This window comes from Rhodococcus sp. KBS0724, from assembly GCF_005938745.2.
Classification (GTDB): domain Bacteria; phylum Actinomycetota; class Actinomycetes; order Mycobacteriales; family Mycobacteriaceae; genus Rhodococcus_F.
On record NZ_VCBX02000001.1, the window covers coordinates 5,976,320 to 6,437,692 of the forward strand.

Genomic DNA, 461,373 nt, shown 5'->3' on the forward strand with positions numbered 1-461,373 from the left:
ACGCCACGACGTCGGCACCCTGGCCCGCATCGAGTCTCATGTCGAGATGGGTGCCGGGCGATATCAGTTGTACTGCCGAACGGAAGACCGCATTCGGGTCACACGGTGGCTGCCGGACGATCCTTATCCGCTTGCCGAGGTCGAATTGTGGCCGGACGAGAACAACGGAACCCCGGTCACCGCCTACGAATACGACTCGCTTCTCGAGCGCATCGAGTTCATGTACGGAATGTTGGGAAAGCTTGCACTTCGCGCTGGGGAACAGACTCCACGGATGCCTGCCCCACCGTCTCCTCTGGATCCGTTGGGTTCTCGGCTCTACGCCCTGGCCCGCAGTATTCCGATGGGCGACGCCGACCGCCTGGCGATATTGACCGCGCCAGGCGCCGACGAACGTATCCGCACACTGTCGGAGGCAGTCGAGAACACCATCGAGGTGGCACAGTTCAATCTGCTCTGAGTGAAGTGACATCGTGTTCGGTCAGTAACCGACGAAGTTCTTCGCGCTCTGCGCGGTCGACCGCGCCGCCGTGCAGCGTCGGCGCCGAACCGACAAGAAGCCGGCTGTACGGATGCACGGGCCGACGCAGAACATCAGCCGTCGATCCTTCCTCCACGACCCGCCCTCGATAAAGCACGATGAGTCGATCCGTGACTCCCGCGACAGAGCCGAGGTCGTGAGAAATGAACAGCAACGTTGCACCCGAGTCGCGTAGTGAAGCGAGAATCTCGATGACATTGACGCGGTTTGCCGAGTCGAGCGCGCTCACCGGTTCGTCCAGGATGATGAGCCGGGGGTCGGTGATGAGCGCACGCGCGACCGCGACTCGCTGACGCTGGCCGCCCGAAATCTCACCGGGGAATCGGGGAAGAATATCGGCGTCGAGTGCAACTGTCGCCAGACGCGCTGCAACCCGTTCACGGATCTCGTCACGACCGAGTCTGCCTGCAATTTCGAGAGGCTCTGCCAGCGACTGCGCGATCGTACGCTCCGGGTCGAGACTGCGCAGCGGATCCTGAAAGACATACTGCACGATGCCTTCTCGTCGGAAATTACGCCACTGGGCCCGTGAAAGCGTGGTCAGATCGTGATTGTCGACCTGGATGTCTCCACCATCGGTCTCGACAAGTCCGAGTATCGCGCGCGCGATAGTCGACTTACCCGAACCCGTCTCGCCGATCAGGCCGAGCGCTTCACCGGGAGCGATTCGGAAACTGACGTCGTCGAGGATCTGACGGCGCTTCGTTCCACGGCCGTAGGAGACGTCGAGGTTTCGGACGTCGAGCAAGGGCGTCGGGTCAAGAGACATGTGCGGCAACCTCTCTCGTGAAGCGATCGAGACCGTAGAGCTCGTGTTCCGAGACTAATAGTCGGGTGTACTCATGCTGCGGATCGTGCAGCACTTGCGCAGTCGATCCGCGCTCGACGATGACGCCGTTACGGAACACCACGACGTTGTCGGCAACTTGAGCGACAACGGCCAGATCGTGGGACACGACGATCAGTGAAAGCCCGTGACGCTCGGTCAGATCGACGATCAGGTCGAGCACTTCGGCCTGCACCGTGACGTCGAGTGCGGTCGTTGCCTCATCGGCGATCAGAATGCGCGGCTCGAGCGATACGGCAATAGCGAGGAGTACACGTTGAAGCATCCCTCCGGAGAGTTCGTGTGGGTACTGCCGGTACACCAATTCGGGATCGTGAATCCGCACTTCGTCGAGCAACGTCAACGCCTGCGCCTTTGCCGCCCGGCGCCCCAGTCCGCGTTTGACACGCAGCACTTCGGCAACCTGCTTCCCGACCGGGATCGACGGATTCAGATACGATCCCGGATCTTGGAAGACCGCCGTAATTCCTGATCCGCGAACACGATTCCAGTCGACATTCGTGAACTGCGACGTGTCGTCGCCGAGAAGTTCGATCGTGCCTGAAGAGACAGCAAGGCCGGCGGGAAGCAGACCCAGTACCGCCCGGAGACTGATCGATTTCCCGCTCCCCGATTCGCCGACGATACCGAGGACTTCCCCGCGTCGAAGTTCGAAATCGACACCGTCTACGAGAACAACCTCGTCGACCTCATTGACAATCCGCAGATCATCCACGCGCAGAACCGTTTCCGGCTCGGTTTCCGTAGTCAGCAGTATCGACATCGGTTCATACTCCTTGCTTCGGTGTGAGGCCTCGTCGACGACGTGACCGAGCGAGCAGTTGCCGACCTGACTCACCACTCACGTCACGGATGACGTCGGCAAGCATGTTGAACGCCCAGACAAGCACGATGATCGGGATCGACGGAATGATCGGGGCAAACGGACGGAAGGTCAGGTATTTCAAATCGGAGGCAAGCATTCCGCCCCACGTCGGTGCGGGCGGCTGAACTCCGATGCCCAGAAAGCTCAGCGCTGCAACGGCAATAAGCCCGACACCGAGCGTGCTCGCCAGAGTTATCGCAAGCGGCGGAAGCACCTTGCCCGTCACGTGCTTACGCACGATCCAGGAGACGTCAGCGCCGGCGAGTTGAGCAGCCTCGACGTACGGCGAGTTCGCCACAGCGAGGGTCGATGCGCGGGCAACGCGGTAGAACGCCGGCGCGGTGAGCACACCGACGACAAGCATCGCTTGGGTGAGCGCATTGCCGAGCAGCGCAGTAACCGCCACGGCAAAAACAAGAAAGGGCAAAGCGATCAGGGTGTCGATCAGTCTGAGCGTCACCCACTCGAAGACGCGTCCCGAGTACACCGAGAGCACTCCGGGGACGGCACCGACAACAAGCCCGATCACGCCTACTTGGACCGCGCTCGCGATGCTCAGCGGTGCGCCCGCCAACAATCGGCTCAGGGTGTCTCGGCCGAGGTAATCGGTGCCGAAAGGATGTTGGAAGGAAGGGCCGGAGAGAACGAGCTCCGATCCCTCCAGCGGGTCGTACGGCGCGAGGAGCGGACCGAAGGCCACGAGAAGAATCGCGACACCGATAATGAGGATGGCGAAACGACCACTGCGGATCGCCCAGATATTGCGGAACATTCTAGAGTCCTCTCGTCGCGGCGGGGATGATGCGGTTGAGGATGATGTTCACAACAAGGTTGAAGGCCACGACGAGCACAATCGACACCACAAGGACCCCTTGGACTGCGGGAACATCGCCGCGCTGGGCCGAGTCGGCGGCGAACCGCCCGTACCCGGAGATACCGAAGATCGTCTCGGTGACAACCGCGCCACCGAGGAGCGCCGGGAATTTGAGGCCGAGAAGCGCGACGGTCGGGCCGATCCCGTTCCGCAATGCATGCACGAAAAAGATTCGCCGCGTGCCGAGTCCGCGTACCTGCGCCCCGACTATGTAGTTCTGGCGATAGACGTCGACGAGGCCCACGCGAGTCTGGCGGGCGACCTCCGCGACGGTGTCGACGCTCAACGCGAGCGCAGGAAGTGTGGCGTACCACAGCCACGGCCCGATCCCCTGCGCAACCGGTGCATAACCCGCCGCGGGGAACCACCCGAGACCTACCGCAAAAATCGATACGAGCAGAACGCCGACGATGAACGGCGGCATCGTGGAGATGAGCGTCGAGAACGCCGTGATGGCCCGGTCGAGCAGCGAGGTCGGTCGAGCTGCTGCAAGAACTCCCAGTAGAAGTCCGACGGTCACACCGATCAGCAATGCGAGTCCCGCGATCGACAGACTGATCAGCGCTCGGTCGAAGAGGAGCTCGGAGATGGAGAAACCGTTGTACCAACTCTCCCCCAGGTCACCGTGGAGCACCGCCCCCAACCAATCGAAATATTGCAGAAGGAAGGGACGATCAAGGCCCCACTCACGCTCGATCTGGGCCACGAGTTCCGGAGTGGCGTTGTCACCAGCCTGGAGATAGGCCGGTGACAAGCCACTGATCTGGCGCAACGAGAACGTGATGAACGTAGCGATCACGAAGACGGGCACAAAGATGCCGACCGAACGGAGAATCGTCACGGCAACACGCTTTGCAACCGACGGCCGGCGGAACGGAGCGCGCGGCGATTCAGCGCTCGGAGCGACCGCTGAATGCAGTTCGATGACCATTGCTCTTCCTCTCTGCCGATTCCGAGGGTCAGCCGACGGGGATCGGCAGTGTGGACAGCGGATTTCGCGACAACACGTTCGGACGCACCGCCGACAGAGTCGGATAGATCTCTTCCGCGATCACCGCGAGGCTCTCCCGGTAGTGCTTGTCGCCCAGGGCAAGTGGAACACTGAAGAGGTAGTCGGTGGATTCAGACACTGCGGCATCCTCCACCAACTCCGCGGCGATCTCCTCGGGTGTTCCGTGCAAAATGTAGAAATCACGCAAGATCTCGGACGGTGAAGCCCCGCGGGCAATCCACGGTGTCGCACCGGGATCGCGTTCGAGGTGCTCGGTGAAGAGCCGCACGGCATCCTTCTTGCTCTCGGCCGGAAGAACCGATCGAGACACCCCGATTCGCGGTGTGCGATCCGCAGGCAGCTCGCTCGAATACGCGTCGACAAGATCCTTCTGCACCGCGCCGGTCGGACCGCCGGAAGCAAAGCGATGCAACTGCAAAGCGTCTCCTGCCCGGCCGATGGAACGCGCGGTGTCCACCTTCGACGTCGCTTGCCACAGACGCTGCGGAAGATCCCCAGCCGGCGGGTAGAAACCGAAGGTTTTTCCCTCTACTACGCGCTGGAGACCGAATGCCCCTCGCAGTCGGGCGAGGGCTTCCGCATAGAGTTCTTCGCGCCGGTTCTCGTCGAGGCCGAACGCGTCGTAAGCCGCTGCCGAGAATCCTCCTCCATTCCCTTTCCCCACACCAAGTTCCAGGCGATCACCGCTCAACGTGTTGACGACTGCCGCCGTCTCCGCGAGCCGTTGAGGGTGATCGAACGCAAGCGGAATGACGGCTGTACCGAGGCGCAGCCGATCTGTTCGCTCCGACAGTACCGCCAGGAGGGTCAGTGCGGAGGGCAGCCCGATATTCGAGAACCTGCCCTCCGCCACCCAGTAGGTTTCGTAGCCAAGTGATTCCGCTCGTACGGCATTGTCGAGGAGCACGGCATACCCGGCGCCTGCATTGTCGGTGACGGGCGGCACCTCGAAGAGCGCGAGCCCGGGGAGTGCTGTCGTCGTTGTCATGGTGTGTCCTTCACTGAAGAGATGAATGCCGTACGACAGATCGACTACTTGGAACCGACCGTGATGCCGCGCCAGTTGAGGAATCCCTCACGGTTCTGGAAATCCGAGGAAACGTCAGACGACTTCGCCCAGGTGACCGGCTGCGCGAAGAGCGGGATACTCGAACCGTTCAGGAATCCGGCAGTGGACGCCGCACGAGCGACCTCCGGGTATTCCGGTGCATCGATCGGCGTCGCCCGCAACTTCGCGAGTGCCGCCTGGAATTCGGGGGACGAATACGGCGAACTCAAGTTGAGCACCCCACCGACGTCGTAGTGCTCGGTGAGCGTCTGTGCCTGCGAATTCCGGCCGACGTAGCCATAGGTGGAGAACGCCTGAGTCTTCCCGAAGTAGCCCTTCGACCAGTTCGGATTCTTGTTGATGGTGACCTTCACGCCGATTGCGGCCAGTTGTGACTGAATCAGCTCAGACTGGGAATCAGCCGAATACGGTGACGCGTCCAGCGTCACTTCCAGGCCGTCTGGGTGACCGGCCTCGGCGAGAAGAGATTTAGCCCGCGCCGGGTCGAACTTGTACACACCCTCGATCGCATCGGCAAAGAGCGGATGCCCCTCGGGGACGAGTTGATTAGCGACTTCACCCTCACCGAGAGTGACCTTGTCGACGAACTCCTGCGAGTTGACTGCCAGACGGAATGCTTCGACGACGCGAGGATCGTCGAACGGTGCAATGTTTCGATTGACGCTCAGGAACTGAACTGCCCAGTTTTTCGTGATGTCCTGAACCAGATCGAGATTGGCAGCGCGAGCAGCCTGAATCTGCGTGACGTCGACTGTGACGAAGTTGTAGACCCCAGTCTGTACTGCCGAGACGAGGCTCGCAGCGTCGTTACCGAAGTGGATCTCGATCCGATCGATGTGGATATTGTCTGCGTCCCAGTAGTTCTGGAACTTCTCGAGAGTGATGTGCGACTCCGGGACAAGCTCGACCACCTTGAAGGGCCCGGCTCCGACGGGGTTACGCGTGTTGAGTGCATCGACGTCCTTCTCGGCAGCTACCTGGCTCGTGATGAGACCGGCACGAATGCTGAAGAGGTACGGAATCTGGTAGTCGACGCTCTTGAGGTTGACCGTGAAATTGAGTTCGTCGTCGACGACGACGTCCTTGATGTTGCTGTACGACCCGGCAAGCGCCGAGTTCTTCTGCGTGATTGCTCGATTTATGTAGTACGCCACCGCTTCTGCGTTGACAGGGCTGTCATCCTGAAAGGTCAATCCGGGACGCAGCGTGAATGTGACTGCTGTGCCGTCGGCGTTGTATTCCCAACTCTCCGCGAGCGCGGGGGCCGGCTTGCCGTTCTCGTCCTGAATGAGAAGCGGTTCGTAAATCGGAGTCAGGTTGACAGTGGCACCGGTTGCGCCGGTGACGATCGGGTCCCAGTTTCCGGGAGCAACGCCGGCCTGACCCCACTTGACGACAGCACCGCCGGACGTGGATCCACCAGCTGATGAGCAGCCGGCCAGCACCAGTATGGAGGCCGTGGCGAGTCCCACGAGAGCCGTGAGACGGCGGGAGAATTTCATCGGTGAACTTTCTTCGTAAGGTCCGGCAAGAGTGGATTGTTCAGATAATCGCGGAGAGCGCCGCGGAGGTACCGGGCAACGGGGCAGGGCTGATTCCTTCACGCTCGGCCCGGGTGTAGCGGTTTTCGACGAACGGGATCCCGAGGTTTCCACGTAATGTGTTGTGTTCGTATTCTTCTCGGACGACTCCTCGCTCCCGAAGAATCGGCAGCACCTCGTCGAGGAAGCGCCGGAATTGCGCGGGATGACCGATGTGGATGTTGATTCCGTCGAGGGCGTGTCCGTCCAGCCAGCGCTGCAGTTCGTTCGCAACGGTTTCGGCGCTGCCCGTGAACGGCGACACCTTCGGCTCGTTCAGCAGTTCAACCGTTTGCCTCAAAGTGAGTCCACGATCCACGGCGAGTTCGGTGATCTTCTTCGCCTGGGTGTAGAAACTCCGCTCCGCGTATTGCAGTGCTTCACGAGGGAAGGGTGCGTCGAGGTCGTATCGGCCGAAATCGTGCCAACCGAACGGACGACCCAACTCACGTAGCGATCTTCCGAAGTCATTGTCTGCGAGTTGAGTTGCGCGTTCGATCTCGCGAGCATCAGCATCGGTATCGCCGACCGTGACGGTTACGCCAGGCAAGACCACGATATCCTCGGGTGAGCGTCCATACGCCGCAGCCCTGGATTTGATATCGGAATAGAAGGCCACTCCCGCCTCGAAATTGGGTGCATGAGTGAATATTCCGTCACCGATGCGGGCGCCGAGGTCACGTCCCTGATCGGAATCTCCGGCCTGGAACACCACCGGCTGCCCCTGGCGTGAGCGTTCGAGGTTCAGCGGGCCTGTTACCGAGAAGTACTCGCCCCGATGATCGAGGGTGTGCAACTTGCTGGGGTCAAGGAAGGTTCGAGACTCCTTGTCACGCGGGAAGGCGTTGTCCTCGTACGAGTCCCACAGAGCCTTCACAACCTCGACATGTTCGAGGGCGCGTCCGTAGCGAGTGGCGTAGTCGTAGTGCTCGTCAAGTCCGTAGTTTCCGGCAGTTCCGCCGTCTCCACTGGTGACCACGTTCCAGCCTGCACGACCCCGGCTGATCAGATCCAGAGATCCGAGTCGTCTGGCGAGGTTGAATGGCTGGTTGAACGAGGTGGTCAGGGTTCCGACCAGTCCGATATGTTCGGTGGCAACTGCGAGCGCCGACAGCAATGTCAGCGGTTCGAGGCGGTTGAGGTAGTGGGGCGGCGAGTCAGGGGTGATGAATTGGCTGTCGACGATGAATACGAGGTCGAACTTCGCCTCTTCCGCCAACCGCGCGTAGCGGATGTACCAATCGATGTCGACACTCGCATCTCCGGGAATCTCCGGATCCAACCACGTGTACGGATGTCCCGGCCCACCTGTCGGGGTAAGGACTGCACCCAACTTCAATTGCCGTCTGGTCATGTTCTCGCTCCTTCGCCGAAAAGGCATCTGCCTCTGTACGTCGAGTTGAAGTGTATGGAGCAAACAGACGCGTGCAGAGTATTAAATTCTCGATGTTCAAAACATATTTTGTATGTTGCACAACACAATCGAACAAAACTTGGTCAGTCGAAGAACTCTCGAGACGATTCCGCGACAGCACCGGCAACCACGTCGGCCAGTTTCCCGATCAGTCCGTCGTCATCGGGCAACTGAGTAGCCGACAGACGCAGAAGCTGTTGTGCGGGAGCTTGAACGAACGAACGCGAACCGGCTCCTACCGAAATGCCTTGCCTCGCCAGCGCGACGAGAGATGCAGTTTCGTCCGAAACTCTCACCCACACAACCAAACTGTGTGGACCGGCGAAGGCCTCGATGCCCCGGTCGGTGAGCGCTTTCACCAGTGTTGCGCGCCTGGCTGCGTACCGCTCATGCGCTGTCGACACCACACGTTCGGCGTCGGCACTGGTGATCAAGTGCGCGAGAGTGTTCTGCAGAATTCGACTGTTCGATCCGACTCCGTGACTTCGGACCGTCATCGCCCGTTCGATCAGTTCACGCGATCCGCCGAGGACCGAGGTCCGCACATCGATCCCGTATGCCTTGCAGTAGCTACGAATTCGCACGACCCGATGCGGCAGGCGACCACCGAGCGATGGCGGTTGTTCGGGTTCGAGCGGCCCTATCGAATCATCCTCGACAACCCAGACTTTCGGATGGCGCCCCAGCACCTCGGCGAGTTCGTAGATACGCTCCGTGCTGACCTCATGGTCGACCGCGAACGGCGCCCCAGGCTGGAACACGAAGGCCACAGCGCCGGCGGCCAAGGCCGCATCAAGAGCATCGGGCCGGGGACCGTGATGATCTGCGGCTACCCCGATAGCGTCGAGGCCCAAGTCGCGAAGTGTGTCGAGAACGCCAGGCCCGAGGGGCTCGTCGACGGCGACAATCGATCCTGGCGGGGCTGCTGCCTCTACTGCCAGCAACAACGCCTCGGTGCCGCCACCGGCGGTGGCCCAGGCCTCCGGCTCGAACGGCCAGTTCTGTGCGACAGCATCTCTCAGGCGTTCTGTCATGAGCTCACGCCCGAAGACATTCAAGGTCTCGGCGTCCAGGCTCGACAACAACGCTTCGGACAGCGACGGCTGCAGCGCTAGATCCGGCGCGTTCTGCGCCAGATCGACGCCTCGCCAATCGGGTATTCCGCGTTCGGGCACGCTGTCGCGTGGTGGGAGTACAACAGTGCCTCCGCGGCGGCGGGTCTGCACAAACCCTTGCTCCTGCAGCCGCCCCCAGGCGTTGACGATTGCGCCGACGCTGAAGTCGCTCGACTGTGCAAGTGCGCGAACGGTGGGCAGGCGGTCGCCAGGGCGCAGGTCACCGGACCGAATGAGGTCCGCGACTGCATCGGCCAGGTCCGCGGCCCGGCCACCGGTCCGCTCGACCAGCCATTGCGGGTCGATAATCTCCGATTCCAATGCCGCTGACATCCATAACCTTTCGTTTGATCACCGTCCGAGCGTTCGGACGGACGATTACTGCGCGAGAGCCCTGGCCTGGTCACGCAGGATGATGTCAGGGGCGTCTGGCAGGCGAAGACGCTCGAGGAACTGGACGATCTCGGCGGCCACCGACCGGTGAGACACGTCGTTGAGAATGTCGTGCCGACCGTCTCGGACAAGAACCACCCGGGCATCACACAACGACGAGCTCAGCCCCACCACATCCAGTGCGGGACTCAGTACGTCAGCCTCCCCGTGAAGGACCAGAACCGGAACATCCACTAGACCAAGAGTTTCCGCGGTGGCAACCGGCGACTTCTGCCCCAGCGATCCTGGTTCCAGCGCGTCGGCCGTCGAGAGAACTCCTCTATGCACCGGGCAGGCTGAACGGATGTCGAGTTCGCCATCCCAATCGTGTACGAGCCCTTCGGCGTCGGCAACGAGAAGGCCCGCTACCACCACCCCTGCGACCACCGGGTTGGCACTGGCGACGGTGAGTGCCTCCAGGGCGCCGCTGTCCGACCCGATCACCGTGAGCGGGAGATCAGGCTGAGCGTCGGCAATGACACGGACCACTGCAGCAGAGTCGTTCTCCACCACAGCGACGCGATAACCGTCGAACGCGATCCGGCGGGCGAACCTGCGATACACGTCTGCCCGCTCGCCGCGACCGCCGATCACGATCACGGAACCTCGAGCTGTCGCTTCAGGTTTCAGCCAGTCGATTTCCACTGATTACCTCATTCGGAATGGTTGTTCACAGATGACAGAGTCACTCTGACTCACGATCCGAATGCGAACAAGACTAAGGCTCACCCCGAACAAAACCGGTGCATTCCTTCCCCTCTTCGTGTTTTGTTCCGAACATATTTGTTTTGTGATTCGCCAACGGCACGATCAACGAAGGGACAGACATACCGATGTCCGAGACCACAGGGTTCGCAACCCGGCAGGTCCGCTCTGGTTACCAACCCGGAACTGCGCAGAACACCGCGATTCCCCCGATCTACCAATCGGTTGCCTACGACTTCGGCAGCTTCGAGCAGGCACGGGACATCTTCTCGCTACGTCGCTCGGGAAACCTGTACAGCCGCACCGGGAACCCAACCCAGGCGGTGTTCGAGAAGCGTCTCGCCGACCTCGACGACGGAGTCGCAGCGCTGGCAACAGGGTCCGGGCAATCTGCCGTCGCTGTTGCACTCCTGACCCTCGCCAAGTCGGGACAGCACATCGTTGCCGCGCGGCAGTTGTACGGCGGAACAGTCGATCTCCTCACCGATACCTTCGCCGACTTCGGGATCGACGTCACCCTCGTCGATCAGGACGATCTCGAAGCCTGGCGCAGCGCCGCTCGCCCCGAGACCCGAGCCTTCTTCGCCGAGACGATAGGTAATCCCGTCGCCTCCGTTCTCGACGTCTCGGCCGTGGCAGACATCGCACACGACGCCGGCGTTCCGCTGATCGTCGACAACACGATCGCAACGCCGTACTTGCTTCGTCCGAAGGACTTCGGCGCTGACATCGCCGTGTACTCGGCCACCAAATTCATCGGCGGGCACGGCACCTCCCTCGGCGGTGTCATCGTGGACCTCGGCACCTTCGACTTCGGCGCGGAGCCCGAGCGATGGACCCAGTTCACCGAGCCGTACCCCCGAATCGGCGATCTGGTCCTCTGGGAGGAGTTCGGTCGCGACCGCAGCGCCTACCTCGTCTACGCAAAAACAAAGATCATCCATGACCTGGGGCCATCTCTGTCCCCGTTCAATTCTTTCCAGCTGCTCCAAGGTTTGGAAACGCTCGACCTGCGTCTGGATCGGCAAGTCGGTTCAGCTCAGAAAATCGCACAGTTTCTCGACGCACATCCCTCGGTCGCCCGAGTCAACTACCCCGGACTTCCGGAAAACAAGTGGCACAACGCCGCCCAGCGATACCTGCCTCGCGGTGCAGGCTCGGTCTTCTCCTTCGATCTCGACGTAGAGGACTCGAAGATCGCGAAGTTCGTCGACTCGCTGCAACTGTTTGCCATCGTTGCCAACATCGGAGACGCTCGTTCGCTGGTCGTCCATCCCGCCACCACCACCCACAGCCACCTCAGCGACACGCAACTGAAACAGGCCGGATTCGGTTACAGCACAATCCGATTGTCGATCGGCCTGGAGAACGTCGACGATCTCGTCGATGATCTGCGGGCATCACTCGACGCCATCTGAGAAGGAATGACATGCACTTCGGCTACTGGACCCCCATCTACGGCGGCTTCCTACGAAACCTCGGCGACGAGCAGATGCCCGCAACGTGGGAGTACGTCAAGAAACTCTCGCAGCTCGCCGACCGCCTCGGTTATCACACCACCCTCGTGCCCGAGCTTTATCTCAACGATCGCAAGGGAATCGAAGCTCCCAGCCTCGAGGCGTGGTCACTCACGTCCGCAATTCTTGCTGTCACAGAACAACTTCGGGTCATGACAGCGGTGCGGCCGGGATTCCACCTGCCTGCGGTGACGGCGAAGGAATCCGCGACGATCACCGACATCGCCGGAACAACCGATCGCGGAGACGCAAGGTTCGCACTCAATGTCGTTGCAGCCTGGTGGGAAGAAGAAGCACGTCAGTACGGCGGCGCCTTCACTCGCCATGACGATCGGTACCGCCAAGCCACTGAGTTCGTCGACATTCTCCGCGGACTGTGGGAGCACACGCCCTTCAGCTATCAGGGCGATCACTTCGCAGTACGTGATTCCATCCTCTCCCCCAAACCCGGAATTCGTCCGCCGATCTTCGCGGGCGGCGAGAGCGAGAGCGGCCGAGAATCCATCGCTACCTTCTCCGACTCGTATGTCCTGCACGGCGGGACCGTCGATGAGGTCCGCACAAAGATCGCGGACATGAACGCCAGATCACAGCGAATCCACCAGCGGGACATGGCCGAATTCGGTATGTCTACCTACATCATCGTCCGCGACACCGAGGCCGAGGCACGCGCCGAACTCGAGCGCATCACCACCGTCGACCCGAATTCCCCGGGGTACGCGTCCTTCGAAGAGTTCGTCGCGAATTCCGAACTCGACGTCGAACTGTCCAGGCGCGAGTATTCAGTCGGTACCCGCGGACTACGCCCGGACCTCGTCGGTACCCCGGAACAAGTTGCCGAGAAAATTCGCGCGTACCAAGACGCCGGCCTGACGCTTCTGCTGATCCAAACTTCCCCCGCTCACGAGGAACTCGAGCGCATAGCCACCCAGGTCTTCCCGCTGGTCCCCGAGCTGAAGCAGTCCATATCCGTCTGATCGAAGGAACGCGGAAGGGCGCCTACTCGCAGTGTGCGAGTAGGCGCCCTTCACACCTTTGCCAGGCGGTTCGTCAGCGCGGCGACGGCCCCGTGACCAACGGCAGATCAGGATTACCCGCCCACGCCGTCATGGACCCGTCGTAGACACCGACGTCCTCACGGCCGGCCAAGGCAAGAGCGTGCGCAACTCCGGTGGCCGCGATGCCGCCTCCGCAATAGGTGACGACCTTCTTGGTCGTGTCGAGAAGTCCGGCCGCATCGAACAGGGCTAGCAACTCCTCGACCGGGCGAAGCTCGCCGGTCTCCTGGTTGCGCACCTCGAAAACCGGGAGATTCACGCTGCCCGGGATGTGGCCGCGACGCGCGTACGTGCTGGTTTCGCCGCGGTAGGTGGCGGGATCGAGCACGTTGACCAGGATGGTCTCCGGGTCGTCGAGTGCTGCAGCCACGTCCTCGGTCGAGCGCAGCAACTCCGGCCTGCGGACGCCGGTGAACGTGCGAGCTGTCGGGGTGGACTCGGCGTCCGTCACGGGCAGTCCGGCAGCCTGCCACGCACGCAACCCACCGTCGAGAACCGCGACCGAGTCGAAGCCCTCGAGGCGCAGGTGCCACCAGAGTCTGGTCGCCCAGAATCCGTCGTGCTGGTCGTAAATCACCACAATTGCACCGTCACCGATACCCAAGGCACCGGCTGCCGCGGCAAATCGTTCCGAGTTCGGGACGGTCCACGCCTCGGTACTGTCCGGATCGGCAAAGTCGGTCAACAGGTCCGCGAACAGCGCACCCTCGATGTGTGCGGCTCGGTACGACTCACCGCCGGACTCGGGGGTGTACGGACCGTCCGTGGGGACCGGCAGATGCGTGGTTGCATCCACGACGACAAGATTCTGATCGGCGACGTGACTCTTCAGCCACGCGACATCGACGAGGGCAGGCAGGCTTTTGGTAGTCATCAGTTCCTCAGAGTAAAGAATTGGTCAACTTCCTTTCTCACGCTAACCAATCTGACGACACACGACAACGAGATGCTCGCTACTGACATAAACCCTTGACAGAGACACCGGCGATTACGCCGGCACACGTGTACTAAGCCATCGTCTGACCCATGTCGATGACAATCTTCGTCCCGGTGACGGCGCGGGAGAGATCAGCCGCGAGGTAGACGACCGCGTTGGAGATGTCCTCGACCGTCGTGCGCGGGACGGAGGTGAGGGGCCACTTGTAAGAATTCATGTACTCCGGATACGCCATGAGTACCTTGCCGACGTTGGGGTCGTTACCCATCTCGGTCTCGACTGCCCCCGGATGAATGCTGTTGACTCGAATGTCGAAGCTGCCCAATTCCGTTGCCGCAGTGCGGGCCAAACCGACGAGCCCGTGCTTGGCCGCCGAGTAGTGCGCACAACCGGGCGCTTCGGCGACGCCGGCAGCGCTGCTGACAAGCACGATGGAACCACCGTTGCCCGCCTCGATCATTGCGGGAACCGCAGCCGCCATCGTGCGCCACACACCATTGAGATTGATGTCGACCAACGTCGACCACTGCTCTTCCGGCATCTCCCAGAAACGATTCCACGTTGCGATGCCCGCGTTGGCGATCACTACGTCGAGGCGACCGAACTTTTCGACGCCGGACGCCACTGCCGCGCGCAGCGCCTCGAGGTTGCGCACATCCGCTACCGCGGTCACGATCTCGCGTCCCTCAGCTCGAACGAGGCGGGCCGTTTCTTCAAGGTCGGCTTCAGTTGCAGCTGCGTAGCCCACGTCCTCGGACACCGACGCGCACACGTCGACGGCAATGACGTCGGCGCCTTCCTGCGCGAGCCGGATCGCATGGTTGCGCCCCTGGCCCCGCGCTGCGCCGGTGATGAAGACGACCTTGCCTGCCAACAGTTGTGTCATTCCACGGACGGTAATGCGACTGTGATCAGGCAAGGTCGTCTACTCCCGGACAACGGGAGCGAAAGAGGAAGCCAAGACGACGTCCACCGCACCGCACCCACTTCCGAACACCGGGACTGACGTTTGAATGTGTCCTGCATCACCGCCACTGTTGTCACTGAGTGGCGGGATACCCCCTGCCTCCGACGCAGTTGAGGACACCAAAGTCGTGAATGGAACGGTCACAACCTCCCAGGTCAGGCGAGCTACTCGGGAATCCATGTTGGCTCGCGTGACGTCGATTGTCGATGCATACACCTCACCGCACGAGCGACTCAATCTCGAAGAACTGGCACTGCGAACCGGGTTGCCACGATCGACCACCCACCGGATTCTCCTCGAGATGGTGGAACTCGATTGGCTGATGAGGCACGAACGTGCATACCGTCTCGGACCTCGGGCACTGGGGACAGTCGGACCCGAAGTCGCGCAAGCTCATGTGCGGATTGCAGCCAACGACATCATTCGCGAGCTCTACCTGCGCACCGGCATGGTGATTCATCTCGGAGTCCTCCACGGTGGACACGAGTACTTTCTGGACAAGATGGGTGGACCACTCGCCACCGCGTTGCGCTCACGCGTCGGTGCACGATTTCCCGCGCACCGCGGCGCGGGTGGGCGCTCCATGCTTGCCTTGCTTTCCCCGGAAGAAGTCGATCCGATGATCGAGAGAAACCTTGCGGCTGTGCCGTCTGCCGACCCTTGGGAATTGGATGCCCTGCACGCCGAACTTGCACGCATTCGCACGTCGCACGGCATCGCGTATCAATCGACCGGGAGAGTCGCGGGGTTCGGTTCCGGAAGAATCTCCAGCTTGGGTTGCGCGATAAGAACTCCCGACGGCGCAGTGGTGTCACTGTGTGTCGCGGGCGAGGCCGAGAAAGTTCATCTCGACCGAGTGACGCCACTGGTCAGAAAAGCCGCCGACGACCTCGCTGCCGCGGTCTGACCTGCCCTATCTCGATAGCCGAGATGCAGCGACTGTCCATCCACAGCCTTTGGCTTACTGATTCGAGTACGGCGCCCATTACCGAAGAGGACGAGAGGAATCACCGTGGACGAATTCGAAGGCAAAGTTGCACTGATCACCGGAGCAGCCCGAGGCCAAGGACGTTCTCACGCAGTATCTCTTGCCGAACGAGGCGCCGACATCGTCATTCTCGATCGGTGCGAAAACCGTGAGACCGTCACGTATCCGATGGCAACAGTCGAGGACCTGGACGAAACCGCACGGCTGATCGAGAAGACCGGACGCCGCGCGCTGATCGTACGGGCCGATGTGGTCGATCGAGCAGCGATGGACAGCGCAGTAGCGCAAGGAATCGCAGAATTCGGGCGTATCGACATCGCGGTCGCCAACGCCGGAGTGTCTGCAATGGGTGCCGTTCAAGGAACCTCGACAGCGCTGTGGGACGAAACCATCGGAAGCAATCTCACCGGAGTGTTCAATACCATCGGCGCCGTAGCGCCAGGGATGATCGAACGCGGATACGGCAGGATCATCACCATCTCGTCGATGCTCGGCCGCCAAGGTGCGACCAACACCGCGGCCTACGTCGCGTCCAAGTGGGGCGTCATCGGGCTGAGCAAGAGTTCTGCGCTCGATCTCGCGCAGCACGGAATCACCGTCAATGTTGTTGCGCCAGGAAATATCAGCACTCCCATGATCCACAACGAGAATCTCTATCGTCACATGCGTCCCGATCTGGAATCCCCCACCGCCGACGACGTGGAACCCATCTTCCGGTCACTGCACAGCCAGCCCGTCGCCTGGCTCGATCCATTCGAGATCAGCCGCGCCGTCCTCTTCTTCGCTGCCGAGGGCAGTGCCCACATCACCGGCACGGTCATGCCGGTCGACGCCGGTAACGCTGCCCGCGTCAGCGGCTGACCCGCATCCACTCGAACAGCATTCGATCGAAGGAACCTTCTCATGGCGACATCAGTACCCAACTCCGACGACGCAGTCCGCGAGATCGAGGCCAAGGACGCCCCCACCCGGTTTGCTCGCGGCTGGCACTGCCTCGGCCTCTCTCGTGAATTCAACGACGGAAAACCTCACTCGATCACCGCTTTCGGCACCAAACTGGTCGTCTTTGCCGGAGAGAGCGGGGATCTGAAGGTACTGGACGCCTATTGCCGTCACATGGGTGGAGACCTGTCTCAGGGCGAGGTCAAGGGCGATTCTGTGGCGTGCCCGTTCCACGACTGGCGTTGGGGCGGCAACGGCAAATGCACGGGCATCCCGTACGCCCGCCGGGTACCGCCGCTAGCCCGAACACGCTCCTGGCCGACGCTCGATCAGGACGGAATGTTGTTCGTCTACAACGATCCCGAAGGAAAACCGCCGCCGCCCGAGGTCGCGCCGCCGCGTATTCTCGGGGCGACATCCGACGAGTGGACGGATTGGAAGGGCTTCAAGCAGACAATTGTTCAAACCAACTGCCGCGAACTGATCGACAACAACGTCGACATGGCACACTTCTTCTACATTCACGGTTCGTTCCCGACGTATTTCAAGAATGTCTTCGAAGGCCATGTTTCCGCGCAGTACATGAACGGGATGAGCCGGGAGGATATTCGTCCACCCGCCAAGGACGGTCAACCACAACTTCTCGGAAATAGTTCGGCAGCAGCCTATTACGGTCCGTCGTTCATGATCGACGAGTTGACCTACCATTACGACAAGTTCGATCTGGAGTCGATTCTGCTCAACTGCCACTACCCGATCGACGAGAACAGTTTCGTGCTGACGTACGGCGTGATCGTCAAGAAATCCGAACATCTTGATGCCGCAGCGGCTGAACAGATGGCCGAAAACATGGGCACGTTCATCACCAGAGGTTTCGAGCAAGACATCGAAATCTGGAGAAACAAAGCGCGCATCGACAATCCGCTTCTCTGCGAGCAGGACGGGCCGGTGTACCAGCTTCGCCGTTGGTACGAACAGTTCTACGTCGATGCCGCCGACGTCACGAATGACATGACCGACCGATTCGAATACGAACTCGACACTTCTCGCCCCGTCGAGTCGTGGCGGCAAGAGGTTGCCGACAACATGGCAGCGCGTCAGTGAGCAAGTCTGTTCAGATCACTTGCGGGACATGCTCGGCCGAGGTAGTGGTGAAGAAGTTCAGTTGGCACCACACCACGGTGCAGTGGAACGCGGCGACGGCGTCGAACTGCACCGAACTCGGTGCCCCTTCCGTCGGGGCGCACGACATCGCCGCGATGCGCAGTTGCCCACGGCTACGGGACGCGATCAATGTGGCAGCGGTCGAGGGAAAATTCGGCAACCTTGACTGATACCTTCGGCACGGCACAGTGAGGAATTGGACATGAGCAGTTCGGCCACCGCGATTACAAACCTGTTGTACACCTACGCCGAGAATATCGACGCAGGCCGCCTCGAAGACGCCGCGACATTGTTCCGGCACGCGACGATACGTACTCGCGGCGGCACAGTACTCGACGAGGCGGGCCTGCTGAACCTGTGGCGTACCAATGTCAAGATCTACGACGACGGCACTCCGCGCACAAAACATGTCATCACGAATCCCATTATCGAGATCGACGATGACGCCGGGCGTGCGACCTGCCGTTCCTATTACACTGTGCTTCAGGCAACTTCGGCACTGCCGCTCCAGGTCATCGCCGCCGGGCGGTACCACGACGAGTTCGAGCGCGCCGGCGAGACATGGCGTTTTGCGTCTCGCGACTACTCACTACTGGACTTGGTCGGAGATTTCAGTAGCCACCTCCTGATGGATCCAAGCCCGGCACCGGAGAACTGACCTTCAGTCGACGATCACGACATGAAGATTTCGTGGTCCGTGAACACCTTCGACGCGCTCGAGTTCGATGTCGGAGGTTGCCGACGGCCCACTGATCATGGTGGTGGGCCGCTCGGGGGTCAGCTTTGCCATCGCCTCCGGCACACCCACTTCCACGCCCCCGCGATGTACGACGCAGATGTGGGTGTCGGGAACCAGAGTCAACGCACGACGTCCCTGATCCGGGCCGGCATCGAGAAAGATGGTGCCGGTCTCGGCGCACGACACCCTGGACCCGGTAACCACCGCGTCCAGCCGTTCGAGCTCGGGCGCAGGCACTTCGGAGCTGTCGACCACCAGTTCGCCGCCGAAACCGGCAAGCCAGGAACGGTCAAGGCCGACCGGTATGCCCACGGTTTTCACATCGTTCGCGACACAGATATCGTTGATCGTCTCCGCGATATCCGTTGCGCTGCACTGATAGACATGTGCCTTGTAGTCCACCAGACGATCGACAAGAAGCTCGATGCGCTCGGAATCGGGCAAAGATCTGCCGGTGCGGTAATGACGCGGGATTTCGGCATCGCGAGCCGGAGCAAGTGTGATCGCGTCGCGGATGCGTCCTAACACCAAGTCACGTGAACTCATTTGCCTGCCTTCCCTTCGCGACGAGCCTCGTCCAATGCCGCTCGGCCTTCGTCGGAATCCCACCAGGATCGGAAGGTCTGCTTGGGTGGTGCCGGGATGTCTCTGGCCGCGGTCCAACCGTTCAGAGGTGGTGGAAGCGTCGAAATCTTGCCCTTCTTGCCGGCCACGATGCGGCCCAGTCCAGCAGCCTTCTGCGCGGCAGTCCAGCGCGTCGACGTGGACATCGCGAACGACGCCGCCTTCATCGCTACCGATTCAGCCGTCACACCAGCTTGTTCCACCTTCTGATGCCTCAATTCGACAAGCAGCGAAGGAATGTCAATTTTCACCGGGCACGCGTCGAAGCACGCGCCACACAGACTCGAGGCAAAGGGAAGCGTCGAGTTGGGGTCGTCCTTGCCGTGCATCCCGGCCAGTTGCGGTGTCAGCACCGCACCGATCGGTCCCGGATACGTTGATCCGTAGGCGTGTCCACCGGTGCGCTCGTAGACAGGACACACGTTGAGGCAAGCCGAGCACCGAATGCAGTTGAGTGCCTCGCGGCCGATCTTGTCGGCCAACGCCGCGGTACGGCCGTTGTCGAGCAGAACCAGGTGAAACTCCTGGGGGCCGTCACCGGGCGTGACGCCGGTCCACATCGAGGTATAGGGGTTCATCCGCTCACCCGTCGAGGATCGCGGGAGGAGCTGGAGGAAAACCTCGAGATCCTGATACGTCGGCAGGATCTTCTCGATGCCCATCACGGTGATCAGAGTTTTCGGCAGTGTCAGGCACATGCGTCCATTGCCCTCGGACTCCACAACGGTAAGCGTGCCGGTATCCGCGATCCCGAAGTTTGCACCCGAAATAGCCACCGGGGTGGTCATGAACTTGTGGCGCAGGAACTTTCGTGCAGCGCCGGCAAGATCGGCCGGATTGTCCCCGAGATTCGGGTCCACATCGGGCATCTCACGCAGGAAGATCTCCCGAATCTCGGATCGATTGCGATGGATCGCGGGAACCAGAATGTGCGACGGTTTGTCGTGGCCGAGTTGGACGATCAATTCCGCAAGATCGGTCTCGTACGCCAGAATGCCCTGGGTTTCGAGGTGCTCGTTGAGACCGATCTCCTGCGTTGCCATCGACTTGACCTTGATGACCTCGTCGGAACCGGTGGCTTTGACAAGCTCGGTCACAATCGCGTTGGCCTCGTTGGCGTCTGCTGCCCAGTGAACGTGTCCGCCGCGAGCGATGACCGCGGCTTCGAATTTTTCGAGCAATTCAGGCAATCGTGCCATGACGTCGGTTTTGATCGCAGATCCGGCGTCGCGTAGCTCTTCCCAGTCCGGGAGCTCACCGGTGACATGGAGACGCTTGGCGCGAATGGTGTGTGTGGCTTTGCCGATATTTCGACGCAGTTGCGCGTTTGCCAGCTCGTGATGCGCTGCGACGGGAAACTTTTCGGTTCCGCGCAGAAATCCCGCACCTTCGGGTGACCGCGGGGGGAAGCTGGGCAGGCCCAGCGTCACGGCGCTCACGCGTGCACCCGGCTTTCCACCGATGCCAGGATCTCCGCGAGGTGAATGGTCTTGGCGCCCATCTGCAGTCGCGACATTCCGCCACCGATATGCATCAGGCAGGACGAGTCACCGGCGCTGCAGAACTCGGCGCCGGTATCGGCTACATGGCGAATCTTGTCGGCCAGCATGGCCGTCGACGTCTCCGCGTTCTTGATGGCAAAGGTGCCGCCGAACCCGCAGCAGGAATCTGCTTCGGGGAGTTCCACCAGATCGATGTCGCGAACGTTGCGCAGCAACTGCAGCGGCTTGTCGCCTACTCGCAGCATGCGCAGGGAGTGACAGGTCGGGTGATAAGTGACCCGGTGCGGGAAGTACGCGCCCACATCGGTGACATCGAGGACGTCGACCAGAAATTCGGAGAGTTCGTACGTCTTGGCCTTCACCGTCTGCACCTGCCCACACAGCGACGCGGTGCCGTAGCGCTCGGCAACAACCTCGTGCTGATGCCGGACCGATCCCACACACGATCCCGACGGCGCAACCACAGCGTCGATCGACGTGTCACCGAACGTATCGGCGTAGTTCGCGACCAACGGCAACGCCCCCGGCTGGTAGCCGGTGTTGACGTGCATCTGCCCGCAGCATGTCTGTCCGGGCGGAAACACGACGTCGTGCCCAAGACGGGTGAGCAGGAGGGCGGTGGCCTTGGCCGCATCAGGAAACATCGTGTCTCCGATACAGGTGGCGAACAGCGCTACTCGCATGTGATCTCCGCAATCTTTCGGTGTGGTCAGACCACAGTAAAGCACGGTCAGCGCCTCAAGGAACCCGAATACCCCGAAACAACAAGAAATCCACACAACACTCGATTGTGAGCCGGGTCATGGTGTACGTTCCTGTGGTCCGACCACACAAACTGTCATTTCGACCGCCCGTCAGGAGAAACCTGTGGCTACCGAGCTACTTGCGGTGAGTTTCACACCGTCCACCACCGCGATCGGCGGGTCGTTGACCGCGTCGGCGCTCGTCGGGCTACTTCCCCTGGCGACGTTCTTCGTCCTCCTGGCCGGGTTCAAACTCAAAGCCTGGTACTCAGGACTCGGCGCGCTGGCTGTTGCGGCGATTGTTGCTGTGGTCGGCTTCGACATGCCCGCGTCACTGACGGCACTCTCGGCCCTCCAAGGCATCACCTTCGGGCTGTTTCCCGTCATGTGGATCGTGGTCACCGCAATCTGGTTCTACGAACTGACGGTCGTCAGCGGGCGATTCGAAGACCTCCGACGCGTCTTCAACACTGTCGGCCGCGGCGACATGCGCGTGCAGGCCATGCTCATCGCATTCTGTTTCGGCGGAATGCTCGAAGCGCTCGCCGGCTTCGGTGCACCCGTCGCGATCACCGGCGCCATGCTCATCGCCATCGGAATGCCGCCGATCCGCGCGGCTGTGACCGTCCTGGTCGCCAACACTGCACCGGTTGCCTTCGGCGCCATGGCAATTCCGATCACGACGGCCGGTAACCTGACCGGCATTCCCGCTACCGAGATCGCCGCCGTCGTCGGTCGTCAGACGCCGATCCTGGCACTGTTCGTACCGCTTCTGCTCCTGTTCCTGGTCGACGGAAAACGCGGAATGAAGCAGGTCTGGCCCATTGCATTAGTCACCGGCGCCGTCTTTGCCCTGGCTCAGTTCTGGTGCTCTAGCCACTTCTCGTACGAATTAACCGACGTAGTCGCCTCTCTCGCCGGCCTCGCGGCTGCGGTCACGATGCTGCGATTCTGGCATCCCGCAACTCCCGACGATCAGCGCTCCAAGGTCGAGCCCGAAAAGCTCAGTCCGTCAAGAACTTTCCTGGCACTCTTCCCCTACCTGCTGGTGATCGTAGTCTTCGGCGTCGCCAAGCTCTGGACCGCCGGATTCGACCTCCCCGCATGGCTGAGCAAAACCGATCGCAAGGTCGAATGGCCGGGACTGTACGGAAATCTGCTGACCGACACGGGAACTCCCTCGTCGAGTGCGATTTACACGTTCTCCTGGCTGTCCAACCCCGGCACGCTCCTCTTGATCTGCGGCATCATCGTCACGGCGGTGTACGGATTCTGGACTCACGGCGGACGCTTCCCGTTGACCGCCAGGCAATCGCTGACCACCTTCGGCACCACAGTCGTCAAGATGCGTCTGGCCATCGCAACGGTCGCCACCGTGCTCGGCCTGAGCTACGTCATGAACCAGTCCGGACAGACCGTCTCGATCGGCACCTGGCTGGCGGGCACCGGCGCTGCATTCGCTTTCTTCTCCCCCATGCTCGGCTGGCTCGGTACAGCCGTGACCGGTTCAGACACCTCCGCAAACGCCCTGTTCGCCAAGCTGCAGCAGGTGGCGGGACAGACTGCGGGCATCGATCCGACGCTCTTGGTTGCGGCCAATACATCGGGTGGCGTCGTAGGAAAGCTGGTCAGCCCCCAAAACCTGACGATCGCCGCGACGGCAGTCGGCCAGCTGGGCAGCGAGCCAATCCTGCTGCGCAAGGTCATCGGATACAGCCTCGTCATGCTGCTGGTCCTGTGCACGCTCGTGTATCTGCAGTCCACCCCGGTCCTGTCGTGGATGCTCCCGTAGTCGCCACCTAGGCTCTTGGCTCATGCCCTCCGATTCAAGTCCACGCGCGTGGGAACAAGTACTGACGCACCTGGAGAAGCGGCTGACCTCGGGAGAAGTTGTCCCAGGTCAGCGGCTTCCGGGTGAGCGCATCCTGGCGGCCGAACTCGGCGTCGGCCGATCGTCGGTACGTGAGGCCCTACGCGTCATGGAAGCGCTCGGACTACTCAAAGCGCAGACGGGATCCGGCCCGACCTCTGGCGCGATGATCGTCGCCCGCCCCACCGGCGGCATGACCATGTTGATGCGGATGCAAGTTGCCGCACAAGGGTTTCCAGTGGCAGATGTAGTGAAAACGCGATTGGTCCTCGAAACCGAGGTCATGCAGGAACTTGCGCGGACGCAACCCACTCCGGATCTTGGTGCCGCCGTCGAGTTACTCGATTCCATGGACAACCTTGATCTCAGCGCACACGAGTTCCTGATCCTCGACGCACAATTTCACGTTGCATTGGCCGATGCTGCCGGCAACCAGGTTGTCGCGGCCATGATGACGGGTCTGCGCGAATCCATCGAGGCGTACGTCCTCTCCGGCGTCAATCTCGAGTCCTGGCCGACCACATGCTGTCGCCTCCGCCATGAACACCGCGGAATAGTCGACGCCGTGTGGGCCGGAGATCCCGAGTTGGCACGCGAACGCATCACCGGTCACATCCGTGGCTACTACGCGGAAAGCGCCCATTCAGGAGCCTGAACCGGGGTTGGTAATTGCACCCGTTTTTGTAGTGTAAGGTTGGTTTCACACCGACGCGGGGTGGAGCAGCTCGGTAGCTCGCTGGGCTCATAACCCAGAGGTCGCAGGTTCAAATCCTGTCCCCGCTACAAAGTGAAAGCCCGTAGGTTGCGCAAGCAGCCTACGGGCTTTTTGCTGTGCGAATCAGGAACGCCCCACCCGGCCCATCAGATAGAACTCCGGATTCGGCATCATCCCCGAGAAACTGGCCATTCTGTTGCTCAAGCCGAAGAACGCGGTAACAGCAGCAATGTCCCACGCGTCCTCGTCACCGAAGCCGTGCTTGTGCAACGCCTCGAAATCCGCATCGCAGATCTCATGCGAGGCGGAGTTGACCTTGGTTGCGAAGTCGAGCATCGCCCGCTGACGATCGGAGATGTCGGCGCTTCGATAGTTAACTGCCACCTGATCGGCAACCAGCGGATTCTTCTCGTAAATGCGCAGGATCGCACCGTGCGCGACCACGCAGTACGTGCATTTGTTGGCTGCCGAGATCGTGGTGACGATCATTTCACGATCACCCTTGGTGAGCGCCGAGCCTTCCTTGAGCATGATCGCGTCGTGGTACTCGAAGAAGGCCCGAAACTCTGCCGGACGACGCGCGAACATCAGGAACACGTTGGGTACGAACCCTGATTTTTCCTGAACAGCAAGGATTTTGGCAGCAATATCCTCCGGCACGTCGGCCAGTTCTGCTTGCGGAAAACGGTCGGTCACGGTGCCTCCTGGGCTGCCAGCCAATGATCAATTTAAGATAATCGTCATTAACTGAGTTGTCCAGGGGCTCCGACATGCATTGCACCCGGGTCTCCCAGTTCGCCGTGCAGGCCGTCCAAGAAGATCCGCAACAACTCCGCGAGTTGCGCCTGCTGCGAAGCAGACAGCACCGAGACCAAGTCGGCCTCGCGACCGAGCACACGGTCGACCAGCTGCTCCACCACCTCATGCCCGGCGGCCGTCAGCGACACGTCGACAACCCTTGATCCCGACTTGGCCGGCGACCGCTCCACGAAACCGGCCGCTTCCGCCCGGGCCAACCGTTGCGAGATTGCGCCTGCGGTCACCCCAGTCCGTTCGGTGATCTGGCGGGTCGTCAATCGATACGGCTCCCCAGATCTCCGCAAAACGCTCAGCAGATCAAGTGTTGCCGTGTCCGCACCCGCGGCGGCAAGGATTCGCCGTCGATCCTCACCGAGGAGTTTTGCGCATGCCCACAGCCTGGTCACGATGCCGATCCCCTCGACCGGCGTTCCCGGACGCTCACGCAACCAGGCCAGGGCAATCGCGTCGACGTCGTCGTCGGGGTCCAAGTTGCCAATCACATCGCACCTCATTTAGATCTAAATGATACGTTCTTGTATAGACCTAAACGTAGCTCACTGGAGGTAGACATGACACGCACAGTTCTGGTCACGGGCGGCGGAACAGGCATCGGGCGCGCCGTAGCCACTGCGTTCGCGCAAGATGGCGACACAGTGTTCATCACCGGTCGGCGCACCGGACCGCTCGAGCAGACGGCGAGCGAACTGGGCTCGAGCGTTCACGCCGTAACCTGCGACAACTCCGACCCGAAGGATCTGAAGCGGCTACAAGACACGCTTCCGGCCAGCGTCGACGTCGTCGTGCATTGCGCAGGCGGTAACACGGACTTCGACCGAGAGACACCGTCGGATCTCGGTACCTTGGCCGCCGGCTGGCGAGCCAATCTCGAATCCAACCTGCTGTCGGCGGTTCTGACCACTGCTGCCGTCCGTGATCGCCTCACCCCCGGCGGCCGCGTCATCACCATCGGATCCATCGCCGCAGACAAAGGTGCAGGCGCCTACGGCGCGGCCAAAGCTGCTGTCGCAACCTGGAACATCGACCTGGCTTCCGAATTGGGTCCACACGGAATCACCGCGAACATTGTTTCTCCCGGCTACATCGCCGACACCGAATTCTTCCGTGACGTTCTCACCGACGCTCGACGCGACGCACTGATCGAATCCACGAGCACCAAGCGCGCCGGTACCCCGGAAGACGTCGCCGCCGCAGTCTTTTTCCTGGCCTCGGCAGGTGCCGGGCAGATCACCGGCCAGGTAATCGCGGTTAACGGTGGCGAACGAACAAGCCGTTGACCTAGCGCAAATGACGGTCGAAGAACGAGTCGATTCTCTTCCAAGCATCTTCTGCCGCAACAGGATCAGGACCCATCCCGAGGATTCGCTCCAGCGGGCGCAGCACCTTGGGGCCGGCCTCGGCATCGTTGAGAAACGCGTGGCCGGCCGTCGGATACTCCCTGATGTCGTGTTCGACGCCGGCCTTGTTCAGCGCGGTTTCCAATTTCGGTGCCGCACCACGCAAGGTGACGTCCTTGCCGCCGAAGCTGCCCACAACTGGGCATGAATCTGCCACTGCCGCATCAAGTTTTCGCGGTAGCTGACCGTAGTTGACCGAAGCAACGTCAAAGCCCCCGGCACTGATCAGTGCAAATCCGCCACCCATACAAAATCCGATGACTCCGATCTTTCCGGTGCAATCCTCGGATTCCACCAGCCAGTTTCGCGCGACCTCGATGTCGGTAAATGGCCGACCTTGCCCGCGGAGCATCGCCGTCATGGTCGGTACAAGACAGCGCCTGGCACCACCAGCGCTGTACAGATCCACGGCCAATGTCAGAAAACCGGCGGCAGCAAGACGCTGCGCTTGCCGGCGCATCACGTCGTCGAGTCCGAAGGCCTCGTGAATCATCACCACACCCGGCCAGGGGCCCGGTGAATCCGGAGTTTCGAGGATGCCGCGGAGCGGTTGGGATCCACCGACGACTGCAGCGCGGGCCGTCAGATCTATGTCCACCATGCCTTGATCGTAAGCGCGCAGCGCCCGATTACCACGGGAAAGCAACCAATTTACCCCACCTGAAGTGCGTTTTTCGCATCCGGCAGTGCGTCATGCTGTGCGGCATGCGAGGATGGGGGAATCGAGATCGGGACTTCGATGTGAAACCCGGATCGATTTTGTAGGGAGTATTTGTATGGCACAGGGCATCGTGAAGTGGTTCAACGGCGAAAAGGGCTTTGGTTTCATTGCTCCCGACGACGGAACACCGGACGTGTTCGTTCACTACTCTGAGATCTCAGGCAACGGCTACAAGTCGCTCGACGAGAACCAGCGTGTGGAGTTCGAGGTTGGCCAGGGCCAGAAGGGCCCCCAGGCCACCAATGTGCGCGCTGTCTAGTCAGTGACACAAGAAGAGGGTCGTACCCGCAAGGGTGCGGCCCTCTTCTGCTTCTCCTACTGCTCGTGATCGTCCGCACGGGCTTTGATCACAGCAGACACCGCGGCCTCGATATTCGATTCCGCGGCAGCCTTGTCGACTCCGAGTGTGCTGAGAACACCGGAACCGTCCTCGAGTTCCAGCAGCGCCAACAGAATGTGTTCGGTACCGATGTAGTTGTGCCCCAAGCGAAGAGCCTCACGGAAGGTCAGTTCGAGAACCTTCCGGGATTGAGCGTCGTACGGGATGAGTTGCGGCAACTCCTCCAATTCGGCCGCAGGCAAACCGGCGGCCACGGCTGCACGCACTGCTGCGAGTTCAATCCCCTGGGCTGCGATTGCTTGCGGTCCTAGCGCTTCCGGTTCCGTCAGTAACCCGAGAACAAGATGTTCGGGTCGAATCTCCACATTGCCGGCAGCTCGGGCTTCGTTCTGCGCGGCCATGACTACGTTCTTGGCTCGAACGGTGAACCGGCTGAAACCGTCTTCGGGAACCATCTGTTTCCCCTCACCAGGCGCCTTCGGCACAAAGCGCTTCTGGGCAGCCTGTTTGGAGACGCCCATACTCCGCCCGATGTCGGTCCACGACGCACCGGATCGCCGCGCTTGGTCGACAAAGTGGCCGATCAGGTGATCGGCGACTTCACCGAGATGATCAGCAGCAACCATTGCGTCGGACAATTGATCCAACGCATCGGTATGGACTTGCTTGATGCCGGCGATGAGGTCGTCGAGTCGGACTTGGTTTGTCATCTTTACTGGATCGCTCATGCGTCAACCATAAGTTGACGACAGAGGACCGTCAACCCTAGGTTGACGATCACCGGTCCAGGAAGAACTCGCGCAACACCGGCGCCATTGCATCGTCGGATACACCGTGCGCCTGGCCTGGAATCTCCAGCGTCTTTGCTCCCCGGATCTTCTTGCTGATTCGCGCCGCCGAAGATCGGCCCCACTGCCCGCTGTCGCCGCCATACATGACCAAGGCAGGGACGGCGGTCGAGGTCAGCCACTCGAGAGACCGACTGCCGTGGTTACAGATGGCGACGTCGTACGGCAAGGTGTGAGCAATGGTGCACATGCCTGGCCAGTCGGGACTCTGTTTCATCTCCTCGACCATCTGCGACGACGCACCGGTCAGTGCAAGGAACCGGACCACCGTGCCCTCCCTGTCCCCGGCGGCGACCAATCGCCACAGGTCATTCAGTGCCGTGGTGTCCCACTCACCATCCATGTACGGCGCCTCGTAAACGGCAAGCTTTCTCATCGGAACGCCTTGCGATACAGCTTCCAACGCCAGTGCGCCGCCCGAAGAAAGACCGTAGACCAGTGGCGTTTCCCCGGTAGCTTCGACAACAGCGCGCAAGTCCTCCACCTCAGCTTCGATGGAATATGCATCGCCGTCGCCACTGTCGCCGCGTCCACGCCTGTCGTAGGAAAACACCGTGAAATCCGCTGCCAACTCTGCGGCCAGGGAGTCGAACCACTGCCGATCGCAGAACGCTCCGGCGACAAGAACCACTGCTGGTCCAGCGCCGGAGCGTTCGTACGCGATGATTGTTCCGTCCGCGGAGCGCACTGTTTCCATGACCATCTCCTAGGGTTGGAACATCTCCTTCCCTGATTAGACCGCCGCCGCCGGTTCACCGCTTCGGTATCAGCTGATTTTGGCGTACAGAGCATCCCAGCCTTGAGCAACGTACGAAATCGTGTAGATCGAACCGTAGAAAGTCGATCCACCGAGGTTGGTGACGTTACCTGCCTGCACTGCCGGGAGTCGCTGCCACAGCTTGCTGGCCACGAGCGCCTGGTATGCCGCACTGTCTTCGTCCTCGGTGATCATGAAGCCGTCGACGCCTGCCAGTACGTCCAGTCCTTCGAGGCTGACGCCACCTTCCGGATCCAGACCTTCCGCGGTGACAGTCTTCCCACCGATGTCGCCGAGCGTCATGTCGCTGGGCTTGTCGCCCTTCTCCGACGTGCGAATACTGGTGACATACAGAGTGTTGGTGTCCGGCAGGAACGACACACTCGCAACCGTCTTCGACGCGATCTTCTCTGCATGGCGCGATTGAATATCCGCAATGAGGTTGTCGTAGTTGAGAATCAACTGATCGAGGGTCTCGGTTCGGCCGAGCCATCCCGACAGTCTCGTGAGGTTGGTTCGCCAGTCGTCGGTGAACTCGGTGGTGAGAACGGGTGCGATGGTCTGCATTTCGCCGACCGGCCACCACTCACTTTCATAGTTCAGGCACACGATCAAATCGGGTTCGAGCGCAAGAATCTGCTCACGATTAGGGATCTCGGACAGGAAAGGCACCGATGCGTCGACCGGAACCCAAGGTGTTGCCTTGGCGTACGTGTATCCGACCAGCGGAAGCTCCAGCGCCACAGCAGGTTCGAGATCGAGACGAGAATCGATCGCGACCACTCGCTTGGGCTCGACAGGAATGTCGTACGTTCCGAGCGGAGTCGTCACCGAGCGCATTTCGTTGGCGGCGGCACTACTTCCACTCTCGCCGCACGCCGCGAGGAAAGCACCCAATCCGGCGATGCCTGCACCGATTCCGAATTGGCGTCGAGTCAGATTCGAGACGACGCGGTTATCGGTGTAACCCCGTGGGAGTAGCAGGGTAGATGAAGCGGGCATGTGCGCGGACCTTCCAGAAGAACGTGATCATCCGCCATTCACAGGCGAATAAGGATGCCCTAATAGCGTACGTACCGCGCATCGTCGCGACCGGCCCAGAAGTGTTCCGTTCCGGCCACTGCTCTCAGTTCGCCCCCAGCACCTGCCCGGACCACTCGACCAACGGTGTCAATGCGCGCCACGCCTTACGGACTTCCTTCAGCGTCCGCGGACTGTCCAACCACGACGGACTGGGATAGCTGCGACCGGCGGTCAACGACTTGTGCCGGAGCAACTCGATTCGCGGATGGTCCACCGTGTATCCGCGCGGTGCCGTCTTGAGTTTGTCGCCGCCGATCGTGAATCCGGCCTTCTCGACGGAGGCCAGGATCTTCTCGAGCTCCGGACCCCGGACGTCGTCGTCGACAGCCGCTCGGTATCGCGCGATCGTCTCCGAACTGCTGGCGTAGAACCCACCGGCCACCATCAAACCTGCCGCGTCGATCTGCACGTAATAGCCACAGCTCTCGGCAAGTCCAACAAAAGCACCTTGGTGGGTCTTGTACGGAATCTTGTCTTTCGAGAAACGCACGTCACGGTACGGCCGAAACAGTTTGGCTGTGCCGAATTCGTCTTCCAAATCCGTAACCAACGCTGCCATCGGTCGACGAACGATCTCGTCGTATGTCTCCTTGTGCGCTGCCCACCAGGTTTTGCTGTTGTCGGCCTCTAGGTCTTCGTAGAAATCGAGTGCAGCAACGGGTATGCCAGTGAACGCAGCCATGACGTAAGCCTAGCTGCCTGTTCGGCTTTGGACCGCCTGCCCTGCATCGATGCCCGGATCGAGCGGAATCCGTAGACTGCATGGGGATGATTTCCGAAATACAAGCATGGGAACTGACCGACACCAACCGAGACTGGCTGATCCACCGACCTGTCGAGATCGCTATCTACGTGGCACTCGCGGTAGTGCTGCGCTTCGCGCTGCACCGCGGGATCGATCGAATGTCGAAGCCTCGCAAGTCTCCGAACGCCAGGGTGAACGAACGCAGATCGCAGCGAGCCCGGACCATCGGTTCGGTACTCAAATCGACGGTATCCATCGTGATCCTTGTCTGGTGTGTGCTGCAGATCCTCGGAATTCTCGGGATCAACGTCGCGCCGTTCATTGCATCGGCCGGAGTCATCGGTCTTGCCATCGGTTTCGGTGCGCAAAACCTGGTGCGTGACTTTCTCTCCGGAATCTTCATGTTGCTCGAAGACCAGTACGGCGTCGGTGACGTCGTGGATCTGGGTGATGCGGTGGGCACTGTCGAAACCGTCGGTCTGCGCGTCACCACGGTACGAGATGCAAACGGAACATTGTGGTACTGCCGCAACGGTGAAATTCTCCGAGTCGGAAACATGAGTCAGGGCTACGCGACCGCTGTACTCGACCTCCCCATTGCTCACAACGCCAACGTGCACCGGGCATGCGAAGTCGCAACACGCGCCGTTCTCGAAGCAGCTGAATCCGACTCCATCCGATCGGACATGATCGAAAAGCCGGAGATGCTGGGAGTCAATTCGGTCACTGCAGAGGCAATTACCATTCGAGTGACAGCGCAGGTGAAGCCTGGGCGCCAGTGGGCGGTCCAGCGCGCGTTTGCACGCTCGGCACTGACAGCATTCGAGGAGCAGGGCATCGAGGCACCCTACCTGCCTGTTCTGCGATGATGGACGCATGACCGGAGCAGCGGAGTTGATGATCGAGATCCCTGCCGGCGAGGTGCATCTCCGGGACGACCGCAAGGGCACTGCGTGGACCTCGAGAGTCGAATCGTTCCGCCTCGCGCGTCATCTCACCACCAGCGCGCTGCTTCACGGTGATTCGTCGGCCGATTCGAGCAAACCCGCAGTCGACCTTTCTTGGAAAGATGTCATCGCAACCTGCAACACACTGTCAGTCGCGGACGGTCTGACGCCTGCGTATCAGGACGTCGACACCGATTCTCCGCAGTGGGACCAGGCGGCAACTGGCTACCGACTCGCCACCGAGGCCGAGTGGCAGTACGCATGCAAGGCCGGCACCTCCGGATACCGCTACGGCGAGATCGACGAGATTGCCTGGTACAGCGATAATTCAGAGGGTAGAGCGCATCCCGTCGGAACGAAGGCACCCAACGACTGGGGTCTGTACGACATGATCGGCAATGTCTGGGAATGGTGCTGGGATCTCTACGACCCTGAGGTTTACGGCACCTACCGGATCTTTCGCGGCGGCAGTTGGGCAGAAAGTGAGCGCGGTTGTGGCGCTACCGTAAGGCGGCGAAGCCATCCGACGTTTGCTATCGACGACCTGGGATTTCGCTTAGCTCAGACGATCTGAGGGCAGGCAGGCGAGCACCTCGAGCACGGCCTCGATCTCCTGGCGACTGCGAAGCCGAACTATCGGCAACGACGGCACATCGACCAGAACCGTAGCCATTCGCTCGGCATTGCGGCGGTCCGTTCTCCAGGCCCATCGAACGATGTGATCTCGCTCGAACAAAACGGTATGCAGTGGCGGCTCTATGTTGCCGCTCCACAACACCTCTCGCCGCAGACGACGACGTACGGTTCGTGTAATCACCTGGCGCATCACCGTCCGCCGAGGCAGATCCAACCACAGCATCAGGTCGGCACGCTCGGCCAGAAGCCCACGCACCGCGCCGTACTGCCACTCGGCCACCCAGGCCGGCTCACCGGAAAAGCGTCGTACTTCGGTTTCGAAACTCTCGAGTGGAGTCCAGTCCGGCCCGTGGAAGAGAGAGTCCATCTCGGTGTGTTCGATTTCGAGAAGCTGCCCGATTCGACCGGCGAGAGTCGTCTTTCCGGCGCCGGAGGTCCCCGCGACAAGGATCTTCTGCGGACGAATCGTCAACGCGGCGGAGTCTACGAAAGGCACCGATCCACACTAGGGGCCTTACACTTCGCAGTCCACCCATTCGATGTAACCGGTGCCTTTGATCGACGCACCGTCGAAACTTCCCCGGTAGGTGTACGCGCCGACGTGTCCCTTGCCGTGACCGTAGCGCCACTCCGAGTCGATCTCTGCCTCGAACTCCACGATTGTCCGGCCGTAATCGCGTACCTGCCAACGTATTACGCGTGGCACACGCATCTCACGCCCCTGCGGGTCGATGTGCAGTTTGTCGGCGTATTCGAGCACATCGAACACGACGTCGTCGAAAACCTTTGCGCTACCGTCCACAGTTCGAATGTAGGCGAGCTTGCATGCCGTGACGCCCGACGCTCGAACATCGGTGAGCAACAGTTGATGCCGGTCGTCGAGTTGAACGATCTGGTAGGTGAAGAAGTCGGCCGGGAGCTTCCACGACTCCGGAAGGGCGCGGCGAGTCAACGATTGTGGTGTCATGCACCGCGCGTATTCAACGGTGCACGGAGCCGAAATACTCACCGGTCCACTCGGACTCGAGATCGTCCCCGAACACTGCGCCAAGAGACTGACGTGGTCGTAGACGGGATTGCGCACGAACCACGACGCTTGATCTGTTGCCACTATCTCCAGATCGACGTCGAAAGAGTCGAAGCGCCCCGTGACACGGAAATTCGGATAGTCGTTCTCGATGATCAGGTTATCACCGAAGGCAATTCGCGAACCGTCTTCTTCGAAAGTGCACTCGTCGGCGGCGTCGTACGCCCGATAGAAGTGGTGGCCGGGTGCAGCGGTAGAACTCAGCACGGTTGCGGTGTTTCGCGCGTCGGGTGCAGCGAGATAGTCGTTGTCGAACACCACCGCCCCGGTGGCACCGATCAACGTCATGGTGTTGAGATACCGAAAAGGCCCTGGCAACTCTGGAACGAAGATCCCGTAGTGCGTCCAGGCGAAGATCAACATCTTGTCCGGTCACGACCCCAAGTTAATGTAACCAACCGTAACAAACAAGTGTCGGACTTTCCTCGACGACCTCACACCCTGAACACCCGCGCCCTGCGCCGGCGGCGAATAACATGTGAAGAATCCGCGCACCGGAACCGGTGGGGAGAGAGGGCACAACAATGCAGCGTGAAGAGTCGTCGTTCACCGGAGTGTCCGGCACCAAGATCGTCTACGACGTGTGGACGCCGGACCGCGAGCCCACCGGCATCCTTGTCCTGTGCCACGGACTCGGCGAACATGCTCGGCGCTACGACCATGTGGCTGCGAGACTGGGTGAACTCGGTCTGGTCGTGTACGCGCCTGATCATCGTGGGCACGGACGTTCCGGAGGTAAGCGTGTTCACCTCAAGGAGTTCTCCGACTTCACCGATGACGTCAACACCCTGTTCGGTATCGCTACCGCCGCCTATCCCGGCAAGGACAAGTTCCTTCTGGGACACAGTATGGGCGGCGCGATCGCTCTCTCGTACGCCCTCGATCATCAGGCCGACCTCAAAGCACTCGCGCTTTCCGGACCCGCTGTGATCATCGCAACCGGCACTCCGAAGATCGTGATGCAGTTGGGCAAGATCGTCGGCAAATACCTCCCCGACGTGCCCGTCGAGAACTTGGAAGCGGCCGCCGTATCGCGTGATCAGAAGGTCGTCGACAAGTACAACGCCGACCCGTTGGTGCACCACGGCAAGGTTCCCGCCGGTATTGCGCGCGGAATGATCGCCGCCGCGGAAGGTTTCCCCGCACGCCTCCCCTCGCTCACCATTCCGGTTCTGCTGCAGCATGGTTCGGCAGACCGATTGACCGACCCGGCCGGCAGCAAGCTGGTTGCGGACCTCGCCGGATCCCCTGATGTGACACTGAAGGTCTATGACGGCCTGTATCACGAAATCTTCAACGAGCCTGAGCAGGAAGAGGTTTTGAACGATCTGATCGAGTGGCTGCGTCCGCGGGTTGCCGGAGCATAGTCATGTCGACGTGCGGGATCCTGCTCGCTGCCGGGGCCGGATCCCGCATGGGCAAACCAAAAGCGCTCGTTACCGGCGCCGACGGCCAGCCTTGGCTTCGCCGCGGGGTGACGACACTGCAATCGGCCGGCCTGTCACCGGTCATCGTGGTCCTCGGCGCTCAGGCTGAGGACGCCGTCAAACTGCTGCCCACCACCGATGTCATTGTGGTGATATCGGACTGGCAGCACGGAATGAGCGCCTCGCTGCGCTGTGGACTCGAGGCCGCCATGGAAATCGACGACGCCGATGCGGCAGCGATCTCCCTGGTGGACGTCCCGGACCTGAATGCCGGCACCGTGACGCGGATCGTAGGAGGGGGCACTCCTGCACGAAACGTTCTGCGAAGGGCTGTTTTTCACGGCAGACCCGGCCATCCCGTCCTGATCGGACGCGACCATTGGTCGACGCTTGCAGAGTCTCTCACCGGGGACGGGGGCGCCAACACCTACCTATGCGAACACGGCGTCGAGTTGGTGGAGTGCAGCGACCTCAGCAGCGGCGTCGACGTCGACTATCCCGAAGCCTGATCGCACTGTCACAATCCTCCCAGGTGGTGGGTGTCCAAATTCGGTGTAAAGATGATCCGATGAAACGTACCGTCGCCGCCATACTCGACATCGAGATCGACGAGGCGACCAACCTGGAGTTCAAGATCGCGGTGACGCGCGCGCCGGGTGTCGAACTGCTGGAAACGATGTCATTCGTCCACGACGGTAATGCGATCGAACCCCGCGAGGCCATCGCCGAACACGGCACCCGTACCCACGTACTCGACTGTGCCCCAGGCAAACTGATCGTCAACTACGACGCAACCCTGATCGGCCGCGGAGAACCGGTCAGCGATGACGACGTGTCGAAGTATCTGCGCCCCAGTCGGTATGCCGAGGTAGACAAGTTCTTCGGCTTTGCCGCCGGGCAATTCGATCTCGCCACTCCCCCGCCCGAACTCCTTCTCGAGGTCACGCGTTGGGTGAGTGCACATCTAAGTTATGTTCCCGGCACCAGCCGCGGCACCGACAGCGCGGTCGACACATTGCTCGCGGGCGCCGGAGTGTGCCGCGACTACTCGCATCTGACCATCGCACTGCTGCGCGCCGTGGGGATTCCCGCTCGCCTGGTGGCCGTCTATGCGCCGGGTTGCGACCCGATGGATTTCCATGCCGTTGCCGAAGCCAATATCGACAACGTGTGGCGCGTGGTCGATGCAACGCAATTAGCCCCACGCAGCAATCTTGTGCGCATCTCGACCGGCCGAGACGCTGCAGACACAGCGTTCCTCGACAACCATGGCGGTTCGATCACGTTGCATGCCTCGGAAGTTCGCGCAATCGTCGACGGCGTTCTCGACAACGACGACTACGCGACACTCACGTCGCTCGGGTGAGAAACAGATTCACGCGCTGATCTGACGCTTCGACGCCAGGGTCCGTTCCAGGAACGCGATACTCAGATCGACGATCGTGCGCCCTTCACGAAGAGCCTTCCCGATCACCGGGAAAGCATGGATCTGCCCACTCCAGATGTGGGTTTCGACGGTGTGCTGTGCCTTGATGAAGTTTTCGGTCATTATCTCGGCGTCCGGGCGCATCAGTTCGTATTCGGCGCACACCAGGAATGAGGGCGCAAGACCGCCGCCTTCCCTGCTGCTGCATTTCACAGAACCCCAGGACATCCCGCTGTCATCGGTCGGGACGTCGACTACCCGCAGGCTTGATCACCCGAGTCCGTGTCCCGCCAGAATTCCGACGACATGGTTGCAGACGCAGGCACTCTCAACTTGCACCAGAGGTTGTGATCGAGAACAGCGCTTACGGAACGACTCCCAGTCGGCAGTCCTGACCGGTGAAGCGACGATCGCTTTGGACATCCGGTCCGTCGTTAATAGCATGGGCCGCATCCCGCGTTCGATCCAAACTGACTCGTTTAGTCAGCCGTCGTCCCTTACCTTCATCTCGACTGAATCGGTTACTTCGAACGCACTCAAAGCAATTCACACCTAGAAAGAATGGCCGAGATCCTTACTTTGTCTGTGTGTGCCCGCTTCGGGGTAGGAGTAGCGCGGCAATTACAGTCACAACGCTCGCAGCTAGTGCAATAGCCGTGGACCAGATGTATCCGGACGGCGATGGCACGCTTAGCGCCGACTCTGGAACCGGTGTGAGGTCGTTTGCCAAAATCATGCCTACGACAGCGGCAGACAGCGCCAAGCCGATGATGCGCATCAGTGCATTGAGGCCGTTTGCTTCTCCCGTCTGCTCGACCGGCGCAGCTTCCATGATGAGAGTGGGCAAAATTGCATAGGAAATTCCGACAGATGCACCGACGAAACACGTTATAGCGACGAGATAAACCGCCGGGAACTCCCACTTGACGGCAAGTGCAATCAACATGGCGAGCAAAGCGACGCAAAGCAAGCAACCTGCAATCACGAGAGTGCGCCGCGTCCCCAATGACGCCCCCATTCGAGCGCCGATATTCGACGATACGAATGCCACGAGCCCAGCAGGAGCCATGAGCAAACCAGCAGTGAGCATCGAGACTCCCAGTCCATGCGGAGTTGAGGTCGGGGCCATCAGCATTTGAATCGGAGCTAGCTCCATCCCGTAAAACGCGAAGGCAGCGGTGAGACCCACAATATTTGCCAGCACAACGCTACGCCGAGATGCGATACGTAGATCCAAAAGTGGATTGACCCGTCGACGTTCATACGCCAACCAACCAGCGAAAGCCAGCACAGACAACCCACACAACGACAATGTGACCGGGCTCGTCCAACCCCAATCCAAACCCTTGCTCACTGGCAGCAGCAAGGTGAGCAGAACCAGTGCGAGGCCAAGCGCACCGATCAGATCGAAGCGACCCCCCATACGGATTCGGCTGGGGGAAACCAGGGCATAGATACCCCCGAAGCAAACCACGGACCCTGCCGCTCCAACCCAGAACAACACACGCCAACCGAATTCCTCAGCAACGAAAGCGGCGAAGGGAAGCCCCAGAGCGCCACCCACAGCCATCGACGAGCTCATCATTCCAACCGCAACACCCAAACGTTTCGCAGACAGGAACTCACGCATCACGCTGATCCCGACCGAAACGAAAGCAACACCAAGGCCCTGTAATGCCCGACCAACGAGGAAAAGCGGAAGGGATGAGGAAACCGCGCAAACCAATGACCCTGCCGCGACCGACGCAATACATAACAGCAAGAGCCGTCGCTTGCCGTACATGTCGCCCAAACGACCGGCTATCGGTGTCGCTACGGCCCCAACGGCCATCGTCACGGTCACAGCCCACGACGCATTCCCAGCAGAAGTATCAAGCATCATCGGCAACATCGGGATAAGCGGCATTATCAACGTTTGTGTCAGGGACATCGCGATACCGGCTGCACACAGCACCATCACCCCGATGCGCGCCCTCCGGTCGACCGGCGCACTATCGGCCGAACTGCCCTCCCCCTCAACGACTAATTCGGACACGGAGTCCGGCGTTTCAACTGCTCGGTGCATCAGTGCTCCTTCACGACCGCCCAAGGGTCGTCGCTCTGTCAGGACCGACCCTCGACGTCAATCGAACTATGTCAAGCACATTGGCTGCCCAGCAGAATTTCGAACGTCTGACCGTCCGGACCAGTCAGGTTGGCCGGACGGAACTATATGGTCGCTCGCAAGCCTTGAGGATTCGCAGCCACGCCGAAAAAACGCTATATGACGGGGTTATGGCGCCGAACGTATCTTCCCGATAAACGGGAAGCCAACAGACCCGAACCTGCGCCACAGCCTGGCGACGAACGCTGGTGCTTCGCAGCAGTTCCGAGCCCTCACTGTCAGGATTTAGTGAGACACTCGGAGGCAACCGAGACCACTCACTGAGGGCATGAAACGAGCACCACCGATGACCAGCCCAAACCCCACGACAACACCAGATCCGCCAGTAGATCCCGCACCGAAACCGACCCGCCGAACATTCACCACCGAATACCGCAACAACATCCTCGACGAATACAACAGCGCCCCACACGGCGAAAAATCCGCAGTCCTACGCCGCGAAGGTTTGTACCAATCCCAACTCCGAGAATGGGCGCAAGCCAGAACTACAGCCGCCGGGAAGTCTCGACCGAAAGCTGCGACCAATCCCGACAACGACGCCGCGACACGTAAGGAAATGGCCCGCCTGACGCGCGAAAATGCCCGTCTGGCAAAGCAATTGACGCAGACGGAGGCCGCGCTCGAGATCATGGGAAAACTTCACGTGCTCTTGGAATCCATCTCCGAGAGCACGGACACACCGCCCTTACCGAAGACGCCCTGAACAGCACCTTCAGCGACCTCAGGGCCGCCGAAATCCCCACCAGACGATCCTGCATCCTGATCGGACGAGCCCGCGCCACCCACTACCGGCAGCAGCAACCACCCGTCCTGGGCCCCAAGAAACCGAGGACAGTCCCCGACAACGGCCAGGCACTCACCGCGTCCGAGCGCGCTCAGGTTCTATCCGTCATCAACAGCGACAAGAACGCTGACCTGGCCATATGCCAGATATGGGCCCGGGAACTCGACGAGGGAAACTACTGGTGTTCGGTGTCGAGCATGTATCGCATCGCCGCCGCGGCCGGACAAAACCGTGAACGCCGACGAACAGCGACACATCCACCGAAAGCGATCCCCGAGCTCCTCGCCGACGGACCTTCACAGGTCTGGACCTGGGATATCACCAAACTCCGCGGGCCCACCAAGGGCGTGTGGTTTCACCTGTACGTACTCATCGACATCTATTCCCGGTACAACCCGTCGTGGATTGTGGCTGCGCACGAAAGTGCCGAACTGGCAGCCGAATTCATCGAGGAAGCGATCGACCGGAACGGCATCGCCCCACACACCGTCCACGCTGACCGTGGCACCTCGATGACTTCCGGACTGGTGTCCGAACTTCTCAGCAACCTCGGCATCATCCGGTCACATTCACGACCTCGGGTCTCAAACGATAATCCATTTTCGGAAGCTCAGTTCAAGACTCTGAAGTATTTGCACGATTTCCCGAAATCGTTTGCATCACTGGAGGATGCACGAGTATTCCTGGAGGGATTCTTCAACGAGTACAACCACATTCACCGTCATTCGGGAATTGCCTGGCACACTCCGGCGTCGGTGCACTTCGCCGGCCGCTGACGCGGTCGACGAAGCCCGGCAGATCACCTTGAACGAGGCCTACGTCGCGAATCCGGCACGGTTTTCACGCCGGCCGTGTCCACCCGAGATGCCGACCGTATTCTTCATCAACGAACCTGTTGCCGAATCGCAAATCAACTGAACGTCACCGTCTCACTTGACTTGACACATAGCGGGTCGACCGAGGGGGGAATATCTGGCGGCGGCACACCCTCGACGGCCAAACGAGGACGGTTCTCCAGTAGCGAAAATGACTGCACCAGTTGGCCGAGATCGGAAGAGCCAACGTCAGCCGGCGCCAATGCCTCACTCTGATCAGTGCCCATATCCCTGAGCACTTGCAGGATGTCTTGCATCTCGAGGATCACGGAATGAGTGGAATCACCTGCTTGCACGAGAGCACTCTCCACATCAGCAGAGGTACCACCGAGGCGCGCCCGCGCGAGATTGATCTGCATTCCGACCACCGTGATGTGATGTGCAACGACATCGTGCAATTCGCGCGCAATTCGCAGCCGTTCTTCTGCAACGCGCCGCAGAGCAGTTTCCTCCTTGGTTCGCTCGGCTCGGGCAGCACGATCTACGACACTCGCCACATACAGTCTCTGCGACTGAATGGCAGCACCGAGCGACGCTACTACTGCCGCCCACAAGGCGTAGACCAGCACCGTCAAGGTGGCGATCGACAAGCGCGCACCAAGAATGTGCGCCGCACAGAGGGACCCGCCCACCCAAAGCACGTAGATCAAGGCTTCGGATCTGGGTCGTACGACTGACATGTCGAACAGCCACACGTACGCCATCACTATGACAGTGACGGCCTTTGGGTCGGCGAACATCTCGTTGGCGCAGATCGCGAGCACAAAGCCCGTACAGACCAGCTTAGGTGGGACGGGCTTCACGGAGACCAGCACGCAGGCTGCGACAGTGAGCAGCAATGTCACTCCGACGAAGCGACCGTCTAGCCCCATCGAGACTATTTCGACCATTGCTGTCGCGTAGCCAATCAGCTTCGGCAACTTACCCACGGGATCTACTCTGACATCGAACCAGTCCACCACTGCACGCATACTGTCGATCATGCCACTCTGAAAACTGGCGCCCGCCTCATCGCGATCACGGGTGTTCCCGAATTCCTCCATCTGAATGGGAGGGTTCATAACGCGTACAACACCATTCGACCTACCCTCGCAAGGGTGGTTGATGAATCCAACACCGCCTCAAGAGGAGGAATTGCAATGACCAGCGTCGCAGAAGACGAACGCCAGATCTACCGCAACATCATCCGAATCGCGCGGGCAATGGACGAGAGAGACTGGTCCACGATCGAAGCGATCGCTGCTCCCGATGCAACCGGCGACTTCGGAAACGGACAACTGACCTCTGCTGAAGAAATTGTTGCTCTACTCCGTTCATTCCTCGACGAGTGCGGCCCCACCCAACACCTGATCGGGAACGTCTTGATCGAAGTCGACGGAGACAAAGCCACCAGTAGGGCGTATGTAGCAGATATGCACCTCGGCACAGGACACCTCGAGGGACAGTACTTTCGAACGTTGGGCGACTACCACGACTCGTGGTCGAGAATCGCGAGCGGTTGGGAGCTCACTCGGCGCCACAAACTTCACACGGGGACAATGGGCAACATTGAAGTTCTGGCACACGCAATACCCTCTCCCCCAATCTAATCAGAGCCAGAGAGAGTAGTGAATTTCTCTAGGAGGTAATAGCACGATGAACGCACTGACCAAAAAGACTGTCATCATTACCGGCGGCGCGCAAGGGATGGGGGCCGCCACCGCAAGGCTGCTCACGCAGCAGGGCGCTCGCGTGGTGGTGGCCGATGTCGCCGAGGAACCCGGAAAGTCGCTGGTAGCCGAACTCGGAGATACGGCTTCGTTCTTTCCTCTGGATGTCACAAGCGAAAGCGATTGGCAGGCTGCGCTTCTTCACACTCTCGAGCACCATGGCACCGTGACTTCTCTCGTCAACAATGCGGGTATCAACTACTTCAGTGGTGTGTTGGACATCGAGGAGGAAAAGGTGATGCGACTGCTGTCGATCAACGTCCTCGGCGCCATGCTTGGCGTGAAAACCATTGCGCCCGCTATCAAACAGGGCGGATCGGGTGGTGCGATTGTCAACATTTCATCACTGGACGGATTGAGGGCAGTAAACGGTCTCAGCGCGTACGTAGCCAGCAAGTGGGCTCTTCGTGGGTTGACCAAAGCACAAGCACTTGAATTGGGCCCTGACATTCGAGTGAATTCAGTTCATCCAGGCGGCGTTAATACACAGTTGGGTAATCCGACAGGCATCACCGGGGAGGAACTCAACCAGCCGTACACTCGAGTTCCACTTCGCCGAATCGGTGAACCGAATGAGATTGCCGCCGCGACTGCGTTTCTCATCAGCGACGCGGCCAGTTACATGACCGGAGCTGAACTTGCAGTCGATGGAGGTTGGACTGCCGGCTACTACCACGCCGGGCTTCCCGGCGGACCGGAGTGAACTGACATGCCCGCACACGAAGAGATCGAAAAGATCGTCCGCAGGTATCTCAGTGCGGCTGCAATGGGAACAGGCGAAGAGATCGCCGATTTGTACTCCCCGGAGGCAACTGTCGAGGACCCGGTTGGCACACCCGCGCACGTGGGACGTGATCAGATCGTCGAGTTCTACCAATCGGTCAGAGGCGGAGAACGCGAGATCGAGCTACTGACACTTCGAATCGCGGCCAACACCGCTGCGTTTCATTTCCGTGTGACCACAAGGATGGGCAATACGACCGTCGTGGTCGAACCCATAGACGTCATGACATTCGACGACGACGCGCAGGTTGTATCGATGAAAGCCATCTGGTCACAAGCTGACCTACAAACACACAGTTAGTGTCGCTGAGTCTACTGATCGGTGTCAGGAACGTTTGCATTTCCCCTCAGAGAAGCCAACACAATGCCCGCCACGGTTTCGTGGCGGGCATTGTCGGTTGAACCGGGTATCAGATGCGGGTGTTCAGTGCCTGGGCGATCTGATCGGTCTGGGCCTGGCCTTCGAGCAGCTGACGCACCAGCCACAGGCGCAGTACCTTCGCGACGGACGCGGCGATGAACATCGCCGCCCCGATGACCGTCAATGCCAGGAACGCGATCGCCAGAATCTGGTACGACGCGATGTTCCGCAGATCCGATTCGGTGAGCGAGGAAATGTAGAGCACACACGCGCCGACCACACCCACCACCATCAGGATCAGGCCACCGAACAGTGTTTTGGCGTCGCCACCGGACTGGCCCTTGTCGAGCCCCAGCTCCGCGATGTTCTTCTTGAATTCGCCACGGCGATCTTGTGCAACAGTAGTCATCGTCATCCTCCTAGATAACTGGTAGAAAGTTCTTGTTCGATCTCATGCGGGTCACCGACCCGAGTAACGCGGCCCTGCAACATCAACGCCGCCGACGTCGCGATCGGCAACACCGCCCGCGCGAACTGCTCCGCGACGAGGATGGAAATACCCTCTGCGGCAAGTGAACCCACCACGTCGTACATCTGCGAGACAATTCGAGGGGCCAGGCCCATCGACAACTCGTCGAGCAGCAGCACCGTCGGATGAGTTCCCAACGCCCGAGAGAGCGCGAGCATCTGCTGCTCACCGCCGGACATCGAACCCGCCAACTGAGCCCGCCGCTCCCCCAGAATCGGGAACCTGGTGTACGCAACCTCTTCGAGGTCCGCGAGCGAGGCTCCGGTTCCGGTGGCGATCCACAGGTTCTCCCGCACCGAGAGGTTCGCGAAGATCCCGCGGCCTTCCGGGATGGAGCACACACCCAACCGGGCGAGTTCGGACGCTTCGACGCCGTTCACGACGCGGCCGGCGAGCTTGAACTCACCGCGCGTGACCGGCAGGACACCGGAGCACACTTTCAGGGTCGAGGTTTTTCCGCCGCCGTTCGGGCCGAGCAAGGCCACCACGGCGCCGGGCTCGAGTACGAGGTCCACGCCGTGCAGGACCTCGATGGATCCGTAACCGGCACGCACACCCGATAATTCGAGCAACGGCTCCGGGCGGGTCGATCCGGTGGCCGCCGGATCGATCGTTGCTGCGGTCATACTGCTTCCTCCTCGGTGCCGATGTACGCGGCGATCACTTCGGGATCGGTGCGGATCTTCTCCGGATCACCCGAAGCCAGCACGGCTCCGTAATCGAGCACGTGAATCGTCGAGCACACCTTCATGACCAACGGAATATCGTGCTCCACCAAACAGATTCCGAGACCACCGGCCGCAAGATCGGTGAGCATCTGCGCGAACACCTCGGTTTCCTGCTCCGTCTGACCCGACGCCGGCTCGTCCAGAAGCAGGATCCGCGGATTCGTCATCAGTGCCCGCGCAACCTCGACGACGCGAGCGCGGCCGGTGGGGATGTCGGAGACATCTTTCTCCGCGACGTCCGTCAGTCCGGTCAGCTCGAGCAGTCGATCCGTTTCGGCGTCGACGTCGATCTTGTTGCCGCTGTTCGCTTTGTGGATATCCCCGGCGACACGCAAATTGTCGCGCACCGACAGGGAGACGAACAGCTCCAGTCGCTGGAACGTGCGCGCCAAACCTTTGTTGGCCCGCTTGTGCGGCGCCAGTTTCGTCACGTCCACACCATCGAGGAACACCTGCCCCGACGTCGGTTTCTGCAGTCCGGTGATGGTGTTGAACAGGGTGGTCTTCCCGGCACCGTTAGGGCCGATCAACCCGGTCACCGTTCCCGGAGCCACCGACAGCGAGACGTCCTTGACGGCGACATGACCGCCGAAACGAACAGTGACACCACGAGTTTCGAGAAGTGGGGTTTCGAGCAAAGGCGACTCAGACATGGGCGGCCAACTCCTTTTCGGACTTGCTCAGATCGATGCCGAGTTCGCGGTCGATCTCGTCGCGGACCTCGTCGCTGTACGGGACGTCGATCCCGACCTCTTCCGGCACCAGCGTCTTCTTCGCTGCCAACTCTTCCGCAGTGAGAACCGCTGCCGGCATCACCATTTCGCCGATCACCGGCAGCATGAACACCACCGCGATGGTGATGGACGCAAACCACCAGTTCCCGAGTACCCCGGTCAGGGCGAGCAGATACGTCACCGCGATCACGGCAGCGCCGCCGTAGAGGACCGGCTTCGCGTTCGTCAAACGCCGGTAGCCTTCGACGATCTGGTGGATGGTGCCACTGGGGTTCGCGCCGACACCGATACCGATCAACGCCGGGCTCACGGCGGCGATGTTGCCGAAGAGCAGCCACATGCCTTCGAGTTCGGGCTGCGCGGAGGCGAGATTGGTGAACGAGACCATGATGACGGCAAAACCGATACCCGCCATCAAACCACCGAACAACGCGCCACTGACGTAGCCGATTCCGGCGACGACGGTGAGCATCAGCAGCGACAGCGAGACCATGATCGCGAAACTCTCACCCGAGACCGAACCCATCGCGCTCGACATCAAGATGCCACCCAATCCGGCGATGCCGGAGGAGATCATGAACACGCTGAGCTTGAGGCGAACCAGGGACTGGCCGAGCATCGCCGATCCGGCGGGGCTGTCCTTCATCGCCGCGAGACGACGGCCGTAACCGCTGTTGCGCAACGCGATCACCCCGACACCGAGAACCGAGAACAGTGCGGTCACGGTCATCAGGAACACCGTGTCGTTGCTCAGATCGAGCGGACCGACCTTGAGCGGCGGGATCGCGATATTGCCGTCCTTGAACAGCGAATACCGGATGCCGAACATCTCGTGTTCGGTGGTATCACGCAACACCATGTTCGAGAGGAACACTCCGAACGCCATCGTTGCGAGCGCCAGATACAACCCGCGCAGACGCAACGCCGGCAGCGCGACGATTCCGCCGATGACGGCGGTGACGAGAACACCGACGATGATGCCCCACAGGTTCAGGTGCGCCGCCAACCCACTGCCGGAAATACCGAAGTGGAACGCGACGATGGTGGCGATGGCTCCGAAAGAGACCGGCGCCAAGTTCAATTCACCGGCATACCCGGTCAACAAGGTCAGCGAGAGCGCGATGATCGCGAACGTCATACCGATCGTCAGCGTCGTGATCGCCGAGGTGACCATCAGCAGACGCAGCAGGTACACGATGACAATGAGCGCGATACCCCAGATGACGGCCTTGCGGACCGTCGGCACGTGATACCGCTCGCGGGTACGGGTGACGGCGCCGCGCAGACGATCCTGCGGCAGCACGATCAACACCACGAACAGCGCGATCATCGGCAGGGAGACACGGAAATTCGACGTCCACGACCAACTCGTCGGGAAGTACGCCAACACGTACGTACCCGCCAAACCGAGAACGACAGCGCCGACGAACGTGCGGGGAATGCTGCGCAACCGGCCGAACATCGCGGCGGCAAACGCGTCGATCACCAACAGCGTCAACATGTTCGCCTCGAGGGTGCCGCCGCTGATCGGGGTGATCAAAATGCCGGCCAACACCGCCAACGTCGAACCCATCGCCCACGACAACGCGGCGAGACGTTCCGGGTTGTGACCGTTGAGGCGCAACAAATCCGGATCGTCGACCACACCGCGCATCGCAACACCAGCGCGAGTTTTGGTGAACAGGATTCGCAATCCCACGGCGATAGCGATGGCAACGAAGATGCAGATCAACTCGTGATAGCGGATATTGGCGCCGAACACCGTGATCTTGGACTGATCGCCGAAGAACATCTGCATGGTGCGCGCCGTCTCCGGATGCCAGAACCAATGCGAAATCGACAGCATACCCAGCAGAATCGACACCGTGACAACAATTTTGGTGACCTCCGCGGTATCGCGCAGGCCCTTCATCACAAGCAGATACAAGCCCAACCCCATCAAGGGGCCGACCACAACCAAAGAAATCAACAGCGCAACGACGGTCGGGAGTTCCCAGCCGTACCGCAACTGCCAGTAGATGAACGCGCCCAGCATCGCCTGAGCGCCGTGCGCGAAATTGAAAATGCCGGACGTGTTGTACGTGAGCACCAACCCGGAAGCTGCGATCGCGTACACCGACCCCAGGACCAAACCCAGAATCGTGAAGGTGACAAAAGTGTTCATAACTGAACCCTCGTTAGGGGAGGAAAGGCGGCACGCTGCGCGCCACCTTTCCTCAGGTGAATCAGGACTGCGGCTTGATCACATTCGCGTTCTGATAGAGGGTCGCCACACGATCAGCCCCCAAATCGGTGCCCCACGTGCTCTTGTCGGTTGCGATCAGATACTTCGGGTCGCACTTGAACTCGGCAGCGGTGTCCGGGAATGACTGCGCATACGTTCCGCCAGTCAATCCCACCATCAACCCGCACGAAGCCGGCATGTTCTTGCCCGGATCGGTAGCGGCATGCAACCCACCGCCGGTCCAATCGTGGATCGACGACAGTTCGTTAACCATGCACTGACGCGTCAGATCAGATCCACACTTATCCGCCGCAGTGGCCCAGAGCAGGAACGACGAAGCAGACTGCATACCGAGCAGCGCAACCTTTCCGTTCTCTGCCGAAACGAGATCGACATACTTCTGTACCGCCGGAACCTTGTCCGCGTTCTCGATCAACGGGAAGATCGAACCCGCGCTGAGGTTGTCGAGGAGCCCGGTGTCCTTGTTCCAGGTGGCAACTCCTGAGTCATACCAGGTGGCCTCACCCGCGAAGATAGGATCGATCCCGACCTGATCGAGCGACTTGATGAAGTTGAACTCCGCCGGAACCGGCGAACGCGACGTCCACAATCCCTTGACACCACAGGCTTTGAACTTCTCGGCAAACGGCACGTAGCTCGCTTCCCCCTCGTAGTTCAGCGTGACGCCACAGTCCTTGAGCTTGAAGCCCGCAGCCTCCGCCATCGAGCGCACCTTGGTGGAGGCCGTGATGATCGACGGAATTGTGCTGTTCACGATGTCGAAGTCGTTCAGCGTATCGGGGTGCATCTCGGCCATCTGGAACCATGCCGACGCATTGGCATAATCGACGGGGAACGGCACACCCTGATAGGTCATCGGCCCGTTGGCAGCGACCGGAGACACCGTGAAACCGGGAACCGCAACCAGATTGCAGGCCACACGGGTCTGCTCTGCGGTCTGGTCCATCGCGAAGCCGTGGCCGACCATCATGAACTGACTGCCACACGCTTCCTGCATAACCGAGTTCGCCTGCATGAGCGCTGCGTCGTAGTCGGTACCGACAACCTTGCGGCCGTTGATGCCGCCCTGATCGTTGCACCAGGAGATGAGGGCGTTGACCGCGTCGCTCATCTCCTTGTTCAGCCCCGGAGCTTGCGCGTAGCCGCGGTCGTCGCCGAACCCGATCTTGATCTCGGTGTCACTGACACCCTGATCCGTTGCGCCCTTCGCCTCACCGTCGCCGCAGGGCGAATCCAGGGTTCCGAACTTGGCATCGGAATTGCTCGACGCAGCGTCGACTGTTGCAGCTGATCCGCCACTCGAGGTGGCAGACGGGTCATCGCCGCGATCCGACGAACAGGCAGACGCCAGGACGGCGGTCACAGCAAGTGCCACAACCAACTTCATCGTCTTGTTGGGTTTCACGATATCGCTCTCCTCATTGGCGACTCGACCCGGCGATATCCGGACAACGAGTCAGCTTCGGTATGCAGTTCGGCGAGCGTAAACGCGTCACACTGCGCAAATTCCCTAGTCTCCCGACTATCGGGAGACCTAAGTGCGCCACATCACATCTAGTGGACTGGTGTGACACAGACGCCACTGGGGACTGCGCCCCGCCAGGAGGCCGCGCGGGCTCGAACCCCGGCGCGCGAATATGTATCCTGTAATGGATCCAATCATGATCATCTGTTGCTGCTGGTCAGCGCACAGAAACCAATGCCGGAGGAACTCCTATGCACCCATCGCATGAACCCGTACGTTTCGCAGTTGAAGGCTCGGTCGCGAGGATCACGCTCGACAACCCCTCCAGAAAGAACGCCATCACCTTGGAGATGGCTGCATCCATCGTCGAGTTCTGCGATCGAGTCGAGAAAGACAGCTCGATTGGCGCCGTCCTGGTAGGCGCTGAAGGCCCGTACTTCTGCAGTGGCGCCGACACACGAGATTTGGCAGCATCATCCGCAGATCCCGCATCTGCAGAAGCCGTCCGACGGACCTCGGCGGTCTATGAAAGCTTTGTACGAGTGGGATCGCTGCCTGTGCCAACCGTGTCGATGGTTGTGGGCGGCGCAGTTGGCGCCGGCCTGAACCTGGCAATGGCCACGGACATCATGCTGGTTACCGAAGATGCCGTGTTGGACAGCGGCTTTCTTGCCCGGCACATCCATCCCGGCGGCGGTCATCTGTCGCTACTGGGACGCACCCTCAGCACGTCCGAAACCATTGCCATGGCAGGACTGGGCATCGCGCTCTCGGGCACCGATGCCGTACGCCGCGGACTTGCATACGCGTGTGTCGATACCGACGACATGGATAGTGAAGCCGCACAACTTGTTCGGCATGCGGCCGCCGATCCGGAACTGGCCAGGGCAATCAAGAACAGCATCCGATTGGAACTCGGTCCCCCCGCGGTCTCCTGGGCCTCAGCGCTCGAGATCGAACGAGGCGTACAAATGTGGTCGATGGGACGCAAGGGCGATGCCGGGTGGAAGAACAAGCCCGCAAAGCCGACTCCGGTCAACTGAGCTTTACATAAAAAGCAGACGGACGGCACGGAGGTCGCGTCGTCCGTCTTGACACTGGCGATTAGCGCACAAGCACAAGGGTGTAATCACCTGCAGTGCTGTCTATCCCACTCTACTGCCGGCAGATGCCACCAACTTCTTGATCGGTACGTCGATGTCGGACAGATCATCCGGGGACAGTTCCATACGAGAACCCAATGCAGACTTCAGGGTAAGAAAGTCTGCCGGGGAATTCACACATTCGGCGGCAATCAACGTGCGCTCACGGAAGTACAGCGACGTAAGCCGATGTGGACGAGCCGGATCCGTGCGAGTCACGGTCTGGTCGTAACCTTCGATCAAACCCGCGATCTGAAGTTTGTACTTCCCTTGATCGGACCAGAACCACGGAATACCTCGCAACGACGACGGCTTCCCCGCAATGGTTCTTGCTGCAACAGTTGCCTGCTCAACAGCGTTGTCAACCGATTCGAGCCGAATACGATCACTCAGGCCCTGTCGCGTCATCGGATTGGGTTGATTTGCGCAATCGCCTATTGCGATTGTCGATCCGTCGGATGCCAGGCAATGCTCGTCCACGAGAATGCCGTTGTCACAATCGAGCCCGATTGCGGTACCGAGTTCATCCCGCGGAAGTACGCCTACCCCGATAAGGACAAGATCCGCCGGGAGCCTCTGCCCACTCCCGAGCATCACGCCGATCACGTCGTTCGATGTCGACACCAAAATCTCGGTGGGGACGGTCTCGAGAAGAACGGAAATACCGGCAGCTCGATGTGCGTCGAGCAAGAAGGCTGACGTGTGCGGGCCGAGCGCCCTACCCATCAGTTGCCTCCCCACCTCGACGACGGTGACATCTTTACCCATCGCTTGTGCAGTCGCAGCAGCTTCTAGTCCGACAAATCCGCCTCCGATGACAACAACGTGCTGTGCGCGCGCCAACTGCTCACGCACATGCAGCGCGTGCTCGACGTCGCGCAGATACAACACACCCCGAGCCCCGGAATCAGCGCCGGGAATGGCAAGCCGGCGAGGCCGGGCTCCGGTGGACAGTACCAACTGTTCGAATTCGTAACGTGCTCCCAGGCGAGTACCGACGCTTCCAGAACCGTCCCCATTCATATCGATCTCGACTACTCGTTCACCGAGGACCAGATCAATAGTGTTCTCGGAATAGAACTCCCGATTTCGCAACATCAAGTCGGCAACAGATACCTCACCTGCCAGAAACGCTTTGGACAGTGGCGGTCGATGATAAGGATCCTGAAGCTCCGCGCCGACGATGCGAATCGGATGAGCATAGCCTTCAGCCCGCAGACTGCTCGCCAGTTGTACGCCGGCCTGCGATGCTCCGACAATGAGAGTGCCAGGATGGGAGCTGTTCACGATCCTCCGTCTTGTCCGTCGGGCGTCTGCCGATTGATGCTCGGACTGATCCCAAACGCTACTAGATAGATGTTTTCTGTCAACTAAATTGCAGCCTCGGACCCGCCACGTCAATTCGTACCGGACACCTGTTCCCGAACCTTGTCGACCCGATCCTGCCAGTTGTCGAGCCACTCGGGATGAGGGAAGATATGCGTCTTCTCCTCAGCCATTGCCCGGACGACCAGGTCGGCAACTTCTTCGGTCGAGATACCGTCCTGCTCGATCGCCGCATTCACGGATTCCCGCAAGTTTTCGAGTTCCGGATCGGCCAGTGCCCTCGGAACGTGACCAGCGGGTGCGTTGCGCTCATCATGCCGAATAGCTGTTGACGTATATGCCGGACACAGTGCCGCTACCCGGACATTCGGATGCTCGGTGGCAAATTCGTTGGACAGACTCTCCGACAGAGCCACCACAGCCGCCTTGGCAACCTTGTACGGGGCTTGATACGGACCGGTCAGGAAGCCCGCCATAGAAGCGGTATTGATGATGTAGGCACTGTCCTGTTCCGCCAAAATCGGCAGGAAGATCCTGCATCCGTGAATCGCACCCCACATAGTCACTCCGATGGTCCACTCCCACGTTTCTGCGCTCGTGGTCGAAAATCGTTGCATACCTCCGACACCGGCGTTGTTGCACAGAACGTGGACGGCGCCGAATCGATCGACCGAGGCCCGAGCAAGTGCCTCGACGGAGACAGCATCAGCGACATCGGTCCGCACTGCAAGGACCTCGCCGAGCGTCGACAGATCTTTCTCAGCACGGTCGAGATCACCAAAATCGTTGTCTGCGACGACTACTTTCATTCCTTCCTGCAAGAATCGACGAGCCAAGCCGAGCCCGATGCCATTTGCGCCTCCGGTCACTACCGCTACACGGCCCTGAAGATCTCTCATCAGTTCTGACCCCCTGCGGCATCCCGTGCTGCGATGTAACCGAACACCAATCCTTGCCCGATAGTTGCGCCTGCGCCCGGATACGTGTCTCCGAAGGCATTGGCTGCGGCGTTTCCGATCGCGTACAGGCCCTCGATCTCGCTTCCGTCCTCCCGGCGTACCCGGCCCTTGGCATCGGCCCGAATCCCGCCACAGGTACCCAGGTCACTGAGAACCATCTTTATGGCGTACAGCGGGCCATCGGCGAGGGGGCGCAAGTTGGGGTTCGGCGAAATCGTCGGATCGCCGTAATAGCGGTCGTATGCGCTGTTTCCACGCTGGAAGTCGGGATCCATACCGGTCCGGGCAGACTCGTTGAAGCTCTCGAAGGTCTCGACAAAGCTATCGACGGGAATACCGATCGAGCGACCTAGCTCTTCCGGACTGGAAGCCTTGTAAGCGATTCCGGCGCTGTACCACGACTCCGGCAGGGGTTGGCGCGGGAAAAGACCGGCTGCGAAGAGGTAACTGTTGCGGTAGCGCTGATCGAACACGATCCACATCGACTCGACCGGATCTCCGGCACGCTCACGACCTAGCACTCGCTGACCGAACGACATGTAGTCCTCGGACTCGTTCGTGAATCGTCGCCCGGTCTGATCGACGATAAACGAACCAGGCAAGGAGCGCTCGGCCAACATGACTGCAGGTTGAGCACCAGGCAACGGCGCCACTGCCGGGAACCACCAGGCCTGGTCCATCAGGTCGATACCCGCGCCGAGATCCTGTGCAATCCGGATCGCATCGCCCGTATTCTGGTCGGAACCCAGGCTCGCATGATCGACTAGACTCTCCGACTGGAACTTTCGACGCATATCCATGTCGTGATCGAATCCACCGGCAGCAAGGATCACACCACGTCGGGCGGTAACCATCACTTCACGCCCGTTCTGCTCGACTACAGCGCCAGTCACACGGCCGTCAGTGTCCACCAGTCGCACGAGCGCCGTCTCGGTCCATACCGGAATTCCTGCATCGAGGATGCCTGCGAACAGTCCGGCCGCCAAAGCCTGTCCCCCAGCGATGTATTCGCGCCCGAGGGCCAGACCACCCAGCCCAACAGCAAGCCTACGGAAAATGCGTGGTAATGCCTTGGCCGGCATCTTTGCCATCAGGTTCATCCACTTGTAGTCCGCACCGGTGACGGGCATCGGCATCGACGCCTCCATCAGTCCGGGTCGCAGGCGCCTGCGCTCGGAACCGAGAACCGATGCGTCGAACGGCAAGCATTCACACGTGCGGCCCGCTGCCGATCCACCCGGCTCCTCCGGATGGTAATCGGAGTAGCCCTCCGCCCAGAAGAACTTCATCGGAGTTGTCCGGAGCAACATATCCATCGTGTCCGAAGCATGGTCGAGGAAACTGTCACCGCGTTCTGCCGGCGCCGAATCGCCGACAACAGAACGGACGTACCGGCCGGCCCTGGCACGCGAATCACCAGCTCCGGACTTCTCCAGAATTTTGTTGGCCGGCAACCAGAATGCACCCCCGGATCGTGCCGTCGAGCCGCCGACATACTCGGTCTTCTCGATGACAAGAGTCGAGAGCCCCAGCTCGTGCGCTGCGAGTGCAGCTGCCATACCGGTACCCGATCCCACCACGAGTAGATCCACAGTGATGTCGTGCGCTGTCGTCACGACTAGAGGCGAATTTGTGGACATAGTGCTCCTTCGATCTTCGGCCGCCGTCGGCAAAATACAGACATCAGCACGCACACGGTTGGATTGGCGCCGGATCAGACAAGAGAGTTGGATGGTCCGGCTGAATGAATCGGTGAGACTTCTGGATCTCACTTCCCAGTTGCTTTTACTAACGGCCTATTCGGCCTATTTCGTGGCCGACCGCGACGTGAAGGTGAAATTCTCCACATCGGGCTCACGCAGCATCGTCCAGTAGTCGACGAGCCGCCATGGACAAGGAACGATCGCACGCCCCTTGCTGTTTCGGTAGTAACCCGTGACGTCCTTGCCAGGATGCGCCCACACAGTTTTGTCGAGCGCGGCGTCTACCTTCTGGTTGTACTCCACCATTGCCTGGTTCTCGACGTCCATCGACGCGTAGTCGTTTTCGACGAGGTACTGCAAGCACTCCACCACGTAGTGGACGTGCTCCTCGCTGGTGATGTTGTGGCCCGCACCATGATTAGGCGCAGCATTCGGTCCGGCTGTGACAAAGAGGTTCGGGAACCCCGGCACTTGAATACCCAGATAGGCACGCGGGTCGTCACCGAACTCCCACAGCTCGGCCAGCCGTTGACCTTCCCGCCCGGTGATGTCGATCAGCGAAGCGTACTCGAGCTTGAAACCCGTTGCGAGAATGATGACGTCTGCAGCGATAAACTCTCCGTCCGTCGTTGTCACTCCATCCGGGTGCACCTCGGCGAAGCCGGCACGATGAAGGTTCACATTCTCGCGCCTGAGCGCCTGAAAGAATCCCGGATCCTTGACTATGCGTTTTGCATAGGGCCGAAAATCGGGGGTTAGCTTTTCTATCAGGTCCGGACGATCGGGAAAGGACTCGTTCAGATATCGCAGTGAGGTCTGCATAACGAGATCGTTTACGGGAGAGACCGACAAGTGCGACTTCGCCCATTCCGGGTCTATCCTCGGTACCGGGTACAGATTGTCGGACGCAAGCCAGTAGGCCCTGAGTCGGAACCACTCCTGGTAGTAGGGCAAGTGCCTCATCGCCCAACGTTCAGCCTGCGGAACATCGTTGACCACAGTCTTTTCCGGAACAATCCAGTGTGGGGTGCGGACAACCACGTCGAGTGCGCCAACCTTGTCCACGATGTTCGTCACTAGTTGAACGGATGTGCATCCGGTTCCCAGAACGACTACACGACGCCCTTCGACGTCGATATCATCACTCCACTCCGCCGTGTGGACCACAGTTCCTTCGAACGAATCCAAACCCGGCACGTCCGGAATGTTCGGCGCGTTGAGGACACCGAGTGCCGTCACCAACGCTTGTGCTCGATGGTCTGTAATCGCACCATCAGCGGATTGTGTCCGCACGTGCCACTTCTGCTCCCGCTCGATCCAATCGGCCGACACAACCTTCGTCGACAGTTCGATGTGGCGGTTCAGATCGTATTTCTCTACGACACGTTCCAGATAAGCCAAGTATTCAGGGCCGGACGGGTAGTACTTCGACCAGTCGGGGTTGAGCTCGAACGAATAGGAGTAGTAGTGGCTCGGGGTGTCCACTGCAGCGCCGGGATAGGTGTTCCGCGACCATGTTCCGCCGATCTCGTCGCGGGCTTCGAAGACACGGTATCGAAATCCTGCATCGCCCAGTTTGACTGCTGCGTTGATCCCGATAATGCCGGCGCCGACGACTATGACGTCGAAATCCTCCGGCGGGGATTTTGTTACCGGTACACAACGTTGACCGATACGGAAACCGGCCTGTTCGAACAACAACGGAATGAACTCCGCGTCGACGTCCGACGCGGTACAGAGCGAGGCCATTCGCCGAAACAGAACCTCGTCCGGAACACCTAGCACTGCAGTTGATTCCGCCCGCAACAGCTGAGCGGCACGTACTCGGACCTTCTCCGAAACACTGTCAGGGAAAGCGCCAAGCGGCAGTGCCGGAGTCCCACTGCCCGACGAATAGTGAACTCCGGTCGTGTTCTGGGCATTGGCCAGATCTTTTCTGGCAGATTCGAGTTCGGCTGCGAACTCGTCGAGTAGGCCGAGGTCACCACTCACGTGCACCATAGACATCAGCAGCGCAGCTGGGTTACATACGGCAATCGCTGCCGCGAGTTGGGCAGCATCGTCACCGTCGAGTTGTGTTCCTGTCCCGTCGACAAAATCGGTCGCTGTCATTTTCAGCCCTTAGAAGGATCAGTAGAGTGCAAAGAGGTTCGCGCTGGAACAGAAACCCCCATGCGCTCCAGCATGATACGAGGATCTACAGGAGGGGTCAGGTCTCTGAGTTGATCAGCACGTTGAGTGGCCGATCGTCGGCAAGCTTCGTCGTTCGAGAAGACCCAGAAATCTCCGCGGGCGATTGCTTCGGTCATGTGTTCCGCTGCCTCGACCGGATCGAGTCCGGTTGTTTCGTTGTCACGTTGCATTGCGTCGAACACGGAATTCGCGATGGGGTTGCTCGACGGCGCTTCGCGTTGCGCGGCTCGAAAGATCTCACTTCGAATCGAATGCGGTACTACAGCAGAGACCTGAATCGGTGCACCTGTCAACGAAATATCTTGGTACAGACTCTCAGTCATCGCCAGCACCGCGAACTTACTCACGACATAGGGACCTTGCACGGCTACGCTGTTCAATCCCCCTACAGACGACAGATTGGCGATGCATGCGGGTGTGCCGACCGCCAACATGCGTGGCACAAAGGAACGGAGACAGTAGAAGACACCGTCGACATTGATGTCCATGACGCGCTTCCACCGATCGATATCGACTTCCCAGAGAAGTCCAGCCGTTTCGACACCGGCATTGTTGATGAGCAATTCCACGCTTCCGAACCGCGAGAAGATGCTGTCCGCCATCCCCTCGACGGCGGCCGCGTCGGTGACGTCGATCCCGTAGCTCACTGCGGATCCCCCGGCCGCGTTGATTCCTTCAGCAACCCAGGCAGCCTTGTCGGTGTCGATGTCTGCAATAACGACCGTCATACCCAGCTTTGCGAGATGTAAGACGAATCCTTCGCCGATGCCCGCAGCTCCGCCTGTGACAACTGCTGTGCCGGAACCGAACCGACTTCGAGCTTCAGACATCTTTTCTCCCTCTGATCAATACATCCAAACCGAGATCGGTGGGATGAAGACTGGACTGCAGAAAGTCGATTGTTCGACCGAACAGTTCTCTCGCCGGCTCGAGCGTCCCGGTCAGGGTCGCGAAACCGTGCATCATTCCGTCGTATCGCACCAACTCGACTCTCACCCCTGCTCGCATCATGCGTCGGGCGTACTCTTCTGTGGCGTCGCGGGTAGGGTCTATCTCGGCGGTCACGATGAGTGCGGACGGCAGTCCACCGACATCGCGCGCCAGAGCAGGATTCACGTAAGGGGAACTCCGTTCATCCTCTGTACTCACATACTGGTCCCAGAACCACTGGCAGTCTGCGAGTGTCAGCATATTGGTCGAATGCTCCGGGTTCGAGATTCTCATTTCTGCACCACCGTAGAAACTCACCTGGGCGTCTGGCATCGGCAGTCCAAGATCGCGTAGTTGCTGCCCCAGCGTGAACACCAATGTTCCACCAGCACTTTCACCAGCCAATGCCGTTCTCACCCCGGTGGTCTCACCGAGCTCGATCGGTGACGCCTTGATCCAGCACCACACATCTCGGCAATCGTCGAGCGCGGCCGGGTACGGATTCTCCGGCGCCAGCCGATAGTCAACGGACACAACGACAACATTTGCTGCAATACTCAGTTTGCGGAGATACTCCTCGTTCTGATTCAGCCCACCCATCGTGAAGCCGCCACTGTGCATCCATTGCACGACGGGAAGCCTCCGCTCCGCGGAGGGGCGGTAGATCCGAACGGGTATGTCTGCGCGTGACGTCGAAACGATGACATCACGGGACTGATAGATTGGTGTTGTCGGCGGCACCGCAATCCGCCCGAGCACCGAACGTAACTCGGCGAGCGGGGTTCCACTCATCGACTGGGGAAATCGTGCGGCGGCAGCGTCTACGAGGTTCTGCGCGGCGGGCGACAACGGCATAGTGGGAACCTCAACCTCAAACCGCGGAGCTACGCGCGTCGTGATGGGTCGACAACTCCGAGTACACAACCGACTCTCGGGTATCGAGAACAACTTCGAGACTCGCAAGTAGCACGGCGTCGCCGGCAACCTGTGCCGTCCAATGCGCCAGCCCGCTCGAAACAGCGTACGGTCGGCCGTCGACAATTTTGGTCACGAAGATATACGACGAGAATGCGACGGTACTGCCCGTCCTCGCCGTCACGAATATGTTATTGCTGTTGTGACGCAACGGATACGGACTCGCATGCCGATGAGTCTCCTGCCACGCCATCACCTCATCGGCGCCGCGCACGTCACAGCGAATGAAGTCTTCGTATTCCGTTGCGCCGGTATCACTTCTGCAACTGAATGCAAAGTCGTCGACAATCACGCCGCGTAGGGCATCCCGGTTCCACTCGTCGTAGTGGAACCACCAACTACCCACCAACTGGACCAGCTCACCGATTATGGTCCCTGCGTTATCCCTATCGGACGACACTTCGAACTCCTCACTCTGACGACTAACGTTCCGTGACTGAACTCCGTATACGTAGAGACGTTAGTGTGATGGCGCTCTCGTCCGAAAGTATCTGTTCCATTCAGGCGACACCTGCGATGTGCCGCCCGAATTTACATGCCGGACGGGGAGATATTGGGGTTCGCCCATGCCGGCGGTTCACGACGTGGCATAGATCCGTGCCCGTCCAATGTCTTGACATCGAGCTCGTTATGCCACGGAAAATGCAAACTGAACGCTACGAGCCCGGTACGTTCCTCGGCAGGAACAGTACACATCGCGAGGACTGTCTCCACCAGGTATTCAACGGGTTCCGTCTCGTAACCTGTAGGAAGTAGTGCATCGGCGCCCGGCGTCGAGATAGCTGTCGACGGCCCAACCGCATTGACGGCGATGTTGTCGTCGACCAGTTCCGCTGCGAGGCCCTGAGTCAATCGATGCAGGGCAGCTTTGGTTGCCGCATAGATCACGTCACCCGATGTCTTGTTGTACTCGCGGAACGGCCTGATCGGGCTCAGCCCGGTCGACGAACCGATATTGACGATCCATCCCGCGCCGCGGGAACGCATATGCGGGATTGCAGCGTGCGCCAGCACGAATGGCGCACGAATGTAATGCTCAATAGTTCGGTCGAACGTCTCGAGCGACATCTTCTCGACGGTCGAATAGTCCGCAAACCCCGCATTGTTGACCAGGATGTCGATTCCACCGGTGGCCTCGACAACGCGTTCGATCAGGGTATTGCGCGCATCGGCGTCTTCAAGATCGGCCGGAATAGCCAGCGCAATACCACCATTCGCCTCGATCATCGCAACGGTCTCGGCAAGCGAGCCTTCGACCACCACGTTCTCTCCGCCTCGAACCGCCGATGTCGGTCCGGCCGACCGTGCCGTAACCACCACGGTCGCACCCTCGGCCGCGAGGCGGCGAGCAATTGCACGTCCGATGCCGCGACTACTTCCGGTGACCAACGCGGTCTTGCCCGTCAATGTGTATGTCATGTAATTCTCCGGCTCATAGGTTTCGAGGTTGCGTGCGGTCAGTATGAACAAGTCCGGCGCACCACACAGAATGATGCGTGTGAAGTCGAATTGGTTGCCGCTCTCCCGCATAGCGGGAAACGATGTTGACCCACTCCCGCGTGGCGGGAGACCACGTTGACCGCGCTGGCCGCCGATGGACTAATACGAGAGTGATCAGCCTCACTCCGAGGTCTGCCCCTGCCGCGAGCACGCGGATCAACTCTCTCAAATCATCTCCTACAGCGAGGTATTCATGGGTATCGGTACACGTTTCGCCTTCACGAAAATTTTCGCACATGACGTGACGTCACTGGCAGACTTCTACGTGGCAACACTCGGATTGACGGTCAAGGCCCGACTCGACCTCGGCGAGGGCATGGACGCCATCGAGGAGATCATCCTGACGAGCGGCCGTGACGACGACTCCAGCTTGATTCTCTGGCGATACCTCGAGCGCGCAACTCCCACCGCCGGTGAAGCTGTGCTGGGTTTCAACGTTCCGGATATCGAGGAAACGCTACGACTGGCGGAACTGGCCGGTGGTTCGGTAACCGAACCACCCAAGGAATTCACCGAAATGCGAGCCATCGTTGCTTTCGTGAACGACCCTGAGGGACACCTACTCGAGATCGTCCAGAACTTCTAGAGGTCGAAATTACTTCTCAGTCAACCGATTAAGACAATCATGAAGGTAGAGATGTCGAGACGTCGAACAACCTCAGCAATTGCAGCATCAGCCATCGCATCGGCACTGCTCCTGACTTCGTGCTCCGGAGCGGGGACGGCGTCAGTTAGCGAACCCGCCGGTGAACCGCAGCGCGGTGGAACCATCAACTACTCGTACAACACCGAACCTCAGTCGGTGGATCCGGCTACGTGCGCTATCGGTATCGGTCTCGCGCCCTGCCAGGCTGTGTTCGGCGCCCTGATGTATTACGACATCGAGTCGGGCGAATTCGAACCTGGAATGGCCGAGTCACTCACCACCGAGGACGGTCAGACCTGGATGCTCGAACTGCGCCCGAACATGACCTTCACCGACGGAACACCGTTCGACGCAGACGCCGTCGCGTTCAACTGGCAGCGTATCCTCGATCCCGCCCTCCTTTCGTCGAGCGCTGTGACTGCAAAGTCGATCTCGTGGGAGGTGATCGATCCACAGACTGTCAAGATCACCGCCGACAAGGTCAATCACCAACTGCCGCTGTCTTTCACAGAGGACCTCGCGTTCATCGGATCTCCCACGGCTATCGCGGCGAAGGGCCCCGATTTCGGCAACTCCCCGGTAGGCGCGGGACCGTTCACACTGACCTCGTGGTCACGTGGTAGCGAGATGGTTCTCGATCGTAATCCGAACTACTGGGACCAGCCGCGCCCCTACGTCGACCGAGTCGTGATGAAGACAATTGCCGCGGACGATCAACGGTTCAATGCCTTGCAAGCCGGCGAACTCGACATCATGGCTGTGACACTTCAGAAGTATGCCGATCGGGCTGAAGCCGCTGGGCTGAAGGTCACGGCGGCAAATCTGATGGGGGGTGGTGGTGTTCGCATTGCCAACCGCGGCGCCTTGGCCGACCAAGATGTTCGTGATGCAGTGGGCAAGCTCATCGACAACGAACAGATTGTTGCTGCCGTCTATTCGGGCGAACCTGTGGCAACGGCGTTCTCGCCGGAGAACAGCCCGCTCTACGATCCCGAGGCCACCTGGCCCGAACGCGACGTCGAGGGAGCCCAAAAGCTCATCGACGGCTACCGAGCACGCAATGGTGGCCAGGACATCGTTCTGAAGTACGTCACTGTGGCGGGCAGCCCCGTGTTGGCGCAGGTTTCCGAACTGCTGCAGGCCCAACTCCAGGAAGTAGACGGGCTGAAGCTCGAAATCGCAGCCCTCGACGGCGGAGCGTTTGCCTCTGCGATGATCGGCGGCAACTACGATCTCATCGTCAGTAGTCTCGGCGGAGCCAATCCCGAGCGACTGTACAAGGTTTTCCATACCAACGGATCAAGCAACAACAGCGGCTACTCGAACGCGGTGGTCGATCAGGCACTTGACATCACTCACTCGTCGAACGATCCAGCCGAGGTCGAAGAGGCCTATAAGACAGCGATACGTGAACTCGTAGACACTTCGGCATACCGATTCTGGCTACATGCCGTCACTCGAATGCTGACCGCACAGGACGTCAATGGTGTCGAGGTCGCATACCAGTACTGGTTCCGCCCCGAGCTTGCCTGGATCCAGCAGTAACAACGCTCGGCGGAAGGTGAATCCGATGGTGAAGAGCCGGAACGTAAGTCGGTATCTGGCCAAGCTGGCAGCCGTGCTGCTGCTGGTGAGCTTGGCGACATTTCTCCTCTTGGAGTTGATTCCGGGAGATCCGATCGATGCCTTGCTTCCGGACGGGGCCACAGAGGAGATGCGGGCCGCGGCGAACGAGCGATTCGGCCTCGACGGACCGATGTTGCAGCGATACTTCGAATGGCTCGGTAATGCCTTACAGGGCGATCTCGGGCGATCGATTCAATCGCAGGTACCGGTGGCCGACGCGATAGTCGAGCGTCTACCCGTCACTCTGGAACTTGCTTTTGTGTCGATCCTGCTCGCTCTGCTCATTGCCGTTCCTGTGGGCGTGTACTCGGCTTACCGGCCCGGCGGTCTCGTCGACCGGGTAACAACACTGATCTGCGCTGTGACACTGTCGATTCCGAGCTTTCTCCTCGGTGTGCTGTTGGTGTTTGTTTTTGCAGTCACCCTGGGTGCGCTTCCTGTCACCGGATGGACTCCGCTGTCCGAGGGATTGGTTCCCCACCTGCGCAGCCTGGCACTTCCCGTGATAACCCTTGCCGCTTTGGAAGCAGTCGGCTTCATCCGGTTGCTACGCAACGATATGATCGCAACACTTCAGCAGGATTTTGTACTGTCGGCCAGAGCACGTGGGCTTTCCGCTCCGCGGATTCTATTGGCCCACGCATTGCGCCCATCCGCCTTTTCTCTCCTGACGGTCATGGGAGTAGCACTCGGACGTCTGATCGGCGGAACCGTGATCGTGGAGTCAATCTTCTCGCTTCCTGGACTGGGTTCCCTTGTGCTGACATCGATCACCGGCCGAGACCTGTTCATGATCCAGGGCATCGTTCTGGTCGTCGCCGTGGGATATGTACTCCTCAACGCACTGGTGGACCTCACCTATCCATTGCTAGATCCGAGAGTGAGAACAACATGAGCGATGCTCGATCATCAGGCGACTCCACGACTGTCGATGCCTTGCCGCAGGTCTCCTTCGAAGGACCGACTGGCCTGGAAGGTGACTCACTCACGCTCCCCGCTGTATCAGAAGAGGTTAAACGTCGACGCCGCCGGCGGCGAGACGTCGGTGCCGGGCTCGGTGCAGCATGGATGGTAATCATCGTTCTTGCCGCGGTTTTTGCGGACATACTGCCGCTTCCGGCATATGACCAGATCAGCAATGTCTACTCGCTACCTCCCTTTCAAGACCTGAGCCACATTCTCGGCACCGATCAACTCGGCCGAGATCAACTCAGTAGGGCGCTCTACGGAGCGAGGGTCTCGCTTGCCGTGGCAATCGGCGCAACACTGTTGGCGCTCACGGTCGGCACCGTCGTGGGTCTTCTCTCCGGGTACTTCCGCGGTGCAGTCGATACGATATTGGGCATCAGCACCGATGCGGTGCTTGCCTTTCCGCCGCTCATCTTGCTGATCGCCCTGGTTGCGGTGCAGGAACCCAGCGCTACTACCTTGGCACTGGGACTCGGTGCAGTTGGCGCTCCTACCTTCGCCCGAATCGCGCGAGCCAACACTATCGCTTTCGCCTCACGGGAGTTCGTCACTGCAGCAAGGTCGATGGGTTGCACCGACCTGCGGATCATCACTCGGGAAATTCTGCCGAACGTACTACTGCCCGTGGTCTCGTTTGCCACCATCGTCGCCGCTGGGCTTGTCGTAGCCGAGGGTTCCTTGAGCTTCCTGGGCCTCGGCATTCCCCCACCGACCCCGAGTTGGGGTGGCATGATCGCTGCCGGTCGCGAAAGTCTGTACGAAACACCATTTCTGGTTCTCGTGCCGGGTGTCTTTTTCTTTCTGACGGTATTTTCTCTCAACCGCATCGGCGACTGGGCTCGCGGCCGTGTGGGTCGGGAGTCTTCGCTGTGACTCCTGAAGGCAGGCAGAATGCCATGACAACAACACTTGACGCAGTTGACATAGTCGACGAGTCGACACCGTCGGTTCTCGAGGTGTCCGATCTACGGGTGTGGTTCGATACGCCACGCGGCATGGTCCGAGCCGTGGATGGCGTCACTCTCGACGTGCAAGCGGGCCGCACCCTCGGCGTGGTGGGCGAGTCGGGATCCGGGAAATCGGTGCTGTCGCGAGCTGTGATGAATATCCTCGCACCGAGCGCTGTCATTCAACCTCGATCGCGAATCGAGATCGAGGGCCGGGACACCGCATCTCTGTCCAAGGCGCAGGCTCGCGATCTGTGGGGGTCACGCGTTGCCATGGTTTTCCAGGACCCCATGACGTCGTTGACGCCGGTCCTGACTATCGGGCATCAGTTGACCGAGACACTGCGGCGTCATATGAATCTGAGCAAGGCCGAGGCTCTGACCCGGGCAGAGGAACTCCTCATCTGGGTCGGTATCCCGGACCCGCGGAAGCGTTTGAACCAATACCCGCACAACATGTCCGGCGGTATGAGGCAACGTGTGGTCATCGCACTCGCACTCGCATGCTCCCCTCGCTTGCTCATTGCAGACGAACCCACCACCGCGCTCGATGTGACGGTCCAGCATCAGGTTCTCAACCTGTTAGCCCGACTTCAGGGCGAGAACGGCATGTCGATGATTCTCATCACGCACGATCTCGGTGTCGTGGCCGGCCGCACCGACGAGATAGCCGTGATGTACGCCGGACGCATCGTCGAACAAGCTCCGACAAGGGTCCTCTTCCGAGAAATGCGTCATCCGTACACACAGGCCCTGCTCCGGTCGATTCCACGGTTCTCAGACCCTAGTCACACTCGCCTTCATGCAATTCCCGGACGTCCGCCGTCTGTAATCGACCCGGAGCCTGGTTGCGCGTTTGCCGCCAGATGTCTCCACGCACGCCCGCGATGCCTGGTCGAAACGCCGGCGTTGGCTCCCACCGACGGGGTCGATGATCGTCACCGGCATGCATGTTTCTTTCCTGTGGGGACTCCGTCCGGGGATCAGGCTGTCGCCTACAACCTGCGCGAAGGTCGTTCTGCAGCAGGTCTTCCCATCGACGAAAGGAACGTGCTCTGACATGGCCGGTACTGGTACCGCGCATTTGAGAGAGGCCGAGAATCCGGTACTTCGAGTGCACAATCTTGTTGTCGAATACTCCACCGGAGGCGGCGAGAAGTTCGCGGCCGTAGCCGATATCAGTCTCGACATACTTCGCGGCGAAACGCTGGGGTTGGTGGGCGAATCCGGTTGCGGCAAGTCCACAGTCGCAAAAGCAATCATGCAACTTCCCAGACCGACGTCCGGTAAGGTGCTATTCGACGGCCGTGACCTCGCCGCGATGTCCGCTTCCGAGTTGCGATCCGAGCGTCGCAGGCTGCAAATGATCTTTCAGGACCCAATTTCTTCACTCAACCCACTCCGACGCGTTAGGCATATCGTTGCCGAAGGCCTCGACGTAGCGGGTAAGGGCAGTCGCTCCGAACGAGCTGCGGCGGTAGACGACATGTTGTCGGTCGTAGGGCTGGATCCGGAGGTCGCCGGAGATCGTCGGCCACATGAATTCTCCGGTGGTCAGTGCCAACGGATCTCGATTGCTCGAGCCATCGTTGTCGAACCCGATCTGGTTGTGTGTGACGAACCGGTGTCTGCACTTGACGTCTCGGTGCAGGCGCAGATCCTGAACCTCCTCGAAGACATGAAGCAAAGGTATGGATTGACACTTCTGTTCATCGCCCACGACCTCGCGGTGGTGAAGAACGTCAGCGACCGAGTGGTGGTGATGTACCTGGGAAAGATCTGCGAGGTCGCTTCCCCGGACTCGCTGTATGCAGCACCTCGCCATCCGTATACCGAGGCTCTTCTTGCCGCAATTCCCGAACCCGACCCCATGGCGACGCCCACCGAAGATGCACTGGTCGGCGAACTGCCGTCACCACACGATCCGCCCAGCGGTTGCAGATTTCGCACGCGATGCCCGAGGGCGGATTCGCTCTGTTCCGCAGAGGAACCCGTGATCCGCGAAGTTGAGCCGAACCATTTTGTCGCATGCCACTTTCCACTGTCCGAACCGAACGATAGGAAGCAGCCATGACTACAAGCACACGCCATCCCATGACACCAGCGGTGCCACCGCAGTTCATCGAGAACATCTACACGCCCGACGAGACGGCAGTTCTCTTCGACATCGTCCGTAACAACGGACCGTGGCGACTCATTGCAGCTCACCATTTCAAAAGCGCTGAGGAGTACCTCGCCGTCTCGGGACCGAAGAATCGCGATCCTGACGTAAAACTGGAGTTGTCCGATCTCCTGACACCGACATTCCGCAGCTACTTCGGTGATCGGGGCGTGGCCTATGAGAACAAAGCGCACGAACTCTACTTCAACCGACGTCTCCTCGACATGATCAAAGGCATCCACGGTGCCACTTATGCGGTTCCGGGCAGCTACCTATTCAACCTGCGCGCACCGGCACACAGTTACGATGCCGGTCACTTCGACGGCGCCAGTTGGCGCGGGGTCGACATGGGCAACGCTCCTTTGTGGCTGATCAGCGTCATGGCCAAGTCCGGATTGTTCGAGCGCTGGGAAATCAAGACCGGCCAGGTTATCTCGTACTACTACAACTCCGACATCGATGGCGGTTTCACCTACTGGCCTGATGGCCCGGACCTCGCCCCCCGTCGATTCGCCGCGCCGTTCTGGAACAGCGGACTTCTCACCAACAACGAGAAGATGTTCCATCGGGGTGAGGCGAGCGGTCCGCGGGACAAGCGGTCCATACCGAAGCTCCAACTCGATTCCGTCATAGAAGGCGCCGGCACCGACGAATGGGTCATTCGCAACGGGCCCGAAGAGATCGCCCGATATCACGATGACGATATGCGCTTTCTATTTCATTACAGCGCAAATGTTTTCGATGATCTCGCCGATGTGAAACGCTACCTTGATCACACCGACGATCTGACGGTCGAACAGGCGCTCGGCATGCTGATCGACGACCTCGACGCCCGTGGTGTCTCGTACACAAGCCCATCGGATCCGCTGAACGACGCCGACTTCGTCGCGACACTCACGCGCGCATACGCGATGGCTCCGGCGGACTACCCCGCAGAAGCTCCTCTGGACATCATGCGTAGCGCGCGCTCAGGCAAGTCCTAGCGACAACCCACGGATCCGTGCAAAGTCTCCCGCTACGCGAGACGACCATTTCTGTACGGGTTTCGACCAGAAGTAGGTTAAATAGTATGGCAGGCGAGAAGGTATACGTGATCGACCGGATTATCACGGAACCAGGGTGTGGGAAGAAGTTCGTCGATGCGTACACAACCGAGTACGTACCCGCCGCACAGCGCCGCGGCATGACCCTGGCAAGTGTTCTCGTGAGCCCCCCGCTATGGGTCGAGGATGAAACCAACATCGTGACAATTACCTGGACCGTGGAGGGAACGTCCGGCTGGTGGAACATGACACGCCAGGGTCGAGCCGATCCGGAGTCCAGCCAGTGGTGGGAACGGCATTCTGCATTGATAGTCGAGCGCAGTCGCACCATGGCCGCTGAGGCAGCCGATATCGAGGGGCTCTCCGATGTATAACGTCACACGAATTGTCCATGCCGACAAAAGTGCATCTAGCGAGGCCTGGGACGAGGCCGTTGTCTCCGTGACAGCTGCGGGCGAAGGGGCCGGTGCTATCCGCCAGGTTGTATCGAGAACTCTGCCAGGAGTAATCAACGGCGGCGATTTGATCGTCCACTTACAGTTCACGGACGAAGCATCGTGGAAATTAGCGAGCGGCGCACTCGACGGCAGCTTCGTTCATCCGGCGATCGAACGGTTCCACGGCGTCGAGTACCGCTCAGGATCGGCCGGACGGTCGACGATCAACACTTGTAACGGTGTTTACCGAACGTTGCTCCTGCGAGTTGCGCCAGGCACCGAACCGAGCAGCGTCGAGCATTTCGAAAGCGATTTGTTGCGGATGCCTGCGCTCGTCTCGTCTATCGGTGCATGGCGGCTGAGCCGTGTCACAACGGCCGTCGGTCCGACGCCGTGGACACATGTGTGGGAGCAGGAATTCACCGATCATGCTTCATTGCTCGGACAGTACCTCGATCATCCGATCCATTGGGGTGTCGTAGACCGTTGGTTCGATCCGGAGTGCACCGACGTCATCGTCCGCGATCGTGTCTGCCACAGTTTCTGCTCGATCGACGACATGGTTCTTGCCGGCGATTGACACGACTGCAGAAAAGAAGTCCCGTATCAGCGTCTGTGACGCTGATACGGGACTTCTTCGTTGGTCGTGGCTAGGACAACCCACCGTCAGAACAACGTCCTGACCATCTGTAACTCAGGGCACCCGCGTCACTGCGCGAGTCGACGACGATTCGCCGGGAATCGGCGACGGCAAATCCTGGGGAACGAGGACACATCGTGTCCCGGTGAAGATAGTTGTCATGCATTTGTTGTTGTGATTGCAGAGCGAACGAACCGCTGAGTCCGCCGCGATTCGGTTGATCAGGTCCGGCTCCCGTAGCAGCGCACGTCCCATCGCGACAAACTCGAAACCTTCCGCCATCGCACGATCCATGGTCTGCTTGTTCGTCACACCGCCGAGAAGAATCATCGGCATGTCGACCGCTGCTCGGATCTGCAATGCATCGTCGAGTAAGTACCCGTCGTAGTAGGGGTACTCGCGAAGGACATGTTTGCCGACAAGCTTGATTCCTGATCGAACAGGTTCCGGCACAGCAGCAGCGAACTCGGCGATCGGGGAATCCCCCTTGAACAAGTACATAGGATTGAGCAGCGAACTTCCCGCTGTCATCTCCAGAGCGTCGACAGTGCCCGACTCCTCGATCCATTGTGCGACCTGACATGCCTCGTCGATCCAAAAGCCGCCAGGGACACCGTCATCCATATTCAATTTGGTGATGATGCCCAGGCGATCCTGTGCTGCCTCACGGACCTCGTGAAGAATCTCGAGCGCCAGTCGGGCTCGATTCTGCAGTGAGCCACCGTATTTGTCATCCCGACGGTTCAGTTTCGGACTGAGGAAGGAACTTGCCAGATAATTGTGCCCGAGATGCACCTCGACAGCGTCGAATCCTGCGTCGATCGCCATCCGCGCAGCATTTCCGTGCGCCTTCACGACCCTTGTGATGTCTTCTCGTGTAGCTGGGCCGACAGCGCGAAAGAACTGCTTGTTGAAATGCCGACTCGGGGCGATGGGCCGAGTGCCAGTCGACTTCCCGTTATTGACCGGCCCCGAGTGTCCTATCTGAGCCGAGATCGCCGCGCCCGCATCGTGAACCGCATCGGTCAGCTTGCGGAGACCTGGCATAGCCTCGTCGCGCCACACGATCTGATGGCCGTCGGTGCGTCCATCAGGTGCCACGGCGCAGTAGGCAACGGTCGTCATGGCAACACCGCCACGGGCATGTGCGACGTGGAAGTCGATCAACGGGTCGGTGACCAGACCGTCGCGAGCCATATTCTCGTAAGTGGCTGCCTTGATAGTGCGATTACGCAGGCGAACCGGACCAAGCTTCGCCGGCGAGAAAATGTCGGGTCCATCAGATCGAGTCATGTCTTCTCTCATCGTTCAATTACTTGCCGGCGGAAATAGATTCAGATAAAGAAAAGCCCCGTTCGGGCGAGAACGTAAACACCCGAACGGGACTCGTAAGCTCACTCTGCCGCGTTTGCAGCCATCTCCTTGGCCCACAACCACTCGTGGCCCCAATAGCTGTCCGCAGTGATTTCTTCCGACGTGTAGTAACTCTCGTCGACCAGGGCTCCCTCGGTTCCGAACTCGATGTCCCAGCCACCCGGAACCCGGACGTAGAACGAGATCATCTTGTCGTTTGTGTGTCGGCCCAGGGTCGACGAAACAGGGAAGTCCCGTTTCATCACCTGGTCCAACGCACGTCCAACCGTGTCCAGATCCTCGACCTCGACCATCACATGCACCAAGCCTGGGTCTTTGCCTTCTGGAACAGGCATCAGAGCAAGACTGTGGTGACGCTGATTCACTCCGAGGAACCGGATGCGCATGGGCCCGTACTCCGGCGGAGCCGGCATTCGGAAAGCGCCTCGGGGCAGGAATTCCAGTGTCTCGGTGTAAAAGCGATACGTTTCGTCGAAATTCGGGCTCGGCACGACGACGTGACCCAAGCCCTGATCACCCGTAACGAACTTCTGACCGTAGCCGGTCAGTACAGGGCTGTGATCGAGCACCGGCCCGTGGAAGAACTCCAACGGTGTTCCGCCCGGATCGTCCATCGAGAATGCCTCCTCGACACCACGGGCATCGGCTTCTTCGAGGGACATCGGCTTGACTACGTGCCCCAAACCCTCGAGTCGCTCGCGAAGTCGCGCAAGCGCCGACTGATCACGAACCTCCCATCCGACGGCCGTCACCCGGTCGATCGCAGCCGGTGCGATCACCAGACGCGCACCACGCTCATCCATCCGTAGGTGTAGCGCTCCCTCTTCGGGGCCGGATCCTTCGGCGAATCCCAATACGTCGAAGGCCAACTCCCGCCATCTGTCGATGTCGGTTGCGTCCACCCTGACATACCCCAGGGCCTTGATCTCGCTCATATTTCCTCACTGACTTTGAATGATACTGCGCAGGAATAACATCGACGCCTAGATCATGATGCGTAATGTTCCCTGCGGCTCTGCCCCGAGTGAACTGAGCGCCGACGAGTGGTACGGAATACTCGACACGTGAATAGCGTGGTGCAGACCCGCATGCGCATCTCGCCAGAATCGTTGCAGCGGATTGTCGTTCCGAAGTGCATTGCCGCCTGATCGGTCGAAAATCTCGTCGGCAGCACGCACGGCACGCCAGGCCGCGCGAGTCTGGTTCCGCCGCACAAGTGCTCGTTCCTCGAATGAAATCGTTTGTCCTGCATCAACCTTGTCGAATATGCGGTCGACCTGACTCAACAACTGCTGCCGCGATGCGTCGATTTCCGATGCGGCCTCACCCAGGGCATGCAAGGTGTATGGATCATCCTTGATCGCTGCGCCCGTTGCTCCGACACGCTCCCGCTGATATGCAATCCCCGCGGCGAGAACACCTTCCGCGATCCCGATAGTGGCGGAGGTAATCCCCAGCGGGAACATCGTCGACCAGGGCATCTTGTACAGCGTTTCGGTGACGCCGTACTCCTGCGCAGCAGTACCGTCGATGACCTTACCCGCATCCATTACTCGATAGCTCGGAATAAATTGGTTTGTGACAATGATGTCTTTACTTCCGGTACCGCGCAGGCCAACGACATCCCAACTGTCGTCGACTATTTCGTAGTCGGATCGAGGCAGAATGACATGCAGCCCCTGCGGTGGCATGAGCGGCGCACCGTTCTTGTCGCCGATCATCGCTCCGAGGAAGATCCAGTCACAGTGGTCGGTACCGGAAGAAAACTGCCAGCGACCGGACATGATGTAACCGCCGTCAACCGGGGTCGCGACGCCACCCGGCATGTACGGCGATGCCTGCCACGTGTCACTGTCCGAACCCAGCACTTCCTGCTGAACCTTGGGATCCGCCATAGCCAACTGCCACGGATGTACGCCGACGATGCCGGCCACCCAGCCCGCCGAACCGTACACGCTGGCTGTCTTCATCACCGCTTCGGAAAAGTCTCGGGGATGTGCTTCGAACCCGTCGTACTCCTTGCGTGCAAGCATGCGGATGATCCCAGAGTTCTTGAGACCCTTCGCCATGTCGTCGGGAAGTCGACCTAGCGACTCTGCTTCTTCTGCGCGAGCACGCAGGTCGTCTGCGAGAGCGACGATGTTGTCAAGAACTTGATGGCTCACAGTGCTTCTCCTGAAAATTTTCGAAATGTGTCGGGACTCAGGGCGCGGGCGCCGGAATCGCGCTACGTCCGGCAGCTAGGTTGGCATCGATCTCTTCCTGCCAACTCGTCAATGCGCGTTCGGTGTCGATCTCGTACTCGAAACGATTGACCATTTCCGGTTCGATGTCTTCGACATCGACGTAGAATTGCTGGTACCAACGGCGCAACTGGTATACCGGTCCATCCTCTTCCGACAGAAGAGGATTATCGATGGGAGACTTGTTCTTCCAGATCTCGATGTCCTGCTCGAAACCTATTGCGACGCCGCCGGCAATCGCGTCCGCGATCCCTGCGGCAACCTCGTCCGACACGCCCTCCGGCTTCTTGACGATGACGCCGTATTGCAGAACGAACGAGGTCGGAGAAATCGGGTAATGGCAGTTGATCAGGATGATGTTCGGGTCATCTTCGAGGGATTCGGTCCACAGTTTGTCAATCATGTACGAAGGTCCGAAATATGATGCATCTGATGCACTTTCGCGGTCATAGTTGCTTCCGATGCTTGCGTCGACAGCGTCAGCTCGTGGCTTCGATCGCATAACTTGGGTTGCAACGTGACCTTCGAAGACATTCCGGAAGTATTGCGGCATCCCGTAGTGGACGTAGAAGAAGTGAGCCATGTCCACTACATTGTCGACGATCTCTCGACAGTTCGACCCTTCGACTTTCAGCGTTTTCCAAGTCCAGTCGGTCCATTCCGGATCTCCATAGACCGCGATTTCGGGAATGGTGACTTCTTCGGTCGGTTTACTACCCTGCGGGTCGTGCCAGACGTACAGCTGTCCGTTGCGCTCGAGAGTTGCCCACGACTTCGTTCGCGCAAGCGGAGGAACACGCCGCGCGTAGGGGATTTCCGCACACTTGCCATCACCCCTCCAGCGCCAATCGTGGAACGGGCAGGCGATCGTGTCACCTTTCACGGCGCCGAGTGCCAGATTCCCTCCCATATGTGGGCAGAAGGCATTGAGTACGTTGACTTTTCCGTTTTCCCCGGCGAAAACAACCAGCTCCGTTCCGAACGCGGAGATCTGGTGCGGCTTCCCGTCCTTGAAATCGCGTAGCAACCCTAGACAGTGCCAACCACGGGCAAACCGGACCGGAGGCGCTCCCGCCTCGATTGTTCTTACCTCTTCGGAATTCGTTGCGGTAGAGCTCATGTGAAACCTCCTGCATTTCGATCGTAAAGCGCCCCGAAGGTGAATGTGATCAGCCTCTCAACGAAATCCCGACCACAGATGGCGCGTTCCCGAAGAGCGGGAGAGTTATCGGACTAGCGACCGACTCGACTGGTCACAACACACTCGGAGCATCAACGCAAATGCCCATACACTAGTGAAATATGCAATACAGCAGTATTATTCGCGCGCTTCATTGACAGATCTCACGAGCGAAACGAGAGATCTACCTTGTCTGCGAGCCGCCATTGAAGTCGATAGTCTGCCCTGTCATGCCCCCGGACTCATCGGATGCCAGGTAAGCGCATGCCGCGCCTACTTCGATGGCATCCCCCAGACGCCGGATCGGTATGGTTGCGATGATGTCGTTGATCATCTCCTCGGACATCTTCTCCTCGAGATTCTTCTGATGCCCCAACGCCAGAATGTTTGCAGTGACGCCGAATTGGCCAGTCTCTGCAGCAAGGTGACGAATAAAGCCCTCGACACCGCTTTTGCCCGTCGCGTACATCGAGACACCGATATTCTGGCCGGTACGAGCAGAGCCGGACGAGATCTGGACGACACGACCCCAGCCGGCGTCACACATGCCCTCGAGAACCACCTGGACACAATTGAACGCACCGAAGATATTGAGATCGATCGGCGCACGCCATTGCTCCGGCGTGAGCTGCCGGAACGGAAGGTTGAACCGCCCCTCGGCAATTCCCGCATTGTTCACGAGCACGTCCACATGCCGCCCGAACAGCGCCTCCGCGGCCCGCACATGCTCGACAACCGCGTCGTAGTCGGTGACGTCGAACGCGGAAGCGATCGCTCGGCCACCCTCTTCCTCGATAGCAGCCGCCGCTTTTTCTGCACGATCGGCAAACAGATCGTTCACGATTACGGCTGCACCCTGGCGAGCAAGCACCGTGGCAATCCCCGCTCCGACGCTCTGACCTGCGCCGGTCACAAGTGCGACCCGACCTTCCAAGCTGAACACGAAGGTTTCTCCTCTCGATAGACACGACGCCGCGTCGACGACGTGTGATCCAGTCCACAACTTTATATGATAAAAGTCAACTGTCTGGACAAATTATTGGATCCAATAGTGCGGGCAAAAATTCCCGCCTTGACATGAAGATCACATAGTCAGCGGATCGTGAACGCCGACAGATCAGGCTCGCGCAGCATCGTCCAGAAGTCCACCATTCGCCAAGGGCTTGGGAGGATCACACGACCTGCCCGATTGCGGTAGTAGGTATGTGCACCGGTCGCTATTGTCCACACTGTGTTCTCCAGTTGCGCTGCGACTCTGGCGTTGTACTCCTCAGTTGCCTCGGCACTCACTTCGATGGAAGTACCGCCATTTTCCACGAGGATCTGCAGGCATTCGAAGATGTAGTGCAGGACGGATTCTGTAGGAAAATTATGCCCACCGCCGTGTCCGGGACTGGTATTCGGGGCTGACGTCACGAAAAGGTTCGGAAAGCCTGGGACTGTGCCGCCAAGGTAAGCAACCGGATCATCGCCCTGCCACTCGTCGTTCAGCACACGACCCTCGCGACCGACGATATCCATCGGCGACAGAAAATCGAGCGTGAAACCCGTGGCGTAAATGATGACATCGACTTCATGTGTCCGGCCGTCGGCAGTAACCACCCCACTCGAAACAACCTTCTCGATGCGCTCACTCGTCAGGCTGACATGCGGAAGTTTAAGCGAGGCATAGAAATTTCCGGGATCCCGGATCAATCGCTTGCCGGCCGGCGCGTAATCGGGAGTGAGCTCGGCCAGAAGATCCGGTCGATCGGCAAACATGCTCTGCAGGTAGGCAAGCCCTGTTTGCATCACTCGATCGTTCGCGGGCGAAATAGACACGTTGTTCTCAGCCCACTCCGGATCTGCACGAATGTTGTCGTACAGGTTGTCGCTCAGACCCCAATAGGTCTTGAGTCGAAACCACTGGTTGTAGAACGGCAACCGGGCGAGGAGCCAGCGCTCCGCGTCCGGCACGACGCCTGAGCCCGGAGCACTCGGCATCACCCAATGTGGTTGCCTTTGAAAGAGAGTCAGGTCGGACACGGAATCTGCGATCTCTCCTACCACCTGCACCGCGGTAGCTCCCGCACCGATTACTGCGACTCGCTTGCCTCGGAGATCTGCATCTTTCCACTGGGCAGTGTGCATGGAGATGCCGGCGAAGTCTTCGATTCCGGAGATCTCCGGAAACTTCGGACGGTTCAAGAAACCGAAAGCAGTAATGACGGTGGTCGCCCGCGACGTTTGCATCGTGCTGTCGGCAGCACGAATCGACAGCTCCCACTCCGAATCTTGCTCGATCCATCGAAGTCCGGTGACCTCGGTGTCGAACGTGATGTGTTCCTTGATGCCATGCGATTCCACGACCCGTCGCAGATACTGCTGGTACTCGTTGCCCACGGGGTAGTACCGAGTCCAGTCTGCATTCAGATCGAACGAATACGAGTAGTACAGACTGGGAGTATCCACAGCCACTCCGGGGTACGTGTTCATTCGCCACGTGCCCCCGATGTCGTTGCTCTGTTCGAAAATCTCGTATTCGTAGCCGAAGCGCTCCGCCATGATTCCCGCAGCGATACCGGCCATGCCCGCACCGAGGACAGCGATTCGCATGCCAGGCTTCGGTGATTTGGTTCGCGGTACAACCGATTGCGACGGAACAAAACCGCTCTGTTCCAACAACAGTGGCAGAAATTCGGGCGACACTTTCTCGCCTACTGCGATCTCGACCATGCGTGCGAACACATCGAGGTCCCCGACAAGCAGTTCCGGAACGATCGGCGCAGCGCCGAGCGCTCCCAGCAGAAGATCCGTCACCGATGTGCGAGCACCGGCTTCCATCGTGACCACCGGCAGCGCATTGCGCCCCTCTCCCGGCCGACGGCTGATCGACGACGCGTATCGGTCGAGAAGTGTCAGATCACCGGTCGCGTGTGCGGCGCATAACAGCAGGATCGCCGGATCCGCATCCTGCAGGTTCCTGGCGAGAGTCTCACGGTCAAGCGCAACAGGTTCCTGGTCGAATGTTTCCACAGCTGGTCGATCGATCGATTCGTTCATATGCCTTCTTCTATCGTCATTGGTATAGGAAATTGGATCCAGCAAAAGATGCAGATGGACCCGTTCTCTCCATTCCACCGAATGGGGCAGAACGGTAGGTCAGTGCGGCGGCCGCGTCGCTCCACCAGCGCGAAGCATCAGACTGGTACCGGCTTCGCCACCGTGACGGTGCAAATTCATCAGATTCACAAGTTGCTCGTTGTCACCGGTCGACAACGCCGCGATCATTTCGTCGTGCTCGCGTACCACTCGAGCGCGCCCTTCCGGGTCGTACAGGTACACCGCGTGGTAGGGCATGGCCAGGGTCCACAATCGGCGCAATTCCGAAACGATCAATTGCAGCGGCGACCGGTCGAACATCGCGAAGTGAAACTCCCGATTTCGCATACGCATCAGCAGGTAATCTTCCGAATCGGCCGCTGCAGCCACTTCGACGGCCAAATCTTTGACTTCCCCCAGGGCCGCATCGTCGAAAACCGGTAGCGACAGGAGCACTTCCTTCTCGAGTGCAGCCCGCATGAGGTAGATCTGATCGAACTCCGACTTTTCCAGCCGAGCTACGGCGTACCCGACATTGTGTACGTGCCGGACAAGCCCTTCCGATGTGAGTTGCCGCAGTCCTTCCCGGATAGGCAGTCGGCTGACGCCCAGGCGTTCTGCCATGGTTTCCTGCCGAATCTGTTGTCCCGGGAGTAATTCCCCGGTGATGATCATTCGCTCGATCTCCGCAACGACCCGAGATGCTGCCTGCTCCGAGACCGACCGCCCCTGAGCTACTACTCTGCCGGTCGACGACGACTCGGTCTCGAGCTGGCGTGCTTTCGATCTGGGGGACACGAATTTCTCCTCTGGGGCATTCTTCTCGGCGGTTCCGATGCTCAGCACGGCGATCGGCACCGATTTCGGATACACCATTGTTGCATCACCGCTGCCTGCTGCCCTTGCATCTCGGTCGCGTCTCGCCGCCGCTAGGCGAGGGTGTCTATCGACTCCGCGTCGTATCCCATGGCCGCCAGAACCTCGACGGTGTGAGCGCCGCACTTCACCGCCGGAGTCTGAGCAGCCGTCTTGGCATTGCCCAACGAAATAGGAACACCGATTCCGCGGTATCCGTCTCGTTCGACAAATAGCTCACGATGGCGCACTTGAGGTGACTGCAACGCCTGCGCCACCGTGTTGACCGGACTGCACGGAACACCAGCTTCCGTGAGCAGGGCACCTAACTCCTCGCGTCGCCAGGTCGCGATCAGCGGCGCGATCAGCGCAATCAATTCCTCGCGATGTTTATGACGGTCACGATTGGCAACGAAGCGCGGATCCGTAATGATCTCGGGAATGCCGAGAACCGCTGCAAGCGAGGCGAACTGCCGGTCATTTGCTGCACTGATGAAAAAATCACCGTCGCCCGTAGCAAAGACCTGATATGGCACGACCGTCGGATGGAGCTCGCCGGTCCGCTCCGGCACAACACCACTGACCGTCCAATTCGCGGCGTGGGGGTGAAGAATCGAGATCACCGCATCGAGAAGTGCAATGTCGACCAGTTGCCCGTTCCCGGTCCTCGTCCGATCGAGGACGGCTAGCAGAACTCCGCTGAACGCCAAGTTCGCGGCCACGATGTCGACGATCGGAACACCAACTCGAAGCGGGTTGCCCTCTGGATACCCGTTGACGCTCATCAACCCGCCGAACGATTGCAGTACTGCGTCGTAACCGGGCAGGCCGCCCATAGGTCCATCGACACCGAATCCCGTTATCCTGCAATAGATCATTCCTGGATTCGCCGGAGCGAGAACAGACTCGTAGTCGAATCCCCACGCGGCGAGCGTCCCGGCTTTGAAGTTCTCGACCACTATGTCGGCCGCGTTCAGGAGATGACCGAGTACCTCGCGCCCCTGTTCGGTTCGCAAATCGAGGCAGATGTTGTCCTTGCTGTGGTTCATGCCGCCGTAGTAAGCGCTGATTCCGTCCTCGTCGAACGGCGGCCCCCACCCCCGGGTTTCATCTCCGCTGGGAGCCTCTACCTTGAGTACGTCTGCGCCGTGATCCGCAAGCATCTGAGCAGCGTACGGTCCGGCCAGAACGCGGCTCAGATCCAGAACACGCAACCCGGAAAGGACGCCGTCACGATCCGTCGACCGCCACGCCGCTCGGCCGTCGATCACGACGGGTGGTGTGACGGCAGTGGCTTCGCTCGAAGACGTGAACACACTCATGCGCTGATCTCTCCCTTCACGATGTCCCTACCCGACTCGAAACCGGTGACGACGTCCCACAGATCAAACCCTTGATCAAGCACATGAGAGGCAACCTGATCGGCCCAGTAGTCCTCCGATTCCCATCTCTCACGCCACGCCCAGAGCGATGTGGTCGAACGACCGAGTGCATGTTCGGAGGTAAATCCAATGGCACCGTGGATTTGGTGTCCGGCAGCCCCGATCTCACGCGCCGACGCAAACACGAAGGTGGCCGCGGCAGCTACGTCCACTGCCGCCGATGGCGCGTCTGCGTCAACTGATGCGCGCGCCGTCGCTGCTGCTGTCTCGACAGCCTTCGTGACGCTTGCCAACTGGGCCAGACGTTGCTGCACAGCCTGGAACTTCGCCAAGGGTCGGCCGAACTGTGTTCGCTCGCCGGCGTATCGGACGGTCGCATCACAGACCGCGCGTGCGGCCGCAGCCGATGCAGTCGTGTACGCCAATGCTCCACGTCGGATCACATCGTCTCGAACTACGTTCTCGGCGACGCCGTGGCAGGTAACCGACGTTCCACTGAGCACTATGTCGTTCACCGGAATTCCGGTCGTATCCGTCCCGGGCAACACCGTGACCGATTCGTGGTCCGTGGATACCAGCGCAACGTGGCAGGTCGGCTCGCACGAGATAAGGACAACAACAGTTCTCGCCAGTTCACCCCACACGACCGCCTCGAGTCGACCGTCGAGAATCAGGCCGCCAGCGCCATCGTCGCGCACAACGATTCCGCCCTTCGTCGATACCGTTGCAATGTCGTCTCCAAGACTCAAGCCGGCCTCGGCAGCAATCCAGGCAGCCAATACACCGTGTTCTACGATCGGTGTTGCGGCACCGCGACGAGAGAGGACACTCACGATTTCGAGTGCGTCGGCAAGGCTTCCACCGCTTCCACCCGATTCTTCCGGCACTCCCAGCGTGGTGAAACCGGCGTCATGCAACGCGCGCCACACTGCGTCATCTGCATGCTGGAGCGGCACCTCGTGGCTTGGGCCGGCGCGGTCGATCATCGCATTCGCGGCGTCGACGAGCTCCGCTCGATATTCACTCATCTGAGCCCCATTCCGCGTCCGATGATGGAGCGCAGGATTTCGTTGGTTCCACCACGAAGGGTGAACGCTGGTGTGTGCAAAAGGCTGTGTGCAAGCAATTCCGCAAACGGATCTTCGGTATTCAGGCGTGCAGCAATGTCACTCGATCGCCGGACAACGTCGACGAGGTCCCCCTCGAAAGTCGAACCCAGATCCTTGACCATCGCAGCCATGACGTCGGGTGACCGTCCTGCCGCCAGTTCCGTGGCGACGATCAACGACATCCTGCGCAATGACCACGCTCGGGATGTGAGCATGCCCAAAGCCACGCGTTGTTCTGGCGTAGCTCCCTGCGCTCTTAGCCTTTCCGCCCACGCCCGCAACAACGGCATCGTGCTCAGATACCGCTCCGGCCCCGAACGTTCGAAGGCGAGTTCACTCATCACCTGCACCCAGCCGTCGGCCCGTGCCCCGAGTAGCGCCGAGCGGGGAATCTTCGCATCGTGGAAGATGACTTCGTTGAAATGCGCAGCTCCGTCGATGCTCCGGATCGGGCGAATCTCGACGTTCGGGTTCGGTAGGTCCACCACGAACTGAGACAGTCCCCCGTGTCGGCCCGACTCGTCATTGTCTGTGCGGGCGAGAACGATCATGGCGTGCGCAAGATGTGCGCCGGTGGTCCATACCTTCGTTCCGGTCAGACGCCAGCTGTCACCATCCTCGACAGCCTTGGTCCGAACGGAGGCCAAGTCCGACCCGGCATCCGGTTCACTCATTCCGATGGCAAAAAACGTTGTACCGGAGGCAATTCCGGGAAGGTAACGTTCCTTCTGCTCCTCGGTGCCGAACTTCAGCAGGTTCGGTGCCGTTTGCCGGTCCGCGATCCAATGGGCCGCAACGGGCGCCCCGTGCGCAAGCATTTCCTCGGCCACGACCAACCGCTCGAGCGGACTGCGGCCATGCCCTCCATACGCGGTGGGCACGACCATACCGAGCCAACCTTGCTCTCCGACCTTCGCACTGAATGCAGGGTCGAAGCCAGCCATCCAACTATCGCATTGCGGGGTGAAAGACCCGGCGCAGATCTCGGCCTCGAGAAATGTGCGAACGTCGTTTCGCAATTCTCGGTGTGCCAAATCAGCACTTCCAGTTGGCGGCGCCATCTTGGTGGCGGTCACAGCACCCTCCTCGTCCGGTCTGTCGAAGACCCGTCAAAACTCACCATACGTTATTGGATCCAATTTATGATTCTTTTTAGAAGATCCGTGTACCGTGGGTGACACTTCACCCCCGATGTTCGGTAAAAACTTCCTCGACGGAGGCTCACAGAAATCATGACCAAGTCCGCCACACCACACTCGAAGTCGAGTCGGAGGAACCATCAACTGGACCCCGAGGTCGCGGCGATGGCCGAGACCATGAAGCGGAACAACGTTCCTCGATCCCACGAAAGGGGAGTCGAGGAATCCCGGCGCGCACTCGAGTCGATTGTGCGCGGCCCCGGACCCGACATGCGCACCGTCGAGACAACGTCGTTCACTGGGATGCACGGCGAAGTCCCTGTGCGCGTATACATTCCATCCACGGCACCGGAGACAGGAGCGCCCGCGCTCGTCTGGTTCCACGGCGGCGGCATGATCATGGGTTCGCTCGATTCCTTCGATCTGCTCGCGCGTGAGATCGCCGCCGCGACCTCTGCGGTGGTCCTAAATGTCGACTATCGGCTTGCCCCGGAACATCAGTACCCCGTCGCGAACGACGAAGCCTACGAAGCACTTGCATGGACCCACAGCGAAGCCGATCGACTAGGCGTCGATCGGCTCCGCATCGGAGTAGGCGGAGACAGTGCCGGCGGGAGCCTGGCTGCCGCGACAGCGCTTCGTGCACGGAATGAGAACGGCCCTCACATTGCCCAACAAGTCCTGATTTATCCAGGCCTCGAGCGGCGACAGGACCGCCCTTCGATGCGCGAGTTCGGCGACAGCCCGTTCCTGTGCACCGCCGACATCGATTGGATGAAGTCGTTGTATCTCGGCGAGGACTCCAGCCTCGACGACGAGTACGGCGTCCCAGCGCTGGCCGCCGACCTCACACACCTACCGCCCGCGATCGTCGTGTCGGGATACGCCGATCCGCTACGTGACGCAGTGGAAGATTACGGCCACCGACTCCAAGACGCCGGGGTGCCCACGGCAATAATTCGATACCCCGGTGTAGCGCACGGGTTCTTCATGCAGACGCAGTCGGTGCAACGCGCTCGAATCGCCATGTCGGAGGTTGGTGCACTCGTCGCAGCCCGGTTCGCCAACAGTCAGTGACTCCTCCGGAGCGGGAAGCGGACTACGATTCCTTCGGTGTCACGTACTACACCCCTTCCCGTCGCCCTGCTTCGATACATCAACCTTCTTGCGTTCTCCTCACACAGCAGTGCAAGCCGTCGACGCTTCGAGTCGGCCACCGGTGTGGCCGTTCCTCGTTCAGGTATCGAGACACTGGAGATCCTCGCGAACTGCCCGCTCACGGGAAGTGAACTCGCCGCGACTCTCCGAGTTGACCTCACACAATCGAGTCGCCAGGTGGCACGCCTGGTGCGAGCAGGACTAGTGGTCAAAGAGCGTGCTCCGGACGACGGCAGGCGCATCGTGCACTTCCTGTCCGACTACGGATTGCAGGTCGTGCTCAGGTGGCAGAGATCGTGGTTGACGGAAATGCGACGCCCCTTGGACACGTGGGCGGACCAAGAGGTCAATGCGTTTGCCGACTGGATCGAGTGTGCAGTAGACCGAGTTCGGAGAACGCTTCCCGTTCCCGCTGGAACAGAATCGGACGTCGCCGAGCAGAGCGGAACCCGGATTGCGATATCGGAGATCGCCGGAAACCCCGTAGAAGCAAGGTGTCTGAGTGCGATCGCAGATTTTGTCTATCTTATCGGTCGAGCCGATTTCGATGCTGCCCTCGCCAAAGCACGCGTATCACTCAGTCCGTCCCAGTACTTCGTTCTTCAAGACATCGGGTGGTTCGGGCCGACGAGCGTGTCTGACGTCGTTTCGCGACTCGCGCTCGACCAAGCCGCCGCGTCCCGGACTATTTCATTTCTGGAATCAGAGAACCTGGTCCTCCGAACGGATGAAGGAACGGATCGACGTAGTCGTCCCGTCGCGACGACGGCCAGTGGCGCATCCATGCTGGCCAGGATACGTACCTCGCGACTCGACAGTCTGCGGGACCTATTTGCCGATATCGACAAGGACCTGGCGCAGCAGTACGCAGTGCTGACCGATCAGTACCTCGACGACATTCTGAGTACTGCGGACATGACGGCGGTCCGATACGGCTGAGTGCCGGAGTCGACAGTGTGTCAGGAAACCCGTGCGGCCGTCGCTCGGTTACGCACGAATAACACCGACCCGAGAGCCGTTGCCGCGAAGCAGGTGAAGGCACCGAGCAGTAGTCCCGCTCTGCCGCCCCACTCCTGACACACCCACCCCGCAATTGGGGCGCCGACCGCCGAGGACCCAATGAACGCGGCCGACCATAAAGACATGACCCGCCCTCGCATTGCCGGATCCGCTTCGAGTTGCAGAGAGCTACTCACTGTCACCGCAAACGAAACACTGCACATCCCGACGGCTACTAACACTGCCAGCAAAATCCATAGCGTCGGCGACGCAGCGGCCGCAACAAGAGCCAACCCGAATACTGTGCAGCTGGCAAGCAATGGCATGACTCCCGTCCTGCCCCACGCAGCCATCAACAAACCGCCTCCCACAGCACCGATCGCCATAGCCGCAGTCATCAACCCGTACATCTGCGCGTCGGCCCCGAACGTCTGCGTGGCGACAATCGGGAAAACCACATGAAATTCGTACGTCAAACAGCCCACCAGAGCCATCATCAGCAGTGGCGCCAGAAGTTTCGTCTCGGATCGCACATACGCCAGACCATCTCTCATCTGACGCTTGACCCGGGCGGCACCGGGCGCAGCGACTAAGGCCGAGACATCCAATCGCACCAGCGATAAGACCACAGCGCCATATCCCACCGCATTGAACAGAAAACAGATCCCCAATCCGCCCGCAGCAATCGTCACGCCAGCGAGCGCCGGGCCCACTGCCCTGGCCACGCTTCCCACAGTCGAGTTCAGGCTGACCGCATTACGGAGATCTCCGTGACCGACCAGCTCCGCAACAAATGCCTGCCTGGCCGGATTCTCGAAACACTGCACCAGGCCGAATAATCCGGCGATCACGTACACGTGCCACAGAGCAATAACGTCGGCCACAACCAGAACCCCGAGGACGAGGGCAAGCAACCCCAACGTCACTTGCAATCCGATCATCAAAGTGCGCCTGTCGAACCGATCGGCGATCACTCCGCCGTAGGGCCCCAGCAACAACATCGGAACCGTCTGCAACGCCAACACAATGCCGATCGCCGTTGCGGAACCGGTCAGCTCGAGAACCAACCACGACTGGGCAATCGTCTGCATCCAATTGCCCGTCAACGACACGGATTGCCCGGACATGAACAACCGAAAATTAGGATTCGACAGCGAGGCAAACGTCCTCGCCTGCAGGCCCCGAATCCCGTCGACGACAGCCGTCATCGCACAGTCTCAGAACTGTTCGGTCCCGAACGCTCATCCGAGTGCACGATCAGAACAGGATCATTCCGCGAATGATCGACGCCGCTCGCATATCCTCGAACGCCTCGTTGATCTCGTCCAACACGTAGGTCTTGGTGACCATCTCGTCGAGGAGGATCTTTCCCTCCATGTACATCCGCAGCAGCAGCGGAATATCCGAACGCGGATTGGCATTGCCGTACCACGATCCCGAAATCGACTTCCGCATCGACGTCAGACCGATCAAACTCAGATCAACCGTCATTTCGAGCGGATCGCCGATCGAAACCTGAACACACACACCACCTTTTCCCAACAGATTCACCGCAGGCGCCAAAAGATCCCGAGACATCTTGCCTACCGTGATCACAACGACGTCCGCCATCGCGCCCCACGTCAGGTCAACGAGAAGTGACTGTGCCTCTTCGATATCGGCCGCCGTATGAGTTGCACCGAAGCGCTTCGCCTCCGATCGCTTGAACTCGGACGGGTCGACGACGACAACATGACGCGCACCAGCCTGAGCCGCGCCCTGCACCGCACCACATCCCACACCACCCATGCCCAGAACCACGACGGTATCGCCGGCCGTCACCTTGCCCACGTACACCGACGAACCCCACCCTGTGGTGACACCGCACCCGACCAAAGCCGCCTTGTCCAATGGCACGTCGTTGGTGATCTTCACACATGAGGCCTGATTGACGACCGTGTGCTCGGAAAACGTCCCGACAATGCACATCAGACGAGCATCCCTGCCCCGCACATGATGTCGCGAGGTATCGTCACTGATTTGCGTGCCGACACCGATATGCGCGCCCATGTCGCACACGCTCGACATCCCCTTCGCGCACGCGCGACAACGCCCACACGCCGGAATGAAACTGAACACCACATGGTCACCTGGTGCCAGATCCGTGACGCCGGCACCGATACGCTCCACCACACCTGAACCTTCGTGGCCGCCGATGAACGGGTACTGCATCACGTTCGTGCCGTCACGCATATGCTCGTCGGAATGACATAGCCCGGTGGCCGTCATTTTGACCAGCACCTCACCGTTTTGGGGTTCGTCGAGTTCGATCTCCTCCACCGACCACGGCTCTCCCGGAGCCCACAACACCGCCGCACGAGTCTTCACTATTCGACCTTTCCTTGTTCGCGCACCGACCCCGCCAACTGATCGGCACTGACGTAAATCGACTGATACTCCACAAACGACGCCAAACCCTCAGGACCGAACTCGCGGCCGATGCCACTGGACTTGAAACCACCGAACGGCGAACCCAGATCCATCTGGTAGTAATTCACTCCGAACGTGCCGGTACGGACACGACGCGCAATATCGATCCCGCGCTGTTCGTCACGAGTCCACACTGAGCCCGCCAACCCGAATTCACTCGCATTCGCCAACGCAACAGCCTGCTCCTCCCCCTCGTACGGGATCACCGCCACAACAGGGCCGAATACCTCCTCCTGCGCCAGTGCACTCGAATTGTCCACGTCCGCTATAACTGTCGGCTCTACGAACCATCCATCCGGAAGCGACTTCGGGCGTCCACCGCCGGTAACCACCCGAGCGCCCGAAGCCCTGGCCGCGTCGACATAGCCGAGCACCCGATCTCGATGAGCACTCGACACCATCGGGCCACAGGTCACCTCCGGATTCAACGGATCGCCGACAACCAACGAACGAGCGGCCTCTTCGACCACCTCCACCACCTCGTCGTAGCGCGATCGAGGTGCCAGAACACGCGAATGCAAAACACAGGCCTGCCCGTTATTGATGAACGACGTCGAGTTCAGGTTTGCCGCAAAGACACCCAGGTCGGCATCCTCACACACGATCGAGGCCGACTTACCACCCAGTTCGAGCGTCACTCGCCGCACCAACCGGCCACACGACTCCCCGATCCGACGGCCCGCAGCCGTGCTACCGGTGAACGACACCTTGTCGACGCCGGGGTGTGCCACCAAAGCCGCGCTGACTGCCCGATCTGCGGGTACAACATTGAGCACACCTGCCGGCAACCCCGCTGCCTCCGCAGCTTCCGCCAGTACAAACGCATCCAACGCCGTCTCCGGCGACGGCTTCACCACCACCGAACACCCGGCGGCAAGCGCCGGGGCAATTTTTGCCACAGCAATGAGCAGCGGAAAATTCCACGGCACAATAGCTGCCACCACACCGACCGGGGCCTTTCGAACAATCGTCGCCCCACGGCCACTGGGTCTGATGTCCTCCAACCATCCGGATTCGATCAGATCTGCGTACTGAAGCAAAAGCCTCACTGGCACAGCAGTATTAGCCCCGCTCGACACTGCTATCGGTGACCCGTTCTCACGACTGATCAGCTCCGCCGTAGCATCACCGCGCACCGACAACTCCTCCGCGAAGCGCCGCAGAACCTGTGCGCGCTCTCCTGGGGTCGAACGCGGCCACGGCCCCGAATCGAAAGCAACCCGCGCTGCCTGCACTGCCGAATCTACATCCGCCAATCCTCCCAAAGGCGCGGACCCCAAGGGCTTTCCGGTCGCCGCCTCGAGCAGCACCAGCGAATCACCAGAAGACGGGGGAAGCCAACGACCGCCGATAAACAGATCGTCCCGCGAGTAATCAGACATCATCATCACTCCACCTTTACAACATATTCATCCAAAAGAACTGCTTCCCCAACGCATCTATCCGCCTTCCCCACAGGCGGGAGGCGGATAGATGCGCATGCGAAATCAGAGTTGAAGCTTGGGAATCGTGCAATGTAGATCAACACCATCCTGCAGCGTCAATTGACAAGACAGTCGCGAGGTCTCCTCACGGTCGGTAGCAGCACAGTCGAGCATGTCGTCCTCGTCCTCACTTGGCCCGGAAAACTTGTCCATGTCCGACTCGGCAAGGAAAACGTGGCACGTTGCGCACGAGAGCACCCCACCGCACTGTCCGACAATCCCACTGACTCCGTTTCTCACAGCGGTCTGCATCACGGAGTCGCCGGCAACACCGTCGATCACCTTCTCTGCCCCGTCTGCCTGGGTGTAGAAAACCTTTGGCATGTGTGACCCCCTACCACGAGACCGGGAGGGACGTGATCGGTTGGGTGAGATTATCGAAATCGACCACAACATCACCTGCGAGCCGAATACCAGGGAGCCTGCGGAACAATTCGGCGATTCCGACCTGCATCTCCATCCGTGCAAGCGGCGCACCCAGGCAGTGATGCAAGCCGTAACTCAAAGTCAGATGAGGATTGTCGGTTCGCGTGACATCGAACCGCTCACCATCGTCGATTGCGATGCCATCATGAGCTGTCGCTGCAGGATCAACGAGAATCGCATCACCCTGTGCCACGAGCTGACCGTCGAGTTCGATGTCCTCGGTAGCAACAAACGGAACCAACCCGCCCATTCCGGCAACATCTCGACCGAGTTCGAATCGTCCGTGCCGCAGAATCTCCTCCACCGCCGTAGGTACGACGCCGTCGATGTCCTCGAGCAGCACACCGAGCTGATCGGGGTTATTCAGAAGCGAGTAGACACCCGAGCAAATGAAGTTGGCGGTGTTATCGAAGCCGGCGACAATGAGAATCAGTGCGATCGGCATGATTTCGGCGTCGGTGAGGCTGTCATCTTTGTCTCGCGCATTGGCCAAATCGCTGAGCAGATCCTCGCGCGGCTCACGACGACGCTCGTCGATCAACGCCATCATGTACTGGATCAACTCGACCATGTTGGCCATGATCTCTTCCTCGGGCATATTCGCCACCGCAAGTGTCGAGGAACTCCACTTTTGGAATTTCGGCCGATCCTCCGGGGGAACGCCAAGAAGGTTGCTGATCATCTGAATGGGCAACGCTACTGCGTAGTCTTCTACGAGGTTCGACGACGAGCCTTTCGATACCATCTCGTCGATAAGCGCGTTCGCAAACTCGATAGCCGAATCACGCATACCACGAACGCGTTTCGGTGAGATCGACTTCTGAACCAATCGTCGAAGCTTACTGTGTTGGGGCGGATCTTCGAATTGAATCGTCGTCTTGAGGAAATCCGGAAACTCCACGAAATATGGAATCTTGCGTTCACCGGTGCGGAAAGGCTCTCGCACAAATCGGGGATCGCCGAGCATAGTCCGCGCTGTACCGGTGCGGTGAATGATCCAGGCGTCACCACCGATCGGCATCGTCACCTTGGTCATCGGTCGATCGGCGGCAATTGCCTTGTAGCGGGCAGCGGCTTCGGTGGGTGCGACCGCGGCAAACGGATACGTAGTGTCCGTCACGGGTTCATCAACGGTAGTCATTTCATCTCCAAAGAGGATGTGAGGCAGAGAAAGTCAAGAAGCCGGTACAGGCGGCGGGGTGACGACCTGGGGCACGGCGTCGATGGTAACTGCCATGATCTCGTCGAACCGGTTTGCAACGGTTTCAATCGACAAGTCCGGATCGGCAATTCCAACGGTGTTGACGATGGCCATGCGATTGACGGCGCCACCGGCCACGTTGAACACCTCACCGGTCACTACGGAATCAGCGTGGACCAGATATGCACCGACAGGTGCTACCTGCTCGGCTCGCAGCGAAGTACGCATGTATTCAAGGACTTCCGGCGGCAGACCACCTGCGGCGGCTTCCGCCATTCGTGTGCTCGCGCCGGGCGCAATAGCGTTGACCTTGATTCCGTGTTCGGCACCTTCGAGTGCAAGATTCCGGGTCAGTCCGAACACAGCGCCCTTGGAGCTACCGTAATGCGTCATCATCGAGTTACCCAGCATTGCTGCCGAAACCGTGTTGACGATTCTGCCGGAACCGGATTCTACGAGGTGCGGCCAGGCCGCGCGAGCAAGCAAGAGCGACCCGAAGTAGTGAACGTCCAAGTGCCGCTGATATTCTTCGTCCGAAACTTCGGTCCAGGAAGCGGTCCGTACAATTCCGGCATTGTTGATAACGGCGTCTAGGCGTCCGAAATTGGAGACTGCCGCCGTGACCAACGCGCGCGCTCCTTCACCGGTGGATACGTCGGCGGCACAGGCTACGGCACGTCCCCCGGCAGCGGCGATTTCAGCAGCCACATCAGCAGCGGGGTTGTCGCCGTCAACTCCCGCCCCGTCGGTTCGGGCGCCAAGATCACCGACCACCACGCTCGCACCCCGTGCTCCGAGAAGCAATGCGTACTCGCGTCCGATTCCGCGTCCGGCTCCAGTGATGACAACAACACGATTGTCGAAACGTAACTCGCTCATACTCTTTCCTCTTCCAGGGCTCTGCGGGGCAGGATCAATCGCATGCGACAGATCAGGGACGGGTGTCGCCGCCACTGTGATGGACCTCGGCCGACCAAATCGATGCCTGAGCTTCGCGCGCAGACTTCTCGAAATCGAATACCTCGACGCCAACCGTCACGTATAGGGTCGATCGATCCAAACCGCCTAGCATGCAAGCAGATCCGACGCCCCGTTCCAGTGGAATCGCAATCGCATCAGTGATCTCGCCGCCCTCCACGAAACGGCCGACGTATCCACTTCCCGGCATAGCCGCCCAGACGCCACCGTCGGAGTCCAGACAAATACCGTCCGGAAGGAACGGAGCCGGTGCAAATTCACGGGGGTTCGACAGTGTGCCGTCAACCGCACGATCGATGACCAGAAGCCGGTTGGCAAATGCCTCTGCCGTATACAGGCGAGTTCCATCCGCGGAGAGGGCAATTCCGTTGGCTCCCATCAGCGGACCGATCGAATCGATCGCAGCGGCGGAACCGTCTGCCTCGACTGCAATCAGCGGCGCCGCCACTGGCTCCGCGCCGTTGAAGAGGTCGAACCCGAGCTGTGTGACGTAGGCACGACCGTCAGTGTCGACCACCATGTCATTGATGGGGCCAGGGGCGTGCGCGGACAGATCCGAGTACTCCTCCAAGGATGCGCCGTCGAACACCAGCACCAGCTTTTCGTGCATGGACGTGACGATCATGCGTCCGTCTGGCAGCCAACCGAAGCCTCCCAGAACGATGGGAACTGCGGCGTCAGCAGCCCGCGAGGTCGCGTCGACTACCGTGCGGACCTCACCGGTCGCGTCAACAGTCTTGATCGTCGACGTGTACATGTCCGAGAACCACAGGGCGCCATCGTGCCAGCGGGGGCATTCCGGCCACGAAAAGCCTTTGGCGATCTCATTTGGTTCGAGGATGCGAGCGCCGGCAACTGCGTCAGCAACGGCATTAGTCATGACTTTTCCTTCCGCGGTGGCATTCAAGCGCTCACCAATTACAACGGAACATGCTGCTCTGCAAGGGATCCAAAGGAGGACCTTGGGCATGTGATGCCATTCACAGTACTCGATACATGCAAATTGTCAACTAATTCTCTGGGTGACTCAGCCTGGGAGGCAAAATTGGATCCAGATCTGACCCGACGATACCCATTCGGACACTACGATGAAGCAATTCACAAAAAACTATTCGCGAGCATCCACGCCAGTCGCCCAAGAAGGGTGACGGCCCAATGGGATTGGCCGTACTGATTTCTGGCGACGTGAGCGAGGCTGGGATACCGCCCCGCCGAACCAACAGGAGGATCTACGATGACGCTGCAGAAGTTGACGTGTGAAATGTGTGACCGTTGCGTACTCGTCGAAAAGTTCAGCACCGCCCACACCACTATTCAGTGGGTCGATGACGCCAACAACTGCACGTTCATCGCGGAAGCGCACCGGGCGCTGGGAGACAACGACCGTGCGTGCCCGGCATTGCGGCGCAGCATCGACAATGCGGTCCGCTCGCAGCAACTTACCGAGAGCCGGATCGAACTTCCCGGCGTCAGTTCAGTTTCCCGGCAGCAGTAGGACGCTCGAATCAGAGCACCCGTACCTCGCAGGTCGCAGCCAAGGACCAAGTTCGGATTGACTGCAGCGCCCTCGTCCAACGCTACAGTCAACCCGAACTCGAGTGTCGTTCGAGCATGCGCCAACGCGCAATAGCTCCTATCTCTCGTCGAGGACTCCGCGGAGCATCGCCCAGATATCACGACGAGCGGGTTCCGTGAACGAGAGCGACTTGAACGTCAGAAATCCGTGAAACAGTCCATCGAAACGGTGATGCCGGACGAGCACGCCAGCCGCCTCCAACATCTGCGCGTACGTGTCACCCGATGTACACGGCGGATCCAATTCCGCCGTGACAATTACCGCAGGCGGTAGGCCGGCAAGACTCTGCGCCCTCGTCGGAACCACTCGCGGATCGCCGGTTCCGTGGGGTGCATACTGCTGCCAGTACCACTTCATCGCCGAGGTGGTGTTGTAGTGACCGGTGCCGTACAGCCGATACGATTCCGTCTCGAAATCATCGTCTATCACCGGGTACATGAGAACCTGTGCCGCAATCGCCGGGCCCCCTCGATCTCTTGCCGCAATGGATACCGTGGCGGCTAGATTGCCACCGGCACTGTCCCCGGCGAGGACGATCCTGGACGGATCTGCGCCATAGTCGCCGGCGTTCTTCGCCACCCATTCCAAGGCTGCGTACATATCATCATGCGCTGCCGGAGCCTGATGCTCCGGAGCGAGCCTGTAGTCAACTGCAACCACAACAGCGCCAACACCTTCTGCCATCGAGCGACAGAATTCGTCGTGACTGTCCAGATCGCAGAATACGAAACCCCCGCCGTGAGCGAACACTACAACCGGCAGATCATGGCGATCTTCGTGCGGCCGGAACACTCTCAACGCCAAGTCTCCGCCAGGACCGTCGATGGTGAGATCGTGAACTGCAAGCATGTCCGGCAGAGCCTGCAGCGGAGCACGTCGACTACGGATCAGCTCACGCAATTCGTCTGGCGGGAATTTTGTGACGTCCGGGAATCCGGATTCCAGCGCGGCGAGCATTGCCGCGACTTCGGGATGCACTGTCATGGATGATCTCCTGATTGCTTTGAATTCTGTTATCTCGGTGTGGAAATCGCCTGCTACGGGGACACCGCACCGTCCAGTTCAAATCCTTTGTATCCGGCCTCCGCGACCTCGCGCAAGATTTGCCCGTAGACGCCGAAGCCACCGATGTAGGGCATGAACACTCGGGGCTTGCCGGGAATATTGGCTCCCATGTACCACGAATTCGCCGAAGGAAAAAGCGTCGCCGACGCGCGGTCGTTGCATTCCTCGACCCACGTCTCCACCGCCTCGGCGCTCGCTTCGATCGTTTCGGCGCCGTGCTCACCCATGTGATCCAGGCAGCTGGCGATCCAATTGACGTGCTGTTCAGCAGCAAGGACCATATTCGACAGCACACTTGGACTGCCAGGCCCGGTCACGATGAACATGTTCGGAAAGCCGTGCACACCCAGTCCGAGATATGTACGCGGTCCGGCGGACCATTCGTTGCGGAGCCGACGGCCCCCGCGCCCGCGAATGTCGATGCGATTCAACGATCCGGTCATCGCATCGAAACCGGTTGCGTAAACGATCATATCGAGTTCGAAGTCCTCGGCGCTCGTCTTGATACCGTCGGCGGTAATGCGATCGATCGGCGCGTTGCGCAAGTCCACAAGCGAGACGTTGTCGCGGTTGAACGTCTCGTAATACCCGTCATCGGTCACGATGCGCTTGGTACCGATCGGATGATCCTTCGGTGTCAGCGCCTCGGCAATCTCGGGATCGTGCACCAGTTCGCGTATCTTCGCCTCCGCGAACCTACGCGCCGTGTCGTTGGCTTCGATGCTCGAGGTCTGATCAGGAAAGGCTTTACCGAAAAGTACTCCCCCACGCTTCCACCATTCCTCGTACACACGGGTTCGCTCGGCATCGTCGACCTCCATCGCGCGCTTGGGATACGGAGTGAATGGCGACCCGCCACCGCTCATCCATGAAAGCCTGCGCCGCTCTGCGTAATTCGCCTTGCTTTCATGCCTTGCCTCCGGAGCCAACGGATGGTTGCCGGCGGGGATCGAGTAGTTGGCGCTACGTTGGAAGACGTACACATGTTCCGCAGACTCCGCGATCAGCGGTATCGATTGAATACCCGACGAGCCGGTTCCGATCACGCCAACGCGTTTGCCTCGGAAGTCAACTCCGTCGTGCGGCCACTGCCCAGTGTGGTACGACTCGCCTGTGTAATCGTCTCGCCCGGCTATATCGGGCAGATTCGCGGCCGACAGGCATCCCGTCGCGAAAATGCAAAATTTGGCTGACACTTGATCGTTCGCTTCGGTGACAACGTGCCATCTCGACGTGGATTCGTCGAACGTGGCCGAGGCGATTCGGGTATCGAACTGGAAGCTCCGATTCAGGTCGAACCGTTTCGCCACATGTTCGAGATAGCTCAATATCTCCGGCTGGGTGGCGTAACGCTCACTCCACTCCCAATCCTGCTGAAGCTCTTCGGAAAACGAGTAGGAGTAGTCCAAGCTCTCGATGTCGCATCGCGCGCCAGGATAGCGGTTGTGATACCAGGTTCCACCAACGCCAGAAGCTGCTTCGTATCCCTGAACCCTCAATCCCCGTTGTCGCAAGGTATGCACTGCGTACATCCCCGCTATACCCGCCCCGACAACTATTACGTCGACGTCGGCACTGCTCTTGTCCACACTTTTATTGGTACTCACGATGCGACATCCCTCTCGAAATCCGTCGCCGATGCCCGACATCCGGAACACTTGCGTGCCGCCACGATAAGTGGCCCGACAGGCGATGAGAACCAGATCTCCCGTCCAGCGGTCGCCCCGCAACGATGACCCTCAATCGGTGAGCTGCTTCACAAATCCGCCGAGCCGTGTCATGATTCCTAATAGGAATACCGAAGTACAAGGCTTTTGGTGGAGAAACAGCGGAACAGGAGCTAGCCCCATGACGATCCAGTCGACGATCGACCGCTCAACCCCGAGCGCCTTTCTCGATCGCGTTTCTCTTCTGCTCGACACCTTCGACGGGAGCGCGAACCTTACGCTGGCTCAGATTGTTCGCCGCACAGGATTGCCACGTTCATCGGCACATCGCATGCTCGAGCATCTCGTCCAACTGCGATGGCTGCAGCGTGACGGTCACGACTACACGCTGGGCTTGCGTCTGATGGAACTCGGATCATTGGCGGTGCGACAGGACCGACTGCACTCGGCCATCATTCCGCACCTACACGAACTGCATCGTGCCACCGGACTCGCGGTCCAACTTGCAGCCCTCGACGGCGACGAACTCGTATATCACGAGTACGTCGGCGGCCGCCTTGCCGGCGCTGTCCCGAACCGCGTCGGATCACGCGACAAAGCAGACCAGGTTGCACTCGGCAGGATCTTGCTGGCGTACAACGGAGCATCAGGAGAGTCGTTCGACCGACTTCGTGAAACCGGTATCGCATGTGAGCGGCATACACCGATCGAAGGATTCGGCTCTATCGCCGCTCCAATCGGGCCGATTGGGTCGGCAACATCTGCCCTGTCGCTGTCCGGACCGAGTCACCAACTCCCCTTGAATCCACCAGATCCACGGCTGACGGAAATCCTGGTCAGTACAGCTACCGCAGTCTGGCGGCGCGTCAACAACCATGTTGTTCCAACATTGCAGCGTAGCAAGACCTTACGGTCGACGCCGCACGGACTGACGTTGCGTTGATCGCGAATCCGCTCACTCTCGATCGGAAAGAATCAGTCCGACCGTGGCTTCCGCATTCCGTCGTCAACAGACTTCCAAATTCCCGGATCGACCGGAGTCGGTAGGCCGAGTGCGTCGACACGACTCTGCGCGAACAAAGCGGCAGCCTCGTCGATTTCCTCGAGCAAATCACGAGCCAGATCGATCTCGGCCTGAAAGTGGCGTGCCGCCCAGCGGAGACTCATCTTCGAAAAAGCCCATCCCGGCTCACCTTCCGAATGATCGGCATGCTCGACTGCCTTAGCCATCTTTTCCTCGAGGTTCACGATGTGAGTGCGCACAATCGCCTTCAAGTGATCCGGATCGTTCAGATGGCCCATCCACAAACGCAACATGACGCCGTGCTTCAGTACCGGAAACTCAACCGGGGACTCCCGGGACCATATCCGGACCGCATCTACTCCCGATTGCGTTATTCCGAAGATGCGACGGGTACGTTCGCCCCACTCCGAAATCTCTCGCGACTGCACAAAGCCCAGAGTCTCCAGTTTCTTCAACTCCGCGTAGACCTGACTGAGCGACGGGCTCCAGTAGTAGAAACCCACGCTCCAATCTGCCCACTTCTTCAGATCGGTGCCGCTCAATTCTTCACCGAATGTGAGCATTCCCAACACTGCCCAACTCGTCGCAGGCAAGGCCGGTAGGGATGAGTCATTCGGATCGGGCACGGCCACAGCCTAACAACGATGTGACTTCGCACCTAGGACTGTCCCCACTGAACGGAACGGGCTACTTTTCTTCCCGACTGACGGGAATAGCCACTCCATCGATACTCACGGAACCCGACAATTACTTCTGCGCATCACGCACCACAGTCACTGAGGGAGACGAATGTCCCTACCACGCACAACTACTGACAATGTTCCTCATATGATTACCGGCGACCTTCGAGGATCCCGCAACGAAGGGCGGCTGAATGCCGCGCAGTTCAGAAATACGCTCGGAAACTTCTGTAGCGGGGTTACCGTCATCACCGGTCTGTCGCCGGACGGAGACCCGATCGGCTTCGCCTGCCAATCTTTCACTTCGTTGTCGATCGACCCGCCACAGATACTCGTCTGTCCGGGAAAGAACTCGACAAGTTGGCCACGCATCGCTGCCACCGGACGATTCACTGCAAACGTCCTCGCACACGACCAGCAAGCAGCGTGCGTAGCATTCGGATCATCCGCCGGAACCAAATTCGGGTCCACTCCGTGGGAAATTCGACACGGGGCCGTCTTGATCACGAGCGCGCTCGCCTGGATCGACTGCGACATCGAGACAATCCACGACGGCGGCGACCATCACATCGTTGTCGGAGCAGTTCGCAACCTACGCGTCGAGCGAGAAAACGATGCACCCTTGGTTTTCTTCCGAGGCAACTACGGTCTCTGAAGTACTCCTGCCCAGGCTATTTCGATACCAACCGATAGCTCCGATCACGACCTCCTCACACTGAACCGGACAGCAAATTCGCAGTCACGAATCAATGAGACGGATGTTCCCGCGAGGTGGGTCAACCGTTTGCGAAGACCGACCCGAGCTCACTAGGGTGACCGTCATCACAGCATTGAGGTCAAGGTCAGGAGATTACGGTGAGAAGCACACGCAACGTAGACGATCTGGTGTCCGTCGTCGATCGAATTTCGGTCATCCTCGAATCCTTCAAAGGGGCCGGCCCTCTGACGCTTTCACAGATAACCCACAAGACCGGGATTCCTCGTTCGACCGCTCACCGACTTCTCGAGCAACTTGTCGAGGCGCAATGGGTTGCGCGAGAAGAGCACCGGTACGAATTCGGCACCAGATCTTACGAAGTCGGACAATGGGCGCTCAACCAGAACCGGCTCCGTCATGGCGCCCTCCCCGTATTGAACCGACTGGCACGCTCTTCCGGGCTCACGGTGCATCTTGCAGTCCTGAACAAGGGTGACGCTCTTTATCTTGATCGCATCCCGGGTAGAAAACCTCTGTCGCTTCCGACCAAAGTTGGGGCCCGAATCCCCGCGCACCTGACCGGCGTCGGCAAAGCCATTTTGGCCAATCTCGAACCCGAACGAATGCGCAACACAACAGCGGGTCCGCTTCGTCAGTCGACGGCTTACAGCATCACCTCGCACGAGCGACTCTATGAGGAACTCGAACGCGTCCGCAATCATGGCGTGGCGATGGATCGTGAAGAAACTGTGGCGGGGATCGGCTGTGTTGCAACATCAATCGGCCCCCGGGACCACCAGTACGGCAATCGGGCGGCAATCTCGGTCTGTGGGCCCATCGAAGACATGAAGATGAATCAGCTTGTCGGCACGGTTCGCATCGCAGCTCGAAATATCTGGGATGCATGCGTTGCCAACGATCTCAAATCAGGGGACCACCGCGAAGCTTCGTGATCCTGGGTGGCCGCATCCATCAGGTGCACTTTCGTCCAACAGTCTGCCGGCCACGTATCTTTCATTACCGCGCGCACGCACTTCGACGATCAGTACCGAGCAGACGAGTGAAAGTCCGGGGTGGCGTCCACTCTCAATCGAGTCAACGACCGGTAGCTGATAAGCCAACGGCCGCTCTCCTGGCGGTATTCCTCATGGTAATGACCGTACCCGTGTAGATGCTCTTCACGATCTCCGTTCGTCCACCACAATTTGTCCTCCATCGCCCAGACACCGCGAGCAGTAGTGTTCGACGTCAGTTCGATCTCTGGCGTATGCCCGTGATGGACCGATGTGATCTTGGTGGCGCCGTCGAGCAGTGAACTGATTGTGCGCGCTAATCGTTCGTTCCCCACAACGCGATTCGCAACGCCGTCAGTCTGCGGCTGTCTGTCGATGGGCGCGCCTCCCCACGTCTCCGAAATAACGTCTTCGGTATGCAACGTCGGATACAACTCCCATTGTTTGTTGTCCATGCACCGTAGTCGTGCGGCAAAAGTATTCTTGATGCTCTCGATGGCCAGGAGTTGCTCGTCCACAGTCAAGGTGATTTCGGTTCCCATTTCACGATGGTGTCAGTGCGCCTGCCTGTGGACAACGGCCTGTTCCGATGAACGGACACCTCACCACGGCGAATCTTTGAAATCGAGCCTTGCGAATGCGGTGGCGAACTGCCACCCGAGTTGTCTGCTGAAACGATAACCCACCAATGGGATTCACCCTGGCGAACACCCTCCACACGGTATTGCGTAGAGATTCAACATATTCGCAGTGAGGAAACGGAAGAATGCAGAACTGGACAACCGAATGCGACGTGATCGTCGTAGGTTCCGGCGGCGGAGCGCTCACCGGAGCGTATACCGCCGCAGCACAGGGCTTGAAGACCGTGATCCTGGAGAAGACAGCACGATTCGGCGGTACGTCCGCCTACTCCGGAGCAGCAATCTGGCTTGCTGGAACATCCGTTCAGGAACGTGCCGGAATTGGTGATTCGCTCGAGAAAGCTCGCACCTACCTCCGCGCCCTTCTCGGTGACGACGAGCTCGAACGACAAGAAGCATTTGTCGATACGGCACCGGCCGTCGTCGAATTGCTGGAAAGAGACCCGAACATGGAGTTCGAGTGGCGCCCGTTTCCCGACTACTACAAGCTCCCAGGTCGTATGGATTCCGGCCGCGCGATCAATCCGATCGATCTGCCGTACAACGACATCGGGGAACTGCGCCACTTGATTCGACCGGAACCCGGAATCGATCGCGCCGGAGGAGCACAGCCGGAGGAGACTCTGATCGGCGGACGCGCGCTGATCGGCCGACTGTTACTAGCACTCGAAGGTACCGGACATGCAGTGCTGCACAACAATACTTCTGCACGGTCACTGATTGTCGACGGCGAACGCATTGTCGGAGTCCAGGCAACAGACTCCAATGGAGACCCCATTCGGATCAAAGCCAAATACGGAGTTCTCCTTGCTGCCGGTGGTATCGAAGGCAGTAGCGAGATGCGTACTGCCAACAAAACTCCCGGAAGAGCTCAGTGGAGTATGGGTCCACAAGGAGCAAACACCGGTGATCTTGTGAACGCTGCCGTCGATATCGGTGCGGCAACGGACCTGCTTGACGAAGCCTGGTGGTGTCCGGGGGTGGAAATGCCCGACGGCCGTGGAGCTTTCATGGTTGGGCTTCGAGGAGGGATCGTCGTCGACGCGCAGGGCGAACGTTACCTGAACGAGTCCCTGCCCTACGACCAATTCGGACGCGCGATGATCGCCCGGGACAAGGCCACTCCGGCGATTCCGTCTTACTTGGTGTTCGATTCACGCGAGGGCGAAGGAGTTCTCCCTGCGATTTCCGTGCCTGAAGCGACTGCGGCCGACCATCTATCTGCCGGCACTTGGGTAAAGGCCGATACCATTGATGCGCTCGCTACTGCGATCGGTGTACCGGCCGCGAATCTCTCTGCAACAGTCGCCCGTTTCAACGACTTTGCGAAACGTGGAACCGACGAGGACTTTACACGCGGCGAGGACCTGTATGACCTGTTCTTCTGTCCTCCTTCGGATTCGGACGACGCTCCTAACCCGGCGCTGCACACGATTTCACAGGGACCTTTCTACGCTGCACGAATCGTTCTCAGCGATCTCGGCACAAAAGGCGGCCTTCGAACGGACGCCGACGCACGAGTTCTTCGAGCGGACGGCTCCAGCATCGAAGGGCTTTACGCCGCAGGAAATACAGCAGCATCTCTGAGCGGTCGACACTACCCCGGCCCCGGAGTGCCGCTCGGAACCGCAATGGTGTTCTCCTATCGGGCAATCGAACACATGATGAAGTAATCCACAGTGCTGTGCCCACAGCACTACAATTTCAAGGAGCTATTGTGATCGATCCTCAGTATTACGGACCGTGGGCAGTCGTAGCCGGCGGCTCTGAAGGCGTCGGCGCGAGCTTTGCCGACGAGCTCAGCAAGATCGGTATCAACCTCGTACTCATTGCCCGCAAGCCGGGTCCTCTCGAGGAAACTGCAGCAAAGGCGCGCGCTAACGGAGTTGAAGTACGCACTCTCGCACTCGATCTGCTTGTACCGGACGCCCTCGACCGGATTCGCGACGTCACTGACGACCTCGAGGTGGGCCTGCTCATTTTCAATGCCGGCGCAAACAGTTACGGCCATGAGTTCGTCACCGGCGACCTCGACGGGTTCCGGGGCGTCATCGAACTGAACGTCAACAAGCAACTCGAACTCTCGCATCATTTCGGCGGATTGATGAAAGATCGCGGACACGGTGGAATTCTGCTGCTCGGTTCGCTGTCAGGCTACATCGGCTCCGAGCAGTTGGGCATCTACGCCGCATCCAAGGCCTTCGGACGAATCTTCGCCGAAAGCCTGTGGCTGGAATTGGCTCCCCATGGCGTGCATGTTCTCGAGTTGATCCTCGGACTCACCAGGACCCCGGCGATGGTTCGCGCTGGACTGAATTTCGATCTGCCCGGAATGAAGGCCGCTGAGCCAGAAGATGTTGCACGCGAGGGGCTAGAGCACCTCGCGGACGGTCCGATCTGGATTACAGCAGGCAATCAGGAGTCGGCCGAGCGACAGAGTGGGTTCCCCCGCAACACTCTGGTCAAGGGCGCTGCCGATGCGATGCGCGCTCTGCTGAATCGCTCCTGATCCACACTTCGCCCAGAGGGTGTACACGCAGAGCGCGAGTACACCCTCTGCTATTTTCAGTGGAATTCGAATGACCCTCGGACGGGGCGGCTTTCACTTCCAGTCCCGAGTTGTTCTCTGATCGGGATAGGCGATGGTGCGCATCCGATTATGGTGGCATCGTTCGGAGTATGACGACTGAACTGAGCTACGAGGACACTCTGAAAGAGCTGCAGACCGATCTCGGTGTGCTCCGCTATCACGAGGCCGGCGACGGTCCGCCGCTGGTGCTGCTGCACGGATCGGGCCCCGGAGTCACCGGTTGGCGTAACTACCGCGGCGTTCTCGCGGACTTCGCCAAGCACTTCCACTGCTACGTGCTCGAGTTCCCCGGCTTCGGAGTCAGCGACCCAGGCGACGGCCATCCGATGATGATGGCTCAGGCTTCGGTCAGCGCCTTCCTCGACGGACTGGGCCTCGGTCCCGTCCACCTGATCGGCAACTCCATGGGCGGCATCGTTGCCACCAAGGTCGCGATCGACGAACCGCACCGCGTCAGCAAGCTCGTCACCATCGGCGGCATGGGCAAGAACACCTTCTCGCCCGGCCCCGGTGAAGGCATCAAGCTCCTCATGGAATTCACCGACAACCCCACCCGCGAAGGCCTGATCCGCTGGCTGCAGTCGATGGTCTACGACCCCGCCGTGGTCACCGAGCAGCTCATCGAAGAGCGTTGGGCGCTCGCCACCGAGCCGACGACCCTCGAGATCGCGCGTCGTATGTACAGCAGCAAGGCCATGGCCGCCATGGGCGCCGCCGCCGCTACGTCGACGGCCGTTCCGTACTGGGCACAGCTCAACAAGATCAAGGCTCCGACCCTGCTCACCTGGGGCCGCGATGACCGCGTCAGCCCCGTCGACATGGCGATTCTGCCGATGCGCGACATCCCCAACGGTGAAGTGCACATCTTCCCCAAGTGCGGCCACTGGACGATGATCGAAGCCCGTGACGCGTGGGTCTCGGCCGTTCTTGCCTTCCTCACCCGCCCGGAAACCGACAACTAAGGAAGATTCACGCGCTGATCTGACGCTTCGACGCCAGGGTCCGTTCCAGGAACGCGATACTCAGATCGACAATCGTGCGCCCTTCACGAAGAGCCTTCCCGATCACCGGGAAAGCATGGATTTGCCCACTCCAGATGTGGGTTTCGACGGTTTGCTGTGCCTTGATGAAGTTTTCGGTCATGATCTCGACATCCGGGCGCATCAGTTCGTATTCGGCGCACACCAGGAATGAGGGCGCAAGCAACTTGGGGTCGGCCTTGATCGGAGACTGCTCGCCGACAATGTTGTCCGGTCCGTTCAACCAACGGTCCTTGAGTTTCTCGACCTGTGACATCGGCAGGTACGCATCACGTTTCATGAAATCGGGATCGTGATCCTCGAGGTCGACGTTGAGGAGCGGCGAGTACCCGATAACGGCGGCCGGGCGCGTGATTCCTCGCAGCGCGGCTATCTCGGCGACCTTCATTGCCAGATAGCCGCCTGCCGAATCACCGGCAACCACAATCTTGTTCGGGTCTTCCGCGGTCTCGAGAAGTGCCGTGTACGCGGCCATCGCATCGACCACGGACGTGCCGATCGATCCTTCGGGCAATTGCCGGTACCGAACGGAGATCACCGGGACACCGGCCTTGGCGGACAGCAGGCCACACAGTGCTCGGTGAGTGGCAAGTCCGCAGAAGATGAATCCACCGCCGTGGAAGTAGAGAATGGTGGCTCCCGCGAGCGCGCCGGTAGCGCGGCACGGGTGCGTCACCTTCTCACAGGGAACCCCGCCCATCGTCAGCGGTTCGATGTCGAGATTCTTGGGCTTGGGGAGGCGATCGGCAAGCGCGTCGAGCTTTTCGAGTTGCCGGATCCCGCGGTCACTGGTCGGCCAGTAGGTGAATGCGGGCTTCACAAATGTCCTGGTGACAGCAAAGATGAACCGTGCGCGCGGGCTCACGTTCCAATGCCATACCGTCGAATCTCGCGTCCGCATAGCGTCCTCCCAGGTCAAGATATTTTGTGTATCCGAGTTACACATACCTTGACTGAACGATAACCGACGTAATTTCCCCAGGACAGGCTGGCGCCCGAAACCTGGCGCCCGGAACTCAGTAGCCGAGCTCTTCGAGCTGCCGCAGAATGTCTTCCACTATCTCGACCGGACTGCCACCGACGTCGATGATGATCGCTTGTTCGTCCGGGTCGATCGGCTCGAGCGTGGAGATCTGCGAGTCCAGCAGTGATGGCGGCATGTAGTGATCGAGGCGCGCAGTCAGCCGCTGGCCGATCTGAGCGCGCGAACCGGCGAGATGAACGAACACCACGTTCTCGCCTCGCAGAATGTCGCGATAGCTGCGCTTGAGAGCCGAGCACGTGACAATGCCTGGTTGCCCGGCATCGGTGTGCTGCGTGATCCACTGTGCGATCTTGTCCAACCACGGCCAGCGGTCGTCGTCGTTCAACGGATGCCCGGTAGCCATCTTCTCGATGTTGGCCTGCGGATGCAGATCGTCGCCTTCCTGGAGATCCCAGCCCATCGCGCCGGCGATCATTCCGCCGACAGTCGATTTCCCGGAGCCCGAGACACCCATCACGACAAGCACGGGGTTCTTCTGTGCTGCTTTTTCAGTCATGTCCAACCCCTAGATAAATGCGCTCAGGACAAGGACGCCGGCAAGTCCGGATACCGAGATGATGCACTCCATCACCGTCCACGTCTTGAGGTTCTGCACAACGGTGACGCCTAGGTATTCCTTGACCAACCAGAATCCTGCGTCGTTGACGTGTGAAAGGAAGAGCGAACCCGCGCCGATTGCCAACACCATCAACGAAACGTGAGTGGATGAAAGCTCGGCGGCAACGGGAGCCAGGATTCCGGACGCCGTGACTGTCGCGACCGTTGCCGAACCTGTTGCGACGCGGATCAATACAGCGACCAGCCACGCCAGGAAGAGCACCGGCAAGCTGCTGCCCTTGATCGCGTCGGCAATCACGTCGGCGATGCCGGTGTCGATAAGCACCTGCTTGAACCCGCCACCGGCACCGACGATCAACAGGATGCCGGCGATAGGCGGCAGTGAACTCTCGAGCGACTTCGAAATGGCCTTGCGATCCATTCCCCCGCCGCGTCCGAGCAGCACCATGCCGACCAGAACTGCGAGTCCCAACGCAACTACCGGGGTTCCGAGGAAGTCGAGTATCGATTTGGGGAGCGATTCGGAATCAGGGGCAATGACCTCGGCAAGCGCTTTACCGAGCATGAGCACCACGGGAAGCATGATCGATGCGAGAGTGGCCGCAAAGCTGGGGCGCTGCGCCTTCTCCTCTTCGCCCCGATCCTCGCCGGTGACAAAGAGATCGGGAACTTTGACGTCGACCCAGCGGGCCGCGATCTTGCCGAAGACCGGGCCGGCCAGGATCACCGTCGGGATGGCAACGAGTACACCAAGCGCCAATGTCAGACCAAGGTTCGCGTTCAACGCGGAAACGGCTACCAGCGGACCGGGGTGCGGCGGAACCAGACCGTGCATCGCAGAGAGACCCGCGAGGGTGGGAATCGCGATACGAATCAAGGACTGCCCGGACCTACGAGCCACCAGAATGATGACGGGCATCAGCAGGACGAGGCCGATCTCGAAAAACATCGGCAGACCGATGACGGCGCCCACCAGAGCCATCGTCCACGGCAACGCCCGGTCACTGGATCGGCTGACGAGGGTGTCCACGACGCGATCAGCACCGCCGGAGTCGGCCAGCAGCTTGCCGAACATGGCACCGAAGCCAATGAGAATGCCGACGCCGCCCATCGTCGAGCCGAACCCTGTTACGAAGGCCGCAACGGACTCAGCCGAACCGAGCCCGGCAGCCAATCCGACGCCTACGGCTCCGATCGACAGAGCAAGGAAGGGGTGCAGATCGAGCCAAGTGATGAGCGCGATGATGACGGCGACGCCTGCGATGATCAGTCGAGCATCGCTTCCAGCGGGGACGACCTCGGCCGCCAACAGTGCTGTGGTGTGCATAGGGACTCCAGTCCAACGAGTGATGGAGGTCACTGTTCCTTAATTAACCTACAATTTCAAGACCAGACACTAATTTGTAGTATTTATCGGACTTTCATCGGGCTTAATCCATACACATGGGACGATCTACGCATGGCCACACCTCCGTTTCAGCAACTGCACGACTCGATGCTGGAACAACTGGGTCAAGACATCGTCAGTGGCACCCTCGGACCGGGCACCACCATCTCCGCGGATGAGGTCGCCACCCGCTACGACGTGTCCCGCACGGTCATCCGGGAAGTCGTGCGAGTACTCGAATCACTCGGCCTCGCCTCGGTGCGTCGACGGGTCGGAATCACGATCCTCGGATCGGAGCATTGGAATGCTCTCGATCCCCATGTCATCCGTTGGCAGTTGGCCGGCCCCGGCCGGTTCGAGCAACTGTCGATCCTCAGCGAACTACGCTCAGGGATCGAACCGCTGGCCGCCCGTTTGGCTGCGACCCGAGCCACTCCGCAGCAGTGCGGCGCGCTCACTGCGGCTGTAATCGGGATGTCAGCTACCGCACGCTCCGCCGATACCGACGCCTATCTGGGGCACGATTCGGACTTTCATCGCACTCTGCTCGCCGCGTCCGGAAACCCGATGTTGCGCGCGATGTCGCAGATCGTCGTCGAGATCCTCGAGGGTCGAACTCGCCACTCACTGATGCCCCACGAAGCCGATCCGGAAGCGATTCACCTGCACGGAGTGGTCGCGTCGGCAATTCAGTCCGGTGACGCCGAGGCCGCTGAAGCCGCGATGCGATCGATAGTCGCGGAGTCCGCCGAGGCCGTCGAAACCATGCGCGCCTCTCCGCCGCTGTAGTTCGAGCCACAGACTCTGCTGATTTGCTCCGCAACCGCTCCGCAAGTGGAACGCTTGGAACCATGACATCACTCGCCACGCCCGAGAGCGCACTCTGATGGCCCGCCCGGTACGCGTCGTTGTACTCGGCGCGGGATCCTGGGGAACCACCGTTGCCGGGCTGGCCGCCCGCAACACACCCACTTTGTTGTGGGCACGCAGTGCGGACACCGCTGACGAGATCAACTCGCAGCGCACCAACAGCAGGTACCTCGGTGAGCGCAGGCTTCCGAAAGACCTGAAAGCGACATCCGACCTGGTCCAGGCGGCACGTGAGGCCGACGTCCTGGTCTGTGGCGTTCCGTCGCATGCCGTACGTTCCACACTTACCGAGATCTCCAACGAGGTTCGCGCGTGGGTCCCGATCCTGTCCCTCGCCAAGGGCCTGGAACCCGGAACTCGCCAGCGACCCACCGAAGTGATCGCCGAGTGCCTGCCCGGCCATCCCGTCGGGCTTCTGGCCGGACCCAATATCGCCAAGGAGATTGTCGACGGCATGGCCGCCGCCTCCGTCGTCGCGACGCAGGACGACCGCGTTGCTGCAGCACTGCAGCCGCTCTTTGCCTCGTCGGTGTTCCGCGTCTACCGCAACACCGACGTTCTGGGGTGCGAACTCGGCGGCGTCCTCAAGAACATCGTCGCGATTGCGTCCGGGATGGCTGACGGTCTGGGCGTCGGCGACAACACCCGCGCCATGGTGTTGGCTCGTGGACTCGCAGAGATGACCCGGATGGGCGAAGCGATGGGCGCCAATCCGCGAACATTTGCCGGCTTGACCGGTGTCGGCGATTTGATTGCCACCTGCATGGCTCCCACCTCCCGCAACCGCCGAGTGGGCGAAGCGCTCGCGCAGGGACTGACGGTCGAGGAAGCCGTCGAGAAGCTGGGTCAGGTAGCCGAGGGTGTGAAGACTGCGCCGACGGTCATGGCTCTGGCCCGTGAGTACGGCGTGGACATGCCGATTGCGGCGGAGGTCGAGGCGGTCATCGCCGGTCGCCAGAGTGCCAACGACGCTTACCGAGGCCTGCAGAAGGTAGCCGCAGGCGACGAGGAAGACATCGCGTGATGAATATCTACAGGTATCTAGCTCACTAGCTAGATACCTGTAGATAGTTCAATCGACGCTCAAGCACCCACTGGGCGCAGGATCCACCAACCGCCGACAGCCAGCACTCCCACGTTCACCACGAAGAACAAGCCAACCCACACGATCGCGGGTATCGGCGAGAGTCTGGCCAGTTGATCGGCGTCGGAATCCGGCGCTCCGCCGCGGCGACTGCGCTGACGCTGCAGTTCCACAACAGGGCGAGGTCCGGCAAACAGCAGGAAGAGCGTCAAGAAGTATGCGGCGGCCACCTGCAGTTCCGCCGTTCCCCACCACACGAGAGCAAACAGCGCTGCCCCGACAACGGCAAGCGAGAACACTCCGTAGAGATTGCGGATCAACACCATCATGACCGCAACAACAAACAGTCCGATCCACAGCACCAACACGGCCCGTTGCGCACCCAGCAAGGCGGCCGCTCCCAGTCCGAGAATCGACGGACCCACATAGCCCGCGAACGTCATCACGACGACGCCGAATCCGGTCGGTTTACCCGACGAGATAGCAACCCCCGACGTATCCGAGTGCAGCCGAAGACCTTTCAACCGTCGACCGACCAGGACGGCAACAATCAGGTGAGCGCCCTCGTGCGCGATGGTCACGACGTTGCGGGCAACCCGCCACAGGTGTGGTTCGAGGACAATCACCACAGCAACAAGTGCGGCCAGCGGAACCACCCAGGTTTGCGGAGCAGGACTGATCGCCGTAACCCGATCCCAGGCCGTCTCGAGGGCGTTCACTCTGCCTGCCCACGCAAGTAGCGGCCGAAGTGCGGCACCGTGAATCCGATCGACCCGCGCTCCGCGGAGTAGATCAGGCCTTTCTTGATCAGTCCGTCACGCGCCGGCGACAACGACGCGGGCTTGCGTCCGAGTTCCACCGCGATCGCTGCCGTCGCCACCGGCCCATCGTCACCGGACAGGTCTGCCATGGCACGCATGTACTCCCGCTCTGCCGGAGTTGCTCTCTCATAACGTGATCCGAAGAACCCGACCGCCAATTCCTCTTCAGCTGTCGGAGCACCCACCCGCACATCATCTTTCGTAATCGGACTCGATGCGGCCACATCCCACGTGGCTTTGCCGTAGGCCTGAACAAAATACGGATAGCCGTCCGCCGCGTCGTACAGAGCGTCGAGTGCTGCGTCCGTGAACTCGACGTCCTCACGCGCGGCGGGTGCGATCAACGCCTGGTCCGCTGCACCGCGTTCGAGTCGATCGATCCGGTGGTAGCTGAACAGCCGCTCCGAGTAGCTTTTCGACGCGGACAGCACCGCAGGCAGGTGCGGAAGGCCCGCTCCCACCACGATCAAAGGCGCTGCATCCTGACTCAATTCGTGGCAAGCGCCACAGATCGCCGAAACATCCGCCGCACCGAGGTCCTGCATTTCGTCGATGAAAATCGCGATACCGACACCGACGTCCCGCGCCAGCGACGACGCATCCATCAGCAGTTCGACCAAGTCGATTTCGATGTCGCCACTGTCGGCCCGCCCCTTCAACGCCGGCGCGTCTATTCCGGGCTGCCACCGCTCACGCATCCCCTTGTCTGCGGTCGCCCGGAGCGCAAACGATTTCAGGACACCGAGAAACTGCTCGACCCGCTCGGGATCGCGATGCGAGACAGCGATCTCCCGAACAGCCATGTGCAGGGCGGACGACAGTGGGCGTCGTAGATCTTGATCAGGGCGAGCCTCGATCTTGCCCGTCCCCCAACTCTTCGAGATTGCCGCCGATCGGAGCTGGTTCAGCAGTACGGTCTTCCCCACACCGCGGAGTCCGGTCAGGACAACACTGCGTTCGGGTCGTCCGCGTGCGATGCGCTCGAGCACGACGTCGAACGCGTCTATCTGCTTGTCTCGACCGGCCAGTTCCGGCGGCCGTTGGCCGGCGCCAGGTGCATATGGATTGCGTACGGGGTCCATGCCCATCGACGGTACAAGTCGACTAGCCGAATATGCCGTCATCTAGGGCGTGTCCTAGAGAGAACTAGTAAGCGCAATATCGACGCGATGCAAAGGTAGCCAGATGACCCCACATGTGGAATCGATCCTGGAAGGGCCACGAGGGCGACGTTTGTGCCTCGAACTTGCCAGGGAGTTGGAACCGGACATTGCTAGCGCAATCTTCCGGCTCTCCCACGGTGTCGAGAAAACAAGTGAGGGGATTCTCGTTCCCGCGCCATGGGTGGACGACGCCGAACCCTTCCCTGTCTCATTGCTGGAGCAACTCTCCGCGGCCCTTGCGTCGCTCGATCTGTCCGGCCTCGACACCACGCAGATACTGACCGCTCTGGGACGATCGGTGAACTCTGCCATGTACTGGCAGGAACCGGACGGTGCTGACTTGCTCGCGGGCCACCCGATCATCCGATCAGCCCTCGCCGACATTGCCGAACGAATTGCGACGTCCCCGATCATGGAGTGGTTCAAGGAGTCTCGCCGGACCGAGCAGTGGGCCATCGACTGGCGATCGGCCAATGCCTGGCCACCACTACCGAAATATCCGCGACAAACACTGCGCCAGTGGGCAGCCAAGGAACGCGCCGAAGAAGAACGCGCCGCGCGGGAACGCCCACGTGACCCCAACGCCAGTTGGGGCGGAACATGGTGGTCAATTCCCCTCGGACTTATCAAGACTGTCGGTCGACTTCCTGCCGGGTTGGGCCTCGAGGAAGACGGCTTCGGGTGGAAGCAAGCGATCGCGATACCGGTCCGTGGGGCCGGGCGGACGTTCGAGGTTCGTTCGGACGAGGACTGGATCTTGCTATGCAGTGAGTATCCGCTTGAGGTCACCGCATCCCGCCGACATGTGTGGTTCCAGACCACCGGCCGCGACGGTCGGTGGGTCATCCCCGATTGGGAGCGTGTCGCGAATGAGTGGGACGCCGTGCACCTCACGGTTTTGGGTTATCTCAGCAGCGCGACGCGGGTACTTCACGTCGACGCCGAGACCGCCACAGTCATGGGCGGATGGGACCCCGACACCACCATCTGGCTCACGGATGTCGCACGCGAATGGGATGGCCCGCGACAGGATTGGCACCTCGACGGAGGCAGCGACACTTGGATTTTGACGCTATAGGCGCTTTCTGCCGGGATCTGGGTACTGCGAGAGCACTTTATTCCGATACGCGCGGAACTCGTCGAAGCTCCCGGTGAGGGCCTGTAAAAGTTCGGCGGCGCTCTCCACCCAAGCCACGTCGTCGAGTTCCGGAAGATCTTCGGGCGCGTGGTTGCGCTGCGGCACAAGAAACGTCGGATCACCAGAGGGGTTGACGATCATAAAACCGGCAGCGACACACAGTTCGTAGATGAACTCGCACTCTGCACCGGTAAGGCTGGCATGAAAGATACCGCCACTCAAAGGATCACTCTTGTCCAGTGGGTCGAGGTACAGGTCAGAGAAACGACCGTCGAAGCTCAGAGGGTTGCCGTCGAGATCGAAGATCTCTCCTCCGTACCGGCCCGCAACGAGTTGCAGGCCACGCCGTTCGAGGAAGTCGGCGACGCCGCCGCGGTCGGCATCAACCTGCTCGTCCTGCTTGATGCGCATGAAGGTCAACGAGAAGCCCATGTCGGCACACTAACCCGAACGCGCCGACTAACCGGCGCATTCGATCGCGGCCTGGACCGCGCCTTTGTCGGTGCCGATATGGCTGAGCCAGTACCCCCCGACATCCATTCGGTGAGCAGGGTTTGCCACGACCCGCAGTGGCAGCGCAGGTAGGTGACAGTCCCTTCGCTGGTCCGATGACGCGATTCGATTTCCCACCGGTGGATGCACTGGACGCTGGCAAGTTCTGTTTTCTTCATACGACAACCATGATGTAATGGCATTATGCATCTCAACCCTTACGGAGAATATGCGGTGACTTTGGCTGCCGACCTGGCCAATCGCCATCCCCGGACACTCGACGAACTCGTCGAACGCTGCGTCGACGCGGGTATCATTCTCGATTTCCCCATCGCCGAGAAAGACCTGGGCGAAACTCTCGACCTTCTGACCGAGTGGTCGAAAATCGTCGACCTCACCGACGAGGAGGGCCGCGCCGAACTTGTGAACGTCATGTTGGAGCAAGCGTCGGCCTACCCACGCATGACCAATCACGCGGGCGACGGCTGGCATCTGCATTACCGCGATCCGCAGCAGTCGCTTGCCGAGGTCTTGAAAGCCCTGTTCTCGGTGGGGACGGCGCTACACCTCGTGGGCCGCGGAATGCACCGCCTTGGGCGATGCTCCCTCGACGAGTGCACCAATATCTACGCAGACACCTCACGCAACGGCAGGCAACGGTACTGCTCCCCCACCTGTTCGAATCGAGACGCGGTACGACGCCATCGCGCGCGAAACTGAATTCGCTACGAGGTAGGTACTACTACATCGATGCCCGAACCACCTTGAAAGTCGAAGCTCCCGAGATTGGTACCGAGGCTCTCGCTGTTGCTGCCGGTATTGACGGTGCTGCCGTTGCCACTACCCGAGCTACTACCGGTCGAGATCCTCTCCCACGCATCGATCAGATCGTTGAGACTCTCGAATCCGAGACCCTCCAAAGAACCTGAGACACTTCCCGTTCCCAGGCCCTCGAAGAATCCACCGACAACAACCACCTCGGGCAAGCTTATCGCCGGAAGTGTTGTGATCGGCGGTATGAGACTCGGAATGAACACGCAGGCACCGACAACCGCGTAGACACCGTTGGGGATATCCGTGACGGTCTTGGTCAGCTCTCGCTGTGGAAGGACTCCGAACAGATCGCCGATGTTCGTAACCTGGGGATAGACAAGGACACCGGGATCGAGCAACGACGCCGGGTCACTGATGACGGCAGGCAGATTCTTTATATCGACAATCGCCGGCGTGCAGTTGATCAGACTCAGTCGCGGATTCGGATTCTTGATGGTGAACGTGATGCTGTTCCCGGACACACTCACCGAAAGCGGGGGCGGTAACACAACCCGCTCCGCCGACGCAGTTGCCGGCGTCAGGAATGCCATTCCGATCGCGGCAGCGGACGCCAGTGCAATTCCGCCGAGAATCCTGGTGAATCCACGTGTGGCCATCATCGTCCCCGATCAGCTGCCGAATAGTCCTGTGAGACTACCGGTATTGATGCCACTGAGGGGACCGCCGACGACAACCACTGTGGGAGTGCCGACCGTCGGGGTGAGTCCACTTCCGTCGAGGATGTCGATGCATCCACCAATGACGGCGTACGTACCGTCCGGAAGAGGCGCGGTCGTGGTGGCGGTACCTCCCACACCGACACCCCACAGCGAGGATGGATTCGAAACATCGGGGTAAACAACAACATTCGGATCGAGTAGCTTGTCGGGGTTCTCGGCAACCGCCGCCGCGTCCGCCACATTCAACACGAACGCCTGGCACCACGACGTCAGTGACGTGTTTGTGTTGCGCACCGTCAATGTCAGATCGTTGCCGGCAACCGAGTACGACACGTCGGGTGCGGCGGTTGCCGCCGACGCGACTGCCGGGTTGATCAGTACCGCGCCGCCGACCGCTGCTGCTCCAACTGCGACGGCCCCGACCACTCGACGAACTGCACTTCGCCCCTGCGTCAGCATTGACTTCCCTCTCGATCACGTTCCACGACAATCAGCACAGGGTAGAACCACCCGCACTGCCGGGGTCGTTCGAATCGCCGAAGTTGCAACCAACGAAGGAAGACTCAGGACCAATGTCCTACCCCGGGGTTACACCCGAGTCGTCGCTCCACCCCGAACCAGACCACGACGCTCGAGGATGGGACGAACTCCCTCGCCGAACTGGTAGGTCTCCTCGAGATGCGGATAGCCAGACAAGATGAAGTGGTCCAACCCGATTGCCGCGTACTCCGCGATCCTGTCCGCAACTTCTTCGTGTGAGCCGACCAGGGCGGTACCCGCGCCACCGCGCACCAATCCGACTCCCGTCCACAGGTTTGGCGCAATTTCCAGCGATCGAGCACCGATACCTTCTCGGTATGCGGATCCACCGCCGTGCAATTCGTTCATCAGGCGTTGGCCCTCGGAATTCGACCGCGCAAGGTTCGCTTGCGCACGTTCCACTGTCGCGGGATCCAGCGCGCCGAGCAGGCGATCGGCCTCGGCCCAGGCTTCTTCACTCGTGTCACGACTGATGACGTGCAAGCGAATTCCGTAGTCGAGCCGCCGTCCCTGAATCTCCGCCAAGTCCCTGATCCACGCAATTTTCGCGGCAACCGCAGAAGGCGTTTCGCCCCAGGTGAGATAGGTGTCGGCAAAACGCGAAGCGACGGTTCCCGCGGCCGGTGACGATCCGCCGAAGAAGATGGGCGGAACCGGGTCCGGAAGGCGGTGCAGCTCAGCATTTTCCACGCTGACGTACTCGCCGGAAAAATCGACCGGACCGTTGCCTGCCCACAGCTGACGGACGACGTCGAGGTACTCGCCACAACGCGCGTAGCGCTGATTCTTGTCCAGGAAGTCGCCGAACGTCCGCTGCTCGTAGTCCTCGCCGCCGGTCACGACGTTCAGGAGCAACCGTCCGCCGGATTGCCACTGGAACGTTGCTGCCATCTGAGCGGCCAACGTCGGACTCGTCAGGCCGGGCCGCAGGGCGACGAGGAACTTGAGGGTTTCGGTGGTGTCGATCATCATCGCCGTCGTCAGCCAGGCATCCTCGCACCAGGCTCCCGTGGGAGTGAGGACAGCCTCGAAGCCGTTGGCCTCAGCCGCTGCGCCGATCTGGTTGAGGTACTTCAGCGTTGCCGGTCGATCTCCGGACATGCCGCTGCCGTGGCCACCGGCCATCAGATTGCGGGAATCGCCATAAGTGGGCAAGTACCAATGGAAACGCAAGGACATGGCAGTTCCTTCGGATCGACTTCAACAGACAGGGGCAAACACTTCATTAGACCGTTCGAATGCCCCTGACAACAGGGTTGAAATCACGAGGATTATTACCTTCTGCCACGGCGCACATAGCAGTATTCGCTAATCTTCCAAATTTTCTAGATATAAATAGAAATTCCGGACATACGCAAATTTTCCGATACGCCACCGCATCGGATACATCAATGTATCGTTTGGGAAACCAGCATCAAGGAGGTACGGATGACGGATGTAGACACCTCCCCCGCGAAACGTGTCACAAAACGTCGAGGTCAAACGCGGCAGCGACTGCTCGACGCCGCAGCCGATGTTTTTGGCGACCAGGGATTCGGGCACGCAACCGTCGAGCAGATCTGCGAACGAGGCGGATACTCACGTGGCGCCTTCTACTCCAACTTCGACTCCCTCGATCAACTGTTCTTTGCCATGTGGGAACAACGGTCTGCGGCGATGCTCTCCGATCTGAGGTCTGCCACTGCCGCAATCACCACCGAGTCGCTCGACATGACTGCCGTCGTCGCACGCATTGTTTCCGTGGTCCCGGTTGACCCCCAGTGGTATCGGATCAATGCCGAGTTCACAGCGCACGCACTCCGCAACGACGCACTGCGAACCGCATTGGCCGACCGCGAAGACGCGATACTCCACACCCTGCTTCCCCTGGTGGAGTCCGCACTCGGCGACGTCGGACGGCGCATCGTGGGAGACCCGACCGCAGTGGGCCGCGCTCTCGTCGCCGTTCACGACGGCACCAGCGTCCAGTGCCTCGTCGATCCCGACACCGACGCTGCGTTTGCCCTTCGCCGAGACATCTTTACTCGAATCCTGCTGTCCTACACCGAACCAATCCCGCCCCACCCATCATCAGAGGAGTTCTCATGAGCGAACATGCTGACGTCATCGTTGTCGGGGCCGGACTTGCCGGCCTCGTCGCCACGTACGAACTGACCCGGGCAGGACGCAAAGTCCTTGTCGTGGAACAGGAAAATGCAGCCAACCTCGGCGCTCAGGCGTTCTGGTCACTCGGCGGACTGTTCCTTGTCAACAGTCCGGAACAACGCCGACTCGGCATCAAGGACTCGCTCGACCTCGCCATGCAGGACTGGATGGGTACCGCGGCCTTCGACCGTGATCGCGAAGACCACTGGCCCCGCCAATGGGCCAAGGCGTACGTCGAATTCGCGGCCGGCGACAAGCGCCAGTACCTGCACGATCTGGGGCTTCGTCTGATGCCCAACGTCGGCTGGGCCGAACGCGGACGCGGAATGGCTCTCGGGCACGGTAACTCAGTCCCCCGATTCCATCTCACCTGGGGAACTGGCCCCGGAGTCCTCGATGTCTTCCTGACCAAGGTCATTGCCGCCCAGAAACGCGGACTGGTCACGTTCAAGCACCGCCATCAGGTAGACCAACTGGTCGTCACCGACGGTGCTGTCACCGGCGTTCGGGGTACCGTTCTCGAACCTTCGAACACCCTTCGTGGAGTAGAGAGTTCCCGTACCCCGGTCGGCGAATTCGAATTCGCCGCGCAGGCAGTTGTTGTCACCTCCGGCGGCATCGGCGGCAATTACGAACTGGTGAAGAAGAATTGGCCCGAGCGCCTCGGCAAGGCTCCCGATCACATGCTCACCGGCGTACCTGCCCACGTCGACGGCCGCATGCTCGAGATCACCGAGTCGGCCGGCGGCAACATCGTCAACCGCGACCGTATGTGGCACTACACAGAAGGAATCCAGAACTGGAACCCCATCTGGCCGAACCACGGAATCCGCATCATCCCCGGCCCGTCGTCGATGTGGTTCGATGCCACCGGAAAACGTCTACCGGTGCCCAACTTTCCCGGTTTCGACACGATGGGAACCTTCAAGTACATCCTCGACAGCGGTCACGAGTACACGTGGTTCATTCTCGATCAGAAAATCATCGAGAAGGAATTTGCGCTCTCCGGTTCGGAACAGAATCCGGACTTCACCAATCGTGATTTCAAGCTCCTCCTCGAACGCATCAAGAAGGGTGCACCCGGCCCCGTCGAAGCCTTCAAACAGAAGGGCGCGGACTTCGTGGTGCGCAACAACCTTCGCGATCTGGTCGACGGCATGAATGCCCTGACGGATACACCGCTACTCGATTTCGAGGACATCGAGCGCGAAATGATCGCCCGCGACCGCGAGGTGGACAACAAGTACAGCAAGGATTTCCAGGTCACCGCTATCCACGGTGCCCGTAATCTGCTGGCCGACAAAATCGTGCGCGTTGTTGCGCCGCACAAGATTCTGGACCCGAAGAACGGCCCCCTGATCGCAGTCCGGTTGCACCTGCTCACTCGAAAGACCCTCGGCGGCTTGGAAACCAATCTGGATTCGCAGGTCATCAAGGCCGACGGCAGCGTCTTCGACGGGCTTTACGCAGCGGGCGAGGTTGCCGGCTTCGGCGGCGGCGGTGTCCACGGGTACAGCGCTCTGGAGGGAACCTTCCTCGGCGGTTGCATCTTCTCGGGCCGCGCGGCGGGCCGCGCGCTGGCGCGAGACCTGTAGCGAACCTATTACACCGGCTCCGAGATCGTACGGTCTCGGAGCCGGTGCTCTACAGCGATGTCCCGAACAGCATTCCGAGTAGATACGTTGCCGCCGCAGCGCCGTAACCGATCGCGAGTTGGCGTAGAGCCCGCTTGAAAGGCGGACCGCCGGAGAGCAGTCCCACGACAATGCCGGTGCTCAGCAGGGCAATACCCACCAGAACCGAAGCCACGATCAGCGCCGTCACACCTTCCAGCCCGAACAGGTAAGGCAACACGGGAATGATTGCGCCGGAGGCAAAGAAACAGAAACTGGCGGCCGCAGCACCCAATCCGGTGCCGACAGACTCGTGGGTGTCTTCGACTTCCGTCGTACCGAAGTTGTTGTGCTTCAGTACGTCCGCCGCTCTCACTTCGGCTTCTTCTGCCGTCATGCCGCGGGCCCGGTACACCAGAGCCAACTCGTTGGCGTCGACGTCGAGCAATCCGACGGCGTCGCGCGCGTCGGCCCCCGGAGTGGATGCCTCCAACAATTCACGTTGCGAGCGGACCGAAACGTATTCACCGGCGCCCATCGACAGTGCGCCAGCAAGTAATCCGGCCATACCGGTAAGCAACACGATCTGATTCGAGACGCCGCTGCCACTGATACCGAGAACCAGGGCCAAGTTACTCACCAGACCGTCGTTTGCGCCGAACACAGCCGCACGGAAGGTCCCCGACAGCCGATTGCGCCCTCGAGTCGCCAGCGCGCGCACCACTTCCTCGTGAATCTTTTCGTCGGCACCCATCGAGGCAGTTGCATCGGCGTCGTTCGGGTAAGGCGATCTGGTCTCCGCGCGTTGAGCAAGCGCAAGAACGAAGACCGAACCGAATCGGCGGGCGAGGAACCCGAGGATACGAGTGCGTATGTCGCCGGGCATCGGCTTACCGACATGTTCGCCGAGGAGGGCGCGCCAGTGCGCTTCATGCCGACCCTCCGCTTCGGCGAGTGCAAGGAGGATCTCGCGTTCCTCTCCGGTCCGCCGACCCGCGAGGTCGCGATACACGGCGGCTTCGGCCCTTTCGTCGGCAAGATAGCGTCGCCAACGCTTGATGTCTCGAGGGTCAGGATCAGGCCTCGCGTCCGGAACTGTCGGCATCGAATCTCCTCACGTTCGTCGGGTGAAGTAGCGCACTCACTTGCCGCATTCCCGCACATCCCAGCCCAGATTCGGATATACCGGACACACATGTCGGCTGGCCGGAGGAACGAACCATGAATCCCACAGTAATACGTCGGATCGTCGTCCTCGCGGCACCGCTGATGGCAATTGCCCTCGTCAGCGGTTGCGGATCCGACAGTTCGGACACGGCCACGAGCACTACCGTTTCCACCACTACCTCAGCGCAGCCCACGTCCGCAGCGCCCGGCCCGAGTCCGGCAACAACAACACACGCAACCCATTCGGCTGCATCAAGCACGCAGGTCAGTCCCGAGAACTGCACGGTCGCAGAACTGAGCGTGACCCTTGGACAGGCAAGCGGCGCCGCCGGTTCCACCGAACTACCGGTGGTCTTCACCAACACCAGCACACGAACCTGCACCCTCGACGGGTTCCCCGGCGTTTCCTACGTAACCGGCGCGGACGGCAATGAAGTGGGCGCAGCGGCAACGCGCACGGGATCCGGATCTGCGGTCTCCCTCGCACCGGGTTCCACCGGAACCGCCTTGGTTCGCGCCACCAACGTCGAGAACTATCCGGCCGACCAGTGCGGTGTCACCGACGTCGCGGGACTACGGGTGTATCCGCCCAACTCCTACGATGCGGTGTTCCTCCCCTACCCCACCAAAGGTTGCTCGATGACCGGCGCGAATATCAATCAGCTGGCCGTCGCACCGGTCACCAGCTGATGGTTACGGCTTGAGGCGTCGCAGTCCCCAGAGCGCCGGGATCATGAAGATTCCTGAAAGAACCAGTGCCAGAGCTGCTTCCGTCAACTGGAAACGCCGGAACTGATCGGCCGAATGGTAGCGGATCTCACGGTGGTCGACGCCCTGTCCTTGCAGGCAGACCTCCATCTCCCGGTCCCGCTGCGCCTCTAGTTCATCTATCCGGAGCGAGTACTCGGCACCTGTCTCCTCGGGAAGCTGGTCGTACGGGTTCTCGTCGCCCGATCCACCCCACGTGCACTCGTCGTAGCGAACGTCCACGAAATTGCCGCGAATATCGACGTATCCCTCGTCGATGTCCCAACTCACTCCGGGAAAAGAACCACCCTCCGTAGCCGTGTAGGTAACTGACCCATTGATGGGAGTTACGTCGACACTCAACGGCGCATAGTGGGGCCTGGCGACAAATTGAAACAGCGCCAGAACGGTGACTGCGCCGGCAATCGTCAGCGCCATTGCACCGATCGAACTCCGCACCAGCAAGGCAAGAGCCGCCCCGAGCACCAACGCCATGAATGTGTAAGCACCCAAGGCCAATCCACTGGACTGGAAGATCGGATAGGACAGGTTCGAGTAGTAGGGGGACATCGAACGGCCGACCACCATTGCGTAATTACGACCTTCGCCTGGTATTCGGGTCCACTCGAGCACAAAGCCGAGCAACGTCGCAGCAGCAGTCACCGGTACAAAAACCACCAGGACTCTGCTCCAGAACCAGCGCACCCGGCTTACGGATTGGGTTAACCCCAGAACATGCGTGCGTTGCTCGATGTCGCGAGAAAAGACCGTCACGCCAACCAGCGCCCCTAGAAGCACCGGCAGCATCGTCGCGATAATTGTCACTGCAGTGAGCGTCGTTGCGGCCAGACAGACGGCACCGACGTCAGCACCGAAACATCCCATTGACCCGAAAGCGTCAGCATAAGGATCGCGTTTGACCACAATCCCACTGACTAGTGCTGCAAGAGACAGCGCTGCAATGATTCCCAAGGAGACTACAAGCGACGTCCGATGATGACGCCAGGTTACCCAGATCATGCCGGCACCTTCGCTTCCGCGCTCAAATGCCCGAGCACCAAATCGTCCAGAGTTGCATCGTCGAGCGTCCAGCCCGGTCGTTCCTTCGGCCGACGCCCCTCGACGAGGTGTGAATTCCGGCGGAGTCCTTTATCTGTATGGACAACAGTGCCGACACCCACCACGTCCGACGGATCGCCGTCTCCAACCAATACGTAATGGGCAGAGACCAATTCATCCAACGATCCGGAGAGTCGAGCATTTCCGTTGCCGAGAAGAAGTAACCTGTCCGAGACGTCGGCCAGTTCGGAAATGATGTGCGAGGACAGCAATACCGTGGTTCCGTATTCGGCGACATCTTCGAGGAGCGATGAAGCCACTGCTCGCCGTGCGATCGGGTCCAGATCTGCCAGCGGTTCGTCGAGAAGCAAGAGCCTCGGTCTGCGTCCGAGCGCCAAAGCCAGTGCCACCCTGGTTCGTTGACCGGGAGAGAGCGTCTTGGCCTTCGCGTCGAGTGAAATGTCGGCACGTTCCACGAGGCCGAGCGCGTACTTCGCATCCCAATTGTCGTTGGTGTAGGCGCCAAACCGAAGTAGTTCCGCAACAGTGAATTTCGGATACAGCGGCTTGTGCTGCGCCAGATAGGCCAGGCCCGGACTGATGCCGTCGCGACTCGGAGTGGCGCCAAGCACGGAAATCGCACCATGATCCGGCGTCGTCAATCCCACCGCCAGGGACATGAGTGTGGACTTGCCTGCACCGTTGACGCCGACCAGGGCGGTGATGCTCCCGGCCTCGACTTCGAAGGTGCATGCGTCGAGCACCTTCTTGCGCCCGAAGCGCTTGTCCACGTCTGCCATGGTGAGCACTGATTCTTGCTCGGTCACGATGTCTCCCCCTCAATCTCGAACAAATCAGATTCGATGAACTCACGCTCGAGTTCCATGTCGACAAGTGCCTCGATATCGGTGCGCTCGAGACCAGCGGCCACCGCGTCACGCACCCACCGAGAAAGCTCTGCCCGCAGAGCGGAGTTCTCCACCATGCCCGGCTTCGCGAGCGACTTGATCACGAACGTCCCCAACCCCGGCCGCGGCGCGACAAGACCGTCTCGCTCGAGTTCCTTGTAGGCCTTCAGAACAGTGTTGGGGTTGATGGCAAGAGCGCCCACAACATCCTTGGCGGTAGGCAGACGGTCACCGACCTGTAGGTCGCCGAGCCGCAGTGCCTGCTTCACCTGCACGACCAATTGCACGTAGGTGGGTATGCCGGATCGGCGGTCGATACGGAAGTCGATCATCCGAACCCTTTCACTAGTTCATTAGTGGAATAGATGTTTACCGTGCCTTTGCCGCTCGAGTCAAGAGAGACCGCCCCTGTAAAGTGCAGATGCCCCGGATTTCCGGGGTGCCACGCTGCTTGTGAAGTCCGGTGAGAGCCCGGCACTGTCGACGCAACTGTGAAGTCGTCCGCGTACCCGCGGATGAACGAGTCAGGTCACCCAGTCTCGTGGCGACACGATGGTCCTCGGACGAAGGACGCTCGTGCAGCCCAGCCCTCCGGCCGTGCCGCATGTCGACTTTCTCCGCACTGATGGAGGGGTGGCTGTGAGTATTCGGCCGACACGCACGTTCCGATCGATCTTTGCGGCGCTGGCGGTGAGTACGGCGCTGCTGGCCGGAGCCTGCAGCAGTTCCACCACCTCCGACGCCCCCACCGCATCGGCGGTCTCCGACGGCGTATTCCCCGTGACGGTGGAATCCGGTCCCACCGGCTCCAGCACCGACATCACAATCGAGTCGCGACCGACGTCGATCGTCTCGCTCAGCCCCAGCGCCACCGAGACGCTCTGGGCCGTCGGTGCGGGCGATCAGGTCAAGGCAGTCGACAACCAGTCCGACTACCCGGCCGGTATCCCGGTCACCGATCTGTCCGGCTTCTCCCCCAACGTCGAAGCCATCCTCGGCTACGCACCCGATCTGGTTATCGCGTCAGACGACATGAACGATCTTGTGTCCGGGCTTCAGAAGGCAAAGGTACCGACGCTTTTGCTGCCGGCGGCAACGAGCATCGACGACGTCTACGCACAGATCGAGCGCGTCGCGACCGCAACCGGCCACGAGGACCAAGGCGCCGAGGTGGTCAGTGACATGCGCACCGAAATCGACGCAGCAGTGGCAAGTGTTCCGGCCCGCCAGCAGCCCCTCACCTACTTCCACGAACTCGATTCGTCGCTCTACACGGTGACGAGCACAAGTTTCATCGGCCAGATCTACGGCCTGTTCGGCATGAAGAGCATCGCCGACGCGGCCGCTCAGGGCGATTACCCGCAACTGTCGGCGGAGTTCGTGGTTCAGGCCAACCCTGATCTGATCTTCCTGGCGGACTCGCAGTGCTGCGGTGTCACCGCGGAAGCTGTTGCGGCGCGGCCCGGTTGGAATGGAATGACGGCAGTGACCGGCAACCAGATCCATGTTCTCGACGAAGACTTGTCCAGTCGATGGGGACCGCGCGTCACCGACCAGGTGAAGGCTGTCGCCGCGATTGTGGCGCAGGTTCCGACGGCCTGAGTTCTCTGATGCCCAAAGCCGGTCTCGCGAACCATCGAACCACCGCGCTGGTCGGTGCCGCACTCATTCTGTGTGCGGCACTGTTGATCGGCATTCTGGTGGGACCGGCGGGCCTTACCCCTGATCGTGTCATTCTCGAACTGCTCGACGGGATTCCGGGCGTCGACATCGATTCCGGACTGACCGTTCAACAGCAGGCAATCCTCTGGCAGATCCGACTTCCCCGCGTTGTCCTGGGAGCGCTGGTGGGAGCGATGCTGGCCGTCGCGGGTGCCGCGTATCAAGGGGTGTTCCGAAACCCGTTGGCAGATCCCTACCTTCTGGGCGTTTCCAGTGGTGCCGGGCTGGGTGCAACATTGGCCATCGTCTCCGGCGGCGCCCTGGGGATGTTCGGAATCCCCATGGCCGCCTTTGTCGGCGGCGTTCTGGCCGTGTTCATCACCTATGCTCTGGGCCGCAGTATCGGCGGCGCCCAGAACGCGGTCGTCATCATTCTGGCCGGCGTTGCGGTGGCCGCCTTCACCAACGCCGCCCAAACTTTTGTGCAGCAACGGTTCGACGATTCACTGCGCGAGGTCTATTCGTGGTTGCTCGGCGGTCTGTCGACGGACGGATGGTCGGAAGTTCTTGTTGTACTGCCGTACGTGATTGTCGCCTCGGCAGTCATCCTGATTCACCGACGGGTGCTCGACGTCATGGCTGTCGGCGACGTCGAGGCGGCCAGCCTCGGCGTGGATCCCGCCCGATCTCGGCTCGTCCTGGTCCTTGCGGCAACACTCGGAACTGCAGCGGTGGTCAGCGCCAGCGGTCTCATCGGCTTTGTGGGAATTGTTGTTCCCCATGCCGTTCGACTGGTGGCAGGACCTTCACACCGCCTGCTTCTCCCGCTGTCGCTGATGCTGGGTGCTGCATTCCTCGTCCTCACCGACGTTGCCGCCCGATCATTGATGTCCCCCGCCGAACTTCCGATCGGCGTGGTGACGGCCATGATCGGCGCTCCGTTCTTCCTGCTTGTCCTGCGCCGCAGCCGAGTGTCGTCATGACCGAGTTTGCCGTTCACTGCCACGACCTTCGGGTTGTTCTGGGTGGCAACAACGTTGTCGACGGAATCGGTCTCGACGTTGCAGTAGGTGAATGGGTTGCCGTCGTGGGGCCGAACGGCGCCGGAAAAACGACGCTGATGCACGCACTCGCCGGATTGATTCCGTCTGCCGGCCAACTCACCGTCTCCGGCCGTAACCCTCGAGATGCCGGTCGTAAAGCCATGTCTCAAGTTGTCGCGTTGATGCCACAACGGCCCGTGGTTCCGGAGGGTGCAACGGTCACCGAACTCGTTGCGCTCGGTCGAACTCCGTATCTACGACGCTTCGGCACGGAGACCGCCGCCGATCGGCTGGTGATCAACAACGTCATTCAGCGCCTGGACCTCACGGAGTTTGCCGATCGGCGGGCAACCGAACTGTCCGGCGGCGAATTGCAGCGAGTGGTTCTGGCCCGCGCGCTCGCGCAGGAGCCGAAGGTCCTGCTCCTCGACGAGCCGACCAGCGCCCTCGACATCGGACACCAGCAGCAGGTCCTCGACCTGGTGGAGACAATGCGGTTGTCGGACAACATCACCGTGATTGCCGCGATGCACGATCTCACTCTCGCGGGCCAGTACGGATCGCGCATCGTATTGCTCGATCGAGGTCGCGTGGTGGCAGACGGACCACCGGTCGACGTTCTCCGGTCCGATCTCCTCGGCGAGATCTACGGCGCCCGCGTCGAGGTTCTCGATCGACCGAGCGGACCCGTCGTGGTTCCGATCCGCGAGAAGGACGACCGCTGATGGAACTACTCATGCTGGGCACCGGCGCCGCCGACGGTTGGCCCAACCCCTTCTGCGAGTGCACATCCTGCACCGCCGCGCTCGCAAGCGGCACCGTCCGAGGTCACACAGCGGCCTTGCTGGACAATCGAATCCTGCTCGACTGCGGTCCGGAAGTGCCGCGCGCCGCTTCCCGATCCGGCCGCACTCTCGCCGCAGTCGAACATATCCTGCTCACTCACTCGCATCCCGATCATCTCGGTCCGATGGCGCTGCTCTTCCGGTCCTGGGCCGGCCGCACCGAACCACTGCAGATCCTCGGGCCACCCGACGCCCTTGATCTCTGCCGCGACTGGGTGGGGCCACACGACCCGGTCACCTTCACTCCGCTTGCCGCCGGCCAATCGATCACGCTGGGTACGTATGACGTTCGCACTCTCGAAGCGACACACGAAGTTCCGACCCTGCTCTACGACATCACCGACCAAGCCGGTACCCGCATCTTCTGGGCCACCGATACCGGCCCCCTCGCACCGTCAACAATCGCCGAGCTCGCGAACGCCTCGTTCGACGCCCTCTTCCTCGAAGAAACCTTCGGGTTCAAGACCGATCACGACACCGGGCACCACGATCTGCCCAGCTTCGCCCGGACAGTCGCCGCCCTGCGTGAGGTCGGCGCAGTCACAGACCGAACCGACATCGTGGCCGTCCACCTCGGTCACCACAACCCGCTCGAACACGAACTGTCCGCAGAACTCCACCAGTCCGGTGCACGAACAGTTCTCGACGGCGCAGCGCTGCACATCGGCTCGCCGGCGCCTGGCCGCACTCTGGTTACCGGTGGCGCCCGGTCGGGCAAGTCCACCTACGCCGAAGCACTACTGTCCGGGTACCGGCACGTCACATACATCGCCACCGGAGATCCGGACGACGACGATCCCGACTGGACGGAACGGGTCGCGTCACATCGCGCGCGGCGGCCGGCAACCTGGACAACACTCGAAACGGTCGATGTAGTCGAAATACTGAACAGTGCAACCGAACCCGTACTGCTGGACTGTCTGGGCACGTGGCTGACCGCACGGATGAATTTCCGCGATGTCTGGATGGACGGCAACACCGCCGCGGTTCGCGAAGACATCGATCAGTTGGTGGCAGCCTGGAAGTCCTGCCCTGTCCCGATCGTCGCGGTCACCAATGAAGTCGGCAGTGGAGTTGTTCCGGAAACCAAGTCCGGCCGGCTCTTTCGCGACCTGCTCGGTATGCTCAATGCCCGCATCGCCGATGCGTCCGAGTCGGTTGTCCTGATGACCGCTGGATTACCCACCCGTCTACGCTGACGCCTCAGATCAGTCCGGTGAGACGCCGAGCGCAATCGAGCAGAAAGCCCACCAACTCTCGGTCTTCCACAGTGACACGCTCACAGGAACCCTGGATACACAGTCCGCCGGCCACCAGGTCGGCACGATCGCGAATAGGCACCGCCAGCGCCGACCGCCCGAGCCGAGATTCCTGATTCTCGAATGCAAACCCCTGCAATCGAACCGAACGCAACTGCTCCGCCAGCTTGTCACGATCACCGATCGTGAACTCGGTGAGTCGACGTAGCTCCAGATCGACAAAAAGCCGCTCGTCGTACGCCAGCAGGAGTTTGCCCAACGCATTTGCATGGATGTTCTTCGAGAGAGTCGTTATCCCGATTATCTCGTGATCGGGGTCCTTGTCGATGAATCGGAGTCGCCCGGCGTTGAACGACGCAACATGCAGTCCGTATCTCGTGTGGGTACGCATGTCTTCGACTTGTTCGTGGAGTGACGGCGCCGGGCCACTCGTTGTTGCAGCATGCGATAACTCAGCCGTACGACGACCCAATGCAAAGCCGGATAGATCCGGCACCCGGACGAGGAATCCTTCTGCCACCAACAGATTCAGCATGCGATATGCAGTGGCCGAGGGAACCCCGGCGAAGGTCGCGATCTCCTTCGCGGTTGTTCCCGGTCCCAGATGCGCAACTGCCTCGAGCATCCCGAGTGCCTTTTGAACCGCTTTGGGCTGCTGCCCACTGAAGTGCGATTCTTCGCTGGTCCGTTTGCCGGGTCTGGTACCGGTGGTGGCGCGGTCGGCGCTCACTCGCCCCACTCCGGTAGGTCACCATCTGTAGCAGAACGATCCGGGACCAGACGGCGTCGGCCGTCGTCGCCGATGAGAAGTGTGCCCGCCCCTGGCAGGAGGTCCGCTGTTTCGAGGCTGTCGAAAGCCCCCACCGCCGTGAGACTCTCAGGACGCACACGTCGGAGAATTGCACTCCAGATCACTCCGGACACTGCGAGCGCTCCAGCGGCACACGGCAACGCCCAGATTCCGTGGACGACACCGTCGAGAATGATGTACACGAGTAACCCGGCCCCGGCGACGCTGACCGACAGCGTGCACAGCCGGGTCACCGATGTGTGCTCGCCGATACGGTGCAAGAACTTCCAGGACGCGAAGGCCACCAACGTGTACGCGCAGACGAGGGCAATTTCCACCACTCCGTCGAAAGAGCCCGAATCATCTCTCACCGCATCGGAAAACAGAAGAACACCAACTGTGCTGACCGAGACAAACGTGAGGACCGCAATGTAGGGGGTTCGGAAACGACGGTGCATCCGAGCGAGCGACGACGGCAGCACCCGTTCGATGCCCATGGAGTACAACAGCCTCGAACCCGCTTGTGCGCAACCGAGAGTGCACGCCAGCCACGAGCACGTCATACCGATCTTCACTGCCAGCACCACCCCCGCGCTGGCACCGGATGCCGTCCCTTGGAAGTACGCGCCGACGATGGTTGCGCCGTGCCCCGTCATTGCCGCCCACGCGGCGAAAACGAACAGTGACCCGCAGATGATCGGCGAAATCAGCACTGTGCGTGTGACGGTGATCAACGGGCGCTTGGCCTCGGGCCCGAAGAAGGCTGCACTCTCGAATCCGGCCATGCTCAGAACAGTCAGCATCGCCAGAAACGGAACCACACTCAAGGACGGATTCGGCAACGACACAGTTGTGGTCGTGTCGGTGCGGGTTGCCAGCATCACCGCGATGATCAAGATCAGAGAACAGCTTTCGATCACGAGAATCGCCCGGGTGGCAAACCGAACACCTCGCACTGCTATCCAGGCAACCGCGAGGGCAATCACAACGGTCACGACTGCCGTCGCGAACGGACCACCGACATTTGTACCGATGAGCGAAATCGTGTCCAACAGACTGGGAACCGCTTGGGCGAACACCGATATCGAGATACCGAGATATCCAAGGACCAACGCGGCTCCTACCAAAAGCGCGCTTCGTGTTCCGGTACCTTGGAAAACGAAACTGTAGAGCGAACCGGAAGCCGCCAGCCTGCGGGTGAAGTGCGTGATGCAGAGTGCCACCAGAAAGACCGCCGACGTCGTCGCGGCGATAGCAGCCAAACCTGCGTACCCGGGGCTGTACGTGATCATCCACAGCGCGATGAACACCATTCCCGTAGCCGGGGCAATGGTAGACAACGATTGGCCGAGAAGATCGATCGGCGTCAGCCGCCGTCGCCCCAGACCGCGCAACGGCGAATACACCGGATCGCTGCCTTGATCCGCACTCTGTGCTCGCGCGAGTGCCGCGCGCAACGCCTCCGTCACGGCCATGTCTCACCGTCCGTCCGTTATCCGATTCACCGATTTCGGTCAAGTTAGTCCGCATATGTTTCCGCGCAGTTTCCACCGTGGCGCGCAGTCGCGATTCAAGTGGGAATGCATGCGCCCGAGACAACTCCGCCGGGTACCTCCACAGCGCTACACCAAGCCGGTCCCGCGCCGAAGAAACCGATTGACCTGCACAGATATCGATTCTCACCCACGTTGCGCATTCCCAGTTGCCAATCCCACGGACGTATCGGTTCCGAAGCATGTTCGCCGCATCACCGATGCAGGATGTGTCCCACACACCAGCGCTTGCCGACCTGAAAGGGAGGAATCATGGACTTCACCATCGCTGCCGTATCGGCGATCATCGGGTTTGTCCTACTGCTCGCCGGCATCCCCAAGCTGACGGACTACGACGGTGTTCTGCGTTCCGTACGTGGATACAAGGTCCTTCCGAACGGACTGGAAGGACCGGTGGCCCGGGTACTTCCCATCGCCGAGACCGTGGCGGGCGCACTTCTCGTGACGGGCATTGCCCGGCAGTGGGCGGCCGGCGTTGCCACACTCATGTTCGCGTCGTTCTTTGTCGGCCTCGTCGTCAACCTTGCGCGGGGTCGACGCGACCTCGATTGTGGATGCTTCGCATTCGGCATCGGCGAGATTCCGCGCATCGGATGGTTCCACGCGGTACGTGCCGGAATCCTTGCCGCTGCGTCACTTGTAATCGTGGTGCTCGGCAGCTCCGCGAGCGCGGGCGTGCAGGCAACGGCCGCCGCGCTCGCACTCCTCCTGGTTTTGGCGGGCGTCGCCGTCGCGCAGATCCGATCCGTCGTTCATTTCGGCAAGCGCCCGGTCGACGACTACCTCTCGAGTGCCTCCGTCCGACTGCGTGCCGCCGGCGCCACGTCTCGGTACGGCGTTTGACCTTCTCCCTATTCACCGACTGCGCAAAGGCAGGACTTCTACGATGACTACTTTTCTGCTCGTAGCAACCGTGATTCTCGTGATCGCCGTGGCCGTACTGTTCCTGATGGTTCTCGCACTCGCCCGTGAAATCGGCCGTGTGCAGGTACGTCTCGGCCCCCTCGGTGCCCGAATGATGGATACCGGCCCCAAGGTCGAACAGGTGGGACCGTCGTTTGCCGGTTTGATCGACCAGGAAGGGCGGACCGTCGGAGTTGGTGGTCATCGCGACAAGGCGCAGCTCCTGCTGTTCACGGCACCGAGTTGCTCGACCTGCAAGAGCCTGCTTCCCGGCGTGCGGGCCATGGCCAGAGCCGAATCCGACCTCGACGTTGTCATCATCTCCGACGGAACCCCGGAAGAGCACCGAGAGTTTCTGGCCGGCAGCGGGATCGGTTCCGAGCTCAGCTACATCGACGCTCGTGACGTCGGCATCGCCTACCAAGTGGGTACCACTCCGTACGGCGTGATTCTCGACGAGCACGGCAAGATTCGCGGAAAGGGCCTGTGCAACCACATGGCCCAGGTCGAGAGCCTGCTCAACGCACTAGAGTCCGGCACCCCCTCACTCCAGCACCTTCATGCGCAGGCTAAGTCGGGCAGTGCGGCCTGATCACCCTCAATTCTGCTCGTTCCTTTCACGAATCAGGAGAAAATCGTTGGACGACAATGCGTTTCCACAGCACAACATGACAGAGAACCGATATCCGGTGGACGAGGCAACCGTTCAAGCGCAGGCCGAATGGATGGCGGGTCAAGGCGGTTCCCTGACCAGTCGCACCGGTCGCAAGCTCTCCGAGCGCGTCTCGCGGCGGTCGATGATCAGTCGAATCGGTAAGTGGACCATGGGTGTTTCCGGCGTTGCGCTGATCAGCACTCTGCCGGTCACGCGCACCGCGTTTGCCCAAGAAGCCGCCCCTACCGATCCGGTGCCCGGCCCGGAACCGCTTGTCCCCGTGTACGACGGCAAGGATCCGGCCGAGTGTGAATACTGGCGATGGTGCAACATGGACGGCACATCCTGCGCTGCTTGCAACGGCGGCGGTGTCACCACGTGTGCGCCCGGCAGTAAGCCCGGCGCCGAATTCTGGGTTGGATGCTGCACCAATCCCGATACCGGAAAGACCTACCTGATCGCCTACTACGACTGCTGCGGTGCGCCTTCGTGTTCCAACGCCTTCTGCGGCGAGCCGGATATGCAGGCAGTGATGTACAACCCGGTTTCCGGCAGCTACGACCAGGAAATCATCTGGTGCGTCTCCGACGAATCTCAGGCGTACACCTGCACCATGGCTCCCATCATCGGTGAGGACTGCCAGACCCGTCCGGCAGCACGCCCCAAGGTCGGTGCCGGATCATGAGCACCTCACGTACCCGAAAACTCGCCCGGCCTGCCGTCGCGATACTCCCCCTCACCGTTGTGCTCGCGCTGGCCGGTTGCAGTTCGTCCGACAACGACGAACCCTCCAGCGCAGGTGATGTCACTTATCCCACCGTTCCGTTCACGGCCCCGGGCGAGGGCATTTCGCTCGGACACGACGATCAGGAAATCGGGGACACCATTCCCGAACCCCTGCACGTCGGCTCGATCACTCCGATTGCCGCTGACCGACTCCTCGGCGTCGAAGGCGGCTTCGGGGCACTCGAACTCAGCGTCAACGTCATCGATCCGAAAACCGGTGTGGCCGAGAGCCGCATCACCGTCGGACCCGGCATCTGGGATCCCGTCATCCACGGATTTGTCGGCGACTCCGACGACGATCCGGCAGTGATCGCCGCCGAGGTGTGGCGTCCACGAGGTTCGCGCGGCGCAGCAGATTTCACGGTCAGCACCTACTCCGGCAACCTGCTCGAGCCCGCCGAGGTCATGCTCCCGGACGTCGCACGTGTGCATTCCCGCCCCGGCTCCAACGCCGTGACTTCCGACGGCAAGTTCTTTGTCACCTGGGACGACGGGCTGTACGGCATCCGCGTTGTCGACTTGGACAAGCAGGAAGCAACCGGAGCTCTTCAGATCGTCGGATGTGGGCCGTTCACCTGGATGGTCGGGCACGAACTCTACAGCGTGTGTGAGGACACCCGTGAGCTCCTTCAAGTCACGATCAGCGACGACGGAGTCCCCACCGAGACTGCCCGATCCAAGGTGCTGCCCGACGATTTCGTCTCGGCTCGCAAGGTCACGTGGGCTGCCGACGCGCAGAAAGCGTTGCTGGTCAGTGAAAACGGTGACGTCTTCGTCTTCGACTTCTCGAACGGACTGCCCAAGGAAGCCGTCAAGCCCATCGGAAACGCGGGTCAGGATTCCGGCCGCTTCTCCGAGAACGTCATCAACGCCGACGCCACACGTCTGGCAATCGAGTACACCGACAGCGCAATTCATCCGGACTCCGCGCGCGGTGGATCGATTGTCAAGATCGATCTCTTCGACGCGGCGACCTTCGCCCCGATCAAGAGCCTCTCGCTCGCAGATCTCGGTCTCACCGATATCGGAAGTACAGCCTTCTCTGTCGACGGCGCCACGTTCTACGTACTCGGCACCGGACCAGAGGTCGACGGTTCCGCTCCGCAAAAGATCGTGGGCTACAACGCAACTACCGGTGAGCAGATCAGCTCCGTGGACATCTCGGGCAATGTCGGTGATGTCAGTGGGTTGATCACACCAGAAGTGCTCCGATGAGTCGTCCCGGATCCGGAGTGGTGATGGGCCGGCGTCGTTTCCTGAGTTTGGGAGCGCTCGGCGCGGGTGCACTCGGACTCGGTGCAGTGGGGACGATCGCCGGATGCAGTTCCACTGCAGCAACTCCGACGTCCACTGCCGATCTCGACTACATTCTGCCCACTGCCCCCGAAGTTGCTGCTGCAGAGTCGGCACGAGCCTGGAACGGAACCACCGCTGCATTTGCCCTGGCTGCCGGATTCTCGACGGTTGATCTCGGTGGCCGCCTTGTGAACACGTGGACGTACGGGGGCGCTGCGGTGGCTCCGGAACTTCGCCTGAAGTCCGGTGACCGGGTGAATGTCTCCGTCCAGAACAGTCTCGATGCCGAAACCACCCTGCACTGGCACGGAATTCGAATTCGCAACGACATGGACGGCGCGGCACCCACCACGCAAGCTCCCATCGCGGCGAACTCGACTTTCGACTACAACTTCGTCGCCCCGGATCCGGGAACGTACTGGTACCACTCGCACAGCGGACTACAGGCCGATCGTGGACTCTTCGGGGCCATGATCGTCGAAGACCCGAACGACTCCAGCGGGGCCGACGCCGACGCCGTTCTGGTACTCGACGACTGGGTCGACGGATTGGGCACCACGCCCGATTCCATACTGATGGCACTCAATCCGGCCATTGCCGGCGGTCATGCCGGACATGGCGGGGCCGCATCAACACCCGTCGAGCACACCGAGGGCGACCTGGCCGTCGCACAGCAGTTGGTGAGCGCCGGCCACGGTTCTTCCGACGTGCTCGGCGGCATGACCCAGCACATCGCGTATCCATTGCACTTGATCAACGGGCGACCGCCCAACGATCCAGCTGTGGTGACCGCGGCCCCTGGTTCGACCCTGCGACTGCGAATCATCAACGCGGCAGCCGAGACTCCGTACCGATTTGCCGTCGCCGGTCACGAAATGACAATTGTCGCCACCGACGGTTACGACGTGGAACCGACTCCTGCCGACGCCATCATCGTCGGAATGGCTCAGCGCTACGACGTACTCGTGACAGTGAAGTCGGGAACGTGGCCGGTGGTGGCAAAGGTCGAGGGCCGCGACGGATACGCGTCGACGGTCCTGCGCAGCGCCGACGCCTTGACGCTCTCGAATCCCGACGTGGGTGGTTCGATCTCGGAACTAGATGGCCGACTCGTTCTCGAAAGCGCGCTCCGCCCCGCGGAATCCGCACGCCTCGAGACGAAGTCACCCGACCGCGACTATCACATCGAACTGATTCAAGCCGGAGATCGTTACGTGTGGGGTATGGCCGGAGCCGATGCGGGCAAGCTCGTGATGAAACAGGGTGAACGCGTTCGGATCACGATGAAGAACACGTCCACGATGTGGCATCCCATGCACACTCACGGCCATACCTTTGCCGTACCGGATTACGGCGGACTTCGTCGTGACACCGTCAACGTACTACCCGGGAGCGAACTCGCCATCGAGTTCGACGCCGACAACCCCGGCGAGTGGATGTTCCACTGCCACAATGCCTACCACTTCGAAGCCGGAATGACGGCAAATCTGCGTTACGTCCGCTGACAAGTACGAAGAATCGAGAGGAACTCTCATGAAGAAGCTCGTTCCCGCTTTCCTCGCCGCCTGTGCGGCTTTGAGTCTCACCGCCTGCAGCAGCAGCGACAGTTCGACGTCGGACGAACCTGCCGTCGTGATCGAGGTGAAGAACATGGCTTACACACCGGCATCGGTCACTATCGAGAAGGGCCAGACCGTCGAGTGGAAGTTCGACGACAGCGGACTCCCCCACGACGTAGTCGGCAACGGTGAACTCGAAGGGAAACTGAAGAGCGAGTTACTTACCGAGGGAACCTTCTCGTTCACGTTCGACGACGCCGGTACCTTCACCTACCACTGCACGCCCCATCCGATGATGGTCGGCACCGTGATCGTTCAATAGTGAGGAGGTGGATCGCCGGCTTCGGCCTTGCCGTCGCAGCAACGTGCGTTCCTGCTTGCGGCACAGAAGATCCCGCCCCCGACGTCGTGGTCGAGATCAGCAATGTTCAGTTCAGCCCGATGGACGTCACCGTCGAGCACGGCGGCACCGTCGAGTGGCGTTTCGACGACGGCGGACTTCTGCATCACGTGGAATCACCCGGACTGTTCGACAGCGGCATCACCGGAGACGGTACCTTCCGGCACACGTTCGAGAACGCCGGTGTCTACGAGTACTCGTGCTCCGTGCACCCGTACATGATCGGAGTCATCACAGTGTTGTGACTTTTGGGTTGCGACTTCTGACCCATCACTTTTCGTGAACTACATACAATTCGGAGGATCTGATGACTACCGTTCTCTCTCACGGCCCACTCCAGACCGATGTCCCTGACATTCGGCCGACCCTTCACGGCTCGGTCGGCACCGCTACTCGCGCCGGCTTGATCGCGGCAGGTGCAGCAGCGGGTGCCGGCATCGCGCTCGTGGCGGCACCTTCTGCTACAACAGCTTTGACCACTGCGGTTGTCGGAGCCGGACTGGTTACCTCACTGGCTGCCAACTGGTCGACGTGCGGAATGTCGGTTGCCGGAGTTGTTGCCGCACCGAAGCAACCTGACCGCAAGGGATCTTCGACTCCGGTACGCCGACTCGGTTGGCACGCCCTGGGTTCCGTCACTACGGGAGCCGTCACCGGCGCCCTGATCGGCGCTCTCAGCGCGGCGGTGTCGGGTTACATCCCGATCGGCTGGGCGTTGGGCGCCTGGGCCGTTGTGGCACTCGCATATGGTCTGCACGAGCTGGGTGTTCTCACGATGCCGACTCCGATGCGGCGCCAACAGCTTCCGCGCCATCTGCGCCGCACCATGGCGCCGTGGAAGGTCTCACTGATCTTCGGTGCGATCATCGGGCCCGGATTCCTGATCTTCATCCGCTCGAGTGCGTACTATCTCTTGGCGCTCGGCGTCATCGCCTCGGGTTCACCGGCTCTCGGCGCTGCACTGTTCACCGTCGTTTCCCTCGGCCGCTGCATGCCGAGCCTCGCGGCAATCGTGCACACCAAGCGCGGTGGCTCGATGCCCGGTTTCCTCTCGATCATGTGCGTCGTGGACCGTCGAGTGCAGAGCATCACGGGCGCTGCGCTGATCGCACTGGGAGCGTTTGCTGCCTTCGCGTTGATCTGAGTTTCCGTCGAAAGTAGTGTGGCCGGTGAGCATTTGCTTACCGGCCACACTACTGTGCGTAGTTCCGTTCGTATTCAGTAGGTCGATGCACCCGCATCGACCGCGAGGTGCTGGGCCGTGACGAAGGAAGCCTCGTCGGAGGCCAGGAACAGCACCGCATTGGCCTGATCTGCCGGCTGCGTCAGGGAATCCTGCGTCGACGTGATGAGCATGCCACCGACCGAAGGATTGCCCTCGATCGCCGGACCGAAGTGTGCCTGCGCACTCGCATCTCCCATCGCGGTTTCCACGCCGCCGGGGTGAAGACTGTTGACACGAATCTTGTGCTGGGCCAACTCATGCGCAAGGGCTTCGGTCATGCCGGTCAATGCATGCTTACTGGCCACATAGGGCAGCAGAAACGGCAGCCCTTTCAGTCCCGCAACCGAACTGGTCAGAATGATCGACCCGCCACCGTTCGCAATAAGGTGAGGAGCCGCAAGACGAATCGTATTCCATGTACCGGTGAGGTTCGTGCTGATGGTCTCCTCCCAGATCTCAGAAGTGACCTGATCCCATGGCGCGATGTAACAGACGCCGGCATTACCGACAACGATGTCGAGATGCCCGAAACGGTCGACACCCCGGTCAATGGCAGCGCCGAGCGCCGGCGCGTCGCGGATATCGACAGCCGCCGATTCGATGCTGCGCCCGGTCTTCTCGACCAGACGGACAGTCTCAGCGAGGTCGTCGACGGTCGCATGGGGGTACTGAAGGCCGGGTATGGGCCCGGCGATGTCGACAGCGATAATGTCGGCGCCCTCCTCGGCGAGTCGCAGCGCATGCGCGCGGCCCTGACCTCGAGCGGCTCCGGTAACGAGGGCCACCTTGCCTTCGACACGACCTGTCATGATTAATCTTTCCTTTCCAGTGTTGTGAACCCGTGCCGTCGGTTAGAGCTGACCACCCGCGTCGACGGTGTGCGTGGTTCCCGTGACATAGCGTCCGCTGTCTCCGGCAAGGTAGAGCACGGCTTCAGTGATGTCGGACGATTCGAGCGCTGGCACCGGCAGAGTATTGAGCGTCAAGGCGGCTTCCTCGAAGTCGGCCCGTGTCGGCTGGGTGAGGTCCGGCCGGAAGAGTTGGTATGTGGCGTCGTTGAGGATCATGTCGGTGGCGACGGTTGTCGGATGTATCGTGTTCACTCGGATATTCTGCGGCGCAAGTTCTTTGGCGAGCACCTTCATGAAGCCGACCAGACCCGCCTTGGCTGCCGAGTAGTGTGCGGTATTCGCGTTTGCTTTCAGAGCCGCGAGTGAGCTCGTGATCACGACAGAACCGCCGCGACCACCCGCGATGATGTGCGGTACGGAAGCAACGCAGGTCTTCCACACTCCGGTGAGATTGACGTCGATCATCGTCGACCAGGTCTCCTCGGACATCTCGAGCGTCGGAGCCGGCACCGAGATACCGGCATTGGCGAGCACGATATCGAGCCGACCGAGCTCGTCGATACCAGCATCGACTGCTGCTTTGAGACCGTCGAGATCCCGCACGTCGACTTCGCGGGCGACAATACGCCGACCGAGGGCTTTGACCTCCCGCTCGGTCTCGGCGAGGTCGTCCGCAGTGGCGGTCGGGTACGGCACGGTGTCGACCTGACGACAGACGTCGATCGCGATGATGTCGGCACCTTCTTGTGCGAGCCGTAATGCATGGCTGCGTCCCTGGCCCCGGGCAGCACCGGTGACGAATGCAACCTGACCATCGAATTGCCCCATGAAAGAAAACCTTTCGGCACCTGCAGCGCCGACCTTGTGCGGCACCGCCTCGTACCACGCAGGTTATGTCACTCAATGACAAAACATGCCGTTTTCGAGAAAACTCCCACCGACGCGATATCCGATCGTTACGGGCAACCTGCCGATGTCCGAAGCCGCGCCCGAACCAACCTGGAACGATGGACCGCGTGATCAGTACCGATAACCGAATCGACCGCGGAGGACGGCCCGCAGCGACAACTGCGCACCACCTCGCCGCCGTCGCCCAGCGACTGTTCGTCGAGCGCGGCTTCGACCGAACCAATGTCGAAGACATCGCGCAAGAAGCGGGTATCAGCACTCGAACCTTCTTCCGGTACTTCCCGACCAAAGCCGATGTCCTGTGGGTCGAATCGGATGCCGAGATCAGTCGACTGCGACAAGCGCTCGCCGACAGCGCAGCGACCGAACCGTACGAAGCCGTTATGGTGCGCGCCGTGGTCACGGCAATGGCCTTCCCCGACGACCAGATCGAATGGGCCAGACACCGGGCCCAACTGGTCCTGACGGAACCCGCCGTGCAAGCACAGGCCTCGCAACGTCACACCAGGTGGCGAGCCGCTGCCACCGAATTCGTGAGCACTCGTACCACTGACGGATTCTTCGCAATTGCGGTGGGACACGCAGTACTCGCCGCCACACAATCGGCACACGAGTACTGGGTCACGCACGCCGACACCCACCTCGCCGACCACCTCGAGCAGTCGCTACTCCTACTGCTCCCACCCCTGCCCGCCGATACCGAGATGCTCGCCGACGATCGCTCCGATCTGCGGGGGTGAAAGGCATACGGAAACTGTCATCGAAACTACCGGCTTGGGTTACCACCAGCTGAGGTAATCCCTTACGGACTGCGCAGCAAAACGGATGGCCATTCCGCCGGGCGCACCTCGACATGCTGGAGGTTCCGATGCCTGAACCCGAAAACCCCACGTTCGGAGAGGCGGAACCTGCCCACGACGACGCAGTCGGTCAACCCCACACCGAAGCCGAGGGCCAGCCCATCATCGCCGCCGAACAGGACGCAGCACGGATCAGCTCGCCCGCACACCCGCTTGGTGAGCCCGGCCCCCGATTCAACCGCAAGTCCCCGTTCATAATTGGCTTGACCGCGGCAGCGGGTGTCGCGGTGACCTACGGCGGAATCGAGTTGCTGATCGCCGCCAGAGGAGTTCTCATCCTCATCGTCATCGCCGCCTTCCTCGCGGTCGGCCTCGAACCCGCGGTGTCCTGGTTGGTCCACCGCCGAATTCCCCGCTGGGCGGCCGTGACCGCTGTCTTCCTCGTCGCCTTCGGCTTGCTCGCCGGATTTCTCGCGGCCGCGATCCCGCCACTCGTCACCCAAGGCACCGCACTCGTCGACAACGCCCCGGATTATCTGCACCACCTCCAACAGCGCTACCCCACCATCGACCAACTCAACAGTCGATTCCACCTTCAGGACAAGCTCCAAGAGACAATCGGCGGCGAGAATGTTCCGAGCGTCCTCGGTGGGATCGTCGGTGCAGGCAAGGTCGTGTTCAGCGCGATCAGCGGTGCCGTCATCGTATTCGTCCTCACCGCCTATTTCCTCGCCAACTTCCCCCGGATCCGCGCCTCGCTCTACCGACTTGCACCCCACTCCCGCCGCCCGCGGACAATTCTGATCGGCGACGAAATTTTTGCCAAAGTCGGCGGATACGTGCTGGGTAACCTCCTGATCTCGCTCATCACCGCCGTCCTCACCTTCATCTGGCTGATCGCATTCGGGGTGCCATACCCACTACTGCTCGCGGTATTGGTCGCAGTACTGGACCTGATTCCGATTATCGGATCGACACTTGCCGGTATCGTCGTCGCCTTGGTGGCTTTGACTGTGTCACTACCTATTTCACTCGCTACAGTCGTCTTCTTCATCGCGCTCCGACTTATCGAGGACTACCTGCTCGTGCCACGCATCATCGGCCGAACCGTCCAGGTACCACCCCTCGTCACGGTCGTCGCAGTCCTGCTCGGTGGGGCACTGCTCGGAATTGTCGGTGCACTACTCGCCATCCCGATTGCCGCCGCGATCCTGCTTCTCGCGCGCGAAATACTCTTCCCGCAGCTGGACCGTCGATAACAGCTGGAGCGCAGTCGAACCCGAGATCTCACGGAATGAGCATGGCCTTGATGGAGCGTCGCTCGTCCATCGCTGCATACGCCTCGGCGACCTGGTCGAGCGGAAGCGTCAGATCGAAGACTTTGCCCGGCTGGATCTGCCCGTTCCAGACACGGTCGAGGAGATGGTCGAGGTAGGCCCGCACCGGTGCCGGTCCACCGCGCAAGCCGACGTTCTTCCAAAACATGTGCCGCTGAGGAAGATCCGCGACATGCGGAACACCGACCCAGCCAACCATGCCGCCGGGGCGCGCGGACCGCAGGGCCTGCTCGACGGAATCGTGAGTACCGACGCACTCGAACACCGAATCGGCTCCGATTCCGGAGGTGAGTTCCTTGACCCGCTCGACGCCTACGTCGCCGCGCTCCGCAACGATCTCCGTGGCACCGAATTCCAGTGCGAGACGCTGCCGATCCTCATGACGGCTCATTGCAATGATCCGCTCCGCACCCAACTCTGCTGCCGCAAGAACACCGGACAGGCCTACCGCGCCGTCACCCACAACCACGACCGTGCTTCCGGGCTTGACGCCTGCGCTGATCGCCGCATGCCAGCCGGTACACATGACGTCGGAGAGCGCCAGAATGTTCGGGATCATCGCCTCGTCCGGCAGTTCGGGTGTGGCGACGAGTGTCCCGTCGGCGTTCTGGACGCGGATCAGTTCTGCTTGACAGCCGTCGTATCCGGTGCCGTGGAGGCAGTTCGCGTGGGCGCCGACCTTGCAGAGCGCGCACGTGTTGTCACTGGTCAAAAATCCGCCCACCACAAATTGTCCAGGCTTCACGGTGGTGACGTCACTTCCCACCGCTTCGACGATGCCGACGTATTCGTGACCGATGGGCGTCGGCTTGGCGACTTCCGCGATACCGCGGTATCGCCACAGGTCCGAACCGCACACGCACGCAGCCACGGTGCGAACTATCGCATCGGTGGGCTCGACGATCACCGGGTCTGGGCGATCCTCGAATCGGATGTCATGGGGACCGTAGATGATTGTGCCTCGCATGAAAAACTCCTTCGCTGCTGCTCGTCGCGTATCAGGCGGGGAAGACTTCGAGAGTGGCTGAACGCGGACCACTTTCGATCAGGTGGTCGACGATGCTCGGGTACTGGCGGTACTTCGTCCGGTAGGCACTGTCGACCGTCGGAAGGTCTGCGTCGCCGGCTTCGACGAATTTCACGTCGTACACCGTGCCATCGGAGATGATCTGCCCGGTTCCTGTCGTGATCGCACTCGTGAACCAGGCTGCCGGCCGGCCGTTGGTGGATCGGATGAAGATCCGATCACCGTCGCCGACGATCCAGATTATTGTCGGCTTTCTCAGCGAACCGTCCGCCCGCGCGGTCACGACCTGCACCTCCTGAGGGTTCGTGATCGCCGCTACCTGATCTTCGCTCCAGCCCGCCATGGCATGCACCCCTTGCGTCGACGACATGTTCCTTCAGCCAACCCCAGATCCGCCCGGAGCGCGAGGGCCGGAGATTACCGGTAATGCCAGTGCTCCCTTGGGCACTCAACACCCCCTTGATACGCAAGCCTACGCTTGCCTATAGTGGTGCCGTGGTCACCATCTACCGTGCTCTCGACGACGAGACGAGGCGCATCATCCTCGACGAACTCGCGGCACATGACGGCCAGACCCTGTTCGAGATCTGTTCACTGCTCACGATGCGGCACGGTCTTGGCTTCACGCGTCAGGCCATCTCTCAGCACCTCGGCGTACTCGAGTCGGCTGGACTAGTCGTGACGGAGCGGCGCGGACGTTCCAAATTCCACTACTTCAATCCCGAGCCACTTGCCGAAATCACCCGGCGATGGCCTGTCGAGACAGGAACACAATGCAAATCAAACTGACAAGCCTCTTCGTCGACGATCAGCGAGCAGCACTCGCCTTCTACACCGACGTGCTCGGTTTCACGAAGCATCACGACATCCCGCTGGGCGAAGACTCGTGGCTCACGGTCATCTCACCGGAGGCTCCCGACGGCCCGCAACTCCTACTCGAACCCGCAAAGCACCCGGCGGTGAAACCGTATCGCGATGCACTTGCCGAGGAGGGCATCCCACTCGCTCAGTTCGCCGTCGAGGACGTCGAAGCCGAGCATGCACGTCTCACCGAGAAGGGTGTGGTGTTCACGCAGCCGCCGACAGATATCGGCACTGCCGTCGTGGCCGTTTTCGACGACACATGCGGCAACCTCATCCAGATCATCGCGGAGAAGCCTGCTCAGTGACGCTCTTGCTGTGCGCCTTTATTAACCGCCCGCGGTTAATAAAGGCGCACAGCAGATTTGACCGAATCCTCCGGCGGGCTCGTGACCTTCGCATCGCGACCGGACAGCATGTCGATTGCCGCTTTGGGCTTGGCGAGAATCCATTCTCGGGCAGCATTTTTGATCAACGTCGGTGTGGAGCACCCACAATCACTGTTCACCCCGTCCGCATCGATCCCGGCGTCACGGCACAACGCGACCGCGCGGGGCACGTGGTAGCCCTGGGTGACGATCAACGCCTTCGACACACCATACGTATGTATTGCCCTAGAGCAGGTGTCATACGTGTCCAGGCCGTACGGATCCCCGACGATACGACGCTTATCGATCCCCTGCTCCACCAGGTAATTTGTCATCGCGGCGATCTCGTCACCCGAAGCCCCACTGGCATCCCCCGACACCAACACTGCGCTCGCCTTGCCGTCCTCGACCAGTTGGACGGCCGCGTCGAGGCGCCCTTTCAGGAACGCCATCGGCTTGCCGTCCTTGATCTGAGCACCCAGAACGATCACCACCGGAGCCTCGGGCGCATCCGCGACGTCGGAGGTGTGCCCCGACGCGGCGACGGATATCCAGAGGACGGACCCCACATAGGCAACTACGCCGAGTGCAACGAGACCCGCAATCCATCGCTTCACTAGCGGAAGAGGTTCGCGACAAACGGAATTGTGTCGGCCTGCGATTCGATCAACGCGCCACTGTGGTCGGTGTTGTAGGTCTTGAAGGTCACGGGTTCACCATTCGCGACCAGTGCCGCGACAAGCGAAAGTGCCGACGGGGCAGGAACATCCACGTCCAGCAAGCCTTGGCCGATGAAGATAGGCCGGTCGTAACCGCTGGTCGGTACACCCATGTAGTCGTTCAGGAGACCGTAGAAGTTCGGTATTTCGTTGAGCGGACGCGACAACACGTCACCAAGCACCAGCTTCTTCGATGCTTCTTCCAAGTCTGCGGCGCATAGCTTTTCGGCCAGATCGACCTGCTCGCGCCCCAGCGGAGTCAGGTACGAGTTCACGTCGATTTCCGGGTGCGCTTCGCGCAGACCCGCCAGAATGTAGAGGGCGTACGACGTCAAGCCTCCACCGAGTGCGACGGGCGGAAATCCGGGGCCGGCCGGCAGGAAGACCAGTTCTATGTTGGCCGGTACACCCGTCCCCACACCACCGCGGTAGTCGAGGGAATCCCCACCGTATTCGGTTGCGTATCGCGCGGTCGTGATTGCCGCGCCGCCGCCTTGCGACTGCCCGACCACTGCCCAGCGATTCGAGATCGAAGAATCGAGGGCGCGAGCAGCTTTCACAGAGTCGACGACGCTGTGCGCCTCCACTTTTCCGTCGAGGTACGGCATGAGTCCCGGAGTTCCCAGTCCGACGTAATCGGTTGCGACCACGGCGTAGCCTTCGGCAAGCCAGCGACCCAGATATGGGTAATCACGTTCCGGGAGTCCTGGCCCCACCAGGGAGGGCGCACAGGAGTCGTCGAGGCCGGTGGTTCCGTGCGCCCACGCGATGACGGGCCAGCCGCCTTCGGGGGCAGGCCCGGCCGGTACGTAGTACGCGCCGCTACTGAGGGCAGGGCTTCCGTCGGAACCGATGGTCCAGTACGTGAATCGAGTAGCGTCGGCCGTCCCCGGAATCCAGAGATCCCGCGGTAGCGGTTCGCTCGAGACAACAGTTCCGGTTGCAACCGAGACGCCGGGCGCCTCCGCCGACGCCATAGGCGCCAAGGCCACCGAACTAATCGCCGCAGCACACAGCGCCGCAATAATCGACTTCGACTGGAAATTCACGTCCCCACAACCCCTCATTCCGATGCACTGGAGTCATCGTAGGACGTGGTTCCGATCGGCGCGGCTGATTGTCACGGCTGCGACGACTACGCCGATCACCACCCCGATGAGAGTGTCCGCGACCCGAGCGAGCGCCGCACTGGTCTCGATCGGTGCGCTGAGACCGATGAGCACCAAGGCCATCGGCGTCACGGCAACAGACGTCAACGCGTAGTTCTTGACGACAAACAGTTCCGCCGCGGTCTGCAAGATCACCACTGCAACAACAGCCTGCCAATAGCCGAGTGTCAGGGCGATCAGAGCGGCAGCGATGACTGCTCCGCCGACGTTGCCGACAAGCCGTTGGATTCCGCGTTGAACGGTCTGCTTGTAGTTCAGTCCCTGCATGGCCGCCATCGCACCCATCGACGCCCACAGCGGATGCTCGAGCCCGGCGGCTGCGGCGACCCATCCGGCTAATGCCGACGCCACGACGATACGAACGGCATTCATCACGACGGCGCGCGAGTACAGGTGCCGCAGACCTGCGATGACGTAGTTCTCCGGCGCGGGCAATTCCGATGCAGGTTCGAGCGAGTGCTCGATCATGCTGGAGCGCTTCATCTTACGAAGCTCACCCTCATGCAATGCAATATCGCGAATCAGCGACGGATCGCCCTGCTCGCTCCACAATCGCACTGCGGCATCCGCTTCGCCGAGCACCGCCATCAGTTCGCGTCCATGACCCATCGTCGACTTGATCCGACTACTCGACGCGATAACCGTGCGCGCATGCGCAATCGACGCCTGCGCTGCGGCGACTGCAGAATCACCGCCGGCCTCTAGCCTCCCGACGTTCGCCAGCGCCCGGGCAACAGCCAGTCGGGCGGGGCCCATCGGCAACGCAAGCGCGGGAAGCATCGCCGCGGCCCATCCGATCAGGACACCGACCGTTCCTGCGATGACCAGCCGAACCAGATCCGAAACACTCGTGGCAAAGCCGGCCGCACCCGTCGCGGCGAAGACGAGAATCACGGGCCCTGGCCCAGTGATGCGGAAACCGGAGATGAAGCAGTACGCCGCGCCGGCCGCCAGCGAGAGAACACCGATCTGCGCCCAGACCGGCACACCGAGCACTCCCATTGCCGCACCGAAGGCGATGAACACGATCAGCGCTGCGCCCACCATCGCGAGTTTGCCCGCCAACCGGGGGTATGGCTCGTACCGTCCGAACGCCGCGCTCAGCGCGCCCAGCGCCGCAAATCCCGCCAGCTCTCCGTGCCCGAGCACACCGCCCAAAATCAGGACTACCGCCGTTGCCAAGCCAACTCGTATCGCCGGGGCAATTCCGGCGTCGGCGGAACCGAGCCGGAAAGCTGCTCGCCACGTCTGCGCTGACACCGAATGCGCAATTGCTCCGCTCGAATGGCGGAGTCGGCTGGGGGTCGCGGAGAGAGTCGGAGTAGGCGTCACCAATCCACCATACATTTATTTCACTAGTAAATTACTTGTGAAGTACTGTGAAATCGATCGCTAGGATGTGTGCCATGGATCAGGCCAACAGTCCCGAAGACGACTTCATCGACAAAGTCCGTCGTGAATGGAATCGCGCCTACCCTGAGATCGACACCTCCCCGGTCGAGGTGATGGGACGGATCACCCGCATCAGTTCGCAGTCCCTTCACCAACTTGATCGCGCCCTGGCGCCCAGCGGTGTCTCCCGCGCCGAATTCGACGTGATGAGCGCACTGGCACGCAGCGATCGACCACTACGCGCCAGCGAGGTCACAGCAGTCACTATGTTCAGCGGCGCTGCCACCACCAAACATGCCGATCGACTGGCCAAGCTCGGACTGGTGGAGCGTCAACGGTTCGAACGTGACGGACGCGTCGTACTTCTCCAATTGACCGAAGCCGGAAGAGCTTTGGTCGAATCAGAGTTTCCGCGCCGAGTCGAACGCGACCGCCGGTTGTTATCCGGACTGACCGAGGACGAGAAAGTGCAACTCACCGCACTCCTCAAGCGGATCTCGGTCAACATCGACGCCGGGCTACCGGACTGAGCTACTTCGGCAACGGAACGTTCTGCAACCGAACCTGTCCACGCGCCACTTCTTTTCCCGTTTCGGGGTCGGTGATGACAACCGACCACAACTGCTGAACGCGGCCCTGCTGAATCGGAAGTGCCACGACGTCCACGCGTCCACCGGTGCGCGCTCGCAAGAAGTCGGTTCCGTTGTGAACGCCGACCGCAAATTCTCCGCGGTCCGCAACAGCGGTACTCGCACCGATACTGGCCGCAGACTCCACCGCCGTTGTGTAGACGCCGCCGTGCACCACACCCCAAGGCGTGTGATGAGCGTCGGACAGATCGATGTGTCCGACGACTTTGGTGCCGGACACCTCGTCGAGTTGTAATCCTGCGGCGCTCACGAAAGCGCTCGATGCTTCAAGATCTACATCGGCCACGTCATGCTCCTCATCTTGTCGGTTGGATTTCCCAACTCACACTGCGGCATAGATTTCGTACCGTCAAGTGCTAAGTTGGATTTCGCAACCCACTGTCGAGCGTGACACGTAGTCGATCGGAGTGACCATGACGCCTAAAGGTCGTAACTGCTCGATCGCCAAAGCCTTGGATCTTGTCGGCGAGAAATGGTCGCTTCTGATCCTGCGTGAAATCGTCCTCGGGCAACGACGCTTCGACGCCATCGCGCGGGGAACCGGCGCCAGCCGCGATATTCTTGCCGCCCGGTTACGCACTCTTGTCGACGCCGACGTGCTGACAAAACGCTTGTACGAGGACCATCCCCCACGCTACGAATACGTCGCCACCGAATCAGGGAAAGCGCTGTACCCGATTCTGATGGCGATCATGGAATGGGGAGACACCTACGCGATCGACGGCCCGCCGCCGACCGTCGTCGAACATCGGTGCGGCGAGCAACTGCACGCGCAGGTCGTGTGTGCCCATTGCAACGAACCACTCGAGGCACGGGATGCGACCGTCGTTCATCTCTCCCCGACTGCTCCTTAACGCTCCGGTGGAAACCCGCCCGTTGCGATCGGTCCCCATGAATCGACGGTGACGCGGATCAGGCTCTTGCCCTGTTTGTGCATCGCTTGCCGGTACTCGTCCCAGTCTGGATGATCGCCGGCAATCGAGCGGTAGTAGTCGACCAGAGGCTCCACGGATTCCGGCAGGTCGATGAGCTCAGCCGTTCCGTTCACCTGCACGTACGGCCCATTCCACTCGTCGGAGTGGATACACAGCGACACGGCGGGAGTACGACGCACATTCACCGCTTTCGCTCGCTCCGGGTAGGTGGAGATGACGATGCGGCCTTCGTCGTCGACGCCACAGGTGACCGGCGAAATCTGGAGTTCACCGGACTTGCGGACGGTCACGAGGGTGGCACGGTGGCGTGGTCTGATGAATTCGAGCAACTCGGCGTGCGAAACCCGGTCTGCACTCGCGATTTTCGACATACCACCAGCCTAGGTGCGTTTACGTCCCGATGCTCATGGCATCTCGATGGTCTGAGCGCGCGCGATTTCGCCGATCGCGGTGGTGATGTACGCCGTCAGCGGTTTCTTGACGACCGCGGACAAGTTACCGATCACGAGCACCGCCGAACGTAGGTACGCACCGTGCCCGATCCGGAACGAGTCGTCGTCGAGATCTGTAATTCCGAGCGCGCCGGTGTACACGGCGGCGAGGGCTTGGACGTCGAGGTCGGGAAGCCACACGATGGTGGCCTTGGCGCAGGCAGTGAGCGCGTCCTGCACGTCTTCACTCGACAGTCCGTCCGGATGGGTGTCCTCGAGAAGTTCACGAACGATAGCCGCGTGCACCGATGTGACCTGTTCGAACGACAGCGCGCGCAGTTCCTCCACCGCTTCAGTCAACGCATCGCGATTGGCCGCTCGCACCGCAGCCAGGGCGTCTGTCGTGACAGCGGCGATGTCGCGGGCAACCTTCGGCCACTCGGTGGGCCAACTCTGCTCGGGGTTCACGTTCGGTTCTCCTTGTATCGCGCGCACGGTTCGCACTCGCATGTGAGCTTGCCAGGTAACACCGACAGCCCGACGTCAGGTGAAGCGGGCCAGGAACGCCATCGCGTTGTGTGGCGCAAAACCCTTCATGTCGTTGTCGAAGTACACATACACGTCGAGTCCGTCGCTCATCCAGTCCCGAGCGCGTTCGGACCAGCTGTCCAGAGCTTTGTCGGTGTAACCGCTTGCATACAGTTCCTTGTCGCCATGCATGCGCACATAGACAAAATCGCTGGTCGGCGTAGTGATCTGGGGGTATCTCCCAGCGGTATCGGCGACAACAAACCCGATGTCGTGCTCGCGCATCAGTTCTACTGCTTCCGGCACGGCAAAGCTCGCATGCCGCGCCTCCACCGCATAGCGAATCGGGAGTTCGATCTCTGCGTGCGCCAACACCCGGTCTTCGGTCAGCTTCTCGTCGTGGTGGGCTGCAAGCTCCGCAGCGTCCGTGGTCGTACGCGGTAACTGTTCGAAAAAGCTCGACAACCGTTCGGGCTCGAACTGCAAAGTGGGCGGCAACTGCCAGAAGATGGGTCCGAGTTTCGGCCCCAGTGCAAGAACTCCCGCCGCAAAGAAGTTCGCCAGACCGGCATGCGTGTCGAGCAGGCGCTTCATATGCGTGATGTATCGACCCCCTTTGAGGGCAAACACAAAATTTTCGGGTGTTTCACTGCGCCACTTCGCGAAACTCTCCGGTTTCTGAAGCGCATAGAACGAGCCGTTGATTTCGATCGAAGTCAATTTCTCTGCGGCATAGGACAATTCCTTGCGATGTGCAAGGCCGCTCGGGTAGAAATCCCCACGCCAGGCGGGATACGTCCACCCTGAGATACCGACTCGGATATCTGCCACCGCTTCAGACTAGACGCCCGATACGCCGGCACTGAGTGCAACGGACACCGGCACGACGGTCAAGCACACCACGGCTGCCACAAACAACCCGATGACGAGCCGACGATCCCACTTTCCGCGGGCGCCGCTTGCCGCGAGCATGAAGATCACAAAACCCACACAGACAGACACGATCGTCACGATCACCGGAGTACCAACCATGGGTTGATTGTCCCCTACCACTTTGTGGGTATACCCCTCGGAGGTGAAGACCCCTGCCGAGCAAGGAGCGGACATGCCGAAATACCTCTGGCAAGTGACGTACACACCGACCGGAGCCGCCGGTCTCCAGAAGGAAGGGGGCACCGCCCGCCGCGACGCAATAACCCGCATGGTCGAAAGTGTGGGTGGCACAGTCGAATCCTGTCACTTTGCACTCGGCAGTCACGACATGTTTGTCATCGGCAATCTTCCCGACACGGTTGCAGCCGCGGCACTGAGCATTCGCACCACCGCTGAGGGAGCGGCCCGGTCCGAATCCGTCACCCTGCTCACCCCGGAGGAAATCGACGAAGCAGTCAATCGCCCGACCGACTACCGTGTGCCCGGCGCGGAATAGATCTCGATCACACTCGGGTTACCACCACCATGACTGACGCGACGCAGACACCTGACCTGGGCACCTACGGAATCTGGCGAGGAGCCGCCGGATTGAAACCGGATTTGGGGGCAGCAATCGAGAAACTAGGGTTCGGCACCATCTGGATCGGCGGTTCACCGCGCGCGGATCTGCTGGTGGCCGAGAAGCTACTCGACGCGACGGAACACATCACCGTGGCTACGGGGATCGTCAACGTGTGGTCATCACCGGCTGCCGAAGTTGCCGAGTCGTACCACCGACTCGAAGCCAAGCACCCCGGACGATTCCTCCTCGGCATCGGCATCGGCCATCCCGAAGCCACCGGCGATTACTCGAAGCCGTATGCCACCTTGGTGTCGTACCTCGACGAACTCGACGCGGCTCGAGTTCCGGAATCTCGTCGTGTCCTCGCCGCTCTCGGCCCCAAGGTATTGAAGCTGTCGGCTGATCGTGCTGCCGGAGCACATCCCTATCTGACAACTCCCGAACACACTGCCGAAGCTCGCAGCATTCTCGGCCCGTCGAAAATTCTTGCGCCCGAACACAAAGTTGTTCTCGAGACCGATCCGGACAAGGCGCGAGCGATCGGCCGTCCGGCTGTGGCCAACCCCTATCTGCACCTGCGCAACTACACGACCAATCTCGAGCGCCTCGGTTTCGCACCCGACGAAATTGCGAACGACGGAAACGACCGTGTCATCGAGGCCCTGGTGGCCTACGGGACCGCCCGTTCCATCGCGGACAGATTGCGCGAACATGTTGCGGCCGGTGCCGACCACGTTGCGATCCAGTCGCTTCCGGCTGACGGTGATCCGATTGCGACGTACGAAGCATTGGCCGCTGAACTATTCCACTGACAAGTCGACAACCCTTGACTTGGATAAGTTATATCCGAGTATACTTGGACACGACTTATCCGAGTAAAGGAGAAAAGCATGAAGATCGTCATTTTCGGTAGTGGGCTCATCGGCAGTCAGGTCGCGTCGAAACTCGGTGATGCCGGACACGATGTGAAGGCACTCGGTCGTGCAGACGGTATCGATACAACCACGGGCAAAGGCCTCCTCGAAGCCGTGACCGGCGCAGACGTCGTCGTGGATCTCACCAATTCCCCCTCCTGGTCGGACGACGACGTCCTGGCATTCTTCCGCGACGGGACCAGCAATATCCTCGCGGCGGAGGAGAAGGCGGGCGTCGGGCACCACGTCATCCTGTCCATCGTCGGTGCCGACCGGCTGCCTGATTCCGGGTACATGCGAGCCAAGGTCGCCCAGGAAGACCTGGTCAAGGCCGGGCCGATCCCCTACTCGATAGTCCGCTCGACCCAGTTCTTCGAGTTCATCGCCGGAATCGCCGATGCCGGAACCGTGGACGGCACAGTCCATGCAACCCCGGCTCATCTTCAGCCGATCGCGTCGCGGGACGTCGTATCCCACGTCGCAGAGGTTGTGACCGGCTCTCCCCGGAATGGCACGGTTGAGATCGCCGGGCCCGAACCGCTGGGTATTGACGAACTGGTACGGCGCCTGTTCTCCGTCACCGGAGACAAGCGCTCGGTGACACCCGACCCGGAGGCCGGATACTTCGGCGCGAAACTCGACAGCGCCGCACTCACCCCCACACCGGGAGCCAACGCCTGGATCGCACCGACCACACTGGACGAGTGGTTGGCTTCCCAGGCCTGAAAAACGCCATCGATATCCGCCCCAAACCGTTTTCCACGGCGTCGATAGAGTCCTTGCATGAAGCTTTCCGGAGGTGTGGAGTGGTCACTCCACTGCTGCGTGGTCCTCAGCCAGGCTGAAGGTCCGGTTCCCACAGCCAGACTCGCCGAACTGCACGGGGTGTCGAAGACATACCTGGCAAAACATCTGCGAGCGCTGGCACAGGCCGGCCTTGTCAACCCGACCGAGGGCCGCGACGGTGGATACGTCCTGACCCGGCCGCCCGAGAGCATCACAGTCCTGGACGTCGTGCAGGCCGTCGACGGTAAGGAACCCGCGTTCCGGTGCACGGAGATTCGGCAACAAGGGATCCTCGCCGCGCCACCGGAGCAGTGCCTCGTCCCGTGCGGAATCGCCAAGGTCATGGCCGACGCCGAAAAGGTATGGCGTGCTTCACTGTCGGGAGTCACCATTGCGGACCTTGCGGCAACTCTCGATCTCCCCGCCCTCAAGAAAATTCTGGCGGCGCAGCCGAACTGAGCGTGAGTTCCTACCGAGAGGATTCACTGTCGTTGGCGGGATCCACTTGATCCTGGGTAGCTGCCCAACTCGCCAAGAGCTTCAGCGCATCAGCCGTTGGAGTATCCGGCGCCGCTGTGTAGACCAGCAGCGTCAGTCCGGGATTGGACGGTAGTTCCATCGCCTCGAAGTTCAGCTCGAGGTCTCCGACAACAGGGTGATGGACCTTCTTGAAACCTGTTCGATGAAAGCGCACATTGTGTTTCGCCCACCGCGTGCGGAATATCTCACTGCGCGTAGCTAATTCACCGATCAGTTCGGTGAGGGCCTTGTCGTGCGGGTTCTTCCCCGCTTCAGATCGGAGCATTGCCGCAATATCATCGGCAGCACGTTCCCAGTCGGTGAAAAATTCCTGCGAAGCCGGGTCGAGGTACACGAAGCGCGCATTGTTGGCCGGACGACGTGGATCGGCCAATACCGGTGAATACAGCGCCCGGGCCATGCGATTGGCGGCCAACATATCGTGACGGGCGTTGCGGACCCACGCCGGAGCATCGGTGATGGCGTCGAGTATCTGCTGAATGGCCGGACTCACACCTTTGGGTGCTGATCGGCGCTTCGGCGGAGCCGACGCACTTGCGGTCTTCGCCAGGTCGAACAGGTGGTCCTGCTCAGCCTCGTCGAGTTGAAGTGCCCGGGAAAGACTTTCGAGCACCGAGTCAGATGCTCCGGCCAGATTGCCGCGTTCCATGCGCACGTAGTAGTCGATGCTGACACCAGCGAGCAAGGCAACTTCTTCTCGGCGTAATCCTTTGACCCGGCGGTTTCCGCCGTATGCGGGAAGCCCCGCCTGCTCGGGAGTGATGCGCGCACGGCGGGAGCTGAGGAACTCACGGATCTCGGCTCGGTTGTCCATGACGATTACGTTACTCGAGTCGTCGGACCGCAGGGAGGTACTGCCGGTACCTGGAACAACAGGAACTCCCGCCAGGATGATTCGGACGGTTCACTGGGTATCGACACTGCGAACCGAACAACCAAGAGGATTCATCATGCGCGCAACCATCATGTACAGCGCCGGAGACGTTCGCGTCGAGAACGTGCCGGATCCGACACTGCAACAGCCGACGGACGCTCTGGTGCGCATCGTTCGAGCGTGCGTCTGCGGATCCGACCTGCATCCGTACCACGACATGCCTGCCACACCGGGTGGCACTCCGATGGGCCACGAATTTGTCGGCGTCGTCGAGGAGGTCGGCGGCGACGTGGCCACGCTGAAGAAGGGCGACTTTGTCATCGCCCCGTTCGCGTGGTCCGACGGAACCTGCGAGTTCTGCCGTGAAGGACTGCAGACGTCGTGCCGCCACGGCGGATTCTGGGCCGGCGACGGCATCGGTGGCGCACAGGCGGAGGCCATCCGCGTGCCACTGGCAGACGGCACCCTGGTCAAAGCACCCGTCGGCGAAGACTCGGAACTGCTCCCCTCACTTCTCACCCTGTCCGACGTCCTGGGCACCGGCTACCACGCTGCCGTCAAGGGTCGTGTGAACGAACGCACCTCGGTCACCGTCATCGGCGACGGCGCAGTCGGCCTCATGGCGGTTCTCTCCGCCAAACGACTTGGCGCCGAGCGGATCATCCTCATGGGCCGTCATAAGTCGCGCACCGATCTGGGCATCGAATTCGGAGCCACCGATGTCGTCGCCGAGCGCGGCGACGAGGGCATCGCCAAGGTCCGCGAACTGACCGGCGGTGACGGCACCCATGTTGTACTCGAAGCCGTGGGCCACATGCCCGCCTACGAGCAGGCGATCGGTGTCGTCCGCCCCGGCGGTGTCATCAGCCGCGTCGGTGTACCTCAGTACGAGGTAGCGCCCGTCGGTTTCGGCAGCCTGTTCGGACCCAACGTCACACTCACCGGTGGCCCGGCTCCCGTGCGCGCGTACATCGAGGAGCTCATGCCAGACGTGCTCGACGGAACGATCCAGCCGGGCAAGGTTTTCGACCGGACCGTCAACCTCGACGAGGTACCGGACGCCTACCGCGCGATGGACACTCGTGAGGCACTCAAAGTTCTTGTTCGGCCGTAACCCATGACCACCGTCGACACTCCCCGGATCGGTCGCGTCAATTCCACCGCGATCCTGGCGATCATTCTGATCAGCTACTTCATGATTCTGCTCGACAACTCCATCATCTTCACCGGGCTGCCGAGCATCGCAGCCGAGATGGGGTATTCGGCGACCGGTTTGTCCTGGGTGCAAGACGCGTACACCCTCGTATTCGGCGGACTGCTCCTCCTCGGCGCGAGACTCGGAGACATCTTCGGGCGTCGCCGCATCTTTGTGGCCGGGTTGGCGATCTTCGCGGCCGCGTCGTTCCTGGTCGGGGTTGCTCCCAATGGTTGGTGGCTCATCGCGGCCCGCGCCTTCCAAGGCGTCGGCGCCGCGGTGGTCGCGCCGGCGTCACTGTCACTGCTGACGGCAAGCTTCCCTCCGGGGCGCGAACGGACACGCGCGGTTGCCTGGTACGGCGCAGCCGCCGGGATCGGCGCGAGCCTCGGCCTGGTGATCGGCGGCGCCCTTGCCGATTGGGTTTCCTGGCGCGCAGGATTTTTCATCAACGTCCCGATCGGCATCGCGATGATCGTTCTGGCACCGCGGTTCATTCCCGAAACGAAGCCGAGCACAGGACGTTTCGATGTAGCCGGCGCCGTCTACGCCACACTTGGAATGGCCGCATTGGTCTTCGGCATAGTCAACTCCGCCGAAGCCGGCGCGGCATCACCGACGACCTTCCTGCCGCTGACGCTCGGTGTGGTTCTCCTGGCTCTGCTGGTTCGAAATGAATCGCGCGCGGAGCAACCCATCATGCCGCTTCGACTCTTCCGCTCTCGCGAACGATCCGGCGCCTACGCCGCCCGCATGCTGTATCTAGGCGCCATGATCGGCTTCTTCTACTTCACCACTCAACTTCTCCAGGGCGTAATGGGATTCAGTGCTTTCCAAGCCGGTGTGGCCTTCTTCCCGATGACGGTCGTCAATTTTGCAGTTGCACTGCTGATTCCGCGATTGACCCCTCGATTCGGGAACGCTCCGTTGCTCGCCGCAGGAGTGGCACTCACCTTGGTGGGTATGACCTGGCTCAGCTTCGTGCATTCGGGCAGCACTTATCTGAGCGGCGTTGCATTACCGATGATCTTGATCGGCGCAGGCCAAGGTCTCGCGTTTGCGCCGCTCACCGCTGCCGGAATCTCCGGGGTGAGTGCCGACGACGCCGGAGCCGCGTCCGGACTGGTCAACACAGCACACCAACTGGGCAGCGCACTGGGACTCGGCATTCTCGTTGCGATCTCAGCCGGGGCCGGATCCGCTGCAGAATCCCCGAAAGAAGCACTCACCGAGCATGTCTCGACTGCACTGACCGCAGGCGCCGGCCTCCTCGCCGGTTGCCTCGTCATAGTTCTTGTCTTCATCGTGCCGTCAGCGGGTAAACGAAGACAGGTAGACAGTCATCCGAAAATCGTTCAGCCATAACATAAGGAGTTCCCATGGAGATTCTGAAGCAACCGCAGACGAGCAAGGCTCCCGCAGACTGGTTCACCGGTGACGTCTGGTGGGACGTCATCTACGCAGGTCAAGAACCGTCACGCATGCGCGCCAACATGGTTCGCTTTGCGCCGTGCTCACGCACAGACTGGCACTCCCACGCGCTGGGGCAGACCTTGCACATTGTGTCCGGCACCGCCCTGATTCAGGCTCGCGGCGGCGAGATCATCGAGGCCCACCCCGGCGACACCGTCTACACACCACCCGGCGAAGAACATTGGCACGGTGCGGCACCCGACCACTTCATGACCCATCTCGCGTTGTGGGAAGGTCCCGGCGACGGCAGCACGGAAACCACTTGGGGCGACAAAGTCACCGACGAGGAATACAACGCCCCTCGTAGCAATCGCCGGTGAAGTCCGAATATCAAGGAGCGCAACATCGTGACTGAGACCATGACTGCACTGTTCGGTGGGCAGGGCCCGGACTGGGTGGCCCGCGACGTTCCAGTTCCCGAGCCTGGCCCCGGACAGGTTCTTGTGCGCACTCATGCCGTCGCACTGAACAACGCCGATCCGCAGATGCTCGCTGAGTTCGACACACCGGGCTCCGACAACGAGTACGTCGCCGGATACGAATTTGCCGGTGACATAGCAGCACTCGGCCCCGGTACGCACAACCTCACAGTGGGCGATCGTGTCATGGGAACTGCGCCGAGCAGTTTCGCGCAGTTCGTCCTCGCGGATTACCGGCACGTCATAGCCATGCCCGACAACCTGCAATACAACGAAGCCACAGCCCTGCCGACTGCACTACTCACCGAACACGGGGCTCTGATGCTCGCCGGCTACACGCCGGGACAGACGGTACTCATCACGGCGGCCACGTCAGGCATCGGCCTGCTGGGAGTTCAGATCGCGAAGGCGCTGGGCGCAGCCGCCGTCATCGGCACCACACGATCTCCGGGCAAGGAAGACGTATTGATCAAAGCCGGCGCAGACACCGCTGTCGTCACGACGAATCGAAATCTCACGGACGCCGTACTCGAAGCAACAGAAGGTCGAGGAGTCGATGTCGTACTCGACCACGCCGGCGGGCAGACTCTAGCGGCCTGCTTACCCGCCACCCGAGACGGCGGGCACCTCGTCAATATCGGACGCCTCGACGCCGCGCAGTCCACGATCGACCTGGACGCGCTCTCCTACCGCCATCTTCACCTACATGGAGCATCATTCGGCTTCGGTCGAGCAGAAGAACTCGGGAACGTGATTGCTGCCCTCGCCAACGAGGTCATGCCTGCTGTCGTCGACGGTCGGATACGTCCCGTCATCGACAGCATCTACCCCTTCGTGGAAGCGTCCGACGCGGCACACCGCATGCGTAGCGGCAATACCGTCGGAAAGATCGTGATGCCGATGCCCTGACCGATCTGTACGTCGCACCCCAACAGGATGAATGGTTCGTTTTCGGTCTGACTCATGGCACGCTGATCCCATGGAGCCACTCGAACCGATGCGGCCGGTGAGCGTTCAAGCGCCGATTCAGACGTCGACCCCGAGGTGGAAATCCGCGGCGGTCTTGCTGGGAACGATGTGCGTCTTTGCGTATGCCCTGCTCTCGACGAGAACCGGACCCGGCCCGGTCGCGGCGGGAGTTGCCGTCGGCATTGTCGGCGTAGGGCTCTACGCAATGTCGGTAGTGCGCACCCTCCGAGAGAACTCGGGCAAACGGATACCTTTGTGGGGCGATGCTCCGGTGTCTCCGCGCGAGATGGACCTGCTTGCCGGAGCCGGTATGCCGTTGTTGACAGCCGGAGTCTTGACCGCGATCCGTGCGTCGGGATTGACCTGGCCGTATCTCTTCTTCGGGTTGTTTGCGACGGTTGTGGTCCTGGCTTTGATTCTTCCTGTCCTCATACATAATTCACGCGTAAAACGGTCACCGGCAGCGTGAGAGACTCACCGCATTCCGGTATCCCGGAGAGTGATATTGAGCCGACCGGATGTCAATCCACTGTCCGTATCTGCGCTTCCTGCAATCACTTTCGGGACACCGTGGTAGGCGAATCGTGAGGCTCCACCAAAAACGAAGAGATCGCCCGACTGAAGTTCGATGTCGGTGTACGGCCGGTTCCGATTCTCCGTGTTCCCGAATCTGAATACGCAACTCTGGCCGATGCTCAGTGACACGACGGGGGCCTCGCAACGCTCGTCCTTGTCCTGATGCATGCCCATCCGGGCGCCGTCGTCGTAGAAGTTGATCAGCGCGGTGTCGGGTGTGTAGGTCTGACCCGGATCTCCATAGGCTTCTCTCACTGCTTTACGCCCCAACTCGATCAGCCAATCGGGCAGTGCGGCCACTGCCGCCCCGTTCACATCGTCGGCCGTGCGCGTGTATTTGTATGGTTGCCAATGCCAGCCGAGGCACACGGTTTGGACCGACATCTTGTGTCCGCCGGCAACCACCGCCGAGCGCATCGGGACCGGGGCAGTTGCCCACCGTCGACATTCGGTCACGAGCATGCGCTGTTGGGCAAGGCCGAGCCAATCCGGAATATGGACAGCGCCCGGGGCTACCTCCATCCGCGGGCGCGGGATCAGCGCGTTCATGATTTCCAGGCTAATAGGCACCGAGGCATTGACACTCCCTACCTCGACTCGTATCGTAATCAATGAATTGATTGATAAAGGAGATGGTTGACAAGTGATCGTGGATCCCGGGGCCGATGATCGTCTCGACAAAGCATTCATGGCACTTGCCGATCCGGTGCGACGACGGATCATCGCCCGCCTGAGCACCGGACCTCAGACGGTCAACGAGCTCGCGGAGCCGTTCGAGATCACGAAACAGGCCGTCTCCAAACATATTCAGGTACTCGAGGCAGCGGGGCTTGTCACTCGCAGCCGTGACGCCCAGAGACGTCCGGTGCATCTGAACGCCGCAGCGCTCGAGGCTTTGACGGCCTGGATCGACCGCTATCGACTGGTCCACGAACAACAGTTCCGAAAACTTGATCACCTACTGCACACCACACAGAAGGAGACGCAGTCATGAGCACCACCAATCCCGTCACGATCACCGCTCCCGAGGGCGTTCCGTTCATCGACATCACACGTGAGTTCGACGCACCCGTGAGTGCCGTGTTCGCGGCCCACTCGAATCCCGAACTGGTCAAGCAATGGCTCGGCCCCAACGGTTACGAGATGGACATCGAGGAATACAACTTTGTCAGCGGCGGTCGATACAAGTACATCCACCGCAATCCCGAGGGTGACGAGTTCGCGTTCAACGGCGTTTTCCATGTGGTTCGCGACAACGAATTTGCCATCCAGACCTTCGAATACGAAGGCTTTCCCGATGTGGTCAGCATCGAATCCATGACGTTCGAAGATCTGGGCAACGGGCGCACCCGTCTCTCCGGCCATTCGGTCTATCCGAGCCTCGAGGCGCGCGACGGCATGATCGAGAGCAATATGGAGCGCGGCGTCGTCGAAGGTTACGAGCGCCTGGACAAGATCGTCGCTCAGTCCTGAGCACCTGTTTGCCCGATTACTCACTGCGGAAGGCACTCCCATGGATTGGACCCTCGAAGTAGTCATAGTCCCCGTCAGCGATCTCGAGCGCTCCATTGCGTTCTATCGCGAACAGGTCGGATTCAATCTCGATCACCACACCGTGAACGAGCATATGACGGTCGCCCAGCTCACGCCACGGGGATCGGGTTGTTCCATCGTCATCGGCAACCTGCCGTCACAATCCGAGATGGCTCCCGGCTCGTTGAAGGGCCTGCAGTTGGTTGTGTCAGACGCGGCAACGGCCAGACAGGAGCTCATCGACCGCGGCGTCGACGCCAGCGAGGTCACCGTCTTCGACGAGCGTGACGGCGGCACCTTCTTCGGATTCTCCGATCCTGACGGCAACACCTGGGCGGTTCAGCAGCTGAAGGTTCGCGGCGAGAAGCCCCTCATTCCGAAGGCGTACCAGGACCGTTTCGGCGCGTAGCGGCCGCCTTCCACGCGGCATAGTCCTCGGGCAGACAGACAGCGCACGGGCGATAGCCGGCCGCAATCGCGGTCGGCTCATCGGCGAAGAACACCCGACTGGCGACATATCCACCACGCGCGATTGCCTGCGCCGCCCCTCGACAGTCGAGTCGGCCGTAGATCTTCGTTTTCCGGTGCCCGCCAAGCACACCGGGCGTCTGACTTTCGTAGGGTTTGTTGCGGGCGTCGCGGAGTATGTACGTCTTATTCGGCATCGTGAAGCACCAATCCCAATGTTCGACGCGTACCCGAGTGCACCACGCTGACACCATGTCGCACAGGGGCTCTGGACCACCCACGCGAACTCTGGACCGGCCGATCCCGCGTGGTGAAGATCAATGCGTGACCTTGTTCGAGTACCGTGACCGTCCCTTTCGACTGGGCGCGCGAACGCTGTTCGACGAGCAAGAACTCTCCCCCGGCGTGATCGAGGCGAGGTCTGTCGAGGCCGATCACCACCTGTAAGGGAAACACCAACTCTCCATACAGGTCCCGATGCAGTGCATTCCAGTCACCAGGGCCGTAGGACAGAAGAATCGGAGTAGGCCGCTTCTGTCCGGCGGTGTGGCACTGATCGATCCATTCTTCGAAAGTGTCCGGCCACGATGCCCTGTCCCCCAGCTTGAACGCCCACTCTCTCGCTACGGGCAGCAGCTGTCGGTAGAAGGTGGCCCGCATAGCCGTGATCGGCTCGGGTACCGGATCACCGAAGTACCGGTACTCCCCTTGGCCGAAGCGGTACCGAGCCATGTCGATCGTGCTTCGAAATCGGTCGACGTCCGTGTACCAGGAAGCGATCTCGCGACACTCCGATTCGTCGAGTAGCGGTGTCGTCTGAGCACACCCACTGGAGTTGATTCCCTCGATCAGCGCAGGCCAATCGAGGGAATCGACACGAGCAGGCAGATCGGTGAACTGGTCCATACGTCGTAGACGACGCGAAGGTCAGGAATGTGAGAATGCCAAGAGTTGGTCAGCCAGAGCGTTGTACGTACGGGCGATCCCGGCATAACTGAGCACTGGTTCCGGATTCCAGGTGCCGATCTTCCCTGCCTTCACCGCGGGCAAGTTGGACCACGCAGGATTGGTGCCGAGCGTATCCAGTTGCAAACTGGACGGGCGGTCGTCGAGGAAGATCATGTCGGCCGGATAGTGGTCCGCCATCTCCCAGGCCAGCTTCTCGACGTAGACCGACGATCCCTCGGCCGGATCGACGACGGCAAGACCCAAACCTGCCAGGTCGGCGAGGATCGGAAATCCGGAACGACTGACACGCATCGTGTCCGGATCTGCGGAGGCGAATAGAACGTGTGAATTCTTCAGTGAAGAAGCGACTTCGGAGATCCGCTCGCGCGCAGCGTCGTGGTCTTTTCGCTGCGCGTCCATATCTGATTCCGCTCCGATTTCCACGGCCAGTTCCACGATCTCTTGCACAGTTCGGTCGATGGTTCCCGCTGCCGTCTCCACGAACAGTACTGTCGACAAGCCTTTCACTGCATCCAAATTCGCCTCGTCGAGTAGAGCCGAACCACGCAACTGAGGGACTATGACGACGTCCGGCTCCAGCGCAGCGATCTTCTCGAGTTCCACCTGTCCCCAGAGCTGCCCGACCATGTCGGTCTTCGAGAAATCCAAGTTGCCGGAGATGCTGGTGTCCGTCGATCCCGGCGACCGTGTCGGCGCCCCGAAAACACCGACAGGCACCAGTCCGTAATCCCACAGAGCCCCCGCGATTCCGGTGTAAGTGACAAATGTTCGTGGCGGTGAATCCAATTCGATCAGGGTTCCGCGATCGTCGGTGAAGGACCAACCGGCATCGCGTGTGCCGCCGGCATCTGCGTCGGAACGCGAGCAACCGGCCGCTGCCAGCGCAGCAGCCAATCCTGCTGCTGCGCCGAGGAACCTGCGACGGTTCCAGTCCATCTCGAGGCGTCTGTGCGGTCGTGGAGTGAGCAGCGTGGTCATGTGTGTGCCCTTTCGGCGATTGATTGAACTGTTGCAGGAGTAGACGAACGAGAAAAGAGAAGGATCGATACGAAACCCGTGAGCATTCCGACGCCGGCGCAGAAGATCAACGGCCACAGCAAGGCGAACTCGTCGGATCCGGTGAAGAGCGAGCCGCACAGGGCAATTCCGACGGCGAGCCCGAATTGGCGCGATGAGTTGGCTGTTGCCGAAGCCGTCCCGGCGTTCTCTGCCGGGGCGTCCGACATCGCGGCGCTGGGCAGCACCGGCGACACCATCGCCGAACCAACGCCGGTCAGAATCAGCCCGGCGATCAGCGCCGGCCAGATCGGCGCGACGAGAACGTACAGCATGGCGAGGCAACCGATTCCGCAGAGGACCGTCCCGAATCCGAGCGAGAATCGAAGATCAGCTCGCTGAAGCCGTGATCCACACAGGGCCGACACGAAGACAAAAGCGAGCGGTCGAATCGAGAGCACAAGTGCAGCCGTCGACGCCGACAACTCCAACGAGTTCTGCAGCCACAGTGAAAGAACTACGAGCGGGCCGTAAGCCGCGAGGTAGTAACCGAAAGCCGCGACAAGGACGCCGTCGAATTTCAGACATCGGAACAACGCCGGATCGAGCATCGGACGGCTGCTTCGACGCTGCCAGGACACAAACGCCATCAGCGCAACGATTGCGATCACGAAGGCAAGAGCTGTCGACGACGAAGTCCGCCCGGCGTCGCCGCCCCACGTCACGCCCAGAACCGCGGCAACGGCAGCGAGAGTGAACAAAACGATTCCGGCACAGTCGATATTGCCCTCGCCGCGCTCACTTTCGGCGAAACAGAAAACAGCCAGTACGAGCGCCACTACGGCCACGGGGATTCCGAAATAGAAGACCGCACGCCAGTCGAAGAACTGCGTCAGCAGCCCTCCTGCAACGTTTCCGATTCCGGCTGCCAATCCAGCGACAGCGCCCCACGCGGCAAAGGCGACGTGACGATCACGGCCTGAGTACGCGTCGCCGAGCAGAGGCAAGAGCGTCGCAAACATCGCCGCACCGGCAATTCCTTGCGCGCCGCGAGCAGCGACCAGAACCGTGACGTCCGGAGCACCAGCGCACAAGGCCGTCGCCACCAGGAACACGACCAGACCGCAGACATAGAGACGCTTGCGTCCCCAAGCATCGCCGAGCGCGCCCGTCCCCACCAGAAGCGCAGCAAGAGCCAGCGTGTAGGCGTCGACGACCCAGGACATCGCGCCCGTACTGCCGTCCAAACCGACGGCGATGGCCGGCACCGCGATCGTTGTGATCGTGGCGTATGTCAGTAAGAGGAAAGTTCCGATGCATGCGGCGATGAGCGGCAGCCATCGTCGTGCCGACATGGTCAACCTCCGAACAGGGCAGTAAGTGCGCCCTAACTATGGAGGTTCAAGTCAACTTGAAGTCAAGCGCCGCTTCGACGCGGATGTCGAGCTGCTCGAGCAGCCACGGACACTGCATCGGACGCTCTTGCCGACACGTCAGGTGATGCTCGAGAATCAGTTTCGCTCTCGTAGCGGCGGCGATCTGTGCCTCGAGCATCGAAACTTGATCCGTGAGAACCGCGGAGAACTGCTCGGACGTGGTGTCGGCTTCGATGAAGGAGCGCACCTGCTCCAAGGACATTCCCGTCTCGGTGTACATCCGGATCAACGCCAGCCGACGCAGCTCACGACGCCCGTACCAGCGTTTGCCGCCGGTTCGCGATCGCGCGGACAGCAAGCCTTCGTCCTCGTAGTAACGCAAGGTCGATGCCGCGATTCCGAACGATTTTGCAACCTCGCGGATCGGGATCAAGTGCTCACGCATTCATCGATCGTAGGCTGAGCGCGTAGGCGGTTCCGGCAGTTATGTGTAACTTGGCATACTGACTAACGGAAGGGGTCGCGCAAGTGATCTCACAGCAAAATGCTGTATGCGCTCGTTGAACGAGGGAGAGCCATGCTGGATCCAACGCGACGACCTGTCGGGCCGTACTCGTCAGGGGTGCCCCAAGGCGCTCTCGACGTCCGTATGCCTGACCTGGAACGATTCGGCCTCCCCCAGTTATGGCGATCGGCGGTCATCGCGGTCGTGCTGTCCACATCGATCATGATTGCTCTGATCGTGTGGCCGTTCCGCAGACGCGGACGCACCGTCGTGGACGCGGCATCTGACGGCGTGGTGGATGGCTTCATCACTCTCGGTCCGACGTTCGTGAAGCTCGGACAGTTAGTTGCGTCGTCGTCAGGGATTTTCCCCGCGCCGCTGGCCAATGCCTGCCTTCGGTGCCTCGACGATGTGCCACCGTTCCCGGCGGACCAGGCTCGCAGCGTCGTGGAAGCGGACCTCGGATACTCGATCTCCGAAATTTTCGCGAGCTTCGACGATCAACCGCTGGCGGCTGCGTCGGTGGCGCAAGTGCATGCGTGCGTTCTGCACGACGGACGTGAAGCCGTCATCAAGATTCAGCGGCCGGGTATCTATGCCCGCATGCTTATCGACCTCCGGGCGGCATATCGCGGCGCGCGGATTCTCGAGAAGTTCGTCGAGTTCCTACGAATAGCCAACGCGACGGCCATTATTCGCGACCTGCATACCGCCACGATGACGGAACTGAACAGTGCCGTCGAAGCCGATCGGCAAACAACGTTCCGGAATAACATCGGCGCTTTCGGCGACAACAAGGGCGTGACAACGCCCGAGGTGTACTGGGATTACTGCGGGCCTCGGGTGATCTGCATGGAGCGTATGCGGGGTGTTCCTCTCGATCGCTTCGTCGCGAGTCCTGACGGCATCGACGAAGCCCGCATGCTGATCCGGCGCGGTGTGAAGGTATGGCTCGAATCGGTCATTGTTCACGGGCCATTTCACGGTGACGTGCACGCTGGAAATCTCTGGGTACTCGATGACGGCCGGATCGCGATGCTCGATTTCGGAATTGTCGGAATTCTCCCTGAAACGTGGCGAACGATTCTCACCGACTTGTTTCGCGCGACATTGATCGACGGAGATTTTGCCCGGGTCGCCCGCGGTATCCGTGCTTTGGGATACGCCACCGACTACGAGGTGGACGACGATCAACTCGGCCTGCAGGTAGCCACGGCATTGGCGCCGATTCTGGGCCGAGACCTGGGAGAACTCAAGTTGAGTGAACTCATCATGGCGCTGATCCAGTTAGGTAGGCAATGGGGTGTGGCCAGCCCTGAGGAATTGGTTCTGTTCGGCAAGCAGCTCGGCTATTTCGAGCGGTATGCCACTGCGCTCGCACCTGGCTGGGTTATCGGTCAGGACCTTTACCTTTTCAAGAATATGTTTCCCGACGAAGTAACGGCCAAAGCGCACAATTTGGGAATCACCCTTCCGGAATAAATCTGCCTAACTTAACTACTACGACAATCCAGGCGCGGGGATTAATCTGAAGCAACCCCCTGCGCAAGGAGCACGCCGTGCAAACAGCATCCGCCACGATTGCCGAGCAGAAGTCCGCAGACAACTTCATCACCGGAACGACCCCTGCCACCACCATTGGCACGCTCATCGCGTCTTTCGACAGTTCCGTCATCGAATTACTCGTCAGTCCCGGTGGGCTCGACGTCGACATTCGATCAATGGCGCTCCTCGAAGATTCCGATATGGACGGCATGGAATCCGGGGGCGCACTGTCCGACGTGTATCTACCGGTCGGAGTTCCGATTGATTCGGTGATCGACTGGCTGGTCGCGTCGGAGCACCATCCGCACAAACCGAAACTGCTGCTCGTCAAGAATGCCGACAACGAAGGTCCATTGCGGGCAGCCGCGGAAAGATCAGGAATCGCGCTCGCCTCGGTACATCCGAAAGCCAGCTCGGGGCATATCTACTCGCTGATACAGCAGTTGCTTCTCAAGAACGCATACCGCCGACGCGCCACCCCTCAAGGCTCTGGTTTTGATCCCACCGGCGACTCCGACTTGTTCGGGCTCGCGGAGACCATCGCCGAATTGACCGGTGGCCTGGTCACGATCAACGACAATGCCCAACACATCTTTGCCCATTCCGCCGGACACGCGAATGAGGACGAACTACACCAACGCTCGGTGCTCGGCCGCGAATGGCCGAGTGGCTACAGCGAATGGCTGCAGAAGCGAGGCACGTTCGAACATCTACGACGCTCGGACGAGATCATCGACATCCCGGCCGCGCCGGAGTTCGGCGCGGCGCATCGGTTGGCCGTCAGCATTCGGCGCCGCGGCACAAGCGTCGCCACGTCCGGAGTGCACCAGCAGCATCTCGGAACCATCTGGGTTCAGACCGCGGGAACACCACTTCACGACGGTTCCGACGAGGTGCTTCGCGGCGCAGCAGAAGTGGCCTCACGCATCGTGATCCGGATTCTCGACGCGTCCCGCCGGGAGAGCGACCAAATCCAGCGACTGTTCGGCGCTCTGGGCGGCGGTGTCGATATCACCTCCTTGGCGGATTCACTCTCGCTATCCCTCGACGGACCCGCCGCGGTGGTGGGATTCGCAACCACCGAGCAGCCGCCGGCCGAGCTGCGGCGGATGACGAACTCACTGCGCCTGCACGCCAGCGCTTTCCGGCGTGACGCCGTCACCACTGCGATAGTCGACCGGATATACGTGCTCTTCCCTCACGCAGAAGGAGAATCGCTGATCAGCGACTGGGCCGCAGACACAGTTCACTATTTGGAAGGTTCCTCGGATATCGTCGCGCGGGCTGCGGTCGCAGTGATGATTCCCCGACTGTCCGGGGTTCCCGAGGCCCGCAGAGAAGTCGACCGGGTACTCGACGCTCCCGGCGACACGTCTTCCCCCGTCACAACGCTGGCTGCATCGCGCACCGCAGTGCTACTCGGCGAAATCCTCGACCTGATCGGCGATCACGACCGACTTCGGGATCCCCGAGTTGATCGTTTGCTGTCTTACGACGACAAGAACTCGTCGGACATGCAGTCCACGCTCACGAGCTATCTCGCAGCGTTCGGCGATGTGAAAAAAGCTGCGGCCCTGCTGAAAGTGCATCCCAACACGTTGCGGTACCGCGTCCGGCGCGCTGAACAGATCATGGGAATCTCACTCGACGAGCCGGACACACGACTGCTGACAGAGCTTCAACTGGCACTCGTGAGCCGGGAACCGTCTGAACCGGAGCGGCTGACACCCACCAACTGAACCGCTCCGGTTGCACGCTCCGTCCGATCAACGAGACATATCGCCTACCGCACGGCAAATGCGCGGTACACAACACTCGTCAATGAATCGAACACGTCTAACTCAGGAGCACCCTTGAGAACTCGCGGAGCCGTCATCCGTCAAGCGCCCGGCAAGTACGAGGTCGTCGACCTCGAACTCGATTCACCTCGTACCAATGAACTGACCGTCAAGATGGTTGCTTCCGGCCTGTGCCATTCGGACGACCACATCGCCAGCGGCGATCACGCAGTGGGCCGGTACCCCATCTGCGGCGGCCACGAAGGCGCGGGTGTTGTGGTCGAGGTCGGCCCGAACACCGAGGGCTGGACCGAAGGTGACCACGTCATCTTCTCCTTCCTTGCCGCCTGTGGCCGATGCCGTTGGTGCGCAAGCGGAATTCAGAACCTGTGCGACAACGGCGCAGCAATCATGACGGGTAGCCGCCCCGGCGACACCGAGAGCTATCGCATGACGTTGGACGGCGAGCCGGTTTCACAGACCTGCGGCCTCTCCACCTTCAGCGAATACACTACGGTCAGTACGCTCTCCGCCATCAAGGTGGACAAGCATCTCCCGCTCGAGACGCTGTGTCTGCTGGGTTGCGGCGTCGGCACCGGTTGGGGTGCTGCCGTCAACTCCGCCCAGGTGTACCCGGGCCAGACCGTGATCGTCATGGGCGTCGGCGGCATCGGCATCAATGCCGTTCAAGGTGCAGCACACGCCGGCGCCGCACACATCATTGCCGTGGATCCTGTCGAATTCAAGCGCGAGAGTGCCCTGAAATTCGGTGCCACCCACGCAGTGTCCACGATGGAAGAAGCAACCGACATCGCTCGGTCCTTCACCAACGGCCAGGGCGCTGATTCCGCGATCGTCACCGTCGGAGTGACCACTGGAGACCATGTGGCACAGGCTTTCTCATCCATCCGCAAGGCCGGAACCTGCGTCGTCACCGGACTGGGCAAGATGACGGACATCGGCATTCCGGTGAGCCTGATGGAACTCACGCTCTACCAGAAGAGAATTCAGGGATCGCTCTTCGGTGCATCCAACCCGACCGCCGACATCCCGTGGATGGTCGATCTCTACACGAGCGGAAAGCTCAACCTCGACGGCTTGATCACCAACCGCTACTCCCTCGATCAAATCAACGAGGGCTTCGCGGACATGCATGCCGGCCGTAACCTCCGCGGCGTTATCACCTTCTGAGCTAGTTCTCTCCGGACTTGACCAGTGCGCAAGTCCGGAGAGATCCCCGCATCGGACACACCAGGCATTCACGGTGTCGAGGATCAGGCGAATCGAGTTGGCGAAAAACACAATTCACGAAGCATCCTGTGCGCTCACTCAGCCGAGCGACGAAGCGATCGCATCTCGCCCCGCAGCAGCACACGCTTGGTCCTGCATTCCGTCCGGAGCGCCACCGACACCGATGCCGGCGATCGACGCGGGTCCAGCCTTCACTGTGACTCCACCGGCAAGGAAGAGAGTGCCGGGAAGGTCGGCGATGGTGGATCCGTCACCCTTCGTTCGCTGCGTGAGGTCACTGGTATCGGCCCCGAAAGCTGCAGAGGTGTATGCCTTCTCGCGTGAAGCCTCCACAGTGTGCTGGGCTGCGTTGTCGCCGCGCACCATGGCGATGACATTGCCTGCACGGTCGACGACGGAGACGGTGACGAATCCGAGTCCGTCGGCACGGCATTTCGCCAGGGCCGCACCGGCAGCCTTCACTGCTGCGTCGGCGCTGAGTCGATTCTGAGTGACAACCGCCGAATCACCGGTCGCAGCAGGCTGCTGCGTGGCAGAAATCGATGTCGTGCTCGACATGTTCTCCACGGGTGTGTCGGTACTCGAGCAGGCCGCGCTCGCAAGGATCGCGACAACCGGAATGGCGACAGCCAGGGTGCGTGGCAGTCGTGTGTAAATGCGGTGGTTCATGATGGGCACACTTTCAGTCGAGTGGTTCGAAACCGTCCACTACAGCGTCGCTTCTCCGCGGCAACCAGCACATCGGGCACTCAGGTGGCGAACCGTGCCCCCTCTGGTTATCGAGATGTCATCCGAATGGTTGATCCGAGGACCAGGCGCACTCCGTAACATTCGAGGGATGAGCACTGGAGCCACGACGAGCGCCGAACTCGGACTACGCGGCCCGTTGTCGTATGCGATCCACGCGTCGTTCTTCGTGCTGCTGTCCACGTCCGGCGTTCGGTACGTCGCGGTCCACGGCACCAGCGGACGGTTCGGGGTAGTACTCGTCCTGGCCGTGGTGCTCGCCGTGCTCTACGCCGTCATGGCTACGGCGTCCTCGCGAGATGTCGTTCGCCAGCGGCTGTGGATGTGGCCGGTGCTGAGCACCTGGGCGGCGCTCGTCTGGCTTGCACCGAGTTTCGCCTGGTGCGCATTCCCTGTTCTCTTCCTCTGCATTCGCCTGTACCCGAGCAAGATCGCCTACCCCATCGTCGGGACCCTGGGCGTCCTCGCCGGTATCGCGTTCTACCGGGTCACCGGGCGCGCCGAATTGGTGACCCTACTTGGACCTCTGTGCACGGCTGCACTGGTCGCGGCAGCGTACGGGCAGATGGAACGAGATGCCCGAGAACGCCTTCGGCTTCTGCGTCAGGTGGCGGAAGCTCAGTCTGCATTGGCAGATACCGAACGTGCTGCCGGTGCGGCGGCCGAGCGCGAGCGCCTCGCTCGCGAGATTCACGACACGGTTACCCAGGGCCTCGCGAGCGCCCTTCTTCGACTCGAGGCGGCCGAACAAACTTGGAATACAACGGGTTCACCGTCCCGAGCCGATATCGATGCCGCGGCAGTGAATATTCGTACAAGCCTGATGCAAAGCCGCGACCTCGTCCACGACCTTGCGCCGACCAAAGACGGAACGGGCGACTTCGACGCCCTGGTCGTGGCCGCCGCCCGCCAGTTCGTCCCGACCGTTCGGGTCCGCACCGTCGGTGAATCCGTCAGCCTTCCCCCGGACGTAGCTCACGCCATCGTGCGCGTGGTCTCGAGCGCGTCGTCGAACATCGCCCGCCACGCACACTCTGAAACGGCAGGCGTGACCATCACCTACCTCGACGACACCATCTCCGTCGACATCTTCGACGACGGCGTCGGTTTCGATCCGGAAAAACTCAGCGACCATTCTCGGTACGGTGGGTACGGCCTACGCGCGATGCGAAGCCGCGTCGCGCAGCTCGGCGGATCGTTCACTGTGGAAAGCGCACCGGGAGACGGCACCGTCGTCGCGGCCCAGTTCCCGCTCGAACGGAGGATCCGGTGACCACCACCATTCGCGTGTTCCTCGTCGACGATCATCTGGTCGTGCGAGCCGGGCTGAGAGCGCTACTGGACACTCAGCCGGACGTCGAGGTGGTCGGCGAAGCATCGTCCGGAGAGGAAGCTGCCACAGCAATACCGTCTGCCTCGCCGGATCTGGTGATGATGGATCTCGACATGGGTACCGGAATGCACGGCGCAGAAGCGATCAAACGGCTTCGAAACGACGGTGTCGACGTTCCCGTACTGGTTTTCACGACGTATGACACCGACGCCGACGTCGTGCGGGCCGTGGACGCCGGTGCCATCGGCTATCTACTCAAGGACTCGACTCCCGACGAGATCTTCGGCGCGGTGCGCGGCGCGGTTGCCGGGCGTAGCGTTCTCTCCCCTACCGTGGCCTCCCGTCTCGTTCAGCAGATGCAGCGCCCGCAGGAAGCGCTCACCGCGCGTGAGTCCGAACTGCTCAGCCTGCTCGCCGAAGGAATGACCAACCGCGAGCTGGGTAAGGCACTCTTCATCAGCGAAGCGACGGTGAAAACCCATCTCGGGCACATCTACGCCAAGCTCGGCGTCGATACCCGCTCTGCCGCAGTGTCCGTCGCACTACGTCGCGATGGAATACGCTGACCTCGGTGGCGGCCGAACAGCTCAGCCGCCCATCGCCTTACGCACTCCGTCGATCAGTTCGAGGAATTCGGCCTTCGGAGCGAAGTCCACGTACTCCGAGTCCTCGATCGCGCCGGGAACGTGACCGGGTGCCCAGTAGAAGACCTCCCCCGCATTGTAGATCTGCCGACCCGATTCGGAATCTGTGTAGATCCTGCCTTTCAAGACGTATCCGTAGTGCGGACATTGACAGCGCCCACCTTCCAAATGCGCGAACGGTTCGGCAAAGTTGGCTCCGGCAGGCATTTTGACGAAGTTGACGATCATGTCGCCTTCTTCTCGCATTCGCAGTTCGAATTCGCCGTCCTGCAACACGACGGGAAGCTCGTGAGCCGAGATGGTGTGCATCGGAGTTCCTTTCGACTTCAGAACGGGAAGGTCTGGGCGGCGGGCCGGCTGGTTCGCCACTGCCAGGTGGTGAATTCGTCCCAGCTGCTTTGAGTTCCGAATCTCGCGCCGTTTCCGGAGGCACCCGCACCGCCGAATGGTGCATAGGCATCGTTGTTCAACGTCTGATCGTTGATGTGCACTATGCCGGTCCGCAGACGGTCCGCGATCCGCTCGCCGCGTTCCACCGATCCTGTTTGAATGGCCGCTACCAGACCGTATTCGCTGTCATTGGCAAGTCTGACGGCCTCGTCTTCGTCCTTGACGACCACGACGGGCGCCACGGGTCCGAAAATCTCTTCGCGGAACGCGGGCATGTCCGAGGTGACACCGGCCAGGACGGTCGGCTGATAGAACAGCCCTTCGTAGGTTCCACCGGCGCGGATTTCGGCGCCGGCCGCCTTGGTGCCCTGGACGATTCGATCGACGTTGGCAATCTGCCTCGCGTTGATGAGCGGACCGAGAGCGACGTTGCCTGTATTGGGATCCCCGACGGGTAGGACCGAGGCACGCTTGGCCAGCAGGTCCAGGTACTGATCGGCGACCGACTCCAGCACGATGTGTCGGCCCGCGGTCATGCAGACCTGGCCCTGATGCAGGAACGATCCCCACGCACCCGCCGAACTCGCGGCATCGAGGTCTGCGTCGTCGAGGACGATCAGAGCATTGTTCCCGCCCAGTTCGAGCGAGACACGCTTGAGCGTGCGTCCGGCCGTTGCTCCGACCTGACGGCCGACGGCGGTCGAACCCGTGAAGGACACCATCGCGATGTTCGGGCTCTCGCACAATGCCTGACCAGGCTCCGCGTCACCGGCGAGCACATGCAGGAGACCTTCGGGAAGACCTGCTGCCGTGAACAATTCCGCGATGACCGCGCCACCGCTGATCGCAGTTTGAACGTCCGGTTTGAGAACGACGCCATTTCCGAGCGCCAAGGCGGGTGCGACAGCGCGCATGGCGAGGAGCAGCGGGAAGTTCCACGGGCTGATCACGCCGACCACGCCCAGGGGCACCCGGCGACCGATGCTCGTACGCCCCTCCTGGCTGGCAGGCAGGAGGTGTCCGAACGGCTGTGTCGGTAGTGCCGACGCCTCCCACAGTTCGGAGATGACAAGATCAACTTCGAACGCGGCTTTCCCTGGTACGGAGCCACCTTCACGAATCAACCAGCGCTCCACCTCGGCTCGCTCGGCTTCCAGAATCTGCGCCGCCTTACGGATCACCGAAGCTCGGGCCTGCCCGATCGTGGCCGCCCACGACGGCTGCGCGGCCGACGCGATGTGTGCCGCTCGATCGATATCCGCAACAGTCGCCGTCCCGATCACACCGAGCACCTCGCCGGTAGCCGGTTCGACGGACTCGACGGTGTCACCGCCCCCGTCGATCCATTGGCCGTCGAAGATCTTTCCGTGCCATTGCTGATGAGCGAGCAGATTCGTCATGAGTTCCTCAATTCGTAGCTTCCGCTGCGGCCCTCGCTGTTCGCGGGCCTGAGCTCTTCGCGAGCTTGAAAAGCGATCTGGAACACACTCTGCCCCGGTATTCGGGCTCCGAGTTGTCGTGATCGGACACGTTTGTTGTTCGGATGCGACAGATCAGTGACGTACTTCCGACGGCGCCGTACCGAATTCCGCTTTGAACGCACGCGAAAACGCCGGTGCGTCATGGAAACACCATCGCGCGGCCAGGACGGAGATCGAGTGATGGCGCAGTGAGACGTCGGTGAGATCGCGGCGTACACGGATCAACCGTTCTCGACGGATCAGCGCGTTGAGGGTCAGACCCCCGTCTCCGAAATGACGCTGAATTGTTCTCGGCGACATGTGCAGCGCTCCGGCGATCGACGCGACCGAGAGGTCCGGTGCATCCAGATTCCGAAGCACGTATCGCAAGATCTCCTCACGCGTGGAACTTCCGGGTGTCGCGGGCGCAAAGCCTTGCACCAGGACTGCCGCAGCGAGATTGACTCCGGCATCTCCGAGAAGCCCTGCGGCGCTGCCGTCTACCTGCGATGCAACAGCGCCCGAGATGAAGTTCTGCAGCAATGCACCGGATCCGCGCCGGCCGTCGTGGATGCGCGCGAGCGCGCAATTCAGTTCTCGTTCGGTCAGACTCATTGCGCCGCGCGGTACGGTCATGACGGTGCACGACCAGTGGCCGTCGAAACGCAACGCGTACGGACGCTCCACGTCGTAGAGAATCATCGCGCCGGACGGGGCCGTCAATTCGCGGTCGGATTGGCGCAGGATCGCTCGCCCGGTTCGGACCGTGCAGATCTTGAGCAGATCGCTACCGTGTCGCTTTGCTGCGCGCGTGCTCCGCCGCAGTATCTGAGGTGAACCGGAGATATCGAAAGCGCCTACGTCCCCGAGGCTTACGCCGCTGACGGTGCCTACAGGCACGCTATCGACGGAACTCTCGGGGCACAGGCCACCGAACGTCTCCGACATCTCGCAGTACCACTGCTGCACAGATTCCGGATTGCTCGAAGACATCGGAGACGTGGCCGACTACTTGATCGAAGATCCGTGCTGCGTCAACGGCATGACCTCGATGCTCATGTACGGGAACAGAGGGAGATTCCAGAGAATCTCGTGCAGTTCGTCAGCCGACTCGACGTCGAAAATGCTGATGTTGCTGAACTGACCCACAATTCGCCACAAATGAACCCACTTGCCCTGGCGCTGAAGGTCTTGTGAGTACGCCTTCTCCGTTGCGACGGTATCGGCGCGAACTTCCGGATCCAGGTCGCGCGGAATATCGACGTCCATCCGAACGTGAAAGAGTGCCATGTTCCTTTTTCCTCTAGTTCCTGGTCCAGGTCTTGACGGCGTCCATGTTCAGTTCGACTCCCAAGCCAGGCCCGGCGGGGAGGTGCAACTGACCCTCGGAATACTTCAACGGTTCCTGAAGCAATTCCTCGCTGAAGAGCAGCGGGCCGAAAAGCTCTGTTCCGAAGTTGATTCCCGGCTCGGCGCACGCGAAGTGCAACGAAGCCGCTGTGCCGATCGGCCCTTCGATGGACGTCGCACCGTGGCACGCAATACCCGCGGCCTTGGCAATCGCGACGATCTCGCGGCTGCGCTGGAGGCCACCGCACTTGGTGGTCTTGAGGGCGATGACATCGGCGGCGCTCCGGCGGGCGATTTCCAACGCGTCGTGTGGGGTCTGGACGCTCTCGTCGGCCATGACCGGAATCGGTAGAAGCCTACTGAGTTCGGCGAGGACCTCGATTTGGTCTGCCGGAGTGGGCTGTTCGATCAGTTCGACTCCGCCCTCGGCGAGTTGTGGCAGGTACCGCAGTGCTGTGAAGCGATCCCATCGCGCGTTGACGTCGACGCGGACGCCGGCATGACCGTCGAGCGCCTGCGCAATCCTGACGATGCGCGCGACGTCGACCGCTGGATCGAGTGCACCCATCTTGAGTTTGAAGCTGAAATTGAGCCGGGATTCCAGCTTTTCGTGAGCTTCCTCGATGATCTCGTCCGCCGGCGCAGCACCCAGTGCCCACGTCACGTCGACGCTCTCGCGGAAAGCCCCGCCGAGCAGCGTGTGCACGGGGACTCCCAGGCTACGAGCCCACGCGTCGTGCAACGCGACGTCGACGGCGGCCTTCGCGAATCGTGCATTGGCAACAACTTTTTCGATGTCGGCCATGATCGCGGTGATCTGATCCACGCGCCTGCCGACCACCACCGGCGCGATGTACTTCTCGATGATGACCTGCATCGTCTCCACCGATTCGCCGCCCCACCACGGACCGCCCGGTACGACACCTTCGCCGTATCCGATCACTCCGTCGGAGGTGCGGATCGCGACCAGCAACAACGGCTGCGCCGTCATCGACGTAGTGGCGAACTTGTGGGGGCGAACCAGAGGAACGTCGAGGATGGTCGTCTCCAAGGAGAAGATCGACAGGTCTGTCATCAGATCACTTTCTTTCGAGCAGTTGTGGATCAGGCCGGATCGAGCACGAAGTCGTATGTGACCCGGTTGGTTCCGTCGGCACCCGGCTTCGGATCGAGAATCAGTTCGGGCTTCGTCGCCGTTGCCACGTCGTTCTCGATCCACTCTCCACCGGAGAAATAGAGCTGGGTGGTGATCGTGCGCTTACCGGGAGCCTTCACCATGAGATGCAGGTGCGCCGGACGCCACGGGTGCCAGCCGGCCTTCTCGATGAACCAGCCGGTGGGCCCGTCGGTCGGGATCTGGTACGGCGCAGGTTGAATCGTGGTGATCTCGAAACGGCCCTCATTGTCGGCCACGATCGTTCCGCGGAGGTTGCCGTCCGGGATGTGCGGCGCGAAATGGGAGTAGTAGCCTTCGTCGTCCGCATGCCACAACTCGACGGTGGCACCTTCGAGACCCTTACCGTCGAGATCGCGAACCTGGCCCTCGAAGACCAGCTTCGATCCAACCTCGTTCTCACGCATCGGAAGTTCACACTTGGCAGGCAACGTCTTGGCATCGGCAACGTAGTACGGGCCCTCGATGCTTCCCTTGGTGCCGTGCTGGCCGCGGTACGCAACCTCCTCGACGTTGTGCTCGAGGAAGACGTCCAGCCACAGGGGCCACTCGCCGAACTGGCCGATGTCGATGAGCCACTGCTTGAGGACGCGGTACTCGGGGTAGGTGATGCCGTGCTTGTCGATGACGCCTGCGAGTGCCTCGAGCACGTCCTTGGCGATGGCCGAGACGCGCTCGGGCGGGGTGTCCGCGCTGACTCGTTCCTGGAGGAACTTGTCGGTGGCGGCAGTGCCCGAACCTACTGCGGTGGGGCTCTCGGAAGTGGTCATGTGGTCCTCCTCGGGGCCGTGTATGGCTGTTACCGGGTGGGTGCCGTACTGCTGGGCTGCGTCGGCTCCCCAAGTTTGGGTTGTACGCTGTGCGTACATATGTTACGCTGTGCGTACGCTTGTACTGTGCGCCCAGTCACAAGGTTTGTCAACCTTCGAAGGCGTCGATCGGGCATACCCGCAGATGAAAGGCCATTCCGTGAGCGAGAACGATCGCGATTACATCCAGAGCATCGAGCGTGGATTTGCTGTGCTGACTGCCTTCGACGAGAAGAATCCCAACCCGTCGCTCGCCGATCTTGCCGCCGAAACGGGTCTCTCCCGCCCCGCGGTCCGGCGCATCCTCCTCACGCTGCAGAAGCTCGGATACGTCACCGGCAACAACAGTCGGTGGTCGCTCACCCCACGCGTTCTGAGCATCGGGCAGCACTTCTCTGCATCACATGCTTTGACGCAGGCGGCGCTCCCTCGTCTGTTGGAGATCGCAGAACACACCCACGAGTCGGCGTCGCTCGGGGTGCTCGACGGCGTCGACGTGGTCTACGCCGCGCGTGTACCCGTCCGGCGGATCATGAGCATCAACGTCAGCGTCGGCACCAGAGTGCCTGCATATGCCACCTCCATGGGTCGGGCCCTGCTAGCCTGGGCGCCAACGGAAATCGTCGACAACGTCATCGCGAATTCCACGTTCGACGCCCTCACCCCCACCACGATCACCGACGAAGGCGCATTCCATACCGCCCTTCGGGTGGTACGCGAGCAGGGATACGCGCTCACGTCCGAGGAGCTGGAAGATGGCCTGATTTCCCTCGCTGCTCCCGTCCGCGACGCCGGCGGAAGCGTCGTCGGCGTGACAGCGTGTTCGACCTCGGCGGGGCGCACGACCCCGGAAGCCTTCCGCGCCGACGTCGCGCCTTTCCTCGTCGAGAAGGCAAATCAACTCAGCGCGGACATGGGGTACCGAAGCTAACGCCGCAACACTTCGGAAGGCAGCAAGCCGTACTTCCGCCGAAAGGAAGACGCGAACCGTCCGGTGTGCGTAAAACCCCATCTCACAGCGACATCGGTGACCGTCGTCGAGTCGTCGGCGTCCACCAGATCTGCATGGACCCGCTCGAGACGGATGTCGAGCAGGCATTCCGACGGACTCCGGCCCACGTACTGCCGAAACCCTTCTTGCAATCTCCGTACGCTGACACCGGCCACTTCGGCCATCTCCGCTGCGGTCCACACGCGGGCCGGGTCGTCGTGTATCTCGTCGAGCACCCGCTTGACGATGCGTGGCCTGGCGTGTCGCACCGCATCCTCACTTTCGGGCATTGCTGCAAGGACGAATGCCGTGACCACGGCGCCGGAGAGCTGACCCGCCACCAGTTCGTTGTGCAGCAGTCCGACTGGGCCGAGTATCTGATCCGACAGTGAGCGAACAAATTTCAGCCATCTGGCTCCGTCGTCTCCCCGAAGATCCACCTGATCAGGCAAGTGCATTCCGGGCCTGCCGAGAACCTTCTCCATCTCACGGTCGAGGTACTCGCGGTCCATCCGGACTCCGACGATCTCGCAGTCCGCACTCCACCGCGTGATTCTTGTGGTGATGTCGGGCGGACATACCGTCGCAACCCCCTGCGTCGAGAGCACGTGGGAGCCCGCGAAGACCGACTCGAGCTCACCCGAGAGCGGGATGTTCACGCCATAGGCGCCGGGATGATCGGATTCGACGGCGACGTCTGCTCCCCACCGAATATGAGCGATCCTCAGCGGTCCCAACTCGGTGGTGCACACCCCGACTCCACTGGCCGCATGCCGCGACAACGGCGTCAGCGTGTGCGGAAAATAGGCGTCCGAAACCGCATGACACGCCTCGTCCCAGTCGCGGGGAGCTGTACCGATCATGGAGTCGACCATCGTCCTTCTTCACCTTCCAAACCCGTGACCAGCCACATTGCCGAGCAAGGGCGCTGAACATCATTGAACACTGTGTCCCCGGTCACTTCCAAGAGAAAACGGGTACGGGCCGCGATCGGGTGCGCAATCCGGATAGCCACCGCGCTGTACGGATCGACCGAAGCCTGCGCCCGCCGTACGTTCGTCTTCACTCCCGGCGCGAGTCGTCGACTACTTCCGCCTCCCGCACTTCGCGGCACTCTCACTCACCCGCCATCCGAATAGGAGGTCCGGTCATGGAACAAAATCAGCTTCGAGGAATCTTCGGTCAATTCGCGAGCGGCGTCACCGTCATCACCTGCACCAATGCCGACGGCCAACCGCACGGAGCCACCGTCACCGCATTCACGGCCATTTCCCTGGAACCGCGACTGTGCCAGATCACGATGACTCGCAAGTCCAAGGCATGCGGCTACCTCGGCAACGCGCCGTTTGCCGTCAACATCCTTGCCTCCGACCAAGTGGACACGGCCATGCATTTTGCCGGCCGACCGCAGCGCACCGAACCGAGGTGGATCGACGGACCGACCGCTCCCTTGCTCGACGGCGCCGCAGCAACCATCTCGTGCGTCCCGTGGAACGAGTACGACGGCGGTGACCACATCATCTTCATCGGCGAGATCGTCGACGCACAGTCGAGCGGCAAGGATCCACTTCTGTTCTACCGAAGCACTTTTCACGATCTAGGCGCCACCTCGTCGACCACAGTCTGGAACGGCAGTCAGGACGACCCCCACAGCGGGTGGTTCGACGCCACCACCTCGTTCACCCCGATTCATCTTCAGCCCGCACCCCAAACGATCTGAAAGGCTTTGCCATGACGACCACCGAAATCCCTCCCACCGGCGTCGACCCCACAGATTCCGGAGCGCCACAGGTCAATCCGGCCGCCGACTGCGAAGCCAACCGCACGAAGAACTTCGCCACCCGGCCCATGACCGGCGACGAGTACATCTCGAGCCTGCAGGACGGTCGCGAGATCTGGCTTCACGGTGATCGCGTCAAGGACGTCACGACGCACCCCGCGTTCCGGAATCCGATCCGCATGACCGCAAGGCTGTACGACGCTCTACATATGGGCGAGCACGTTGACGCTTTGACCGTTCCGACGGACACGGGCAACGGCGGTGTCACGATGCCGTTCTTCCGCACTCCGACGTCGTCGGCTGATCTGCTCAAGGAACGCGACGCCATCGCGACGTGGGCACGTATGACCTACGGCTGGATGGGCCGCTCCCCCGACTACAAGGCAAGTTTCCTGGGAACCCTCCACGCCAACAAGGAGTTGTACGCGCCGTTCCAGGACAACGCCGAACGCTGGTACCGCGAATCGCAGGAGAAGGTTCTGTACTGGAACCACGCGATCATCAATCCCCCGGTGGATCGCCAACTTCCACCGGACGAGGTCGGCGACGTCTTCATGAAGGTGGAGAAGGAAACCGACGCCGGTTTGATCGTCAGCGGCGCCAAGGTGGTCGCCACCGGATCGGCGATCACGAACTACAACTTCATCGCTCACTACGGTCTGCCGATCAAGAAGAAGCAGTTCGCCCTGATCTGCACGGTGCCGATGGACGCACCGGGTGTGAAGCTGATCTGCCGCACCTCGTACACCGAACATGCTGCGGTGATGGGCAGCCCATTCGACTACCCGCTGTCGAGCCGCATGGACGAGAACGACACCATCTTCGTCTTCGACAAGGTGCTGGTTCCGTGGGAGAACGTCTTCATGTACGGCGACGTCGACCGGATCAACGCATTCTTCCCCCAATCGGGTTTCTTGCCGCGCTTCACCTTTCAGGGCTGCACTCGCCTGGCCGTCAAGCTCGACTTCATCGCCGGACTGTTGATGAAGGCACTCGAAGCCACCGGCGCCGGCGGCTTCCGCGGAGTCCAGACCCGTGTCGGTGAGGTGATCGGGTGGCGAAACCTCTTCTGGTCGTTGACCGAATCGATGGCACGCGATCCCGAACAGTGGGTCGGCGATTCGGTGATCCCGAAGCTCGAATACGGACTCACCTATCGAATGTTCATGATCCAGGGGTACCCGCGGATCAAGGAGATCATCGAACAGGACGTCGCGTCGGGCCTGATCTACCTGCCTTCGAGTTCACTCGACTTCAAGAGCCCGGAGGTGCGTCCGTACCTCGACAAGTACGTTCGTGGTTCGGACGGCATCACCGCCGTAGACCGCGTGAAAGTCATGAAAGCGCTCTGGGATTCGATCGGAACGGAGTTCGGCGGCCGACACGAACTCTACGAGCGCAACTACTCCGGCAATCACGAGAACGTCAAAGCGGAACTGCTGTTCGCAGCCCAGAATCGTGGACACGCAAGTTCCATGAAGGGACTGGCCGAGCAGTGCCTGAGTGAATACGACCTCGACGGCTGGACGGTCCCTGACCTCATCGGCAACGACGACGTCTCGTTCTTCAAGAACCGGTAGCCCACTCGGCGGGTAGGGCGGACTCGCGATGTCGAGTCCGCCCTGGTCGTCGTCTTCAGCAGGCATGGCCCATCAGCAGAATTCGACGAACACTGGACCCTTGGTCAGGACTAGGCAATTGCCTAGTGTGACCCGAGACACACGATGTCAAGGTGAATTCAGTACCGGACGCAGCCCCGTCCGGAAAGCGGGTCCCACCGATTCTGTCCGACAGCCCTCGGATTTCTCGGTCGGCGCCCACTCTTATCTGGAGGACACCCATGACGGATATGTTGGACGCTGCCCGCGGCACCGACCAGTTCGCGAACATCCGCGCTGCCCTCGACGACGCGCTCGTCGAGGACCCGGAGACCGGCCGCTACCAGGTGCGGCGCAGCGTCTTCACGGACGAGCAACTGTTCGAGCTCGAGATGACGCACATCTTCGAGGGCAATTGGATCTACCTCGCGCACGAGAGCCAGATCCCGAACGTCGGCGACTACTTCACCACGTACATGGGCCGTCAGCCCATCGTGCTCACCCGCAACAAGGACGGCGAATTGGGTGCGCTGATCAACGCATGCAGCCACCGCGGTGCGATGCTGTGTCGCCGTAAGACCGACAACCGAACCACCTTCACCTGCCCGTTCCACGGCTGGACCTTCAACAACAGCGGAAAGCTCCTCAAAGCCAAGGACGCTCGCACCGGTGGCTATCCGGAGCAGTTCAACAAGGACGGCTCACACGACCTGACCAAGGTGGCGCGGTTCGAGAACTACCGCGGCTTCCTCTTCGGCAGCCTCAACCCCGACGTCCTGCCGCTCGAAGAGCACCTCGGTGACACCACGAAGGTCATCGACATGATCGTCGATCAATCACCCGACGGACTCGAAGTCCTGCGCGGCGCATCCACGTACACCTACGACGGCAACTGGAAGCTGCAGACCGAGAACGGTGCCGACGGCTACCACGTGTCCTCGACGCACTGGAACTACGCCGCCACCACCGCGCGCCGCACCGCCGGTGAATCGTCCAACGAGACCAAAGCCATGGACGCCGGCACCTGGGGCAAGCAGGGCGGTGGATACTTCTCCTACGACTACGGACATCTCCTGCTCTGGATGTGGTGGGGCAATCCCGAGGACCGTCCCCTGTTCGAACGCAAAGCAGAACTGGAGGCTCAGTTCGGTTCCAAGAAAGCCGAATTCATGGTCGGTGCGTCGAGGAACCTCTGCCTGTACCCAAACGTCTACCTCATGGATCAGTTCAGCAGCCAGATCCGGCACTTCCGTCCGATCTCCGTGGACCAGACCGAAGTCACCATCTACTGCATCGCACCCAAGGGAGAGAGCGCCGACGCACGCAGCAACCGCATCCGTCAGTACGAGGACTTCTTCAATGCCAGCGGTATGGCCACCCCGGACGATCTCGAAGAGTTCCGTTCCTGCCAGAAGACCTACCAGGCAGCCGGCGCCCCGTGGAACGACCTCAGCCGTGGTGTCACACACCAGATTCCCGGTCCGAACGACGTCGCGAAGGATCTCGGCATGAATCGCGTGCTCTCGAGCGGAGCCAAGACCGAGGACGAAGGCTTGTATCCCATTCAACACGGATACTGGCGCGACGCCATGCTTGCGGCCGTAGATGCCGAGCAAGCCGCTTCCAACCGGACCATCTGAGGACGATCATCATGACTGTCACCACCACCAATGCCGTCGCCCTCGAAACAGTGCAGCAGTTTCTCTACCGTGAAGCTCGCTATCTGGACGATCGCGAGTTCGAGAAGTGGATCGAGTGCTACCACCCCGATTCCGAGTACTGGATGCCGGCATGGGCCGACGACGGCGAACTGACCACGGACCCGCACGCGGAGATCTCGCTGATCTACTACCCGAATCGCGGCGGTATCGAGGACCGCGTGTTCCGCATCAGGACGGACCGTTCCAGCGCGACAAGCCTTCCCGAGCCCCGCACCGGCCACAACATCACCAACGTGGAAGTGATCGAAGAACGCGGTTCCGTCGTCGACGTCCGCTTCAATTGGTTCACGCTGTACTTCCGCTACAACACAGTCGACACCTACTTCGGCACCTCGCACTACACGATCGACTTCTCGGGCGAGCAGCCGTTGATCATGAAGAAGAAGGTAGTCCTCAAGAACGACTACATCCATCACGTGGTCGACATCTACCACTTCTGACACGACTTCCCTTCGAATCGAGCTGTTTCCCATGAGTATTCAAGCTGCGTCGACCTTTCAAGTAGCCCTGAGTTTCGAAGACGGCATCACCCGCTTCGTCGAATGCAACACCGACGAGACCGTCGCGGACGCGTCGTACCGCGCACGAATCAACATTCCGCTCGACTGCCGCGACGGAGCTTGTGGCACCTGCAAATCGCTCTGTGAGTCAGGTACTTTCGACGCAGGCGACTACATCGAGGAGGCCCTGACGGACGACGAGGCCGAGCAGGGATACTGCCTGCCGTGCCAGATGGTGCCGGAATCAGATCTCGTGCTGCAAATTCCCACCACGTCCGCGGTCGCCAAAACCACTGCCGGTTCGTACACGTCCACGATCACCGAGATCATTCGCCATTCGGATTCGACCGTGGGTTTCACCGTCGAAGTCGACAACCGCGCAGATCTGGTCTTCCTCCCCGGTCAGTACGTGAACATCCTCGTTCCCGGAACCGAAGCGACGCGGTCGTACTCGTTCAGCACCGGCCCCGAGGTCGAGTCGGCGTCGTTCCTGGTCAAGATCACCCCGGGTGGTCTGATGTCCGAGTATCTCAGTCAGCGTGCGCAGGTAGGTGACACTCTCGAATTGACCGGCCCGATGGGTAGCTTCTTCCTCCGCGCAGGTCAGCGGCGAGCCCTACTGCTTGCCGGCGGCACCGGCTTGGCCCCGTTGCTCTCCATACTGGAGAAGATGCGTACCGAAAGCTCCACTCGGCCCGTTCATCTGGTCTACGGCGTCAGCTCCGACACCGATCTCGTCGAGCTCGACACACTGCATGACTACGCGGAGTCTTTACCCCAGTTCACCTTCGACTACTGCGTATCCGATCCCGACAGCACAGCCCCGAACAAGGGCTATGTCACCGGCTTGATCGAGCCCGATCACCTCGACGACGGCAACGTAGACGTCTACCTGTGCGGCCCGCCGCCGATGGTCGAAGCCGTACGTCTGCACTTCAAGGACGTCTCGATCACACCGACGAACTTCTACTTCGAGAAGTTCAACAACGCGGCAGCACCGGCTGATTCACCGGCAGTCTCGGTGGAAGAATCAGCAGCCGACACGTACGAGATCGGTGAAGAACATCTGCCAGTCGCGGAGTCGGACGCACAGTTCGACGCGCGGATGGCACTCGAACTCGGAGCAATGGAACTCACGATCGGCCGCCTCACTCCGGCACAGTTGACGGAGTACCGCATTCTGGCGGAGAACTCGGCCACCTCCATCGACCGCGATCACTTCACGGACGCAGCGGCATTCACCGAAACCAATGCCCTGTTCCACGACTTCCTCTTCCGCTGCACCGGAAACGAAGTGCTGCTGCAGGCATACCACCGCCTCGAGGTCACACAACTGATGAACCGAGTGCTCCGCACCGCCGATTGGGTGGACGAACATGTCGCGGAGGATCACTCACGTATCGTGCATGCATTCGAGCAGAATGATCGCGCCGCGGCCCGTGATCTGATCGTCCAGCACAGCGAACACGCCAAGTCGACGATGCACCGGGCCATCACTGACGCTCGGGAAAGTGTGGCGTCGTGAGCACGAGATTCTTCGCCGGCCGGTTCGACGACCGGGTCGTGGTCGTCACCGGAGCGGCTCAGGGGATCGGACGCAGCGTTGCCGAAAGAGTTTCCGCAGAAGGTGGTTCCGTCGCGCTTGTGGATCGAGCCGAACTGGTTCACGACATCGCGGCACCGTTGGAACGTGCCCATTCGGTGACCGCGGACCTCGAGACGTTCGAAGGTGCCCAGCATGCAATAGATTCCGCATTGGAACGCTTCGGACGCATCGACGTCCTGGTCAACAACGTCGGCGGCACCATCTGGGCCAAACCCTACGAGCACTACACACCGCAGCAGATACAAGCCGAGGTCACACGATCGCTATTCCCCACGCTCTGGACGTGCCGTGCGGTAGTGCCCCATCTGATCGAGCAGGCGGGCGGCACCATCGTCAACGTCTCCTCGGTCGCCACCCGCGGCGTCAACCGTGTTCCCTACGCGGCGGCCAAGGGCGGGGTCAGCGCGATCACCGCTGCACTGGCGATGGAAGTCGCGCAGTACGGAATACGCGTCGTGGCAACCGCTCCCGGCGGAACCGAGGCGCCACCACGCGTCGTGGCACGCGGACCGGGTGCCGAGACCGACGAGGAGAAGGCCTGGTACCAGCAGATCGTCGACCAGACCGTCGACTCGTCGCTACTCAAGCGTTACGGCACCCTGGACGAACAGGCTGCCGCCATCACTTTCCTTGCCTCCGAAGAGGCTTCGTATGTCACCGGAACGGTTCTGCCCGTCGCCGGTGGCGACCTCGGCTGAATCCAGCCTCCCCCGATTCCTGATCTCTCGAACGGAGATTCGCCATGTCCTCGATCGAACGTGGTTCCTGGGCCAGTGCCCGCCATCGCTCGTCAGTGTTGTGGGTGGTCACCATCGCCGCCATTGCCATTCTGTTCGACGGATACGACCTGGTCGTGTACGGCACGATCCTGCCCGTACTCATGGACGACCCCAGCCACATCGGCACCTTGACCGCATCTCAGGCCGGCGCGTTGGGTTCGTATGCACTCGTCGGAGTGATGGTCGGCGCACTGACGTGTGGAGCGATCGGCGATCACTTCGGTCGCCGAAAGATGATGCTGGTCAACATCATCTGGTTCTCGGTCGGAATGGCACTGGCAGCGTTCGCCACCAGCATCACCACCTTCGGTCTGCTGCGGTTCTTCACCGGCATCGGTGTCGGTGGGCTTGTCGCCACCGCCGGAGCCATGATTGCCGAGTTCGCGCCGCCGGGACGCCGCAATCTGTTCAACGCCATCGTCTACAGCGGTGTCCCGGCCGGTGGCGTCATGGCTTCCGTCCTGGCGATTGTTCTCCGCGATTCCATCGGATGGCGCGGACTGTTCCTCATCGGCGCACTTCCGTTGGTCTTTCTGTTCCCACTTGCCTGGTTCAAACTGCCCGAGTCTCCCTCGTGGCTCATTGCTCGCGGACGTGTCGAGGAAGCTCGCGCCATTTCCTCGAAGACTGGAATTCCGTTACCTGTCGGTGCAGATCAACCCGACGACACCGTAGCCGAGAAGGTCGGCTTCCGAGCGTTGGCGAGCAGACAATACGTTTGGGGCACTGCGCTTCTCGGCCTCATGAGCTTCGCCGGCCTCCTCCTGACCTACGGACTCAACACCTGGCTGCCCAAGATCATGGAAAACGCGGGATACAACGCGAAGGGTTCGCTCTCGTTCCTGTTGGTACTCAACGGCGGTGCCATCATCGGTGGACTTCTCGCCTCCAAGATCGCGGACGTCACCGGTCCGCAACGGGTTGTCGCCACCACCTTCGGTCTGGCTGCACTCGCCCTGCTCCTGTTCACATTCGGGTTCCCGCTTCCCGTACTCCTCGCCTCTGTTGCGATCGCCGGTGTCGGCACCATCGGAACTCAGGTGCTCATCTACGGATTCGTCTCCAACTACTATTCGACAGCGGCCCGAGCTGCGGGTGTCGCGTGGTGCGCAGGATTCGGTCGACTCGGCGGTATCTTCGGCCCACTGATCGGCGGAAGCTTGATCAGTGCCGGTATCAGCTCCGAATCCGCGTTCTACGTGTTCGCCGGTATCGCCGTGCTGGGCTCCATCGTGACCTTCTTCGTACCCAAGCAAGCAGCGGATCTCGACACAACCGCATCTCTGGTGACGGAAGTCCTCTCTGAAAACGAATCCCGTGGTGAGCCCGGCGTTACGGTAGTCAGGTGACACTTCGTGACGTGCTGGTAGGCCGAGAACACGAACTGAAGGTTCTCGGCCAGGCATTGGCTGCGGCGAAGGCAGGTACGCCGTCCCTCGTTCTTGTGGAGGGTGATGCGGGCAGCGGTAAATCAACACTGGTCAACCGGTTCACCGAGATCTCGACGCATCACACTCTTCGATCCGCCCGTGGATTGGAGTGGGAGTCTTCAACTCCGTTCGGGGTGATCGCGCAACTGCTCGAACATCCGGTGTCGGCTCACGAGCCCGTCGCCGTTGCCAAACAGATTCTCGACAGTGCAGACCAGTTGACCATGGTTGTCGTCGACGACGCCCACCACAGCGACGTCAGCTCGCTTCAGGCGATCACATCGGCACTTCATCGAGGTCGGGGCGCGCAGCTGTTGGTTGTGCTTGTCGTCGAGGAATCGCCACGCATTGACGCCGGCGTCCGGAGCATTCTCGAACTTCACTGGTCGCAGCGACTGCACATCAGCGCCCTCGACGCCACCGCCGTCATCGACATCGCTCGGGTTCGCAACGGAATCGATCTCAGTTCCGGCGTCGCTCGCCAACTTCAAGAGTTCACAGCGGGCAACACACTCGACGTCGTCTCACTCCTCGACGAACTGCCGACGACATACTGGACTCGGTGGCACCGTACCTTGCCTGTTCCCCGCCATCGCGCTGCGTCGATCACAAGCACACTTGCGCATTGTTCCGAGGGTGGGCGCACGTTGGTCGAAGCCGCCGCGGTCCTCGGGCGCAGCACGTCGTTGTCACATCTCGCGCAATTGGCCGACGTCGACGACATCGTCAGCGCGCTGGACAACGCCTTTGCCTGCGGTCTTCTCACCGTGCACGAACGGCGCGGCAGCACCGAAGTGTCCGTCCGGGGTCAGATGGTTGCAGCCTCCGTGAATGCCAACTTGGGACCTGCCCAGCTGCATCAACTGCATCGCCGCGCAGCCGAGATCGCCTGGGGTGACGGCGAGCGGTTGTTTCATCTGGCTGCCGCCGCCACTACGCACGACGAAGTGCTGGCCGCAGAACTGGTTGCGTACGCGGCACTCCGAGCAGTTGACGGTGCATGGTCCGAGGTGGCGGACGCCATGGTCACCGCCAGCCGTCTCACCACCAGTAGGAAAGATCACGAGAACCACCTGTTGAGAGGAGTTGACGCGCTGACCGGTGCGGGCGACATTCCACACGCCATGGACTTCGTTCCCGAAATCGAGAGTATTACGCGCGGGCCGCTGCGGGACGCCGTCCTCGGATACCTCGCGATTCATCGTGGACGCCCAAGCGAAGCTGCTGATCTACTGACTCGCGCCTGGGGTAATTGCCGTGCGGATCTCGAACCCGCGGTCGCGGCAATGATCGCCCAGCGCATGGTCCTGCATTCCCTGGCCAGACTCGACGGTACAGCTCTGGTCGAGTGGGTCGATCGCGCAGTCGAATTGGTTGGTCCGTCAGATCCTGCCGCGGTGGAGTCCGAAGCAATCAAGGGCCTCGGACTCGGTGCCACCGGACGAACCGAACAGGCGCTCGCGGCATACGAGGAACTGTCGGACCGCGTCCGTCCCGGCGCTCAAGCACAGCGATTTCAGATGGGCCGCGGTTGGCTCGAATTGGCAGTGGATCATCCCGAAGCAGCCCGGCGCGATCTCGAAAGCGCAGTGTCCACTGAATTTTCCAGCGGATCGGCACGTATCTCACTGTGGGCGCAGGCCTGGCTGGCCCGCACGCAGTTCACCTTGGGCGCGTGGGACGATGCGCTGTCGACAATCGACGGTGCCGCCGCCCAAGTCGACCGTTACGAGATCGACATCGTCCGACCGTTGGTTCACTGGTCCGGTGCACAAATTCACGCACTGCGAGGGAACTGGGACCTTGCCCGTGATCATGTGCGCCGCGCGCATGTGGGTGCGCATTCCTACGAAATCATGTACGTGCCTGCACTTCTCGCGAGGGCACAATTCGCCGAAGCTGCGGCCGACTACGCCGGCGTACTGGCAGCGCTGGCGCCGCTGACGGCAAGCACATCTCAACAATGGCTCGACGAACCCGGGTTCTGGCCGTGGGTCGACGTCTATGCAAATGCTCTGGTTATGGTCGGCCGGGTCGACGACGCCGATATCTTCCTACAGCCATACGAGGAGACGGCACGCAGTCGCGGGCACCGTTCCGCCACAGCACGTCTCGGATACGTTCGTGGCCGAATCCATGGAGCCCGAAGCGAACTCGTCGACGCCAGAAACAGTTTCGACGAGGCACTTCTCAATCTCGAGGACCTGCCGCTCCCCTACGACCGGGCCCGAATCAATTTTGCCTACGGCCAAACTCTTCGGAGGGCCGGCAAGCGCGCAGAGGCAGACGTCGTACTGAGGGACGCACGCGAGCTCTACTATGCATTGGGCGCAGCGACGTACGTTGAACGTTGTGAGCGCGAACTGCGCGCTGGCGGGTTGAACCTTTCACGACTGGACAAGGGGATCACCGACCTGACCCCGCAAGAGCGAGCCGTTGCCGATCTTGTCGCCGCCGGCAAGTCCAACAAGGAAGCTGCCGGCGAATTGTTCCTCTCCGTCAAGACCATTCAATATCACCTCACGCGCGCGTACGCGAAGCTCGGACTGCGATCACGGAGCGAACTCGCGGCGCTCTTTCGTGAACGCGAACTTGGCGATCCCGACCAGGAGACCTGAAACATGTCGAATACCCCGACAATTGCACACACTCGTGTCATCGCCGAGCCGCTGCTCCAACCCGTCTACGGGCCTCGGCGTGTCTTGCGGGACTTCGGGGGAACATACGGCGCCAACGCAGTTATCGGTATCGTCTTCTCCGCCACCGGTCCGGTAGCGGTCATCCTTGCTGCGGGTTTGGCCGGCGGTCTCAGCCAATCAGAGTTGGCCTCTTGGATTTTCGGCGCCTTCTTCGTCAACGGCATTTTGACGATCACCGCGTCCTGGCTGTATCGGCAACCATTGGCGTTCTTCTGGACGATTCCCGGAACCGTTGTCGTCGGAGCGTCGTTGGAGCATCTGCCGTGGGAGCAAGTGCTCGGAGCGTTCTTCGCGACCGGCGCCTTGATCTTGTTGTTGGGATTGACCGGGTGGGTCACACCGATCATGGCCGCATTACCCATGCCCATCGTCATGGCAATGGTGGCAGGCGTTTTCCTTCATTTCGGAACCGATTTGGTCGAAGCGCCCGCTCACGACGCGGTGATCGCCCTGCCGATGATCGCCACCTTTGTCACTCTGAGCGTGTTCGCCAAGTTGGGAAGATTCGTTCCGCCCGTTCTCGGCGCGCTGATCGTTGGCGTGGTCGTGATACTCGCGACCGGAAGATTCAACTCCGCCGGCGACGCGTATGAGTGGCTGGCGCATCCGATGCTGACCACGCCAACCTGGTCTTGGCAGGCGATGATCGAACTGGTTGTACCGCTGGCGATCACAGTCGTCGTCGTGCAGAACGGCCAAGGAATCGCAGTCCTCCGAGCAGCCGGTCATCAACCGCCGATCGGGACAGCAACGGTTGCCTGCGGTGTGTTCTCTCTCGTGAACGCGGCGGTGGGTTGTGTCTCGACGTGCCTGACCGGGCCGACGAACGCATTGCTCACGGCGTCGGGAGAGCGGACACGCCAATACACCGCCGGAATCTTCTGCGGCTTACTCGCCGTCGTCTTCGGACTGTTCGCCCCGACTTTCGTCGCGATGATGTTGGGAACTCCCACGGCATTCATCGTCACACTGGGTGGTCTGGCCATGTTGAAGGCACTGCAAGGCGCTTTTGTCACCGCATTCGGCGGGAAGTTCACCTTCGGGGCCCTGATCGCGTTCCTTGTGACAATCTCCGACGTCGAACTGTTCAATATCGGTGGCGCATTCTGGGGACTCGTCGTGGGAGTGATCGCGTCACGCATCCTGGAGCGCTCCGACTACTCCTGAACGGTCACCCTGACATGCGAATATTCGCATGTACGACTTTGACAATCATTTACATTAAGCTTTAAATCTCTACCCATGCACCTCAACACCCGCATCTCGCGGCGCCTCGCTCTTGCCACGTCAGTCGGCCTCTCACTCGCCCTCGTCACCGGATGTTCGTCCAACACCACGGATACCGCGGAGGCAACAACCACCACCGCCTCGGCCGCACCGAACGAACAGGCCTCAGCAACACCACGCCTCGCGGTGTCCTACGACGGCGGCGTTCTGGTGCTGGATGCCACGTCTCTCGATGTGGTGGGCGAAACCGAGCTCGACGGCTTCACCCGACTCAACCCGGCCGGCGACGGTCGGCACGTCATGATCTCCGCCGGCGAAGCGTTCAAGGTACTCGACACCGGAACGTGGTCTTCGGCCCACGGTGACCATTCTCATTACTACACAGCCAATCCCGCGATGTCCGACGTCGAATTTGCGGCCAATGAACCCGGACACGTAGTGCGACATGCCGGGAAAACCGTCCTCTTCAACGACGGCTCGGGACTCGTCGAGATCTTCGACCCGGTTCAGCTGGCAAAGCGTCAACCTCGCGTCGAGACGTACACCACCCCCGAGCCCCACCACGGCGTTGCCGTCGCACTCGCAGACGGAAGCCTGTTGACGACTATCGGAAACTCCGAGTCCCGCAACGGCATTGCCATTCTCGACGCCGACCGCAAGGAAATCCTGCGCAACGAGCAGTGCCCGGGCGTTCACGGTGAGGCAGTTGCAGCAGACGAGACGATCGTCTTGGGCTGCCAGGACGGTTTGCTCGTGTACAAGAACGGAGCGATCACCAAGGTGCAAAGCCCCGATGCGTACGGCCGCATCGGCAATCAAGCCGGTTCCGAAGAATCCGACATCGTCCTCGGCGACTACAAAACCGACCCCGACGCCGAACTCGAACGCCCGCAACGGGTCTCCCTGACCAACACGACGACGTCGGAACTCAAGCTCGTCGACCTCGGCACCAGCTACACGTTCCGCTCACTCGGTCGCGGCCCGCACGGCGAAGCGCTGGTCCTCGGCACCGACGGCGCCATTCACGTCATCGATCCGAACACCGGCGCAGTCACCAAGAAGATTGCAGTCATCGGAGAGTGGACCGAACCCACCGAGTGGCAGGAACCCCGGCCCACTCTCTTCACACTGGACCACACCGCCTACGTCACCGACCCCGCGTCGAAGAAGCTGATCGCCGTCGACCTCGAAGACGGCAGCATCCTGACCGAGACCACCCTCGATCACACCCCGAACGAATTGACCGGCGTCACCGGCTGATTCCACTTCCCTGAACCGTATTCCGCCGCGGCGCTCGATCGCGACCACACATACTTCGACCGATCTCGGACTTGCAATCCGAGATCGGTCGAAGCAGTTCAGGCTGCCCGACTAGAAATCCGTCCAATGTGGCGGGGCTGACAGAGCGTCGGGCAATCGCGTGTCAGCACTACCGCTGGCTGCGTTCACCTGAGGTTGGGTGACGTACAACGCGCCCGAGAGATCGGCGCCCGCTAATCTGGCATCACGTAAATCCGCCCCGAGCAGGTCGACAGCCGTGAGGTCACTTCCCCTCAGATCCACTGCGATCAGGCAGGCACCACGCAGATCGGCCCCACACAACCTGCGTGCCCGCAGGTTCGATCCGGCAAGGTCTGCCCCGGCTGCAATATTCGGGTCAAGGTGACCTACCTCGGCGAAGTACGAACCCCGAACTTCCTGACTTATCTCCATCAGCACTGCCCTGACCTCGACATGGAGGGCGTCGATGTCAGTCGCGAACAGTTCGGCCAGACCGCCGCGAGTCAGTGAGGTGACGGAGGCTGCGAGTTCGCGAGCTTCGTCCGCAGCATCGGGGTCGTAGGTGCGTTCCTGAGCCTCAGCCAGGTACCACAGCATCTCGTGTAACTGTTTGACGATCTTGAAGGCGGCGAACATGTGTTGCTGAGCGTCAGGGCGCTCACGCCAGCTGACCCCGAAGAACAATTGCTGCGACACAACCTGTCCCGCACCGAAGCAGTCGAAGACTGTACATCCACGGAAGCCCCGGGATCGAAGTCCTTCGTGGACAGTGCAGGAATAGTTGGAACCGAGGTGCCGACATGGCGATCCTGCCGGCTTGTCCTCGGCAAAATCGACAGATCGTGAGAACCCGAAGGCCGTGCAGCACAGGGCAAAACAGCTGTTGCAGTTAGCGCGCAGTTCCTCGCGCCGGATGGATGTGTGTGTTGATGACATGGTGAAGTGAGCTCCAAAGGTGGGGATTCCAGTGCAGGACAGGAGACGGGAACCCGGCATCGGGTTCCCCTGAAAGGCACACGGGATCACCACCGCGCGTAGGCGCGGCACACGATCACTAAGGGTCTGGGTCACAGACAAGTTTTGTTAATCACTGCGAACAAAGTAGCAGTTCAGACGCCGCGAATACGAAACAGGTCGAGAGTCGACCGCAAGGTATCACTGCTACCTAAATAGTGTTATCGTCGATTACATGAGTTCGAGAGCAAAGATACTGGCGGCAGCGACCGAGTTGCTCAACGCCTCTCCGGACGGCGATATATCCACCCGCGCCATCTGCGAGCGAGCAGGCGTCGGCGCTCCCGCGCTCTACCGCCAGTTCGGCGACAAAGACGGCCTGCTCGCAGCGGTCGTCGATGCAGGATTCACGGAATACCTGGAAGGCAAACGTGCCGCCGTCCCCTCTTCGGATCCGGTAGCCGATCTGCGTGCGGGCTGGGACGCACATACCGCGTTTGCGCTTGCACATCCCGCCCATTACCGATTGCTGCATTCACCCTCGGCGAAGAGCGCCGAGACCGCGCTGCAGGCGCAGGCCCTGCTGCGCTCGGTTCTCGAACGCTGTGCCGCCGCAGGAGTCCTGACCGTATCCGTCGACGTGGCCACGCAGATGGTGATGTCGGCCAATGCCGGCGTCGCGCTGATGCTGGTCGTGAGACCCGAGCAGTACCCCGATCCCACATTGTCGCAACGCGTTCGCGACGGAATTCTCGGGGCCGTCATCTCCGATTCCGCGGCCCCACAGGACACCTCGCTCAACACCGTCGCATCGGCTCTGGATACCCAACTCGCAACAGCGGGTTCTACTTCACTCTCCCCCAATGAAGTTGCCCTGATGCGTGATTGGCTCCGGAAACTCTCCGATTCACCCACTACCGATCAGGAGCACCGTCATGTCTGACACCACTACCCGCGTCGCCATAGTCACCGGAGCTTCCGGAGGGATCGGACGCGCCACTGCCGAAAAGCTTGCCGCCGACGGAATGGCTGTAGCCGTTCACTATTCAGGAAATCTCGAGCGCGCGCAGGAAACTGTTGACGCTGTCATCACTGCCGGCGGACAAGCGATTGCAGTCCACGCCGACGTTGCCGACGAAGCTGAGGTGGCAGCACTGTTCGATACGGTAGAGCACGAGTTCGGCGGCATCGACGTTGTTGTCCATGCCGCAGGCATCATGATTCTCTCGACAGTCGCGGAATTGAACTTCGACGATTTCGACCGGATGCACCGAACCAATGTCCGTGGCACGTTTGTCGTCGATCAGCAGGCCGCCAGGCGAGTACGCAGCGGCGGCGCCATCATCAATTTCTCCACCTCCGTGAAGAAACTGGCCTTCCCGACCTACGCCGCGTACGCCGCCACCAAAGGCGCCGTCGACGCGATCACCCTCGTTCTCGCCAAAGAGCTACGCGGACGCGATATCACGGTCAACGCTGTTGCTCCAGGCCCAACCGCTACCGACCTGTTCCTGGACGGGAAAGACGAGGCGACAGTGGAGAATCTGTCGAAGATGGCGCCCTTGGAGCGACTCGGAATGCCGTCGGACATCGCCGAGGCCGTCGCTTTCCTGGCCGGTCCCGCTCGCTGGGTCAACGGTCAGGTCATCTACGTCAACGGTGGCGTGGTCTAGCGCATCTTCCATTCCAAGGTAAGACTTCGCCGAACTCACTCGTTCTTCGGTTGCGGCTTCTCAGGGTTCGGCGTGGCCGGATCGATGGTGTCCGCCTGATCCCGCTTCTCGTTCAACTCATCCTTGGAACTTGCTACTTCGCGCCGATGCTGCGCCGCATGCTGTTGCAGGGCAGATGCTTCCGCAGCTTTGGCATCGGCCTCGGCTTGCACCATGCGAGCCTTTGCCTCAGTCTCCTTGGCTTGGGCCTCACGCTGGCCCACCTCGAACGACGAATCCGCAACGTCTTTGCGAATCGCCTCGGCTTCGAGATGGCGCCGCTCGTTACGTTTGTTGCGAGCCGTCCACACCAGAAGCGCCACGATCACCACGGCAACGACCACAACCACAACCGTCCAGATAATACTGCTGGTACTCATACTGCAAGCAGTACCCACCAGCAGATTTCTCACACGCCGAGATCCCCCAGGCTTACGTTGGCTCCACACAGAACCACGCACAACTCACCATCTGGCGGTGGTGAAACCGTGCCGTCCAGTACCGGAACCAGCGCAGCGGCGGTACCCAACTCCACGAGTATCCGAAACTCCCGCCACAGAAACGATCTGGCCTGAATTATCGAATCATCATCTACGACAACACTGTCCACTGCATTGGCGGTGACAGTCTCCCAGGCAATACCGCCGATGCGTGTCGCTCCGAGAGAATCGGCCGCGATGCTGTCCAACTCGATATCGACGGGATGTCCAGCCTTGAGCGCTGCGTGCAGCGTGGCCGCTCCAACCGGTTCCACCGCGATGACGCGATCACCTGGCCGAGCAGCGGCAGCTATCCCCGACACCAGTCCACCACCACCGACGGCGATGCAATAGGTAATCGGCCCGGCAACCTCCTCCGCAACCTCGAGAGCAATAGTTCCGGCACCGGCGACTATATCTGGCAGGTCATAGGCGTGCAGCTCCAAAGCTCCACTCGACAAGGCAATTTCGGTGGCCGCTGCGGCCGCCAGAACATACCGATCGCCCACCTTTTCGACCGTGGCACCCAAGGCGCCGAGCGCCGCGACCTTTGCATCGGGTGCCGTCTCCGGCACCACCACGGTGCAACCCAGACCACGCCGACGCGACGCCCACGCAGCTCCGATGGCCGCGTTTCCACCCGATGCGATCACCACACCCGCACTGGGCATCGTGCCGTCGGCAGCTGCCCGCTCTACCGCGTTGAAACTGCCGCGCACCTTGAACGAACCACCATGTTGGAGGTATTCCAGTTTGAACAGCACCGCGACGTCTCCGCGAGGGGTAGAGACCGAGGTACGGAAGATCGGAGTCCGTCTGGCAAGTCCGTCGATCCGCTTCCGCGCCGCTTCGACGTCGACAACCGTCATCGCGACTGGTCCCGTGCTGTTCTCGCTGCGAGGAGTCATACAGCAACTTTACGGACGGAGTCCGGTTTACCGACCGCCCACCATATTGGTTCCGGAACGTCCGTGTTTCACCGTGAATTGGCCGTATACCACCAAGACATCTCCTCGTACGGAGACTAAATTTACTGATGCAGCCACAGTCGATGTACTAGTGAAGGGCGTCCTGATGTCCAAGATCGCAGTATTCGGGGGAAACGGATTTGCCGGCAGCGCCATCGCGAAGGAAGCACGAACACGCGGTCATGAAGTCACGACGGTCTCGCGCACCGCTCAATCGAACTCCGACGCCCACGCGGTGCAGGGTTCTCTGCACGACGCAAACACTGTCGAGCAGATCACCACGGCCAACGACGTCGTCGTAGTTGCCATTCCCGCCCGCGAAATCGACGGCAAGAAACTCCTCGACGCCGTCGCTACCCTGACTGACGCCGCCGCGCGTAACGGTGCTCGTATCGCCGTTGTCGGCGGTGCCGGCAGCCTGCTGGTCGCCGAAGGCGGCCCTCGCGTCGTCGATACTCCGGATTTCCCGGACGCATACAAGGATGAGGCGCTCGCCCACGCCGATGTTCTCGACGCGCTCCGCAACACCAGTTCTGATGTCGACTGGTTCTATGTCAGTCCCGCCGCACTATTCGGGGCGCACACGGGCATCCCAGCGAAGGGTTCCTTCCAGATCGGTGGAGATATTCTCCTCACCGACGACGAGGGCAATTCTGCGATCTCCGGTGAAGACTACGCGCGCGCATTCGTCGACGAAATCGAAACTCCGGCGCACCGACGCCAGCGCTTCACCGTCGCACACTGACTCCTTCCGCAGTCGACAGCCCGCGACCTGGCAGTCGAACAGCGTGAGTGCTAATCTTTTGTTGCACAGTGATTTCGGTTGCTGTCACAGGGACTGCGACCATGTGAAACATGGGAGGTGAGTTACTGTGCTCCGCTTCGACCCCTTCAGTGATATCGATTCGATCGCGAAGTCACTTCTCGGCGCAGACCTAGGCGCCAGCCGGGTTCCTCGTTTCATGCCGATGGACCTCTACCGCGTGGGCGACCACTACGTACTCAATGCCGACCTTCCCGGCGTTGATCCCGGAACCGTCGACGTGAGTGTCGATCACGGGCTTCTCACGCTGTCCGCCACCCGTACCGCGTCGTCGGACGAGAACATGCAGTGGCTGGCATCGGAACGGTTTGCCGGAACCTACCGGCGGCAATTGTCCCTCGGGGAGAACATCGACGCCGACAAGATCTCCGCAACGTACAACAACGGCGTTCTGTCCGTCACGATTCCGATTTCCGAGCAGGCAAAACCGCGTCGCATCGAGGTTTCTCGCGCCGGAGATTCCGAACAGACAATGATCAACCCGACGCGCGAGCACGAATCCAACCGTTGACCGGATTCTCCACGACCGGTATTCGAGGAGGTGGTGCCCAACTGAACACGCCGAACGCATCAACGACTCGATGGTGGCCACCGATTTGGTGGCCACCATCGCTGTGCGAGCGCGGCCACTAGCCGGAGACGCATTTACACAGTGTTCACCTGCCCCACTTGCAGGCCTTACACAACCAGTCCACTCTCGGATGACGGTGATTCACCGCATAAGACACATCGCCGAACACGAGACGCATTCGGACGGCGATCACTCCGGACTCAACAAGGTGGACACATATGGATCAGGCAATCGTTGCCGCAGATACCGCGTGGATCTTGGCTGCATTCACTGCCGTATCTCTCATGGTTCCCGGACTGGCCCTCTTCTACGGCGGAATGGTCAGCGTCCGAAGCACTCTCAATATGGTCATGATGACATTCGGCGGCTTTGCCGTAGTAGGCGTTCTCTGGATCATTTTCGGCTACTCCGCGGTCCTCGGCGATTCACTGGGCGGACTCGGTTTACTCGGTGATCCACTCGAGTACATCGGTCTGGGCCAACTCCTCGAAGCGCCTGCCGAACCCGCACTGCCGCCCGCATTGGTGGCAGGATTCCAACTTCTGTTCGCCGGCATCACCGTCGCACTGATCTCGGGGGCGTTTGCCGACCGCCTGAAGTTCGGCGCCTGGATGATCTTTGCCGGGATCTGGGCCACTCTCGTGTACTTCCCGGTTGCCCATTGGGTGTTTGCGTTCGACTCCGCCGACGGCAGCGTCGTCGGCGGCTGGATCGCCAATAAGCTTGCCGCCGTGGACTTCGCAGGTGGAACTGCCGTGCACATCAACGCCGGTATCGCCGCTCTCGCCGTAATCCTGGTGCTCGGAAAGCGTCGCACATTCCCGAATGCACCACGGCCACACAGCGTCCCACTGACCATTCTCGGTGCCGGCATCCTATTCTTCGGCTGGTTCGGGTTCAACGGCGGTTCAGCGTTGGCCGCGAACAACAACGCGTCGGTGGTCATTCTGAACACGGTCGCCGCAGCGTGTGCCGGCATCTGCGCCTGGCTTGTCGTCGAAAAGTTCCGCGAAGGTCACGCAACGACGCTCGGTGCCGCATCCGGGCTGATCGCGGCACTGGTTGCCATCACTCCTGCCTGTGGCGCGGTCTCGCCGATGGGCGCCCTGATCGTCGGTGCCGCTGCAGGAGCGTTGTGCTGCTTCACCATTTCGTTCAAGTTCAAGCTCGGCTACGACGACGCACTCGACGTGGTCGGCATCCACCTCGTCGGCGGAATCCTCGGCACACTACTCGTCGGATTGCTGGCCGTACCGGAAGCTCCCAGCGGCGCCCAGGGACTGTTCTACGGTGGCGGCCTCGAGCTTCTCGGCAGGCAGACGGTGGCCGTGGTCGCGGTTGTCGCGTACTCGTTCATCGTCACATTCATCATCGCGAAGGGAATCGACCTCGCAATGGGGTTGCGCGTCGATCCCGAAACCGAGTACGAGGGCCTCGACGTGAGCGTTCACGGCGAAACCGCTTATGTGATGGATTCCGTCTCGATGACAAGTTCCACGAAGCACCAACCCGACTCGGTGTCCGTCGCCGCCGAATCCATGACCACCAAGGCTGCGAGCACAGTCGACAGCAGTTCGTAAACCCGCATTCCGACGTGTGCCCCTGCTCTCGAATCCGAGAGCGGGGGCGCAGTCGTGCTCAGCCCTGGTGATTGTCCGGATACGCGGTCACGGCCAGGAAGCGAATAGGCAACGTCACCAACTCGTTCGGACCGTGCAGCCCCTCACCGTCCAACAGGAGCGAATCCCCTGGGCGCATTCGATATTCCGATTCGCCGTGCCCGTAGACCATTTCGCCTTCGAGCATGTAGAGCAGTTCGGTTCCCGGGTGTTGAAAGAGGGGAAACACCTCACTGGCATCAGTCAACGTAACGAGGACCGGCTCCAGCCGCTTGTTCTGCCCTCGCAACGACCCGAGCAACTCGTAATGGTGCCCGACCCGCGTGCCTCGCCCGACTATCTCCGCGCCGCGACCGGCTTCCACGAATACCGCGTCACGCGCCGTATCCGCACCACGAAAGAGTGATGTGACCGGTACGTCCAAACCGGCTGCGAGGCGCGCCAGCGTGGACAGGCTGCAGGAAGTCTGCGCATTCTCGATCTTGGACAACATCGCCTTCGAGATCCCGACCCGAGTCGCCATGTCCCCGACCGACAGTCCGCTGGCCAACCGCAGCTTGCGCACCTGAACGGCGATCACCTTCTCTAGGTCGAGGCCGGTCGGAGTGTCCGCAGGAACTTCGCGCTGCTCCGGTGCCGGGTCTCCCGTATCTCGGTGGACACTGCGCTTCGACGTCGTCATGGCCACAAGCCTAACTGTGCGTCTACTGGGAGTAGACGCACAGTCGTTGTCCGCGTAGCTGATCACCCCGATTTTGTTTACCGCCACGTAACCGCAAATCAGTTTCCTCTCATTACAATAAGTTTCACGTCAGCGATCATGAATCAACGATCGGACGCTCTTTCATCCAGCCACTTCCCTCAGGAGCAACGATGAGCATTTCTACGACGTCCACAACGCCGGCCGAATTCCGTGTCACCGCAGATTTCTGGGCAGAACTCCCTCAGATGCCCGAATCGGAGTATCCGGGAACCAAGGGATTCATCGACGACGTCTACTCCAATCCGGATGGATCAGAAATGTCCGCGGGCTACTTCGAATTGATCCGCACCGACGCTCCCCTCGACTACCTCTACGAATACGACGAGATGAAGGTGGTCCTCGAAGGTGAGTTCGTTCTCGAAAATCTCGACACAGGCCAGGTGAGCGTCGCGAAGGCGAAGGACGCGATCTTCTTCCCCAAAGGTTCACGGATCAGGTTCACCACACCCGACCGCGCGCTGGCCTACTATGTCGGCCACCGCTCATTCGCACCGTAAGCCAGCCATCGTGAGTGTCTGTATCGAATCGACCAGCGTTCCGCGCTGGGACGCCGAACGCCTGCTCACCGATCCGGACGGGCGTTACTTCACCGTCGTCTCCTTCGGCGACCACGCACATACCGATGCCGCCCAGGTGGTCGGTAAGCATTCCGGCCACCGGGTCAGCTGGTTGAAACTCGCTCCGGACTGGAGTGCCGCAACTTCCGCGGTGTTGCAGCGAGAGTTCGCTGCCGCGAGAGTGGGGTGGCGATTAATCGTGATCGGCACCGAAATAGAAGTGCTACAGGCATGTTCGACGGCAATCGCTGCGGGTGCCATACCCGCAGAGATCCTCACGTACGTCATCGACGACGCGCAACGCAGGGTCTATTGCGTGCATTGCCGGCACGTTCATCAATCGAATGCACCTGTAGGAGCACTCAGCCCGTGTCCACGATGTGATACCGATTTGTTTGTCTACCACCACGTATCCCGCAGGTACGGTGCCTACCTCGGGTTCATGGCTGACGCCGAGGAGCAAGGATGACCGCAGCAACGGACGCGCCTGGCGTCGCAGACACTAAATCGTTGACCTTGATATTGACAGAGGCCTCTGAGCTCTGCGACGGCGTCAGAGCACTGCGACTCGAAAGCGCCGACGGCGCAACACTTCCCTCTTTCACACCGGGCAGCCACCTCGTTCTGGATTGCGGTACGACGCCACAGGGAACACCACGGCGCAATTCGTATTCGATGACCGGCCCCGAACTCGAACCGGACCACTATTCCGTGTCGGTCCAACTGGATCGAGGCGGTAGAGGTGGATCGCGCTGGATTCACGGGCTCGAGCTTGGCACGTACATTCGCGCGTCGCGCCCGCGCAGCGTGTTCGCTCCGGTACTCACGGCTAGGCACCACCTGCTGATTGCCGGCGGAATCGGTGTGACGCCGATACTTTCGCATGCGCGGGCCGCCGTGCAATGGGGTCGATCCTTCACCGTCCTGTACGTGTGGCGAGGGCCGGACGCAGCGCATCTCGACGAACTTCGTGAACTGTGCGGATCACAACTGCACGTGTTTGCCTCACGCCGAGAATTATGGGCTCACCTGGGACCGGCATTGCTGGAACAGCCACTGGGAACCCACCTGTACACGTGCGGCCCCAGCGCTATGATCGACGACGTCGAGGGTGCCGCACAGGCAGCGGGATGGCCGAGTGCCCGCATTCACTACGAACGATTCGGCGGCGTGGATCTGGACCCCGGCCAACCGTTTGTCGTCGCATTGCGTGGCAGCGGAAAAGAATTCGAAGTACCCTCCGGGACAAGCGTCCTCGAGACTCTCGAACAGCACGGCGTCACCATCCCCAACCTCTGTCGGCAAGGGGTTTGCGGCGAATGCCGGATACCGGTAGCAGACGGGAGCGTCGCACATCGCGATCTGTATCTAACCGACGAGGAGAAATCCTATGGCACATCGATGATGGCCTGCGTATCACGGGCCGATGGATCACGATTGGAGTTGGACTTGTGAACGCATCGACAGAACTACTCGACATACCCACTCGAATTGCGAACTTCCCGTTCCCTTTTGCCAAGGACTCGTACCGCTACAGTACCAACGTCGAACCTGCCGGGACGCCCACCACGACGCCCGCCGGCGGCTGGGGAAAACACACCATCGAGATCGACGAGAACTACCATCACGAACTAGCCGAGCGAACAAGGATATTGGCGTCGGATGCCAGTAGATATCAGAGCCTCCCCCACATGATGCCGGCGCAGTGGGACGCCATGATCTCGATCATGCGCATGCTCGCCGAGAGCTATCCAGAGTCAATGAGTCTCGAACGCGACGGCGCGGTTTGGGTCTGGCGGAACGTGTTGCTCGCTATCGAACATCGGTTTGTCATCGGCGACCTCGATACGCTTCCGATCGATCCGCTTCGGTTTGCCACCAACCAGATTCAGGAGGATGTTGTCCTCCTCGACCAACGAGAAGGACAACTCTGGGGCGACGCCGGTGTGGTCACTTTCGCAGCGGACTGGTCATTGCGATTCGACGTCGGTATGAGCTTTCTGCAAATCCACGGCCCGGTACCTCGCGTACATGCCGATGGTGTTGTCACTCGCGCCCAGAGTTTTCTCATGCGCCTCGAGCCCGGTGAACGTTACCGCCGAACCAACTGGACCTTGACCGTCGACGGCAAACTCGACACGTCCACCGAAACCTATCCGCAGTGGGGACCTGACCGAACCAGCGTGGCGCGCGGCCCCCTCGAGGAGGTTGGTGACCGACTGTTTCTCCGCGTCGAGGTGCAGCACCTGATTCGTCTCGCAACCTCCGGGGCGATCATGTTCCTCATCCGGAGTTATCTTCTGCCACTGCGAGACATCGCAGTGGTTCCGGTCTGGGCTCATCGCTTGCACGCGGTGCTCGACGACCTTCCGGAAGACATGGCCGACTACAAGGGGATCACCAAAACCCGGGGACCGGCAATGGAATGGCTGCGCACACACGGAGGAGTGAACTCGTGACCACTACCCCGGAACTGGATACAACCGGACGGGAGTTTCTCCTCATCACACTCGGTGGCTGCCGCGGCGGCCGAAACACCGTGATCGACTGGGCAACCCAGGCAATCGCCGCCGGTCGATCGGTGACCGTTCACGTTCAGGATCAACTCGATCTCTCGCAGATCGAGCAGGCAGTAACTGGTTCGCACACCGGCACGCGAATCGCCGTTGCCGGTCCCGAATACGACGTGATGCAAGCGCTGGCCGCGATACAGGCCTGCGGCGCATTGCCATGCGAAGTGCGCTCCTACGTCACGAGCGCCGGAACCATCTCACTCTTCTGCCCACATTGCGCACACACCCATCGGGTCGAGACCCGGCCGGGCTCGGCGCACGAATGCCCTTCGTGCCGACTACTACTCGATATCCGGGTACATAGAAATTCACATCGCGGAAGCTACCTCGGCTCCGTCGCCGCGTAACACCTTCCACTCGAGGAGTGCAGTTGTGAGTGATCTGAAAACCTTGCCGTGGCCCTTCCCCGACGAAGACCGCACTTTTCGCTACGGCGTCAACGTTCAACCGGCACCCCAGTACACGCCGACACTCGCGGGGGCATGGGGTGAACATGTCGTCGATCTGGGCGAGGACTACCTCGACATGATGAAGCTACGACGCGACATCCTCGACCGGGACCCCGACCGAGCACAAATGCTGCCGCACATGATGCCGGCGTGCTGGGACGTCATGTTATTTCTCATGCGCCAACTCGCCGCTTCGTATCCATCTTCGATGCTGTTGGAAGGCACCGGAAGTCGCTATCGTTGGACAAATCGGTTACTCGGGATAGAACAGACCTTCACACTCGGCGACCTGTCCACCCTCCCCGAGAACCCACTGACATTCATCGGTTGCCAAGTACCCGACGACATACTGCTCCTTACCGAACGTGACAACCAGTTGTGGTTCGACGCAGCACTGGTCACCTCGTCTGCCGATTGGTCGGTGAAATTCGACATTGGGATGAGTTTCGACGAAATCCATGTTCCGGTACCAGGATTGACCTCAGGTGGAGTAACCGGCAGGGCACAGAGTTTCATGCGAATGCTGACCACCGAACAGGTCTATCGCCGGGTGAACTGGACGTTCTCCGCCGTCGGTTCACGGCTGCGTGACACCAGCCTCGAAACAATGCCACAGTGGATGCACGATATGCCGGAGTTGATCGACCAGAAAGACTGGGGCCGAATCCAACTCCGCATCGAACTCGAGCATCTGATACGACTTCCGTTGACCGGCGCACTCGTGTTCAACATCCGCACCTACCTGGCTCCGCTGTCGGATATCGCCACAATCCCGCAATGGGCGGAGCAATTGGCGTCCATAGTGACCGAACTACCTCAGGATATAGCCGAATACAAAGGCATCGACGGCTACCGCATGGCAGCAATGGCTTGGCTAAGTGCACAATCCGAAGTGGTCTATGCGACGGGCTGAGCCTTCGCATACAGTCGAAAGAATGGACATTGTCACGAGCACTGTGAACGGCGTGCCGCTGAGCATCGCCAAGCCCGAATCACCTGCCGCGCAGGTACCTGCGGTGATCGTGCTACAGGAGGCCTGGGGAGTAAACGCTCATCTCGAGAGCGTCCTTCAACGCCTCGCCGACAACGGATATCTTGCAGTTGCTCCGCACCTCTACCATCGTGGATCACAGACGGTCTTCACCGATTTCCCGTCCGCCAAGGACTCCTTCATGGCTCTGACCAGTGACGGACTCGGCCACGACGTCGGTGCCGCGGTCTCGTACTGCAGGTCCGAGGGATCCGGCAAGATCGGATCCCTCGGATTCTGCATGGGTGGCTCTGTGTCACTGTGGTGCGCAACTGTTCCACTGGTCGATGCCGCGGTCACCTATTACGGCGGCGCAGTTGCCGAAGCGCGATGGTCGGGAATCCCTTCCGGGATCGAACTTGCCGCCCAACTGAAGGTTCCGTGGCTCGGTCACTACGGCGACCTCGACACAAGCATCTCGCCGGAGAGCGTCGAGCAGCTGCGTGAAAACGCCGCAGATCTAGCGCGCGTGTACACATATGCCGACGCCGGCCACGCGTTCAACAACGACACCGCCGACCATTACAACCCCGAAGCAGCGGCACTCGCTTGGTCCCACACTATGGAGTTCTTTGCCGAGACCTTGTGACGCCGGGAGTTCCGGTCAGGGAACCCGCTTGACTACGGTCCCCGTGACCTCGTCCTGAATCTGATCGGCGTCTACTGCTCGACTCTGCGCGCGACGTGATCGAGTGAAGTAGTAGATGCCGATCACGGCCAGGACAAACGGAACTCCGAACACCAGCGTCATCTTGAAATCGTCGACCCACAACGTGGTGATCAGAATCGCGACCATGAGAACGCCGCCGAGGATTGTCCCCACGGGGAAGAACGGAATCGTAAAGGAAAGCTTTGTTCCGTCCTCTTTCATTCGCTTGCGGAAGAACCAGTGCGTCACGAAGATCAGCAGCCAGGTTGCCATGGCGCCGAACATCGACAGCGAGATCATCAAAGTGAATGCCTGCTCGGGAAAGAGCACGTAGACGATCGTTGCGACAGCAATACCCGACGTCGACAGCAGCAGTGCGTTGACGGGCGATCCATTGGGTCGGACCTTACCGAGAACGGCTGGTGCATCACCTGCGCGGGAGAGCGAGAACATCATTCGCGATGACACGTAGAGTTGGCTGTTCATAGCAGACAACGCAGCAATGATGACCACAAAGTTGAGCACACTGTCAGCACCGGGGATATTGACGACCTGCATGACCGTGACGAACGGACTGCCGCCCGCCAGGATCTTGTCCATCGGGGCGATCGCGAGAATCAACGCCAATGTTGCGATGTAGAAGACGAACAGCCGAACTATCGTGACCCGAAAAGCTTTCTTGACCGCCACCGCCGGATTCTCCGCTTCGCCCGCGGCGATGGCGATCATCTCGATACTGAGGTAGCTGAAAATTGAGACGATGACGGCAAACCACATGCCGGACAGGCCGTTCGGGAAGAACCCGCCACCTGCGGTGTAGTTGTGGAAGCCGTACTCGGGATTTCCACTGCCGAACACGACGTAGGCGGCCATGACGATAAATGCCACGATCGCGAATACCTTGATCGTCGAGAACCAATACTCCATCGTTCCGAAGGCCTTGACGTTGAACATGTTCACGCCGATCAGCACCCCGGAGAACAACACGATCCACATCCACGACGGTACGTCGGCAAACCAGAACTGCATGTACTCACCGATAGCCGTGACTTCGGTACCCACTGCAAGCACGATGCACGACCAATAGAGATAGCGGACGAGAAACCCGATCAAGGGTCCGACGTAGAACTCTGCGTAAGCACCGAACGAACCCGACGTCGCATGTGCAACAGTCATTTCGGCGAGTGCACCCATCAGCAGCAGTGCGATGAGACCGCCGATCGCGTAGCTGATGATCACACTCGGACCGGCAAAGCCGATAGCAAATTTACTGCCGAGAAAGAGTCCCGTCCCGATTGCCCCACCGAGCGCGATCATGCTCATCTGTTTGGGGCCGAGTTCGCGTTTGAGACCTGATTCTCGCTGCTGAATGTTTTTGAAATCACTCATGGAAAACTCCTCACGAAGGCGGCCGCACCAGAACCGCAAAAAGGTGAACGATCAAGTGACGGCGTCGCGCTCGCGAAACTCCGGGCGGTCCCAAGACCCGCTCTCGAGGATGTCCCTCAAAGCGTCGACTGCGTTCCACACGTCGACGTAGCCGACATACAAGGGAGTGACACCGAATCGCAAGACTCCAGGTTCGCGATAGTCACCGATGACTCCGCGTGCGATGAGAGCCTTCATGATCGAGTAACCCTCAGGATGAACAAAACTCACGTGAGACGCACGGTGCTCATGCTCCGATGGTGTGATCAATTCCAAACCGAAACCCGCGCAGTGCTGCTCGACCAATGCGATGAACAGATCGGTCAATGCGAGTGACTTCTGCCGGATGTCGGACATGTCGACGCGCAGCGCGATCTCGAGGCCGCATTCGACAAGCGATAGAGCCGTAATCGGCTGCGTTCCGATAAGGAATCGCCGGATCCCGTCATGCGCCTCGTAGCCTGGCTCCATCGCGAATGGCCGGGCGTGACCCCACCACCCGGAGAGCGGTTGTCTGCCTGCATGCATATTCCGCTCGTTCACCCAGAGGAATGCCGGCGATCCGGGACCGCCGTTGAGGTACTTGTACGTGCAGCCGACCGCAAAGTCTGCGTCTGCACCAACCAGGTCGATCGGCACGGCTCCGGCGGAATGCGCGAGGTCCCAGATCATCAATGCACCACGCCCGTGCACCTGCGTCGTCACCGCTGACATGTCGTACAGATATCCGGTGCGATAGTTCGCGTGGGACAGCATCACAACCGCGGTGTCAGCGTCGACGGCAGACGACAGTTCCGTGGGATCGTCGATCAACCGCAACTCGTATCCGCTGTCGAGAAACCCGATGATTCCCTCTGCGATATAGAGATCAGTGGGAAAATTGTCTCGCTCGGACACGATCACACGACGCGCGGGCTGCGTCTGCTTCGCAATGCTCAGCGCTGCGGCCAGGCACTTGAACAAGTTGATCGAGGTCGAATCAGTCACCGCCACTTGGCCTTGGCCAGCGCCCAGCAACGGTGCGAGCTTGTCACCGAGTCGTACGGGAAGGTCGAACCACCCTGCGGTATTCCAGCTTCGGATCAGACCCGTCCCCCATTCTTCGTGGACGACGCGTTCAGCACAGGCACTCGCCGAATGTGGACGAGGTCCGAGCGAGTTTCCGTCGAAGTACAAAACTCCGATCGGAAGATCGAACTCGTCGCGGAGTGATCGGATCGGATCGTCGGCATCGGCTCGAACGCAATCTTCGAAAGTCCCGAGCGTGCGCGAAGTGGTCATGATTCTCCTGAAAGTGTTGGGGGCGAGATGATTACGAATAGGTGCGCAGCACTGCGCGCACCGGACTTGCGTCGAGATCTCGAAACTTCAGCGGCAGAGCAATGAGTTCGTAGATGCCTTCGTCGACGCCGTCGAGGCAGAGCCCTTCGAGGATCGCGATGTTGCGATCGCTTGCCGCATGGTGCCCATCCATGGTCTTGCTGTCCATCGGATCGAACGAAGCACCGTCGATTCCGATCAGAACTCCACCGCGGTCGGCAAACCAGTGCATCAGTTCCGGGGAGACACCGGCAAAGGTGTTGTCCCACTCGCTCGGATATTCCTCGTAAGTCCGAAGGATCAGTCGCTGCGGTAGATGGCCGCCGAGTCGCTCAACGGCATCTTCGACGGGCCCGATACAGGCGGCACCGTCGATCCTCGTCATGTCGACCACCGTCATGTCGACTACCAGGGCCTCGCCGAGATACGGCCCGAGGGGAACGGAACCGATGGTCGCGCCGTCGATGCGAGTGTGCGCCGGCGCATCGGCGTGAGCACCGATATGAGGAGTGGTGGTGATTCTGTTGATGGTGACAGCATCACTGCCGCCCAGGTCCGACGTGACAGCCTGGGTGAACGCGGTATCCCCAGGCCACACCGGTGTCGCTTCTGAGATCGGCGGGCTGATGTCGATCAGCCCTGTCCCTCCGTCGCACGTGTGTCGGCCGATCCTCGGAAACATCCAGACCCCTTAGTTCACAGTCGACCGACTCGACCTCGACCGTTTGATAATTCGATGTGTCTGGCAAAAGCTAGAATCATCGACAAGCATGGTCAAGAGATGCTGAATATCTTCGCAATGACAGGGAGAAATCAGATGATTAATGCGATCGAACGGGCGTCCGCCGCGGCTCGGCCGAATCATATTCGGCTTGACGACGTCGACATGGCGATTCTTCGCGAGCTGGTTCACAACGCCCGGATACCGAACAACTCACTTGCCGAGAAGGTAGGCGTCGCCCCGTCGACTGCTCTCGCACGGATGCGCGCTCTACGCGAATCGGGCGTCATCAAGGGGTTTCACGCAGATATCGACCTCGAGAAGCTCGGACTCGAGATCTCGGCGATGGTGTCCATCTTGATACATTCGCGCGCCCGGAATCGGATGACCGAAATTGCCGAACGGATCGCCGCACTCGACTCGGTTCAGCGCGTATTTCTCATGAGCGGGGACCGGGATCTACTTGTACACATTTCGTGCGAAACGCCCGCACTACTCAGGGATTTTGTCAGCACTCATCTCAACGATCCCGCTATCGCGAACACTCAGACGAACTTGATCTTCAGCGAGCTCCCACACGCGCACTGAGTGGATCCCTCGGGCCCGAACACCGGCCTGAGAATTGAAAAACGGTAGGTGCAAACACAAAACGTGTTTGCACCTACCGTTTTCGGGTGGGCGGTCAGGATCCCGCGCGGATCCATTCCTCGAGATGCGGCGCTTCGGTGCCGATGGTGGTGCCGTCGCCGTGACCGGTGTGGACCTTGGTCTCGGCGGGTAGGGCAAACAACTTGTCGCGGATCGATCCGATGATGGTCGGAAAATCGGAGTACGAGCGCCCCGTTGCTCCCGGTCCACCGGAGAACAGGGTGTCACCACTGAACAGTTCCCCCGCCTCGGGAAGATAGAGGCAGGTCGATCCCGGCGAGTGCCCCGGCGTGTGCATGGCCAGAATGTCGGTGCCCGCCACCGAGATTCGCTGTCCGTCTTCCAAACTCAGGTGCTTGACGCCTGGATGCGTCATCTCCCAGAGGACGTCGTCCGCCGGATTCAGGTAGATCGGAGCGTCGAGCTTCTCGGACAGTTCCGGTGCAACGGTGACGTGATCGTTGTGCCCGTGAGTGCAGACGATTCCGACAACCTTGCGACCGGCAACGGCGTCGATGATGGGTTGTGCGGTGTGCGCGGCGTCCACGACAACCACCTCGTTGTCGTCACCGATCAACCAGATGTTGTTGTCCACGTCCCAGGTGCCACCGTCGAGACTGAACGATCCCGACGTGACGACGCGATCGACTCGCAACGTCACAGGACCACCACCGAACGCAGGACCTCGCCGCGGTGCATCGTCTCGAAGGCCTTCTCGACCTCGTCGAGCTTGATGCGCTCGCTGACGAACTTCTCGAGCGGCAGACGACCCTGCTGGTACAGATCGACCAAAACCGGGAAGTCGCGCTCGGGCAGGCAATCTCCGTACCACGACGACTTGAGCGAACCGCCACGCGAGAAGAAGTCGACCAGCGGCATCTCCAGTTTCATGTCCGGCGTCGGAACACCCACCAGCACTACGGTTCCCGCGAGGTCACGCGCATAGAAGGCCTGCTTCCACGTCTCCGGGCGTCCGACAGCGTCAACGACGACGTCTGCGCCGAAACCACCGGTCAGTTCCTGAACAGCCTCGACAACGTCGTCGACCTCGGTGGCATTGATCGTGTGGGTAGCGCCAAGTTCTGTGGCCCACTCCAGCTTTCGCGGATCGCGATCGATTGCGATGATGGTGTTGGCGCCGGCCAGACGTGAACCCATGATGGCGGCGTCGCCGACACCGCCGCAGCCGATGACAGCGACCGAGTCGCCGCGGCCGACGTTGCCCGTGTTCATGGCGGCACCCATACCGGCCATGACGCCGCAGCCGAGCAGACCGACAACAGCCGGGTCGGCCGACGCGTCGACCTTGGTGCACTGGCCTTCGTGGACAAGAGTCTTGTCGGCAAACGCGCCGATACCGAGCGCCGGTGTCAGCTCGGTGCCGTCTTCGAGCGTCATCTTCTGCTCGGCGTTGAACGTGTCGAAGCAGTACTGCGGGCGTCCGCGCTTACAGGCACGACACTGCCCACACACAGCACGCCAGTTGAGGACGACGACGTCGCCCACCTCGACATGAGTGACACCGGGGCCGACGCTCTCGACGATGCCCGACGCCTCGTGTCCGAGGAGGAACGGGTATTCGTCGTTGATGCCGCCGTCGCGGTAGGTGAGGTCGGTGTGGCACACGCCGCACGCTGCGATGGCAACAACCACCTCGTTGGCACCGGGATCGGGAATCGTGACGGGGACGATTTCGACGGGGGCACCCTTGGATCGGGCGATGACGCCGCGTACCTGCTGTGGCATGGCTTTGCTCCTGGCTTGTGCGTTTTCGGACATGTCGTCACATAGCAATATATGAACGCACTACGAGGTTAACCCGAATGGACGAACCAGAACCCTGGCCGAAATAACTGACCGACCTATCCGAAGAGCTAGGGAGCCGGCTTGACACCGGCTTCCGTGCCTGCCGCTGCGGCGGCACCGCGACTGTCGACGCCCAGTTTCTTGAGAACTCCCGCGACGTGAAACTTCACGGTGCTCTCGCTGACACCGAGACGCTCGGAGATCGCCTTGTTCCGGCGACCCGCGACAAGATGTTCGAGCACCTCGATCTCTCGAGGAGCCAGATCGGACAGCGTGTGATCGGCGGGCGTCGCCGAGGCCGCGTCGAGCGGAATGGTGGCACTGATCCGGCTGCCCCAACCCGTCGTCGATTCCGACTCGATGGTTCCGCCCAACGTCTCTACCCGCGAACGTAATTGGCGCTCCAAGTCGGCAACGTCGGCTTCGCCCCGCCCGTCGTCGCGGATGTCGATCAGCAGAGCGGAACCGTCCAGGCTCCACGCCACCCGAATCCGCGACAACGTGTGTTGATCCGCCAGCGCGAGCACGGCACCTCGCACCACCGCCCGCGCGCCGTGCGCGACTTCACCGGGAAGCCCTCGGCCCTCGACCGGCGGTTCCACCAGTTCCAGCTCGACGTTGCGATGCTTGAGCAGCGATCGCAACTCTCCGCGCATCCGCGCAAAAGCCGTGGTGATTGCCTCTTCCGCCAGTTCCCGGTGGACATCGACGGCCGAGCGCAACCCGATCAGCGCCGACGACGTTGTTTCCCTGGCTGACGTTCGCGCCCGAGTGTCGTCGAGATCATCCGAACGCAACGTGGCCAGGATGGTCTCCAGCGTCGCCGCGTGAACCTCGGTCATCTCGGCAACCGTGCGTGCACGTTCCGACGACGCGGCCCGTGACTCCGCCAAATAGGCCGGACTGGCGTTGCGGACCTGCAGTTGAATGCCGGTCGCGACCACACCGAACAGTGCTGCCGTCAATTCGAGCGCCGTAGCCCGAATCGTCGTCGAGCGCGGCATCAGTACCAGTACCGTATCCGTCCGGTCGAGAACAGCAACCACTTCTCGTTCCCGGCCGGCAACCGTCAATTGTCCCCGAAAGATCTGTCCCACAGCAAGATCGGTACGGATACGATCGAGTTCGGCAATGGTGACTCGATCGACGATCGCCGGATCTCCAGCCACCTTGCGTGGCCGGCCGGTGCATTCTCGAGTGAAGATCACGAGCGCGGTGTGCGGCACCAGATCTGCAAGCAATACCGAGAATCGGCGACCGATCTCGGGCAGCGGACCCACCAACACGTCGCGTAGTTCGGAGATGAGAGTGGGGAGTTGTTCGGCGGTGCTCACCGTTCAACGATAACCACTCGCTTGTCTCCTACAGCGTCGTCTTCATCAACATCACGTTGTAGTCCGACCACGTCGTGGCAAGGAAGTACAAGTCCTGCCCCTGTGACCACGGATGCATGTACGCGCCGTAGAGGCCGGGGACGGCGCCCGGTTCGATCACGACGTCGGGGGCGCTCCACGGGCCGGTCAGTTGGTCGGCCGTGCGCAGCACCAGAGCACCCCATTCGTTCGAGTACATCGCAACGAACTTTCCGAGGTAGTTGTTGTACTGCACCGACAGTTCACTGACGTCACCGTCGAGTACCGGCGTCGCCACATCGGGATTGTTTGGCACCCAAGCCTTTCCGTCCCAATATTCGTACGCCGCAACATCGACGATCGACGCTTCCTTCACTCGCGAGAGTCGCGCTTCGCCAAACCTGCCGGACGGTGTCCCGAAGTTGTAGACATATCCACCGTCCTTGACGAAGGACCCCATCTGGAAGTTGGCGTTACCGGTCAACGGCAGGTTCGGGCGCGCCGACGCCGGTTCCACCTGCCACGTTTCGCCGTTGTCCCGCGAGGATGCGATTTGCGAGAAATTTGTCACCCATTCTCCTGATCCTCCCCACGACCGCACCGACATGTAGTTGACGTACTGCACGCCGCCCACCTCGATACCCGACGTCGGGATGCTGCTGGTTTCGACTCCGGTGACTTTGAGGCTGTCGATGATTTCGCGGGAGCGATTGGGCCGATCTACGGGTGACGAGTCGATACTCATGCCGTCACTCAGATTGCCGTCGGCACTGCGGAACAGCACGTTGCTGCGCCAATCACCTACCACTCCGCAGGCCGGGTTCGAACTCAATCCGACAGTATCGCCGAAGACCGTCAGAACCTGGCCGGCGCCGTTGTCCCACATGATTCCGAGATCCGTGCCGAGCACGTTGAACCGTTCGACCGTCTGATTGGGGCTGAGCGCTCCGGTGATGTATTCGACCGCAGACGTGCGGCCTTGCAGTTCGGGGAGGTTTCCGTCGGTTCCGTTGATCCACGGAATCGGGTTGGTCGGTCCGCCGGATTGGTCGAAGATGGCCGTGAGGTTGCAGCCCCACGGTGACGCGTGAGCTGTTGATGTGACAACGGCAGTGGGCACAAAGGCGCAGGCCAATGCGACTACCGGAAATCTCCATGACTGTTTCATCGCTCCCCTTTCGCCGGGAGGATGCCCCGAACGGAGGTGAACGTAACTTCGCTCCTATTCCGCAGCCTCTACCCGAGCGCCGACGGCGTGAAGGACCACGATGTGCGGATCCCAGGGCACCAACGCGTCGACCGCACGTTCGAGGTCGTCGACAGGCGGCAGATCCTGCGGTCCCAGTACTTCGATCACCGCAGTATGTGCCTGCCACGTGACGGACCCGACCTGCACGCCAGGAACTCCAGCAAGCCACTGTTCGGCGGCGTCGTGGATCTGGCTCGCCCACAACGAGGCCAGAGAATTCACCACCATCGGGATGGCAACAATAACCAGGGCCGACGCCAACACCAGGTAGACACGTCGATGGCCCGCGGCAACCGCTCCTGATTCGCGCGCATAGCCGGCGATCACCAGCACCACCGTCGACGTGATCACCATGGCAATGACATTCGACGCAAACAGGATCAGCGCACCCAACGCGAGCGACGGTGCACCCGATCCGAGACAGACACCGACAACGGCAAGAGGCGGAACCAGTGAAATCGCGATCGCGACGCCAGGAAGCACATCCCCGACATCGCGTCGGGTAATCGCGATGGATCCGGCAAAACCCGTGGCTATCGCAGCGGCGAGATCCGTCAACGTGGGGGTGGTTCGCCCCGTCACTTGAGAGTTGGACAGCACACTCGTCGGGTTGAGGAGAACAAGGGAAAACAGAAAGCCGAGAAGAACAACGAGAACGAGTCCACCCGCGACGTACAAAATACTGCGGGCAATGAGTGCGCCCCGACCGGTGACAATGCCGAGTCCGATACCCAGAATCGGCGTGGACAACGGCGCGACGATCATCGCCCCGATCACGGTGGCCGTCGAATCACCGACTACTCCGGCGCCCGCAATCATCCCGGAGAGAACAAGCATTATCCAGAACGCGGATCGTTTTGCCGCCTTGTCACCGGTGGAGAGATCCAGCCGATCGTCAAGTTCCTCGAGGCTACGCCGCTGACTATCCGGAATCAGAAATGAGCGCATAGCCGATCCTTTCGGACACGAACCCGGGCGTTCTCCACACCGTAAGCCCTGAGCGCCTACTTCGGGCTTACCTGGGCGAAATCGACTTCAGCCACCTGTCCATGACCATTGCAGCGAACTCGAGTCCTTCGGTTTCCGCTGCAGCCAATTGCTGCATGAAGATCCGTGGCCCGTCGGCGCCCAGCGATGTCAGCAGCGACTCGCGGTACTCGTCCAATTCCATCCAATCCTGTGCCACCTCACACGACGCTTCAAGGTGGAACTGCACGCCGTAGCTCTGCTTGTACCGAAACAGCTGATTCGGATACTTGGCGGAACCCGCAAGGTGCACGGCACCATCCGGAATCTCGAAAGTGTCCGAATGCCATTGCATGGCAGGGAAGGTGGAGGGCAAGTTCCCCCAGATCGGATCCAGTGCGCCTGCCTCGGTCAAGGTGACGTCCTCGACACCCACTTCGGGAACTGACCCTGTGTACACGCGAGCCCCTAGTGCTGCCGCCAACAATTGCGAACCCAGGCACACTCCCCAGATCGGAACATCTGCGTCGACGAGCGCACGCAGATAAGCGATCTCGGAAACCAACCACTCGATGTCGTCTTGATCGCCGACGCCCATCGGGCCACCCATCACGATCACCGCGTCGAACTCGACGTGCGCGGGAATCGGGTCGGTCCCCAAGAGGACGGTCTGCACATCTCCGTATGTGGCCAGGACTGGAGAGTACGCGGCCGGGGGTTCGCATTGCGCGTGTCGAAGTTCCAGGAATCGCATGTCGCTGATTATTCTCCCGGTTCAGCTCCAGCGCCCATTTTGTCGGCTGCGCACCAATTATGCGGAAACCCTCACGCCGAGTCCGATTGCTTTGTAGTGTGACCGAGCTGGACGTATGTCCAGCGCATTCGGAGTGTCCCGCCGTCCGCTCCGGTTCACGAGAAACGAGCTGTTCATGGTGCCCACATCGACTCGCGACACTTCGTCGCCCCGGCGTGCACACGTTATCCGCACGATCCTTGCAGTGTTGGTGATCGCGCCACTTTCGATTGCAGCCTTCTACATGTGGGCATTGTGGGACCCGGGCGACACCGTGAACCGCCTGCCCGTGGCCATCGTCAACGCCGACAAGGGCACCGATCTCGACGGAACCCGCCTTGTTGCGGGCGACGACGTAGTGGCCGCCCTGGTCGACAGCGGCGATGTCGCCTGGAAGGTTGTCACGGCGCAGGAAGCACAGTCGGGCGTCGACGACGGCACGTACTACTTCTCCGTCGTGATACCCGAGTCGTTCAGCGCCGATGTGGCAAGCGCAGCAACCGGTTCAGGACGGAAAGCCCAATTGCAGGTCGTCTACAACGACTACAACAGCCTTGTCGCGGGGCCTGTGGGAGAGAGCATCATCGCGCAGGTGCGGTCGGCCGTCTCCGAATCCATCGGAGAGCAGTCCATCGATCAGGTCCTGGTGGGACTCGGCGAACTGGGCACCGGCTTCGGAGAAGCAGCCACTGGCGCACAACAACTTTCCGACGGATCCGCGGCCGCACTTGCCGGCACCAACCAGCTCTATACCGGCAGTCAGGAACTTGCGGCCGGTCTCGGCGAGGCAAATCAGGGCGGAAAGGAACTCGCGGCAGGAGCGGGCGAACTCGCTGCGGGTACCGACGAGGCAGCAGCCGGATCACAAGAGCTCAATGCCGGAATGCAGCAGCTGGTGGGCGGCGCAGACGAGCTCGGTGCTGGGGCACGCCAGATCAGTGAAGTCGTCGACATGGTGACTACCCCGATCCTCGATATTGCCGACTCGTCGGGTGCTGTGGTTGGTCAGATCGACGCTCTGACCAATTCGCTTCGGCTCGCGGGTGACCCGGTGTCCGCAGGACTTGTCGAGGCACTCTCCACCTTGCGGACCTCACTCACTGCACAACCTGCAGATGACGACGTGATGGGACAACTCAGCCAGCTACGGGACGGCGCCCGAGAAATCACCCGCCAACTCACCGATCCGGGAAGTGACTACCGCGGCGGATTGAACGCCGCCGCAGCCGGTGTCAGCCAGTTGAGCACGGGACTCGGGCAACTGTCCGACGGTGCACACCAACTTGATTCGGGTGCCAACGAACTGTCGTCCGGCCTCGGACAACTGGCAGCAGGCAGCGTCGAACTCCGCGACGGCCTCGGCGAGCTGAATGTCGGTATGGGTGAACTGAATGCGGGCTCAGGTGAACTTGCCCAAGGACTCGCTGACGGCGCCGCTCAGGTACCGCAGTTCACCGACGACGAGCGCGCCACCACCGCCAACTTGCTATCTGCACCCGTCGCAGTTGACGCTCGAAACAACTACCCAGCAGCCGGATTCGGACCTGGTGCAGTGCCGGCGGTAATGTCCGTGGCGCTGTTTCTCTGCGGAATTCTCACCTGGTTCGTCGTCCGCCCACGACGCGGGCGGTCTCTCAACTCACACACGAGCATTGTGCGCGAAGGTCTGCGACGCTATCGCATTCCGGCACTCGTTACCCTTGCAGCAGCATTGATACTGTCCGTGGTCGCTCTGACTGTCGCGGATGTCGACCCACCCAGCGTCCTCGCGATGGTGGCCGTGATGATCCTTGTCGGCGCGGCAGCGGTGGCTTGCGGACGCCTGTTCACTGTCGTATTCGGCGCCGTCAATGGAACGTTCATCGCACTGAGCGCCTTGATGATTCAGATCTTTGCATTCGGCGCGGTCTATCCCATCGAACAGATGCCGGCCCCACTCCAGTGGTTGCACGCCCTGATGCCACTGACCTGGGCGCGCAACGCGATGCGCATGGTTTTGGTCGGCTATTACGGGCCGAGGTTCTGGCTGGCGGTAGCCGCGTTGGCTGCTCTGGTGATCGGAGCCGTCGTGTTCACGATCTGGTGGCGTCGTCGACAAGAGCCGCTATCTGACGACGACGACGCGCCGATCACCGAGGAGATCGAGGTTCTCCAGCCTGCGCAAATGTGAGCCAACCCGACGTTGGCCTGAAAGTCTCAATGTTTCAGACCTTCAGGCCAACTCGGCATCGTCAACCGATCAGCGTGCTCCGCTCGTTCCACCGTCGAGGGGGATTACCGTCCCCGTCAGGTAGGCGCCGGCCCGCGAGGACAAGAAGATCGCCAGGCCGGCCGCATCCTGTGGCGTTCCGATTCGGCCCAGCGGGACCGAATCCGCCACAGCCTTGGCGCTTTCCTCGTTCTCGAGCAGAAAGGCCATCATCTTCGACGGGAATGGTCCCGGCGCAATGGCGTTGACCGTGATCTGCTCCCCAGCAAGCGTCGCCGCCAACTTGCGGGTCAGCATATGTACCGCAGCCTTGCTCGCCCCGTACGAGAAGTTCTCCGAGCCTGACACAACAAGTCCGTCGATCGATCCGATGTTGATCACGCGAGCAGGATCTTCCGCCGTTGCCGCAGAACGCAACTGCGGCAGCAGCTTCTGAGTCAAGAGGAAGATTGCCTTGACGTTGATATCGAAGATCTTGTCGAAGCCCGCACCGGGGAAGTCGTCGACGGGAGCGCCCCACGTTGCGCCGGCATTGTTCACCAGCACGTCGAGTGTCGGAGAAATCTCGGCGACCTTCGCAGCGAGGCTTTCGATTCCCTCCTCCGTGGACAGATCAGCCGGGTGCGAGATGCAGGTGCCGAACTCCGAAAGCTCCCGCGCTGCCTCGTCACACGCTTCCGCTTTTCGGGACGAGATGACTACCGTCGCACCGCCTTCGACAAATCCGCGAGCGATCATGTAGCCGATACCGCGCGAACCACCCGTCACGACGACAGTTTTGCCGCTGACGTCGAACAGTCCCTCGAGCAAGCTCATGCGACCTCGAACAGTCCGGCAGCACCCATGCCGCCGCCGATGCACATAGTCACAACAACGAGCTTGGCGCCGCGACGCTTCCCTTCCAAGAGAGCATGACCGACCAACCGAGCACCCGTCATTCCGTACGGGTGTCCGACGGAGATTCCGCCGCCGTCGACGTTGTACTTCTCGGGATCGATACCGAGCTTGTCGCGGCAGTACAGAGCTTGAGAAGCAAACGCCTCGTTCAGTTCCCAGAGATCGATGTCGTCGACCTTCAGCCCGTGCAGGTCGAGCAGACGCGGAATCGCGAATACCGGGCCAATTCCCATCTCGTCCGGAGCGCAACCCGCGACAGCCATGCCGCGGTAGATGCCGAGAGGAGCCAAACCACGACGTTCTGCCTCACCGGCCTCCATCAACACCGATGCGGACGCGCCGTCTGATAGCTGAGACGAGTTGCCCGCAGTGATGGAGGAATGAGCACTGACAGTCCCGTCGGCCAGCACCGGGCGCAGGCTCGCGAGGCCCTCCAACGTGGTGGACGCGCGGTTGCCTTCGTCGCGAGTCAGCGTGACCGACTCGGTGCCGATCTCACCGGTTTCCTTGTTCTGCACCTGCTTGATCGAGGGCAGCGGGACGATCTCGAGGTCGAACCGACCTGCGGCCTGTGCCGCAGCGGTCCGCTGCTGAGATACCAGCGCGAACTCGTCCTGCTGCTCACGGGTGACGCCGTAGCGTTCGGCGACGATCTCGGCAGTGTGCAGCATCGGCATGTAGATCGACGGCTTGTTTTCCTTCAGCCACGGATCGGCCGCGCGGAAGTTGTTCATGTGATCGTTCTGGACCAACGAGATCGACTCGACGCCGCCGCCGACCGCGATCTGCATTCCGTCGTCCACGATCTGCTTGGCTGCGGTGGCGATGGCCATGAGCCCGGACGAGCACTGACGGTCGATCGTCATGCCGGAAACCGAATCCGGAAGCCCGGCCCGCAACACTGCCTGGCGCGCGACATTGCCACCCGTCGATCCCTGCTGCAACGCTGCGCCGAGGATGACGTCCTCAACTTCGCCACCTTCGAGGCCCGCGCGCACAACCGCATTCGAGATGGCATGTGCAGCAAGCTCTTGCGCTTGCGTGTTATTGAACGCGCCGCGGTACGCCTTACCGATCGGGGTGCGGGCGGTGGACACGATGACAGCTTGTCTCATAGGGAACCTTTCTAGTGCTGTGCGCAGCAGGAGGGAATTAGGGAACAAAGACGACGCGACCGACAGTGGTGCCGTCGCCGAGGCGACCGATACCGTCGGCAACGTCCGTCAACGACAACCGCTCACTGATCAGTGGTTTGACCAAGCCGGCATCGGCGAGCCTGGTGAGCTCGACGTGGCAGTCGTCGATGGCCTGCTGGTTGTAAGCCTTGTACAGCCCCCAGTGCAGACCGATAATCGAATAGTTCTTGATGAGAGCATGATTGAGAGCCGGCTGCGGAATCGTGCCACCCGCGAAGCCGATGATGACGATCCGTCCTTCGAAGGCAATGCATTTGGTGGACTTCGAGTAGGCGTCGCCGCCGACCGGATCGAAGACCACGTCGGCGCCCTTGCCGCCGGTGAACTCCTTGACCGCTGCTACGAAGTCCTCGCTGTGACGGTCGACCACGAGGTCGGCCCCGAGCTTGCGCGCGTACTCGGCCTTGTCGGGCCCACCGACAACTCCGATCACCTTGGCGCCTGCCGCCTTGCCGAGTTGCACTGCGGCACTACCCACGCCACCCGCAGCGGCGTGAACCAACAGGGTTTCGCCCGCGATCAGTTGGGTGCGGCGATGCAGAGCGAACCACGCCGTCTGATAGCCGATACTCAATGCCGAGGCTTCGGCGTCGTCGAGAGCCGACGGCGCCGGGAACGTGTTGTTCTGATCCAACACCGAGAATTCTGCAAAGCCACCGGCCGGCAGACTCGGGTTCCCGATCACCCGGTCCCCCACTGCAAACTTGGTCACCGAATCACCCACGGACACAACCTCACCACACAATTCCACACCCGGAGTGAAGGGCAGCGGCGGCTTGATCTGGTACTCACCGCGGCACATGAGTACGTCGGGGAAGTTCGCCGGGGCAGCGAGCACCTTCACCAGCATTTCCGCCGCCCCCGCGGTAGGCTCCGACGCCTCCTCCAATGACAGGACATCCCGAGGTTCACCGAGTTGATTGACGCGCCAAGCCTTCACAGTATTTTCTCCAGTTTCGGTAGTGAGGATGGTTCAGGACGAGATCGGGAGGTCGACAAGCTCGCCAAGCCGTGCCCGGTGCTGATATGCGGTTCCCAGTGCCAGTTGGTCACTCTTGGCTCGCTTGAGATACAGATGTGCCGGATACTCCCACGTCATTCCGATACCACCGTGGAGTTGGACGCATTCCTCGGCAGCATGAACCGCGACGCCGCTGCAGTATGCCTGGGCCACCGTCGCTGCGATGGCCGCATCGGCGTCGCCGCGTGCATAGGTGTCCGCCGCATAACGCGCGGCAGCACCCGCAGAGCTGACTTCGAGCCACAGGTCTGCCAACCGATGCTTGATCGCCTGGTACGAACCGATCGCGCGGCCGAACTGCTTGCGCTCCTTCACATACGCGAGAGTGGTCTCGAGGCACCACTGCGCCACGGCAAACTGCTCGGACGCCAGAAGTGCGCTTCCGCAGAGCAACGATTCCTCAATCGCCTGAGCCGCATTGCCGTTGTCGGCCCGCACCGACGGCGCCCCCGAGAACTCGACGTCCGCCAAGCGGCGCGTCATGTCCAGGGACAGAACCGGCGTGACGGTGGCGTCGGCGATCCGAACGGTGTGCAGTTCCACACCGCTGTCACCGGCAACCGGAACAACCAGAACATCGGACTCGGCGACGCCGGCAACCGTCGTGACGCTGCCGACGAGTCCGCCAGCCGTTGCCTTGACAGTGGGGGTGAAAGTTCCTGGTGCAGTGGACAACGGGACGACCAGGGCAGCTGTCGAATCCCCCGCGGCCAATTGACCGAGCACCTCGGTCTCGCCGGCTTTCAACAACGCCGTCGTCGCCAGCACAGCGCTGGTGAAGAACGGAACGGGGGCGACCGCACGTCCGATCTCCTCCATCACGACTGCCGCCTCACGCGTGGACGCACCTGCCCCGCCCAACTCCTCGGGTACCAGCAGTCCCGCCAAACCGAGTTCCGACGCCAGTGACTTCCACAGTCCGGTGAAGTCGGCGGACACGTCGTCGTAGGCCGTGACCACGGTCTCGGCGCCCGCCCGCTCACTCAGCAGTCGTCTGACGCTGGCACGCAGATCTTGTTCGGTCTCGGAGTACAGCAGATCGGCGCTCATCGGGGTAGGTCCTTCCAGGCGATGTCCTTGTCGACGCGATGCTCGGGCGGCAACCCGAGTACGCGTTCTGCGATGACGTTGCGCAGGATCTCCGACGTTCCGCCCTCGATCGAATTGCCCTTGGCTCGTAGGTACCGGTATCCGGGTTCACGGCCGGTGAAGTCGACGGAATCCGGTCGACGCAGCGTCCAGTCGTCGTAACGCAGACCGGCTTCGCCGTGCAACTCGAGGTCGAAACCCGAAATCTGCTGGGCCAAACCGGCAAACGCGAGCTTCATTCCCGAGCCTTCGGGGCCGGGCTGTCCGGCAGCGAGCTGCTGGCGAAGTCGCTCACCGGTCAGGCGCGCGACCTCCGATTCGGTCCAGAGCCGCATCAACTCGTCGTGCATCGCCGGGTTTCGCAGCTCGGGCTCGTCGCGCCAGGCCTGCGCAACCTTTCCGATCATGCCGCCCTCACGCGGTGCGCCCGAACCGATGGCAACACGCTCGTTGTTCAGGGTGGTGGTCGCAACCTTCCATCCCTGACCTTCGGCTCCGAGGCGATTGGCGTCCGGAATCCTGACGTCCGTGAGGAATACCTCGTTGAATTCGGCCTCGCCGGTGATCTGGCGCAGCGGACGGACGTCGACGCCCGGGTCGGTCATGTCGCAGATGAAGTAGCTCAGACCCGCATGCTTGGAGCGCGACGGATCAGTCCTGGCCACCAGAATCGCCAGCTGCGCGTTTTGCGCGCCCGACGTCCATACCTTCTGCCCGTTGACTATCCAGTCGTCGCCGTCGCGGACGGCGCGGGTGGCGACGGCCGCGAGGTCCGAACCTGCGCCCGGTTCACTGAACAGCTGGCAGTAGACCGTCTCCGCAGTCCACAACGGGCGCAGGAACTTCTGCTTCTGTTCCTCGGTACCGAAGGCAGCGATGGTCGGTGCCGCCATGCCCAGTCCGATCCCGTTCTTGCCGGTGGCCGGGCCGGGTGCACCAGCGGCCTCCAGCTGAGCGTTCACCTGACGCTGAAAGCTCTGCGGTACACCGAGTCCCCCATGACCTTCGGGGAAATGAACCCACGCCAATCCGGCGTCGAATCGTGCGCCGAGGAAATCCGATACAGACACACTGCTCGGATCGTTCTCCGCGAGAAGCGTGTTCACCTTGTCGGCGAGGTCACGCGATACTGCCTCTTCATCGAAAGCCATGACCATTCCTTCGGTTCGAGCGGTGAGCGGACAGTCAGTCCTTGGGTCCACCGGCGACGTAGACGACCTGACCGGAAACAAAGCCAGCGCCTTCACTGACGAAAAACGACGCGGTGTGCGCGATGTCCTCGGGCTGTCCGACGCGGTTGACCGGAATCTGCGAAGCGGCAGCAGTCTTGAAGTCCTCGAAGCCGACTCCCATACGCTCGGCCGTTGCGGCGGTCATCTCGGTTTCGATGAATCCGGGGGCAATGGCGTTGGCGGTGACGCCGAACTTGCCCAGTTCGAAGGCCAATGTCTTGGTGAATCCCTGCATTCCAGCCTTCGCAGCGGAGTAGTTGACCTGTCCACGATTACCGAGAGCCGACGTGCTGGAGAGGTTCACGATGCGGCCGAACTTCGCTTCCACCATGTACTTCTGCACCGCGCGCGACATGAGGAACGCTCCGCGCAGGTGGACGTTCATCACCGAATCCCACTCGGCAACGCTCATCTTGAACAGAAGGTTGTCGCGAGTGATGCCGGCATTGTTGATCAGTACGGTGGGTGCACCCAGTTCTGCGGCAATACGATCCACCGCTGCAGCCACCGACGTCTCGTCGGAGACGTCAGCGCCGACGGCCAAGCCCTGTCCGCCTGCAGCCTTGATCGCGTCGACGGTGCCCGCGCACGCCGCTTCGTCGAGGTCGAGCACGGCGACGGCAAAACCGTCTTCCGACAGTCGCTTCGCCACTGCCGCACCGATTCCGCGTGCTGCACCCGTGACAATTGCGGTTCTACGTTCCTGGCTCACTGGCCCTCCATAATTTCGTGATTCGACGGACACCGGACGATCTCGTCAGATCCCGGCCTGATCTGCAATTTCCCTGGCTTTGGCAACCAACGCGTCGATGCGTTCCACGGTGGGAGTTCCGCTCTCGGCGGCATTCTGCGGTTCGTCGCGGGCACGACGCATCACGCCTTCGGCGATCACGGCAATCTTCCACAGTCCCAAGGTGTGCCAGAACTTCAGCGCAGCCGGATCCCGTCCGGTGGCCTCGAGATAGATCCGGGAGATCTCCTCTCGCGAAGGGAATCCGGGGAGTGCCGACGCCGGGAAGTCGCCGCCTGTGTTCTCCCCCGCCGCCGGCCAGTACGCCAACAGGCTTCCGACATCCGCCAACGGATCACCGAGTGTGCAGAGTTCCCAGTCGAGCGCCGCGACAACTTCGCCGTTCTGAGCGGAGGTGATCACGTTGCGCAGGTGAAAGTCGCCGTGCACCAACGTGGTTTCGGTATGAGCCGGCTGAGCTGCAATGAGGCGCCGGGTGAGATCGTCCAGATCAGGACATTCCCGTGTCTTCGACTGTTCCCACTGACCTCCCCAACGCTTCAGCTGCCGTGCGGCGTAGGGCTTGTGGCTTGCCAGGTCGTCGAGGCCGGCCTTCTTCAGATCCACGGCGTGTATCTTCGCCAACGTCTGAGCCAGCGAGATTCCGATTGCCCGACGACGATCTTCGGACAGCGCTTCCGCGAGAGGCATCCGGTCGACCACTTCGCCGTCTACGAATTCCATCAGGAGCAGCGGGACTTCGGTGACGGCCGGGTCCTCGGTCAACCCGAATACGCGCGGCGACGGTACATCGGTGGATTCGAGAGCACTGAGGATTCGAGCTTCGCGCGCCACGTCGTGAGCCGAGGCCAGCAGGTGACCAAGCGGTGGGCGTCGGAGCACCCAGCGTTGGCCGGCCTGATCACGCACCAAGTACGTGAGATTGGACTGCCCCAGACCGATTCGATCGAAGGACAGCGGCCCAGTGAAGTCGATCCCCAGGCCTGCGATCCACCCGGTGACCGCTTCGGTATCGAGTCCCACGACGTCGACGCTAGCCACCGAAGGACGCTCCTTGCCGGAACGGCGTGACGTCGCCGAGCAGCTGGCCTCCGTCGATTGTCATGATTTCACCGGTGATCCACTGAGCAGCATCGGAAACCAGGAAAGCAATGGCCGCAGCGACGTCCTCGGGTTCACCGATGCGTCCGAGAGCGGTCGACGCGGACACCGCTTCTTCGTGTTCCTTCCACAGCGCTTCGGCGAGTTTGGTCCTCACCACTCCCGGTGCGACGGCGTTGACGCGAATCTTCGGCGACAACTCGAGTGCCAACTGCTTGGTGAGGTGGATCAGCGCAGCCTTCGACGCGTTGTACGTTCCGATACCTGCCTCGAATGCCATACCGCCGATCGAGGCGGTGTTGACCACGGATCCACCGTGCTCACTCATCCAGGCTCTCGCTGCCAGGCCGGTCCACAGGACTGGAGCCCACACGTTGACGTCGAAGGTCTTGGCGAAGCGCGAGTGATCCTGGTTGATGATCGGCCCGAACGACGGGTTGGTGCCCGCGTTGTTCACCAGGATGTCGAGACTGCCGAAACGCTCGATCGTCTGCTCGACGCACTTGCGGGCGGCATCCTCGTCCGTCGCGTGTGCGCCGACGCCGATGGCGTTGCCGGTCACCTGCGCGGCAGCCGCATCTGCGGATTCCTGTGAGCGCGAAGTCAGTACGACGTTTCCGCCCGCCGCCGCAATCGCCTGCGCGGTCGCTAGCCCGATGCCCCGCGATGCGCCGGTGATGATCGCCGTCTTACCGGTGAGATCCAGTCCTGCCATGTCAGTTCGCCTTGACTTCGCGGTACTTGCGCAGCTCCTGCTTGGCGATGGCGCGCTTGTGCACCTCGTCCGGACCGTCGGCCAGGCGAAGAGTGCGCATGTGCGCGTATGCCATCGCGAGCGGGAAGTCGTCCGTGACGCCACCGCCGCCGTGAACCTGGATCGCGCGGTCGATGATCTTGAGCGCGATGTTGGGCGCCGCAACCTTGATAGCCGCGATCTCGGTGCGCGCTTCCTTGTTGCCCACCGTGTCCATCATGTGTGCAGCCTTGAGCGTGAGGAGACGAACCATCTCGATGTCGATGCGCGCCTCGGCGATCCAATCCTGGATGTTGGCGTTGTCACTGACAGGCTTTCCGAAGGTGATGCGAGTGGATGCGCGCTTACACATCAGTTCCAGTGCGCGCTCGGCCATTCCGATTGCACGCATGCAGTGGTGGATACGGCCGGGGCCCAGGCGCGCCTGGCTGATCGCGAATCCTTCACCCTCGCCGGCAAGAATGTCCTTGGCCGGGACGCGCACGTCCTCGAAGGTGATCTCGCCGTGTCCTTCGCGGTCCTGGTAACCGAAGACGGGCAGGTTACGCACGATCGTGACGCCGGGAGCGTCGATCGGCACCACCATCATGGACTGCTGACGGTGCGTCGCGGCGTTGAAGTCGGTCTTACCCATGACGATCAGAACTTTGCAGTTCTGGTGCAAAGCGTTGGAAGCGAACCACTTACGTCCGTTGAGTACGTACTCGTCGCCGTCGCGGTCCATACGGAGCTGAATGTTCGTGGCGTCGGAGCTGGCAACCTCGGGTTCCGTCATGGCAAAGGCGGACCGGATTTCACCGTTGAGCAGTGGCTTGAGGTACTTCTCCTTGTGCTCGTCGGTACCGAAGAGCGTGAGCACCTCCATGTTTCCCGTATCCGGAGCGGCGCAGTTGGTGGCTTCGGAGGCCAGGTGGCTGCGGCCCATGATCTCGGCAAGGGGTGCGTATTCCAGGTTGGTCAGGCCGGGGCCCCATTCGGGGTGGGGGTGAAAGAGATTCCACAATCCCCGTGCCTTGGCTTCCGTCTTCAGGTCTTCGATGATCGGCGGCTGAAAGTGGGGGTTGCCGGACTCACGCATCTGCGCTTCGTAAACCGCTTCGGCCGGATAGACGTGCGTGTCCATGAAGTCGAGCAGTTCGGCCTGGTATTTCTTGGTGCGATCCGAGAACTCAAAGACTGACATGTGAACTCCTGAGAGAGAGGGAAGGAAAATTGGGTGGCCGACGCTCTAGATGACTCGCAACACCTTCGACGACATCCGGTCCGCGAAATGCGTTGACCATGAGCGTTTCCGCGCGCTGCGCAGATTCGTCGAACGTGCCGGTCTCATCGGCGCTCAGCTGGGATTTCATGACGGACAACGAAGTGGGCGAGCACGTGGCCGCCAGTTCTGCGGCGTAGGCAACCGCCGCTTCGACCACATCACCGTCGACCAAGTGGTCGATCAGTCCGATGCGGTACGCCTCGTCGGCTCCGACCATTCGACTGGACAGCAGCAAATCGGTGGCCCGACTCCGGCCGACGAGCCTTGGCAACATCCATGAGATGCCGTACTCGGCGATCAACCCACGCTTGGCAAATGCGGTGGTGAATCGTGTTGCGGAAGAGCCGAATCGAACGTCGCAGTACAGCGCTTCCACGAAACCGAGTCCGGCTGCCACTCCGTTGATCGCCCCGATCAACGGCTTGCGCATTGACTTGGGAAACTCGCGTGGCCGAGGCCTCACCAGGTCCTCGTCGGAAACCTCGCCGACGTTTTTCAGATTGCTCAGATCTGCGCCCGAGCAAAATCCACGCCCCGCACCCGTGATCACGATCGCCCGGATGTCTGGATCACTGTCCGCGGCAGTTAGCAGATCGAAGTACGCGTCCTCGAGTTCGTTTGTCCAGGCGTTCAGGACATCCGGGCGGTTGAACGTCAACAGTAGGACGGCCCCCCGCCGTTCCGAAAGTACAAGTTCCGAATTCATCGCGTTCCGGCGAGCAACGATGCCTGGTAACGGCGCATTCCGCTGAGCCAGCGATCGTAGTCAGCGCCCTTTTGCCGGTACATGTCCAGCACTTTCGGGTGCGGGAGGATGAGGAAATGCTCGGCGTCCATTGCAGCCAGAACGATTTCGGCACACTGATCGGGTTCGATCACCTCGCCGGCCGCAAGGACTGCGCCCGTCGCGGCGACTCCCAGGGGATCGCCGGTTTCTTTCCCCTCGTAGAGGAGTTTGGTGTTGACACCCATCGGACACAGGCAGCTGACTCGGACGCCCTTGTCGCCGTATGTCATCGACAGCCACTCGGCAAATCCCACTGCCGCGTGCTTGGTGACCGAATACACCGCCGAACCGACCTGCGTGAGCAGGCCGGCAGCCGAAGCGGTGCTGACGAAGTACCCTTCGCCGCGCTCGACCCATCCTGGAACCAACAAGCGAGCGGCGCGAATATGAGCTCGCACGTTGATGTCGAAGGCTACGTCCCAGCCGTCCTCGTCGACGTCGAGACCGAGGCCGCCGGTGATACCGGCATTCGCGAAGTAGAGATCAACGGGGCCGAAGGCATCCTCGGCCTGTGCGATCAATCCCTCGATCACACCGGCATCGGACACGTCGCCGCCGGCGGATACTGCCGATCCTGGATGCGCAGTGTTGACCGCATCGGCCACAGCGGCAGCTGCATCGGCATTGAGATCTGCCACGACTACGCGGGCACCTTCCGCCGCCAGCTTTTTGGCGAGCGCTCCCCCGATGCCGCCGCCACCTCCGGTGACAATTGCAACCTTCTGGGCGACCTTCATTCGCGATTCCTCTCGTTTGCATTCACCGAAAGCAACTACCGTGATCCACGTCTCTTGTCATGTATAGTTGAATCCGGCGTCAACTTCAACCGTCGCCGGTGGAATCTATTCTTCCAACCTCCTGAACTGCGAGTAAAGGATCACGATGACTGAAGATCAATTGCCCGTCCGCCCATCCACCTTCGCCGAGCTCGAGAAGTTGATCGGCCGAGAACTGGGCCCCACCGAGTGGTACGAGATCACCCAGGAACGCATCGACGCTTTTGCCGCGGTCACCAACGACCACCAGTGGATTCACGTCGACCCGGAACGCGCGGCGTCGAGCCCGTTCGGCAGCACCATCGCGCACGGACTCTTCAGCCTGTCCCTTGGCCCACAGTTCTCCTACCAACTCATCGCTTTCGACGGCTTCGCACACAGCCTCAACTACGGATACGACAAGGTTCGATTCCCGGCACCGGTTCCCGTGGGTTCACGCCTGCGCATGCGATCGACAGTGGTATCCGCCGAACAGTTGCCTGGCGGCATCCAGGTCAAGACGCGGCAGGTCGTCGAGCGCGAAGGGTCCGACAAGCCCGTGGCCGTCGCGGAAGCGGTAGCTCGCGTCGTCGAGAAGAGCTGAGACGATTTCGAAGCGCGCCCCGAGCACTCTCGGCCAGGGCGCGCTTCGTCAGCTCCGTTCGGGGAACTTCAGCGCATTAGCCCACAGGTCTGTAACGGTGTCGACGATCTCGTCGAATTCGACCCGCCTTCCGTCCAATCGCCCCTCACCCAAGGTGAATACACTGTAGGCAAATCGACTCACCATGCCGGACAATGCCATTGACGTGAGCAGCGGGTTCAAGCCCGGATCGGCTACGCCACGCTCCTGAAGTTCGGCGATACCGCGGGCGTTGCGCAGGATAAAGGCATCGGCTCGCTCATTGCGAATCCTACGGAACTCCGGGTCGATACTTGCAACTTGCTCCATCAATCCCATCAACTGCGCATTCCGTTGATATGCAGCAAGATACGCCCGATTACTCGCCTCCAGAACGGCGTACGGATCGTCGGTACCGGCAACCCTACCCATGCCCGGATGCATCATCTCTTCACGAGCGACCTCGAGGACCGCCGCAAAAACTTCTTCCTTGTTGGCAAAATACGTGTAAAAGGACCCGGTGGCACACCCCGCTTCCCTCGCGATATCGACCAATCGAGCATCGAGATAGCCGACACGTTCGAAAACCACACGCGCAGAGGCAATCAACGCCGCGCGAGTGCGTGCACCTCGCTCGGTACTCGGCGGATCACGATGCCCCGCCGGCGGGGCAAGAGGCAGTTCGGATAGATGCGAATCGTCATCCAACACGCTAACCGCCTTTCCGAAGTTCACTGCCGTTAAAGAGGATTCGCTACTAACTCAATGTTGACACCGAGTTCAAGTGTACGCTCGGCAAAGACATCAGGACACACAATCGGTCGATTCTCCTGAAAGGCACAACCATGGTCAGCGTTCTCGATCCGGTCACCCGTTACGCCGTAGTTACACCGGACAATATCGCGATTCGCGGTTCCGACCGGGACTGGACATACCGACAACTCCACGACGCATCCCTCACGTTCGGCGGCCGAATCCGTGCTGCCGGATTGAACGAAGGTGACCGGGTATTGCTCGCGGCACCGTCAGTTGCCGAATTCATCGTGGCATACCTGGGCATTCAGGCAGCCGGGTGCGTTGTCGTCCCGGTCAACACCATGTCGACTCAGCCCGAGATCGAGTACGTGCTCGACGACGCCGACATCTCGCTCGCCATCGCGTGGCATCAACTCGGACCGGCGGCCCACGATGCCGGTACAGCCCACGGCGTGCCGGTCTGGACTCTCACCGAAGAAACGGCGCCAACCGACCAGGAACAGACAGCCATTGCCGACCGGGATGCAGAGGACACCACGGCAATTCTCTACACCTCAGGCACAACCGGACGGCCGAAGGGCGCTCTGCTGACCGTCGGAAACCTGTTGTCCGCCGGCGAGATCGGTGCCGAGAGCAGCCGCGGAAATCCGTCGGACCGCACCGGAACCGGACTGCCGCTCTTTCACATCTTCGGCCAGGGTTCGGTCATGATGGCAACCTTCACCGGCGGCGGATCGCTGTCCCTGCTCGCCCGGTTCGATCCCGCTGCCATGCTCGATCTGGTGCGTCGGGACAAGCTCACCATCATGGCCGGCGTCCCCACCATGTGGAATGCCATGCTGCACGCCGCAGCCGACGTGGACAGTTCCGACTTCGAACAACTGCGGATCGCGATCTCCGGCGGCGCGTCACTTCCCGGCGAGGTGGCACGGGCCTTCGAAGCACGTTTCCACTGCACGATCCTCGAGGGCTACGGCCTGACAGAGACGAGCGCGTTCGGAACTTTCAACAGCATCGACCGTGTTGCAAAGATCGGATACACCGGCCGCGCCGTACCCCGCACCGAGGTCGAGGTGCGTGATTACGACGGAAATGTCTGCGCGGCAGGCACAGTGGGTGAGGTGTTCATCAAAGGACCGACGGTCATGAAGGGATACTGGAAGCGCCCAGACGACACTGCAGCCGTTCTGTCCGACGACGGCTGGTTCCGCACCGGCGACCTCGGTGAGACCGACAGCGACGGGGACCTTCGCATCGTCGACCGCGTCAAGGACCTCATCATCCGCGGTGGATACAACGTGTACCCCGGCGAAGTGGAGGAAGTGCTGTATCAGCATCCCGCCATCATCGAAGCTGCAGTGATAGGTATCCCGGACGACTACTACGGGGAGGAAGTCGCGGCAGTCGTAGCAGTGCGCCCTGGTAGCGCAGTCGACGCCGCAGAAGTAACATCGTGGGCGCGGGAGCGCCTGTCCGCGTACAAGATTCCCAGGGTCGTCCAGTTCATCGACGCACTCCCCAAGGGTTCGACGGGAAAGATCCTCAAGCGATCGATCGACCGAACCGAACTCCTCGCGCAGAAGCAGAACTGAAAACACAGGTGAGCCCCGGCGAGAATTCGCCGGGGCTCACCTGTTCACGAGCTCAGAGAGCCCTGTTCATGCACTCAGAGAGCGTCGAAGTACTCGATCTGCGGAGCACCGGCGAGGAACGGCGCCATCGCCTTGCCTGCTGCCTGGAAATGCTCGGACGTTCCGTGCGCCTTGATTGCAGCGCTGTCCTGGTACAGCTCCATGAATTTGTAGGAGTTCGTATCGGTCTTCGATCGAATCAGTTGATACAAAACCGTTCCCGGCTCTTCGGCGCGCACCTTTTCCGCAAGTTCGGAAATAACGGCCTCGAACTGCTCGCCACTTCCGTCCTTGACCGTGATCTCCGCGATGACAGCAATCATTCATTCCTCCAGAAGTAGTTCCAGCAGTACCACACAACGTACAGATCTACGGCGAAGACAGTAAGCCGAACGAGCTACGACGCATACAGATGAGCACCGGGGATCGCATCCGGATCATCACGGACTTTCTTCGGGTTGGTCTCGGCAAGCGCCCACGCACTGAAGAAGGTCACCAATCCCATCAGGGCGACGAACACCGCAACCCAGGTCGTGGTTCCCGTCTTCGCAATCAGCGCCGTCATGATGAACGGCGTGCCACCGCTGACAGTGATCGCCGCCAATTGGTATGCAAGAGACGCCGCGGAGTAGCGGACGTTCGGGGCGAACAACTCGCCCATATATGCCGCGATGGGCCCGTACGTCATCGACTGGAACACACTGCCGACGGTTACAGCGATAAAGAAGAGCGGTAGCGACTTGGTGTTGATCAGCCAGAAGTACGGAAACGCCCATACGACGATCGCGGCCGCGCCGATCAAGATCATCGGACGACGGCCTATCCTGTCCGACATCTTTCCCGACCAAAGAACCACTCCGACGGTCAGTAGCGCGCTGAGGAGGGAGATGATCAGAAGAGAGTTCCTCTTGAGTCCGAGTTCTGTTGTGCCGTAGCTCAAAACACCGGCAATGCTGATATAGAAGAGCGAGTTGGTAGCAGCGAGAAGACCGCAGCCGAGAAGAATCTTGCGCCAATGCGTTTTGATCGCCTTTGTCAGCGGCGCCTGTACTACTGTGTCCTTCTTGTTGCGAGCCGCTTCTTTCTGCAGCTCGAGGAATTCCGGAGTGTCTTCGACCTTGGTCTGGATGTACAGGACGACGGGGAAGAGCAGGGCACTGGCGAAGAACGGAATTCGCCACCCCCAACTGAGGAATGCTTCGTTCGAGATCGTCGCAGTGGCGATCAGAAATACCACGTTTCCGAGAACCACGCCGAACGAAACACCCATCTGCCCAAAGGTTCCAGAGAATCCCCGCTTCTTGGGGCTAGCCGATTCCGTGAGCAGCAAGACTATGCCGCCCCACTGTCCACCGCAGGCAAGACCTTGAATGAATCGCAAGGTGACCAACAGAATCGGAGCAGCGACGCCAATCGCGGATGCGCTCGGAATCGCGCCGATCAGGAACGTCGCCAATGCCATCAGGAGCAGGCAGGTAACCACGGCGGGCTTACGTCCGTACTTGTCCCCGAAATGGCCGGCAACCACCCCACCGATCGGTCGGGCCACGAATCCCGCCCAGAACGTACTGAACGAGAGCAACGTGCCCATGAGTGCAGACGAGTGCGGGAAGAACACATGCGGAAAGACAAGTGCTGCAGCCGTTCCGTACAAGAAGAAGTCGTACCATTCGATGGAGCTGCCCAAAAGACCGGCGCCGAGAAGCTTGCGATGCGCACGCTTCCTGGTGCGCTCTTGATCGGATACACCCCCGCCGGCCCTGCCCGAATTCACTACCGATCTTGTCATGCCTACTCCTCGATGGGTCGTAGCGATTGCATCAGAACGAAGCGCCACCCCGACAGTAGAAACTGACGCCAACTTCAAGTTCAGATGATGTGACCAGTGTGCGACAGCCAAGGAGTGATGTCAATCACTGAATAGTATTGTTATGCAATGTATTTGACATGCTCTAAGCGGGCACGACAACTGCCGACTCATCACGATTCGATGAGCCGGCAGTCAGTTGTGAAATTAGCGTGGAACCCTCAATTCACGACGAAGAATCTTGCCACTCACCGTTTTCGGCAGATCACTCATGATCTCGACGATGCGCGGATACTTGTATGCCGCCAGCCTTTCCTTGCAGAACTCGACGAGATCCTCGGCGCTCGCCTCGGACCCGTCCTTGAAGGACACGAAAGCCTTCACAGTTTCGCCGCGATATGGATCCACGACACCGACCACGGCAGCTTCCCGCACGGCAGGGTGTTCATAGAGAACATCTTCCACTTCACGTGGCCACACTTTGAAGCCCGAGGCATTGATCTGATCTTTCATCCGATCGACGACGTAGAACCATCCGTCACCGTCCATGAATCCGATGTCGCCGGTGTGAAAACGCCCGCCCGGCATGGCATGTGCCGTTTCCTCCGGCTTGTTCCAGTAACCGAGCGCGACCTGTGGACCGGAGACCACGATCTCGCCGTACTCCCCGATTTGTACCGGCTTGTCATTCTCGTCCACTATCTCGGCGTACGTATTCGAGACCGGCACACCGACGGCCACCGCTCCCGACGCCGGATCTACCGGCGCTTCACGAGAATTCGGTACGACGATTGCCGGGCTGTTCGTTTCGGTGAGTCCGTAGCCGTTGTGAATGTAGTGACCGAACTTCGCCCGGAACGCTTCCAACGCCGCGTGCGGAATCGGCGCGCCACCCGAATACACCGACTCGAGACTGCTCAGCAGTTCCTTCGAGACTGCGACACTGTCCGTCCAGGCGATGAACACTGTGATCGCACCGATGATCGCGGTTGCCCGATGCTCCGAAATCGATTCCGCCGCAACGATAGGATGGAATCGACACGTCAGAATCGTGGGCGCACCGGCCAGGAGAGGAGCCGCGACATGCCCGATCAATCCGGTGATATGGAACAACGGCGCCACCGCGAACATCGCGCCGCCGGGGCGCAGCCCCAACCAGTCCCGATAGATCTGCGCCGCGAACACGACATTCGCGTGCGTGTTCATCGACCCCTTCGGCGGGCCGGTAGTCCCTGACGTATAGGGAAGGTAGGCAAGATCTTCCGGGTCCAGATCGACCTGCCCGGGCTTCTGCCCTCGATGAGCCTCTATCAATTCCAGTAGGTCAGGAAAGCCGTCGTGGCGAATCCTGGATACCGAACCGAAGATCCGTTGGTCGTCGCGCGACTGAAAATCCAGTTCCGACGTGGTGATGACCCGTCGTACCTCGGTGCCTGTCGACGCGGCCGCAACGGTCTCGGCCGCGGACTCGAGACAGATGACTGCTACCGCGCCGCTGTCGGCGAGAACAGTGGACAGTTCACGCTCCCGGTACATCGGATTGACCGGAACGACGACGGCGCCGAGTTTCCAGACCGCGACCGTCGCGATCACGAACTGCGGAACATTCTGCAGGACAAAGGAAACTCTGTCCCCGAACCCGATTCCGTCTTCAGCGAGAGCCACGGCAAGCGCGTCCGACATCTCGTCCAATTCGGCGAAACTGACAGTCCGCTCGAAGTACCGGATGATCGGAGCATCACGATCTCGCGCCAGCGATGCCCGGAACATCGCCAGCGCACTGACGTGCTCGATGTCTACGGCCGGCGGAGTGTCGGCGTCGTAGTTAGCGAGCCAGGGCTTGCTCTCGTACATGTTGGTCATAACTCAGCTCTCGAAGTACCGACGTGGGTTGTCCACCAGCATCGCCTTGACCTGGTCTTCGGTGACACCACGTTCGAGCAGCGCCGGAATAACGTCATCGCTGATGTGGGTGTAGTTCCAGTTCGGGAGCGCCACCTCGCGTGCCGCGCTGGGGAAGTAGTCGATAAAACACGACGCGTCGTGTGCCAGAACCATCTTCTCCGCGTAACCGCGACGGGCCATCTCCACCACAGTGCTGACGCGATCCTCGAACGACAGGAACGGATCTAGCCCGAAACGGTCCATCCCGAGTAGTGAACCGGCATCGGCCAGCGCACACAGGTAGTCGAGATCAGTGGTGTCGCCGGAGTGACCGATGACCACCTTGGTCAGATCGGCTCCCTCTTCGGCCAGGACTTTCTGCGCAACGAGCCCGGATTCAGTGTGTGGGTTCGTGTGAACCGTGATCGGCACACCGGTTTCGACCTGCGCAGCTCCGACTGCGCGCATCACTCGCTCGACACCGGGAGTAAGGCCCGGTTCCTCGATGGCGCACTTCAGGAAGGAAGCTCGGACACCGGTTCCGGCGATGCCTTCCCTGATGTCCTTGACGAACAGTTCGACCATCGGTTCCGGGCCGTCGAACAGCAATCCCGGTCCTGTGTAGTGGAATTGGAACGGAATGTCGTTATACGTGTAGATGCCGGTGGCAACGATGATGTTGAGATCGACCTGCTCGTTGATTCGCGCGATGCGCGGAATGTATCGACCGAGTCCGATCACGGTGGGATCGACGATTGTGCTGATTCCCCGAGATTTCAGCTCGGACAACTTGGTCACCGCGTCGGCTACGCGAGCCTCCTCGTCCCACGGCTCCGGGTAGTCGGGATAGTTCTGACGCATCTCTTCCCCCAGAACGAAGACATGCTCGTGCATCAACACCTTTCCCAGATCGGCTGTGTCCACCGGTCCGCGAACGGTCTGTACTGAACTCATCAACAAATCCCCTGACTGTGATCGACGTCACCCTAGTGAGACAATGAGCTAGTGTGTCTCACGCAGGTGTGTTCGTCAAGGGACAGACGCACAGACCCGAAAATCGCGATATCGACCCACCGGAGAGAATGCCTACATGCCATCCGACCTCGACCGCCGACGCGCCATCAACGCTGCCGCAAGCATGTATCTCTCCGAGGAACCGCTCGACATGTCGCTTCTTGCCGAGCGACTCGGCGTCGGGCGCGCAACGCTCTACCGGTGGGTCGGAAACCGCGACGAACTGCTGGGGACGGTACTTGCGGAAGCGACCGAGCGGACATACCGCAAAGCGATGTCACAAGCATCGGGACAAGGCCCGGAATACGTTCTCGACGTATTCGGTCGCGTCATGCGCTCGGTAGAGTCGTCGACCGAGCTACGCGCGCTCACCAAACGGGAACCGATGGTGTTCATCAAGCTCGCACTGATGCCCGGTCCCATCGAGTCCATCTCGGCGTCCATCACCGCCGAAATCCTGCAGTCACAGGTCGATGCCGGCCAGTTGACCCTACGATTGTCGCCGCACGTGCTAGGCCAAGCACTTGTCCGCATCTGCGATATCCACCTCTACGCACCCCTGTTAGGGCGCGAGAAGGCAGAGATCGAGACGGCTCTCGATCTGATTGCACTACTGCTCGGCGTCACCCGCAACTGAGCATCCGTCCAACACGCTTCGAGGTTAGTCCTCAGACGTCCGACGACTTGCTACGCTAGGCCCATTCGATTCGAGAGGTAGCAATGTCCGACGACCACAGTGGTTTCGTACTGCGCAGCGGTCCTCTGGTGCCGCAGATCGAACAGATCTTCCGGTCGAAGATCCGCCAATCGGAGTGGCTGCCGACGCAGCGAATTCCGAGCGAAGCCGCACTCGCCGTAGAACTGGGAGTCGGGCGTTCATCCATCCGCGAGGCAATCCGACTACTAGCTCATGCCGGGTTGCTGGAGGTTCGGCACGGGGTCGGGACATTTGTTGTCGCGGCTGCAGATCTGGAACACGCGGACGAGTTCACCCGACTACTCCGGCGCTCACGGATGCTCGAGGTCTTCGAGGTACGTCGGGCGTTAGAGGTCGAGGCCGCCAGACTTGCGGCGGAGCGGGCGCAACCGGAAGATCTCGAGCGGCTTCGACGCCGACTCACACTCCGCCACAGCCACTTCGAAGGGGACGTCGAGCAGTTTGTCGACGTTGATCTCGATTTCCATACAGAAGTCGTTCGACTCTCGGGAAACGCGGTCCTGCTGTCACTGTTCGAATCGGTGCGTCCGCTTCTCCGCAAAACCCTCATCGAAATGGTCGACGTCGAAGATGGAGTTCCCGATACCTCGCAGGCCCACGACAAACTACTCGAAGCGCTACAGGATTCGGATCCCGATGCTGCAGTAGCTGCAACACGGGAAAACATCGACACCGTCCTCCGCCAGCTGCGCATACTCGATTCATAGAGAGGCATTACCCGTGCAACACCCCAATGGCACTGTACTGTCGACCGAACATGTAGATCTGGTCCGCGACGGCCGGTACTTGTTGCGGGACATCAACATTTCGATCAATCCCGGTCAACACTGGGTGCTGCTGGGGGCTAATGGCGCGGGGAAGAGCACTCTGCTGAGCTTGCTCGGGGCAACCGCACATCCCACCCGCGGCTCGGTCTTCGTGCTCGGTCACAAGTTGGGCCGCGTCGACATGCGTGAGTTGCGGATGGACATCGGGCATGTTAACCCGCGCCACACGATCGGCATTCCGATCACCGTCCGGAACGTCGTGATCACCGGACTCACCAACACCACCGAGCTGATGCCTCGCTGGTCGCCCACTCCGGAGCAGGAAGCGCACACCGACGCCTTGATCGACTTGCTCGGCATGAGCCCGCGCTCGAATGCGCTGTGGCCCAATTTGTCTCAGGGTGAGCGCGGACGCGCACTGATCGCCCGGGCACTCATGGTCGAGCCCCGCTTGCTACTCCTCGACGAGCCCGCCACCGGTCTCGACCTGGCGGCCCGCGAACAGTTGCTGACGGCTCTGGATGATTTACGCAACCAGAACCCTTCCCTGGCAAGCATTCTTGTCACCCATCACATCGAAGAAATTCCGACCACGACAACCCATGCGCTACTGATAAAGGACGGCGTTGTCACGGCAACCGGACGCGCCGACGATGTGATCACGACAAAAAACATCAGTGACTGCTTCTCGCATCCGATCGAAATCGAACGACGCAACGGACGTTGGAATGCCCGTTCCCGCCCTCGTCAACTGATCTGACGGTTTCTCAGATCCGGCGGGCGCCCTGCCCGCCGAGACCGAGTTCATCTGCGGGATTAAGCAGATTGCACGTCTGCAGCGACAAGCACCCGCACCCGATGCACCCGGTCAACTCCTGTTGGAGTCGCGCGATCGCCTGCTTACGATCCTCGAGTCGCTCGTTCCAGGCTGTCGAGATCTTGGCCCAGTCCTTCTTGTTCGGTGTGCGTCCTTCGGGCAGGGAAGCGAACACTTCCCCGACCTCCGACAACGGAATGCCGAAGCGGACGGCCAACTGGATCAACGTCACTCGCCGAATGGCGTGCCGCGGAAACTTTCGCATGTTGCCTGCGGTGCGTACGGCGGGAACCAGGCCCAGGGTTTCGTAGTACCGCACGGCCGACACCGCAACACCTGTGCGGGCCGACACCTCTCCGATGGAGAGGAGTTCGTCGCTCTTGCGAATCATCCTCGCCTCCCGTCGGCGCCCGAAGTTGACCTCAAGCGCACTTGAGACTCTACCTTCATCGACATGCATTCCCCTACTGATGTCTCCGTCGGCACATGGCGCCAATTACTGAGTGGCCGGCATCTCGGGACCGCAACCGTCCTGGCGGGCGGCGTGGCGTTGTATGCCACGAACGTCTATCTCACGACAAGCCTGCTTCCGACGGCAATCGACGACATCGGCGGGCAACGGTACTACGCCTGGACTGCAACGATATTCCTCATTGCCTCCGTCATCTCCTCGATGCTGGTCACCCGAATCCTCGGCACGAGAGGGCCGCGGGGTGCGTATCTGATTGCGCTCGCGATCTTCGCGATCGGCACGATCGTCTGCGCACTCAGTCCGTCGATGGAAATACTTCTTGTCGGGCGTGCAGTTCAAGGCGCCGGCGGCGGACTACTTGCCGGTCTCGGATATGCCGTGATCAATGCCGCGCTACCCAAGCAGTTGTGGACGCGCGCAGCGGCGCTCGTATCGGCGATGTGGGGCGTCGGCACGTTCGCCGGGCCGGCCATCGGTGGAGTCTTCGCTCAATTCGGCGCGTGGCGCTGGGCATTCGGCGTCTTGGTGGTCACAACGATCGCAGTTGCCGCGCTCGTCCCCAGCGCACTGCCGGCCCATACGCGGGGCCGCACCATCAGCAGTCCGGTTCCGGTCCTCTCGCTGACCCTGCTGACCGCGGCAGCGCTGTTGGTGAGTGTCGCGGGAATCCTGTCCAACCTCACGGTGACCGCCGCACTGGTTCTTGCGGCCGTGCTCCTACTGATTGCCTTTGTCGCAGCAGACCGCCGCGCGGGCCATGGAGTGCTCCCGCCGTCGACGTTCACCACGTCGTCCCTCAAATGGGTGTACCTGACCATCGTCGCCTTGGCCCTGACGTCGACGGTCGAAACGTTCATTCCCCTGTTCGGTCAGCGCCTTGCCGGCATGACGCCCTTGGCCGCCGGTTTCCTCGGTGCCGCCCTCGCCCTCGGCTGGACCCTCGGCGAAATTCCGAGTGCCTCGGCAACGTCACCTCGCGCCGTCCGCACAATCGTTGTCGGCGGACCTGTTCTGGTCGCGTTCGGACTTGCGTTGACGGCTATGTTCCTCACCGATCAGGCCGGCGCCGGAGCAATCACGGCGTGGATTGTCGGATTGGTCATTGCCGGAGCGGGTGTCGGCATCGCCTGGCCACATCTGGCTGTCGGTGCAATGAACGCGGTTTCGGAACCAGGCGAAGGAGCAAAAGCCGCCGCGGCGATCAATACCGTCCAATTGATCGCCAACGCGTTCGGCGCCGCCCTCGCCGGAGTGCTGGTGAATCTCGGCGCACCCTCGACTCTGCGTTCCGCACAATTACTCCTGATCACATTTGCAGTCGCAGCCTGTATCGGTGTCGCGATCGCAGCGCGAGCCTTCCCGTCGTCTCGAGGAGATCAACCGTGACCGAATCTCATTCAGCACAGCCCGGCGACGGTTTCCCGAAAACCGGTGCGCCGGCAACGCGTGCTCTTCTTGCCGCCGGTTACACCGAGTTGTCGCAACTCGCATCGGTATCCGAATCGGAATTGGCGAAGCTCCACGGAATGGGCCCAAAAGCTCTTCGAATTCTGCGTGAGGCGCTCGCTGAACGAGGGTTGTCGTTCCGCGATTGAACAAGTCGTCACACGACGCTGGCACGCACCTGATTGCCACCCTCGCGCTTTGCTTGGTACATCGCCGAATCGGCCACTCTGAACAGCGCGGAAATGATGTCGTCCACGGTTTCGTCCACTTCTCGGGGCGCCGTACGAATCGCGATTCCGATACTCGAACTGATTGCCGGTACGTCATTGTCACCGCTCATCGATGTGGCGATCCGCGTCGACAATTTTGCAACCGAATTGAAGGGCGCCCGCTCGAGCACGACAAATTCGTCACCCCCGACTCGGGCGATCAAAGCCGACTGCGAGGTCCAGAGCCTGATTCGCAAACCGGTCCTGATAATTGTGTTGTCGCCGATATCGTGTCCGTGCCGATCATTGATCTCCTTGAATCGGTCGAGATCGATCACCACAACCAGAAGCGCATTGTATTCGTCTATCTGATCGCCGATGATGTCCGTCGCCCGGCGCGAAAGCCCTCGCCGATTGAGAAGCCCGGTCAGCGGATCGAATTCGGATGTTGATGCATCGGAACTGAGCATCGCCAGCATGATCTGTGAAACGACGGGAATCACATAAATCGTCGCGAGAGTGACACCGACCTTGGCGATTCCCAAACCTGGATCCGCGTTGTCTCCGAACAGCAGAGACCAGCCGGCCACAACCGTAACCACTGTGGCAAATACCAGGTGCCCGAGTTGCAACGCAGGGTTGTGGAAAAATGCGATGTAACCACCGATCGATGCAAAAACCACACAGCACAACAACCGAGCCAGCGGATCGACGTCAGAGAACGACGCCAACGCGATGGCAACATCGGAGCCGACAACAAAGGTGTAAGACCACAGCCGGGTCGGCGGAACCAGCCACCAGACGAGAGCGGCCACGAGGCAGGCTGCCACCACGAACAGGTTGACGGATCGCCAGAGCGAACCTTGCGGACCCGCAGGACTCCACCGCATGAGGGTAAGGATCAGCGCCATACCGAACGCAGTTCCGCCGACCAGAATCCGGCAGGCCGACACGAGGCCGCGGTCTTCGAGGTAACGCATGAAGCTCTGATACTGGTCGGGCAGACGCCACCACAGCGCAATCAGGTCGATCAAGGACCTCACGATGGAGTGTCAATCATTCGAGGGCAAATCTCTCGTTTCCCCCATCGTGGCGCGCACTTGCCTGATTTCCCGGAAAATTCGGCCATAGCGTGCAGCATAACTACAACGGACGGTCCGACCAACCTGTTCACGTAACGTAGCAACCAGGGATATCGCCTGGTCAGGCAACTATTCAGCTATGACCTGTCCCGAATCGGACAATAAGGCAGTCGCTGCAGAACCGTGGATGAATTGCCGTCCGGTGACGATTAATCCCGAACTCGCATCCCGCGGTCCTTCTGGTTGGATGAATACCGGAAGTCGACGCACCTAAGGGGTAGCAACAGTGGTTTCAGATCCCATCTCGGGTTTGCAGGCGGAACTCGCCGATATGTGGCAGCGCGGACGTGCGCGCGCCCGTAAATACGCGCGCGCGATCCACCCCAAACTCGATCCGGCGCTCTACTCCGTCCTGGTTCTACTGAACCGTTCGAACGCGGTTCGGATGTCGGATCTCATCGCTGCACTTGATATCGAGAAGTCGACCTTGACCAGACAAATCGATTCGGCTGAGCGCCTGGGACTGGTGCAGCGGATCCCCGACCCCGATGACGCCCGGGCAAAGTTGGTTGCCCTGACACCCGAGGCCCGCGAACGTGTGACCACTGTCCAGAATCGCCAGACCGACGAATGGCGCGCACGACTGGCGACGTGGGACCCCGAGGACGTCATCGCATTGACTTCACTTCTCCACCGACTGGGCAGCATGGAAAACTAACAGCAAAACCGTTGCGTTCTACAACCAACTTAGCCTAATGTTGCATGTGTCAACTAACTAAGTGGGGTCGCCGTGGTCACGCATGAAGATGTCGGATCGATCCGTCTGCAGGAGGCCTCCACCGCTCCGATGACGCACAGGCAGAAGATCGAAGCGCTTGTCGGACTTCTCCTCGGAATGTTTGTCGCATTCCTATCCTCGACCATCGTCTCGAATGCCCTGCCGACCATCATCACCGAACTACACGGAACCCAGGATCAATACACCTGGGTCGTGACGGCGACTCTTCTGGCTTCCACCGCGACAACACCGATCTGGGGCAAGTTTTCGGATCTCGTGAGCAAGAAACTGCTGGTTCAGCTCTCCATCCTGATCTTCACCCTCGGATCCATCCTCGCGGGACTCTCTCAATCCGTCGGCATATTGATTACCTTTCGAGTAGTCCAAGGTCTGGGACTCGGAGGCTTGCAAGCTCTTGTCATCATCGTGATCGCAGCCATGTTCAGCCCTCGTGAACGCGGCCGATACCAGGGCCCGATCGCAGCCGTCATGTCGATTGCCACCATCGCCGGTCCACTCATCGGCGGAGTCATCGTGGACACCAGTTGGCTGGGCTGGCGCTGGACCTTCTTCGTCTGCGTCCCACTGGCTGTAATCGCACTGACAGTCGTGCAGCGCACGCTCAATCTTCCCGTCGTACGCAGAAAGGTCAAGATCGACTACGCCGGCGCGACGCTGATCGCGGGCGGCGTAAGCACACTCCTCATCTGGGTGACTCTGGCGGGCAAGAACTTCGAGTGGGCCTCCGGGATGTCGTTCTTTCTCTGCGGCCTCGGAATCGTGCTTCTCGCCTTGGCAGTCTGGGTCGAGAGCGTAGTGGAGGAACCCATCATTCCCCTGCGGCTTTTCCGTGACCGCACCACCTCGCTCGCAACCTTCGCAAGCATCACCGTCGGTGTTGCGATCTTCGGCGGCGCGGTATTCCTCGGACAGTACTTTCAAATCGCACGTGGTTACTCACCCACCGTCGCAGGGTTTCTGACACTTCCGATGGTGATCGGATCCACCCTCTCGTCCAGCATCTCCGGCTCACTCATCACCAAGTTCGGCCGATGGAAGATCTTCCTCGTCGCTGGCGCAAGTTCGATGACACTTGGATTCTTCCTGCTCGCCACCATCGACCACGCCACCCCGGTGGTCCGGATCGGCGTGTTCCTGTTCATCGCAGGCACAGGTATGGGCATGGTGATGCAAAATCTTGTTCTCGCAGTGCAGAATACGGTCGACGCGAGCGATCTCGGAGCTGCCAGTTCGACCATCACATTTTTCCGCTCACTCGGTGGAGCAGCCGGGGTCTCGATCCTCGGCGCCGTCCTGTCGACACACGTCGCACATCTGACCGCTCAAGGCTTGAGCGCAATCGGAATCGACCCAACAGGTGGTGCGGGACTGTCCAATCTCAATGAACTGCCCGAGGCCCTTGCCGACGTCGTCCGCATCTCGTACGGCGACGCCACCGCGCGACTGTTTCTGATTGCCGGCATTCTGGGCCTGCTCAGCCTGGTTGCCGTCGCCTTCATCAAGGAACGTGCCCTACGCACCCAGAGCGGCGACGAGCAACTGCTGGCCGAAGCGGAATTGGTCAAGTTGCAGCAATAACGCCGGCCACGAGCATTCTGCCTGCAACCGCAACCCGGAAGTCGATCATCGCCCGCTCGACATGGTTGGCGCTCGACACCACAACAACGCCGGTCGCTCCGCGATCTGCCAGGATCTGCGCAGAGAATTGAGCATTCTGCACGGTCGAACCTGACCGGCCTTCCTCGGTGATGCGACCGGGGTGAACGCCATTGGCTACCAGCCAATCCCGCATGGCCCTGGCTTCGGTGACACCTGACTTGGGCGCGCCGCCGCTGGTGATGATCGGTGCGGCCGGATACCTTTGCGCGAGGTACAAGGCGGCTTGCAAACGGTCGACCAACATATCTCGCATGGTGCCGTCGTCGAAGAGCCCAGCGCCGAGCACGACGATGTTGGTCCCGACCGGATTCAGATCGAGGAGAAGTGGCGACCGCCTGGTCAACGTCTCAGCGCCCGTGCAGAACACGATCAATTCGCGAATGGTGGTTTGACACCCGCCTACTGTGGACAGAACGCCGTTGACCAAGGTAACGGGCGTGACATCAGCGCTGGCTGTTGCCGGCGACAATCCCACCCCCGCTACCGCAACCAGCGAGGCGGCAACAATTCCCTTCAACACCGATTTGCGCACAGTGACCATCAAGTTGGACCCCCTGAAATGTCGGATGTCCGGTCACGGTAACGAGAAATTTGTCCTATTTAGCCGTTTTTGGCGGGATTGTTATCCAGGAAATGTCCTGGATCGACCGTCAGTTCCAGTCGATCCGGACCGCCGAGAACATCGAGCGCAGCAGATCCGGCAGCCGCGCGATCATGCCCTGGCCCGCGATCCGTTGAGAAACCGGCGCGGCCAATGTCTCGCGCCACAAGGCCGGTTGATCATTCATGAGATCGCGATAGACGGGAAGCAATTCGTTGGTGATGTATGTCCAGCGCCCGTCTCGATCCGCCCAGTTGAAGTCCGGCAACGGAGTCGTGACTCTTGCTGCGCCGAACTGGAACTCGAGCGAATCGGACTCGCGCGGCGGAACAACACCCGGCATCGACGGCGACGCGGCAAACGTGGTCAGGTACGTCAGCGCGCGTCCGACACTTCCTCGATAGTTCCTTGCCTCGTCCCATTGATCCCCGACTGATTGGTACTGCTCACGTCGAAGCAGTCGCACATTGCCGTCGAAGACCGCTTCCGGAATGCCGGAAGCAATGCCGTCCCAGGCAATTCGTGCATTTTCATCGAGCAGATCGGCGCGGCCCAGTTCGTCTATCCCGTCGGTGCCGTTGTGAATCCACGCCATATGCATGGGAATGAGGTCCGAGAAAATGTGCTTGCTCATCGCAATCACCTTGCCCTGGAACCACATCACATCCTCAGGGCGAATTTCGTGCCCCACCTGGAGCAACGCCTGAAGGTCTTCGGGCGCCGCCACCGACTGCGCGACGGGTGTTCCGACCCGATCGAGTTCGCGCCACACCACGGCCATAGCGTCGCTGATCGCCTGGATGTTCAGGACAACTCGCCCGAAATCCACATCAAGGAGTCCCGCTGCAAAAGCCGGGCCGACCATCCCGCCCATTCCAGCCCACTGCAATTCACCGTGTTCGAGTTGAAGTCGCTCGTAGAACTGAAAGGTATTGGTCAGGTTGCCCAGATTTGCGTGAACACCGTCGAACGGAGTCCAGGACGCGAGGTCGATTCCCGCGGATTCCGTTCCGACTGCAAGCCAATACTGCTTCAGCAACACCTGATACCGCCGCGGATCCACTCCCGACGACCTGGCCTCGTCGAGAAGGACACGAAGCGTCGCAGAATCGGAGGGCAGAATCGGATGAAGCCCACCGGCGGCTTCGGCATCGGCATTCACAGCGGCGAGATCGAGGTACCGATCCACTTCGCGCGCCGAAGCAGCGCTCCCTACCGCCATCACACCGCCAAGAGCAATCGAACCCACCAACACTGTGCGGGCAAAATCTCTGCGTGTCACAGGCTTTCGGAACATCTACTTAACCTCGGCTTCGTCGAACGCCGCAGCCAACCAGGCAACGTCCTGCATACCGAGTTGATCGGTGACCGTCTTGTACAGGTTGGTGACATAGTCGAGGGGCCCACACTGCGAAGGAATCAGATCGACATCACCGCCGTCTGCGCGATAGGTGTCCGCCAATTTCTGCGCCTCGCTGAAGGGTACGAGAAAATCGTCCTCACAGGACGAGATGAGCAACTTCGAATCTGGCGTCTGCTTACCCAAGGTGTTGTCCTCGTAGGCGGCCGCCAGCGCCGGGATTGTTCGAGGCGCAGGGTTGGTCAACAGAACGTCGAACGGAACAAACGGAAGGCCCAAATACAGTGCCTGGCAAGATGTTCGAAACGCCGCAGCGATGTCGCGGCCGACCGGAGTGAAGTGATCGTCGAGCCTGATCTCCGGATACCCGGCATCAAAACCGAGGACGGACGAGAAGTCAAAACCGGAACCGATGCCGCCGGCGGCAGTTGCCTCGAACGTCGCGGGGTCGATCATCATCGCCTGAATCGCACTGGCCGTCACATTCAGCTCCGGTGCGTAGGTATGAGCCTGCTCCGCCGCAAAGCCCGCCGCGACGCCGCCGCCGGCAACTCCGTAGATGCCAACCGGTGTATCGGATGCCAGTTCGGCTTCGGGAAGCGCCAGCGCCGCGCGAACACCGTCGAGGGTGGCCTTGCCGGAGAACTGACCGACCGAGAACGGGTGCGGCGACGTGTCTCCGTCGTTTCCGACATCGCTCATCATGACGGCCCAACTGCGACCGAACATCTCCGCGACCGGTCCGAGCGCCGAGAACATCGCCGGGTCGCTCTGATTTCCACCGGTCCACTGATGGCTGGGTGCGCAGTTGGCTCCGAGGCTGTCGTTCGCCTCGGCATAGCCGATGATCTTGCGATCAGCGGGAGCAGTGCCGTCCTCGGGAATCATCAGGATTCCGGTGCTGATCACCCGACGTCCGAAATGATCGGTCGTCGTGTACATGAGTTGGTACGCGCTGACCGCGTCCGGACGCACCTGGTAGACCTGCACACTCACGGGGCGAGCCTTGAGAAGAATTCCCGGTGCGGTGTCGTCGCCGATCTCCGGTTCGTCGAACCACGGATCGTCCGACGAGAGCCCCAGCGGGGTGAACTCCCCCGAGATCTCACCACCCTGGAGGGCTCGCACAACCAGGGGGTTGAAGACGTCGGTCAGGTCGACGGCCTCCTGCGCCCCGGCCGGCGACCCCGCCGCGATCAGGGCCGCTGCCAGGAAGGATGCAGCGCCGGCGAGCACTGCTCCGCGTCGTGACGTCGAGTTCACCATCGCCCACACCTTTTCTTACTTCTGAGTAATATTGCCCGTTACATAACCATTGACCGGTACGTACAGACAAGTCACAGTGCGTTCCCCTGCTCAATCGCGCAATCACGCCTAGGCTGACGGCACCTATCCGGCACGTCTGGCTTGGGAGGTTTTGCGAGTGAGTGCTCCGACCCGCGTACCGCATGCCGGTACCGATTCAACGCGGTCACGCCCACGCCCGTCGAACGTCACGTGCAAGATTCTGATGGCAGTGACAGGGCTGATCTTTGCGGCTTTCGTGGTTGTCCACATGATCGGCAATCTGAAGGTATACACCGGCGCCGAACACTTCGACGACTATGCACACTGGCTCCGAACCGTCTTCGAACCGTTCCTTCCCTACGAGGGATTGCTCTGGATTCTCCGCACCGTTCTACTTCTCTCGCTGATTGCCCATGTGTGGTGCGCATGGCTTCTCACCGTTCGCGCACGCCGGGCCCGAGGACCGTTCCGCCGCAAGGGGTTGGGAATTTCCTCGTTCACTGCTCGGACGATGCCGGTGACCGGCGCAGTTCTCCTGCTGTTCATCGTCTTTCACATCCTCGACCTCACGACCGGCACACGCCCGATCGGCGCCGCCGACTACGAAGAGGCAACTCGATCGCAGAGTTACGCCTACGACAATCTTGTTGCCAGCTTCGAACGCCCCCTTGTCGCTGCCTTCTACATACTCGCGATGGCGCTTCTCGCTATGCACCTGGCACACGGATTGTGGAGCGCCGTCAATGATCTCGGAGTGACCGGTCAGCGGTTCCGGCAAGTTGCGGTCGCACTCGCCGGCATTATCGCGCTTGTAGTCATGGTGGGAAACATGTCGATTCCCATCGCCGTGCTGACCGGACTCGTTTCGAAAACAGGAGCGTGATCAGATGAGCAGCTTCGACGTCCGGGACCTGCGAACCATCGGCACACCGATCGACGGCAACGTACCGCCAGGAGATCCGTCGACGGCCTGGCCGAACCGCAAACTCGACTACAAACTCGTCAGCCCCCTCAATCGCCGCAAGTTCACCGTCATCGTCGTCGGCACCGGACTCGCCGGCGCTGCCTGTGCCGCTTCGCTAGGCGAATTGGGCTACCACGTCGAGTCGTTCACGTTCCACGACGCACCGAGGCGCGCACACAGCGTCGCCGCGCAAGGCGGCATCAACGCGGCCCGCGCCCGCAAGGTCGACAACGACAGCCTCGATCGATTCGTCAAGGACACCGTCAAGGGCGGCGACTTCCGCGGACGCGAGGCGGATTGCTTCCGACTGGCCGAGGAATCCGTGCGAGTGATCGACCACATGAATGCCATCGGCGCCCCCTTCGCACGCGAATACGGTGGCACGTTGGCAACCCGATCATTTGGTGGCGTCCAGGTTTCGCGCACGTACTATACGCGCGGGCAGACGGGGCAGCAGTTGCAGATAGCGTCGTCGCAGGCTCTGCAACGCCAGATCGCTGCCGGCACTGTGAACCTGCATACGCGGACCGAGATGCTCGATCTCATTGTCGCGGACGGACGCGCCCAGGGAATCGTGACGCGCGACCTTGTGACCGGCGAAATCAGATCCACCACAGGACATGCGGTTGTCCTCGCCTCGGGTGGCTACGGCACGGTCTTCCACAAATCGACTCTTGCCAAGAACTCCAACGCCACTGCCGCGTGGCGCGCGCACCGGCGAGGCGCATTGATGGCGTCTCCGTCCTTCATTCAGTTCCATCCCACCGCGCTGCCCGTCAATTCCGAGTGGCAGTCCAAGACCATCCTGATGAGCGAGTCGCTCCGCAACGACGGTCGCATCTGGGTACCCACGCAACCGGGAGATACCCGCGAACCCGGCGACATCCCCGAAAGTGAACGAGACTACTACCTCGAACGCAAGTACCCGGCCTTCGGCAATCTCTCACCACGCGATGTTTCCTCGCGCGCCGCCCGAGAGCAGATCGATACCGGTCATGGTGTGGGTCCACTGAAAAACAGTGTGTACCTCGATTTTCGAGATGCCCTCGCACGTTTGGGTCGCAAAACGATCGAAGAGCGGTACGGAAACCTCTTCTCGATGTATCGCGATGCCACCAGTGAGGATCCATACTCGGTGCCAATGCGGATTGCACCGGGGGCACATTTCACCATGGGTGGCCTCTGGAACGACTACGACCAGATGACGTCGATCCCCGGCCTGTTCGTCGGCGGTGAAGCCGGCTGGGGATACCACGGGGCAAACAGGCTCGGAGCCAATTCTCTGCTCTCCGCCTGCGTCGATGGATGGTTCACTCTTCCCTACGCAATCCCGAATTATCTTGCGCCCCTGCTCGGCACTCCCGAACTCGGCCTCGACGACGAGGCGGTGACGTCGACACTCAATGACGTGCGAGGACGCGTCGACCTACTGTTGTCCGTAGGTGGCAAGCACGGCCCCGACAGATTTCATCGCCAGCTCGGCGAGATCCTTTACGCGGGTTGCGGAGTCACCCGTTCGGCAGAAGGATTGACAAAGGCCATCACCGAGATCCGGGAGCTGCGCGGCGAATTCTGGTCGGACCTGCGGGTTGTCGGAACCGGGAACCAGTTCAACCAAGAGCTCGAACGAGCCGGGCGGGTCGCCGATTTTCTCGAACTCGCCGAACTGATGTGCGTCGACGCGCTCGACCGGGACGAATCATGTGGAGCGCATTTCCGCGCCGAGCACCAGACACCGGACGGCGAAGCACTGCGCGACGACGCTCACTGGTGCTTTGTCTCAGCCTGGGAAACCGCCAAGGACGGCCGGCACATCCGTCACGACGAACCGTTGTCCTTCACCGCTGTTCCGCTGCAAACGAGGAACTACGCATGAAAATCACTGTGGATGTGTGGCGCCAGAACGGTCCCGAATCTTCGGGCGCCTTCGATACCTATCAGGTTGACGACGCAAGCGTCGAGATGTCGCTACTCGAACTTCTCGATCGACTCAACGACCAACTTGTCGAAGAGGGAAAAGATCCCATCGCGTTCGATTCCGATTGCCGCGAAGGGATTTGCGGTTCGTGCGGGATCACCGTCAACAACACCCCACACGGACCAGTCGCCAACACACCGACGTGCCGCCAGCACCTCCGTAGTTTCTCGGACGGCGATCGAATTACTCTCGAGCCGTTCCGTTCTGCGGCATTCCCGGTGGTGCGCGATCTGGTGGTGGACCGATCGGCCATGGATCGCGTGCTCGAAGCAGGCGGTTATGTTTCCGTCAACGCCGGCACCGCACCTGACGCCGACAGCCAACCACTCTCTCATCAGAGTGCCGAAGCGGCGCTCGACTTTGCGGCCTGCATCGGCTGCGGCGCCTGTGTCGCCGCCTGCCCCAACGGAGCGGCCCACCTGTTCACGGGTTCCAAACTCACCCACCTGTCGCTGGTAACGCAGGGCCGCAACGAAAGAGGCAAGCGCGCCCGCGCGATGTCGGATCAGATGGAAGCCGACTTCGGGCCATGTTCCACCTACGGCGAATGCGCAAAGGTATGCCCGGCCGAGATTCCGTTGACCGCAATCGCCGCCGTCAACAAGGAATCCATGCGGTTCAGCCTGCGCCGCAAGGACAACTGATCACCAGGCACCGATAAGTTTCATCCACGCGCCACCGATGATCGTCCAGATGAGGATGATCACAACACTCATGACAAACCCGATCCGGAACCACTCGGACGTCTTGATGTACCCGGAGCCGTACACAACTCCGGCGGGACCGGACGCGTAGTGCGAGATACCACCGAACAGGCTGCCGATAAATCCGAACACCAACGCCGAGAACAGCGGTGGAGCGCCGGTGGCGACCGCTGCGCCGAGGAAGACCGCGTACATCGCGACGATCTGCGCCGTATTCGAAGCAAACAGGTAATGCGCGTAAAAGTAGACCAGCGTGAGGATCGCGAACGCCCAGATCCACGGTAGCCCGTCGACGCTGGACGAGACCTGCACGCCGATCCACGAGATCACGCCCAACTCTTCGAGATGACCTGCCATACCGACCAATACGGCGAAGAACACCAGAGTCTGCCACGCACCCTTGTCCGTCACGAGGTTGTTCCAACTAAGCACCTTCGTGACCAGGAGAATCGCGATGCCGACGAATGCCGTGGTGGTGGCGTTGACGTTGAGTTGTGTACCCAGACACCAGAGCACAAGCAGCAGAACAAACGTCGCGGCCATGATCTTCTCGTCACGGCTCACGGGACCGGCCTTACGTAGCTCGTCCCGCGCCTGCTCCGGAGCTTGAGGGGTTTTCAGCATGGTCGGCGGAAAAATCTTGGACATCACCCACGGGATCGCAATCAAGCTGGCAATTCCCGGCACCGAAGCCGCCAATGCCCATTTGCCCCAGGATATCTCGATTCCCAGTTTGGCGGCCGCGTCGACGGCTACCGGATTGCCGGCCATGGCGGTGATGAACATGGCCGAGGTAACCACGTTGACCTGGAGCGAGGTGAGGAGCAGATACGCACCGAGTTTCTTTCGGGACTCCTCCGGTTCGGGGTTGGAATCCTCGAGTTTGCTCAACGAGACGATGATCGGATACACCACGCCGCCGGCTCGCGCGGTATTCGACGGTGTTGCCGGGGCGAGGATCAGATCGGTCAGGGCCATCCCGTAAGACAGCCCCAGACTGGACTTTCCGAGTTTCGTGACGAACATCAACGCGATCCGTTTGCCCAGTCCGGTGACCAGAAAGCCTTCGGCAATGAAGAAAGACGCGACAATCAGCCAGATCGTGGTGTTACTGAATCCCGCGAGCGCCTCCGACGGGGTCTCCGTCTGTGTGATCATCGCAATCGACAAGCCGACCAGGGCAACCGATCCGGTCGGCAGCGGTTGCAGGATCAACGCGACTATCGTGCCGACAAAGATGCCGAGCATCTGCATGCCTTTGGGATCGACCCCGTCCGGCACAGGCAGGAAGAAGATGATCAGACCGAGGATCACGGGCACCGCAGCGGGGTAGTACCGCTTCATCATCGACGGTTCGGGTTCAACTACAACATCGGTGTGCTCGGATTTGGCCTCGGACATTTGCATCTCCTCGACTTGTCGCCTGACGGTGATTGTCCCCCACTTGCCCGATTTTCGTGCGGTCAATCACCACAGTGTCTCGACACATCCGAGCCCACACGCAATCATCGAAGTAACTCATCGTCGACGATCGGGAGAACTCCATGCGCGCACAACGAATCACGACCAACCTCAAAGTTTCCGACGTAGCGACGGCAAAGAGTTTCTACGCCGACTTTCTCGGCCTGAGCACCGAGGAGTTCAACCTGGAGTGGGTGGCGCGCTTCGCGTCTCCCGACTCCGATGCGCATGTACAACTTGTCACGCGCGATGCAACCTCACCCGAAGACTCGGTCATCTCCGTTCACACCGATGACGTCGACGGCGCGTACGACGAAGCCCGGAAACTCGGATACGAGATCGTGCACCCCCTGACAACCGAGGTGTGGGGTGTGCGCCGGTTCCTGGTCCGGGCGCCGGACGGCAACGTTGTCAACATCGTGGCTCATCGGAACTGACGTCGGGAAGCCATTCGACGTTTTAGGTCATTTGACCTAGAATTGACGGCATGACCGATTCACTGCGCCACGACCCCGACGGTGCCATCCTCGTAGCCGGCGGATACGGAACCGTCGGCAGCGCGCTGACCGCCTTACTTGCACCCGAGTTTTCGCTACTCCTGACTGGGCGCACCCCCGAGAAGGGCGCCGACCTTGCCCGTCTGTCCGGAGTTTCCGTCCGCCGCTGGGACCTCACGGATCCGGCGCCTTTCGACGCCTCGGCGCGTGCCGTCGTGTCCACGGTCAACGATCCACACGATCGCGTGTTGACTGCCGCAGTCAAAGCCGGAATCCCCTACGTGGACATCACCCGCTGGACCGCGCGGGTCGCCCGCGCAGCCACTCTGGCAAGCCAGATATCGCCTACCGCACCGGTTTACCTGTCGTCCGGCTGGATGGGCGGTGTCACCAACATCGTTGCCGCCGCGCTGGCCGAAGAAATCGGCGGCGCCGACACGATCGACGTCTCGATTCGCTACGACGTCAACGACGCTGCGGGACTCGACTCCGTAGAGTTCATGGACCGTCTCGGTCAGGACTTCGAGGTTATGCAGAACGGAAACCCGGTCACGGTCAGCCCATTGACGGATACCCGCTGGGTGGATTTCCCCGGATCGCGCACCAAGGTCGGAAGGATCGACACTCCGGAGCAATTCACCTTTCCGATGACCCTGAACGTCGACACTGCAAGCACTCGAATCGGTTTCAGCTCGAATGCTTCCACGACCGCGCTGCTTGCAGCCAAGAAGGTCGGCCTGTTTCGGTGGGGACGCGGAGAGCGCTTCACACCACTACGACGGGGTTTGCTGTACTCACCCGGCACCGGCGGTAGCGCTCAGGTACGCGTCGATGTCACCGGGTCCAACGGTGTTGCAAGCGCAACAATTGTCGATCCGCAAGGCCAGGCGCATCTCACCGCGGTGGGTGGCGCTCTCGCTGTGCGGCACGTCCTGAGCGACGACGCGCGTCCGGGAGTTGCTTTCCCCGAGTCGGTTCCGAACCCTGGCCGTACCGTCTCCGAGTTGGAGAATTTCGGCGTGGCATTATTACGCTCATGACCCCGACGAAGGGCGCCGTCCGCGCGGCAGCACTGCTCGACGCCGCAGAACAGGTACTTACGACGCAGGGCAACGCAAATTCGGCCATGCGCGATTTTGCCGCTGCGGCCGGCGTGCGGGTGGGGCACCTGCAGCACTACTACCCCACTCGCGCCGACCTGATCCGAGCAGTCATGGCTCGTGCGTTGACCCGTTCGCTCGACCGCCTGGCCGCCATGACCGATGCACCGCAGACAATCTCCCGTGCGGAATCCGAGCAGTTCGTCAGAATCCTGCTCGGCGAGCAGGACGACCCTGCCACTGTTCGGCTGTATGTCGAGGTGTGGGCGTTGTCCGCCGCAGACGAGGAAGTTGCGGCCGTAGTCCGAGACTTCTACGCGCAGTACATCGCGCACGTGGAGCGGGTTGTCGCGTGCACACAACCGGATCTTGATGCCGCGGGCCGCACAGCAACGGCTCAGACGATTGTGAGCCTGCTCGAAGGTTCTGCAGTTCTCCGTTCGGGAATCGCGGGCCGCAAGTCCGAGGATTCGGACCGAACACTGGTGAACACGCTGCAGTACCTGATTCACGGGTCCTGACGCGGACGTATCGTAAAGCCCATGAGCGTTGCAAACGAATGGGGCCGAATCACCACCTGGTGCCGCACACACGCACCGGTGACGGCTGCCGCGTTTCATCCTGGGCTCAGCGACAGCATCATCGACGAGTTCGAAGCGTCGACGGGTGTCTCGTGGCCCCAGGATCTTCGTGACCTCTATCGAGTCCAGAACGGCAGCCTGACTCACGACGACAGAACCGGACTCTTTCTCGGAAGCGTGCTTCCCGACAAGTTCTTGTACCCCATCGACGTCGCGACGGAGGTTCGTCTCACCCTCCTCGAAACCTGGGACGACGCGATCTACGAGAATCCCGACCTCTACCCTGCAGACGAGATGGATCGACGCGATCGCGACGACGCGGGTACTTCTGCAAACATGTTCATTCCGACGTTCATTCCCTTTGCCGGACTGGACGAATACCACTATTTCGTGGACACCCGCGGCGGCGCCCTGCACCATTGCGTCACCGAATACGCGTCCGACGGTACCGACAACGGCGGACCGATCTGGGCGTCCATCTCGGTCATGTTGGCTGCCCACGCCACCGCGCTCGAAACGGGCGACACCATCGGAGTGTGGAAACCCGTTGTGAGCAAGGGCGTTCTGGAATGGGAAGTCGACGCATGACGCCAGGGGCCGGTCCGACGCGTCGTACGCTCGCCGACGGTCGACGTATCTTCTACTTCGACGACGCGGGCACCACCCGCCCGCGGACCGCCCACGACCTACGCGAACTCCCTTCCGCCACAATTGAATCGCAGATGCGCTGCGACGTGCTGACCGGCGAGTGGATCACGATGGCGTCGCATCGTATGACGCGAACACACCTGCCCACCGCCGCGCAGTGCCCGCTCTGCCCGACCACCCGACCCGGCGCGCCCACGGAGATACCCGAGACGAACTACGACGTCGTGGTGTTCGAAAATCGGTTTCCCAGTTTTGCACCCGAACGAGGCGAATTATTGCCCGCCAACCGTTTCGGTCCTGATGATCGCGCTGCAGCCGGCCACTGTGAGGTGATGTGCTTCTCGAGTAATCACACGACGTCGGTGGGCGAACTGCCTCCCGAACGCTTGCGCACGATCGTCGGCGCGTGGATCTCGCGGACGGAGGAGTTGTCAGCGGACCCATCCGTGGAACAGGTATTCTGCTTCGAGAACCGCGGAGAAGAGATCGGCGTGACTCTCTCGCATCCCCACGGCCAGATCTACGCCTACCCCTACGTCACACCGCGCACCCAGGTGATGCTCCGTCAGGCGGACAAGCACTTTCAGAGCACCGGACGCTCGCTCCTCGCGGATGTCCTCGCCTTCGAACGACAGGACGGGGCCCGAGTGGTCTACTCCGGAGAGCATTGGAGTGCCTACGTCCCCACCGCCGCACGGTGGCCCATCGAGATTCATCTGGCACCGCACCGCGACATCCCTGACCTTCCGTCACTGAACACCGAAGAGCGCGAAGAACTTGCGCATGTCTATCAAGACCTGCTTCGGCGTATCGACGGCTTCTATCCGGGAGTCGACCACGTGCCGTACATTGCGGCGTGGCACCAGGCTCCGATTCGAATCGATCGGCATCTCGGCCGGTTGCATCTACAGTTGTTCTCGATCCTGCGCGCGCCCGGCAAACTCAAGTACCTCGCCGGCTCCGAATCGGCGATGGGCGCCTGGATCAGCGACACGGTGCCGGAAGCAGTGGCAACGCGCCTTCGTGAGCTGGCGTGATGAGTCCGGTGTCGAAAGATTCCGTACTCCAACAGTTCCGCGACAGGTACGGATATCAGGCGACCGGCGTGTGGTCTGCCCCTGGCCGCGTCAACCTGATCGGCGAACACACCGACTACAACAGCGGGCTGTGCCTGCCCGTCGCACTCGAGCAACGGACGCTCGTAGCGGTTGCCATACGCGACGATCAGGCCGTCCGCATACACAGCCGTCAGTCCGACGCCACATACGTGGGAACCGTCGGAGAGATCGGCGAGGACTGGGCCGCCTATCCCACGGCAGTCCTGTGGTCACTCGCCCGCGAGGGCATGACCGTCGGTGGCCTCGATCTGGTAATCGACTCGTCGGTCCCGGTAGGAGCAGGCCTGTCGAGTTCAGCTGCGCTGACCTGTTCAGTTGCGCTGGCGGTCAATGATCTTCACGGTTCGATCTTCACCAGGAATCACCTGGCGGCAGTATGCATCCGCGCCGAGAACGACGGCGTCGGCGCACCGACCGGTGGTATGGATCAAACCATAGCGCTCTTCGCCGAGCCGTCGACGGCCCTGTTGCTCGATTGCCGCGACGGAACGATCGAACACATTCCCTTCGCCCTCCGCGATGCCGGGTTCGAACTCATGGTCATCGACACGCGTGTGAAGCATTCTCTCGCGGACGGACAGTACGGACTGCGCCGCACCCAATGCGTCGACGCAGCAACTACTCTCGGAATCACCAGCCTACGAGAGGCCACCGCGGAGCAGGCGGAATCGCTGAGCGATCCGATACTTCGGGCGCGGACACGGCATGTGGTCACCGAAATCAATCGAACGGCACTGGCTGCAAAACTATTGCGCACCAGTAGAATCGACAGAATCGGCGAGTTGTTCAACCTCTCACATGCCTCACTGCGAGACGATTTCGAGGTCTCCTGCGAAGAACTTGACCTCGCAGTCACCGCCGCCCGACTCGGCGGCGCTGTGGGTGCCCGCATGACCGGCGGCGGATTCGGCGGATCAGCTATCGCACTGATTCCAGCCGGGAAGTCCGCCGATGTCACCGAGTCCATCCGTGGGGCTTTTGCAGCGCGAACCTGGCTGCCGCCGCATTTCCTCAACGTGGCTCCGGGCGGTGCGGCCACGCTCATCTGAGTGAAAACCTCCACGTTCCGAACGGCCGTCCCGCACGTCAGCGCGTGTAAGGTTCCGAGACCCCCAGACGCTCGCGTTCAGTGGTCACCATGTCGCGGACGTTGGCACGCAAACTTGCTGCGTCGAAGACGATGCCGTCCTTGATCGTGTAGCGGACTCCACCGACGCGAGCCATACTCCCGTCGGGTTGGCGCCGCAAATGACCGTGACCGTAGAGGGTCTTGAGGTTTGCAAGCGGGTTCTCGGCAGTGACAAGTAGATCCGCTCGTTTCCCTGGCTCGACGACACCAAGATCCTTGCGCCCCAGAAGGGTTGCGGCGTTGGAGGTAGCACACTGGATCACCTCGAGGGCAGTCAGTCCAGCCTCACGCAGTAGCTCCAGCTCCTCGATGAGGCCGAAGCCGTACAAGTTGTAGATGAACCCTGCGTCAGAGCCGGCGGTGAGCAGGCCACCGCGGTGATAGAAGTCTCGGACGAATGTCATCCACAACCGGTAGTTCTCCTTCCATTCGACCTCTTGCTCGGTCCCCCAGTCGGTGAAGTAGGAGCCATGCGTGTCAGGGTGCGGCTGAAAGAATTGCCAAGCCTGCGGAGCGGTGTAGTCACGGTGATACTCGCGACCGCGGGCCCGTGCAGCGTCACGGGAGGCGACGTAGACGACCAGCGTGGGGTCCATCGCTGTGCCGAGGGCGACAAGCTCGTCGATGGTCTCGTCCCAAACGCGGCTCCCCGGTTCGGCGGCTTCGCGCCAGAGCCGTCCGAGCTGCTCGAACCGATCATGCTCGTTGTTGTAGTTGTAGGAAGCAGGGAAGCGCTGAACGCGACGGTCTGCGAACATCGATTCCGGTAGCCCGTAGCCGTGTTCGATACTGGTGAGCCCCCAACGGGCGGTCGTGAGAGCGTTGACTCGGGCGACGTCACTCACCGCATGATGGCAGGCGGTGGCCAGCCCGAGCCGGGTGGCCTCCTCGACTGCGGCCTTGAATATTTCCGGTGGAGCGCCGAAGAACTTGATTCCCGCCGCGCCGGCGTCAGCTTGTGCCGAGACCCACTCCTCCGCGTCCTTGGGTGTATGAAATGGTTCGCCGCGTCCGGCTCCGAAGGCGGAGTAGGTGAAGATACGAGGTGCGGTGATCTCGTTGGCGTTGCTGCGGGCCGCCTCGTTGAGGGTGAACGGGACGCCGTTGACGATCGCGCCGGGCTCACGGACCGTAGTGATTCCGTGTCCTAGCCAGAGCTGATAGATGTAGTCGGCGCTTGGGCCCTGATGCGAGAAGCCGATGTGGGCGTGCGAGTCGATCAGACCAGGCAGCACGTAGTGACCGCTGAGGTCGAGAACCTCGGCATCGGTGTCGGTAACGCGACCGTATTGGGTCAGGTCTGTATTTCGCCCGGCGGAATTGATCGAGCGGATCTGGTCCTTCTCGATTACCACATCGGCGGGTCCGTAAGCCGGTGCTCCGGTTCCGTCGATGACAGTGACGTTCTTGAGCACCAATCGCTTGTACGGCCCGCGACCGAGGCTGCCGTCGGTTCCGGCGAGGATGATCGGGGAGGTTTTGTTCGACATGCGTTGCCCCTCTTGAGGTATGCGGGATGAGAATGTCCGACGGACCTTGCGCGACTCCGCCTGTGGTGATGTTTGTTGCAACCGGCGCGCCCCACCTCAGGCATCCGGGCCGACTCCCTGCACGTTGAAACACCGACTTACGTTGTGCGCAAACAAGTCAAGCCAGTTGCATCGCGCTGGCATCAAGGCGAACCACCGAAGGAAGTGATTCAAACACTAGATGCATTCATAGTTATATGCAACAATTGATGCATGATCCTTTCAGTGCTGACCTTGCAACCTGCCGACGGCCGAATCGAAGACTTGATCACCTTCTACCGAGAAGGAGGTGTCCTCGAAGCCTCGGGCGCTCTGTCGACGCAAGTCATGGTCGCCGAGGACAACCCGACCACTTTGGTAGTCACTGCACTGTGGCCGGACGACGAGGCATACACGGTGTGGCAGAATTCGCCGGTACGCCTGGAATTCGGTCGCAGCATGGCGTCGTTCTTCGACTCCGGAGACAGCGCACGCTCACACCGGTTCCACGTCGTGCACCACACCGACCGGGAATCCTGACTCAACTCGGTTGGCCACTCCAACGGGAAGAGACGACGTGGCAATCGAAGAATGGCTGGCCGACAGGGACGGGCGCGATACGCTCAGCCTCGGTGGGAAGAAAGTCGTCAACGTCCTCGTTCGAGCGCCCCAATTTGCCTCGTACGCTTCTGCCCGCGAGGTCGCCGAGCGCGCCGAAGTAAACGTCTCCACCGTCGTACGCACCGCACAACAACTCGGCTTCGCGGGATGGCAGGAACTGCGCGAGGAGTTACGAGCGATCTATCTCGGCGCCGTCGGAACGAGAAACGGCTCCACCACCGAGCCAACCGAGGCCACCCAGTTGTTCCGCCAAGACAGCGCCAACATCGCTGCCCTGGCCACCGATGCAAACCTCGCGGCCATCCGGGCCACTGCGGTGGCCATAAAACGCTCCCGCAGAACCCTCGTTGTCACTTCCGGAGTAGGCGCCGCACCCGCCCAGGTCCTCGGCACGCTCGGTGCCGTCTACGGACTCGACATCCAGGTCTCGTCCGGTCACCCGACGACCCAGGCAATCCAAGTCAACAGCCTCGGTGAGACCGACTGTCTGGTCGTCATCAATGTCTGGCGACTGACCCGGACCTTGCGCGGACTGACTCGGATGGGCCGCGAACGCGGCGCTACCGTATGCGTCCTCACCGACCTGCGCTCATCTCGCCTCGCCGACGACGCCGCACACTTGATCGTCTCTCCCATCGAGGGCATCGACGGTTCTGTCTCGGTCACCGCAATGGTGGCTGCGGTTCAGGCTGTACTCGGCGAGCTCCGCGACCCCGACAGCGATCGCGCTGCCGGTGTGGTCCAAAAGGTATGGAACGAACTCGATCTCATGGACAACCAAGACTGATTCGCGATTGTCAGGTTTTCCTCAATACATCCGGGCGGTGGCGGCCACCCGCCCCTGAGCGAACGTACCTCTCATCGCCTTAGATGCGGCGAGAGGTACGTTCGCTCCTCGAGATCCCCCTCACATAAATAGTCATCTCAGATACGAATTATGTAGATTCAGGTCATGCAACTGACGCAGTTCACCGACCTGGGATTGCGCGTCGTCATGCGGCTGGCCGTACTCGACGCCGACGCCTCCCCCAGCACCCGGGTAATTGCGGAGCAGCTCAACGTGTCGTATGCCCACGCCACCAAAGTGGTCACGCGACTCGGTGAGCTGGGCATAGTCAACACCAAACGCGGGCGCGGCGGTGGGCTCTCCATCACCGAACTGGGTCGCACCGCCACTATCGGCTGGCTTGCCAGACGCCTCGAAGGACCCGGAGAGGTAGTCGACTGCGAAGGCGACAAGCCGTGCCCTCTGCGCGGCGGATGCCTCCTGCGGAGTGCACTTCACGACGCGCAAGAAGCATTTTTTGCCTCACTCGACGGAGTCACGATCGAAGACGTGACGCGCCAACCGTCCAAAACTGTTCTGCTTCGCCTCACCACTCGGAGCGACGAAGCAGGCTGAACAACCGAATTTCGACCGAACGGAGCATCTTATGCTTTCCAGAGTGTCAACCGAGGTCATTCGCGCCACCCTTCCCGTGGTCGGCGCCGCCATCGGCGATATCACAACCCTGTTCTACCGCAAGATGTTCGACGCCCATCCCGAGCTCGAACGTGATCTGTTCAATCGCGGCAATCAGAAGCAGGGTGAACAGCAGAAGGCACTCGCGGGTGCGATTGCGGCCTTCGCGACATTGCAGCTCGAACCCGACAGCGCCAAAGTCGATCTCATCCTTTCGCGTATCGCCCACAAGCATGCGTCGCTGGGGATTACCCCAGACCAGTACGCGATCGTCCACGAACACCTCTTCGCCGCGATCGTCGAAATACTCGGCGATGCAGTCACTCCCGAGGTCGCGCAGGCCTGGGACGAGGTCTACTGGCTGATGGCCGAAACGTTGATCACCATGGAACGCGGGCTATACCAACTCGCCGGAGTCGCAGCCGGAGACGTCTGGCGCACGGTTCGAATCACCGAACGGGTATTGCAGTCCGCCGATACCGTGTCACTCACCCTCACTTCTCTCGACGGCAGTGTTCTCCCCACATTCGCTCCCGGACAGTATCTTTCAGTCGGCGTAGTCCTTCCCGACGGCGCTCGGCAGATTCGTCAATACAGCCTCTGTTCCGTGCCGAGCAGTGCCGACTGGCGAATCAGCGTGAAGAGAATTTCGGGCACGCCCGACGGCGAAGTGTCGAACTTCCTCTACAACAACGCATTCGAAGGATCCGAGCTGTCGGTAACGACACCGTTTGGCGATCTGATGATGCCGGACGACGATTCACCGCTCCTGCTCGCGTCGGCCGGAATCGGATGCACACCGATGATCGGCATGCTCAATCATCTCGTGGATACCGGCGCTCAACGCTCCGTGTCGGTCATCCACGCAGATCGATCCATCGCCGATCATGCTCACCGAGCTGAACTCAGCACGCTAGTCGGCAAGATCCCGGCCGCAACATTGCACCGGTGGTACGAAGACCTCGGCTCGCTCGCACCATTCGGCGCTGTTCACGAGGGACGTGCCGATCTGCGTGAGATCGAACTCGAACCGAACACACAGGCATTCCTTTGCGGCCCGATGCCGTTCATGCTGTCGATGCGCGAATCGTTGATAGCGCGCGATGTTCCGGCGCAAAACATCCACTACGAGGTCTTCGGGCCGGACAGCTGGGCGAATATCTGAAGGGACGACCAGTCAGTCGACCACCGGAAGCAGCAGCGGACCTGAGGTGTCGGCAAAGATCGTCACCGGCATCCCGGCCAAACCGCCGCGGAAGCTGATGTCTCCGCCGGTAATCGCCAGTCGCACAGCATGACCGGGCTCGAAGCGATGAACAATCGCAGGCATCGTCACCGGCACCGGTTGCGACGGATCGCTGATCCTGATCGGCGCGATCAGTCCGTTGATCAACGTCGAACTTCCGTCAGGTGCCACGTCGTACACCTTGGCAAACACAACCGGTTGGCCGGGCGCTGCGACCCGCAGCGTCACGGTCGGTGAACCGACAACATCCATCGTGTCGGTCATCGGAGCCGAGGTCCACAGGGCCTCGGTTCCGGGGATCTGCACGTTCGGAATATTGCCTGCCGGAGCGATATTGAGCGGTTCGATGCCAGTCGGAAGCCCAGCCGGAGCGGTGACTACGGTGTTGGCTCCGGGTACCGGCGGCACACCGTCTGGCAGCAGCGAGCCATCCGCGGAGAGATGGAAGGCCCGGTTGCTACCGACGTCCACGGTATTCGACGTCGCATAGGCCGGCGCTGCATTGCCGTCGTAGTCGACCCAATTACGGAAGTACGCAAATTCCGGCCCGGTGTCGGTATTCTCGTCCCGAAGATAATGATCGAACCAGTCGAGGAATCGGCCTGTTTCGTACTGAGTTTCTGCGTCAGGAGCGCCGAAGCTGAATTCGCCCGGCGCAGCAGCCAAGTGACTGTGACCCCACGAGTGCCAGATCATCTTCACATCCACACCACGGCTTTTCAGTGCTTCATAGGTAGCCGTCGCCTCGTTCAGATCGAACAGAGTGTCCTGTTGACCCTGGGCGAGCAACACCGGAATCTTGATCTGATCGACGTAGGACACCACCGACGACGCCCGCAGATCCGCGACTATCTTCGGACCCACGTCACCGGTAACCACCGCCTGCGCAATGGCATTGCACATGTACGACACATAGTTCGGGCACCCCTCCAACCGCGCGGGGTCGGCGACATACCCGTCGACGCCGGGATTCGTGACTCCCGCACCGAACAGCAACGACGCGAACAGTACCTTGGCCGCACCGGGTTCTACCGTCGATACGCCGGATACTATGCCGGTGCTGTTGGGCGCCAACGAATACGACAGATCGTTCCACGTGATCATGGGAATGATCGTGTCGATGCGCGGATCGACACTGGCAGCGGCAAATTGAATACCCCCGCCATACGAACCGCCCGACATACCCACGCGAGGATCGTTGATCGACGCTGCGCCATTGTGGTCCACGAAGTCCTGTGTCACAACATCCAGAGCCGGAAAAGGTTGCGTCAGATCAGGATCGGTGAAAGCAATTCCCTCGCCGCCACCGAGGAAGCTGACCAACTGCGACGCGGCGATACCGTCGTAGGCGGGAGCGTCGAGGGTGATCTTGCAGGTGGTTCCGCCAAATCCCAATCCCGAATACGTCAGACCCACGTAACCATTCTCGGCGAGAAACTGCACCATCGGAATCTGATCTTTGTACGATCCGCCAAACCCATTGGTGGTCAGGATCGCCGGCGCTCGATTGCCGGCACTGACGCCGTCGGGGATTGTCAGTTCGCCGGCTACCGTGCACTGCGTTGCCTGATCGGGGCCGACGTGAACCGAAAAGTACAGCAGCTGTGACGAATACGTACTGTCTGCGAGCGCGGGCGGCGCGAAGCCGAAGGCGCAAACCACTAGCGTGACGATACTGATTACCAGTCTCCGGCGCACCCGCATACCGTACACCCGGAACTGTTTCCGGGCCGGTTATTTACGGCAAAATGGAACTCCCCCACTGAGCGAAAGTACCTTTCGGCGCATCTAAGGCGACCAAGATACCTTTCGCTCGAAATGAGGAGGGCACCAAGTCTCCTGATCTCACTTCACTTTCAACGTTCCGTGCATGCTGGGGTGGTACATGCAGTGAAAGGTGTAATTACCTGCCTGAGCCGGCGCGGTGAATGATCCGACTTCTCCTGGCGGGACTGTGCGGTTGAACATGCCGGCCATGTCCGAAGTCACCGAATGCTGTGCGCTGCCGTTGTTGCGGATCGCGACAACCTGGCCGGGCGATACGGAATCCGGAGTCGTGTATTCGAAGCCGTTGATGATGATCTGTGGCTCCAGGCTCGCATTCTCCATCACCGGGACCACTGCCAACGAAGTATCGAACGGGACAGCCTCGTCGCCTGCCGCGGACGTGCTGTAGTCAGAACACGCTGTGAGAACGAATGTCAACAGGAACAACGCCGCGATTGCGGCGACGATCCTTCTCATGGGTACCGCCTCCTGGTCGAATCCCCCCGTCATCCCCCAATGCGATGATTACCCCTGGGAGCAGGCACCAAACGGCGAGGAGAGTATCGGTGACATTCGACGTACTCGCATTGGTTGCCTTCGCCGGACTCCTCGGGCCACTGCTGGCGGCCCGCGGAAGTTGGCATATCCCGGTCGTCGTGGGCGAGTTGGCGGCGGGTGTCGTTTTCGGAATCACCGGATTCGGATTGCTCGACGCGACCGACCACACATTCACGTTTATGGCCGACATCGGATTTGCCTTGACGATGTTGGTGGCAGGTTCGCATGTCCCGGTTCGTGATCCTGCGGTTCGGTCGGCGATGGGCAAGGGCGCGGTGCGTGCAGTGCTGGTCGGAGTTCTGGCTGCTCTCGCGGGATACGCAGTGGCAACGGTTTTCGATACCGGTCACGCCGTTCTGTATGCGGTGCTCATCGCGTCTTCGTCGGCGGCACTTATTCTTCCGATCGTCGATTCGCTCGGGCTCGGCGGAACGTCCGTTCTGCAGATGACGGCACAGGTCGCCATCGCCGACACGGCGTGCATCGTGGCGGTGCCGCTCGTGATCGACCCGGGGAACGCAGTGCGTGCAGGACTCGGCGCACTCGCCGTCATCGCCGCTGCGGTCGTGCTCTATTTCGTGCTCCGGTCGTTGCACCGCTCCGGGTCGTGGCGACGGCTCCACAAGTTCTCGGAGAAGCGGAAGTTCGCTCTCGAATTGCGGATCAATCTGGTGATCCTGTTTTCCCTGGCGGCGCTGGCAACGAGTACTCATGTGTCGGTCATGCTCGCAGGCTTTGCTTTCGGTTTGGTCCTTGCGGCGATCGGCGAGCCTCGACGCCTCGCGAAACAGCTTTTTGCCGTCACGGATGGCTTTTTTGCGCCGCTGTTCTTCGTGTGGCTCGGCGCTTCCATCAATCTTCGGGATCTCGTCAGCCATCCCTCGGCCATCTGGCTCGGCGTGACCTTGGGTATGGCGACGCTCGTTGTTCATGCTGTAGTCCGTGTTATGGGGTTGCCGCTTCCGCTCGGCATCCTGTCTGCCGCGCAGCTCGGAGTTCCTGTTGCCGCGGTGACGGTTGGCTCGCAACTCGGAGTGCTCGGCGACGGCGAGCCTGCGGCGATCCTCTTGGGCGCGATGATCACCGTGGGTGCCGCGACACTGGCCGGTGCGGCCGCGGCACGGTCGGGTCAGCCGCTTGCAGGGAAACTGTAAAGTTTCATTTCCGCGACCTATTTCGGTTTTCACCAAAACACGCACAAAGTCAGTTTCACCGGAATATTTACGTACTTGATCCCCGCGACTCTCCGAACAAATCAACCTGGTGAATGTTAGTTTTTCTTCGCTCGAATTCAATGCCAAAATAGATCTCATGCGCACCCCTGTTCATCTACCGACAGGGGGTAACTCATGGGATTTGCTCAGTAAATGGTTCCACGAGGAGCACGACTACGAGTGGATGAAACTCCACCGCTCCAGCCGCGCGATCCAGCCTCTCTGCCGCGCCTTGCTCGGCATCATGTCGATCATCTTCGGCCTTACTGCGCTCGTGAAACTCGTCGGCCCCGACGCGCCGCCGACAACATTTGGTAAATACCTTGGGGCGATCGTTGTCGTCAGTTGTTTTGTCATCGCGGGATATTGGTTCACTCGACCGTTTCCAGGTCGGCGTGGGCTCATCGCCTTTGCAATTTTTGCCGACATCGGTCTGGCTGGGGCGGTTCTCATGGTGTCTGATCGCGATTCGGCGACATTCGGGTGCATCACCTTTGCTGTGAGCGGCACCTACGCAACATTGTTCGTCAGCGCAAAATGGCTTCTGAGCCACGTAGCCTGGGCTACCGGAGTCAGCATCGTCGTTTTTGTTCTCGCGTTCACCGAAGGAACCGTCGACCACGGCACACTCCTTGCCCGGGCATTGGTCCTCTTCGCTGCGGTAACGCTACTACCGGTCTTCACGCACCTGACGTGGCGCATGATGTACCGCGATGCCCGCGAATCGGATCAAGATCCTCTTACCGGTTTGTTCAACCGCCGTGGGCTGGACGCGGCAGTTTCTGATCTTTTCGATCAAGCCCGCGACAATGCGTTGTGTCTCGCGTTCATCGTTGTCGATATCGACAAGTTCAAGTCGGTCAATGACGCGTACGGGCACGCCGAAGGCGATCTGGTAATCAAGAGAACCGCCAACCGACTCAGTACTCACCTCGGTCAGCGAGCAGTCATCGGCCGCGTCGGCGGCGAGGAGTATCTTGCGGTGATATCGGGGCCGGCCGACGTGATCACTACTGTGACCGGAGGCATTGTTCAGTCGATCTCCGACCACCCGGATCAAATACGCACCACAGTGAGTGTCGGAGTGGCGATCATGCCAACCGAATCGAAAGCGTGGACCGGCGGAACATCTGCAATCTCGGTCGCGTCGAATGCTGCCGATTCGATGATGTATCAAGCCAAGGCTGCGGGCGGAAATGGCTTCCGAACCACCAATATCTGAGCGGAAACTGTGCACCGGGAGTGATTGCCCTGCCTTCCCGCCCTTCGATGCAAGAATGAACGACATGTCCAGTTCGGAACGCGTGCGCAAACGAAGCACCTCGTGGCGCACCCTTCGGGAGTGGTTCAACGAACCGCACGACTACGAATGGATAAGCCATCTGCGATCGAGCCGCGCTATCGCGCCGATCTTCCGCGTGTTGCTCGGGGTCATGACTGTCACCCTCGGTTCCAGTGCATTCTTCAAATTGATCGGACCTGATACACCGACGACCACCCTGGGAAAACTGCTGTCGGCGAGCATGGTGATCGGTTCCCTTATCGTCATGACGTGTTGGTTCACGCTTCCGTTTCCAGGCAGACGCGGGCTGCTCGCTTTCGGCATATTCGCCGACCTCGGAATAGCTTCAGCAGTTGTTCTTGTCCCCGACCGCGACGCAGGCTTATTCGGATGCATTATCTTTGCAATAAGCGGCACCTTCGCAACACTGTTCGTCAGTGCGAGATGGCTTATTGCGCACGTAATCTTTGCAACGTCGATTACCACTCTCATCCTCGTGCTCGCGTATCAACAAGGAACCGTGGACCCCACGACCATCGCGGCACGAGCCACAGTACTTTTCGGCGCTGTGACCGTCGTACCGATCTTTTCGCACCTGACATGGCGCACTCTGTACCGCGATGCCCGCGATTCCGATCGTGACCCGCTGACCGGGCTGTTCAACCGCCGCGGACTCGAGGCGGCAGTCATCGACTTGTTCGATTCGGCCCGTGCGCAGGAAAAATGCCTGGCCTTCATCGTCGTCGACATCGACAAATTCAAAATGGTCAACGATCTTCACGGACATTCCGAGGGCGACCAAGTGATCATTCGTACTGCCGACCGACTGAAAACGCATGTGGGAAATCAGGGCGTCGTCGGACGGGTTGGCGGCGAAGAGTATCTGGCTGTCATTTCAGGGACTTCCGAGAGAATCTTCGAGTTGATCGACGGCATCACTTCCGCAATTTCGGATCACTCCGATCTTGTCCCGACCACCGTGAGTGTCGGGGCGGTGATCATGTCAGCCGGGTCGAAGGCCTGGACCGGTGGATCATCCGCAATATCTGTTGCGTCGAATGTCGCGGATTCGATGATGTATCAAGCCAAGGCCGCCGGAGGAAACGGTTTGCGGTCTACGGAAATCTGACGAACGGATGAATATGACGTCCCGATTCAGTCTTTGTCACGGCAAGATATTCTTCCAAATCCTCCGCATTCAGCGGCCTACTGATGTGAAACCCCTGAATAAGCTGGCAACCCGCGGCCTGAACGCGCCGCAATTGCACCGCCGTTTCCACGCCTTCAGCCAACGACTTCATCCCTAATGTTCCGGCAAGCTCAACTACCGATTGCACCACCGCCATCGGTTGGTCAGCGCAGTCGACGATAAACACGCGGTCGATTTTGAGGACGTCGATGGGCAGCCTCTGCAACGTCGCGAAAGACGAGTACCCGGTACCGAAATCATCCAGGGCGACAGTGACTCCGAGCTCGCGCAATCGATGTAGATCTGCGACGGCCCGATCGTCGACGACCCCGGTTTCGGTGATTTCGACCTGCAACAAATGCGGTTCGAGTCCGGTGGTTTTCAATACATCGACAACTGTGGCAAGAAAGCCTGTGGATACCAGCTGAACGGATGAGACGTTGACGGTGACCGCGATGCTGTCAGGCCACTTCGCGGCAGCCGCACAGGCAAGTTCCAAGGCTCGGGCCCCGAGCGGAATGATCATCCCGGTTTCTTCAGCCACTCCGATGAACTGGCGTGGTCCGAGAAGTCCGCGCACAGGATGATTCCACCGGATCAATGCCTCGAACGCGACCACCTGACCGGTGACCGCGTCCACCTGAGGCTGATAGTGGAGTTCGAATTGGTCGGCTGCGATTCCATGTTCGAGTTCCTGTTGAGCGGTGGCGCGCTCGGATGCCCGTGCTCGCAGAGCCGGCGAGAATCGGCCCACCCGGTTGCGTCCCGTCGACTTGGCCTCGTACAGAGCAAGATCTGCGAGCATGACCAATTCGTCGACATCAACAGAGTCGTCCGGAATTGTCGCGAAGCCTATGGTTGCACGCACCTCGATCCGGTTGCCGTCGACATAAAACGGTTCGTGCAGGACGTCGAGATAGCGTTCGAATCCGCCCCACTCACTGTGCTCGGCAGGCTTACGGACGATGAATCCGAACTCGTCACCACCCATGCGCGCGCACACATCCGAATCTGCGACGGCACACAGTCGCTCGGTGACCGCGAGCAGCAACCCGTCTCCCACCGGATGTCCGAGCGTGTCGTTGACGGATTTGAAGTTGTCGAGGTCGAGGATCGCGACGTGCACCTGGCCGTGATCACGGCCCGAGATTGCCTGTTCGAGCGCTTGTCCGAATGCCCGCCGGTTGGGAAGTCCCGTCAGAGCGTCCGTCTCCGCCTGCCGCAACATTTCCTGCTCGCGCAAGTACCACTCGGTGATATCGGAACCGACGCCGCGCCATCCGAGCATTTTGCCGTCCTCACGGATTCGCGGCTTCGCAGAGAGCGACCACCAACGGCAAACACCGTCGACTCGGACTGATACCACCAGGTCACCGAAGGACACCTGCCGTTCCAACTTGTCTACCAGCAGGTCAACTGCCTTCCGGCCCTCCACAGTGGAGGTAATAGCAAGTTGGTCGAGCATCTGACCGAAAGTCTTGTTCTGCAACTCGCTGACCGCCAACCCCGTTACCGCGGCGAACCTGGGGGACGTGTGAGTGAACCGTCCCGCAGCGTCGACTTCCCACAGCCAATCCCGCGATCCACCCTCGAATCCGTCGAGCAGCAAGGCCACAGTCTGACGTTCCGATTCGGCTTGAATCTCGGCGAGCCACCTCCGCTTGAATGACGCGGACAGATACAACGCACCGATCGTGAGTGCCAAGGTGTAGATCACCAACTGAAGCGTCAAGACCGGAAGATACGGCTTCGTGTGCGACAGGAAAACAATGAGCAAGCCGACGCCATGGACATATATCCAGGCCAAACTGGCCGATCGAAGAGTGTAGAAATTGATGGTTCCGGCGCCCATCAGTCCGGCCATTGTCGCGATGAGAATCACGTCGTCGTTTGCGGTCTCGGAAAACAGCAGCGCGAACAGAACCACGTCGAGGACTCCGATAACCACGACCTCGAACATCAGACCGATGTAGTCCCGGCGAACCGATCGTTGCGCTCGCCTCTGGCGCAGGGAAATCCACGCGTGAGTCGAGTTCACGAAAACAAGAAGGATCGCCACCACGCCGATCCAGCGAATCAGGTTCTGCTCCGGAGGAATGACGAACACCAGCACCGAACTGATGCCGGCCATGATGGCAAAGTTCGCCAACGGTGCGACCGCCACGGCCTCGTCGACCTGGCGGCGAAAGAAATCGCTGCGCTCGGATTCCGGAAGCATGGCCTGTCGACCTGTGTGTCGGAGCACCTTCAACATTCACATAGCCTGAGGCTGTGGCAGGTCAGAGGGGGACGCTGATGTCCGGGCATCGGGTTCCTCCTTTGTCGCCATACCGATCGGATTGCCGGTTGAGTAGAGTTTTCCAGACTTTTCGACTGTTTCTTCGCTAGACGTTAGCCGACTGAGCGTCCAGTTCGCGAGGATCGCCATTTCTCGACCTGAATGAACTGGCAACCCATCAATCAGAAGCAGGGACTCCACTCGCTCGATCATCGGAGCCGACCGGTGTCCGCGGAATCCGACCGGTAGCGAACAGCGCCGCGACGGCAAGGAATGCCGCGACCGCAAAGGCGACGCGCAGAGCTTCGAGTCTGGCCTCGGAGTTGACGTCGACAATCGCAGCGGACGTCTGCTCGTCCACACCGGCCTGCGCCAAGGAATCTTCGAGTTGGGTGGTCGAGATGAACGGAACACCGGACACCATATTCGTCGTGGCTTGTTGCTGCACCGATACCGGGACAGCCGGATTGTCCTCGATCCCGGCAATCGCCGACGTTGTCAGCGTAGCGATCAGTACCGAACCGATCAGTGCCGTTCCCAACGACGCACCGAGGTTGGTTGCGGTGTTCTGCAATCCGCCCACTTCTGCGCTTTTGTCGTCCGGCAGCGCTGACACCGTGACAGCTCCGAGTTGTGACGACAGAGCGCCCAAACCGAAACCGAGGAACAGCATCGGGACCATCACGATCGCGGCATTTGCGCCCGGATCCATCCCGGCAACCAACAACAGGATCCCGAAGATCATCGACAACAACCCGATGCGGACGACGCGTCGGGGATTCGCCGTCGGCCGGAGCTTCGGAATTCCGATCGCCGCCAGTACGAGTGCCGCCGACAACGGCAGGATTCGTACCCCGGTCTCGAGTGCGCTCAGTTCGAGAACCACCGACAGGAACAGCGGCACCGCAAAAAACACTCCCGCTTGAACGAGGAATTGGGCGAAGAACATCGAAAGTCCGCCCGCAAGTTGCCGATTCCTCAACATTTCCGGATCGACCAGTGGTTCCTTGCCTGCGCTGACCAACCACGCCTCCCAGCGGAGGAAGCCGTAGACAACCAACAGCCCACCGAGCAACAACCACACGACCGGCGACATCCCCAGTAGCTCTGGCCCTTGGGGCTTGGCCTGCAGCCAGCCCCACTCGCTCGAACGTAGAACACCGAACACGATCATGCCCAGCCCCGCAACGGACAACAGCGACCCCACACCGTCGAGGTGACCCTTGGTGGGCGCAACGTCGGCAACCTTTCGCAGCACCAACAAGATCGCGACGACAAGAACAACCTCGCCCAGGAAGACATAGCGCCACGACGCGAAGGTCGTGACGGCGCCACCGATCAGTGGTCCGACGGCAACGGCCATCGCACCGGCGGCGGCCACCAATCCATATGCTGCCGGACGCCTTTCCGCTGCGAAGTTCGATGCCACCAGCGCCACGATCGCCGGCATGATCAATGCCGCACCGATCCCTTCCAGGAGCGACCATCCGATCAGCAACACGGGAAGATTGGGGGCGATTGCCGTCGTGAACGATCCGACTCCGTAGATGACCAGTCCCAACCCGAAGGCCCGTCGCCGGCCGATCATCGAACCCACCTTGCTGCCCGTGATCATCAACGTCGCCATCACCAGGGTGTACAGCGTGATGGCAGTTTGGATGCCGGTAATAGTGGTCCCGATGTCGGCGGCCACCGTCGCCATCGAGACGTTCATGACCGAACTGTCGAGTGTCATCAAGAATTGGCCGCATGCCAACACTGCGAGAACCAAACCAGAACCTGCTCGAGTTGCCGATGTCTGCGCATGGGTCATCGCGCGGGAGTACCCGAACATACGTTCTTTCAAGCAGGTGATTTCCGGGAATTACAACAAGCCCGGTCAGGAACCCTCCAGTGCCAGTCTGTCCGCCCAGGCACCTACGTCGCCGCGCTCCAACGCCACCGCGAGCAACTCCGGAAACTTGTCCGGTGTGCATGCAAAGGCTGGAATCCCCAGCCCACTCAAAGCTGCAGCGTTGTCGTGATCGAACGAGGGTGCGCCGTCGTCGGAAAGTGCCAGCAAGACAACCACCTGCACACCAGCCGCTTTCATCGCGGCCATGCGGCGAAGCATCTCGTTGCGAATCCCACCCTCGTACAGATCGGAGATGAGCACGAACATCGACTCGGACGGCCGCGAAATCAGCGACTGGCTGTAGGCGATAGCTCGGTTGATATCGGTGCCGCCGCCCAGCTGAGTTCCGAACAGCACGTCCACCGGATCCGCCAATTTCTCCGTCAGATCGACCACCGCGGTATCGAAGACGACCAGCGACGTCTTCAGTGCGCGCATCGACGCCAGCACTGCGCCGAATACCGAGGCGTAGACAACACTGGACGCCATCGAACCCGATTGGTCGATCGCCAGGACCACGTCACGTTGCACTGCCGTGGATTTTCGTCCATAGCCGATCAGTCGTTCCGGCACCACAGTGCGATACTCCGGCAGGTAATTCTTCAAGTTCGCCGCGATGGTGCGGTTCCAATCGATATCTCGCAGCTTCGGATTGGACGTCCGGGCAGCACGATTGAGCGCTCCGGTTACCGCAGCTTTGGTCTTCTGAGCAATGCGCTCCTCCACTTCACGCACCACCTTGCCCACCACCATCCGGGCGGTAGCCTTGCTGGCTTCCGGCATCACCTGGTTGAGACTGAGCAGGGTTCCCACCAGGTGCACGTCAGGTTCGACGGCGTCGAGCAGTTCCGGTTCCAGCAGCAAGTGCGTCAGCCCGAGTCGATCTATCGCATCCTTCTGCATCACCTGAACAACGGTGCTGGGAAAATAGGTGCGGATATCGCCCAGCCACCGTGCAACTTTCGGTGCCGACGCACCCAGCCCCGCTGAGCGCCGAGTTCCCTTCGTCGGGATCGAACTGTCGTACAGAGCGGCCAGGGCAGCATCCATCTGCGAGTCTCCCGGCAAGCCGAGTCCACCTGTCGACTCCTCCGCGGATTCACCGAGCATCAAGCGCCATCGCCGTAGCCGCTGGTCGTCTTCGCTCATGCGTTGCCCCCCAAGATATCTGCAACCACGCCCATCGCTGCCCGCCCGCGCCTGGCATCGGTTTCGATTGCAGTCTCCGTGTCACGGCCACCTCGCACTGCCTGCCCGATCGCGCGTCGCTCCCCCGCCTCGAATGCACCGAACGTCCGGCGCAGCAACGGGAGCGTATCGATGAAATCCTGCTCGCGTAGCCGTCCCACCCAACTGTCGATCAAGTCCAGTAACGGTCGATCATGCACCAGGACCAGTCCACCGCCGCCGAGGAAACCGTCAACCCATCCGGCCTTGTCCACTGGCGCACTGCCGATGGACAGAGCCCGCGACAACCTCTGTGCAGCATCGATTTCCGATATCGAACCGGCGTCACGGAGCAACCGGACCATCCGACCCGTCAGGATCCCGTTGACGTCGTCACGGTCGACGAGACCCTCGACCACCTTGAGCCAACGCGCGATGGACTCCGGATCGTCGCGCATCAACACAGCCGCATGCACCTTGTCGAGATGATCACGGAACTCTTCGGCACTGGCATCGTCGAGTCCGGTGACCGCCACCGGCAATCCCGTGCAGATTCGAATCGACAATCCGTCGGCAACTTCCGTCAGCGCAGATACGTCGGTCCCACGAACGTCACCGTAGCGCAGCGTCCGTGTGAGTATCGGCAGCGCAGCCATCAGATGTGTCACGTCATGATCAAGAGCTGCAACAGTTTTGACCCTCGACAGCACCTGCGTCAACGAGTCGGGAAGATCGGCGAGTAGGCACTGTTCCAAGAGTTCGATCAGCTGGGCGAGCACAATATCCGGCGCGTGAATCCGTGCCTCGATTTTGGCCGCAGCTCCGCCCGATACCGTTGTTCCCCACAGCGATGCCTCGATCACCGACACCGCAAATTCCGGCTTCCATTGCAGCGCCCACGTTTCCCGGAAGGTACCCGTCGAACGAACTTCGTCCTCTGTCGGCACACCCCAGTCGATATCGAGGAGAGCCAACCTGTGCAGGAATCGCGACCGCTCCACGTCGATGTCGCGGCGCAAGTCCAGGTCCAGGTTCTTTGCTCCCGCCTGCTGTTTGAGGCGCAGGGTTTTTGCCCGAGCGCGCAAATCTGCTTCCAGCGGAACCGTCGGAGTTTCTTCGGGTACTTCACCCAAAGCCTCACCGACCACCAGTTTTCGGGTGATCAGATCGAGCAACACGTCGTTGCCGTCGCACATCACCGACCTTGTCGCCTCTGTCACCTCGGACAGACCGGCAAGAGGACGAGAGCGTATGACTGCCAATGCTTCTGCCAGTCTCACCGCTTCGATGACGTGCGCGCTGGAGATCGGTAGATCTTCCTCCCGCAGCACCCGGGCAACCTTGGTCAGCCAGCGGGCAACAGTCTTGTCCGGGGCGGTGAACAAGTGGTGATACCAACCCGGCGAGGTGATCCCCGCTCCGTATCCCGATACGGACGCGAGACGCGAATGTGTCCAGGGGACCCACGTCAATGACGTCTTGATCTTGGTCATTCCCTTGAGGATTCGAGAATCCACCGCGGCAGGACCGAGCGGGCCCACCAACGCCGGCGCATGCCACGCACCACAGACGACCGCCACTCGCTGCGCGCCGTCCTTCAAGGTTTTTCGCAACACCTGGCGCATGTACGCCTCGCGATGCGCCGTCTCCTCGTCAATCGGGACGGTCTCCCGAAGCGCCGCCATCGCGTCGGTGATCGCATCGAAGACATCCGGGCTACCCGAACCCGAGTTGGATTCGATGACGGAATCCCACCAGCGCTCGGTGTCGTCGTAGCCTGCAGCCGCAGCCAACTCGGCCAGCGGGTCTCCTTCACGCGTGCTCAGTTCACGCTGGTCCGCCAGCATGTTGTACGCAGGTAAGTCGCAGAAACGAGCCAGCGCACCGTTTTTCGCAGCCCAGTCCAGCGCCTGCCACTCCGGCGAGAACACCGCAAACGGCCAAAAAGCCGCCTTCGCCGGTTCCCCCGACACATACGCAAGCAAAGCAACCGGAGGCGACATGGTCTCTGACGCCGCCAGCATTACCAGCGGATCAGCATCCGCGGGACCTTCGATCAGGACGACCTCCGGAGCAAACTCCTCCAACGCACGCCGAACGGCACGCGCGGAACCTGGCCCGTGATGGCGGATCCCGAAAACTCGGACCCTGCTGTCCTGCATGGCAAATGTCACCCGGTGACCTCGCGGCAGGCTCGGTAGAAGTCGGACCAGTCGCCTCGCTCACGAACCACGGCCTCGAGGTACTCGTTCCACACCACGCGATCCGCTACCGGGTCCTTGATCACCGTACCGAGAATTCCGGCCGCGACGTCTGATGCACGCAGGACACCGTCACCGAAGTGCGCAGACAGCGCCAAGCCGTTGGTGACTACCGAAATCGCCTCTGCCGTTGACAACGTCCCGGACGGGGACTTCAGCTTTGTCCGGCCATCCGCGGTGGTGCCGGAACGCAATTCGCGAAATACCGTGACAACTCGACGAATCTCCTCCGCCGCGGCCGGAACGAGCGGCAACTCCAGTGCGGCACCCAATTGTTCGACGCGCCTGGCCACGATCGCCACCTCGTCTTCCTCATTGGCCGGCAGCGGTAGAACAACGGTATTGAAGCGTCGTCGCAACGCGGAGGACAGATCGTTGACACCACGGTCACGGTCGTTGGCAGTGGTGATGAGGTTGAAGCCCTTGGCCGCCTGCACTTCCATACCCAATTCGGGCACGGGAAGCGTCTTCTCGGACAGAATCGTGATGAGGGCGTCCTGCACGTCGGCCGGGATGCGCGTCAACTCCTCGACTCGGGCGATCTTCCCGGTTTCCATCGCGGTCATCACCGGCGAGGGCACCAACGCGCCCGCGGTAGGGCCTTCGGCCAGCAGACGCGCGTAGTTCCAGCCGTACCGGATCGCCTCTTCCGGTGTGCCGGACGTTCCCTGGACCAAGAGGGTCGACGCTCCCGAAATCGCCGCCGAAAGGTGCTCGGACACCCAGGTTTTAGCGGTCCCCGGCACCCCGAGCAAGAGGAGCGCGCGGTCGGTGGCGAGGGTCGCGACGGCGACTTCCATCAGCCGGCGAGGGCCCACGTACTTGGGTGAAATGACGGTACCGTCGTCGAGAGTCCCACCCAGCAGGTACGTGACCACCGCCCAGGGTGAGAGGTTCCACGACGGTGGCCGCGGACGCGTGTCGGCCGCGGCCAGTGCGGCCAATTCATGTGCGTATTCCTGCTCGGCGTGCGGACGCATCAGTGAGGTCGGATCAACAGTGGCACTCATGTGAGCTCCTCGAGCAGTGTCTTGCGGTGGACAATGGCGTTGGCGGTCTTGACAAAAGCTTGTTGCCAGTCGAGATCACGGGCACGCTCGGCCGCCCGGCCGAGCAAAGTTACTGCGCTGTACGGGAAGCCGGCCTGCGCAAGGCGCAGCGAGTCGGCATATTTGTAGCGGGAGAACTCGGCTGATCTAGCCCCGCCGGCTGCACGCCTGGCCGCAACGCGCTCCCACTGCGCAATCACGGAGGCCGTGATGTCTTCCGGCCACGGACGAGGCAGCGCCTGAAAGATCGCCGCTCGGTCCGGGTGCAGGATGTTCGCGTCACCGGTCCCGGACAGGAGCAGATCAGCCAGATCACGCGGCGGAATCATCGAGAGCAGGCGCCTGTCGGTGGACAGACCACGCATGCGGAAGATCGCCTGAGCCCACTCCGAATTATGTTGGAGTACAGCGGCTGTGGACCAGGCGTCATGAAGGATCGGTTCCCACGTTCGCTCGACACTCAGGTTCGGAACCTCGACTGGTTGCCCGATCATGGTGTTCCACATAGACAATGGCGCTGCGCTGATCGCCTGCCGAACATACTCGGCGCGGTAGTCGGTGTGCGGGTTCGGCCGATCCTCGATCCCGTCGCGTCTCGCAGCCGCATCGATTTCTTCAGGGGCCTCGACCACCATTCGCGTACCGGACTGTGTCCGTTCGATCCGCACCCACTCCTGGACGCGCCGGGCCATACGTTCGCCGAAAGGTGACTGCGGCAGTCGGGCGAGAACCGTCGCCGCTTCGCGCCGGACGTCCTTGCGCCTGTCGTCGAGGGCACGTTCGAGCAAGGACACGTCCTCGGTACTCAACCCCGTGACGAGAGCAGCGACAAACGCCGCTTTATGTTCTCCCCGTTCCGTTTCCCAGGATTGCGCCAGCTCTGCCGACGCCTTCGTCGGTTCGCTCCGGCGAGTATTTGTCAGCCATCGGAGACGTTCTGCCGGCGTTCCGTGTCGCCACCCGCCAACGTCGCCGCTGTGGCTGCGAATCAGCATGGACCACTCTGGATTTCGGGCTGCTAGCCACTGACCGCGCTCACCGACGATGCGCAGGATGTTCTCTCGGTAGGCCTCACCGGCTCGCGCATGGGCGAGTAATTCCGCGACCAGATGATCCGGTGCCCGGAAGTTTCGCTCGATTGCCAGCGCAAACCACTCGTCGAGTAGCGTCGCTTTGGCGGCCAGCATGGACAGCAGATGCGCCGAAGACGATTCGGGGAGAATCAGCCGCGGATCGTCCTCTGCGGGCGCTGGCACATCAGCAGTGACGGAACCTGCTCCCCCGGCGCGGTAAGCCCTGGCCAGTGCCGCCGACTCGAGCAGCACTACTGCCGGATCGCCGCCGAGTTGCGCAGCAGCCGAACGGACATCGACCGGAAGATCCTCGAAACTCGGTGCTGTACGCGATGTTCCGAGCAGAGCTGCCGACATGAGAGTGCTCACAGTGCCATCACCTGACCGTTCACGAATACCGAGAATGCCTCGAAACACCGGGCATTCCACGTTCCACAGATGCTCACCGGGTACCCGCCCGAAATTCCGAGGAGGGTCCACATCATGCGTGAATCACCCTCCGCTGGAAGCGCTTCGCCGGAGCGGTCGACCAGAAACCATGATCCGTCGACATACGACGGTGTGACATCGGTGACCACAACCGGCCACGATCGCAGCCACGGATCAGCGCTGACTGCGTCGGTGTAACTCTGCAGTGCCGCTTCAATGTTCCCCGGCGGCAGGGTTGTGAACGGCTCCGCGTCAGCGTGTGTTGTTCCGAGTCGTGCCCGCAGCGCTGCCGCGCCGGGATAAAAATGCAGGTCTGCGTCGACTACATGCCCGACCGGCGGCACGACACCCGAGAAATTGGGGGAGCCGTGGGAGAAGTCGAGCAGAATAGCCCAGCGCCCCGTAGCTCGCCCCAGGAGCCAGGTGGTGCGGGTGAAGAGCCGTTTCTCCTCGGTGATGCGTGAACCCATCACCATCCAGTGTTCGCGAACAGCAGGCAGTTCCATCACACTCTCGGTGGACACGGGGTATCCGACGTGTGCCCGCACCGAATCTCGAAGCGGACCGGAAAGTCGGTCCATCTTCTGGTGCGCAACCACAAGGAGATGCAGACGCACGAGTTCACTCAAAATCATGTCCGGCCAGTTCTCGGCCCCGGCCACTGCCCCGGCCAGTGACCGCAGCGCTCCGGCAACCCCGGGGGCCTGCGCGTCGACCATGCGTGCGGCCACTCCGTCCAGCGCTTCCCAGGAAGTATCCATCGATGCCAGGCCCCCACGGATCTGGTCGGTTATCCACAGGTCCAATTCTGCCAATCCGCTTGCCACTCGCTCGGCACGTTTCTGCGCGGTGGCTGGATCGGCAACCGCTTTGGCTGCGGGAGCCGGTTGCGCAGCGGCCTTCTCTTCACGCCTTGCCAACCACTCCGCAGCGAAGTCCGGCGGCTGCGAGGCCACCGGGACGCGTCCGGTCGACCATTCGAGAAGCAGGCCGAGTGCGTGCTTGCACGGAAACTTGCGGCTGGGACACGAGCACTTGTATGCCGGGCCACTCAGGTCGACTATCGCCTGGTAGGGCTTCGATCCACTGCCTTGGCACAGTCCCCAGATCGCCTTCTCGACCTGCCCCGTCTGCGACCACGACCCTGCCAGTTTCTGCGCAGCTGCCAACGAGGTGGCGTCGGGAGCCGCCGACGCCACCTGGCCGGCAGTCCACGGCGAAGTCACTCAGACACCGTAGGTCACGCTGCCGACACCACCGCGCCGAGACCGCTCACCAGGCACAACCATAAATATCGAAAAAAGTTTGGGGCACCGTGTCGAGAATCCGTGACTTGCTTCGTCCCTGTAGTGAAGTACCACCAGAATGGGTGGCACCAACCCCGAGGAGAAACACGATGGCCAAGTACTTGCTTCTCAAGCACTACCGCGGCGCCCCGGCTTCGGTCAACGACGTTCCCATGGATCAGTGGACACCGGAGGAGATCACGGCCCACATGCAGTACATGCAGGACTTCGCAGATCGACTCGAGGGAACGGGCGAGTTCGTCGACGGTCAGGCGCTCGCCCCTGAGGGCACGTTTGTCCGGTACGACGGTGAGGGTCGTCCGCCCGTCACCGACGGGCCGTTCGCGGAGACCAAGGACCTCATCGCCGGCTGGATGGTGATCGATGTCGACAGTTACGACCGTGCTGTCGAATTGACCGGTGAGTTGTCGGCAGCGCCAGGAGCAGGCGGAAAGCCGATCCACGAGTGGCTCGAATTGCGTCCCTTCCTGACGGCGCCGCCCACGATCACGGACTGACTTGCATCAGATGAACGACGTCTTGCTCCGGAACCTCACTCCGAGCGTGCTCGCAATCCTCGTCCGCCGCGGAGCAAATTTCGCGGCGGCCGAGGATGCCGTGCAGGATGCGCTGCTCGAGGCAGTCCGGGTCTGGCCGGACAACCCGCCGCGGGATCCGAAGGGCTGGTTGGTCACGGTGGCCTGGCGGCGATTCCTCGACGCGACCCGAGCGGATGCTGCCCGCACGAAGCGCGAGCAGCAACTCGACGAAGAACCGGCGCGTGAGTCCGCGCCCGCGGTGGACGACACTCTCCAGCTCTACTTTCTGTGTGCCCACCCGTCGCTGACGTCGTCGTCCGCGGTCGCGCTCACACTTCGGGCTGTCGGCGGGCTGACGACCCGCCAGATCGCCGAGGCTTACCTGGTCCCCGAGTCGACAATGGCGCAGCGCATCAGCCGGGCCAAGCGCACCGTCTCCCGGGTGCGCTTCGACCAGCCGGGCGATGTCTCCACCGTGTTGCGCGTCCTCTACCTGGTCTTCAACGAGGGGTACTCGGGGGATGTCGACCTCGCTGGCGAAGCTATCCGGCTCACCCGGCAGCTCGCGTCCGCGATCGACCACCCCGAAGTGGCTGGGTTGCTCGCCCTCATGTTGCTCCACCACGCCCGGCGGGCTGCCCGAATCTCGCCCGACGGCAATCTTGTGCCGCTTGCAGAGCATGATCGCAGCCTGTGGGACACCGAGACGATCAGCGAGGGGATCACGATTTTGCACGCGGCGCTCGCGCGTGACCGACTCGGTGAGTATCAGGCTCAGGCCGCCATCGCAGCACTACATGCTGACGCGCTCACCGCCGAGGAGACGGACTGGGTTCAGATCGTCGAGTGGTACGACGAACTCGAGCAACTCACCGACAGCCCGGTTGTCCGACTCAACCGAGCAGTCGCCGTGGGCGAGGCCGACGGAGCGCGCGCCGGTCTCGCGGCACTCGCGATGCTGGACAAGTCACTGCCCCGCCACACCGCGGTGGCAGCGTATCTCCACGAGCGCGGCGGCGATCTCACAACGGCGGCAGCGCTTTACAGCGAGGTGGCGTACAAGGCAACCAACCTCGCCGAACGCGACCACCTCACACGCCAGGCCTCCCGGCTCAACTCCCGCCGGAGTGCAGACTGACGTCGTCGCTCTCCGACAGATCTGCCACTGCGAGCGGCCGCCGGGAAAGCCGCTGAGCGATAATCGCGCAAACGATCAGCTGAATCTGATGGAAGATCATGAGTGGCAACATGATCAGCCCCACCTGACTGCCACCGAACAACACAACAGCCATCGGCACCCCCGACGCGAGGCTCTTCTTGGATCCGCAGAACAGGACGACGATGCGGTCCTCGACAGAGAATCCGAGCACCTTGCCAATCACCAGCGTGACGCCGAGAACCACGGAAAGAAGTGCGACACACACCCCAAAGAGCACAGCAATTTGACCAGGTTGCACTGTGCTCCAGATATTTTCGTTCATCCCCTCACTGAAGGCTGCATAGACAACCAAGACGATCGAACCGCGATCTACCAGCTTCGTAGGCTTGGCATTGCGCTTCAACCACTCGCCGATCCAGGGGCGCAACAACTGTCCGAGAAAGAACGGCACCAACAACTGGAACACGATCGCAATGATCGAACTCGCGTCGACATGAACATCTCCGGTGGTGTTCATCAGCAGGATCACCAGCAACGGAGTCACGAAGACACCCACCAGGTTGGAGAACGACGCGCTGACAACAGCACCTGCGACGTTGCCGCGGGCTATCGAGGTGAACGCAATGGACGACTGGACCGTCGAGGGCACAAGGCACAGGAAGAGGATTCCGGTGTACAACTCGTCGGAAAGAACTGACGGAACGAGTATGCGCAGCGCCAGCCCGAGCAACGGAAAGACGACAAAGGTCACGGCCAGGATCACCGAATGCAGTCGCCAGTGCTTCACGCCCTGCCAGGCCTCGGACGGAGACAGCCGTGCTCCGTAGATGAGGAACAGCAGCCCGATCGCCACCTTGGTGGCCCACCCCAGCACATCGGCGGCTGCCCCAGCGGCCGGAAATACGCTGGCCACACCCACCGCGGCGAGGATCGCGAGAATGAAGCCGTCGATGTAGAACCTGCTCAGAAACTTCACGCTGCACACGCTACGACGCACAGCATTATCGCAATAGCAGATGAAGGCTATATTAGTTATCGCGATCTGCGATAGGAGTTCATGGTGCTCGATCCGATACTGCTCCGAACCTTCCTCGCGGTCGAACACACCGGAGGATTCACCGCGGCAGCCAAGCAGCTCGGACTGCGCCAACCGACAGTCAGCGGGCACATCACAAAACTCGAGAAGGAGATCGGGCGCGAGCTGTTCGCCCGTGACACACACCGGGTGGTTCTGACTTCCGACGGCGCCGCGATGCTGGGATTCGCCCGCGAGATCATCGGAGCACAGGAAAAGGCGATGCACCACTTCGGCGGTACGGAACTGACGGGCCACATCCGCTTCGGAGTATCGGAAGACCTTGTTTCGCAGACACTTCCCAACATTCTTCTCGAATTTCGGCGCAATCATCCCGGCGTGGACCTGGACCTCTCCGTGGGGCTCAGTGAGGAAATCCACGCACAGTTGAGGGCAGACAAACTCGACCTGGCCTTCGTCAAGCGTCGCACTGGCGAGCGACACGGCCAGCTCGTGTTCGACGATCGACTGGTGTGGGCGGGCCCCGTCGGAGCGAAACCTGAACTCACCGAACCGATCCCCGTTGTCACCTATCACCCACCGAGCCTGACGCGTGATGCCGCCCTGACAGCGCTCGATCACGCGAAGCTCCCCTACCGGATCACCTGCACGACAAAAGGCCAGCTGGGGCTACGCGCGGCAGCCCTGGCCGGCTTGGGATTCATCGTTCACAGCGAAAGTCTCCTACCGTCGGATCTGGTCCCGGTCGAGGGACTTCCGAGCCCCGGACGCATTCAGTTCACACTGATCACCACGGGGCGCCGCAAACAATCGGCCCCCGAACAGGCCCTGACCCGCGCAATCGTCGAAAACACCCACCGCCTACGGTTCCCGGCCGCGAGCTCGTAATCGACGAGACCTTCCTCAACCCGGTAGACGCAATACCGATCGACCAAGCAATTCACACACCTGCAATGCCAGAGCCAAATCCAGCTTGTCGCGCCCGACGACAACGGGGTCACCGAGCGCTTTGTTGATGCGGTACTTCACGGTATTGCGGTGGAGATTCATCTGGTTGGCGGTATGGAGGTGACTTTCACCGTTCGCAAAGTACACGCTCAATGTTGTGCGCAGCGATGCCGCAGCCGGCGTATCGGCGGCCAAGGGCCCCAGCACTTCCCACACCCAAGACTTGGTCGCGTCGAGATTGTCCGACAGGAGAGACACCACAGCGATGCCTCGATCACCAAAACTCACGAGTGGACGGCCCGGTGTATCCGGCACTGTTGCAACAGAATAGGCGGCGCGCGCTTGCTCATGCGAACGCTTGAATCCTGACATCCCTTGCCCGGGAAGACCGACGGCAACACGGGTACCACCGTCGAGTGGCACGGTTGCCGACAGCACCTGCAGATCCGGTGCCGGAATGCGGCGCCCGAAAGGCAACCACGCCCACACCGTTCGACGGTCGATCGCGGTGACGATCACGGATTTGTCAGCGCCGGCCGCCGCGCCGAGATCACGCACCAGGCGATCCAGGGCATTGAAGCCCAACGCATCGGCGTCCCACGTCGACCAGGCAACCACGGCAATGTGGTTCTGGTCCAGCCGATAACCTGTCTCGGCTTCGAAACTACTCGCGTCTGCGCCGGTTCCCGACAACAGCGCGTGGATCGCGGCCGAATGCAAGTTGCCCTGTGCGTTGATCCACCGACTTCGCTCCTGTTCGTACGCATCGAACACGTACAACGTAATCCAGTCGATGTAGCTGTACACCACATCCGAAGTGTGTTTCAGGACAGCCAAAGTCAACCGGGCAGGAATGTCGAGAGCACTGACCTCGTCATGGCAGATCCTCATCAGATCACCCTGCCCCATGTGATATGCCCGCACCAACGAGTTGGACGGGACGTCCCGTTGAGCGAGCCTGAGCGCGTATTCCACTGCAGCAGTAGTGGGCTGGAGATGATCGATGGGGATGTCGTTGGCCAGCACGTGGATGATCGTCGTGACATTTCCCTGGACGCTGGCTTCGAGCATCTCGATCAAATTGGCATCGTTATCCAACTGGTCGATTTCGTGAGCCATCATGACGCTCATTTCACGCGCAATTTCAGCACTGCGCGCTTCGAGCCGTCGCGCCAATTCTGCAACCACGGCAAGAACTTCCGGTTCGGCAGCAGCCGGCACCCGGGCGAGGCGCCGCCGTGCGACGGCGTCTCGATCCTTGTGCGAGGGACCAGTCACAAAACCTCCGCGCCCTTCCGTCTGAGATACTTCAATGCGGATTCGGCCGCGTTGTACCCGCACATTCCGTGTGCACCGGCCCCTGGTGGCGTCGACGCCGAGCACAGGTACATGCCCTCGATCCCCGTACTGTACGGATCGACTGCAATGCGCGGACGCAGAACCACCTGTAGTTCGGAATTGGCTCCTCCGATGATGTCACCACCGACCTGATTCGGATTGTCGTGTGCCAGATCTGCGGTACTACGACTCGATATCGCCACGATCTGCTCCCGGAACCCCGGCGCAAACCTCTCGATCTGGCGAATGATCGCCTCCGTGGCATCCCCGGCATACCCGTGTGGCACATGCGCATAGGTGTACAGCGGATGGATGTTCCCGGCAGAGCGGGTGGGATCAGCCACGTACTGCTGACCGACAAGTACAAACGGCCGCTCCGGCATGCGCCCCGCATTCGTCTCGCGCTCAGCTGCCACGATTTCGTCGAAACCACCTGCCAGATGAACTGTTCCGGCCCGAGCGCAATCCGGATTGGTCCACGGCACATGACCTTCGATCGCAAAATCGACTTTGAAAGCTCCGGGGGCCTGCTTGAACTTCCGATAGGCCTTTGCCACTCGGGCGGGGAGACGATCCCCCAGAATTTCGAGAGCACCAGCTGGATTGACATCCATCAGAACAACATCGGCGTCGGGAATCTCGGATACGGTGCGCACCCGAACTCCGGTGTCGATCTTGCCGCCGTGATCGAGGAGCATCGATGCCATGGCATCGGTGATCGACCGCGAACCGCCCTCGGCGACCGGCCACCCGTGGCGGTGACCTGCAGCGGTAATCATCAACCCCACGGCCGACGTCGCGGGACGGTGAAGCGGATAGAAGGCGTGCGCAGCCACTCCGCCGAACAACGCCTTGCCCTTCTCCGTCTTCCACAGTTTTGCGATCACGGTTGCCGGAAGCAATGCGCGCGGACCGAAAGCCGCAAGCCGCAGCGGATGACGCGGGACGTTCACGATCGGTCGCATCAGATCGGACGCCAGAGCGTCGAATCCCGTCGACAAGTCGCCGAACATGCGTTGCCATCGCTGCCCGTCCGCGCCGAGACCCGCCGCGGTCTGCTCCAGCGAGCGGTACAGGACACCGGCGTCGCCGTTGTCGAGCGGATGCGCACAGTCCACCTCGGCCCACCGCCAGTTCAGCCCGTAGCGCTCGAGGTCGAGCTTGGACAGGTACGGCGAGCCGATCCCCATCGGGTGAAACGCCGAGCAGTGATCGTGGATCAACCCGGGTACGTCGATCGGACCGGAGCGGGTGCCCCCGCCGATCTGGTCGGCGGCCTCGAGCACCTGCACGTCCACACCGCTCCGCGCAAGGTGTACCGCGGCAGCGAGCCCGTTCGGCCCGCTGCCGACAACTACGGCCTTTGTCACTTACCCACCTCTTGCTCGATACTGGTCTTCGTCCGCATCCTCGGTTCGGAGACGACCTGCGGATCTGTTGCTGCGCGGTCGGCTCGTACGTCCAGTGTCCACTGAACGTCGAACGGAATGGGCCCGTTCGGCAACCACGGTTGTTCGGCAACTGCGTCGGCAACCTTGAAGGTGCCCCGTTCGATGACGCCCAAGGCCGCGTCGATCACCTTGTACGCCTGAGTGCCCTTGTGGATGGGCTGGGATTCGATCCACGTCACCAGGAACTCGCCCGGCGCGAAGTTGCAACGACGCTGGATCGCCGCGATCATCTTCTCGTCGTGCAGATGTCCGTCGCCGAAGTTGAAGGCAACGATGGAGTTGCACATGAACTCAGCCTCCCGCAGGGAGTACGTGTTGATGTCCTCACCGAGATGACGGAGCATGAGCGAGAACAGTGCACGCCCCTGACTGTGCATGGAACGCCAGCCCAACAGTTGGTGCAGAACGACGTCGGACACGTCTTCGGGGTACATGGTCATCAACTGATTGCGGGTGTCAGGCGACGGGCGCTTGATGTTCTGGTCGATCTTGGCTTCGGCGCCCGGCGCAAATGCCCACGTCGCAGATGCCCAGTTTCCGGCGTACTGACGCATCGAGGGCAGGAACGACACCAGATCGGGCCGGAGATTGCCGAGAATCGGGAAGAAGGCAAGGGCTGCAACAATTCCCGCGGTAATCCACGGTGAAGACATGGCGCCGAGGCCGTAACCGTCCCACGCCGGGAATCCCAGGAACAGGAAGGCCGCGGCGTAAGCGAACAGTAGGTTCCATTCCAGCGGAACGGCCAGCGGGAAGGTCGAGGCGATGAACAGGTGGAATCCGACCATGAGGATCACGGCAAGAATGGTCAGAGTCTTGTTGGTGGAGAACAGCAGTATCAACGGGGTGACAATCTCGACCATCGTTCCGGCCACGTGCGCGACGCCGCCACCGAGGTGCGAGGGACGCAGATCCTCGGGGAAGTTGCGATAGTGCGCACGCTTGATCTTCTTCGACGGAATCCACGGGGTGTTACTCAACATCGGGGGAACCACCAGTGAGAAGTGGCGACCGAACTTCGAGATACCGGCGCCGATCCACACCATGACGATCAGCAACTTGAGCGCCAGGATCATGTCGACGAACGGCAGGAACGTGAAGAAGAAGATCGCAGGAAGGTACTGTTCACTGCGCGCGGCGATGAACGGAACCTTGTCGCGCAGACCGAGAATCAGCATCAGCACCAGGAACGAGTACAGGGCGGTCGGACGCACGAGTCCCGCGTTGTCGGCTATCGCCGCGTCGATTCCCGTGGTGTGCACTCCTGGAAGCACAGTGGCAACAAGCAGATTGGCGACAGCAGCGACGTAGATGAGAACGTCGAAGACCGTGCGGGAGTCACCGGAGGTGAGCGGAACCTTGCCCGGCCACGGTGGCAGACGAATCGTTCCGGGCCGAATCCAGTAGAGGACGCCGCCTGTCATCGGCTTGAAGTGGCCGGCCAGCGGACCCCACGAACCTGCTAGGCCCAGCATCTCGAGCATCATCGTCCAGAGGATGAGCTTCTGGTAGACGATGGGCTGATTCCACCATGACCCTGGATCGACCCAGGAGAGACCGGAAGTCAGTGTCGCAACTGCCGTTCCGGCTAACAGGTAGAGAAACAGCAATTTCATGATGTAGACGGTGTGGACCATCTTCGGCGTCCCGAACCCGTAGTCCACCCAGTGTGTGGACATGTCTCGTAAACGCTCGAGGAAAGGCTTGTCCATGAACGTAGCCGGGTCGACGGGAGGGAAGTTTCCTTCTTTGAATCCCATGATGTGCTCCTGATGTGCAATATGTGGGCATGACGGATCAACTCGACGCATGTCATCGAGTTATTCGGTACTGCGGGTATGTGGCTAGCGAGCGGGTTCGACGCTCAATGCTCGTCGCATTCCAGGTTTGTCGATCTTGCCCACCGGGTTTCGGGGTAGCGCATCGACGACGTAGATCGCCACTGGCAGCTTCACGCGGGTGAGCAGTGCCGTGACATGTTCGAGCAGTTCATCTTCTGTGACAGGCGAATCCGGATACGCAACGACATAGGCAACAGGTACCTCTCCGTAGACCTCGTGTGGAGCCCCGATCACAGCGGCCTCCAGCACGGCAGGATGGGCGGCAAGCGAATTTTCGATTTCCTTGGGGTAGATGTTTTCTCCCCCGCGGATGATCATGTCTTTGATGCGGTCGACCAGAGTCAGGTAGCCATCCTCGTCCAGAACTCCGACGTCGCCCGTGTGCAGCCAGCCGTCGACAACCGTTTTTGCCGTCTCTTCCGGCCGGTTCAGGTAGCCGCGCATCACGTTGGCGCCCTTGATGATTACCTCGCCCGCGATTCCTACCTGAGCAAGAGTCCCGTCGTCGGCGAGGATCGCGATCTCTTGCCCGGGTAACGCTGGGCCGACTGTGCCGAGTTTGCGAATGCCGTCATAGGGATTACACGCCGACGCACACGTTCCCTCAGTCAGTCCGTAGCCTTCCACGATGACAAAACCGAAACGCTCCTCGGCGCGTTCGAGGAGTTCTCTACTGATCGGCGCGGCGCCACAGACACCCAGTCGCAATGACGACGTGTCGAACGTTGCACCTTCGGACTGTGAGGTCAGCATCGCGTAGATCGCGGGAACCGCGGAAAAGTAGGTGGGCCGCAAGCGGGCCACGTCGTCGAAGAACCTTGATACCGAAAACTTTCCGGTGATGCTGACCTGACCGCCGACGATCAGCGGAGCGAGAATGCTCACGCAAATGGCATTGACGTGGAACAACGGCAACACCAGCAGACAATGATCTGTCGCTGTAATGCCGATACTGCGCCCCATCGACGACGCCATGAACTGCAGGTTCGCATGGGTCAGCATGACGCCCTTGGGGGTACCCGTAGATCCACTGGTGTAGATCAAGAGTGCGAGGTCATCTTCCGCCACAGGGACGTCCGGCAGCGGTACTGATGGTGGTTCAACAGCCAGATCGTCGACGCACAGCACTGCGCGTCCACCGCTCGGAGAATCAACTCCAGCCGTAACAACCAGTTGCGCACCGGAATCCATGATCTGATAGTCAGCCTCATTGGCCGTGAACATCGGATTGATGGGTGTCGCAGCGGCGCCGACGCGCCAGGCCGCCATGATTGCTGTCACCAACTCGACTCGGTTGGGAAGCATGATCGCAATGATGTCACCGCGCCCGATACCCCGGCTCGAGAGTTGCGCCGCAACAGCTTCTACACGATCGGCGAACTCCGTATAGGTCAGTTCGCTTCGATCATCACGAAGGCACGGAGCTGATCCGTACTTCTTTGCCAGATCGGGGGCCAGATATCCGATGTCCACCACGTGAGTCAGCACCTTTCATTGCATGTGACTCAGAACACTATCGGCGATCTGGAGCCGAAGAAACGGTCGCGGGGGCTCAACTTGTCCAAAATCTTTGTCCCCGGAGCACAAGTGGTCAGGCACTCGATTGAGGCAAGATTTCGTGCGCACGAGCAGCAACGGCCTCGGCGATTCGCACCAGAATCGGCGGCGACAATTTCCACTGCTGCCAGAACAGCGGCACGTCGTAGACAGAGTCCGGATCGAACCCGACCAGCGTATCCGCCGATTCGAGGCTTTGCAGCTCAGGGAGCAGGCCCCAGCCGTACCCCAGTCGCACCGCGTCCGAAAAGCCCGCGGATGAGGGCACCTGGTGACGAGGGGGATCAACGGGATACCCGACCTTCCTGTCCAAGTACCTGTCCTGCAGCAGATCCTTGCGGTTGAACACCACCATCGGTGCCAGTGAAAGTGCTTCTGCCGTAACACCGTCAGCAAACCATCTGTCACAGAATTGGGCACTGGCCATCGGCCGGTAGCGCAGGATTCCGAGCCGACTCGACGTGCAACCCTGAACTGGCGCCGCCGCCGAGGTTATTGCTGCCATCACCGACCCGTCACGTAAGAGATCGGTTGTGTGGTCCTGATCGTCGATATGAAAATCGAAACTCGCTTCGGCCGTGAAATCCGCCAGCACATGAAGTACCCAGGTGGACAACGAGTCCGCGTTGACTGCGACCGGGATACGAGCCAGAGAACCCAGCGTGTCGTCAAGACCCAACTCACGCACCGTATCCCGCGTGAGTGCATCTATCTGACGAGCCAAGCGCAATACTTCGCGCCCCGAGTCGGTGACCTGAACCGGTTTGGTGCGTTGCAGCAGGATCCGGCCAACCGCACGTTCGAGTGCTTTGATCCGCTGACTGACCGCAGATGGCGTGATGTGCAGTTTCCTGGCGGCAGCGTCGAATGTTCCCTCATCTACCGCGGCGTGGAGCGCCTTCAACTGCTCAATGTCCAGCATAATCTGAAGCTACTCTTATGTAGCCTAAGAATCATTAGCTGGACTGCCGATTGTTCAGTAGCCAGGCTGGTCACATGCTCAGTAACAGTGACCCGACGTCCGCCGTCGTCGGTTTTGGTGTCGGACTCTCGTTGATCGTCGCGATCGGCGCACAGAATGCCTTTGTTCTTCGCCAAGGTCTGACGCGCTCGCATATACTCCCAATTGTGGCAGTCTGCGCCATATCCGACGCAATTCTGATACTCGCAGGCATCAGCGGAATTGGGGCCCTGCTCGAGCATGCACCGTCACTGATCACGTTCGTTCGTATTGCCGGTGCGGTTTTCCTACTCAGCTACGCAGTGTTCGCTTCCAAACGGGCCCTCCGACCTCAGACGTTGGCACCGGATCAGCATGGCAACGGGTCGAGGCTCACCGCCATCACAATGGCATTGGCGCTCACCTGGCTGAACCCGCACGTCTATCTGGACACCGTCGTGCTCATGGGTTCAATTGCCAACGGACGCGGCGAGATCGGACGCTGGTGGTTTGCCACCGGCGCCATCACAGCCAGCGCAATTTGGTTTGCCGCTCTCGGTTACGGCGCCCAGTTGTTGACGCCACTTTTTGCCAAACCCAACGCCTGGAGAATTCTCGACGCCATCATCGCCGTGATGATGACGGTTCTCGGAGTCAGCTTGCTACTCGAACTTTGAACCCCGGTTCTTCCCGCTCGATCAGCGACGGCTTCCGGGTGACCGAAGTTCGTATCCCGTTCACTGGACATCGACAACCGCGCCCGGGTGAGGCCGTGCTTAAAATCACGTTACGTCGACGTCGAGGACATCGCTGACGCCATGGTTCTCCGCTTCGAGTTCGAAATCGACACCACCCGCGCCGTGCAGAGCAGGGAAGCAGAAAGGCTGAATGATGATGAACTGGAACGAAGAATACGATGTGCTGGTGGTCGGTTCCGGCGGCGGCGGCGTCACCGGCGCCTACACGGCGGCCCGTGAGGGACTGACCGTGAACCTTGTCGAGGCGACCGACAAGTTCGGCGGCACCACCGCATATTCCGGCGGCGGCGGGGTCTGGTTTCCGTGCAACCCGGCGTTGCAACGCGCGGGCACCGACGACACTATCGAGGACGCGCTCGAGTATTACCACGCCGTAGTCGGAGACCGCACGCCTCGTCAGCTACAGGACACATACGTCCGCGGCGGCGGACCCCTGATCGAGTACCTCGAGCAGGACGAAAACTTGAAGTTCGAAATGCTGCCGTGGCCAGACTATTTCGGCAAGGCACCCAAAGCCCGTCTCGACGGACAGCGGCACACCATGCCCACCCCGTTCCCCGTCTCACGAGCACCCGAACTGCGAGAGGTCGTGCGCGGCCCCCTCGACTCGGAGCGTCTAGGGACCCCACAGCCCGAGGACTTCTTCATCGGCGGACGAGCACTGATTGCCCGCTTCCTCAAAGCCATCGAGAAATACCCGAATGCGAAGGTGGCCTTGAACAGTCCGCTTGTCGAGCTTGTAGTCGAGGAAGGCGCCGTCGTCGGCGGTATCGTCGAACGCGATGGCACACGCGTCGCCATCCGTGCCCGAAGGGGCGTGCTTCTGGCAGCCGGCGGTTTCGAGGCCAATGACGAACTGCGGCAGAAGTACGGCGTTCCCGGTCAGGCCCGCGACACCATGGGGCCCGGGGCCAACCTCGGCAAAGCGCATCAGGCCGCTATCGCAATCGGCGCTGACGTTGATCTGATGGATCAGGCCTGGTGGTCACCAGGACTGACCCATCCCGACGGACGTTCGGCGTTCGCACTGTGGTTCACCGGCGGCATCTTCGTCAACCAGAACGGTGAACGGTTCGTCAACGAGTCGGCTCCGTACGACCGACTCGGGCGCGATGTGATCGCTCAGATGAAACAGGGCACCGTCACCCTGCCGTATTGGATGATCTACGACGACAGGGAGGGCGCCCGTCCGCCGGTTCAAGCACCGAACGTGTCGATGACAGAGACTGAAAAGTACGTCGACGCCGGCCTGTGGCACACCGCCGACACGCTCGAGGCGCTCGCCGAAAAGATCGGAGTGCCATCCGAAACGCTGGTGGCGACGGTCGCTCGATTCAACAAAATGGTCGAAAGCGGAGTCGACGAGGACTTCGGCCGTGGTGACGAAGCCTACGATCGTGCGTTCTCGGGCGGCGAATCACCGCTCGTGGCGATCGAGCACGGCCCGTTCCACGCGGCGGCCTTCGGAATCTCCGACCTCGGCACCAAGGGCGGGTTGCGCACCGACACAGCGGCACGAGTCCTCGATACCTCGGACAACCCGATTCCCGGCCTGTACGCGGCGGGAAACACCATGGCTGCGCCGAGTGGAACCGTCTACCCCGGCGGCGGTAATCCCATCGGTACCAGCATGCTTTTCAGTCACCTCGCCGTGCGGAACATTATCTCCGAGCGCACGTAACGCCAGTTCCGGACAGGCGGCTTTGCCGGAGCCGTCGGAAAGCCCGAGGTGCGGTCAATCCCGCAGCGACACAACCAGCATAAATGCGTTACCGTGCACACGACGCACGTTCCACGCAATTCACGTTTCGAGAGTTCTGACCGTCAGGTAGGGACTGAGCACGATGACCGCGGACGATACCGGCAACGAACCGCGCGAGGATAGCCGCGGGTTGATGTTGCTGTGTCTACTCGCGATCGTCGCCGGAGTCTGTGTCGGCTTCGTCGGTGGGGCGTTCCGTTGGTGCCTGCGCAAGGCGGACGGTCTCCGCGAGACGATCCTGGAATGGTCACACGGGATTCCCTATGTCGGCTGGCTTGTCCCCGTTGCACTGGTGGCGTCATGCACAGCGCTTGCCGTCGTGATCGTGCAACGTGTGCCGCTGGCAGCGGGAAGCGGCATCCAGCATGTGGAAGCCGTCTTCCGCGGCGAGACACAACCTCCACCTCTTGTCCTCGTGCCCGCAAGATTTGTCGGCGGCCTGCTGGCGATCGGCTCGGGGCTCGTTCTCGGCCGCGAAGGTCCCACCGTGCATATGGGTGCGGCGATCGGAGCAGAAGCAGGACGACGAGCACGACTTTCGGAACCCGATGTGCGGCTGCTTCAAACATCCGCGGCCGGAGCTGGACTCGCCGTCGCCTTCAACGCCCCCATCGGTGGCGCGTTGTTCGTCTGTGAGGAGGTCACCAAATCGTTCCGGCTCCGAACGGTGCTTCCCACGCTGTTCGGCGTAGCAGTGGCGGTGGCATGCTCACGGCTGGTGATAGGTAATCGGCCTGACTTCGCGGTCGGCACCGTCCCCAGTCCGCACATTGCACTTCTACCGCTGTTCGTCGTCTTCGGACTGTTGACCGGGCTACTGGGAATCCTCTACAACCGCCTGATTCTGGGCATGCTCGAACTTGTTGCACGCCAACGTCGTATTCCGCCGACCGTCATCGGAGCGATAATCGGCGCTGTCATCGGAGTCGTCCTGTTTCTCAATCCGCTGGTCGGTAGCGGCGGCGATACCGTCTCGCAGATGCTTGTCGGCGGGCGCACTTTTGTCCTGCCGATTCTGCTGCTGTACCTCGTTGTTCGATTCTTCACCGGCCCGCTGTCCTACGCCGCCGGAACTCCTGGTGGCCTTTTTGCTCCGCTTCTCGCACTCGGCGCCCTCTGGGGTTCGTTATTTGCCGGGCTCGCAAGCTTCGTTCCCGGAGTGGACGCCGGAGTTACAGTCGCGATGGCGATGGTCGGTATGGCCGCGCTCTTCGGCGCCGTGGTGCGGGCGCCTTTTACCGGCATCGTGATCGTCGTGGAGATGACGGCCGTGACTTCTGTCCTCGTTCCGATGCTCGCCGCCACCGCTGCCGCAGTTCTTGTCGCGACGTTGGCCGGGTCGGCGCCTATTTACGACAGTTTGCGCGAACGGATGCTGCAAGGCCAACGCCCACCTCGCACGTAGCGAAGTGGGCGTTGGAGGATCCTGCCTTGCCGTGAAAGTTAGGCGGAGTGCGCCAACTCTGGTTCCTTCTCGAGCACCGGCGGAGCAGCTTCGATCGTCACGGCCTCTTGCGTGTAGTGGAAGTGCGGGCGACGGTGGCCGATGAAGGATCCGAACCAGGACATGACTGCGACATAACGGTTTCGGAAGCCCACCATGTACATGACGTGCACGGCCAACCACACGAACCACGCGATGGTGCCCTTGAATTCGATCTTCTTGCCCACCCGGACCACAGCGCTGAATCTGCTGATGATCGACATGCTGCCCTTGTCCATGTACTTGAAAGGCGTTCCGGCCTTGCGCTTTCCATTGACAATCTTGGCGGCGTGACGGCCACCCTGCATCGCGACGGGCGACTGACCGGGCAAACCATTGAGCGAGGTCATGTCGCCGACGGCATACACGTTGGCGAAGCCGCCCACGGTGAGGTCGGGATTGATGAGGAGTCGACCAGCGCGGTCGCTCTCACAACCGGTTGCAGCTCCGAGAACTGCGGCAAAGTCGTTGGCACGCACACCGGCCGACCAGATGACCGTCTCGGCGTCGATGCGCTTTTCTTCCTTGGTCTGGATCGACGACACCGTGACGCCGTGCTCGTCGATGGCGGTGACCATGGTGTTCAGAACTACCTCGACACCGGACTTCTCGAGCGATTTCTGCGTGTATTCGCTGAGCTTGCCGCCGAAGGCGGGCAGTGCAACGCCGGCACCTTCAACCATGGTGACGGTGACTTCTTCGGCGCTGATGTTGTTGATAGCCATCGCGAAATAGCGGCGCGCCAATTCCTTGATCTGACCGGCCAACTCGACACCCGTGGCACCGGCGCCGACAACGACAAAGCTCAGCAGGTTCTTGCGCGTCAATGCGTCGGTGGTGGTGTGAGCCTCTTCGAAGCAGCGCAGGATCTGCTTGCGCAGCAATTCTGCGTCCTCGACGGTCTTGAGCTTGTACGTGACCTCGGCAAACTCGTCGCGGCCGAAATACGCCTGCGTTGCTCCGGTTGCCGCGATCAGTGAGCGATATCCGAGCGTGTGCCGTTGACCCGACGCCTCGTAGACGATTGTGCTGTCTTCGGCATTGACCTCGACGACGCGTCCGAGACGGACGTCCGCATCGGGGAACTTCTGCAGAATGTTGCGGATCGGCGGAGCAATTTCGCCGGCCGAGAGCACGCCGGTCGCAACCTGGTAGAGCAGCGGTTGAAAGAGGTGCTCAGTGGTCTCGGAGATGAGGACGAAGGGCGTCTTGGACTTCGTGAGCGTCTTCGCGGCAGCAAGTGCCCCGAACCCGGATCCGACGATGACGACCTGAGTCTTCTCGTGTCCCGTTGCATCCACATCTGCGCGACCCGCAGCAGTTCTGTCCACCACAAACTCCTAAACCAAATTGAAAGTATGACTATTACCGTATGGAACGGTCATAGGCTCAGTCCAGCTAGCTGCAGTATTCGCAAGACTGTTATCTGTTTTGCTCATAAGTAGGATGTCGGTATGGACTTTCGCCAACTCAAGTATTTTCTCGTCGTCAGCGAGGAACTGAGCTTCAGCCGTGCTGCCGAACGGTGCTTCATCTCCCAATCCGCCATCAGCCATCAGGTGGCGCGGTTGGAGAAGGAACTCGGCGCGACGCTCTTCGAACGGTCCACCCGAGCGGTGCACCTCTCGCCGGCAGGCTCCCGATTGGTGCCGATAGCCCAACAGGTTCTGAGCCTCGAAACCATGGCCTACTCGGTGGCACGCGATCCCAGTGCACGCATCCGCATCACCGGGAACATGAGTTTTGCCGGTCAAACCCTGGATGCGATTGCCCATGTGCGCGAACGACATCCAGATCTCGACGTCGAGTTCGTGATCAAGAGTTTTGCGCACCGCATGGACGCGGTGGCGTCGGGGGATGCAGACATTGCACTTATTCGCGGTAGCGTCGACCGCCCCGGTCTGGAACCTATCGACCTGGGCGTCGAGGATCTGCTGATCGTCATGTCGAGCCGCCACCCATTGGCCGGCCAGCAGAGCGTCGACCTGAACGATCTCGCCGCATACCCCCTGCTGCTGCCGCCCCGCCAAAGTCAGGTACTGATTCACCAGGTCGTGGAAGACGCATTCCGGGAAATCGGCCGTCGAGTGCAGCTGGGCCCGGCAATTCCGAGCGATCACACCGCCACCCTCGACGTCATCACGAACCCCAAGGCCTGGACCCTGCTGTACTCGATCACCGCAGGCGAATCACCTCGGGCCGGAATCAGCTTCATGCGAGAAGCGCACGGCCGCTTGCGAATCCCCGTATCCGGCGTCACGCGTAGCGGCGCCACCCACGTACCGGAGTTCAACGATCTAATTCAGGCACTCAAAGATTCCATGAACCCATCTTTCACTGAGTGAAAGTTGGGTGGTCATCAGTTCCTCGGCAAAGCAGCGTGGTGGGTAACCATGTGATGCGGCCGAGCGGCGCATCCCTTTTTTTCAAGGAGCGACCATGACGAGTTTGATGACCGAGCCGGTCTGGGAATCGAAGATTTTTGCCGGAGAATGGATCGCCGGCGGGGCCGCAGATCGCATCGTTGTCGAACCCGCAACAGGTAAACAGCTCAGCACTGTCGGCATAGCTACGCCCGACGATGTCGCTGCTGCAGCAGCGAAGGCCGCTGTCGCTCAAAAAGACTGGGCAGCACGGCCGTACACCGAGCGAGCAGCTGTGCTGCGCCGCGCGGGTCAACTGTTCGAGCAGTACGCCGACGAAATCGCCGAGTGGGTAATCCGCGAAGGCGGCAGCATTCCAGCCAAAGCCGGGCTGGAAACCCACACCGCCGCGGAGGAGTGCTACAACGCCGCTGCCCTGGCCGCTCACCCGGTCGGCGAGGTTCTGCGTTCCGAACAGCCCAGACTCAGTTTCTCGCGGCGCGTCCCCGTCGGGACTGTCGGCGTCATCGCTCCCTTCAACTTTCCGATCATCCTGGCCATCCGCGCGGTTGCTCCCGCCCTAGCGCTGGGCAACGCCGTGATCCTCAAGCCAGATCCGCGCACCGCGATCTGTGGCGGCGTGGTCCTCGCCCGAGTCTTCGAAGAAGCCGGCTTGCCGGCCGGCGTGTTCAGCATGCTGCCAGGCGGCGCCGACGCCGGTGAAGCCATCGTGGTTCATCCGAGCGTCCGCGTCATCGCCTTCACCGGATCGACCCGCGCCGGCCGAGCAGTCGGTGAGCTGGCGGGCCGTCACCTCAAGCGCGCCCATCTCGAACTGGGCGGCAACAACGCCCTGATCGTCATGGACGACGTCGACCTCGAAAAGGCAGTATCGGTAGGCGCTTTCGGTTCGTTCATGCACCAGGGACAGATCTGCATGACAACCGGGCGCCAACTCGTTCACGAGAGCATCGTCGGCGATTACACCGCACTCCTCGCCGAGCACGCCGAGAAGCTTCCAGTCGGCAACCCCTTCACCGGCCAGGTAGCGCTCGGCCCCATCATCGACGCGAAACAACGCGACCACATCCACTCGCTCGTCACCGAAAGCATCGCGGCCGGAGCGAAACTGGCAGCCGGCGGCACCTACGAAGACCTCTTCTACCGGCCGACGGTCCTGGCTGATACTCCACTCACAGCACCCGCTTTTGCCGACGAGGTGTTCGGCCCCGTCGCGCCCGTAACATCCTTCTCCAGCATCGACCAGGCAATCGCCATCGCCAACAACTCCGAATACGGTCTGTCCCTGGGCATTCTGACCGCCGACGCCATGCGCGGGCTCGAAATCGCCCAGCAGATCCCGACCGGTCTCGTGCACATCAACGATCAGACCGTCGGTGACGAAGCCGTCATCCCCTTCGGCGGCATGGCATCTTCCGGCAACGGGGGTCGCGTCGGCGGCATCGGGGCCAACCTCGACGCCTTCACCGAAACCCAATGGGTGACCGCGCAAAGCACACTGCCCGTCTACCCCTTCTGATCCACATCACCCAGGAGCACAACATGACCCATGCAGCACGCGCGGCGGTCGTCGACAAGATCGGCCAACCGTTCACCATCGGTGACGTCACACTGGACACCCCACGCGCGGACGAGGTCCTGGTCCGCATCGTGGCCGCCGGTGTGTGCGGCACCGACCTCGGCGTTCAAGCCGGCCACATTCCGTTCCCGTTGCCCGGCGTTCTGGGCCATGAGGGAGCGGGCATCGTCGAAGAGGTGGGCAGCGCTGTCACGACGGTCAAGCCCGGCGACAAGGTTCTGCTGTCCTTCACCAGTTGCGGATCGTGCCGAAACTGCCGCACAGCGCACCCGGCGTATTGCCAGGAGTTTCTGCCGCGCAACCTGATCGGCGGTAGTCGAGCCGATGGTACTGCCACGATCTCGCGAGCTGGCGAAGACTTGAGCGGCCATTTCTTCGCTCAATCCTCGTTCTCCACCTACGCCCTTGCTGACGAGCGCGGAGTCACAAAGGTCTCCGACACCGCAGATCTCGGTCTACTCGCTCCGCTCGGATGCGGCATCCAGACCGGCGCAGGCGCGGTACTCAACATCCTGAAGCCCGAACCCGGCTCGACCATCGCGATCTTCGGCGTCGGAGCTGTGGGCATGGCCGCGGTCATGGCTGCAAAGCTGACCGGTGCCGAGCGCATCATCGCGATCGACATCGTGCCGTCCCGCCTCGACCTGGCGCGCGAACTCGGCGCAACCGACGTCATCAATTCGAAGGATCTCGACGCCGCAACGGAGCTGGATCGCATCAGCGACGGCCTTGGTATCGACTACGCCATCGATGCCACCGGAAACGTCCATGTGCTCGCGACTGCGATCGAATGCCTCGCTCCGCTGGGTACCGTCGCTGCGATCGGCGCGCCCGCCGCAGGAACCACCGTGGCGGTGGATGTGAATTACCTGCTGAACGGCCGCAAGTTCATCGGCGTCACCGAGGGCGACGCGGTGCCGCAGGTGTTCCTGCCGTCGTTGGTGGCATTGATCGAACAAGGACGTTTCCCGCTGGAGAAGCTGGTCAAGCACTACCGGTTCGATCAGATCAACGAGGCGGCCGAGGGCATCAAGGACGGCAGCGTACTCAAGCCGGTGCTGCTGTTCGACTGATTCCGGCTGCGCTTCGCGCGAGGTGGGTAGGAGTGCACACAAGAACTCCCACGGACCCACATCCCGCATCAGCAAGCGACTAGTGTGCAGAATTACCCAGGCACATCGGGACATGAAAAGAGGAGTCACACGAATTCGTGTGACTCCTCTTCTCGATTTTCAGTTGTCAGCTCGTACTGCGAGCATCCACTTTGTCGTCGTCGTCATCGCGCTCGATCGCTGCGGGCTCGATGGCTGACTTCTCGAGGTCGATCGGCGTATCACCGGTGCCGACTTCTTCCGCATCAGGCTCTACCGGCAGCGGCTTCTTGAGGCTCAAGATGATCGAGCCTGCCAGCACCACGATGATCACGGCGAGGCTGACCAGAGACGGGATCTCGGGGATAGACGTGCTGATCACCTTGTGACCGGCCTGCATGATCAGCTTCACGCCGATGAAGGCGAGAATGATCGACAGACCCTTGGACAGGTAGTGGAACTTCTCGAGCATGCCCGAGAGCAGGAAGTACAGGGCACGCAGACCCAGGATCGCAAATGCGTTGCTGGAGTAAACGATGAACGGGTCGTCGCTCACTGCCAGAACTGCCGGGACACTGTCGACGGCAAACACGAGGTCGGCCGCTTCGATGGCTACGACAACCGCGAACAGCGGTGTTGCGATGCGCTTTCCGGCTTCCTTGACGAAGAACTTGGTACCGGCGTACTCGTCCTGGACGGGCATGACCTTGCGCAGCATGCGAACTGCGAACGACGTGCCGGGGTCGAAGCTGTCGTCCTCGTCCTTGAGGAGCTTGTACGCGCTGTAGAGCAGGATCGCGGCGAACACGAACAGTACTGCCGTGAACTTACTGACGATCGCGACACCGGCGGCGAGGAAGATACCGCGGAAGATCAGGGCGCCGATGACACCGAAGAACAGGACGCGGTGCTGGTACTCACGCGGCACCTTGAAGTAACCGAAGATCAGGGCGAACACGAACAGGTTGTCGACGGAGAGACTCTTCTCCAGCAGCCAGGCCGTGGTGAATTCGACACCTGAGTCCACCCCCAAAGTCAGGGTGACAACCACCGCGAACACCAGCGACAAACCGACCCAGAGTGCACTCCACCTGGCGGCTTCCTTGAATCCGATGACGTGCGCGCCGCGGTGAGCAAGCAGGTCGATCAGCAACATGATGACGATGACGGCGGCAAACGCGGCCCACGCCCATACGGGAACAGTCATCGCCGATCACCTACCCGACTGCCACGGTTAACTTCAGTCACGGGATTCTCCTTTACCTGGAAGACGATTACTTCGATCACGTACTTCGATCACGACGGCCGTTTCACCGTCTTCACCAGTTTTCCTTGCCGACTTCAAACCATCACGGTCTATTTATCGACGACTTTTCCCGTTGAGATTGCCGGATTACGGCAATATTGATCCGTTTGCGCATGTCGGCAATCCAACCGAGTGTTCTAGCCTGGCAATCATGAGCACCTCGTTGTACTACTCCGCCGTTCGCCCAGAACCGTTGTCGGCCGACGAGAGGACGGAAATCGACCGTCTGATCGCCGTGCACAACGACGAGTTCCCCTTCGACGCCGAAGTCCTGGACTTGTACGACTCGGACATCCCGAACACGGTCCTGAACGGGTCCACCAAGATCTCGAACGACGAAACGGAAATCATCCCGTCGCTCGTGTACTGGTTCAACGCGCTGACCGAACTCAGGCGCGCCTTGCCGGACGCGCAGTGGGATGTCTCGCTCGACGACACACCCGTCGACTGGGACGACGAGTCGGGCTACTCGCTGCCCGGGCTGCCAGACATCAGCTGAGCGGTGTTCGCGGCCAATCGAGAAGCCTGGCCCCGAGCACTGCGGCGTGCAGCGCAAAAGCGTCGCCGGGATCATTGACGTTCTGGCCGGTGAGCTCACGGATGCGATCCAGGCGGTAGGTCACCGCCCGCACCGACAGGTGCAGATCCCTGGCGGTCTTTGCCGTGTTCCCGCCCGCCGCGAAGTAGGCGAGCAGAGTATCGACCATCGGCTCCGCTCCCCCGCGCGCCTCGAGCAGAGGTGTGAGGAGAGTCTGGATCAGATCTGTGACGGCCGGCCTGTCGTTGACCAGAACCCGATAGACCAGCAGATCCCGCGCATCGATCACCCGCGAGTCCAACGACAACCGCTGTGCGAGATCGAGTGCGTCGAGCGCCTCGCGGTACGACGCCACCACACCGGCGGCCGTGGTGCGCGGCCGTCCGACCGCAATCTGCCAGGCCACGTCCATCGCGCGTCGTTGCAATTGAACGCGTCCGGCGCCATCGGTCCCGGATTCGAGAGCCAACCGAATTCCACGAAGCACGTGGTCGATTGCCTCTCGATCCGGCGCCGCAAACACGATGACCAGTTTGCCGCTCTTGCTGGCGACCAACGCGTCGGCGTCACCTTTGCTGCCGAGCACTGCACGTTCGACAGCTCTGAGAAGAGGATTGTCGTCGGTAAACTCACGAGAAGCGGTCACGACGGCCACCGAATGCGGTCCGGACAAATGCAACCCGAAACTCGAAGCGCGAGCGAGCAATCCGACAACATCGGCGCCACCGGTCAACAAATCGTCCACGAACTCGCGTCGCGCGGATACTTGCGAACGCACGAGTGAGCGCTGCGCGAGCTGGAACCCCTCCGTCAGTTCCGCGACGGCGTCGTCGACGGCCCGGAGCATCACCTCGCCGGCTGCTACTACAGCGTTCGGATCCGATTGTGCTGCAATGACAGCGGGAAGTTCGCGCCACAGACGCCAGGCCGACGAAAGGTACAGGTCGAGCAACGCGCGTAAGGCAACACCCTGCTCGGCTGCTTCCTCGCCACGGCCACGGAATCGGTGAAGTTGCCTCCGCTGCAGCGGTTTACCGTCGCAGACAGCTGAGCTGATCACGTCGAGGAAATCGCCTAGAAGCTCGATCGGCAATCCACCGGCGTCGTCTGCCCCCGCTACTGCCACCCGACGAAGCACATCTGCGGGTACACCGGTTCCGTTCACTCCCGCATTCTCTCACTGCGCGGGTGTCAGGACAGAAGCATCGAACCCGTATCCAGGTAGCGCTGATGGAACGAGAAGGCCTCGCCCAGGATGTGGGGAGTCTGACCGGCGCCCGGCTGCGCGTCGGCGCGGGCCACATAGTCATGCAGCAGCGGACGGAATTCGGGGTGCGCGCACTTGTCGATGATCAGACGGGCGCGACGTCGCGGCGAGAGGCCACGCAGATCCGCCAAGCCTTGCTCGGTGACAAGCACCTGGGTGTCGTGTTCGGTGTGATCGACGTGCGGCACCATCGGGACGATCGCAGAAATCGCACCACCTCGAGCCGTCGACGGACTCAGGAACATCGAGACGTAACCGTTGCGCGTGAAGTCGCCGGAACCGCCGATTCCATTCATGATTTTTGTACCCATGACGTGGGTCGAGTTCACGTTGCCATAAATATCGGCTTCGAGCATCCCGTTCATCGCGATGATGCCGAGGCGGCGGATCACCTCGGGATGGTTGCTGATCTCCTGCGGACGCAAGGTGATGCGGTGGCGGTAGAAATCGACGTTCGCCGTCAGTTCTTCGATGCCTTCTTCGGTGAGCGCCAAAGCAGTCGTCGACGCGTGTGCAACGGTTCCGTCCTTGATCAGGCGAAGCATGCCGTCCTGGATGACCTCGGAGTAGCAGGTCAGGCCCTTGTACGGTCCGCGATCCAGCCCACCGAGCACCGCGTTGGCAACGTTGCCGATGCCGGCTTGCAGTGGCAGCAGCGTGTCGGCAGGTATGCGGCCCGCACGCACCTCGAAGTCGAAGAATTCCAGAACGTGACCCGCAATGGCTTCGCTGACCGCATCGGGTGCTGCCAGCGGGCTTGCGCTGTCGCGGCAGTTGGTCTCGACGACGGCCACGACCTTGGCTGGATCGACCCGGAACGTCGTCTGACCGATGCGGTCCTCGACGCGAATGATTTCGAGCGGCTTTCGGTGGGGTGGCAGAGCGGTGCCGTAGTAGATGTCGTGCATGCCCTCCATGGCCTCGGGCACCCACGAATTGACCTCGAGGATGACCCTGTCGGCAACATCGAGCCAGGTCTTGTTGTTACCGACCGATGCGGCGGGAATCAACTCACCCGACTCGGTGATGCCGGCAACCTCGACCACCGCCACGTCGACCTTGCCGTAATAGCCCTCCCAGACCTGCTGGGCGACGTGCGAGAGGTGGATGTCGACGTAGTCCATCCGGCCGTCGTTGATCCGCTTACGGGCCGTCGCCTCTGACTGGTACGGCATGCGCAGCGCGATACCGTCGACCTCGGCGAGTAGGCGCTCGGTCTCGGTGGAGACCGAGGCGCCGGTCAGGAGGTTGATCGTGAAGTTCGACCCCTCCCCGCGAGTGTGGTGCATCCGCTCGACCAAAGCAGGAATGATGACCTTGGGTGTCCCGGCGTTGGCAAAACCGCTGATCGCGACGGTATCGCCGGGGTGAATGAACTTCACCGCATCGGTTGCGGACATCACTTTCGAAGCAAGAACTGTGCTGCGAATACGTCCGGAAGCCGTTTTGTGCCCGGGGTCACCCACTGAGGAAGTCACGCCAACAGGATAAACACAGGCGGTCTCGGCAAAATATTCGGATTGTCGAGACAGATTCGATTGACCGTGATATGAGTGCGGTTAACGGTCGCCACGGTCCGTACCCTCAGGGCACCTGATTCGAGACCGAATGGAGCTTCTCGTGCGAACCACGCCGCCGACAGTCACTCTGCCCCTCGAACAACTTGCCACGCGCGCGGCATCGCTGATCGTCGACGGCCGTCGATTCGTCCTCGGCATCACCGGTCCCCCGGGCGCCGGAAAATCAACGGCATCGCGGGCGATTGCCCGGGCGCTGGGTTCACACTGCGCCGTGGTCGAGATGGACGGCTTTCATCTTGCCAATCGGGAACTCGACAGGCTGGGCCGACGTGATCGCAAAGGTGCGCCGGACACCTTCGACGCAGACGGTTATGCGGCACTCTTGCGTCGGCTGCGAACGCAGGACAACACGATCTACGCGCCGATCTTCGATCGCGGGATCGATGAATCCATCGGCAGCGCGGCGCCCATCAATCCGGAGACTCTACTGATCGTCACGGAGGGCAACTATCTCCTTTTCGAGTCGGGAGCCTGGCCAGCTGTCCGCGCGTCACTCGACGCCGTCTGGTATCTCGACGTCCCGGAAGAAACTCGCACCGACAGATTGGTGACACGACACAACCGCTTCGGAAGAAGTTCCGAAGCGGCTGCGGCGTGGGTACACACGGTGGATCAACCGAATGCCGTTGCTATCGAGGCAGTTCGGGAACGGGCGGACCTGATTGTCAGGATCGATCCGTCAGAGAGCCCGTGATTCGAGTCTTCGGCCCTAGGATCCCCCTCCCGTGCCGAAGAACGCTGCAAGTCCGGCAGCACCGGCGATGCCGCCGAAGATCGCGGCAATTCCGCCGGCAACTGTGACAACGCTGTCGAGGATGTTGAGATCACTCTCGGACGAACCCATAGCAGTCCCCTTTCAAGGGTGTTTATTGTGGTTGAAACTATTGTCCTGCAAGGTATTTACAGGACATGCATGACGTGCTTGATCCTCGTGTACTCCGCGAGCGCGAACTCCGATAGATCCTTGCCGTAGCCCGATCTGCCGAAACCGCCGTGCGGCATTTCAGCAGTCAGCGCGCCGTGTGTGCCGACCCAGACACAACCGAAATCGAGTTCGGCGGTCATCCGCATGGCGGTGCCGTGATCGGATGTCCACACACTCGACGCAAGTGCATATTTTGTTCCGTTTGCAAGTTCGAGCGCCTCGGCCTCCGTAGTGAAGACCTGGACTGTCACCACGGGACCGAATACTTCTTCCTGCACCAACTCGTCGTCCTGCTGAACCCCCGAAATGATGGTCGGCGGATAGAACGAACCAGGTCCAGATGGTTTTTCCCCACCAATACGTACGACCGTATTGGGAGACCGTCGATCGACCATCGCGGCAACACGATCACGATGCGCGCGACTGACGAGCGGACCGAGATGATCAGCGTCCGACTCCAACGCACTGAGCTTCAAGTGGGCGGTAGCGGCGGTCAGCTTCTCGGTAAATTGCTCGGCCACCGACGCGGCGACCAAAACCCGAGTAGCAGCCGTGCAGTCCTGCCCGCAGTTGTAGAACGCGCCGTCCACAATCCCGGCGGCAGCTGCGTCCAGGTCTGCATCGGCGAATACGACGGCCGGAGCCTTGCCGCCGAGTTCGAGATGCAGCAGCTTCATGTCCTCCGATGCGGCCTTGGCCACGGCGATGCCGGCCCGCGTCGACCCGGTCAAGGCGATCATCCGCGGCGCAGGATGGGCGACCAGCGCCGCACCCGTATCCCGACCACCGCACACTACGTTCAGAACACCCCGCGGATAGATCTGGGCTGCAAGCACTCCCAGCATCACCGCGGTCTCGGGCGTATCCTCGGCCGGTTTGAGAACAAGCGTGTTACCGGTAGCGAGAGCGGGAGCGATTTTCCAGACTGCCATCATCAACGGGTAGTTCCACGGAGCGATCGCACCGATTACTCCGATCGGCTCACGCCGAACATACGACGTTTTACCTTCCGCGTACTCCATCGCCGCAGTACCGGGCAACGAGCGCGCGATACCCGCGAAGTACCGCAGGAAATCGACGCACTGTGGAACTTCTTCATCCCTCACTTGCGCGAGAGGCTTTCCGGTACTACGGCATTCGACGTCCACAAAATACTGTGCATTGGACTCCAGCGCATCGGCAAGGGCCAAGAGCAGTTCCTGACGACGCGCAGGCGTCGACTTGCGCCATGTCCGGAAGGCTTGGACAGACGAGCTGCACGCTCGTTCGATGTCCTCCACAGACCCGATGGCGGCCCGTGCATACACATTATCGGTGGCCGGATCCACCAGTTCGGACAGTGCCCCGGCAGGGATTTCACACACCCCGTCGATGACGTGACCGAATGTCTCCACTCTCATCGACGAAGCAACGCTCACGAACGTGCTCCTGGAAGAGCGATGAAGTACTTCTTGGACGGCTCGACCGTCTCCCACGTACCCCGAAACGACTTCGGCACGAAAAAAGCATCACCCGAAGCGAATTCACGACGCTTTCCGTCGAGATCGGTCAGCGCCACGCGGCCGCTGATCATGATGCAGACCTCGTCGTACGGGTAAGGGTCACACAGCAAAGTGCCCGGCTCCCCTTCCCAACCACCGCCGAAGTACTCACCATCCGGATCACCGAACGATCGCCATTCCGATTCGGACCAATTCGCGCTCGCATCATCACCCCATTGCGGCACGAACTGCGTCCCCTGGCCGGGGCCGAAGGTTCGAATGTCATCGACACTCATGTCAGTTTTCCTCCGTGTTCAAGCTTGTCAATTGGGCGGCAAATAGATTCAGCACGTTGACAGTTATCCGTTCGGTGAAGGGATCGTGATGGATCAGTCCGCTCACCCATTCGGTGGAACCAGCGTTGAACACCGTCCCCAGACCTCGCTGATGACACGCCACCATGCCCGATCCGTATTCGAGATCGCGAAGATACTCGGGTGGCTCACTCCCGTAGAAACATTCAAGAATGCCCTTCACTTCGGCAAGAGGTGCGCCGATCGGGACTGTGCCGGTCCAGCGGTCACGCGAGCCGCTGACTGCCGGTGCCATCGCAATGATTTCCAGATCCTCGGGCGCACCGTCTTCTCCAGTGGCATATGGCTGGCCTTTTCTGAACGTGTAATCCACTCCGTCCATCTCGAATCCGGCAACACAGATCGGGGCGATCCCGAAGTTGTCGCCGTAGTACAGGTCGGTTCCGTTCAGCGCCCAATGATCCGGCCGGTATACCGTGAAACCGCCCGAGGACCTGGGAGTTGTTGCACCGTAACGATTGTAGACTCCCGCCATGCCTGTCAAACCCATCGTCCACGCACCCGGCCGTCCAACCTCGGGTGAATCCCACGCCGTGGTCACCCGTGTCGGATCAACGTCGCGCATCGGATCTTCGAACGGATTCTTATAGCAGATTTGTGCATCTCCTTCGATGCGCACCTGCCAGAGGAAGTTTCCGCCGAAGCGCGCCAAACCGCCTCCACCGTCGACAAACTCGTCGATACGGTCGCGCATTTCCCAGGACCAGTACTCGTCGTGCCCGACAAGCACCGCGCACGAATAACCCTCCAGCGCTTGAGGATCCTCGTGCAGATCGTGCTGCGTGATGTGATGCACGTGGTAGCCCTGCTCTTCTGCCCACACCGTGAACGGCCGTTCGTAGGTGGCCCAGAACGCATCGGCATGGTGGCGCGAGTACCCGTTGACCCAAGCCCATTCGTAGGGTGGGTGGCGCGGGATCCAACCCACTCCGGGGGTGTCGGTGTGAATATTGCGCGCCGCGCCCTCGGGTTTGCGCAGCATTCCTCGTGCAATCGGGCGCTGGGTCGAGGAAATCGGTGTCGGGATATCACCGGAACCGTCGGGGACTCCGCGATAGTGGTTGGCTCCGCCCCAGTCGTTGTACGCGAGCATCGTGCTCGTCGTGTGAATGAGAACCATGTCCGCCTGCTCGGGTTCACGCGATCGGACGATGAAGAAGCCTTCGCGCTCCACGACCCTTCCTTCGTGACGCATGCGCACAAGAATCAAGTACATTCCCGACGTCCAGTTGGACGCAACCGTAAATGCCAATGACTCAGACCATCCGCAGCCCGTCGCGAAAGCGTCGTCGGGCGTCGGTTGCTGCTTACCGGGCAGACCGAAGTACTCGACGATGCTCTGTGGGCGGGCTCCGTCTCGCACGATCTCGAGGTCGTATTCGTCTGCGGTGGTGTGTACTCGAAGAGAGACGGTGTCGCCGGCGAAGTACGAGAACTTGTCTGCGTACACCCAGATCTCCGGCTCTCCCGGGTTGAATCCCGGCCGTTCGACCAATCCGCCGGGGACCGACCATGCGTATTCACTCATGCCGAAAGCTCCTCGATCGAGTGGCTGCGAAGCCACAGGCTCCGAAGGACCCCCACTACGAATGCAATGACCAGCGGTACCACGAACAACAGATTTTGAGCCGTCGTCAGGCCCGTCATGGCGCCCATGTTGGCTTGCAGAAATCCGAGTGCCACAACGAGTGCAACCGTCGCGAGCGAAGGCGCAATCAGCCTCTGCCACAATCCTTCTCCTCTAGCTCCTTTCGAAAAGAATCGGAGCACTGCAATCGAAGTCAGAATCTGCAGAGCAAGCACCGCAAGGATGGTCGGGGTGTTCGTCCACAAGACAACCTGCGTGTACGGATCTGCTGGGGTCAACGCAAATCCTGCGATCGCGAGAAAGGTCAACGCGCCCTGCATAATTCCGGCGACGCTGGGGGTACCGGTCGACGCCGACACCTTTGCCAACACCGTCGGCAAGATCCTGGTTCGCCCCATTGCAAGTAGATAGCGACTACACGCGTTGTGCAGAGCCAGGCACCCTGCGAAGAAACTCGTGACGATGAGCAGGTGCATGACGTCGGTCATCATCTCGCCCGCAAATTCACTGTTGAGGTCGAAGATGAGCTCGGACGGATCGCCGCCGAGGAAGTCGACCATGCGACTCGGCCCGACGGCTTGCACGATCACCCAGGCACAGAAGGAATAGACGACTGCCAGGACGGTGACTGCCGTGTACGTCGCCTGAGAAACGGTGCGCCGGGGGTCGACCACCTCTTCGCTGTAAATCGCCGTTTGCTCGAAGCCGACAAAGGACGTGAAGGTCAACACGAAGACGCTGGCCAAGCCGGCCGTCAGGAAGGTCGAGGGCGAAAAACTGCCCAGCGACAGTCCTTCATGCCCGCCTTTGACCAGGACCGCAACACAGAAAACTGCGAGCACGCCGAGTTCGAGAGCCATCAACACCGCGAGCACCTTGGCACCGATGTCCACCCGGTTGTATCCCACGACCGTAACCAGAACGGCAATTGTCAGCGCGCATGCGTAGATCGGAACCGAGATACCAAAAAGACTGTCGAGGGTGGACGACGTGAAAATGCCGCACGCGACGACAAAGCCGATTTGACCGCCGAGATAGCCGACGTAGGCCACCACCGAAGATCCGGCGCCGACGATGGTGCCGAGTCCCTCCGTGATGTAGGCGTAGAAGGCGCCCGCACCTCGGATATGCCTGCTCATCGCCGTGAATCCGACCGCGAACAGTAGATAGACAATTCCCGGAACGATGTACCCAACCGGAAGTGCAGCGCCCGCGCTCATCAGTCCGAGGGGCGCAAATCCCACCAGAATGGTCAGGGGTGCTGCGGCGGCGATGACGAAGAACACCAGATGCCGGCTGTTGATCGTCCCCGCACGAAGCCCCGGCGTAGATCCGGGTGGATGTGTGGCGGGATGTGTGGCGGGATGTGTGCCCGCTGGTCGCGGTTCTGTTTTGTCGGCCATGAATGACTCCGTGCGTAATCGCAAGTATGTGCGTGGGAGGGGGAAAGTCGCCGGGTTCGCCCCAAATTTCACTCGACGTTCCACCGGCATTCTTAGAGAGTGCCGAATCGTTTCATCAGAGTCAATACCTGCGATGAAACGATTCTCCTCAAGGTTCTATCGGTGCCCATGGCCCACATCTGACACACGCCGAAACGATTGAGCGATACCCTGGAAACACAAACCGACCAGCGAGTAGGAACGAGTCGACAATGGGCACGCCGAATACCCCGACGCTTCGCGATGTCGCGACCGCAGCAGGGGTTGCGGTCTCGACGGTCTCGTACGCTCTCAACGGCAAAGGAAGGGTGGACGCGGCCACTCGCGCCAGAGTCCAAAATGTCGCCGACCAACTCGGTTACACAGCCAACCGGGCGGCGCAGAATTTGCGATCGGGCCGAACCGCGACGCTCGGCTTGATGCTCCCGGCACCGGCCGAGTTGTCTTCCGCGGAGTACCTCAACTTCGATTGGTACGGGCGGGTCGCGACTTCTGCGACGCAGGCTGCGTTTCACGCCGATCATTCGCTCTTGCTACTGCCGTCGATGAAAGATCCGAACGGTCTACGACGCATCCCGATGGACGGCGTGATCGTTGTCGATCCGATGTCACAGGATCCCCGCATCGACGTCTTACAGAAGATCCGAATCCCCTCTGTAGCAATTGGTCCCGCAACTTCGGATTATTTCGGCTACAACGCGTGCCCTGATCTGGTCTCGACCACCGAAACGTTGCTGAACCACCTTGCAGAACTGGGCGCAACCAACATCTTCGTCCTGGCGGCCGGACCTGATTCCGAATGGACCCGTGCGACCACAAACGCCTACGTCGCGTGGTGCCACGTCCGCGGTATGCGTGCTCGAGTCAGCAATCCACTCGGCGTCCAATCCGGAGCCGGTACTGTCGAGCAACTCGTCCGCGCCGCGTATGTGTCGACATACGATGCGTTGACTTCCGAAAACCCGCCCGACGCGATTGTGTCGCTGATTCTCGGCTGTGCGCCGGCAGCCGCTCGCGCAGCACTCGACCTGGGGTTGTCGATTCCGGGAGACATTCTCATCGCTCAGGACATCGACGAGCCTGCTCTCACCGTGTCCGATCCTCCGATCACGGCGTACGACTTCTTCCCCGAGGAACAAGCAAGGGTCGCAGTCGACGCACTTCTCGCTCTGATCGGTGGGACTGAACCCCCCACTCGTGGCCATACCCACAGTGAACTGCGCATCCGAGCCAGCACGGACCGAACCGTCGCCACCTGAAATTCACTTGTCGTAGATAGACTGCCATTCACGACAAAAGCTCCAGCGTGACGAGAGGAATCCGGCCATCGCGCACCGCTTCGGCAACCGACTACTTCGGTATATCGCGGTTGCGTTGATCTGCTTGTTCACTCTCGTCATTTCCGTATCGAGCGCTACGGGCACCGACCAATCCGTAGACCCCGTCCGAATTTCCTATGCAGCCGACACGGACACGTTCGGGGATTTGTATCTACCTCCTGGCGACGGCAGTTCATTCCCCGTGGTTGTCCTCATTCACGGCGGCGGATGGGCCCAGAAAAGCAACCTCGAATACGCGGGTGCGTGGGCGCGATCATTGACGCGCCACGGAATTGCCGTGTGGAACATCGAGTATCGGCGTGTGGGAGGGCACGGCGGTTGGCCCACCACTCTCTCGGACACCGTCGCTGCAACAAACGCCTTGGCCGACGTAGTGCAGGAAAAAGCCTCCGGCCGATTGGATCTGGACCGCGTACACGTCGCGGGATATTCTGCGGGCGGCCAACTCGCCGCCTGGGCAGCGTCCCGGCCGAGCCAAGGCGTCGACGCGCCCGAGCCCGCGCTCGAAGTACCTATTCGTTCGGCCACCATTATGGCCGGCGTCTTCGACATGGAACTCGCGGCCACCGTTGGCAAGGATCGCTTTGTTCGAAATCTTTTGGGCGGCATGCCGTCCGACCATCCCGACCGCTACCGCATCGCGTCGCCGATCGAACATCTTCCCATCGACATCCCGGTCACCGCACTCCACGGGCAAGCTGACCGAGTGGTCTCGATCGAGCAGAGCCGACGCTATGCCGACGCAGCCCTCGCGGCCGGTGATCGCGTCGACTTGATCGAACTTCCCGGCGTCGGCCACGGCGAATTCACCAACACAGAATCCGCGGCGTGGGCTACCACCAAGCAAGCGATTATCGATCACGTAAACGCTACTTGAGCAGCTAAAACCATCAGTTGTGGCTACGGTCGCAGTAAAAAGGATTAGCTGAAACCACCTCGATGACGTACGGTGGGGTTATCAGAGGGCAGCCGTCAGTCAGGCAGCCGGTCGATTCACCCGGAACAAGAGTTCCAGGGAATACTTCCAGTTCGGTGCAAATCCGCGCCTTTGATCACTACGCACTTTCATCAGTCCCGCAGATTGTTGACCAGGCCGAAGGCTCCGACAGAGTCCGCCGCCAATCGCGTACCGACTGCACCAGTATCAACATGCGCTACACACCGCACGGGTCCAAAACCCATGCGGTTCAGAGGAATACCTTGTACAACACCATGATTCACCCCGAAAACACGAACAACAACACTACAAACGGTCTACGAATCCCGACCACTTCGGGCCGTATCCGCGAACGTGCACTGGAAATCATTTGCACGCTCTACCGCTGCAGCACCGACGAAGCCGCCGACCTGCTGGTCCGACATTCTCAGACCAACAACCTCAAGGTGACCAGCCTGATCAAGTCGCTTGTCGCCTTGATCGACGAAGACTCGTCGAACGACGGCTACGGCAACAACAACGCATTGGCCTCTCATTTCTGGCTGCGTGAGATCAGGAATCTCAGCCAGGTCCACCGCCGCAGCGATCATTTCCATCGCCATCTCGTCGGCGCGTAACCGTCGCTGAACGACAACTGACCTGAAACGACAGCTGGGGCAGTACACGGAAATCGTGTACTGCCCCAGCTTCGTGTAGTTGTCAGGCGGAAGCCGAGTCTCGGCAGTCAGGCGGAAGCCGCTTCCTTGTTCAGGTCTTGCGGAGCGCCGTCGGTATCCGTTGCCTCGTCCACGTGCTGCGGAGCGAAGAGCAGGCACACGATGCTCAGGATGCACATGCCGACCAGCAGTGCGATGACCGGCCAGATACTGCCGGTTGCCTTGTACATCAGCGTCGAGACCAGCGGAGACAATCCACCGAAGATCGCGCCGGCACCCTGGTACGCCAACGAGATGCTCGTGTACCTAGCCTGCGGCTTGAACATCTGTGACAGGACGGCGGCGATCGGACCGTAGGTGGCGGCCAGGACCAATCGCATGACCGCGAAGGTCAGGAAGATCAGGAAAACGGATCCGGACTTCAGGACGAGGAACTGCGGCGCTGCGAGTATCGCGACCGCGGCAAGGCCCCAGATGACGACGCGAACGCGTCCCACCTTGTCACCGAGCCACGCCACTCCAAGTGTCGCGATCAACTCGACCACTGCCGCGACACTGAGCGCGTTGAGAATCAACGTCTCGGACAAACCGACATCGGGGTCGGTTGCATACGCCGTGATGAAAGTCGTCACGAGGTAGTAGCCGCCGACGGCGACGGGCAGAATGCCGATGCCCAGGATGATCGGGCGCCAGTTGGTCACCAGCGCGTACTTGAGCGGCAGCATCTCCGGTACGTCCGCGGACTTCACCTCGGACTCGAAAACCGGCGATTCTTCGACCTTGAGTCGAACAACCAAGCCGACAAGAATCAGCAGCGCCGAGCACAGGAACGGTAGCCGCCAGGCCCAGTCACGCAGCGCGTCGTCGCCGAAGGTGGAGAGAATGCTGAAAAAACCGGTGGCAAGAAGCGCGCCGGCCGGGTTGCCCAGCTGCGCGAATCCGCCGTAGAAGGTCTTCTTGTCCTCCGGAGCGTGCTCGACGGCCATCAGGACAGCGCCGCCCCATTCGCCGCCCACGGCAAAGCCCTGGACGAAGCGGAGCAGAACCAGCAGCAGCGGCGCCCAGAAGCCGATCGACGCATAAGTGGGCAGCAGGCCGATGAGGAACGTGCCTGCGCCCATCAGCGTCAGGGTGACGACCAGTGCGGTGCGTCGGCCCATCTTGTCGCCGACATGACCGAACACGATGCCGCCGAGCGGGCGGGCGAAGAAGCCGACGGCGTACGTCGCGAACGCTGCCGCGACACCGGTCAAGCGGTCGGTTCCGGGCGGGAAGAAGATGTCACCGAATACCAGGGCGGCTGCCGTGGCATAGACGTAGAAGTCGTACCACTCGATAGTTGTACCGACGAAGGCTGCGAATCCCGCCTTGCGGGCCTTCACGATCTGTTGCTCTCGGTTCATTACTTTTCCTCGGTGGTCGAAGTGCTCGACAATAGGGGGTTATGACCTGAATGTGCGAGTTCGCCGTCGATCCAGGTCTCCCGGACATCGATCTGCGCAATCGCGTCGGCCGGAACCTCGAGAGGATCCGCGCCCAGAATGACGAAGTCGGCCCGTTTGCCGACCGTGATGCTGCCCAGTTCTGCTTCGCGTCCGAGCGCGCGTGCGCCGTTGAGCGTGTGAGCCTGAAGAGCCTGGTCGGCAGTGATGCGGAGAGCGTCGGAGCCGAGTTGGTGTCCCTGACGCGTCACGCGAGTGACGGCTGCCTGAATCGCCTCGAGCGGCTTGGGTTCGGCAACGGGAGCGTCGGAGCTGATGGTCACGGGTACCTCGGCGGCGATGAACTCGCCGAGCGGGTTGAACCGCTCACCGGGGGTTCCGATTGCTGCTGTGACGCCCTCGCCCCAGTTGTAGTAGTGCTGCGGTTGGTTCACCGGGTAGATACCGGCTAGGTTCATTCGGGCGATCTGCTCAGCCGTCGGGAGTCCGCAATGCTCGATGCGGTGACGGGCATCGGCATCCGGATGAGCTTTCTGTGCGGCTTCGATGGCGTCCAGCACCATGTCGATGGCCGTCGGAGACTGAGCGTGCGTTGCAGTCTGCAAACCGACCGCATGAGCCTTGGCGATCAGATCCGAGTAGTCCGCGGGCTCGTGATAAAGCTGCCCGGTGCGGCACGGGTCGCCCACGTAACCGTCGGGGAAGTACGCGGTCCAGCCGCCGAGTGTGCCGTCGGCATAGAACTTGATGCCACCGAATGCCAGGCGTGAATTGCCAAAGGCGCCATGCATTCCCGTGTCGATCACGTGATCGAGGAGGTGGCTGAGCATGTACATGCTGACGCGAGTCTTGAGCTGATCCTGCTCCGCCAGACGCAGGTACATGTCGAATTCCCGACGGGTCACCTGGCAATCACCGATCGTTGTGACACCGCCCGCCAGGAACTTGTCCTGAGCGACCGACAGCTGGCGAAGGTGCTCCTCCGGCTCGTCCTCGAGGTGGAAGTTGGGTCCGTGATGACCGACCTTCACTCCGTTGACGCCGGTGAGGATGTTGCACGCGGCGTCGGACAGCTCACCCGTCAGCTCGCCGTCTGTATCTCGGAAGAACTCTCCACCGGCGGGGTTCGCTGTGCTCGCATCGATGCCGTGCTTGTCGAAAGTGAAAGAGTTGACGACGCCGCCGTGACCGCTCGCGTTCATGAGGTAGACCTCGCGATCAGTGGCGACCTGGTCGAGCTCTTCCTTGAGCGGATGACGCCCTTCGATCAGGTTGCGATGCTCGTAGCCGTATCCGCGAATCGGGACACCCGCAGGAGCTGTAAGTGCCGCTTCCTGAAGCAGCGCAATGATTCCGGGGATCGAGTGGGCCTTCTCCGGACCGCAGTCCACCCAGCTGAGCATCTGCCCGTACATCAACGGGTGTGCGTGAGGATCGACGAATCCCGGCACCACGGTAGCGCCGTCGAGTTCGACAACTGCGGCCGTTCGACTGCTCAGTCGCCGAGCCTCAGTCCGGCAGTGCTCGAGCGTTCCTACTGCGGCAAAGCGGTTTCCGAACACCAGGAACGCGTCGGCTCCGGACGTGTTGTCGTCAACAGTGTGAATCGTGGCGCCGGTGAAGATGGTGGCTCGGGAGTCGAGCGGCGAGGCTTCGTGCGTGTGCAACTTGCGCATGGTGGTGGGTCCTTTGTGGAGATGGTGGTGCGTTCGTGGGTGGTGCACGTCGTAGGTGGTGCAGCTCACTACTTGATGAGCGAAAACTACGCCCCGACCTGGAGTGATGCAATACACCAAAGTTTCAGACCATGCGGTCCACAACTTTTTTGTTCCAATCTACGATCATTTCCGCACTTATCCACGTCATCGACGTCCACATGCGAATGTTCTAATAGGTAGCAGCGACAGAAAAATCTCCGGAAAAGTTGGGACACCATGACCGCTGATCTCGATTCCGAGCTCATTGCCGCACTTCAGCGGAACGGGCGCGCGACCTACCGTGAACTGTCCGCGGCCGTCAACGCTCCGCGTGCGGCTGTCTCCACCAGAGTCCAGGCCTTGCTCGACTCCGGAACGGTGTCCGTGGTCGCCGTCGCGCATCCCGAACTACTCGGGCTGAAGGCCCTCGCACACGTGTCGATCGCCGTGTCCGGCTCACTCACACCGGTCATCAATGCCTTGATCGAATCCGAATCGGCCGTCTACGTCTCGGCAGTCAGCGGGCAGTACAACGTGATCACGGAACTTCGAGTGCCCAGCCACGACGATCTGTATCGAGCAATTGCCGAACTCCGCTCACACAGTGGCGTGAAATCGGTGAGCACGCTGGTCTATGTCGACGTTGTCAAGGGAATCTTCATGCCGGACAGCGCATTACAATCCGAGATTCGCCTCGACTCGGTTGATGTCGCACTGATCGAGCTACTCGAACGCAACGGCCGAATGCCCTTCCTCGAGCTGGCTGAACACACTGGACTGTCACCGAGTGCGGTACGCAATCGCGTCAACCACCTGATCTCGAGCACGGCACTGCGAGTCGGGGCGGTCGTGAAGCGTCGGGGTGCCGGACGCACACTGGCAATGGGAATCGGAGTGAATCTCGGCTCTCGTGACGATGCCGCGGTGTCCGCCATCGAGTCTCTGCCGGGGATCGAGTTCCTGGCTCGAACGCTGGGACGCTACGACGTCATCGCCACGGTCGCGGCGAATTCCGCGAGCGACCTCCATTCGCTGTCGGAACGTATTCGCCGGATCGACGGAGTCAGCGGTTTGGAGTCCTGGGCGCACCTTGAAGTCTTCAAAGAGCACTATGCCCGCAGCCTCGACGTTCGAGACTGAACACCGACAAAGAAGACGTTTTCGTTCCTCGATAACGGGAACTCTGCGGTCAGCACCCGATCCGAGGAGCGAACATGACCGCTCGCATCGCTCTACCCGACGCATCGACCTGTCAACGGTATGTTCTTACCGTTGCAGATTCCGTATTCGCCGAATCCGTAGTGTGGTGCGACTGTCCGGAATTCGATGCAGTAGTCGTCCTAGCGTGTGAACTCCCCCTCGACAGCGGCCACCGGGCCGTACTGGCGTGGAACCACTACTTCGGATGGGCCCTGGGCGCCGAAGACGCACCGAATTCATCCTTTGCCGTTCTCGAATGCCTCGGAATCGGACGGATGCCTGATCCTGCGCTGTGCGCGGACCGGGCCGTCGAACTCATTTCGCAGGCCAACGAGTCGCACTGACGCTCTGTCTATTCGTCGCCGACTCCCTGTCTATTTGTCACCGACGCCCTGTCAATTTGTCACCGACTCCCTGTCTGCTCGTTGTGGGCGCGGGCATAGTATCGAGCGCGAGTTCGCATGCCCGACGAAGGAGAACCGACATGGCCCTGCCGCAGATACATGCCGGTCAAGTACCCACAACCGAGGTCGAACCGGACGGCAAAGCCACTCTCCGTACGCGCCAAACTCCCCGTAGCGAACGCCGAAAGATCGGCAAGAGCCTGCGCAAGCAGGTGCCGCGGTCCACGCTCGGCGATTGGTCGCCCTCGACCGATCGTCGCGATCCCGTTGATCAGGTGAACACTGCCCACGAGGGCCGACTGGACTGGCTGGTCCCCATCCGAGTGGGACGGATGGTCGCTTCACCGTACGGATTCTTGCGCGGCACAGCAGGTTTGATGGCCGAAGACCTGTCGACGTTGCCGACCACGGGCATCACCCCAGTTATTTGCGGTGACGCCCACATCGGCAATTTCGGTTTCTACGGCTCTCCGGAGCGGGAGTTGGTGATCGATCTCAACGATTTCGACGAGGCTCATCCCGGCCCGTGGGAATGGGATCTACGACGCTTGGTCGCCAGCATCTGGGTTGCCGGCCGGCAAAACGGTTTCACCGAAAGCCAATGTGAGGCTGCGGTGGTCTCGTGTACCTCCGCATATCGGAACCATTTGGCCACACTTGCGGAACGGCCACTGTTCGGAAGGTCCTTCGACCGGGTCGATCTGAACGGACTCACTGCGCACGTCACCGACCCAGGATTGCTGGCCGAAATCGCCCGGGCCGCAGAGCGCGCTCGCAAACGCACCAGTGATCACGCACTCTCGCGTTTCACCACCGAGGAGAACGGGCGTCGAAAGTTCCTGGAAAGCCCCCCACTGACAACCCATCTCAGCCCGGAAGACACCGACTTCCTCCTTCAGGGGCTCGACCAGTACCTCGAAACCCTTGCCCCGCACTGGCGTCGAGTGGTTTCCGGATACAACGTCGTCGACGTCGCGCATCGAGTGGTGGGTGTCGGCAGCGTTGCCTTGCGCGCGTTTGTCGCGTTGTGCGAGGGCAGCATCCCGGACGACGTTCTGTTTCTTCAGCTCAAGCAAGCCAGGCGCTCCGTTGTCGCCCCGTTCGTGCACGGCACAAGCGCGTGGCACGATCACCAAGGCCGACGCGTCGCCGAATACCAGCAGGCCCTTCAAACCGTCAGCGATCCTCTGCTCGGCTGGTGCACGGTGGACGATCGCCAGTATTACGTCCGCCAGTTCCGAAATATGAAGGGTTCGGTGGATCTCAACAACATCGATGCGTCCGCCCTCACCGACTACGTTGCCATCTGCGGCCGACTGCTCGCCAAGGGGCACGCCCGAACCAGTGGTGCGTCGTTGATCTCGGGATATCTCGGCTCTTCGGACATGGTTGACGTTGCCCTCACCCGCTTCGCGCGACTGTATGCCGACCAAACGGAACGCGACCACGGGGAACTGCAGAAGGCTGTGGCCGACGGCCGGATTGCCGCGGAAACCGGGATCTGATCCACGTGCGCCACTCGTGGTCTTCGTCACTGCTATGTGCATACCCCGGGGGGTATGCGGCATGCTGGGTTTCGACACAGTGAACCAGGAGGCGCGGAGATGATTCTCGAGCAGTACTACATCGAATGCCTGTCGCACGCTTCGTACCTGATCGGCGACGAGCAAAGCGGTACGGCCATCGTGGTGGATCCTCGCCGCGATGTCGACGGCTACCTCGAGGACGCCAAGCGCTACGGCCTGAAGATCGTGGGTGTCGTCAACACACACTTCCACGCCGATTTTGTCTCCGGCCACCTCGAGTTGCGCAATGCGACAGACGCCTGGATCGGCTTCGGCGAAGCCGCCGACACCGAATACCCCATCGCACGACTGGCGCACGGCGAGCACATCTCGCTCGGCGAGATCGACATCGAAATCCTTGCCACACCCGGGCACACCTGGGAATCCATCAGTCTGCTGATCCGCGAGAGCGCAGGCGCCACACCCACTGCTGTTCTCACCGGCGACTCACTGTTCATCGGCGACGTCGGACGCCCCGACCTGGCCAACCTCGGAAACGGCACCAATACCGAACTGGCGCAGGCGATGTACCGCACGATTCACGACGTGCTCCTATCTCTCCCCGATTCCGTGCTCGTCATGCCGGCACACGGCGCCGGGTCGTCGTGTGGCAAGAACATGTCGGATCAGTTGACATCCACCATCGGCGAGCAACGACGCACGAATCCGTCTGTGGCCCCGATGAGTGAGGCCACTTTTGTCGAGATGATCACCGAGGGACAACCTTCGGTGCCGTCGTACTTTGCCGCTGACGTTGCGCTGAACAAGAGCGTCCGCGCATTGCTCGATCCCGAACGCCATGTTCCGGAGCTGAGCTTCGCAGACCTGCGAGCTGAATTATCTTCGGGCACAGCAGTCCTTGACGCTCGTAGCGTCGAGGATTTCGCGGCAGGTCACTTGAGCGGCAGCGTCAACGTCGGATTCGACGGCCGCTTCGCCGAGACTGCCGGAATGGTGTCCGACATCGGCGACCGCATAGTGCTGATCACCTACCCCGGCGAAGAACAGGAGAGCGCTAAACGGCTGGCCCGCATCGGTTCCGATGCGGTCATCGGCTATGTGAATTCACGGGCTGCCGGCACAATCCCAGCGGAGTTGTCCGACCTCGTGCAGACTGCTCCGCGTACCACCACACCGGAACTAGCGCAGCTTCTTGCCGACGACGCTGTCACTCTCGTCGATATTCGCAACCCCGGAGAGAGGGAGTTCGGCACGATTCCTGGTGCACTGCCCATTCCGCTGGCGCAATTACGCTCTCGCATAGACGAATTACCGGCCGATCATCCCGTGATCGTCCACTGCGCCGGCGGCTGGCGTTCCAGCGTCGCCGCCTCCTTGCTGCGCGCGCACGGCCGCAGTCGCGTCAGCGACCTCGTCGGTGGCTACAACGCCTGGCTCGACGCCTAACCACCACTACCCCTTTCAGGAGAAAACATGTGTTATCCCGTCACCTGTTCGAATTGCTCGAAGACTACGTGGGATGGTTGCGGCCAGCACGTCGACGGCGTCATGAATTCCGTTCCGCCAGCGCAGCGCTGCACCTGCGAGCGTGAAACCTCCGACACGGGATTCTTCAAAAACCTGTTCCGGCGGTAGCCACATGACGGTCGCTCTCACCTTGGCGCTGGGTACCGTCATCGGCTCCTTGCTCGGGTTACTCGGCGGCGGCGGATCCATACTCGCAGTTCCCGTATTGGTGTACGCCCTGGGCATTCCGCTGGAGCAGGCCGTACCCATGTCCTTGATCGTTGTCGGCATCGCGTCACTGTTCGGCTCTTTTCCCAAAGTTACTGCGCGAGAGGTTCAATGGCCGGTGGCCGCAGTCTTTGCCGCCACAGGCTTCCTCGCAGCCTTTGCCGGTAGTGCAGTCAACCGGATGCTTCCACCGTCCATCACCATGACGGGCTTTGCCATCGTCATGGTGGTCGCGGGCATCAGGATGCTGACTGAAACCGGCGGCACGGGGACGGCGTGCCGTGCCGTGGACTCAACCGTCAACTGGCGACGGTGCACCTCGCGCGCAATCCCCGCAGGCTTGGGAGTCGGCTTCCTGACGGGACTCTTCGGAGTGGGCGGCGGGTTCCTGATCGTCCCGGCCCTTGTCCTGCTGCTGGGCATCACCATGCCGGTTGCGGTGGGCACGTCGTTGGTGATCGTCAGTGCCAACTCCGCGTCCGGCGTGCTTGCCTACCTCGGAGATCTCACACTCGACTGGGGCTTGGTCGTCGCATTCACCTCAACCGCCATCGCGGGATCATTCGTGGCCGGTCGGTTCGGAAAGAGGATCAACACTGCGCAGCTGCAGAAGTGGTTTGCGTACTTGATCTTCGCAGTGGCCGGGTTTGTCGTGCTCCAGGTTTAGCCAGGCATAGGCTGGATGCATGTTCATGCGCAGCGCAAAGACATTTGTCCCCGACGCACTTCGCGGTGTGATCGCCTCCACCGACGACATTGCCTGGAACCCAGACCCCGGCTACCTCACTCGAGCACAGCCGCTGCCCAAGGGACAGGTCGCCATTGTTTCCGGCGGCGGATCCGGACATGAACCGATGCACGCCGGGTTCCTCGGTGCGGGAATGCTGACCGCCGTCTGCCCCGGCCTGGTCTTCACCTCACCCAACGCCCTGCAGATTCACGAGGCGTCCAAAGCTGTCGACGCCGGCGGCGGTGTCCTCCATATCGTGAAGAACTACACCGGCGACGTCATGAACTTCGGTATCGCGCGAGAGTTGCTGCGAGAAGACAACATCGACGCCGACGTAGTGCTTGTCGATGACGATGTCGCAACCGAACGAGCTGACGGCGACGGACCCGGACGCCGCGGTACGGCAGCCACCGTGGTTGTCGAAAAGGTTTGCGGTGCCGCAGCCGAACGCGGCGAGAGCTTGGCGGAGGTAGTGCGGATCGGTCGCCTTGTCGCGAAATCGGCACGCAGCATGGCTGTCGCTCTTGCGCCGTGCACGCTCCCCGGAGCAACGGAACCGTCGTTCGATCTACCCGAAGGTCAGATGGAACTCGGCATCGGCATCCACGGCGAGCGAGGACGGGAGCGCATCGACGCGTTGCCTGCTCCCGAACTGGTGCGTCGGCTGACCGATCCGATTATCGACTCACTCGAACTGGCCGATGGAGATCGGGTCATCGCGCTGGTCAACGGATTGGGCGCAACTCATCCTCTTGAACTTCAATTGCTGTTTGCCGAACTCGGAGAATATCTAGGCGAGAAGGGCATTCGCATCGAACGCCCCCTCGTCGGAACATTTGTGACGGCGATGAACATGGCAGGCGCATCCGTCACCTTGGTGCGTGTCGACGATGGGATCCTCGAACTGTGGGATGCCTCGACTGCCGCCCCGGCCTGGCCGAATTCGCCGGCACGGAGTTACTCGGCGGTTGGTCCGCGGGAATCCTTCGGCCCCTCGTACACAGCACCGGCCACCGCCACGTCCGACAGAAATATCGGGGCCTGGGTGGCTGATTGGGCGCAGAAGGTGCTCGATGAGGAACCTGCCCTCACCGATCTCGATCGGCGGGCCGGTGACGGCGATTTCGGCACTAACATGGTGGCCGCACTGGAGCAACTGGATTTGGCTGCGATGCGCAATACCTATTCTGCAGCAACAACGTTCGAAGCCATCTCGCAGGCCTATCTCGGTCATGCTGGAGGAACGTCTGGCGCACTGTTCGGGATCTGGTTCCGGCATTTCTTCCGCGTAGCTCGCGAAAGTGAACTGGATCTCGCGGCCGTCGCCGCGGCGGCACGCTCGGGCTTGGACAACATCACCGCACTCGGTGGAGCGCGCCCCGGAGACAAGACGATGGTGGATGCGATAGCCCCCGCTGTCGACGCACTCGAGGAAGGAGTTCGACTCGACGGCGTACGCACAGAGGTGTTGCAACGGACTTCGGATGCCGCCCGCGTGGGAGCCGAGTCGACGGAAATGTTGATCGCCAGCCGGGGCCGCGCAAGCTATGTCGGCGAGGCCGCACGTGGCGTCGTCGACCCGGGAGCGCTCGTCATCGCCTGGTTCTTCGAGTGTGCAGTGGGTCACTAGCGCCGCACGCAGACGATATGACTAGCCTTGCATCACCAGTCCTTGATTGCGACCCGTCTGGAAAGCACAGGATCGCATGACAACCAGGAGTAGCCCATGCTGAGCACGATGCAAGACGCCCCACTCTCCATTGCTCAAATCCTGCGCCACGGCGCCTCAGTCCACGGCGCAGCCGAGGTTGTGACCTGGACCGAAAGCGGCCCCCGGCGTACGTCCTATGCCGAGGTGGGACGTCGCTGCGCTCAGTTGGCTCACGCACTGCGCGGACTGGGCGTCGACGGGGATCAGCGAGTAGCCACGTTCATGTGGAACAACTCGGAGCACCTCGAGGCGTACCTCGGCATTCCGGCAATGGGTGCTGTCCTGCACACCCTCAACATCCGGTTGTTCCCCGAGCAGCTGATCCATGTTGCCAATCACGCCGAGGATCACGTGATCATCGTCGATCCGTCGCTAATCCCGCTGCTCGCTCCCCAACTGCCTTCCCTCACGACGGTCAAGCACATCATCGTGACGGGCTCGTCCACGGCCGGCCTCGAAGCACCCGCCGGCGTCGAGGTACACACGTACGAAGGCCTGATCGCGGAGCAGCCGACCGAGTTCGACTGGCCCGAAGTGGACGAGCGCAGCGCCGCCGCGATGTGTTACACCTCCGGAACCACGGGCGATCCCAAAGGTGTTGTGTACTCACATCGTTCGATCTATCTGCACTCGATGCAGGTCTGCATGAGCGACGGACCCAACCTCAAGCAGGGTGACCGCGCACTTGCCGTCGTCCCCCAGTTTCATGCGATGTCGTGGGGGCTTCCCTACGCAGCGTTCATGATCGGCGCTTCGCTGATCATGCCCGATCGTTTCCTCCAGCCGGCTCCGTTGGCTGCGATCATCGCAAGCGAGAAGCCGACGTTCGCCGCCGCGGTCCCCACCATCTGGCAAGGCCTGCACCTCTACCTCGAACAGAACCCACAGGACATCTCGTCGATGCGAGAGGTCCTGATCGGCGGCTCGGCAGTTCCGCCGGCGCTGATGCACGCGTTCGAAAACGATCACAGCGTCAGCGTTCTGCACGCCTGGGGCATGACGGAAACCTCGCCGCTCGGCTCCGTGGCTCGTCCGCCGCTCGGCGTCACGGGAGACGAGATGTGGAAGTACCGCTACTCGCAAGGCCGCTTCCCCGCATCCGTCGAGTCGCGCCTCATCGACGATGAGGGCAAAGCTGTTGCCCACGACGGTGTTTCCGTCGGCGAGCTCGAAGTGCGCGGCCCCTGGATCACGGCGTCGTACTACGGCGTCGACGCTGCCGACAAGTTCAACGACGGTTGGCTCAAGACCGGCGACGTCGGATCCATCACGGCCGACGGCTTCCTCAGCCTCTCGGACCGTTCGAAGGACATCATCAAGTCGGGCGGCGAGTGGATTTCGTCGGTTGATCTCGAGAACGCGGTGATGGGCCATCCCGATGTCATGGAAGCCGCCGTTATCGGCATTCCCGACGAGAAGTGGGATGAGCGACCGCTGGTGGCGGTCGTCCTACGTGCAGACTCAGCGACAACGATGTCCGAACTGCAAGAGTTCCTTTCGGACAAGATCGCAAAGTGGCAGCTGCCCGAGAACTGGGCTGTGGTGCAGGAAGTTCCGAAGACGAGCGTCGGCAAGTTCGACAAGAAGCGCCTGCGGGCCGATTACCACGATGGCGGACTCAACGTCACACGCCTCTGATACAAAGTGAACATCGAAGGCGGGCAACAGGCAGGAAACCTGTTGCCCGCCTTCGTTTACGGTCGATACCCGACGGTATGCAAAGCGATGTCGACGTACTTCACTGCCAACTGCGACGGTGACATCGGGCCGCCGGTCTGGAACCAACGCGGTAGAGATTGAGCCATTCCGAGTATGGCCCGCACGGTTTCTTCCGTATCGGTGACCAAGAAATCTCCTGATGCCACACCGTCATTGACGATTCTGCGCATCAACAACTCGAGCCGTTTTCGACTGGCCGCGTATCGACTTCGACTTTCCGGTGAGACGTGCCGGATCTCGGTATCCAATGCTGCGTGGCGCGCCCGATGGGTCATGTACAGAACGATCGCCTCGACCACCAGCGCGAAGCGCGTCACCGGGTTCTCGCCGGCTTCTGCTGCCGCCGCTTCGGTCCGGGTATTCAATTCGCTCATCGAGACTTCGAACAATGCAACCAGAACGGCTTCTTTGTTCGCGTGGTGATAGTAGAGCGCGGGGACGGTTACCCCGACACAGTTGGCGATTTGCCGCACTGTTGTGCCGTGGTAACCGTTCTCGTCGAACAGTTCCAGCGAAGCCGTCAGGATGTCACTCATCACCAGCGGGGGGAAGGACCTCCAGTCCGCTGCCACCGAATCCACATTCGCCGCTTCGCTAGTCATGCAACAACCGAAATTACCGCGGTGCCATGCGGATTGCGCCGTCGAGGCGGATTGTTTCACCGTTGAGCATGGGGTTGGAGACGATGTGCGCGGCCAGCGCGCCGTACTCGCTGGGATCACCGAGGCGGGAAGGGTGGGGAACCTGCTGGCCCAGCGACGCCTGGGCTGCTTCAGGCAGGCCGGCGAGCAGTGGGGTCTTGAACAGGCCCGGTGCGATGGTGTTGACGCGGATCAGCAACGACGCGAGGTCGCGGGCGATGGGGAGCGTCATACCGACGACGCCACCCTTGGATGCGGAGTACGCGGCCTGACCGATCTGTCCGTCGTACGCGGCAACGGAAGCGGTGTTGATGATGACACCCCGCTCACCGTCGATGGGCTCGGTCTTCGAGATCCGCTCCGCGGCAAGGCGAAGAACGTTGAACGTGCCGATCAAGTTGACGTCGATGACCTTCTTGAACGCGTCCAGCGGGAAGGCGCCCTTCTTGCTGACGGTCTTGATGGCGTTGCCGATTCCGGCGCAGTTGACCGTGACGCGGATCGGGCCGAGGGTTTCGGCGAGATCGAGCGCAGCGGTGACGGCTGCTTCGTCGGTGACGTCGGCCGCTGCGAAGCGGACACGGTCGCCGAGTTCCTTGGCGATGGCCTCACCGTTGGAGGACGGCAGGTCGATGATGACGACGCTGGCACCGTCGGCGAGTAGGGCTTTGGCGGTGGCCAGGCCGAGGCCCGAGGCGCCACCGGTGACGACGGCGACGCTGTCGTTGACGATCATGGGAAATCCTTTCGAAAGGGTTTGTGGATCAGATTCGTTCGATGATGGTGGCGTTTGCCATGCCGGCGCCTTCACACATGGTTTGCAGGCCGTAGCGTCCGCCGGTGGCTTCAAGGTGATTGACCATCGTCGTCAGCAAACGCGTACCGGAGGATCCGAGTGCGTGTCCGAGGGAGATCGCTCCGCCCCTCGGGTTGAGCTTGGCGGGGTCGGCACCGAATTCGTGTGCCCACGCGAGCGGCACGGGAGCGAAAGCTTCGTTGACCTCGTAGGTGTCGATGTCGTCGATGCTCAGTCCGGCACGCGTCAACACCTTGTGGGTGGCCGGGATCGGGGCGGTGAGCATGAAGACCGGGTCGTCGCCCATCACGGAGAACGAGTGGAAGCGAGCCCGCGGTGTCAGGCCCAGCTTCGATGCCATCTCTTCACTCATGATCAGAGCAGCGGACGCGCCATCGGTGAGCGGAGACGAGTTGCCGGGGGTGATGTGCCACTGTGCTTCGGGGAAGCGTGCTGCGTATGTCTCGGAGTAGAACGACGGCTTGAGTCCGCCGAGGCCTTCGGCGGTGGTCGTTGCGCGCACGGTCTCGTCGACGGTGTGCGTTACGGTTTCGCCGGCCGCGTTGGTGACCGTGATCGGCACGATTTCCTTGTCGAACAATCCTGCCGCTGCCGCTGCTGCGGCGCGCTGGTGGGATTGTGCGGAGAATGCGTCGAGGGTGTCGCGATCGAACTTCCATTTGGCCGCGATGAGTTCGGCCGAGATTCCCTGGTTGACGAGGCCTTCGGGGTAACGGGCGGCGATGCCGGGGCCGGATGCGTCCTTACCCATCGAGGTGAACCCCATGGGTACACGGCTCATGGATTCGACACCGGCGGCGATCACGATGTCGTAGGCGCCGGCGATGACGCCCTGGGCTGCGAAGTGTGCGGCCTGCTGACTCGATCCGCACTGGCGGTCGATGGTGGTGGCCGGCACGGATTCGGGGAACCCGGCTGAGAGTACGGCGGTGCGGGTGATGTTCAGTGCCTGCTCGCCGGCCTGACCGACACAACCACCGATGACGTCGTCTACCAGGGCGGGGTCGATGCCGTTGCGCTCGACGATCGACCGAAGGACGTGCGCCAACAGTTCGACGGGATGCGTCCCGGACAGCGCTCCGCCTGGCTTGCCTTTGCCGGATGCGATCCGGACTACATCGACGATCACTGCCTTGGTCATCTTCTTCGTTCCCTTCGAGGACGTGCACTTGAGACGATCCGGCACCCGAGATACATGCATCGGGCACCGGACCGAGATCGTGGTTCGCACAGCCAACTCACTGACTTAGCGCTCGTTAAATAGCTACCACGTCGGTGGTGCCAACGTCAACGGTGACCACGGAGCCAAGACTGAGATCGAACCGGATACGAGTGGGGACAGCGACACACTCTGCGACGGAACCGGCAGCACTCGCTTCGATCGCCGTCTGACACTAAAACAATGGGGCCGAGAAGCCGCCACCAAAAGGAATTAACACCAAAGTATTAACACTAAAGTATTAATGCCGCCGACACGCACCTTGCATCGCGCAACAAATCCCGCGAAAACGACCACAGCCATCCGTTTTGCCCTATTCTGATGCACACGGTCAGAGTGACCGACTGACTCATTATTTACGGACCCATTTTCCTACTCAGCGACATTCCTCACGAGCTCTTGCCGAAGACAAGGTAAAGCGAAGCCCATGGACGTGAAGTACATCGAATACACCATGGCTGACAGGCGATTCTACGACCGCCTTCGTCAGGATCCGACGCAGCGCCGAGGCCCCGACAACCGTCGATACGAACTGTCTGGCAACACACTGGATACCGGATGGACTTCCATGGAATCCCATGGATGGCAACATCATCAGGCTCCGTCAGCGAAGCTGCCCGAGCAGGGATGGAAGATCCACTGTTCGGCCACCATGCAGAATGCACAGTCGATCTTGGATATTACATCCGCGTATTGCATCGAACGGGAATGCTCGTTCAAGTTCCTACCGGACTCCGCAGCGTTACTGCGTTCGAACATGAAATATGCACACCGAGGCAGTAGTGGAAAATTCATCACAATCTATCCGTCCGATCCCGAAGCCTGCGAGAAGATTCTCAACGACCTTGCCGACCTTCTTCACGGATTCGACGGCCCGTATATCCTCTCAGACCTCCGATGGAAGGACGGGCCTCTCTACGTAAGATATGGGGGCTTCGCTCTCAAACATGTTCGCGACGAGTTCGATACTCTCGTACCCGCGATTACGGATCCCAACGGCCGACTGGTTCCGGACGTACGCGATCCGGCATTCAAGCCACCTCTGTGGGTCGAGATTCCTGACTTTGTCAAAAAACAAAAAGAAGTGCTGTTCGCAGTGGACGCGGATCAACCGTTTCCGTACAAAATTGTCGACGCCCTCCATTTCTCCAACGGCGGCGGGGTGTACAAAGGGTTGGACGACGGCGGAACCGAGGTCGTCCTCAAGGAGGCACGCCCGTTCGCCGGAATCGCGCCGGATGGTCGCGACGCGGTCTCTCGTCTTCAACGCGAACGTGACATCCTTCGACTGCTGGCCGATGCACCATACGTAGCGGGAATATACGACTATTTCGAGCACTCCGGGCACCACTTCCTGGTGGAGGAATTTGTTCTCGGCACAACGCTCAACAAGGAGATGGTGGCGCGCAACCCGTTGGTTCGCGCTGACGAAACCCGATCCGATCGACGGTCATATCGCGATTGGGCTCTGGGCATCATCGACAAAGCTCAAGCTGCCATCGAGCACCTGCATACACGGCGGATCGTGTTCGGCGACCTCCATCCCAATAACGTCATCGTTTGTCCGGACAGCTCCGTCAAGCTCATCGATTTCGAGATGTCCTACGTCGAGGGACAAGACGCCGTAGTCAAATCCATGGGAGCTCCTGGTTTCACGCCCCTCGATGGCCGAGAAGGTTTTGCTTCTGATCTGTATTCACTTGCTTGCCTGAAGATTTCGATCTTCTTGCCACTCACGGTTCTTCTCGATCTCAACGCCGGGAAGATCGAGCAGCTGGTCGCAGAGGCACGTCTTCTCTTCGAACTCTCCGATGACTACTGCGACAGCATCCTCAACGCACTGTGTCCGCATTCGGTCGTAGATAACGCCGGCGCTCGAGCACTTCGCGCCGAAGAGTTGGTCAGGCAATGGGCAATCCATGACGCCGACAGCATCGACAGCATCCGATCGCTCATCGACCTTGGCATCCGCCAATCCCGACAGCTTGGGCGGGATGACCGCCTCTATCCCGGGGACATCGCGCAATTTTCCGAAGATTCGTTCGGCATCGCTCATGGTGCATGCGGAAATCTACTGACAACAACAATGAGCGAGGAGGACCAACTCCTCACAGCGGAGTGGGTTGAACGAAAGATCGAGCGCACGGCGCAGGTCAAACTGGGTCTATACGACGGATTAGCCGGCGCCGCCCATACATTCGAAAGTATCGGTTTGGATTGCCGGGCCGATGCTTGGACCGAGAAATTGCATCAAACGCCGTTCGAAACCCTGACCACCGACCTCTTCAGTGGGCTTGCGGGCATCGGACTGTATCTCTTGGAGCGGCACCACCGCTATGGCGATCCGGACTCTCTTGCGGCGGTTGATCGTATTCGACGGATCATGCTCACCCGCACGCACGCCCCCAACAATTCCATCCAGTCGGAAAACGGCCAACTGTATGTCGCCACCGGGAAAGGTGGACTCATGCGCGGCGCAAGCGGCCAGGCACTTTTCTGGATTCGCGCGTATGAAGTGCTCGGGCATCAGAGCGATCTCGTCAATGCCAAAGAAATTCTCGAGCAAGACATCTCGCTGCTTATCGAATGCGCTGACGGTTCGCTCCAACTGAATGAGCGATGGAGGAAACTGCCCTACATCGCCAGCGGGTCCACGGGTGTCGGGCTTGCGATCATGCGCCTTGCATCACATGCCCCATCCCCTCGGTACGAACGTATTCTGGAGCAGATCACTCGTGCTGCTACCGCAGAATTCTGCATCCAGTCCAATTTGTTCAACGGGCGCGCGGGGTTTATCTACTATCTCCTCAAACTCATCGACAGCGGACGAGAGTACAGCGATACCCGTGAACACCTGGACTCTCACGTCAGGCGTTTGCAGCTACATGCCATTCCAGACCACGCTGGACTTCACTTTCCTGGAGAGCAACTTCTTCGTCTTTCTACCGACTGGGCGACAGGCTCAGCAGGAATCTCCAATGTACTAGGCCTGTACTCCGATAGCCTCAACGGAACACGTGAAACCAAAGCGCCATTCCTCGGAAGCGAATTTCCTGCGAATAATACGAGACTGACCACCGATCACTCGATGGCCTAATCAACCCTGGTTAGAAAAATCAGGAGCGAATCAAGGAACAACAGGGAGGTAAAGAGAAAGGACCACTGTCGCATTACTTGGCGCCCAAGATTAAGTTTGAGTACCATTTCAGGCAGGCGCATGCACACTTAGCGCATACGCAAAATGGACGCCAAACGGATCATCCCTCTAAGTGTTAACGACACACACGAGCTGGTTAATCGTAATCAATCTCTGCCCGACGAGGGCAAAGATAAAACTGAAGTACCTCAGAATGAAAGGTTGTTCATCATGATGTCCATACTCGAATTTCAAGAGATCGCCGTATCGGGAACAACAACGGGACAATTTGATGATGACGTGTATTCCTGGAGCGCCCTGAGCGTCGCTCTCTGCTAAGGCGGATGGCCGCGGATCTCCGGATCCGCGGCCAATCACTCACCCAAAGAGCAGTTTCTGCCCCTAGGCTTGAATGTCAACAAGTCCGGATCTATAGGCCCAGATTGCAGTTTGGAGCCTGCTTTTCGTTCCGATCTTGCTCGATATACGACCAAGATGAGATTTGATAGTAGTCACCTCAATGCTTAGCTTCGCCGAGATTTCATCGTTGCTCAGACCTTGTGCCAAGCAGTGTACAATTTCCACTTCGCGAGAAGTCAAGGAATTCGAAGCGACGTCAACTCGACGGGCTTGCTCAACAGAGGAAACAGAACGACGACCAAATTCTCTTGTCAGACTGCCGAGCAAGCTCGGACTGATAACAGTTCCACCCTTGTGTGAAGTGTAGATCGCTTGTGACAACTCACTAGGATCAATATCTTTCAAAATAAATCCTGAGACGCCAAGATCAATAGATGAGTACAAATAGTCATCATGTCCAAAAGTCGTAATGATGATAATTTTCTGCGAAGGACGCTTGCCGAGAATGACCTCCGCGGCAGAAAGCCCGTCACCCTCCGGCATTCGTATATCCATCAATATTACATCCGGATCAAGCAAGACAGCTTGACGTATAGCACTCGGCCCGGAGTCCGCTTCTCCAACCACACATACGTCTATGCAGTTCGTCAAAAATAGCCTTAACCCACGTCTGACTATCGACTGATCGTCAACTATGAGAACTGTAATCATCCTCGAATTTGCCTTTCAAGTGGAATTCCAACCCGGACTTTCCATGAACCGTCGCCGGAATACCCTGCATCAAAAGAACCACCCAGAGACTCGGCGCGTTCCCTGAGCCCAATCAATCCCAGCCCCTGGCCGCTCAATGTACGTTCGAGAGACTCTCCTGCGCTGTTTTCAACTAATATCGTCAAATCGCCTTCATTCCTTTTTATTGAAACCGAAACTCGGCTACCATGCGCATGGCGGAGAGCATTCGACAGACTTTCCTGAACGATGCGGTAGCAAGAAACCTGTATGCCGCTGTCAATGCCTGAAAGGTCACCGTCAATTTCGGCCGTGACAATCAGACCAGAACTGCGACACCCCTCTACAAGGCTCAGCACCGCTCGGATTGACGGTTGAGGCTCTTGCGATTCAGTGGTCCCGATCCGTAGGACCCCAACGAGCTGGCGCAAACTTCGAAGCGCTCTTTCGCCCTGGTCAATAACTCCAACTAGTAAATTCGGAACCTCACCAGGTGCGCTCTCGAATATCTCCGAAGCTGCTTTGCCCTGTATTATTACAGCGGTCAGATGATGTGCGGATACATCATGTAGTTCACGTGCCATGCGTGTTCGTTCGTCTGCCACCGCCACTTCGACAGCCGTGTCCCTCTCCTCTTTCAACCGCTGAATCCTCGCGCCATCGGCAAGCTTATGACGACGCTGATTCTGAATAACTTTTCCCAATGCGACAATGAGCCCATAGCTAATTACGACGTTTACCGCCGGATTAATCGACAAGCCGGCAATTGCAGCGACCGAAGATGCAGAATCGAGGTCGTCCGATCGCAGATAAGTGCTGACAATAATGTCAGCACTCAATCCCAGCGAGGCAGCTAGAACAAAGCTACGCCCTTCCGTGAAGATTGCGAGAACAAAAATCGAAATCCAGTAGAGTGGCGTCACTGCCGCGGCACGATCATCCAGTACAAACGCAAGTACCATCATCGAGATAACACTGATCGTGTAGAAAATTATTGGGTGCCGACGTGAATTTGCCAATGCAATTGTGTTGATAACAATAACCAGAACCGGACCAAGAAGTTGCTTGTAGTCGAGTTGAGCCTCCGAATTCTTCGGAAAAGTATTTGCACTCAACAAAGCAACGACCAAATAGGTCATACTCAGCACACCCGCCAATAGAACACCGATGCGGGCTAGGAAAGAAAGCTGCGAGCCCACGGCCATTTCCCACCAGTCCCACGTGGCTGCTTTCTCGGCGTCGTCGTTTTCCGCCTCACCAACCACACTGGAGTATGTCACCGGCACGTCCTTCCACGAAGGATTGAACTCTGTAGCGTGCCTCAAGCTATCAATCGGACAGACGTCCTGGATGAATTTTGCCCGATTTTGCCGTGAAGTAACTACCCGATGATCTGCCCGGCAGTGGGAATGACCGCCTTTACAGTCCAACCGTTGTCGTTGGGGCCGGCGAGAAGGGATCCGCCCAGAAGGGTGACGCGTTCACGCATTCCCGAAATCCCCAGACTCTGACCATCTGTCGCGGGCGTTACTCTGCCAGCAATATTGGTGATGTCGACGCTGATCGAATCACGCTCACGACGCAATGTGACCTTGGCGGAACTCTCCGGTGCATGTCGGAGAATGTTCGACAACGCCTCCTGCACAACTCGATAGGACGATAGCTGCACGGCACTGTCGAGTTCGGTGAAACTATCCTCGAGATCAAGTTCCAAAGACGGAATGGACGCGCGGCAGCCTTCCACCAGTTCCGGGATGTCCGCGATCATCGGTTGCGGATACTTTGGATCGACTTCTCCCAACCGCAGAATCCCCACAGTTTGACGCAAACTGTTCAGTGCGCGATCACCATGATCGATCACGCCTCCTAGCAGTGCCTTCGCTTGAGTGGGGTTGGAGGTGAACAATTTGTCCGCCGACCTGGCTTGGATGAGCAGACCGGTGAGGTGATGTGCGGCGACGTCGTGCAGTTCGCGCGCCATATTCTGGCGTTCCTCTGTGATCGCATCGCTTATTCGGGCTTCACTGTTCAGGTGCACTTGCTCGATGGCAGCGGCACTGGCGGACGTTTGCCACCGATATCTCTGCACAACTTTCCCGATGGCGATCATGAGCACGTAGCTGGTCATGATGTTCACAACGGGCGCTAACAAGAACTCCGGCAACTCCCCTGCCGGGACCTGAGCAAGTGTCAGGCTTTCACCTACTGCGGTTACTCGAAATCGCGTTGTCATCCACAAGTCCGCGATCATTCCGACAATTGTCAGGAGCACCAAACGACTTCCGATAGTTCTCCCAGCCATGACTATGATCGCAAACCAGTACAGCGGAGTCGCCGCTGCTACTCGATCCTCGAGCAGCAGGGCCAGAGCCACTGTGCCGACGAGGGTCAGAAGATACATCCACACCGGATACCGCCGACGGAAACAGGCGAGCACTGTCAAGACAGTCAGAATGAGCATTGCCGTGACGAGAACACCCGGGTTGCCCCCAGCCGGATCCCCCGAATAGCCACTACCCCGCGCCACCGACCAGGTTGCACCGAGCACCCACACGACGCTGAGAATTCCGGCAGTGACCGCCAATACGGCTGGGTTCCGCGACAGAATTCCGCGAGCATGCAGCGAAATCTCCCTGACCCGCACGGGTTTCCGGCGAATGTCTGCCACTAGTTATTCCCCTCTAATATGATGCTATTTTCAAGATATTACGCATTCGCCTGCTTCAAATTATGCTCATACGCGCTTCTACTACGGGCGATATTCGCCGATTGTGTAAGTCGCGACAATCAGATTCAGCGTTCACGAAATTCGGCGGTATGGCGATTTCAGATGCCAGACCGTCGTACCAAAGCATCTGTCGCAGAAGGTGATATAGCACCAATGGCCCTGAGTAGGCCGGCGTAACGCGGATACAATTCGATCGGCCGCGTTTCGATTGCCCGCAGAATCCATGACGCTGCCTGATCCGCCGTCAATGCCGGTTGGCTGACGTAATCGGCGGTGGGCGCAATCATGGGGGTGCGAATCAGCGGAAATTGCACGGTACTGACATCAACTCCTGTGCCATGACATTCGGCGCCGAGACTACGCCCGAAGGCACTGAGCGCGGACTTCGACGCGTGATACGCACTGAACCTGGGCATCACGCCGGCGCTCACACCCCACGTGCCAACGTTGACGATATGACCGGAACCTGCCTCGAGCATCGACGGCAGGAGTCGAAGGGTCAGTCGCGCCGGACCGAAGTAGTTGAGTGCCATCGTCCGCTCGTAATCGTGGAACCGTTCCACGGAATCAATAGCACTGCGACGAATCGAGCGACCCGCGTTGTTGATCAGAACATCGACGGTCCCGAACTGGTCACCTATCGAGTCGGCCAGTTCGTCGACGCTTTCGCCGTTCGAGAGATCCGCAGGCATGACGTGTGCCCACCCTCCTTCTCGGTGGATGTCGTCACGCACCCGTTCGAGTTCGTCAAGGCCCCGGGCAACCAGGATCATCTCGGCGCCGCGAGCCGCCAGCAAGTGCGCGGTTGCCTCCCCGATGCCGGACGACGCACCGGTCAGCACGATGGTTTTCTCCGAAAGATTGACGCCAGGCAGCGGTAGCAGCGAACGAAGCCGCGTAGGCGGATTCAACACGAAATTGCCCACAAGCCTGCTGATCATCGTCATCTTCCGTCCCTTTTTCTGTAGTTTCACGAGATTACCGAGCAGTAAGTTATTGCGCGCCCATTTGCCATGGATCCTCTCCTGACGCCAAGTCCACAAAGCTACTCATCAGTAGGTCATCTCCGAACTGTCTGGGACTAGCTTTTCCTGATACCTGTGGTTACATTAAAGCCAGACCGAGTGCCTGCGATCACACGAACCGGCCCTCGATACCACCGAAACCGCACGTAAGACCAGCGGTGACCACGACGAAGAGGGAGACGCAACATGACGCTCACTACGCCGTTCAACAAGAACATGCCGTTCGACAAGAACGCTGAAGCATCCGACGACACGTACAACGAGACACTTCGCCTCCTGTCCGAGGGATCCGTGAACAAGCACTTCGATCCCTATCTGGACATCGATTGGGACTCCCCCGAGTTTGCGGTCACCCCAGGAGATACTCGCTGGATCCTCCCGGCCGAGACGGATCCGCTTGGTGCTCATCCGTGGTACCAGGCACAGTCGGTCGACAAGCAAATCGAAATCGGGATGTGGCGTCAGGCCAATGTCGCGAAGGTCGGCCTGCAGTTCGAGAACATCTTGATCCGCGGCATGATGCAGTACGTCTTTGCACTGCCCAACCAGTCGGCCGAGGCTCGGTACTGCACTCATGAGTCCGTCGAAGAGTGCAACCACACCATGATGTTCCAGGAAATGGTGAACCGTATCGGCGCTGACGCTCCGGGCATGAATCGCATGATGCGCATGGTGGCGCCGTTCATTCCGCTTGCTGCCGGCCCCTTTCCTGAACTCTTTTTCGTCGGCGTCCTTGCAGGCGAAGAACCTATCGACCACATCCAGAAGAGCATCCTGCGCTCCGGGGGCGATATCCACCCGATCATGGCTTCCGTCATGGCAATTCACGTTGCCGAAGAAGCACGACACATCTCGTTTGCACACAAGCTCCTGAGCCGACGCATTCCGCTGATGTCACGGCCGAGCCGCTTTGTCCTTTCACTCCTCTTCCCGATCACCATGCGAATTCTGTGCGATGCCATCGTGATTCCGCCGAAGACCTTCTGGAATCAGTTCGACATCCCGAAGTCCGTCAAGAAGGACCTGTTCTGGGAGCTACCGGAATCGCGTCAGACGCTGCGCAACTACTTCGGCGACGTCCGCATGCTCGCGACCGAAACAGGTTTGATGAACCGTGCATCACGATTGGTGTGGAAGGCCTGCAAGATGGACGGCCGCGCATCACGTTTCCGCAGCGAACCCCACCGCAGCGCACACAACGCTGCCGCATAAGAAACACTGCCGCATTAGCCGAGATCGGACCCTACCGCCATGCCACACGTAGTCACGCAGTCCTGCTGCAGCGACGCCTCGTGCGTCTACGCCTGCCCGGTCAACTGCATTCATCCGACGCCGGACGAACCGGATTTCCTCACCGCCGAGATGCTGCACATCGATCCACAGGCCTGCGTCGACTGCGGCGCATGCGTCTCTGCCTGCCCGGTCGACGCTATCGTTCCCGAGTCGAAACTAGCTGAACCGCAACGGGTTTTCCTCTCGATCAATGCAGATTTCTACAAGGAGCAGCGGCCCCGCCCGCTACTTGCCAAGGTGATCCCAGCCGCGACTATCGACCAGGAGCGTCCGCCGCTGCGAGTGGCGATCGTCGGCTCCGGTCCGTCCGCTATGTACGCGGCGGACGAGTTGCTGACACAGCCCGGCGTACAGGTCAATGTCTTCGACCGGCTACCCGTCCCCTACGGCTTGGTGCGCGCCGGCGTGGCACCCGATCATCAGAAGACCAAACAGGTCACGCGACTCTTCGACAAGATCGCCACGCAGCGGGGTTTCGAGTTCTACCTCAACGTGGAGATCGGTCAACACGTCACTCACGACGAACTCCTCGAGAATCACCATGCCGTCCTCTACGCCGTCGGCGCGTCCAAGGACCGCGGCCTGGGCATCCCAGGCGCTGACCTCGCGGGAACTGCGTCGGCCACCGATTTCGTGGCCTGGTACAACGGTCATCCCGATCATGCCGACGACGTCTTCGACCTCTCACAGCGGCGGGCCGTCATCATCGGAAACGGCAACGTCGCGCTCGATGTCGCCCGCATTCTGACGGCAGATCCCGAAAAGCTGGCCGGCACCGACATCTCGGCCCACGCGCTCGCAGCATTGCGGAAGAGCCGCGTCGAAGAGGTAGTGATCGTCGGCCGACGCGGAATTGCGCAATCCGCCTTCACGGTTCCCGAATTCACCGGCCTGATGGCGCTACCGGATATCGAACTGTCCGTCGGACCGGATGACATGGTCCTCGACCCGATCACCGAGAAAGCCGAGTCACTGCCGCACGCTGTCGAGCAGAAACTCCGACTCCTCGAGGCGCTGAAGAATCGTGATCACGTCGAAGTCGGAAGCAAACGCATCACCTTGCGCTATCTCCTGACACCAACCGCGATTTCCGGCGAGGATCGCGTCACCGGGGTCGAATTCGATCGCAACGCGCTGGTCGACGTCGATGGAATTGTCCGCATCGAAGCCACCGGAGACACGGAAACCATCAATGCCGGCTTGGTTCTCACGTCCATCGGATACCGAGGTGTTCCCATCGACGGTGTTCCATTCGACGACAAGGCCTCGGTGATCCCGAACGAAGGGGGCCGTGTCACAGGCACCCCCGGCGTCTACGCGACGGGCTGGATCAAGCGCGGACCCAGCGGCTACATCGGCACCAACAAATCCTGCGCCCAGGAAACTGTCCGCATGCTCGTCGACGACTTCAACCACGGACGTCTACGCACCCCGACCCCCGACGCAGCCGCCCTCGATCGGCTCGTCCGGGCGCGACAAAATGCCGTCGTCGATCGCGCCGGTTGGCATGCAATCGACAAAGCCGAAGTTGATCGCGGCGTTGCGCACGGACGCGTTCGGGAGAAGATCCTCGACCAGGGTGAAGTGTCGTCCATCGTCAAAGCCGCACGCGAGGTGAAACCACCGCGTCGAACGCTCTGGAAAGCGTCCCACTGACCGAAAGTTTCGACCCATCTGCGCTGCTTATCGTGTAATACTGCAACCTGTTCCAGTAAGCGGCACAGCGGGCCACGATCCTCGGATCCGGCACGCCCACCAGATGAGGTTTGCATGAGCGAGACTGCAACGTCGGCACCGAGCGGCAGCGTGACACCTGCGGTGGAGGGTTGGTTCACCACCGGCCCCGAACCGGCTCTGATCGGCACGAAGTGCCAATCCTGCGGCACCATTTCCTTCCCGCGCGAGACCACGTTCTGCAAGAACCCGAGCTGCTCGGGCGAAGAGTTCGGCGACGTAGAACTCTCCCGCCGCGGCACGGTGTGGTCGTACACCGACGCGCAGTACCAGCCGCCGCCGCCGTACATCCCCAGCTCCGACCCGTACGTGCCGTTTGCACTGGCCGCAGTCGAATTGCCCGAGGGCATTGTCATCCTCGGCCAGGTAGCCGACGGATTCGGCGTCGACGATCTCAAGGTCGGCAATACCGTCGAATTGGTTGTCGAGCCGCTGTACACCGACGAAACCGGAGTTCGTACGACGTGGCGCTGGAAGCCTGTCGCCGCAGCTGATCAGGAGTCGCAGTCATGAGCAAGGACGTTGCAGTACTCGGTGTAGGTATGCACCCGTGGGGCAAGTGGGGCCAGTCATTCGTGAAGTACGGCGTCGCCGCCGCTCGCGCTGCCCTCGCCGATTCGGGTGTGGACTGGAAAGACGTCGACTTCATCGTCGGCGGCGAGACCGTCCGCAACGGATACGGCGGATACGTAGCCGGAGCCACCTTCGCTCAGGCTCTCGGCTGGAACGGCGCCCGCGTCGCCACGTCGTACGCAGCGTGCGCGACGGGTGCGCAGGCACTCGACACCGCTCGCGCCCGAATCCTGGCCGGCCTCAGCGAGGTTGCCCTGGTCGTCGGTGCGGACACCACCCCCAAAGGCTTCCTCGCACCCGTCGCCGGTGAGCGTTGGGACGACCCGGACTGGCTGCGCTTCCGCCTCATGGGCATGACCAACCCGGCATACTTCGCACTCAACGCGCGTCGACGCATCGATCTGTACGGCGCCACCGCCGAGGACTTCGCCAACGTGAAGGTGAAGAACGCGAAGCACGGACTGAGCAACCCCAACGCGCGTTACCGCAAGGAAGTCACCGTCGAAAACGTGCTGGCCTCCCCCGTGGTGTCCAACCCGCTGCACCTCCTCGACATCTGCGCCACCTCCGACGGCGGCGCAGCCATCCTGCTGACGTCGATGGAATACGCCCGCAAGATGGGTATCGCGGAACCTGTTCGCATCAAGGCGATTTCGACGGTCACTCCGACGTTCCCGCAGACGATCATGGACATGCCGAACTTCTCGACCGATTCCAGCTCCGCTGTGTCGGCTCCAGAGCGCACGTTCAAGGAATCCATCGGCTACGCAGCGTACGAGGAAGCCGGCATCTCACCCGAGGACGTCGACGTCGCCGAGGTGTACGACCTCGCCACGTCCGTCGAACTCGACTGGATCGAAGATCTCGCACTATGCAAGCGCGGCGAGGCCGAACATCTTTTGCGTGCAGGCGACACCACCATCGGTGGCCGCATCCCGGTCAATCCGTCCGGTGGCCTCGCCTGCTTCGGTGAAGCTGTTCCCGCACAGGCGCTTGCGCAGGTGTGCGAGCTCACCTGGCAGCTGCGCGGACAAGCCGAAGGCCGTCAGGTCGAAGGCGCTCGCATCGGCATCACCGCTAACCAGGGCCTCTTCGGCCACGGCTCCTCGGTGATCGTTTCCGCTTAACCTGCTCTATCTCGTGGCGGTCGCGCACTTAACTGTGAGCGGCCGCCACGATCACGTCTGCGACTGCGCTGGGCTGTGAGACCAGCGAGGCGTGTGACGTGGGGAGTTCACTGGTGTGCGCACCCATTCGATTGGCCATGAACCGTTGTGCGGTAGGCGGAATCACCCGATCGTCACCGGCCACGAGGTACCACGTCGGGGTATTCGCCCACGACGGCGGACCACTCAGTTCCAGATTGGCCCACAACGCGATCGACTTCTGATGCGCCAACATCGTTGCCGCGGTTTCCTCGGAGACATCCTGCGCAAAGACCGAATGGAAGTACTCGTCGGTCACATATCCGTCGAGGTTCTTGCCGCCTATCGCATGCGCATCGTCGACGACCTTCACAGCCAGTGCCGGAGGAAGCAATTGACTTCCCGGGAAACGAATCGGGTCGATCGTGAGCTGAACCGGCTCACCTTGCATCGGCGCGAACGCCGCGATGTACACCATCGACTGCACGTTGGGATTGTGGACATTCGTGATCACTGCACCACCGTACGAATGCCCTACCAGGACAACAGGCCCGTCGATATCCGCGACGGTCTTCTCGATCACCGCCGCGTCGTACGACGGCCCCCGCAGCGGATTATCCGGAGTCACAACCTCATAGCCTCGCGAACGTAAATCGGCAGCCACACCGTCCCAACTTGTCGCGTCGGCAAATGCCCCGTGGACCAGGACCACGGTGGGCTGGGGCGCGGCACTCGCGCCGCCGGAACCGAGGATGATTCCGGCACTCGACACCACCACTACCGACAGAATTGCAGTGAATACACGGGAAATCTTCATGTGTTTCCTTCGAGTCGGATGGGCGATCACTTCGGGCGAGACATCAAGCCCAGCGGGGATACCCCTATTTCGCCAATCAAAACCGACGGGTCCGAACTCCGTGTGGTGCCGTCAGCGCCGCGAAGTCAGCAGTGCAACAACATCGGCCTGTCCACGATTCTGCGCATTCTCCAACGCAGTCCGTCCGTCCGCGTCCTTGATATTCTGATCCGCCCCGGCGTCGAGCAGTTGCGTGATCACATCGAGGTAGCGCGGCGAACCGTCGCCGTAGACCACAGCCTCGAGCAATGCCGTCCACCCCGGGTCATTGACGTGATTGACAGGCACCCCCGCCGCGATCAGCATCCGAACAGTATCGACGTGCGCGTGCTCGCTGGCGGGAATCAAGGCAGTACCACCGAATCGGTTGACACTGTAGACATCCGCCCCGTGACTGAGTGTCAACGCGAGGATCTCGTTCAAACCTTCCGCTCCGGCATACAGGAAAGCCGAATCTTGAATGGAATCCTTGGCGTTCACGTCAGCGCCGGCCAAGATCAGGGCGGTTGCGGCCTCCACGTCGTTGGCCTTGGTGGCCTTGATCAGCGCACGCTCGGATTCGGGTGTCGACTGAGCCGGGGCAGTCGATTGAGCCGGGGCGACGGGTGACTCAGACACCTCAGCCGGCGCCGGGGCAGACGACGACGTTGCAGGTGACGCCGCCGAACCGCAGCCGGCCCCGGCAAGAACAACGCCTGCAGCAAGAACGATTCCCGACATCCGCTTCACGGCTCACAGTGTTCCACAACGCGAAAGTTCGATATCGCTCGCGGCGGGACCTTGGTCACCACCTTGCGCCAGGTGATTAGCCAACGCCTCGCGTGGGTAAAGATCTGACAGGACTACACCGCGTCGCACTCACCAACTTCGGGAGTTTGATGAGCAGTTCGGTTCGCGCATCCGTTTCGACGGCCAGTCCGTCGGGTCCAGTTGCGATCGCGCGCGAAAACGAGAACCGATTCCGCCCTCCGTCGGCGATCTCCAATGTGATCTCCCGTCCCCGTCTGCATCGAAAGCTCTCTGCCGCCCGCCACGCTCGCGCGGTGAATCTACTGTGTGCCCCTGCCGGGGCCGGCAAGACACTTCTGCTGGCCGACTGGGCACGTGAACAGTCTCCCGCAGCGGTTTCCTGGCTGACGCTGGCCGAACGCGACAACAATCCGCACGTTCTGTGCACTTCGCTCGCCGAAGCGCTCGCAACGTATATCGAACCCATTGCATGCGGTGCACCGACGCAGCTCTGGCACTCCCACTTCATGAAAGCGATCGAGGCCAGCGAACATACGATCACGCTGATCCTCGATGACGTTCATGCCCTTCACGATCCGATGTCGATCAGTACCCTCGATCAGGTTCTCGCGGACGCACCACCGAACCTCACGATCATCCTCGCGGCCCGGTACGAACCTCCCTTGACCTGGCATCGACTGGCCCTCGACGGCCGTCTGACTCGCTTCGAAGCACATGATCTTGCCTTCGACAGCACCGAAATCACAGTGCTGTTAGGCGAATACGGCATCGAACTGGATCAACGACAACTTGCACTCATCGAATCGTTCACCAAAGGATGGGGTGCCGTGGTTCGGTTGGCAGGCACCTATCTCGCAGGACGAGGTGACACTGCGGACGCCGTCGACGAATTCACACACACCCCCAGGCCGGTCGCCGATTTTCTGGTCGACGAGGTCTTGGCCGCACTCCCCACACATCTCACGACCTTCATGCTCAAGACCTCTGTCGCCGACGCATTTTCCGTCGACTTGGCAGAAGCTCTCACCGGCGAAGACGCAGTGACTGAAATCGACACACTGGTTCAGTTCAATTTGCCACTCACACGTACCGATTCAACCGATCACACAACATGGTTCAGCTACCATCCTCTGCTGCGCGAACACCTGTGCGCAGAGTTTCGCCGGGTCGATCAGAACGAACGCATCCGAGTGCACCATCAAGCCGCTACGTGGTTCGAGACGCATCAACACGAACTCGAAGCACTCGAACTCGAAGCCTCCATCGGCGATCCGGAACGTATTATCGCCTTCCTCGATCGCTGCGGCCTCGGACTCGTTCTGGACGGATACAGCAGCGATCTGACCCGAATACTCGAGTCCGTTCCTACTCTCGTCTCCGAATCACCCTGCACTCGAATGCTCCTCGCCGCCTCCGCCCTTCATGGCGGTGACGTGACCACTGCCAGGACATACCTGAATTTCCTGGAAACCGCGTCATCCGGGTTGGATCGCGACCCGCTTTTCTGCGCGTTGAGGCTGCAGGCTCTGTACGCCGGCGCCGGTCCGGGCTTCGACACCGCATTCTCCCGACACGCCGAACGCCGCCGCAGCACTGCGTCCGACGTCGAAGCGTTTGCACACCTTCAATCTGCGACCGGATACTTCCTCGGCCGCGACTTCGGGCGCGCAAGCACCGAATACACCGAAGCCGCAGCACTCGGAATGCTTCGCGGCCGAAGCTGTTTGGTTCTGAGGGCCCTCACCGGTGTCGGATTCTCGGCCGCCATGAACGGCGATATCGAAGCGATGATCGCCCACTCCACACACGCCCTCACCTTCGCTGCCGAGCACAATCTCACCGGCACTGCGGAGTACGAGTTGGCAACATCGGTAGCAGCCCTCGGCGCATATCTTTGCAGTTCACCAGATCTTCCGTATCGGATCCCCACAATCGAAAACTGCCGCCAGGCCGATGTTCTCGGCGTCAGCATGCCCGCCTTCGGTTGGCACAGTGTCATCACCTTCGGACTGCGGCGCCTCGATACTGCGGAAGATCGGCGCTCGACCGCCGGGGACATCCGGGATGCCATGATCAATGCGATCGAACTGGGCACGTTCTCGGTCGCGACGTCTGCACTCCTACCCACTGTGGTCAATGTCTGTCTCTCGGTGGGCGAATTGGACTGGGCGAGCCGACTGATACACGACGCGTCCCAGCAATTCGGAGCCACCACCGAGACACACTTGGCGTTGTCGTCTCTGCGACTGGCCGGCGGCAGACTCACCGAGGCGCAGACCGAATTGACCGCCGCTACGGAGGCACCCGACCGCCCGTTACTCGCTCACAGCGTCTACACATCCGTGCTGCAATCCGTCATTCATTCCGCCAATCACCAACCACGCAAGGCATTTCGATCACTACACGACGCATTGCGTACCGCCGAGCGTGGAAACGTTCTGCGCCCCTTCCTCGACTACGGTCACGCTCTGCGAGGAATCCTTGACGATTTCACCGGGCATTTCGGAGATCAAGAACCTTTTGCCGAGCGGGTGCGGGCACACGTGCAACCACGTGAACTTGCCATCGCTCCGATTCTGACCCCGGGTGAGTACACAGTGCTGCGCGAACTCGCTTCGGGCGACACCACGGAATCGATTGCGGAGACCCTGTTCCTCTCGGTCAACACCATCAAAACCCACTTGCGCGGAATCTATCGCAAGCTTGACGTCAGCAATCGTCGCGACGCTCTGAAAGCCGCGCGCCGTGGCGGACTCATCTGAGCAGACGCGCCGCACGATGCGCAGACAGTTGCCCGCTCAGATCTACAACAACACCCGCGACCGTATGAAGGTGTGGGTGACCGTCACACCACGTCGACGCCTGGCATCGCGCGTGACCTTCGACATTGTCGAAGTCGGGCTGGCCGACAGCGCAATGACCCTCGCAGCACAGGCATTCACATCCCTACTGCCGGTAATGATTGCCGCGTCGACCCTTCAACGTCTGCAACCACTCTCGGACGCAGCCCGCGACAACCTCGGCGTCGAACTCCCGTCGGCCGACGTCAGCACCGGATCCGCAACAGCGTTCGGCATCGTAGGTCTGCTGATGCTGCTGATCAGTTCGACGTCGTATGCCCGCGCACTGGGTCGGATGTACGGGCGAATCTGGCACGTGCCGATTGCGACGCTCAGACAAGCCTGGCGGTGGCTGGCCGTCGTATTCGTCATTGCCGGTTCGGTTGCCATCGCCGCGGTGTGCCACAAGTTGGATTCGATTCCCGCAGTGGGACGGTTGCTGGGATTCGCGGCTGTCTACGGCGTATGGGCACTGGTCTGGACGTTGGTTCCGATGCTACTGACAGCCAACCGGATGACCACCCGCATGTGTATCGGCTCAGGACTGTTGACCGCCACCGGACTAAGTGCCCTTCACGTTGCCAGCACCCTCTTCCTTCCGCGGATCACACGCACATCACAAGACCAATTCGGTCTTCTCGGAGTGATGTTCACGCTCATCAGTTGGTTGTTCGTATTCTCTGCCATTGTTGTCGTTGCAGGAACAATCGTCGGATCCGTTGCCAAAGACGACGGACCACTCGGGAGTTGGCTGCGCCGATCATGAACTACAGGCCGATCACGAACTCCGGCGATCATTGCGATCAGCCATGGCTTCCGCGACGCTCGGGTAGACGTCGACCTTCACACCCCCACCGGGAGTACCGGCGAGAACGTCCCGAAACTGCCCAACGTCGCGGGCGACACGGAACACGATGTTCTTCCGCGCCAGCGAATCTCGCAACTGTTCGAGCATTTGTGCCCCGCTCACGTCGATGAACGGTGACGTCTCGGCGTCGAGAATGATCATGGACGTGTCGTCGGTGACAAGATCGTCGATCCGGTCTCGAACATGATCGGCGTTGGCAAAGAACAGTCCCGCTTCCACCCGTACGACGATCACGCCGCCGGAAGGCTTCACGTCCGAGTTCTCCTGCAGTTCCGGATGAGCAGCGATATCCACCCACCGTGAGCCACTCTTGGCTAGTTCAGCCACATGCGGTTTGGAGACGCGGTAGAGAAGCAGCAGCATCGAGACGGCGATTCCGATGATCAAGCCCGGCAACGTGTCGAAGATGAGCACACCGAACATCGCCGCTATCGCTGCCGCGAAATCGGCGCGCGCCGCCACGCCGTAGATGCTGCCCAACCGTTTGGTCCACACTCGGTACAGCGCTGCGAGAGAAGAGAAGTCGACCAGTTCGACCACCGCGGCGATCACCACGGCAGAGAGTGTCGCTTCGGGCAGTTTCTCGAACAGCCCGGTGAGAAAGAGAAGCGTCAACACCGTCAGCACTGCAACCGTGAGCCCACTGAGCTGCGTCTTGGCTCCGGCCCCGCCGTTGACAGCGGTCTTGGAGAGACTGCCGTTGACCACCATGCCCGAGCACAGTCCGGCGCCCAGGTTAGCGGCACCGAGTCCAGTCAGTTCGCGGTTCGCGTCGACGGTGTAGCCCGCCTTGGCCGCATAAGTCTTTGCTGCGCCCAAACCTTCGGCAAAACCGATGAGCAGCACACCGACAGCGGGTCCGATCAAGTCCAGGTAATCCTCGGCTCGCACTCCCTCCGGTAGCCCGACACTCGGCAACCCGGCGTCGATGTGGCCGACGATGTCGATGCCCCGATCGTCGAGGCCGAACAGTGCGACCGCGGTGATGCCCAGCAGAACAACCAGGAGTGATCCGGGAACCAACGGCAACCACCGCTTGACCGCCAACACCAGAGTCAGGCTAAGCAATCCGACGAAGACCGTGAGTCCGTCCACGCTCCCCAACTCACGCACCACCGCCGCGGCTTGCACGAAGAAATTACCTTCGCCCTTCTCGACGCCCAGCAGTTTCGGGACCTGCCCGATGATGATGGTCAGCGCCAACCCGACGATGAAACCCTTGAGTACTGGTTCCGAGATGAACGAGGCGATAAATCCCAACCGTACGAATCCGGCGAGTAGCCCGACCAGACCGGTGACGACGGCAAGTCCGACCGACAGGGCGACAAATCGTGAGTCGTCGCCACCGGCAAAGGGAGCGATCAATGCTGCAGACAATGCCGCGGTGGCCGACATCGGACCGACAACAAGGTGGCGCGAACTACCTGCAGCTGCATACAGAACCAGCGCGGGTACCGCTGCGTAAAGCCCGACGACGGGTGGGACGCCGGCGATGCTGGCGTATGCCAAGGCTTCCGGGACGAGCACCGCCCACACCGTGAGCCCGGCAATGATGTCGGGCCGCAGCCACGCACGCTGATAGCCGGCCAGCGAACCGAAGACAAGCGGGGTGTGAGTGTGTCGAATGCTCATAGTCCTTGGATCCCTTTGCTGATCTGCATCGCCGCGATCAGGATCAGAAGTCCCACGTTCAGCAGATGGGTATTGGTGGCGATCCACGTGCGAATTCGTTGCAGCGGCTCTGTTGCCTTCTCCTTCTTGATCAAGAGCAGTGCAACCGGAACTGCCACCGAGCTAGCTGACACCAGTGCGAACACCACTGCAGAGGCCCACTGCGCAGACGATGTCGCACTGCTCAATCGAAAGTTCATGGCCGCCGCTATGGCACAGGACATGTCGATGGGATTGAGGATGAAGAGCGCAAAACCGAGAATGCCGGAGCGGCCGGGTGTGAAATGTTCTACCGACTGCAGCATTTTCGGCAGCTGAGGGGCCGCAGCGGCAATCTCACCGGGCCCGGTCGCCTCCACCATTGCATGCATCCGCCGATGACTGCGGGTGTACACGAACCAGGCCCCAGCCAGAAGTACTGCTCCAAGGATCAGGTGCAGGATAGGTACCCACAGCGGCGGGTGCGTCCGCTGATGTACTTGCAGCGCGGTCAAAATCGCAAACGAGACCGACAGCGACACAATGATTCCGAGGAACCACCCGATGAGATACGCGATGCTGTTGATCCGCGCCCTGTCGGAGAACAACACCGCAACCACAGCCACTACCGCCAGCGGGCTCATGATGATGCCGAGCGCGAGCGGAATCTGCTGCAACAACAAAGACCCCATGTCTACCTCCGCTCGGTCAGAACCCGCCGATTCCCTTACCGATCAACACAACCCCGATAACGAGTATCAGCACACTCATCACCGTCGCGTTGTTGTCCTGCAGCCAGACCTTCAGCTCGGCCAACGGCGTACGCAACCGATCTGCCGCGATCAGATACCCGATCACGGGTAGGCAGACAGTCGACGCCGCGATGACGGTGAAAATCGCGACAGCGATGACTATCTGTCCGGTCGGCAACGTTGCAGCGCCGATCGAGATACCGGCGGCGATACACATCATCAGATTCTTGGGATTGATCGCGGCCAACGCGAAACCGAGACCGAATCCCTTGGCTGCCGTCATGTCGTCAATGGCCTGCATCCATTTGGGGGTCTCGTGTTCACCGCCACGTCCGCGCCACTGCTTTACCCCGAACGCAAGCAGGAGAACACCCAAGGCGATCTTGATCCACGAAACACCGGCCGAAGAATCGGTTGATTTCTCCATTTGATTCGACAGGAGAACGAATATCACTGTTGCAACGACGATTCCGACTATCCAGCCCAGGGCAAACCCGATGCTGGTACTTCCCGCCCGCTTCGACAGGAGCATCAGGATGGCCGCGATGATCGGAATCGGCGAAATCGCCACTCCTACCGCAAGTGGCAACAGATCTCCGATGACAGAACCCATTTCGGCCTCTTCTCTCTCTCTCGGTAGAGATTAGGCAGAAGAGTCGGATCTGACATCACACGAAACGGATGAACGCAGCGTAGGTCCTTTGCGGCATGGCATTCACCCGAAGGGGATGACGTATTCATCATTCGTCGAGGCGAAAATAGATGGGATACAGGCTAAGTCGATGAGTGTTGACCCGAGGGGAGAGAGAAACGATGACTACTCCCACCCGCTACCAATTTCTGATCGACGGCGAAGTATCAGACCGGGTGAAGGCGGCGTTCCCCGAACTGAACGTGGCACCATCCGCCGGCGGCTACACCAGCCTGTACGGTCCCGTTGCCGATCACAGCGCGATGCGCAGCATCATGGCGCGGCTCGATTCACTGGGGCTGACCGTCGCCGAATTACGCAGACTCCCAGACTGATCGATGTTCACATGGCTGAGGCCCCGGCCGGGGGGAAGCGGTCGGGGCCACAGTGTCTTATGTGGTGATGTGCCTGACGTGACGATCTACGCGGTATCCCACGTTGCAACTGCCCAAATAACCACGATGTCAAGCGCAATCACCAGGATCGACCACATCGGGTAATACGGCAGCCACAAGAAATTCGCGATGATGGAGAGTGACGCAATCACGATTGCCGACGCTCTTGCCCATACCGCACCCGTGAAGAGGCCCAGGGCCACCACAATTCCGATGATGCCCAGAACGATGTGGATCCAGCCCCACGTCGAGATATCAAATTTGTAGGTGTAGTTGATTCCGACGACAAATAGATTGTTGTCGGCGACAGCAGCGATCCCCTGTAGCAGGGCAACGATGCCGGCTGTCAGCAGCAGAATCGCCGCCGCGAACGTCGTACCGACCGCGAACCCCTGTTTGACAGGGTGCTCGGCGGGTTCTCGTGGTGGAGCAGTCATCAGCGTTCCTTTCGACGAGAAAGCACTTCCCCCACTTAGTCTCGAGTACCCACTTAGAGAAGACATCACCCATCGCGGATGAATCGCGTCCTCCGCGATCACGGGCCGGGAACTCAGCTGGGCTCGCTGCACCTCGTGAGGTAGTCCGAGACCGGGCCGGCCGTAAGCATTCCACTGCCTGCGCCGGCAATTTCGCCTTCGGCGGGCAAAAGCGCAGCCCGCGCTCGTTCCATGACCTGACGGTCGCCGACAGCGACCGCGGCTGCGGCGATGAGGCACCACAACGCTTCGGCGAGCAGATCTTTTGGTGGGTTCGGCAACGCATTCACTGCCGCTGCGGCCTCGTTCACTTTCCCGTGTGCGAGAAGCAGGTGCGGCCGGGCCCAAGGTTCGTACGAGCCCCAGTTCGTATCGGGATCGAATGCCGCCGGTACGCCGCGCCATACTCGGAGTGCCAGAATTGCGAGCGGAAGAATTCCATCCTCGAGTCCGGGCATACCGGAACCGGAAAAACTGGCCGCCGCAGCTTCGTACAGCATCTCGCAGTGCGTGGTTTCCGCACCACTGGCGGCCGTTTGCACGGCGCGGAACCAGGTGGTGAACACCGCTGCCAACGGCCGTTCGTGACGTCCGGCCAGTCGATCAACTGTCTCGGCATGTAGCTCTGCTGCATCGAATTGTCCCAGTGCGCTGAGGGCTTGCATGCGGATCAGATGGCCGAGGATCTCGAAGGTGGCGAGGCCGTGCCGAACGGAGAGATCTACCAGTTCACGGCCGATGCCGTCGCGCTCGGAGGCCAGGCCCGTTGTCCAGAACGTCTGCATGAACAACCCGTTCAGGGCAAAGGCCAAGAGCCCTGGATCGTCGAGGGTCCGACCGATCTGTACTGCTGCGCGGGCATATTCGAGCCCACGATCACCGGACAGTCCGCGTGATTCGAGTGCGATTGTCGCCAACAGTCTGGCCCGAGCGAGTTCGTTCCCGTCAGGAAGTCGATCGATAGTGCGCTGAGCGGCCTCGACAATCTGCGCAGCCTGCCGAGGATCGTCGGATCGCGTCCAGATTCCGGGCACGTCGTAGTTACCGATAATCCGTGCGGTGAGTTCGACGTCGTCCAATTGCTCAGCAGCACTGATGATCTTCAGTCGCTGCGTTCTAGCAGTCTCCAGCCCACTTCCGCCCGCTACCGCAAGACTTCGGAGCAGGCCGACGGTTGATTCCAATCTCGACTTGGATCCTGCCGCGACAGTTCGGTCGTACTCCGCCGACACCTGAGCGAATATCTGTTCTGCCGCTCCAGGATCCAGGTAGCCCTCGCGGCGAAGAATGTCAGCCTCGAGATCTGCCAGCCGGGGACCGGGGTCGATGCCCAACTCTTCGGCGAGTAGCTTTCGGGCGCGACGCAGGACTGCCAGAGCGTCGCCCTGACGATCGCAGCGGTACAGGGAGAGAGCGAGTAGTCGCCAACCATCCTCTCGCCAAGGGTGTTCCGTCACGTGAGCATCCAGATCGGGAATCGCATCCGCGGCAAACCCGAGATCCAGTTGCGTGGAAGCGAGGCGCTCGACCGCTGTCAGGCGCAGTTCCTCCAAGCGTGATCGTTCCGAACGAGCCCAAGGCTCTTCCGCGTACTCCGCATACGCCGGTCCACGCCACAGCTCGAGGGCGACTCGGAGCAGTTCGAGTGATTGCGCCGGCGCCGAATCAGCGGCTTCACGCACCAATCTTTCGAATTTCCAAGCGTCGACCGCATCGGGTGCGGCATGAAGGGCATAGCCGGGCCCCGCGGTGACAATGGCTTTCGGCTTCGTTCGCGGCGGACGACCGGGTTCGAGCGCACGTCTCAGCGCGGAAACGAACGTACGTATCGCGCTGGTCGCACCGGCCGGAGGATCGACCCAGAGGTCATCAACAATCAGGTCCACTGGGACGACGCGGCCACGAGCAACTACGAGGCGAGCGAGGACCGCTCGATGTCGTGGACCTTTGAGATCGATCGGCTCACCTGATTCGTTCCACGCAACCACCGGACCCAGAACTCCGAAATTGGGTCCGCCGACAGTGTGGTCTCGCATCTCTCCACGCTATCGCGCTCATCGAATGCTCATCGAGTGCGGCAAGGCTGATTGCCATCACCCCGACAAACGAAAGCGACCGATGACGATCACCATTCCAGGCTTCGACTACCAGCAGATTTCCGCACAGGACGGCGTGCGTCTCAACGTCGCCGTCGGCGGAAGCGGAACACCACTCGTACTTCTTCACGGTTTCCCCCAGACTCACCTCATGTGGCGTCACGTGGCCACCGCATTGGCGTCGGATCACACCGTCATCTGCCCGGATCTCCGCGGATACGGGGCCAGCGACAAGCCGATGGAGGAAAACCCCGGCACGTATTCCAAAAGAACAATGGCTGCCGACATTGTCGAGGTAGCGAAGAAACTGGGACACGAGAAGTTTGCCCTCGTCGGCCACGATCGCGGCGCACTGGTCGCCGTCAGGGCAGGGCTGGATCATCCGGATGTGATCACGCAGCTCGGTTCACTGGACGTGCTCCCCACTTTGGATATGTGGGACATCCTGCACGGATCGAATGCTGCTGTGGCATTCCATCTCTATCTCATGGCCCAGCCACCCGGCCTCCCCGAGCAGATGATCAGCGCCAGCGCGGACGCGTTCTTCGAGTACTTTCTCGACGTGTGGACGCAAAACCGCGAAGCGATTCCGGCTGACGTGCGGGCGGAATACTTGCGCGCCTCTCGGGAGGCGGTGCCGTCGATCGTTGCCGATTACCGCGCGTCGGCCGGCATCGACATCGAACACGATCAGGCCGATCGGGATTCGGGCAACCAACTGCACATGCCGGTCACGGTCATCCAGCAGGACTGGGGTTCCATGCTCGGCTACGACGCCGAGGCTCTGTGGAAAGCGTGGGCACCCGATCTCGAGCACCGCACGCTGTCCGCAGGTCACTTCATGGCGGAAGAGGCGCCCACCGAAGTGGTCGATGCGATCCGCACCCTGCTGAAGAGGTAGTTTCTAGCGCTTGACCCCGGCCGCCAAGTCGTCGACCAGAACCTTGGCGGTCAGGGCGTATCCCGCGGCCTTGTAGTAGTCGAACGGAATCACTCGGCCGGCCTGTGCGGCGGGCAGTCGCAGCCACGTCGGCGAGGTGTACACACTGCCGGTGGCGCTGCGATCCAAGGCGAAGATGACGTCGGCCTCTTCCAGACGGTTGAACTGCTCCGGTCCGAGCATCACGCGGAGGTCGGGGCCTTCACGCAAAACCTCGAACCCCAAGTCCTCGGCGACGGCAGTGCGGAAATCGTTCTGGAACCACGCGATCTGATCCTCCGCGGCGGCGACAAACGCAACCTTCTTGCCGGTCATCAGTTGTTCGACGGTCGGGCGGACCTGAGCCACGTGAGCGTCGTAGTCGGCCAGCACTTCTTCGGCACGATCACTGCGCCCGATGCCAGTGAGGAAGTCCACCATGACCTTCCGCCACTCCGGGGTGAAGTCCTTTCCGACAGGCAGGACCGGAGCGATCTGCTGCATCCGGTCGTTGCCGTACGACCCGGTGTCCCACCAGCCCGCGCTGAGGACAAGAAGATCGGCGCCGAGGGTCGAGATGTATTCAAAGTTGGGATCCGAAGCACCTTCGGCAAAGATCTCGACGCCAGTGGCATTCGGAACCTCGCGGCGCAGGTGTTCGGCGGCGCCCGACGGGTAGGCGGTCACCGGGTATCCGGCGAGGATCGACAATTCGAGGCCGTCCCTCGGATCGAGAGCAACCACGTTCTGCGGGTCCGTCGGAATGATCAGCTTCTCGTCGCCGCGCGTGAATTCGAAGGTCTCCGCATTTTCCGGCGTCGCACTCTCCGAACTACTGCACGCAGCGAGAAATGCAGTGGCTGCGACACCGGCTCCGATGCCGAAAAATCCGCGTCGGGTCAGGTTGTCCACGATCGCCCAGTAGTCACGATCGGTGGCGGAGGGTGCAAGGAGTCGAGTCATGCTAATTAGGTTAACCTTAGAAGGCGTCGTCAGGAATGGTAGAACAGCTCCTATGAGCGCCAAGAAATACGGCGAATACGCCAACTGCTGTGGATGAATCCCATTGCCCCGCACTCAACTCTTCAGTTCTGCAGGGATGTATTCGATCGACATAGTGGCCAATGGTGCGGCACATGCGTGTGGGCTTCGCATCGGCTGGCTGGTGATGCGAAGCTCAGGCGCGGTATGCGGTTCCGGCAGGGCCGCTTTCAGTCTCGGTGGACGGGGCCTTGGCGGGTGGTGGAGCGGCGGCGTCGTTGTTTCGGGTCGATCGCGGACGGTGGGATGAACCAGGGTTTGTGATCGGAACCCATCTTGATTTCCCAGATGCCGCGGAACCCACTGGTGCTGTGCATCAACGTGTGGTGGCTGCGGCAGAGCAACGCGAGGTTGTCCATCACCGTCAAACCGCCCGCCGACCACGGTTTTATATGGTGCGCGTCGCACCACGCCGGGACCGCATCGCAGTTCGGGAAGGCGCAACCCTTGTCCCGGGCAATCAGCGCGATGCGTTGCTCGGCCGTGACGAGCCGCTTGAGCGGAGTCGCATCCAGCGGTGCACCCTTGCCGTCCATCAGGACGGTGGAGAGCATGCAATCACACGCGAGCATCCGGGTTTTGCTCACACTCAGCGGGCCCATCCACGGCATGTAGCCGACATCAAGATCCTCCAACACAGACTCGTCCTCGACATCCGGCGCGTCATCGTCGACTCGCATGGTGGCGCATTCGCGATGCTCCGCAAGGTCTTTCGCGGTGATGTGCACATTCACATGCGGACGCTGACCACCATCCACACCGGTAACAGCGTTGTCGAGATATCTGCGGATGAGTTCAGTGAACGCGTCGGCGGTGCGTTTGGCTGCCGACCGCTGATCCGGAGTCCCGTCCGCCGCCGGTTTCGGCATCGACAACCCCGACAGCGCAGACAACAACATCTCGCCGGTCAACGGATCGAAATCGCCCTTGATCACGACCCGACCATTCAGCGTCGGCGCGATGCGTAGCGCATTCAGATCGTTATCCTCGCCGGGCGGAGGCTGATCGGATTCGAAAATCCGCTCCAAAACCGCAATCGCATACCGCAGCTTCGTAGTGGTCGCTTCCACCCCGGATGCGGCGGCGAGAAGGGTTTTCAGGCTTGGTGTTAACGCGCTGTCCGGCATCCCCTTCGGTGGGGACTCGCAGAACGCGGCGATCAACGCCGCATGGTCGAGCGAGAGATCACCGGCCTCGAACTGCGCAGCAATATCGGGAAACGATCGCAGTGCGGCACCGAGGGCAGCGATCTTGTTGCCGGCCGAGTTCTGCAGCATCGTATTGGCCGCCAACCACCGTCCGACACCGCGGTAGCAGAGCACTTGTTCGTCGGGATTGAGTGTCAGCTCGTCGACCGCGGCCACTCGAATCGCTTCCAACCGAAGGATTTCCACAGATGCGCTGACGGCAACATCACGAACCTCGGCCGGACGTAACCGCCACAACCTACCGCGCACACCCGCCGCCGAACCAGCTACAACATCCCCCACCGCAATTGAATCGCTCACCGTCGTCATCAAGGCCTCCCCACCCTGACCTAATTATACTCGAACATCTATTCGATTCAAGAGACATATCGGGCAAGTTTGCTCGAATAGTGCTTGTAGACAGAAACATTGACTTGTTCCATGACAGGGTGTGTGGCACCCAGCCGGGCTACGTCCTGCCTATCAGCCAATTCTCTTGCAAGACTTGGTTCACCGAACTGAGAGGACAGTGATGGATCGATCCGGAACCACTATCGACCGGGCAGACGTCATCGGCATGTGGGTGACATCGGACGGTTTCATACGCCAGGAACTGCGGGCGGACGGCCGCTACGACGAAGCACGTGGCACCCGAATAAGCGCATACACCGGCCGTTACTCCGTAACCGGAAGCCATCTCGATTACGTCGACGACACCGGATTCACTGCAACCGGAGATATTCGCGACGGGGTGCTCTACCACGAGCATCTCGTCTTGTACCGAGAGGCAACAAGTCATGAGTGAGCACAAGGTAATACTGATCACGGGGGCCAGCAGCGGAATTGGGGCCGCGACAGCGAGGAAGTTAGCCGCCGACGGTCACCGGATTTTCCTCGGCGCACGACGTACCGAACAACTCGAGCACCTCGTCAACGAGCTCGTCGAAGCCGGGGGCACCGCGGCGTTCCGCAGGTTGGACGTAACTGACCTTGCCGATTTCCGGTCATTCGTCGACGCTGCCCATCAACAGTTCGGACGGGTGGACGTCGTGGTCAACAACGCTGGAGTCATGCCCCTGTCGCCACTCGGCGCACTGAACATCGACGAGTGGAACCGGATGATCGACGTGAATGTTCGTGGCGTGCTTCATGGCATCGCCGCAGCACTACCACTCATGGAGTCTCAAGGCAGCGGTCATTTCGTGAACATCGCGTCGGTCGGGGCATATGAAGTGGTGCCGACCGGGGCGGTGTACTGCGCTACGAAGTTTGCGGTTCGCGCGATTTCCGAGGGGCTACGCCAGGAATCGTCCGGCGACGTCCGCGTCACCGTCGTCTCCCCCGGTGTTACGGAATCCGAACTGGCGGAGAGCATTTCCGATGACAGAGCCAGGGAAGACATGAAGGCGTATCGCGCCGTCTCAATACCGGCTGCAGCAATCGCAAACGCAATTGCATTCGCTGTCGATCAGCCATCGGATGTGGACGTGAACGAGATCGTCGTTCGCCCCGCCGCGAGCGTGCAGTAAGTTCCGCGAGCGCACAGCAGTCCGAACGACCAGGGGTCAGGTGGCGGGTCGACCAGAACGCAGATCCGTGCCGCGTCGCTCCTGATCCCTGGTCGCGGTAAGCGAACCCAGCAACGTCAACGCTCGATCACTGGGCGAACCACGCTCCGCTTGATAGATCACCAACTGCTGTCCGGGCCGGTCACGGACGTCAAATGTCTGAGAGGTCAGACTCATTGCGCCAACCTCGGGATGGACCAGTTCCTTGGCGTCCAACGTCTTACCTCGGACATGACCTTCTGCCCAGAACTGACGGAACGCGAGGCTGGCCGCCGTGAGTTCATCAACCAACTTGCGCAAACGCGCATCGGCAGAGGCATGGCCGACGGCTAGTCGAAGTGTTGCGACGGTGGCCTGCGCAGCATGCTGCCAGTCGGCGTAGAACTCGGCGCCGGCCGGATCCGTGAATACCATCCGCAGCAGATTATCGGTGGCGCTGAACGGCGAGAAGAGTGTGTCGGCGACCCGATTGCGCGCAAGGATGTCGAGTGTCCTGTTCAGCACGAATGCCGGAGTCCAGTCATAAGTGTCCATCAACTGGAGCAGTGCGGGGCTCACAGATTCCCCGGTACCTGAACCACGGTCGCTCGGCACCAGACCTGCTAACCGGTACAGGTGCATCTCCTGATCTGCGTCGAGCCGTAATGCACGCACAAGCGCATCAAGAACCTGCGTCGACGGATTACGCTCTCGCCCTTGCTCCAAGCGGGTGTAGTAATCGGCACTCAGGCCTGCGATTATCGCAACCTCCTCGCGCCTGAGCCCAGGGACGCGTCGAGTGCCGTAGCTGTGGATCCCCGCATCTTTCGGGGAGACCTGAGCACGGCGCGAGCGAAGGAAATCTCCTAATTCACTGGAAGGCATTCCCCGATGCTAGTTCGGGAATACAAGGCGATGGGTGGGTGCAGTTCACCCACCCGGGAATCACTTCGAACAACTGCCGATTTGCCCTCGCCTGATCAGGGATGAAGCGTCCCGAATCCCACAACCGCAGAATCCGTCGTCCAATCGAGATCATGCACTCGGACCTTGCCGAACTCGTTGCCGCCGACGGTAATTGCCTTGTCCCCGTCGACGGATACAACGATGTTGGTGTGCTGGCCGGACAATCGTGAGCTGTCGTAGATCACGACGTCGCCTATGTCGGGTGTATAGCTACCGTCGTTCTCCGAGTAGGCGTCGATTCCCTGGTAATACTCCTGCAGTGTGTAAACGCCAGGAATACGCCAACTTCCGGAGTTCGGATTGGACAGCGGACGTCCGGCTTCGCGCATGATCCAGCTGACAAAATCGGCGCACCATTCCTCGTCGATGCCATCGGAATAGAAAGTGCCCGGACGTCCCTGTTCGTGCTCGGCCCGCAGGAGTTCGAGCACACGAACCTGGTCCGTAGTGAGGGCGCTCAAATCGGTAACCGGGAACTCGGCGGTATCCCAGGGAAGATATCGCGATGGTGCGACTGAAATTACGACGGCGCCAGCCACGACGACAACACCGAGAACTGCGGCAATCCACAGCATGACGCGGCGGCGTCGATTCGGTTTGTCAGCATTCACCCTTACCAGTGTGCCAGTCCGCCGCGAATGGGATCGCCGGACACGTCAACGACCTGCACATTCGTATTCATGTGCCAGCAAACTATTGCTATGGCACCAAAGTGGTGCCATAGTGATGCCATGGACTTGACACCGTACGTCGACAACCTTCGCCACGAACTCGCGGTGGCTGCCGAGGCCGGCGGAGAAGACACAAAGACACTCGCCGAACGATTGACCGCACCGCTGGAATCAGCAGTACGACTCACTCTCCTCGACGCGTTGTCCACGGCAGCAGCAGAGATCACCCGCGATCTCGCACCAGGTTCGGTGGATCTCCGCCTACGTGGGCGTGAACCCGAATTTGTTGTGACACCTGCCCTGCGCGAACCGACTCCTATCGACGCCGACGAGCAGCCGACACCGGTCCCACGCGCCATCACGGAGTCCGACGATGCCGCGATGACCCGAATAAACCTGCGACTGGGTCAAGAACTCAAGGACCGAATCGAGGCTGCCGCCCGTGAGGCCGGGATATCGGTCAACGCGTGGCTGGTCCGCTCGGCTGCGGCCGCGCTGGAAGGCGGCGCAAGCCGGAATGCTCCGAGACAACGCGCGTCTCAGGGTGCCGATACCTTCACCGGCTGGGTGCACTGACACCAGATTCACCTGCGCACCAACTTCTTTCACCAACCGAAGACAACATCGTCGGGAGTATCACCATGCCTACATTCAGCACACCGGACCCCATCACCGCGATCATCGACATCTCTGTCGGACGTATCCGGATCAGCGCAAGCGACCGCGAGGACACGGTCGTAGAAGTCTTGCCCAGCAACTCCTCTCACGATGCCGATATCCGCGTCGCCGAACAGACTCGCGTCGAATTCGCAGGTGGTCGACTACAGATCAAAACGCCGAAACAGCGCGGTCTCGGCATCTTCGGCAGAACCGGATCTGTCGACGTCTCGATTCAACTTCCCTCCGGCAGCGGGCTCGAGGGCGCAGCGGCCGTCGCAAGCCTCCACGCCACCGGCACACTCGGAAGATCTCGCGTGAAACTCTCCAGTGGCGAATGCGCACTGGACACCACCGGGCCAGTCGACATCAGCACCGGCGCAGGCGCAATCACTGTCGAGCATGTCGTAGGCGACGTCGATGCAAGCACCGGATCAGGAACAATCCGCATTCGCCGAGTTGATGGCAACGCGGTAGTCAAGAACTCCAACGGCGACATCGCTATCGGCGAGATCGCCGGCACGCTGAAGGCCAAATCGGCAAACGGTGACGTCATCGTGGAGCATGCCGAATGTGATGCAACTGCCGCAACAGCCAACGGTGACATTCGTTTGAACAGCATCGAGAGCGGAGTTGTCTCCGCGAAAACCGCTGCGGGCAAGATTCACATCGGCGTTCGATCCGGTACCGCCGCTCGATTCGACGCTCATACCTCTTTCGGTCGCGTCGACAACCAGATGACCACCACTCACGGACCGGCTGCCACCGAGCGCAGGGTGGACGTCCACGCACATACCAGCTACGGCGACATCGTCATCCGACGTTCGGAGCCTCCAAAAATCTAGTGAAAAGGAACGCTGATGACCCGCAAACCAGCTATCACCGCAACGGGCCTGACAAAGTCCTACTCCGAAAAGACGGTACTGGACGGAATCGACTTGTCCGTCGACAGTGGAACTGTCTTCGCGCTTCTCGGCCCCAATGGCGCCGGCAAGACCACCATCGTGGAAATCCTCTCGACACTCACTCCCGCCGACAGTGGCAACATCCGCATCGCGGGGTACAACCCTGCCGACGATCCCGATGCCGTGCGCGCAGTTATCGGTGTCACCGGGCAATTCTCCGCGGTGGACGACTATCTCACCGGCGCGGAGAACCTACTCCTCATGGCCGACCTTCATCATCTGAGCCGGGACGAACGTCGCACTCGCACTGACGAACTCCTGAAAAAATTCGATCTTGTCGATGCTGCCGGAAAGCTTGCTTCGGCGTACTCCGGCGGAATGCGTCGAAGACTCGATCTGGCAATGACATTGATCGGGCAGCCGGAGATCATCTTCCTGGACGAACCCACCACCGGTCTCGATCCCCGGAGCCGGCGCTCGATGTGGCAGATCATCCGCGAGCTGGTCAGTGATGGTGTCACCATTTTCCTCACGACGCAGTACCTCGAGGAAGCCGACCAATTGGCCGACCACATTGCCGTTCTCGACCACGGACGGATTGTCGCCCAAGGCACCGCAGCGGAGCTCAAACGCCACATCCCCGGCGGTCATGTTCGGCTGCACTTCTTCGACAGAAATCAATTAGATTCTGCTGCAGATATTTTCGACAATTCTTCGCGTGACGATGCCGCCTATGTTCTGCAGGTTCCCAGCGACGGCGGCGTCCGCTCATTGCGTTCTCTTCTCGACCAACTCGACGCTCATTCGATCGACGTCAAGGAACTCTCGGTCCACACCCCGGATCTGGACGATGTGTTCCTGGCGCTCACAGGCACCGAAAGGACCGACGCGCGATGACCACCATGACGCTTGCCTATCTGGACTCGAAGACCATGCTGCGCCGTAGCATTCGACATATTCTGCGATATCCGTCGATGACGGTGATGCTCGTCGGGATGCCTGTCGTCTTCCTGTTGCTGTTCGTCTACGTTCTGGGCGGAACACTCGGAAATGGCCTCGGCCCAGGCGGTGGTGGCCGAGCAGAGTACGTCAACTACGTTGCACCGGCGATCATTCTGATGACGGTGGCATCAGCAGCACAAGGCACGGCGATCTCCGTCGCCACCGACATGACCGCGGGGATCATCGCACGATTCCGCACCATGGCAATCACCCGCACGTCCGTGCTGACCGGCCACGTTCTCGGCAGCCTACTGCAGACGATCGTCAGTCTCGTTGTCGTCATCGCGGTGGCAATCGCCGTGGGTTTCCGTCCGACCGCCGGCGTCGTCGAGTGGATTGCGACCTTCGCGCTCCTCATCTTGGTCGCCATTGCCATGATCTGGCTGTCCGTCGCCTTCGGGCTCGTCAGCAAGAGCGTCGAGACCGCAAGCAATCTTCCGATGGTGTTGATCCTCTTGCCCTTCCTGGGAAGCGGATTCGTTCCCACCGACTCGATGCCGACCGTACTTCGATGGTTTGCCGAGTATCAGCCGTTCACCCCAATAATCGAGACACTTCGGGGATTACTTCTCGGTGAGCCCATCGGGAACAATGCAATCCTCGCAGTCGGGTGGTGCGTCGCGATCACCTTCCTCTCCTACCTCTGGGCACGGAGTTTGTTCAACCGACGCCCGGTGCGCTGACCTCGAAACACACGATCTTCGAGAACGGGCACGGTATCGCTGTCGTCGAGTTCAGAGGCGATGGCGACATCGTGTGGGAATCCGAGAGCGACCAACTCGCGTCCTGAAGCGCACTCGCGCAGTCGCTCCTCGTAAGAACCCGATACTGCCACCCACGCATCTGCTGCCATTCGAGCCTCCGGCGATACGGAACCGCCCCAACCAGCCGCAATCAACGCCGCGACAACAGCACCGGCGCCCCAGAGGTCCTCCACCGCCGGGCGTAATTCTCCACCGGGCCACTTCTCCCCGGACGCAACAATCGCCACACGGGATCGTGAACCAAGCTGGTGCACAATCCAATCGGCAACTGCAGATGCGTTCCGCAACGAAGCACCCACACAGATCGGGGCCACGGCAGCCAGAGCGAACGCTATCGTCGACCCGTTCGGGGACGGCAATACCAACCGTCCTGGACTTTCCGATTCGCGAATCGATTTGGGAGACAAACTGATCTGGCCGTCAGTTGCCACACTCCGTCGCACAGCAAGAACCGCGTCGACGTCACGGGAGTACTCGAATGCACTCTCGTCGTACCAGGAATACGGAAAGACCTCGATTCCCGCATCCGCAGCAACACTCAGAGTGGTCGTGAACGAAAGAACATCGACCACAACGGCCACATCGACATCGGTGGTGATCGCTTCGGCGCCCGGGAGACCCCAATCGAATCGCAGGCCGTACTCGCGTTGACGATGCTCGGAATTCATGGCACCAGGATCTCAGAAAGGAGGCAACGACGCTGCGACAAGAATTCCTCGACTATGGTTAGGGTACCCATATTATCTTGAAGGACGAGGTTGCTGTGAACCCCATGTTGAGCCGCCGTGCCATGTTGTCCGTCACGTTCGCCACTGCCGCAGGTTTTGTCCTTGCGGCTTGCGGTGACAATTCGAATGAAGAGTCCGCCGCCGGCGCCCCGGGTGGGCACGCCGAACCGAACGCCTTCCCGGTCACGATCGATCACAAGTTCGGGTCCACGACCATCGAGCAGGCCCCCAGTCGCATCGCCGCTGTCGGTATCGGCGACGCGGATGTCCTGCTCTCCCTCGGTCTGACACCCGTGCTGGTTCCGGTGTGGAAGGGCTCGACCGATGACGGAATCGGCGTCTGGGCCGACTCGGCCGTTCAGGGCGCCGAGCCGACACCATTGGCCAATGCCACCACCGAGTTCGATATCGAGACGATTATCGCTTCGGCTCCGGACTTGATCATCGCGGTCAACAACGCAATCGACGAAGACCTGTACAAGCAGCTCAGCGCAATCGCACCGACAGTGCTGCACGCTGCCGATCAGACCGATTGGGTGCTGCCATGGCAGGAAGTGACGACCCGCATCGGCACAGCTGTCGGCCTTCCCGCACAAGCCGAGCAGGAAGTGCAGGACCTCGAGGATCTGATCGTTCGCACCCGTACGGAGAACCCACAATTCGAAGGCAAGACAGCAGCACTCGTCATTCGGTGGAGTGACGGCAATCTGCGAGCGTTCAGCCCCGAAGCCGCGCGGGCCCAGTTGCTCACTCAGTTGGGGTTCACAGCGCCTGCCGCACTGAAGGATCGTTTTGCGGGCAAGTTGAACTACGAGATCTCCGCCGAGAACTACGACCTCCTCGAATGCGATTACCTACTTTTCGACAACTACGAGAAGGCCCGCCCCGAGATGGAGTCGCAGGCTGCGTTCACCAACCTGAACGTTGTGAAGTCCGGCGGCCTGATCAGCTTGGACCCCATCGTCAGTGATGCGGTGTCCATGCCGAATCCGCTCACCATTCCGTTTGTCCTGGAGGATTTTGTCGCGAAGATCAATCAGACGATCGCGGCTCGATAACCTTCGTTCGACCTGACCACACCCACAACGCCACAGCCGAGACGGCCACGCAGACCGACACGATCACCCACGGTGACGCCGGCGCTGCGTGGCCGTTGTCGACGAGGTCGTACACAACACCGACTCCCACGGTTCCCAGCAAAGCAAGCAAGCCACCGATCGTGTTGAGCATGCCGAAATGCGCACCGAGGTTACTTTCACGACCGAGGATCGCGATGGTGTCGCGCATCGGCGGCACCATCAGCATCTGGCCCAAGTGAAGTAGGCCGATCCAGAGCGCCAGCCCCACGATCTGCGTCGACGCAGATGCCTGGGTGCTCACACCGGTCGCCAGCGGCACCAGAAACGAACCGGAAATCAACACCAATCCGAAGGTGATTGCCCGGCGATGTCCGATGCGATGAGCCACCGCTACAGTCGGCCCCTGACCCACTATCACCAATACCGCAGCACCCACATAGAACCACCCGAGCGCAGACTGCGAACCGACTCCACGCTCGAGTTGTTCAGGAAGCATCAGATACAGCTGGCTGTATGCAACGAGCTGAAAACTGCAGAGTGTTGCGAAGAGCAGAAAGTTGTTGTTGGTCAGGACGCTTCGCCATACATCGCGCAGCGTGTACGTCGAGACCGGACCCCCGTCTGCATCGCCCGGACGGGGGAACCAAACGTAGAACCCCACCCACATGATCGCGAACAGAAGCGCCGCAGCGGACGCCGTCCACGAAAACGGAAACACCAGCAGTGCTGCGCCGAGCGCCGGCCCGATCACGGTACCCAGTCGACTGCACATCTGTTCCACGGCAAACAGATCGGTACGACGCATGACTCCTGACACCTCGAGTTCGCGGCCGTACTCGGCGTTGGCCGACTCCACCGCGGGTGCAAAGAGCGCAGCCGCAAAGCCCACCAGGAGTATTCCGGTGATCACGCCGACCATGCTCTCGGCCAATCCGAGCATGAGAAAGCCGACTACCCGAACGGCGATGCCCAACAGGATGATCGGACGCTTGCCAAATCGGTCGGCAAGGCTTCCTCCGATGAAGAACATGCCCTGCTGGCTGAACATGCGCAGCCCGAGTACCAAGCCGACAATCCAGGCCGCAAATCCGAGATCTTCGGAGAGGTGCACCGCAAGAAACGGGACAACCAGATAGAACCCTATGTTGAACAGCACCATCGAGAGGAGGAGCAGTTTCACAACGGGCGGTAGAACACGAACCTTCGCAAAGGTCTTACTACCCGGGAAACGCGTACTGAGCACCACAACCGACAACACTATGGCCCGTGCGTGCCCCAGCGGAAATTACGTGCCGTTCAGAGAACCACCAAGTCTGTTCAGCGCTTCCACCATCGCTCCGTTGAAACCACCCCCACCGTGACCGGCGTCGCCCTGCACTACCAACTCACTACTCGGCCAACTCTTGTGGATGGCCCAGGCAGTATCAAGCGGACCGGAGACGTCGTAACGACCGTGTACGAGAATCGCGGGAATCTCCGCAAGACGAGTCATTCCGTCCATGATCTGATTCGGCACCAGGAAACAATCGTGGCTCCAGTAATGTGTCACCAATCGCGTGAACACGCGACGAAACTCCGGGTTCTCGTATCGCACACTGGGCGTCCAGCCTGGCATCAACGACACGTGGACGTCCTCCCACCGGCACCATTGCACCGCTGCATTCTCCCGCACAACAGGATTCGGATCCGCAAGCAACCGCGCATATGCCGCAGCGATGTTTCCCTCACGCTCATCCATCGGCACCGGTTCGATGAACTCTTCCCATTCGCGGGGGAAGACTCGGCGCATGCTTCGGGTAATCCACTCGATTTCGGCGTGGGTACCGCCGGTGATCGCACCCAATGCCATCGCGATCACACGTTCGGGAAACGCCTGCGCGTACACCAACCCCAAACTCACACCCCAGGAAAGGCCGGTGACGATCCACCGATCGATACCAAGATGCTCACGCAGTCGCTCGATGTCATCGAGGATGTGCGCGGTGGTGTTCACGGTGAGGTCGACGTCAGGGCCGTCCGCGAGTGGACGACTACGCCCACAACCACGTTGATCGAACAGCACCGCACGGAACCTCGTCGGATCGAAGTAGCGCCGCGCCCCCAACGTGCATCCCGATCCAGGGCCGCCGTGAAGATACACAACCGGAATTCCCGACGGATTTCCGACGCTCTCCCAATACAGAATGTGACCGTCCGAGGCATCGAGCATCCCCGACTCGTACGGATCCACCGGAGGATACAACCGAGCATTCATGGACCGATCCTGTCATGCGAACACTCGTTGGCGGACATGGCCTTTCCGAAAATATTGTGGGTCAGCACAACTCGATGACCCGCCGGGCAGGATGTTTCACCCTCCGATCTGGGGGATATGCAGGAAGTACGGCCGACAGCTGGAGAACTCATGAGAAGAACGATCGCAGCAATCATCGTCGCAGGAGCCCTCGTGTCCCTTCCTGCCTGCGGAAACAACGACGCGAACACAGACAACGGGACCAGCGTCACCGCCGAATCGACGACGGCATCGTCCACGAAATCGACAACAGTTCGCAGCAGCTCCGTCACCTCCACCGCCGACCTGGGAATGATCGACCAGGCAAAACTGGCCGCTTTTGTTGTGGCCTTCCGCACCGCCTACCCGGATCTCGCTCAGGATCGCGAGGACGAAAGCATCCAGGAAATCGTGTTCACCTCCTGCAACGACATCGCCGCCGGTGTCAGCGAGCAGGATGTCACCGAAGAGATCCGGGATCTTGCCGCGAACAACGACACGGAAGCGACGCAGGCCCAAGCCGAACAGATCTACAAATTGGTGACACCAGCCTGTCCGTGAGGTGCATATATCGCCGGTGACCTACCGTGTGTAGGACATCGCGGCGACGGGAGCACACCACATGCGTGAAGGTTTTCGCTTACCCGGGTATGGCGGTGCAGCGGTTTTTCTGCGCAGCCACGCCGTTCCGGCTCGGACGCTCGAGACGGAGGCCCCCACACTCGTGTTCGACGTGGGACTACTCAGCCCCGACGAATACAACCAGTACCTCAACCGACCTGCCGGCGACGGATTCGTGGAACGACTTTCGGCATTTTTCTTCCACGCTGCGGCCGATTTCCACCCGGAGCGCTCACTGGATACGTTCAGCGACGAGACCCTCGGCTTGACGATCGCCGTCCGCTCCAGCACCGATCAGCGAGTCGAACTCGAATTCTCGCTAGCCGAAGACGCAACGGAATCAGATTCCGAGCGCGATGAAATGGACTTCGAGACAAGCAGAGTCGTCCTGGCCACCTCCGCTCAATCGGTGGGCCGACTCAGCGGTCGGACAAGCTCGCATTTCGACGGTGAGGCGTAGCAATGGGATTCCTGTTCGAGGTTCTCGATTTCCCCGACGGCAGCCGCATGACCGATCTGTGGAACAACACATGGGCCGACGAAGCGGTGGGTGACGAGATCGCATCGGGCCACTTCATTCACCTCGGTGACGACCAACACGTCGACGTCGAAACCAACTTCCTGAGTAGTCATCTGCCGTTCAATGTCAGCGGATTCGGCGGGGTCTTTCCCGACGGCAAGCCCTGGATGTTCATCATGCAGAAAGCACCCGCCGACATTGCTATTCTCCTTCGCGGACAGGAAGATCCGCACTCGATGCTGCGCGAGGCACTCGACCGAGCGTTGGAGTTCAACCCTGATGCCCTGGTTGCAGAAGAGATGTCCTGGCATCATGCCGATCTCGTGAACATCTACGAGGACGAAGGTGCCGCGGCCTCGTCTGTCGAAAACTGGTCGGTGGCTGATCTCTTGCGCGGACTCGTGGCTCAATGTTGCGGGGCGGACCTGACCGACATTGTCTCGGGATTCCCGAGCTGCGCTTTTCCGGACACGGTACACGCGTGCGAGGACGACGTTTTCAGCGACGTCTTTGCCCGGTGGGTAGCCGGACTGCAGTGAGTCCTACCTTCAAGGAGTCCTATTTGAGACCGGACTGCACAAATGCATCACGCACGTAGCGCTGAAGGAACAGGTAGATCAGAAAGATCGGTAAGCATGCCAGTCCCGATGCAGCCATGATTGCGCCCCAGTTGTTCCCCTCGGCACCGAGGAAACTACGGATTCCGATCTGCAGCACGGAATTCGACTGGCGCATGATGAGTGCCGGCCAGAGGTACTCGTTCCAGGCAGAGATGAACAACATGATGCCGAGCGCCGCGAGCGCAGGCTTCATGTTGGGCAGCACTACCTTCCAGAGCGTTGACCACGAGTTCTGGCCGTCGATCTGACTGGCGTCGAGTAGCTCCCGCGGAAATGCCTCCATGTGCTGCCGCATCAGCAAGACTCCGAAGGCAGAGCACAAGTTCGGGATCACGATGCCTGCAACGGTGTTGAGCAAACCCATCTGGGAGATGAGCAGATAGTTGGGGATCATCGTGACCTGAAACGGAACCAACCACGACCCGACGAACAGGAGGAACAAAGCTTGCTTGCCGAAAAAATTCCACCGTGCGAAGCCGTAAGCGGCGAGGATTGCGACCAACAGCTGGCTGACCGACATGACCAGCGCCATGGTGAACGTGTTCACCATCATCGACGCCATCGGGATCGTGTTCCACACATATCGGAAGTTCTCGAGGCTGAATGGCGCGGGTAGTGGGCTCGCGGACAGAGAATCCTCAGGGCGACGGAAGGCCGTGGCAAACAGCCAGTAGATCGGAAAAATGCTGAACACGGTTACGGCCACGAGGACAACATGCCCGATCACCCGCCTCGTTCGAGATCGAGACCGGACCGGCCCGTCACCGCTCTCGCTCCGGGAATTGAGGTGCTCCACCACCGGCGTCGCACCGGAACCATGTGCACGGCGGGGCGCGTCGACCAGAACAAATGCCATGTCAGATCCTAATTGTCGTAGAAGCTCAGTCGGTCCGACACGCGGACGAAGATGACGGCGATGATTCCGAAACCGAGGAAGAAGAGAGTCCCTGCAGCAGCTGACAGTCCGGCGTCGAAGTTCTGGAAACCGAACTGGTACAACAGGTAATAAATGTTCGTGGACGCTCCGCTCGGTCCACCCTGGGTAAGAATGTCGATGACGGGATATGCCCACTGTGCGCCCAAGAGAATCGTCATGAGGGCCAGGAAGACCAGTGTGGGAGAGAGAAGCGGCAGCGTGATCTTGCGGGTGATCGTCGCCTCGGACGCGCCGTCGAGCGACGCTGCTGAAGCATAGTCCGGATTGATTCCGGCCAGTCCGGCCGAGATGACCAGGACTCCGAAGCCGAGCAGTTGCCATCCGACGATCACGACGACACCGAGCAGTGCAAACTTCGGATCGCGAAAGATGTTGCCTATCTCCATTCCCCATGTTGCGGCGACCCGCGGGATGACGCCGCCGTCGGGGTTGAACAGCCAACGCCACACGGCGCTGCCGGCGATCGGTGTCACCAGAAAGGGGACGAAGATCAAGGCTTGATAGATCGTCTTGGAGCGTCCGGATACCCGCTTCGATACCAGCCCGATGACGATCGGCAACAACAGTGAGAACAGCGTGAAGGCGAGTGTGTAGACCACGGTGTTGCGCAGCGCCTGATGCAACTCGGGTAATGAGAGAACTCGCGTGTAATTATCCAGTCCTACAGATTCTTTGGGAACTGTGGGAACCATGTTCCACTTGTAGAAGGAGAGGTTGACGGTTTCGCCGAGCGGCTTGTAGATCCAGACGATCAACAACACCACTGCCGGCAACAGGTACAGGTAAGGCACCACACTGCGAGGTGCCCACCGGAAGCGGGCTGGGCGCGCTGCTACGGCACGCTCCGACCCGCCTTCGCTTGGAACTTCGACGAACATGTTCGCGGCTCAATTCGCCGGTGCGGTGGTGGAGCCGTACAGTTTGAACGCGGGAACCAGCTTGTCGATTGCCTCCTGAAGGTGATCAGTGCTCATTTCGTACACAGTCGCCGACTCCTCCACCGGAACTACCGTGTGCAGTACGCGATCTCGGTAGACGTGGACCATGTTGAATGCCTGCGAACCGTTTTGGCCACGCAGGATACCGGTGCCCGCCAGAACATCCTGTGTGTAGCAGGAAGCAGAGGCAACCGAGACGGGAATTCCGGCGAACGTGCAGGTGGTCGAGTAGTGCAGGTGACCACCGAGAATACCGCGGACATCGGTTCCCTCGAGTACCGCGGCCAGTTTGTTCTGATCCTTGAGTTCTACCAGAGTGAGCACATCCAGAACCGACGGAACTGGCGGATGGTGCAGCGCTAGAAGGGTTCCGTGTGGCGCCGGTACAGCAAGCACCCCTTCGAGCCAAGCGAGTTGCTCGTCACTGATCAGTCCGTGATGGAATCCGGGAACCGTGCTGTCCAACACGATGATGCGGAGGCCGTTGACGTCGACCACCGAGTCGACGGATTCCTGAGTCGGAGCGCTATCGAGAAGGCCGCTACGGAAGGCTGGGCGTGCATCGTGATTACCCATGACCCAGATAACCTGTGCACCCAGCCGTTCGGCCGCGGGTTCGACTATCCGGCGCAGACGGACGTATGCCTCGGGCTCTCCCACGTCGGCCAGATCGCCGGTGAAGACAATAGCCTCGGGGCGCTGGCCGGTCCTCTCGAGCCGTTCGAAGATGCGAGCCAAATTGGCATCGCTGTCCACGGAATCGTGGAGAAGATCACCGTCGGTGACAAAGTGAGTGTCGCTGAGATGCAGGATGTAGTGGTCGGGTTCGCCGTACTGGGACATGAGAAATTCTCCTTCGATTGTGTGTCAGTTGACCGTGTGTCAGTTGACCAGTGCAAGATGCAGGCGATCGAGTTCCTCAGAGCTCAATCCATGGGCAAGAAGGTATTCGGAGGCACTCCCATACGAGTTATCGATGGATTGCAGGCTTGCCCGCATGAGCGCAGCGGGGCTTGCCCCGACCAATTGGACGATGTCCTCCCCGCCGCCGATGCCGTACTCGCGCAACCTCACAGCCATCGCGGATGCCCAATTACCGGCCAGCATGACCTCGGAGAGCGAATAGTCTGCGACGACGTCGCGGTAATCCACACCGACGGCCGCCAGCGCAAGCGCAACGACGAGACCGGTCCTGTCCTTGCCTGCCGTGCAGTGCAGTGCACCAGGATTGGGCGATCGTCGGACTCTGCGATTACGCGCACCGCGCGAGCCAGCCGTACGCCACACCGATCAATGGCCTGTTCGTACATTGCCGCGAGGTCCAAACTTGTTTTGCGAGGGTCTATTTCATTCTCGAAGATGGGGAGATGGAACTGCCTCAGATCCAAACCCGCGAGGGCATTCGGGGCTTTGTCCAGCTCCTCCTGGTCGCGTAGGTCGATGACGAGCGCAAGCCCTCGAGCGCGGAGAACCTCGCGGTCCGCCTGGCTGAGACTGTGAAGAGCGTCCGAGCGAAAAAGTTTGTTCCACTTGGTGGTAAGCCCTCCGCGGGCGGCGTAGCCCCCGACGTCACGAAAGTTGTAGGTGCCGTTCAGGTCGAGCCGTCGATTGGCCCGTTGAACCGGAATAGCCGTTGTCATAGTTGTTCCTGATTCGGATTCTCGTTACCTGGATTTGAATTCTGATTCGTCAGCCGATCAATTCCTGAGCCCGTTGCTGCGCTGCCTGCATCGTCGACTTCGGATCCTTACCGTAGAACACGGATTCTTCGATGGCTCGAGCGAGAATGTCGTCGACCTGGACGTAACTGTTGCCGGGGTACGACTGCCAGGGCTGGATCGAGTCGAGTTGTTTGAGGTTGGGTGCCAGCAGCGGATTTTTGTCAGCCCACGGCTTGAGTGCAGCGGGATCCTGCGTCAGCGACGAACGCAGCGGCAGGTATCCGATCTTGGTAGAGATCTGGGTGTACGCGTGATCGCTGGTCATGAACTTGATCAATTCCCAAGCGGCGCGGGCCTTGACGGGGTCTTGCGAGAAGACAGACAGGACCGAACCTGAGTTCGTGGGAATCGCTGCATGCCCGTCGAAGGCAGGCATCGCGGTCGCCCGCAAGTCCCAACCTGCCTTTGCTGCGGAACTGACAAACAATCCCTGCAATGCAGACGTGTTGAGATCGATGGCGATGTCGCCCTTCGCGAACCCCTCGTACTGCGTCGCCGCATCAGCATTGACCAGGACCCCGTCTTCGTAGAGTCCCCGGAGCATGGTGACAGCCGAAACCGATCCAGGCTCACCGAATTCGATGGTTTTGCGATCATCGGAAAGCACACCGCCACCAGCCGACTTGAAGAGCGCCTGCATGCACCAGTTGCCACCCTTGACCGAACAGCTGATCCCGAGCGAGGGCTTTCCGGTCTTGGCGGTCACTGCCTTCGCAGCAGTGGCCACCTTGGTCCAGGTGGAAAGGTCGGTGTCTGCGGGGAGCCCGGCCTCGGTCAATGCAGTGGAGTTGTAGAACAACGTCGGAGTGGAGAACACATACGGAACGCCGTAGGTGTCACCATTCCAGTCGCCGAGTGTGGCAGCTCTGGGATGGAAGGGATGTTCCCCGCCGAAGTTCGCCTTGACTGCGTCCTCACCGACCAGGTCGTCGAGATTTCTCGCTTTCAGAGCTGTGACGGCGAAATCGAGTGTGTCGAAAGTTAATTGAGCGACATCGGGCGGCGACCCGGCGAGCATTTGTGTCTGCACGCTGCTTGCGGTGCCCGAACCGGCCGCACCACCGCTCTGCGGAGGTTGCGCCTTGACGTGAATGTTCGGATGCGCAGCCTCGAAGTCGGAGACGAGACCAGTGATGGTGTCTGTCCACAAACCGGCCTGGGCAAGGTTATACGACTCGAAGACGATGTCGACCTGCTGGTTCGGGTCGAGTTCCGGTACCTGCGCCGCAGAATCGGAGCCGCCGGCGGTAGCGCCTCCCGTGGCACATCCGGCAAGGGCGAGGGTCGCCGCCAAAGCCGTGGCGATCTTCCATCGTGATTTGCGCATGACAAAGCTCCTCGTAGTGAAATGCTGCATGAAGGGACGGGTTGGAGGTTCAGCCGAAGACGGATGAATCGAGATCCAATGCTGCTGGTATGTCCAGCCATTCGAGCCGGCGCCCGCTGGCTCGATCGAAGAGATGAAGGTGACGCAGGGCGGCGGACAGCACCGCAGAGTGCCCTTCGCGAAGGGCGATCGGTCGCGGAGCGCGCACGCAGATCGTGGTCGACCCGACCTGGCAGTAGGCCACCTGCTCGCTTCCGAGGTTCTCGACCGAGGTGACATCGACCGTGATGCGCGCACCGGTACCGGAATCGACACCCGGTTGCGCCGGTGTGAGGTGTTCCGGACGGATCCCGAGTACGACGTCACGCGATTCGGACTCACCTGGCCACAGCGACGCTTCGATTCCTTCAGCCGACACCATCACACGGCCGTCGTTCGAGAATGCCTTTGCTTCAATAAGATTCATTGCGGGCCTACCTAGGAACCCTGCGACGAACACTGATGCCGGACGATCGTAGACATCCTCGGGGGTGCCGAGTTGCTCGAGCCTGCCGTTGTCGAGCAGCGCGATACGCGTCGCCATTGTCATTGCCTCGACCTGGTCGTGGGTGACGTAGACGAATGTGGCACCCAGCCGCCGGTGAAGGTCGGTGAGTTCACGACGGGTCGCTGTTCGGAGCTTCGCGTCAAGGTTCGAGAGTGGCTCGTCCATCAAGAACGCCTTCGGATTTCGGACGATCGCTCGACCGACCGCAACGCGCTGGCGCTGACCGCCCGACAGTTCCTTCGGCTTACGCTCCAACAGATGTGCGATCTCGAGTTGTTGTGCCACCTCTTCGACGCGCGCCACTGCCGAAGCCTTGTCGATCTTCTTGACTTTCAGGGGAAACGCGAGGTTCTTTGCGACGGAAAGGTGCGGGTAAAGGGCATAGTTCTGGAACACCATTGCGACATCGCGCCGACGAGCGGGAGCACTGGTGATGTCTTCGTCGTCGAGCAATATTCGGCCACTGGTCGGCTCGAGGAGGCCGGCGAGCATCCTCAGCAAGGTCGTTTTCCCGCAGCCGCTCGGTCCGAGAAGGACCAGGAAATCGCCGTCACGAACATCAATGTCGATGTTGTCGACTGCGGTGACATCTGCGAACTTCCGACTCAGATTCTCTATTCGAATCCTGCCCATTGGCTTCTCCCGATGAAATGACGTTACCCAATCACATCGAATTGGGGATTTTCGTTACATCGAAAGTTAGCCACCAGAAGATGAACGGCGGTCGAACGCCGTCGAAATAGTCCGTAATTCTCAGGGCAACGATTCGGGTCGAAATGTGGGACGAATCCGAACCTCAGCCAGCGGAACCATGATTGAGGACGCCGAACACCTGCTCGAGGGACCGAGCTGCAGCTTGGGCAGATCCGCCGCGGCGTTCACTCACCGCAATCTGGAGTCCTATCAAGAAGGTCAGCTGGACTACCGTTGCCGACGCGCCGTGTGCGCTCCACGGGCCCGACCCACCCCCGAGAACCAGGCCAACGTCCGCCAGTTCCATCAGCGGCGAACGCGCATACCCGGTCACGCCGATTACGGTTGCACCGGCCTCTTTTGCGGCTTCGGCAGGCTGGAGCGTCAACGAGTTGAGCCCACTGTCACTGATCGCCAGACAGACATCACGCGAGGTGAGGTGCCGGGCAATGAGTTGCTGCATCACTGCATCAGTGGGCGCTTCGACGGTGCGTCCATACAAAGTGAACCGAACAGCCACTGTCGATGCCGACGGCCCGGACACTCCGTTTCCCACAACAAGCACGCGGTCGGCGTTAGCGATGGCGTCGACGGCCCGGTCGAAAGCACCGTGATCCAAAGGTGCGAGCGCTCCGCCGAGATCGGTCGCCACTTCGTCGAATACGGCGCGCAGCAGTCCGTTGCCGCCCTTGGGGTGCGACGAACCCGGCACCCGCGATTCGGCTGCACCCAAGTCTCTCAACAGCAGCATGCGCAGATGCTGGAAGCCTTTGAATCCGAGATTCTGACAGGCTCGAATGACTGTGGCTGTCGACGTGGACGCATGCTCGGCCACATCTGCCGCCGACCACCAGGCAAACTCCTTCGGCCTGGCGATGCAGATGTCAGCGACGCGCCGCTCACTCGGGCCGAGCGAGGGGGCAAGAGCGCGAATGGTCGAAAGAGTGGCACCTACAGGGGGATCGGTCTGCAACTTACTCATCTGCACTGGATAACACATCAACGTGAACATGCACAGGTGCAAACCAACCTTCCCACTCCGCCGCCTGGAGCCGGAGATGTGACGGACGAGACTGCCAGTCGCAATATTTCGGAGTACGCTCATTAATGAGCATGATCCGAAAAGGGCGAAGGAGGTGAGCGAATGCGAGAACTTGGGCGTCGCGAACGCAACAAGCTCGAGAAGCAGACACGCATCTTCGACGCCGCGGCTGAACTGTTCGCAGAAAAGGGCTACAGCGCGGTCACAACACAAGAGATCGCCGACCGCGCCGATGTAGCCGGCGGCACACTCTTTCGTTACGCCGCAAGCAAAGCCGAGTTACTCCTCATGGTGTACAACGCGGAGTACCGCAAGCAGATCGAACTGGGAGAAGAGCGTGAGGCCAAGTCGACGGGCACAGAAGACCGTGTGCTCGAGCTTGTTTCACCCCTGCTGATCGCAAGTCGCCGAAACGACGAGAACACCGGCATCTACCAACGCGAAGTGCTGTTCGGCGAGCCCAGCGAATGTTTCCGGGCCGAAGGCCTCGAACTCTCGCAACGCCTGCAAACGCGGATTGCACAAATCCTGCACGAGGGTCACCCCCACCACCCCACCCGAACCACCACTGCAGCGCGAACGATTTCCAACGTGCTGCACTTCGAAATAGCCCGCGCGGCATTGGACCGGATCACGGCAGACGAGCTCACGAACATCGTTGCCGCACAGGTCCGATTGACCCTTGCCGGACTACCCACCTAAAAGGATTGAGGATCGAAAATGACTGAACTGAAGCAGATCACCGTTCTGGGTACCGGAGTTCTCGGCTCGCAGATCGCCTACCAGACCGCCTACCACGGCTTCGACGTCGTCGCGTACGACATCAATGCGGAGGTCATCGAGAAGGCCAAGACTCGGTTCGATTCGTTGGCCGCGGCCTACAAGGCCGAGAACGTCACGGGCGCCAAGGACGGCAAGGCCGACGAAGCGCTGCAACGGATTACGTACTCGTACGATCTCACCGAAGCCGTCGCCAAGGCCGATCTGATCATCGAGGCAATTCCCGAGGACATCGCCATCAAGCGCGACACCTACGAGAAGCTCGCCGCAGTAGCCCCTGAGCACACGGTGTTCGCCACCAACTCCTCGACGCTTCTGCCGAGCGACCTCAAGGAGTTCACCGGCCGCCCCGAGAAGTTCCTCGCACTGCACTTCGCAAATCACGTGTGGGTCAACAACACTGCCGAGGTCATGGGCACCGAGTCCACCGACCCCGCTGTGTACCGTGAGGTCGTCGAGTTCGCGAAGAACATCGGCATGGTGCCGATCGAACTCAAGAAGGAGAAGGCGGGCTATGTACTCAACTCGCTCCTGATCCCGCTCCTCAACGCGGCCTCCGACCTGCTGATCGACGGCATCGCCGATCCCGACATGGTCGACAAGACGTGGCGTATCGGCACCGGAGCCCCGTTCGGCCCCTTCCAGATCATGGACGTCGTCGGGTTGACCACCGTCTACAACATCTCCTCCCAGGGCGGCGAGAAGCAGCGCGAATTCGCCGACTACATCAAGAAGAACTACATCGACGAAGGCAAGCTCGGCGTTGCTGTCGGCGAGGGCTTCTACAACTACAAGGGCTGACCGACTGCAGGGCTGACCGACTTACCGGCTCAACGCGCGGTGGCTACGACGTGAATTCACGTGGTAGCCACCGCGCGGACGTCTGTTGTCAGTACGTCCGAAACCACCCTGAGCGATTGTGACGCAAGCTTCTTCACGTGCGAACCCACCCTCAGGAGAGATCCCTACATGCGTCGTTCTGCCATCTCGGCTCTCACAACACTGGCACTGCTCGGCGCCGGAACATTGGCCGGCACACCCGCCGTCGCCGCTCCACTCGTGTGTGGTGGCATCTCCACGGGTTCATTCTCCGGCTCTGCCGGCGACTCGGAGTACCTGTGCGCCAAGGAAGGTGACCTCCTCGACGTCCGCATCGGCGACGTTCACGCGACGCAACCTTCGCTCGGATACGACGAGGTGTACTACAAGCTCGGGCGATACACGCTCGGAAAAGACGAGATCAACAAGAAATTCGACGACTGGTGCGAAGCCAACGGTCAGGTCGAGGCCGCGACCGCCACTCCGGCCTCGACGCTGAAGGACCCGTCGTCCTTCACCTGCCAGATCCCGGTGGGTCAGGAAACCGCCGAGAGCATCGCGCCCATGAAGACCGTGGTCGTCGGCCCCCGCGGCGATCTCTACCTGACCGACGGGCACCACACCCTCACGTCGTTCTACGAGACGGCAGACGGTGGCCCGGACATGCACGTTCGGCTACGTGTGCTTGGCAACCTCAGCGGTCTGAGTGAGTCGGCATTCTGGGCCGAGATGGAGAAGAACAAGTGGGTATGGACGCGCGACGTCGACGGCAACCAGGTTTCGGTGCAGTCCTTGCCCAAGGGTGTCGGCCTCGCCAACTTCGCTGACGACAAGTACCGGAGCCTCCTGTACTTCGCCCGCGACATCGGATTCACTCCCGGCTCGATCCCGTTCCAGGAGTTCTACTGGGGCGCCTGGGTCCGCGATGCCACACCGGTCGATCTGAGCGGCTGGAACAACAATGACCTGGCAAGTTACCTGAGCACCGTCAAGTCCGTGTCACAGGCTCAGACCGCGTTGGCCGGCAACACGGTCGTCGACAGCGGCTTCACCGCCACCGATCTAGGCGTACTGACCGCCTGGAACGACGGGAAGGCGGAGTCGAAGGGCGAGTTTGCCAAACTCTCGAAGCCGTACTCGGATGAGAAGCCAGGCAAGATCGCGTATTCACTGGCCTACAAAGCAACCCTCTGACCTGCGGCGATCAATTTCACACGGATGAAACTTGACTAAGGTAAGGCTTCACTCAGTATTCTGATCCCATTCGGGTGCCGCTTCAGCGAAGCAGCGACGCCCTGCCCTGACGGATACATGCCGTCGTATCTGCCCGGACGAACCACTGCCGGGCAACCAGGACAGGGAGAAGGTTGCTGCATTGAGCACGTCCAAGGTCGGTTTGTACGACCCCGCAGATGACAAGAGCAGTTGCGGGGTCGGTTTCATCACGCGTAAAGATGGCGTGCAGACCCATGATGTCCTGATCAAGGGACGCGAAGCGCTCTGCTCGGTACCGCACCGCGGCGGTATGTCCTCCGAGGGCGTCGGCGACGGCGGCGGCGTCTCGGTGGACCTTTCGCTCCGGTTCTTCCGCAAGGTAACCGGGCGCTCCGACCTCCGCGCCGGACGCTTCTGCGTCGGCAACTTCTTCCTTCCCGACGACGATGCTCAGCATGCTCGCGCAGCCGCTCTGGTGGAACGCGAACTTCGGGGCCGAGGCTTCACCACCCTCGCTGTGCGCGACGTGCCGGTCGACAACTCGGCGATTCGGCGGGCCGCCATCGCGCATCAGCTTCCGATCCGGCAGTGGATCTTCGAGGTCCCCACTCCGCGTCCCGAGCCTGCGGTAGTCGATCGCCTCGTGCACGAAGCTCTGCTCGCCATCGAAGCCATCGCGTACAACACCCCTGCACTACGCGGGTTGTACCCACTCTCGCTCAGCGCGCGAACTCAGGTTCTCAAGGGTCGCTTGAACTCCGACGAAGTGATCCCGTACTTCCGCGACCTGGTCGATCCCGATCACGCCGTGCACACGATGTACTTCCACACGCGGTTCTCAACCAACACGGAACCGCATCCCACGATGGCGCAGCCGTTCCGGTTCATGGCTCACAACGGAGAACTGAACACCGACAAGAAGAATCGGCTCTCCGAAGCTGCTGTCGCCAGTGCAAAACGACGTGCGATCGTCCGCCCGCCCGGCCAGTCCGACAGTTGCCGACTCGATCAGACCCTGGAAGCTCGCGTCATCGAGGACAGCGTCGACCTGGTGACGGCTGTGGTCTCGATGATGCCGCCGGCCTGGGAAAACGACACCACCCTCTCCCCCGCAGTGCGTGCGATGTTCGAGTACTTCTCGCTGTACGAGGAGAAGAACGACGGACCGGCAGCGCTGGTGTTCGGCGACGGCACCATCATCGGTGCGCGCCTGGATCGCCTCGGTCTGCGTCCACTACGCACGATCGAGACGCACGACTACGTGTGCGCATTCTCCGAAGCCGGACAGATCGCGTTCGCGCCTGAGACGGTGATTCACCGTGGCCGCGTCGAGGCCGGCGGAATGTTGTACTTCGATCATCGAGACCGCCATACCTACACTGCCCGCGAAGCTCTGGAAAAGATTGCCGCTCAGCGCGACTACCAGTCGTTGCTGGAGCAATCGCGAATCCTGATCGAAGACATTCCCGCCGTGCCAGCGGAGAAGGTCAGCTCCCCGACCCGCTACAACGGCACCTTCGAGGTTCATCAGCGCTACATGGCGTACTCCCTGGATCAGGAGAGTTTCAAATTCCTGATGGATCCGATGCTCACGCACGGAGCCGAAAAGGTCTCCGCCATGGGTTACGGCAATGCCATCAACGCATTCAGCGACCGCGAAGGCGGTGTGGCACGCTACTTTTCGCAGCGATTCGCCCAGGTTACCAACCCTCCGCTGGACAGCATCCGTGAAGCGGACGGCATGACCCTCCGGGTCGCATTGGGTGCGAAGATGACGGCCGGACAAGGCAAGCAGATCGTCATCGCGTCGCCGATTCTCGGGCATCTGGACATGCTCAAGATCCGCGAACAGAACCACACTCCGCACCGCCGCTTCGAAATGCTCTACCCCGCCGGGGGCGACGCGCAGGCGATGGTCGACGCGATGACCGCACTCGGCGACGCTGTTGTCGCCTTCGCAGCCGACCAGGGCGGAATCGCAGTCCTGACCGACCGTCACGTATCTCACGAGCGCGCAACACTTCCCGCAATCATGGTTGTCGGAGCGCTGAACCAGCGCCTCATCGACGCGGGCCTGCGATTGCGCGTCTCTCTCATCGTGGAGAGCGGCCAGATCGAGTCCTCGCACCACGTTGCAGCTGCGCTCGGATTCGGCGCTTCCGCCGTCTACCCTCTCTCCGTTCAGTTGCGGGCTGAGGAGAAGTTCGCGGCCGACCCGGACGCCGCGTTCCGACGCTTCGCGAAGGCCGCCGAGAAATCCCTCATGAAGACGATGGGACGCGTCGGCTTGTGCACCGTCGAGAGCTACATCGGCGGAGAATTCTTCGAACCCAACTTCCTCGATACGTCCGACCCTGTTCTGCGCCTGTGGTTCCCCAACATGAAGTCACCGGTGGGCGGCGTCGGGTTCGAGACGGTTGCGGTGACCTCGAAGCAGTGGCACGAGCGTGCGAGCGAAGTCGGGGGTGAGAAGGACCTGCCACTGCTCGGCCTGTTCAAGGAGCGCGCAGACGGCGCCGGGCATTCGTTCGGTACCACCGCGGTCCGCAAGTACGTCGAGCTCACCGAAGAGAAGATTGCGTTCGACAGCCCTTCTGGTACCGAACAATTCGATGCTCTACGTCTGCTTCCGCTCGGACGGCTCGACGACGCTTTCCGCCTCGACGCCGGGGCATACCGGGCGACGAGCTTCGACCGGTTGACTACCGAGCAGATCGACGACTTCGACATCACCGCCGGGTACCGGGACTTTTCCACCGTGATGGCCGCGGAACGATCGCGTCGTCCCGCCGCGTTGCGCGACGTCATCTCCGTTCCTGGCGATGTCACGTTTGCGATGACGGCAGCCGAGTTCGCCGAGCAGATCAGCCGATTCTCGGTGCACGGCAACACGACGATCGTGATGCGTGGAATCCGGTGTGAATCCGACGCAGACGACCGGTACACGCTTCGCTTGGACGGTCCCCTGGCCGACGACAGCGCGCGAGTGGAAGCACTCGGCAATGCTCTCACCGCTACCTTCTCAGGCGAGATCACCATCGAAGCCACCGACCCGGATCTGGCGCTGACCGCAACCGGTGTTGCGGCAGAGTTCCTGTCCAAGCTGAGGGTCGCACCGGCAGGTGTTCCTCTCTCCGAGGTACAGAGCGCCAGCGACATCACTCCGAAGTTGGCGTCGGGCGCCATGAGTCACGGAGCCCTCAATGCTCCGGCACACGAAGCCGTCGCGCACGGCACGAACATGGTCGGCGCGATGTCCAACAGCGGTGAAGGTGGTGAACACCTGTCCCGTTACAACACAATTCGAGCTTCGCGCATCAAGCAGTTTGCGTCCGGTCGCTTCGGAATCTGGGCGGGATACCTCGCCGACCCCATGCTCGAAGAGATCGAGATCAAACTCGGCCAGGGTGCAAAACCCGGTGAGGGCGGCCAGCTTCCCGCCGCCAAGGTCACCGTCGACATCGCAGCGGCCCGCGGCGGAACACCCGGCGTAGAACTGGTTTCGCCGCCGCCGCACCATGACACGTACTCCATCGAGGACCTCGCTCAGCTCATCCACGACTGCAAGGCAGCGCGCATCCGGGTGATCGTGAAGTTGGTGTCCTCGGAAGGAATTGGTACCATCGCCGTCGGCGTTGCCAAGGCCGGTGCGGACGTCATCAATGTCGCCGGAAACACCGGTGGCACCGGCGCCGCTTCGGTGACCAGCCTCAAGTACGCTGGCCGTGCGGCCGAGGTCGGTATCGCCGAGGTCCATCAGGCTCTGTGTGCCAACGGTCTTCGCCAGAAGGTGGTTCTGCGATGCTCGGGTGCGCATCAGACCGGTAGCGACATCATCACTTCAGCGCTGCTCGGCGCGGACAGCTTCGAGTTCGGCACGTCGGCGCTGATGATGATGGGCTGCGTCATGGCCAAGAACTGCAACATAAAGTGCCCGGCAGGACTGACCACCAACCCGGAACTGTTCGACGGCGATCCCCGCGCCATGGCGCAGTACCTTCTCAACATCGCCCACGAAACTCGGGAACTGTTGGCAAATCTGGGAATGCGATCCCTTCAGGAAGCACGAGGCCGAACCGACCTCCTGCATCTGATCGATCACCCCTCGATCGTCGGCAATCTGAATCTGGACGCGATGTTCGCGTCGGCACCGGACATCACCATCGACAATCCCGTGTACCTCGAGCGTGAGTACGCGCTCGACGAGAAGATCATGGACGAGGTTTGCACGGTGCTCTTCGACCGCGCCGAGGCCGCGGTCACCGTGTCCGGGCCAGAATTCGCCGAAGGTGCACTGCACCTGGGTAACCGGAACAAGAGCGTCGGTGGGCAGTTGGCGATCGACCTCGAACGCGAACTCAACTACGGAGCGGCCGGCCTTCTCGCTCCGGGAGTACTGACCGACGAGCGTGGGCGACGCTACCTGGCGCCGGGCAGCGTGCGCGTCTTGACGACCGGATCTGCGGGCCTCTCGTTCGGCGCATTCTGCAACGACGGCATGCACCTGGAGCACACCGGGACATGTAACGACGGTGTGGGAAAGAGTATGAGCGGCGGCGTGATTGCCGTGCGCAGCCCAGGCGGCGGCTCCAGTGATGCCGGCGGCAACGTGCTGATCGGCAACTTCGCTCTCTTCGGCGCCACCGGCGGACGAGTGTTCGTCGAAGGTGAAGCAGGCGATCGCTTTGCGGTTCGCAACTCCGGCGCCAGTGCTGTCGTCGAAGGTGTCGGCGACTTCGCCGGCGAATACATGACAAACGGTGCTGTCGTGAATCTCGGCGAGTTCGGCAAAGGCGTCGGCAACGGCATGAGTGGCGGCTTCTTCTACCAATACGACCCTCGCGGCGAACTGGCACTGCGGGCAAGTACCGACTCGGTTCTACTGGGATCGATCACCACTGCAACCGATCCTCTTGCCGCCGTTCACAACCACGCAGTGCAACTCCTGCTCGAGCTGCATGTGGAGGCAACGGGATCCGCGCTCGGAACCCGGTTGCTCGAGAACTGGGAAGTCGAACAGCACTCGTTTGTCTACGCGATGCCCAAGGCGCTGATGCTCTACCAGGACAGCGACGCCATCCTGGCTGCCAAAACGCACAAGGAACTTCTCGAAGAGTTGGCTTCCGCCATCGCGGCGCGGCAGGTCCGAACCTTCAAACTCGCGGTGCGAGACAAGCGTCCAGCACTGGGCGGTGCAGTCCCCGGCTACGGCGAAACCGATACCGCCACGATGTACGCACTCCTGAGCGAGTACACGGTGCTTCACTTCGCCCAACAACTCGCTACTGCACGCACCCCGAATGCATCAGGGCCAGACGATCCGGTGCTGCAGAAGACTGCCCGCAACCTGGTACTGACCGAAGACTTCGCTCTGGTCCAGCACTTGGTCAAGTACTCGAAAGAGATTCTTGCCGGGTACGACGACGAACAGTTGGCCGCGTTGATTGCAGCCAAGCGGGTCGACGACTACAAGCAGGCGTTGAGCCTGCGCAACGTGCTGGCGATGGACAGCCCGGCGACGTACGGGTGGATTCTGTTTCAAGACAACAAGAACCGGGACAAGCTCGGATCGCTACCGAACTTCGACGAGTTGTTCGCCTCCCGCGCGATCCCCGACCTGGTCTCCTGACCTCCTCCCCCGAACGTAGGTGAGCTTCACATCATGGAAATCCCGTACATCCCCGAATACGCACCATTCACCGGCGACCAGCGCGCGTGGCTTTCCGGATTCCTGGCCGGTCTACACTCGCGAACCGTCATGCCCGGACAAACCGGAACTGCAACAGCAACAGTGGAGAGAACTGCCGGCGCAGCCGTGCACATCCTCTTCGGAAGCCAGACCGGAAATGCGGAGTCCGTCGCCGAAGACGCTGCTGCGGCTGCTCGTGCCCACGGATTGGAACCCCTCGTTGCCTGCCTCGATACCGTGGACATTGGCGACCTCTCGGCGATGCGCCGGGTACTCGTGATCGCGTCGACGTACGGTGAGGGCGAGATGCCTGACAACGCGCAGCTGTTTTGGGACGCAGTCGAATCCGAGAGCGCGCCCAGATTGGACGGCCTCTACTTCGGCGTGCTCGCGCTCGGCGACACCAGCTACGACGGCTACTGCCAGTCGGGCAAGAACATCGACGCTCGCTTCGAAGCGCTCGGCGGGACCAGGGTTGTCGACCGCACCGATTGCGACGTCGACTACGAGGATGCTGCGGCCGAGTGGATCGTTCGTGCCGTCGCTGCGGTGGCCGGCGTTGACGGTGATGCGGGAGCCGCTGCGTCGCCGGTTGCGCCTGCTCCAGCGAAGACCAAGTCCCAGTGGACACGCAAGAACCCTTATCCTGCAACAGTCCTCGCCAACCGGCTGTTGTCCGGTGTGGACTCGGCAAAGGAAGTCCGCCACTTCACCTTTGCGCTCGGCGAGGACGGCCTGGACTACGCGGCGGGAGATGGATTGGGTATCCGCCCGATCAACGACCCTGCTCTCGTCGACGCGATTGTCTGTCAACTCGGTGTGAGCAGTGATTACGTCGTCACCGCGAAAGACGGCACTGCGGCGCCGATAGACCAGGTGTTGACCAGTGACTACGAGATCTCGATTCCCTCGCGCGATTTGATCGAGGACATCGCCCGACGCAGCGAAGACGCCGAACTGCAACACATTCTCGACACCGAAGATCGGGAAGCACTCGACGCGTGGCTGTGGGGCAAGGACGTTCTCGATCTCCTGCGGTTGGACAGCAGCGTTCGGATGAATCCCGAAGAGTTTCTTGCTCTCCTGCGTCCGCTTCAGCATCGGGTCTATTCGATCTCGTCCAGCCCGCTCGCTCATGACGGCACCGTGCATCTGACGGTGGCGAGTGTTCGCTACCGCTCCGGTGAGCGGGATCGCGGCGGCGTCTGCTCGACCTATCTTGCGGACCGCGTCGGCGAGGGCGATCGGGTCGGAGTTTTTGTCTCCAAGAACAATTCGTTCCGCCTACCCGCGGATGATACTGCTCCCGTCGTGATGATCGGCCCGGGAACCGGAATCGCTCCCTTCCGTGCTTTCCTGCACGAGCGTCGCGCACGCAAAGCGTCGGGGCAGAATTGGCTCTTCTTCGGTGATCAGCATCAGTCGAGCGACTTCATCTACGAGGACGAGTTGACCGGGCTGACCCGTGACGGCGTCCTGACGCGTCTCGATCTGGCCTTCTCGCGTGATCAATCCGAGAAGATCTATGTCCAGACCCGCATGCGCGAGCAGGGCCGGGAGTTGTTCGCCTGGCTCGAAAAGGGCGCGCACGTGTACGTGTGCGGCGACGCCACCCGAATGGCAAAGGATGTCGACGACGCATTGCACGAAGTGGTCGCCGAGCACGGCGGATTGGATGCGAATGCCGCTGAGGACTACGTCAACAACCTCAAACGATCGAAGCGGTATCTACGGGATGTTTACTGAGATGTGCCCGCACCGTGACGAATGCCGTTGCGCGGCTGTGGAACGCCTGTCGGACCTGGATGCGCTGCTTGCGCGTCCAGGATTCCGCGGTGGACTGATCGGCACTGCACCCGCGGTAGTCGGTGAAATGTTGCCTCTCTTGGACGACGTCGTCGCCATCACCGTGGCGGGGCCGGTCGCCGTCAACGACTCCGGCAAATACGAGGTTCCGACGGCGCCTGGTGACCCACTGATCTGTTCTCCCGGTCGAATCTCGTTGCGATTGAATACGTCGGCACTCGGCAGCGTTGTCACCACTGACGCGGAGCAGCATCTGCCGCCGACGCTCCGGATGTTCGATACCCACGGATCGAGTTCGCACACCACCTACTTGACCCCGACCTCCGATCGCCTCGCCTTCGAAGCGATGCGAACCGCGCCCGACATTGTCAGGGAAACAAGCCCTCTCACCCCGATGTCGAATACGCCGGCATTCTGGGCGGAAGCCGATCAGCTGACCCAACTCGACTTCATCCTCGCGGACGGCGGCAGCGAACGCCGCCGCGGATTGGTCGCTCTGGGCGCCCTGGGTTACCGGAGAATCGATCCTCACCTCATGGCCGCCGGGATGGAGCACCTGTCCTACCACCAGCTGCCCGTCACGACCGTCGTCGCAGGTAACGGCTGTCTACAGATTCATCGTGGTGATCTCGACGCCGCAGCCGTGTTCGGCGGGACGCTGACCTTGGCGTCGGACACCTGCCGGACAATGATCGATCTGAACGGCGTCTCGGAGTGCTGGCTCACCCGCACCCACGGCGTTCACGGACTGACCAGCTCGATCGAGGTGTACGACTTCCGCCGGAAGTGCGTGGCGGTCTTCACCCAAACTGGCCCAACCGAATCCGCGGTCATGGGTGTTTGGGAAGACGTCATGAATTCCATTTCCGCCGGTTGATTCCTGCGCTCCGGCGCACTTCTACTGTGTCGGTGAGAGCGCCGGGAACCAGATGTCGGTCAACACCTCGGCGGCCTGATCGCGGGTGACGTCGATCGTCCCCTGCACGGCCCAACGGGTGAAGAAACGCTCGAGTTGGCTCACCAGCAATTCGACACGCAACCGGGCCTCGTCGCGCTGATCCGCAGGCCACCGGTCCAGATAGTTCGGCATCGCGTTCGGCAATGCACTGATCCCGTCGCGCGCCGTGATCCGGAATTCCGGCTCGAGCGCCACCGCCTCGTCCCATGCGGGCAGCAGCCGCTTGTTCTCGTCGAACCAGTCGAATGCACGCCCCAGCCACGCAGTGAATTCCGCGCGCGAATGTGTGTCGAGCACGCGATCGAGATCCATGTAGAACGTAAATGCACTGGCAGCCATACCGGCTTCGCCAATGGTCTTCAGCATCTCCACCTTGCTGGAGAAATGCACGTAGAACGTAGCCCTGCTGCATCCGACAGCCGAGGCGATGTCGTCAACCGTGACTGCCGCGTACCCGCGTTCCTCGAACAGAGTGCGTGCCGCGTCCACGAGTTTGGCCCGCGTTGCGCGCTTCTGCTCGTCCCGCAGGGTTCCCCGCTTGCCTTTCCGACCATCCGTTGCCGTGCTCACACCGTCTACTGTCGTTTACTTTGCGCGCTCTGGCAAATCGCCGACTCATCGTCACCGAGCAACATTGCGTCATTCATTGACACAGCGTCAGTCAATGTTGCACTATGACTCAAGTCACTTTTCGGGCTTCGATTCTTCATATCGCATGTCCGGATCAGAACAGAAAGCGATGGCTATGAGTCCCACGAATTTGCCGAGAGTCTGCATCATCGGCGCCGGGCCGTCCGGGATCACCACGGCCAAGCGGATGAAGGAATTCGGAATCCCCTTCGACTGCTACGAAGCATCCGACGAAGTCGGCGGAAACTGGTACTACAAGAACCCCAACGGGATGTCTGCTTGCTACCAGAGCCTGCACATCGACACGTCCAAGTGGCGATTGGCTTTCGAGGACTTTCCCGTCTCGGCGGACCTGCCCGATTTCCCGCACCATTCCGAACTCTTCCAGTATTTCAAGGACTACGTAGAGCATTTCGGCTTGCGTGAGTCAATCATCTTCAACACCAGTGTTGTTGCAGCAGAACGTGATACAAGCGGACTCTGGACAATCACGCGTTCCGACGGTGAAGTCCGCACGTACGACGTCCTGATGGTCTGCAACGGGCATCATTGGGACCCAAACATCCCCGACTACCCGGGCGAATTCGACGGCGTGCTGATGCACAGCCACAGCTACAACGACCCGTTCGACCCGATCGACATGCGCGGCAAGAAGGTTGTCGTGGTCGGAATGGGCAACTCCGGCTTGGACATTGCGTCGGAACTGGGGCAGCGCTACCTCGCCGAGAAGCTCACCGTCTCGGCGCGCCGTGGCGTCTGGGTCCTGCCGAAATACCTGGGCGGAGTGCCCGGCGACAAACTGATCACCCCACCCTGGATGCCCCGCGGTCTACGCCTTTTCCTGAGTCGTCGTTTCCTCGGCAAGAACCTCGGAACCATGGAAGGTTACGGCCTGCCGAAACCCGACCACCGCCCGTTCGAGGCCCACCCGTCGGCCAGCGGCGAGTTCCTGGGGCGTGCCGGATCCGGCGACATTTCCTTCAAGCCTGCCATCACTAAACTGGACGGCAAGCAGGTTCACTTCGCGGATGGCACCGCAGAAGATGTCGACGTCATTGTCTGCGCAACCGGCTACAACATCAGCTTCCCCTTCTTCAGCGATCCGAACTTGCTGCCGGACAAGGACAACCGATTCCCACTCTTCAAACGAATGATGAAGCCCGGAATCGACAACCTCTTCTTCATGGGGCTGGCACAGCCCATGCCGACCCTCGTCAACTTCGCCGAGCAGCAGAGCAAGCTCGTCGCGGCTTACCTCACCGGTAAATACCAACTGCCCTCCGCCGGCGAAATGCAGGAGATCACCAAGGCCGACGAGGCATATTTCCTCGCCCCCTATTACAAGTCTCCGCGCCACACCATCCAGCTCGAGTTCGATCCATACGTCCGCAATATGAACAAGGAAATTGCCAAGGGCACCAAGCGTGCCGAGGCCTCGGGAAACAAGCTACCCGTTACCGCTCGTGCAGCCGCACACGAACTCGAGAAGGCGGATCGCGCATGAGCCTGGTAAATGGCCACTGCAGCAATGAGTTCGAGCCCGTCCGCACTGCCTTCGAGGCTCAACTCGAAACCGGGGAGGAACTCGGCGGCTCCATCGCCATCACCGTCGACGGAGAATCCGTCGTGGACCTCTGGGGTGGATACGCAGACGAATCTCGCACCACTCCGTGGAGCAGCGACACCATCGTCAACACCTTCTCCATCACCAAGACGATGACGGCTCTGTGCGCTCTCCTCCTAGTCGAACGCGGCCAACTGGACGTCTACCAGAAGGTCGCGCACTACTGGCCCGAATTTGCGGCAAATGGCAAGGAAGACATCGAAGTTCGACACCTGCTGTCGCACACGTCGGGAGTCTCCGGTTGGGAGCGCCCGATCGAACTGAAGGACATCTACGACCTCGAGACGTCCACCGCCCGCCTCGCAACCCAGCGGCCGTGGTGGACGCCGGGTACAGCGTCGGGCTATCACGCGATCAACTACGGCCACCTCATCAGCGAGGTCATTCGCCGCATCGACGGACGAACCCTCGGCAGGTTCTTTGCCGAAGAGCTGGCCGGCCCGCTGGGCGCCGACTTCCACATCGGAACGTCCGCAGAGCATTTCGGCCGAATTGCCACTCTCGTTCCGCCGCCAGCGCTGGAATTCGACCTATCCACGCTCGACCAGGACAGCATCTTCATCAAGACCCTGACCTGCCCCCTGCTGGACTACCCCGAGGTCAATACCGCTCCCTGGCGAGAAGCTGAGATCGGCGCAGCAAACGGCCACGGCAACGCCCGTTCTATCGCTCGCGTCCAATCACTGATCTCGTGCGGTGGTGAGCTCGACGGCCAGAAGTTGCTCTCGCAGAGCACTATCGACCTGATCTTCGAAGTCCAATCCGACGGTATCGACCTCGGGATCATGACTCCGCTCAAGTTCGGTATCGGCTACGGACTGCCGCACCCGGACACCGCACCACTCGTTCCCGACGGGCGCGCGTGCTGGTGGGCCGGCATCGGCGGCTCGATGCTGGTCAACGACCTGGACCGACGGATGACCTTTGCCTACGTCATGAACAAGATGGCCCCAGGTCTGATCGGATCCGATCGAAGCAACGCCTATCTGAGCGCCGCATACAACTCCGAGGTCAGCGAGGTCAGTTCATGAAGGCAGCTCAGCTCATGGGGCCAGGACTCCTCGAGATCAACGACGTACCGATCCCCGAGATCGGCCCGTCGGAACTCCTGATCCGAGTCGGTGCAGCGGGCATCTGCCACTCTGATCTGCACCTCCTGCATTTTCCGTACAAGATGCGCGAAGAACCGCTGACAATCGGCCACGAGATCGCCGGCACCGTCGAAGCCGTCGGCAGTGGCGTCGACGGCCGTTCCGTCGGGGAACGGGGCGTCGTCTACCTGTGCTGGTCGTGTGGGCAGTGCCGAGAATGTATGAGCGGTAACGAGAACATGTGCCTCGCCGCCGGACGAACCGCAATGCCGCCGTGTCCTGGATTGGGCCCCGAAGGCGGCATGGCGGAATATGTGAAGATCCCGGCCCGCTCCTTTGTCCCCATCGGAGATCTCGACTTCCTTCAGGCCGCGCCGCTCGCCGATGCCGCGCTCACCAGTTACCACGCCATCCGCGGTGCACGTGACCATCTGCAGCCCGGCACTACCGCCGTGGTGATCGGTATCGGTGGTCTCGGACATGTTGCAGTACAGATACTTCGAGCGATCAGCGCGGTGCGCATCATCGCCGTCGACGTCGGCCAGGATCAACTGGACCTCGCGAAGCGGTGTGGAGCCGACATCACGCTCGAGTCCGGACCGGACACCGCGCGCCAGATCCTGGATCTCACATCGGCCCGAGGCGCGGAAGTTGTCTTCGACTTCGTCGGTGTTGATGCCACCGCCCAGATGTCCGTCGAATCCGTTGCACCGAACGGCGCCTACCGCATGGTCGGCCTCGGCGGCGGAAACCCCGGCATCACAGCCGAAGCGGCGGGCGGACCTGGCTGGCCCTGGGGTGCGTCGGTCCGGAAGTCGTATGGCGGCACCAGAAACGACCTTGTCGATTCCATCGCCCTGGCTCGAGCCGGTCTGGTAACGGTAGAAGTGGCCCGCTTCGAACTTGCTGATGCCCGCGACGCTCTCGACCGTCTCGAACACGGCAAGGTCACCGGACGCGCAGTGCTCGTACCCTAATTCTCGAAAGGTGCTACACGTGACCACTCCCGCTGATACACAGGCATACATCGCGTCCGTCATGGCCGGGTTGACCGGCCCCGCTGGGCCTTTCGAAATGGGCGTCGAAGACGTCCTGGGCAGTGCGATGCTTGTCATGAAGAACCGTGACAAGGCACTCGGCGACGTACTCGCTGCGTCCTTCGATTACGATTCCCGCGATTACCTGGTGACCAAGGACCGCCGCTTCAGCTACCGCGAGCACGGTGAAGCCGTGGCGGCCTTGGCCACAGCGCTCCGCGAGCAGCACGGCGTTCGCAAGGGTGATCGCGTGGGCATTCTTGCTGCAAACACCCCCGAATGGGTGATGACGTTCTGGGCGGCCCAAGCGCTCGGGGCCATCGCCGTCGGTTTCAACTCGTGGTGGGTGGCGCGTGAAGTGGAGTACGGAATCGAACACACCACCCCCACCGTGGTGATCGCCGATGCCAAGCGCACAGAGATCCTCGCCGGGTTGAACACCGACATTCCGATTCTCACGATGGAAGCGGATGTGCCGGCCCTGATCGAGAAGTACTCGGGATCGCAGCTTCCTCGTACTGTGGTCGACGAGGACGATCCGGCCGTCATCCTCTACACGAGCGGCACCAGCGGACGTCCGAAAGGAGCGGTTCACAGCCACCGAAACGTGTTGGCGGTCATCGACTATCACCGATACAGCGACCGCCTCGCTGCGGCATTCACCGGGAAACCCAGCGATGGCCGTCCGAGCGATCTGCGCTACCTGTTGACCGCACCGCTGTTTCACATCGCGAGCCTGCACAACTTGGCAGTTCCACGACTGGCCACGGGCGGAGCCGTGGTCATCCACCAGGGCGCCTTCGACGTCGACGAAGTCCTCTCCCTCGTCGAACGCGAGAAGGTGACCAACTGGGCTGTTGTACCCACCATGGCAAGTCGTCTGCTCGAGCACGGCGATCTCGGGAAATACGACCTGACGTCGTTGAGCGCCTTTGCATTGGCTTCAGCGCCGTCGTCTCCGGCCTTGCAGGAGCGTCTGCGCGCACAGCTACCTTTTGCGCAGCACGCTCTGGTGGACAGCTACGGGCTCACCGAATCCTCCACCGGCATCTCGGTTGCCACGCCCCCGGAACTTGCCGCATTCCCTGGAACACTCGGACGGCCCATCATCGGCGTCGATGTGGAGGTCCGCGACCCATTCGGTGTTGCAGTCCCTGACGGCGAGGAAGGCGAAATCTGTGCGCGCAGTCCGTATGTGATGCTGGGGTACTGGAACGACGACGCCGCCACCGCTGCCGCCATCGGTCCCGACAGATGGCTCCGGACCGGCGACTACGGCGTTCTCGAAGACGGTCGACTTCGACTCACCGGGCGCAGATCCGACCTGATCCTGCGCGGCGGCGAAAACGTCTACCCCCTCGAGATCGAACAGTGCCTCGACGAGCATCCGGCTGTGCTCGAATGCGCTGTGATCGGTATCGATTCGGCAGATCTCGGCCAAGAAGTGGCTGCCGTCGTCGTCCTGCGCAGCGAGGGCGCCGCGACAGAAGAGGAACTACGCGGCTACGTCGCTGAACGTCTCGCCTACTTCAAGGTGCCGGTGAAATGGAAACTGAGCACAACTCCTCTGCCCCGCAACGCAACCGGAAAAACAATTCGCGCAAAGGTGGTTGTCTCGTGACCTACGACGCTGTGATCAACAATGGTCTGTGGTTCGACGGTACCGGGGCAAAACCGGCCGTCCGCAATCTGGGAATCCGGAACGGCCTGGTCACCGCCATCTCCCTCGATCCCCTCGACGAAACCGATTGTCCCCAAGTCATCGACGCCCGGCGCAAGTGGGTGATTCCGGGAATCGTGGACATTCACACGCACTACGACGTCGAGATCCTCGAAGGCCCGGCACTGAGCGAATCCCTCAGGCACGGGGTCACATCGATCTTTGTCGGATCGTGTTCCCTGTCCACCATTCACGCCAGCCCGTCCGACGCCGGGGATCTCTTCGGCCGCGTCGAAGCAATCCCCCGCAAGCACGTCGTCGAGGCACTCACGCGGGCCAAGACCTGGAATTCCGCGAGTGAGTACATCGCCGCGCTCGAATCGCTTCCGTTGGGCCCCAATGTGGCAGCGTTCATCGGGCACTCAGACATGCGGGCCGCAGAAATGGGACTGGACCGTGCAACGCGGAAGGACGTGCACCCCACAGACGCCGAACTCGCGTCGATGGAAGCGCAGTTGACCGAAGCGCTCGACGCCGGCTTCGTCGGAATGTCCGGGCAGCAGTTGCTGTTCGACAAACTCGATGGCGAAACCTGCCGCTCACGAACTCTGCCGTCGACGTACGCCACCACGAAGGAACGACGCCGACTCAACGCGATCCTGCGTCGCCGGGGACGCGTGTTTCAGGCTGGACCCGACCCCACCAACCCACTGAGTACCGGCGCGATGGCGTTCACCAGTGTGGGTCTCTGGCGTAAGCGACTCAAGACGAGCATGCTCTCGGCGGCAGATATCAAGTCCAACAAGTTCGCCGTGGCAATTCTCGGACCGCTGGCGCATCTGGTCAATCGACTCGGCGGTGACCTGCGCTGGCAGCATCTCCCCGTCCCCTTCGAGGTGTATGCCGACGGAATCGATCTGGTCGTTTTCGAAGAATTCGGGTCCGGCGCCGCCGCACTGCATCTGACGGACGAGATGGAACGCAACGTTCTGATGCAGAGCGAGGAGTACCGTCGGCAATTCCGTAAGGACTACGACCAGAAGTTCGGCGTCAAGGTATGGCACCGCGACTTCTTCGATGCCGAAATCGTTTCCTGCCCGGATGTTTCGCTGGTGGGCAAGACCTTCGGTCAGGTAGGTGTCGAGCGCGGCAGCATCCACCCGGTCGACGCATTTCTGGATCTGGTTCTCGAGCACGGAACCAAGGTTCGCTGGCGCACAACCATTTCCAACCACCGTCCCGAGATCCTGGACAAGTTCGCTCAGGACAGCGGGGTGCAGCTCGGATTCTCCGACGCCGGAGCCCATCTGCGCAACATGGCGTTCTACAACTTCGGGCTGCGACTGCTTCGCCGAGTCTACGACGCCCAGAAGATCGGTCGGCCCTTCATGACGGTGGAGGCCGCAGTGCACCGTCTCACCGGTGAACTTGCCGAGTGGTACGACGTCGACGCGGGGCACCTTCGATTGGGTGACCGTGCCGACCTGGTTGTGATCGATCCCGCCCATCTCGATGATTCACTCGACACCTACGCGGAGAGCCCGGTTGTGGAGTACGACAATCTCTCTCGCATGGTCAACCGTAACGACCAGACCGTGACCGCGGTATTCGTCGGCGGCGAGTACGTGTTCGGTGACGGCGAAGCAGCACCGGTTCTCGGCAACCGCCGGACCGGAAAATTCTTGAAGGCAGGTGCCCATTAACACGTCCAGATTTGCCGGGAAAACCGCTGTAGTCACCGGCGCAGCGTCGGGTATCGGCGCGGCTATTGCGCTGCGCCTCATCAGCGAAGGTGCGCGCGTCGCGGGCATCGACATCTCCGAGGGTGCGCTGAAGGAGATCGCGGCCCAACATGACGGTTCATTCCTCGCCGCACCAGCCGACGTCACCAAGGAATCCGATGTCGCTGAGGCTATTGCTTCTGCCGCAGCGGAATTCGGCGGGATCGACATCGCGTTCAACGTCGCCGGAGCGTCGCGGGTCGGGCCGATTGTCGACCTCGACGAGGCGGATTGGGACTTCACCATCGATTTGGTACAGAAGGGCGTGTTCCTCTGCACCAAACACGAGGCGCGCCATATCCGCGAGCATGGAAGGGGCGGAGCAATCGTCAATGTCTCCTCGCTCAATGCGCATATACCGAGCCCGTACGGAAGTGCCTATGCCACCGGCAAAGCCGGCGTCGAGATGTTCAGCAAGAATGCCGCGATCGAACTCGCAGCGTCGGGAATCCGGGTCAACGCCGTTCTCCCTGGCTTGGTCGACACCCCACTGGTTGCGCCGGTGATGGGCTACGAACCCGCCCGCGACATGTTCCTGGATCGAATCCCGATGGCCCGAGCGGCAACTCCCGAAGAAATTGCCGCTCCCTGTCTCTATCTCGCGAGCGACGACGCCACCTACATCACCGGAACGTCATTGGTGGTCGACGGCGGCTGGGAAGTGTCGAACTACCCGGATCTGACCAAACTCGGCAGCTGAAGTCAGCTGCCGGGCAGCACGCACTGCGTGTCGAGGCCGAGGACGTGGTTGAGCCTGCCGAAGGCCAACCACGATCCGAGGCACATACTCAATTCCACGACTTCGGCTTGAGAGTAGTGGGCACTCATACGTTCCCAGAACTCGTCGTCCAATCCGTGATGATCGATCGCGTACCGCTCGGCGTATTCGGCGGCCAATCGCGTCCTGTCGTCAAAGAGGTCGGTAGTTCGCCAGTCGGTGACGGCCTGCGCAAATTCGGGTTCGACAGTTACACCATCACGTTCGGTTCGCCAGTCCTGGCAGAAAATGCACCCGTTGATCTGAGCGATACGCAGACGAGCGGCCTCGAACTCTCGCAGACCGAGAGTGGTGTCGGAGTACACCTTTTGCGAGAACGCGGCTGCGGCTGGTCCGATGCCGGGAACCATCTCGCCCCACACATAGCCGATCGGATTCTTGCCCTCAGGGATGTCGATGTTCATATTCGGTCCTCCAGGTATCGGCGCCGAGTTTGCCGACGCCGGGGGTGAGTGGGACGTCGAGCGCGTCGTACAGGCCTGGATCGGCAGCTCGCAACCACGGAATTGCGTTGACGAGACGTCCGACAGCAGTGGCATTTCCACCGGCAGCACGGTTTCCGCCCTCGTCGGTCGCCTCGACGTTTACCTCGATGCGCGGGCGGCCTTCGATGATGACCTTGTGCGCTCCGTCCCCACCGTCTGGTGGCGTCGGCCAATCAGGAGCGCACGACGGGTGGATGCGAGTGATGTGTTCGATGACGATCAACGGTTTGCCGTCGACAATTCCCTGAACTTCGAATCGCAAACCGCCCTGGGTTCCGGCGGCAAATTCACCCATGTGTTCGGTGGTCACCGTCTCGTCGAGCGCCCGGCGCAGCAAGGTCTCGCTGATACCGTCGAGTTCAACGCCCAATGCACGCGCGATGAGCCGAATCTGTCCGCCCCACACCATCGTCGGGACGCCGGGCGCGACCATGGGGGGGTCGTACTCCATCGGCTGACCCATACCGACGAGGTAGCGCACCGAATCAGGCTGCTCGTAGGTCGTGTAGTCGAAAATCTCCTGGCACCGGATCTGATCTATGGTGCCGGCCAGCCCCGAGATCATCACCGGCAGAATGTCGTTTCCCCAGCCTGGGTCGACGCCCGAGACGAACAGTGCGCCGCCACCGGCTTTGGCTGCTGCTTCTACGGGATCTCGCACTTCCGGCGGTGTCGAACGATGGTCGTAGAAGGCGTAGACCGACGGTGTCACCACCACAGCGCCGATGTTCAGTGCCCGGGTGATATCCGCGATCGCGTCGTCCGGTCGAATCTCGCCCGAAGCTGCGTAGACCACGGCGTCGGGAGCCGTGGCGAGGACGCCGTCGGCATCGTCGGTGGCAACTACGCCCAACCGGTACCCGAGTTGCGCAAGGTCGCCCGCGTCTCGGCCGACCTTGTCGGGATTTGCGACGATAACTGCGCAGAGTTCGAGCGCCGGATTGGCTGCCACGGCCCGAATCGAGGCACGGCCGACGTTTCCCGTCCCCCACACAACCGTCCGGATCTTCGACGAGGCGTCACGGTCATCCATATTCGGACAGTACCCATTCCGAGGTGGTTGTCACGGTCGAATGCGCGAATCTACCCGGTGAGGAACACCAGGGCTTGCGGCGGGAGACTTCCGCCGGGGCTGCGCCGATACAGTTCGGCCGGTCTGCCCGTAGTCGCCCGCACATATTCCCCGGTACTGATCAGCGCGTCGACGACATGGCGCCGGAAGCTGTCCTTCTGCAATTCACGATCGAAGAGCACCTCGTACAGTTGCCGCAATTGGGGGACGGTGAACGTGTCACCGAGAAATCCGGCCGGGTCCAGCGCTCTGGCATATCGGCTCCGGAGGTCTGCGAGCGCCAAGCCGACTATCTCGGTGTGATCGAAGGCCATGCCCGAGGCTCCGTTGACATCAAGGAGGATCGCACCAACCGGCAAGTCGGTTTCCGGGACCGCGGCGGCGTGCGCGACCGACAAGACCCATCCCCTGTCATCACGATTCGGGTTGTCGAGAATTGCGAGTTGGTGAAACTCTGCATTCTCCAGGCCCGCCTTGGACTGCAAGGCTCGATCTGCTGCGGCAGTGAGTAATTCGTGTTCATGGAGGAACGTGCCGGGAAGGGCGAACTTGCCCAGCCGATGCTTGACCACGAGCACTTTCACGGCATCGTCCGAGTAGGTCAGAACGGCAACGTCGACAGCGACCGACGGCCTCGGATAATCAGTGAGCGATCTGCCACTCGAATCTGTCCATTCATTCACTCTTGCATGTTAGCTCAATCATGATCTATCGTTAGCGCAAAGTTACGCAAAGGGGTGGACGTGAGACTGAACGAACAACAGGCCGATCGCGCAGCCGGGGTACTACTCGGCACGGCAGCCGGAGACGCACTGGGCGCGGGATACGAGTTCACGTACCCGAATGTCGCAGCAACAATCGACATGATCGGCGGCGGCCCGTTCAAGTGGGCACCGGGCGAGTGGACGGACGACACCTCGATGGCCGTAGCCATCGCCGAAGTGGCCGCAACCGGAATCGATCTCGCCAGCACTGACGGCCTGGATGCCATTGCAGCGCAATTTATTCGGTGGTACGACTCCAAACCCGAGGATATCGGCAATCAGACCCGGGCAGTGCTGTCTGCCCGTTCTCCGAACGCGGCGGCCATGGCAGCTCGCGCGAAGGCGGTCAGTGGACTCAAGGGCGGCAACGGCTCACTGATGCGCACTGCGCCCGTTGCGCTGGCTTATCTGGACGACCCCCAGGGTGCCGCCGATGCCGCGTTGAAGATCGGCGCACTCACTCATGACGATCCGCAGGCCGGTCAGGCGTGCCAGATGTGGACCTATGCCATCCGCCATGCCGTGATCGAAGGAAACTTCGACGGTGTCCGCGACTATCTGTCCGTCGCCGATCAGGAAATGGCCGACTACTGGCGACCGCTGCTCGATCAGGCCGAAAACGGAAACCCGCGAGACTTCTCGAAGAACGGCTGGGTAGTTCACGCACTCCAGACGGCGTGGTGGGCCATCACTTCCACCGACAGCAGCGGTGCGCAGCACCTGCCGGACGCGCTCGAAGCCGCAGTCCGGGCAGGTGGAGATACCGACACCACCGCAGCTATTGCCGGCGGCCTACTCGGCGCCCGATGGGGAGCATCGGCGATACCGGAGCGGTGGCGCCGCATCATGCACGGGTGGCCGGGGTACACCTCCACCGACTTGATCCGTCTCGCCGTAAACACCAGTCTCGCGCTCAACACCACAGGAGAAGCGATGCCCACCATTTCCGTCGTCGAAGGCGACATCACCACTCTCGACGTCGACGCAATTGTCAACGCCGCCAACACCGCTCTCCTCGGCGGCGGAGGCGTCGACGGTGCCATTCACCGCGCCGGCGGCCCGAAAATCCTCGAAGAGTGCAAGGCTTTGCGATCCTCGAGCCTGCTCGACGGTTTGCCGGTGGGCGAAGCCGTCGCCACCACGGCAGGAAAGATGAAAGCGCGCAACGTGATCCACACTGTCGGCCCTCGATACTCTCGTTCACAGGACCGGTCTGCGCAGCTCCGGTCGGCTTATACACAGAGCCTGGCCGTGGCCGACTCCCTGGGCGCCCGGACCGTCGCCTTCCCGCTCATCTCTTCGGGCGTATACGGCTGGCCCAAGGAAGACGCTGCAAGACAGGCAGTTACGGCAATTCTCTCTGCGAACACCGCTGTAGACAACGTCATTCTGGTTGCCTACGACAAAGCGTCGGCAGATGTGATCCGGCGAGCCCTCGAGAACTAGCGAACCCTCATCCGGCGACTCAACTGCCGGCTTCCGAAGTCCAGACCCGCACCGTCACTGGTGGCCAGTGCCGTCAGCACAGCGGCAACGAGCAGTGAGATGACTACTACACCCATGATGCGCACCTCTTTCGAACTCGGAGGGGAAACACTTTTCTGAAAATGAGTATATGTAACTTCTGGTTACGTGCAATGTGTTGTCACTCACCTCGATACAGTCGACGCACTCCGAATCACAGCAGTCCTGGACAACGGTCCAGACCTTTCGTAGCGTCATGATCATCGGGCGCCTGCCAATGCCGATACTGCCGACGAGAGGACGCTATGCGCACCCAGAAGATGTCAGCCCAAGATCGAGTCGCTCGGGTGGTGCTCGATGTAGTCGGCGCACTCCCGACCGCAGTCCAACGGGTTTTGGGCGGCACACCGGTGCGCATCGACGGCCAGAGCTTGGAACCCGAAGTGCAATTGGCATTACGCCTGCTCAGTGCGGTCGAAGGGGTTAGCTTCGAACACCTTCCCCTCGATGCCGGACGCGCGCAGATCGACGCGGAATCTGCGCTGTTCGGCGGCAAGCCCACCGAGGTGGAATCCGTGCGCGATCTCGAGATCCCCGCCGACGGCCGGACGATACCCGCGCGGTTGTACCGCCCTGCCGGACTCCCCGAAACGCCGCCACTGTTGGTGTATTTCCATGGCGGCGGCTTTGTGCTCGGCAGCCTGGAGAGCGGTGACAGCGTCTGCCGATTCCTCGCTCGTTACGCCGAGGTCGCAGTGTTGGCCGTCGACTACCGCCTCGCGCCGGAACATCCGTTTCCGGCCGGCCGCAATGATGCGGTGGACGCTTTTCGGTACTGCGTTTCCCACGCGGCCGACCTCGGAATCGACCCGAACTCGATAGCGGTCGGCGGTGACAGTGCGGGAGGCAACCTCGCTGCCACGGTAGCGCAGGAAACTGCGGCGGACGCCGTCTCGCCCGCCTTCCAACTACTCTTCTTCCCGTGGGTGGATCTGTCGTCGAAACGACCCTCCCACAGCATGTTCGGAACCGGTTTCTTTCTCACCGACGCTCAACTCGACTGGTACACCGAGCACTATCTCACGGGTGGTGCATCAGCGGCAGATCCTCGGGTGTCTCCGCTCCTGGCACCTGATTTCACCGGCCTCGCCCCGGCGTACGTCGCTGTCGCCGGATTCGATCCACTTCGAGACGAAGGTGAGGCATATGCCGAAAAACTGCGCGAGGCAGGTGTTTCCGTCGCTCTTCGTCGACACAGCGGATTGATCCATGCGTTTGTCAACACCGTCGGCGTTGGTCACACCGGGAGAGACGCGATGCTCGAGGCGTGCGGAGCACTGCGCGTCGGCGTCTCAGGAAACCGAGGGTCTGTTTCCGCGTAACGGTGTCACGCGCCACGCCACCGCCGTCAGGCCGGCAGCAGTTCCCGCTGCCGGCCAGAGTGCGTGAATGCCGATCCATCGATGCGCAAGGGCTCCGAGGACGGCACCGCCGATCAGACCCGCACACATTCCGAAGTGCTGCAGCCACGCCCACCGCGGGCCACCGAGGAATGCGCCCGTCAACCGTTGACCCATTTTCACCAGCGCACCCGTCATGTACGTGACGCCTATGGTCACCTCGCCGTCCCGCTGAAACACCGAATTGACCGTACCCATGGCCAACGCCATTGCGGTGACCGCGCCGGGAGTGATCTCGAAGCTACTCAGCACGGCGCCGACTACCAATAATGCGGTGACCACCGTCAGCACCGTAACTTTGCGTGTCCGAACCGAATAACGTTCCGTCACAAACGTGATCACAGTGCCCAGCGCGATACCGAGCAGAAATACCGCAATCACCGCCGCAGGGACTCGCGCGGCCACCCACAAGCCGTCGGCGATCGAGACGCTCATCTGAGTCATGTTGCCGCTCATGAACGACACGAACTGTCCGCTGAGAACGATGAATCCGATCGCGTCGACGTAGCCGGCAAGCCCGGCCAGGGCTATCGCCAACCCGATGAGTGATCTGCTGTATCCCGACACCCGAAAAGCCTGACACACTCAGCGATGATTCACAGTGGTTCCCCCACGGTCTGAACCGTAGACGCGAGCGAACGAATTCTCCTGGCCGCAACCGAAAGCGTCGCAAGGTTGCCGCCTCTACCCGCGTGGGCGTCTGACAACGTGTACCGCGCGCGTCCGATGATCGCGCTGTTCCGCTCTTCCCAGGATCGCAGACGCGTCGCTGCGCTCGCATCGGGCACTGCGCCACACGACGAACTGACGGACAGCACATCGAGGGTCACCAGACGGACCGACTCGTACAGCTCGTCACGCAGAGTGAGCCGTACAAGCGAATCCCAGCGGTCGTGGCTGTCCAACCCGGACACGTCCATCAGGAACCGGTTGATCTCCAGCCGATCCTTGACCATGAAGTACAGCTCACCGACGAGCCTCGGATCTTGGTCGGTGGCCACCACAATCTCGACGACGTCCAACAAACCGTATAGATCCAGCAAGCCGTACACCTCGTCGACAACGTCTCGGTCCACGCCTGCCTCCACTGCGGGAGCACTACGCACAGCGACGTTGGCTCGGTCGTACTCCTGCATCCAACCGGGGACGTGTGGCGACAGCGTACTGACCAGCTTTCCGAATCGCGCGATCTCGGACGCGATATCGAGCGGCTGCGGCCGATTCGACAGGAACCACCGCGCAGCACGGTCCAACAGTCGCCTCGATTCGACAATCAACTGATCTGCGACATGAACGGTAATCTCGCCACCGCGTATGCGCTGCCAGATCGACTCCAAGCCGAAAACAGCACGGACAACTTCGAAAGCACGAACAGCGTCGCCGACATCGACTCCGGATTCGTCCGCCAGTCTGAATACGTAGGAAAGCCCTCCATTGCCCACAACCCGATTCGCGATCACCGTGGCAACGATCTCGCGGGCGAGGGGGTGCGAGATGATGTGACCTCCGAACCGCTCACGCAGAAGCGGCGGAAAGTACTCGACCAAGGCTCCGGCAAAGTGTTCGTCCTCGATCAGGTCGTGTCGAAGAAGATCGGCCTTCAGCGACAGCTTGACGTGTGCCGACAACGTAGCGAGTTCCGGCGACGTCAGGCCTCGCGCATGGTTTTCGAGTCGAAGCGCAATCTCGTCGTCACTCGGCAGGAACTCCAACTCTCGATCCAGCGCGAAATCTCTTTCGAGCTTGTCGATCTGACGCTGGTGCACATCGGCCATCCGGATCGCTTCGGCTCTCGCGGTGGCCAAGAGATCGTTCTGGGCGCGATTGTTTGCCAGGACCAGGTTCGCAACGTCGTCGGTCATGCTTGCCAGCATCGAATTACGCTCGTCCTCGCTGAGCTCGCCACGTTTCACCACCGAATCGAGCAGGATCTTGATGTTGACCTCATGATCCGAGCAATCCACTCCGGCGGAGTTGTCGAGCGCGTCGGTATTGACGTGGCCACCACGAAGACTGAAATCGATGCGCGCCCGCTGCGTCAGTCCCAGATTTCCACCCTCACCGATGACACTGCACCGCAACTGATTCGAGTCGACCCGAACAAGATCGTTGGCCTTGTCACCGACTTGTAGATGTGACTCATCGGCAGCCTTCACGTATGTACCGATCCCACCGTTCCACAACAGATCTACGTCAGCCGTGAGCACACGTGAGATCAGAGCCGCCGGGGTGAGCGTGTCGATCTGTGCGCTGATACCCAGCACGGACCGCACCTCTTCGGTCAGGGGAATCGACTTGGCGCTTCGGTCGAAAACACCGCCGCCAGTGCTGATGAGGGCCCGGTCGTAGTCTGCCCACGAACTGCGCTGCAGGTGGAACAGCCTGCTCCTCTCTTCGTAGGACACCGAGGGATCAGGGTTCGGGTCGAGGAAGATGTGCCGATGGTCGAACGCCGCAACCAATCGGAGATGACGACTCAGCAGCATGCCGTTGCCGAAGACGTCACCGCTCATGTCGCCGATGCCGACTGCGGTGAAGTCGTCTCGATCGACGTCCACGTTCCGTTCCAGGAAATGACGGCGCACACTCGTCCATGCACCGCGCGCAGTTATGCCCATCTCCTTGTGGTCGTATCCGACCGAACCGCCGGAGGCAAAAGCGTCACCCAGCCAGAAATTTCGCTGCACAGCAACGGCATTGGCCAAGTCCGAGAATCGCGCAGTACCCTTGTCCGGAGCAACGACCAGGTAATAGTCGTCGCCGTCGTGCCGCACGATCCCGGGAGCTGGGACCACAGCGGTCGTTACCGAATCCACGTTGTCCGTCAGACGCAACAACGCCGTCACGAACATCCGATAGCAGTCACAGCCTTCGTTGTTCGGGGAGTCCCCACTACGTCGAGCTGACGATTCTTTGACGACGAATCCACCCTTCGCCCCAACGGGGACGATGACTGCGTTTTTCGCGGACTGTGCCTTTGCCAGGCCGAGGACCTCGGTTCTGAAATCCTCTCGACGATCCGACCAACGTAGACCACCTCGCGCCGCACCGCCGAATCGAAGATGCACTCCCTCGAACCTCGGCGAATCCACGAAGATTTCGAAATGAGGCCGCGGGTACGGCAGCACGTCGATGATTCTCGAGTCGAACTTGAGCGCCAGAAACGGGTCGGACACGCCCGCGTCACGGTAGAAGTAATTGGTCCGCAACGTGTTGTCGATCAAACTCAGTAGGGCACGGAGGATTCGATCCGCGTCCAGTTCGGCCACGTCGTTGATCGATCCGACGATCCTTTCCGTGAGCAAACCCGCACGAAGCGAGCGTGCCTCGGCGTCGAACGCCGGATCATGTCTGACTTCGAACAATTCGATCAGTGCTGTCGCAATTTTCGAGTGTTCACGCAATACGGATTCGATCCTCGCAAGGCTGTAAGGCAATCCGCTCTGGCGAAGGTAGTGAGAATACGCCCGGAGCGCTGCAATCTGCCGCACGTCGAGTTCGGAGCCGACGATCAAAGCACCGAGACCATCGGACTCCACCGCCTCGTCCCACATGGACAGGAATGCCTCTGCAAATCTCGGCGCCAACGATGGCGACGACGGAGCATGGTTCCGAGCACTCGCGGAGGTAAGTGTGAATCGGTAGATCCATGCCTGGGATCCATCGACTCTCTCGACGGGATAGTGCTTCTCGTCGACAACGTCGGTGCCGAGATCGCGCAGGACGGGTAGCACGGCGCTCAACGGTATGGACCGCCCGAGCACGTAGAGGGAAAGTACATGCGCTCCGGAATTCGCTACATCGAGAACTACGTCGACGGAGCCGTTGCCGAGACTTTCCACTCTGAGTACGTCTTCGATCGCCCGCACCGGGCTCACCTCATGGCGGTACTCTTCAGGAAGAACCTGCGAATAGTGTTCTCGCAGAGAGATCGGCACGTTGCGACCCGAAACAAGTGTCGCGAATTCCCCGCTCCACCCGCTGACAACACGATGGATCGACTCCTCGATGTCGGTGAGCGTCGACTGTTCGAAACCGGTACTGGCCGAGTCGAGTATGCAGTGCACGTATGCCTGTGTGCCTTGCGTGAGCGAGAAACTGGGGCGCAGCAACCTCGCTGCGAGTCGGTCACAGAGAATCTCTTCGATCGCAGACACATGTTCGACGGCCAAGCACCGCGCATCGACCTCCACGATCACTCGCGACGCCGACTCCGCGATGGCGAGTATCTCGACACCCACTCCGGCAGGGTTTGCCGGAGATCCCGTTCGAGCGTCGCTGACGTAGCGTTGCAGCCACTGCGCCGAGGCCCGATCCAGTTGTTCGATATTCGATGAATCCTTCTTCATACGAGCGATATTCATAACTTGTCAACCCCTGCCGAGCTGTGGACACGGAAATGGAAAACATCGGAGTGAATCTCGGGGAACAACCGGACCGGATCAGTTCTAGCTGACCTTGTCCAGAGCGATCCGCGAGTTCTCGGTGGAGATCAAGACGGCAATCGTCGTGCCGATCGCTGTCAGAACAACGTAATATGCTGGAACACTGTGGTTTCCGGTCGCCGTGATAATTGCCGTCATGATCAGAGGTGCAGCACCACCGAAAACCGCGGTGGAGATGTTGAAGCCCAGGGAATAGGCAGTTCCTCGCACCCGAGTCGGGAACAACTCCACCATCACGCAGTGAATGATTCCGGAATGGCCGGCGAACAGCACTGCCATGACCACCGCTCCCGCAATAGCCGCACCGACGTTACCCAGGTTCATCAGCATGTAGCACGGGACCACCAACAGCGTCAGTCCGATCGAGGAGGTGAGAAGCACCGGTTTGCGCCCGATTCGGTCCGACACTGTTCCGGCAATCGGGATGGCGATGATGATGGCGATCAGCGACACCGCGGTCACCGTCAATCCGGCGAGCTGAGTGAAACCCAGTTCCTTGTTGAGATACGACGGCATGTAGCTGAACAGGATGTAGTACCCGGAACTGTTGAGCAGGGTGAGACCGATGGCCAGACCCATCTTCCGACGAGTGGAACTGTCGGTGACAGTCGCTTTCAGCGGGCTGTCGACGATCTCGTCCGACTCACGTGCCTCGGCGAAGACGGGTGTGTCCTGTAACTTCTTTCGGATGTAGTACCCGAGGATGCCGATGGGTGCCGCGATCAGAAACGGTATGCGCCAGCCCCAGCTGAGCATGGCTTCCTCGGAGAGCGCCCGGCTGAGCAGAACACCAAGAGACGTTCCGGTGAGCAGCGCGCAGAACGAGCCGACCTGGCACCAGGACATCAGGAAACCCCGATGATTGTCCGGTGCGCTCTCCCCCACGAACGACATGGCGCTGGCCACCTCGCCGCCGGCGGAGAAGCCCTGGATCAACCGCATGGCCAACAGCAGGATGGGAGCGGCGATGCCGATCGTCTCGTATCCCGGTAGCAGGCCTATCACTGTGGTCGCACCGGTCATCAAGGTCAGCGAGAGTACAAGTGCCGCACGCCTGCCGATTCGATCGGCAAACGAGCCGATCACGATGCCGCCCAGCGGCCGAACGAAGAACGTGAGCCCGAAGATGCCCCACGTCATGATCATTGCAGCAGGTCCACCGCTGTCCGGGAAGAACACCTTGGCAATGGTGGCCGCGAGGAAACCGTACGCGCCGTAGTCGTAGAACTCGACGAAGACGCCGAGACTGCCGGCGACGGTCGTCTTGCGCAAACGCTTCTTCTCCTCGGCAGCAATCGTTTTCTGCCCCGGCGGTTTGTTGGTTGTAGTCATGACAGTCCTGTGTTTGTGGTCGCCGATCGCGAATCTAGTTCCTGATCAACGAAATTGAAAGATGACGACGCCGAAGCGTCTAGAGCTGGACGGATTCTTTCGTGGTTCCGAATGTCATTCCGACAGAATCGAATGCCAGAGAAACACGTTGCCGAAGTGTGTCGAGTCGGCTGTGGACGGCGTCGTTCTTCTCGAGAGCCGACGCCCGTGTAACGAAGCGGAACTGCACCGAGTCACCCGGACGGAGTTGCCCTAGAGCATCTCGCGACGCGCGGGCGACCACTGCGATAACCGGATACCCGGCCGTTATCGGCCTCCCGCGCTGCAAGGCGATGAGCGCGCCGGACGGTGGAACTTCGATCGCACCCAAAGGTACACCGCGTGAAAGGATTTCGGTACGGATTGAGCGTTTGAACGTCGGACCGTCGAGGCGTGTACCGACGTGGTCACTGCGTGCGTCGACGGTAAAGCTCGATTCCGTCAGTTCATTGATCGAATCCCCGAACTGGCCCGCTTCGGGGCCGGTGAGAACGTCGAGGTTCCACACGTGCGCGAATATCGGTATGTGTGGCGAGAATGCGAAGAGCGGCTGCGGCAAGTACGGGTGAACAAACGGGCGGTAGTCCGACTCGATCTCGATCGAGCCGCCCGGCTGCAATGAACGTCCAAGAGCAAGAAGCGAATCCGGAGCACAACTGCCACGAAAGAACTCTGTCGACATGACACCCTTGACAGCCAGGTAAGCGTGCATACCGAAGCCGGACATGCGCAGGTCGACGCGTACCGACGCCGGAACACACACCGGACTCCACGACGGCACCTCCACCCCGTCGACGAAGAGCCTGGCCGGGGCACCCGTGACGGCCAACAGAATCGGTACGTCTGTTCGGAACGAGAAGTCTGCCGCCGTTATCTGAATCAACGGCGCGCTGTCGACGTTGCCGACCAGGATATTCGCTACCCGTGCACTGTATTGGTCGGACGCCCCGTTTGACGGGATCCCCAGGTGTGCTGATCCGAACCGTCCGAGATCGGTGATCGCGGCCCGACCCGAGACAAGAACGGTCAAGTTCGCGTTCACGGCCAACCACCCATCGGCACACCGATCAGAGACTCGGCCTCGTCGGCGCTGACGGGCACGAATCTGATGAAATCGCCTGGAACATAACCAACGTGCGGATCTTTTGCTATATCGATGACGGTCAGCGGTGTCCTGCCCACCAGTCGCCACCCGCCGGGGGTATCGATGGGGTAGATGACACCTTGATGACCGGAGACCGCCACCGAACCGGCAGGCACCCGAAGTCGCGGTTGCGTGCACCGCGCAATCGAGTCGGCGAAGGGAGAGCCGTCGTGGACCGGAGCCCCTGCGGGTGCACCGAGAAATGCTATGCGCCACAAAGCGTTCGAATGGCATTCAACGAATTCCGCATCAGTCAGCCCGAGTTCGTCTGCCACACTGCTCAGATCAGGTCCGTCATCGCCTCCGTAGATCATCGGAACACGGTGTGTGACAACCTCCCGTCCCCCTTCGATCGGCGAGCCGTCGGATCGGTGAATCAGTTCGCACAGTGTTTCCACTGCCACGTCGCGCGGATCGAACTCGATCAGAATACTGTCGAAAGTCGCTACAATACCTTCGATTCCGGCGATATCGAGGTTTGTAAGACGTCCGGCAAGCGCATGCAACCGTGGCCAGGCCAGCGTCGCCGTTACGCCATCGACCGTCACCATCACAGCTGCGTCACCGTAGTCCTCGACCCGCAAGTCTGCCGTACGCAGCGGTGACACAGCGGCCGCCGTCACGTTCGATCCGCCGAGTTGCCTACCGACAGCAACTGCCGAGCGTCGAGCACCTGGGACATCGGCGCAACAGTAACTCCCGCTGCGTCGAGTCCGCGGCGAATCCTCTGCGCCAGTTCCACGGAACCTGGCGTGTCCCCGTGCAACAGAACGGAATCACACGGCGCGGCGATCTCACTTCCGTCGATTGCCACCACCGATCCGTCCCGAACCATACGCACGACTCGGTCCACTACCAGATCGGGATCGGTGATGACGGCACCCGGGTTCTGCCGCGAGACCAGGGTGCCGTCCGCGTTGTATGCGCGATCGGCCAAGCCCAGCAGAACAACCCGCACCTCCGCTTCGCGCGCAAGTTCCGCCAGGCGTCCTTCCTGCGTCACTATCAACAGGTCCCGGTCGTAGCGAAGAACGGCATCCAGGACGCCGTGCGCGTACCGGTCGTCCGTCACCACCAGATTGCCGAGCCGCCCGTGCGGTGTGACGTGCGAAATCCTGGTTCCGTGCGACACTGCGAAGGCATGCAAAGCTCCCACCTGATAGAGCACGTCCGAACAGATCTCGTCTCGCGTGAGATCCATAGTGCGACGGCCGAATCCGACAAGATCCGGGAAGCTCGGATGCGCGCCCACCGCGATTCCACGCTCTGCGCACTGTGCAACCGTGCTGTCCATGACGCGCGGATCGCCGGCATGGAACCCACACGCGACATTGGCCGACGTCAGGACATCGAGAAGCGCGACGTCATCGCCCAGGCGGTACGCGCCGAACGATTCACCGACATCTGCAACCAGGTCCACCATTGTCATGCGCTACTCCTGCTATGGGGCGATACGGGAAACTGATACAAGCTTCTCGTTTTGAAAGCGAGAGCGCAAGCCCGTAGATCAAAGTCGGGGAAAATGTAACATCCCCGAAACCCATTGATGTGGACACTTCTTGCCCGATCAGCCCTAACTTCGGACGGATACATGAGGGGCGACACGAAGCATCAGGACTGATATAAATGAGAATACGTTCGCATTTTGTTCTGCACCGCTCCACCAACCACTACATCCAGCCGTCATTCATTCGAAAGGCCCACCGTGAGCTCATCGTTCGCACCGCCCACCACCGCCGCATCGCACAGCTCACTGGCAGTCGAACGAGTGCGTGCCGCATCGCTCCGCCCCGCCGGATCACCGCCACCTGCGGACGTTGTCGCGTTGAACATGGGCGAACCTGATTTCGATACGCCCGTGCCGATCACCGAAGCGGCGATAGCCGCCCTCCGAGAGGGTCATACTCACTACGTCGATCTCAACGGTGATCCGGAGCTACGCGAGCTGATCGCAGTGCAGAGCAGCGCGATTGCCGGTTATCCGATCGGCGCGGAAGACGTACTGGTATCCCACGGCGGCGCGGCCGCCATCACGGCGTCGATCCTGGCGCTGGTCAATCCCGGCGACAAGGTTCTACTGCCGGAACCTACCTATTCGCTCTACCTCGATGCCGTCGAGCTGGCCGGCGGGTCCGTCGTCTACGTCTCCAACCGCGACGATCATCATCTCGATCTCGACAGGATCGCCGAACACGCGTCCGACGCAACAATGATCATTCTCTGCAATCCGGTGAACCCCACCGGCGCAGTGTTCGGCAGAGAAGAACTGGCCGCTCTCACGGAAGTCCTGGACGAGAAGACGCTCGTTCTCGTGGACGAGGCGTATGCAAACCTCATCTACGACGACACGAACTTCGCGCCTGCACTCGCGGTCCCGGAACTTCGTGGTCGGCTGGTCTACATCCAGACATTGTCCAAGACGTATGCGATGACGGGGTGGCGAATCGGCTACGTCGTCGCGCCGACACCGATTGCGGCGGATATCCGTCTTGTCCATCGGACGATGAACGGATCCGTCAACGCGGCGGTACAACGCGCGGCACTGACAGCGCTCCGCTCCGGAGCCGAGCTCACGTCGCCGATGCTGACCGAGTATCGAGCCCGGCGCGACTACGTCGTCGAGCGGATCGCGGCAATCGCAGGTGCCCATATGGTCGTCCCGGATGGCGCGTTCTATGCCTTCGTCAAGTACCCCGGTACCGCGCTCTCGTCCGACGTCGCCCGCCTGTTGCTCGAGGGTGGTCTGTCGGTACGTGCGGGCGCCGAGTACGGGCCGAGCGGAGAAGGCCACGTACGACTCTCGTTTGCCGCTGACATTCCCACCCTGAAGGAAGGCCTCGACCGGCTGGAGAGGGTGTTCACGCAGCTGTAAACGGAGAGCTGAACTGCTGGTGCGTTACCATGACCTAGCTCGATGTCGACGCCGCCATCAGTTCAGCTTTGTCGAGATAGCCCGGGGAACTCGCTGATGAGAACGTTCTTACTGTCGATTTTCCACTAGGTCGATATGTCGAGAGGAGGAGAAGTGGTGGCACAGCCGACTGTAATTCGGCCGCGAAAGGATGCGGTCCGCAACCGACGAAAGATACTCAAAGCTGCGGGCGAGATTCTGCGCGACGATCCTAAAAACGCAAGCATCCAACTGATCGCCGAACGCGCCGACGTATCGGCTGCGACGGTGTACCGCTACTTCTCCTCCGTCGACGCACTGATGGACACGTACCTGTACGACGTCGAGGTCCAGCTGCGCGACTACAGCCACGACTGCACGTTGACCGGCCGGGCGCTCTTCGACGACGTCCTCTCGGAGCGCGGAAGATTGGTGGAGACATATGGCCACGCGATGGCCCTTCTTCGATCCCGTGAAGGCTTCCTGGCCAGGATGCGCCGCGGCGACCAACTGATCCAAACCGTGCGCGACGCGTGGGAACGCCCGATCCGTGCACTCATGCGAAGCAAAGGCATCGACGATCGACATTTCGATCACGCCTTGTTCTTGTTCAACATCATCTTCGACCCCCGAGAAATCCTCGACCTCCGAGACGACGGACTGGATCTGCCTGCCGCACTGTCCTTGCTGAGCGCCGCATACTTCGGGGCGTTGGAGGGACTGGCAAGCGCGGGTGCGTGATTCAGATGGGAATGCCGTCCGAATCACGCACCTCGAGCACCGGAAATCACGGAAGTGAACGGGCAAGTTCCCCGCCGGCGGCGCACAGATCCTCGATCGTCGACGCAATACGCACGTCGGCAAAGCCCTGGTGCCGCTCTGCCTGATCCGCACACGACCCGACGATGGCGTGGACCGGGGTTGACCCACACCGCAACAGAATTTCGGCGATGATCTTCCCTTCTGCAGTCTGCGCGTCGAGGCGTCCCTCACCGACGACCACTGCATCCGCCGAGTTCGCCGCCGCGGCGAAATCGAGTGCGTCGAGGACATACCTGGCACCGGAAACTATGCTCGCGTCGTAGTGCGCCCACAGCGCACCGACCAGGCCACCGGCCGCGCCGGAACCCTCGACGGATTCGGGATCGCGCGGCAACTGTGTGCGCGCCACATCAAGCCGACGAGTCAAGAACTTGACGTCCTCGGCACTCGCACCCTTCTGCGGTCCGAAAACTACTGCAGCACGACTGTATCGAGTGCGAACGTCACTCAGCACGGTAATCCTGGCGTCACCGAGGCCGCCTGCCGCCTCGATCGCGGCAACGGCTCCCAGGCCACCGTCCGTCGTTGCCGATCCGCCGGCCGCGACGATTATCTCGGTGGCACCGTGAGCGAGCGCGTCCACGATCTGGAGGCCGACGCCATAGGTGTCGGCCGCACGAGGATCGCGCGATCCCGCGTGCGGAATATTCAGACCACACGTGCGGGCGAGTTCGACTACCGCGACACCGCTGTCGGACAGACCCCAACGTGCACGCAGCGGCGCCCGCCAGGGATTGACACTGTCCGAGAGAACCATTCGCAGTCCGAGTGGGGCGACGAGGACGTCGAGGGTCCCCTCCCCGCCGTCCGCGACGGGCATCTCGACTGCCGCGACGCCTTCGGACCGAATTCCGCGGGCAATCGCGGCCGCTACATCGGCGGCGTCATGGGTGCCCTTGAAGCTGTCCGGGGCAACCAGAATCGTCATGAATGCCACGCCTGCGGATTAACCGGATGCGGGGGAATCTCTCTACGGGACATGGCAATTGCATTGAGCGCGCACAATTCAGCCATTTTCGACCGCACGGATACGGTCGCACTGCCGACATGAGGAAGCAGAACCGAGTTCGCTAATTCCACCAACCCGGAAGCTAACCGAGGCTCGTTCTCGTAGACGTCCAGCCCCGCAGCCGCGATTTCGCCGGACTTCAAGGCCGCGACCAACGCTGCCTCATCCACCACCGGCCCGCGCGCAGTGTTGACGAGGATCGCAGATCGCTTCATCCGACTCAATACAGCGGCATTGACGAGGTGATACGTATTCTCCGCCAAGGGAACATGCACGGAGACGAAGTCGCTGGTCTCGATGAGCTCGTCGAACGAAACGCGCTGACCTAGTTCGAGTTCGGACTCTCCCGGCGCAACACGGTCATGCGGTCCCCTGACCGAACAATGCTGGATCACCATGTCGAAACCGGCCGCACGTCGTGCCGTGGCCGCGGCGATACGACCACTCCCGATCAACCCGAGGGTGGCGCCACTGACGTCACTGCCCAGGAGCAACGACGGCTTCCACCCTTCGAAAAGTCCGGCGCGCGTGTATGTATCGGCCTCGATGCAGCGTCGCGCCGTCGCCAGAATCAGCAACATCGCGATATCTGCCGTAGGAGCGGTGAGAACTCCGGGAGTATTGCCGACCATGATCCCTGCGCTGGTAGCTGCTGCGATATCGATGTTGTCGAAACCGACGGCATAATTGGCGATACCGTCGATCTTCGCATCGGCCAACTCCGCAGCACCCAAGCGGTCCGTCAGCTGCGACAGGATCACCGAATAGCGTCCCGAAGCAGCGGCTTCGGCCAACTCGCCGGAGGAATGCTCGTGCTCCCACACATCGACGGTTCCCTGTGCACTCAGCAGCGCGTACGCCGGTTCCGGCAGCGGAGTCGTAATCAGAAATCTGGGTTCGGACACAGCGGAGCCTTCAGCGGTCACGAGTACGCTCGTAACCGAATTCGTCGAGCCGATCGCGCAGCCCCAACAGGTCGGCAAGGGCCGCACCGCCACGCAACTGCTCGCGCAGTTCGTCCTCCTTGCGCACTCGTTCCGCCGAAAGTTCCACTGCACGATCGAGATCGGATTGCGGAACCACTACAACACCGTCCGCGTCGCCGATGATGATGTCACCGGGATTGACGATTGCTCCGCCGCACGTGATCGGAACATCCACTGCGCCGGGCTGGTACTTGTAGGTGCCTTCGATGCAGACTCCTCGACTGAACACCGGAAATCCCATCTCGACGATGTCGCGACTGTCCCGTACCGAGCCGTCGATGACGAGGCCGGCAATACCTTGCTGCTGCGCGTACAGCGAGAGTACGTCTCCCCACGGCCCGGACTCGACGAACGCCTTCGCGTCGACCACGAGAACGTCACCGGGACGAGCAATGGTGACGGCATACTGAATTGCCAGATTGTCCAACGGCGTGCAGTCGACCGTCAGAGCCCTGCCTGCTACCCGCATCGAGGGGTCCAGCGGCTTGATCGAGGAGTGCATCGCGCCGATGCGGCCCAGGGCTTCGTGAACCGTTGCGGCGCCGAATTCGCGGAGACGCTCGTACTGAGTGGGATCTGCATGCGGAGTGGTCACAAGTGCCCTTTCGGCAGTCTTTCGTACAATTTCCATACAATGTTCAACGCTCGATACGAAAGTTACACGATCAATCCAGTTTCCGAAAGGTAATTGCACTCTAGATTGTATTTCCGGGCGATGGACGGTCAGCGGACGCTCGATCGGTTGGAAGTGCGACGTCGGATAGGGTCGCCTCGGCACAGAACAGCACAGAACAGCACTGAACAGCGCGGCATCGTGGGATACGACGACGATCACGCCATACGGAGGTAGCGGAATGAGTCGCGGACGCGAGACGGTGTACGACACGATCCGAATGAGAATCGTCTCCGGAGAAGTGCAACCCGGCGGACACCTGGCCGAGGCACAGATCAGCGAGGAACTGGGCGTCAGTCGCAGTCCCGTGCGAGCCGCTCTACACAGGCTCGCGGAAGAAGGGCTGGTTCGCCTCGAAGCTCACCGAGGCGCATTTGCATCCGCCTACACCCGTGCCGACATCGAGGAGGTGTTCGAACTCCGACGAATGCTCGAGGGACGCGCGGCAAGCCTCGCCGCCCTGAACCGGACCTCCGACCACGTCGCCAGATCCGAAGTCCTGGTGCAGGAGATGGGCAAAATCGTCGACGCGCACTCGGACAGTCGACGGCAAGAACTTCACGACAACAATCGAGGTTTCCACGAGCTGATTCTGAGTGCCGCCAACTCTCCCAGACTCTTCCAGATCGTGAAAACTCTGACGCAGACTTCTGTGACACCCGGGACGTTCTTCTACTACTCCGAAGAGGATCTCACGCGAAGTCTTCGCTTCCACACGGATATTCACCAAGCCATCGCCGACCGTCGTAGCGAGACGGCCGAAGAACTGATGTCGCTACACCTGCGCTACGCGCGAGATCTCTTCGTCGATAAACACTTCGCGTAGTCACGCACCCGACCACTGCACAACTGATACCCACTGCGGTCTCGTTACCGTACAGATCATGCGTCGAGCGCTGTGAACCCTGCCAGTTGACGCAACCTCACCAGATCTATTTTTCGCCGCGGCCGCGTCACCCCCGGTCGGTTGCGCGGCACCCGAACCCGAAGCGCGCCGGGGCGGACCTCACACCGCACGGGAACTGGGATGACCAATGCTTCACCGTCGACGCCGACGGGAATCTCCGGCCGGTCGGCGTCGATGATCACCTCCGATGCCGTGGCCTGCGTCAATCCCCGCCGGTGTGCGCGGCGAAGCAACCCGATGGCCTGGCGCGGACTGTTGACCGACAGTGCGACAACGCCGAGTGTTCCCAGGTCCAACCGCGGGCGTTGCCCGAGTCCGGCTAGATCGTCCATCTCGTATGGGCCGTTGCTGACCAACACCGCTTGCGGCGACTCGATCACGCGGTCCTGAACGTGCACAACAAATTTCGCACCCTGCTGATCCGCCAGCACATCCGGGAGCATCCGCACGACAGTACTGGTCTTGGCATCGCGGTACGACGGACTCCGCACCACTTCGGCATACGCACCGAACGACGCGTTGTTCACAAACGGTCGATCACCCACAGTCCCCAGATCTACGTAAATGTCGACGCCGTCGTTCAAGGCATCCAGGCATCGCGACGGATCCTGCAGATCCAAACCGAGATCGGCGGCAAAATGATTGCGTGTGCCTGCGCTGATCACCAGGTACGGCAACCCGTGCTCAGCGGCGACCGCAGCCACCAAAGCCTGTGTTCCGTCGCCGCCCGCGACACCGAGTAGATCTGCCCCGTCGTCGACGGCCTTGCGCGCGACGTCTGCCACGTCGACGGGGTGGTCTGCATCGAGAACGTAGACCTGCGCACCCAATTCTTGCGCCTTGTCGATCAGACCGAACTTTCCTACCTTCCCGCCACCCGAGTGTGGGTTCATCACGAAGAAGGGGCGTTCCGCGCGGCTCGGAGGATGTTCTGGGACAACAGAACCCGCTTCATCGTCATGTAGTGCGGCGCGAGAGCACAACGCTGCCAGAGCCAACAAGCCGATCGCCACCAACACCACCGCAAGCAGATTCGCCCGGATCAGAAAGACCAGCACCACTATCGGCGTCGACACCCCGATTGCCAGAGCGAACCAGCGTACAAACCCACGACTGGTGAGGAACCAGTACGCGGCAACCACACTCACGACCACGGCCCCGACACCCATGATCAGCAACATCAACGTCTTCAAACCGGCGAAGACCAGCAGAACCACCACTGCTGCGAACGCCGCGACCACAGCCGCTCTGGCCAACCATCGCTGCTTGCTCGTTGCCATGTCAACGCCCCTATCGGCCTATGTCGTACGTCATGACGTCAAGCGTGAGCGGCATCTGATTGCTACGCCGGCCCGTGTCCACGCCCGTTGCGAACTGCGCCGTGCCACCGGATTCCGTGACCGAATCGAGGTTGTCTTGGTTCACGATTCGCTGCGTCAGCTCGAGCGAACCAATCTCGAACGGAAGCCCGTTCGACGCCAGAGGATCCGGTCCGTCCATGATGTGGAAATGCAGATGCGGAGCATCGGTATTGCCGGAGTTACCCAACTTTCCCAGAACTTGACCCGCGCTCAGATTGTCGCCGACCTGCAGCGGCACACTTCCCGTCTGCAAGTGAGCGTAAAACGCAAATCGACCGTTTCCGAGATCCTGGACAACATGATTTCCGCCGTATTGATCCAGCGTGAGTCCGACGGGATTAGCGCCAGGAGTCTGCTCCGGAAGATCATTCACCATCGAAACAATCTTTCCCTCGGCTACAGCAAGTACGTCACTGCCGTAGTAGGGATAACTGTCGACTGACGTCCGATCTCCGTTGAACATTTTCCCGTCGGAAGTTAGTTGAACGTAGTCGACGGCAAACCGCTCGGGCGCAAACAGCCGGCCGTCGAGAGGACTTACTGCCCCGCGGTGTGCCGTCAATCCACAACAACCGTTGCCATCCAGCCAGTTCTGTCCGCTCAACGGTGGGTCGATCACCACCGCAGACTCCGGGGAAACCTTGGTCCGCGCCACGGTTTCCGTCATCTCGGCCGGAAGTAGTGGCGGAATCGGGGTGGCCACCTGCACCGCGATGCGATGCTCGACGGCCTCGGGAATCTCCGATGTGGACGGCACCACCACATCCATCCAGGCCACGGCCGATTGACCAGGACCAAGCGTCATTGTCGGTTCGCTCGCACCGAAGACCCTGATCCAGGGCAGGAGACCGTCTGTAATCGGACTCTGCAACGGAACTCCCTTCGACACCGGCTCGATACTCCGCAAGGTAAGTGGCTGGGCGAGCGTGTTCGTCATGAACAACTCGTAGGCGAGGTGGACCTTTCCGTCGGTTGCCGTCACCGGGATCGGCGGCGCCAGAGTAACGGCTGTCAACGGCGTCAGAACCGCAGCAGCGGCTCGTGACGTCGGGGCGGAACTGCTGGTCGATTCCGAAGGAGATGTCTGCGAATCCTGCGCAGAAGAGCACGAGACAACCATCGCCGCGGTAAGAAAAACTAATGCAATACTGTTCTTTCGACGCAGACTTGCCATTTCAGGAATATTAGACCTGAACAAGTCCGGTTGCGATAAATGTGTTCGATATTTACCGTATCGAATTCAATCTTTGGATAAGCGGGCTAATGCATACCCACCTCCGACTTCATTTATTCGCCTTGGCCACATTTTCTCGAGGCGACGCAAAATTCGCTACCATCGGAGATCGTGCTCCCACCCTCAGAACAGCAGGCTGAACGACTCATTGCTCTCGGCGTCGGCGACATCGCCGGCCTGTCCGCAACCGAGATACGTGCAGCGGCAACGCACTGCGCCGAAGATTCTCTGCTCACTATCCACGAAAAGTACGCTCCCGCTTCGGTATTGGCCCACCTCCTCGAACGCCAAGGTAAACGCGGCTTCATCGTCACGGACATGACCGACGTAGATCAGTTCACCCCCACCGAGCACGCAGTGCCCCCGGACAATCCGTTGTACCTACTCGAGGACCTCGACCGCGGCGACGCGATGTCCAACTGGAGTCCGGACGAAGCGCTACCCGCAATCCTCGAAGCCGGGCGTACGCCACTGACCCTTACCGAGGGTATCCACTGGCTGCTCCAGTCTCCGGACGTCCTCGAACGCGGCCACTGCTTCATGACAATCGGCTCCCGCTTGCGCAAACCCGACGGCGCACTGGATACGCGTACCCCCGCGCTGTGGATCAGCAACGGGACCGGGCGCGACGGCAAGGACAATCGCAATGCCCCCAAGGTCGGCTGGTGCTGGGCAGGCAACCCCCACACCTGGTTGGGATTCGCGTCGGCGAACACCCGAATTCCTCTCGACGCATAGATCCACGGAGACCGGGTAGACGAGCAGTACCGACTGCTCGCCTACCCAGTCCAGTGGAGTACACGATGTTTCTCAGTGACCAGTCCCTTCGCAACCGCACCCACCGATTCGGGACAGCCATGTCGGGCGCATCGCTCCAGTGGCCACCACCGACGCCGGCTCAGCGCACAGCCCGCTGGGGCGAAAGATCGGAGATGCTTGGCGCCCTGTCGGTACTCGTGTTCTGGGCCTTCGGCGTCGGCATCGTGCTGGGTGCGGGCGCCATCGCCATGGGGGTGTTCACATTGCGCCGCCTGCGGCAAGATCCGAATAGTCCGCTGCCGGGAGACGCCGTCGTCGGTCTGATCACCGGCATCATCGGGCTTGCCCTCAGCGCATCGTTCTTCGTGGGGATCCTGCCACACTTGTAGTTAGTTTGTTGTGCCGCTGATCTTTTCAGCAGCCTCCATCAACTCGCGCACCGCGCCGCGGGCCAGATCCTCGGACGCAGTGATCAGTGTCAGGCAGCCAGCCGGCTCATTGGCCGGCTGGGTCAACGGCACCCCGAGGCCCCAGTATCCCGGCTCGACTTCGCCGTAGCTGACGACGTAGCCGTCCCGGCGGGCATCAGTGACTCGACTCGATTCCCCAGGCACGGGCGGCTGTCCGGCCAACAACGCATAGCCGGCGGCGCCACGGTCGATGGGGTGGCGGCCACCCTCACGGAACGACACCCAGTACCGGGCATTCTTCGGCTCGACGACGGCGACGGCGACCGCTTCGGAGCCTTCCGCGACGAAGAGTGCGACACTCGCGCCGAGCGAATTCGCGAGCCGACGCAACAACGGTGTCGCCTCGTCCCGAAGGCCGGCGTACAAATCCCGGGCAAGCGCCGCCAATCCACCCCCGGCCCGGTACTTGCCATCCGCGCCGCGCTTGATGAGCCGGAAGTCAGCGACAGTGGAGAGCAACCGCGACGCTATGGTGCGGTGAACACCCAGTGCATCGGCAACTTCCTGAATTGTCATCCCGTCGGGAGTGGTGGCCACCAACTCGAGGGCCTGCAATCCCCTCGCCAGTGTTTGCGAACCCGGTTGTTTGCCGGACGACCCATTCGATTCTGAAGCCACGCCCTTGACTCTATTCTCTCGGGGCTTGACGTCGGATCACCACATCCTCACGCCCTGACTGCGATGGCCAGGTCCTCTTCGCGGCTTGCCTCTGGAGTCTCCGGATTTTCACTGCGGCCACGATAGGTCGCGTCGAGTAGCAACGTCGCGATTCCGGCAACCACCAGCACCCCACCGAACATCATGTAGACGCTCTTCGGAGTCCAACCACCGTCGAGGAGGTAGCCGGTCAGAATCGGAGCGATGATCGAGACGGTGCGACCGCACCCGATCATCCAGCCCACACCGGTGCCTCGAGCTGCCGCTGGGTAGATGGGCGGGCTGATCGCGTAGAAACCGGTGATACCGCCGTTGGCAAAAATGCCGACCAGTACCGCGAGCGTCAAAGCCAGGGCGACGATGTGGAATCCGGAGGCGTAGCCGATGAACGCGAATACTCCACCGAACATCAAGAGAACCGTCACGACTCTCGGCCGCAACACGATCGACAGGCCCGCAAATATGATCGAACCGATGACGCCGCCGATGTTGACGAGCACACCGGCAGTCACGCCCATGTTCGAGTCACCCGTTGCATCGGACAGCAACTTCGGCGTCCAGGTATTGGCGAAGTAGAACGACGCGATCAAGCACGAGTATCCCAGCCACAAGAAAATGGTGCGGCGCAGCATGATTCCCTTGAAAAGCCCGTCACGCACGACACGTTCGGCCTTCCGAACGGGAACGGGCAGTTCCGAAGACTGCTCGTAGCCGAGCCGGTCCGCTATCTCGTTGTATCGCTCCAACGCTCCGGCTGGCCGCTTCTCGATGAGGAACTCGATGGATTCCGGCAAGGTCTTGATCACGACAACCAGCATGATTGCGGTGATGATCGTGCCGAAGATGAATGCCGATCGCCAATCGAACACAGAAATCAGGACGCCGGAGATAGCGCCGCCGACGGCTCCACCAAGCGGGTAGCCGACGCCGTAGATTCCGAGCGCGGTGCCACGACGCTTGTCCGAACTGAATTCCGATACAAGAACATTCAGGTTCGCAACCAGGCCGCCGATACCCAGGCCCGCAAACGCACGGAATGCGAGGAGCTGCGGAACGTTGACGGCGCAGGCAGACAACGCCATTCCGACGGTGATGCCGACCAGGCACCAGATCGCAAGCCGACGCCTGCCTATCTTGTCTGCCAACGGGGAGATGAAGATAGCACCCAGTGCCGTGCCGATGATGCCGGCGCTGAGCAGGTAGCCGATCTCGACGGAGCTGATGTCCCAGGACTTTCCGAGGTGCGGCGCTACGAACGCCATGACCAGGATCTCGAAGCCGTCGATCATGCTGAGAATCAGACAGATCGCGATTGTCGAAATCTGATATCGGCGCATCGGTTGCGTCCGAATCGCTTCACGAACATCCATCGAGGTCTACTTTCATAAGGTGGGAGGGGGCTTCGCCCGAGTAGCAAGAATCAGATATCCCGCAGGATCGCGGTGGTGACGGCAAAGCCGGAGATGTATTCCTTGATCGGCCGGTAGAACTCGTAGGCGATCTCGTATTCACCACAGGCACGCAGGGCGGAGTAGGCAGCCACCCAATTGCGCACCTCATGTGACGAGTGCCCGGCCACCGCATCCATGTCGTCGGCGGTGTAGCGATCGAAATCCTCGATGCGCCCTGATGCGCAGACATCGAGAAATGCTCTGTCCCACTCCGGATTCAGATCCATGATGTCGGCCTCGTCCGCCGCGAACTTGACGGCCGTGTCGATGACTCGCTGTTGCCTGGCCGCACGTGCTTCCGGCGTCGGATTCCGGCCGTCGGTCAACATCTTGCGCTGGGCCTCGTTGGCGGTGGCGATCTGCGGAACCGGCGGATCATGTGAGAGTCCACCGGAACCGATGAACAGAACCTTCTTGTCGGAGTTCTTGAAATACGATCCGATGGCCTCGCCGAACTGACGTACGCGGGCGACCTTGACGAACGGCCGAGCCACCGAATTGACGAAGACCGGAATCAACGGCTTGGACGCCACGTCGCCGTAGATGATCTCCATCGGTTGCACCGCACCGTGATCGACCTCCATCTGGCGGGAAATAGCAAGGTCGAGACCCTGGTCCATCACGAACTGCGCCAAGTCCTCGGCCATGGCTTCCGGCACATTGAGTTCACCGGCAAACGAGTCGTAATCGCCACTGCCCTTTGCCTTGTAACCGATGCAGAACGGCGGCATCAGATCGTAGAAGAATCCGTTGTAGTGATCGGGCCCGAAGTTCACGATCACATCGGGATCGAAATTGTGAACAAAGGCGCGTGCCTGGTCGAACGCCGCTTCCACCGACGCTTTGACATCGGCCGGCGGGTCGAGGTGGTGCAACAGCGGGCTGTGCGACATACACAGCAAGGCCTGCTTCATGACCGGTTCACACCCCGAGCGGAAAGGTACGCCGTGATAACGGTATTGAATTCTTCGGCCCGCTCGACCTGCGACCAGTGACCACACTGGCTGAAGATGTGCACATCGGCGTTCGGGATGACATTGAGCAACTCCCACGTACGCGATACGGGAATCACCACGTCCTGGACGCCGTGGATCAGCAGAACCGGAATATCCAAGCGCGAGAGCACATCGAAGTCGAGCGGCAGCTCGGTACGGTCACGATCTCGTGCCGCGACTACCTCAGCCAGACGATCCGACGCCGTGTCGTTCAGAGCGGACTGGTACCGCAGGGACACCAATTCGTCAGTGACAAGCGACTTGTCGACAACAAAGAGTTCGAGGGTCTTGCGGATACCAGCTTCGGTCAAGTTCGGGTTGGAGTGACCAGCCAATGCGCCCGTCAGCTTCGCGCCACCTGTGCCCATCGACACGATCCCTAAAAGGCGTTCCGGGAAATCGATCGCGAACTGGAATGCGAGCCAACCGCCGAGGGAGTTTCCGACAATCCACGTCTTCTCGATACCAAGGGCGTCGAGAACGCGCACCGCATGACGAACCCATTCCTTGATGCCGTACTCCGTGCCGCGCGCAACAACGCTCTGTCCGTAGCCGATGGAATCGATTGCGATGCAACGGCCCTGCTCACTGAGCGTCGGAAGATTGAGCCACCAGTTGGCAGCTGCGGTGACGCCGGTGCCCGAACCGTGCAGGAAGAGAATCGGGGTACCTTCGCCCAGTTCGTGGTAGTGGGTGAGTTCGCCGTCGGCGGTCTCGATCCACTTGTCTTCGAGGCCGAAGAAATCGTCTGTGATGTATGAGGGAATCTCGGTTGAAGTCATTTTTCTGGCTTTCTCGTAAATGTGTGTGGCGGACGGCTAGAGCGCGACCGGTACTTTGACTGCGTCCGCGGCAACGTTGGACGGCGAGAACTTCATTGCGGCCAGGATCGCGTCCAACGTTGCCGGGGCATGCTGAGTCAGGCAGGCGCCCGCGACAAAGCGGTCGGGGCGAAGGAACACCAAAGGAGTGGGACGGTCGTCGAACCACTTCTTGAGTCGGCCGGTGTGATCGCCGAGAACCAGAACGTCCGGGTCCATATGCTTGTGCGCCCATTCGCGCTGAGTCTCGGGCACTACCGCAACGAGGCGGGCACCGAGCAGCGACAGCTTCTCGAGCGAGGCCTGCGGGAGCACGTCCTTGGGACTGTTGCCCCAGACGATCACCGACCACCAGTTGCCGATCGCGTCGTCGAGCAGTTGGTCCGCCGCGTCACACGAGTTGACGCGCGGTTGGGGAAACTGAACGCCAACCGGGGAGTTCTTGACGTTGGCGGTCAGAACCGGAATGAGCTTGCTCGTGAGTTTTGCTGCGGCACTTCCCGATTCCTGAGTGTTCGGGTCGGCCAGCACGCCTCTGGTGTACCGCGGCATCGGCTTGAAGCGCATGTCCGCGAAGTAGCTCTTGACCTGAGGGAAAAGATTGAGCACCGACGACGCTGCATCGCGGAGTACAGCACCGACCGGATTGGTGATCTTGATGAGCCGTCCGAATGTCAGCGACAGATCCACCATCGCCTGGGCGTGGTCTTTGCGCTCCGACGTATAGGTATCGAGCAGTGCGTCGTCCGCCTGACCGGAAAGAACGGCGGCCAACTTCCACCCCAGGTTGGTTGCGTCGCGCATGCCCGAATTCCATCCCTGACCCATCCACACCGGCATCAGATGCGCGGCATCGCCGGCGATCAACTGGCGACCCTTTCGGAAGTCCGAAGCCACCCGGCCGTGATGGGTGAAGACGCGTCGTCGAATGAAATCCAGCTCCGCCGGATCGGGAACATGATCCGCCAGAAGCGCATTCACGTAATCCGGGTCCGTGACCTGCTCCTCGGTCTCGTCGTCGTGCAGCATGAACTCCCAGCGCCTGACCGCGTGGGGCAGACCGATGGACACATACGGGCGCTTTGGATCTGCACCGAGGAACACATTGGGGGTGCCGAGCGGATCGTTGTTGACGTCCACGACAAGCCAACGGGTAGAAGGTGATTCACCTTCGAAGCTGACACCGAGGCGCTTGCGGGTCGGAGACTTACCACCTTCACAGCCCACCAGGTACTGCGCACTGAAGCGTCGTTCGTCGACAGTTCCGTCGGGACGCGTCACCAGCGCGATCGCGGTGACCGACTGGCCGTCTTCTTCGACGTTCTCGACGCGATGGCCGAACAACACCTCGACGTTGCCGAATCGGGACAGACCCTCGTACAGCGCCTTGTCGGCTTCCGGCTGGATGAACCCGTGCTTGCGCTCCCAGCCGAATTCGACGGTCTGCGGATTGTTGACGAGCATGACCTTTCCGGCCCCGTTGACCAACCGCATGATGTGCTGCGGATTTGTGTGCGGTCGGATCGCCTCCACCAGGCCCACCGTCTGAATGGTGCGGAACGACTCGTCGTCGAGCCCCACACCACGCGGGTAGTCGATCAGCGTGTCCATCGCTTCGAGCACGGTGACGCGTTTGCCGTACATGCCGAGGATGTTCGCCAGCATCAGGCCGGCGGGACCAGCGCCGACAATGAGCACTTCGGTGTCCTGAGTGGTTTTCATGGCTTCCTATCTGCGCTGATGTAACTATCGCGCGCCGTAGCGCACTATATGCACGATGCGTCTATTAGAAACCACGAAACGAGGTACGTCAATGAGCTTTTGTGACGGGGGCCGCATTCAATGCCCGATGGGACGCCACAGACAGAACGAGCCGGGAATCAAAACTGCAGCTAGTGGCGATATTCGACAGGACTGGTGCGCCCCTGGATCTGACCGACACACAGCAATGGCCGCCTCGGAGGTTGTTCACCTCCGGGGCGGCCATTGCGCAGATCTGAAGTCTTAGACGACCCTGAGACCGAACGTATGGTGCATCTCGCCGATACCTTCTACATACGTCGTCAACGTGTCACCTGCGCCGAGCAGAACCTTCGGGTTGCGACTGAAGCCGACACCTGCCGGCGTACCGGTGAAGATTGCGTCCCCCGGCAAAAGAGGCACGATGTGGGACAGGTACTCGATTATTTCCGGAATCGTGAAGATCATGTCGCTGGTGCGACTCTTCTGCATCGAGGTGCCGTTGACGGAGCAGCCCAGTTCGAGGTCATCCGGATTCTCGAACTCATCCGGTGAGACCAGGACCGGCCCCATCGGACTGAAACCCGGGAACGACTTGGCCAAACCGAATTGCTGAGGCGCGGTACCTCGCCACTGCGTATGACGCTCGGAAACATCCTGCCCGACGGTCAGTCCGGCGACGTGACTCCACGCATCCGCCGCGCGAACACTCTCTGCCCGCTTACCGATCACAACAACAAGTTCCGTCTCGAAGTCGACCGCACCGTCCGGCAACAGAATCTTGCCGTACGGACCTGTCACCGACGCCGGGAACTTCCCGAATACCACTGGAATCTCGGGGATATCCAGACCCGACTCCAGCGCATGGTCACGGTAGTTCAAGCCGATGGCAAAGATTTGCGGCGGCAACGGTACTGGGCTCCCCAACGCCGATTTGTCGATCTCCACGCCAGGACCTCCCTCGAACCCACTGGCCCACTGCGTGAACTCACCCCACCGCGAGTAGAGGCTTTGCACGTCCGAGGAGAAGGCCCCGTTGCTGACATTCTCGATATCAACGGCCCCAGAATCTGTTCCGAGGAAAGCGCGACCCGACATATTGTAAATACGCATAGCGAACTACCTTTCGAGGAAAGTGACAAACATCGATGCGCACATTTCCCGAAAGTGTGGCCGTTCTCAAGCACAGCTCTCGACAGTCGACAATTAGACGGCCCGAAGCTTGGGTACTCCGGATCTTGCGCACACTGTCGGAATAAAGGGGCGACACCATGAATGTCAACTCACGCGTCGTGGCATCGCTTGCGGCTTGCGCAGCACTGGTTTTAGCTGGATGCGCGGACACACCGAGCTCCGATGTCAGTACAGCCACTGCAACCCTCGAAAACAGCGACTTCGCCGGATCAGTAGACATCGGTAACGGCCGCAGTATGTATTTGACGTGCAAGGGGACCGGATCGCCTACCGTCGTGTTCGTGTCCGGCCGAAGCGATCGCGCAGATATCTGGAAAACCGCGACGGAGCCGAACCCGACCGAAACCGCGGTTTTCGACGGCGTCGCCGAGACGACGCGAGTGTGTGCCTACGACCGCCCCGGGACCGTCACCATCACAGGTGAACAGGTAGAACCAAGCCGCTCCACTCCCGTTCCCCAGCCCACGACCGCCGCCGACGGAGTGAGGGACCTCCACGACTTGATGAGCGCAGCCGATGTTCCCGGACCCTATGTCTTGGTCGCCCACTCCTGGGGCGGACTGATAGCCCGCCTCTACGCCGACTCCTATCCCACCGATGTCGACGGCTTGGTTCTCGTAGACACCCTCACCGAACTTCTCTACGACGGCCTGACCCCCCAGCAGCAGGAGTGGTGGCTCGCGCTCAACAGCAATTACTCTCCTGACCTCGAGCCGTACAACCAGGAAAAGAGCAACCTCGAACCCAGCTTCCAATCACTACGCGACGCCGGCGATCCCCCGCCCATGCCCGTCGGCATCCTCGTCTCCGATCAACCGTACGACCTTGAACCTCTTGCTGCCGCAGGAGATTTACCTCCCGGAGTTCCTGTCGAATTCGGCTCGACGATCTACTCCGCTCACCTTGCAGGACAACAAGAGTTGGCCGAACGTCTGCACGCCAAGCTCGTACTGGACACCAATGCAAGCCATTACGTCCACACCGAGCAGCCCGCACTCACGATCAACGCGATCGACGAGGTTGTCGATGCCGCTCGAACCAATCCGGATCAGTGGTTTTCCTGAAGAACGTTTAAGCGCGGCAACGCCCCGCCATTACGTTTACGCTCAGTCACACAAATTCCGTGCAATAGAAAGCCGGTCGACTGACGATGAGCACAAACGACAAGCCATCCGCTCGCTCTGTTCTGCACACACCGCGATTCTGGCTGGCACCGGTGATCGTGGTGGTATTGCTGATGTCGGCACTGGCTGCGCTGTACATGGGCGGAATTCTCGATCCCAAGAAGCACCTGGACGAGTTCCCGATCGCTCTGGTGAACGAAGATGTCGGCGGCACCTTGCCCGGCACCGATCCCACTGCAGTCAAGAATTTCGGAAACGACATCGCCACCGCGCTCGAAAACGGGATCGATCCCGAGAAGATCGACTTACAACAGATCGGTCTCATCGAATCGCAATCGCGACTCGACTCCGGAACGCTCTACGGCGCCATCGTCATCCCCCGCGACTTCACTCAACAAACGATAGCTCTGGCACAGGGAAGTGTCGCCGCCACAGAAGTGCAGCAGCCGATCATCACCATCTACACCAATCCACGCGCCGGCTCGATCTCCGCGTCGCTGGTGCAGTCGATCGGAACCACTGCCCTCGAATCGGTCAACAAGAACATGGGTGAACAACTCACCACGCTTGTCACACAACAACTGCAGGCGAGTGGGACTGGAATGCAGCTCTCCGGTGCCAGTCGACTTCTCCTCGAAAATCCGGTGAACGTTCTCACTGTCGCGCATGATCCGCTTCCCGACGGCACAGGATTCGGTCTTGTCGCTTTCTATTTCGCGCTACTTCTGGTGCTCGCCGGATTCACTGGCGCAACAGTCGTCAATTCGCTGGTGGACGGAATGCTCGGCTACGCACCCACCGAATTCGGCCCGCTGTTTGTCCAGAACGACGTTGTCGGGATCAACAGATTTCAAACACTTCTCATCAAGTGGGGCTTCATGATCGTACTGTCCGGTGTGGTCTCCGGATTGTTCCAGTTGATCAGCCGTGCCCTCGGAATGCCTGTCACACAGGGTTTTGCACTGTGGGCATATGGCACCCTCGTCGTCATTGCCGTGGGAGTCACCGCCATGTCGGTGATGGCGGCGTTCGGATCGCTTGGCATGCTCATCAACTTGTTCGTCTTCGTGATCCTCGCCCTGCCGTCATCCGGCGGCACGATTCCCCTCGAAGCCAGCCCCGGCCTCTACTCCTGGCTCGCACAATTCGAACCGATGCACCAGATCTACATGGGCACACGCGCAATTCTCTTCTTCGGCGCCCACGGCGACGCCGGCCTCACCCACGCCATCTGGATGACATTGCTCGGCCTGGCAATCGGACTGGTGCTCGGATTTGTCGTCACGCGCCTCTATGACCGGAAAGGCTACGAGCGCACCCATCGCGTAAAAACGGCCTGAGACATTTCTGCGCTCAGGTTTCCGAGTCACGCAGTGCGTCCGCTTTTGCGACGAGCACCGCCTTCTCACGTTCGTTTCCTGCCAATCGTGCGGCCTCGAGCAACTCGGTGCGAGCCTCCTCGGTTCGCCCGAGTCTGCCGAGGAGCTCGCCCCGAACACTGGGCAGGAGGTGATATCCGGCAAGTTCACCCGAGTCAACAAGCTTGTCGACGTACTCGAGAGCCGGAGCCGGCCCGTACGCCATGGATACTGCTGCAGCATGGTTGAGATCCACGACCGGCGACGGGGCGAGCTGCTGTAACGCCTCGTATAACAACACGATCTTCTTCCAGTCCGTATCCTCGAAAGTTGCAGCTCGTGCGTGACATTCAGCAATCGCGGCCTGCAGTCCGTAAGGACCTCGCCCCCGCCCAACGTCGTCAGCCCTCGCCAAAGCAACAAGACCTCGAGTGATCTGAGTCCGATCCCACCGTGCCCGATCCTGATCTGCCAACAATATCGGTTCACCGTCAGCGGTAGTACGCGCGGCAAATCGCGATGCCGACAGCTCCATCAACGCAACAAGGCCGTGCGCTTCCGGTTCCCCCGGAACAAGTTCCGCGAGAATTCTCGAGAGCCGCAAGGCTTCACCACTGAGATCGGTCCGCATCCATTCGGTTCCGGAACTGGCGGCATAGCCCTCGTTGAAGATCAGATACAGAACACCGAACACAGCGCTCAGCCGACTCGGGAACTCCTCCCGCGGAGGCACTTCGAAGACCACCTTGGCCGCCGTCAGCGTCTTCTTCGCACGAACTATGCGCTGCTGCATCGTTGCGGTAGGCACAAGAAACGCCCTGGCGATCTCTTCCGTCGTCAAGCCGCCGACTACCCGAAGCGTCAACGCCACCTGAGCTTTTCGATTCAAAACCGGATGGCAGGCCATGAAGATCAACGGAAGAACATCGTCGTCGATGCGATCCGGATCCCAGCCGTCTTCGTCGAATCTATTCGCATCGTTCTCGAGCTCACGCGCAAAATGCGCGTATCGCTCGTCGAGTCGTTCCCGTCGACGCCACCCGTCGATGGCTCGCCGCGTGGCAACGGCAGTCAACCAAGCTGCCGGGTTGCGGGGAACGCCCGAGACAGGCCACTGCTCGATCGCTTCGAGCAGTGCCTGCCCCGCAACATCTTCGGCGAGATCCAGATCGCCGACGGTACGCGTGAGTGCGGCGACGATCTTCGCACCGTCGATGCGCCACACCGCATCGACGGCGTTCCTCGCTGCATCAGTCACGACTCAGCTCGAGACAGGGCGATCCGTACCCAGTTCTTCACGCCAGCCGGCTTCCTTCTGGATGTACTCATTGCTCTGGTCGAACTCTTCCATCTCCGAGACGCGTCGAACCTCGAGCTTGCTGCCTGGGCCCAGTGGACACCGCTTGGCCCACTCCAGCGCCTCGTCCTTGGTAGACGTCTGAATGATCCAGAAACCCGAGAACAGCTCTTTTGTCTCCCCGTACGGGCCGTCGGACACGAGCGGCGGATCGGAGTCGAAATCGACGATAAATCCCTCCTCCATCGCCAGGCCCTCACCGGCCAGAAGGACTCCCGCCTTGATCAGCGACTCGTTGTACTGGCCCATCGAGGTGATAATCGCGTCGAAGTCCATGTCCTTGGATGCCTCGATGGCCGCGTCGGTGGAACGCATGATCAGCATGTACTTCATGGGATTCTCCTTCGTTTGTGGGCCGCTCATTCGGTCCCTCTGCCTACACGTCGAACGGCGGAGGCGCCGATCGACATAACTTCCGAAAAAATTTCGAACCACAAGATCGAGGCCAAGGACGTACCGTCAATACTTCCGGAAATCGCGCGAATCCACCCCGAGATGTATCCTCGCCACCAGCGTCATCCTAGGAAGATCCGACGGGCGTCGGATGGAGACTCCCCAATTTCCTACAAACGACTGGTGACGCCGGCCAAACCCCACCTGATGATGAAGACATGACGACATTCCCCACCCTCGACCCCGAACTCGCTGTGGCACTCACGATGCTCCCGAAGGTCGATTTTACGGACCTCCCCGGCACAAGAGCCACCTACGACGCACTGATCGGCGCCACGTTGGCCGGCCTGTCATACGACGGCGTCACGCTTCGCGAACTATCCGCCCCTGGCCTCGACGGCGATCCGGAGGTCACGATACGTTTCTTCACCCCGGACAACACAACCGGTCCGATCCCAGTTCTGTTGTGGATGCACGGCGGCGGATTCGGCGTCGGCACAGCAGAAGGTTGTGATCCTTTCTGTATCCAGGTAGCGCGCGAACTTGGATTCGCCGTCGCCAACGTGGAGTACCGCCTGGCCCCCGAGACTCCCTTTCCCGGCCCCCTCAACGACTGCTATGCCGCACTCACGTACGTACACGCCCATGCCGAGGAACTGGGTATCGATCCCAGTCGCATTGCTGTCGGCGGTCAGAGTGCGGGCGGTGGTCTTGCCGCCGGAACAGTGCTGAAAGCCCGAGATGAGGGCATCGTCCCCGTCGCGTTCCAGTTTCTCGAGGTCCCGGCACTGGACGACCGCCTGACCTCGACATCGATGACGGACTTCGTCGACACTCCGAATTGGCACCGACCCAACGCGATTCTGTCGTGGCAGTTCTATCTCGGCGAGTCGTATTCAGGGCCCGAAGATCCGAACGTCTCGATTTACGCCGCCCCGGCTCGCGCAACCGATCTCAGCAACTTGCCCCCGGCCTACGTGTGCACCATGGAACTCGACCCGCTTCGCGACGAAGGAATCGAGTACGCCGTTCGCCTACTCCAAGCGGGTGTCAGTGTCGAGCTGCATTCCTTCCCCGGCACCTTTCACGGGTCGTCACTTGTCGCGACCGCAGAGGTTAGCAAACGAGGTGCCGCCGAAGCACTCACCGCACTACAGCGAGGGTTGCGCACGTTGTCACCAGTCTCGTAGCTTTGCTACATGCAAGGACTGATGTACCGGCTTGCCGAGCTCGATACAGACTCGGCAGGCCTGGTACGTGTCATCGACTACTTCGACACCCTCGTGCGACACGGCGCCGACACAGCATCTTTACTTCGCGCGAGCGCCCAATTGGCGGATTGTGTTGTCGGTATCGAGATCGCCGACAGTAGTCGAAGCCACAAGAATCTGCGCCGATGCGATCCTCGGGGTCGATGGTCACCCGAACCGCAGCTTGCCCCAAGCATCGTCAGGGACATCGCTGTCGACGACGAAGTCCTCGGCACAGTCTGGATCGAGCGTCCGGGTAGCGACTTGCCACTCGACGAGATGCTCGTCGACCGGATGGCTTTGACGGCAGCGATCATCTTGCGGCCGCGACGTTTACTGACCGAATCCGAACACACTCACAATCTGCTCTTCCCGATGGACGAGCTAGCGGTCCTGACATCCTGCGCGGGCCTCGGTCTCGACCCCTCCGCTTCAGTGCGCGTCGTCGTATCCACCATTAATGAGACTGCGCACCTGCAGTTCTCGAAGGATTGGATACCGGGAAGAGCTACCGGAATCGAAGCGGACGGCGAGTACCTGAATCTCGTGACCGGGGCATTCATCTGGCCGGCAGAATTCTCTGATACCGCAAGAGCGATGCCTGTCCGTGCCGGAATGTCCTTGGCTGCCGCCGCTTCCGAAATACACACACTCATCGACACTGCTCGATTCGCTCGCAGTCAAGCATCGACCACCACACCCTTCGTGAACGCAGACGATCTCGGCGCACTCAATCTCCTGATACCGGGAAAGAGGATCGATCACACGCGAATTCCGGATTTGGTTCGTGTCAGAGAATTTCGCGAAACCAGAGACGGCATCGAACTACTGGAGACGCTGAGAGTTTACCTACGATCCGGCACGTTGAGAGCCACGGCCGACTGCCTGCACCTCCACCACAGTAGCGTCGCCCACCGATTGGCAAAGCTCTCCCAGCACATCGGATTTCACGTCGACACGATCGAAAATCGCGCGCGCGCAACGGCCATGATGATGGTGCTCGACGCCATGTAGGTACACCAAAGGCCGGAACTATCGATGACAGTGCCATCTGCGACCATATTCGAATGGAGCAGCCAACGGCCGAGCAGTCATTTGCCACACTCATCAAAGAGAGCGTGGTTCCACTTCTCAAGGAGAACGGGTTCCGGAAGCAGAAGCTGACCTTCCGGCGTGAGCGAGACCGCATGATCGACGTCGTCAACCTGCAACGGTCGGCGGGAAACAGCTACGAATCAATTCGGTTCTACATCAATTGCGGCGTCTACTCTCCGGACTTCGATCGAATCACCGGCAAGCCCGAGCACCAGCGCCCTGCCGAAGTGGACTGCCAGTACCGACGCCGAATCGAGAACATCGCGTCCGGTATCGGACCACACGTGACCGTCGATGCGGAGACCGACATCCCCGAAACAGCTGGCCTGTTGCGCTCCGCGCTCACGAGCGCATTAACGGTAATGGGCCAGCTCCACGGGCCGGACGATATCGCTCGATTTGCCGAGTCGGATATAGATTTTGACGTGTTTCGCTATCGGTTGGCCGCAGACAACATAGCCGAGGCTCACGAACAATACCGACGGGCGCGCTCACAGTTCGGTGCAGAGCCCCGCTGGCAGCGTCTCGACGAGTTGTTCCGGCAAGCCTCCGACCCTTACGACTTCACAGTCGGAGCCGATTGATGTTACGAGGACGACAGCGCAGTGTCCGTCTGTCGATCGCACCCGCCTGCTGTGCGGCGAGCGCATTCGTCGATCACGTCGGTGATACCGGACCGCGTCAGAGTGCGGCGTTGCACCATCGCCCCATTACCCTCGTCGAATACTGTCTCCAGTGAGGCAGTAACCCGCTCGAGTTCACCGAACTCTGCCAGCATCGGTGTGACGTAGTCGAGTAGTCGCCGAACCAGCTGACGAGTGGGCACCAGGCGCACAGGATCCATGTCCAGTGCTCGGCCCGCAACCCCGTCGCGGGCCGCCCGCCAGCACGCTGCGCGTAGTACCTCTTGGTCGATGATCGGGGCAGGGCAACCCGCAGCGATCTCTCTCATCACGGTGACAACAAGAGCATGAACCAGCGTGGCATATGTGATCGTCTCGCCGACTGTGGCTGGAACATCACTGATCCGAATCTCCACGGTAGGCAAATGATCCGATACCCGAACATCCCAATAGACCATGTGAGGGTCCAGGATGACACCTGCTTCGAGCATCGTTTCAATGGCGGTGTCGTAGTGATTCAACGACTCGAAATACGGCGGTGGCCCGCAGCTCGGCCATCGCCCGTACTGGATGTAACGCCAACTGGCATAACCGGTATCGACGCCGGCACTGATCGGAGAGTTCGCAGTCAGGGACAACAAAGTCGGCAACCATGGACGCAGATGATTGATGATCCGAACGGCCTGTTTGCGCCCCTCCACACCGACATGCACATGGCAGCCGCACATCACTCCTGCCGTGAGAGCACCGAATTCACCGGCCATGCGTTGATATCTCGAGGTGTGAGTAGTCTCGTGCGGCGGTGGATCGTAGAACGGTGTCCCCACCGCCAGTAGCTGACATCCCGCGCGTGCGGCTGCGTCGGCGGCGGCAACGCGAAGCTCCCACAGTTGGTCCCGAAGATCACGGACATGGTGCCCGACCGTCGTGGCGGTCTCCACCTGACAGCGAGTGAGCTCCAATTGCAGATCGACACCAAGATCCCTGCCCGCGGCCGCAACTTCGGTATTGCGGAATCTGGGCTGTTTGGTCACTGGGTCGCACAGAAGGAATTCCTCCTCCACACCGAGTGTGGGAATGTCTTTGACGACTGATTGAGGCGGACCGGTCGTTTTTGCCATGGATTCCTCGACTTCGGCACTCACAAACCACGGGTCTTCAACGGAAAGAGCAGAATTCAGTGGTTGCGAAGTTCGTCGATAAGCTCGCTTTTCTTCAACTTCGAGTACCCATGTAGATCCAGTTCCTTTGCTCGCCTTTTTAATTCGTCTACGGACCACTCCTCATACGAAGCGGACCGACCGCCAGTTTTGGCGACATTCGAACGACCACGACTAGCTGCGGCGTTGGAGATCCGCGCCGCCTTCTCCTTGGAATCTCCTTTCTCGCGCAATTTCTCGTAGAGGTCCTGGTCTTTGAGTTGCGGTTGTGAGTCCCTACGAGCCATCTGGTCCGTCCTTTCTTCTGCTGGAGACATGCCGATGCACGGGTGGATCGCTGTATCACTTCGGACCTACCCGGTAAGCGGTTCCGCCAAACCGCCGAAAACGACCTGCCCACCGCACCGAAACGGGTGCGGTGGGCAAGAACTGAACACTAACCACCTCCTCAGACAAACCCACCGAACGGCGTCATACCGGTCGGTGCGCGGCCGCTTCCAACTCCGCAGCACGCAGGAAGCTCGGTGCATTCGACGCACAGGCCAAACAGATCGCCTGATGCCCGGCAGACGGATCACGATCCATCTCGTAGGCGATGTACGAGTCGCCACATCGATGACACTGCACGCGCGACTCCCACGGATCGGCTACCTCGTCACGCGGATCGAACGGACGATCAAGCGTGAACCAACTCGGCTTCGAGTACCGGAGCGCGATCCCGTAGAGCCCCGCGGCCAAGACACAGCTCACCGGTGGCGCCCACACTGCACCCGACGCTCCTCTGAAGGCGACCATCATGATGCCCACCAAAGATGATGCTCCCCATGCGAACACCCCTGCCGGATTAATCGAGGGAACGCGACCCGGGCGGAACTCGGCAGGCGGAACGTGAGGAAATATTCCGCGGGAGGCGACAAGAATGTGAGTGAGTGCAATTGCCACCCAGCTGACGATGATGACGCCTTGGTAGCTCAAGGCCTGGAGGATCCATGTCAGGACGTTCGTCAGCATCATCACGTACACGACCACAGCGACGACACCGAGCCAGAAAACCCGCGGCAGAGTGAGATTGAATGCTCGCGCGAAAAAGTTCTGCACATTCGTCGACGCCAGGTAGAAGTTCCCCGAGTTCACCCGAGTCTGGCTGACGACCACCCACAACAGTCCCCAGAATCCCATCAACGAGACGATTCCGAGGATCGCCGACTCCTCGCTCAGCGCTCCTTCGATCTCGATCGTGTGAGCGAGGAAGATGCCGACGACAGCGTTCACGAGAAGCGTCATGACGTAAAAGGGGGTTCCAAAAGTGACTCGTCCGTTGAACTTCGCATCTTCAGGGCGTCCGAAGCGTGCGAAGTCCCATGCCATCATGGTGACAACCCACACACCCATGTACACCGTGTACGCAAACCACCACCCCGGGACACCCAGATCTGCAGCGCCCTCCGGTTCGTAGGTGAGCCAGTCGTTGCTGTAGCCGTATCGAACGATTGCCCAGACGACCGAGCCGACGAGCCCGATGAGATACAGCGGAAGCAGCACACCGTTGATCTTGTCCAGCCATGTACTCACACCACGCATCGCCAACGGCGCCTGATACACGACGACGATCAGGGCGCACAGAGCAATCGGAAGAGCGGGCAGATACGCGTGAAGCGCACTCGCGACGATAGCGCCCTCTGCCACAACGTAATACGTGATAGTGACGCCGAAAAGCGCAGCCGCGAAAGCGGAGCCGGCTCGCCCGAACAGCGCGCGGGAGAACAGCGAGACGCTTGTCCCCGTCTTTGCGGCATATCGCGACACCACTGAGTTGATCGCGCCGTAGCTCACTGCGGAAAGCGCGATCCCGATCAGCGTGTCGATCGTGCCTACGGCAAGTGTAACCGTACTGCCGACCACGACCCAGAACATCGCGCTCATGAGTCCGAACCAGGCCATCGACACCGACAGCCGGCTACTTCGCCACGAAAGCGGAACAATATGAAGTGAATAATCCTCTGCAGCAGCGCGTTCCAATACATTCGGATCATCCTGTGACGACACTACGAGCGCCGGCACCTCGTTTGCACTCAAGCCCGATGAAATTGACATGGCGAATCCTTTTCGATGACGTTCCCTTGGCGCCGTTGCCATCTGGTTACTGGTGGTTTGACGAACCGCACTCGGGTGCCCCGCACCTCGTCGGGGCACCCGAGCAGAATTGAGCGGGTGGTTCAGAGTGCCGCGACCTCGGAAACCGACAGCGTTCCCTTGACGTACTCGACGGCTGGATCATCGGTCCAGTGGACGATCGTGCGGCGGCGCAGCATCGAACGGAACTGATCGGTGGTGTTCTCGAGCACTTCACCGCTACCCCAGTCGAGGATCACCCCGTACTGGCGGACGCAGTCCATCTCGTTGATCAGACCGGACTGATACTCCGACGACACCTCGTGTGCATCGCGTTCCATCCAGGCGTGCCGATTGCCGCGGATGTAAGCACGAGCCTTTTCCGTTGCATCCAAGTCGATCTCGTACTCGAAGACCTCGGGATCTATCTCCTTGATCACCACGCCGTAATCCTTCTCGGCACGTTCGATACTCACGTAACCGTCGATCACGTCTTCCAGTACGGCATCGACCTCACGTTGCAGTGGATCGCCCAGCCCACCACCGCCGGCCGAGGGACGGGTGAACTCGTCGCCTGACTTGATGGGAATCGCGGCGAAGATCGAGCCGAGATATCTCTCGTTCTCGGTGCTCTTGTTGAGCCACACTCCGTGTGGAATGGACGGCAGTCCGCCCCACAGCCCCCATGTGACGGACCGCTCGCGGTCGCAGCAGTAGGACATCACGGTGTTGTTACTTGCCCACAAGCGGCCGCCCTTCTCAGCACCGAGCCCACCTCGGTACTTTCCCGGTCCACCGGAATCGGGAAGCAGATCGTGACAGGTGGTGAGTACCGGCGCAAGCCGCTCTTGTCCCTCGAAAGGCTGTGTACCGTACTGGACTCCGAATACCGCAGCCGACGCGTTGTATCCGTCTGCGCCGTTTCGGGCGCCCCATCCACCCATCATCCAGTCGTACCACATGAAATTGGGGTTGCCGTTCTCTCTCCCGTCCCGTCCGCCCACGAGCAGATACTCGAGGTTGAACGTGCAGGCCATTGCGCGTTCCGGCTGAATGTCCGACCAGATCTCGAACACCGAACTCATGATCTTCTCGAACGGTCCGGAACAGAAGCCCGCGCACGGCGACGGCCAGTCCGCGTTGACCACCGAGCCGAGCGGGCCGAGGTCCGCTGTCACCACCCGATAGAACCCGGAATTCAGTGGGATGTCCGGGAATTGCATCTTTGTGCCCGCAACGATCCCGGCGAACGAACCACCGAATCCGGCATTGAGCATCGACGAAATGGAAGCATGTGAGTCACTCAGGTCGTAGTGAACCGTGTCGCCCTTGATGGTCATCTTCATCGTGACCGGGATGAGGCCCTCTCCCAACCCCGGGTCCTGATCGATATAGTCCTCGGTGTACCAGACGCCATCAGGCAGAGCGGCAATCTTGGCGCGCGTCAGATCCTCGACATAGTCCTGAACCTCAGCCATAGCCGTCTTGATAGTCTCGACGCCGTATTTGTCACATAGGCGCTGGATTTCGCGCTCGGCTACCCGAGTGGCCTCCGCCTGCGCCTGCATATCCCCGATGATGTCGCGTGGGTTTCGCGTGTTCTTGGCGATGAGGTAGGCAACATCCTCGAGGAAGTGGTCCTTGCTCCACAACCTCGTCGGCGGAATACGCAATCCCTCGCCCATATGGTCGAGAGCGTTGACGTTGAACGAACCTGGGGTCGCGCCGCCCACGTCGGCCCAGTGACCGTTGGCCTGCGCATAGCCGAGTAGTTCGCCCTGGTAGTAAATGGGCCTGATGATGCGTGTGTCGTTGAAGTGACTTCCACCCTCGTAGACATCGTTGATGACAAAGACATCTCCGGGATGAATGTCCCCTTCGAACTGACGGATCACGGCCTTTGCGGTGTAGTGGAGCGTGCCGACGTGCGCCGCGATGTCACCCGTCCCCTGCATGACGGTGTTGCCCTCGGTATCGCAGATTGCCGACGAGAAGTCACGCGAGTAGATGACAAAGGAATAGCAGGTCCGCAGGATCTGCTCCGCCATTTGGTCGACGGTATTGATGAAGGCGTTCTTGAGAACTTCGAAGGTTACCGGATCCAGCGATGTAGTCATTTCTATTGCCCTTCGTATGAATTCGATTGCGGCCGATAGCAGATCATGCGGAGTATTCGAGGATGAGGTTTCCCCAGACGTCGACACGGGCTGTTGTCCGCGGCGGAACGACGGTGGTCGAATCCAACTGGTCGACAATGCACGGACCAGACAGAATCGCGCCGGCGGGAAGGTCGGCACGGTCGTAGACCGGGGTTTCGAGTCGATCCACTTCGTCAGGAAACAGAACGTGACGCAGTTCCGTCGGCACCGGCGTGAAATCGGCGGGATCAACGGGCTCGGCAGGCTTGACATCGGCCCGCGGAGTAAGGCCTATGGCGCGCACCAGGATTCGATAAATTTCCACACCGCCGTCCTCGGCGGCGAAGTTGTGCTCCTTGAGATGCGTGGCGTGGAACGTCGCGACTACCTCGTCGAGACTCTGTAGCGGAACGCTCACCGGAACTGCGATGGCACGCCACTGTCCCAGATACCGCATATCGAGGTAGTACTCGAAAATCATGTCCTCTGCATCGACGTGCTCAGCAGTCAGGCGCTCACGTCCCTGCACCTCCAGCTCCCGGAACGACTTCGCCAAGTGCTTCAGATCAGCTTCCGCTGCATCAGCCAAGTACATCTTGGTGAGATCGTGCTGGATGTCCACGAGCATGCAGCCCATCGCCGACGTCACTCCCGGGTGCGGCGGGATGATCACCGTGGGGATACCAAGATCCTTGGCGAGGTACGCCGCGTGCAGCGGCCCGGCCCCACCGAATCCGACCAATGCAAAATCTCGCGGGTCATGCCCCTTACGAATCGAGATGAGACGGACAGCATCGGCCATGTTGGCGTTGGCCACCTTGATGATCGACTGCGCGGCCGTATCCACATCCAGGCCGAGTGGCGCAGCGACCTTCTCGATCGCGTTACGTGCCAGCGACTCGTCGAGTTCCTTGACTCCGCCGGCCAGCTTCTTACCGACTGTACCCAGGACCAGATTGGCGTCCGTGTTGGTCGCGAAATCGCCTGCGGCGCCGTAACATGCGGGACCGGGCTCCGAACCTGCCGACTGCGGCCCGTTGCGGAGCGAGCCGGCGCCGTCCAACCAGGCGATCGAACCTCCACCGGCGCCGATTGTGAGGACTTCGATGCTGGGGAAACAGATCGGGTAACCGAACTCGACACTCCACATGTTCGTCGTTCCGAGCACCCCGTTATCCGTCAGCGAAACGTCGGTGGACGTGCCACCCATATCGAAGCCGATCGAATTCTCGTACCCACACATTCGCGCAATATGCCGGCTGGCGATGGCGCCCGCAGCAATGCCGGATGCTGCCAGTCGCGCTCCGTACTTCTCCGCCATCTTGGGCGTCATCACACCGCCGCCGGAGTGCAGGAGCAGGACGTCGTTCTTGTACCCGTTCTCTTCGAGGCGCCCCTCCAGCGTTCGTGCGTACGGCCCGATGATCGGAACCAACGCCGCATTCGCCACGGTGGTCGAAAACCGCTCGTACTCGAAGATCTCGGGGAGAACATCGCTCGAGGTCGTGATCGCAACACCCGGTAACTCCTCGGCGAGTATCTCCGCCATACGGTTTTCGTGATCGGGATTGGTGAAGGAGTTTACGAAGCACACGGCCACGGTTTCGATGCCACGTCGCTCGAGGATTCGCGCGACGTCCCGCGCCTGATCTTCGTCGAGAGGTTCCAGAACTGTACCGTCGTAACCGATACGCTCGCGCACCGTCAATCGATGCCTGCGGGGAACAAAGGGCTCAGCGACTTCCTTGTACGGATCCCAACTTTCACGATCACCGCGGCGAATCTCGATGACGTCGCGAAAACCCTCTGTGGTCACGAGTGCAATCTTGGGGAACTTACGGGTAATGAGCGCATTGGTCGCAATCGTCGTTCCGTGCGAGAAGAACTCGACGTCCTCCCAGTTCACTCCTGCCTGCCTCATTCCGGCAAGCACGCCTTCGATCGGGTCGGCCTGGGTCGGGTACTTCGCAGTGGTGATCTGCCCATCCTCGTGCTGGACGAACACATCGGTGAAGGTTCCACCGATATCGACCGCAGTGCGAATCTTCGCGGGCCTGCTGATGGCTTCGGTCATGTTGCCCTCCTCGGGATTTGTCACTGTCCGCCGACAACACAACTCCCTGCCGCTGAAACCGACAATTGGCCCATCACCTAGGTGAAGGAACACATGTACTGGAGATTGATACAGGTCAAATTCATCGAAAACGCGTCTACCTGCTTGAATGCCAAAGCGATTCACGTTACGTCCAGGTGTCCGACATTCCTATGAAACGTCCGGTCATCAAATCGCAACGCGCACCCCTCCCGCCCTGAGCACGGTGCGACTCCACCGGGTGAGGGGCGGGAACAGACCGTAGAGTGGGATCGACCGCCACCGCCGTGGCACTGCACGCGAGAAGGAGCGGACCAGTGAAAATCGGAATGCTGTACTCACTCAGCGGGGCGCAGGCAGAGATGGAGAAGTCCATCCTCGACGGCGCCCTGGCTGCGGTTCACGAAGTCAACGCGAGCGGCGGGATCCTCGGAGAGGAACTGACATTCGCTGTGTTCGACGATTGTTCGGAAGTTGCAATGACGGCACGTGGCATCAACCATCTGTGTCGTGAAGAGTCGGTCGACGTGATTGTCGGCGGGTACACCTCGGCCAGTCGGGTCGCGATGCGCCCGGCAATCGAAGACAACCGATCGTTGCTGATGTACCCCACCTACTTCGAGGGTGAGGAAACCGATCCGCGCGTCTTCTATTGCGGCGCAGCACCAAACCAATACCTCGAGGACTACCTCGGCTGGATTTCCGGCGCTCTCGGACGCCGCGTCTACGTCGTCGGTTCGGACTACATCTACCCTAGAGTTCTCGGCGAGGCGATTCGACGACTCGGCGAACGCTGGAACATCGAGACCGTGGGCAATTGGTATGCGCCGCTGGGTGAAACGTCCTTCGCAGCAGTCCTCGACGACATCAAGCGCAAACGCCCCACCGTGATCATCTGCAACCTGGTCGGACGCGACTCAACCACCGCTTTCTACGCTCAGTTCCACCAAGCCGGTTTCTCGTCTGCTTCCCTACCCATAGCAGCCACCGCCACCACCGCAATCGACCTCGGCCACATGCCGGCCGAAATCAGCAACGGCCATTTCATGGCAGGCACGTACTTCGCCCGAATAGACAACGACGTCAACGCGTCGTACCGGCAATCCCTGATCGAGGTGCGCGGCCAACACCGCACACATGCTGCACAAGTGGGTGCCTACAATGCTGTTCATGCACTGAGCCTGGCGGCCGAGCAAACGGCATCACTCGATCCTGCCGACCTTTCCGACGCACTGCTCTGCATACGATTCGACGGGAATCCCGAGGGAATGCCGTTCCACTTCCGCAGCAATCACTACAGTGCGCACCCGTCGTACGTCGGTCGGGCGTCCGGTGGTGACTACGACGTCATCGAGGAATTCTCACCCAGGCTCCCCGAACCCTGGTGGTCGGGAAGCCTCCCACTCCGCGCGTCGAGATGACTCCCGTAGCGCCAGAGCGATATAGAAATCTGCGCGATCAGCAGTGGAATGCACGCCGCGCCCCGTCAGGCGTTCAATTCGGTTCAGTCGGTAGCGAAGTGTGTTGATGTGGATTCCCAATTCTGCCGCCGTAGCACTCCACTGCCCGTCCAACGCGAGAAATGTTCTGAGCGTTGCCAAATACTGCGATCCTTTGCGCTCGTCGTAGTCGACTACAGGCTTCAGAAGAGTTCGGTCGAGTACGCTCGCCAACCGCGGATCGGTGGCAAGCAGAGTCGCGGCCACAGGTGCCGGAAGCGGGACTGAAGGACTCTCCGGTTTCGACGAGCGAGCGTGACGATCCGCCATCTGTCGAGCGCTGATCAGGCCTCGAACCAGGTCATCGCTGCTTCGGAGGACACACGAGCTGGTACCGATAAACAGCGGGCAATCGTGCCGCTCGACGAACAATGCCGCCAGTACGTCGAGCTGGCGGTCGAAACCTTCACTACCATCAACGGATTCGACACTGCTACTCATCGTGACAAGCGCGTAGGCGTTGCCTTCGTATGATCCGGACACAGAAGCTCCACCGCTATGCAGTGCAAGATCCTGAAGCCCGGCAACTACGGCATCGATCCGATCTGGCATGGATTCCGACGCTATTACAGAAACAGCGCGGATCCGGATTCCCGGTTCAAGTCCAAGAGATCGTGCCCACGGATCGAGTGCAGCAGATGCCACGTTCGCCTGAACCAGTTCGCGGATCAGCGCATTCTCGGACTGCGCCCGCGCCACCCTTGTGACCTCCAATGCATGTAGGCGGGCGTCGACCTGTCCGGCAAGCATGGCCACACGACGTACGTCCCACTGCGCGCGGTTCGGATTCGCCAGGACCACAGCATGACCGGATCGGGGGAGCTGAAGGTGAATTCCCGCTGCGTCACTCGGCATCCCCTCGAGCGAAGTCGGATTGCGGGAGAGGATCTTGATCGGGAAGTCCACTCCAGGCACGATCGATCCAGTGATGACACACCCCTGCATCGCGACCCATACGGCAACCTCACTCTTTCCGACGAATTCGTCGATGAGTGCCTGCACGGCCTCTGAGTTCGAATCCTGATTCGGTACAACAGCAGGTTGTGGCGCGAGCGTTTCTCTCAGTTGAACGAAATGCATGTCTTTGGGCAAGAGAAACACCGGCATCGATTGACGCACACATTCAGTCACGAATTCCGGAGGAAGATCGAAGTCGTCGTTGTCGACGACCACACCAACGCCTCCTCCCGACCGCAGCTGGGCGGGAATCGATTCCGGCGCCGACAGCGAGGGCCACGTCCCCGCGGGGACGTACACCACAGCGCCCAACCCGAAGTCTGTGCCCGACGCCGAGTCAATCTCATAGAAGGTGCTGACCGAGTGGTCTCGCGCTTTCTCGACAGCTCCGGGCGTGAGGGAGCGAAGGCCCACACGATCGACAAGATCGCCTACCGTGGCCAACGTACCCCCTTCCCAGCGTCGAGGTCATGTGCCCGATTATGAAGCCACACATCGGTTTTCTCGACCGCTGGGGAGAACCTGGGCCACTATGACCGTGTGTCCTTCGACACAGGCACCTGATTTTGAAGGTGCGATCGTAATGCAGCCCCGACGACAGATATCGCGTTGTCGCTGACCTGATGGGTACGCACTGCGATGCCGATATTGCGGGCCGGCGGATCATCGAGTTCGAGAACGCGGACTTCGCCAGGCAGTTCGGGACGCCCCAGCCGGGGCACGAGTGCGAGTCCGAGGCCCGCGGCCACGAACGGGACATGCAGCGCGAAGTCGGAGATTTCCGTGGTGATCCGTGGCCGGTGACCATCCACCGCGAACATCCGGGTGAGCCATGAGTGGCAGATCGTGCCCGCGCCGGTAGACACCCAACTGTAGGTCGCGAGGTCTTCGAGCCCAGGCGACTTGGCGAGCGGATGATCTCGGTGGCAGATTACGTCGGCAATATCGTCGACAATCGGGGTCACGGTGATTGCCGGGTTCACCGGTGCCCGTTGCCCTTGCCAGTGATGTGTGACCGCAATATCCACCATCCCGGCCGACAGCGCGTGGTACGCCTCGCCGGGGTCCATCTCCGCGAGTGAACACGTGAGCTGATCATGCTGGTCCAATACTTCGGCTATCGCCGTCAGCGCACCGTGCCGAATGGCGGTCGTAAATGCAGCCACCCGCACCTGGCCGACAACTTCTGTCGTGCGGCCGGATGACACACCGAGAATTGCTTCCAATCGAGTCAACACCGGGCCTGCCTCGTCGAGGAGCGCATGGGCTTCGGGCGTCAGAGTCACTCGTCGCCCTGTCGGCGTCAGCAAGGACCGACCCGTCGCCTTTTCGAGTCGCTTGAGCTGCTGGCTGACAGCGGACGGACTCAATCGCAGCACTGCAGCTGCAGCCGTGACGGTCCCATGGTCCTTGACCGATTGGAGTGCTCGGAGCGTCGCCAATTCATCCATGAAGTAATTCTTCACGAATTTGTTCTCGAATATGCGATGGACGTGGACAGTGCCGACACCGGAAACTAGTCGAAGTTCGCGATCCAAAACAGAGGAGAGAACATGCTGCCTATGTCGTCAGTGGTCGGGATCGGACTCGTCGCGCTGGGGATGGCGCTGACCCCGGGCCCGAACATGGTCTACCTCGCATCGCGCTCTATCTCACAAGGGCGACGCGCGGGATTGGTCTCGCTGGGCGGCGTCGCACTGGGATTTGTCTTCTACCTGGGAGCGTCCGCCGCAGGCCTGTCCGCACTCTTCGTGGCGGTGCCGGCTGCGTACACGACCGTCAAACTCATCGGCGCCCTGTACCTGGCATATCTCGCGTGGAACATGCTGCGGCCAGGCGGACGCTCTCCGTTCGAGGCAAGAGAGCTCGACGCTCATTCGCCTGTCAGATTGTTCGCCATGGGATTGGTGACAAACATCTTGAATCCCAAGATCGCGCTGATGTACGCGGCCCTCGTTCCTCAGTTCGTCCACCCGGACAACGGACCTGTGCTGGGTCAATTCCTTCAGCTGGGACTGGTTCAGATCACCGTTGCTGTGGCAATCAACGGAACGATTGTGCTCGCCGCGTCATCGGTCTCCGAATACCTCCGTCACCATCCGCAGGTCATGGCCGCGCAGCGCATCTTCACGGGCACAGTGCTGAGTGCCTTCGCCGTCAAGATTGCCGCAACGTGACCATTCGCCGTGGCAATTCACGCACATAAAACTCCACAAAATGTCCGTTTGGGGTGGCGAACGGTGGCCTCGAGGGTTCATCATCTATAGGTGAGTTTCGTCGGATTCTCCACACGACGTGTACAGGTAGATCGATGTAGTCGATGACCGAAATCGACCCCTTCGCGACGCAGTTCGACGCCGCTGGTTCAGTCGCGGCGGAATTGGCCGCGTCCGGGTTCGCGGATGCTACCGAGATCGGCCGTGGCGGTTTTGGGGTCGTCTACCGCTGCGCGCAGCCTTTGCTCGACCGCATCGTGGCGCTCAAGGTACTCACTGCCGACCTCGACGAGGAGAACCGCGCACGGTTCTTTCGCGAGCAGAAGGCAGCGGGGCGACTGACCGGACACCCCAACATCGTCAACGTCTTTCAAACCAGCGTCACCGACAGTGGACGGCCGTTCATCGTCATGCCGTACTACGCCCAGGATTCCCTCGAAACCCGGATCCGACATCGTGGGCCGCTCCCTCTCAGTGAGGCACTTCGCCTCGGCGTGAAGATCGCAGGCGCCTTGGAATCTGCGCACCGGCTCGGCATCCTCCATCGAGATGTGAAGCCGGGGAACGTCCTGCTCACCGACTACGGCGAGCCGGCACTGTCGGACTTCGGCATCGCTCACTTTGCCGGTGGATTCGAAACTGGCACAGGTATTGTGACGGGTTCGCCGGCGTTCATTGCGCCGGAAGTTGTGGCCGGCGAGCCGGCGAGTGCCGCAGCGGATGTCTACGGTCTCGGCTCGACGTTGTTCGCCACACTGACCGGCCATGCTGCTTTCGAACGTCGAAGTGGTGAACGCCTGGTTGCTCAGTTCCTACGGGTTACCTCGGAGCCTGTTCCGAACCCACGCGAGTTCGGAATCCCGGACGACGTCAGCGGCATCATCGAAAGGGCAATGTCCGGCAACCCGCGCACCCGCCCGTCGGCGCAGGAACTGGGACAACTGCTCCGCGAATCTCAACGTCGCCATGGCCTGCCCGTCGACGAAATGTCGCTGTACTCCGAACCTACACGCGCGCAGTCTGTTCCACAGGCCACGCTCGCGGTGCAAAGCACTGACGAAAACGAGTACCGCAACACGAGCCTTCCTCCGACAACGGATCGGACCGGCGCGCTTCCCCTCGACCTGACCAGTTTTGTCGACCGACGCACCGAACTTGCCACTGCCAAAAACTTACTGACGACGGCGCGGCTGGTGACATTGACCGGGATCGGTGGCGTGGGAAAGACACGTCTCGCCCTTCGGATCGCGGCCAAGGTTCAACACAGTTTTGCCGACGGCGTTCAACTCGTGGAATTGGCGGAGTTGCAGGAAGCATCGCTGCTCCCTGCAGTTGTGGCACGCACCCTGGGAATACAAGACCGGTCCGCGAAACCGGTGCAGGAGATGGTTGCCGAGTTCCTCGCTCAACGAGAACTGCTGCTGGTGCTCGACAATTGCGAACAGGTCGTTGCCGCAGCAGCGCAGCTATCCGAATTCCTGTTGCGCGGTTGCCCGGACGTGAGAATTCTGGCTACCAGCCGCGAGCCGCTCGGAATCGGAGGAGAGTCGGTTCTCCTTGTCCCCCCGCTACCTGTCCCGGATCCTGACAACCTACCGAAAGGCACACCGAGTAACGACGCAGTTCGCCTGTTCGTCGATCGCGGAACCGCAGTTATCCCGGGCTTCGAACTCACTGAGGACAACAAGGAAGCCATCGCATCGATCTGCCGGAAACTCGACGGGCTCCCGTTGCCGATCGAGTTGGCGGCAGCGCGGTTACGAGCGATGTCGCCCGCACAAATCCTGCTGCGACTCAACGAGCGGTACGCCTTGTTGACCAGCGGGAGCCGGGACGCCCCGTCGAGGCAACAGACACTGCGGATGTGCGTCGATTGGAGTTACGACTTGTGTACGCCGGTCGAACAAGCAATGTGGGCACGACTGTCGGTGTTCTCCGGCGGCTTCGAACTCAATGCCGCGGAAAAGATTTGCGGCCAAGGTATGACCCCAACCGAAGTGCTCGACGCTGTGACCTTCCTCGCCGACAAGTCAATCCTGATCCGTGAAGTATCCGGCGATACCGTGCGTTTCCGGATGGTGGAAACACTCCGCGACTACGGGCAGCAGAAGGCACAGGAGGCTGGAGAGCACGAGTACACGGAACTTCGTCGCCGACATCGTGATTGGTGTGAATCTTTGGCGATCGCTGCGGATACCGAGTGGATCAGTCCTCGGCAGATCGAGTTGATCACCACTATCACGCGGGAGAAGCCAAATCTGCGGGAGGCTTTGGAGTTCTGTTTGTCCGACAGCCCGGAAATCGGTACTCGGATCACTGCGGCCCTGTTTTCGTACTGGCTGTCCCGAGGTGCAATCACCGAAGGTCGCCAGTGGCTCGTTCGCTTCCGCGACTACCGCGTCGGTCCACCAACAGTCGAGCGCGCCAGAGCAATTCACACGGGAACCACTTTGGCCGCTCTGCAGGGAGATCTAGCGACGGCCGCAACCCTTGTCGAGGAGGGTAGGAACCTCGCGAGTCAATCGTCGGATCCCCAGGTTCAGGCGTATATCCACCACGCTGAGGGCTATCTCGCCCTGTTCAACGAGGACCTTGCCGGGTCGTGTGTTCACTTCGAAAAAGCTGCTCAGTTGTTTGCCGAACAGAAGAACCTCCACTTCCAGGTAACTGCGATGCTGACCCTCGGTGCGGTACTCGAACTGCTCAATGACACAGAGCAGGCGGCCGACTACAACGAACGCGTGCTTGCCATTACCGTGGAGCACGGTGAAACGGTGTATCGATCGTACGTGCTGTGGACGCTGGCCGTCACGGCCTGGAAGAGCGGGGATCACGATCGGGCGTCTCGACTCCTGAAACAGGCATTGCGATTGGGGCGCAAGATAAATGATCGGCTGAACGCTGCCATGTGTCTGCAAGGTCTTTCCTGGCTTGCGGTCGACAACAAGAGTCCTCGACGCGCTGCTATGTTGATGGGCGCCGCCGAGGAAGCGAGCCGGTCCGTGGGCGGTGCGTCCGTTGTCGTACCAAGTATGGCCATGTTCCAAGACAAATGTGAGCGCCAGGCGCGACTCTCGTTGGGTGAGAGTACTTTTAACGAGATCCACGAGAGGGGCGCAGCCCTCCGGTTCCACGACGCCGTCGACTACGCGCTAGGCGACGAGCGCACCAGCCCGCGAAGCTCCACTACCGGGCCGTCGACGAAGCCGACAAAACGCGAACTCGAAGTCGCCGCTCTGGTAGCCGACGGCCTCACCAACAAGGAGATCGCGGCCCGTCTGGTGATCTCACCACGCACCGCTCAGGGTCACGTCGAACATCTTCTGGTAAAGCTCGGATTCACCTCGCGCACACAGGTTGCCGCGTGGTTTGCCGAATCGAAAGGTGATCGGACAGAAGCTCGATAGGTGGCGTCGCTGTCAATTGCTTTGGTTCGCAAGGCCCGCAGCGAGAGCCCTCAACTGCTCGCCGCGGTAGTTTCGCGCCAGGGCTGATCGGGCTTCGATCTGGTCGAAGCCATGGTAGGCACCTTGCACCTCGAAGAGTGTGCACGGCACCCCGGCATCGATCAGCCGCTTGGCGTAAGCAACATCTTCGTCGTAGAACAGGTCGTTTGTGCCGACACCGATCCACGTCGGCGGGAGTCCGGTGAGATCTTCGTACCGGGCGGGTGCAGCCAGCGGCGGCACATCCGAAATCGCCGATCCAAGGTACGCACTCCATCCGTACCGGTTACTGCGGGGGCTCCACACTCGAAACCGGCTCTCGTCAAGATCTGTTCGCGAGCTTGTCCGGTCATCGAGCATCGGATACGACAGCACCTGAAATGCGGGCAGCACCTCGCCACGTTCTTTGGCCAGCAAGGTCAGAGCAGCAGCCAAACCTCCACCGGCGCTCTCCCCGACGACAGCGATACGGCTCGAGTCGACATCATGTTGTTCCGCCAGCCACAGTAGTGCGGAATAGCAGTCCTCCAGGGGAGTTGGGTACGGGTGCTGCGGTGCAAGCCGATACTCCACCGACGCTGCGACAGCACCCACTTGCGCTGCGACGCGGCGACACATGCCGTCCCCCATCGCTGCGCTACCGATGAGATACCCGCCGCCGTGGATGAAGAGCACACCCGGCCTGAGGTTATCGGGAGCATTGGGCCGGAATACCCGGAGCGAAACATTCTCGTCGCAACGGACAGCTTCCCCGCCTTTGGGTGGAACCAGGGCTCCTAACGAAGTGAGCCTACGAAGGAGTCCCGCTGTCCGCCGGGTGATCACGGTGCGAGGCAGGAATCGTGCGAGCTTCAATGCGGGGTCGAAATCCGTCGCTACCGGATCTGAAGTCATGGCAAGTTCGCTTTCCGTCGACGTATTCAGCGAAACTAGCGCACGTAGCGAATAAATAGTCCGGAAACCGCATCTGGATCCCGGACCGAGTGACCGAACCGCGATTCATCGCTATGTCGGGCATCACTTCCATGCATTCAAAGGTTGCGCATTCGGCAGTGGAATCGCCGGATTCCCCGCTATTAGATTGACGGAGTTCATCGGTCCACCGACTTGGACTGTCCCACAGCGACCTTCGATCGCACGTTTCACTCACCGAGAAGAGAAGAAACATGACTGCAGCCGATATTGCCTACAGTATCCATCACTCCAACTTTCCGATCCGCGACAAGAAGACCACCGAGACGTGGTACGGCGAGGTTTTCGGCCTCACTCGGGTCGACCCCCAGGGCCCAGCCAACGCAGACCTGTTGATGCTCACCAACGGTCGATTCGACCTGCACTTTCACGTCGTCGATACGGACGACCGGACGAACATCGGTATCACTCACTTCGCCGTCGAGGTAACCGACTGGGACGAGTTCCATACTCATCTCGACGGCCTGGACGTGCAGTACATCGATGATGAACGGATTCGCGTACACAACCGCTCGAAGACCGGCAGTCTGATTGATCCTGATGGACATCGTGTCGAGTTCACGTGGCATCCCGATCGAGCTTGGTAGCCAACTCCATGGCACAGCTGTGCATGTCCGCGAGACACCACACACTCATCAGCAGCAACACGAAGGACGCATCATCATGACCACACCGCCGGTTGTTCGAATCGGTTTTGGAGACTACGACCATACTCGAGATCTCTGGAACGGACGTGTCACCGTCCCGGAATGCGAATTGGACTGCACACCAGTCGATAACCTGGGCGAAGTCTTCCGCAGGTTCCTTGAAGGAGGCGAGTGGGACGCTGCCGAACTGCCGTTGGCAACCGTCACCGCCATGTTGGGACAGGGTGACGATTCCCTGGTGGTGTTGCCGGTATTCCTCGCGCGATCGTTTCGTCACGGCACGATCTACGTCCACAAGGACGGCCCACAGAATCCAGAAGACCTAGCCGGCAAGCGGATCGGCATCCCAACCTGGGCACAGACCACGGGAATCGTCGTCCGAGGCATGCTCGCGTCGGAGTACGGCGTCGACCTGAACTCCGTCAGCTGGATTCAACCCGGGGCGCGCACCTCGGAACGCAAAGAGACTACCCCGCTGGATGTTCCGGGGTTCGACGTAACGCGTGTCGACGGCACCACACTTGACCAACTCCTCCTTGGCGGCGAGGTAGATGCGGTTATCAGCACCCGCCCGCCGGTAGGTACCGAGCGCAGAGACTCTCCGGTAAGGCGCATGTTCGAAAAGTGGACGTTCGAGGAGATGTCCTACACCCGAAAAACGGGCCTCTACCCGATCATGCACGTCCTTGCCTTGCGGCGCGCAGTCTACGAAGCAGAACCCTCTGTCTACACCGGGTTGGTCAAGGCCTTCACCGACGCAAAAGATCGAGCAGTCAAACGCGCGAAGAACACAACTGTGCCGAGTTATCCTCTCCCCTGGGCACCGTCGAACATGTTGCGGACCAAAGAGTTTCTCGGCGACGACTTCTGGCCATACGGCATCGAGGCAAACCTTCCGACCATCGAGAAGTTTCTCGACGACTGCGCGCAGCAGTCCGTCACACCTCGAAGGCTGAGCATCGACGAACTCTTCGCGCAAGAAGCCGCTCACTCGTACTGAGCGGCAGACCTGGCGTCCTTCAATTCCCGAGTCAGTTTCAGAGAGGACCATTGATGTTCCGAAATACACGAATACTGGCTGTGGGGGCGGCGTGTTCCATCGCGCTCGTCCTGACGGCATGTGGAGGTGGCGCCGCCGGCTCCGAGGCGTCGTCCAACTCCGGCCCGTCGGGTGATCCTGTTTCTGGCGGCACACTGCGCACGGTGCTGCTGAGCGAACCTCGCAACCTCGACCCCGCGATTCTTCAGAACAACCTGCAAGGCCAAGGCACACTCGGCAATTCGTTGTACGGAACGCTCATGTACGGCGATGAGCAAACTGATGAGATCAGCTACTCGATGGCAGAGAGCTTCGCGAGCGACGACGGCGGCAAGACCTTCGTCCTTCACCTTCGAGACGGTCTAGAGTTCTCCGATGGATCGCCGCTGACTGCAGATGCGGTGAAGTTCAACTGGGATCGACTCAAGGACAAGTCGCTCGGTTCCAACTCTACCCCCGATGCCGCACTGGTCGAGTCATCCGAGGTTGTCGACAAAACTTCACTGAAAGTTACTTTGACGCAGTCAATTCCGGCCTACGCCCATCAGCTGTCGCAAACCGCGATGAACTGGATTGCATCACCGGAGGCTTTGGCGCAAGGATCGCAGGCTTTTGATGCCGATCCGATCGGAGCCGGTCCGTTCACCCTCGAGAGCTGGACCCGCGCCGGCAAGATCGAACTGGTCAAGAACCCAGGATTCTGGGACGCTCCACGTCCGTATCTCGACCGACTCACACTCACCTCGTCGGCAGATGAAGAACAGCGATTGAATTCCGTGGTGAGTGGTGGCGCTGACCTGGTGCAGGCCGCCAACTGGTCCGTCGTAGAGAAGGCAACAGATGCCGGGTTCCAGGTTCGGACTATGCCGATGGCCGGCGGAACCTTCGTTGCCCTGAACACGACACGAGCCCCGTTCGACGATGTTCGAAAACGCCAAGCAGTCAGTGCAGCAATAGACCTGGAGGCACTGACACTCGCTATCGACAAGGGAGCAGGCGTCATCGCCGAGACATTGTTCCCGGACACCAGCCAGTTCTACACGGACACTCCGCTACATACCTACGACAAGGCCAAGGCGCAGGGCCTCTTTGATCAGTTCGCCGCCGAAGGCAGTCCCTTGACGTTCACCTTCACAGCGTTCCCGGGTAAAGAGCTTGTTGCCCAGGCGGTCCAGGCACAGCTCAGTCAGTACGACAACGTCGAGATTTCCGTCAATCGTGTCGACTGGGCCGAGTCGGGACGCATCTACGGGCAGAAGGACTTCGACATGATGGTGGCAGCGTCCAACTTCATCGACCCGGAACCCGCATTGTTCCGTTCCTTCCACAGCACGTCGCCACGGAGTGCAACGGGGATCAAGGACGATCAACTTGATGCGGCACTCGTAGCCGGGCGCGTCAGTGAGTCGATCGCGGACCGCAAGGACGCGTATGAGACTGCGTCAGAACGTCTTGCCGAGACGGCACCCGCCATCTTCTACCAACGCACGTCGGAGACCTCGATAGCATCCGACAAAGTCGGCGGAATCCAGATGTACGGAGAAGGTTCCCTGTTGACGGCCGGGCTCTGGCTCTCTGACTGATCAGCCGTCACGCACGACGATCTGGTTCGACAATGTACTGCTTGCGGCCGCTATTGCCGAAACCAGGTCGTCAAGTCGTTTCGGAGGCACCCGACGACGCATCGTGACGACACTCAACGCCGCGACAACCGCACCGTTGTCACCGAAAACCGGTGCAGCAATGCCGATGACATCAGGGTCTACTTCCGCGACTGACACACTGACGGAATTTGCGCGGATTTCGGACAGTCGATTCATCAGGGAGTCGATATCGACCAGGGTACTCTCGGTAAAACTCTGCAGAGGCTCTCGGGCAAGTAATTCGCGGGCCTGACTTTCACGAAGCCAGGCCAACAGGACCAACGCAGAGGCCCCGGCGTTGATCGGAAGTCGGCTGCCGCGTTCATAACTGAGCCGGATCAGTTGATTCGCTCCTTCACACCGCTCGATGCAGATGACCGCACTGTCGACCAATCGGGTCAGCAAAACGGTTTCGCCAAGTTCGTCGGCCAATGCACGCATAACAGGCAGTGCGATCTCGGTGAGGCTGAAACTACGCCGCGCAAGGCGGGCAAGCTCCATCACCCGGATACCGAGTCGGAATCCGCCATGTGGCGCCTCTTCGAGGAAGGACGTGGATACCAATGTTTGCAGGTACCGGTAGGCAGTCGACCGAGCACAGTCGAGTGTGTCGGCCACTTCGACAGCACTGATGTGGAGTCGATTGTCGGAGAACATCCCAAGTACGGTCAGTGTGCGGTCGGCGGTGGAGTTACGTTCGCGATAGCCACCGGAAGATGCCGTCATAATTCACCGCCCAATCCTCAATAGCAGGAACACAGTCTCATATCGATTCGTCCCTCCGTGTCAGCCGAGTCCGGCCGCGCCCCGAAGTGTGAGGCGCGGCCGAATCGGCGGTGCGCGGTCAGGAAAGCTGCTGCGCCACCACCGAATTACGCACGGTACCAACGCCGTCGATCTCGACGCTGACGCTGTCGCCGGGATGCAGGAAGAGTTGGGGATCGCGCCGGTACCCCACTCCACCTGGAGTGCCCGTCAAGATGATGTCACCTGGTTCGAGAGTGGTGAAGGTAGAAATGGTCGAGATCAGGCTGGCAATGGAGAAGATCAGGTAGGAAAGATCTGATTCCTGTACCTTCTCGCCGTTGACGATGGTGCGAATACCGGCCGCGGTGATGTCCACCTCGCCGGGAGTCACGACGGTGGGACCGACTGGAGTGCTTGCATCCCATGCCTTTCCCTGAATCCACTGGTGAGTCTTGTACTGAAAGTCGCGCATGGTGATGTCATTGGCCGCCGAGTACCCGAGGACATGGTCGAGAGCGTTCTGTTCGGAGATTCGTCGTCCGGATCGCCCGATGACGACCGCAAGTTCGCCTTCGTAGTCGACCTGCTCGGACTCCGGCGGCACAGCGATGTCGTCGTAGGCTCCGATCAAGCTCGAGGCGTACTTGGCGAACATGACCGGGTAGGTCGGGAGATCGCGCTTGGTCTCGGTGACATGATCCCGGTAGTTCAAACCGACGCACAGGATCTTGGTCGGATTCGGCACGACCGGAAGCAGCGTGACGTCGTTGATCGCGACGGAGTCCGCTCGACGACGCGGTGCTGCCGCAAGAACGTCGATCGGCGTCGAAACCCCGATCTCGGTGATCCCTTCGAGGGGAACGAGATGGTCGCCGTCGACCTCGCCGACACCGCGCGCTCCGTTGAATTCATATGTTGCGTATGCCATGTCAGTTTCCTTCGCTCGTCTTGCGCCAGGTTGCGAGTTGGCCACCCCACAGGTTCACCGAGGTCGGAATCGGCTTCCAGCGGCGCGGCACATAGGTAACGCGGTCATCATGAAACTTCTCCATTTCGGCCGACAGTTCGATGTGATTGCCGGCCGGGTCGTCGAAGAAGACGAACAGGTTGTTACCCGGTCCGTGGCGACCCGGTCCCCAACTGACGTCGACACCGAGATCGGTGAGTCGATCGCACCAGGCTTTGAAGTCTTCCCATTCCGCGAGGTCGTAAGAATAGTGATCGATGTCGCCCGCCTTGCCGATCTCGACGACGGCCAAGGTGTGGTGGTCGCGATCGCTGCGAAGCCAAGCGAACTTACCGTCCTCGAGTTGATCGGAAATACGGAACCCGACAACATCGACGAAGAACGCCGCCATCGCCGCGACATCCACGGTGCCAACCGTAGTGTGCTGGAACTTGATCGGCCGTCGTCCGGTGTCCGCAGCATTCTCACCCTGCCGCTCTACCGGCCCATGGAAGTGCACGATGTTGCCGTCGGGATCCGGAACGGAGATTCCGTCCGCAGTACCGAGTGCATAGTCGATGAAAGACGGATCGAGCTCGGAGACGTCATGTCCCGCAGCAAGCAGACGCTTCCGAATTCCCTCGATGCCGTCTGTGTCGCGCACCTCGAAACCGTAGTATGCCAAACTCTTTTCGCCTTCGATCAGGTCCACGACATGGTGACCGGTACCCCAGCCCAGGCGCAGACCACCGTTTTCGAGTTCGCCTTGAACGACGAGGCCGAGAACGCGACCGTAGAAGGAAGCTGCCGCAGCCACGTCGGGAACATGGAAACCGATGTGAGAGACGGCAGTGGAGGTAAGGGTGCCTGCAGCATCGCGTTCCTGCAGGACAACACGATTCGGTCGTTCCATGATTATGCCTTTCCTAATGATTCGGAGTGGGATGTCTGAAAATCAGGGGCCCAGGTGCGGAGTACATCGGTAACCTGAGCCGTGTCCTGGGGATACCAGGCAGCCGCGACGAAGTGATCTGGGCGCAAGAGAACAAAACGGCCTCGGTAACAATCGAATTCGCGATTCAGTCCGCCGTCGACGTCGATCAGCACTCGCTGCTGGAGCCGGGGCAGGATTTCGTCGACGGGCACACATGCGGCAGTTGCATTGAAAAGCGCGGCCACTACCGACACGTTTGCCCAGTCTTCCTCGCTGGTGACATCGACACCAACCAGAGCCCAGCCGTGACCGAGGGACTGATCCAACAGACCGATGCGCTGGTCGATCGTGTCGAACGCCCGTGGCTGCCCAACGGGGACACCGACGTTCGGCCCTGAGACAACGAGTCCGTCAGTGAACTGTTGAACGGGGCGGTACCGCATTTCCTCGAAGAATGTCCGCCCTTCCGATGTAGCCAGTGCAGCCCCGACCAATTCGTCGCGACGGCGAGCCAGTCGAGGTGAGGTTGTCATGACGACCCGCCCGAGCCTCTCCGATGCGCGCACGGTTGCGACTACGTGTGGACTGCGTTCGCTCTGGTAACTACGCAGGGAGCTTTCATGCAATCGCCCGTCCAGCACATCGGCGATCTTCCACGACAGATTCGCCGCGTCCCGGATTCCGGAGTTCAAGCCCTGACCGGCGAATGGCGGCATCATGTGAGCAGCATCGCCGAGCAGGAAACATCGACCGACCTGCCAGTCGTCAGCGACAACGGCGTTGAAACGGTAGTTGACCGCCCGCTCGACCTGTTCGGGAGGAATGGCGCGATACCGGCGCAGCAACCGTTCGATCAGTTCGAACGAGGGTGTGTCCGTCGGTTCACCCTCTCCGGAGAACAACCGGAATTCGTAGCGGCAACGACCACCGAGTCCTGGCACGATGACGTGTGGACGTTCCGGATCGCCGTGGTGCATTCCGAAGCGTTCGGTGTGGAAATCACCGAGCGTGTCGACGACGAGCCAGACGTCAGGGTAGCTCCGTCCACTCATGGTGACGCCGAACAACTCCCGCATTGTCGAGCGACCACCGTCGCAGCCCAATGCGTACCGAGCCACCACGTCGCCGTCCGTCGTCGAGATCGTGGCGCGATCCCGATCTTGTTCCACTCCGGTTACTTCGGTTCCGAAATGCACGTCGACATTCGGATGATCATGGAGCGCTGAGAGCAACACTCGCTCGAGGTCCGGTTGTGCAAAGGGATTCTTGAACGGGTATCCGAGCCGGTACGGAACGGCGGCACGTGCATGGAACAGAGGCTTGTTGTCACTGTCGAAGTACTGGGTTCCGGTACCAGGCACCATTATTCGCATCACCGCATCGGCAATGCCGGCCTGCTGGTAGACCCGCAATGCCTCGTCGTCGATGCTGATCGCCTTCGGCTCATCGCTGGTGGTCATGCGTTGCTCAAGCACAACCACGTCGAGGCCGCGGGCCGCGAGTAGCGCTGCCGCGGTCATTCCGACCGGGCCTGCGCCGCAGATCGCCACGTCGTACCGGCGGCCTCGAAAAATCGAGTTCACGAGTTCCTCCTCTGGGATCGCCACCAGAAGTGGCGTGCAGAAACGGTAACTCGCCGTCCAGCTATCCAGGAATAGATTCCTGCAACATAGGACGCACACTTAGGTTTACATCAGTGGAGTACCTCGACAGCGAAGGCTGGACAGCATTCCGGCTCAATTGCCAATAGCTACTGCGCAATTGAGCCGGAGTTCACACACCTACGTCACTGCAATGGAGGGAACGCCCCAGTCCAACTGTCCTAACCTCGGCGGCGGCCCCGCCCCCGGCCACCGGCAGGGTCCATCTCGGACTTCCATTCCCGGAACCCCTCTTCTGTACTTCCGCGGCGCCAGTATCCGGAGATCGAAACCTGGTCGCGGAGCAAGCCACGTTCACTCAACAGATATGGCCGCAGACCGTGCATGATTGCGTCGGCTTCACCATGCGCGAATACCTGAACACGCCCCGGAAGCCAGCCCAGGTTACGCACAGAGTCGACCAACGCGCTGTTGCCGGCATTCGCGTCGCGGTGCACAAAGACGATCTCGGCCCCGGTCGGTCCCAACTCTGCCAGCGGCGGCTCGTGCGCGGCCGAGTCCACCTCGACCACAACCCGTGCCACAGCGTCCGGCGCGGCATCTGCCAAGGCGGCGAGAGCGGCACTGATCGCGGGCACTGCAGACTCGTCACCCACCAACAGGTGCCAATCAGCAGCCGGGTCCGGCGCATATCGCCCGCCCGGTCCGTTGACCATCAGCGTGTCGCCGGGTTGCGCTGTAGCCGCCCACGGTCCAGCGACGCCTTCGTCTCCGTGAATCACAAAATCGATTGCCACCGTCCCCGCCTCGATGTCGGGGTAAATCGCTGTGTACGTACGCACCACCGGCAGGTCCTCGGGTGCCATAGTGCCACGCAACGCACGGACGTCGAGCGGCTCGGGGTACACGACACCGGGCTTGGGAAAGACCAGCTTGACGTAGCGGTCGGTGGACACGCTGCCGACGAACGCCGAGAGGTCGTCGCTGTGGAACCACACTCGCCGAAGCGACGGAGTGATGGGTTCGCTACTGGTCACGGTCAGATATGTAGTCAAGACGTCTCCTTGATCGGACGCATTCAGAATGAAAACGATATACTTCTATCTATATCACGATATATCGACGATATGGATGTCAGCTGGCTCATAGATGGGTCCAGCGTAGGTTTGCCGGAGGACGGCAGTTTCCTCAGCGAACGGTTTGACTCGGGTAGGAAGTCCCCGTGTCCGAAGACTCGGCTCGCGCAGGCCAACCGAACGCCGCCACAGCACCGGCCACACTCAACAGAGCCACCGCCGCGCCGACGAACAGAGTCCACCGCGGCCCGAAGGTCTCGCCGATCCATCCGATAATCGGCGCTCCGACCGGCGCACCTCCCATCGACACCATCACGTAAAGGGCGGTGACACGTCCACGAAACTCCGGATGGACCTTGAGCTGAATATTGGCCTGAGCGGCGGTGATCATCGTCATGGCACTGAGTCCGATCAGCGGAGTCCAGATCGCGAAAGTCAGATAGGTCGGCATCAATCCACCCACTGCAAGCGCACCACCGAACGCCAACGCCGCAAACATCACCAGACGGCCGGAAATCGTGGATCGCCTCGCCGCGGCCAGAGCACCGGCGAACGACCCGACCGCCATCGCCGAAGTCAACAGGCCGAACTCTCCGGCGCTCTTGCCGAATTCCTGCGTCGACATCAACGCAGTGGTCAACTGAAAGTTGATTCCGAAGGCCCCCACGAAGAAGACAATGACGAACACGAAGAGAAGATCGGGCCGACCACGCAGGTAGCGCACCGCTTCGAGCAGCATCCCCTTGCGCCGCACCTGCGGCTTAGGTGACGAGAGCAGATCGGGATTGATCGATTGAAGAGCGTAGATCACTGCGATGTAACTCAAGGCATTGAGAAGGATCACCCATCCCGCCGCCTCAGCGCCGGAACCGAACGCCGCAATCAAGACGCCCGCCACCGCAGGACCGACAACCCGCGCGGTATTGAACGATACGGAGTTCAGCCCCACCGCATTGGTGAGATCCTCGGGGCCGACCAATTCCGGCACAAACGACTGTCGCGCAGGAGCATCCAAAGCCGCGCCGATACCGAAGACGAACGCGATGACGTAGACGTGCCACGGGTGCGCCGCGCCTGTGACTGCCAGGATTCCCAAGATGAGTGCGGGGACTGCCATCATCACCTGTGTCACCTGCATCAGACGGCGCTTCGGATAACGGTCTGCCAGTAGACCTGCGAGGGGAGAGATCAGCAAAACCGGCAGGAACTGCAAACTCGTCGTGATACCGACCGCGGTTCCACTGTTGTCTGTCAACTGAAGAACGAGCCAGTCCTGGCCGATGCGTTGCATCCAGGTGCCCACGTTCGACACGACTGCGCCCGCCGCGTATATGCGGTAGTTGGGGATTGAGAGTGAGCGAAAAGTTTGGAGCACTACTGCGCCTATCTTGTCGGGGTCGAACCACTGCGGTGGACGGAAAGTGAAGCACACAAGTTACTTTCAACCGGTGAATCGAAAGAGCAACTCCAGACCCCAGCACTGAGACCGTATCGACGTCGACGGGATCGCGTCAACGACACCAACTTCAACCTAAGTATGCAATGCACGGAACCCGAACAGCGGCCACATCTGCTAGAGCGAAAATATGGTCTGTGAACTATGCAGTGCTGCAGCACTGTTCGGGTGACACCGGCTCCGCGCCCTACATCATGTGCTTCGGATGAACGGATGAGGGCATCAGCTGCAACATCGACATCCGGAATGCCATTTCCCGCCGATTGTCGACCAGTTCGGAATAGAGGTCCTCACGCGCGGCTTGACCCATATTGTGCGGCCCGACGATCCGGTAGCAGGCTTGATTGAAGCTGCCGAACCACAGTTGAATGAACAGCTTCGGGTTCAGGATCATCTTCCGCATCGGAACCATACAGCCGATTTCACGCGCGAGTGCGTCCAGGTAGAGAACCTGCGATGGTATTGCCTCAGTGTGCCGCGGACTCAGGGCAGTCCAGTGCTCTTCCCATTCCTTCTCTCGTCCGATGACTTCGTCGAGATTGCGGGGAAGCTTCAGCTTGCCGCTGAGTACACGCGCAAAGTAGCGCGCCTGCATCTCCGCACAGATGGGAATGCCACCCGAGAATGGGCGAACAAATCCGATGAATGCCGCGGTCCCTTGGTGTTCCGGATGAAGGAAGTGCTTGTAGAGGTTGCGGACGTTTCCTTCCTTGACCTGTAGGTCGCCGACGGAGAGTTCCTCGTTGCTGAAGCCCGTGCAGAGCACGATGGTATCGAATTCACCGACCTTCGAATCCTTGAAGACGACCTTGTTGCCTTCGGACGTCTCGATTCCCGCGTCGTTCAACACGACTCGGCCGTCGACAATGCTCGGGATGAAGCTGACGTTCTTGCAGAAGATCGTTCGCTGTGTCCAGCTTCCATCGGGATGAGATCGTCGATTCCAGGTTTTGATCAGGTTCCAGTTCTCGTCGTTGTGGACCGTTCCGATATCGAGCTTCGGGGGATAGACCGCCTCGCCCATCGGATTGAGCGCGGGCGCAGCGGCGCGCATGCCTGGAATAAACTTGTCTCGGTACACGCGCAGAGCGCCCAGAGCCGTCGTGACAACTCCGAGAACCACCGATACGGCAAGAAAGAGAGCCTTCGCGAGGGAACTGCGTCCCCAGACGGTGTCGAGAGGGAATGGATAGTCGGTTGCTCGCCTGAGCATCTCGTGATGATGCGATCTCACGGTGCCGTGATCCGTCGTCCTGGTGCTGTTGAACACCCGGGGCAGCAGATAGTTGTACGACCTGATCGACAAGGTGCACGCATCCGCCACATCGCCGATTTCACGAACGATATCGGCCCCTGATTCCGCCATACCGACGATCAGGACACGCTTGCCCCTGAATCGCTCGTTGTTCCGATATTCCGACGAGTGCACGATCTCTCCGGAGAAGTTCTCGAGCTCGGCGATGTTCCGGTTGGGTGTCTTGAACGGTCCGGAACAAATTGCGACCGCGTCGAACTCTTCCACCACCTCGACACCGTCGCGGCGAACCGACACGGTCCACGTATCGGATTTCCGTTCGACATTCGTCACCTCGCTGCCGAACCGAATGTGGTTGCGTAGGTGGTAGAGATTTGCATATTCCTCGAGGTACTCGAAGTACTGCCTACGGGTGTAGAACACTCGTTCCCCTTTGAACGGGTGATCCGAGTAGGCCATCAGCTTGATCGAGATGGTCAGATGAAGGTTGTCGTATGCCTTCATCTTGTCGCCGTCACCTTCGTGGCGAAGCCAGATTCCTCCCACGTCCGCGTTCTTGTCGAAGCAGACCACCTCATGCCCCTCGTCGAGAAGCTGTTTGACGGTTGTCAGCCCGCACGGACCCGCTCCAACGACACAAACCTTCATATATTGCCTCCGAGATTCCCGAGTAAGAAACCGAACTAACTTCGATCAGCGTCGCGACCACATGGGTCAGGACGTAAAAGATGTGAGGATCATGTGCATTCTGTAACGGCCTGACCATCCAGCCCCGATGCGCATAAAATTAGGTTAGGCTAACGATGCTAGTCGAACGTGGTCAGGGGTAAGGATGTTGCCAACCTCACCATCCACCCAGTCGGGCAACAACTTTCAGTAATCACAACAAGGACACCCATTTACATTTAGGATAGCCTAGGCTGTCTACCGCCGTCACAGGAAGATAGAGAGACTTCACGAGGCAGGCGATAGTAAAGATTCGATTTCGAAAGACTTGAACCTTTCTTTAGGTTCTCATCTTCGAATAGTGGGTCGATCACGTCTCGTAACAAAGAGTTACACCTGACTCGAAAGGGATCGGAAATGAGCAGTCGTGTCGACGAGGTCGACGTAGTCGTCGTAGGCGGCGGACCCGGAGGGTCCAGCGCTGCAACGCTATTGGCCAAGGGCGGTCACAGAGTTGTGCAGTTGGAAATGGAGCAGTTTCCGCGCTATCAGATCGGCGAATCGCTTCTGCCCGCCACGGTCCACGGCGTGTGTCGACTGCTCGGAGTGGAGAAGGAGATGGAGGATGCCGGATTCATGCGAAAGCGCGGCGGCAGCTTCCGCTGGGGCAAGAACCCGGTGCCGTGGAACTTCTTGTTTGCGATAACTCCCGAGTTCGCCGGACCCACGTCGTACGCCTACCAGGTCGAACGGATGAAATTCGATCACATTCTCTTGAAGCACGCGCAGAAATGCGGAGTCGACGTACGGCAGCAGTCCACCGTCACCGGACCGATCCTCGACGACAACGGACGAGTAGTTGGTGTCACGTACACGGATGTGGACGGCGACGTCTGCGAGGTGCGTGCGAAGTATGTCGTCGACGCCTCGGGAAACAAGACTCGGTTGACGAAGCATGCCGGCGCCGAACGTGTCTACTCCGACTTCTTCCGGAACGTAGCACTGTTCGGATACTTCAACGGGGGCAAGCGTTTTCCCGAGCCTGACTCAGGAAATATCCTGTGCGCGGCGTTCGACGAAGGATGGATGTGGTACATCCCGCTCACCGACGAGCTCACCAGCGTGGGTGCGGTGATCGCGAAGGAACACGCGGCAAAAATCCAGGGCGATCCGGAACACGCTTTGGCGAAGTTCGTCAAACGCTGCGCAATTGTCGACGACATGCTCTCGGACGCGACCCGAGTTACCGATGGCGTATACGGGCAGATCCGTACCCGAAAGGACTACTCCTATGCCAACACCAAATTCTGGGGTAACGGCATGGTATTGGTCGGCGACGCAGCATGTTTCATCGATCCGGTATTCTCCACCGGGGTGCATCTGGCTACCTACTCGGCTGTTCTTGCCGCACGCTCGATCAACAGCGTCTTGTCGGGGGAACTGAGCGAGGAGCGAGCATTCGGCGAGTTCGAGGGACGGTACCGTCGGGAGTACGCAGTGTTCTACGAGTTCTTGTCCTCGTTCTACGACATGGAACAGTCTGAAGACTCGTACTTCTGGAAAGCTCGTCGTGTGACCAACTTCGACGGTCAGGACATGACGGCATTCGTGTCTTTGGTGGCGGGCGCGTATTCGCAGGAGGACGTGCTGACCGACGCCGACGCTGTGGTGAAGCGATTCTCCGCGTCGACCAAGGCATTGACTGATGCGACTGTGAAAACTGGTGGCATGGATACAGATTCAGGTCAACGGATGAACCATCTCTTTGCCACGCCGGTAGTTCGAGAGGTGATGGAAGAGATGAATTCATTGCAAGCGCGTGGCGCGAGCAGTTCGATTCAGACTCCGCCGCCTTTGCTCGAGGGCGGGTTGGTCCCTTCACCTGATGGGCTGGCCTGGGTAGAGCCCGCTCTCGTAACACGTTGAACATCTGGGCTGCTGCGGATCCCGTACCGCAGATCGGCGAGCATGCGCTGCTGATTCTTCTGACACAAATCGCTGTGCTGATCGGCGTGGCTACTATCTTGGGCAAGGTGGCGAACCGGTTCGGATTGCCGAGCATCGTCGGCGAGTTGTCAGCGGGAATCGTGATGGGCCCCTCGATCCTGGGGAGCATTTCGCCTGACGTAGAGAACTGGTTGTTTCCGGCTGTTGCGGCGCAGCAGAATCTTCTCGACGCAGTGGGGCAGATCGGCATTCTCCTGCTGGTGGGCTTGTCTGCGGCGCAACTGGATACAGCATTTGTTCGACGGCGTGTCGGCGTGGTCGCCTCGGTGAGTGCCGGGGCATTCCTGGTGCCATTGGGAGCAGGTATCGCGGCGGGTTTCCTCCTCCCCGACACCCTGATCGGCGAAGGTACGTCCAACGTCACCTTTGCGGTGCTGATCGGAACTGCACTGTCGGCCAGCGCCGTTCCCGTGATTGCCAAGACGCTGCTTGAGATGGGACTCCTGCATCGCAACGTCGGCCAGTTGACGCTTGCCTCGGGCACCGTTGTCGATGCTGCAGCCTGGTTGATGCTTTCAGTGGTGTCGGCCATGGCGACCGTTGGTGTACGCGCGGGCAAGATCGTGTGGACAATTGCATCGTTGGTGTTGCTCGTGGCGGCGGCGCTCTTACTGCTTCGTCCGCTCGTCAAGGTCGTCCTTGATCGCGCCGAGAAGCACTCTGATCAACGGACGACCATTGCAACGGTCGTCGTCGTTATTCTCGGGTGCGCCGCTGCAACACAAGCACTACATCTCGAAGCGATTCTCGGCGCCTTTGTCGCCGGAGTGGTGGTGGGACAGAACCGAGCTGCGTTGTTGGCACCGCTGCGGACCGTCGTGATGACGGTATTTGCGCCGTTGTTCCTTGCCACTGCCGGTTTGCGCGTGGACCTCTCAGTACTTGCTGATCCGCGGGTGTTGCTGGCCGGCGTGGGTGTGCTGGCGGTGGCGACTGCGAGTAAGTTCGTCGGCTCCTATGCGGGCGCACGTGTGGTTGGCTTGCCGCGCTTGGAATCGGTGGCATTGGGCGCAGGGCTGAATGCACGTGGCGCAGTGGAGATCGTGATCGCGATGGTGGGTCTGCGACTTGGCGTCTTCGGCGCCGAAGCGTATGCGGTCATCGTCTTCGTCGCGGTCGTGACGTCCGTCATGGCACCACCGATCCTCCGATGGTCGATGTCGCGAGTAGATCACACGACCGAAGAGGAACAGCGAGCACAACTCCATGAGAAGTGGGAAACAGCTCCGGGCCGAGAATGACCCGGTAAATCCCCGAACGTTGCGTGCCGACCTGATCAGTTCACCGATCAGGTCGGCACAGCCGTGTCGAAATATCTGTGCACCAACGGCATTCGTCATAGCCCAATCGGCTCGGGTCACGACGCACGTTGCCTGTGAATGACACCGAATCCCCTTGTTCACTTGCCTATTTCACAAATCGATTCTGCCGTCAGGGAAAAGTATCGTGGCCGTTTCGGTGAGAGTCCAGCGCGCGTGTTCGGCGCCGAGGTCTCCACCCCCGTAGTTTGCCGCAGTTTCACGAGAGCCCAGCGCAATGATGTACCGATGATCGTCGCCGGCGATTCCTGTCGACAGGTGAATCCAACTATCGTCGATGCAGCACATCCACCCCTGTTTGACAGCGATATCGGATTCAGCGGTAAGCGCGTCCGGGATTCCGAACCGTTGGTAGTAACCGTCAGCGCCGGTAGTGGTGAAATCCCCGATGTCACTGAGAACAACTGCAGTCTGATCCGCTTGCAGACCCCCACTACCGTCGAGCAAGGCTGCGTAATAGCTCACCATGTCGGACATGGTTGTCTCCGTTTCCCACCATGTCTCGTTCCATCCGATGGAAGTTGACGGAAGCGGGTACCGCTCTGTGATGTGGTCGATGATGTCGTTGCCCCCGAAGCGATTCCACAGCAGATCGGCAGCTGAGTCGTCGGAGGAACGTAGCATGTCGTCGATCAATGCTGCCTCGTCTTCCGACAGCGTGAATTCGCCCTGTTGTTCGCGGAAGAGGATGTCATCGGCGATGAACAGTTTGGACACCGAAGCGGTATCGATCGGTTCGTCGTTGCCATTGGTAACTCGAACGCCCTCGACGCGGTCGAAGATCACAATGGACACTTCCGCACCTTGCTCGCGGGCAAACTCCGTCGCCAGTGTCATTCGCGACGCAAGTGAAGGCTGTTGCTCTGCATCAGGCGCGGCCAGTTCGGCCACCGTCGGTGTTGCGGCGGTTGCGGTCGGT

Annotated in this window: 437 protein-coding genes, 1 tRNA gene and 3 pseudogenes (2 of these 441 only partly in view); 208 read left to right on the forward strand and 233 right to left on the reverse strand. The window is 60.7% G+C overall.

The annotated features are described in order from the left end of the window. Window positions 1–460, forward strand: partial view of an LON peptidase substrate-binding domain-containing protein gene (locus tag FFI94_RS27470; protein WP_138870600.1) — the 3' portion only. Its footprint begins 179 nt before the window's first position; the window shows 460 of its 639 coding nt (coding positions 180–639); its start codon lies beyond the left edge, outside the window; its stop codon occupies window positions 458–460. On the opposite strand, the gene FFI94_RS27475 is transcribed toward FFI94_RS27470, so the two are convergent. From FFI94_RS27475 to FFI94_RS27515, 9 genes are all read right to left on the reverse strand, one after another. Beyond that, window positions 447–1,310 carry an ABC transporter ATP-binding protein gene (locus tag FFI94_RS27475; protein ID WP_138870601.1) on the reverse strand — a complete coding sequence of 288 codons (864 nt, stop codon included), beginning with the start codon at window positions 1,308–1,310 and terminating at the stop codon, window positions 447–449. The two genes, FFI94_RS27470 and FFI94_RS27475, sit on opposite strands and share 14 nt — an antisense overlap. Next, window positions 1,300–2,151: an ABC transporter ATP-binding protein gene (locus tag FFI94_RS27480; RefSeq protein ID WP_138870602.1), complete on the reverse strand. Its 852-nt coding sequence runs from the start codon at window positions 2,149–2,151 to the stop codon at window positions 1,300–1,302. Before FFI94_RS27480 ends, FFI94_RS27475 begins: the two co-directional genes overlap by 11 nt. 4 nt (window positions 2,152–2,155) lie before the next feature. After that, window positions 2,156–3,025, reverse strand: coding sequence for an ABC transporter permease (locus FFI94_RS27485; RefSeq protein ID WP_138870603.1), 870 nt, complete (start codon window positions 3,023–3,025; stop codon window positions 2,156–2,158). Window position 3,026: 1 nt separating this feature from the next. Continuing rightward, entirely contained in the window at window positions 3,027–4,058 is a 1,032-nt protein-coding gene (locus FFI94_RS27490) for an ABC transporter permease (protein WP_138870604.1), read from the reverse strand. A gap of 28 nt (window positions 4,059–4,086) precedes the next feature. Further along, a complete protein-coding gene (locus tag FFI94_RS27495; protein ID WP_138870605.1) occupies window positions 4,087–5,127 on the reverse strand; it encodes an LLM class flavin-dependent oxidoreductase in 1,041 nt (346 codons plus the stop codon). 44 nt (window positions 5,128–5,171) lie between these two features. Further along, complete coding sequence (locus tag FFI94_RS27500) at window positions 5,172–6,710, reverse strand: ABC transporter substrate-binding protein (protein WP_138870606.1); 1,539 nt, start codon at window positions 6,708–6,710, stop codon at window positions 5,172–5,174. Between the two features lie 40 nt (window positions 6,711–6,750). Continuing rightward, the gene (locus tag FFI94_RS27505; RefSeq protein WP_138870607.1) at window positions 6,751–8,142 is read right to left on the reverse strand and encodes an NtaA/DmoA family FMN-dependent monooxygenase; all 1,392 of its coding nucleotides are present in this window, start codon (window positions 8,140–8,142) and stop codon (window positions 6,751–6,753) included. A 143-nt stretch (window positions 8,143–8,285) separates the two neighbouring features. Next, a complete protein-coding gene (locus FFI94_RS27510; RefSeq protein WP_138870608.1) occupies window positions 8,286–9,650 on the reverse strand; it encodes an aminotransferase class I/II-fold pyridoxal phosphate-dependent enzyme in 1,365 nt (454 codons plus the stop codon). 45 nt (window positions 9,651–9,695) lie between these two features. After that, window positions 9,696–10,394 carry an alpha/beta hydrolase gene (locus FFI94_RS27515; RefSeq protein WP_138870609.1) on the reverse strand — a complete coding sequence of 233 codons (699 nt, stop codon included), beginning with the start codon at window positions 10,392–10,394 and terminating at the stop codon, window positions 9,696–9,698. 188 nt (window positions 10,395–10,582) lie between these two features. Between FFI94_RS27515 and FFI94_RS27520 the strand changes: the two genes are divergently transcribed. Continuing rightward, the gene (locus FFI94_RS27520) at window positions 10,583–11,872 is read left to right on the forward strand and encodes an O-acetylhomoserine aminocarboxypropyltransferase/cysteine synthase family protein (protein WP_138870610.1); all 1,290 of its coding nucleotides are present in this window, start codon (window positions 10,583–10,585) and stop codon (window positions 11,870–11,872) included. An 11-nt stretch (window positions 11,873–11,883) separates the two neighbouring features. Beyond that, window positions 11,884–12,948, forward strand: coding sequence for an LLM class flavin-dependent oxidoreductase (locus FFI94_RS27525; RefSeq protein WP_138870611.1), 1,065 nt, complete (start codon window positions 11,884–11,886; stop codon window positions 12,946–12,948). Window positions 12,949–13,021: 73 nt separating this feature from the next. On the opposite strand, the gene FFI94_RS27530 is transcribed toward FFI94_RS27525, so the two are convergent. Both FFI94_RS27530 and FFI94_RS27535 read right to left on the reverse strand, forming a co-directional pair. Then, window positions 13,022–13,903 (reverse strand): sulfurtransferase, encoded by an 882-nt coding sequence (locus tag FFI94_RS27530; protein WP_138870612.1) that lies wholly within the window; start codon window positions 13,901–13,903, stop codon window positions 13,022–13,024. 133 nt (window positions 13,904–14,036) lie between these two features. Beyond that, window positions 14,037–14,852, reverse strand: coding sequence for a mycofactocin-coupled SDR family oxidoreductase (locus tag FFI94_RS27535; protein ID WP_138870613.1), 816 nt, complete (start codon window positions 14,850–14,852; stop codon window positions 14,037–14,039). Window positions 14,853–15,060: 208 nt separating this feature from the next. On the opposite strand from FFI94_RS27535, the gene FFI94_RS27540 reads away from it, so the two are divergent. The 5 genes from FFI94_RS27540 (at window position 15,061) to FFI94_RS27560 (ending at window position 18,685) form a co-directional block, all read left to right on the forward strand. Next, window positions 15,061–15,840, forward strand: coding sequence for an IclR family transcriptional regulator (locus FFI94_RS27540; protein WP_185993332.1), 780 nt, complete (start codon window positions 15,061–15,063; stop codon window positions 15,838–15,840). A 105-nt stretch (window positions 15,841–15,945) separates the two neighbouring features. Next, a complete protein-coding gene (locus FFI94_RS27545) occupies window positions 15,946–16,782 on the forward strand; it encodes a mycofactocin-coupled SDR family oxidoreductase (RefSeq protein ID WP_138870615.1) in 837 nt (278 codons plus the stop codon). A 42-nt stretch (window positions 16,783–16,824) separates the two neighbouring features. Next, window positions 16,825–17,967 carry a Rieske 2Fe-2S domain-containing protein gene (locus FFI94_RS27550; protein WP_138870616.1) on the forward strand — a complete coding sequence of 381 codons (1,143 nt, stop codon included), beginning with the start codon at window positions 16,825–16,827 and terminating at the stop codon, window positions 17,965–17,967. Further along, window positions 17,964–18,197, forward strand: coding sequence for a hypothetical protein (locus FFI94_RS27555; protein ID WP_144298300.1), 234 nt, complete (start codon window positions 17,964–17,966; stop codon window positions 18,195–18,197). The genes FFI94_RS27550 and FFI94_RS27555 overlap by 4 nt, the downstream gene beginning before the upstream one ends. A 32-nt stretch (window positions 18,198–18,229) precedes the next feature. Next, entirely contained in the window at window positions 18,230–18,685 is a 456-nt protein-coding gene (locus FFI94_RS27560; protein ID WP_138870618.1) for a nuclear transport factor 2 family protein, read from the forward strand. Between the two features lie 3 nt (window positions 18,686–18,688). Here the strand turns inward: FFI94_RS27560 and FFI94_RS27565 are convergent, their stop codons facing one another. Genes FFI94_RS27565 through FFI94_RS27575 form a run of 3 tightly spaced genes read right to left on the reverse strand, consistent with a single transcriptional unit; the run spans window position 18,689 to window position 21,575 of the window. Then, window positions 18,689–19,312 (reverse strand): LUD domain-containing protein, encoded by a 624-nt coding sequence (locus FFI94_RS27565; RefSeq protein ID WP_138870619.1) that lies wholly within the window; start codon window positions 19,310–19,312, stop codon window positions 18,689–18,691. After that, entirely contained in the window at window positions 19,309–20,829 is a 1,521-nt protein-coding gene (locus FFI94_RS27570) for a LutB/LldF family L-lactate oxidation iron-sulfur protein (RefSeq protein WP_138870620.1), read from the reverse strand. Before FFI94_RS27570 ends, FFI94_RS27565 begins: the two co-directional genes overlap by 4 nt. Further along, window positions 20,826–21,575: a (Fe-S)-binding protein gene (locus tag FFI94_RS27575; RefSeq protein ID WP_138870621.1), complete on the reverse strand. Its 750-nt coding sequence runs from the start codon at window positions 21,573–21,575 to the stop codon at window positions 20,826–20,828. Before FFI94_RS27575 ends, FFI94_RS27570 begins: the two co-directional genes overlap by 4 nt. Window positions 21,576–21,759: 184 nt before the next feature. Here FFI94_RS27575 and FFI94_RS27580 point away from each other — a divergent pair, with 184 nt between their 5' ends. From FFI94_RS27580 to FFI94_RS27590, 3 genes are all read left to right on the forward strand, one after another. Next, window positions 21,760–23,427, forward strand: a complete 1,668-nt coding sequence (locus FFI94_RS27580) for an L-lactate permease (RefSeq protein WP_138870622.1) — start codon at window positions 21,760–21,762, stop codon at window positions 23,425–23,427. Between the two features lie 22 nt (window positions 23,428–23,449). Beyond that, complete coding sequence (locus FFI94_RS27585) at window positions 23,450–24,160, forward strand: FadR/GntR family transcriptional regulator (protein ID WP_138870623.1); 711 nt, start codon at window positions 23,450–23,452, stop codon at window positions 24,158–24,160. 54 nt (window positions 24,161–24,214) lie between these two features. Next, a tRNA-Met gene (locus FFI94_RS27590) sits at window positions 24,215–24,288 on the forward strand. A 55-nt stretch (window positions 24,289–24,343) separates the two neighbouring features. Here FFI94_RS27590 and FFI94_RS27595 read toward each other — a convergent pair. Both FFI94_RS27595 and FFI94_RS27600 read right to left on the reverse strand, forming a co-directional pair. Further along, window positions 24,344–24,916 (reverse strand): peroxidase-related enzyme, encoded by a 573-nt coding sequence (locus tag FFI94_RS27595; protein WP_138870624.1) that lies wholly within the window; start codon window positions 24,914–24,916, stop codon window positions 24,344–24,346. Window positions 24,917–24,963: 47 nt separating this feature from the next. Beyond that, window positions 24,964–25,521, reverse strand: coding sequence for a MarR family winged helix-turn-helix transcriptional regulator (locus tag FFI94_RS27600; protein ID WP_260684382.1), 558 nt, complete (start codon window positions 25,519–25,521; stop codon window positions 24,964–24,966). Between the two features lie 69 nt (window positions 25,522–25,590). Here FFI94_RS27600 and FFI94_RS27605 point away from each other — a divergent pair, with 69 nt between their 5' ends. Further along, window positions 25,591–26,316 carry an SDR family NAD(P)-dependent oxidoreductase gene (locus FFI94_RS27605; protein ID WP_138870626.1) on the forward strand — a complete coding sequence of 242 codons (726 nt, stop codon included), beginning with the start codon at window positions 25,591–25,593 and terminating at the stop codon, window positions 26,314–26,316. Between the two features lies 1 nt (window position 26,317). On the opposite strand, the gene FFI94_RS27610 is transcribed toward FFI94_RS27605, so the two are convergent. Beyond that, entirely contained in the window at window positions 26,318–27,037 is a 720-nt protein-coding gene (locus FFI94_RS27610) for a dienelactone hydrolase family protein (protein WP_138870627.1), read from the reverse strand. Window positions 27,038–27,212: 175 nt separating this feature from the next. On the opposite strand from FFI94_RS27610, the gene FFI94_RS27615 reads away from it, so the two are divergent. Then, window positions 27,213–27,416: a cold-shock protein gene (locus tag FFI94_RS27615; RefSeq protein ID WP_003939930.1), complete on the forward strand. Its 204-nt coding sequence runs from the start codon at window positions 27,213–27,215 to the stop codon at window positions 27,414–27,416. Between the two features lie 56 nt (window positions 27,417–27,472). Here FFI94_RS27615 and FFI94_RS27620 read toward each other — a convergent pair whose 3' ends face one another. From FFI94_RS27620 to FFI94_RS27635, 4 genes are all read right to left on the reverse strand, one after another. After that, window positions 27,473–28,225, reverse strand: a complete 753-nt coding sequence (locus tag FFI94_RS27620) for a Clp protease N-terminal domain-containing protein (RefSeq protein ID WP_185993333.1) — start codon at window positions 28,223–28,225, stop codon at window positions 27,473–27,475. A 49-nt stretch (window positions 28,226–28,274) separates the two neighbouring features. Then, the gene (locus FFI94_RS27625) at window positions 28,275–29,042 is read right to left on the reverse strand and encodes an alpha/beta fold hydrolase (RefSeq protein WP_260684385.1); all 768 of its coding nucleotides are present in this window, start codon (window positions 29,040–29,042) and stop codon (window positions 28,275–28,277) included. A 69-nt stretch (window positions 29,043–29,111) separates the two neighbouring features. After that, complete coding sequence (locus FFI94_RS27630; protein ID WP_138870629.1) at window positions 29,112–30,104, reverse strand: ABC transporter substrate-binding protein; 993 nt, start codon at window positions 30,102–30,104, stop codon at window positions 29,112–29,114. A gap of 124 nt (window positions 30,105–30,228) precedes the next feature. Continuing rightward, a complete protein-coding gene (locus FFI94_RS27635) occupies window positions 30,229–30,867 on the reverse strand; it encodes a DUF2461 domain-containing protein (protein WP_138870630.1) in 639 nt (212 codons plus the stop codon). Between the two features lie 86 nt (window positions 30,868–30,953). On the opposite strand from FFI94_RS27635, the gene FFI94_RS27640 reads away from it, so the two are divergent. Further along, window positions 30,954–31,799, forward strand: a complete 846-nt coding sequence (locus FFI94_RS27640; RefSeq protein WP_138870631.1) for a mechanosensitive ion channel family protein — start codon at window positions 30,954–30,956, stop codon at window positions 31,797–31,799. A gap of 7 nt (window positions 31,800–31,806) precedes the next feature. Beyond that, window positions 31,807–32,451: an SUMF1/EgtB/PvdO family nonheme iron enzyme gene (locus tag FFI94_RS27645; RefSeq protein ID WP_138870632.1), complete on the forward strand. Its 645-nt coding sequence runs from the start codon at window positions 31,807–31,809 to the stop codon at window positions 32,449–32,451. Here the strand turns inward: FFI94_RS27645 and FFI94_RS27650 are convergent. Both FFI94_RS27650 and FFI94_RS27655 read right to left on the reverse strand, forming a co-directional pair. Further along, window positions 32,434–33,009, reverse strand: coding sequence for an AAA family ATPase (locus FFI94_RS27650; protein ID WP_138870633.1), 576 nt, complete (start codon window positions 33,007–33,009; stop codon window positions 32,434–32,436). The two genes, FFI94_RS27645 and FFI94_RS27650, sit on opposite strands and share 18 nt — an antisense overlap. Before the next feature lie 18 nt (window positions 33,010–33,027). Then, the gene (locus FFI94_RS27655; RefSeq protein ID WP_260684386.1) at window positions 33,028–33,963 is read right to left on the reverse strand and encodes a DUF6670 family protein; all 936 of its coding nucleotides are present in this window, start codon (window positions 33,961–33,963) and stop codon (window positions 33,028–33,030) included. 161 nt (window positions 33,964–34,124) lie between these two features. Here FFI94_RS27655 and FFI94_RS27660 point away from each other — a divergent pair, with 161 nt between their 5' ends. The 3 genes from FFI94_RS27660 to FFI94_RS27670 are packed head-to-tail and all read left to right on the forward strand — an operon-like array spanning window position 34,125 to window position 36,393. Further along, window positions 34,125–34,967 (forward strand): alpha/beta hydrolase, encoded by an 843-nt coding sequence (locus FFI94_RS27660; protein WP_138870634.1) that lies wholly within the window; start codon window positions 34,125–34,127, stop codon window positions 34,965–34,967. Window positions 34,968–34,969: 2 nt separating this feature from the next. Continuing rightward, on the forward strand, window positions 34,970–35,536 hold the full coding sequence (locus FFI94_RS27665) for an NTP transferase domain-containing protein (protein ID WP_138870635.1): 567 nt from the start codon (window positions 34,970–34,972) through the stop codon (window positions 35,534–35,536). Between the two features lie 59 nt (window positions 35,537–35,595). Beyond that, a complete protein-coding gene (locus FFI94_RS27670; RefSeq protein ID WP_138870636.1) occupies window positions 35,596–36,393 on the forward strand; it encodes a transglutaminase family protein in 798 nt (265 codons plus the stop codon). 9 nt (window positions 36,394–36,402) lie between these two features. Here the strand turns inward: FFI94_RS27670 and FFI94_RS27675 are convergent, their stop codons facing one another. Next, window positions 36,403–36,681 (reverse strand): alpha/beta hydrolase, encoded by a 279-nt coding sequence (locus FFI94_RS27675; RefSeq protein ID WP_260684387.1) that lies wholly within the window; start codon window positions 36,679–36,681, stop codon window positions 36,403–36,405. 346 nt (window positions 36,682–37,027) lie between these two features. Further along, on the reverse strand, window positions 37,028–38,518 hold the full coding sequence (locus FFI94_RS27680) for an MFS transporter (RefSeq protein WP_138870637.1): 1,491 nt from the start codon (window positions 38,516–38,518) through the stop codon (window positions 37,028–37,030). A 385-nt stretch (window positions 38,519–38,903) separates the two neighbouring features. Here FFI94_RS27680 and FFI94_RS27685 point away from each other — a divergent pair, with 385 nt between their 5' ends. Next, window positions 38,904–39,320 (forward strand): transposase, encoded by a 417-nt coding sequence (locus FFI94_RS27685; RefSeq protein ID WP_185993334.1) that lies wholly within the window; start codon window positions 38,904–38,906, stop codon window positions 39,318–39,320. A gap of 278 nt (window positions 39,321–39,598) precedes the next feature. Next, window positions 39,599–40,177: a DDE-type integrase/transposase/recombinase gene (locus tag FFI94_RS27690; protein WP_138870639.1), complete on the forward strand. Its 579-nt coding sequence runs from the start codon at window positions 39,599–39,601 to the stop codon at window positions 40,175–40,177. Between the two features lie 134 nt (window positions 40,178–40,311). Here the strand turns inward: FFI94_RS27690 and FFI94_RS27695 are convergent, their stop codons facing one another. Next, window positions 40,312–41,337: a sensor histidine kinase gene (locus FFI94_RS27695; RefSeq protein ID WP_185993335.1), complete on the reverse strand. Its 1,026-nt coding sequence runs from the start codon at window positions 41,335–41,337 to the stop codon at window positions 40,312–40,314. 78 nt (window positions 41,338–41,415) lie between these two features. On the opposite strand from FFI94_RS27695, the gene FFI94_RS27700 reads away from it, so the two are divergent. Genes FFI94_RS27700 through FFI94_RS27710 form a run of 3 tightly spaced genes read left to right on the forward strand, consistent with a single transcriptional unit; the run spans window position 41,416 to window position 43,069 of the window. Further along, window positions 41,416–41,865, forward strand: a complete 450-nt coding sequence (locus FFI94_RS27700) for a nuclear transport factor 2 family protein (protein ID WP_138870640.1) — start codon at window positions 41,416–41,418, stop codon at window positions 41,863–41,865. Window positions 41,866–41,911: 46 nt separating this feature from the next. Further along, window positions 41,912–42,688 carry an SDR family NAD(P)-dependent oxidoreductase gene (locus FFI94_RS27705; RefSeq protein ID WP_138870641.1) on the forward strand — a complete coding sequence of 259 codons (777 nt, stop codon included), beginning with the start codon at window positions 41,912–41,914 and terminating at the stop codon, window positions 42,686–42,688. 6 nt (window positions 42,689–42,694) lie between these two features. Continuing rightward, window positions 42,695–43,069: a nuclear transport factor 2 family protein gene (locus FFI94_RS27710; RefSeq protein ID WP_138870642.1), complete on the forward strand. Its 375-nt coding sequence runs from the start codon at window positions 42,695–42,697 to the stop codon at window positions 43,067–43,069. A gap of 109 nt (window positions 43,070–43,178) precedes the next feature. Here FFI94_RS27710 and FFI94_RS27715 read toward each other — a convergent pair whose 3' ends face one another. The 5 genes from FFI94_RS27715 to FFI94_RS27735 all read right to left on the reverse strand — a co-directional run bounded on the left by FFI94_RS27715 (window position 43,179) and on the right by FFI94_RS27735 (window position 48,770). Next, complete coding sequence (locus FFI94_RS27715) at window positions 43,179–43,538, reverse strand: hypothetical protein (protein WP_144298294.1); 360 nt, start codon at window positions 43,536–43,538, stop codon at window positions 43,179–43,181. Between the two features lie 2 nt (window positions 43,539–43,540). Beyond that, window positions 43,541–44,284, reverse strand: coding sequence for an ABC transporter ATP-binding protein (locus FFI94_RS27720; protein WP_138869663.1), 744 nt, complete (start codon window positions 44,282–44,284; stop codon window positions 43,541–43,543). Further along, the gene (locus tag FFI94_RS27725; protein WP_138873341.1) at window positions 44,281–45,024 is read right to left on the reverse strand and encodes an ABC transporter ATP-binding protein; all 744 of its coding nucleotides are present in this window, start codon (window positions 45,022–45,024) and stop codon (window positions 44,281–44,283) included. Before FFI94_RS27725 ends, FFI94_RS27720 begins: the two co-directional genes overlap by 4 nt. A gap of 7 nt (window positions 45,025–45,031) precedes the next feature. Further along, a complete protein-coding gene (locus FFI94_RS27730; protein ID WP_138869664.1) occupies window positions 45,032–47,284 on the reverse strand; it encodes an ABC transporter permease in 2,253 nt (750 codons plus the stop codon). Window positions 47,285–47,345: 61 nt separating this feature from the next. Further along, the gene (locus FFI94_RS27735; RefSeq protein ID WP_397495513.1) at window positions 47,346–48,770 is read right to left on the reverse strand and encodes an ABC transporter substrate-binding protein; all 1,425 of its coding nucleotides are present in this window, start codon (window positions 48,768–48,770) and stop codon (window positions 47,346–47,348) included. Between the two features lie 311 nt (window positions 48,771–49,081). Between FFI94_RS27735 and FFI94_RS27740 the strand changes: the two genes are divergently transcribed. Further along, window positions 49,082–49,873 carry an enoyl-CoA hydratase-related protein gene (locus tag FFI94_RS27740; protein WP_138870643.1) on the forward strand — a complete coding sequence of 264 codons (792 nt, stop codon included), beginning with the start codon at window positions 49,082–49,084 and terminating at the stop codon, window positions 49,871–49,873. 102 nt (window positions 49,874–49,975) lie between these two features. Here FFI94_RS27740 and FFI94_RS27745 read toward each other — a convergent pair whose 3' ends face one another. From FFI94_RS27745 to FFI94_RS27780, 8 genes are all read right to left on the reverse strand, one after another. Further along, on the reverse strand, window positions 49,976–51,259 hold the full coding sequence (locus FFI94_RS27745) for an NAD(P)/FAD-dependent oxidoreductase (RefSeq protein ID WP_260684388.1): 1,284 nt from the start codon (window positions 51,257–51,259) through the stop codon (window positions 49,976–49,978). A gap of 110 nt (window positions 51,260–51,369) precedes the next feature. Further along, window positions 51,370–52,197: an SDR family NAD(P)-dependent oxidoreductase gene (locus FFI94_RS27750; RefSeq protein ID WP_138870644.1), complete on the reverse strand. Its 828-nt coding sequence runs from the start codon at window positions 52,195–52,197 to the stop codon at window positions 51,370–51,372. After that, on the reverse strand, window positions 52,197–53,897 hold the full coding sequence (locus tag FFI94_RS27755) for a 3-ketosteroid-delta-1-dehydrogenase (protein WP_138870645.1): 1,701 nt from the start codon (window positions 53,895–53,897) through the stop codon (window positions 52,197–52,199). Before FFI94_RS27755 ends, FFI94_RS27750 begins: the two co-directional genes overlap by 1 nt. 165 nt (window positions 53,898–54,062) lie before the next feature. Then, window positions 54,063–56,072: an NAD(P)/FAD-dependent oxidoreductase gene (locus tag FFI94_RS27760; protein ID WP_138870646.1), complete on the reverse strand. Its 2,010-nt coding sequence runs from the start codon at window positions 56,070–56,072 to the stop codon at window positions 54,063–54,065. Between the two features lie 2 nt (window positions 56,073–56,074). After that, on the reverse strand, window positions 56,075–56,983 hold the full coding sequence (locus FFI94_RS27765) for an SDR family NAD(P)-dependent oxidoreductase (protein ID WP_138870647.1): 909 nt from the start codon (window positions 56,981–56,983) through the stop codon (window positions 56,075–56,077). Beyond that, the gene (locus FFI94_RS27770; protein ID WP_138870648.1) at window positions 56,976–57,938 is read right to left on the reverse strand and encodes an alpha/beta hydrolase; all 963 of its coding nucleotides are present in this window, start codon (window positions 57,936–57,938) and stop codon (window positions 56,976–56,978) included. The genes FFI94_RS27765 and FFI94_RS27770 overlap by 8 nt, the downstream gene beginning before the upstream one ends. A 16-nt stretch (window positions 57,939–57,954) precedes the next feature. Then, window positions 57,955–58,458 carry a hypothetical protein gene (locus FFI94_RS27775; protein WP_260684389.1) on the reverse strand — a complete coding sequence of 168 codons (504 nt, stop codon included), beginning with the start codon at window positions 58,456–58,458 and terminating at the stop codon, window positions 57,955–57,957. A 131-nt stretch (window positions 58,459–58,589) separates the two neighbouring features. Beyond that, window positions 58,590–59,477 (reverse strand): SDR family NAD(P)-dependent oxidoreductase, encoded by an 888-nt coding sequence (locus tag FFI94_RS27780; RefSeq protein ID WP_138870649.1) that lies wholly within the window; start codon window positions 59,475–59,477, stop codon window positions 58,590–58,592. A 274-nt stretch (window positions 59,478–59,751) separates the two neighbouring features. On the opposite strand from FFI94_RS27780, the gene FFI94_RS27785 reads away from it, so the two are divergent. The 9 genes from FFI94_RS27785 to FFI94_RS27825 all read left to right on the forward strand — a co-directional run bounded on the left by FFI94_RS27785 (window position 59,752) and on the right by FFI94_RS27825 (window position 67,967). After that, window positions 59,752–60,144, forward strand: coding sequence for a VOC family protein (locus FFI94_RS27785; protein WP_138870650.1), 393 nt, complete (start codon window positions 59,752–59,754; stop codon window positions 60,142–60,144). Window positions 60,145–60,195: 51 nt separating this feature from the next. After that, entirely contained in the window at window positions 60,196–61,749 is a 1,554-nt protein-coding gene (locus FFI94_RS27790; protein ID WP_138870651.1) for an ABC transporter substrate-binding protein, read from the forward strand. 25 nt (window positions 61,750–61,774) lie between these two features. Next, the gene (locus tag FFI94_RS27795) at window positions 61,775–62,725 is read left to right on the forward strand and encodes an ABC transporter permease (protein WP_138870652.1); all 951 of its coding nucleotides are present in this window, start codon (window positions 61,775–61,777) and stop codon (window positions 62,723–62,725) included. A 173-nt stretch (window positions 62,726–62,898) separates the two neighbouring features. Next, a complete protein-coding gene (locus tag FFI94_RS27800) occupies window positions 62,899–63,672 on the forward strand; it encodes an ABC transporter permease (RefSeq protein ID WP_260684390.1) in 774 nt (257 codons plus the stop codon). A gap of 23 nt (window positions 63,673–63,695) precedes the next feature. Beyond that, window positions 63,696–64,805 (forward strand): ABC transporter ATP-binding protein, encoded by a 1,110-nt coding sequence (locus tag FFI94_RS27805; RefSeq protein WP_138870654.1) that lies wholly within the window; start codon window positions 63,696–63,698, stop codon window positions 64,803–64,805. Window position 64,806: 1 nt separating this feature from the next. Further along, the gene (locus FFI94_RS27810) at window positions 64,807–65,820 is read left to right on the forward strand and encodes an ABC transporter ATP-binding protein (protein ID WP_138870655.1); all 1,014 of its coding nucleotides are present in this window, start codon (window positions 64,807–64,809) and stop codon (window positions 65,818–65,820) included. After that, on the forward strand, window positions 65,817–66,890 hold the full coding sequence (locus tag FFI94_RS27815; RefSeq protein WP_138870656.1) for a hypothetical protein: 1,074 nt from the start codon (window positions 65,817–65,819) through the stop codon (window positions 66,888–66,890). Before FFI94_RS27810 ends, FFI94_RS27815 begins: the two co-directional genes overlap by 4 nt. A gap of 86 nt (window positions 66,891–66,976) precedes the next feature. Continuing rightward, the gene (locus FFI94_RS27820) at window positions 66,977–67,324 is read left to right on the forward strand and encodes a hypothetical protein (RefSeq protein WP_138870657.1); all 348 of its coding nucleotides are present in this window, start codon (window positions 66,977–66,979) and stop codon (window positions 67,322–67,324) included. Then, window positions 67,317–67,967 (forward strand): Dabb family protein, encoded by a 651-nt coding sequence (locus FFI94_RS27825; protein ID WP_138870658.1) that lies wholly within the window; start codon window positions 67,317–67,319, stop codon window positions 67,965–67,967. The genes FFI94_RS27820 and FFI94_RS27825 overlap by 8 nt, the downstream gene beginning before the upstream one ends. 114 nt (window positions 67,968–68,081) lie before the next feature. On the opposite strand, the gene FFI94_RS27830 is transcribed toward FFI94_RS27825, so the two are convergent. The 10 genes from FFI94_RS27830 to FFI94_RS27875 form a co-directional block, all read right to left on the reverse strand. Beyond that, entirely contained in the window at window positions 68,082–69,320 is a 1,239-nt protein-coding gene (locus tag FFI94_RS27830; protein ID WP_138870659.1) for an NADH:flavin oxidoreductase, read from the reverse strand. Between the two features lie 101 nt (window positions 69,321–69,421). Further along, window positions 69,422–70,336, reverse strand: coding sequence for a VOC family protein (locus FFI94_RS27835; protein ID WP_045065228.1), 915 nt, complete (start codon window positions 70,334–70,336; stop codon window positions 69,422–69,424). A 48-nt stretch (window positions 70,337–70,384) separates the two neighbouring features. Next, window positions 70,385–71,566 (reverse strand): acyl-CoA dehydrogenase family protein, encoded by a 1,182-nt coding sequence (locus FFI94_RS27840; protein ID WP_138870660.1) that lies wholly within the window; start codon window positions 71,564–71,566, stop codon window positions 70,385–70,387. Between the two features lie 37 nt (window positions 71,567–71,603). Beyond that, window positions 71,604–72,764: a Rieske 2Fe-2S domain-containing protein gene (locus tag FFI94_RS27845; RefSeq protein WP_138870661.1), complete on the reverse strand. Its 1,161-nt coding sequence runs from the start codon at window positions 72,762–72,764 to the stop codon at window positions 71,604–71,606. A 244-nt stretch (window positions 72,765–73,008) separates the two neighbouring features. Further along, entirely contained in the window at window positions 73,009–73,767 is a 759-nt protein-coding gene (locus FFI94_RS27850) for an SDR family NAD(P)-dependent oxidoreductase (RefSeq protein ID WP_138870662.1), read from the reverse strand. 149 nt (window positions 73,768–73,916) lie between these two features. Beyond that, on the reverse strand, window positions 73,917–75,866 hold the full coding sequence (locus tag FFI94_RS27855) for an NAD(P)/FAD-dependent oxidoreductase (protein ID WP_138870663.1): 1,950 nt from the start codon (window positions 75,864–75,866) through the stop codon (window positions 73,917–73,919). A gap of 99 nt (window positions 75,867–75,965) precedes the next feature. After that, window positions 75,966–76,703 (reverse strand): GntR family transcriptional regulator, encoded by a 738-nt coding sequence (locus FFI94_RS27860; protein WP_260684391.1) that lies wholly within the window; start codon window positions 76,701–76,703, stop codon window positions 75,966–75,968. A gap of 131 nt (window positions 76,704–76,834) precedes the next feature. Continuing rightward, window positions 76,835–78,082 (reverse strand): CaiB/BaiF CoA-transferase family protein, encoded by a 1,248-nt coding sequence (locus FFI94_RS27865; RefSeq protein ID WP_138870665.1) that lies wholly within the window; start codon window positions 78,080–78,082, stop codon window positions 76,835–76,837. After that, window positions 78,079–79,170, reverse strand: a complete 1,092-nt coding sequence (locus FFI94_RS27870; protein ID WP_138870666.1) for an acyl-CoA dehydrogenase family protein — start codon at window positions 79,168–79,170, stop codon at window positions 78,079–78,081. The genes FFI94_RS27865 and FFI94_RS27870 overlap by 4 nt, the downstream gene beginning before the upstream one ends. Further along, window positions 79,167–80,312, reverse strand: coding sequence for an acyl-CoA dehydrogenase family protein (locus tag FFI94_RS27875; RefSeq protein WP_138873460.1), 1,146 nt, complete (start codon window positions 80,310–80,312; stop codon window positions 79,167–79,169). The genes FFI94_RS27870 and FFI94_RS27875 overlap by 4 nt, the downstream gene beginning before the upstream one ends. A gap of 243 nt (window positions 80,313–80,555) precedes the next feature. Here FFI94_RS27875 and FFI94_RS27880 point away from each other — a divergent pair, with 243 nt between their 5' ends. Further along, window positions 80,556–81,467 (forward strand): alpha/beta hydrolase, encoded by a 912-nt coding sequence (locus FFI94_RS27880; RefSeq protein WP_138873461.1) that lies wholly within the window; start codon window positions 80,556–80,558, stop codon window positions 81,465–81,467. A 36-nt stretch (window positions 81,468–81,503) separates the two neighbouring features. Further along, window positions 81,504–82,487: a MarR family winged helix-turn-helix transcriptional regulator gene (locus tag FFI94_RS27885; protein WP_138870667.1), complete on the forward strand. Its 984-nt coding sequence runs from the start codon at window positions 81,504–81,506 to the stop codon at window positions 82,485–82,487. 20 nt (window positions 82,488–82,507) lie between these two features. On the opposite strand, the gene FFI94_RS27890 is transcribed toward FFI94_RS27885, so the two are convergent. The 7 genes from FFI94_RS27890 to FFI94_RS27920 all read right to left on the reverse strand — a co-directional run bounded on the left by FFI94_RS27890 (window position 82,508) and on the right by FFI94_RS27920 (window position 89,985). Next, entirely contained in the window at window positions 82,508–83,755 is a 1,248-nt protein-coding gene (locus FFI94_RS27890; RefSeq protein WP_138870668.1) for an MFS transporter, read from the reverse strand. Between the two features lie 49 nt (window positions 83,756–83,804). After that, window positions 83,805–84,914, reverse strand: coding sequence for an NDMA-dependent alcohol dehydrogenase (locus FFI94_RS27895; RefSeq protein ID WP_138870669.1), 1,110 nt, complete (start codon window positions 84,912–84,914; stop codon window positions 83,805–83,807). Continuing rightward, window positions 84,914–86,404, reverse strand: coding sequence for an aldehyde dehydrogenase (locus tag FFI94_RS27900; RefSeq protein WP_138870670.1), 1,491 nt, complete (start codon window positions 86,402–86,404; stop codon window positions 84,914–84,916). Before FFI94_RS27900 ends, FFI94_RS27895 begins: the two co-directional genes overlap by 1 nt. A 99-nt stretch (window positions 86,405–86,503) precedes the next feature. Beyond that, complete coding sequence (locus FFI94_RS27905) at window positions 86,504–86,824, reverse strand: 2Fe-2S iron-sulfur cluster-binding protein (RefSeq protein WP_138870671.1); 321 nt, start codon at window positions 86,822–86,824, stop codon at window positions 86,504–86,506. 10 nt (window positions 86,825–86,834) lie between these two features. Beyond that, window positions 86,835–88,067 (reverse strand): cytochrome P450, encoded by a 1,233-nt coding sequence (locus tag FFI94_RS27910; RefSeq protein WP_138870672.1) that lies wholly within the window; start codon window positions 88,065–88,067, stop codon window positions 86,835–86,837. Between the two features lie 33 nt (window positions 88,068–88,100). Next, on the reverse strand, window positions 88,101–89,006 hold the full coding sequence (locus FFI94_RS27915) for an SDR family NAD(P)-dependent oxidoreductase (RefSeq protein WP_138870673.1): 906 nt from the start codon (window positions 89,004–89,006) through the stop codon (window positions 88,101–88,103). Between the two features lie 52 nt (window positions 89,007–89,058). Continuing rightward, on the reverse strand, window positions 89,059–89,985 hold the full coding sequence (locus tag FFI94_RS27920) for an SMP-30/gluconolactonase/LRE family protein (RefSeq protein ID WP_138870674.1): 927 nt from the start codon (window positions 89,983–89,985) through the stop codon (window positions 89,059–89,061). 354 nt (window positions 89,986–90,339) lie between these two features. On the opposite strand from FFI94_RS27920, the gene FFI94_RS27925 reads away from it, so the two are divergent. Beyond that, entirely contained in the window at window positions 90,340–90,600 is a 261-nt protein-coding gene (locus tag FFI94_RS27925) for a hypothetical protein (RefSeq protein WP_138870675.1), read from the forward strand. A gap of 138 nt (window positions 90,601–90,738) precedes the next feature. Here the strand turns inward: FFI94_RS27925 and FFI94_RS27930 are convergent, their stop codons facing one another. After that, entirely contained in the window at window positions 90,739–91,665 is a 927-nt protein-coding gene (locus tag FFI94_RS27930; RefSeq protein ID WP_138870676.1) for an alpha/beta hydrolase, read from the reverse strand. A gap of 53 nt (window positions 91,666–91,718) precedes the next feature. Further along, window positions 91,719–93,278 (reverse strand): flavin-containing monooxygenase, encoded by a 1,560-nt coding sequence (locus FFI94_RS27935; RefSeq protein WP_397495587.1) that lies wholly within the window; start codon window positions 93,276–93,278, stop codon window positions 91,719–91,721. Window positions 93,279–93,594: 316 nt separating this feature from the next. Here FFI94_RS27935 and FFI94_RS27940 point away from each other — a divergent pair, with 316 nt between their 5' ends. Continuing rightward, window positions 93,595–94,356 (forward strand): IclR family transcriptional regulator, encoded by a 762-nt coding sequence (locus FFI94_RS27940; protein ID WP_138870677.1) that lies wholly within the window; start codon window positions 93,595–93,597, stop codon window positions 94,354–94,356. A gap of 32 nt (window positions 94,357–94,388) precedes the next feature. Here FFI94_RS27940 and FFI94_RS27945 read toward each other — a convergent pair whose 3' ends face one another. Next, a complete protein-coding gene (locus FFI94_RS27945) occupies window positions 94,389–95,063 on the reverse strand; it encodes a PadR family transcriptional regulator (RefSeq protein ID WP_260684393.1) in 675 nt (224 codons plus the stop codon). 202 nt (window positions 95,064–95,265) lie between these two features. Between FFI94_RS27945 and FFI94_RS27950 the strand changes: the two genes are divergently transcribed. Together FFI94_RS27950 and FFI94_RS27955 are read left to right on the forward strand one after the other, a co-directional pair. Beyond that, entirely contained in the window at window positions 95,266–95,772 is a 507-nt protein-coding gene (locus tag FFI94_RS27950; protein WP_138870678.1) for a flavin reductase family protein, read from the forward strand. A gap of 200 nt (window positions 95,773–95,972) precedes the next feature. Beyond that, window positions 95,973–96,767, forward strand: a complete 795-nt coding sequence (locus tag FFI94_RS27955) for an IclR family transcriptional regulator (protein ID WP_138870679.1) — start codon at window positions 95,973–95,975, stop codon at window positions 96,765–96,767. Window positions 96,768–96,856: 89 nt separating this feature from the next. Here FFI94_RS27955 and FFI94_RS27960 read toward each other — a convergent pair whose 3' ends face one another. After that, window positions 96,857–97,369: a nuclear transport factor 2 family protein gene (locus FFI94_RS27960; RefSeq protein WP_138870680.1), complete on the reverse strand. Its 513-nt coding sequence runs from the start codon at window positions 97,367–97,369 to the stop codon at window positions 96,857–96,859. 224 nt (window positions 97,370–97,593) lie between these two features. On the opposite strand from FFI94_RS27960, the gene FFI94_RS27965 reads away from it, so the two are divergent. From FFI94_RS27965 to FFI94_RS27975, 3 genes are all read left to right on the forward strand, one after another. Beyond that, entirely contained in the window at window positions 97,594–99,141 is a 1,548-nt protein-coding gene (locus tag FFI94_RS27965) for an FAD-dependent oxidoreductase (protein WP_138870681.1), read from the forward strand. A gap of 44 nt (window positions 99,142–99,185) precedes the next feature. Next, on the forward strand, window positions 99,186–99,977 hold the full coding sequence (locus tag FFI94_RS27970; RefSeq protein ID WP_138870682.1) for an SDR family oxidoreductase: 792 nt from the start codon (window positions 99,186–99,188) through the stop codon (window positions 99,975–99,977). Between the two features lie 170 nt (window positions 99,978–100,147). Next, entirely contained in the window at window positions 100,148–101,020 is an 873-nt protein-coding gene (locus tag FFI94_RS27975; protein ID WP_138870683.1) for an alpha/beta fold hydrolase, read from the forward strand. A gap of 7 nt (window positions 101,021–101,027) precedes the next feature. Here the strand turns inward: FFI94_RS27975 and FFI94_RS27980 are convergent, their stop codons facing one another. The 3 genes from FFI94_RS27980 to FFI94_RS27990 all read right to left on the reverse strand — a co-directional run bounded on the left by FFI94_RS27980 (window position 101,028) and on the right by FFI94_RS27990 (window position 104,028). Beyond that, on the reverse strand, window positions 101,028–101,999 hold the full coding sequence (locus tag FFI94_RS27980; RefSeq protein WP_138870684.1) for an alpha/beta hydrolase: 972 nt from the start codon (window positions 101,997–101,999) through the stop codon (window positions 101,028–101,030). Window positions 102,000–102,114: 115 nt separating this feature from the next. After that, on the reverse strand, window positions 102,115–102,639 hold the full coding sequence (locus tag FFI94_RS27985; RefSeq protein ID WP_138870685.1) for a gluconokinase: 525 nt from the start codon (window positions 102,637–102,639) through the stop codon (window positions 102,115–102,117). A 9-nt stretch (window positions 102,640–102,648) separates the two neighbouring features. Continuing rightward, window positions 102,649–104,028 carry a GntP family permease gene (locus FFI94_RS27990; RefSeq protein ID WP_138870686.1) on the reverse strand — a complete coding sequence of 460 codons (1,380 nt, stop codon included), beginning with the start codon at window positions 104,026–104,028 and terminating at the stop codon, window positions 102,649–102,651. Window positions 104,029–104,160: 132 nt separating this feature from the next. On the opposite strand from FFI94_RS27990, the gene FFI94_RS27995 reads away from it, so the two are divergent. Then, on the forward strand, window positions 104,161–104,877 hold the full coding sequence (locus FFI94_RS27995; protein ID WP_138870687.1) for a FadR/GntR family transcriptional regulator: 717 nt from the start codon (window positions 104,161–104,163) through the stop codon (window positions 104,875–104,877). Window positions 104,878–104,974: 97 nt separating this feature from the next. Continuing rightward, window positions 104,975–105,982 carry an NAD(P)H-dependent glycerol-3-phosphate dehydrogenase gene (locus FFI94_RS28000; protein ID WP_138870688.1) on the forward strand — a complete coding sequence of 336 codons (1,008 nt, stop codon included), beginning with the start codon at window positions 104,975–104,977 and terminating at the stop codon, window positions 105,980–105,982. Window positions 105,983–106,041: 59 nt separating this feature from the next. On the opposite strand, the gene FFI94_RS28005 is transcribed toward FFI94_RS28000, so the two are convergent. After that, window positions 106,042–106,761 (reverse strand): M50 family metallopeptidase, encoded by a 720-nt coding sequence (locus FFI94_RS28005; protein ID WP_138870689.1) that lies wholly within the window; start codon window positions 106,759–106,761, stop codon window positions 106,042–106,044. Further along, window positions 106,758–107,945: an ATP-binding protein gene (locus tag FFI94_RS28010; protein WP_138873464.1), complete on the reverse strand. Its 1,188-nt coding sequence runs from the start codon at window positions 107,943–107,945 to the stop codon at window positions 106,758–106,760. Before FFI94_RS28010 ends, FFI94_RS28005 begins: the two co-directional genes overlap by 4 nt. 103 nt (window positions 107,946–108,048) lie before the next feature. Between FFI94_RS28010 and FFI94_RS28015 the strand changes: the two genes are divergently transcribed. Next, on the forward strand, window positions 108,049–109,104 hold the full coding sequence (locus FFI94_RS28015; RefSeq protein WP_138870690.1) for a hypothetical protein: 1,056 nt from the start codon (window positions 108,049–108,051) through the stop codon (window positions 109,102–109,104). Here FFI94_RS28015 and FFI94_RS28020 read toward each other — a convergent pair. Continuing rightward, window positions 109,099–109,596 (reverse strand): hypothetical protein, encoded by a 498-nt coding sequence (locus tag FFI94_RS28020; RefSeq protein WP_138870691.1) that lies wholly within the window; start codon window positions 109,594–109,596, stop codon window positions 109,099–109,101. The two genes, FFI94_RS28015 and FFI94_RS28020, sit on opposite strands and share 6 nt — an antisense overlap. A 264-nt stretch (window positions 109,597–109,860) precedes the next feature. On the opposite strand from FFI94_RS28020, the gene FFI94_RS28025 reads away from it, so the two are divergent. Next, the gene (locus FFI94_RS28025; RefSeq protein ID WP_138870692.1) at window positions 109,861–110,376 is read left to right on the forward strand and encodes a CGNR zinc finger domain-containing protein; all 516 of its coding nucleotides are present in this window, start codon (window positions 109,861–109,863) and stop codon (window positions 110,374–110,376) included. 5 nt (window positions 110,377–110,381) lie between these two features. On the opposite strand, the gene FFI94_RS28030 is transcribed toward FFI94_RS28025, so the two are convergent. The 3 genes from FFI94_RS28030 to FFI94_RS28040 all read right to left on the reverse strand — a co-directional run bounded on the left by FFI94_RS28030 (window position 110,382) and on the right by FFI94_RS28040 (window position 112,868). Continuing rightward, window positions 110,382–111,086 (reverse strand): hypothetical protein, encoded by a 705-nt coding sequence (locus FFI94_RS28030; protein WP_138870693.1) that lies wholly within the window; start codon window positions 111,084–111,086, stop codon window positions 110,382–110,384. 12 nt (window positions 111,087–111,098) lie between these two features. Beyond that, window positions 111,099–111,608: a hypothetical protein gene (locus tag FFI94_RS28035; RefSeq protein ID WP_138870694.1), complete on the reverse strand. Its 510-nt coding sequence runs from the start codon at window positions 111,606–111,608 to the stop codon at window positions 111,099–111,101. A gap of 129 nt (window positions 111,609–111,737) precedes the next feature. Further along, window positions 111,738–112,868 (reverse strand): LLM class flavin-dependent oxidoreductase, encoded by a 1,131-nt coding sequence (locus tag FFI94_RS28040; RefSeq protein WP_138870695.1) that lies wholly within the window; start codon window positions 112,866–112,868, stop codon window positions 111,738–111,740. 249 nt (window positions 112,869–113,117) lie between these two features. Between FFI94_RS28040 and FFI94_RS28045 the strand changes: the two genes are divergently transcribed. Continuing rightward, the gene (locus tag FFI94_RS28045) at window positions 113,118–113,777 is read left to right on the forward strand and encodes a TetR/AcrR family transcriptional regulator (protein ID WP_138870696.1); all 660 of its coding nucleotides are present in this window, start codon (window positions 113,118–113,120) and stop codon (window positions 113,775–113,777) included. After that, on the forward strand, window positions 113,774–115,429 hold the full coding sequence (locus FFI94_RS28050; protein ID WP_138870697.1) for an FAD-binding dehydrogenase: 1,656 nt from the start codon (window positions 113,774–113,776) through the stop codon (window positions 115,427–115,429). The genes FFI94_RS28045 and FFI94_RS28050 overlap by 4 nt, the downstream gene beginning before the upstream one ends. A 49-nt stretch (window positions 115,430–115,478) precedes the next feature. On the opposite strand, the gene FFI94_RS28055 is transcribed toward FFI94_RS28050, so the two are convergent. Further along, complete coding sequence (locus tag FFI94_RS28055) at window positions 115,479–116,552, reverse strand: VIT1/CCC1 family protein (protein ID WP_138870698.1); 1,074 nt, start codon at window positions 116,550–116,552, stop codon at window positions 115,479–115,481. A gap of 116 nt (window positions 116,553–116,668) precedes the next feature. Between FFI94_RS28055 and FFI94_RS28060 the strand changes: the two genes are divergently transcribed. After that, on the forward strand, window positions 116,669–117,304 hold the full coding sequence (locus FFI94_RS28060) for a DUF4232 domain-containing protein (protein ID WP_138870699.1): 636 nt from the start codon (window positions 116,669–116,671) through the stop codon (window positions 117,302–117,304). Between the two features lie 3 nt (window positions 117,305–117,307). Here FFI94_RS28060 and FFI94_RS28065 read toward each other — a convergent pair whose 3' ends face one another. The 3 genes from FFI94_RS28065 to FFI94_RS28075 are packed head-to-tail and all read right to left on the reverse strand — an operon-like array spanning window position 117,308 to window position 119,660. Continuing rightward, window positions 117,308–118,381, reverse strand: a complete 1,074-nt coding sequence (locus tag FFI94_RS28065; protein WP_138870700.1) for an ABC transporter permease — start codon at window positions 118,379–118,381, stop codon at window positions 117,308–117,310. Then, the gene (locus FFI94_RS28070; RefSeq protein WP_138870701.1) at window positions 118,378–119,247 is read right to left on the reverse strand and encodes an ATP-binding cassette domain-containing protein; all 870 of its coding nucleotides are present in this window, start codon (window positions 119,245–119,247) and stop codon (window positions 118,378–118,380) included. Before FFI94_RS28070 ends, FFI94_RS28065 begins: the two co-directional genes overlap by 4 nt. After that, a complete protein-coding gene (locus FFI94_RS28075; protein WP_138870702.1) occupies window positions 119,244–119,660 on the reverse strand; it encodes a GntR family transcriptional regulator in 417 nt (138 codons plus the stop codon). The genes FFI94_RS28070 and FFI94_RS28075 overlap by 4 nt, the downstream gene beginning before the upstream one ends. 307 nt (window positions 119,661–119,967) lie before the next feature. On the opposite strand from FFI94_RS28075, the gene FFI94_RS28080 reads away from it, so the two are divergent. From FFI94_RS28080 to cobU, 4 genes are read left to right on the forward strand one after another with little or no spacing between them, the layout of a single operon-like run. Beyond that, a complete protein-coding gene (locus FFI94_RS28080; protein ID WP_138870703.1) occupies window positions 119,968–120,930 on the forward strand; it encodes an ABC transporter substrate-binding protein in 963 nt (320 codons plus the stop codon). Window positions 120,931–120,938: 8 nt separating this feature from the next. After that, window positions 120,939–121,973, forward strand: a complete 1,035-nt coding sequence (locus FFI94_RS28085) for an iron ABC transporter permease (protein WP_138870704.1) — start codon at window positions 120,939–120,941, stop codon at window positions 121,971–121,973. Beyond that, entirely contained in the window at window positions 121,970–122,758 is a 789-nt protein-coding gene (locus tag FFI94_RS28090) for an ABC transporter ATP-binding protein (RefSeq protein WP_138870705.1), read from the forward strand. Before FFI94_RS28085 ends, FFI94_RS28090 begins: the two co-directional genes overlap by 4 nt. After that, complete coding sequence (gene cobU, locus FFI94_RS28095; RefSeq protein WP_138870706.1) at window positions 122,758–124,077, forward strand: bifunctional adenosylcobinamide kinase/adenosylcobinamide-phosphate guanylyltransferase; 1,320 nt, start codon at window positions 122,758–122,760, stop codon at window positions 124,075–124,077. The genes FFI94_RS28090 and cobU overlap by 1 nt, the downstream gene beginning before the upstream one ends. 4 nt (window positions 124,078–124,081) lie before the next feature. Here the strand turns inward: cobU and FFI94_RS28100 are convergent, their stop codons facing one another. Continuing rightward, window positions 124,082–124,867, reverse strand: a complete 786-nt coding sequence (locus FFI94_RS28100) for an IclR family transcriptional regulator (RefSeq protein WP_138870707.1) — start codon at window positions 124,865–124,867, stop codon at window positions 124,082–124,084. Then, window positions 124,864–126,402, reverse strand: a complete 1,539-nt coding sequence (locus FFI94_RS28105) for an APC family permease (protein ID WP_138870708.1) — start codon at window positions 126,400–126,402, stop codon at window positions 124,864–124,866. The genes FFI94_RS28100 and FFI94_RS28105 overlap by 4 nt, the downstream gene beginning before the upstream one ends. Window positions 126,403–126,732: 330 nt before the next feature. Between FFI94_RS28105 and FFI94_RS28110 the strand changes: the two genes are divergently transcribed. The 8 genes from FFI94_RS28110 to FFI94_RS28145 all read left to right on the forward strand — a co-directional run bounded on the left by FFI94_RS28110 (window position 126,733) and on the right by FFI94_RS28145 (window position 133,223). Continuing rightward, window positions 126,733–127,323 (forward strand): MauE/DoxX family redox-associated membrane protein, encoded by a 591-nt coding sequence (locus FFI94_RS28110; RefSeq protein ID WP_138870709.1) that lies wholly within the window; start codon window positions 126,733–126,735, stop codon window positions 127,321–127,323. Between the two features lie 43 nt (window positions 127,324–127,366). After that, a complete protein-coding gene (locus tag FFI94_RS28115; protein WP_045065315.1) occupies window positions 127,367–127,975 on the forward strand; it encodes a redoxin domain-containing protein in 609 nt (202 codons plus the stop codon). A 76-nt stretch (window positions 127,976–128,051) separates the two neighbouring features. Next, window positions 128,052–128,723: a methylamine dehydrogenase light chain gene (locus FFI94_RS28120; protein WP_138870710.1), complete on the forward strand. Its 672-nt coding sequence runs from the start codon at window positions 128,052–128,054 to the stop codon at window positions 128,721–128,723. Further along, a complete protein-coding gene (locus tag FFI94_RS28125; protein WP_138870711.1) occupies window positions 128,720–130,039 on the forward strand; it encodes a hypothetical protein in 1,320 nt (439 codons plus the stop codon). The genes FFI94_RS28120 and FFI94_RS28125 overlap by 4 nt, the downstream gene beginning before the upstream one ends. Continuing rightward, entirely contained in the window at window positions 130,036–131,625 is a 1,590-nt protein-coding gene (locus tag FFI94_RS28130; RefSeq protein ID WP_138870712.1) for a multicopper oxidase family protein, read from the forward strand. The genes FFI94_RS28125 and FFI94_RS28130 overlap by 4 nt, the downstream gene beginning before the upstream one ends. Before the next feature lie 28 nt (window positions 131,626–131,653). Continuing rightward, on the forward strand, window positions 131,654–132,001 hold the full coding sequence (locus FFI94_RS28135) for a plastocyanin/azurin family copper-binding protein (protein ID WP_138870713.1): 348 nt from the start codon (window positions 131,654–131,656) through the stop codon (window positions 131,999–132,001). Then, the gene (locus FFI94_RS28140; protein ID WP_138870714.1) at window positions 132,001–132,324 is read left to right on the forward strand and encodes a cupredoxin domain-containing protein; all 324 of its coding nucleotides are present in this window, start codon (window positions 132,001–132,003) and stop codon (window positions 132,322–132,324) included. The genes FFI94_RS28135 and FFI94_RS28140 overlap by 1 nt, the downstream gene beginning before the upstream one ends. 62 nt (window positions 132,325–132,386) lie before the next feature. Beyond that, on the forward strand, window positions 132,387–133,223 hold the full coding sequence (locus FFI94_RS28145; RefSeq protein ID WP_138870715.1) for a methylamine utilization protein: 837 nt from the start codon (window positions 132,387–132,389) through the stop codon (window positions 133,221–133,223). 74 nt (window positions 133,224–133,297) lie between these two features. On the opposite strand, the gene FFI94_RS28150 is transcribed toward FFI94_RS28145, so the two are convergent. Together FFI94_RS28150 and FFI94_RS28155 are read right to left on the reverse strand one after the other, a co-directional pair. Next, window positions 133,298–134,113: a mycofactocin-coupled SDR family oxidoreductase gene (locus tag FFI94_RS28150; RefSeq protein ID WP_138870716.1), complete on the reverse strand. Its 816-nt coding sequence runs from the start codon at window positions 134,111–134,113 to the stop codon at window positions 133,298–133,300. Between the two features lie 42 nt (window positions 134,114–134,155). Beyond that, window positions 134,156–134,983, reverse strand: coding sequence for a mycofactocin-coupled SDR family oxidoreductase (locus FFI94_RS28155; RefSeq protein WP_138870717.1), 828 nt, complete (start codon window positions 134,981–134,983; stop codon window positions 134,156–134,158). Window positions 134,984–135,171: 188 nt separating this feature from the next. On the opposite strand from FFI94_RS28155, the gene FFI94_RS28160 reads away from it, so the two are divergent. Together FFI94_RS28160 and FFI94_RS28165 are read left to right on the forward strand one after the other, a co-directional pair. Then, window positions 135,172–135,804, forward strand: a complete 633-nt coding sequence (locus tag FFI94_RS28160; RefSeq protein WP_138870718.1) for a TetR family transcriptional regulator — start codon at window positions 135,172–135,174, stop codon at window positions 135,802–135,804. Between the two features lie 128 nt (window positions 135,805–135,932). Further along, entirely contained in the window at window positions 135,933–137,123 is a 1,191-nt protein-coding gene (locus tag FFI94_RS28165; protein WP_138870719.1) for an AI-2E family transporter, read from the forward strand. Window positions 137,124–137,151: 28 nt separating this feature from the next. Here FFI94_RS28165 and FFI94_RS28170 read toward each other — a convergent pair whose 3' ends face one another. After that, window positions 137,152–138,168 carry a zinc-dependent alcohol dehydrogenase family protein gene (locus tag FFI94_RS28170; RefSeq protein WP_138870720.1) on the reverse strand — a complete coding sequence of 339 codons (1,017 nt, stop codon included), beginning with the start codon at window positions 138,166–138,168 and terminating at the stop codon, window positions 137,152–137,154. Window positions 138,169–138,199: 31 nt separating this feature from the next. Beyond that, on the reverse strand, window positions 138,200–138,598 hold the full coding sequence (locus tag FFI94_RS28175) for a DUF2255 family protein (protein ID WP_260684394.1): 399 nt from the start codon (window positions 138,596–138,598) through the stop codon (window positions 138,200–138,202). A 134-nt stretch (window positions 138,599–138,732) separates the two neighbouring features. Between FFI94_RS28175 and FFI94_RS28180 the strand changes: the two genes are divergently transcribed. Next, window positions 138,733–139,017, forward strand: coding sequence for a helix-turn-helix transcriptional regulator (locus FFI94_RS28180; protein WP_138873465.1), 285 nt, complete (start codon window positions 138,733–138,735; stop codon window positions 139,015–139,017). Continuing rightward, entirely contained in the window at window positions 139,002–139,397 is a 396-nt protein-coding gene (locus FFI94_RS28185) for a VOC family protein (protein WP_138870722.1), read from the forward strand. The genes FFI94_RS28180 and FFI94_RS28185 overlap by 16 nt, the downstream gene beginning before the upstream one ends. A 35-nt stretch (window positions 139,398–139,432) precedes the next feature. Here FFI94_RS28185 and FFI94_RS28190 read toward each other — a convergent pair whose 3' ends face one another. The 3 genes from FFI94_RS28190 to FFI94_RS28200 are packed head-to-tail and all read right to left on the reverse strand — an operon-like array spanning window position 139,433 to window position 142,692. Further along, window positions 139,433–140,074 carry a vancomycin high temperature exclusion protein gene (locus FFI94_RS28190; protein ID WP_260684395.1) on the reverse strand — a complete coding sequence of 214 codons (642 nt, stop codon included), beginning with the start codon at window positions 140,072–140,074 and terminating at the stop codon, window positions 139,433–139,435. Next, window positions 140,074–141,225, reverse strand: coding sequence for a S9 family peptidase (locus FFI94_RS28195; RefSeq protein ID WP_138870724.1), 1,152 nt, complete (start codon window positions 141,223–141,225; stop codon window positions 140,074–140,076). Before FFI94_RS28195 ends, FFI94_RS28190 begins: the two co-directional genes overlap by 1 nt. A 33-nt stretch (window positions 141,226–141,258) precedes the next feature. Beyond that, window positions 141,259–142,692: an FUSC family protein gene (locus FFI94_RS28200; RefSeq protein WP_138870725.1), complete on the reverse strand. Its 1,434-nt coding sequence runs from the start codon at window positions 142,690–142,692 to the stop codon at window positions 141,259–141,261. A gap of 59 nt (window positions 142,693–142,751) precedes the next feature. Between FFI94_RS28200 and FFI94_RS28205 the strand changes: the two genes are divergently transcribed. Further along, entirely contained in the window at window positions 142,752–143,267 is a 516-nt protein-coding gene (locus FFI94_RS28205) for a MarR family winged helix-turn-helix transcriptional regulator (RefSeq protein ID WP_138870726.1), read from the forward strand. Window position 143,268: 1 nt separating this feature from the next. On the opposite strand, the gene FFI94_RS28210 is transcribed toward FFI94_RS28205, so the two are convergent. Further along, complete coding sequence (locus FFI94_RS28210; RefSeq protein ID WP_138870727.1) at window positions 143,269–143,673, reverse strand: PaaI family thioesterase; 405 nt, start codon at window positions 143,671–143,673, stop codon at window positions 143,269–143,271. Between the two features lie 127 nt (window positions 143,674–143,800). On the opposite strand from FFI94_RS28210, the gene FFI94_RS28215 reads away from it, so the two are divergent. Beyond that, a complete protein-coding gene (locus FFI94_RS28215) occupies window positions 143,801–144,241 on the forward strand; it encodes a helix-turn-helix domain-containing protein (protein WP_185993337.1) in 441 nt (146 codons plus the stop codon). Here the strand turns inward: FFI94_RS28215 and FFI94_RS28220 are convergent. The 4 genes from FFI94_RS28220 to FFI94_RS28235 form a co-directional block, all read right to left on the reverse strand. Continuing rightward, window positions 144,238–144,693 carry a PPOX class F420-dependent oxidoreductase gene (locus tag FFI94_RS28220; RefSeq protein ID WP_138870729.1) on the reverse strand — a complete coding sequence of 152 codons (456 nt, stop codon included), beginning with the start codon at window positions 144,691–144,693 and terminating at the stop codon, window positions 144,238–144,240. The genes FFI94_RS28215 and FFI94_RS28220 overlap by 4 nt on opposite strands. A 33-nt stretch (window positions 144,694–144,726) precedes the next feature. Then, window positions 144,727–145,221, reverse strand: coding sequence for a hypothetical protein (locus FFI94_RS28225; protein ID WP_260684396.1), 495 nt, complete (start codon window positions 145,219–145,221; stop codon window positions 144,727–144,729). A gap of 75 nt (window positions 145,222–145,296) precedes the next feature. Beyond that, complete coding sequence (locus FFI94_RS28230) at window positions 145,297–146,112, reverse strand: DUF72 domain-containing protein (protein ID WP_138870731.1); 816 nt, start codon at window positions 146,110–146,112, stop codon at window positions 145,297–145,299. A gap of 9 nt (window positions 146,113–146,121) precedes the next feature. Next, window positions 146,122–146,313, reverse strand: coding sequence for a hypothetical protein (locus FFI94_RS28235; RefSeq protein WP_033233559.1), 192 nt, complete (start codon window positions 146,311–146,313; stop codon window positions 146,122–146,124). A 73-nt stretch (window positions 146,314–146,386) separates the two neighbouring features. Here FFI94_RS28235 and FFI94_RS28240 point away from each other — a divergent pair, with 73 nt between their 5' ends. From FFI94_RS28240 to FFI94_RS28255, 4 genes are all read left to right on the forward strand, one after another. Further along, window positions 146,387–146,710 carry a GYD domain-containing protein gene (locus FFI94_RS28240; RefSeq protein ID WP_138870732.1) on the forward strand — a complete coding sequence of 108 codons (324 nt, stop codon included), beginning with the start codon at window positions 146,387–146,389 and terminating at the stop codon, window positions 146,708–146,710. Window positions 146,711–146,739: 29 nt separating this feature from the next. After that, the gene (locus FFI94_RS28245) at window positions 146,740–147,588 is read left to right on the forward strand and encodes an LLM class F420-dependent oxidoreductase (RefSeq protein ID WP_138870733.1); all 849 of its coding nucleotides are present in this window, start codon (window positions 146,740–146,742) and stop codon (window positions 147,586–147,588) included. 78 nt (window positions 147,589–147,666) lie between these two features. Beyond that, a complete protein-coding gene (locus FFI94_RS28250; RefSeq protein WP_138870734.1) occupies window positions 147,667–148,416 on the forward strand; it encodes an SDR family oxidoreductase in 750 nt (249 codons plus the stop codon). A gap of 57 nt (window positions 148,417–148,473) precedes the next feature. Then, the gene (locus tag FFI94_RS28255; RefSeq protein ID WP_138870735.1) at window positions 148,474–148,935 is read left to right on the forward strand and encodes an Rrf2 family transcriptional regulator; all 462 of its coding nucleotides are present in this window, start codon (window positions 148,474–148,476) and stop codon (window positions 148,933–148,935) included. Window positions 148,936–148,945: 10 nt separating this feature from the next. On the opposite strand, the gene FFI94_RS28260 is transcribed toward FFI94_RS28255, so the two are convergent. After that, the gene (locus tag FFI94_RS28260) at window positions 148,946–149,830 is read right to left on the reverse strand and encodes a helix-turn-helix transcriptional regulator (protein ID WP_138870736.1); all 885 of its coding nucleotides are present in this window, start codon (window positions 149,828–149,830) and stop codon (window positions 148,946–148,948) included. A 136-nt stretch (window positions 149,831–149,966) separates the two neighbouring features. On the opposite strand from FFI94_RS28260, the gene FFI94_RS28265 reads away from it, so the two are divergent. The 5 genes from FFI94_RS28265 to FFI94_RS28285 all read left to right on the forward strand — a co-directional run bounded on the left by FFI94_RS28265 (window position 149,967) and on the right by FFI94_RS28285 (window position 154,415). Further along, window positions 149,967–151,004 carry a zinc-dependent alcohol dehydrogenase family protein gene (locus FFI94_RS28265; RefSeq protein ID WP_138870737.1) on the forward strand — a complete coding sequence of 346 codons (1,038 nt, stop codon included), beginning with the start codon at window positions 149,967–149,969 and terminating at the stop codon, window positions 151,002–151,004. A 3-nt stretch (window positions 151,005–151,007) separates the two neighbouring features. After that, entirely contained in the window at window positions 151,008–152,450 is a 1,443-nt protein-coding gene (locus tag FFI94_RS28270) for an MFS transporter (protein ID WP_138870738.1), read from the forward strand. Window positions 152,451–152,464: 14 nt separating this feature from the next. After that, entirely contained in the window at window positions 152,465–152,878 is a 414-nt protein-coding gene (locus FFI94_RS28275; RefSeq protein ID WP_138870739.1) for a cupin domain-containing protein, read from the forward strand. Window positions 152,879–152,905: 27 nt separating this feature from the next. After that, complete coding sequence (locus FFI94_RS28280) at window positions 152,906–153,886, forward strand: zinc-binding dehydrogenase (RefSeq protein WP_138870740.1); 981 nt, start codon at window positions 152,906–152,908, stop codon at window positions 153,884–153,886. Between the two features lie 70 nt (window positions 153,887–153,956). After that, on the forward strand, window positions 153,957–154,415 hold the full coding sequence (locus FFI94_RS28285; RefSeq protein WP_138870741.1) for a hypothetical protein: 459 nt from the start codon (window positions 153,957–153,959) through the stop codon (window positions 154,413–154,415). Between the two features lie 5 nt (window positions 154,416–154,420). On the opposite strand, the gene FFI94_RS28290 is transcribed toward FFI94_RS28285, so the two are convergent. Next, a complete protein-coding gene (locus FFI94_RS28290; RefSeq protein ID WP_185993338.1) occupies window positions 154,421–155,071 on the reverse strand; it encodes an alpha-ketoglutarate-dependent dioxygenase AlkB in 651 nt (216 codons plus the stop codon). A 94-nt stretch (window positions 155,072–155,165) separates the two neighbouring features. Between FFI94_RS28290 and FFI94_RS28295 the strand changes: the two genes are divergently transcribed. From FFI94_RS28295 to FFI94_RS28305, 3 genes are read left to right on the forward strand one after another with little or no spacing between them, the layout of a single operon-like run. Continuing rightward, on the forward strand, window positions 155,166–155,516 hold the full coding sequence (locus tag FFI94_RS28295) for a helix-turn-helix transcriptional regulator (RefSeq protein WP_138870742.1): 351 nt from the start codon (window positions 155,166–155,168) through the stop codon (window positions 155,514–155,516). Then, window positions 155,513–155,995 carry an SRPBCC family protein gene (locus tag FFI94_RS28300; RefSeq protein ID WP_138870743.1) on the forward strand — a complete coding sequence of 161 codons (483 nt, stop codon included), beginning with the start codon at window positions 155,513–155,515 and terminating at the stop codon, window positions 155,993–155,995. The genes FFI94_RS28295 and FFI94_RS28300 overlap by 4 nt, the downstream gene beginning before the upstream one ends. Before the next feature lie 40 nt (window positions 155,996–156,035). After that, window positions 156,036–156,464, forward strand: a complete 429-nt coding sequence (locus FFI94_RS28305; protein ID WP_138870744.1) for a VOC family protein — start codon at window positions 156,036–156,038, stop codon at window positions 156,462–156,464. Here the strand turns inward: FFI94_RS28305 and FFI94_RS28310 are convergent. The 5 genes from FFI94_RS28310 to FFI94_RS28330 are packed head-to-tail and all read right to left on the reverse strand — an operon-like array spanning window position 156,427 to window position 160,309. Beyond that, window positions 156,427–156,720: an Ada metal-binding domain-containing protein gene (locus tag FFI94_RS28310; RefSeq protein ID WP_138870745.1), complete on the reverse strand. Its 294-nt coding sequence runs from the start codon at window positions 156,718–156,720 to the stop codon at window positions 156,427–156,429. The two genes, FFI94_RS28305 and FFI94_RS28310, sit on opposite strands and share 38 nt — an antisense overlap. Beyond that, on the reverse strand, window positions 156,710–157,429 hold the full coding sequence (locus FFI94_RS28315) for a 2OG-Fe(II) oxygenase (RefSeq protein ID WP_138870746.1): 720 nt from the start codon (window positions 157,427–157,429) through the stop codon (window positions 156,710–156,712). The genes FFI94_RS28310 and FFI94_RS28315 overlap by 11 nt, the downstream gene beginning before the upstream one ends. Before the next feature lie 21 nt (window positions 157,430–157,450). Further along, entirely contained in the window at window positions 157,451–158,470 is a 1,020-nt protein-coding gene (locus tag FFI94_RS28320) for an ABC transporter substrate-binding protein (protein ID WP_138870747.1), read from the reverse strand. Continuing rightward, a complete protein-coding gene (locus FFI94_RS28325; protein WP_138870748.1) occupies window positions 158,467–159,843 on the reverse strand; it encodes an MFS transporter in 1,377 nt (458 codons plus the stop codon). The genes FFI94_RS28320 and FFI94_RS28325 overlap by 4 nt, the downstream gene beginning before the upstream one ends. Before the next feature lie 46 nt (window positions 159,844–159,889). Beyond that, a complete protein-coding gene (locus FFI94_RS28330; protein WP_138870749.1) occupies window positions 159,890–160,309 on the reverse strand; it encodes a MerR family transcriptional regulator in 420 nt (139 codons plus the stop codon). A gap of 132 nt (window positions 160,310–160,441) precedes the next feature. Between FFI94_RS28330 and FFI94_RS28335 the strand changes: the two genes are divergently transcribed. The 3 genes from FFI94_RS28335 (at window position 160,442) to FFI94_RS28345 (ending at window position 164,883) form a co-directional block, all read left to right on the forward strand. Continuing rightward, complete coding sequence (locus FFI94_RS28335) at window positions 160,442–161,851, forward strand: AarF/ABC1/UbiB kinase family protein (RefSeq protein ID WP_138870750.1); 1,410 nt, start codon at window positions 160,442–160,444, stop codon at window positions 161,849–161,851. 77 nt (window positions 161,852–161,928) lie between these two features. Next, complete coding sequence (locus FFI94_RS28340) at window positions 161,929–163,653, forward strand: CdaR family transcriptional regulator (protein ID WP_260684397.1); 1,725 nt, start codon at window positions 161,929–161,931, stop codon at window positions 163,651–163,653. Window positions 163,654–163,767: 114 nt separating this feature from the next. Next, window positions 163,768–164,883, forward strand: coding sequence for an NDMA-dependent alcohol dehydrogenase (locus FFI94_RS28345; RefSeq protein ID WP_138870751.1), 1,116 nt, complete (start codon window positions 163,768–163,770; stop codon window positions 164,881–164,883). Window positions 164,884–165,021: 138 nt separating this feature from the next. Here the strand turns inward: FFI94_RS28345 and FFI94_RS28350 are convergent, their stop codons facing one another. Beyond that, window positions 165,022–165,612, reverse strand: a complete 591-nt coding sequence (locus tag FFI94_RS28350) for a heme-binding protein (RefSeq protein ID WP_138870752.1) — start codon at window positions 165,610–165,612, stop codon at window positions 165,022–165,024. Window positions 165,613–165,781: 169 nt separating this feature from the next. Between FFI94_RS28350 and FFI94_RS28355 the strand changes: the two genes are divergently transcribed. Continuing rightward, window positions 165,782–166,963: a sensor histidine kinase gene (locus FFI94_RS28355; protein WP_138870753.1), complete on the forward strand. Its 1,182-nt coding sequence runs from the start codon at window positions 165,782–165,784 to the stop codon at window positions 166,961–166,963. Beyond that, complete coding sequence (locus FFI94_RS28360) at window positions 166,960–167,589, forward strand: response regulator transcription factor (protein WP_138870754.1); 630 nt, start codon at window positions 166,960–166,962, stop codon at window positions 167,587–167,589. Before FFI94_RS28355 ends, FFI94_RS28360 begins: the two co-directional genes overlap by 4 nt. Window positions 167,590–167,610: 21 nt before the next feature. Here FFI94_RS28360 and FFI94_RS28365 read toward each other — a convergent pair whose 3' ends face one another. The 6 genes from FFI94_RS28365 to catA form a co-directional block, all read right to left on the reverse strand. Beyond that, window positions 167,611–167,976, reverse strand: a complete 366-nt coding sequence (locus FFI94_RS28365) for a hypothetical protein (protein WP_138870755.1) — start codon at window positions 167,974–167,976, stop codon at window positions 167,611–167,613. Between the two features lie 17 nt (window positions 167,977–167,993). Further along, entirely contained in the window at window positions 167,994–169,457 is a 1,464-nt protein-coding gene (locus FFI94_RS28370; RefSeq protein WP_138870756.1) for a benzaldehyde dehydrogenase, read from the reverse strand. Window positions 169,458–169,610: 153 nt separating this feature from the next. Continuing rightward, window positions 169,611–170,510, reverse strand: coding sequence for a helix-turn-helix domain-containing protein (locus tag FFI94_RS28375; protein ID WP_185993339.1), 900 nt, complete (start codon window positions 170,508–170,510; stop codon window positions 169,611–169,613). Window positions 170,511–170,525: 15 nt separating this feature from the next. After that, window positions 170,526–170,807, reverse strand: coding sequence for a muconolactone Delta-isomerase (catC, locus tag FFI94_RS28380; protein WP_138870757.1), 282 nt, complete (start codon window positions 170,805–170,807; stop codon window positions 170,526–170,528). Window positions 170,808–170,820: 13 nt separating this feature from the next. After that, window positions 170,821–171,942: a muconate/chloromuconate family cycloisomerase gene (locus tag FFI94_RS28385; RefSeq protein ID WP_138870758.1), complete on the reverse strand. Its 1,122-nt coding sequence runs from the start codon at window positions 171,940–171,942 to the stop codon at window positions 170,821–170,823. 29 nt (window positions 171,943–171,971) lie between these two features. Beyond that, the gene (gene catA / locus FFI94_RS28390; RefSeq protein WP_138870759.1) at window positions 171,972–172,811 is read right to left on the reverse strand and encodes a catechol 1,2-dioxygenase; all 840 of its coding nucleotides are present in this window, start codon (window positions 172,809–172,811) and stop codon (window positions 171,972–171,974) included. 199 nt (window positions 172,812–173,010) lie between these two features. Between catA and FFI94_RS28395 the strand changes: the two genes are divergently transcribed. Continuing rightward, the gene (locus tag FFI94_RS28395; protein WP_138870760.1) at window positions 173,011–173,781 is read left to right on the forward strand and encodes an IclR family transcriptional regulator; all 771 of its coding nucleotides are present in this window, start codon (window positions 173,011–173,013) and stop codon (window positions 173,779–173,781) included. Here FFI94_RS28395 and FFI94_RS28400 read toward each other — a convergent pair. Next, on the reverse strand, window positions 173,778–174,716 hold the full coding sequence (locus FFI94_RS28400) for an AraC family transcriptional regulator (protein WP_138870761.1): 939 nt from the start codon (window positions 174,714–174,716) through the stop codon (window positions 173,778–173,780). The two genes, FFI94_RS28395 and FFI94_RS28400, sit on opposite strands and share 4 nt — an antisense overlap. Window positions 174,717–174,991: 275 nt before the next feature. On the opposite strand from FFI94_RS28400, the gene FFI94_RS28405 reads away from it, so the two are divergent. The 7 genes from FFI94_RS28405 (at window position 174,992) to FFI94_RS28435 (ending at window position 183,174) form a co-directional block, all read left to right on the forward strand. Further along, window positions 174,992–175,561: a flavin reductase family protein gene (locus tag FFI94_RS28405; RefSeq protein ID WP_138870763.1), complete on the forward strand. Its 570-nt coding sequence runs from the start codon at window positions 174,992–174,994 to the stop codon at window positions 175,559–175,561. Between the two features lie 11 nt (window positions 175,562–175,572). Then, the gene (locus FFI94_RS28410) at window positions 175,573–177,201 is read left to right on the forward strand and encodes a 4-hydroxyphenylacetate 3-hydroxylase family protein (protein ID WP_138870764.1); all 1,629 of its coding nucleotides are present in this window, start codon (window positions 175,573–175,575) and stop codon (window positions 177,199–177,201) included. Window positions 177,202–177,461: 260 nt separating this feature from the next. Further along, complete coding sequence (gene benA / locus FFI94_RS28415; protein ID WP_138870765.1) at window positions 177,462–178,859, forward strand: benzoate 1,2-dioxygenase large subunit; 1,398 nt, start codon at window positions 177,462–177,464, stop codon at window positions 178,857–178,859. A gap of 11 nt (window positions 178,860–178,870) precedes the next feature. Then, window positions 178,871–179,380: a benzoate 1,2-dioxygenase small subunit gene (gene benB / locus FFI94_RS28420; RefSeq protein WP_138870766.1), complete on the forward strand. Its 510-nt coding sequence runs from the start codon at window positions 178,871–178,873 to the stop codon at window positions 179,378–179,380. A 31-nt stretch (window positions 179,381–179,411) separates the two neighbouring features. Beyond that, complete coding sequence (gene benC, locus FFI94_RS28425; protein WP_138870767.1) at window positions 179,412–180,965, forward strand: benzoate 1,2-dioxygenase electron transfer component BenC; 1,554 nt, start codon at window positions 179,412–179,414, stop codon at window positions 180,963–180,965. Continuing rightward, a complete protein-coding gene (locus tag FFI94_RS28430) occupies window positions 180,962–181,744 on the forward strand; it encodes a 1,6-dihydroxycyclohexa-2,4-diene-1-carboxylate dehydrogenase (RefSeq protein WP_138870768.1) in 783 nt (260 codons plus the stop codon). Before benC ends, FFI94_RS28430 begins: the two co-directional genes overlap by 4 nt. 44 nt (window positions 181,745–181,788) lie before the next feature. Next, complete coding sequence (locus FFI94_RS28435; protein WP_138870769.1) at window positions 181,789–183,174, forward strand: aromatic acid/H+ symport family MFS transporter; 1,386 nt, start codon at window positions 181,789–181,791, stop codon at window positions 183,172–183,174. On the opposite strand, the pseudogene FFI94_RS34805 reads toward FFI94_RS28435, so the two are convergent. Beyond that, window positions 183,150–183,206: pseudogene (locus tag FFI94_RS34805) on the reverse strand (hypothetical protein); the annotation flags it as partial. The gene FFI94_RS28435 and the pseudogene FFI94_RS34805 overlap by 25 nt on opposite strands. On the opposite strand from FFI94_RS34805, the gene FFI94_RS28440 reads away from it, so the two are divergent. The 3 genes from FFI94_RS28440 (at window position 183,186) to aztD (ending at window position 188,441) form a co-directional block, all read left to right on the forward strand. Next, window positions 183,186–185,873 carry a LuxR C-terminal-related transcriptional regulator gene (locus FFI94_RS28440; protein WP_397495516.1) on the forward strand — a complete coding sequence of 896 codons (2,688 nt, stop codon included), beginning with the start codon at window positions 183,186–183,188 and terminating at the stop codon, window positions 185,871–185,873. The pseudogene FFI94_RS34805 and the gene FFI94_RS28440 overlap by 21 nt on opposite strands. 3 nt (window positions 185,874–185,876) lie before the next feature. After that, window positions 185,877–187,121, forward strand: a complete 1,245-nt coding sequence (locus FFI94_RS28445; RefSeq protein WP_138870771.1) for a benzoate/H(+) symporter BenE family transporter — start codon at window positions 185,877–185,879, stop codon at window positions 187,119–187,121. A 75-nt stretch (window positions 187,122–187,196) separates the two neighbouring features. Next, window positions 187,197–188,441, forward strand: coding sequence for a zinc metallochaperone AztD (gene aztD, locus FFI94_RS28450; protein WP_138870772.1), 1,245 nt, complete (start codon window positions 187,197–187,199; stop codon window positions 188,439–188,441). A 111-nt stretch (window positions 188,442–188,552) separates the two neighbouring features. Here aztD and FFI94_RS28455 read toward each other — a convergent pair whose 3' ends face one another. Next, window positions 188,553–189,158, reverse strand: a complete 606-nt coding sequence (locus FFI94_RS28455) for a pentapeptide repeat-containing protein (RefSeq protein ID WP_221937771.1) — start codon at window positions 189,156–189,158, stop codon at window positions 188,553–188,555. A gap of 493 nt (window positions 189,159–189,651) precedes the next feature. Here FFI94_RS28455 and FFI94_RS28460 point away from each other — a divergent pair, with 493 nt between their 5' ends. Both FFI94_RS28460 and FFI94_RS28465 read left to right on the forward strand, forming a co-directional pair. Then, a complete protein-coding gene (locus FFI94_RS28460; RefSeq protein ID WP_138870774.1) occupies window positions 189,652–190,359 on the forward strand; it encodes a TetR/AcrR family transcriptional regulator in 708 nt (235 codons plus the stop codon). Further along, on the forward strand, window positions 190,352–191,089 hold the full coding sequence (locus tag FFI94_RS28465; protein ID WP_138870775.1) for an SDR family oxidoreductase: 738 nt from the start codon (window positions 190,352–190,354) through the stop codon (window positions 191,087–191,089). The genes FFI94_RS28460 and FFI94_RS28465 overlap by 8 nt, the downstream gene beginning before the upstream one ends. 35 nt (window positions 191,090–191,124) lie before the next feature. On the opposite strand, the gene FFI94_RS28470 is transcribed toward FFI94_RS28465, so the two are convergent. Both FFI94_RS28470 and FFI94_RS28475 read right to left on the reverse strand, forming a co-directional pair. Further along, the gene (locus tag FFI94_RS28470; RefSeq protein ID WP_260684399.1) at window positions 191,125–191,508 is read right to left on the reverse strand and encodes a hypothetical protein; all 384 of its coding nucleotides are present in this window, start codon (window positions 191,506–191,508) and stop codon (window positions 191,125–191,127) included. A 29-nt stretch (window positions 191,509–191,537) separates the two neighbouring features. Beyond that, window positions 191,538–192,515 carry a serine/threonine dehydratase gene (locus FFI94_RS28475; RefSeq protein WP_138870776.1) on the reverse strand — a complete coding sequence of 326 codons (978 nt, stop codon included), beginning with the start codon at window positions 192,513–192,515 and terminating at the stop codon, window positions 191,538–191,540. A 166-nt stretch (window positions 192,516–192,681) separates the two neighbouring features. On the opposite strand from FFI94_RS28475, the gene FFI94_RS28480 reads away from it, so the two are divergent. From FFI94_RS28480 to FFI94_RS28490, 3 genes are all read left to right on the forward strand, one after another. Then, window positions 192,682–193,320 carry an NAD(P)-dependent oxidoreductase gene (locus FFI94_RS28480; RefSeq protein ID WP_138870777.1) on the forward strand — a complete coding sequence of 213 codons (639 nt, stop codon included), beginning with the start codon at window positions 192,682–192,684 and terminating at the stop codon, window positions 193,318–193,320. Window positions 193,321–193,447: 127 nt separating this feature from the next. Further along, window positions 193,448–193,909: an Hsp20/alpha crystallin family protein gene (locus tag FFI94_RS28485; protein WP_138870778.1), complete on the forward strand. Its 462-nt coding sequence runs from the start codon at window positions 193,448–193,450 to the stop codon at window positions 193,907–193,909. A 278-nt stretch (window positions 193,910–194,187) separates the two neighbouring features. Continuing rightward, window positions 194,188–195,549, forward strand: a complete 1,362-nt coding sequence (locus tag FFI94_RS28490) for an ammonium transporter (protein ID WP_138870779.1) — start codon at window positions 194,188–194,190, stop codon at window positions 195,547–195,549. Window positions 195,550–195,607: 58 nt separating this feature from the next. On the opposite strand, the gene FFI94_RS28495 is transcribed toward FFI94_RS28490, so the two are convergent. Then, window positions 195,608–196,270: an XRE family transcriptional regulator gene (locus FFI94_RS28495; RefSeq protein ID WP_138870780.1), complete on the reverse strand. Its 663-nt coding sequence runs from the start codon at window positions 196,268–196,270 to the stop codon at window positions 195,608–195,610. Between the two features lie 191 nt (window positions 196,271–196,461). On the opposite strand from FFI94_RS28495, the gene FFI94_RS28500 reads away from it, so the two are divergent. Genes FFI94_RS28500 through FFI94_RS28530 form a run of 7 tightly spaced genes read left to right on the forward strand, consistent with a single transcriptional unit; the run spans window position 196,462 to window position 201,549 of the window. Next, on the forward strand, window positions 196,462–196,848 hold the full coding sequence (locus FFI94_RS28500) for an ethanolamine utilization protein (RefSeq protein ID WP_138870781.1): 387 nt from the start codon (window positions 196,462–196,464) through the stop codon (window positions 196,846–196,848). A 10-nt stretch (window positions 196,849–196,858) separates the two neighbouring features. Next, a complete protein-coding gene (locus FFI94_RS28505) occupies window positions 196,859–197,377 on the forward strand; it encodes a dimethylamine monooxygenase subunit DmmA family protein (protein WP_260684400.1) in 519 nt (172 codons plus the stop codon). Next, the gene (locus FFI94_RS28510; RefSeq protein ID WP_138870782.1) at window positions 197,374–198,363 is read left to right on the forward strand and encodes a PDR/VanB family oxidoreductase; all 990 of its coding nucleotides are present in this window, start codon (window positions 197,374–197,376) and stop codon (window positions 198,361–198,363) included. The genes FFI94_RS28505 and FFI94_RS28510 overlap by 4 nt, the downstream gene beginning before the upstream one ends. Beyond that, on the forward strand, window positions 198,360–199,367 hold the full coding sequence (locus tag FFI94_RS28515; RefSeq protein ID WP_138870783.1) for a DUF3445 domain-containing protein: 1,008 nt from the start codon (window positions 198,360–198,362) through the stop codon (window positions 199,365–199,367). The genes FFI94_RS28510 and FFI94_RS28515 overlap by 4 nt, the downstream gene beginning before the upstream one ends. Further along, window positions 199,364–199,828: a dimethylamine monooxygenase subunit DmmA family protein gene (locus FFI94_RS28520; protein WP_138870784.1), complete on the forward strand. Its 465-nt coding sequence runs from the start codon at window positions 199,364–199,366 to the stop codon at window positions 199,826–199,828. Before FFI94_RS28515 ends, FFI94_RS28520 begins: the two co-directional genes overlap by 4 nt. 25 nt (window positions 199,829–199,853) lie before the next feature. Continuing rightward, window positions 199,854–200,843 carry a DUF3445 domain-containing protein gene (locus tag FFI94_RS28525; protein ID WP_260684401.1) on the forward strand — a complete coding sequence of 330 codons (990 nt, stop codon included), beginning with the start codon at window positions 199,854–199,856 and terminating at the stop codon, window positions 200,841–200,843. Between the two features lie 22 nt (window positions 200,844–200,865). After that, on the forward strand, window positions 200,866–201,549 hold the full coding sequence (locus FFI94_RS28530; protein WP_138870786.1) for a dienelactone hydrolase family protein: 684 nt from the start codon (window positions 200,866–200,868) through the stop codon (window positions 201,547–201,549). 15 nt (window positions 201,550–201,564) lie between these two features. Here the strand turns inward: FFI94_RS28530 and FFI94_RS28535 are convergent, their stop codons facing one another. Genes FFI94_RS28535 through FFI94_RS28545 form a run of 3 tightly spaced genes read right to left on the reverse strand, consistent with a single transcriptional unit; the run spans window position 201,565 to window position 205,039 of the window. Continuing rightward, complete coding sequence (locus FFI94_RS28535; RefSeq protein ID WP_138870787.1) at window positions 201,565–202,998, reverse strand: amino acid permease; 1,434 nt, start codon at window positions 202,996–202,998, stop codon at window positions 201,565–201,567. 51 nt (window positions 202,999–203,049) lie between these two features. After that, the gene (gene kynU, locus FFI94_RS28540; RefSeq protein ID WP_138870788.1) at window positions 203,050–204,318 is read right to left on the reverse strand and encodes a kynureninase; all 1,269 of its coding nucleotides are present in this window, start codon (window positions 204,316–204,318) and stop codon (window positions 203,050–203,052) included. 31 nt (window positions 204,319–204,349) lie between these two features. Next, the gene (locus FFI94_RS28545) at window positions 204,350–205,039 is read right to left on the reverse strand and encodes a cyclase family protein (RefSeq protein WP_138870789.1); all 690 of its coding nucleotides are present in this window, start codon (window positions 205,037–205,039) and stop codon (window positions 204,350–204,352) included. A 135-nt stretch (window positions 205,040–205,174) separates the two neighbouring features. Between FFI94_RS28545 and FFI94_RS28550 the strand changes: the two genes are divergently transcribed. Then, a complete protein-coding gene (locus tag FFI94_RS28550) occupies window positions 205,175–205,666 on the forward strand; it encodes an Lrp/AsnC family transcriptional regulator (protein ID WP_138870790.1) in 492 nt (163 codons plus the stop codon). Window positions 205,667–205,760: 94 nt separating this feature from the next. Here FFI94_RS28550 and FFI94_RS28555 read toward each other — a convergent pair whose 3' ends face one another. The 6 genes from FFI94_RS28555 to FFI94_RS28580 form a co-directional block, all read right to left on the reverse strand. Then, window positions 205,761–206,387, reverse strand: a complete 627-nt coding sequence (locus FFI94_RS28555) for an MBL fold metallo-hydrolase (protein WP_138870791.1) — start codon at window positions 206,385–206,387, stop codon at window positions 205,761–205,763. Next, entirely contained in the window at window positions 206,384–207,472 is a 1,089-nt protein-coding gene (locus FFI94_RS28560) for an S-(hydroxymethyl)mycothiol dehydrogenase (RefSeq protein ID WP_138870792.1), read from the reverse strand. Before FFI94_RS28560 ends, FFI94_RS28555 begins: the two co-directional genes overlap by 4 nt. 128 nt (window positions 207,473–207,600) lie before the next feature. Next, a complete protein-coding gene (locus tag FFI94_RS28565; protein ID WP_138870793.1) occupies window positions 207,601–208,866 on the reverse strand; it encodes a LuxR C-terminal-related transcriptional regulator in 1,266 nt (421 codons plus the stop codon). A gap of 28 nt (window positions 208,867–208,894) precedes the next feature. Continuing rightward, on the reverse strand, window positions 208,895–210,052 hold the full coding sequence (locus tag FFI94_RS28570; RefSeq protein WP_138870794.1) for a DUF4185 domain-containing protein: 1,158 nt from the start codon (window positions 210,050–210,052) through the stop codon (window positions 208,895–208,897). A gap of 54 nt (window positions 210,053–210,106) precedes the next feature. Then, window positions 210,107–211,081 carry a TIGR00341 family protein gene (locus FFI94_RS28575; protein WP_138870795.1) on the reverse strand — a complete coding sequence of 325 codons (975 nt, stop codon included), beginning with the start codon at window positions 211,079–211,081 and terminating at the stop codon, window positions 210,107–210,109. A 67-nt stretch (window positions 211,082–211,148) separates the two neighbouring features. Then, window positions 211,149–211,853, reverse strand: coding sequence for a type 1 glutamine amidotransferase (locus FFI94_RS28580; RefSeq protein WP_260684402.1), 705 nt, complete (start codon window positions 211,851–211,853; stop codon window positions 211,149–211,151). Between the two features lie 175 nt (window positions 211,854–212,028). On the opposite strand from FFI94_RS28580, the gene FFI94_RS28585 reads away from it, so the two are divergent. Further along, window positions 212,029–214,062, forward strand: coding sequence for a YhgE/Pip domain-containing protein (locus tag FFI94_RS28585; RefSeq protein WP_260684403.1), 2,034 nt, complete (start codon window positions 212,029–212,031; stop codon window positions 214,060–214,062). A 69-nt stretch (window positions 214,063–214,131) separates the two neighbouring features. Here FFI94_RS28585 and FFI94_RS28590 read toward each other — a convergent pair whose 3' ends face one another. Genes FFI94_RS28590 through FFI94_RS28640 form a run of 11 tightly spaced genes read right to left on the reverse strand, consistent with a single transcriptional unit; the run spans window position 214,132 to window position 224,930 of the window. Then, entirely contained in the window at window positions 214,132–214,917 is a 786-nt protein-coding gene (locus FFI94_RS28590; protein ID WP_138870797.1) for a RhlG family 3-oxoacyl-ACP reductase, read from the reverse strand. Then, window positions 214,914–216,113: an acetyl-CoA C-acyltransferase gene (locus FFI94_RS28595; RefSeq protein ID WP_138870798.1), complete on the reverse strand. Its 1,200-nt coding sequence runs from the start codon at window positions 216,111–216,113 to the stop codon at window positions 214,914–214,916. Before FFI94_RS28595 ends, FFI94_RS28590 begins: the two co-directional genes overlap by 4 nt. A gap of 37 nt (window positions 216,114–216,150) precedes the next feature. Continuing rightward, window positions 216,151–217,134, reverse strand: a complete 984-nt coding sequence (locus tag FFI94_RS28600) for an NADPH:quinone oxidoreductase family protein (RefSeq protein WP_138870799.1) — start codon at window positions 217,132–217,134, stop codon at window positions 216,151–216,153. Window positions 217,135–217,167: 33 nt separating this feature from the next. Next, window positions 217,168–218,265, reverse strand: a complete 1,098-nt coding sequence (locus tag FFI94_RS28605; RefSeq protein ID WP_138870800.1) for an acyl-CoA dehydrogenase family protein — start codon at window positions 218,263–218,265, stop codon at window positions 217,168–217,170. Beyond that, a complete protein-coding gene (locus FFI94_RS28610; protein WP_138870801.1) occupies window positions 218,262–219,455 on the reverse strand; it encodes an acyl-CoA dehydrogenase family protein in 1,194 nt (397 codons plus the stop codon). Before FFI94_RS28610 ends, FFI94_RS28605 begins: the two co-directional genes overlap by 4 nt. Before the next feature lie 34 nt (window positions 219,456–219,489). Continuing rightward, window positions 219,490–220,248 carry a 3-oxoacyl-ACP reductase FabG gene (fabG, locus tag FFI94_RS28615; RefSeq protein WP_138870802.1) on the reverse strand — a complete coding sequence of 253 codons (759 nt, stop codon included), beginning with the start codon at window positions 220,246–220,248 and terminating at the stop codon, window positions 219,490–219,492. Window positions 220,249–220,293: 45 nt separating this feature from the next. After that, on the reverse strand, window positions 220,294–221,328 hold the full coding sequence (locus FFI94_RS28620) for a phosphotransferase family protein (RefSeq protein WP_138870803.1): 1,035 nt from the start codon (window positions 221,326–221,328) through the stop codon (window positions 220,294–220,296). Then, window positions 221,321–222,103, reverse strand: coding sequence for an SDR family oxidoreductase (locus FFI94_RS28625; RefSeq protein WP_138870804.1), 783 nt, complete (start codon window positions 222,101–222,103; stop codon window positions 221,321–221,323). The genes FFI94_RS28620 and FFI94_RS28625 overlap by 8 nt, the downstream gene beginning before the upstream one ends. A gap of 1 nt (window position 222,104) precedes the next feature. Then, entirely contained in the window at window positions 222,105–223,325 is a 1,221-nt protein-coding gene (locus FFI94_RS28630; RefSeq protein ID WP_138870805.1) for an acyl-CoA dehydrogenase family protein, read from the reverse strand. Then, window positions 223,312–224,112: an enoyl-CoA hydratase-related protein gene (locus tag FFI94_RS28635; protein ID WP_138870806.1), complete on the reverse strand. Its 801-nt coding sequence runs from the start codon at window positions 224,110–224,112 to the stop codon at window positions 223,312–223,314. Before FFI94_RS28635 ends, FFI94_RS28630 begins: the two co-directional genes overlap by 14 nt. Continuing rightward, window positions 224,109–224,930 (reverse strand): SDR family oxidoreductase, encoded by an 822-nt coding sequence (locus FFI94_RS28640; RefSeq protein ID WP_138870807.1) that lies wholly within the window; start codon window positions 224,928–224,930, stop codon window positions 224,109–224,111. Before FFI94_RS28640 ends, FFI94_RS28635 begins: the two co-directional genes overlap by 4 nt. A 145-nt stretch (window positions 224,931–225,075) precedes the next feature. On the opposite strand from FFI94_RS28640, the gene FFI94_RS28645 reads away from it, so the two are divergent. Then, window positions 225,076–225,552, forward strand: a complete 477-nt coding sequence (locus FFI94_RS28645; protein WP_138870808.1) for a MaoC family dehydratase — start codon at window positions 225,076–225,078, stop codon at window positions 225,550–225,552. Window positions 225,553–225,600: 48 nt separating this feature from the next. Here FFI94_RS28645 and FFI94_RS28650 read toward each other — a convergent pair whose 3' ends face one another. Then, a complete protein-coding gene (locus FFI94_RS28650; protein WP_138870809.1) occupies window positions 225,601–226,281 on the reverse strand; it encodes a TetR/AcrR family transcriptional regulator in 681 nt (226 codons plus the stop codon). A 134-nt stretch (window positions 226,282–226,415) separates the two neighbouring features. On the opposite strand from FFI94_RS28650, the gene FFI94_RS28655 reads away from it, so the two are divergent. Continuing rightward, entirely contained in the window at window positions 226,416–227,918 is a 1,503-nt protein-coding gene (locus tag FFI94_RS28655; RefSeq protein WP_138870810.1) for an AMP-binding protein, read from the forward strand. A 74-nt stretch (window positions 227,919–227,992) separates the two neighbouring features. Here the strand turns inward: FFI94_RS28655 and FFI94_RS28660 are convergent, their stop codons facing one another. The 4 genes from FFI94_RS28660 to FFI94_RS28675 form a co-directional block, all read right to left on the reverse strand. After that, complete coding sequence (locus FFI94_RS28660) at window positions 227,993–228,280, reverse strand: putative quinol monooxygenase (RefSeq protein ID WP_138870811.1); 288 nt, start codon at window positions 228,278–228,280, stop codon at window positions 227,993–227,995. A 74-nt stretch (window positions 228,281–228,354) separates the two neighbouring features. Further along, on the reverse strand, window positions 228,355–229,746 hold the full coding sequence (locus tag FFI94_RS28665; RefSeq protein ID WP_138870812.1) for an MFS transporter: 1,392 nt from the start codon (window positions 229,744–229,746) through the stop codon (window positions 228,355–228,357). Window positions 229,747–229,971: 225 nt separating this feature from the next. Further along, complete coding sequence (locus FFI94_RS28670) at window positions 229,972–231,627, reverse strand: AMP-binding protein (protein WP_138870813.1); 1,656 nt, start codon at window positions 231,625–231,627, stop codon at window positions 229,972–229,974. 3 nt (window positions 231,628–231,630) lie between these two features. After that, on the reverse strand, window positions 231,631–232,602 hold the full coding sequence (locus tag FFI94_RS28675; protein ID WP_138870814.1) for a phosphotriesterase: 972 nt from the start codon (window positions 232,600–232,602) through the stop codon (window positions 231,631–231,633). A gap of 136 nt (window positions 232,603–232,738) precedes the next feature. On the opposite strand from FFI94_RS28675, the gene FFI94_RS28680 reads away from it, so the two are divergent. The 3 genes from FFI94_RS28680 (at window position 232,739) to FFI94_RS28690 (ending at window position 234,907) form a co-directional block, all read left to right on the forward strand. Next, window positions 232,739–233,299 (forward strand): QsdR family transcriptional regulator, encoded by a 561-nt coding sequence (locus FFI94_RS28680; protein WP_138870815.1) that lies wholly within the window; start codon window positions 232,739–232,741, stop codon window positions 233,297–233,299. 83 nt (window positions 233,300–233,382) lie between these two features. Then, window positions 233,383–234,087: a FadR/GntR family transcriptional regulator gene (locus FFI94_RS28685; protein WP_138870816.1), complete on the forward strand. Its 705-nt coding sequence runs from the start codon at window positions 233,383–233,385 to the stop codon at window positions 234,085–234,087. Window positions 234,088–234,100: 13 nt separating this feature from the next. Continuing rightward, entirely contained in the window at window positions 234,101–234,907 is an 807-nt protein-coding gene (locus FFI94_RS28690; RefSeq protein WP_138870817.1) for an ABC transporter ATP-binding protein, read from the forward strand. A 7-nt stretch (window positions 234,908–234,914) separates the two neighbouring features. On the opposite strand, the gene soxR is transcribed toward FFI94_RS28690, so the two are convergent. Continuing rightward, a complete protein-coding gene (gene soxR / locus FFI94_RS28695; protein WP_138870818.1) occupies window positions 234,915–235,355 on the reverse strand; it encodes a redox-sensitive transcriptional activator SoxR in 441 nt (146 codons plus the stop codon). 63 nt (window positions 235,356–235,418) lie between these two features. Between soxR and FFI94_RS28700 the strand changes: the two genes are divergently transcribed. Both FFI94_RS28700 and FFI94_RS28705 read left to right on the forward strand, forming a co-directional pair. Continuing rightward, complete coding sequence (locus FFI94_RS28700) at window positions 235,419–236,822, forward strand: MFS transporter (protein ID WP_138870819.1); 1,404 nt, start codon at window positions 235,419–235,421, stop codon at window positions 236,820–236,822. Then, window positions 236,819–237,031, forward strand: a complete 213-nt coding sequence (locus FFI94_RS28705) for a DNA-binding protein (RefSeq protein ID WP_138870820.1) — start codon at window positions 236,819–236,821, stop codon at window positions 237,029–237,031. Before FFI94_RS28700 ends, FFI94_RS28705 begins: the two co-directional genes overlap by 4 nt. A gap of 8 nt (window positions 237,032–237,039) precedes the next feature. Here FFI94_RS28705 and FFI94_RS28710 read toward each other — a convergent pair whose 3' ends face one another. After that, window positions 237,040–238,134, reverse strand: a complete 1,095-nt coding sequence (locus FFI94_RS28710; protein WP_138870821.1) for a diguanylate cyclase — start codon at window positions 238,132–238,134, stop codon at window positions 237,040–237,042. A gap of 325 nt (window positions 238,135–238,459) precedes the next feature. Here FFI94_RS28710 and FFI94_RS28715 point away from each other — a divergent pair, with 325 nt between their 5' ends. Together FFI94_RS28715 and FFI94_RS28720 are read left to right on the forward strand one after the other, a co-directional pair. Next, window positions 238,460–238,891 carry a MarR family winged helix-turn-helix transcriptional regulator gene (locus FFI94_RS28715; RefSeq protein ID WP_138870822.1) on the forward strand — a complete coding sequence of 144 codons (432 nt, stop codon included), beginning with the start codon at window positions 238,460–238,462 and terminating at the stop codon, window positions 238,889–238,891. Between the two features lie 129 nt (window positions 238,892–239,020). Continuing rightward, window positions 239,021–240,550 carry an MFS transporter gene (locus tag FFI94_RS28720; protein WP_138873472.1) on the forward strand — a complete coding sequence of 510 codons (1,530 nt, stop codon included), beginning with the start codon at window positions 239,021–239,023 and terminating at the stop codon, window positions 240,548–240,550. Here the strand turns inward: FFI94_RS28720 and FFI94_RS28725 are convergent. The 3 genes from FFI94_RS28725 to FFI94_RS28735 form a co-directional block, all read right to left on the reverse strand. Continuing rightward, window positions 240,534–241,172: a YdcF family protein gene (locus tag FFI94_RS28725; RefSeq protein WP_138873473.1), complete on the reverse strand. Its 639-nt coding sequence runs from the start codon at window positions 241,170–241,172 to the stop codon at window positions 240,534–240,536. The two genes, FFI94_RS28720 and FFI94_RS28725, sit on opposite strands and share 17 nt — an antisense overlap. Window positions 241,173–241,281: 109 nt before the next feature. Next, window positions 241,282–242,529, reverse strand: coding sequence for a Tat pathway signal protein (locus FFI94_RS28730; RefSeq protein ID WP_138870823.1), 1,248 nt, complete (start codon window positions 242,527–242,529; stop codon window positions 241,282–241,284). Next, window positions 242,530–243,858, reverse strand: coding sequence for a lipase family protein (locus FFI94_RS28735; protein ID WP_138870824.1), 1,329 nt, complete (start codon window positions 243,856–243,858; stop codon window positions 242,530–242,532). A gap of 157 nt (window positions 243,859–244,015) precedes the next feature. Between FFI94_RS28735 and FFI94_RS28740 the strand changes: the two genes are divergently transcribed. From FFI94_RS28740 to FFI94_RS28750, 3 genes are read left to right on the forward strand one after another with little or no spacing between them, the layout of a single operon-like run. After that, the gene (locus FFI94_RS28740) at window positions 244,016–244,762 is read left to right on the forward strand and encodes a succinate dehydrogenase cytochrome b subunit (protein ID WP_138870825.1); all 747 of its coding nucleotides are present in this window, start codon (window positions 244,016–244,018) and stop codon (window positions 244,760–244,762) included. Window positions 244,763–244,766: 4 nt separating this feature from the next. Next, window positions 244,767–246,719 (forward strand): fumarate reductase/succinate dehydrogenase flavoprotein subunit, encoded by a 1,953-nt coding sequence (locus FFI94_RS28745; RefSeq protein WP_138870826.1) that lies wholly within the window; start codon window positions 244,767–244,769, stop codon window positions 246,717–246,719. Continuing rightward, entirely contained in the window at window positions 246,716–247,465 is a 750-nt protein-coding gene (locus FFI94_RS28750) for a succinate dehydrogenase/fumarate reductase iron-sulfur subunit (RefSeq protein ID WP_138870827.1), read from the forward strand. The genes FFI94_RS28745 and FFI94_RS28750 overlap by 4 nt, the downstream gene beginning before the upstream one ends. On the opposite strand, the gene FFI94_RS28755 is transcribed toward FFI94_RS28750, so the two are convergent. After that, window positions 247,466–248,926, reverse strand: coding sequence for an anion permease (locus tag FFI94_RS28755; RefSeq protein WP_138870828.1), 1,461 nt, complete (start codon window positions 248,924–248,926; stop codon window positions 247,466–247,468). 143 nt (window positions 248,927–249,069) lie between these two features. Between FFI94_RS28755 and FFI94_RS28760 the strand changes: the two genes are divergently transcribed. Genes FFI94_RS28760 through galK form a run of 6 tightly spaced genes read left to right on the forward strand, consistent with a single transcriptional unit; the run spans window position 249,070 to window position 253,979 of the window. Next, window positions 249,070–249,423, forward strand: coding sequence for a VOC family protein (locus tag FFI94_RS28760; RefSeq protein WP_138870829.1), 354 nt, complete (start codon window positions 249,070–249,072; stop codon window positions 249,421–249,423). A gap of 50 nt (window positions 249,424–249,473) precedes the next feature. Further along, window positions 249,474–250,523, forward strand: coding sequence for a saccharopine dehydrogenase family protein (locus tag FFI94_RS28765; protein WP_138870830.1), 1,050 nt, complete (start codon window positions 249,474–249,476; stop codon window positions 250,521–250,523). Beyond that, entirely contained in the window at window positions 250,520–251,104 is a 585-nt protein-coding gene (locus FFI94_RS28770) for a TetR/AcrR family transcriptional regulator (RefSeq protein ID WP_138870831.1), read from the forward strand. Before FFI94_RS28765 ends, FFI94_RS28770 begins: the two co-directional genes overlap by 4 nt. A 21-nt stretch (window positions 251,105–251,125) precedes the next feature. Beyond that, window positions 251,126–251,752: an SMI1/KNR4 family protein gene (locus FFI94_RS28775; protein ID WP_138870832.1), complete on the forward strand. Its 627-nt coding sequence runs from the start codon at window positions 251,126–251,128 to the stop codon at window positions 251,750–251,752. Next, a complete protein-coding gene (galT, locus tag FFI94_RS28780; RefSeq protein ID WP_138873474.1) occupies window positions 251,749–252,849 on the forward strand; it encodes a galactose-1-phosphate uridylyltransferase in 1,101 nt (366 codons plus the stop codon). Before FFI94_RS28775 ends, galT begins: the two co-directional genes overlap by 4 nt. Beyond that, entirely contained in the window at window positions 252,849–253,979 is a 1,131-nt protein-coding gene (gene galK / locus FFI94_RS28785) for a galactokinase (RefSeq protein ID WP_138870833.1), read from the forward strand. The genes galT and galK overlap by 1 nt, the downstream gene beginning before the upstream one ends. Before the next feature lie 37 nt (window positions 253,980–254,016). On the opposite strand, the gene FFI94_RS28790 is transcribed toward galK, so the two are convergent. Then, on the reverse strand, window positions 254,017–255,549 hold the full coding sequence (locus FFI94_RS28790; protein ID WP_138870834.1) for an amidohydrolase family protein: 1,533 nt from the start codon (window positions 255,547–255,549) through the stop codon (window positions 254,017–254,019). Between the two features lie 252 nt (window positions 255,550–255,801). Between FFI94_RS28790 and FFI94_RS28795 the strand changes: the two genes are divergently transcribed. The 4 genes from FFI94_RS28795 (at window position 255,802) to FFI94_RS28810 (ending at window position 258,815) form a co-directional block, all read left to right on the forward strand. Continuing rightward, window positions 255,802–256,107, forward strand: a complete 306-nt coding sequence (locus FFI94_RS28795; protein ID WP_138870835.1) for a putative quinol monooxygenase — start codon at window positions 255,802–255,804, stop codon at window positions 256,105–256,107. Window positions 256,108–256,144: 37 nt separating this feature from the next. Beyond that, window positions 256,145–256,975 (forward strand): MurR/RpiR family transcriptional regulator, encoded by an 831-nt coding sequence (locus FFI94_RS28800; protein ID WP_138870836.1) that lies wholly within the window; start codon window positions 256,145–256,147, stop codon window positions 256,973–256,975. Between the two features lie 165 nt (window positions 256,976–257,140). After that, a complete protein-coding gene (locus tag FFI94_RS28805; RefSeq protein WP_138870837.1) occupies window positions 257,141–257,590 on the forward strand; it encodes an Rrf2 family transcriptional regulator in 450 nt (149 codons plus the stop codon). Between the two features lie 31 nt (window positions 257,591–257,621). After that, window positions 257,622–258,815 carry a globin domain-containing protein gene (locus FFI94_RS28810; protein WP_138870838.1) on the forward strand — a complete coding sequence of 398 codons (1,194 nt, stop codon included), beginning with the start codon at window positions 257,622–257,624 and terminating at the stop codon, window positions 258,813–258,815. Window positions 258,816–258,827: 12 nt separating this feature from the next. Here FFI94_RS28810 and FFI94_RS28815 read toward each other — a convergent pair whose 3' ends face one another. Both FFI94_RS28815 and FFI94_RS28820 read right to left on the reverse strand, forming a co-directional pair. After that, complete coding sequence (locus FFI94_RS28815; RefSeq protein WP_397495519.1) at window positions 258,828–260,600, reverse strand: CocE/NonD family hydrolase; 1,773 nt, start codon at window positions 260,598–260,600, stop codon at window positions 258,828–258,830. A 141-nt stretch (window positions 260,601–260,741) separates the two neighbouring features. Then, a complete protein-coding gene (locus FFI94_RS28820) occupies window positions 260,742–261,140 on the reverse strand; it encodes a cupredoxin domain-containing protein (RefSeq protein WP_138870840.1) in 399 nt (132 codons plus the stop codon). Window positions 261,141–261,229: 89 nt separating this feature from the next. Between FFI94_RS28820 and FFI94_RS28825 the strand changes: the two genes are divergently transcribed. The 3 genes from FFI94_RS28825 (at window position 261,230) to FFI94_RS28835 (ending at window position 264,846) form a co-directional block, all read left to right on the forward strand. Further along, the gene (locus tag FFI94_RS28825) at window positions 261,230–262,375 is read left to right on the forward strand and encodes a cation:proton antiporter (RefSeq protein WP_138870841.1); all 1,146 of its coding nucleotides are present in this window, start codon (window positions 261,230–261,232) and stop codon (window positions 262,373–262,375) included. A gap of 157 nt (window positions 262,376–262,532) precedes the next feature. Next, entirely contained in the window at window positions 262,533–263,657 is a 1,125-nt protein-coding gene (locus tag FFI94_RS28830; RefSeq protein ID WP_260684404.1) for a sensor domain-containing diguanylate cyclase, read from the forward strand. Window positions 263,658–263,721: 64 nt separating this feature from the next. Then, window positions 263,722–264,846, forward strand: a complete 1,125-nt coding sequence (locus FFI94_RS28835; RefSeq protein WP_260684405.1) for a GGDEF domain-containing protein — start codon at window positions 263,722–263,724, stop codon at window positions 264,844–264,846. On the opposite strand, the gene FFI94_RS28840 is transcribed toward FFI94_RS28835, so the two are convergent. The 7 genes from FFI94_RS28840 to FFI94_RS28870 all read right to left on the reverse strand — a co-directional run bounded on the left by FFI94_RS28840 (window position 264,833) and on the right by FFI94_RS28870 (window position 276,283). Further along, window positions 264,833–267,160, reverse strand: a complete 2,328-nt coding sequence (locus tag FFI94_RS28840) for a bifunctional diguanylate cyclase/phosphodiesterase (protein WP_138870843.1) — start codon at window positions 267,158–267,160, stop codon at window positions 264,833–264,835. The genes FFI94_RS28835 and FFI94_RS28840 overlap by 14 nt on opposite strands. A gap of 202 nt (window positions 267,161–267,362) precedes the next feature. After that, window positions 267,363–268,997 carry an MFS transporter gene (locus FFI94_RS28845; RefSeq protein WP_138873476.1) on the reverse strand — a complete coding sequence of 545 codons (1,635 nt, stop codon included), beginning with the start codon at window positions 268,995–268,997 and terminating at the stop codon, window positions 267,363–267,365. A 66-nt stretch (window positions 268,998–269,063) separates the two neighbouring features. After that, window positions 269,064–270,227 (reverse strand): VWA domain-containing protein, encoded by a 1,164-nt coding sequence (locus FFI94_RS28850; protein ID WP_138870844.1) that lies wholly within the window; start codon window positions 270,225–270,227, stop codon window positions 269,064–269,066. After that, a complete protein-coding gene (locus tag FFI94_RS28855; RefSeq protein ID WP_138873477.1) occupies window positions 270,224–272,407 on the reverse strand; it encodes a DUF5682 family protein in 2,184 nt (727 codons plus the stop codon). The genes FFI94_RS28850 and FFI94_RS28855 overlap by 4 nt, the downstream gene beginning before the upstream one ends. 8 nt (window positions 272,408–272,415) lie before the next feature. Then, window positions 272,416–273,516, reverse strand: coding sequence for an AAA family ATPase (locus FFI94_RS28860; RefSeq protein ID WP_138870845.1), 1,101 nt, complete (start codon window positions 273,514–273,516; stop codon window positions 272,416–272,418). Then, window positions 273,513–274,997: a DUF5691 domain-containing protein gene (locus tag FFI94_RS28865; protein WP_138870846.1), complete on the reverse strand. Its 1,485-nt coding sequence runs from the start codon at window positions 274,995–274,997 to the stop codon at window positions 273,513–273,515. The genes FFI94_RS28860 and FFI94_RS28865 overlap by 4 nt, the downstream gene beginning before the upstream one ends. Then, complete coding sequence (locus tag FFI94_RS28870) at window positions 274,994–276,283, reverse strand: SWIM zinc finger family protein (protein WP_138870847.1); 1,290 nt, start codon at window positions 276,281–276,283, stop codon at window positions 274,994–274,996. The genes FFI94_RS28865 and FFI94_RS28870 overlap by 4 nt, the downstream gene beginning before the upstream one ends. Before the next feature lie 170 nt (window positions 276,284–276,453). Between FFI94_RS28870 and FFI94_RS28875 the strand changes: the two genes are divergently transcribed. Next, window positions 276,454–276,861, forward strand: a complete 408-nt coding sequence (locus FFI94_RS28875; protein ID WP_138870848.1) for a YciI family protein — start codon at window positions 276,454–276,456, stop codon at window positions 276,859–276,861. A gap of 10 nt (window positions 276,862–276,871) precedes the next feature. Beyond that, window positions 276,872–278,020, forward strand: coding sequence for an RNA polymerase sigma factor (locus FFI94_RS28880; protein WP_138870849.1), 1,149 nt, complete (start codon window positions 276,872–276,874; stop codon window positions 278,018–278,020). On the opposite strand, the gene FFI94_RS28885 is transcribed toward FFI94_RS28880, so the two are convergent. Next, window positions 277,995–279,017 carry a bile acid:sodium symporter family protein gene (locus FFI94_RS28885; protein WP_138870850.1) on the reverse strand — a complete coding sequence of 341 codons (1,023 nt, stop codon included), beginning with the start codon at window positions 279,015–279,017 and terminating at the stop codon, window positions 277,995–277,997. The two genes, FFI94_RS28880 and FFI94_RS28885, sit on opposite strands and share 26 nt — an antisense overlap. 81 nt (window positions 279,018–279,098) lie before the next feature. On the opposite strand from FFI94_RS28885, the gene FFI94_RS28890 reads away from it, so the two are divergent. Beyond that, a complete protein-coding gene (locus tag FFI94_RS28890) occupies window positions 279,099–279,965 on the forward strand; it encodes a LysR family transcriptional regulator (RefSeq protein ID WP_138870851.1) in 867 nt (288 codons plus the stop codon). Between the two features lie 15 nt (window positions 279,966–279,980). Here the strand turns inward: FFI94_RS28890 and FFI94_RS28895 are convergent, their stop codons facing one another. The 5 genes from FFI94_RS28895 to FFI94_RS28915 all read right to left on the reverse strand — a co-directional run bounded on the left by FFI94_RS28895 (window position 279,981) and on the right by FFI94_RS28915 (window position 287,134). Continuing rightward, window positions 279,981–281,303, reverse strand: a complete 1,323-nt coding sequence (locus FFI94_RS28895) for a CdaR family transcriptional regulator (RefSeq protein WP_138870852.1) — start codon at window positions 281,301–281,303, stop codon at window positions 279,981–279,983. Further along, window positions 281,300–282,733 (reverse strand): NAD(P)/FAD-dependent oxidoreductase, encoded by a 1,434-nt coding sequence (locus FFI94_RS28900; RefSeq protein ID WP_138870853.1) that lies wholly within the window; start codon window positions 282,731–282,733, stop codon window positions 281,300–281,302. Before FFI94_RS28900 ends, FFI94_RS28895 begins: the two co-directional genes overlap by 4 nt. Further along, window positions 282,730–284,574, reverse strand: a complete 1,845-nt coding sequence (locus tag FFI94_RS28905; protein WP_138870854.1) for a DUF3556 domain-containing protein — start codon at window positions 284,572–284,574, stop codon at window positions 282,730–282,732. The genes FFI94_RS28900 and FFI94_RS28905 overlap by 4 nt, the downstream gene beginning before the upstream one ends. 84 nt (window positions 284,575–284,658) lie before the next feature. Beyond that, window positions 284,659–286,131, reverse strand: a complete 1,473-nt coding sequence (locus tag FFI94_RS28910) for a class I adenylate-forming enzyme family protein (RefSeq protein WP_138870855.1) — start codon at window positions 286,129–286,131, stop codon at window positions 284,659–284,661. A gap of 115 nt (window positions 286,132–286,246) precedes the next feature. Next, entirely contained in the window at window positions 286,247–287,134 is an 888-nt protein-coding gene (locus FFI94_RS28915; RefSeq protein WP_138870856.1) for a LysR family transcriptional regulator ArgP, read from the reverse strand. A gap of 74 nt (window positions 287,135–287,208) precedes the next feature. On the opposite strand from FFI94_RS28915, the gene FFI94_RS28920 reads away from it, so the two are divergent. The 4 genes and pseudogenes from FFI94_RS28920 to FFI94_RS28935 all read left to right on the forward strand — a co-directional run bounded on the left by FFI94_RS28920 (window position 287,209) and on the right by FFI94_RS28935 (window position 291,077). Next, window positions 287,209–287,829, forward strand: a complete 621-nt coding sequence (locus FFI94_RS28920; protein ID WP_138870857.1) for a LysE/ArgO family amino acid transporter — start codon at window positions 287,209–287,211, stop codon at window positions 287,827–287,829. Window positions 287,830–287,940: 111 nt separating this feature from the next. Then, a pseudogene (locus FFI94_RS34400) lies at window positions 287,941–288,129 on the forward strand (hypothetical protein); the annotation flags it as partial. Further along, on the forward strand, window positions 288,044–289,591 hold the full coding sequence (locus FFI94_RS28930; protein ID WP_138870859.1) for an FAD-binding protein: 1,548 nt from the start codon (window positions 288,044–288,046) through the stop codon (window positions 289,589–289,591). The pseudogene FFI94_RS34400 and the gene FFI94_RS28930, both read left to right, overlap by 86 nt. Before the next feature lie 163 nt (window positions 289,592–289,754). Next, window positions 289,755–291,077, forward strand: coding sequence for a ClC family H(+)/Cl(-) exchange transporter (locus FFI94_RS28935; RefSeq protein ID WP_138870860.1), 1,323 nt, complete (start codon window positions 289,755–289,757; stop codon window positions 291,075–291,077). Between the two features lie 38 nt (window positions 291,078–291,115). Here FFI94_RS28935 and FFI94_RS28940 read toward each other — a convergent pair whose 3' ends face one another. Then, the gene (locus FFI94_RS28940) at window positions 291,116–292,486 is read right to left on the reverse strand and encodes an NAD(P)/FAD-dependent oxidoreductase (RefSeq protein WP_138870861.1); all 1,371 of its coding nucleotides are present in this window, start codon (window positions 292,484–292,486) and stop codon (window positions 291,116–291,118) included. 123 nt (window positions 292,487–292,609) lie between these two features. Here FFI94_RS28940 and FFI94_RS28945 point away from each other — a divergent pair, with 123 nt between their 5' ends. From FFI94_RS28945 to FFI94_RS28955, 3 genes are all read left to right on the forward strand, one after another. Further along, window positions 292,610–293,500 carry a LysR family transcriptional regulator gene (locus tag FFI94_RS28945; protein ID WP_045065541.1) on the forward strand — a complete coding sequence of 297 codons (891 nt, stop codon included), beginning with the start codon at window positions 292,610–292,612 and terminating at the stop codon, window positions 293,498–293,500. Window positions 293,501–293,594: 94 nt separating this feature from the next. After that, complete coding sequence (locus tag FFI94_RS28950; protein WP_138870862.1) at window positions 293,595–295,058, forward strand: benzaldehyde dehydrogenase; 1,464 nt, start codon at window positions 293,595–293,597, stop codon at window positions 295,056–295,058. A gap of 23 nt (window positions 295,059–295,081) precedes the next feature. Then, entirely contained in the window at window positions 295,082–296,191 is a 1,110-nt protein-coding gene (locus FFI94_RS28955; protein ID WP_138870863.1) for an NAD(P)-dependent alcohol dehydrogenase, read from the forward strand. A gap of 166 nt (window positions 296,192–296,357) precedes the next feature. On the opposite strand, the gene FFI94_RS28960 is transcribed toward FFI94_RS28955, so the two are convergent. After that, on the reverse strand, window positions 296,358–297,416 hold the full coding sequence (locus FFI94_RS28960; RefSeq protein WP_138870864.1) for a TerC family protein: 1,059 nt from the start codon (window positions 297,414–297,416) through the stop codon (window positions 296,358–296,360). A 250-nt stretch (window positions 297,417–297,666) separates the two neighbouring features. Between FFI94_RS28960 and FFI94_RS28965 the strand changes: the two genes are divergently transcribed. Beyond that, entirely contained in the window at window positions 297,667–298,014 is a 348-nt protein-coding gene (locus FFI94_RS28965) for a hypothetical protein (RefSeq protein WP_138870865.1), read from the forward strand. On the opposite strand, the gene FFI94_RS28970 is transcribed toward FFI94_RS28965, so the two are convergent. Together FFI94_RS28970 and FFI94_RS28975 are read right to left on the reverse strand one after the other, a co-directional pair. Next, complete coding sequence (locus tag FFI94_RS28970; RefSeq protein WP_138870866.1) at window positions 298,007–299,218, reverse strand: CdaR family transcriptional regulator; 1,212 nt, start codon at window positions 299,216–299,218, stop codon at window positions 298,007–298,009. The two genes, FFI94_RS28965 and FFI94_RS28970, sit on opposite strands and share 8 nt — an antisense overlap. 26 nt (window positions 299,219–299,244) lie before the next feature. Further along, window positions 299,245–300,798 (reverse strand): acetyl-CoA hydrolase/transferase family protein, encoded by a 1,554-nt coding sequence (locus FFI94_RS28975; protein WP_138870867.1) that lies wholly within the window; start codon window positions 300,796–300,798, stop codon window positions 299,245–299,247. Window positions 300,799–300,940: 142 nt separating this feature from the next. Here FFI94_RS28975 and FFI94_RS28980 point away from each other — a divergent pair, with 142 nt between their 5' ends. After that, on the forward strand, window positions 300,941–301,594 hold the full coding sequence (locus tag FFI94_RS28980) for a nucleoside/nucleotide kinase family protein (RefSeq protein WP_138870868.1): 654 nt from the start codon (window positions 300,941–300,943) through the stop codon (window positions 301,592–301,594). A gap of 15 nt (window positions 301,595–301,609) precedes the next feature. Here FFI94_RS28980 and FFI94_RS34405 read toward each other — a convergent pair whose 3' ends face one another. The 5 genes from FFI94_RS34405 to FFI94_RS29000 are packed head-to-tail and all read right to left on the reverse strand — an operon-like array spanning window position 301,610 to window position 306,671. Further along, the gene (locus FFI94_RS34405; protein WP_260684406.1) at window positions 301,610–301,744 is read right to left on the reverse strand and encodes a hypothetical protein; all 135 of its coding nucleotides are present in this window, start codon (window positions 301,742–301,744) and stop codon (window positions 301,610–301,612) included. A 56-nt stretch (window positions 301,745–301,800) separates the two neighbouring features. Beyond that, a complete protein-coding gene (locus tag FFI94_RS28985; protein ID WP_138870869.1) occupies window positions 301,801–303,243 on the reverse strand; it encodes an aminobutyraldehyde dehydrogenase in 1,443 nt (480 codons plus the stop codon). Continuing rightward, the gene (locus FFI94_RS28990) at window positions 303,240–303,602 is read right to left on the reverse strand and encodes a cupin domain-containing protein (RefSeq protein ID WP_138870870.1); all 363 of its coding nucleotides are present in this window, start codon (window positions 303,600–303,602) and stop codon (window positions 303,240–303,242) included. Before FFI94_RS28990 ends, FFI94_RS28985 begins: the two co-directional genes overlap by 4 nt. Window position 303,603: 1 nt before the next feature. Next, on the reverse strand, window positions 303,604–305,208 hold the full coding sequence (locus tag FFI94_RS28995; protein ID WP_138870871.1) for a N,N-dimethylformamidase beta subunit family domain-containing protein: 1,605 nt from the start codon (window positions 305,206–305,208) through the stop codon (window positions 303,604–303,606). Then, window positions 305,205–306,671, reverse strand: coding sequence for an APC family permease (locus tag FFI94_RS29000; RefSeq protein WP_138870872.1), 1,467 nt, complete (start codon window positions 306,669–306,671; stop codon window positions 305,205–305,207). Before FFI94_RS29000 ends, FFI94_RS28995 begins: the two co-directional genes overlap by 4 nt. 251 nt (window positions 306,672–306,922) lie before the next feature. Here FFI94_RS29000 and FFI94_RS29005 point away from each other — a divergent pair, with 251 nt between their 5' ends. From FFI94_RS29005 to FFI94_RS29015, 3 genes are all read left to right on the forward strand, one after another. Then, on the forward strand, window positions 306,923–307,969 hold the full coding sequence (locus FFI94_RS29005; RefSeq protein ID WP_138870873.1) for a LacI family DNA-binding transcriptional regulator: 1,047 nt from the start codon (window positions 306,923–306,925) through the stop codon (window positions 307,967–307,969). 124 nt (window positions 307,970–308,093) lie between these two features. Next, window positions 308,094–308,927 (forward strand): S9 family peptidase, encoded by an 834-nt coding sequence (locus tag FFI94_RS29010; protein ID WP_260684407.1) that lies wholly within the window; start codon window positions 308,094–308,096, stop codon window positions 308,925–308,927. Between the two features lie 155 nt (window positions 308,928–309,082). Next, window positions 309,083–309,604 carry an ANTAR domain-containing protein gene (locus FFI94_RS29015; RefSeq protein WP_260684408.1) on the forward strand — a complete coding sequence of 174 codons (522 nt, stop codon included), beginning with the start codon at window positions 309,083–309,085 and terminating at the stop codon, window positions 309,602–309,604. Window positions 309,605–309,711: 107 nt separating this feature from the next. On the opposite strand, the gene FFI94_RS29020 is transcribed toward FFI94_RS29015, so the two are convergent. Continuing rightward, window positions 309,712–311,046, reverse strand: a complete 1,335-nt coding sequence (locus FFI94_RS29020) for an MFS transporter (protein ID WP_138870875.1) — start codon at window positions 311,044–311,046, stop codon at window positions 309,712–309,714. Continuing rightward, on the reverse strand, window positions 311,046–312,761 hold the full coding sequence (locus FFI94_RS29025; RefSeq protein WP_138870876.1) for an amidohydrolase: 1,716 nt from the start codon (window positions 312,759–312,761) through the stop codon (window positions 311,046–311,048). Before FFI94_RS29025 ends, FFI94_RS29020 begins: the two co-directional genes overlap by 1 nt. Before the next feature lie 258 nt (window positions 312,762–313,019). Here FFI94_RS29025 and FFI94_RS29030 point away from each other — a divergent pair, with 258 nt between their 5' ends. The 7 genes from FFI94_RS29030 to FFI94_RS29060 all read left to right on the forward strand — a co-directional run bounded on the left by FFI94_RS29030 (window position 313,020) and on the right by FFI94_RS29060 (window position 321,725). Then, a complete protein-coding gene (locus tag FFI94_RS29030) occupies window positions 313,020–313,922 on the forward strand; it encodes an Lrp/AsnC family transcriptional regulator (RefSeq protein ID WP_138870877.1) in 903 nt (300 codons plus the stop codon). A 74-nt stretch (window positions 313,923–313,996) separates the two neighbouring features. Beyond that, complete coding sequence (locus tag FFI94_RS29035; RefSeq protein ID WP_138870878.1) at window positions 313,997–314,326, forward strand: DUF6292 family protein; 330 nt, start codon at window positions 313,997–313,999, stop codon at window positions 314,324–314,326. A gap of 140 nt (window positions 314,327–314,466) precedes the next feature. Further along, on the forward strand, window positions 314,467–315,891 hold the full coding sequence (locus FFI94_RS29040) for a DUF2252 domain-containing protein (protein ID WP_138870879.1): 1,425 nt from the start codon (window positions 314,467–314,469) through the stop codon (window positions 315,889–315,891). Window positions 315,892–315,990: 99 nt separating this feature from the next. Then, window positions 315,991–317,358, forward strand: coding sequence for a rhodanese-like domain-containing protein (locus FFI94_RS29045; RefSeq protein ID WP_138870880.1), 1,368 nt, complete (start codon window positions 315,991–315,993; stop codon window positions 317,356–317,358). Window positions 317,359–317,551: 193 nt separating this feature from the next. Next, window positions 317,552–318,313, forward strand: a complete 762-nt coding sequence (locus tag FFI94_RS29050; protein WP_138870881.1) for a sulfite exporter TauE/SafE family protein — start codon at window positions 317,552–317,554, stop codon at window positions 318,311–318,313. 19 nt (window positions 318,314–318,332) lie between these two features. Beyond that, window positions 318,333–320,006, forward strand: coding sequence for a dihydroxyacetone kinase family protein (locus tag FFI94_RS29055; RefSeq protein ID WP_138870882.1), 1,674 nt, complete (start codon window positions 318,333–318,335; stop codon window positions 320,004–320,006). 96 nt (window positions 320,007–320,102) lie between these two features. Continuing rightward, window positions 320,103–321,725, forward strand: coding sequence for a long-chain fatty acid--CoA ligase (locus FFI94_RS29060; RefSeq protein ID WP_138870883.1), 1,623 nt, complete (start codon window positions 320,103–320,105; stop codon window positions 321,723–321,725). Window positions 321,726–321,781: 56 nt separating this feature from the next. Here the strand turns inward: FFI94_RS29060 and FFI94_RS29070 are convergent, their stop codons facing one another. The 3 genes from FFI94_RS29070 to FFI94_RS29080 are packed head-to-tail and all read right to left on the reverse strand — an operon-like array spanning window position 321,782 to window position 324,405. Beyond that, window positions 321,782–322,408 (reverse strand): TetR/AcrR family transcriptional regulator, encoded by a 627-nt coding sequence (locus FFI94_RS29070; protein ID WP_138870884.1) that lies wholly within the window; start codon window positions 322,406–322,408, stop codon window positions 321,782–321,784. Window positions 322,409–322,421: 13 nt separating this feature from the next. Beyond that, window positions 322,422–323,183: a 3-hydroxyacyl-CoA dehydrogenase gene (locus FFI94_RS29075; RefSeq protein ID WP_138870885.1), complete on the reverse strand. Its 762-nt coding sequence runs from the start codon at window positions 323,181–323,183 to the stop codon at window positions 322,422–322,424. A 28-nt stretch (window positions 323,184–323,211) separates the two neighbouring features. Further along, window positions 323,212–324,405 carry an acetyl-CoA C-acyltransferase gene (locus tag FFI94_RS29080; RefSeq protein ID WP_138870886.1) on the reverse strand — a complete coding sequence of 398 codons (1,194 nt, stop codon included), beginning with the start codon at window positions 324,403–324,405 and terminating at the stop codon, window positions 323,212–323,214. 505 nt (window positions 324,406–324,910) lie between these two features. On the opposite strand from FFI94_RS29080, the gene lanKC reads away from it, so the two are divergent. Then, window positions 324,911–327,580, forward strand: a complete 2,670-nt coding sequence (lanKC, locus tag FFI94_RS29085) for a class III lanthionine synthetase LanKC (protein ID WP_138870887.1) — start codon at window positions 324,911–324,913, stop codon at window positions 327,578–327,580. Window positions 327,581–328,021: 441 nt separating this feature from the next. On the opposite strand, the gene FFI94_RS29090 is transcribed toward lanKC, so the two are convergent. From FFI94_RS29090 to FFI94_RS29105, 4 genes are all read right to left on the reverse strand, one after another. Then, a complete protein-coding gene (locus tag FFI94_RS29090) occupies window positions 328,022–328,690 on the reverse strand; it encodes a response regulator transcription factor (RefSeq protein WP_138870888.1) in 669 nt (222 codons plus the stop codon). Beyond that, window positions 328,687–329,988: a sensor histidine kinase gene (locus FFI94_RS29095; protein ID WP_138870889.1), complete on the reverse strand. Its 1,302-nt coding sequence runs from the start codon at window positions 329,986–329,988 to the stop codon at window positions 328,687–328,689. Before FFI94_RS29095 ends, FFI94_RS29090 begins: the two co-directional genes overlap by 4 nt. Before the next feature lie 101 nt (window positions 329,989–330,089). After that, on the reverse strand, window positions 330,090–331,376 hold the full coding sequence (locus FFI94_RS29100) for a sensor histidine kinase (RefSeq protein WP_138870890.1): 1,287 nt from the start codon (window positions 331,374–331,376) through the stop codon (window positions 330,090–330,092). Window positions 331,377–331,534: 158 nt separating this feature from the next. Next, on the reverse strand, window positions 331,535–332,383 hold the full coding sequence (locus FFI94_RS29105) for an SDR family oxidoreductase (protein WP_397495521.1): 849 nt from the start codon (window positions 332,381–332,383) through the stop codon (window positions 331,535–331,537). Between the two features lie 264 nt (window positions 332,384–332,647). On the opposite strand from FFI94_RS29105, the gene FFI94_RS29110 reads away from it, so the two are divergent. From FFI94_RS29110 to FFI94_RS29125, 4 genes are all read left to right on the forward strand, one after another. Further along, on the forward strand, window positions 332,648–333,673 hold the full coding sequence (locus FFI94_RS29110; protein ID WP_138870891.1) for a diiron oxygenase: 1,026 nt from the start codon (window positions 332,648–332,650) through the stop codon (window positions 333,671–333,673). Window positions 333,674–333,712: 39 nt separating this feature from the next. Then, window positions 333,713–335,410: an FAD-dependent oxidoreductase gene (locus tag FFI94_RS29115; RefSeq protein WP_138870892.1), complete on the forward strand. Its 1,698-nt coding sequence runs from the start codon at window positions 333,713–333,715 to the stop codon at window positions 335,408–335,410. A gap of 114 nt (window positions 335,411–335,524) precedes the next feature. Beyond that, on the forward strand, window positions 335,525–336,001 hold the full coding sequence (locus FFI94_RS29120) for a Zn-ribbon domain-containing OB-fold protein (RefSeq protein ID WP_033233702.1): 477 nt from the start codon (window positions 335,525–335,527) through the stop codon (window positions 335,999–336,001). Further along, window positions 335,998–337,188 carry a lipid-transfer protein gene (locus FFI94_RS29125; RefSeq protein ID WP_033233703.1) on the forward strand — a complete coding sequence of 397 codons (1,191 nt, stop codon included), beginning with the start codon at window positions 335,998–336,000 and terminating at the stop codon, window positions 337,186–337,188. The genes FFI94_RS29120 and FFI94_RS29125 overlap by 4 nt, the downstream gene beginning before the upstream one ends. Window positions 337,189–337,216: 28 nt before the next feature. Here the strand turns inward: FFI94_RS29125 and FFI94_RS29130 are convergent, their stop codons facing one another. Both FFI94_RS29130 and FFI94_RS29135 read right to left on the reverse strand, forming a co-directional pair. Further along, complete coding sequence (locus tag FFI94_RS29130; protein WP_138870893.1) at window positions 337,217–338,023, reverse strand: alpha/beta hydrolase; 807 nt, start codon at window positions 338,021–338,023, stop codon at window positions 337,217–337,219. 111 nt (window positions 338,024–338,134) lie between these two features. Continuing rightward, entirely contained in the window at window positions 338,135–338,791 is a 657-nt protein-coding gene (locus FFI94_RS29135) for an ankyrin repeat domain-containing protein (RefSeq protein ID WP_397495522.1), read from the reverse strand. 149 nt (window positions 338,792–338,940) lie between these two features. Between FFI94_RS29135 and FFI94_RS29140 the strand changes: the two genes are divergently transcribed. Next, window positions 338,941–341,574: a LuxR C-terminal-related transcriptional regulator gene (locus tag FFI94_RS29140; RefSeq protein ID WP_138870894.1), complete on the forward strand. Its 2,634-nt coding sequence runs from the start codon at window positions 338,941–338,943 to the stop codon at window positions 341,572–341,574. Beyond that, entirely contained in the window at window positions 341,558–342,418 is an 861-nt protein-coding gene (locus FFI94_RS29145) for a hypothetical protein (RefSeq protein ID WP_260684409.1), read from the forward strand. The genes FFI94_RS29140 and FFI94_RS29145 overlap by 17 nt, the downstream gene beginning before the upstream one ends. Window positions 342,419–342,430: 12 nt before the next feature. Here the strand turns inward: FFI94_RS29145 and FFI94_RS29150 are convergent, their stop codons facing one another. Genes FFI94_RS29150 through FFI94_RS29160 form a run of 3 tightly spaced genes read right to left on the reverse strand, consistent with a single transcriptional unit; the run spans window position 342,431 to window position 345,535 of the window. Beyond that, complete coding sequence (locus tag FFI94_RS29150) at window positions 342,431–344,152, reverse strand: SulP family inorganic anion transporter (RefSeq protein ID WP_138870895.1); 1,722 nt, start codon at window positions 344,150–344,152, stop codon at window positions 342,431–342,433. Then, a complete protein-coding gene (locus FFI94_RS29155; RefSeq protein ID WP_138870896.1) occupies window positions 344,149–344,862 on the reverse strand; it encodes a GAP family protein in 714 nt (237 codons plus the stop codon). The genes FFI94_RS29150 and FFI94_RS29155 overlap by 4 nt, the downstream gene beginning before the upstream one ends. Before the next feature lie 16 nt (window positions 344,863–344,878). Then, window positions 344,879–345,535, reverse strand: a complete 657-nt coding sequence (locus tag FFI94_RS29160; RefSeq protein WP_138870897.1) for a GAP family protein — start codon at window positions 345,533–345,535, stop codon at window positions 344,879–344,881. Window positions 345,536–345,735: 200 nt separating this feature from the next. Here FFI94_RS29160 and FFI94_RS29165 point away from each other — a divergent pair, with 200 nt between their 5' ends. Then, entirely contained in the window at window positions 345,736–345,948 is a 213-nt protein-coding gene (locus tag FFI94_RS29165) for a hypothetical protein (RefSeq protein ID WP_138870898.1), read from the forward strand. A gap of 86 nt (window positions 345,949–346,034) precedes the next feature. Here the strand turns inward: FFI94_RS29165 and FFI94_RS29170 are convergent, their stop codons facing one another. Together FFI94_RS29170 and FFI94_RS29175 are read right to left on the reverse strand one after the other, a co-directional pair. Then, a complete protein-coding gene (locus tag FFI94_RS29170; RefSeq protein ID WP_138870899.1) occupies window positions 346,035–346,445 on the reverse strand; it encodes a hypothetical protein in 411 nt (136 codons plus the stop codon). Between the two features lie 113 nt (window positions 346,446–346,558). Next, entirely contained in the window at window positions 346,559–348,520 is a 1,962-nt protein-coding gene (locus tag FFI94_RS29175) for a BTAD domain-containing putative transcriptional regulator (RefSeq protein ID WP_138870900.1), read from the reverse strand. Between the two features lie 82 nt (window positions 348,521–348,602). Between FFI94_RS29175 and FFI94_RS29180 the strand changes: the two genes are divergently transcribed. Beyond that, window positions 348,603–349,481: an alpha/beta fold hydrolase gene (locus FFI94_RS29180; protein ID WP_138870901.1), complete on the forward strand. Its 879-nt coding sequence runs from the start codon at window positions 348,603–348,605 to the stop codon at window positions 349,479–349,481. Between the two features lie 3 nt (window positions 349,482–349,484). On the opposite strand, the gene FFI94_RS29185 is transcribed toward FFI94_RS29180, so the two are convergent. Both FFI94_RS29185 and FFI94_RS29190 read right to left on the reverse strand, forming a co-directional pair. Beyond that, window positions 349,485–350,462: an ABC transporter substrate-binding protein gene (locus FFI94_RS29185; RefSeq protein WP_138870902.1), complete on the reverse strand. Its 978-nt coding sequence runs from the start codon at window positions 350,460–350,462 to the stop codon at window positions 349,485–349,487. Window positions 350,463–350,710: 248 nt separating this feature from the next. Then, window positions 350,711–352,057, reverse strand: a complete 1,347-nt coding sequence (locus FFI94_RS29190) for an HNH endonuclease signature motif containing protein (RefSeq protein ID WP_138870903.1) — start codon at window positions 352,055–352,057, stop codon at window positions 350,711–350,713. Between the two features lie 202 nt (window positions 352,058–352,259). On the opposite strand from FFI94_RS29190, the gene FFI94_RS29195 reads away from it, so the two are divergent. Beyond that, window positions 352,260–352,532, forward strand: coding sequence for an Atu4866 domain-containing protein (locus FFI94_RS29195; protein ID WP_138870904.1), 273 nt, complete (start codon window positions 352,260–352,262; stop codon window positions 352,530–352,532). Further along, the gene (locus FFI94_RS29200) at window positions 352,525–353,256 is read left to right on the forward strand and encodes an SDR family oxidoreductase (RefSeq protein ID WP_138870905.1); all 732 of its coding nucleotides are present in this window, start codon (window positions 352,525–352,527) and stop codon (window positions 353,254–353,256) included. Before FFI94_RS29195 ends, FFI94_RS29200 begins: the two co-directional genes overlap by 8 nt. 36 nt (window positions 353,257–353,292) lie before the next feature. Here FFI94_RS29200 and FFI94_RS29205 read toward each other — a convergent pair whose 3' ends face one another. Beyond that, window positions 353,293–354,159, reverse strand: coding sequence for a helix-turn-helix domain-containing protein (locus FFI94_RS29205; RefSeq protein WP_138870906.1), 867 nt, complete (start codon window positions 354,157–354,159; stop codon window positions 353,293–353,295). A gap of 95 nt (window positions 354,160–354,254) precedes the next feature. Further along, complete coding sequence (locus FFI94_RS29210; protein WP_397495523.1) at window positions 354,255–354,851, reverse strand: CHAP domain-containing protein; 597 nt, start codon at window positions 354,849–354,851, stop codon at window positions 354,255–354,257. A gap of 120 nt (window positions 354,852–354,971) precedes the next feature. On the opposite strand from FFI94_RS29210, the gene FFI94_RS29215 reads away from it, so the two are divergent. The 4 genes from FFI94_RS29215 (at window position 354,972) to FFI94_RS29230 (ending at window position 358,158) form a co-directional block, all read left to right on the forward strand. After that, window positions 354,972–355,487 carry a toxin-antitoxin system HicB family antitoxin gene (locus tag FFI94_RS29215; protein ID WP_138870907.1) on the forward strand — a complete coding sequence of 172 codons (516 nt, stop codon included), beginning with the start codon at window positions 354,972–354,974 and terminating at the stop codon, window positions 355,485–355,487. A gap of 65 nt (window positions 355,488–355,552) precedes the next feature. Next, on the forward strand, window positions 355,553–356,413 hold the full coding sequence (locus tag FFI94_RS29220) for a DUF4097 family beta strand repeat-containing protein (RefSeq protein ID WP_138870908.1): 861 nt from the start codon (window positions 355,553–355,555) through the stop codon (window positions 356,411–356,413). Between the two features lie 15 nt (window positions 356,414–356,428). Continuing rightward, complete coding sequence (locus tag FFI94_RS29225) at window positions 356,429–357,370, forward strand: ATP-binding cassette domain-containing protein (protein ID WP_138870909.1); 942 nt, start codon at window positions 356,429–356,431, stop codon at window positions 357,368–357,370. Continuing rightward, window positions 357,367–358,158 carry an ABC transporter permease gene (locus FFI94_RS29230; protein ID WP_138870910.1) on the forward strand — a complete coding sequence of 264 codons (792 nt, stop codon included), beginning with the start codon at window positions 357,367–357,369 and terminating at the stop codon, window positions 358,156–358,158. Before FFI94_RS29225 ends, FFI94_RS29230 begins: the two co-directional genes overlap by 4 nt. Here FFI94_RS29230 and FFI94_RS29235 read toward each other — a convergent pair. Continuing rightward, entirely contained in the window at window positions 358,113–358,907 is a 795-nt protein-coding gene (locus FFI94_RS29235) for a 2-phosphosulfolactate phosphatase (protein WP_138870911.1), read from the reverse strand. The genes FFI94_RS29230 and FFI94_RS29235 overlap by 46 nt on opposite strands. A gap of 104 nt (window positions 358,908–359,011) precedes the next feature. Between FFI94_RS29235 and FFI94_RS29240 the strand changes: the two genes are divergently transcribed. Further along, window positions 359,012–360,025 carry an ABC transporter substrate-binding protein gene (locus tag FFI94_RS29240; RefSeq protein WP_260684525.1) on the forward strand — a complete coding sequence of 338 codons (1,014 nt, stop codon included), beginning with the start codon at window positions 359,012–359,014 and terminating at the stop codon, window positions 360,023–360,025. Here the strand turns inward: FFI94_RS29240 and FFI94_RS29245 are convergent. Beyond that, window positions 360,000–361,292 carry an MFS transporter gene (locus FFI94_RS29245; protein WP_138870913.1) on the reverse strand — a complete coding sequence of 431 codons (1,293 nt, stop codon included), beginning with the start codon at window positions 361,290–361,292 and terminating at the stop codon, window positions 360,000–360,002. The two genes, FFI94_RS29240 and FFI94_RS29245, sit on opposite strands and share 26 nt — an antisense overlap. 39 nt (window positions 361,293–361,331) lie before the next feature. Next, entirely contained in the window at window positions 361,332–362,300 is a 969-nt protein-coding gene (gene pip, locus FFI94_RS29250; protein ID WP_138870914.1) for a prolyl aminopeptidase, read from the reverse strand. 150 nt (window positions 362,301–362,450) lie between these two features. Here pip and FFI94_RS29255 point away from each other — a divergent pair, with 150 nt between their 5' ends. The 3 genes from FFI94_RS29255 to FFI94_RS29265 all read left to right on the forward strand — a co-directional run bounded on the left by FFI94_RS29255 (window position 362,451) and on the right by FFI94_RS29265 (window position 363,998). After that, entirely contained in the window at window positions 362,451–362,879 is a 429-nt protein-coding gene (locus FFI94_RS29255; protein ID WP_138870915.1) for a hypothetical protein, read from the forward strand. A 61-nt stretch (window positions 362,880–362,940) separates the two neighbouring features. Continuing rightward, window positions 362,941–363,399 carry a hypothetical protein gene (locus FFI94_RS29260; RefSeq protein ID WP_138870916.1) on the forward strand — a complete coding sequence of 153 codons (459 nt, stop codon included), beginning with the start codon at window positions 362,941–362,943 and terminating at the stop codon, window positions 363,397–363,399. A gap of 2 nt (window positions 363,400–363,401) precedes the next feature. Continuing rightward, the gene (locus FFI94_RS29265; protein ID WP_138870917.1) at window positions 363,402–363,998 is read left to right on the forward strand and encodes a hypothetical protein; all 597 of its coding nucleotides are present in this window, start codon (window positions 363,402–363,404) and stop codon (window positions 363,996–363,998) included. Between the two features lie 19 nt (window positions 363,999–364,017). On the opposite strand, the gene FFI94_RS29270 is transcribed toward FFI94_RS29265, so the two are convergent. The 8 genes from FFI94_RS29270 to FFI94_RS29300 form a co-directional block, all read right to left on the reverse strand. Next, window positions 364,018–364,935, reverse strand: coding sequence for a carbohydrate ABC transporter permease (locus FFI94_RS29270; RefSeq protein WP_138870918.1), 918 nt, complete (start codon window positions 364,933–364,935; stop codon window positions 364,018–364,020). A gap of 8 nt (window positions 364,936–364,943) precedes the next feature. Further along, window positions 364,944–365,894: a carbohydrate ABC transporter permease gene (locus tag FFI94_RS29275; protein ID WP_138870919.1), complete on the reverse strand. Its 951-nt coding sequence runs from the start codon at window positions 365,892–365,894 to the stop codon at window positions 364,944–364,946. A gap of 9 nt (window positions 365,895–365,903) precedes the next feature. Next, window positions 365,904–366,797 carry a phosphodiesterase gene (locus tag FFI94_RS29280; RefSeq protein ID WP_138870920.1) on the reverse strand — a complete coding sequence of 298 codons (894 nt, stop codon included), beginning with the start codon at window positions 366,795–366,797 and terminating at the stop codon, window positions 365,904–365,906. 39 nt (window positions 366,798–366,836) lie between these two features. Beyond that, window positions 366,837–367,061 (reverse strand): tyrosine-protein phosphatase, encoded by a 225-nt coding sequence (locus FFI94_RS34810; RefSeq protein WP_397495524.1) that lies wholly within the window; start codon window positions 367,059–367,061, stop codon window positions 366,837–366,839. Continuing rightward, entirely contained in the window at window positions 367,025–367,594 is a 570-nt protein-coding gene (locus tag FFI94_RS34655) for a tyrosine-protein phosphatase (RefSeq protein WP_397495525.1), read from the reverse strand. Before FFI94_RS34655 ends, FFI94_RS34810 begins: the two co-directional genes overlap by 37 nt. Window positions 367,595–367,643: 49 nt before the next feature. Next, complete coding sequence (locus FFI94_RS29290; protein ID WP_138870921.1) at window positions 367,644–369,002, reverse strand: extracellular solute-binding protein; 1,359 nt, start codon at window positions 369,000–369,002, stop codon at window positions 367,644–367,646. Window positions 369,003–369,051: 49 nt separating this feature from the next. After that, window positions 369,052–370,182, reverse strand: coding sequence for an ABC transporter ATP-binding protein (locus FFI94_RS29295; RefSeq protein ID WP_138870922.1), 1,131 nt, complete (start codon window positions 370,180–370,182; stop codon window positions 369,052–369,054). Window positions 370,183–370,345: 163 nt separating this feature from the next. Then, window positions 370,346–371,224 carry a MurR/RpiR family transcriptional regulator gene (locus FFI94_RS29300; RefSeq protein ID WP_138870923.1) on the reverse strand — a complete coding sequence of 293 codons (879 nt, stop codon included), beginning with the start codon at window positions 371,222–371,224 and terminating at the stop codon, window positions 370,346–370,348. A gap of 162 nt (window positions 371,225–371,386) precedes the next feature. On the opposite strand from FFI94_RS29300, the gene FFI94_RS29305 reads away from it, so the two are divergent. From FFI94_RS29305 to FFI94_RS29330, 6 genes are all read left to right on the forward strand, one after another. Next, window positions 371,387–371,986: a TetR/AcrR family transcriptional regulator gene (locus FFI94_RS29305; RefSeq protein WP_138870924.1), complete on the forward strand. Its 600-nt coding sequence runs from the start codon at window positions 371,387–371,389 to the stop codon at window positions 371,984–371,986. Window positions 371,987–372,004: 18 nt separating this feature from the next. Then, window positions 372,005–372,865 (forward strand): 3-hydroxyacyl-CoA dehydrogenase, encoded by an 861-nt coding sequence (locus FFI94_RS29310; RefSeq protein ID WP_138870925.1) that lies wholly within the window; start codon window positions 372,005–372,007, stop codon window positions 372,863–372,865. A 168-nt stretch (window positions 372,866–373,033) separates the two neighbouring features. Beyond that, window positions 373,034–374,077: a ParB/Srx family N-terminal domain-containing protein gene (locus tag FFI94_RS29315; protein WP_138870926.1), complete on the forward strand. Its 1,044-nt coding sequence runs from the start codon at window positions 373,034–373,036 to the stop codon at window positions 374,075–374,077. Window positions 374,078–374,258: 181 nt separating this feature from the next. Beyond that, entirely contained in the window at window positions 374,259–379,727 is a 5,469-nt protein-coding gene (locus FFI94_RS29320) for a glutamate synthase-related protein (protein WP_138870927.1), read from the forward strand. A gap of 33 nt (window positions 379,728–379,760) precedes the next feature. Further along, complete coding sequence (locus FFI94_RS29325; RefSeq protein WP_138870928.1) at window positions 379,761–381,533, forward strand: sulfite reductase subunit alpha; 1,773 nt, start codon at window positions 379,761–379,763, stop codon at window positions 381,531–381,533. Further along, window positions 381,523–382,470 (forward strand): hypothetical protein, encoded by a 948-nt coding sequence (locus tag FFI94_RS29330; protein ID WP_260684410.1) that lies wholly within the window; start codon window positions 381,523–381,525, stop codon window positions 382,468–382,470. The genes FFI94_RS29325 and FFI94_RS29330 overlap by 11 nt, the downstream gene beginning before the upstream one ends. A gap of 21 nt (window positions 382,471–382,491) precedes the next feature. Here FFI94_RS29330 and FFI94_RS29335 read toward each other — a convergent pair whose 3' ends face one another. Next, window positions 382,492–383,121 (reverse strand): TetR/AcrR family transcriptional regulator, encoded by a 630-nt coding sequence (locus FFI94_RS29335; protein WP_138870929.1) that lies wholly within the window; start codon window positions 383,119–383,121, stop codon window positions 382,492–382,494. Window positions 383,122–383,296: 175 nt separating this feature from the next. On the opposite strand from FFI94_RS29335, the gene FFI94_RS29340 reads away from it, so the two are divergent. From FFI94_RS29340 to FFI94_RS29365, 6 genes are read left to right on the forward strand one after another with little or no spacing between them, the layout of a single operon-like run. Further along, complete coding sequence (locus FFI94_RS29340) at window positions 383,297–384,685, forward strand: NAD(P)/FAD-dependent oxidoreductase (RefSeq protein ID WP_138870930.1); 1,389 nt, start codon at window positions 383,297–383,299, stop codon at window positions 384,683–384,685. Then, on the forward strand, window positions 384,682–385,836 hold the full coding sequence (locus FFI94_RS29345; RefSeq protein ID WP_138870931.1) for a serine hydrolase: 1,155 nt from the start codon (window positions 384,682–384,684) through the stop codon (window positions 385,834–385,836). The genes FFI94_RS29340 and FFI94_RS29345 overlap by 4 nt, the downstream gene beginning before the upstream one ends. After that, window positions 385,833–386,873 (forward strand): NAD(P)-dependent alcohol dehydrogenase, encoded by a 1,041-nt coding sequence (locus FFI94_RS29350; RefSeq protein ID WP_138870932.1) that lies wholly within the window; start codon window positions 385,833–385,835, stop codon window positions 386,871–386,873. Before FFI94_RS29345 ends, FFI94_RS29350 begins: the two co-directional genes overlap by 4 nt. Window positions 386,874–386,892: 19 nt before the next feature. Beyond that, window positions 386,893–388,554, forward strand: coding sequence for a class I adenylate-forming enzyme family protein (locus FFI94_RS29355; RefSeq protein WP_138870933.1), 1,662 nt, complete (start codon window positions 386,893–386,895; stop codon window positions 388,552–388,554). Then, entirely contained in the window at window positions 388,551–390,296 is a 1,746-nt protein-coding gene (locus tag FFI94_RS29360) for an amidohydrolase family protein (protein ID WP_138870934.1), read from the forward strand. Before FFI94_RS29355 ends, FFI94_RS29360 begins: the two co-directional genes overlap by 4 nt. Beyond that, window positions 390,286–391,074, forward strand: coding sequence for an SDR family NAD(P)-dependent oxidoreductase (locus FFI94_RS29365; RefSeq protein WP_138870935.1), 789 nt, complete (start codon window positions 390,286–390,288; stop codon window positions 391,072–391,074). Before FFI94_RS29360 ends, FFI94_RS29365 begins: the two co-directional genes overlap by 11 nt. A 2-nt stretch (window positions 391,075–391,076) precedes the next feature. Here the strand turns inward: FFI94_RS29365 and FFI94_RS29370 are convergent, their stop codons facing one another. Genes FFI94_RS29370 through FFI94_RS29380 form a run of 3 tightly spaced genes read right to left on the reverse strand, consistent with a single transcriptional unit; the run spans window position 391,077 to window position 393,392 of the window. Then, complete coding sequence (locus tag FFI94_RS29370; RefSeq protein WP_138870936.1) at window positions 391,077–391,556, reverse strand: carboxymuconolactone decarboxylase family protein; 480 nt, start codon at window positions 391,554–391,556, stop codon at window positions 391,077–391,079. Then, window positions 391,537–392,670, reverse strand: a complete 1,134-nt coding sequence (locus FFI94_RS29375; RefSeq protein ID WP_138870937.1) for a dihydrodipicolinate reductase — start codon at window positions 392,668–392,670, stop codon at window positions 391,537–391,539. Before FFI94_RS29375 ends, FFI94_RS29370 begins: the two co-directional genes overlap by 20 nt. A 50-nt stretch (window positions 392,671–392,720) precedes the next feature. Further along, window positions 392,721–393,392: an NrtR DNA-binding winged helix domain-containing protein gene (locus FFI94_RS29380; RefSeq protein ID WP_138870938.1), complete on the reverse strand. Its 672-nt coding sequence runs from the start codon at window positions 393,390–393,392 to the stop codon at window positions 392,721–392,723. A gap of 60 nt (window positions 393,393–393,452) precedes the next feature. Here FFI94_RS29380 and FFI94_RS34415 point away from each other — a divergent pair. From FFI94_RS34415 to FFI94_RS29390, 3 genes and pseudogenes are all read left to right on the forward strand, one after another. Then, window positions 393,453–394,295, forward strand: a pseudogene (locus FFI94_RS34415) (ADP-ribosylglycohydrolase family protein); the annotation flags it as partial. Window positions 394,296–394,406: 111 nt separating this feature from the next. Then, window positions 394,407–394,919 carry an O-acetyl-ADP-ribose deacetylase gene (locus FFI94_RS34420; protein WP_260684526.1) on the forward strand — a complete coding sequence of 171 codons (513 nt, stop codon included), beginning with the start codon at window positions 394,407–394,409 and terminating at the stop codon, window positions 394,917–394,919. Window positions 394,920–395,242: 323 nt separating this feature from the next. After that, window positions 395,243–396,319: an alpha/beta hydrolase gene (locus tag FFI94_RS29390; protein ID WP_138870940.1), complete on the forward strand. Its 1,077-nt coding sequence runs from the start codon at window positions 395,243–395,245 to the stop codon at window positions 396,317–396,319. Here FFI94_RS29390 and FFI94_RS29395 read toward each other — a convergent pair. From FFI94_RS29395 to FFI94_RS29420, 6 genes are all read right to left on the reverse strand, one after another. Then, window positions 396,290–396,964, reverse strand: coding sequence for a YoaK family protein (locus FFI94_RS29395; protein WP_138870941.1), 675 nt, complete (start codon window positions 396,962–396,964; stop codon window positions 396,290–396,292). The genes FFI94_RS29390 and FFI94_RS29395 overlap by 30 nt on opposite strands. A gap of 29 nt (window positions 396,965–396,993) precedes the next feature. Beyond that, entirely contained in the window at window positions 396,994–400,746 is a 3,753-nt protein-coding gene (locus FFI94_RS29400; RefSeq protein ID WP_185993342.1) for an NAD-glutamate dehydrogenase domain-containing protein, read from the reverse strand. 99 nt (window positions 400,747–400,845) lie between these two features. Then, window positions 400,846–402,174, reverse strand: coding sequence for an MFS transporter (locus FFI94_RS29405; protein ID WP_138870943.1), 1,329 nt, complete (start codon window positions 402,172–402,174; stop codon window positions 400,846–400,848). Window positions 402,175–402,253: 79 nt separating this feature from the next. Beyond that, the gene (locus FFI94_RS29410) at window positions 402,254–403,255 is read right to left on the reverse strand and encodes a biotin-dependent carboxyltransferase family protein (RefSeq protein WP_185993343.1); all 1,002 of its coding nucleotides are present in this window, start codon (window positions 403,253–403,255) and stop codon (window positions 402,254–402,256) included. Continuing rightward, a complete protein-coding gene (locus tag FFI94_RS29415) occupies window positions 403,252–403,980 on the reverse strand; it encodes an allophanate hydrolase subunit 1 (protein ID WP_138870945.1) in 729 nt (242 codons plus the stop codon). Before FFI94_RS29415 ends, FFI94_RS29410 begins: the two co-directional genes overlap by 4 nt. Further along, window positions 403,977–404,786, reverse strand: coding sequence for a LamB/YcsF family protein (locus tag FFI94_RS29420; RefSeq protein WP_138870946.1), 810 nt, complete (start codon window positions 404,784–404,786; stop codon window positions 403,977–403,979). The genes FFI94_RS29415 and FFI94_RS29420 overlap by 4 nt, the downstream gene beginning before the upstream one ends. A gap of 276 nt (window positions 404,787–405,062) precedes the next feature. Between FFI94_RS29420 and FFI94_RS29425 the strand changes: the two genes are divergently transcribed. Further along, the gene (locus FFI94_RS29425) at window positions 405,063–406,229 is read left to right on the forward strand and encodes a pyridoxal phosphate-dependent aminotransferase (protein ID WP_221937772.1); all 1,167 of its coding nucleotides are present in this window, start codon (window positions 405,063–405,065) and stop codon (window positions 406,227–406,229) included. A gap of 156 nt (window positions 406,230–406,385) precedes the next feature. Continuing rightward, entirely contained in the window at window positions 406,386–406,988 is a 603-nt protein-coding gene (locus FFI94_RS29430; protein ID WP_260684411.1) for a TetR/AcrR family transcriptional regulator, read from the forward strand. A gap of 46 nt (window positions 406,989–407,034) precedes the next feature. Here FFI94_RS29430 and FFI94_RS29435 read toward each other — a convergent pair whose 3' ends face one another. From FFI94_RS29435 to FFI94_RS29445, 3 genes are read right to left on the reverse strand one after another with little or no spacing between them, the layout of a single operon-like run. Further along, window positions 407,035–407,997, reverse strand: coding sequence for a glycerate kinase (locus FFI94_RS29435; RefSeq protein ID WP_138870948.1), 963 nt, complete (start codon window positions 407,995–407,997; stop codon window positions 407,035–407,037). Continuing rightward, window positions 407,994–408,983, reverse strand: a complete 990-nt coding sequence (locus FFI94_RS29440; protein ID WP_138873485.1) for a D-glycerate dehydrogenase — start codon at window positions 408,981–408,983, stop codon at window positions 407,994–407,996. The genes FFI94_RS29435 and FFI94_RS29440 overlap by 4 nt, the downstream gene beginning before the upstream one ends. A gap of 10 nt (window positions 408,984–408,993) precedes the next feature. After that, entirely contained in the window at window positions 408,994–409,659 is a 666-nt protein-coding gene (locus FFI94_RS29445) for a 4-carboxy-4-hydroxy-2-oxoadipate aldolase/oxaloacetate decarboxylase (protein ID WP_260684412.1), read from the reverse strand. Window positions 409,660–409,918: 259 nt separating this feature from the next. Here FFI94_RS29445 and FFI94_RS29450 point away from each other — a divergent pair, with 259 nt between their 5' ends. Then, complete coding sequence (locus FFI94_RS29450; protein WP_138870950.1) at window positions 409,919–410,563, forward strand: GntR family transcriptional regulator; 645 nt, start codon at window positions 409,919–409,921, stop codon at window positions 410,561–410,563. Window positions 410,564–410,619: 56 nt separating this feature from the next. Here FFI94_RS29450 and FFI94_RS29455 read toward each other — a convergent pair whose 3' ends face one another. Continuing rightward, window positions 410,620–411,924, reverse strand: a complete 1,305-nt coding sequence (locus FFI94_RS29455; RefSeq protein ID WP_138870951.1) for a diacylglycerol kinase family protein — start codon at window positions 411,922–411,924, stop codon at window positions 410,620–410,622. Between the two features lie 10 nt (window positions 411,925–411,934). Then, a complete protein-coding gene (locus FFI94_RS29460) occupies window positions 411,935–413,179 on the reverse strand; it encodes a M23 family metallopeptidase (RefSeq protein ID WP_260684413.1) in 1,245 nt (414 codons plus the stop codon). A 171-nt stretch (window positions 413,180–413,350) separates the two neighbouring features. Here FFI94_RS29460 and FFI94_RS29465 point away from each other — a divergent pair, with 171 nt between their 5' ends. Further along, window positions 413,351–413,977, forward strand: coding sequence for a DUF5701 family protein (locus tag FFI94_RS29465; protein WP_260684414.1), 627 nt, complete (start codon window positions 413,351–413,353; stop codon window positions 413,975–413,977). A gap of 65 nt (window positions 413,978–414,042) precedes the next feature. Continuing rightward, entirely contained in the window at window positions 414,043–414,387 is a 345-nt protein-coding gene (locus FFI94_RS34425) for a hypothetical protein (RefSeq protein WP_260684415.1), read from the forward strand. Here FFI94_RS34425 and FFI94_RS29475 read toward each other — a convergent pair whose 3' ends face one another. The 6 genes from FFI94_RS29475 to FFI94_RS29500 form a co-directional block, all read right to left on the reverse strand. Then, the gene (locus FFI94_RS29475; RefSeq protein WP_138870953.1) at window positions 414,388–415,086 is read right to left on the reverse strand and encodes an IclR family transcriptional regulator; all 699 of its coding nucleotides are present in this window, start codon (window positions 415,084–415,086) and stop codon (window positions 414,388–414,390) included. Window positions 415,087–415,133: 47 nt separating this feature from the next. Next, entirely contained in the window at window positions 415,134–416,495 is a 1,362-nt protein-coding gene (locus FFI94_RS29480) for an MFS transporter (protein WP_138870954.1), read from the reverse strand. Between the two features lie 50 nt (window positions 416,496–416,545). Next, entirely contained in the window at window positions 416,546–417,490 is a 945-nt protein-coding gene (locus tag FFI94_RS29485) for a 3-carboxyethylcatechol 2,3-dioxygenase (RefSeq protein ID WP_138870955.1), read from the reverse strand. After that, window positions 417,487–418,353 carry an alpha/beta fold hydrolase gene (locus tag FFI94_RS29490; protein WP_138870956.1) on the reverse strand — a complete coding sequence of 289 codons (867 nt, stop codon included), beginning with the start codon at window positions 418,351–418,353 and terminating at the stop codon, window positions 417,487–417,489. Before FFI94_RS29490 ends, FFI94_RS29485 begins: the two co-directional genes overlap by 4 nt. A gap of 36 nt (window positions 418,354–418,389) precedes the next feature. Next, on the reverse strand, window positions 418,390–420,114 hold the full coding sequence (locus tag FFI94_RS29495) for a bifunctional 3-(3-hydroxy-phenyl)propionate/3-hydroxycinnamic acid hydroxylase (protein WP_138870957.1): 1,725 nt from the start codon (window positions 420,112–420,114) through the stop codon (window positions 418,390–418,392). A 282-nt stretch (window positions 420,115–420,396) separates the two neighbouring features. Continuing rightward, window positions 420,397–421,245 (reverse strand): fumarylacetoacetate hydrolase family protein, encoded by an 849-nt coding sequence (locus FFI94_RS29500; protein ID WP_138870958.1) that lies wholly within the window; start codon window positions 421,243–421,245, stop codon window positions 420,397–420,399. A 158-nt stretch (window positions 421,246–421,403) separates the two neighbouring features. Between FFI94_RS29500 and FFI94_RS29505 the strand changes: the two genes are divergently transcribed. Continuing rightward, window positions 421,404–422,390: an alpha/beta fold hydrolase gene (locus FFI94_RS29505; protein ID WP_138870959.1), complete on the forward strand. Its 987-nt coding sequence runs from the start codon at window positions 421,404–421,406 to the stop codon at window positions 422,388–422,390. Window positions 422,391–422,476: 86 nt separating this feature from the next. Continuing rightward, complete coding sequence (locus FFI94_RS29510; protein ID WP_138870960.1) at window positions 422,477–423,790, forward strand: YhgE/Pip domain-containing protein; 1,314 nt, start codon at window positions 422,477–422,479, stop codon at window positions 423,788–423,790. Between the two features lie 13 nt (window positions 423,791–423,803). On the opposite strand, the gene FFI94_RS29515 is transcribed toward FFI94_RS29510, so the two are convergent. Then, window positions 423,804–425,066, reverse strand: coding sequence for an RNA polymerase sigma factor (locus FFI94_RS29515; protein ID WP_138870961.1), 1,263 nt, complete (start codon window positions 425,064–425,066; stop codon window positions 423,804–423,806). Window positions 425,067–425,069: 3 nt separating this feature from the next. Then, the gene (locus FFI94_RS29520; protein WP_138870962.1) at window positions 425,070–425,498 is read right to left on the reverse strand and encodes a YciI family protein; all 429 of its coding nucleotides are present in this window, start codon (window positions 425,496–425,498) and stop codon (window positions 425,070–425,072) included. 278 nt (window positions 425,499–425,776) lie between these two features. Here FFI94_RS29520 and FFI94_RS29525 point away from each other — a divergent pair, with 278 nt between their 5' ends. Genes FFI94_RS29525 through FFI94_RS29535 form a run of 3 tightly spaced genes read left to right on the forward strand, consistent with a single transcriptional unit; the run spans window position 425,777 to window position 428,487 of the window. After that, window positions 425,777–426,748, forward strand: a complete 972-nt coding sequence (locus FFI94_RS29525) for an alpha/beta hydrolase (protein ID WP_138870963.1) — start codon at window positions 425,777–425,779, stop codon at window positions 426,746–426,748. 9 nt (window positions 426,749–426,757) lie between these two features. Further along, window positions 426,758–427,822, forward strand: coding sequence for a helix-turn-helix domain-containing protein (locus FFI94_RS29530; protein ID WP_260684416.1), 1,065 nt, complete (start codon window positions 426,758–426,760; stop codon window positions 427,820–427,822). A gap of 53 nt (window positions 427,823–427,875) precedes the next feature. Next, a complete protein-coding gene (locus FFI94_RS29535) occupies window positions 427,876–428,487 on the forward strand; it encodes a DUF4304 domain-containing protein (protein ID WP_138870964.1) in 612 nt (203 codons plus the stop codon). A gap of 2 nt (window positions 428,488–428,489) precedes the next feature. On the opposite strand, the gene FFI94_RS29540 is transcribed toward FFI94_RS29535, so the two are convergent. The 5 genes from FFI94_RS29540 to FFI94_RS29560 form a co-directional block, all read right to left on the reverse strand. Continuing rightward, complete coding sequence (locus tag FFI94_RS29540; protein WP_138870965.1) at window positions 428,490–429,647, reverse strand: glutamate--cysteine ligase; 1,158 nt, start codon at window positions 429,645–429,647, stop codon at window positions 428,490–428,492. Window positions 429,648–429,703: 56 nt separating this feature from the next. Then, on the reverse strand, window positions 429,704–429,973 hold the full coding sequence (locus tag FFI94_RS29545) for a Rho termination factor N-terminal domain-containing protein (RefSeq protein ID WP_138870966.1): 270 nt from the start codon (window positions 429,971–429,973) through the stop codon (window positions 429,704–429,706). A 184-nt stretch (window positions 429,974–430,157) separates the two neighbouring features. Next, window positions 430,158–431,780, reverse strand: coding sequence for a cytosine permease (locus tag FFI94_RS29550; protein WP_138870967.1), 1,623 nt, complete (start codon window positions 431,778–431,780; stop codon window positions 430,158–430,160). Between the two features lie 122 nt (window positions 431,781–431,902). Further along, the gene (locus FFI94_RS29555) at window positions 431,903–433,915 is read right to left on the reverse strand and encodes a hydantoinase B/oxoprolinase family protein (protein WP_138870968.1); all 2,013 of its coding nucleotides are present in this window, start codon (window positions 433,913–433,915) and stop codon (window positions 431,903–431,905) included. A 43-nt stretch (window positions 433,916–433,958) separates the two neighbouring features. Next, the gene (locus tag FFI94_RS29560; protein ID WP_138870969.1) at window positions 433,959–436,010 is read right to left on the reverse strand and encodes a hydantoinase/oxoprolinase family protein; all 2,052 of its coding nucleotides are present in this window, start codon (window positions 436,008–436,010) and stop codon (window positions 433,959–433,961) included. Window positions 436,011–436,345: 335 nt separating this feature from the next. Between FFI94_RS29560 and FFI94_RS29565 the strand changes: the two genes are divergently transcribed. Then, window positions 436,346–437,449: a transporter substrate-binding protein gene (locus FFI94_RS29565; RefSeq protein ID WP_260684418.1), complete on the forward strand. Its 1,104-nt coding sequence runs from the start codon at window positions 436,346–436,348 to the stop codon at window positions 437,447–437,449. On the opposite strand, the gene FFI94_RS29570 is transcribed toward FFI94_RS29565, so the two are convergent. Both FFI94_RS29570 and FFI94_RS29575 read right to left on the reverse strand, forming a co-directional pair. Continuing rightward, on the reverse strand, window positions 437,390–438,928 hold the full coding sequence (locus FFI94_RS29570) for a CdaR family transcriptional regulator (protein WP_138870970.1): 1,539 nt from the start codon (window positions 438,926–438,928) through the stop codon (window positions 437,390–437,392). The two genes, FFI94_RS29565 and FFI94_RS29570, sit on opposite strands and share 60 nt — an antisense overlap. Window positions 438,929–439,014: 86 nt before the next feature. Further along, complete coding sequence (locus FFI94_RS29575) at window positions 439,015–439,935, reverse strand: LysR family transcriptional regulator (RefSeq protein ID WP_138870971.1); 921 nt, start codon at window positions 439,933–439,935, stop codon at window positions 439,015–439,017. Between the two features lie 102 nt (window positions 439,936–440,037). On the opposite strand from FFI94_RS29575, the gene FFI94_RS29580 reads away from it, so the two are divergent. Together FFI94_RS29580 and FFI94_RS29585 are read left to right on the forward strand one after the other, a co-directional pair. Beyond that, the gene (locus tag FFI94_RS29580; protein ID WP_138870972.1) at window positions 440,038–440,661 is read left to right on the forward strand and encodes a LysE family translocator; all 624 of its coding nucleotides are present in this window, start codon (window positions 440,038–440,040) and stop codon (window positions 440,659–440,661) included. 143 nt (window positions 440,662–440,804) lie between these two features. Then, on the forward strand, window positions 440,805–444,107 hold the full coding sequence (locus tag FFI94_RS29585) for a protein kinase domain-containing protein (protein ID WP_138870973.1): 3,303 nt from the start codon (window positions 440,805–440,807) through the stop codon (window positions 444,105–444,107). Window positions 444,108–444,119: 12 nt separating this feature from the next. Here the strand turns inward: FFI94_RS29585 and FFI94_RS29590 are convergent, their stop codons facing one another. Then, window positions 444,120–445,040 (reverse strand): alpha/beta hydrolase, encoded by a 921-nt coding sequence (locus FFI94_RS29590; RefSeq protein ID WP_138870974.1) that lies wholly within the window; start codon window positions 445,038–445,040, stop codon window positions 444,120–444,122. Between the two features lie 272 nt (window positions 445,041–445,312). On the opposite strand from FFI94_RS29590, the gene FFI94_RS29595 reads away from it, so the two are divergent. The 3 genes from FFI94_RS29595 to FFI94_RS29605 all read left to right on the forward strand — a co-directional run bounded on the left by FFI94_RS29595 (window position 445,313) and on the right by FFI94_RS29605 (window position 448,387). Beyond that, the gene (locus FFI94_RS29595) at window positions 445,313–445,705 is read left to right on the forward strand and encodes a VOC family protein (RefSeq protein ID WP_138870975.1); all 393 of its coding nucleotides are present in this window, start codon (window positions 445,313–445,315) and stop codon (window positions 445,703–445,705) included. A gap of 76 nt (window positions 445,706–445,781) precedes the next feature. Continuing rightward, a complete protein-coding gene (locus FFI94_RS29600; protein WP_144298301.1) occupies window positions 445,782–446,765 on the forward strand; it encodes a 4,5-dihydroxyphthalate decarboxylase in 984 nt (327 codons plus the stop codon). A 53-nt stretch (window positions 446,766–446,818) separates the two neighbouring features. Beyond that, entirely contained in the window at window positions 446,819–448,387 is a 1,569-nt protein-coding gene (locus tag FFI94_RS29605) for an ABC transporter substrate-binding protein (protein ID WP_138870977.1), read from the forward strand. On the opposite strand, the gene FFI94_RS29610 is transcribed toward FFI94_RS29605, so the two are convergent. The 7 genes from FFI94_RS29610 to FFI94_RS29640 all read right to left on the reverse strand — a co-directional run bounded on the left by FFI94_RS29610 (window position 448,388) and on the right by FFI94_RS29640 (window position 457,110). After that, window positions 448,388–449,173, reverse strand: a complete 786-nt coding sequence (locus FFI94_RS29610; RefSeq protein ID WP_185993344.1) for an IclR family transcriptional regulator — start codon at window positions 449,171–449,173, stop codon at window positions 448,388–448,390. A 118-nt stretch (window positions 449,174–449,291) separates the two neighbouring features. Beyond that, on the reverse strand, window positions 449,292–450,122 hold the full coding sequence (locus FFI94_RS29615; RefSeq protein ID WP_138870979.1) for a fumarylacetoacetate hydrolase family protein: 831 nt from the start codon (window positions 450,120–450,122) through the stop codon (window positions 449,292–449,294). Window position 450,123: 1 nt separating this feature from the next. Next, window positions 450,124–451,053, reverse strand: coding sequence for a VOC family protein (locus tag FFI94_RS29620; protein ID WP_138870980.1), 930 nt, complete (start codon window positions 451,051–451,053; stop codon window positions 450,124–450,126). 2 nt (window positions 451,054–451,055) lie between these two features. Further along, entirely contained in the window at window positions 451,056–452,756 is a 1,701-nt protein-coding gene (locus FFI94_RS29625; protein WP_397495529.1) for a bifunctional 3-(3-hydroxy-phenyl)propionate/3-hydroxycinnamic acid hydroxylase, read from the reverse strand. 140 nt (window positions 452,757–452,896) lie between these two features. Beyond that, a complete protein-coding gene (locus FFI94_RS29630) occupies window positions 452,897–453,730 on the reverse strand; it encodes a siderophore-interacting protein (protein WP_138870981.1) in 834 nt (277 codons plus the stop codon). Between the two features lie 133 nt (window positions 453,731–453,863). Beyond that, window positions 453,864–455,126 carry an MFS transporter gene (locus FFI94_RS29635; RefSeq protein ID WP_185993345.1) on the reverse strand — a complete coding sequence of 421 codons (1,263 nt, stop codon included), beginning with the start codon at window positions 455,124–455,126 and terminating at the stop codon, window positions 453,864–453,866. A gap of 268 nt (window positions 455,127–455,394) precedes the next feature. Continuing rightward, entirely contained in the window at window positions 455,395–457,110 is a 1,716-nt protein-coding gene (locus tag FFI94_RS29640; RefSeq protein ID WP_138870983.1) for an NAD(P)/FAD-dependent oxidoreductase, read from the reverse strand. A 435-nt stretch (window positions 457,111–457,545) separates the two neighbouring features. Here FFI94_RS29640 and FFI94_RS29645 point away from each other — a divergent pair, with 435 nt between their 5' ends. Both FFI94_RS29645 and FFI94_RS29650 read left to right on the forward strand, forming a co-directional pair. Next, complete coding sequence (locus FFI94_RS29645; RefSeq protein ID WP_138870984.1) at window positions 457,546–459,054, forward strand: tryptophan 7-halogenase; 1,509 nt, start codon at window positions 457,546–457,548, stop codon at window positions 459,052–459,054. Further along, entirely contained in the window at window positions 459,051–460,376 is a 1,326-nt protein-coding gene (locus FFI94_RS29650) for a cation:proton antiporter (RefSeq protein WP_138870985.1), read from the forward strand. Before FFI94_RS29645 ends, FFI94_RS29650 begins: the two co-directional genes overlap by 4 nt. Window positions 460,377–460,547: 171 nt before the next feature. Here FFI94_RS29650 and FFI94_RS29655 read toward each other — a convergent pair whose 3' ends face one another. Beyond that, window positions 460,548–461,373, reverse strand: the 3' portion of a protein-coding gene (locus FFI94_RS29655; protein ID WP_138870986.1) for a serine hydrolase. The gene runs 167 nt beyond the window's last position; the window shows 826 of its 993 coding nt (coding positions 168–993); its start codon lies beyond the right edge, outside the window; its stop codon occupies window positions 460,548–460,550.

What these genes read in the sequence shown, in the direction of transcription:
- FFI94_RS27475 (WP_138870601.1), bottom strand. Translation starts at nt 1,310, where the DNA reads ATGTCTCTTGACCCGACGCCCTTGCTCGACGTCCGAAACCTCGACGTC.
- FFI94_RS27480 (WP_138870602.1), bottom strand. Translation starts at nt 2,151, where the DNA reads ATGTCGATACTGCTGACTACGGAAACCGAGCCGGAAACGGTTCTGCGC.
- FFI94_RS27485 (WP_138870603.1), bottom strand. Translation starts at nt 3,025, where the DNA reads ATGTTCCGCAATATCTGGGCGATCCGCAGTGGTCGTTTCGCCATCCTC.
- FFI94_RS27490 (WP_138870604.1), bottom strand. Translation starts at nt 4,058, where the DNA reads ATGGTCATCGAACTGCATTCAGCGGTCGCTCCGAGCGCTGAATCGCCG.
- FFI94_RS27495 (WP_138870605.1), bottom strand. Translation starts at nt 5,127, where the DNA reads ATGACAACGACGACAGCACTCCCCGGGCTCGCGCTCTTCGAGGTGCCG.
- FFI94_RS27500 (WP_138870606.1), bottom strand. Translation starts at nt 6,710, where the DNA reads ATGAAATTCTCCCGCCGTCTCACGGCTCTCGTGGGACTCGCCACGGCC.
- FFI94_RS27505 (WP_138870607.1), bottom strand. Translation starts at nt 8,142, where the DNA reads ATGACCAGACGGCAATTGAAGTTGGGTGCAGTCCTTACCCCGACAGGT.
- FFI94_RS27510 (WP_138870608.1), bottom strand. Translation starts at nt 9,650, where the DNA reads ATGTCAGCGGCATTGGAATCGGAGATTATCGACCCGCAATGGCTGGTC.
- FFI94_RS27520 (WP_138870610.1), top strand. Translation starts at nt 10,583, where the DNA reads ATGTCCGAGACCACAGGGTTCGCAACCCGGCAGGTCCGCTCTGGTTAC.
- FFI94_RS27525 (WP_138870611.1), top strand. Translation starts at nt 11,884, where the DNA reads ATGCACTTCGGCTACTGGACCCCCATCTACGGCGGCTTCCTACGAAAC.
- FFI94_RS27530 (WP_138870612.1), bottom strand. Translation starts at nt 13,903, where the DNA reads ATGACTACCAAAAGCCTGCCTGCCCTCGTCGATGTCGCGTGGCTGAAG.
- FFI94_RS27535 (WP_138870613.1), bottom strand. Translation starts at nt 14,852, where the DNA reads ATGACACAACTGTTGGCAGGCAAGGTCGTCTTCATCACCGGCGCAGCG.
- FFI94_RS27550 (WP_138870616.1), top strand. Translation starts at nt 16,825, where the DNA reads ATGGCGACATCAGTACCCAACTCCGACGACGCAGTCCGCGAGATCGAG.
- FFI94_RS27560 (WP_138870618.1), top strand. Translation starts at nt 18,230, where the DNA reads ATGAGCAGTTCGGCCACCGCGATTACAAACCTGTTGTACACCTACGCC.
- FFI94_RS27565 (WP_138870619.1), bottom strand. Translation starts at nt 19,312, where the DNA reads ATGAGTTCACGTGACTTGGTGTTAGGACGCATCCGCGACGCGATCACA.
- FFI94_RS27575 (WP_138870621.1), bottom strand. Translation starts at nt 21,575, where the DNA reads ATGCGAGTAGCGCTGTTCGCCACCTGTATCGGAGACACGATGTTTCCT.
- FFI94_RS27585 (WP_138870623.1), top strand. Translation starts at nt 23,450, where the DNA reads ATGCCCTCCGATTCAAGTCCACGCGCGTGGGAACAAGTACTGACGCAC.
- FFI94_RS27605 (WP_138870626.1), top strand. Translation starts at nt 25,591, where the DNA reads ATGACACGCACAGTTCTGGTCACGGGCGGCGGAACAGGCATCGGGCGC.
- FFI94_RS27610 (WP_138870627.1), bottom strand. Translation starts at nt 27,037, where the DNA reads ATGGTGGACATAGATCTGACGGCCCGCGCTGCAGTCGTCGGTGGATCC.
- FFI94_RS27615 (WP_003939930.1), top strand. Translation starts at nt 27,213, where the DNA reads ATGGCACAGGGCATCGTGAAGTGGTTCAACGGCGAAAAGGGCTTTGGT.
- FFI94_RS27620 (WP_185993333.1), bottom strand. Translation starts at nt 28,225, where the DNA reads ATGAGCGATCCAGTAAAGATGACAAACCAAGTCCGACTCGACGACCTC.
- FFI94_RS27625 (WP_260684385.1), bottom strand. Translation starts at nt 29,042, where the DNA reads ATGGAAACAGTGCGCTCCGCGGACGGAACAATCATCGCGTACGAACGC.
- FFI94_RS27630 (WP_138870629.1), bottom strand. Translation starts at nt 30,104, where the DNA reads ATGCCCGCTTCATCTACCCTGCTACTCCCACGGGGTTACACCGATAAC.
- FFI94_RS27635 (WP_138870630.1), bottom strand. Translation starts at nt 30,867, where the DNA reads ATGGCTGCGTTCACTGGCATACCCGTTGCTGCACTCGATTTCTACGAA.
- FFI94_RS27640 (WP_138870631.1), top strand. Translation starts at nt 30,954, where the DNA reads ATGATTTCCGAAATACAAGCATGGGAACTGACCGACACCAACCGAGAC.
- FFI94_RS27645 (WP_138870632.1), top strand. Translation starts at nt 31,807, where the DNA reads ATGACCGGAGCAGCGGAGTTGATGATCGAGATCCCTGCCGGCGAGGTG.
- FFI94_RS27655 (WP_260684386.1), bottom strand. Translation starts at nt 33,963, where the DNA reads ATGTTGATCTTCGCCTGGACGCACTACGGGATCTTCGTTCCAGAGTTG.
- FFI94_RS27660 (WP_138870634.1), top strand. Translation starts at nt 34,125, where the DNA reads ATGCAGCGTGAAGAGTCGTCGTTCACCGGAGTGTCCGGCACCAAGATC.
- FFI94_RS27665 (WP_138870635.1), top strand. Translation starts at nt 34,970, where the DNA reads ATGTCGACGTGCGGGATCCTGCTCGCTGCCGGGGCCGGATCCCGCATG.
- FFI94_RS27670 (WP_138870636.1), top strand. Translation starts at nt 35,596, where the DNA reads ATGAAACGTACCGTCGCCGCCATACTCGACATCGAGATCGACGAGGCG.
- FFI94_RS27675 (WP_260684387.1), bottom strand. Translation starts at nt 36,681, where the DNA reads ATGTCCTGGGGTTCTGTGAAATGCAGCAGCAGGGAAGGCGGCGGTCTT.
- FFI94_RS27680 (WP_138870637.1), bottom strand. Translation starts at nt 38,518, where the DNA reads ATGCACCGAGCAGTTGAAACGCCGGACTCCGTGTCCGAATTAGTCGTT.
- FFI94_RS27685 (WP_185993334.1), top strand. Translation starts at nt 38,904, where the DNA reads ATGACCAGCCCAAACCCCACGACAACACCAGATCCGCCAGTAGATCCC.
- FFI94_RS27690 (WP_138870639.1), top strand. Translation starts at nt 39,599, where the DNA reads ATGTATCGCATCGCCGCCGCGGCCGGACAAAACCGTGAACGCCGACGA.
- FFI94_RS27695 (WP_185993335.1), bottom strand. Translation starts at nt 41,337, where the DNA reads ATGAACCCTCCCATTCAGATGGAGGAATTCGGGAACACCCGTGATCGC.
- FFI94_RS27700 (WP_138870640.1), top strand. Translation starts at nt 41,416, where the DNA reads ATGACCAGCGTCGCAGAAGACGAACGCCAGATCTACCGCAACATCATC.
- FFI94_RS27705 (WP_138870641.1), top strand. Translation starts at nt 41,912, where the DNA reads ATGAACGCACTGACCAAAAAGACTGTCATCATTACCGGCGGCGCGCAA.
- FFI94_RS27710 (WP_138870642.1), top strand. Translation starts at nt 42,695, where the DNA reads ATGCCCGCACACGAAGAGATCGAAAAGATCGTCCGCAGGTATCTCAGT.
- FFI94_RS27715 (WP_144298294.1), bottom strand. Translation starts at nt 43,538, where the DNA reads ATGACTACTGTTGCACAAGATCGCCGTGGCGAATTCAAGAAGAACATC.
- FFI94_RS27720 (WP_138869663.1), bottom strand. Translation starts at nt 44,284, where the DNA reads ATGACCGCAGCAACGATCGATCCGGCGGCCACCGGATCGACCCGCCCG.
- FFI94_RS27730 (WP_138869664.1), bottom strand. Translation starts at nt 47,284, where the DNA reads ATGAACACTTTTGTCACCTTCACGATTCTGGGTTTGGTCCTGGGGTCG.
- FFI94_RS27740 (WP_138870643.1), top strand. Translation starts at nt 49,082, where the DNA reads ATGCACCCATCGCATGAACCCGTACGTTTCGCAGTTGAAGGCTCGGTC.
- FFI94_RS27750 (WP_138870644.1), bottom strand. Translation starts at nt 52,197, where the DNA reads ATGAGAGATCTTCAGGGCCGTGTAGCGGTAGTGACCGGAGGCGCAAAT.
- FFI94_RS27755 (WP_138870645.1), bottom strand. Translation starts at nt 53,897, where the DNA reads ATGTCCACAAATTCGCCTCTAGTCGTGACGACAGCGCACGACATCACT.
- FFI94_RS27760 (WP_138870646.1), bottom strand. Translation starts at nt 56,072, where the DNA reads ATGACAGCGACCGATTTTGTCGACGGGACAGGAACACAACTCGACGGT.
- FFI94_RS27765 (WP_138870647.1), bottom strand. Translation starts at nt 56,983, where the DNA reads ATGTCTGAAGCTCGAAGTCGGTTCGGTTCCGGCACAGCAGTTGTCACA.
- FFI94_RS27770 (WP_138870648.1), bottom strand. Translation starts at nt 57,938, where the DNA reads ATGCCGTTGTCGCCCGCCGCGCAGAACCTCGTAGACGCTGCCGCCGCA.
- FFI94_RS27780 (WP_138870649.1), bottom strand. Translation starts at nt 59,477, where the DNA reads ATGACATACACATTGACGGGCAAGACCGCGTTGGTCACCGGAAGTAGT.
- FFI94_RS27785 (WP_138870650.1), top strand. Translation starts at nt 59,752, where the DNA reads ATGGGTATCGGTACACGTTTCGCCTTCACGAAAATTTTCGCACATGAC.
- FFI94_RS27790 (WP_138870651.1), top strand. Translation starts at nt 60,196, where the DNA reads ATGTCGAGACGTCGAACAACCTCAGCAATTGCAGCATCAGCCATCGCA.
- FFI94_RS27795 (WP_138870652.1), top strand. Translation starts at nt 61,775, where the DNA reads ATGGTGAAGAGCCGGAACGTAAGTCGGTATCTGGCCAAGCTGGCAGCC.
- FFI94_RS27800 (WP_260684390.1), top strand. Translation starts at nt 62,899, where the DNA reads ATGGTAATCATCGTTCTTGCCGCGGTTTTTGCGGACATACTGCCGCTT.
- FFI94_RS27805 (WP_138870654.1), top strand. Translation starts at nt 63,696, where the DNA reads ATGACAACAACACTTGACGCAGTTGACATAGTCGACGAGTCGACACCG.
- FFI94_RS27810 (WP_138870655.1), top strand. Translation starts at nt 64,807, where the DNA reads ATGGCCGGTACTGGTACCGCGCATTTGAGAGAGGCCGAGAATCCGGTA.
- FFI94_RS27815 (WP_138870656.1), top strand. Translation starts at nt 65,817, where the DNA reads ATGACTACAAGCACACGCCATCCCATGACACCAGCGGTGCCACCGCAG.
- FFI94_RS27820 (WP_138870657.1), top strand. Translation starts at nt 66,977, where the DNA reads ATGGCAGGCGAGAAGGTATACGTGATCGACCGGATTATCACGGAACCA.
- FFI94_RS27825 (WP_138870658.1), top strand. Translation starts at nt 67,317, where the DNA reads ATGTATAACGTCACACGAATTGTCCATGCCGACAAAAGTGCATCTAGC.
- FFI94_RS27830 (WP_138870659.1), bottom strand. Translation starts at nt 69,320, where the DNA reads ATGACTCGATCTGATGGACCCGACATTTTCTCGCCGGCGAAGCTTGGT.
- FFI94_RS27835 (WP_045065228.1), bottom strand. Translation starts at nt 70,336, where the DNA reads ATGAGCGAGATCAAGGCCCTGGGGTATGTCAGGGTGGACGCAACCGAC.
- FFI94_RS27845 (WP_138870661.1), bottom strand. Translation starts at nt 72,764, where the DNA reads ATGAGCTCTACCGCAACGAATTCCGAAGAGGTAAGAACAATCGAGGCG.
- FFI94_RS27855 (WP_138870663.1), bottom strand. Translation starts at nt 75,866, where the DNA reads ATGAACGAATCGATCGATCGACCAGCTGTGGAAACATTCGACCAGGAA.
- FFI94_RS27865 (WP_138870665.1), bottom strand. Translation starts at nt 78,082, where the DNA reads ATGAGTGTGTTCACGTCTTCGAGCGAAGCCACTGCCGTCACACCACCC.
- FFI94_RS27870 (WP_138870666.1), bottom strand. Translation starts at nt 79,170, where the DNA reads ATGAGTGAATATCGAGCGGAGCTCGTCGACGCCGCGAATGCGATGATC.
- FFI94_RS27875 (WP_138873460.1), bottom strand. Translation starts at nt 80,312, where the DNA reads ATGGCGCCGCCAACTGGAAGTGCTGATTTGGCACACCGAGAATTGCGA.
- FFI94_RS27880 (WP_138873461.1), top strand. Translation starts at nt 80,556, where the DNA reads ATGGCCGAGACCATGAAGCGGAACAACGTTCCTCGATCCCACGAAAGG.
- FFI94_RS27890 (WP_138870668.1), bottom strand. Translation starts at nt 83,755, where the DNA reads ATGACGGCTGTCGTCGACGGGATTCGGGGCCTGCAGGCGAGGACGTTT.
- FFI94_RS27900 (WP_138870670.1), bottom strand. Translation starts at nt 86,404, where the DNA reads ATGATGATGTCTGATTACTCGCGGGACGATCTGTTTATCGGCGGTCGT.
- FFI94_RS27905 (WP_138870671.1), bottom strand. Translation starts at nt 86,824, where the DNA reads ATGCCAAAGGTTTTCTACACCCAGGCAGACGGGGCAGAGAAGGTGATC.
- FFI94_RS27910 (WP_138870672.1), bottom strand. Translation starts at nt 88,067, where the DNA reads ATGACTACCGTTGATGAACCCGTGACGGACACTACGTATCCGTTTGCC.
- FFI94_RS27915 (WP_138870673.1), bottom strand. Translation starts at nt 89,006, where the DNA reads ATGAGCGAGTTACGTTTCGACAATCGTGTTGTTGTCATCACTGGAGCC.
- FFI94_RS27920 (WP_138870674.1), bottom strand. Translation starts at nt 89,985, where the DNA reads ATGACTAATGCCGTTGCTGACGCAGTTGCCGGCGCTCGCATCCTCGAA.
- FFI94_RS27925 (WP_138870675.1), top strand. Translation starts at nt 90,340, where the DNA reads ATGACGCTGCAGAAGTTGACGTGTGAAATGTGTGACCGTTGCGTACTC.
- FFI94_RS27930 (WP_138870676.1), bottom strand. Translation starts at nt 91,665, where the DNA reads ATGACAGTGCATCCCGAAGTCGCGGCAATGCTCGCCGCGCTGGAATCC.
- FFI94_RS27935 (WP_397495587.1), bottom strand. Translation starts at nt 93,278, where the DNA reads ATGTACGCAGTGCATACCTTGCGACAACGGGGATTGAGGGTTCAGGGA.
- FFI94_RS27940 (WP_138870677.1), top strand. Translation starts at nt 93,595, where the DNA reads ATGACGATCCAGTCGACGATCGACCGCTCAACCCCGAGCGCCTTTCTC.
- FFI94_RS27950 (WP_138870678.1), top strand. Translation starts at nt 95,266, where the DNA reads ATGATTACCGGCGACCTTCGAGGATCCCGCAACGAAGGGCGGCTGAAT.
- FFI94_RS27960 (WP_138870680.1), bottom strand. Translation starts at nt 97,369, where the DNA reads ATGGGAACCGAAATCACCTTGACTGTGGACGAGCAACTCCTGGCCATC.
- FFI94_RS27965 (WP_138870681.1), top strand. Translation starts at nt 97,594, where the DNA reads ATGCAGAACTGGACAACCGAATGCGACGTGATCGTCGTAGGTTCCGGC.
- FFI94_RS27975 (WP_138870683.1), top strand. Translation starts at nt 100,148, where the DNA reads ATGACGACTGAACTGAGCTACGAGGACACTCTGAAAGAGCTGCAGACC.
- FFI94_RS27980 (WP_138870684.1), bottom strand. Translation starts at nt 101,999, where the DNA reads ATGCGGACGCGAGATTCGACGGTATGGCATTGGAACGTGAGCCCGCGC.
- FFI94_RS27985 (WP_138870685.1), bottom strand. Translation starts at nt 102,639, where the DNA reads ATGACTGAAAAAGCAGCACAGAAGAACCCCGTGCTTGTCGTGATGGGT.
- FFI94_RS27990 (WP_138870686.1), bottom strand. Translation starts at nt 104,028, where the DNA reads ATGCACACCACAGCACTGTTGGCGGCCGAGGTCGTCCCCGCTGGAAGC.
- FFI94_RS27995 (WP_138870687.1), top strand. Translation starts at nt 104,161, where the DNA reads ATGGCCACACCTCCGTTTCAGCAACTGCACGACTCGATGCTGGAACAA.
- FFI94_RS28000 (WP_138870688.1), top strand. Translation starts at nt 104,975, where the DNA reads ATGGCCCGCCCGGTACGCGTCGTTGTACTCGGCGCGGGATCCTGGGGA.
- FFI94_RS28010 (WP_138873464.1), bottom strand. Translation starts at nt 107,945, where the DNA reads ATGGACCCCGTACGCAATCCATATGCACCTGGCGCCGGCCAACGGCCG.
- FFI94_RS28015 (WP_138870690.1), top strand. Translation starts at nt 108,049, where the DNA reads ATGACCCCACATGTGGAATCGATCCTGGAAGGGCCACGAGGGCGACGT.
- FFI94_RS28020 (WP_138870691.1), bottom strand. Translation starts at nt 109,596, where the DNA reads ATGGGCTTCTCGTTGACCTTCATGCGCATCAAGCAGGACGAGCAGGTT.
- FFI94_RS28025 (WP_138870692.1), top strand. Translation starts at nt 109,861, where the DNA reads ATGCATCTCAACCCTTACGGAGAATATGCGGTGACTTTGGCTGCCGAC.
- FFI94_RS28030 (WP_138870693.1), bottom strand. Translation starts at nt 111,086, where the DNA reads ATGGCCACACGTGGATTCACCAGGATTCTCGGCGGAATTGCACTGGCG.
- FFI94_RS28035 (WP_138870694.1), bottom strand. Translation starts at nt 111,608, where the DNA reads ATGCTGACGCAGGGGCGAAGTGCAGTTCGTCGAGTGGTCGGGGCCGTC.
- FFI94_RS28040 (WP_138870695.1), bottom strand. Translation starts at nt 112,868, where the DNA reads ATGTCCTTGCGTTTCCATTGGTACTTGCCCACTTATGGCGATTCCCGC.
- FFI94_RS28045 (WP_138870696.1), top strand. Translation starts at nt 113,118, where the DNA reads ATGACGGATGTAGACACCTCCCCCGCGAAACGTGTCACAAAACGTCGA.
- FFI94_RS28050 (WP_138870697.1), top strand. Translation starts at nt 113,774, where the DNA reads ATGAGCGAACATGCTGACGTCATCGTTGTCGGGGCCGGACTTGCCGGC.
- FFI94_RS28055 (WP_138870698.1), bottom strand. Translation starts at nt 116,552, where the DNA reads ATGCCGACAGTTCCGGACGCGAGGCCTGATCCTGACCCTCGAGACATC.
- FFI94_RS28060 (WP_138870699.1), top strand. Translation starts at nt 116,669, where the DNA reads ATGAATCCCACAGTAATACGTCGGATCGTCGTCCTCGCGGCACCGCTG.
- FFI94_RS28065 (WP_138870700.1), bottom strand. Translation starts at nt 118,381, where the DNA reads ATGATCTGGGTAACCTGGCGTCATCATCGGACGTCGCTTGTAGTCTCC.
- FFI94_RS28075 (WP_138870702.1), bottom strand. Translation starts at nt 119,660, where the DNA reads ATGATCGACTTCCGTATCGACCGCCGATCCGGCATACCCACCTACGTG.
- FFI94_RS28085 (WP_138870704.1), top strand. Translation starts at nt 120,939, where the DNA reads ATGCCCAAAGCCGGTCTCGCGAACCATCGAACCACCGCGCTGGTCGGT.
- FFI94_RS28090 (WP_138870705.1), top strand. Translation starts at nt 121,970, where the DNA reads ATGACCGAGTTTGCCGTTCACTGCCACGACCTTCGGGTTGTTCTGGGT.
- cobU (WP_138870706.1), top strand. Translation starts at nt 122,758, where the DNA reads ATGGAACTACTCATGCTGGGCACCGGCGCCGCCGACGGTTGGCCCAAC.
- FFI94_RS28105 (WP_138870708.1), bottom strand. Translation starts at nt 126,402, where the DNA reads ATGGCCGTGACGGAGGCGTTGCGCGCGGCACTCGCGCGAGCACAGAGT.
- FFI94_RS28110 (WP_138870709.1), top strand. Translation starts at nt 126,733, where the DNA reads ATGGACTTCACCATCGCTGCCGTATCGGCGATCATCGGGTTTGTCCTA.
- FFI94_RS28115 (WP_045065315.1), top strand. Translation starts at nt 127,367, where the DNA reads ATGACTACTTTTCTGCTCGTAGCAACCGTGATTCTCGTGATCGCCGTG.
- FFI94_RS28120 (WP_138870710.1), top strand. Translation starts at nt 128,052, where the DNA reads ATGACAGAGAACCGATATCCGGTGGACGAGGCAACCGTTCAAGCGCAG.
- FFI94_RS28125 (WP_138870711.1), top strand. Translation starts at nt 128,720, where the DNA reads ATGAGCACCTCACGTACCCGAAAACTCGCCCGGCCTGCCGTCGCGATA.
- FFI94_RS28130 (WP_138870712.1), top strand. Translation starts at nt 130,036, where the DNA reads ATGAGTCGTCCCGGATCCGGAGTGGTGATGGGCCGGCGTCGTTTCCTG.
- FFI94_RS28135 (WP_138870713.1), top strand. Translation starts at nt 131,654, where the DNA reads ATGAAGAAGCTCGTTCCCGCTTTCCTCGCCGCCTGTGCGGCTTTGAGT.
- FFI94_RS28145 (WP_138870715.1), top strand. Translation starts at nt 132,387, where the DNA reads ATGACTACCGTTCTCTCTCACGGCCCACTCCAGACCGATGTCCCTGAC.
- FFI94_RS28150 (WP_138870716.1), bottom strand. Translation starts at nt 134,113, where the DNA reads ATGACAGGTCGTGTCGAAGGCAAGGTGGCCCTCGTTACCGGAGCCGCT.
- FFI94_RS28155 (WP_138870717.1), bottom strand. Translation starts at nt 134,983, where the DNA reads ATGGGGCAATTCGATGGTCAGGTTGCATTCGTCACCGGTGCTGCCCGG.
- FFI94_RS28165 (WP_138870719.1), top strand. Translation starts at nt 135,933, where the DNA reads ATGCCTGAACCCGAAAACCCCACGTTCGGAGAGGCGGAACCTGCCCAC.
- FFI94_RS28170 (WP_138870720.1), bottom strand. Translation starts at nt 138,168, where the DNA reads ATGCGAGGCACAATCATCTACGGTCCCCATGACATCCGATTCGAGGAT.
- FFI94_RS28175 (WP_260684394.1), bottom strand. Translation starts at nt 138,598, where the DNA reads ATGTCGTCGACGCAAGGGGTGCATGCCATGGCGGGCTGGAGCGAAGAT.
- FFI94_RS28185 (WP_138870722.1), top strand. Translation starts at nt 139,002, where the DNA reads ATGCAAATCAAACTGACAAGCCTCTTCGTCGACGATCAGCGAGCAGCA.
- FFI94_RS28200 (WP_138870725.1), bottom strand. Translation starts at nt 142,692, where the DNA reads ATGTATGGTGGATTGGTGACGCCTACTCCGACTCTCTCCGCGACCCCC.
- FFI94_RS28205 (WP_138870726.1), top strand. Translation starts at nt 142,752, where the DNA reads ATGGATCAGGCCAACAGTCCCGAAGACGACTTCATCGACAAAGTCCGT.
- FFI94_RS28215 (WP_185993337.1), top strand. Translation starts at nt 143,801, where the DNA reads ATGACGCCTAAAGGTCGTAACTGCTCGATCGCCAAAGCCTTGGATCTT.
- FFI94_RS28220 (WP_138870729.1), bottom strand. Translation starts at nt 144,693, where the DNA reads ATGTCGAAAATCGCGAGTGCAGACCGGGTTTCGCACGCCGAGTTGCTC.
- FFI94_RS28235 (WP_033233559.1), bottom strand. Translation starts at nt 146,313, where the DNA reads ATGGTTGGTACTCCGGTGATCGTGACGATCGTGTCTGTCTGTGTGGGT.
- FFI94_RS28240 (WP_138870732.1), top strand. Translation starts at nt 146,387, where the DNA reads ATGCCGAAATACCTCTGGCAAGTGACGTACACACCGACCGGAGCCGCC.
- FFI94_RS28245 (WP_138870733.1), top strand. Translation starts at nt 146,740, where the DNA reads ATGACTGACGCGACGCAGACACCTGACCTGGGCACCTACGGAATCTGG.
- FFI94_RS28250 (WP_138870734.1), top strand. Translation starts at nt 147,667, where the DNA reads ATGAAGATCGTCATTTTCGGTAGTGGGCTCATCGGCAGTCAGGTCGCG.
- FFI94_RS28255 (WP_138870735.1), top strand. Translation starts at nt 148,474, where the DNA reads ATGAAGCTTTCCGGAGGTGTGGAGTGGTCACTCCACTGCTGCGTGGTC.
- FFI94_RS28260 (WP_138870736.1), bottom strand. Translation starts at nt 149,830, where the DNA reads ATGGACAACCGAGCCGAGATCCGTGAGTTCCTCAGCTCCCGCCGTGCG.
- FFI94_RS28265 (WP_138870737.1), top strand. Translation starts at nt 149,967, where the DNA reads ATGCGCGCAACCATCATGTACAGCGCCGGAGACGTTCGCGTCGAGAAC.
- FFI94_RS28270 (WP_138870738.1), top strand. Translation starts at nt 151,008, where the DNA reads ATGACCACCGTCGACACTCCCCGGATCGGTCGCGTCAATTCCACCGCG.
- FFI94_RS28275 (WP_138870739.1), top strand. Translation starts at nt 152,465, where the DNA reads ATGGAGATTCTGAAGCAACCGCAGACGAGCAAGGCTCCCGCAGACTGG.
- FFI94_RS28285 (WP_138870741.1), top strand. Translation starts at nt 153,957, where the DNA reads ATGGAGCCACTCGAACCGATGCGGCCGGTGAGCGTTCAAGCGCCGATT.
- FFI94_RS28290 (WP_185993338.1), bottom strand. Translation starts at nt 155,071, where the DNA reads ATGAACGCGCTGATCCCGCGCCCGCGGATGGAGGTAGCCCCGGGCGCT.
- FFI94_RS28300 (WP_138870743.1), top strand. Translation starts at nt 155,513, where the DNA reads ATGAGCACCACCAATCCCGTCACGATCACCGCTCCCGAGGGCGTTCCG.
- FFI94_RS28305 (WP_138870744.1), top strand. Translation starts at nt 156,036, where the DNA reads ATGGATTGGACCCTCGAAGTAGTCATAGTCCCCGTCAGCGATCTCGAG.
- FFI94_RS28310 (WP_138870745.1), bottom strand. Translation starts at nt 156,720, where the DNA reads ATGCCGAATAAGACGTACATACTCCGCGACGCCCGCAACAAACCCTAC.
- FFI94_RS28315 (WP_138870746.1), bottom strand. Translation starts at nt 157,429, where the DNA reads ATGGACCAGTTCACCGATCTGCCTGCTCGTGTCGATTCCCTCGATTGG.
- FFI94_RS28320 (WP_138870747.1), bottom strand. Translation starts at nt 158,470, where the DNA reads ATGACCACGCTGCTCACTCCACGACCGCACAGACGCCTCGAGATGGAC.
- FFI94_RS28325 (WP_138870748.1), bottom strand. Translation starts at nt 159,843, where the DNA reads ATGTCGGCACGACGATGGCTGCCGCTCATCGCCGCATGCATCGGAACT.
- FFI94_RS28330 (WP_138870749.1), bottom strand. Translation starts at nt 160,309, where the DNA reads ATGCGTGAGCACTTGATCCCGATCCGCGAGGTTGCAAAATCGTTCGGA.
- FFI94_RS28335 (WP_138870750.1), top strand. Translation starts at nt 160,442, where the DNA reads ATGCTGGATCCAACGCGACGACCTGTCGGGCCGTACTCGTCAGGGGTG.
- FFI94_RS28350 (WP_138870752.1), bottom strand. Translation starts at nt 165,612, where the DNA reads ATGAACCACCGCATTTACACACGACTGCCACGCACCCTGGCTGTCGCC.
- FFI94_RS28355 (WP_138870753.1), top strand. Translation starts at nt 165,782, where the DNA reads ATGAGCACTGGAGCCACGACGAGCGCCGAACTCGGACTACGCGGCCCG.
- FFI94_RS28365 (WP_138870755.1), bottom strand. Translation starts at nt 167,976, where the DNA reads ATGCACACCATCTCGGCTCACGAGCTTCCCGTCGTGTTGCAGGACGGC.
- FFI94_RS28370 (WP_138870756.1), bottom strand. Translation starts at nt 169,457, where the DNA reads ATGACGAATCTGCTCGCTCATCAGCAATGGCACGGAAAGATCTTCGAC.
- FFI94_RS28375 (WP_185993339.1), bottom strand. Translation starts at nt 170,510, where the DNA reads ATGTCTTCGAGCAATCCGGAATCTGTGCAGCAGTGGTACTGCGAGATG.
- catC (WP_138870757.1), bottom strand. Translation starts at nt 170,807, where the DNA reads ATGGCACTCTTTCACGTTCGGATGGACGTCGATATTCCGCGCGACCTG.
- FFI94_RS28385 (WP_138870758.1), bottom strand. Translation starts at nt 171,942, where the DNA reads ATGACAGACCTGTCGATCTTCTCCTTGGAGACGACCATCCTCGACGTT.
- catA (WP_138870759.1), bottom strand. Translation starts at nt 172,811, where the DNA reads ATGACCACTTCCGAGAGCCCCACCGCAGTAGGTTCGGGCACTGCCGCC.
- FFI94_RS28400 (WP_138870761.1), bottom strand. Translation starts at nt 174,716, where the DNA reads ATGGTCGACTCCATGATCGGTACAGCTCCCCGCGACTGGGACGAGGCG.
- FFI94_RS28405 (WP_138870763.1), top strand. Translation starts at nt 174,992, where the DNA reads ATGGAACAAAATCAGCTTCGAGGAATCTTCGGTCAATTCGCGAGCGGC.
- FFI94_RS28410 (WP_138870764.1), top strand. Translation starts at nt 175,573, where the DNA reads ATGACGACCACCGAAATCCCTCCCACCGGCGTCGACCCCACAGATTCC.
- benA (WP_138870765.1), top strand. Translation starts at nt 177,462, where the DNA reads ATGACGGATATGTTGGACGCTGCCCGCGGCACCGACCAGTTCGCGAAC.
- benB (WP_138870766.1), top strand. Translation starts at nt 178,871, where the DNA reads ATGACTGTCACCACCACCAATGCCGTCGCCCTCGAAACAGTGCAGCAG.
- benC (WP_138870767.1), top strand. Translation starts at nt 179,412, where the DNA reads ATGAGTATTCAAGCTGCGTCGACCTTTCAAGTAGCCCTGAGTTTCGAA.
- FFI94_RS28435 (WP_138870769.1), top strand. Translation starts at nt 181,789, where the DNA reads ATGTCCTCGATCGAACGTGGTTCCTGGGCCAGTGCCCGCCATCGCTCG.
- FFI94_RS28445 (WP_138870771.1), top strand. Translation starts at nt 185,877, where the DNA reads ATGTCGAATACCCCGACAATTGCACACACTCGTGTCATCGCCGAGCCG.
- aztD (WP_138870772.1), top strand. Translation starts at nt 187,197, where the DNA reads ATGCACCTCAACACCCGCATCTCGCGGCGCCTCGCTCTTGCCACGTCA.
- FFI94_RS28460 (WP_138870774.1), top strand. Translation starts at nt 189,652, where the DNA reads ATGAGTTCGAGAGCAAAGATACTGGCGGCAGCGACCGAGTTGCTCAAC.
- FFI94_RS28465 (WP_138870775.1), top strand. Translation starts at nt 190,352, where the DNA reads ATGTCTGACACCACTACCCGCGTCGCCATAGTCACCGGAGCTTCCGGA.
- FFI94_RS28470 (WP_260684399.1), bottom strand. Translation starts at nt 191,508, where the DNA reads ATGAGTACCAGCAGTATTATCTGGACGGTTGTGGTTGTGGTCGTTGCC.
- FFI94_RS28475 (WP_138870776.1), bottom strand. Translation starts at nt 192,515, where the DNA reads ATGACTCCTCGCAGCGAGAACAGCACGGGACCAGTCGCGATGACGGTT.
- FFI94_RS28480 (WP_138870777.1), top strand. Translation starts at nt 192,682, where the DNA reads ATGTCCAAGATCGCAGTATTCGGGGGAAACGGATTTGCCGGCAGCGCC.
- FFI94_RS28490 (WP_138870779.1), top strand. Translation starts at nt 194,188, where the DNA reads ATGGATCAGGCAATCGTTGCCGCAGATACCGCGTGGATCTTGGCTGCA.
- FFI94_RS28495 (WP_138870780.1), bottom strand. Translation starts at nt 196,270, where the DNA reads ATGACGACGTCGAAGCGCAGTGTCCACCGAGATACGGGAGACCCGGCA.
- FFI94_RS28500 (WP_138870781.1), top strand. Translation starts at nt 196,462, where the DNA reads ATGAGCATTTCTACGACGTCCACAACGCCGGCCGAATTCCGTGTCACC.
- FFI94_RS28510 (WP_138870782.1), top strand. Translation starts at nt 197,374, where the DNA reads ATGACCGCAGCAACGGACGCGCCTGGCGTCGCAGACACTAAATCGTTG.
- FFI94_RS28530 (WP_138870786.1), top strand. Translation starts at nt 200,866, where the DNA reads ATGGACATTGTCACGAGCACTGTGAACGGCGTGCCGCTGAGCATCGCC.
- FFI94_RS28535 (WP_138870787.1), bottom strand. Translation starts at nt 202,998, where the DNA reads ATGAGTGATTTCAAAAACATTCAGCAGCGAGAATCAGGTCTCAAACGC.
- kynU (WP_138870788.1), bottom strand. Translation starts at nt 204,318, where the DNA reads ATGACCACTTCGCGCACGCTCGGGACTTTCGAAGATTGCGTTCGAGCC.
- FFI94_RS28545 (WP_138870789.1), bottom strand. Translation starts at nt 205,039, where the DNA reads ATGTTTCCGAGGATCGGCCGACACACGTGCGACGGAGGGACAGGGCTG.
- FFI94_RS28550 (WP_138870790.1), top strand. Translation starts at nt 205,175, where the DNA reads ATGATTAATGCGATCGAACGGGCGTCCGCCGCGGCTCGGCCGAATCAT.
- FFI94_RS28560 (WP_138870792.1), bottom strand. Translation starts at nt 207,472, where the DNA reads ATGCCACAGCAGGTACGCGGCGTCATCGCCCGATCCAAGGGTGCCCCC.
- FFI94_RS28570 (WP_138870794.1), bottom strand. Translation starts at nt 210,052, where the DNA reads ATGAAACAGTCATGGAGATTTCCGGTAGTCGCATTGGCCTGCGCCTTT.
- FFI94_RS28575 (WP_138870795.1), bottom strand. Translation starts at nt 211,081, where the DNA reads ATGCGCTCATTTCTGATTCCGGATAGTCAGCGGCGTAGCCTCGAGGAA.
- FFI94_RS28580 (WP_260684402.1), bottom strand. Translation starts at nt 211,853, where the DNA reads ATGCGATTCCTGGAACTTCGACACGCGCAATGCGAACCCCCGGCCGCG.
- FFI94_RS28585 (WP_260684403.1), top strand. Translation starts at nt 212,029, where the DNA reads ATGGTGCCCACATCGACTCGCGACACTTCGTCGCCCCGGCGTGCACAC.
- FFI94_RS28590 (WP_138870797.1), bottom strand. Translation starts at nt 214,917, where the DNA reads ATGAGCTTGCTCGAGGGACTGTTCGACGTCAGCGGCAAAACTGTCGTC.
- FFI94_RS28595 (WP_138870798.1), bottom strand. Translation starts at nt 216,113, where the DNA reads ATGAGACAAGCTGTCATCGTGTCCACCGCCCGCACCCCGATCGGTAAG.
- FFI94_RS28605 (WP_138870800.1), bottom strand. Translation starts at nt 218,265, where the DNA reads ATGAGCGCCGATCTGCTGTACTCCGAGACCGAACAAGATCTGCGTGCC.
- FFI94_RS28610 (WP_138870801.1), bottom strand. Translation starts at nt 219,455, where the DNA reads ATGGCTTTCGATGAAGAGGCAGTATCGCGTGACCTCGCCGACAAGGTG.
- FFI94_RS28625 (WP_138870804.1), bottom strand. Translation starts at nt 222,103, where the DNA reads ATGGCAGGACTGGATCTCACCGGTAAGACGGCGATCATCACCGGCGCA.
- FFI94_RS28630 (WP_138870805.1), bottom strand. Translation starts at nt 223,325, where the DNA reads ATGTCAGTCTTTGAGTTCTCGGATCGCACCAAGAAATACCAGGCCGAA.
- FFI94_RS28635 (WP_138870806.1), bottom strand. Translation starts at nt 224,112, where the DNA reads ATGAATTCGGAACTTGTACTTTCGGAACGGCGGGGGGCCGTCCTACTG.
- FFI94_RS28640 (WP_138870807.1), bottom strand. Translation starts at nt 224,930, where the DNA reads ATGAAGGTCGCCCAGAAGGTTGCAATTGTCACCGGAGGTGGCGGCGGC.
- FFI94_RS28645 (WP_138870808.1), top strand. Translation starts at nt 225,076, where the DNA reads ATGACTGAAGATCAATTGCCCGTCCGCCCATCCACCTTCGCCGAGCTC.
- FFI94_RS28655 (WP_138870810.1), top strand. Translation starts at nt 226,416, where the DNA reads ATGGTCAGCGTTCTCGATCCGGTCACCCGTTACGCCGTAGTTACACCG.
- FFI94_RS28660 (WP_138870811.1), bottom strand. Translation starts at nt 228,280, where the DNA reads ATGATTGCTGTCATCGCGGAGATCACGGTCAAGGACGGAAGTGGCGAG.
- FFI94_RS28665 (WP_138870812.1), bottom strand. Translation starts at nt 229,746, where the DNA reads ATGACAAGATCGGTAGTGAATTCGGGCAGGGCCGGCGGGGGTGTATCC.
- FFI94_RS28670 (WP_138870813.1), bottom strand. Translation starts at nt 231,627, where the DNA reads ATGACCAACATGTACGAGAGCAAGCCCTGGCTCGCTAACTACGACGCC.
- FFI94_RS28675 (WP_138870814.1), bottom strand. Translation starts at nt 232,602, where the DNA reads ATGAGTTCAGTACAGACCGTTCGCGGACCGGTGGACACAGCCGATCTG.
- FFI94_RS28680 (WP_138870815.1), top strand. Translation starts at nt 232,739, where the DNA reads ATGCCATCCGACCTCGACCGCCGACGCGCCATCAACGCTGCCGCAAGC.
- FFI94_RS28685 (WP_138870816.1), top strand. Translation starts at nt 233,383, where the DNA reads ATGTCCGACGACCACAGTGGTTTCGTACTGCGCAGCGGTCCTCTGGTG.
- soxR (WP_138870818.1), bottom strand. Translation starts at nt 235,355, where the DNA reads ATGATTCGCAAGAGCGACGAACTCCTCTCCATCGGAGAGGTGTCGGCC.
- FFI94_RS28700 (WP_138870819.1), top strand. Translation starts at nt 235,419, where the DNA reads ATGCATTCCCCTACTGATGTCTCCGTCGGCACATGGCGCCAATTACTG.
- FFI94_RS28720 (WP_138873472.1), top strand. Translation starts at nt 239,021, where the DNA reads ATGACGCACAGGCAGAAGATCGAAGCGCTTGTCGGACTTCTCCTCGGA.
- FFI94_RS28725 (WP_138873473.1), bottom strand. Translation starts at nt 241,172, where the DNA reads ATGGTCACTGTGCGCAAATCGGTGTTGAAGGGAATTGTTGCCGCCTCG.
- FFI94_RS28730 (WP_138870823.1), bottom strand. Translation starts at nt 242,529, where the DNA reads ATGTTCCGAAAGCCTGTGACACGCAGAGATTTTGCCCGCACAGTGTTG.
- FFI94_RS28735 (WP_138870824.1), bottom strand. Translation starts at nt 243,858, where the DNA reads ATGGTGAACTCGACGTCACGACGCGGAGCAGTGCTCGCCGGCGCTGCA.
- FFI94_RS28745 (WP_138870826.1), top strand. Translation starts at nt 244,767, where the DNA reads ATGAGCAGCTTCGACGTCCGGGACCTGCGAACCATCGGCACACCGATC.
- FFI94_RS28750 (WP_138870827.1), top strand. Translation starts at nt 246,716, where the DNA reads ATGAAAATCACTGTGGATGTGTGGCGCCAGAACGGTCCCGAATCTTCG.
- FFI94_RS28755 (WP_138870828.1), bottom strand. Translation starts at nt 248,926, where the DNA reads ATGTCCGAGGCCAAATCCGAGCACACCGATGTTGTAGTTGAACCCGAA.
- FFI94_RS28760 (WP_138870829.1), top strand. Translation starts at nt 249,070, where the DNA reads ATGCGCGCACAACGAATCACGACCAACCTCAAAGTTTCCGACGTAGCG.
- FFI94_RS28765 (WP_138870830.1), top strand. Translation starts at nt 249,474, where the DNA reads ATGACCGATTCACTGCGCCACGACCCCGACGGTGCCATCCTCGTAGCC.
- FFI94_RS28770 (WP_138870831.1), top strand. Translation starts at nt 250,520, where the DNA reads ATGACCCCGACGAAGGGCGCCGTCCGCGCGGCAGCACTGCTCGACGCC.
- FFI94_RS28775 (WP_138870832.1), top strand. Translation starts at nt 251,126, where the DNA reads ATGAGCGTTGCAAACGAATGGGGCCGAATCACCACCTGGTGCCGCACA.
- galT (WP_138873474.1), top strand. Translation starts at nt 251,749, where the DNA reads ATGACGCCAGGGGCCGGTCCGACGCGTCGTACGCTCGCCGACGGTCGA.
- galK (WP_138870833.1), top strand. Translation starts at nt 252,849, where the DNA reads ATGAGTCCGGTGTCGAAAGATTCCGTACTCCAACAGTTCCGCGACAGG.
- FFI94_RS28790 (WP_138870834.1), bottom strand. Translation starts at nt 255,549, where the DNA reads ATGTCGAACAAAACCTCCCCGATCATCCTCGCCGGAACCGACGGCAGC.
- FFI94_RS28795 (WP_138870835.1), top strand. Translation starts at nt 255,802, where the DNA reads ATGATCCTTTCAGTGCTGACCTTGCAACCTGCCGACGGCCGAATCGAA.
- FFI94_RS28805 (WP_138870837.1), top strand. Translation starts at nt 257,141, where the DNA reads ATGCAACTGACGCAGTTCACCGACCTGGGATTGCGCGTCGTCATGCGG.
- FFI94_RS28810 (WP_138870838.1), top strand. Translation starts at nt 257,622, where the DNA reads ATGCTTTCCAGAGTGTCAACCGAGGTCATTCGCGCCACCCTTCCCGTG.
- FFI94_RS28815 (WP_397495519.1), bottom strand. Translation starts at nt 260,600, where the DNA reads ATGCGGGTGCGCCGGAGACTGGTAATCAGTATCGTCACGCTAGTGGTT.
- FFI94_RS28820 (WP_138870840.1), bottom strand. Translation starts at nt 261,140, where the DNA reads ATGAGAAGGATCGTCGCCGCAATCGCGGCGTTGTTCCTGTTGACATTC.
- FFI94_RS28830 (WP_260684404.1), top strand. Translation starts at nt 262,533, where the DNA reads ATGCGCACCCCTGTTCATCTACCGACAGGGGGTAACTCATGGGATTTG.
- FFI94_RS28835 (WP_260684405.1), top strand. Translation starts at nt 263,722, where the DNA reads ATGTCCAGTTCGGAACGCGTGCGCAAACGAAGCACCTCGTGGCGCACC.
- FFI94_RS28840 (WP_138870843.1), bottom strand. Translation starts at nt 267,160, where the DNA reads ATGTTGAAGGTGCTCCGACACACAGGTCGACAGGCCATGCTTCCGGAA.
- FFI94_RS28845 (WP_138873476.1), bottom strand. Translation starts at nt 268,997, where the DNA reads ATGACCCATGCGCAGACATCGGCAACTCGAGCAGGTTCTGGTTTGGTT.
- FFI94_RS28850 (WP_138870844.1), bottom strand. Translation starts at nt 270,227, where the DNA reads ATGAGCGAAGACGACCAGCGGCTACGGCGATGGCGCTTGATGCTCGGT.
- FFI94_RS28855 (WP_138873477.1), bottom strand. Translation starts at nt 272,407, where the DNA reads ATGCAGGACAGCAGGGTCCGAGTTTTCGGGATCCGCCATCACGGGCCA.
- FFI94_RS28860 (WP_138870845.1), bottom strand. Translation starts at nt 273,516, where the DNA reads ATGAGTGCCACTGTTGATCCGACCTCACTGATGCGTCCGCACGCCGAG.
- FFI94_RS28875 (WP_138870848.1), top strand. Translation starts at nt 276,454, where the DNA reads ATGGCCAAGTACTTGCTTCTCAAGCACTACCGCGGCGCCCCGGCTTCG.
- FFI94_RS28880 (WP_138870849.1), top strand. Translation starts at nt 276,872, where the DNA reads ATGAACGACGTCTTGCTCCGGAACCTCACTCCGAGCGTGCTCGCAATC.
- FFI94_RS28890 (WP_138870851.1), top strand. Translation starts at nt 279,099, where the DNA reads ATGGTGCTCGATCCGATACTGCTCCGAACCTTCCTCGCGGTCGAACAC.
- FFI94_RS28905 (WP_138870854.1), bottom strand. Translation starts at nt 284,574, where the DNA reads ATGGGATTCAAAGAAGGAAACTTCCCTCCCGTCGACCCGGCTACGTTC.
- FFI94_RS28915 (WP_138870856.1), bottom strand. Translation starts at nt 287,134, where the DNA reads ATGCTGGACATTGAGCAGTTGAAGGCGCTCCACGCCGCGGTAGATGAG.
- FFI94_RS28920 (WP_138870857.1), top strand. Translation starts at nt 287,209, where the DNA reads ATGCTCAGTAACAGTGACCCGACGTCCGCCGTCGTCGGTTTTGGTGTC.
- FFI94_RS28930 (WP_138870859.1), top strand. Translation starts at nt 288,044, where the DNA reads ATGATGAACTGGAACGAAGAATACGATGTGCTGGTGGTCGGTTCCGGC.
- FFI94_RS28935 (WP_138870860.1), top strand. Translation starts at nt 289,755, where the DNA reads ATGACCGCGGACGATACCGGCAACGAACCGCGCGAGGATAGCCGCGGG.
- FFI94_RS28945 (WP_045065541.1), top strand. Translation starts at nt 292,610, where the DNA reads ATGGACTTTCGCCAACTCAAGTATTTTCTCGTCGTCAGCGAGGAACTG.
- FFI94_RS28950 (WP_138870862.1), top strand. Translation starts at nt 293,595, where the DNA reads ATGACGAGTTTGATGACCGAGCCGGTCTGGGAATCGAAGATTTTTGCC.
- FFI94_RS28955 (WP_138870863.1), top strand. Translation starts at nt 295,082, where the DNA reads ATGACCCATGCAGCACGCGCGGCGGTCGTCGACAAGATCGGCCAACCG.
- FFI94_RS28960 (WP_138870864.1), bottom strand. Translation starts at nt 297,416, where the DNA reads ATGACTGTTCCCGTATGGGCGTGGGCCGCGTTTGCCGCCGTCATCGTC.
- FFI94_RS28965 (WP_138870865.1), top strand. Translation starts at nt 297,667, where the DNA reads ATGAGCACCTCGTTGTACTACTCCGCCGTTCGCCCAGAACCGTTGTCG.
- FFI94_RS34405 (WP_260684406.1), bottom strand. Translation starts at nt 301,744, where the DNA reads ATGGGTTCGTCCGAGAGTGATCTCAACATCCTCGACAGCGTTGTCACA.
- FFI94_RS28990 (WP_138870870.1), bottom strand. Translation starts at nt 303,602, where the DNA reads ATGAGTGTCGATGACATTCGAACCTTCGGCCCCGGCCAGGGGACGCAG.
- FFI94_RS28995 (WP_138870871.1), bottom strand. Translation starts at nt 305,208, where the DNA reads ATGAGTGAATACGCATGGTCGGTCCCCGGCGGATTGGTCGAACGGCCG.
- FFI94_RS29000 (WP_138870872.1), bottom strand. Translation starts at nt 306,671, where the DNA reads ATGGCCGACAAAACAGAACCGCGACCAGCGGGCACACATCCCGCCACA.
- FFI94_RS29005 (WP_138870873.1), top strand. Translation starts at nt 306,923, where the DNA reads ATGGGCACGCCGAATACCCCGACGCTTCGCGATGTCGCGACCGCAGCA.
- FFI94_RS29020 (WP_138870875.1), bottom strand. Translation starts at nt 311,046, where the DNA reads ATGAACCGAGAGCAACAGATCGTGAAGGCCCGCAAGGCGGGATTCGCA.
- FFI94_RS29025 (WP_138870876.1), bottom strand. Translation starts at nt 312,761, where the DNA reads ATGCGCAAGTTGCACACGCACGAAGCCTCGCCGCTCGACTCCCGAGCC.
- FFI94_RS29030 (WP_138870877.1), top strand. Translation starts at nt 313,020, where the DNA reads ATGACCGCTGATCTCGATTCCGAGCTCATTGCCGCACTTCAGCGGAAC.
- FFI94_RS29035 (WP_138870878.1), top strand. Translation starts at nt 313,997, where the DNA reads ATGACCGCTCGCATCGCTCTACCCGACGCATCGACCTGTCAACGGTAT.
- FFI94_RS29040 (WP_138870879.1), top strand. Translation starts at nt 314,467, where the DNA reads ATGGCCCTGCCGCAGATACATGCCGGTCAAGTACCCACAACCGAGGTC.
- FFI94_RS29045 (WP_138870880.1), top strand. Translation starts at nt 315,991, where the DNA reads ATGATTCTCGAGCAGTACTACATCGAATGCCTGTCGCACGCTTCGTAC.
- FFI94_RS29050 (WP_138870881.1), top strand. Translation starts at nt 317,552, where the DNA reads ATGACGGTCGCTCTCACCTTGGCGCTGGGTACCGTCATCGGCTCCTTG.
- FFI94_RS29055 (WP_138870882.1), top strand. Translation starts at nt 318,333, where the DNA reads ATGTTCATGCGCAGCGCAAAGACATTTGTCCCCGACGCACTTCGCGGT.
- FFI94_RS29060 (WP_138870883.1), top strand. Translation starts at nt 320,103, where the DNA reads ATGCTGAGCACGATGCAAGACGCCCCACTCTCCATTGCTCAAATCCTG.
- FFI94_RS29070 (WP_138870884.1), bottom strand. Translation starts at nt 322,408, where the DNA reads ATGACTAGCGAAGCGGCGAATGTGGATTCGGTGGCAGCGGACTGGAGG.
- FFI94_RS29075 (WP_138870885.1), bottom strand. Translation starts at nt 323,183, where the DNA reads ATGATCGTCAACGACAGCGTCGCCGTCGTCACCGGTGGCGCCTCGGGC.
- FFI94_RS29080 (WP_138870886.1), bottom strand. Translation starts at nt 324,405, where the DNA reads ATGACCAAGGCAGTGATCGTCGATGTAGTCCGGATCGCATCCGGCAAA.
- lanKC (WP_138870887.1), top strand. Translation starts at nt 324,911, where the DNA reads ATGGACGTGAAGTACATCGAATACACCATGGCTGACAGGCGATTCTAC.
- FFI94_RS29090 (WP_138870888.1), bottom strand. Translation starts at nt 328,690, where the DNA reads ATGATTACAGTTCTCATAGTTGACGATCAGTCGATAGTCAGACGTGGG.
- FFI94_RS29105 (WP_397495521.1), bottom strand. Translation starts at nt 332,383, where the DNA reads ATGACGATGATCAGCAGGCTTGTGGGCAATTTCGTGTTGAATCCGCCT.
- FFI94_RS29110 (WP_138870891.1), top strand. Translation starts at nt 332,648, where the DNA reads ATGACGCTCACTACGCCGTTCAACAAGAACATGCCGTTCGACAAGAAC.
- FFI94_RS29115 (WP_138870892.1), top strand. Translation starts at nt 333,713, where the DNA reads ATGCCACACGTAGTCACGCAGTCCTGCTGCAGCGACGCCTCGTGCGTC.
- FFI94_RS29120 (WP_033233702.1), top strand. Translation starts at nt 335,525, where the DNA reads ATGAGCGAGACTGCAACGTCGGCACCGAGCGGCAGCGTGACACCTGCG.
- FFI94_RS29125 (WP_033233703.1), top strand. Translation starts at nt 335,998, where the DNA reads ATGAGCAAGGACGTTGCAGTACTCGGTGTAGGTATGCACCCGTGGGGC.
- FFI94_RS29130 (WP_138870893.1), bottom strand. Translation starts at nt 338,023, where the DNA reads ATGAAGATTTCCCGTGTATTCACTGCAATTCTGTCGGTAGTGGTGGTG.
- FFI94_RS29140 (WP_138870894.1), top strand. Translation starts at nt 338,941, where the DNA reads ATGAGCAGTTCGGTTCGCGCATCCGTTTCGACGGCCAGTCCGTCGGGT.
- FFI94_RS29150 (WP_138870895.1), bottom strand. Translation starts at nt 344,152, where the DNA reads ATGAGCATTCGACACACTCACACCCCGCTTGTCTTCGGTTCGCTGGCC.
- FFI94_RS29155 (WP_138870896.1), bottom strand. Translation starts at nt 344,862, where the DNA reads ATGGGGTCTTTGTTGTTGCAGCAGATTCCGCTCGCGCTCGGCATCATC.
- FFI94_RS29160 (WP_138870897.1), bottom strand. Translation starts at nt 345,535, where the DNA reads ATGGGTTCTGTCATCGGAGATCTGTTGCCACTTGCGGTAGGAGTGGCG.
- FFI94_RS29165 (WP_138870898.1), top strand. Translation starts at nt 345,736, where the DNA reads ATGACTACTCCCACCCGCTACCAATTTCTGATCGACGGCGAAGTATCA.
- FFI94_RS29170 (WP_138870899.1), bottom strand. Translation starts at nt 346,445, where the DNA reads ATGACTGCTCCACCACGAGAACCCGCCGAGCACCCTGTCAAACAGGGG.
- FFI94_RS29175 (WP_138870900.1), bottom strand. Translation starts at nt 348,520, where the DNA reads ATGCGAGACCACACTGTCGGCGGACCCAATTTCGGAGTTCTGGGTCCG.
- FFI94_RS29180 (WP_138870901.1), top strand. Translation starts at nt 348,603, where the DNA reads ATGACGATCACCATTCCAGGCTTCGACTACCAGCAGATTTCCGCACAG.
- FFI94_RS29185 (WP_138870902.1), bottom strand. Translation starts at nt 350,462, where the DNA reads ATGACTCGACTCCTTGCACCCTCCGCCACCGATCGTGACTACTGGGCG.
- FFI94_RS29190 (WP_138870903.1), bottom strand. Translation starts at nt 352,057, where the DNA reads ATGACGACGGTGAGCGATTCAATTGCGGTGGGGGATGTTGTAGCTGGT.
- FFI94_RS29195 (WP_138870904.1), top strand. Translation starts at nt 352,260, where the DNA reads ATGGATCGATCCGGAACCACTATCGACCGGGCAGACGTCATCGGCATG.
- FFI94_RS29200 (WP_138870905.1), top strand. Translation starts at nt 352,525, where the DNA reads ATGAGTGAGCACAAGGTAATACTGATCACGGGGGCCAGCAGCGGAATT.
- FFI94_RS29205 (WP_138870906.1), bottom strand. Translation starts at nt 354,159, where the DNA reads ATGCCTTCCAGTGAATTAGGAGATTTCCTTCGCTCGCGCCGTGCTCAG.
- FFI94_RS29215 (WP_138870907.1), top strand. Translation starts at nt 354,972, where the DNA reads ATGGACTTGACACCGTACGTCGACAACCTTCGCCACGAACTCGCGGTG.
- FFI94_RS29220 (WP_138870908.1), top strand. Translation starts at nt 355,553, where the DNA reads ATGCCTACATTCAGCACACCGGACCCCATCACCGCGATCATCGACATC.
- FFI94_RS29225 (WP_138870909.1), top strand. Translation starts at nt 356,429, where the DNA reads ATGACCCGCAAACCAGCTATCACCGCAACGGGCCTGACAAAGTCCTAC.
- FFI94_RS29230 (WP_138870910.1), top strand. Translation starts at nt 357,367, where the DNA reads ATGACCACCATGACGCTTGCCTATCTGGACTCGAAGACCATGCTGCGC.
- FFI94_RS29235 (WP_138870911.1), bottom strand. Translation starts at nt 358,907, where the DNA reads ATGAATTCCGAGCATCGTCAACGCGAGTACGGCCTGCGATTCGATTGG.
- FFI94_RS29240 (WP_260684525.1), top strand. Translation starts at nt 359,012, where the DNA reads ATGTTGAGCCGCCGTGCCATGTTGTCCGTCACGTTCGCCACTGCCGCA.
- pip (WP_138870914.1), bottom strand. Translation starts at nt 362,300, where the DNA reads ATGAATGCTCGGTTGTATCCTCCGGTGGATCCGTACGAGTCGGGGATG.
- FFI94_RS29255 (WP_138870915.1), top strand. Translation starts at nt 362,451, where the DNA reads ATGAGAAGAACGATCGCAGCAATCATCGTCGCAGGAGCCCTCGTGTCC.
- FFI94_RS29260 (WP_138870916.1), top strand. Translation starts at nt 362,941, where the DNA reads ATGCGTGAAGGTTTTCGCTTACCCGGGTATGGCGGTGCAGCGGTTTTT.
- FFI94_RS29265 (WP_138870917.1), top strand. Translation starts at nt 363,402, where the DNA reads ATGGGATTCCTGTTCGAGGTTCTCGATTTCCCCGACGGCAGCCGCATG.
- FFI94_RS29270 (WP_138870918.1), bottom strand. Translation starts at nt 364,935, where the DNA reads ATGGCATTTGTTCTGGTCGACGCGCCCCGCCGTGCACATGGTTCCGGT.
- FFI94_RS29275 (WP_138870919.1), bottom strand. Translation starts at nt 365,894, where the DNA reads ATGTTCGTCGAAGTTCCAAGCGAAGGCGGGTCGGAGCGTGCCGTAGCA.
- FFI94_RS29280 (WP_138870920.1), bottom strand. Translation starts at nt 366,797, where the DNA reads ATGTCCCAGTACGGCGAACCCGACCACTACATCCTGCATCTCAGCGAC.
- FFI94_RS34810 (WP_397495524.1), bottom strand. Translation starts at nt 367,061, where the DNA reads ATGCTGGCCGGTAATTGGGCATCCGCGATGGCTGTGAGGTTGCGCGAG.
- FFI94_RS34655 (WP_397495525.1), bottom strand. Translation starts at nt 367,594, where the DNA reads ATGACAACGGCTATTCCGGTTCAACGGGCCAATCGACGGCTCGACCTG.
- FFI94_RS29290 (WP_138870921.1), bottom strand. Translation starts at nt 369,002, where the DNA reads ATGCGCAAATCACGATGGAAGATCGCCACGGCTTTGGCGGCGACCCTC.
- FFI94_RS29295 (WP_138870922.1), bottom strand. Translation starts at nt 370,182, where the DNA reads ATGGGCAGGATTCGAATAGAGAATCTGAGTCGGAAGTTCGCAGATGTC.
- FFI94_RS29300 (WP_138870923.1), bottom strand. Translation starts at nt 371,224, where the DNA reads ATGAGTAAGTTGCAGACCGATCCCCCTGTAGGTGCCACTCTTTCGACC.
- FFI94_RS29305 (WP_138870924.1), top strand. Translation starts at nt 371,387, where the DNA reads ATGCGAGAACTTGGGCGTCGCGAACGCAACAAGCTCGAGAAGCAGACA.
- FFI94_RS29310 (WP_138870925.1), top strand. Translation starts at nt 372,005, where the DNA reads ATGACTGAACTGAAGCAGATCACCGTTCTGGGTACCGGAGTTCTCGGC.
- FFI94_RS29315 (WP_138870926.1), top strand. Translation starts at nt 373,034, where the DNA reads ATGCGTCGTTCTGCCATCTCGGCTCTCACAACACTGGCACTGCTCGGC.
- FFI94_RS29325 (WP_138870928.1), top strand. Translation starts at nt 379,761, where the DNA reads ATGGAAATCCCGTACATCCCCGAATACGCACCATTCACCGGCGACCAG.
- FFI94_RS29330 (WP_260684410.1), top strand. Translation starts at nt 381,523, where the DNA reads ATGTTTACTGAGATGTGCCCGCACCGTGACGAATGCCGTTGCGCGGCT.
- FFI94_RS29340 (WP_138870930.1), top strand. Translation starts at nt 383,297, where the DNA reads ATGAGTCCCACGAATTTGCCGAGAGTCTGCATCATCGGCGCCGGGCCG.
- FFI94_RS29345 (WP_138870931.1), top strand. Translation starts at nt 384,682, where the DNA reads ATGAGCCTGGTAAATGGCCACTGCAGCAATGAGTTCGAGCCCGTCCGC.
- FFI94_RS29350 (WP_138870932.1), top strand. Translation starts at nt 385,833, where the DNA reads ATGAAGGCAGCTCAGCTCATGGGGCCAGGACTCCTCGAGATCAACGAC.
- FFI94_RS29370 (WP_138870936.1), bottom strand. Translation starts at nt 391,556, where the DNA reads ATGAACATCGACATCCCTGAGGGCAAGAATCCGATCGGCTATGTGTGG.
- FFI94_RS29375 (WP_138870937.1), bottom strand. Translation starts at nt 392,670, where the DNA reads ATGGATGACCGTGACGCCTCGTCGAAGATCCGGACGGTTGTGTGGGGG.
- FFI94_RS34420 (WP_260684526.1), top strand. Translation starts at nt 394,407, where the DNA reads ATGCCCACCATTTCCGTCGTCGAAGGCGACATCACCACTCTCGACGTC.
- FFI94_RS29390 (WP_138870940.1), top strand. Translation starts at nt 395,243, where the DNA reads ATGCGCACCCAGAAGATGTCAGCCCAAGATCGAGTCGCTCGGGTGGTG.
- FFI94_RS29400 (WP_185993342.1), bottom strand. Translation starts at nt 400,746, where the DNA reads ATGAAGAAGGATTCATCGAATATCGAACAACTGGATCGGGCCTCGGCG.
- FFI94_RS29405 (WP_138870943.1), bottom strand. Translation starts at nt 402,174, where the DNA reads ATGACTACAACCAACAAACCGCCGGGGCAGAAAACGATTGCTGCCGAG.
- FFI94_RS29420 (WP_138870946.1), bottom strand. Translation starts at nt 404,786, where the DNA reads ATGACAATGGTGGACCTGGTTGCAGATGTCGGTGAATCGTTCGGCGCG.
- FFI94_RS29435 (WP_138870948.1), bottom strand. Translation starts at nt 407,997, where the DNA reads ATGACGATTCTGGTTGCCCCGGACAGCTTCAAGGGCACCCATGACGCC.
- FFI94_RS29450 (WP_138870950.1), top strand. Translation starts at nt 409,919, where the DNA reads ATGAGTCGCGGACGCGAGACGGTGTACGACACGATCCGAATGAGAATC.
- FFI94_RS29455 (WP_138870951.1), bottom strand. Translation starts at nt 411,924, where the DNA reads ATGGCAACGAGCAAGCAGCGATGGTTGGCCAGAGCGGCTGTGGTCGCG.
- FFI94_RS29460 (WP_260684413.1), bottom strand. Translation starts at nt 413,179, where the DNA reads ATGGCAAGTCTGCGTCGAAAGAACAGTATTGCATTAGTTTTTCTTACC.
- FFI94_RS34425 (WP_260684415.1), top strand. Translation starts at nt 414,043, where the DNA reads ATGTTTCTCAGTGACCAGTCCCTTCGCAACCGCACCCACCGATTCGGG.
- FFI94_RS29480 (WP_138870954.1), bottom strand. Translation starts at nt 416,495, where the DNA reads ATGGATGTTCGTGAAGCGATTCGGACGCAACCGATGCGCCGATATCAG.
- FFI94_RS29485 (WP_138870955.1), bottom strand. Translation starts at nt 417,490, where the DNA reads ATGAAGCAGGCCTTGCTGTGTATGTCGCACAGCCCGCTGTTGCACCAC.
- FFI94_RS29490 (WP_138870956.1), bottom strand. Translation starts at nt 418,353, where the DNA reads ATGACTTCAACCGAGATTCCCTCATACATCACAGACGATTTCTTCGGC.
- FFI94_RS29495 (WP_138870957.1), bottom strand. Translation starts at nt 420,114, where the DNA reads ATGAAAACCACTCAGGACACCGAAGTGCTCATTGTCGGCGCTGGTCCC.
- FFI94_RS29500 (WP_138870958.1), bottom strand. Translation starts at nt 421,245, where the DNA reads ATGCGTATTTACAATATGTCGGGTCGCGCTTTCCTCGGAACAGATTCT.
- FFI94_RS29505 (WP_138870959.1), top strand. Translation starts at nt 421,404, where the DNA reads ATGAATGTCAACTCACGCGTCGTGGCATCGCTTGCGGCTTGCGCAGCA.
- FFI94_RS29510 (WP_138870960.1), top strand. Translation starts at nt 422,477, where the DNA reads ATGAGCACAAACGACAAGCCATCCGCTCGCTCTGTTCTGCACACACCG.
- FFI94_RS29520 (WP_138870962.1), bottom strand. Translation starts at nt 425,498, where the DNA reads ATGAAGTACATGCTGATCATGCGTTCCACCGACGCGGCCATCGAGGCA.
- FFI94_RS29525 (WP_138870963.1), top strand. Translation starts at nt 425,777, where the DNA reads ATGACGACATTCCCCACCCTCGACCCCGAACTCGCTGTGGCACTCACG.
- FFI94_RS29530 (WP_260684416.1), top strand. Translation starts at nt 426,758, where the DNA reads ATGCAAGGACTGATGTACCGGCTTGCCGAGCTCGATACAGACTCGGCA.
- FFI94_RS29535 (WP_138870964.1), top strand. Translation starts at nt 427,876, where the DNA reads ATGGAGCAGCCAACGGCCGAGCAGTCATTTGCCACACTCATCAAAGAG.
- FFI94_RS29540 (WP_138870965.1), bottom strand. Translation starts at nt 429,647, where the DNA reads ATGGCAAAAACGACCGGTCCGCCTCAATCAGTCGTCAAAGACATTCCC.
- FFI94_RS29545 (WP_138870966.1), bottom strand. Translation starts at nt 429,973, where the DNA reads ATGGCTCGTAGGGACTCACAACCGCAACTCAAAGACCAGGACCTCTAC.
- FFI94_RS29550 (WP_138870967.1), bottom strand. Translation starts at nt 431,780, where the DNA reads ATGTCAATTTCATCGGGCTTGAGTGCAAACGAGGTGCCGGCGCTCGTA.
- FFI94_RS29555 (WP_138870968.1), bottom strand. Translation starts at nt 433,915, where the DNA reads ATGACTACATCGCTGGATCCGGTAACCTTCGAAGTTCTCAAGAACGCC.
- FFI94_RS29560 (WP_138870969.1), bottom strand. Translation starts at nt 436,010, where the DNA reads ATGACCGAAGCCATCAGCAGGCCCGCGAAGATTCGCACTGCGGTCGAT.
- FFI94_RS29575 (WP_138870971.1), bottom strand. Translation starts at nt 439,935, where the DNA reads ATGGATGAATTGGCGACGCTCCGAGCACTCCAATCGGTCAAGGACCAT.
- FFI94_RS29580 (WP_138870972.1), top strand. Translation starts at nt 440,038, where the DNA reads ATGCTGCCTATGTCGTCAGTGGTCGGGATCGGACTCGTCGCGCTGGGG.
- FFI94_RS29585 (WP_138870973.1), top strand. Translation starts at nt 440,805, where the DNA reads ATGACCGAAATCGACCCCTTCGCGACGCAGTTCGACGCCGCTGGTTCA.
- FFI94_RS29590 (WP_138870974.1), bottom strand. Translation starts at nt 445,040, where the DNA reads ATGACTTCAGATCCGGTAGCGACGGATTTCGACCCCGCATTGAAGCTC.
- FFI94_RS29595 (WP_138870975.1), top strand. Translation starts at nt 445,313, where the DNA reads ATGACTGCAGCCGATATTGCCTACAGTATCCATCACTCCAACTTTCCG.
- FFI94_RS29600 (WP_144298301.1), top strand. Translation starts at nt 445,782, where the DNA reads ATGACCACACCGCCGGTTGTTCGAATCGGTTTTGGAGACTACGACCAT.
- FFI94_RS29605 (WP_138870977.1), top strand. Translation starts at nt 446,819, where the DNA reads ATGTTCCGAAATACACGAATACTGGCTGTGGGGGCGGCGTGTTCCATC.
- FFI94_RS29610 (WP_185993344.1), bottom strand. Translation starts at nt 449,173, where the DNA reads ATGACGGCATCTTCCGGTGGCTATCGCGAACGTAACTCCACCGCCGAC.
- FFI94_RS29615 (WP_138870979.1), bottom strand. Translation starts at nt 450,122, where the DNA reads ATGGCATACGCAACATATGAATTCAACGGAGCGCGCGGTGTCGGCGAG.
- FFI94_RS29620 (WP_138870980.1), bottom strand. Translation starts at nt 451,053, where the DNA reads ATGGAACGACCGAATCGTGTTGTCCTGCAGGAACGCGATGCTGCAGGC.
- FFI94_RS29640 (WP_138870983.1), bottom strand. Translation starts at nt 457,110, where the DNA reads ATGAAGGTTTGTGTCGTTGGAGCGGGTCCGTGCGGGCTGACAACCGTC.
- FFI94_RS29645 (WP_138870984.1), top strand. Translation starts at nt 457,546, where the DNA reads ATGAGCAGTCGTGTCGACGAGGTCGACGTAGTCGTCGTAGGCGGCGGA.